The sequence below is a fragment of the Candidatus Centipeda massiliensis genome (genome assembly GCF_900290285.1).
Classification (GTDB): Bacteria; Bacillota; Negativicutes; order Selenomonadales; family Selenomonadaceae; genus Centipeda; species Centipeda massiliensis.
The window spans coordinates 565,199-1,025,448 of the sequence record NZ_LT985754.1; the positions used below are offsets into that span (position 1 = coordinate 565,199).

A 460,250-nucleotide genomic window follows, 5' to 3' on the forward strand; every position below is an offset into this window, starting at 1 on the left:
CATGAAAGCGGCGATCTATCATGGCATTGGGGATATGCGTGTGGAGGAGTGCCCCAAGCCTCGAATCAGGGCGGGGGAACTTCTCGTGCGTGTGCGCGCGTGCGCGGTCTGCGGCGGCGATCTGCGCACATTCCGACATGGACATCCGAAGATCCATCCGCCTGTGATTCTCGGGCATGAATTTGCGGGCGTTGTGGCGGAGGTGGGGGCGGATGCGCCGTCGGAGTTGATGGGCGCACGCACTGTCGCCGCTCCAGCCATTGGCTGTGGGGCGTGTGCGTACTGTCGCGCGGGGCATACGCATCTCTGCGGGGCTCGTGAGACGATCGGCTTCAGCATGGACGGTGCCTTTGCCGAATATGTGCGGATTCCGGCGCGTGCCGTACAGCTCGGGAATGTGCAGCACATTCCCGACGACGTGGATGATCTCAGTGCAGCGCTCACGGAGCCGCTTGCCTGTGTAGTGAACGGACAGGAGGCACTCGGCATCGGAACGGGGGATACCGTCGCCGTCATCGGTGCGGGACCGATCGGCATCCTGCACGCGGAGCTGGCACGGGCGGCGGGGGCGCGCGTTCTTCTCCTCAACCGCAGCGCACAGCGTCTTGCCGATGTGCACGATATGGGATATGACGCATATATCGAAACAGGTGCGGACGGCGGCGTGCAGGCGGTGCGCGACGTGACAGACGGGCGCGGCGCGGATGTTGTCATCGTGACGGCGGGAAGCGCTGCGGCGATGGCGGCGGGGATCGCTATGACGGCACGCATGGGGCGTGTCTCCCTCTTTGCCGGACTGCCGCAGGACGCACCGCCGCTCCCCCTCGATGTCAATCTCATTCACTATCGGCAGATTGCGCTCCACGGCGCATTCTCCTCCGCGCCGCGCCACAACGCGCGCGCCTTGGAATACATCCGCAGCGGACAGGTGCGCGCCGCGCGTATCCTTACGCACGCCGTCGCACTCTCGGACATCGCGCACGGCTTTGACCTCGTGGAGCAGCGTGCGGGGCTGCGCGTTGTGGTTCTGCCGCATCCGGAGGAAATGGCGGGGGCACTTGCGCAGCATCCACATCTTCGCATGGAAACAATTTGACATCGGATCCCGCAGGGGATTTTTGGCTCTATGATAAATGTTACAGGAAAAAGTCGGACTGTGATGCTCCCCAGCAAACCCCAGTGGAGCAAGCGCACGACTTCTTGCGCAGCGAGGGGGTATGTAGTCCGTAACATTTGACGAAGAACGGAATTTTTGTGGGAGGTGTTTTTTATGTGGAACTTTGTTATAATGACAGAGTGATAACCGTAACGAGGTGTGGAATATGAGTGATTTGGGGCTTTTCAAGGGCAGACGCGTCCTCCTCACAGGGCATACGGGATTTAAGGGCATGTGGCTTGCGCTGCTGCTCCTGCGGGCTGGGGCGGAGGTGACAGGCTTTGCACTCGATGCACCGACGGAGGACGGCACGGAGGCTCTGAGGCGGCTCGGTATCCTAAAGGAGCTGCGTGATGTGCGCGGCGATGTGTGCGAGCTTTCTGCGCTTCGCCGTGCGTTCGAGGAGGCTCGACCCGAGATCGTTTTTCACCTCGCAGCACAGCCAATCGTGCGCACGAGCTATCGTCAGCCCGTCGACACCTTTGCGACTAATGTGATGGGGACGGTCAACTTGCTCGAATGCGTCCGCACATCGGATACGGTGCGTTCCGTACTCATCGTGACGACGGACAAGGTCTATGAAAACAAGGAATGGGCGTGGGGGTACCGCGAGAACGAGCCGCTGATGGGCTATGATCCGTATTCGGCAAGTAAGAGCTGCGCGGAGATCGCTGTCTACAGCTATCGGCAGAGTTTCCTCGCGAAGCAGGACGTGCGTATCTCGACGGCGCGTGCAGGCAACGTGATCGGCGGCGGAGACTTCGCACCCGACCGCATCATCCCAGACTGCATTCGAGCCGCCGTGCGCGGGCAGGTGATTGATATCCGCAATCCACACTCGACGCGTCCCTATCAGCACGTTCTCGAACCACTTTCCGTCTATCTGACGATTGCGGCGCGGCAGACGGCAGACGCATCCCTCGTCGGTGCGTGGAACGTCGGTCCCGACGATGCGGACTGCGTGACGACGGGTGAACTCGCGGACATCTTCTGCCGTGCGTGGGGCGATGGCGTGCGCTGGCAGACGCATGCGGACGGTGGTCCGCATGAGGCACATTTTCTGAAACTCGACTGCGCGAAGATCAAAACGCAGCTCGGGTGGCAACCACGCTGGCATATCGAAGAAGCCGTTGCGAAAACGGTGGAGTGGGCAAGGGCCTGGGAAGCTGGCGCGGATATGCGTGCGGTGAGTGAGGAGCAGATACGGGAGTTTCTTATGTAAATGCCATTGTATACGATAGCTTATATAGAACCAGTCATGAGCTGTCTTGTTTGGGGATATATTCAATCATGGAGGAAATGCAGACAGCATGATCAAGGAATCTTATTGGGAGAAAATTGGGTCAGGGCGTGATGAAAATCGCACACATCTCTATAAGGTGGTTCCACTTGCCGTCCTGTTTTCCATTGGTCTGAGTATCAATGATTTCTGTAATTTTAAATGCATCTATTGCTATCACTCGGTTCCCGGTGGTTTTAAGGGACCCCATATGATGTCCTATGATGAATATCTTGAGATCGCGGATCAAATTGAAGAGTTTTATCATGCAAAAGGGGGGCAGCGAACAAAAAATCTTCGTATATGTGGGTATGGTGAACCCCTTATGAACAAGGATGTGGCACGTATCGTTGCGCATGCCAGTGCACACGCGCTTTCTGATCGGATAGAGATTACCACGAATGCCAGTATGCTTACCCATGAACTCTCGGATGCACTGATTGATGCGGGGCTGACGCGCCTGCTCGTTTCTGTGCAAGGGATTACGGAAGAAAAATATAAATCTGTTTGCGGATTTTCCATTAACTACCCCAAATTTCTGGAAGAACTTTCATACTTCTACGAGCACCGAGGCAACTGTAAGGTGTATGTCAAGATTGTGGATGCTGCGCTTGACAGTCCGGAGGAACATGATCAGTTCTATGAATTATTCGGCAGTATCTGCGATGAAATGAACATCGAGCACATTATCAACGCTGCGGATTGTGTCGATTATACTGACCTGCTCTCTGCAGGAGAGGTCATGCGGTATTCGTATGAATATAAAGAACGGCTTGTCTGTGATTCTCTGTTCTCTATGCTCAATATCGAGTCCAACGGAGATGTGAGCTGCTGCGGATGCCGATATCCCTCACTTCCCATCGGAAACATGAAGACAGCGCGATTGAAGGATCTTTGGAACGGATCGCGGCACACGACGTATATGATACGTCATCTACAAGGAAGATATCGGGAGATCCCGCATTGCAGCAACTGTTCCTCTATGCAGTATACGTGTCACCCCATGGATAATCTGGATGAGCACAGGGAGGAAGTGCTCGAAAGAGTACAAAAACTTTGATCTAAGTATGTAATATAGGTCGTCGTTAAAAAACAATGAGGCGATATATTTTGTTTACAAAGAAAGCTATATTGATTACGGGTGGGACAGGGTCCTTTGGTAATGTGATGACGAAATATCTTTTGGAGCACTACGATGTGCGAAAGGTTGTCATCTATTCGCGGGATGAGTTTAAGCAGTGGCAGATGGCTGACCGTCTGCGCGACCATGCGGACAAGCTGCGCTTCTACATCGGTGATGTACGCGACAAGGATCGTCTGCGCCGTGCATTTCATGAGATTGACTACGTGATCCATGCGGCGGCTCTCAAACAGGTACCCGTCTGCGAGTACAATCCGAGTGAGGCGATCCAGACGAATATCAATGGCGCACAAAATGTCATTGATGCTGCGCTTGACTGCAAGGTGAAGAAGGTGATTGCGCTCTCGACGGATAAGGCAGTCAACCCCGTTAACCTCTACGGAGCGACGAAGATGGCATCGGATAAGCTGTTCATTGCGGCGAATGCCTATGCACGTGGGCGTTCAACCTCGTTTTCTGTCGTGCGTTACGGCAATGTCGCAGGCAGCCGAGGCTCGGTGATTCCATTTTTCCGCACGCAAATGGAACAGGGGGCAAAGGAACTTCCCATCACGGACTTCCGCATGACCCGTTTCTGGATCAGCCTTGACGAAGGAGTTCAGCTCGTTGTCAAAGCGTTCGAGGAAAGTGTTGGCGGCGAGACATACATTTCCAAAATACCCTCGTTTAAGATTGTGGATCTGGCGAAGGCGATGGGCGGCGATGAGATCGGACTCAAGGAGGTCGGCATCCGTGATGGGGAAAAGATCGATGAATGCATGATTACAAAGGCGGATGCAAAGCATACGTTTGAATATGAGAAGCACTACATCATCTATCCCAACGACTACTGGTGGAATAAAGAACTCAAGGACCGCCTCCACATTACGGGCAAACGTGTGCCGGATGGCTTTGAATACGACTCGGGGCAGAATACGGAATGGCTGTCCGTGGATGATCTGCGTGAACTGCTGAAGGCGTACTGAGGTGCGGTATGATCTACTACGGACATCAGCATATCACAAATGAGGATATCGAGGCGGTACGGGAGGTTCTGACCTCAGATTTTCTGACGCAGGGACCTGCGATTGAGCGTTTTGAACGATCAGTGGCGGGGTATTGTGGTGCGGAGTATGCTGTGGCGGTGACGAATGCGACGGCGGCACTGCATATCGCCTGTCAGGCGGCAGGGCTGAGAAAAGGGGATGTACTCTGGACAAGTCCCGTCACCTTCGTCGCGTCTGCGAACTGTGCCCGCTACTGCGGTGCGGACGTGGACTTTGTCGATATTGACGATAAGACCTATAATATGAGTGCTGTAGCACTTGAGGAAAAGCTCAAGAGGGCAAAGAAGCTGCCGAAGGTTGTCGTTCCTGTTCATCTTGCAGGACAGTCCTGTGCAATGCAGCGCATTTGGGAGTTGTCACGGGAGTACGGATTCACCGTGATCGAGGACGCTTCTCATGCAATCGGTGCCTCTTATCAGGACGATCAAGTCGGCTCCTGCACATATTCGGATATGACCGTGTTCAGCTTTCATCCGGTAAAGATCATCACGACGGGAGAGGGCGGGATGGTTCTGACGAATCGGCAGGAGCTTTGCGACGCATTGCAGCTCTATCGCAGCCACGGCATTACGCGTGACCCCGCACGCATGACGCGCACGGCGGACGGCCCGTGGTACTACGAGCAGATCGCGCTCGGGTGCAACTACCGTATGACCGATCTGCAGGCGGCGCTCGGTGCGAGCCAGATGACGAAGCTGGATGCGTTTATTGCACGCCGCAGACAGCTCGTCCGACGCTATAATGAGAAACTGAACGGACTGCCAATTCGTACGCCCTACTGCCTACCGGAAGCCAATCCGTCATGGCATCTCTATATCGTGCGGCTTGATCCTGATCGTGTAAAAAAGAGCAAACAGGAGATCTTTGCCGGGATGAAGGAGCACGGTGTTATGCTGAACCTCCACTACATTCCCGTGCATCTGCAGCCGTACTATCGGGCGCTTGGCTTCGGGGATGGAGATTTCCCCGTGAGTGAGCAGTACTATCGTGAGGCACTGACGCTGCCGCTCTACTATGATCTGACCGACGCGCAGCAGGATAAGATCATCGCGGCACTGCGCGATGTGCTCGTATAGAGGAGGTATGCCATGAAACTGTCGGACTATGTTGTCGAGTTCCTGCGTCGACGGGAGGTACAGGATGTGTTTCTGCTCTCGGGCGGGGGCATTATGCATCTGCTCGACTCGCTTGCCAAGGAAGACCGCATCCACAAATACTACAATCTGCACGAGCAGGCATCGGGCTTTGCCGCCGACGGCTACGCGCAATATGCGAACAAGCTCGGTGTCGTTTTTGCGACGACGGGACCTGGGGCAACGAATGTTGTGACCTCGCTCGCCTCGGCGTACATCGACTCGACGCCGCTGCTCGTTATCTCGGGACAGGTGCGGCGCGACACAATCACCACACTTGCGGGTGTGCGTCAGACAGGGGCACAGGAAGTTGGCATCATTCCGATTGTTGAATCTGTGACGAAATATGCCGTCACGGTGATGGATCCTGCAGATATTCGTTACGTTCTGGAGCGTGCCGTCTATACTGCGCTCCATGATCGACCAGGCACGGTCTGGGTTGATATCCCGCTCGACGTGCAGGCAGCGGAGATTGACCAAAGCTCCCTGCGCGGGTACAAGCCGGAGGAAAAGGCTGCTGCGGTGAATGCGGAGGACTTGCAGGAAATCGCGGCGATGCTTGCCGCAGCAAAGCGTCCCGTGATCCTCGCTGGAACGGGTGTTATGCTTGCGGGCACACGCGAGGTGTTCATACAGATGGTGAACGAATTGCATATTCCGACAGTGACCTCGCGACGTGCACGTCGGCTCTTCCATCGTGGCGGTGACCGTTATTTTTACGGGAGTGTGGGTGCGGTTGCGCCGCGTTATGCAAATTACGTCCTTCAGAATGCCGATTTCCTGCTCGTGATCGGGAGTGGACTGCGGTATTACCTTACCGCGTACAACGACGAGAACTTCGCTCCGCATGCACGTAAGATTATGGTCAACATCCATGCACCTGAAGTAGAAAAGCTTCGCATGACGGTGGAGAAAACCATTATTATGGATGCGGGGGCTTTTATTGTGGCATTTTCAGATCTTTGCCGCACGCACAAAATGTCCGATTGGCAGGGCTGGATCGCCTATGCGGACGAGATGCGGGAGAAGTACCCCGCGCTCTCCGAGGTTATCTCACATGCGGATGGGTTGACGGACGGCTACATGGTCACGAAGTACATCAATCAGTATGCGGGCACGGATGACGTGTATGTTGCGTCCCCCTCTGCATTTGCCTATGGCTATAACGTTTACGAGCTGCACGATGGGCAGGAGTACATTTGCCCCGTCGGGCTCGGGAGCATGGGGACAGGGCTGCCATGCGCCATCGGCGCGTGCATCGCCTCGGGAAAAAGACGCACGATCCTCGGCGAGGGGGACGGCAGCCTGCAGCACAACATACAGGAGCTTGCCCTCCTGCGCCAGTACAATCTGCCGATCAAGATCTTCATCGACAGCAACAACGGCTATCGGCAGATCTACACCATGCAGCAGACACATTTCGCGGGACGGCTCGCGGGCTGTACGCCGGAGTCGGGGGTCGGCATGCCGAATCTTCGTAGTATTGCCGAGGCGTATGGATTGGACTATTACGAGATCGCACATGCTGAAGAGACGGAGGAGATCGTGCGACGCGCACTTGCGGACGATGCACCTGCCATCATCAATATGGTCAGCTCGCCCGCTGTGGAGTTTGTTCCCATCATCAAGAGCCGCATCGGTGCGGACGGCAGGATGATCTCGTCGAAGCTTGAGGATCTCTACCCGTTCCTTCCCGAGGAAGAGCAGCGGAGAAATATGGAACGCTGCAGGAAGATGACAGAATCTGTCCAATAGGAGAGCCGAATGAACATCGTATTCCGTGTCGATGCTTCAGCACAGATCGGCAGCGGTCACGTCATGCGCTGTCTGACGCTTGCCAAGCGATACCGCAGGGAAGGGCATACGGTCTCCTTCGTGATGCGGGCGCTCCCGTCGAACCTTATTACCTTCGTCGAGGAGGCGGGCTTTTCTGTTCACCCATTGCCGTATGTGAAATCATGGCAGATGCTTACGGGGTATCTTGCATGGCTGACCGTCACGCAGGAGCAGGACGCGCAGGAGACGACAGCTGTGCTGCGCACGATGGGACAGGTTGACCGCCTTGTGATTGACCACTATGCGCTCGATTTTGTGTGGGAAAGCATCTGTCGTCCGTACGTGCGTGAGATCATGGCAATCGATGATCTTGCGAATCGGCGACATGACTGCGATATCCTGCTCGATCAGAATTTCTATGAAAATGCGGCAGAGCGTTATATGGGACTTGTCTCTCATGAATGCCGACTGCTCCTTGGTCCCGCGCACGCTCTTCTGCGCGATGAATTCTATGAGATAAAGCCGCGCAGACGGACGGGAGAACTGCACAATATCCTTATCTTTTATGGCGGCAGCGATCTGACAGATGAGACGAGCAAAGCGCTTCGCGCACTGCTTTCAATGAATCTGCATGGTGTTGAAGTCGACGTTGTTGTAGGAAAAACGAATCCGCAAAAGAGGTGCGTTCGCAAACGATGTGCAGATCATGAGAACATCCGCTATCACTGTCAGGTCGAGAATATGGCGGAGCTGATGAATGCCGCAGACCTCTCGCTTGGCGCAGGAGGGACGACGACATGGGAACGTCTTGTCCTCGGACTGCCATCCATCGTAACCGCCATCGCCGACAATCAGATCGAGATCTGCGAGAACTGTGCGCGTGCAGGTCTGATCGACTACCTCGGATGCGCTGAGGCGGTGACAGAGGGGGATCTCGTTCGCGCCGTCACCGCCTTCCGTGAGGGAGGGGGGCAGCCTCTCGTACACTCCTTGATGCAGCACCGGAAGGCAGTGTTCTCTTCTTGACGAACAACAGCAATACGCTGCCGCTCCTTGCATGGATTGGAGAGCGGGCGAATGTTTGTCACTACAGTGGTGCACTGACTACTGCGATGCTGCACCGCCTGAAGCCGCAGTTTGTCGTCAGCTTCAACTATGTGCATCTCATCAAAGAAGATATTCTTCAACTGCTTGCGGGACGGTGGCTTGCGTGGGATATGACGATCACAGAGTTCAAGGAGAAATTTGTTCGTGGAAAACCTGAGATTTAATGCATTGACGAGACCCTTCATCATTGCAGAGATGAGCGGCAATCACAACCAATCCTTGGAGCGTGCGCTCCGCATTGTCGATGCGGCGGCAGAGACGGGGGTCGATGCGATCAAACTTCAAACCTATACGGCAGACACCATGACGCTTGACCTCAAGGATGGTGATTTCTTTATATCAAATCCCGAAAGTCTGTGGCATGGCTCCTCGCTCTATGAGCTCTACCAGAAGGCACATACGCCGTGGGAATGGCAGAAAAAAATATTTACACGGGCGCAGGAGCACGGCCTTATCTGTTTCAGCACACCGTTTGATGCGACGGCAGTTGATTTTCTCGAAGAACTGGGCACACCGTGCTATAAGATCGCATCGTTCGAGAACACCGATTTGCCGCTCATCCGCAAGGTAGCGCAAACAGGTAAGCCCCTTATTGTTTCAACGGGGATGGCGACGGTCGCGGAGCTGGATGAACTCGTGCGGACGGCACGGCAGAGCGGATGCGACGACATCACACTGCTCAAATGCACAAGCAGTTATCCTGCAACACCCGTAGGGTCAAATATCCTTACGATCCCACACATGAAGGAACTGTTTCGCTGTACGGTTGGACTGTCGGATCATACGCTCGGCATCGGGGCGGCCGTGGCGAGCATTGCGCTCGGTGCGACTGTGATCGAGAAGCACTTTACCCTCGCGCGTGCGGACGGTGGAGTGGATAGCGCGTTCTCTATGGAGCCGGAGGAGATGGCCCTGCTTGTGCGTGAATGTCGTGCGTCATGGGAGGCTCTCGGCGAGATCAGCTACGATGTGCAGCCGCAGGAGGAGAAGTCGCTCGCCTTTCGGCGCAGTCTTTACATTGTCGAGGATATGAAGGCGGGCGATGTGATTACGGCGGAGAATATGCGCGCGATTCGTCCCGGCTATGGACTTTCTCCGCGCTACTATGATGTTCTGCTCGGCAGACGGGTCGGATGCAATGTGCGGCGCGGCACGCCTCTCTCGTGGGATATGCTGGGGTAAAGTATGGAATTTACGAGGGCATCATGAAGAAGTATATCGTCACAGGTGCGGCGGGCTTTCTTGGCTGCAATCTCACAGAGCGGCTGATGCAGGAAGATGATGTGCATATCCATGCCGTCGTGCGTCCAAACTCACCTCATAATGCACGCCTTTTCCCGTCGGAGCAGTTGACGCTTGTTTCTGCCGACCTATCCGAATATGCACATCTTGATGAGAGAGTTGGGGAGCCTTGTGATGTGTTTTTCCATCTCGCATGGCAGGGCGGACGCTATGATTTTGCGGCTCAGTACGGGAATATCGCAGATACGCTCGGCGCCCTCGAAGCTGCTGCACGGCTCGGTTGTCGACGTTTTATCGCGACGGGCTCACAGGCGGAGTACGGACCGCAGAGCGCGCTTATCACGGAGGAGACGTGTCCGCAACCTGCCGATGCCTATGGTGCGGCAAAGCTTGCCGCGTGTGCGCTCTCGCGGCAGCGTGCGGCAGATCTCGGTATTGAGTGGATCTGGGGGCGTGTGTTCAGTCTCTATGGACAGTACGAACCGGAGGGACGTATGCTGCCTACACTCGTGAAGTCGCTGTGTGTGGGACAGCCGGTCACACTTTCCTCCTCGGCGGTGCAGAACTGGGACTATCTCTATGCGGCAGATGCTGCAGCTGCGCTCCTTGCACTTGCTAAACGAGGGCGTACAGGCGAGATTTATAACATTGCACATGGTTCCTACCGCCCTCTGCATGATTTTGTTGAGGTGGTGCGACGCGCCATTGACCTGAATGCATCCATCGCCTATGGCAAAGGCGCAGGCAATTTTTCCTTGCAACCATCGGTGGAAAAGATTCGCCGCGATACGGGGTGGCAGCCGACGACGGACTTTGTGGGTGGACTGCAAAGAGGATATGGGCTTTCATATTCTGATGAATAATCAATGTTGATGGATGGAGAGCAAAATGAGCGAGCAAGAGATGCGCGAAGAGATCCTTGCGCTTGTACGGAAGTATTGCGCGACGTATCATGTGCCAAAGGAGGAATTTGCGCCGGGCGACCGGCTGCCGTATGCGGCGCGTGTCTACGATCACGAGGAGATGGAGAATCTTGTAGAGAGTGCCCTTGAGTTCTGGCTGACGGCAGGGCACTACACGGACGAATTTGAGCGGGGGCTTGCCGCGTATCTTGGTGTAAAGTATTGTTCTCTCGTGAATTCTGGCTCGTCGGCGAACTTGCTCGCCTTTATGGCTCTTACGTCGCCGCTTCTCGGAGAACGCGCTGTCCGGCGTGGGGATGAGGTCATCACAGTGGCGGCGGGGTTTCCGACGACGGTCGCGCCCATCGTCCAGTACGGGGCTGTTCCCGTTTTCGTGGATGTGACACTGCCGACGTACAATGTGGATGTAAGTCTCCTTGCGCGTGCGCTTTCCCCACGCACCAAGGCAGTGATGATCGCGCATACGCTCGGCAATCCGTTCGACCTTGCGGCGGTGAAGTCATTCTGCGATGCACATAATCTCTGGCTCATCGAGGACAACTGCGATGCGCTTGGCTCGCAGTATACGATGGGCAGCGAGACTCGCTATACGGGGACGATCGGCGACATCGGCACATCGAGCTTCTACCCGCCGCATCACATGACGATGGGTGAGGGCGGCGCGGTCTACACCAATGATTCCCTCCTGCACCGCATTGTTCGCTCCATGCGGGACTGGGGACGGGACTGCGTATGTGCCTCGGGGCAGGATAACCTCTGCGGGCATCGCTTTGATCGGCAGGACGGGGAGCTGCCGCGCGGTTACGATCACAAATATGTATACGCGCACTTCGGATACAATCTCAAGGCGACGGACTTGCAGGCGGCGATCGGTGTGGCGCAGCTGAAGAAGCTGCCGTCCTTCGTCGAGCGACGCCGTCATAATTTCATGCGGCTGCGTGCAGCGCTTGCCGGTAGGGAGGAGTTTTTCATCCTGCCGGAGGCGACGGAGAATGCAGCCCCAAGCTGGTTCGGCTTCCTCCTGACCTGCCGCGAAGGGATCGACCGCACAGCTGTTGTGCGCCGCATCGAATCGAAGGGCATCCAGACGCGCATGCTCTTTGCAGGCAACCTGACGAAGCATCCCTGCTTTGATGAGATGCGTGCATCGGGCGAGGGCTATCGTATCGTGGGCGGCCTTGCAACGACTGACCGCATTATGAACGACACGTTCTGGCTTGGGGTCTATCCGGGGCTGACGGATGAGAAGATTGACTATATGGCGCAGGTGGTAGAGGGTTCCTTGCGCGGCAGATGACGGTGGCGGGGATTTATTGATGGGAGAGGGCTGTTGATGGCGGAAGTAAATTATGATGGGGCGGTGCGGCAGGTACGCGATTGGATTGCATCCGGTGCGCCGGAGGATCTTCAAAAGGCGGAGGACGTGCTGGAGCAGCTGCGCTCCGTCTACCCGAAGCGTCTCCCGTACATCGCGGCAGAGGTGGCGCTGCTGTTGGCGAAGGGGGCGCCTGCAGAGGACTGCCGCGTGCTGGTTGACTATGCCGTGCAGGAGTTTCATCCGCAGGAGGGACTCTCTGAGCTGTTTGCGCTAAAGGCCGAGACTTATCCCGAGGGAACGCCCGAGCGGCGACAACTGGTATTTCTGTCGGAATTTTATGCTTCTGGTGTACTGCCGCAGCGGGAATTTGTCGTACTAGATGAGATGAAGGCGCGGCTGCACGCGGGAACGATGGATGTGGACGGACTGCATGCACTTGCGGAGCAATACTATGTGACACGCAACCCTCTCCTTTCCTTTGTTCTGATGATGGCGTGGTGCCGTGAGATGGGGAAGCTGGAGGAGTATGAGCGTCATGTCCTGCACGATGCAGGACAGCTTTTTCCGCACCCCGCCTGCTATGGAAATGATGGCTATTTGGCGCATCTGCTTACGGACTGTGCTCCCCATACGTTCCTCGTCCTAATGGCGCCGGACGACGATGATATGCCCGTGCTTGCGATGGCACTGCGTCTGCTTTGCCGGCAGGTCATTCTCCTGTACGAGGACGATGAAATACGCGCGGCGCAGGATGTACAAGCCTATGCAGAGAACTGCGTGCAGGCAGCGGAAGCGGTTGGCGATGAAATCCATGTTACGGTGGGAAAATGCCGCACAGCAGTGGGCACAACGGTGGATGCCGTCCCCACTGTCATCCGGCTGCTCGCCCACAGTATTGAGCAGGAGGCTCCTCTCATTGTCTTTTCCACGGAGCGAAAAATGGCAGAGCTGCATGAAAAAACGGCACTGGCAGGGGACATCCAGCGCCTCTCTGGCTGTCTGCCGTCACCGTTCTCCTATGCACTCGCATACGCGTGGACGGGAAGCTACCTTCGCTATGTGAGCGACCTCTACGGGGAACCCGTCGAAGCACTGCTTTCGGCACCGGACACCTGCGATTTTTCGATTGTCATTCCCGTACGGAATGCAGCGGACACGCTGCGTCATACGCTTGCGACCTGCCTTGCAGTCGACTATGCGGGAGATTACGAGATTGTCCTGAGCGATAACTCGGACGCCGAATGTACGGCAGTGCGCGAACTCTGTGAGGAGATTGGTGACTCACGCATCCGCTACTATAGGACCCCGTTTCCACTCTCTCTGGACAAGAGCTTTGAGTTTGCCTATCTCCATGCACGCGGGGCATTTATCTTCTCCATTGGCGCGGATGATGGTGTCTGTCCATGGGCGCTGACCTATCTGAGAAACGCGCTGGACGAATTCCCGGACGAGCAGATTTTCAGCTGGGCACGGGGGTTCTACTCATGGCCGAATCTTGCGTTCTACCTACGCCGAATCGTCGATATTCCGCTCTATGATGTACAGCAGAGTACACGTTATGCGAGATTTGGTCTGGCGACGAATCGGGAGGACATCGTTCGGCGTGTTACCCACATCTTTTATTCGTTGCCGCTCCTCTATATTAACTCTGGATTCCGACGCAGCTATTTGTCGGAAATCCTGCATCGCACGGGCCGTGTGTTGGATGGGGCTTCACAGGACGGCTATATGTCGGTGGTGAACCTTTGCCTGAATGACCATGTGATACAAATCCAATGTCCGCTCACGATCGCCGGGCAGTCAGGACATTCGGTTGGTGTTCAATCGATTACATTTAAGGATGACCTTCTTAGAGAGGCAAAAGTGTGGAGTATACATCCACCCGTTCATGCGCAACGTGGATTTTATGTCATGCGTGACAATGAATGGAGGATTCCCGATGTTCCGTCGGCGGACAAAATTGTCTTTTATTTCAGCGTCATGCGTCTGAGGGATATGAACGTCATGGAATCGGCACTTGATGAGGAGGAGGTTCTGGCGTACGTTGCACAGTGCATCGATTCGACGGATCCCGCGTTCGAGCGGTATTATGGGCTGCTTCTCCATGCGGCATCCTTGTGCAGCAGTTCGCTGCACCAAAAGTTCTTGCAGCGCTATGCGGCGCTCTGCGAATCCCCTGTGCGTCAGGAGCGTCCCGTAGATCGGACGGTCATACCTCAGATCGGCTATGCGGCGGAAAGAGGGGTTCTTACGCTCGACGCCGACCAATTCGGCTGCCACACGATTGCCGATGCCGTTGCGCTCACGGCACGGATCCTGAATCTTTGAGGGGAACAAAAAAGACGCCTTTGGCGTCTTTTTTGTTGTCAGTGCTGCGGGCGGATGGTGATGAGAAAAGCAGTGGCATAGGCGGTGATCGGGATGGCGCAGAGGAGTCCGATGCTGCCGACGAGGGAGCGTACGATCTCGGTTGCGATCATGTTGAGGTTCATGATGTGCAGCAGCGGGATATCGGGCTGCGCGGAGATGAGAAGGATGAGCGGGAGTGCGCCGCCGATGTAGGCGAGGACGAGAGTGTTTGCCATGGTGCCCATGACATCACGCCCGACGTTCAGTCCAGAGGTGACGAGTGCCTGAAATTTCGTTCGTGGTGCGAGCTGTTTTATCTCGTACTGTGCAGAGGCGATCGAGACGGCGACATCCATGACGGCGCCGAGTGCGCCGAGGACAATGCCCGAAAAGAGCAGCTCGCGAAAGTCGACATCTTTCAGATAGAGCGCCTTGAGCATGCCCGCCTGCTCCTCGGAGACGCCTGTAAGGTAGGCAAAGTGTATGGCGAGCAGTGCGAGGAGGGAGGCGACGAGAATGCCGCCGATCGTTCCGATGATCGCGCCCGCAGATTTGACGTTGCGTCCGTTGACGACAAGCTGCGTCGCGAGTGTGATGACCGTGCCGATGAGGAGCGTCCAGAGGAGAATGTGGGAGGGGGCAAACAGGATGAGGGAGATGAGTCCCTTTGCGATGAGAAGAACGGCAAAGATAAGCGCGAGCAATGCCTTGACGCCGGTCATACCGCCGAAGAGAATCAGCAGCGCGGCAAAACCAATGAGCAGGAAGAGCATGGCGGGCAGTCGATCATAGTCGACGATGGCGTAGCTGCCGTTCTCTGCACGCACAATGATGTTTTCCCCCTCTGCGGGATGAATGTCAAAGGCGGGGTTGTTCAGCGTGCGATGTGTGATCGTTGTTTCCGTGCCTGTCGCCTCGCCCGAGTCGATGCGGATGCGTACGTCGTACTGCATCGCGCCTGGGGCAAACGCTGTGATCTCGTTCGGCATCTCCGCAGCACTCAGAATCTCCGCCTTGTATGTCGGCGGATCGCCGTCCTCACCGGCGGGAAGGTGAAAGAGGAGGAAGAGCAGGGCAGGAACGCCCAGGCAGACGGCAAGAACATGCGCGAAGCGCTGCGGATGAATTTTCATGAGAGTACACCTTTCGTGGGATATTAAGATGGTTTGAAATATCTTATAACGTGATAATGATATTTATATTAGTGTGAATCCAATAGTTATTCCTAATTACCGCGCGGCTATTGACATTACGGTCATTCTCACATATACTGAGAAAACAAGATGATTCCAGAGAGAGCAGCGGCGAAGCAGCCGAGGCTTTCACGGCGCAGGAATTGTCATCGCTGTATGTGATCCATCAAGGCTGCCGCATGGCAGTCTTTCTTTCCCCATGGATCCGGACGGTGTTCACTCAGTTCTGAGGCAAGGCGCCTAGATGCGAAATGCCCGTTCGGGCGATAGAACAGAGGAGGAATTATCATGTTCTCGAAGACAGATTTTTGGATCGGCCTTGCGGTCGGCGCGGTGGCAGGTATTTTCGGCTATCGCTTCATGCAGGAGCGCACGCAGCAGCTTGCCGCGCTCGAGGCAGGTCAGGCAGATCTCTCGCTGGCAGAGCTTCAGCGCCAGAAGGAGGAGCTTGAGGATCTGATTGCAGCGCAGTCTGCACAGACGGCTGAGCAGTAAGATCTGTACGGGGGGGCTGCTGCGCGGGTTCGCGCGCAGCCCCTTTTTTAAAAAAAGAAGCGTCGTTACGGCGTATGAATAAATAACCTTCGAAGAAGAAAGAGAGGGAGAGGGGCTTCCTATGAATATTTTTGATACGATTAAGAATGCGATTCCGCAGTCGGCGGTGGATGCGTTCATCCGTACGACGGACATCGCATCCTATATGCCGGGGCGCGTGCGCCTTTACAGCAAACAGATTGTGAACAACGCAGCACTTGAGCAGCAGGTGCGGGCACATCTTGCGAAATTCACGGAGATCGAGGGCGTGGAGGTGAACCTTGCGACCGGCTCGATCCTCATCACATACGAGCCGGAGCGTCTGCGCGCGAATGCCGAGCTGCGGCGTGTCGAGGACTATATGCGCACACATGCAAGGAGGAAGGCATCGTGAACTATATTTCAGGGCTGATGCTCGGCGCATCGATTGCGAATATGCTGCGGCAGTCACTTGGCTCTGCAGACAGTCATACAAATGAATCCTCCGTGCAGGGAGCGGGCGGTGGACGCGGCCGTTCTGCGTCCGGCTTTTCCTCTGCCGCCGGCGGACTTGCACTCGGGGGAGCGGCGCTCACGGGGCTTCTTGGCGGCGGACGGATGGGGGGCGGTGCTTCTCTCCTGTCAACGGGGCTGCTTGGCGGCGGCCGTGGGGGCGCCTCGTCCCCGCTCACAAGTCTGTTCAGCACGATGGGACGCGCCGGGGGGGCACAGCCCTTTTCATCAGGTGGGGGCGGCGGACGGATGGGAAGGCAGTCCGCTCAGGAGGAGGCATCTGCGTCTGCTCCTCTCCAGCCGCAGGCAAAGGCGACGACGGAGCCGCCCTTTACCTGCGTTCATGCCTCTCCGGGGCGTCGCCGCTATCGGACGCCGTATCTGACGAAGGAGTTTGCAGCGGTGCTTGAGGAGTGCCTTGCACGTCTCCCGTTCGTGCTGTCGGTGCGTGCAAATGCTGTTTCGGGCAGCATTCTGCTCACGTATCTGCCGGAGGATGAGGCGCATATCGTTGTGCTTGCAGAGGGGCTGCAAGCGATTTTTTCAGAGGGGCGCACTGCGCCGCCGCCTGCGACGCTTGCGCAGAGCGTGCGCCGTTCGGTGCATGATTTCAGTGGCTGGATCCAGCGGCATACGGGCGGTGCGCTCGACCTGAGTTCAGTCGTTGCGGGCATTTTCGTCCTGCGCGGGATTCGTCAGCTCGTCCTGACGAACAACACGCCGTCCGGCTCGCAGATGCTGTGGTGGGCACTGACGCTCATGAGAGGGTGGAAGGTATGAAACTGATCCATACACGCATTCGTCTGCGCGGACAGCTTCCACGTGTGGATGCCATGCGCCTTGCTGCGCGGATGCGCCGTTTCCCCGCTGTGACGGCAGCATCCGCGAGTGAGTCTCACGTCGATCTCTGGCACGAGGGGGCAATCCCCGTGCCGCGCATTCTTGCGGCGGCAGAGCGTGCCGTGCGGGAGAACGCGGACAAGGCGGTGACGCCGACGGAGCAGATGGCGGAGTTCCGGCGTGATGCCGTGATCTCACTCGCGAGTTTTGCAGCGATGGAGCTGCTGAAGCGCGGGGCGCCCGAACTCTTTGCCTCAATGACGGTGCTGCGCTCACTGCTTGTTCTGGGCATCTCGCGCAATTTCATCAAGACGGGAATCGGCGGTCTGATCAAGGATCGTCAGCCGAATGCAGACACGCTGACAACGACGGCGGTGATTGCCTCCGTGCTTGCGGGCAAGCCCGAGTCGAGCCTCATGCTGCTCGCACTCAGCAACGGTGCGGAGATGCTGACGAGCTATGCGGCAGAGAAGGCACGCACGCACATCTCGGGACTCCTCTCGCTCGGACAGCGCGATGTCTGGCTGGTTGAAATGACGCCGGACGGCGAGGTCGAGCGCAAGGTGCCCGTGGAGGAGGTTCGCCCCGGTGATACGATTGCCGTACACGCAGGCGAGAAGATTGCGATTGACGGGCGTGTGCTGCGCGGCGATGCGGCGGTGACACAGGCATCGATTACCGGTGAATCCGCGCCCGCGATGAAGCACGAGGGCGCGCCAGTCTATGCGGGCAGTGTGGTCGAGGCAGGCGAACTCGTCGTCGCGGTGGAAAAGGTGGGCGGCGATACCTCGCTCGCACACATTGTCCACCTGGTCGAGGAGGCACAGATGCGCCGTGCGCCCGTGCAGAATTTTGCCGATCAGATGGCAAACTATCTCGTGCCTGTGTCCTTCCTGGGCGCTGCGATTGTCTACGGTGCGACGCGCGACTGGGGGCGGGTGCTGAACCTGCTCTTCATTGATTTCTCCTGTGGACTCAAACTCTCGACTGCGACGGCGATGTCGGCATCCATCGCAGCCGCTGCCAAGCGCGGCATTCTCGTCAAGGGCGGCAACTATATCGAGGCGCTTGCCCGTACAGATACGGTGGTGCTGGACAAGACGGGGACGCTGACCGTCGGCGTGCCGGAGATCACGTTCATCCGTACGGCGGCGAATGTTGCGGAGAAGGAAGTGATTCTCCTCGCGGCATCGGCGGAGGAACATTCTGTGCATCCGCTTGCCGTGGCGATTCAAAAATACGTGGAGGAGCAGGCGTGGAAAACGCCGCAGCACCGCTCGTCGAAGACCATCGTGGCGCGTGGTATGCTCGCCGAGGTGCCGGACTTTGAAGGGTATTCGGGCGGTACGGTGCGCGTCGGCAGCCGCCGTTTCCTGAAGGAAAGCGGGGTCACAGACGAGGAGGATCTGATCGCTGCGGTACAGGGCAAGAATCTGCTCTATGTGGCGCGTGACACGAAGCTCATCGGCATTATCGGGATCGAGGATCCGATCCGTCCGAAGATGAAGAAGACCTTGAACCAGCTGCGCCGCTGCGGCGTGGATGAGATTGTCATGCTCACGGGTGATGCGAAGGCGGTCGCGGCAGATGTGGCGCGGGAGATGGATGTGGACTCCTATCATGCGGAGATCCTGCCCGAGGACAAGTCGCGCTACGTCAACCAGCTCAAGCAGCGTGGTACGGTTATGATGGTCGGCGATGGCATCAACGATGCGCCTGCGCTCGCATTTGCCGATGTCGGCGTCTCACTCGGCGGACGGCAGACGGACATTGCCGCGGAGTCCTCGGCGGTGACGATTCATGCGGAGGATCCGACACGGCTTGTGGATGCACTGCGGATCGGACAGCGGACAATGCACCTCGTGCACCAGAATTTCAAGGCGACGCTGCTCATCAACTCGTCGGCGATGCTGCTCGGTGCGCTGGGGGCAATCAGCCCGCTCGCGGCGGCGGCGATCCACAATACGGCGACGCTCGGTGTGGTGCTCAACAGCTGCCGTATCCTGACGCCGGAGGATGGACTCTTTGTGCGGCGCCAGCCGCGCTGAAGACGTGTGCCGATGCGTCTGCGCAGAACTATTGATTTTTCCCGCGTCCTGTTGTAAAATACGGGGGAATGAGGAGATAGTGTCGGATCATGCATCTACCGATCCGCTATTTGAGAGGAGTGTTTGATCAATGGCAGGAAAGATGAAGAACTGCTCAAGCTGCGGGAAGGTATTTGTTTCGATCAACAATGCGCGTATTTGCATGGATTGCCGTGCGAAGGAAGAGCAGTGGGAGAAGTCCATCGTCGACTACGTGCGCGACCATCCGAAGAGCAAGATCGGCGAGATCGTCGAGGCGACGGGCGTACAGGAGCCAGTGATCCGCCGTATGATCCGTGAGGGGCGCTTCGTTTCGACAGGGGTTGAACTTTACTACCCGTGTGAGAAATGCGGTTCGCCCATTCAGAAGGGGCAGTACTGTGAGAAGTGTCAGAAGGATATGCGTGACGAGCTGACCGCTGCGATTGCCAAGAAGGGCGGCGCGGGGAAAGGCTCTGGTACGGACGCTGGGGCGGGACGCCGCGGCTACGTGACCTTGAACGACAAATAGAACATAACACGGGCGCGTACTTGGGAAAATTTTCTTAAGTACGCGCTTCTTTTTTTCGATAAAGAATGTGAAAGGACTCCGACCTCTTTTCGGAGCAAAATCGTAGGTGGTGAAGAATATGTTGATCAGCAATCATACCGTTGCGGCAGTGAGCCGACTCTATGCGGGCAGCCAGCCGAGCGGAGTGCGCCGCGTGGATGCGCCGTCCGCAGTGCAGCGCCCGGATGCGCTTGAACTCTCCGGCGAGGCACAGCGTTTCGGTGATATTTTGCAGAAGCTGCAGGGATTGGATGATGTGCGTGCGGAGCGTGTGGATGCGCTGCGGGCGCGTGCAGAGAAGGGGGACTACGCCCCCGCCTCCTCGGACATCGCCATGAAGATGCTTGCGATGCGTTACTAACAGGGGCAGGTCATGTGGAATGCGTTCACGGAAACCTTGGCGGAACTGTATCGGCAGTATGAGAAAATCAACGCGCTTCAGGAGAAGAAGCGCGGTGTTCTCGTTGGACTCGATATGGCGGCACTGGAAAAGCTGACCGCCGAAGAGGAATTTCTGGCAAAGGCGGTACAGGAACTCGAAAAACAGCGCCTTGCCCAGCTGGCACAGATCGCAAAGGAAACCCCAGGGGTGACGGCCGACACCAGCATGGAGGAACTCGCCCTCCTCGCGCCGACCGATGCCGTTCATCGCAGCGTGCGCGCGTCGAGCCGCAGGCTGAGCCTCCTTGTCAAGGAGACGAAGGAGCGCAGCGATGCGAATGCGCTTCTCATAGAGGCAGCACTCATCGCGGTGAATCGGCAGCTCGGCAAGATCGGCGGCGCGGTCGTCGATCCTGTCTATGGCAGCACGGGCGGCGAGCAGGTGCGGCACCTCAAAAAGAATCTGGACTATAGGGCGTGAAGGGCGATGACGAATGAAACGCGCGAGGCACTCGTGCTCCTGAAAGCGCAGCTTGCTGCCTGTGAGGAGGCAGTGCTTCGCTTTGCTGCGCTTCGGAATGCCCTTTGCCAGAGTGCCTCCGGCGGTGGGCTGACGAATCCTACGGCGGCACTGGAACACAGCCTGCGTGAGGTGGGCGCGCTTACGCGCCGACAGGATGCGCTTTTGGAAACGATGCAGGGCACGAGTCTCACAGAGATCATTGCCCGCGAACCGAACCTGACGGAGCGGTTTGCCGTGGAGCGCGTCCTGCGCGCCGTTACGGCACGCCAACGTGAACTGCGCGAACGGATGCAGAGTTGCACGGAATTGCTGAATGCAAGCGCGGCATTTGTCAGCTATCAGCTCAACGTCATCTCCGGTACAGTTGCTGATGATACATACGGCAAATCACAGCCGGTAGCAGGCCCGAATGCGGGCATACGCCGTGAAATAGCGATGTTTGATGCGGATGTATAGGGAAAGAGTGAGGGATCTATGCGGTCAACATTTGCGGGACTCAATACAATGGTGCGGGGCATCCAGAACAATCAGCTCTCGCTCGACACCACGGGACACAATATCACGAATGCCTCTACGGAGGGCTACTCGCGTCAGCGTGTGGACTCGGCGGCGACGAACTATCAGGAGCGTGCTGCGCTGTACGGCAATGTCTACGTCGGCGGGGGCGTCGATGTCGTGGCGCTGAATCGTGCGCGCAATGTCTATGCGGACAAGCAGTATTGGTCGGAGAATTCGTCACAGAATCTCTACAAGACCTACAAGACCAACTACGACAAGGTGGAGACGATCTTCAATGACTCGAAGAAGACGGGCATTCTGAATGCCATGCAGCAGTTCTACTCCGCATGGGTCAACCTCTCCGACTACGCGAGCGATGCCGCTTCGCGCACGTCGGTGATCGCGAAGGGGAACAATCTCGTTGACCGCATCAAGACGGCGGCGAAGCAGCTGCAGGATCAGATTTCGGCGCAGTATGAGGAGACAGGGATCCAGCTCGGCAAGCTCAACAATCTCACGAAGGAGATCGCACGTCTTAATAAGAACATCATGCTTGCGGAGACCAACGGCGGCAAGGCGAACGATCTGCGCGACCAGCGTGATCTTCTTGTGGATAAGCTCTCCGAGATTACGAACGTCAATGTATACGAGGAGGCGAACGGTCAGTACACCGTCGTTTCCAACGGTATGTCGCTCGTGCAGCGCGAGCATTCGCTGACGCTTGAACTGAGCGAACCGATGAACAATCTGCAGTACGGCGTCTCCGATTTCTCCATCCGCGTGGTGGAGGCGGGCGGCATCGGCTATGTGCCGCAGAGCGGCATCCTGAAGGCGCTTTCCGATACGATTGTGCAGGACAAGGGGCATATCGACCAGCTCGCAGACATCTCTGCGACATTGCTCACGACGTTCAACGATGTGCACAAACTCGGCGTCGGCATTGACAAGGAGTCGAAGGGCTGGATGAACTTCTTCGGAAAGAACAAGTTCAAGTCCGCAACGGGGACGACCTACGACCAGATGCAGTACACATGGCACGTTGACCCGTCGACGGACGAACGCTATGTGCAGGCGGTGGGCGCGACTGTGACACGCACGCACACGGCAGGTCCGCCCGCGCAGACGACCGTGTCGACAGCGGCGGCGAGTGCGACACCAGAGGATCGGCTGCGCTCCATGCAGATCATCAATGCACTTCAAATCAGTGAGGAGCTGACCGCTCCGGGCGGACAGAATCTCGTCGCCGCGCGGCAGATTACGAACACGAGCGGCGCGAAGGTCACACCGACATTCGTCGGTACTACCTCGTCGCAGTACACCTATGAAGACAGTTGGGTCAACGGCACGGGCGACGGCACGATGGCGGTCGAGCTGAGCAAGCTCTTCAACATCGATGAGATGACTGCGACGAACCCGAAGGGGTCGATGAACCCGCGCGGTACGGAGCGTGCCGTCAGCAAGATCTCGATCAATCAGTACTACAACGGCATGATGAGTCAGCTTGGTGCAGACGCCGAGAACATCGACAAGACGCTCAAGCAGCAGGATGACCTCATGACGCAGATCGAACAGTGGCGGCAGTCGACATCGGGCGTTGACTGGAACGAGGAGCTGACGAATATGCTCAAGTTCCAGACGGGCTACGGTGCATGCTCGCGCGTGCTCACGTCGATGGATGAGATGCTCGATAAGCTGATCAACGGCACGGGCATGGTCGGAAGGTAAGGGGTGACAGAATGATACGCATCAGCAGCAATTATTCCGTACAGCGCTATCAGCGGGATCTGAACGCGCTTGACTATACGAAGACGCGGCTCATGGAGCAGGGCGACGGCAGCAAGCTCCACCGCCCTTCCGATGATTCTGTCGGCTACTCGCGCTATTTGCGCTACAATGTCTCCGAGGGGGAGAACAACCGCTATCAGGACAGCGTCAAGGCGGGTGTTTCGTGGATGAACTCCACGGAGAGTTCGCTTTCCGCGATGGAGGACATTCAAAAGACCTTTAAGGCGAAGACAATCCAGGCGGCAAACGACGATAAGGATGAAAAGGGCGGTGACTGGCCTGCGATTGCACGCGAGATGAAGGCGGGGGTCGAGCAGATTGTCTCCCTCGGCAATACCCAGCTTGGTGATCGCTATATCTTTGGCGGACAGGCCGATCTCAAGCAGCCCTTTTCCATATCGAGTCCCAATGACCCGAAGTACCGTGGTGTGGCAAAGACGCTCGATGACCGTCAGGCGAACTTTTTCAACGATGTGAGCAACAACAACAGTGCGGATTTCCTGCACCAAATGCTCTCACTTGATGGCACTGATGGCAATACCTATTATATGAACACCTTGAACGGTAAGATCTACACGAAGGAATTCGTGCAGGAAGGCTACAAGGATCTAATTGCGAAGGGGTACAAGACCGAGGCAGAGGCAATCGCCGCCGGTGAGACAACATCCGTCGGGAATGGCGGTGTGGGTCCCAACTTCATCAAAAACAATTTCAAGAATACCGGCGAGGTGAAAAACCCCGGATGGACGGCATCGGCAAACGGCACGACATTGAAATTTTCCACTGTGCGCCAGCAGATCGTCACCTACAGCGGCGATTTCCGCTACATCTCGATGGTCAAGCAGAACGGCTCGACCGAACCCACGGCGGATACGGTCAACAAGACGGGGGCGGATGTGTTCGGCCGTGACCTCTTCGATGACAAGAACTCCGGTAATGAGCCGTCGGGTACGGCAATGCTGAACAACATGTTGACCGTCCACGCGAAGACACAGGCGTGCGATGCCCACTGGCTCAGTTCCGACGGTGTGTCGCTTGCCGATGTTGCAAATCAGGTGACGCTGCAGGCACATACGGAAACGGGCGCGCGGTCGCGACTCTACACGGATATGAAGGACGTGCTCACGAATCATCAGGAGAACATCACGCGCGATATCACGGATGTCTCAGGCACGGATGTTGCGGAACTCGCGATGAAGATGATGCAGCAGCAGACAATCATGAGCATGTCACTCGCGATGGGGTCACGTATTCTGCCGCTCTCGCTTGTGGACTACCTGCGCTGATCGACTGCCTGTGGTGATTTCATAACGGGAAAGGATGCCCTTATGCCCATGCTTTATCTCAATACGCGCCATACCTTGCCGATGATCGGCCTTCGGATACAGCGCAACACGGTCGATGCCAGCATCGTCCAGCCACGCTACGAACAGCAGACGCAGCAGGCTCATGCTGGGCGTGGTATGACGCAGCCGAAAGTCTCGATTGACAGCTACCCGAGCCGCCACAGTTACGGCTATACAAATCATACGGATTTTGCGCGCGAAAACCTCGAGCGTGGCATGTCCGAGGTGCAGAAGGGAACCTCGAAGCACACGCAGATGGCGTGGGCGCTTGCCGAGGACGGACCGAAGCAGGGGCGACAGGTCGGCATTGAGTTTGCTAAGCGTGATATGGAGAATCGTGTCACGCGGCTCAGAACGCTTGTCGCCGCGCATATTCCGGAGCCGACCATCACGGTCGATCCGGGGCAGACGCACGGTGCGCCGGTGCCCGCAAGGACGACGCCGGACTGGCATACGGAGGGAAAAGCGCGCATTACGTACAAGCCCGGCAGCATCGAGACCTATCTGCAGCAGAAGGGCGACATTCATAGCTGGGTCAGCGAAGGAAAATATGATATACGTGCATAATAGGAGCCTTTGATGAAGAAGATTATGACGAGCCGCTTCGGCGAAATTGAGGCGGCAGAGGAGTCCATTATCCACTTTGCGGCGGGGATTCCTGCTTTTGAGGAGGAACGGGAGTTTATCATCATTCCATACGAGGAGGACAGTCCGTACGTCTTTCTGCAGTCTGTCAAGACGCCGGAACTCGCCTTTTTGATGACGATGCCGCTCACGTTCTTTCCGGACTACGAATTTACCATTGACGATGAGGTCGAGGCAGAGCTGGGACTCACCTCGCCCGACGAGGTGCTGATCTACACAATCCTCACCCTCTCGGGAACGGAGATCCGCGATCTTACGGCGAACCTCATGGCACCCATCGTCATCAATACCACGACGCGCAAGGCCAAGCAGATTGTACTTGAGCGGAGTGCGTACACGACGAAGCACCGCCTGTTCTCCGCAGAGAAGGAGGACAGGTAATGCTTGTACTCACACGCAAACCAAGGCAGCAGATCATGATCGGCGACAATGTCACCGTCAATATCGTGGAGGTTCAGGGCGATAACGTGCGCATCGCGATCGATGCACCGCGTCACGTCAAGATCTACCGCGGTGAGATCTATCGGGCGATCCAGGAGGAGAATCAAAAGGCGGCGGCAGCGACTGCACATGTTGATCTCAGCGCATTGCCCAAGGGGTGAAACGCATCGCTCAGGATCATCAAGGAAGAACCGAACGGGAACGTCGGATGCGTTTCCCATGACACATGGAGGGGTGTCTTATGACCGTAAAAAATGTTCAGGATGTCATGTTGGCGGCAGTTGCCGTCAGCGGAATGAAGGGCACGGACGTGCCTGAGGCAAATGTGCCAGAGAAGTCGGCTCAGACGATGGGGCAAGCGCCCGTGCAGGATGCTGCGGCGGCGGATGCCGCCACGGAGCAGGAGAGCGAAGCGCAGGGGGCGCAGTCCCCGCACGAGCCCCTCTCCGAGGAGCAGACATCGTTCATCACAGAGCAACTCAACGACATTATGCGCAATATCAATGTTGACCTGCAGTTCCAATACCACAAAGAGGTCAATGTCATGTCCGTGCGGATGCTCGACAAGAAGACGGGAGAAGTTCTGCGCGAGATCCCGCCCGAGTCGATGGTGGAGCACATGATCAAGGTGCATGACTGGATCGGCGCGTTTTTGGACAAGACGGCATAAGGCGGGACGAAGGAGGAAATTATGGCAGGAGCAAAAGGAATCTACGGGCTTTCCGGCTCGGGACTCGATGTCGAGTCGCTGGTCAAGGTCGGGATGATCTCGCAGCAGAAAAAATACGACCGCATTTATAAAAAGGAAGTCGAGACGGAGTGGCGCAAAGAAGCGTACGCGAACGTCTACGACAAGACCAATACGTTCAAAAGCCGCATGTCGGACTATCGTCTGAGTGCGATGACCAAGCCGATGACGACGACAAGCTCCAGTGCGGATGCTGTGACGGCAACGGCAAACGCGAATGCGGGCGTCATGTCCCACACCGTCGAGGTCACGCAGGCGGCATCGAATGCCTACTTGATGACGGCAACGGGGCAGCATGTGAATCGCGCCCATACCAGCGCTTCGACGAGCACCATGCTCAAGGATATTGCGTTCGCAAGCGGCACGAAGCCGGTCGGCATGGCAGACGGGGACACTGCGCTCAAGTTCAAGATCTCGAATGGGACGGGCAGTACCGAGGTGTCGTTCACGGCGGAGGAGGTCTTCACCAAGAATCTTACGCTCAACGATCTCGCGAACCGCATCAACAATGCGCGCTTCACGGACGGGAGCGGGAAGAAAACCTCGCTCGATATCCGTGCAAACTATGACACAGTGTCGGATGGGTTCTCCCTCTTCAACAGCAAGACGGGCGATGCGAACAAGATCAAGCTCTCGGTCGAGACGACAGATCCCACGGCGAACGACACGAAGACCCTGCTGAATAACCTGAAGCTCGGCGCGGTCAGCGGCGGTACGATCAGCCCTCCCCTCACGTATACCACGAGCGGAACGACGGATTCCCTCGAAACACAGGGGTCAAACGCGACTGTCAAGATCGATGGCCGTACCTACAGCAACCTGCAGGACAACAAGCTTGAGGTGAACGGCGTCACCTACACGTTCAAGAAGGCGACCACGACTGCGGCGCAGATTGACGTTGCGCAGGATCAGGACAAGCTCGTCGAGAACGTCAAGAAATTTGTTGAGGAGTACAACAATCTGCTGGATGAGCTCAACAAAATGTACAACAACAAAGGTCACAAGGACTATGGTGTGCTCACGAAGTCGCAGGAAGAGGGCATGACGAAGGATCAGGTCGAGAAGTGGAACGCGAAGGCGAAGGAGGGACTCCTCTATCGCGACAACTATGTCCGCTCCATCATTGGTGACCTGCGCGATGCGGTCATCAACCGCGTGCAGTCTGTGCCGGGACGTTACTCGACGCTCTCGTCCATCGGCATCACGGCAAAGAATCAGTCGGGACATCTGCAGCTGGACGAGAACAAACTCAAGGCCGCCATCGCGGCAGAGCCGGATGCCGTGAACCGCCTCATCTCCTACGATGATGAGAACGACGACTACGGCAACAACGGTGTCGCCTCCCGCATTTACAACAAGATCGGCGGCCGCCTCAAGGAACTCGAACGTCACTCCGGTGTCGCGGCGGACAAGACGGATCTCAGCGAGCTGGGTAAGCTCATCCAGAACTATGAGAAGCAGATGAGCGACTTCAAGCAGCTCATGTCCTCGTTCGAAAGCAAGCTCTACAAGAAGTACAATGCGATGGAGGAGGCGATCTCGCGTCTCTCGACGCAGTTCAACTTCTTTAACGGACAATGATGCAAGGGGGAACCCTATAATGGTAAACAGCGCTGCGGAGGCATATAAGAAGCAGCAGGTGATGACGGCAACGCCCGAGGCGCTGACGCTGATGCTCTATAACGGCTGCCTCAAGTTCATCAAGGAGGGCGTGGAACAGCTCGCGGAGAAAAACTACGAGGCATCGAATATCTCGCTTCAGAAGGCGCAGAACATCATCTCGGAGTTCCGCATCACGCTCAATATGGACTATGAGATCTCCCATCAGCTCATGCCCCTTTACAACTACGCTTACGACCGCCTAGTCGAGGGCAATATGAAGAGCGACCCCGCGATCATTCAGGAGGCCACCGACATTATGACGGAACTCCGCGATGCGTGGGCACAGGCGATGAAGAAGGCGCGCGAGGAGAAGGGGGCGCAGGGCATGGAAGGGAGCGGCGTCTATGCCGGATGAGTCCTATGAGGCGGCACGGACACTCTGGGAGAAGTACCGCGTCCTCACCCATGAACTCCTGAAATTCGTCGATGCGGATGAGATCGATACGTTTCTGGAACTCGTCGATCAGCGCGAGCACGTCGTCACAATGCTGAAGGATCTCCCATCGGATCCCTATCGACAGGATGCGGAGTGGGCGTCGCTTGAGGCGGAGCTGCGTCCGCTTGAGATGCAGATTCAGTACAAGGCGCGCGCATGGCTGAACCGTTCGCGCCGTCAGAACGCCGCTGTGCACAGCTATGACCTCACGGGAGCGAATCCGCTTGGCAGCCATCTCAATCGGCGGTACTGAGGTGCTGTGTCACATGCGTACAGGTAAGCCTTGACAAACGGCGGAAAAAAAAGTAAAATATTTCCAGTCAATTACTTAAGTATGTCGTCATCGTGACGATATACATTATGTAAGGCGATAATAAGCAAGCGGGGCGGCTGCCATGGAGGGCTAGCTAGCAGCCAATCAGGATAGACGCGTCACTTGCCTATTATACAGCGGGCACGGATGTCCGCACATACAATTCAATTTCCGGGAAATCCGGAACCACACCAGGGAGGAATTTACACATGGCAATGGTAGTCAAGAACAACATGTCGGCGGTCAACACGCTCAACATCCTGAACAAGAACCAGTCGGCACTTGCGAAGAGCCTTCAGAAGGTCTCCTCGGGCATGAAGATCAACAGCGCCGGCGACGATGCTTCCGGCTATGCGATCTCTGAGCGTATGCGCGTCCAGATCCGTTCGCTCGATCAGGACAACCAGAACACGCAGAACGGCAACAGCATGATGCGTACCGCTGAGGGCGCTGTCTCCAGCACGGTCGAGATCCTTAAGACCCTGAAGGAGAAGGCGATCAACGCAGCGAACGACACGAACACGGACGACGATCGCCGCACGATCCAGAAAGAGATCAACCAGATGGTTGACCAGATCGACGACAACGCACTTGCAACGTACAATGGCAAGTACCTCGTCGATGGTTCGCGCAATGCGAAAGGCGCTGCAACGTGCACGACGCTCACGAACACGGCACTCAGCACGGCAAACGGCTGGGGCTCGGGTCTGACTCAGCTTCAGAGCCGTACGAACGAGAGCCTCAACATCCAGTCGACGGATAACATCACGGTTTCCTACGTTCGCCAGGGCAAGACCTACACGACGACGTTCCAGGTTGGCAGCACGAACACGCTGACTGACATTCTTTCCAAGACCGCGTACAATGGCTCTGAGGGGCTTGTTGGTTCGACGCTCATGGGGGCTACATCGAATGCTGCTCTGATCGGCTATGACAAGGCAGGCAACAGCGTCTACACGGCAGATAACAAGACGGCGCTCTCGATCGAGGCAAAGGGGACAGGCACGACCTATCAGATCTCCTCGTTCACGCTCTCGATCACGGACAACACGGGTGCGGTTCGCAAGACGGCGAATACGGCGCTCGATGCATTTGGTGAGCGCATCCGCGCAGAGAACAAGTCCGAGGACAACGCACTTGTTCTCCAGACGGGCGTTAAGGCAAACCAGGCGATTAAGGTCAGCATGACGGATATGCGCTCGCTTGCACTCGGTCTCAAGGGCACGGATGGCACGGTTCTCAGCGTTCAGACGCAGGATAAGGCAAACGCTGCGATCAACACGCTCGATACGGCTCTCCAGAAGGCTCTTGACGAGCAGGCGAACATCGGTGCAATCCAGAGCCGCCTGAACTACACGAGCTCCAACCTCACGACGGCATCCGAGAACGTTCAGAACTCCGAGTCCACGATTCGCGATGCGGATATGGCGAAGGAGATGACGAACTACACGAAGAACAACGTGCTGCTCCAGGCTGCGCAGTCCATGCTCGCGCAGGCGAACCAGAACAGCTCCGCTGTCCTCTCGCTCCTCCAGTAATTCGGACATCGATTACTTACGGAACACGAGAACCTCTCCCTTCGGGGAGGGGTTCTTTTTCTTTGCGAAAAACCCTGTAATCGCGTATAATGGTTTAGGGAATCACTGATAAAATGAAGTCCGTCAGATTGGCGTAGATTTTTTCGTCCGAACAAGGCGGAAAACCGGACGCAGAGTGGTGCTCTGTGGAGGATTTTCCGCCGAAGTGCGGGCAAAAAAGATGCGTCAAGATGATGGTGCTGAATTTATCAGTGATTCCTTAGAAAGTCCTGAAAGGATGTGTGCGATGAAGCTCTCTGCCTGCTATATTGTGAAGGACGAAGTGGAGGAACTGCGCCGCTCGCTTGCAAGCGTTCATGCGGCGGCGGACGAGATCGTTGTTGTTGCGACGGCAGGTGTTGCGCGTGTGGCGGAACTGGCGGCAGAATTTCATGCGGCACTGTATGAATATCCATGGCAGGATGATTTCGCGGCTGCACGCAATGAGGCGCTGCGCCATGTGACAGGAGATCATGTCGTCTTTTTGGATGCGGACGAGTATTTTTTTTCTCCGACAGAGGTTCGCACTGGGATTGCTGCGGCTTTTGATGGGATGCCGCATGCGGACATCGTGATGATATCCCTGTGTAGCTTCCGCACGCCGGGGGTGCGGACGGATGCGATCTATGAGCGAGTCCCCCGCATCTTTCGGATGCCGGGGCTGCACTATGAGGGCTCGATTCATGAGCAGCTCGTGCGTGATGACCGAGCGGAACGTATTCTTGTGTACGCTGACGAACGTCTTGCCGCAGGGCATACGGGCTATCTTTCCGTGCGTAGTGACGCGAAGATTCGGCGCAACATCGAATTGCTCGAACGGGATGCGGCCGTGCATGGCTGGACGGCGAAGCACGCGTTCTATCTTGCGGACTGTTATTTCGGCCTCAAGGACTATGCGCGTACACTCGCCCTATCCGAGGAGGCACTGCGCAGCGACCGAGCGTTCATCGGCTATGAAGGGAAGATCTATCACCAGATGATCGAGTCCATGCGAGCGCTTCACACGCCGGACGAGAAGATGCTGCCGCTTGCCGAGGAGGCACTTGCACGCTTCCCACAGCTGCCGGACTTCTACGCTGAGCGCGGCATGATTCTCTGTGGTCTGGCACGCTACGAGGAGGCGGCAGAGAGCCTTGCGAAGGGACTGCAGATCTATGACCAAGTGGGAAGATCAACACGGGATGCGTCCTTTTTCAACGATGCCGTTGCGGCACGTGTCGCGGAGCGGCTTTCGCGTATTTATACGCATCTGGGGGACATGGAGCGGGTAAAATTTTGGTCGAAGAGGGAGCAAGAATACATGGGGAAGAATGCGGATGCGGAGGAAAAGACGCTGCTCATCTCGGCGTGCTATATTGTGCGCAACGATGCAAGACATTTGAAATCGTCCATCGAGAGCCTGCGGGATCAAGTGGATGAATTGATTGTACTTGATACAGGCTCATCGGATGAAAGTGCAGCTGTGGCAGCATCCCTTGGTGCAGTGGTTCATCATTTCACATGGAGGGATGATTTTGCCGCCGCACGCAATGAGGTACTCACATACGTGACGGGAGACTGGATTGTTTTCATTGACGCGGATGAGTTTTTTTCCGCTGAGACGCGCGGCAATCTCCGTACGGTGATTGAGGATGCCGCTGCGAAGGACCATGAATTGCTGCTTTTGCCGTGGCACAATATCGACGAGGCGTCGGGGGAAACGCTTCTGGATTCCTATGCGCCTCGCATCTTTCGCAGATGTACGGGACGGCACTATGAGGGGCGTATCCATGAGACCCTGCACGATGCGGACGGGAGCGCACCCGCGGTGCGCATTGTTCCTGCGGAACTGCTGACGTTGGTGCATACGGGGTATTCTGCGGTGCTGACACGGGAGAAGGGGGAGCGAAATCTGCGCCTTCTTCTCGATGAGCTGGCACAGACAAGGCACCCGGAACGCTGCTGGCGCTATCTCGCGGAGACGTATGACAATCTCGGCGATGAGCGGCTGGCGGAACATTATGCGCTGCTCGACATCGGTCGGGGGCGCCAGTCCGTCATCTATGCAAGCCGCTCCTATCGGATTCTCCTGCGTATCTATGGGGCGAACCCCATGCGCCGGGAAGAGCGTCTCGCCGTTGCGGCACAGGCAGCGCGTGATTTCCATGAACTGCCGGAGATGCACGCGGAGTACGCAGAGGCGCTCGCCGCACTGCACCGCTATGAGGCGGCGATTGCGGCGGGGGAGCGTGCCTTTGTGCGGGAGGAGCAGCGGGCGACGGACATCTCTGATTTTACGGAGGAGATGGGCGCGGAACTGCGCCGTCGGATGGCGGTCTGGGCACAGATTGCCGCACACGAACGGCAGATCAGCATCACGGCGGCGGTCTTTGTGCGCGATGACGCCCGCGATATGAAGACATGGCTTGAAAACACGGCGCTCTATGCGGATGAGCGGATTGTCCTCGATACGGGATCGACCGATGGTACGCGCACCATGGCAGAGGCGGCAGGCGCAGTGGTCGTGGACTTCCTCTGGCAGGATGACTTCGCCGCAGCGCGCAATGCCGCACTTGCACATGTGACGGGGGACTGGGCTGTGGTACTCGATGCGGATGAGTCCTTCTTCGATCCGTCCGAGCTGCGCGCCTACCTTGCGATGCTTGATATCGTGCGCCCGCACGTGGATGCCGTGCTTCTGCCGATTGTGCATGTCGATGAAGATGCGGGAGAGAAGGAGACGGGGCGTGCGCCTCATATCCGTCTCCTGCGCATGGGGCGAGGGCTGTATTACGAGGGGCGGGTGCACGAGGCACTGCGCAAGAACGGCGGTGACCTAAAACTCCACCACGAGCCGGCTGCCCTTGCAATTCGTCACGTAGGGTATTCCTCGGGGCGGATGCGCGCCAAGCATGAGCGCAATCTCATGCTGATGGAGCGGCACATCGCAGAGCACGGACTACAGCCCGGCGACTGCCGCTATCTCGCCGATACCTACTACGGGCTTGGACAGTATGCAGCGGCGCTCGCATACGCACGTGCGGCGATGGAGGAGGATGTCGTGTCCGTCGGCGCACAGAGTCATCTTTATCACCTTTTGCTCGATGCGATGGAGAAGGAGCATGTGCCGCTTAGGGAACAGATTACAGCCGCACGGGCGGCGTGTCAGGCGTACCCGCAGCTGCCGGATTTTCATGGGCGGCTAGGACTCCTGTGCGCGGCAGGCGAAAGCGGTGAGGCGCTGCCCGAATTGACGCGCGCGCTGGAACTCTATGAGCGCCCCATTGACACCAATGGAGAGGCCTCCGCATTCCCTGCGTGGGCGGGCGCAGTCTCGGCGGCACGCGCACGTCTTCTGGTGGAAATGGACGAGGCGGCTGCGGCAGAGGCGGAGCTCATGCGATCTCTGTCCCTCGATACGGCGCGCGAAGAGGCACTTGATGTCTATGTGGAGCTGCATCGCGGCATGGAGGCGGGGCAGCTGGCTGCCGCTCTGAATGATATGCTCGGCGCGGATGAGGAGGCACTTTCCTACCTCGTGCGCTTTGCAGACAGCTATGGCTGGCTCTCCTTGGCAGAGGCGGTACGCGCGGAATCTGCCCGTGCGTTGGGGAATGCCGTGTCGCCTCCCGCAATCTATGCGCATGTGCAGAAGCTCGCACCCGCAGAAGCGGGCGGATTTTTTGTCGGCACACTTGCGGGTCATGTGCGTGAGATTCCCGAGATTCTCCTGCGTTTGGAACGCGATCGGCATGTGGAGAGTCTGCATCTCTACCATCGTCTGCGTGCACTCCTTCCACGCGGCATACGTGCCTTTTGGCGGCATTATGACGAACCGGATGCTGTGCGATGCCCTGCTGACCGGGAGGGCTATGACCTCGTGCGGGAGGCGTTCGTTCACCATGCGGACGCAGAACAGGCGGAGCGCTTTCTGCACATTGCTGCAGGCTACGGCGCTGAGGTGCTGGACGCAGCGGCGCAGGCGTTTGAAGATGCGCAGCGCTGGGAGGGGGCACTCATTGGATGGACGCTTGCCGCAGCGCTGAAGGGAGAGACGGCGGACACTCTCTATGGCACGGCGCTTGCCGCACTGCATCTCGGAGGGCGTACGGAGGCGGAGGGAGCTCTCGCACGATTGCTTGCGCTCGATCCCGCTCATCGAAAGGCAAGGGAACTGATGGAGCTGATACGATGAAGATTTCGGCATGTGTCATTACAAAGAATGAGGCGGAAAATCTGCCGCGCTGGCTTGCCTCGATGCGTGTCTTTGCCGATGAGATGATCGTGGTCGATACCGGCTCGCAGGATGCGACGACGGAGATCGCGCGGGCGGGCGGAGCCAAGGTCTATCGTTTTGACTGGATCAACGATTTTGCGGCGGCGAAGAATTTCGCACTCGACAAGGCATCGGGGGATTGGATTGTCTTTACGGATGCGGATGAGTACTTTGCGGAGGAGTGTGCGCCGCGCGTGCGCCCCCTGATCGAGGAATACAGCGTCCGAGAAAAGTTCGATGGCTTTATTGTCCATCTCGTCAATATCGACATGGATACGGGGGCACTTCTCGGGACATCCGCCGATGTGCAGCGCATCTTTCGTCATGCACCGCACATTCGCTTCGTCGGGAGCATCCACGAGCATGTGGAGAACCTCAGCGGCGATACAGAGCGTGAGATGTCCGTCGCACCGGGGCTTGTACTCTATCACACGGGCTACTCACCGCGCATCATCAAGGGGAAATCGCGGCGCAATCTGGAACTGATCCTGCAGAGGAAACAGCGCGGAGAGCATAAAAAGCTGGACGAGTATCATCTCATGGACTGTTACTATACGCTTGAGGACTATCCGCAGGCGGCACATTATGCACGCCTTGCGCGGGACAGCGCGGATCGTCCCGCCCTTTCAGAGGATCGTCCGCACGCCGTGCTGCTTCAATCGCTCATCCTCATGGGGGCTCCCGATGCGGAGATTGAGGCGGTGTATGCGCAGGCACGCACGGCATTTCCCGAAAAGGCGGAATTTCCGTTGATCTATGGAACTTGGGCATGGGAGGCGGGCTATTTCGCGCGCGCGCGTGAGGCATACAGCGAGGGCGTCCGTCTGCATGAGATGTACTATCGTGCGGGAGACTTCTCAGGGCTCCTCGCGCCGGCTGCATATACACGCCTCGGAGAGGCGGCGGAGCTCACAGGCGATGCGGAGGGCGCTGCGGCGCTCTATGAGCACGCCGTCCGTCAAAACCCGCACCATGTGCCCGCGCTTGTATGTCTCATTCGTCTCCTTCGTGCGGCAGGCGCAGATGACGCGGCGCTGATCGAGGCACTGAACGCGCTCTATGGCGAGGAAGATGCAGCGTTTCTCGCCTCGGTGTTGGCGGGACAGGGCTGTCCGCTGGCGGCACTTTACTATGATCAGCGAAGCACTCTGAAGTTCCCCCTGCGGCGGCGCTTTCTGCTCGCGGGGGATGTGTGCTCGGCGGCGGCATCGCTGATCGAGGACTTGGAGCGGTCGGCGGCGCTTGCGGCAGCGCGTGAGGCGGCGTTCGCGCCGGAGCAGCAGGGGGCACTGGCGCTTCTTTTGCCGGATGCGTGCAGGGAGCTCTCCGCCGCCCCCGAGGCGCAGCGCATGATACGGCGCATCGGACGGCTTGCGGAGGGCGCGGTATGAGCACAGATCACATGGAGCGGCTGCGCGATCATATCTTTGCGGCCCTTGCATGCGGTGATGAGGCGGCGGCAAAGAAGGGGATCCGCAAGCTGCACCGCCATGCGCCCGCCGAAGCGGCGGGGCTCTTGACGGCACTTGAGATCGAGGCGGGACGTGCGCAGGAGGCACTGCGCACGTGGCGGGAATGTGCACGGCACGCGCCCCATGATCCCTATACGATCTTTCTGCGCGCGCGCATTCATCTCCTTATGGGAGAACGGTGTGCTGCGCTCGATCTCCTCAGCCCGCTTCTCGGCGCGGAGATGTCACCTGCTGTTGCAGAGAAGGTCTATAATCTCGCGGGGCAGTGCGCACGCTTTCTTGGGCGTGCGGCGGAGGCAGTTGCGTTCTACGAACGCGCACGGGATGCCGCACCCAATCTCGCATTACGTGCACTCAATGCGAGCAATGTCCTCTTTAATCGGCACTATCTCCCCGCGACACTTGCAGAGGACAGGCGTGCTGCGACGGAATACGGAGCCATCTTTGCGGGGGGGCGGCAGTTCTCACACGCATGGCATGCGCTTGGGAAGGAGCGTCTCTCCATCGGCTATCTTTCGCCCGATGTTCGGGAGCATGTCGTCCTTTCTTTTTCGTATGCTCTGATGACGGCGCTCGACCCTGCGCGCTTCGATGTAACGGTCTATGCGCTGAATGAGGAGGATTCCTATACGGCGCATGTGCGCAAATCGGTGGGGAACCTCCGCAACCTCGTGCGCCTTTCGACCGAGGAAGCAGCGCAGACGATCCATCGTGACGGCATCGACATCCTTGTCGATCTTGCGGGGCATACGGCGGGCAGAACGCTGCCGATTCTCGCCTGTCGTCCCGCGCCCGTGCAGATTTCGGGGATTGGCTACTTCACCTCGACGGGGCTATCCACCGTGGATTACTTTCTCGCCGACCCGATCCTTGCGGCGGGTGCGGCAGAGGAGGGCTTCACGGAGGAGCTGCTCGTCCTGCCGCATACGCATTTCTGCTGGCAGCCGCTGCATACGGCACCCGCACCTGTACATGTGCCCGCAGCGGGACGCTCCATCGTCTTTGGCAGCTTTAACAATTTTACAAAACTGAATGATCGCGTGCTGCAAACATGGGCGGAAATTTTGCGCCGCGTGCCGGGGAGCCGGCTGCTCTTTAAGACCGATGTCTTCTCCTACCCCGATGCACGGGAGGAGGCACTTGCCCGTATTGCAGCAGCTGGGATTCCGATGGATCGTGTGGAAGCGGAGGGCGCGTCGCGGGACTATCTGGCGGCATACCACCGCATGGATATTGCGCTCGATCCCTTTCCGTACCCCGGAGGCGGTACGACCTGCGATGCACTCTACATGGGAGTGCCTGTCGTGACGCTTGTGGGGGACAGCCTCGGCAGCCGCTTCGGTGCATCCCTGCTCGAAAACATCGGGGCGGGTGCGCTTATTGCACATACGGAGGAGGAGTATGTGGAACGCGCCGTTTCTCTTGCGGGCGATTCTGCGCTGCTCGATGCGCTGCATGCGGGACTGCGCGGGATGATGGAGAAATCTCCCGTGATGGATGCGGAGGGCTATGGCAGAGATGTCGGGGCAGCATACGAAGCCGTGTGGAAACGGTATGCGGAGCGCAGTGACGCGCTAAAGTCCCCTGCTGCTTATGACGATAGTATGAGTATGGATCTTGCGTCGCTGAAAGACTGTATTTTTGCGGCACTTGCGGCGGAACGCTATGCCGAGGCGGAGCAAAGTGCAGCTCGTGCACTTGCCGCAGGCGCAGAGGATGATATGCTCCGCTACCTCCACGCATACGCTGTCGAGCGGCAGGGCGATCTGCCCCGTGCAATGGCGCTTGCGGAGGACTATATCGCAGCGGGACGGACACCGCTGCGCCACGAGTTTATGCGTCTGCGTGCCGTAGTTGCCTATCGCATGGGAGATGTGCGTACGACGGAGTTCTACCGCCGTGCCTACGAGGAGGAGCCGGAGGATCCCTCTCTCTACAGCTCCATTCTGCTGGCGCAGAACGCGCAGACTGTGGATGAGGAGGAACTCTTTCGCGCACATCAGGGCTACGCGCGTCTCTTTGACCGCGTGCCGCGCTATACCGACCATGCGCCTCATGCACATGAGAAAATTCGCGTCGGCTATATCTCGCCGGACTTTCGCCGCAATGTACTGCAGCATTTCGTTCAGCCGCTCCTCATGGGCTATGACCGCGCACGCTTTGAGGTCTATGCCTACAGTACAACGGAGACGCCGGACGAGGTGACGGCGGCACTGCGCCCGCATGTGACCGTCTGGCGCGATCTGGGCGGTGCTGCCCCGGAGGAGATCGCCGCCCGCATTCATTGTGACGAGATTGACATTCTCGTTGATCTGGCGGGACATGCGGCGCACGGCGCGCTCCCTGTTCTCGCGCGGAGACCCGCGCCCGTGCAGATGATGGGACTCGGCTATATGGCGACCTCGGGGCTGCCGGAAGTGGATGCGTTTCTGACGGATGAGGCTTGTGATCCTGTTGGGGGGGCGAGCGAAAAGTACTTTACGGAGCGGCTGATCCGCCTGCCGAGCCAGTTTGTCTATGTGCCGCGTGCGGGGCTGCCCGCTGCGGCAGGGACACCCGCGAAGAAGCGGGGGCATATCCTCTTTGGGGTATTCAATCAATATCGGAAATTTACGGATGACATGCTGCTCCTCTGGCGAGAGATCTTGGAGCGCGTGCCGCAGGCGCAGCTGCTGCTGAAGTCCCAGATCTTCTTTGCCCCCGCAATGGCGGAGGCGGCGCGGGAACGCCTTCTGCAGATCGGTTTTGACCCTGCGCGTGTGATCCTCGAACCTGCGACGACGGACTATATGGAGCGTTACCTCGATGTGGACCTTGCTCTCGACACATATCCGTGGCCGGGCGGCGGCACAACCTGTGATGCGCTCTACATGGGGGTTCCCGTTGTGACGATGTTCGGCGCACGGCGCAGCACGCGCTTTTCATACGCTCTTCTGCAGCATGTAGGATTGGAGTCCTGCGCCGTGCAGACACCTGAGGACTATGTGGAACGTGCGGCTGCGCTTGCGGGGGATCTCGATGGGCTTGACCGCATGCACAGAGAGCTGCGCACACGGATGGAGCGGTCGGCGATCATGGATCAGCAGGGCTATATGAAGGCACTTGAGCGGGCGTATGAGGATGCGCTGCATCGCACTGATGAGGAGAGACGATGAAGAAAAAAAAGCATAAAACAAGGCACTGCACTGAAATGAAAAAGGTCTCTCGAAAGATTCGGCTCGGCTATCTCTCCTCGGACTTCGGGACGGGGCGGACGCGGGATCTGCTGCCAATGTACTTTTCTGCATACGATAAAGAGCGGTATGAGATCTATGCCTATCATGCGGGTGAGAGCGGAGATGCGGAGCCGTTTGCAAAGGAATCCACACTGCGCGAGATCGGCACGATGACATCGGAGAAGGCAGCAGAGATGATCCGCAGGGATCGGATCGACCTGCTCGTCGATCTCTCGCTTCGTACACCGTCTGACCACATTCGTGCGATTTTGGCGCAGCATCCCGCGCCGCATATAATCTCCCTTGCTGCGGACTGCCCCGAGGGGCTTTCCGACGTGCTTCCGCGGGTCGAAGGGGCAGAGGTTCTGCCATGGTGCTATACACCGTTTCGTCCGATTCTCCAATATGTGTACCGCGCGCCCCTTCTTGATATGGGGACACCGACGCTCGGCATTGTAGGCACGTGTACGCCAGAGATGGCAGAGCACCTGATGCTCCTCCTGTGCGATGTGCTGCGCCGTATCTCCAATGTACGCCTCGTTCTGTCCGCGCAGATCGCGGGGGCGCTCACGGAGGAGCAGCTTGCGCATATCGCAGCGGAGGGATCGGAGGCATCCGTGCTCGACCTCGTGGATGAATTGCCATACGATATGCTCGATCTCGTACTTGGTGTGGATGTCGATTTTATGGATGTGTGTCTGGCAGCGACGCACTCCGTGCCGCTCCTTGTGCAGGGAGCGGCCGTACATGGGCATAGCGCCGTCATGGTTCTTGAACGGCTGGGGCTTGCGCCCATGCGGGATATGGATGCGCTTGCCGATGCGGTCTGCCGCCTGTGCGCAGATCCTGCACGGCTTTCAGAATACCACGGGGCGCTGCATTGGCTGCTGTATGACCTCTTTGACGCAGGAGAGATTCTCTTTTCCGTGGAGCGCGCATACGAGCGAGTTTTGGCAGAGGATTGCGGGAGGGACGTGGACGAGCTGAATGTCCGCCTTGCGAATGCTGCCGCGCATAAGGACTGGCCGGCGGTGATCGCGGCGGCACACACGCTCGACGGTATGGATGCACTCACCGTGGAGCAGCGCATGAGTCTTGCGTGGGCGTATTTCTTTTTGGACGCAACGACTCTTGCGGGACGTTGGGCACTATTGGCGGAGGGAGTTTCGCGTGACCGCGAGGGTGCACGCCTCTATCTCTCTGTTATGGGGACAAATCCACCCGGCACAGAGCTTGAGATCGCTGCGCGTGCGCGTTATGGACTTGATCTAATCGCGGCGGGACTGCCCGCTGTGCCAGATGTCCGCGCGGCACTGTGCAACGCATACATGGTCAAATGTGCACTGCGTGAAGGCTCGGCAGCGGCGGCGGAGTTTATGAGGGTGTGCGCCGAGGAAGCAGATGCTCCTGCACAGCGGCGCTTTTATTACAGCGGGGAACTCTTCTGCCTGAATGCAGTTGATCTGCCCGCAGCAGAGGTCTACCGAAAAAGTACCGCCTACGGAACCCTTTTTCCTGATGCTCAGCCGTATACCCACACGGGGCGAAGAAAAAAGGAGAAGATCCGCGTCGGCTATATCTCGGGGGACTTTCGTGCACACGTCATGCAGTATTTTATCTGGCCGTTCCTGGCGGGTTTTGATCCAAATGACTTCGAGGTCTATGCCTATAGCCTCGGAAGGCCCGATCAGTATTCGGAGTTCTTTCAGACACTCGTGACGCGGTGGCGTGACCTCACTGAACACAGGAACGATCCTGCATACATCGCGCGGGAGATCTATGGGGATGAGATCGACATTCTCTTTGACCTTGCGGGACACACATCGGACTCGGGGCTTGCCGCTCTCGCGTGGAAGCCGGCGCCCATTCAGCTCTCGGGACTCGGCTATATGGCGACGACGGGGCTGCCTACCGTAGATTACTTCGTGACCGATCACTACTGCGATCCTGTGGGCAGCGGCAGTGAAGATGTCTATGTGGAAAAATTGCTGCGCCTTACGAGCCAATTCTGCTATAATGGATTTACGAATCTGCCCGCCTCAACAGGAACCCCCGCACGCACACGCGGCTATATTCAGTTTGCGTCTTTCAATCAGTATCGGAAGCTGCAGGACTCGATGCTGCTGGCATGGCGGGAGATCATGGAGCGCGTGCCGAGTGCCCGCCTTCTATTGAAGGACAGTGCTTATGGAAAGCGCGGTATTGTTCGAATGGTGCAGGAGCGTTTGCGGCGACTTGGCTTCGATCTGAGCCGCGTCACGTTTGAGGGATCGACACGCGACTATATGCGGCGCTATCTCGATGTGGACATTGCCCTCGATACCTATCCGTGGCCGGGCGGCGGAACCACCTGCGACGCACTCTACATGGGAGTGCCCGTGGTCTCCTATTATCAGGAGCGGCACAGCACGCGCTTTACCTACAGTCTGCTCGCCAACATTGGACTCTCCGATCTTGCCTCGGAGCGCATGGAGGACTATGTGGCGACGGCGGTGGCGCTTGCGGGAAATCTTGACCTTTTGGATGCCCTGCACAGGGAAATGCGTGACCGCATGAAGGCATCGCCCGTCATGGATCAGGAGCGCTATATACGTGAGATGGAGGAATGCTATCGTGCAATCTGGGCGCAGTGGGAAGCAGAGCAGGGCTGCCTTTGAATGCGCTTTTGCACGCGTGCAGACAGAACTCGCAGCTGGGCACTTGGAGGAGGGGCTTGCATGCCTTTCGGAAATGGTGCGTGCGAATCTCTTTCCCAAGGAACGCCGCTGCGAGCAGCACGAACTGATGGGACAGGTCCTCTACTGTCTTTCCGACCTCACGGCGGCACTTCCCCATTTGAAACTGGCGTGGGAACTGCCGCGTGCGGATCACACGGCGCGCCTTACGGCGCTCAGCAACTATCTGATGGATCTGCACTATGTTGATGGGATCGGAGATGAGGAGCTGTATGCAGCGCATCTCGTGTATGAGACGATGCTCGGTGATCTGCCGCAGTTTACGCATACCGAACGGTGCCGCAAAAAGCTCCGCATCGGCTATCTCTCGCCGAATATCACGGATCATGTCGTACTGAACTTTGTGATCCAGCTCTTCGCCGCATACGATCGCACACATTTTGAAGTGTATCTCTATGACATCGGTACGCTGCAGAGCGAGGTGACGGACTGGGTCGCGGGCATGGTGGACGGGTATGCCGATCTTTCGCAATGCAGCGCGCGGGCGGCTGCGGAGCGCATCTATGCAGATGAGATCGATATCCTCTTTGATCTTGCGGGGCACTCGGCAGGGGGCAGCACGCTGCGGATCGCAGCGCACAAGCCTGCACCGGTACAGATCTCGGGCATTGGGTACTTCGATACGACGGGGCTTTCAGCGGTGGACTACGTGCTCGGGGATCCGTATGTCGATCCACAGGGGATGGAGGAACGTTTCGCGGAACAGATTCTCCGTCTGCCCTATACGCATCTCTGCTTCACTCCGTCCGATCGGTTTCAGCCGTATGAGCATCTGCGTCGCGTGCCGCATGATCCCGTCATCTTTGCGAGCTTTAACAACTTCGCGAAGATTACGGACGGCATGCTCCGCCTCTGGGCAGAGATTCTGCGGCGTACGTCTGCGGCGCGACTTCTGCTGAAGAATACGCAGCCGAGCGAGGAAGTGCTTGCCCGAATGCGGATTCGTGCCGAGCGGGCAGGTATCGATATGGATCGCCTCACGCTGCGACCCGCGTCAAAGGACTATCTGCGGGACTATCTGGAGGTGGATGTGGTGCTCGACACCCATCCATATCCGGGCGGCGGGACGACCTGTGAGGCGCTTTTTATGGGACTGCCCGTCGTGACGATGGCGGGCAGCCGCCACGGGGCACGCTTTGGCGCGGGGCTCCTTCACAATGTGGGGCTGTCGGAGCTTGTAGCAGACCGTCCGCAGACGTACGTAGAATGTGCCGTCGCCTTGGGGACGGATATGGAGCTGCTTGCGGCACTGCACGCAGCAATTCCGCGTATGATGCGCGCCTCACCGCTGATGGACGGGACAGGTTATGTGCGTGCCGTGGAGGCGGCATACAAGATGGTATGGGAGCGATACCTCAATGAAGAAACGTAAGAAGATCCGCGCGGAAAACGCACGCAAAAAGCGTGCGCGGCGGGAAGAAAAACGTAAGGCGAAAGGGACGATGACGATGACAGAGAAGAAGATTGTGTCGACGGCGGATATTCGGCGTGCTATGGAGAAGAAGGAATATGCAGCGGTGATCAATTCGTTTGCCGACATGCTTGCACAGGGCAATCCGTCCGAGGAGTGCTTTGGGGATGTGGCACGCGCCTATTTCGAGCTGGGCGACTATACGCGTGCGGCAAGCTGGGTAACGACGACGCTTTCAAGAGATCCATCGAATGTAGCTGCGCGCATCCTGCTTGCGCGCATCTGCCAGCGCGAGAAACGCCCCGACGATGCGCTGAAGCTCTACGAGAATATCCTTGCTTCCCATGGCGCGGCCGTATCGGAGGAACAGGGGGCGGAGATCAAACGTCTCGCAGGTCTCGATGCGCGTCTCAATCCGGAGAAAACGCGCACGGAATACCCGCATCTCGCTGCATTCCTTGGGATGGGAGGAAAGCCTGCTGCTGTGATTCCTGCCGCGTCGGCTGCGCCTGTGCCGCCGGTTGCTCCCGCTGTGGTAGTGGAGAAAAGCCCTACGCCGTCTGCCGCTTCCACTGTTGCCGTGCATGCCACGCAGCAGGTGCGTGAGATCCTTGCACAGACGATCCGTCCCGTGGAGAAGGTGGAGGCACTGAACGCATTCGCAGGCGCGGCATACATTGCAGATGACTATGCTGGGGCAAAGACTCTCCTTATGGCGGCACTGGAGGTGGATCCCGGCTGCGATGATACGATCCGTAATATGGCGCTCCTCCTGCATGAGATGGGCGAGAAGGGCAAGGCACTTCAGATTGCGGCGAAGATGCGCAGGGCAGACTTCATGCTGCTGCGGGCACTGAAGTCATGAAGCAGCTCTCAATCATCCTCACAGTGACAGGAGACGGAGCATATCTGCGTGAGACGGCGGAGGCGGCACTTGCCGCTGCCTCCGCTCTTCGTGTGGAGACGGAGCTGATCGTCGCACTGCATACAGCGCGGGAAAAGGCGATGCGCAAGCAGCTTCGTCACCTGCCGTGTCGTCTGTGTGCATCGGACACGGCTTCCCCCGCAGCCCTCTGCAATGCTGGCGAACGCGCGGCGAAGGGACAGTACCTCCTCTTTTTGGAGGAGGGCGTGATCCTCACAGAGGAGGGGCTGCGAAAGATGCTCGAAACCCTCCTGCTAGATGATGAGATTGCTGCGGTCGGCCCCTTCTGCAACCGTACAAATTTCGCATGGCAATACATCAATGCGGAGGCGATGGAGGAGCAAGGGGAGCATCCGACGGACTGGGTGCGGACGACATTGACGGGCGCGACGGAGAGCCTGTTCCTTGAGGGCTTTGCGCTGCTCGTTCGCCGCTCTGCCTTTCAGGCGGTGCAGGGCTTCGATGAGGCGTTCACGGGCGGCGGTGCGGATCTCGACCTTTCATTTCGGCTGAAATACGAGGGATTTCATCTCCTGCGCGCCCCCGTTTATCTTGCGCACAGGGCGGCGAACAGCTGCGAACTCTACGACATGGTGCGCACAGAGGCGCGACCGCTCCTCATGGAGCGGTGGGGCATTGACATCGGTCTGCCCGAAACGATATTGCAGGAGCTGCTTGGCGGGATTGTGTGGGCACATGACCTGCCGCTGATCCGCGCAACGGCGCGCACTGCTCTCTGCAAGGCACCACTTGTGAGCATCATGATCCCGACGTACAACCGCCCCACCTATTTCCGTGAGACGCTCGAGAGTGCACTCTCCCAGACCTATCCGAACATCGAGGTGATCGTCTGCGACAACTCCACGGATGACCGTACCGAGGAACTGATGCAGGCGTATCGGGCGGATGTGCGTGTGCGCTATGTCCGCAACAGAGAGGCAAAGACGAAGGAAGAGAACTTTATGCCGTTCGAGCATCTCGCGCAGGGTGAGTACCTGCAGTGGTGCATGGACGACGATATCCTTCTGCCGGACAAGATTACGCTCATGGTCGATGCCTTTCTCTCGGAACCGACCGCCACATTGGTTACGTCTGTACGCGGGGTGATTGATGGGGAGGGGCGGTATCTCGGGCAGTGGCAGGCACCACCCATCTATGGACGATCTGGATGTTTCGCCGGTGCCGTCGTTGGTCGCTCCACACTCAGGAATATGGCAAATTTTTTGGGTGAACCCTCTGCCGTTCTCTTTCGCCGGTGCGATCTCGTGCATCACTACTGGCGTGCACAGGCGCGTGGCTATCTGACCATCTCGGATTGTGTTATGTGGCTGGAACTCCTTGAAAAGGGGGATGCCGTTATCTTCGCACGGCCACTCAGCCTCTATCGGCGACATGAGGGACAGGAGGGCGTTCGGGCGGATACGCTGGTACTCAGCCGCATTGAGTGGCGGCGCCTGATTGAGGAATACTGGCGGCGGCGCGTGTTCCTGACCGAGGAGGCGGATTACCGTACCGTCATGGATCTTCTGCTGGGATCGGATCGGGAAATGATCGAGCCGTTGCTGGCGCAAGTATCTCCCGAACTGCGCAGAACCTATGAGACGAGCGCCTCGCTACTCCATATTATCCTTATGAATCGTGTTGAGGGGTGTGCGTCCATTCGTCTGGATGCACCGCTGAAACTGCTTGTGGAGCGGGGTTTGATTTCTTTGAGCGGATGTACACAGGAGGGCGGCGATCCTCAGATTGCACTCAGCGATGTCATGGATCAGCATGACAGCATACTGTTGATGGAACGTCGCCATATTTGGTGTCGCTCGGACAGGAAAGACGTGCTTCTGGCGCTTGCGGCGCGCGGCAATGTCTTCTTGCAGGAGTTTGATGATCATCCAAAGATCCTGAAAGAAATTGCGCAGGAGGGGCACTTCACCTTCCGCGCTGTCTCTGCCATACAGGCTTCAACGAAATATCTTGCTGATTTCCTGCGTGAGTTCAATCCCCATATCTATCTCTTTGAAAATCAGCTTGCCTCTCTGCCCGAGCAGCGCATCTACAACATGAAGAATGAACGCGTGACGATCTTCTTTGGCGCGCTGAACCGCCGCCCGGACTGGGAGCCGCTGATGCCCGCGATCAATGCGGCGATTCGCCGTTACGGCGACCGGCTGCATTTTCATGTCATCTCCGATCATGCCTTTTATGAGGCTCTTGAGACGGAGGAAAAAGACTTTGCGGGCGGCGTACGGGATGCCGCCATCATTGCCCCGTATGAACGCTATACTGCAGCACTGCACGATGCAGACATAGCCCTCCTGCCGCTGCGGGATACAGAGTTCAACCGCGCCAAGTCCGATCTGAAGTTCATAGAGGCGGCGGGGCATGGTGCGGTGGCGCTGGCTTCGCCTACGGTTTATGCGGAAACGATGCGCGACGGTGAGACGGGGCTGATCTTCCGTAGCCCCGAGGAGTTCGCCGAAAAACTCGATCTGCTGATAGAGCACGCTGATCTCAGACGAACCCTTGCGGAGCATGCCTATCGCTATGTGGCAGAGCATCGCCTGCTGGAATATCATCTGGACGACTACATCGCCGCCTATCAGGAGATGTTTGCGCGGCGAGAGGAGCTGGAACGCGACAGACGCGCCCGTATCGCGAAATTTTTCCCGCATTTGTAGACGGCTGTGGGAGCGGCGAAAGATAAGGAAACACGGATAAAACAGAGAATGATGAAGGGGCAGGGATCTCCTGCAGAGGAGGTTAAAATTATGGGCGGTTTCAGTATCATCCTCACAGTGACAGGGGACGGGACATATCTGCGTGAGACGGCGGAGGCGGCACTTGCCGCTGCCTCCGCTCTTCGTGTGGAAACGGAGCTGATCGTTGCACTGCATACAGGGCGGGAAAAGGCGATGCGCAAACAGCTTCGTCACCTGCCGTGTCGTCTGTGTGCATCGGACACGGCTTCCTCCGCAGCCCTCTGCAACGCTGGCGAACGCGCGGCGAAGGGACGGCACCTCCTCTTTCTGGAGGAGGGTGTGCTCCTCACAGAGGAGGGGCTGCGAAAGATGCTCGAAACCCTCCTGCTAGATGATGAGATCGCTGCGGTCGGCCCCTTCTGCAACCGTACAAATTTCGCATGGCAGTACATCAATGCGGAGGCGATGGAGGAGCAAGGGGAGCATCCGGCGGACTGGGTGCGGACGACTCTGACAGGCGCGACGGAGAGCTTGTTCCTTGAGGGCTTTGCGCTGCTCGTGCGCCGCTCTGCCTTTCAGGCGGTGCAGGGCTTCGATGAGGCGTTCACGGTCGGCGGTGCGGATCTCGACCTTTCATTTCGGCTGAAATACGAGGGCTTTCATCTCCTGCGTACCCCTGTTTATCTTGCGCATAGGGCGGCGAACAGCTGCGAACTCTACGACATGGTGCGCACAGAGGCGCGGCCGCTCCTCATGGAGCGGTGGGGCATTGACATCGGTCTGCCCGAAACGATATTGCAGGAGACGCTTGGCAGGATTGTGTGGACACACAATCTGCCGCTGATCCGCGCAACGGCGCGTACTGCCCTCTGCAAGGCGCCGCTCGTCAGCATCATGATCCCGACGTACAACCGCCCTTCCTATTTCCATGAGACGCTCGAGAGTGCGCTCTCTCAGACCTATCCGAACGTCGAAGTGATCGTCTGCGACAACTCCACGGATGACCGCACCGAGGAACTGATGCAGGCGTATCGGGCGGATGTGCGTGTGCGCTATGTCCGCAACAGAGAGGCAAAGACGAAGGAAGAGAACTTTATGCCGTTCGAGCATCTCGCGCAGGGTGAGTACCTGCAGTGGTGCATGGACGACGATATCCTTCTGCCGGACAAGATTACGCTCATGGTCGATGCCTTTCTCTCGGAACCGACCGTCACATTGGTTACGTCTGTACGCGGGGTGATTGATGGGGAGGGGCGGTATCTCGGGCAGTGGAAGGGGCTGCCGCCTATCTGCGGGACTTATGGATGCTTTAGTGGTGCGACAATCGGTCATGCAATGCTCATGGAGCTTGGGAACTTCTTGGGCGAACCCTCTGCCGTTCTCTTTCGTCGGCGTGACCTCGTGCATCACTACTGGCGTGCACAGGCGCGTGGCTATCAATGTATATCGGACTGCGTCATGTGGCTGGAACTCCTTGAAAAGGGGGATGCCGTTATCTTTGCACGGCCGCTCAGCCTCTTTCGTATGCATGGCGGACAGGAGGGAAGGCAGGCGGATTCGGTTGTCCGTGGGATCCTTGAGTGGTGGCGTCTCGTTGACGATTATTGGCACAGGCGCATATTCCTGACGCACGAGGAGGATTATCGGTTTGTCCAGAACGATATGAGGTTGAGCGCCAAGAAAACAGTTGATCCGCTGCTTCCGCAGATATCCCCCGAACTGAGAAGAGCGTATGAGATGGAGGAGATTTCCCGTATCTAAGGAACTACTGATACAGTCAACACGGTATATTGTTTTTATCTCCGTTTGATGATAGCCCATTGACAGTAGTAGACACGGCTCTTATAATAAAGACAAGCATACGTGCGAGGCAGGAGAGATACTGGTTGTCACAGTATTTCTCCAACAGTGAAAGGAGAGCCGATATGACGGGCAAAGTAAAATGGTTCAGCGCGGATAAGGGATACGGATTTATCTCCCGCGCGGACGGCGACGACGTGTTCGTGCATTTTTCTTCGATCCAAGGTGAGGGATATAAGACACTCAGCGAAGGTCAGGAAGTCGAATTCGACATCGTCGAAGGTGCGCGTGGTCCACAAGCGGACAACGTGGTCAAAAAGGAATAAAATCCAAGGTTTGAAAAGCCCGGCTTACACAGCGGGCTTTTTCATTTGCGAAAAACGTGGATGGCATGGAAAAATCAGAATTTAGGGAAATTACCATTCTTTTGCAGGTTTTTTGATGATCGCGTCGAAATAGGTAGATAAAAGGGGGGCGAGAGAAGTTCGCTCCTGTGAATAGAAAGGGGCTGTGTTTCATGGCTGCATTCACGATTCGGGGAAAGAATGTCGAGGTTACACCGGCACTGCGGGACTATGTGGAGAAGCGGGTCGGCAAGATTACGAAGTACTTTGAGAACGTTGGGGAGATCTCGGTACTGCTCTCGGTGGAGGGGAACCATCACAAGGTAGAGGTAACGGCTCCCATCGTGCGCGGGGTTCTGCTGCGCGGCGAGGAGCATTCAGAGGATATGTACAGCTCCATCGATCTCGTCATTGAGAAATTGGAACGCCAGATTCGCAAGCAGAAGACGAAGCTGGAGCGCCGTTTCCGTCATGGCGGGTTCAAGGCAGAGGCGGTCGAGACATTCAGCCAACCCGTGCCGGAGGAGGATGATGTCTTCCCCGTTGTCAAGACGAAGCACTTTGCCCTGCAGCCGATGGATGTGCAGGAGGCGATCATGCAGATGAATCTGCTGAATCACCACTTCTTCGTCTTCCGCAACGCAGAGACCTCGGAGGTGAATGTTGTCTACAGCCGCAACGATGGAAAGTATGCCTTGATCGAGGTTGAGGAAGGTTAACTGACTTGCGGAGATTGGGGGACGGTTGCGCCGTACGGTGCGCGGCCGTCCTCTTTTTTCCGTTTTCATACGTTTTGTGTTATGATAGGGGGCGGTAAAACTCTCTATGGCATTGGGGGAATATATGCGTAAAATCTATATGATTCATCAGTGGGTAAGCCTCGTCTGCGCGCTCTTTCTGCTGCTGCTGACGCTGACGGGACTGCCGCTGCTCTTTCGCGGTGAAATCAACGCATGGAACACGGTGAATATGCCGCAGCGCGGAGAGTCCATGCCGCTCCGTGCGATCTGGCAGGCACTGCCGGCGGGGACGGCGGCGGTGACAGCGGCATTTCCGGAAAAGGAGATCCTCGGTGTTACGCCTGATGGATCGGACGGGACGCTTTACTTTCTCGTCAAGGATCGCAGCGGCAAGGCTGGGCGCTCCCACATGCGCATGGGCGGCGAGCAGATCATGTACGATGTACGCACGGGTACGGTCTTTAACCGCAGGGAGCGCATCTACCGCTCCGAGGCGGTGCAGGAGTTCATGCATACGATGCACGTCCTCCATGTCCGCATGGGGATGGAGGAGGGCGGGCGTGACTTCCTCGCCGTGATGTGCGTCCTCTCCGTAATCTCCGTTGTGAGCGGTGTCTATCTCTACCTGCCGATGATGAAGAGCATGGCATTCGGTACGCGCAGGCGAAAGAGCAGCCGCCTCTTTTGGTCGGACTGGCATAAGATCACGTCCGTATTTGCGGGTACATGGGCAGTCGTCATGTGTGTGAGCGGTGTCTTTATCGTTCTATACTCCATCGGGATACGGGATTATCACCGCACAGCACATACGCTTGCGACGGAACATTTCGCCGCTGTGGAGCAGAGTGCGGCGACGATTCCGGCGGCAGAGGCGCTGGAACGGATTCAGGCGCATTTCCCGCAGAAAGACGTGATCTCCATGCGGCTTCCTGCGGGGGAGAATGGCTATTATATCTTTCAGGCAGCCGACCCCACTGTGCGCGCGACGGATTTCGCGCTGGGCGAGCAGGTCTATCTGCCGGCGGGCGGCGGGGAGCCGTTCTTCGTGCCCGTGCCCGCATGGCTGCAGGCGGCGCCGTTTTTCCTGAATTTGCACATTCACAATCACGAGCTGACGGCGGAAAAGATCTTCTGGGCGCTGCTGATCCTCATGACAGCAGCGATGATCGTCACGGGGATTGTCCTCTGGCTGACGCGTTGGCGCAGCCGTATCTCGCAAGCCGCAGAGATCGCTGTGCAGAAACGGACCAATGCGGCATGGGAGGAACCGGCGCGCGTCGCGCTGCTGAGTTTAGTCATATTCATCGCACCGATGTACGGCCGCCTGGGAGAGGGTATTGCCCTTGCACTGAGCGCGTATCTGATCGTTTATTTTGTGCGCGCAGTGCGCAGGTGACGACAGGAGTAAAGGAATCGCTGATAAAATGAAGTCCGTCAGATTGGCGTAGATTTTTTGTCCGAACAAGGAGGCAAACCGGACGCATAGCAAAAGCTATGTGGAGGATTTGCCGACGAAGTGCGGGCAAAAAAGATACGCTAAGATGGCGCGGCTGAATTTATCAGTGCTTCCTGAACGCTCCGATTTTGGGAAGGGGATACAGTTGAGCTTCACGGGACTGACCTCGGCAGAGGCGGAGGAATCGCGCCGCATACATGGATCAAATGCCATTCCGGAGCCTGCGTGGATGACGTTCGGGCAGGCGTTCCGCGAGACATTCCGCGACCCGATGATCCGCATTCTGCTGGTGATGGTTGCGCTCATGATCGCCATGTACTTCGCCGGGCATGCGGAGATCTATGAACCGGTCGGAACGATTGTGACGGTCATCATCGTGGCGACGGTGACGGCGCGTACGAACGTCGCGAGTGATACGGAGTATCGGGCACTGCGTGCACGCACGGCAAAGGACACGGCGAAGGTTTGTCGCGACGGCGGGCTGCTCGTCCTGCCCGTGGATGAGATTGTCGTGGGCGATCATGTGATTTTGCAGGGCGGCAATAAAATTCCGGCGGACGGCATGCTCCTTGCGGGGGAACTGCGCGTGAACAATACGGCGCTGAATGGGGAAACGGAGGAATGCCCGAAGATCCCCGCAGACAGATGCTATGTATTTCCCGAGGAAATCACAGGCGATACCTTCGTCGACGACGCGACACTCTTTCGCGGGAGCGTTGTCTTTGACGGTGAGGGCGTGATGGAGGTGCGGCGCGTCGGCGTGCACACCATGATGGGCAGAATGGCGGCGGAGATGCAGGTGCGGGAGCCGGACTCTCCCTTGCAGGTGAAGCTCGCCAGGCTCGCCGATCAGATCTCTGCGTTCGGCTACATCTCGGGGCTGGTCATCGTCTCCCTCTACATGATGTTCTTTGCCCTGCGTGCGGGCGGACTTGAGGCGTACGTCATGCAGGGGTGGAGTCAAATTCTCGTGGACGCCATTCAGGCGGTCTCGCTTGCCATCCTCATCATCGTCTGTGCCGTGCCCGAGGGGCTGCCGCTGATGATCTCACTCGTCCTCATGCAGAATACGAGCCGCATGCTTGCGCGCGGCGTCCTCGTCCGGCGTGCCGTGGGCATCGAGACCGCCGGCTCGCTGAACATCCTCTTCAGTGACAAGACGGGGACGATCACGGGCGGGCGGCTTGAGGTCGTGGACTTCTTCACGGCGGATGGCGTGGTGATTGTGCCGGAGGAGCACGCCGTCCTTCATGAAAAGCTGAAACTTGCAATCGGCATGAACTCCGCTGCCATGTATGACGAGCATGGCACTGTTGTCGGCGGCAATCCGACCGATCAGGCAGTCATGCGCTTTCTGGGCGTTGAAACGTACTGTACCATGCACGCAGATGAGCATGATCGTGCGGGGCAGCGGCAGACCTTCAACTCGACGAATAAGTTCAGTCAGGCAGAGCTGCCTGCGCGCGGCACCGTCGTCTACAAGGGTGCCCCCGAGGCGCTCCTTGCGCGTGCGCAGTATGCGCTCCGTGCGGATGGGACACTTACCTCATTCGATGCGGCAAAGCTGAACGCAAAAATAAACGAGTACGCCACGCGTGCGATGCGCGTGCTCGCGTTCGGGTACTCGGAGCAGCCCTTTCGGAAGAATGAGATCAATGCGGACGTCGTCCTGATCGGCTTTGCTGCGATTCGCGACGATGTGCGTCCCGAGGCGCGTGCGGCGATTACGGAGGTACAGGCGGCGGGCGTGCAGGTCGTCATGGTGACGGGCGACCGCCGTGAGACCGCCGTTGCGATTGCACGCGACGCGGGACTTTTGCGCGCGGACGGCGATCTCGTCCTCACGAGCAGCGATCTCGCCCAGATGCGGGACGATGAGGTGCAGCGCGTACTGCCGCAGCTGCGCGTCATCGCGCGGGCACTTCCAACGGACAAGTCACGGATCGTGCGGCTCTCGCAGAAGATGAATCTCGTCGTCGGCATGACGGGGGACGGGGTCAACGACTCGCCTGCACTGCGCCGCGCTGATGTCGGATTTGCAATGGGCAGCGGCACGGAGGCGGCACGCGATGCGGGGGATATCGTCATTCTCGACGATAATTTCCGCTCGATCAAGGATGCGATCCTCTACGGACGTACGATCTACAACAATATTTTGAAATTCTGCCGCTTTCAGCTTGTCATCAATATCGCAGCGGTTGTTGTGAGTGCCGTCGCCCCGTTCTTCGGCATCATCGAACCGCTGCGCGTGACACATCTCCTCTTTATCAACCTCGTCATGGACAGCCTCGGCGCAATCATGCTCGGCAACGAGCCGGCGCATGAAAGCTACATGCGCGAGAAGCCGCGCCGGCGCGACGCAAATCTCATTAGCCCCGCGATGTGCGTGCAGATCCTTTGCATGGGCGTGTGGCTCGTCCTCCTCAGCTTCTTCTTTCTCACAGACGCGCGTATTGCCGCCTGCTTTGACGGAAAGGCGGAGCACTATACGGCGTACTTCCTGCTCTTTGTCCTCGCCTCGCTGATGAATGGCTTCAATGTCCGTGCTGCAGGCTTCGGCATCTTCCGCAGACTCGGCGAGAACATCGGCTTTGTCAAAGTATGGACGATGATCGTCCTCATCATGGCGGCAATCATCAATGCACCCTACATCCCCCATGAGGTAGGGCTGTGGATCGGCGGGATGTTTAGTACAACGCCGATTCATGCGGGCGGCTGGGTGCTCGTCTTCCTCCTTGCCGCGACCATGATCCCTGCGGATCTGCTGAGAAAGGCTGTGTGGAAGGGGATTGCTAGAGCGCGGTCGTGAGATGGAATAGTGAACTTGGTAAGCGGAGCAATGTCCCGTAGCAAACCCTAGTGAAGCAAGTGGAGAAAAGGGCACGTTCTGCCCCCCTGCGGATTTTATTCGTTCAAGCGAAGCGCGTTTGGAATCCGCAGGTATTTAGGCAGATAAGTGCCCGACCACTTGCGTAACGAGGGTTCTGCGAGGGACTTGCTCCGCTATATCAAATTATAAAACATCTCACTCAAAATCCGGCACATACTGCGCCCCAACCGCATCTGCGCCCTGCACATAGACTCGCTCCATGCCAAGTTCGCGCGCCGCCGCAACGACGGACTCGTACTCAAACGTCGTGAGCCGCCGATGCAGCGGCGGGAACTCTGCGGCACGGTAGAGCGGCGTATACTGCCGCATGAGACTGAGCTGAATCGTATCGCCGAACGTCTCCCACAGCCGGCGCACAAGCGCAATGCTCTCGTGACGGTGCCCGGGCAGGACGAGATGGCGTACAAGCACGCCGCCGAGAAGCTGTCCGTCCGCGCCGAAACGCACGCCGCCCACCTGATGCACCATTGCCATGAGCGCTGTCCATGCCGTCTCTGCATAGTCTGCGGCGGCAGAGTAAAGCCGTCCGCTCTCCTCCGTATTGTATTTCAGATCGGGCAGGTAGATGTCCACCGCACCCGCCAGCCGCGCAATATTTTCCTCCGTTTCATAGCCGCTCGTGTTCCAGACCACGGGGAGGTGCAGCCCCTGTGCACGTGAGCGTTCGAGTGCTGCGAGAATCTGCGGCGTATAGTGCGTCGGCGTCACAAGGTCGAGGGTCGCCGCGCCCTCCTGTTCGAGCGATACAAACCGTGCGGCAAGTTCCTCGATGCTTATCTCCACGCCATTTCCCGCGTGGCTGATTATATGGTTCTGACAGTAGACGCAGCGCAGCGTGCAGTGCGAAAAGAACACCGCACCCGCCCCTTGCGCACCGACAAGACACGGCTCCTCCCATCGGTGCAGCATCGTACGCGCAACGCGCACCGTGCGCCCCGCCCCGCAGAAGCCGCGCGCACCTGCATTTCGATTCACGCCGCAGCGGCGCGGACAAAGTGTGCAGTGATCGAGCAAATCCTTCATATCATTCCCCCTTACATTATGTCAGCGATATCGCCACAAGCGCCCCTTCCACCGCTTACGCGGTCCCCCTCCCCCGTGTCGCACGGGGGAGGCTAGGATTATGGCATCTTAGCTTCCCCCGTCAGCGCGGGGGAAGTGGCGAGCACAGCGAGCCGATAGGGGCGTTCGTGCACACCCCCTTATTTTTGCACAAGAAAACCGAGACGGCAAGAGCCGCCTCGGCTTTTTCCTTTCGAACAGTATGCGATGCTTAGGGCAGGACGATATCCACACCGAGCTCTGCCGCCGCCGCGCGGATGTCCGAAGGTGGTTCCGTATCCGTCACAAGCCCTGCAAGGGCGTTGAGCGGAGTGTAGTCGTAGTTGCCGTCGGTCGAGAGTTTGCGCGCCTCCGCGACCACATAGGCGCGTTTGCTGCGCGCGATGATGCGTGCCTTGTTCAGTCCGTCGTCGATGTCGTAGGTGGAAACACTGTTGCCCTTGACATCCACGCCGACTGCGCCGACAAAGGCAATGTCGGGCTTGAGTCTGCCGATGAAGTCCTGCGTCATACCGCCCCAGAATCCATCGCGTCCACGATTGAGCTGACCTCCCGCAAAGATCAGTTCGATGCGGGGGTTGCGTGCAAGCACGCCGAGTACATCGACCATATTAGTCACAACAGTCAGGTCGCGGTCACTCTTCATGAGGAGTTCCGCAGTCGCAAGATTGCACGTCGAAACATCCAGGAAGACCATGTCCTTGTCCTGAATGAGCGAAACAGCAGCCTGCGCAATGCGTCGTTTTGCCTCGATGTCGGTATGACGGTGGCGGCTGACTTCGATCATGTGAACACTCTGCGTCAATTTCACGGCGCCGCCGTAGGTACGTTTCAGACGTCCCTGCCGCTCGAGCGATCCAAGATCCTTGCGGATACAGTCTTCGGTGACTTTGAATTTAGCGCTGAGCTCTTTGACCTTGACCTTACCGTCACGCTCCACCATGCGAACGATGAGCTCTTGGCGCTCCTCCAGAAACATGATATTCACTCCCTTTACGCAGATGAATTTGGCAGCGCTCACATATCTGCTGTCAATGAGCCGTCCATCCTTTTTTTTCAGTGTAGCGCAAAATAGATAAAATAGCAAGATAATTTTATCTATTGAAGCAAATTTATAAGAGTGAATTCATTAGCTATATTCTATTATAATAGACAATATCCTCCATTTGATATGATTAAATTGTAATTACAGGCAAATAGAATGAGAAACAGCCCACATTTCTCCTTGTCACACGTCGAATGATACGCCTTTTTGGCAGTATCCGACCCATATATGGCAGAAGAAAATGCGGGCAGGCTCTCAAAAATATTTTATCAGTGATGTCCTAAGGCACGATTCGGGAAAAGATGCGTCAAAATGATGACGCTGAATTTGTCAGTGTTTCCTTAACCTCCGACCTTCAATTTTTCACGCGCGGACACATGACGGTTGAATCCCACCTCGTCCTTTGTCATGCCGAGTGCAAGACCGACGAGCTGCTGCAGGTGGAGGACGGGCATTTCGGTCTGTGAGTGCACAGCCTCACGACCCTCGGGACCGTACATGTCGAGCTGCATCTGGCAGAGTGGGCAGGGGGTTGCGATCAGGTTTGCTCCGGCACGGTCAGCGCTCGCGGCAATCTGCCCCGTAACGGTCAGCACGTCGCGCTCTGCTGTGAACTGGGCATGGAAACCGCAGCATTTGCGTCCTGCGTCGAACCAGACGGGCTCCGCACCGAGGCGGCGCACAAGGCGCTCAAACGATTCGGGATAATCGGCGTTCTCGTGGTTCATGATAGGCGCGGGGCGCAGGATGTGGCAGCCATAGTAGCAGGCGACCTGTGTGTCCTTCAGCGCATTCGTGACCTTGCCGTCGAGGACTTCCGGATGTTCGTCGAGTACCCAGAGGAAATGCGTGATCGCACTCGTTCCCTGATATTCGTATGGATGCCCCGCCTCCTTGAGGATGGCGTTGACTTTTTCCTTGAGCGCCGCATCTTGATCAAGGCGGCGCTTCGCCGTGCGCGGCTGGAGTGTGCAGGTGTTGCAGACGGTCAGGATGGGCAGCCCCATGTGCTCGGCAATGGAGATGCTGCGCGCGTTGACGGCGAGCGCGGCGAGGTCGTTCACGCCCTGTGCGTGCGAAGCACCGCAGCACGTCCAGTTCGGGATCTCCTCGAGCGCATGCAGCTCCTTTGCCGCCTCCTCGAGCTGCGAGCCATTGCGGAAAACCCCCGCCTTGAACCACATGGTATCGACCATCGCGTCGCGGATCTCAGGAACGGTGCGGTTGCCTGCGTGCGGACGCGCGGTTACCTGATCGAAAATATCCTTCCATTTCGCACAGCCTGACGTGAGTGCGTCCTGATTGCCCTCGTAGCTGTGTTCCTTGGCATAGGCGGCAGCGCCCTCGCCCGCCGTCTTGCCGAAGACAAGTACCTCGGAGAGGCTGTTTGCGCCGAGGCGGTTCGCGCCGTGCACGGAGACGCAGCTCGCTTCACCCGCCGTGAAGATGCCGGGCACACGCGTCGCGCCCGTATGGAAGTCCGCCATCTCAAGCCCGCCCATCGAGTAGTGGCAGGTTGGGCTGATGAGGACGGGCGCCTTTGTGATATCGACGCCTGCGAAGCGGAGAGAGAGATCGGCGACCTGTCCGAGACGTTCGTGGATGCGCTCGGCGGGAATCTTTGTGAAGTCGAGGTAGACACCTGCGGTCAGCCCCTCGCCGATGCCGCGCCCCTCCTCGATCTCGGTTGCAATCGCGCGTGCTACGATGTCACGCGTCGCGAGCTTCATCTTCTCCGGCGCATAGCGCGACATAAAGCGCTCGCCGTTCTTGTTGACGAGGAGCGCGCCCTCGGAACGGCTCGACTCGGAGAGGAGTACGCCGTTGACGGAGAGTCCCGTCGGGTGGAACTGCACCATCTCGGGATCCTTGAACGGGATGCCTGCGTTCATGCCTGCAACGATGCCGTCGCCTGTCGAACTGTATGGATTGGATGTGCGTACCCAATACGCGCGTCCGTAGCCGCCCGTTGCAATGAGCACGGTCTTTGCGGGGATGCCGATGAGGTCGCCCGAGCGCATATCCATCGCGATCACGCCCGCAAGTTTTCCAGCGTCTGTCATTGCGATCTCAAGCATCTGGCACTCGGAGATGAAGTCCACGTCATGTGCAAGGCACTGCTCGAAGAGCGCGTGCACCATTGCGTGCCCTGCGCGATCCTCGAAGTAGGATGCGCGTGCGTGGGAGGAGCCGCCCATCTTGCGCTGATGGAAATGACCGTCCTTTTGACGATTGTACGGATAGCCCATATAGTCCATCTCGTAGATGATCTTGCCTGCATTCTCTGCGAAGTATTCGACGGCATCCTGATCGCAGAGATAGTCACCGCCCTTGATCGTGTCAAATGTATGTGATTCGACCGTATCCTTCTCGTCTGTGACGCCCGTGACACCGTTCATACCGCCCTGTGCCATTGTCGATGCCGAACGTGTGGGCATGAGCTTCGACATGACGGCGACCTTCAGATTCTTGTCCTTCGCCGCCGCGAGCGCCGCGCATCCCGGCTCCCCCGCTGCCGATGATGAGCACATCGTAGGTCACATCGCCGCGCCTGACCTGCGCGGGAATGTTTTGGTTCCCGCAGCCGAGGTAGGCGCCGGACATGAGCACAACGCCCGCTGCCGCCGTACCCTTGATAAAGGTGCGGCGTGAGATTTCCATTGCCATAGCTTTCGTCTCCTCTTTTGATGATACATAGAATTTATCTTAACAATTGATAAAAACTATCATACTTTTATTTCGCGTTGATAGGTGGAAAATTCTGCATTATTGTGGGAGAAATGTGCACATGAAAAAGTCTCCCATTGCGGCGGGAGGCTTGAAGTCTCTGTATGAAGTTGTTAGAATAAGGGAATCGCTGATAAAACAGTCCTGCAGATTGGCGTAGATTTTTTCGCCCGATTGAGGCAGCAAACCGGACGCATAGCCAAAGCTATGTGGAGGATTTGCTAACGAAAAGCGGGCAAAAAAGATGCGCTAAGATGGCGCGGCTGAATTTATCAGTGCTTCCTAAGCTCATCTGCCGAGGACGGCGCGGCGTTTGAGGATGTAGTTCCACACCATGACGATGCCGGCGGCAATCAGCTTTGCGATCATATAGTAGATATGGGCGAAGTCGACGAGCAGCCACATGAGGAGCTGGTTGAGTCCGAGTCCCGCGATGCTCGATCCGAAAAAGAGCATCTTCGCGCGGCGCGTCTGAGCATTTGCGCCACGAAAGACGCAGACGAGGCAGAGCCAATAGTTGACAAAGACGGAGACGGTAAAGGAGATGCCCGCAGACAGCAGGTAGTGCAGCCCACCGTACTCGGTGAGGATGTAGAGCAGGCCGTAGTCGAGTACGAAGCACGCGCCGCCGACGAGGACGAAGCGAGCGATCTCATAGAATCTGGAACGCGGCATAGAGCACCTCACATAAATCGAAAGGAATAATATGATACAAAGATTCTTCGCGTTATGTAAAAATCCTGCCATCGTCATTTTCTGCGGTTCTCTCCTTCTTGGCGGCTGCGGAGGGAATGTGACGGCGGAGGATACAAAGCTCGTGATGGGGACGGTGGCGCGGCTGACGGTGCGTGCGGATGAGATCACGTCGCAGGCGGCACTGCGGGACGGGCTTGCCGTGCTCACGCAGACGGAGGAGGATGCGGATGGGGCAATTCTCGCCACTGTGGAGTCATCAGCGGGGACGGGCGCATGGACGGAGCTGCCTCCCGATCTCTATGAGACGCTGCGTCTTGCACAGGAGATTGCGCGGCGTTCCAACGGAGCCTTTGATGTGACGGCGGGTACCCTCACACAGCTGTGGGAGCGGGCGCGGGTGGAGAAGCTGCCGCCGTCCCCGGAGGCTGTGGCAGACGCACGCGCACGCGTGGGGTATGAGGCGCTTGAGCTGCGTACGCGCGCGGAGAATGGTCAAACGAAATATGAGGCGAGACTCATGAAAGCGGGGATGCGGTTCGACCGTGGTGCACTGATCAAGGGGCTTGCGCTTGACGGCATCCGCAGGAACTGGATAGCAGCGGGCATCACCAATGCACTCGCCGATCTCGGTACCAGCTCGATCCTCGGCATGGGGGTAAATGCGGAACGGACACCGTGGCAGATCGGCATCCGCAATCCGCGCGGAGCGGGGAACCATGATCTCCTCACCACACTTGCGCTTTCGGACGAAGTTCTCTCCTCCTCGGGAGATGATGAGCGGTTCTTTGTCTATGAGGGGCAGCGCTATCATCATCTCATCGACCCGCGCACGGGCTATCCTGCCATGACGGGACTTGCCTCCGTGACTGTGGTGCTGCCCATGGAAACGGATGTGCCGGAATGGCAGGGACATACAGGGCTGCTTGTGGATATGCTCTCGACCGCGATCTTTGTCCTCGGTGCGACGGAGGGCAGGCATATTCTGGCGCATTTTCCTGTGTCGCGCTCGATCTTCGTTGACACCAATGGTCAGATGATAGAGGAATGATGAACCAAAAGGGCTGCGATCCGAAGTTGTTCGCTTCGGATCGCAGCCCTTTGCCGTGTGATGGGGGAGTCAGACCTTGAACTTTCCGACCTCGCCCTGCAGGTCGGTTGCGATGTTTGCCAGCCCTTCGGAGGCATTCGCGATGTCCTCCAGTGATACTGTCTGTGTCTCGACGGCGGCATTGCCCTGCTGGCTTGTGGCGGCGTTCTCCTGTGCAAGGCGCTGCAGCCCCTGGACGACGCGTGCGACTTCTTGGCTCGCCTTTACGATGTCCTCAGTTGAGGTGTTCATCCGCTCAATGACTTTGAGCGCCTCGGTGACTGCCTCGTCAATCTTTTGGAATTTCTCCTGTGTCTCATCCAGACTGGTCTGTGTTTCGGTGACCAGTCCCTTCGAGACTTCCATGGTATCAACGGCGCGTTGTGCTTTGTTCTTGAGTTCGCTGATGACGGAGCGAATCTCCTCGGTAAAGCTGGTGCTTTGCTCGGCGAGCTTGCGGATCTCCTCGGCGACGACGGCGAATCCGCGCCCCGCTTCGCCTGCGCGTGCCGCCTCGATCGCGGCGTTGAGGGCGAGGAGGTTGGTCTGGTCGGCGATGGACTGGATCATCTCGCTGGCGGACTCGATCTTCTCGGCGCTCTGGTTCGTTTCCTCCACAACGATGGCAACATCATTTGTTGCACGTGCGGTTTCCTCGGATTTCTTCATGGCACTGGAGAGGATCTCAGCACCCTCGTCCTTGCGGTCACGGATGGCGTGTGAGACATCGTTGACCTGCCGGAGGATCTTCTGGATGCCGGTGAGGAGATCCTGCACGTTCTCGAGATGCGCCGCTGCCTCGTTCGTGTCCTGTGCCTGTGTCGTTGCACCGTCGGCGATGCTGTGAATCGCTGCTGCGATCTCGCGTGCGCTGTGCGCCGTGCCCTGCGCAGTTGCTGTCAGCTCCTCACTCGCTGCAGCGACGGACTGCGAGCTGCCGTTGATCTGCCCGACGATGCCGCGCAGATTCTTTGCCATTTCGCCGCAGGAACGCGTCATAATGCCGACCTCGTCGCTGCGCTCGAGGTAGGGGGCAAGGTGCGCGTTTTGTTCGGCACGCATATCCAGTGCAGCAAAGCGCTCAATCATCCCCGAGAGTCCTTCAAGTGGCTTCGAAACACGTCGTTGGACAAAGAACGCCAGCGCGACGAGGAGTACGATGCTGCACAGTACGGCAATGATGATGGAGAAGATGACGAGTTCCTTCGCTGTGCCGGTAAACAGCTTGTTTGAGACGACAACGAGTGCGCCCCATGGCTGCTCTACGCCATCAAAGACAATGGGCTGAAAGATGTACGTCGACGCCTCGCCTGTCGATTCGGAGATCTTCTCAAATGTGTAGAGATCTTTGCCGAAGAATTTCTGACCTTCACTCTCGTTTACGCTGACCAGGTCGAAAATGCTTTTCGAGGCGTTTTCGGGTTTCACGCCATGGGCGAATACCGTGCCCTTGGGCGAGAAGATGACGAAGAAATTGTCGGGGCGGCTCATCGACGCGAGGTCTCTCTGGAATGGTGCGATGTCAAAGTCCACCGTGACGGCACCAATGAAGCGGCCATTCTCCATGATGGGGACGGAGACGGTCAACATATAGTACTTTGTCGTCGGCGTTGCGTTATACCAGTACGGCTCGGAGAGCGTGATCTTCTGCGTGGTGCGCGGCGACTGATACCAGTCATCCGTCTCGTACCCCGTGAGCGGGGAGACGACGACATTGCCCGATGGGTCTTTTGCCGCATAGGGGATGGCACGTCCGGTTGCATCGGAGAACTCCGTGTTCACAAATGCTGCGTCCTGTCCGTCAAAGGCGTTCGGCTCGAAACACGCCCCCGTGCCAACGATGTTCGGGTTTGCGGCGATTGTAGCCTCCAGTGCGTGGATCAGATCCGCACGGCTGCGCTGTTCGGGCGGAAGGGAGGTGATTTGCTCGACACGTGCCGCGAGACTTTTTGCCGACTGATAGACGGTGCTGTAGCGCTCTTGGATGGGAGCCATTGTCATGCCCAGCTCGTTGTATTTTTCACGCGTGCCGTTGGCGAGCATCGTATCGTATGAACGATAGCCGACAAACGCCATGAGTATTGTGACCATCAGCACGACGCCGATGCAGACCACAGCATTGACCTGAAATCCGATGCCGCGCCCTTTTTCGCTTGACCCCATCGCTTTTTTTGCCATTACGTTTCCCCTTTCTTATGTCGATAAGATTGACACGCTGCGCTCCCCATGCGCAGCGACCAGACAGGTCAGCCGATCTGGATGACGTGGCTGACTTTGAATCCCTTTGCCCAGAGGCGATCCTTGACGGTATCCACGTCGTCGATGTCGGCGCGGATGATGATCTGATAGGTGCCGCTCGGCTGCGGCAGTGTGACCATACTGTCGATGCTGATGTCGAGATCGGCGAGGACGGTTGCGATGTCGCGCAGTACGCCCGTGCGGTCGGCGACATCAATGGTGAGGCGCGTCTTGCCGCTGTCGAGTCCCATGACGGCGATGAATGCCTTGAAGATGTCCGTGGAGGAGATGATGCCGACAAGCTTTTGTGCTGAGGAGAGGACGGGCATGCCTCCGATCTTCTCGCGCGTCATGATGAGCGCAGCCTCCTCGATCGTCATGGTGTCAGTGACCGTAATGACGTTCTTCTGCATGACATCGGCGACCTTGATCTTGGCGAGCAGGGTGCGCATCTCGAAGCGATCAAGCGTGGTTGCCGCAGACGGCGAGGCGCGCAGGAGATCGCGATTCGTGAAAAAGCCGACGAGCTTTCCGTGCTCCACGACGGGCAGACGGCGGAAATGCCCCTTGTCCATGAGCTTTTCTGCCTCGTCGAGGCCTGCGTCCGGGGCGATGGTGACAGGATTCTTGGTCATACAGTTGGCAACAAACATAAATGCTTCCTCCTTGCCAATGAATATGTGCGATATATTCTAATATTCGCGTTCTGGTCTAAATCTCCTTCTTTTGTAAGGAAATCGCCGATAAAATGAAGTCCGTCGGATTGGCGCGGATCGGGCGGGAAAGATGCCCAATATGAGCGATCTTACCCCCCGAGGTACGCTTTCCGCACGTCCTCACTCGCCGCCAGCTCCTTTGCCGCGCCGGACAGGGTGATGCGTCCCGTTTCGAGGACGTAGGCGCGGCTGGCGATGGAGAGTGCCATGTTTGCGTTCTGCTCGACGAGCAGGACGGTCGTACCGGTCTTGTTGATGTCGACGATGATGGAAAAGATTTCCTTGATGAGGAGCGGTGCAAGCCCCATCGACGGCTCGTCGAGGAGGAGGAGCCGCGGGCGGCTCATGAGTGCGCGCCCCATTGCGAGCATCTGCTGCTCGCCGCCTGAGAGGGTGCCCGCCTGCTGCGAGACGCGCTCCTTGAGGCGCGGAAAGCGTGTGAAGACCATCTCCATATCGGCGGCGATGCCATCCTTATCGCTGCGCGTGAACGCGCCCAGCTCCAGATTCTCCAGCACGGTCATCTCGGCAAAGATACGCCGCCCCTCGGGCACCTGCGAGATCCCCGCGCGCACAATCTCATGTGCGCCCTTCCCCGCGATATTCGTTCCTTCAAATGTGATTGTGCCGCTCTTCGGTGCGATCAGCCCCGAAATCGTACGCAGCGTCGTGGATTTCCCCGCACCGTTCGCGCCGATCAGCGTGACGATCTCGCCCTCGTTGACTTCGAGCGACAGACCCTTGAGCGCGTGAATTGCGCCGTAGTAAACCTCCAGATCCGTTATGCGGAGCATGGGCGCTTTTGCCCCTGCGGGGGCGATCTTTGTGTTCGTTTCGTTTGCCATCTTATTCCTCCGCCCCCAGATATGCACGGATGACCTCGGGATTCGAGCGAATCTCCGCAGGGGTTCCATTTGCGATGATCGCCCCGTACTCAAGCACGTAGATGCGTTCACATATCCCCATGACGAGTGACATATCGTGCTCGATGAGGAGGATCGTGATGCCGAACTCCTTCTTGACCCAGCGGATCATCTCCATCAGTTCGAGTGTCTCCTGCGGGTTCATGCCCGCCGCCGGCTCATCGAGGAGCAGCAGGGAGGGCTGCGCCGCAAGCGCGCGCGCGATCTCCAGCCGCCGCTGCGCACCGTACGGCAGATTTTTTGCCTTCTCCTCTGCCGTGTCCGCAAGATGGAAGATTTCGAGGAGACGGTACGCCTCCTCCTCAAGTCTTTTCTCCTCCGACCAGTAGCGTCCGAGGCGCAGAACGGACTCCACGAGGCCGTAGTTCATGTGGCAGTGGTAGGCGATCTTTACGTTGTCGAGGACGCTCAGCTCGCCAAAGAGGCGAATGTTCTGGAATGTGCGCGCAATGCCGCGCTCCGTGATCTGGTACGGCGCGAGTCCGACAATGCTCTTGCCCTTGAATGTGATCTCGCCCGTGCTCGGCTGGTAGACACCCGTAAAGAGGTTGAATGCCGTCGTCTTGCCCGCACCGTTCGGCCCAATCAGCCCCAGTAATTCTCCATTTTTGATGTGGACATTGAAGTCCACAATCGCCTTGAGTCCGCCAAAGACCATGGAGACATCCGATGCGGTCAGCAGATCCTTTGCCATTATGCCTCGCCTCCCTTCTTAAAGAAGCGGCGGAGCGGCTGCATCGCCGTGACTTCGATATAGCCGAAGAGACCCTGCGGACGGTAGAACATGAGCAGGATGAGGGCGAGCGCATAGATGATCATGCGCGCGTTCGGGAAGCTTGCAAGCGCCGCCGAGAGGAAGGTCACGACGAGTGCGCCTGCAATCGAGCCGGTCATTGAGCCAAGACCGCCCATGACCACCATGATGAGGATGTTGAACGACTGCATGAACGTGAACGAGGCGGGGCTGAGGATGTACATATTGTGTCCGAAGAGCACGCCCGCAATGCCGGCGAAAAAGGCACCGATGGTAAAGGCAAGCACCTTGTACTTCGTCGTATTGACGCCCATCGACTCCGCTGCAATCTCGTTCTCGCGGATGGCGAGGCAGGCGCGTCCATGGCGCGAGTTCACAAAATTTTTGATGATAAAGAGAGTGGCAAGCATCAGGAAGAACACCCACGTAAAGTCCGTGTGATGGGCAATCCCCTTGAAGCCCGCCGCGCCGCCGACGTAGGGAACGTTGATGATCACAATGCGGACGATTTCGCCAAGGCCGAGCGTCGCAATGGCGAGGTAGTCGCCGCGCAGACGCAGGGTCGGCAGGCCGATGAGCGTGCCGAGAAGTCCTGCCGTGAGACCGCCGGCAAGGATCGCGAGGGGGAAGGGAACCTCAAAATTCGTCGTGAGCACAACACCGACGTATGCGCCGACTGCCATAAATCCGGCGTGCCCGAGCGAGAACTGCCCCGTATATCCGTTGATCAGGTTGAGACTCGCTGCAAGGATGATGTTCAGCCCCGCGAAGATGAGGTTGAGCTGCCAGAATGCACTGAGCATGCCCGCACTCGTCAGTCCCATGATAATGCCGTAGATCACGAGGGCAAGGACGAGCATTTTACAATCGTTTTTCTGCAATATGTTCATGAACAGCCCTCCTTACACTTTTTCCTTGACGTTCTTGCCGAAGATTCCCGCAGGCCTTACGAGGAGTACGAGAATCAGGATGGCAAAGGCCGCCGCATCGCGGAACATCGAAAAGCCAAAGCCCGAGATAAACGCCTCGACAATGCCGAGGACAAGCCCGCCGACGACCGCGCCCGGCAGAATGCCGATGCCGCCGAATACGGCTGCAACGAATGCCTTGATGCCGGGCATAAGCCCCATGAGGGGGTCGATTGAGTTGTAGTAGATGCCGATGAGCACGCCCGCGACCGCCGCGAGTGCCGAGCCGATGGCGAACGTGATCGAGATGATGCGGTTCGCGTTGATGCCCATGAGCTGCGCCGCCTCCGTATCGTACGATGCGGCGCGCATCGCCTTGCCGATCTTTGTGCTGCGCACAATGTAGGTCAGAATCAGCATCAGTACAAACGTCACGCCCATGATCAGGAGCTGCTGCCCGCTGATGATGAGCCCCGCGAACTCCCACGAGATATCACTGATTGTTGTGGGGAAGGTGCGCGGCGTGGGGGAGACAATCGCCATCATCACGTATTCGAGCAGGAACGACACGCCGATTGCTGTGATGAGGACGGAGATGCGCGGCGCATGGCGCAGCGGGCGGTAGGCGAGGCGTTCGACAATGACGCCGAGGAGCGACGTGACCGCCATTGAGATGAGGATTGCCGGTACGATGGGAATGCCGAGCGTGATGGCATAGAATCCAAGATAGGCACCAACCATGTAGATATCGCCGTGCGCAAAGTTGATGAGCTTGATGATGCCGTAGATCATCGTATAGCCAAGAGCGATGAGCGCGTAGATACTGCCGAGCGAAATGCCGTTGATGAGCTGTTGGAGTATCTCCTGCATAAACTCCATAGAATGACCTCCTGATATGATGAAAAAGAGCCGCAGAACTGCGGCTCTTTGTGTGCGACAGCCGAATCATTACATGCTCGGCATAATCTTTGCGACGACAACGCGGTCGCCGTCTTTGTTCTCGAGAATGACCGCCTGCTTGATCGGGTTGTGCTGCGCATCCATCGTGATCGTACCCGTGCCGACGACGAGATCCTTCGTCTCCTCGATTGCCTTGCGCAGTGCCTCGGGATCATCGGAACCCGCGCGCTTCAGCGCATCCACGAGCAGCTTGCCCGCATCGTAGCCAAGTGCGGCAAAGACGTTCGGCGCGTGGTTATACTCCTTCTGGAATGCGTCGATAAAGGGGCGTACGGACTCATCTTTGTCGGAGTAGTGCGTGCTGAAATACGTATTGTTCAGCGCTGCCGTACCGGCAAGCTCCGCGACCTTCGGATCATCCCAGCCGTCCGTACCGATGATGGGGGCGGTGATGCCGATCTCGCGTGCCTGCTTGACAATCTTGCCGACTTCCTCATAGTAGGCGGGGACGAAGATGACATCCGCATTTGCTGCACGCAGACGCGTCAGCGTCGCCTTGAAGTCCTGATCCTTGCCCAGGAACGCCTCGGTCATGAGACCCTGACCGCCGCCCGCCGTGAAGACCTTCTGGAAGACCTCGGCGAGGCTCTTGGAGTAATCCGTCGCGTTGTCGATGTAGATGACAGCCGTCTTCGCCTTCAGCGTTTCGAGCGCGAACTTCGCCATGACATCGCCCTGCTGCGGGTCGATGAAGCAGCTGCGGAAAATCCACGGCTTCACCTTGCCGCCCTCCACCGTAACATCAACCGCCGTTGCGTCCGGTGCAATGATGGGCACCTTGTTATCCGTGGCGACCTGCGACTCTGCAATGACGTTGCCCGTCGTCGCAGGTCCAACAATCGCGCGGACGTGATCGTCAGAGATCAGCTTCGTTGCCGCGTTGATCGACTCCGCCGCCTCGGACTTGTTGTCCGCCTCGACAAGCACGATCTTCTTGCCGCCCACGCCGCCCGCATCGTTTGCTTCCTTGATTGCGAGCTTCAGCCCCTCCAGCGTCGATGTGCCGTAGTTTGCCGTGTTGCCCGTCATCTCGAAGTTCGCGCCGATGCGGATCTCATCGGACTTCGCCGCATTGCCGCCGCAGCCCGCAAGCGCCGTGCCGAGCAGTGCCGTACAGGCAAATGCGACCGCGAGACGCAGGGTTTTTCCTCCCAATATCATGAATATACCCCCTTAATCAGTTCCCTATATAGAAAAAAGATAGCCCTCATTATAGGGGAGAGAAGGATTTTCGTCAAGGTATACATTGTTGACAGGAAGAAATTTTCGTTGTTATAATGGGGAAACTTACAGAGGGAGGATACCATGAACGAAAAGAACTTTCCGCTTACGCAGGAAGAGACGCTGCGCCTGATCGAGCGCTACCCGACACCATTTCACCTCTATGATGAGGCGACGATCCGCGCGAATTTCCGCCGCCTGTGCGATGCCTTTGCGTGGGCGCCGCATTTCCGCGAGCACTTCGCCGTGAAGGCACTGCCGAATCCGCGCATCGTTCAGCTCCTCCACGAGGAGGGGGCGGGTACGGACTGCAGCAGCATTGCCGAACTCATCATCTCTGAGGCGGCGGGCGTTACAGGCGAAGAGATCATGCTCACCTCAAACGACACGCCGTACGACGAGTTTCAGAAGGCAATCGCGCTCGGTGCCATCATCAACCTCGACGACATTAGTCATCTGGATTACATGGTGCAGCACGCGGGGGTGCCCGAACTGCTGAGTTTTCGCTACAATCCCGGCGACCTCATCGAGGGCAACGATATCATCGGTAAGCCGATGGAGGCAAAATACGGACTCATGCGAGAACAGCTCTTTGAGGGCTATCGGCGCGCACAGGAGCTGGGCATGAAGCGCTTTGGACTGCATACGATGGTGATTTCCGCCGAACTGCGCACCGAGGCATTTCTCCTCACCGCGCGCATCATGTTCGAGCTGGCGGCGGAGCTTCAGGAGCGGCTCGGCATCCACATCGAGTTCATCAATCTCGGCGGCGGATTCGGCATCCCATACCGTCCCGAGGAGAGTCCTGTCGACTATGCAGCCGTCGGTGCCGGTATTGCGCGGCTCTATAGCGAGATCATGGTGCCTGCGGGGCTCGGCGATGTCGGCATCCGCACCGAAAGCGGGCGCGCCATGACGGGCGACGCGGGCTGGCTCGTCTCCACCGTTCTTCACGAGAAGGATACGTATAAGCATTACATTGGTCTTGACTCCTGCATGGCGAATCTCATGCGCCCTGCACTCTATGGTGCATATCATCACATCACCGTGCTCGGCAAGGAGACCGCGCCCGCCGATCACGTTTATGACATCACCGGCTCGCTGTGTGAGAACAACGACAAGTTCGCCATCGACCGCGCCCTGCCGAAGATCGACATCGGCGACATCGTCATCATCCACGATACGGGCGCGCACGGCAGCGCTATGGGCTTCAACTACAACGGCAAACTCTGGTGCGCCGAGCTCCTTCGCCGCATGGACGGCAGCATCGAACTCATCCGCCGCGCCCAGACGCTTGACGACTACTTTGCAACGCTAAAGTATGAAGGCTCACTGATGAAATAGAATAGTACCTTCCTGTGTTTTATGATATAGTAATAGAAGAGCAGGAGGCTATTGATGGCAGAGGATCGTGCTTGTTCTATATCCCGTGCCTTGCTTGTCGATCTGTCATGTGTTTCTGGACTGGGCTGCAGTTTGAGAAATGTGTTGTCACATATTGATCGGGACGTTCTTTTTGCAGATGTCAGGCGGGTACGACGATTCTATCGCGAGAGGATTCCTCTTTTGGAGAAAGCAGGACTGCACTATCGGATCAAATCGCTGGATTCTATATTACTCAAGTATGACCGGTATTATCCGCATTTTACAGTTGAGCGCACCTATAACGATATCCTCGGTTTTCGTGTTCTATGCGCTGATTATGCACAGGTGGACGAACTGCGCGCTGTGTATCCGCAGGAGTTCAAACGCTGCTCTGATATGCGCAATGGAAAGAAATACGATGATGGCTATCGCGGTGTACACCTGTATTTTCAAGTCGATCACTTTCATTATCCCATCGAGTTCCAATACAACACTGCCTTTGATCGTCAATTCAATGATTGGCTACATTGTCATCTATATAAACGCGTTGCAATGCCAGCAGCAATCGGCAGCGTCTTGCGAAAATGGTATGAACAGGGTAAAATCAGAAATGAAGATGCGTTTAGGAGGGAACTGTATGCCTTACATCCTGGCGAAACATCGTGATATACGCGGCTCTATTGCGATCGAAATGGAGGCGGGGAGTCGCCTGAATGGACTCGACGAATACCTCACCGAAACTGTCCTGGGGACGGGGACGCAGATTGTTCTGCTCAGTCACCCCGATTCCTATCAAGAGTACGCGCCCTGCGAGATTCTGACCTCGGAGGAAGAGTTTATTCGTCGGGTACTGCGTATGGGCATGCCTGATCGTATGAACCGCAAATCAGCATAAAGAAAGCTCCGCCTACACATCGGCGGAGCTTTCTTTATGCTGATTTTGTTATGAAAAGTTTATACAAGAATAAAAAAGCGCAAAAGTCCCCCATAGCTATCTTGAATGAAAAAAATTATGCAATAGCAACATCCTCTGCGGCATGAGGAAGCCAACCAAGTTTTGTTAATTGTTTGAGATGGTGAGTAATCTTCTTATCGCGGTTGAACTGCGTGTAAAAATCTTCTCCTAGATCAATAAAGGTCTTGCCACTCTTTAGAATATGATAAATCGCAATGAGCATACTATGTGCAACAGCGACTGTAGCTCTGTTGGCACCTCTGCGTACAACCAACCGTTGGTATTGTGCACGAAAATAAGACTTGCAGCGTGATGCTGCCTTAGCACACTGCACGAGCGTCGTTCGAAGTGTTTGGTTTCCCTTTACAACACGGCACCTTCGCCTTTTTTGGGCGCTTTCGTTATTTCCGGGGGCAAGCCCCGCCCAACTAGAGAAATGCTTGTCTGTGGCAAAACGACTCATATCAAGGCCCGTCTCAATGATGATTGTCTCTGCACTACGCTTACCAATGCCCGGTAGTTCGTCTAATTTTTCTATGGCTTCTTGATACGGTTGCAGATAACGGCTTAACATGTCATCCATTTCGCCAATCCGCTGACTCATATCATACATCGATATGATCCACAACTCTTCGAATGAGCTCCTTTTGCAACGGTGTGAGGAATCCGTTCATGGCTTTTAGGATCGCATCCACTTTCCTGACAAGTTTACCGTGAATCATCCCCTCAACACATTCTCGAGTCAATGGTTCATCGCTTTCAAGCATGGATTGGAGTAATTTACGAGCGCTACGTCCATTGATATTGGAGACGACATTGGACAACTTTACGTTACCCCCCTCGAGCATTTTCTGCAATCGGTTGAGTTCACGTGCTCGTTCCCGTACAAGACTGATACGGTATCTAGAGAGTTCTCTGAGCTCACGTTGCTCACGATTCGGGATATAGCTCGCCTTGATTAGTCCATGCCTGAGTAGATCAGCGATCCATTCAGCATCGCCAATGTCGGTTTTTCGTCCTGGCACATTTTTGATGTCACGAGCGTTCGCAACGATAGCGTCGAGCCCAGATAGTTCAAAAATGTTGTAAAGCGGCTTCCAATAGGAACCGGTACTTTCCATAGCGATGATCTGACATTTGCGCTGCTGCAGCCACTTGGTTAGTTCACGAATCTCGTCATTGTTGCTGTCGAAGGTCCTGATTTCCTGTTTATTGCCGCATTTCAAGCAGCAAACCAGAACCCTCTTGTGTACATCAATCCCACAACAACGTTCGTACAATACTTCCATGATTGACACCTCCATGCTAGATTTGTACGACGTGGCCTCTCTATAACAACTCATTTTGTTATACGTCCTTTCGAGCGGCTGCTCTGGACAAAGTGTGGTACAAATAAGAGGCCAGACCAGTTTGTATCACGGGCTCTAGGCTCAAAAAAGAACCGGTCTTATACCGTCTATTCAATTATAGCATACGGATTGCCGCTATGAATCTAAACTTTTCATTTATGATGGTGCCCTTAGGCATGTAAGTTTGTATNAGACCAGTTTGTATCACGGGCTCTAGGCTCAAAAAAGAACCGGTCTTATACCGTCTATTCAATTATAGCATACGGATTGCCGCTATGAATCTAAACTTTTCATTTATGATGGTGCCCTTAGGCATGTAAGTTTGTATCAACTCTTACGAATTGAGTTTTCGGTTTGGATAGATGCTGAGTCCTTTGATCGCAGCACCGACCGCAAGCCCCTTCGTTGTTACCTGATAGACCCAAGTGTCCTTGCCGATGATATCTGCGCCCTCGATCGAGCCGCCCGCATAGCCGTCCGTCGCGGAGGCCTCTGCCTCACCGCCGACCTTGAACTTGCCCGAGATAAACGAGTCCCATGCACGCTCCGAGCCGAAGATGAAAATGAGATCGTACTCCTTCACACCAAGACCGATGCCAAGCTGATACGCCTCCATCTTCATATAGACGCGCGCGCCCGTCGCCTTGTTCACGGCAAGGCCACGGCCGTGCGCCCCGCCGAGGAGTCCCAGCTGTGAGCCCGTTGCACTGATCGTCGCGTAGCCGTAGCAGTTCTTGAGCACCTCGTGTGCATTCGGTGTGAGCGCATAGAGATGGTCGAGCGCCTGCACTTGGAGCTGATTGATCTCCGCACGCTGCTGATTTGCACTTTTGGCGAACGCCGTGACAGAGAGCGCGAGGAGCAGAGTGAGCGTGAGGATAATCAGACGTGATGGGATTTTCATTGTGACCTCCTTGCTGCATTGTGACAGAAAATGGGGGATTCAACGGCTTCTTTCATTTATTGTACTGTCTTTTGCCGCAGGTGGCAAGAGAAGATAGATTGGAATATGGGAAGACTCGCATAAGAAAAGGAGCATTGCGCCGCGCAATGCTCCTTTGTGCATATCCTGATGCCCTTAACCCAGCACCATGCTCAGCAGAGCGATCTCAACAATCGCTGCAATACCGAGGACAAGTGTGCCCATCGTCTGGACGCGGTAGCCCTGATCCGGCGTGAGTCCGCTGAACTCCGAAACCACCCAGAAATACGAATCGTTCGCGTGCGAAACGGTCATTGCGCCCGCACCGATCGCCATACAGGCGAGCGTCGCCTGGATCGGCGTATCAAAGCCGAGTACCGTGAGCAGCGGCGCAATGATGCCCGCCGTCGTAATCATGGCAACGGTCGAGGATCCCTGCGCCGTCTTCAGGACGGCAGAGAGCAGGAACGGGAAGAAAATTCCGAGCCCGCCGAACACATCCGCGTGTGCCGAAATGTAACGTACCATGTCGGAAACGGCAATCACCTTGCCGAGCACGCCGCCTGCCGCCGTGATGAAGAGAATGGGGCCGACCGTCATCAGGCTTGAATTGCAGATCTCGTAGAACTCATGCGAGCGGTTGACTGAGAAGAGCTGCAGGGTTGCCAGTACCATGCCGACACCGAGTGCGATGATCGGCGTACCGAAGAAGCGCAGCAGCTCCGGTACGAAGCCCGTCAGACCAAGCATCACAATCACCGAGGAGATCGCCATGAGGGAGATCGGCACGATGATCGGAGCGAGCGTGCTGAACCCCGAGGGCAGCTTGCCGTAGGATGCAATGAGATCCTTGTAGACCCGCGCAATGTCATCGGGATCGACCTCATCCTTGGACTGCACCCGTTTTCCAATCCAGCGCGCAAAGAAATAGCCGGCGATCAGCGGGAAGATCGAGCAGAGCAGACCAAGACCGATGACCTGCAGCAGATAGTCGCCGATGCCGAGCGTGCTCGCCGCCGCAATCGGTCCCGGTGTCGGCGGGATGAAGACGTGCGAGATGAATAGTCCCGAACTCAGTGCGAATGTCATGGAAACGGCAGAGACTGCAGTGCGGCGCACAAGTGCCTTGCGGATCGGATCGAGAATGACAAAGCCCGAGTCGCAGAAGACGGGGATCGAGACGACCCAGCCCATCAGCTGAACCGCGAGGACGGGATTGTCCTTGCCTACGAGGCGGATCATCATATCCGCAAGCTTTAATGCGCCACCCGTCTTTTCGAGTACCGTGCCGATCATCGCACCGAGGATGATGACGATACCGATGCTCGTAAACGTCCCCGAGAATCCCTGCCCGACGACCGTTGCAAGCCCATGCTGCACCGTACCGTCGGCAAGTTTGTGATCTACGAGCGGAATGCCCGCGAGTAGACCCAGACCGAGCGCGACCAGCATGATCGAAATGAACGGATGAATGCGCAGCTTTGAGATCATGACGATCATGATGACAATCGCCACCCAAAAGGCGAAAATAAGCGGTAATCCTGTCATATCAGAACCTCCTTGCATCGGGGCACCGTGACTTTCCTGTGCCCACACAGATGAAACGTCCCTGCATACCTATTTTAATCCGATTCAAAATATTTGGCAAGCGGTAACATGAAAAACGGACGCAAAAATTTGCGTCCGCTCGGATTTTTTGTTATGCCGTGATCCCGAGAATCTTGTCGAGCTTCTCACGGTCATAGCTGACGGCGAAGTCCACGCCGTCAGCCGTCGTGACGGGGACGATTGTGTCACCCGAGAGGCGGCGGCACTCCTCACGCGCCGCCTCGTCATGCTCAATGTTGTATTCCTCGTAGGGAATGCCGCGATACTTGAGGTATTTTTTTACCTTGACGCACCACGGACAGACCGTGATGGAGTAGACCTTTACCATAGCAGTCTCCCCTTACGCACCGAGATGGCGGTCGATGGCGGGCTGATCGAAGCCGCGCACATATTCGCCGTTCTCGAAAAGAATGACAGGGCACGCGCCCTCGCCCGTAAGCTTTATGAGATCATCGTAGGCGGCAGGCTCCTTCTCAATATCGCGCACCGTGTACGCCACACCCTTCTTGTCGAGATACTTCTTTGCCTTTGTGCACCACGGGCACGCGTCGAACGAAAAAACCTGAATCATGGGAATGTCCTCCTTATCGTTTGTATCGAATAGTTCGCTACTTCTGAACGCCCCTATCGGCTCACTGCGTTCGCCACTTACTGACCTGTCCGAGAAGCAAGCCCGAAGGGCGCAGCTGAGCGGGTAACAGGTCGTATGGGAAAACCTCCCAAGAACACAAGCCGAAAGGCGAAGTGTGATTGGAAGAGGTTGACCGCTCCCCCGTAGCGACGGGGGAAGCTAATATGACGTTTTCAAAAGCCTCCCCTGCCACAGCGGGGGAGGGGGACCATGCGCAGCATGGTGGAAGGGGCGCCCCTCATTACTTCTTCAATCCTGCCAGATACTTCTCCGCATGGAGCGCGGCGGTCGTGCCGTCGGCAGCGGCGGTCGTCAGCTGGTGAATCTCCTTGACGCGAATGTCGCCCGCGACAAAGACGCCCGGGATCTCCGTGCGGCAGTTCTCATCCGCAGCGATGTAGCCCGTCTCCGTGAGCTTCAGCTGCCCAACGAACAAATCTGTATTCGGGAGAACACCGATGTTGACGAAGATGCAGTCCACGGGCAGCGTCTCCTTTTTGCCCGTGTCCTTGTGCAGGAGATCGACGGACGTGAGGCGATCTTCGCCATTCAGATGTGAGATCTCCGTTTCGAGCATCACCGTCACCTTTGGATTGGCGTAGAGCGCATCCTGTGAGGTCTTATCCGCGCGCAGCTGCGAGCGGTGTATGAGGTAGAGATGCGAGGCGTACTTCGTGAGGAAGTTCGCCGCATCGACCGCCGCATTGCCGCCGCCCATGACCGAGATCACCTTATCCTGGTATGTATGTCCGTCGCACAGCTCGCAGTAGTGTACGCCGCGATTGAAGTAGTGCGGCTCCTGCGGCAGGGGCAGCTTACGGCGGTTCATGCCGGACGCAATGATGATAACGGGCGTTTCGTAGATGTACGTCTCCGTCTCGACGATCTTCGGCGTGCTCCGGAGGTCGACGCGCTCGATGCGGTCGAACTCGTCAATCTCCGCACCGAAATTCGTCGCCTGCTTTTCGAGCGTCCCGATCAGCTCCATCCCGCTCACGCGTTCGAAGCCCGGATAGTTCTCGATGTCCGCCGCCGTCGCGATCTGCCCGCCGACGAGCGAGTTCTCGAGCACGAGCGTGCGCAGGTTCATGCGCCCTGCGTAGAGTGCGGCAGTCAGTCCCGCCATGCCTGCGCCGATGATCACAATGTCCTTTTGAATATGTTCCTTTGCCATAGATTCATCTCCTTTGAGTAATTTTGACTTTTTGATTATTATAGCATGTCTGTCAAGATATGACTATGATAAAAGACACAAAAATAGCCCACACTCCACTGCGGACTATCTTTGCTGTGTATTATATTTTAGGAGAGCTTTGGAAACATCCGAAGACATTCCCTAACGAAAGCCTGAATAAAATATAGCACATGAGAGAATGAAAATCAATAGGTTTTTGAGAAAAATTTTCAACGAAATGTGGAGTGCGGAAAATTTTTCTTAGCGCCTCCTCAGAAACGGTAGGTGAGCCGCATACTTGCGTAGTTGCCAAGCGTGAAGCGTTCGCTCCCGTACAGCGTGTCGCGTACATTGATCCCCTTTGCGTCGAAGGTGTAGAACAGCTCGACGAGAAGGTTCTGCACAGGCACATAGCCCGCGCCGACGCTGAAGCTGCGGATTCCGTCGAGGTAGCGGTCAGGGAGGTAGTTCGTGCCGTTGCCGCCGAAGAACGAGCCGTGCTCGAAATGCTTGTAGTCGGCAAAGACATTCCAGCTGCCCTTCACATCCATGTCACTCTTGCCGATGTCAAAGCGCATCGTCCAGAAATGCGGCGTGCCGCCGTCTGCATGTCCTTTGAGACTGAACTGATCGGTTCCCGATTTGTGTTCGTAGATCGTGTGACCGTTCATGTGCCGCGCGTAATCTGTGCGGTTCTGTCCGTAGTCGATCGAAACAGCGGCATTGCTGCCGATCTTCCAGCGTGCGCCGACACCGATGACGCTCGCAAGCTTGTCGAACGCATAGGAGTCGTTGCTTGCACCGTTGGCGTAGTCTGCGTGGAATGTTCGGTTGCCGGTTGAGCCGAGATACCAGAGGGAGAGACCGACATTGGGCGTGAGTGCGTGCTTCGCCTGCACAAAGAACGCTCTTTCGAGGGCAGGGATGCGGTCGCTTGAGAGAACGGTTCCCACCGCGCGGATCGGTGTGCCCGTGTATTTTGTGAGGGCGTCGCGGGGCAGGGCGCTTGCGTACTCCGTCCAGTACAGGCGCTTGCCGATTGCATTGAAATACGACGTGATGGACTTCGGGTAGTTATGTGTACCCGGGAGCGCATCGTCCGTTGTTTCGTCGACAAAGTTGTCGTTGAACAGCGCGTTATATACATCGTTCTCAGATGTGGTAAGCGTGATATTTGTCGCGCCGGCGCCGGCGTTCGCCTTGGCGATGTTTTCATACATCGTCATGACCTTCGCCTTATTTGCTTCCCACCACTTCTGCAGTGCCGCAGAGCCGTCTCCATCAAGGACGCCCGGATAGTCCGCCATCGTCATGTAGAAGTTTTCCCTGTCCTCCGGATGGTCGGATCCCCAGACGAGCGTGTCAAAGGAGCCGATGGTTCCTGTCTGAAGCGTGTTGCTCGCATCGAGGTACTGATAGTTGACAGCAGCGGGGGCGTTCATTTGCATACGCTCGGCATCGTCCTGCTCGTTCTTTCGCAGCAGAGCATCGCCGTATGCGGCAGTCGCGATGTCGTACATCCGCTTCACGATGGCTGCCTGCTCCGCGACGCTTGCACCTCGCTCCTTTGCCGCCGTCAGCTGCTGATAGAAGTTCATCTTGTCATTCGCATCTGCAACGGGGGCGGGGGTATCAAATGTGCCTCCATATGGGGAGCGGTTCAGTCCGATGAACTCATCGATGGTCGGCGGACGGTAGAAAACCGTATGGGTCGCGTGTGTATAGGCAGAGTCCGATATACCCGTGCTCTGCTTGAACGTACCGTAGCCGAGGCGCACCTGCGTGCGGGCGTTTGTCCATGCGGCGCGGATACCGTCAAAGTCCTTGCCGAAGTAGTAGCCCGTGATGCCCATGCGCTCCTGCAGACGCCCGAGGGAGATGTCAAATGCGCCATTATGATAGGTCACGTCCAGATTGTTGATGCGCAGGTTGTTCAGACCGCGGGACTGCGCAGTGGTAGTCCTTGTTTCGACGCCGTCCTTGCCGGAGGCGGAGGCGAGCAAGGAGGCGTTCAGATGGTCGTTTAGACGTGCGTCCACACCGAGGCGCAGACGCTGCGCGAAGCCATGATCGTCGCTGTCCCGCATATTTCGCTCGGCAGAGCCGACCGAGGAATCGTCCGTCATCTTGATGGGCGGGCGGTTCGTGCCACCGTGTGCATCCCATTCCATTGCATAGTCGCCGAGGAAACGAACGCCCTGCGCTTTCTCTGTGTCAAAGATGGGGCTGAGGAATGCGTCGATCGAGTTCTTCGCATAGCTGCCGATGGACTGTGCGAAGAAGTTCGTTGCCGTTTCCGCATTGCGTGCTGCACGCGCCGCCTTTTCCTCCTCCGTGAGGGGTGCCTTCGGCTGTGTGTTGCTGTCGGGACCGAACTTGAGATTCACGCCGAGTCGGTAGACGCGCGCCTGCGTCGCACGGTCGTCGTCGCGATGGTTGAAGATGTTGTCGACGCCGATGTACGCCATTGCATCCTCGCCGAACTTCTGCTGCAGCATGAGGTTCCATATACCGAACGTCTTGTGCTGATAGCGTCGTGCGCCGGCCTGCGCATACTTGTTTTCAAAGATGTAGCCGCCCTGCATGTCGCTGTCCATCGTCATGTAGTTCGCGCCGCCCGTGACAGAGTTGCTGTCGAGCATCCGGATGTAGTAGTCGCCCCAGAGAGAGGCGCGGAAGCCGCTTGCCTTGTTCTCGTAGTCGACACCGATGTCGACCTTGTGCTTCGGCTTGTCGAGGAGCTGGCGCGGCATGTTCGGATCACTCTTGTTGATCGCATGGAGATAGGTGTAACCAAACTTGCCCGACCAATGTTTGTCGAATCTCTGCTTGACCTCCATCTCAAGTCCCGTGATCTCGGCCTTGCCGATGTTTTTAAAGCTGTAGAGCATATCGGGCGGGTAGCCAAGCTTCTCCGCTGTCTTGAGATTCGGGTGGAAGTCGATGTTGTAGCCCGTGTAGTAGGTCGTCATGTAGTTGCGGATGGTGTTGCGGAAGAGGTTCAGCCGCATGGTGGTCTTCTTCGTTTCGCCCTCGATGCCAACGTCGAAGTTGACGGACTTTTCGGGCTTCAGGTTTGGATTACCTGTCCAGTACCAGCCGAGACGTGCGCGGTCCTGGTCGACGGGGCTGCCGCCGTACATCTCCCAGTTGTAGTAGAGTTCGCCCATGCCGGGTTCTGCATAGCCTGTGCCGAGATTTGTCTTGAAGCGCAGGTGAGGATTGCCCTTGATGATGTTGTGCGTCAGACCAAGATTCGCCGTCACATGCGTGCCGAAGAGGCTGCTGTGGTCGAGGCGCAGGACGGGAGAGAAGATCGTATCGTTATCCATCATCCATGTGTCGCCGACCACAAAATGATACTTGTTGATCGTCGCCTCGCCAACGATGACCTGATTCTTCAGAGAGTCCTGAATCTCACGGAAGAGCTTACCGTTCAGCGTATAGTTAAAAATCTTATTGGGATCGCTGTAATAGGAAAGCCCATCAAAGTCACGGTTCCACCCGATGAGATTGTCCGCATTCTCGGTGCCGACCTTGCTGTTGAACGCGTCATATCGTGCCCGTGCCCCATCGGCATCGATGGCGTCCAGGGTCGAGTAGAAGTTTTTTGCACCGTTGTTGGAATACCGCAGATAGTCCTCGTAGGTGAACTCAGGTCGATACGAATTGGGATCGCCGCTGTTATAGCCATAGAGTTCGTTGTCCATATCCCAGCGCAGTCCGCGCTCTGCGTCAGGCAGCAGTTTATGTGCGTGGATAAAGGAGGCTACGTCCCCCTTTTTTAGCCCATAATCCTTTGCATCGCGTTGTACGACAAGGAGGCTTTTGTCGTAATCCCACGGGTCGATCTTGCGCAGATAAGTCTTCGGAGCACTCTTGAGACGGCTGCCAGAACCGTGTTCGCGAGCATAGCCCATGCCGTAGGTAAGAAGATGCTTATCATTCAGCTGGGTGTTGAACGTCGCATCAATATTGGTCTGCGCATGATCCACATTGTCGATGTAGTTCAGCATGTTCTTCCCCGTATAGGAAGAACGACCATAGTTGCTCGTCAGTGTGAGATCGTCCTCAAGGAGGCGCGTGTGGTTGATCTCGATGTTCCAGTCCGTGTCCTTGTTGCGTCCGTTCCAGCCGACGTTGTACGTATTGCGCCCCGACTTGCGGCTATAGTGCTGCTGTGGCTCCATTATGGAATCTGTGCGCTTGACGAAGCGGTTCAGATCCTCTGTATAGCGTTCCAGACGGAAGTTGAAGGTATTGTCCTTATTTGCCTCGTAGCTGCCAATCAATCCAAGATTCGATGCCTCGCCGTAGTAGCGTAGGCTGTTGTCCTCGAAATCCGTCACGTAGCTGCCAAGACCGGTCACAATGCGCGCCTCGTCCGCATAGACGGGCATGATGTCGCGCTTGCTCCCGTAGATGCCGAGCTGTACTTTGCCCATAGAACCAGAGTCGGCGCGCAGGAACATATTGCGGTAGGGGAACAGCTCGTCCTTCTCTGCCGTTCTTCCCTCTGCATTGAACTGAACCGAGGGCTGATCCCCTGCCTTCTTTGTGATGATGTTGACCACGCCGCCGATCGCGTCCGAGCCGTACTTTGCACTAGATGCACCCTGAATGATCTCGATGCGCTCGACATTCTCCGTGCCGAGGCGCATGACCTCGTCCGCTGCGCCGTAATACTTTGCAAAATCTCCCATGACGGGTTGCCCATCTACGAGAATCAGTGTATGACGTGCTTCCGCACCGCGAATCGAAACGCCGACGCGCCCCATCGCATCCACCGTGCGCGAGACGCCCGTCTCGCTGAAGATGATGTCCTCGACGGACTTCGCCTGCTTCTTCTCGATGTCCTCCTTTGTGATGATCGTCTTCTGTTGGGACTCGTACTTTGCCTCTTCCTGTGCAGCATCCACCTCCACGTGAATGTCCGCAGTAGAAACTTTGCCTCCTCCCTGTGTCCCATCATCTGCCCACCCCGTATAGGCGGGCAGGGTGAGTCCTGCCAAAATCGCGTAGGTGAGCATACGCAGCGAGCGCTTACGCTGTTTCCTCGTCATGAGATCCTCCTTAATACAATGACTGATGTGCTCCGATCCCTCGGAACAGCTTCCTGTTTCCATTCATACGTATCAGCTGAAGATTTTTGTGAATCATACAACTTTAAACATATAATGAAAATAATTATCGCATTGGCGTGCGTAAGGGTATTATAATGGCGAACGGGATTCATTACAAGTCTTTTTCGTGAATAATTAAAAAAAATATTTTCTAGTGAATAAAAGTGAATAATGTTCATAATAAAAGAACTGCTGCATGAAGGATGTTCGATCTTCATGCAGCAGCTCTATGCTACGAGGGCTATGGGAGGATGATGCTGTCCATTTTGGTATATGGCTTGATGTCGATGATGGCGCTGCCGTCGAGGGCATCGAGTCCCTTCACGCGGAGGATGTTTCCCTCGCGTGCGATGAGTTCGGCGATGCAGAGGGAGAGGGGGTTCGGCCGGCCGGGCGAGCGGCTGGCGAATACGCCGTGAAGCTCCCTTGCGGCGGGTGGGATGGTCTTGAGGATGTCGCGTTTGGCCAAATGTGCCCAGTAGAGTACGATGAGGTATTTGTTCTGCTCGATTTTGAGCAGCCCGTCCGAGAAGTCCGGATGAATCGCAATCTCCGAGATCTCTTCGCTCATGCGTCCTTGCCGAGGGATGTCCGTGAGGTTTTTGTAGGCGTTATGAACAACGCCAATTTCTTGAAGCTGCATTGTATCCTCTTCCTAATTAGAAAATGGAGCTACATCTCTGTAGCCCCATTTCTGCTCTGAGAATAGGCAGGGTGACATTCCTGCATCTCCTACTCAGGTCTTCTGACCATCCGGTGACGGCTGCCCGTTCCGTCCTCTGGTTCTCATTTCTTGTGTCCAGTATAAAGCATTTTGTTTATTTCGTCAAATGCTTTAAGGTGCCTTTTTGAATATTACTTCCTGCGTAATATAGGCAAGCGGCTTCATCTCTGTTCACCAGAGTTTTTCTCAAGTGATTTCACCGTTTCTCCCTCGGGCGTCTCTGCAAGCAGCTGCATCAGGCGGGGGTAGAGTGCCTCGATGGGGCGCGTACCGCCGGAGAGGGCGCCAAGCTCCGCCGCGCGGATGCCCACCTCGTAGTGCGAGAGATCCGCACCGTCATAGATGCACTGTGTCGTGAGGACGACGGTGCAGGCGCGTGTCTTTGCGCGGTCGAGTGAGGGCAGAAAGCTCTCCTCCGCGTCGTCGCCGGGAACACTGCCGCATCCGTATCCCTCAAGGATGATGCCGCGATAGCCGGAGGCGATGTGCGCATCGATGGTGATGGGCTTCATGCCGGGGTAGAGGCGGATAACGGCAACGCGTTCGTCGAGTGCGTCATGCAGTCGGAATGGGGCATCCTGCGCGGCGGGCGGTGCGGCGAGGTCAATCTCCGCGCGCCCGATGCTGCGAAAGGCATCATCCGCAAGCGAATACAGCTTCTTTACTGCGTTGCCATGAATGAGCCGTCCGCCGAACGCGAGACAGACCCCATGCAAGCTGCTGCACGCCGCTTTGTATGCGAGGCGGAGGTTCTTCTCCGCATCCGAGCCGTCCCTGCCGAGGGGACGCTGCGAGCCCGTGAGGACGACGGGGCGGTCGATGTTTTCAAGCATGTAGTAGAGTGCGGCGGCGGTGTATGCCATTGTGTCCGTGCCGTGGGTGATGATAAAGCCGTCATAGTCCGTGCGGCAGTCTGCAGCTTTGCGTGCGATCATCTGCCAGTGGGAGGGGGCGATGTTGGTGGAGTCGAGTGCGAGGAGGTCGATGACCTCGATGGCGGCGTCCACGGCGCCGATGGCGGCGCGCACATCTTCGCCGGAGAGGGCGGGGCGCAGACCATGCGCCGTTTCCCGTGAGGCAATCGTGCCGCCCGTGGCGATGAGGAGTATGTTTTTCATGGGCGCTGTCCTTTCTTTTCGCGTCGGCGTGCGCAAGGAGTCGCTGATAAAATGAAGTCCGTCAGATTGGTGCAGAATTTTTGTCCTGCCAAGGAAACAAACCGGACGCATAGCCGCTGTGCTATGTGGAGGATTTGTTGACACAGGCAGGGCGAAAAGGATGCGCCAAGATGGCGGTGCTGAATTTATCCGCGACTCCTTAGGTCAATCCAGATATGATGCAGGGTCATGATGGGGCGATGGAGGAGCATCCGAGGTCCGCTGTAGCGCATGACCGTGCGAATCTGCTCCCGCATATCACGGCTGTAGCAGTGGACGGGGCAGGCGGAGCAGAAGGATTTGACCTCCATGCGCGGGCAGCGGATGATGCGGTCGCGTGCGTAGGCGAGGAGACGGCGGCAGTCGGGGCAGAGTGCAGGTGCGCCGTCCCGCTCGGCGGTGCGGTGTGCATGCCCCTGTCCGCGACAGTAGATGGCGATCATTTCCGACATCACGTCGGCTTCGAGGGCGCGTTTCTTTTCGGTGTCCATGTGAATTCCTTTGAAAATTATTTTTGAAAATCGACACAAAGCTTGTCCATATTTGTATCTTCTTTGAGCGTTGGGGTGGCAGCAATCCACGCAGCTTCCGTGATGCCTTTTTTGTTTCAGCATTTGGTACGTGTGTGATAGGGATAACTTTCCTTATAAACTGCCTCCGGTGCAATATCAATCGCACCGTTTTCCCATGTGAGGATACCATGCTCCAAGCGTGCTGTATCAAATACGCTGCGCTTTGACAGTGACTGGAAGGCGGGGTAGTGAAGGAGACATGAGGCGTCGAAGATACGCTCTTCGCCCGTAGAGAATGTGACGATCATATAGAGGTCATCAATGATACGAAAATCAGTAATGGTGATATCTTCGTGCGGTTCTGAAGCGTAGGCAATACCGTCAAGAATATACATCATCCATCTCCTATCTGAGCGGTTCGATCTTATCAAAGTGCATGCCACGCACGGCATTATTCCATGCGGCATAGAGTTCATCCTCGTGGATGTAGAGCCATGCTGTGAGGATTTTCAGTTGCTTATCCGGCAGCTTTCCGGCAAGGAGTTCTCCGTCGATGGCGACAGAAGCCTTGAAATCACCGTAAAATACATGCACGTGTGGCTTGTGATGTCGGTCATTATCGAGAAAGATCATCTTTATGATCATCCCCATAAAACGGCTGAGTTCAGGCATAAGTTACTCCTTTCTGTCCCTCCGTATACAACGGCACTGTCCGCCTGCATAAGAATTAGCTGCGAGCGCTTTTCTTTTCCTCCTGCGCACGGCGGAATTTTTCGAGCAGATCCATTTTGTGCTCCATTTTGTGGACGAATTCGCGTGCGGCGGCGCGATCCTCCTCGTTGGGGTGCTCGGCGGCACGCACCCAGCGTTCCTGTGCCTCAGGGCTGTTGTGTGTATCGTCGGGGTCGGATTTCTTGCGGCGGGCGATGAGCGCGGGGGCGAGTTTGCCCTGTGCGGAGAAGGTGCCGAGAACTTCAATGTTCTCTCCGAGCAGGTAGGCAGAACGCGCGAACGAGGTGACGGCGTGCTCCGAGCCGACGTCTGCGCCGTGCGTCTGAAAGAGAACGACACTCGCATCCCTGACCTTCGGCAGATATGCCTTCATGAGATCGTCGGGACCGCCGCGCCGCAGCCAGTATCCAAGTGCAACGACATCGTATGCGGAGAGATCCGCCGGTGCGTCCTGCACACGGAAGATGTCCGCGCCCGCTGTGCCCGCAATTTCCTCGGCGATTGCCTTTGTGTTGCCCGTGGTGGATGAATAGATGACAGCCCATTTCCTCATGGTTATGAATACTCCTTTACTTTTTCTGTGGCTTTGCTACAATACATTACAGCATATTTTTGGATCGTATGCAAGAAGATTGATCACAGAAGGAACCTATGATGAAACACGAAATAAAACACGCGACGGCGCTGCTCTCGACGGGGCACGCGATGGTGGATTTCTATGCGAATTTCCTGCCGATCCTCCTGCCTCTGCTCATGCTGAAATTCGGGCTCTCTCTGACAATGTGCGGCGTGCTTGTCATGGTTGCGTCCGTGACGACGAATATGCTGCAGCCCTTCTTCGGCTATCTGATGGATCAGCGAAACTTCAGTCCGCTGCTCCCGTATATCGTGCCTGCCGCCGCCGTGCCGATCTGTATGGTCGGCCTTGCAGGTCATCCGGCGGTGCTCTTTCTGCTCGTCGCGGTAACGGGCGCGGCGGTTGCGGCATATCATCCGCTCTCGTCCATGCTCGTGGGACGGACGGCGGCGGACGGGCGCGGAAGCGGTATGATGAGCTATTTCATCGCGGGGGGGAATGCGGGCATGGCATTCGTGCCGCTTGTGCTCGTCGCATTTCTTGAAAAGCTGTCATTGAGTGCGCTGCCCCTCCTGATCCTGCCCGCTGTACTTATGGGGGTGCTCTTTGTGCGCTCGGGGCTGTGCGCTGTTTCGTCTCTGCCGGAACGGCGGGCGGCGGAGCGTCCGAGTCTTGCCCGTGTTCTCTTTGCACGCACGACGATCACGCTGAATCTCGCGATGGGGCTGCGCTGCTGGACGCACGGCGCGTTCGGGACGTTCCTGCCGCTGCTCCTTGTCGGAAATGGGGAGGACACGAGTGCGGCGGGGCTCTTCCTCACGATCTTCATGGTCGGCGGCATGACGGGCGGTCTCGTCGGCGGCAATCTTGCGGACAGGTTCACGGGGCGTGCGATCATTGTCGCATTCCTCGTTGTCGGTATTCTGCCGTGTGCTTATTACTTTACCCATGTCAGCGCGGATGTGCTCGGCGGCATCGTGCTCTTTGCCGCCGGCTTTTCTCTGATGGCACCGCAGCCCAGCTCGATTATATGGGCGCAGCAGGCACTGCCGGAGAACGCGGCGATGGCATCGGGCATGATGCTCGGCATGTCGTTTGGTCTTGGCAGTCTCGGCGTTGCGGCGACGGCCGCGCTCGGCGATGTCATCGGACTTGCGCCCGCGCTCCTCGTCTCCGTCATTGCACTCCCGCTTGCGGCTCTATTGGCGTATATGACACCGGAGCCAAAGGAAGTCTGACCACCGCAAGCGATCCCTCGCAGCGACGGGAGAGGAATGTGCCAAGATGGACAACTGAATGCGTCCGTGATTCCCTCGCGGACGAGCACACGTCCGCTTGCATAACGAGGGTTCTGCGTGGAGTACGCAGCGCGAATCCGTACCCGTTGCCTTACACCCGGAAAAATTGTTTTTATATACATATAAATTATATTTTCATGAAAAATATTGATGATATTTATTTCGCCTGTGCCTATTGAAATGTGAATCCAATTCAAGTATTATGAGGGCAACCGATGGGATTTGTTTTCAATGGGGGAATCCATTCACAGAACAGGAGGCAAAATATGCTGCAGAGCAAGAGCTGGGACGGTTTTGAGGGGGGCGTCTGGCAGGAGGAGGTCAACGTCCGCGACTTCATTCAGCGCAACTATACGCCGTACGACGGCGACGAGTCCTTCCTTACGCCGCCGACGGACGCGACGAATCGCCTGTGGGCACGCGTGCAGGAGCTTCAGAAGGAGGAGCGCGCGAAGGGCGGCGTGCTCGATATGGAGACGGAGGTCGTCTCGGGGCTGACGGCATACGGTCCGGGCTACATTGACCCCGCGCACAAAGACCTCGAAAAGGTGGTCGGGCTCCAGACGGACAAGCCCTTGAAGCAGGCGTTCATGCCGTACGGCGGCATCCGCATGGCGGAGGAGGCACTGGAGAACTACGGCTACAAGCTCAGCCCGAAGCTCCACGAGATCTTTACCAAGTACCACAAGACGCACAATCAGGCGGTCTTTGACGCATACACGGACGAGATCCGCGCGGCACGCCGCAGCCATATCATCACGGGGCTGCCCGATACGTACGGGCGCGGGCGCATCGTGGGCGACTACCGCCGCGTTGCACTCTACGGCATCGATCAGCTCATCGCCTTCAAACAGGGGGATCTCCTGAACTACGGCGACGGCATTATGAGCAACGATGTCATCCAGCAGCGCGAGGAGGTCGCGGAGCAGATCCGCGCGCTGAAGGGCATGAAGGAGATGGCACAGCTCTATGGCTTTGACATCTCGGCACCTGCGAAGGACGCGCGTGAGGCTGTGCAGTGGCTCTATTTCGGCTACCTTGCGGCGATCAAGACGCAGAACGGCGCAGCGATGAGCGTCGGGCGCATCTCGACCTTCCTCGACATCTACATCCAGCGCGATCTTGCACGCGGCATCCTCTCCGAGGAGGAGGCGCAGGAGCTGATCGACCACATCGTGCTGAAGTTCCGCATGGTGAAGTTCGCACGCATCACGTCCTACAACGAACTGTTCTCGGGCGATCCGATCTGGGCGACGCTGGAGATGGCGGGCATCGGCATGGACGGTCGCCACATGGTCACGAAGAACGATTTCCGCTTCCTCCATACGCTTGAGAACATGGGACCCTCCCCCGAGCCGAACCTCACCGTTCTCTACTCCTCGAAGCTGCCGCAGACCTTCAAGGACTATGCGGCGCGCATCTCCATCCGCACCAGCTCGATCCAGTATGAGAACGACGACGTGATGAAGCCCGCATGGGGCGACGACTACTCCATCTGCTGCTGTGTGTCGGCGACGCAGACGGGCAAGGAGATGCAGTTCTTCGGCGCACGCGCGAACCTTGCGAAGTGTCTCCTCTACGCGATCAACGGGGGCGTGGACGAGAAGAGCGGTGTGCAGGTCGGCCCCGCCTACCGCCCGATCCGCACGGAGTATCTTGAGTACGACAATGTTATCATCAAGTACGAGCGCATGATGGACTGGCTCGCGCACGTCTACGTGAACGCGCTGAACATCATCCAGTATATGCACGACAAGTACTACTACGAGGCGGCGGAGATGGCACTCATCGACACGGATGTCCGCCGCACGTTTGCAACGGGCATTGCGGGCTTCTCCCATGTCGTCGACTCGCTGTCCGCGATCAAGTACGCGAAGGTAAAGCCGATCTACAAGGACGGCATCGTCGTGGACTATGAGACGACAGGCGACTTCCCGCGCTATGGCAACGACGATGACCGCGCGGACGAGATCGCAAAGTGGGTCTTAAAGACGTTCCTCTCGAAGATCAAGGCGCGTCACACCTATCGTCACTCCGAGCCGACGACGTCGATCCTCACGATCACGTCGAACGTTGTCTACGGCAAGTACACGGGTGCGATGCCGGATGGGCGCAAGGCGTGGACACCGCTTGCACCGGGTGCAAACCCAAGCTACGGCGCAGAGTGCTGCGGTCTGCTCGCCTCGCTCAACTCCGTGGCTAAGCTGCCGTATCACTGGGCGCTCGACGGCATCTCGAACACGCAGAGCATGACGCCCTCCTCCATCGGACACAATGAGGACGAGCGCGTGCAGAATCTCGTGAGCGCGATGGACGGCTATTTCGATCAGGGCGCACATCATCTGAATGTGAACGTATTCGGGCGCGAGACGCTTGAGCATATCATGGAGCATCCCGAGGATCCCGCATACGCGAACTTCACGATCCGCGTTTCAGGCTACGCGGTCAAGTTCATCAGTCTGACGCGCGAGCAGCAGGAGGATGTGATTTCGCGCACCTTCCATGCGCACATGTAAAGGGCGATGAAAGGACGCATCAGCGCGACGGAGAGCTTCGGCTCGGTCGATGGTCCCGGCATCCGCTTCATCGTCTTTGTGCAGGGCTGCCGCTACCGCTGTCAGTACTGCCACAACCCCGAGACGTGGGAGCGGGAGGGCGGCTATGAGGCGACCCCCGAGGAGATCTTTCGGATGGCGTGGCGCTACCGCCCGTACTGGAAGCAGACGGGCGGCATCACGGTCAGCGGCGGTGAGCCGCTGCTCCAACTCGCATTCGTGACAGAGCTGTTCCGCCTTGCGAAGGCAAAGGGAGTGAATACCGCCATCGATACGGCGGGCGAACCGTTCACGTGGGACGAACCGTTTTTCAGCGCGTTTGAGGAACTCCTGCCGCTCGTGGATTTGTTCCTGCTCGACCTCAAGCACATCGACGATGAAGCGCACAGGGCACTCACAGGCGTATCGAATGTGAGCGCGCTTGCGCTCGCGCAGTTCCTTTCGGAGCGGGGCAAGCGGCTGTGGATTCGTCATGTTCTTGTACCGGGCTGGACGACGGGGGAGGACGATCTCAGAAGACTTTCGGACTTTATCGCGGGACTCCGTACCGTCGACCGCGTGGAGGTGCTGCCCTATCATGCGATGGCACGGCACAAGTACGAGGAACTGAACCTTCCGTACCGGCTCGGGGAAACGCCCGCGCCGACGGCGGAGGAAATTGCCCGCGCGGAGAAGATCCTGCGCGTGGGGGAGTATAGGGGATACTTGAACCCATGAAAAGAGAGGCACTGCACGGCGCAGCGCCTCTCTTTTTGTGTTCCTTTCGTTGCCGCCTCTAACACTGAAAGGAAGTGTGTCGATCAGAGAAACATTATCTCTGTCGCAGCAAGTGTAGTTGCCTACTACGTTTATAATATAACATCTTCCCTATTTCATTGCAAGGCTATTTTCGGCACAGCCGAATCACAATATCCTCTAATAGTTCATCTCCCGCCTGCCCCGTTTTCAGCAGATAGTCCGCATCGGCAAGGGCAAGAACAGCGCTGTGCAGTGTCGATTCGGAGAAGGCCTTGGCGTGATTCCCAAGTTTTTCCGCGATAAATGGGTGCAGCCCCATGACCTTGCCGAGCCCCTTGGGCGGCGTGCCCTGCATGAGCAGGCGCTTCGCCTGCCAGAGCTGACGGACGTGGCGCACGAGGAGGGCGAGCAGGACGGTGAAGTGCACGCCGTCCGCGCGGCAGCGTGCAAGCAGATCAAGCGAGCGGCGCACATCGCGTGCGCTCACGGCATCCATCAGGGCGAACACCGATACCTCGGGCATCTCGGAGAATGCCGCACGCAGGTCTGCCTCCGTGAACTGCGCGCTGTCCGTGTAGAGAAGCAGTTTTTCAAGCTGGCGATCAAGGAACTCAAGCGAGATGGTCGGCATCATGCCGACCACATTCAGGAAAAATGCACGCGCCTCCCGCTGCATGGAGCGTCCCATTTCGCGCAGCCGCCCGTTCAGCCAGTTCTCCACGTTCCACGGGCGCAGCGGCTCACTCTCCATGACGCGTCCGTATTTTTCGACCGTCTGATAGAGTTTCCTGCGCTTGTCGGGCTTTGCCGCAAGCGTAAAGATGACGTACGTGGTGGGGGGCGGATCGGCGAGCAGGGCGATCAGGCGATCTGCGCTCGTATCCTTCGGCGCAGGGGTGTCGGCAGCGTCCTCCTTTTTCTTTGACGCGCGAAAGATTACCGTGTCGCGTACGAGGACGACAATCTTGTCCGTGAAGAAGGGGGCGGTCTCAAGCGACTCCATCAGCGCCTCAATGGGCGGCATCTCCTCATAGCGGATGAGTGCGTCCGCGCGATCCTCTGCATTTGGCAGGAGACGGCGCAGGATTGCCTCCTCTGCGCGCCGGATGTAGTAGCTCTCCTCGCCCGCGAGCAGAAAGACGTGCGGCGGCACGCCCTTTGCGAGTGACGCCATGAACTCCGTGTAGGTCATCGGCGGTAGCGCGCCATCTCTGCGCCCACGGTCGTCTCCTCCGTGTGTCCAGAGTAGAGGACGGTCTCGGGCGGCAGCGTGAATACCTCGCGTGCAATGCTGTCCCAGAGTGCCTGTGTGTCGCCGCCCGGGAAGTCGGTGCGGCCGACGCTCGCGCAGAAGATCGTATCGCCGACGAACGCCACGCCGTCCCTTGCACTGTAAAAGATGCAGGAATCCGTTGTATGCCCCGGCGTATAGCGCACCTCAAGCGAACAATCGGGATTTGCCGCAAGTGCGATGATCTCGCGGTCGGCAAACGTCGTCACGTCCGAAAGCGTAATTTTTCCACCGCCCCAGAGGGAGAGATTCCATCTGGGATCGCTGTAGTAGCGCGGGCCGTCCTCTGCGGCACAGATGACTGCGCCCGTGCGCATGGCAAACGCCTCCGCGCCGCCGATGTGGTCGAAATGGCAGTGCGTAAGAAGCAGACGCTCGATGGTCCAGCCCTTTGCCGCGGCATGTGCGGCGAGGGCTTCGCCGTCGGCTCCCGCATCGATGAGAAAGCCGTGCCTAGTCGCATCGTCGATGTAAAAAAAAGAATTCGTCGGGATCATGTCGCCGACCGTCATACATTCGATCATGTGGATTCTCCTGTCTTAAGGAAGCACTGACAAATTCAGCACCGCCGTCTTAGCACATCTTTTTCGCCCTGTCTGTGTCGAAAAATCCTCCACATAGCGGACGGCTATGCGTCCGGTTTGTCTCCTTGACAAGACAAAAAATCTGCACCAATACGACGGACTTCATTTTATCAGCGATTCCTTTATCGGAAAGAGCAGCTGAAGGATGTGTACGCCCGTCTTGCCGCACGCGTCGATGCCGTCGCGGCAGTATTTGCAGGAGCAGACTGCCTTCTCTGTCGGCAGCTTCTGTGCGTGCCGTTGGAAGTAGGCGTGTTGTTCCTCCTCCGTCATAGGTGTGAACATGGGGGAGTGGCCGTTTTCGTAGCGGCGCGGAATGAGCTTCGCGTTGCCGGGAAAGCAGGGCGCGAGCAGAGCGTGCCCGTGGAAGCGGGTCTTGTCGAAATTCTCCTCCTGCTCAATGATGGTTACGTTCATCTTGCGCAGGAGGGAGCGGATCGCCTCCTGCATGGAGCGCCGCTCCACCGCCGCCCAGCAGTCCTGCACGGTCATACGCTCGCCGCCGTAGTCGGGGAAGGGGAAGTCCTCGTCCCGGTCGATCAGATCCCAGACATAGGTGAACGCACCCGCCTTGGAACTCTCCTCGACGATATTGGCGCAGTTGTTGCATAGCACGATTGCGTGATCTTCCGGCGTCAGTTTGGGGTGATGCGGGCGACAGCAGCCTGCCGTCTGTACTCCGTGCCGTTCCTCGAGGTAGCGGCGCACGGCTGCACTCTCGGCGGAGAAGTCCGCCTGAATTTTACAGCTTGGATAAAAGATCGTTGCCATAAATGTACTCTCCTAAATATACACAGTTTTGGCTCACCTACCGCTGCTCCACTCGTAGGCGCGGCGCGGATCACCGCTGGCGAGATAGATGATGCCGCAGTAGGCAAAGCCGTTCTTTTGCAGACAGTTCTGCATGGGGATGTTGTCCGCATGGGTGTCGGCGCGCAGGTGCTCATACTGCGTGCGTGCAAAGGCGAGCATGGCACGGAATGTGCCGCGCTCCGTTCCGTCGCTGCCCGCGCGATGGATCGTCGCGTAGGGGGAGGCATCCTGCCACGCACCCTCGATGTACGCGTAGGTTGGATCGTCGCCCGAGATGAGTGCAAAGACCGCGTGGAGATGCCCTGCTTCATTTTCCAGCACATAGCTCACACCGCGTGCGATGTCCGCACGCACAATCTCCTCCGAGGGATAGCCGCCCGTCCACTGCGTCAGATTGCCGGAACGCCGCATAAAGGCGCGCGCCGCCTCATAGATGCGCAGGATTTCGGGAATGTCCTGTACGCTTGCCTGTCGTATCATTCATATCCCTCCCATGCTATTCTACACGATTCGGGCGGATTTTGAAAGAAGCGTTTGTGGCGGCGGACAAATAATGCTATACTGTTCCCATCAATGGGGGGAACGATATGAGTGGATGGCTGTTTTATGCGCTGCTGTCGGCGCTGTGCGCAGCGTTCGTGTCCATCTTTGGGAAGGTGGGCGTCGCGGGGCTGGACAGCAGTGCGGCGACAGCGGTACGTGCCGTGATTATGGCGGTGTTTCTCGTGGGGGTGGTTGCAGCAGAGGGGCATACCTCCAACCTTCCTCAGGTGTTCGCGGACAGGAAGGCGCTGCTCTTCGTTGCGCTCAGCGGGATCGCGGGGGCGCTTTCGTGGCTCTTTTACTTCCTCGCGCTCAAGGAGGGCGATGTCACGAAGGTCGCACCGATTGACAAGCTGAGCGTGGTCTTTGCCGTCCTGATCGCCGTGCTTTTCTTCGGTGAGCGCGTCAGCTTTCTGCACGGCGTTGCGATTGCCATGATTGCGGCGGGTGGGTTGATGCTGGCGATTTTTCCGTAGGGAATCGCTGATAAAATAGACCCTCAGATTGGTGTAGATTTTTTCGTCCGGTTGAGGCAGCAAACCGGACGCATAGCCAAAGCTATGTGGAGGATTTGCTAACGAAAAGCGGGCAAAAAAGATGCGCTAAGATGGCGTGGCTGAATTTATCAGTGCTTCCCTAGAGAAATGAATCACAAAAAAACAGGGAATCGGTATAAAAACCGATTCCCTGTTATTCGTCTGCATACAGCAGTGTGAGCGTGCCTGTGGCACGCGTTGCGGCAAGGTCGATGACGCGCTGGTTGCGTGAGCCGCGAAAGTGAAGGGTGAGGTCGCGCTCCTCGGCGCGGTAGTCGCCGTCGACAAGAACGTCCAGCTCGTCGAGCAGAGCGTTCACATCGGGATTTTCCTGCGCACGCAGTTCCTCCAGGGTGAACCCCGTGTAGCTCCACACATCGAGACCGCGTGCGTGTGCGCCGCGTGCGAGCGGCAGCAGTGCCGCCGGCTGCAGGAACGGCTCGCCGCCGCTGAGGGTGAGCCCTGTGAGGAGTGGATTTTCATCGAGCTGTGCAAGCACGGCTCCGACGGTCGTCATGCGCCCCCCGACGAGTGGCTGCGTGTTCGGATTGTGACAGCCGGGACAGCGGCGCGGACAGCCCTGCGTAAACACCGTCAGCCGTATGCCCTCACCGTCTACGATGGAGTCGCGCGCGATCCCCGAGATGTGAATCTCAGTGGAGTCCGTGCTTGACACGCTCATGCTCCTCGGCCTGCTTGGCATTGTTCCAACGATCCGTGGTGCCGACGAGGTAGCCTGTAATGCGGCGGACGCGCTCAAACTTCGGCTGGCGCATCTCATAGCCAAGCGTGACACGCCCGTCATCCGTTCCCGTGATGGAGAGACGATCAAGCTTCTCATGGGTCTGACCTTCGATGTATGCGATGTAGTTCTCCACCTCGTGCGGTGTGATGTCCGAGAGGCCGTTTACGGTGACGTTGATATCGTTGACAATCATGCTGCATTCTCCTTTTTGCACACCGTCTGCGGTGTGTTTTCCTTCTTGGCGATGTGTCGCCATTTCGTGAGGATTATACAACATATAGTGGGTGCTCGTCAATAGGAAATCTATATCTAGTTGTTTTTGCACAGACTTATCCACAGGGTTTTTTTGGAAATCGACCCTGTTTTTGGCGTGGATGCCGATGGAAAAAGGGCTGGCGCGCATGTGGACGGACAAAAAGTTATCCACAGCTTCCCTAGGGAGAAACTGTGGACTTTGTGGATAAACGATGGCGTATACAGGTGGTTACGAGGCTGCTCCCTGTGGATTGTTCTCTTCCGCATTCGCCTTCTCCTGAATGATGGTCTGGATGGGATAGGGAATGTCAATGCCCTCTGCGCGGTAGCGGTCGGTCAGTGCCTTGATGAACTCGTGCTTGATGATGCCCTGGTTGTCGAACAGGCTCGACGGCAGGATGACGACGAAGTTGATGGAGGAGTCGCCGAAGTCCGTGTAGCGCACGAGCGGCTCTGCGTTCGGATTGTCGTCCACGCGTGCGAGCACTTCCTTCGCCGTCTCGATGGTGACGCGCTCGACAGTGGCGAGGTCGCTGTCATACGCGACGCCGACGGGGACGCTGACGTTGATGTTCAGTGTAGGCAGACTGAAATTGGAGATGTTCGCACCCGCGATGGTCTTGTTCGGGATGACGATGGTGCTGCTCGCGCCAAGCGGGATGATGGTGGTAAAGCGCCAGGTGATGTCCGAAACGCGCCCCTCCTCACCCGAGCTGAGCTTGATGTAGTCGCCGATGCGCAGCTGCTTTGAGAGGATGAGATGGAGCCCCGCGAAGATGTTGGCGAGCGTTTCCTGCAGCGCGAGTGCGACCGCCATACCGCCGACGCCTGCCGCCGTGAGGATCGGGGCGATGGAGATGCCATAGTACTGGAGGATGACGAGGAGCCCCATGGCGTAGATGACGCCGACGAGGATGCTGTTGAGCAGCGTTGTCTTCGGGAGATTTTTGCCCGAGCGCTCAAAGTACATGGTGACCACGCCGTCAACCGTGCGTGCAAGGACGCGCGTGATGGAGAAGACGTTGCTCGTAAAGAGAAGGTAGGAGAGCAGCTTTGTCACCGTCGGGGAGATCTCTACCGCATCGATCGCCCAGTAGAGTCCGACGATGAAGCTGAAAAAGATGGGAACGCCCTGCATGGAGCGGACGAGGACGTACTTCCATGTGCTTTCTTCCACTGCAAGGTGGTGGTCGATGTAGCGGCGGATGAGGCGGTCGGCGATGATGCCCGCCGTGAGTGCCGCGAGAACGATGCAGCAAGGGACGATCAGCAGGCTGACGAGGTCGTTGAAGTTGAGCGTATGAGAGAATATGGTCAAGGGAGACTCCTTTCAAAGATTGTTTTTATGATGGGTTATCAATGCGCCGCAGCAGAAAGGAATTCCTCCCGTGCCGCAAAGAGGCGCATGGTGCCGACGGCGCCCATGATGTCGTATGAGAATATCGGCGCAGCGGGTTCTGCCGCCCCGTGATGATGGCGCGGCGGATCGAGGATGGAGACGGCATGTCCCTGCGTGCGCATACGCGAGGAAAAGTGTCCGTTGATGACGTTGAAGAGTTCGCCGACGGCATCGACGGCAAGCTCATCCATGCCGTCGAGCGAGACACCGCTGTAGCCGCTCGCGAGCGCGTAGAATGCGTCTACGGAGGCGGCGAGGGCGACGATGAGGGGGCTGCCGTCCACGTCGAGTCGCTGCGATATGGTGACATAGCAGGCGTCCGCCGCTGTTTGTTCGACCGCGGCAGTGATACGCGCGTAGTCGGCAAGCCCCGCGAGGAAGGTCTCCATGTAGCTCGTATCAAATTCGCTCATTGTCCCTCCACAGACTGCTGCATTTTGACAAGCGCCATGGTGATCTCGTCATCGGCGTACGGCTTTCGGATGAACATGAGCGCACCGTTTTCCTTGGCGCACGTCAAGTTCTCCTCCGTGGCCGCCGTCGAGAGCATGACGACGGGAAGAGTCGGGTGCTCTTTGCGCAGACGGCGCAGCACCGCGCAGCCATCGAGCTTCGGGAGGATGATGTCGAGAAAGACGGCGTCGGGGGCTTTGTCTGAGATGCACCGCAGCGCCTCCTCGCCGTCGCGTGCCTCGATGACCGTGTGCCCGCGGTCAAAGAGTTCCGCCTTGAGCTTGATGCGCACGAGGCGCGAGTCGTCAACGATGAGGATCTTCATGAGCGGTCTCCTTTTCAGGCAGCACCGCCGCGCCGAAGGCGTGCGGGAGCAGTTCGGCGGGGGTCATGACGCATACGTCGCCCGCCGTATTGGCGAGGATGATGCGTGCGATCGGGAACTCCACGAGCATCTGGCGGCACATGCCGCAGGGAGCACACGGTACGGGACTGTCCGCAATGATGGCAAGTGCCTCAAATGCACGCTCGCCCGCCGTAACGGCAGCAGCGATTGCCGCGCGCTCGGCACAGATGCCAACGGGATAGGAGGCATTCTCGACATTGACGCCGCCGTAGACCTTACCGCTCTTGCCGAGGAGTGCTGCGCCGACGGAAAAGCCCGAGTAGGGGGCGTAGGCACGGCTGCGGAACTCCGCCGCGCGCGCAGTCAGATCCTTATCATTCATGTCATTTCCTCCTTAGGAAGCACTGATAAATTCAGCACCATCATCTTGACGCATCTTTTTTGCCCGCACTTCGGCGGAAAATCCTCCACAGAGCACCACTCTGCGTCCGGTTTTCCGCCTTGTTCGGACGAAAAAATCTACGCCAATCTGACGGACTTCATTTTATCAGTGATTCCTTACAATTCAAGACCCGCGCGTTTGCGTGCGCGGTACTCGCGGTCAAGGATGCCGAGGACAACGAGATTTTCGTAGACACCACGGTGCAGGATCGTCTCGCGGATCAGCGCCTCGCGTACCATGCCTTCGCTCTCGTAGAGGTGCAGCGCACGCGCGTTGTAGTCCTTGCAGTCGAGCCATGCGCGGTGTGCACCCCTATCGTCGAACGCCCACGCCTTCAGCAGCTTCATCGCCTCGTGTCCGTAGCCGAGCCCCTTCTTGCCGATGATGACGTGCGTCCACTCCTGCTCCTTCGAGTCGAGCAGGAGTCCCGTGACATGGAGATAGCCGACGCGCTCAGCGCATGCGCGCTCTTCGACGATGATGTCCATTGCTGCCTGTCCCTGCGCGATGATCGTCTCGTGATCCGCGCGCGAGAATGGGACAATGTAGTCGCGATTTTCCTTTGCCTCCTGCAGGGCACAGATATAGTCAACGTCCGCAGCATCTGCGCGGCGCAGCAGAAGGCGAGGTCCTTCTTTCAGAATTTCTGCCATAGGATATCCTTTCATTTTGAAATCTTTTCCTTATTTTACATTGAATCCGCATGCAAATGCAAGGGAGCGTTCCATGCGAATAATTATAGATTGACGATATGGGACGAACAAATTATAATGGAGTCACGAAAAAGGGAATGTGTTTGAACGGGAGGAAGGGCATGGCAGCGCAGAAAAAGCCGTCGGTGCGTGAGGTGCTTTGGCGAAAGAAACGCGCGCGCGACCAGATGTTGGATGCGGTGGGGAAACTCTGTGACGAATCGTGGGAGATGTTCGAGAAGGTCGCTGCGGATCGCTCGTCCACCTCGCGCGACGCAGTCACCACGCGGGAGCTTGGGCTGCGCCTGCGCTCGCTCGGGTATCTCATCGAGGGGGAGCACTATATTGACCGCATCGCCTTTGAACTGCAGACGAAGGATGTATACATGACCGCAAGCGAGGTCGCCAGATCCTACGTTTCGGATATCGTGATGACCTTTTTGGATGGGATTCTCCTCTATGGAAAACAGACCGAATGGGACAATAAGGAACTGCAGGAGGCATATCAGACCTCGTTGGAACAGCCTCTGGAGGAGATCCGCACGGCGCTGATTCCCGTGCCGCCGCAGCAGGTGGCGGAGAGTGCCGCAGATGATTGATGAAATAATATAAATGATATATAGGAGGCTTGCCGTACATGTTCGGTATGTCAATGGATATTGGGATTGACCTTGGGACGGCAAATGTGCTCGTCTATGTCAAGGGCAAGGGGATTGTCCTCAAAGAACCTTCCGTGGTCGCGGTCAACCGCGACACCAATCAGGTGCTTGCGATCGGCGAGGAGGCACGGCAGATGATCGGGCGCACGCCCGGCAACATCGTTGCAATTCGTCCGCTGCGTGACGGCGTTATCGCAGACTACGACATTACGGAGAGTATGCTGCGCTTCTTCATCGAAAAGGTCGTCGGGCGCAGCATTGTCTTCCGTCCGCGCATCATGATCTGCATTCCCTCGGGTGTGACGATGGTGGAGCAGCGCGCCGTGCAGGAGGCTGCCGAGCAGGCGGGCGCACGGCACATCCAGCTCATCGAGGAGCCGCTTGCAGCGGCGATGGGCGCAGGGCTTGACATCGTAGAGGCACAGGGGTCGATGGTCGTTGACATCGGCGGCGGTACGACGGACGTTGCCGTGATCAGTCTGGGCGGTGTTGTGACGAGTGAGAGCATCCGCGTTGCAGGAGATATGTTCGATGAAGATCTCATCGCCTACGTCAAGCGCGAGTTCAATCTTCTCATCGGCGAGCGCTCGGCGGAGGAGATCAAGGTGCGCGTCGGTGCAGCACACACGGCAGCGCGGCGCGAGCAGATGGACGTGCGCGGGCGTGACCTCCTCTCGGGGCTGCCCAAGAATGTCACGATCTCTACGGCCCAGGCATCTTCTGCCATAGAGAACTCTGTGATGCGCATCGTCGACTGTGTCAAGAAGGTGCTTGAGGAGACGCCGCCGGAGCTGTCTGCGGACATCATGGATCGTGGCATCGTGCTGACGGGCGGCGGCGCACTGCTCTACGGCATGTCCGACCTCATTCAGCGGGAGACGGGAACGCCGACCTTCGTCGCGGACGATCCCATGACCTGTGTGGCACTTGGCTGCGGCAAGGCGCTCGATATCTTTGATAAATTTGACGGCAAGGCGACAAATACGAGCTTTGGGCGAAAAAAATAGAGGAAAAACACGCCATACAGCGAAAATATAAGAGTATGAGCTGTTTTCGGGAAAAAGAGGGATATTATGTGGAGAGGACTCTATATTGCGGCATCCGGCATGATCACGGAGACCAAACACACGGACATGATCGCGAACAATCTCGCCAACGCTTCGACGACGGGCTATAAGCGCGACGATATGGCGATCCGCGAGTTCGCGCCAATGCTGCTGCGCCGCATCAACGATCACTCGGCTGATACAGAGGTGACAAGCTTCAAGGGGTTCCGCATCGACGGGAATCGTGCGCCGCGCGTCGGCACCCTTGGTCTTGGATCCTCCGTGGACGAGATTGCGACCGATCACATGCAGGGAGCGATGCAGACGACGGGCAACACGTATGACCTTGCCATCTCGGGGCCGGGCTACTTTGTCATTGGAACGCCGGACGGGCCGCGCTATACGCGTGACGGCGGCTTTTATCGCTCGTCGGGCGGGCAGCTGCAAAATATGCGCGGGCAGGCAGTGCTCTCCTCGCGCGGACGCCCGATCTCGATTCCTGCGAACGCGAGGAACGTGAACATTACGGGCGACGGGCGCATCTATGCGGACGGGGCGGAGATCGCACAGCTTGGCTTTGTCCAGTTCGGCATCAATGATGTTGTCGTCAAGCAGGGGGATAACCTCTACCGCCCGCAGGAGGGCGCACGTCCGCAGCAGGCAACGGGAACGATTGAGCAGGGGCTGCTTGAGATGTCGAATACGAGCGTCGTCACGGAGATGGTCGAGCTCATCAACAACTACCGCGTCTACGAGGCGGGGTCAAAGGCTGTGCAGACACAGGATACGCTCCTTGAGAAGGCGGTCAGTGATGTCGGACGCGTGAGCTAAGAGATCGCTGAATTTATCAGCGATTCCTTAAGGAAAACAGTCGTTCATTCGATATAGATAAGTGAACTACTTGTAATATAATCAACTCTTGGAGGGGGATATCGACTATGATGCGAGCACTTTGGTCCGCAGCGTCTGGCATGAAGGCGCAGCAGACCCACATGGATGTCGTTGCGCACAACATCGCGAACGTCAATACCTATGGCGGCAAGAAGGTGCGTGCGGAGTTCCAGGATCTCGTCTATCAGACGCTCCGTGAAGGGGGCGCACAGAATGGAGCGGACTCACAGTATCCGACGGCCATGCAGATCGGCCTCGGCACGCGCGTAGCGGCGACGCAGCGCGTCTTTACGCAGGGAGCGCTCCAGACGACGGACAACCCGACGGACATCGGCATTCAGGGCGAGGGCTTCTTCCGCGTCACGATGCCGGACGGCACGACGGCGTACACGCGCGACGGTACGTGGAAGCTCGACAGTGACCGCCGCATGGTAACGACGGATGGCTATTTGCTCGCGGACGGAATTACGATTGGTCAGAACGCACCGTCCGACTCCATCACGATCTCGGGCGACGGGCGTGTTTCCTATCGTGAGCCGGGGCAGACACAGCAGCAAGAGGCGGGGCAGATCACGCTCGCGCGCTTTGTCAATCCGGCGGGTCTGACGGCGATTGGCAAGAATCTCTTCGTCGTGTCCGACGCCTCCGGTGAGGCAATCGAGTCGAATCCCGGCGTCGATGGTGCGGGTACGCTTGCGCAGGGCACGCTTGAGATGAGCAATGTGCAGATCGTTGAGGAAATGGTCGATATGATCGTCTCCCAGCGCGCTTATGAGTCCAACTCGAAGGCAATCACGACATCGGATTCGATGCTTGAGATTGCAAACTCGCTCAAGCGTTGAGTTTTCAAAGACGTACGATTACAGCCATTCTATGCCTATGGAGTGGCTTATTCGCTTTTCTGTGGACAGGTACGGCTGCTGCGTACGGCGGCGGAACGCAGGCCGAGCGCTTTCCCACCGTTCTGTCCTCCGCACAGCTCTCCGCGCTCGCGGAGCAGAAGATCGAGGAACAGCTTGCGGCAGTGGGTGAAACGCGGCGGCATGAGCTGCGCCTTGCCCGTGCTGCGGCGCGTATGAACCTCCCTGCAGGCGAGGTGACGGCGGAGGTCGCGTTTCCGCGCGGACTGCCCTATGACCGTGAGTTTCCGGCGGCATTTGTCGTCTATGTGGACGGCGTGCTTTATCAGCGGGCGACGAGTTACTATCGGCTCACCGTCTATGACCGCGTGCTTGTCGCGACGACGGACATCCGCGCAGAGGCAGAGATTACGCCCGCGAACGCGCGCGTGGAGGAGCATGCCGTGGACACGTCGCCTGAGACGACCATCACGGATTTTGCGCGGCTCGGGGGACGCGTCGCGGGGCGCTATATCCGCAAGGACGCGGCGATCACGCCTGCCATGCTCGCCATGCCGATTGTCGTGCGTCCGGGCAGCCCCGTGGAGCTGGTTCTGAACACGAACGGTGTCGTCGTTCGTGCCGAGGGCGTAGCCCTTGAGAGTGGACGCATCGGCTACACGATCCGCGTACGCAACGCACATTCGGGCAAGCTGCTGCGCGGCAAGGTGCTCGATGCTGCAACCGTGCAGATCATTGGATGAAGATATTTCCATAAGGAGTTCAATATGAGTAAAAGAAAATGCCTTGCGGGGCTGCTGGCACTCGCCCTGTGTACGGCGTCTCTCGCTCCCACCGTTTCGGCAGAATCCCTGTGGAACAACCCAAACGGTTATCCCGCCAAGAGTCCGTTTGCCGACCATCGTGCGTCGAGCATTGGCGACATTGTCACCATTGTGATCAATGAGTCAACGACGACCTCGGCGACGCGCAGCTCCGCGAACGAGAAGAGCGGATCCGTCAAGCTCGGCGCGGGCATCGGCATCTTTGACTTTCTGCAGGCGGCATCGGCAAGCGGATCGGACAAGTTCAGTGCCAAAGGCTCCGCCTCCTCCTCCAATCGCGTTGCGGCCAATGTCACCGTCACGATTGTCGACATTACGCCGGCGGGCAACTTCATCCTTGAGGGGACGCAGTCGATCTGGCAGAACAAGAACGAGCACAAGATTGTGTTCCGGGGCATCTGCCGTCCTGAGGACATCTCAAGCTCGAATACGGTTCTCTCCTCACGCGTCGCGGATGCGACCGTGCGTTTTGATGGCAAGGGACCCCTGAATGCAAAGCAGCGGCAGGGCATTCTCACGCAGATCTTCAACATACTGTTCTAACGGGAGGCGCTTTTATGAGAAACTTATCCGTCCTTCTGCTCCTCCTTGCGCTTGTACTCGGCACACTGCCGGGGCTTGCCTCTGCAGAGTCTGCGGTGACGCGGATCAAGGACATCTCCAAGGTGCAGGGGGTACGCTCCAACCAGTTGATGGGCTACGGTCTCGTCGTCGGTCTCGACGGCACAGGCGATGGCTCAAGCTCGGGTGAGACGGTGCAGTCGATTGCCAATATGCTGACGAGCTACGGCGTCAATGTCAACACTGGCTCCATCAAGCTCAAGAATGTTGCGGCGGTCATGGTGACGGCGACCCTGCCGCCGTTCGTGCGCGAGGGTGACACGCTTGATGTGACCGTTTCCTCCATCGGCGACGCAAAGAGCCTGCGCGGCGGCACGCTCCTCCAGACGCCGCTGCGCGCGGGCAACGGCGAGGTCTATGTTGTTGCGCAGGGCGGTGTCTCAACGGGCGGCTTTGCAGTAGGGGGCGGCGGCAGCACCATGACGAAGGCGTTCCCGACCGTCGGGATCGCCGTAAATGGCGGCATCGTCGAACGTACGGTGGAGGATGACGGAATCGGGGCGAACGGTCAGATCTCGCTCTCGCTTGCCCGTCCGGACTTCACGACGGCGACGCGCGTCGCGGGTGCGATCAACGCACAGTACGGCAGCATTGCACAGGCAAGCAACCCCGGACGCGTGGATGTGGCGATTCCGTCCTACTTCCGTGGGAACGTGGTCGGCTTTGTCGCTTCCATCGAGGAGCTTCCCGTTCGCCCCGACAACATGGCGCGCGTTGTGGTCAATGAGCGCACGGGGACGATCATCATGGGCGGCGAAATCTCCGTCGATGCCATTTCCATCACGCAGGGCGGGCTCACGATCCACATCCAGGGGAATACGGATGTCTCGCAGCCGGGACCGTTCAGCTACGGCAACACGGTGGTATCGAAGGACGCCGACGTGGATGTGCAGGATATGAAGGGCAGCACGATCATTCTGCCCGCGACGACGAACATCAGCGACATTGTGGGCGCCCTCAATACGGTCGGTGCCAATCCACGCGAGACCATCTCGATCTTGCAGGCGATGAAGGCGGCAGGTGCGCTGCACGCCGAACTCGATATTGTGTAAGCGGCAGGAGGTATAGCATGACGATACAGCCAATCAATGACAGTGCGCTTCTTGGCGGAGCAGCGCAGACCTCCTACGATGCCGCGCGCGTGAGTGCGGAGAGCAAGTCCTTTCAGGCAACCCTCGATGAGCTTCAGCGCAAGGCAAATGCTGCGGATATGACGGAGGCAGCATCCCCTGTGCCGAAGCACAAGGAAGCCGATGTCGAGGCGCAGAAGCTGCGTGAGGCATGCGAGGGATTCGAGGCGATGTTCCTCAGCATGATGTATAAGCAGATGCGTGCGACCGTGCCGGAGACGGATCTGTTTGGAAAGAAATCCAATGCGATCAAGATCTTCGAGGATATGCGGGACACGGAGCTGATGACGGCGGCATCGAAGGCGGGCGGTATCGGCATTGCGGATATGATGTATAAGCAGCTGAGCATCAAGACAAGGTGAGGTTTAGTGGTGCCCCTTCCACCGCTTACGCGGTCCCCCTCCCCCGTAGTGACGGGGGAGGCTTTTCATTACGGTATATTAGCTTCCCCCGTCGCAACGGGGGAAGTGGCGAGCATCGCGAGCCGATAGGGGCGCTCATTCAGCTGCCCCTTTTTTAATGCGAAACTTTAGATTTAGTTTGGAGTATTCTATGCGTGTTCTGAAGAAAATCCTCATACTCATGGCGGCACTGATGCTTGCGGCATCGTCCTGCACATGGGCGGCGGAGCTGAAAGGGCTGCGCAGTGCGAGCACGGCACAGCATGATCGTTTGGTTTTCGATTTCACGGAGATGCCCGTCTATCATGTCAGCCTCTCTGCCGACGGACGCGAGCTGACCTTTGACTTTACAGATACCGGTGCAGCCGCATTTCAGCGGCGTGCTGTGCGCACGAACCGCATTGATGGCGTGTCCTACTCCACGCGCGGCGGTCACGTTTATGTGACGGTCACAATGGCGAACGGGATGGACTATGCGATTGGCAATCTGACGAATCCGTTCCGCGTCTTTCTCGATGTCATGCCAAAGGCGGCGGGAAACAGCAGCCCTGCGGAGGGAAAGCTGTCCGCCTTGCCGGTGCCAACGCCCGCCTCGGACGGCAGTACAAATGACGCGCAGACAAGCGGAGCCGGAGCGGCTGAGGAAAAGCCAAAGCTGCCCCTGTTGGTCGAGGAGGACGTTGCACCGGGGCTCATGCAGCGCACCTACATCTATGAGGATGAGGATGGGCAGGTGACCTCGTATTTTGTCGAAGCCGATCCGACGCAGTACAATGTCCGTCCCGCGCTCGCACGCGGCACGATCCTCGGGCGGCAGACCGTGAGCGGGATCGCGCGTGATACAAACGCGGCAGCGGCGGTCAACGCCTCCTACTTTGCGGCAAACGGTGTGATCCTCGGCGTGACGAAGATCGACGGCGTGATTGTCGGAACGACCTACTACGACCGCAGCGCGTTCGGCGTGATGCCTGACGGCTCGTTTGTGTTTGGCAAGGTCTCCTACAATGGAGCCGTGAAGATCGATCAGGTGACGCTGCCCGTGTCGGGGGTCAATGCCGAACGCGGGGAGGATGGACTCGTGATCTACAACCGCGCGTACGGACGTACAACGGGAACGAATCCGTACGGGCTGGAATATGTGATTCGCGAGGGGCGCGTGACAGAGATCAATACGAATGATTCGGCGATCCCCTCGGACGGTTACGTCGTCTCCGTCCATGGTTCCTCGATGGATGCCTTTGCGGCGGCGGGGACGCGCCTTGGCGACCCGACGGTACTCATGGAACAGACGGGAGCGATGTGGGATCGCGCCGTACATATTGTCGGTGCGGGACCACGCCTTGTCGAAAACGGCGCTGTTCACGTGACGGCGGGCGAGGAGCAGTTTCCGGGCGACATCCGCTATGGACGTGCGCCGCGCAGTGCCGTCGGTGTGACGAAGGAGGGAAAAATTGTCTTTGCCGTCGTCGACGGACGCCAGTCGCACAGCCATGGGCTGACGCTGACAGAGTTTGCCGAGCTTCTCCTGAAATTCGGCGTGCAGAATGCGATCAATCTGGACGGCGGCGGCTCCTCCGCACTCTATGTCAACGGCGACGTAGTCAATTCCCCCTCGGACGGTACGGAGCGTGCCGTGGGAAGCGCGCTGATCCTACAGAAACGATAATCATGCGCACAGCATAAGAGTACAATGCAGGAAGCACTGATAAATTCAGCACCATCATCTTGACGCATCTTTTTTGCCCGCACTTCGGCGGAAAATCCTCCACAGAGCACCACTCTGCGTCCGGTTTTCCGCCTTGTTCGGACGAAAAAATCTACGCCAATCTGACGGACTTCATTTTATCAGTGATTCCTGAAATAATTTTGACGGTATCTTTGCAATATGATAGAATGTGTGGAGGTTCTGTAGGTTGAAAGAAAGTGGGCGGCATACGGAGATGCGCCCAATGTAGGTGATACGACGTTGAAGAACGACATTTTTGATGTCATACAGGCGGATCTTGAGGCATTTGAGCCGGCACTCGCCGCATCCGTTGTCTCGGAGACACCCCTCATAACAGATGTGGGCGAGCATCTCGTCTCCTCGGGCGGAAAGCGGCTGCGTCCTGCACTCTTTCTGCTCGCGGCACGCGGTGGCGCGGCGTTTGATCGTGCGCGTGCAATGCCGATTGCGGTGGCGCTTGAGCTGATTCATACGGCTTCCCTCGTGCACGATGATGTCATTGACGAGGCGGACACGCGGCGCGGGGCGGAGACGACGAATGCGAAGTGGGGGAATCAAGTCGCCATTTTGAGCGGCGACTACCTCTTTGCACGCGCGTTCAAACTCGTTGCGGAGGAGGGCTATGACTCCTCGGTCTACGTGAAGCTTGCACAGCTTGTCTGTACGCTGAGCGAGGGTGAGATCCTTCAGGATCATACGGTCTATCAGGTTCCTGCAAGTGAGCATGCCTACTATGAACGCATTCGCAAGAAGACGGCGGACTTCCTTGAGATCTGCTGCGAACTCGGCGGTGCGATTGGCGGCATGAGCGCAGAGGATACGCAAGGAATGGCGCTCTACGGCCACGCAATCGGCATGGCGTTCCAGATCACGGATGATCTTCTCGACTATCGGCAGACCTCGGAGCATATCGGAAAACCTGCGGGACGCGATCTCGCACAGGGATTTGTGACGCTGCCCGTCATCCGTGCACTCGAAGTGTTGGATGCGGAGCGGCGTACGGAGCTTACGTCACTCATCACGAACCCGAAGATGACCGACGATGAAGTTGCGCGTGCGCTTGAGATTGTCCGCATGACGGATGGTCTGGACTATGCACAGGAGCAGGCGGATGCTTATTTGGCACGCGCCGAGGCCGCGCTGCCGGAGTCCCTTGACGAGCGTATCCGCGAGACCTGCCTGATGGCGGCAGACTTTATCGGACGCAGAGAGTTTTAGGCTTCTATAATAAATGTTACGAAGGGATGCGGACAGCGATGCTCCGTAGCAAACCCTAGTGGAGCAAGCGGAAGAGAGGGCGCGTTCTGCCCCCTGCGGATTTTGACCGTCCAAGCGCAGCGCGTTTGGAATCCGCAGGTATTTAGGCAGATAAGTGCCTGACCGCTTGCGTAACGAGGGTTCTGCGAGGAGTTCGCGCGTCCGTAACCGCGTCTGTAACACTTGAGGGAGACACTGTTTTAGGAGAGCACATAAGGAGATATCCATGTTTGGCATTGGTGTACCCGAACTGATTTTGATTTTAGTGGTGGGGCTGATCGTCTTTGGCCCGGGCAAGCTGCCCGAGATGGGGCGCTCGCTCGGCAAGGGCATCCGTGAGTTCCGCAAGGCATCGAATGCGCTGACGGCGGCGATCAACGCCCCCGAGCCGCCGCCCGCACCGGCACAGCCTGCGGCGCAGCCCGCTGCCCAGCCTGCACAGACGGTACAGGCGACGACGGAAGCTCCCGCTGCAGCACCGACCCCCACGGCAACGCCCACCGCAGCTACTGCGGCAGCTGCCGTTGAGGCACATCAGGCGGCGCAGAACACATCTAATCATACAGAAAATAAAGCATAGTATATTCTAGGAGGATCTTATGTTTGGTCTGGGAGTTCCCGAACTCGTACTCATTCTTATCATCGGACTCGTGATTTTCGGCCCCGGTCGTCTGCCCGACATCGGCAAGGCACTCGGCAAGAGTATCAAGGAGTTCAAGTCCGCCAACAACGAACCGCAGCAGGCGCAGCGCACGGAGATCAACGTCACCGAGGAGGCAAAGCAGATCGAGGGCGGCGAGAAAAAAGAGGCAAAGAGCTGACCCATGGCGGAGGAATCGAAAGAGGCCGAGGCAGAGCAGAGCGGCACGAACGGGGAGCAGCCCGTTCCCGCACCTGCGCAGCCGGCAGCACCGCCCGCGCCCGCCGTGGAAACGCAGACGGCGGAAGAGGCTGCGGCGGATGATGGGAGCATGACGCTCATCGCCCATCTGACGGAACTGCGTTCGCGGCTCATCAAGTGCCTGCTCGCCGTTGCCGTCGGCTCTGCGGTCGGCTACTACTTCATCGACGACATCATGCACTATCTGACCGTACCGGTCGGAAAACTCTACTATATGCAGCCCGCAGAGGCGTTCTTCACCTACATCAAGATCGCTGTCGTCGTGGGCTTTCTTCTCGCGCTGCCCGTGATCTTCTACCATGTGTGGCGCTTCTTCCTGCCCGCACTGACTCGCGCGGAACGTCTGGTACTCGGCATCGTCGTACCCGTTTCGGTCATTCTCTTCTTCCTCGGGCTGGCGTTCTCGTTCTTCCTTGTCTTCCCCGCTGCGATCATGTTCTTCAAGGGATTCGGCAACGACGAACTCGAAGCACTGTTCTCCGTGAACCGCTACTTCGAGTTCGTCATCATGTTCGTGCTGCCGTTCGGCTTTGTCTTTGAACTGCCGCTCATCATCACGATCCTCGGCAAGCTGGGCTTTATCTCCTCCACATTCCTGCGGAAATACGCCCGCATTGTCATCTTTCTCTCGTTTGTCATCGCTGCCGTGATCTCGCCGACCCCCGACGTGTTCACCCAGTCGATGATCGCCCTGCCGATGATCGTGCTCTATGGCATCGGCTATTTGATCGTACGATTTATACTCAGAAAATAGGAGGGAATATCTTGGCATATAAGGATCTGCGCGAATACATCGCCGCACTCGAAGAGCGCGGACTTTTGAAGCGCATTACGGCAGAGGTCGATCCCGAACTGGAGATCACCGAGATCACCGACCGCATCTCGAAGCGCGAGGGGGCGGAGAACGTCGCGCTCCTCTTTGAGAACGTCAAAGGCTCGAAAATGCCCGTGCTCATGAACGCATTCGGCAGCTACGAGCGCATGGCACTTGCGTTCGGCGTGGAAAAGCTCGACGACGTGGCGGATGAACTGACGGAGATCCTCAAGATCCCGCATATTTCCCTCCAAAACAAGATGAACCTCATGACGCTCATCCCGATGGCGCGCAAGGCGATCAACTTCCCGAAATACGTGAAGAATGCGCCGTGTCAGGAGATCATCGAGACAGAGAATCCGAATCTTGATGAGATTCCTATCCTGAAGTGCTGGCCGGACGACGGCGGCCCGTTCGTGACCCTGCCGCTCGTCTTTACGAAGAACCCGGCGACGGGCAAGCGCAACGTCGGCATGTACCGCCTGCAAAAGTATGACAGCCGCACGACGGGGATGCACTGGCACATCCACAAGAACGGCGCGGAGAACTTCCGCGATATGAAGGCGCGCGGCGGACAGCGCATCGAAGCGGCGGTCGCCATCGGCACCGATCCCGTTGTGACATACGCTGCGACCGCACCGCTCCCGCGCGACATCGATGAGATGGTCTTTGCGGGATTCCTGCGCCATAAATCGGTCGAACTGGTGAAATGTGTGACCGTCGACCTCGAAGTACCCGCAACGGCGGAGATCATCCTTGAAGGCTACGTCGATACAAACGAGATGCGCCGCGAGGGCCCCTTCGGCGACCACACGGGCTACTACTCGCTCGCGGACGAGTACCCTGTATTTCACATCACGGCGATCACGCACCGCAAGGATCCGATCTACTCCGCAACGGTCGTTGGGAAGCCCCCCATGGAGGACTGCTTCCTTGCAAAGGCGACGGAGCGCATCTTCCTGCCGCTCTTAAAGCAGATGCTGCCCGAGGTCGTGGATGTCAATATGCCGCTTGAGGGCGTGTTCCACGACTGCATCGTCGTGTCCATCAAGAAGCAGTTCCCGATGCACGCGCGCAAGGTCATGCACGCGCTCTGGGGCATGGGGCAGATGATGAACGTGAAGATGATCATTGTCGTGGACGCGCACGTCAATGTGCAGGACATGAAGGAAGTCTGGTGGCGCGTTTTCAACAACATCGACGCGAAGTATGACCTTGAGATCGTGCAGGGACCTCTGGACGTGCTCGACCACTCCTCGCCAATGGCGAAATGGGGCTCGAAGCTCGGCATCGACGCGACCAAGACGTGGCCGGAGGAAGGGCACGCGCGCGAGTGGCCCGACGAGATCGTGATGTCCGAGGACATTGTGCGGCGCGTCAATGAACGGTGGAAGGAGTTCGGTCTGGATTGAGCTGGTGGATGGAGCGCCTGCGGGCGCATATCAACAATACCGCCTTTCATCATACGGTGTTCTCCCTGCCGTTCGCCCTGATGAGCGCACTGCTCGCGGCGGGAGGAAATCCGCCGCTCGGCGACCTCGGCTGGATCGTGCTCGCCATTACGGCGGCGCGTTCGGCGGCACTGGCTCTCGACAATCTTGCCGATCTGAAATATGACAAGCAGCAGCCCCGCCTCGCCTATCGCGCGATGGTGCAGGGGCGCGTGACCAAGGTGGAGGCGCTCGTCTTTATAGGCGTGTGCCTCCTTGTGCTTGTATTTGCAGTGCTGCAGCTGAATCCCGTCTGCATCCGCCTCCTGCCGTTTGCGGCTGTGCCCTTCCTCATCTACCCCTATATGAAACGTGTGACGGGCTGGGTGCATCTCTTCCTCGGCATCGCCATCGGCATGGCACCGGCGGGCGGCTGGGTGGCAATCAGCGGAAAAGTAGAGCTGCCCATGGTCATCCTCTTTATCGCAGTCGCACTCTGGATCGCTGCGTTCGATGCAATGTACGGGGCGCAGGATGAGGAATTTGACCGCAGTCAGGGACTCCACTCCCTTGCGGTCTCGTTTGGGGCGCACGGCGCGTTTCAGATCTCGCGTGCGATGCACGTCCTCTCGATCATTCTCTTTGTGGTACTCGGGGTCATGATGCACCTCGCATTTCCCTACTACATCGGCGTCGGCATTGCGGCAGGGACGCTCGTCTATCAGCACCGCATTGCGAGCCCCACGGACTTCTCGCGCGTGACGCAGATGTATTTCATGCGCAACGGGATTGTGTCGATTGCAATTTTTGTCTTTACATGGATCAGCTATCTGGTATAAAAGGAGAGCGTTATGGCACGCATTTTGTATGGAAAAGAGTTCGCCGCAAAGATCAAGGAGGAGGCGGGGCGTGCGGCGGCAGAGCTGAAAGCCAAGGGCATTCTGCCGCATCTTGCCGTCATCATTGTGGGCGCAGATCCTGCGTCTGAAGTCTATGTTCGCAACAAAGAGCGGGCATGTGAGGAGCTGGGCATTCTCTCGGATCATATCGCCCTGCCCGCCGAGACGACGAAGGAGGAGCTGCTTGCGTGCATTGACGCGCTGAATGCGGACGATGCCGTGCACGGCATCCTCGTACAGTTGCCCCTGCCCGCACAGATTGAGGTGCATGAGGAGGAGATCCTGAGCCGCATCGACCCGCGCAAGGACGTGGACGGCTTTCATCCCGTGAACGTCGGGCATCTCGCCATCGGTGCGCCGGGACTGCGCCCCTGCACCCCTGCGGGCTGCATCCGTATGCTCGACTATGCGGGCATCCCCATCGAGGGCGCACGAGCCGTTATCATCGGACGCAGCAATATCGTCGGCAAGCCCATGGCAATGCTGCTATTGGAGCGCCATGCGACCGTGACCGTCTGTCACTCGCGGACGAAGAACCTTGCAGAGGTTGCACGCGAGGCGGATATCCTCGTCGCGGCGGTCGGGCGGCCGCACTTCGTTACGGCGGATATGGTGAAGCCCGGAGCGACCGTCATTGATGTCGGCATCAACCGCATCGCACCGAAAACACTCGTCGGCGATGTGGACTTTGATGCCGTATCTGAGGTCGCGGGCGCGATTACGCCCGTGCCGGGCGGCGTGGGACTTCTCACCGTTGCCATGCTGATGGAGAACGTCGTGCAGGCGGCAAAGATGCAGAGAGGATAGGGAGGCGCGTAGAAATGAAATCCGATGTAGAAATTGCACGTGCGGCGCAGCTGCGCCCCATCACGGAGATCGCAAAGACACTCGGCATTGCCGAAGAGCATATCGAACCGTACGGCAGGTACAAGGCGAAGCTCACGCCCGAAGCACTTGCGGGCGCGAAGAACACGCGCGGCAAACTCATCCTTGTCACCGCGATCAACCCGACCCCTGCGGGCGAAGGCAAGACAACGACGAGCGTCGGGCTCGCCGATGCCCTCCACAAACAGGGCAAAAAGACCGTCGTCGCACTGCGCGAACCGTCCCTTGGCCCGTGCTTCGGCATGAAGGGAGGCGCAGCGGGCGGCGGCTATGCACAGGTTGTCCCGATGGAGGACATCAACCTCCACTTTACGGGCGACTTTCACGCCATTACCACGGCGCACAACCTCCTCGCCGCGCTGATCGACAACCACATCTTTCAGGGGAATGCACTCGATCTCGATGTGAACCGCATCGTCTGGAAGCGCGTACTCGATATCAACGATCGCGCCCTGCGCCATGTCGTCACGGGGCTCGGTGGACGCGTCCACGGCATTCCGCGCGAGTCGGGGTTTGACATCACCGTCGCCTCGGAGATGATGGCGATTCTCTGCCTTGCGGATGGACTTGCGGACATGAAGAAGCGCCTCGGGCGCATTCTCATCGGCTGGACGCGCGGCGGCCGTCCCGTGCATGCAGAGGAGCTCGGTGCGACAGGTGCGCTGACGCTGCTCTTCAAGGACGCGATCAAGCCGAACCTCGTGCAGACCATCGAGGGCACGCCCGCCTTTATCCACGGCGGTCCCTTTGCGAACATCGCACACGGCTGCAGCAGCGTCATGGCGACGAAATACGCGCTGAAATGTGCGGACTACGTCGTGACCGAGGCGGGCTTCGGCGCCGATCTCGGCGCGGAGAAATTCTTTGACATCAAATGCCGACTGGCGGGATTTTCGCCCGATGCGGCGATCATCGTCGCCACCGTGCGCGCACTCAAGATGAACGGCGGCGTGGGGAAGGACGCGCTTGGCGTGGAAAACCTCGATGCACTTAAGCGGGGCGCGGCGAATCTCGAAAAACATATTGAGAACATCGGCAAGTTCGGACTGCCCGCTGTCGTTGCCGTCAACGTCTTTCCGACGGACACCGAGGCGGAGCTTGCACTCCTTGAGGAGATCTGCGCGCGGCTCGGCGCGAAATGCGTGCGCTCCGAGGTCTGGGCAAAGGGCGGTGCAGGAGGGCTTGCCCTTGCGGATGCCGTGACGGAAGCACTCGGCAAACGTGCGGACTTTCACCCTGTCTATGATGCAAAGGCGTCCATCGCAGAGAAAATCGAAGCGATTGCAAAGGAAATCTACGGCGCGGAGGGCGTGGACTTCACAGACACGGCAAAGAAGCAGCTTGCGGAGATGGAGGCACTCGGCATGACCGAGACGCCCGTCTGCATGGCAAAGACGCAGTACTCCCTCTCGGACAATCCTGCGCTCCTCGGCCGACCGGCGGGCTTCCGCATCACCGTGCGCGAACTCCGCGCCTCCTGCGGGGCGGGCTTTGTCGTCGCACTCACGGGAAATATCCTCACCATGCCGGGGCTGCCGAAGACACCCGCGGCGATGGGCATGGACATCACAGAGGACGGCGTGATTACGGGGCTGTTCTGAGGAGAGAGGGACGATGATGGAGCAGACTCAGCGTGCGAACCATGTGAAATGGATACGCGCTTTGGCGCGTAAACTTACGACGGCGATTGCGGAACAGAACTTCGATGTTGAAACACAAAAAGCTGCAGAGGAGTACCATGCACTTTGCTCGCATGGAGAACTTTACGAACTGTTTTGTGCTGAGGCATCTCTTTTCTACGGCAATATTGATAAAGCTGTTTACTGTGGGGAAGCGGCATATCAAAAGCGTCGAATGAGCACGGCGGTCTGTGATTTCCTATACCGCGTCTATTATGCAGCGGGGCGTTATGATCGCGCAATGCAGTTCCTTGTTCTTTCCAAGGGGCATGATGCGATGGTCTTCCCGCATGATCCGGAGGAGCGTATTTCGTTTTTCCGTAAACTGAGCGCGGCATCTCTGGATGCACGGTTTGCCCCATTTGCGAAGGTGCCCTATCTTGTCAACGGTGTCATGCAGACTCGTACACAAGCGGTTTTTGCGGAGGAACTGCCGAGATTTTCTGAAGAAATGCCCGCCTATTGGGCGGGCATTTACAATCCTTATGGGCAGATCTGCATCAAGGACAAGGTGCTGGATCTCATGAATACAAAGGCGGATGAATACGATCTGCCGATCTACAATGACTTCCTCTTTGACTTGATGAAAGCACAGGAGCATACGGAGATTCATGCGGAGCCCGAGGACGGCAGCTCCGTACTTCTGCCGATTGCGGCGAAGACGGTACGGCAGTCACTGCATTTCACGGCGGAGAATTTGCAGCGGACGATGCTGCTCAGCAAAGCGGAGTTCAACTTCTACCGCATTGAGGAGCCTGTAACGATTCATTCGGAGCTGCCCTTCGCCGTCGGCGCACCGATTGTCCTTCGCCATAGTCTGCGGCGCAGAAAACTTGTGTTGAACATTCTCGCCGACGGACTCAGCTGGAAGGAGGTGCAGCGAGAGAACTGCGTATGTGTGCCGAATATCATGCACTTCTTTGGGAAAGGCGTGATCTTCGATCATAACTATTCGACGGCAGAGTATACTTATCCCGCTCTGCCCTCCATCGAGTCAGGGTTGTACCAGCATCATACACAGATTGCTGCACCCGGCATACCGTTTGCCCTGCCGTCCTCCTGTATCACAATGTCGGAGCAGATGAAGCGCCTCGGCTATTACTGTACGAATATCCAAGGGGATGGGGAAGGAGTATACAACGGTGCGACGCGCGGCTTTGACCGACTGATTGTGAATCATTGGTCGCTGCGCGCCATGGACGGGATCGAGCGCACGATCCGGCATTTAGAGGCGTTCGGCGAATGTGACAACTTCCTGTTTATGCACTTTGCGGATACGCACCCTTACAATGGGGATGTGAGTACGCCGGTCGGTGCACAGGCACGTCTTTGTCTTGCGGACGCACTGCAGGCACAGAGTACCGAGGCGGCGGTCTTTCTAAAGCCGAATCCGCTTAGCCAATATGTCAACCATGCGGAAATACGGGCGGTGGATCGGCAGCTCGGATATCTGTTCGAGTATCTGACATCACACTATGAGGACGATGAGTACATCGTTCTGCTCTACTCTGATCACGGCACCTCCGTCCACGCGCGCAGTCCGTACCTCATGAGCGAGGAGCAGACGGGCGCGGCACTGATGGCGCGCGGCGCGAATGTGCCGTGCCTAGGACGCGTGGACGAGCTGACAAGCTCCGTGGATATCTACAAGATTCTCGGAAAGCTTGCGGGCTATCCGATTGACGCCGCATATCTCGACGGGAACCTGCCGGAGGCATTCGGCGGACAGCGGCGGGAGTATACTGTCAGCAACTCCATCTACCCGGGACAGACCTATAAAATCTGCGTGCGTACGGAGCGTCATGCCTTCCACCTTGAGACGGAGGAGCTCACGCGTGAGGACGGAACGATCTCACTTGATCGGTACACGTACCACATTCACGAGCGCGATGAAAGCTATCACGAGGTATTTGACGATGCGCTTACACGGTATTTCCTCGATATCGTGTGGGCATATACGGAGAGTTTTCGGCGGTAGGGAAGAAACATAGGGGGGGACAATGGCAGAGACATTTGATGTGCAGTATGTTGAGGGGGTGCGGGAACTGATGGCGGCGTACAACGAGAGTGAGGATGCGGAACTCTATCGCGCACTCCATGAACTGTGTTATGCGCCGAATGAGGCGACACTGCGGGAGAATTATGCGAAGAATGCCGCGTGCTATGCGGCATCGTATGATGAACCTGAACTGTCCGAATACGATGATCTGCCCGCGCTCCTTTTTCCCGTGACAAACGCATACAGCGTTCTCTTTGACAAGAAAGCGCACCGCTTTTGTATGGATGCGGAGACGGGGCTTTTTGTGCTCCTCCATATCCTTGTGTTTGGGGAAGAGAATGCCATTCCACAGGCGGCGGAGCGTTATCGCCGCACCCATGACGAGATGCGGGGACGCACCTTGGCGCAGGAACTGGAGGCGGCGATTGCGGCGCAGGACTTTGGTGCGGATGCAGAGGAAAAGGCGGAAGAGTATCATCGCCTCTGTCCGCTGGGGGAGCTTTATGAACTCTTCCGTGCCGAGAAAGCGCTGGCTCAAAAGGATCTTAAGAAAGCACTTTCCTATGGGGAAGAGGCGTATGCAAAACGCAAGATGAGCGTGCGTACCTGCAATTTCCTCTCGCGTGTCTATCGTGCATCAGGACAGCTCGACCGTTCCCTGCTCTTTCAGATCTTATCCCGCGCAAATCCGCCGGAGCATCTCCCGGAGGATGATGCGGAACTCTTGGGACGTTGCCTTCACGCACTGACCATCGGCTACACACCGTCGCGCTACGCGCCGCTGATTCGAGAGGTATATCAACAGGACGGCAAACTCGACACAAGGCTTTGCATCCATATTGGCGCGGAGGTTCTGCGTTTTTCCGAGGATTTGCCGCAGTATCGGGTGGGAGTCTACAATCCATACGGCATGATGCACATGGGAAGCCGATTGGTTGACCTTATGAATACGGCAACCGAAGAGCACCAATTCCTGATATATCATGATTTCATCTTCGACATCATGATAGCGGACGAAAAGAACAACATTCGCATGGAACCAAACGGATACAAGCTGCTTCTTCCGATTGCTGCAAAGGAAGATCAGCAAATTTTATTTTTTCAAGGAGAAAACATTGACCGTTCAATGCTTCTTGGGCGTGGTGAGTTCAATTTTTATCGCATCGAAGATTCGGTGATGATCCGGGCAAATCGACCATTTCTTATGGGTGAGCCAATTATCTTGGGGCATGATAGGCACCGCAGGAAGATTGTCCTGAACATTCTTGCGGATGGACTTTGCTGGAAGGAAATGCAGCGGGAGAACTATGCGCTCATCCCGAATATCATGCGATTCTTCCAAAAAGGTGTTATTTTTGACAATTCGTATTCCTCATCGGAATACACCTATGCTGCCCTTACAACGATAGAAACGGGACTCTATCAACACCACATACAAATTACTGAACCGGGACAGCCATTTACCCTTGACCCCACCTATGTGACGATATCCGAACAGATGAAGGCGCTGGGTTACTACTGTGTCAACATCCAAGGGGATGGGGAGGGAATCTACAACGGGGCGACGCGTGGTTATGATCGGCTGATTGTGAACCACATGATGGTGCATGCAGCGGATGGCGTGGAGCGCACGATCCGGCATTTAGAGGCGTTCGGCGAATGTGACAACTTCCTGTTTATGCACTTTGCGGATACGCACCCCTATAACTCGGACATCAGTACGCCTGCCGCCGCATCGACACATCTGCCGCTTGCCGATGTCCTGCAGGAGCAGGATATGTCCGCATCTGTCTTTCTCAAGCCGAATCCCCTGAGTCAGTATGTCAACCGCAGGGCGATTCAGGACGCAGATCGGCAGCTCGGGTATCTGTTTGACTATCTGACATCACACTATGAAGACGATGAGTACATCGTTCTGCTCTACTCCGATCACGGCACTTCCGTCCACGCGCGCAGTCCGTACCTCATGAGCGAGGAGCAGACGGGCGCGGCACTGATGGCGCGCGGTGCGGGGGTGCCGGCGCTCGGGCGCGTGGACGAGCTGACAAGCTCCGTGGATATCTACAAGATCCTCGGAAAGCTCGCGGGTTATCCGATTGACGCCGCATATCTCGACGGGAATCTGCCGGAAGCATTCGGCGGACAGCGGCGGGAGTATACCGTCAGCAACTCCATCTACCCGGGACAGACCTATAAAATTTGCGTGCGTACGGAGCGCTATGCGTTCCACCTTGAGACGGAGGCGCTGATCCGTGAGGATGGGACGATCTCGTTCGATCGGTACACGTACCACATTCACGAGCGCGATGAAAGCTATCGTGAAATCTTTGATGATAGACTCGCGCGGTATTTCCTCGATATCGTGTGGACATATACGGAGAGTTTTCGGCGATAGATACGAAGAAGGCGTGAAATGGAGCCTGTGAAAGAATCACGGATCAAATGAACAGATAGAGCGAGGTGCTCAATGGACGCATTAAAGGTAGGACGCAGCATTGCATTTCTGCGGAAGCGCTATCGCATGACACAGCGCACATTGGCAGACTGTCTCCATATCAGTGACAAGGCTGTTTCCAAGTGGGAACGAGGGCTTGCAGTACCGGATGTTTCACTTTTGGGGAAGCTGTCCGTGATTCTTGATACGGATATCGAGAGCATCTTAGAGGGCAATATCGCGAGCTTTGACGTACGTTGGAACGGCATGCTGACCATGGAGTATCCGAAAGGGATAGAGGCATCTGCCCTTGTCTATGATAAACCAGCGGTTTACCTGCAGCTGTCGTATTTTATGCTGGCGGGCATTACGGATATACATATTCGGGGAAAATCTTCTGATGTCGAATGGGTGAAAGAACATCTTGGCAGCGGAAAATCACTTGGCATCTCTCTCTCCTATGGGGAGGAAAAAGATAGAAATGACGACATAACAGGGACGATGCAAGTGTATGGACTATCATTTCTCTATGGGAAGGATCTGACGAAATCATTTCGACGGATTCTATACGGAGCACACTCTTCCTGCAGACTCGAAAGCTATCGGGGCATACCGCTGGGCATTCAATTCGATCGAGCTTCAGCAATGTGTCAGCGGATCAGTTTGAAATTGGAACGCGGCGTTGTGGCGTTTCCAATACAATCGCTTCAGGATCTACATACTGCGTCGAGTCTGATTCATCTGATACAGCAATCTATGAATGAGAATATATGCTCTTTATCTGAAATCGCATATCATCGAGGGCTGCTCCACGAGACGCCATAAATGGTAAACTGCACGGCGATTGCCAGATGTGGAATTTTAGAGGATAATGAGGACGTATTTTGAGAGAGATAGAGGAATACGTGAATGAACATGAATGAGCAGATGATCCTAACAGGTCGTCAGGAGCAGATTCGCGATCTGGATATACTACCGCGATGGGATCGCAGTCTGGTGGACTATCGCAAATATCATCAGTTTGTAGGGCAGAGTGGCATTCGTTATGAGATGACAATGCAGGCGACACGCGGCTGTCCCTATCGCTGCTTCTACTGTGATGTGCAGCATTTGACACCCATGCACCGACGTCGCTCCGTGGAGAGTGTGTTCGATGAGGTGAAATATCTGCACGATATGGGCGTTCGCAAGAGCGAGTTCATCGACGATGCATTCAACGTCAACGTCAAGGAGTTCAAGGCGTTCTTCCGCAAGGTCATTGATTCCAAGATGGATATGAGCTTTTATTTCCAGAGTGGGCTGCGCGGCGATCTGCTCGATGAGGAAGCCATTGACCTCATGGTGGAGGGCGGCACGAAGAGCATGAATTTGTCGCTCGAAAGCGCGTCGCCGCGTCTCCAAAAGCTCATGGGCAAGTATCTTCGCATCGAGCGACTGCGTGAGAATCTCGACTACATCGTCCGTACATATCCGCAAATTATTATTGGGTTGAATGCGATGCACGGCTTTCCTACGGAAACGGAGGAAGAGGCGAAGGCGACAGTGGACTTCGTCATGCAGGTGAAGTGGCTGCATTTTGCCCAGCTGCATAATGTGCGTATCTTCCCGAACTCCAGACTCGAGCAGGTCGCACTCGAAAATGGCGTGACGAAGCAGGAGATCGAGGAATCGTTGACGCTGCCGTACCATATTATCCCGCCGACCATCAAGCTGGATCATGATTTCTCCCGTCGTCTGCGTCTGACGTTTGTACATAAGTACATCCTAAATCCGGAGCGTCTGCGCTACGTGCTCAAAGAGCAGCTTGCTGTCATGAACGAGGAGGAGCTGATCTACAAGTATCGTACGATCTTCCCAACGCATGTCGAGACACTTGACGATATCCTCCGCCTAGCGAGGTTGAAGCGGGAATCCATCGACGTATCGAAGATGCCGAAGGCGGAGGTTCCTCATATTCATTATCCAAAGCGCACCGAAAAGGCGGCAAAAGGAGCGTGCCGTATTCTGTTCGTCGATGCGAGCTACTTCTTTTCTGCTGACCGCATGAATGAGATTCAAGCCGTCGAGCCGCCCCTTGGCTGTATGGCGATCCTCTCCTATTTGAATCAAAAATATGGGGATCGCATCTACGGCGAGATCGTCAAGACAGGCGTCGATGTAGATACGATGGGGGAACTGCGCGAACATGTCCAGGAGTTTCAACCGGATCTTCTCATGCTGCGCACGCTGACGTACTATAAGGATTTCTTTGTCGACGTCATCACTGAGCTCAAAAAACTCTTTCCGCATGTGCCGATTGTGGCAGGTGGTCCGCATCCGACGATCGATCCGGAGGATTGCCTCTGTCGCGGGGGGGGTGGACGTATGTGTTATCGGAGAGGGCGAAATAGTCTGCGGCGAGCTGGTTGAGCGTATGCTGCAGGATGGGCGGTTTCCCAATACGGAGACGCTGAAGGGGATGAAGGGCATCGCGTTCCTTGATTGTGAGGGCGATGGGCACACCAAGACGAGTGAGGGAAAGTCGTCATCTTACTCACGCTATCCACTATGGACATCGAGTGACTTTGATGTGGAAAAGGCGAAACTTACCGAGGAAAGCGCATGAAGCATTTAATTATCATAGGTGTCGGCGGTTTTGCACGGGAACTTTTTTGGAACGCACATGATTCTGTCGGGTATGGTACGGGCTGGGACATCAAGGGGTTTCTCGACGGAGATGTGGAACTGGCGGCGGAGGAATATGAAAAGCTTCCCTTGCCGGTGCTCGGAGATGTAGATTCGTATGTGATACAAACAAACGACTGCTTTATCTGTGCAATCGGCAGTCCGAAAGTGAAGGAAAAACTTGTGCAAAGGGTTTTGGTACGTGGCGGCGAATTTATCAATGTAATCCATAATACTGCTATCGTCCATCCGACAGTGCAGATGGGACGGGGTAATATCCTCTGTCCGCTCGTGCACATCCTCGACCATGCGAAGGTCGGAGATTTCGTTACCTTCAACGGGCGTTCCGGCATGGGGCATGATGCACAGATCGGCGATTACAGCAGCGTGATGTCGGCAGTTGATATAACAGGCTACGTGCGGGCAGGAAAGCGAACATTTTGGGGGAGCGGCTCCCGAGCACTTCCGCATAGTCGCATCGATGACGATGCGACGGTCGGTGTCGCGAGCGTCGTGTTCAAGCATGTAAGGGCAGGCGCGAAGGTCTTTGGCAATCCTGCGCTGCCAATTTGATTGTGGTGGGAGGTTTTAACCGTGACAGAACAGATGTTTTTAGAAGAAATGACGGATCTTATGGATACAGAAGAGGAACTTTCCATGGATACTGCCCTTTCCGATATCGAGGAATGGGACTCGTTGAGTCATGTGGCGTTTATGGCGTTTGCCGCGACAAAGGCGGGCGGAAAGGTCGCACCGGCAGACGTAAAGGAGGCGCAGACCATGCGTGATCTCTACGGGTTGCTTTGTGGAGCAAAATAATGATCGGGCTTCTTAAAGACGTAGGCATTGAGGCGTTGACGGCGACCGTGGCAAAGAACTGCGTGCCGGTAGAAGAAGTTTTGAAAGATCTGATGTCGGAAAAGAAAGCGAAGCGCCTCGCGCACGGAACGGGCATTGAGGCGCTGAGCATTGCACCGCCGGAGATCTGCACCTCGGATCTGTGCTTTGACAGTGCACAAAGGCTGTTCGCCGAAATTGGCCAAAGTGAAATCGGTGCGCTCATCTTTATCTCGCAGACGGCAGACTATCTGACGCCCTCGACAAGTTACTATCTGCAGCACAGGCTTGGTCTTCCGCATGAGATTCTCGCATTCGACGTCAATCTCGGCTGCTCAGGCTTTTGCTACGGCGTGTTTCTCGCCGGAACCCTACTGCCTGCGCTCGGCGGGCGCAAGGTACTCATCTGCTGTGGGGATACATCGAGCCGCAACGTCCATCCGGAGGACTCCTCTATGCTATCGCTTGCGGGCGACGCAGGGGCTGCGGCTGTCGTTGCTCCGGTGCAGGGTAGCGACCTCTGTTATCATATTGAGAGCTTTGGGGAGATGGCAGACTATCTTCTCGTTGCGCGCGGCGGCTATCGTGCACCCCGCATCGCGGATGAGACGGGGCTATCCCTTCACAGGGATAATTATGTTGTCATGGACGGGATGGGGGTCATGAACTTCACGATTGACGAGGTTCCGAACAACATCCGCGCGCTGCTCAACTTCGCCACGTTGGATATTGCTGGGATTGACCGTGCGATCCTCCATCAGGCGAACGCCATGATCGTTCGGACGCTTGCCGCAAAAATCGGCATGGCGGAGGAGTGTGTGCCGTTTATGAGCGGGCGGATTGGCAATACAAGCTCGGCGTCGATTCCCGTATGTCTTGCGGAGATGGCGCGATTGGGAACGCATGAGGGCGGCAGATTCCTGCTCTCTGGATTCGGCGTTGGCATGTCGATCGCATCTCTTCTTATGGATTTTTCGCAGGCGCAGGTTTTGGAGACGAATGCGATATGAGTGATGTGCAGTTTGATTTCAAAGGAAAGAACTTCGTCGTGGTCGGCGCTTCGTCCGGACTTGGTCGGCAGATTGCACTCGAACTTGCAGAGAGCGGCGCGCATGTTCTTGCTGTTGCGCGAAATGAAACGCGATTGGAGGAGTTGGCAAATGCTTCGCCGCTGATCCATACGGCAATTCTTGACGTCCTGACGGCATCTGCAGATGATTGGTTAGCTGTGCTTGAGGAATTTGTTGAGCAGCATGGAAAGCTCCATGGCGGTGTGTATACGGCGGGCATATCCGGGTCGACACCGCTGCGGGGATTTGATGACGTGCTTGCTCATCACGTTATGGAAACGAGCTTTTGGGGAGCCATTCGTGCACTTCAGGTTATGACGAAAAAAAAGATCTCGCGGGAACGCGCATCGTTTATCCTGTTTTCTTCTGTGGCAGGATTCGTAGGGGAAAAGGGGCTCTTTGCCTATTCCGCAGCAAAGGCTGCGGTTATGGCGGGGGTAAAGTCACTCGCACATGATCTTGCACGGAATCGGAAGCGAATCAATTCGATCAGTCCAGGATATGTGCGGACAGAAATGACAAGACAGTATGAAAAAGAACTGGGCGTGCCCGAGAAGGTCATCGGCAGACATCTTTTTGGGATAGGCGAGCCGAAAGATGTGGCAGGCATGGTACTGTTTCTTTTGAGTGACCGAGCGGAATGGATTACGGGGCAGGATTTTATCGTTGACGGCGGTTATATACGTGGTGCGTGGAACTGATTAGGAAGGCTTAGGTTATGCCAATAGCGAGAATTGCCGCACTGTCGGCGGCAATACCCAAAGAACAAGTGGATATTATGGATCTCGGCTTTGATGCGGAGACGATGCGTCGGACGATGAAGCTGACGGGCGTTCATGCGGTGCGTTATGCGCCGATGGAACGCACCGCATCGGACTACTGCCTGCGCGCTGCACAGGAGATTTTTGATAAGACGGAGGCAGAACCTGCGGATGTGGACGGCATTATTTTTGCTACCCCGCATCCGGACTATTCCTATCCGGGCAACAGCAGCGTCATCCAAAGTGCGCTTGGAATCCCGAAGCGCTGCATTACGGTGGACATGCCTCATGCCTGTACGGGCATGATCTATGGATTCTACCTTGCCGACCTCTTTATACGGGCGGGCGATTGCAAGAATGTGCTCGTATGCTGCGGCGATACGTCGTCGCACCATCTCAATCCGAAGGATCGCGCGATGCGTATGGTCATCGGTGACGGCGGGGCGGCGGCGCTCGTGACGGGCGGCGGCAGCGTGCCGTCACAGTATGCATTTCATCACGACGGCGACGGGCTCAAATACCTCTATACGCCGGCGAGCGGGGAGCGGATGCCGCGAGAACGCGGTGTAACAGATATCCCGCAGACGGACGCCGAGGAGAATGTCCGTACACTCGAAGATGAGTATATGGACGGCATGGAAGTCATGCGGTTCGTCATGAACGAAGTTCCTCCACGCATCAACGAAGTGCTCGACAAGAGCGGCTGGACACATTCGGATGTCGATGTTTATGCCTTGCATCAGGCGAACGATTTTATTTTGAAGAGCTTGGCCCGCGCAATGAAGCTCGATAAGCATAAAGTCCTGTTCGATATTGATGGAACGGGCAACATCGGCGGTGCATCACTCGTGCTTGCGCTCTGCCATGCAGCGGAGGCGGAACATGAGCCGTGGGAGCGCGCCGTCTTGGCGGGCTTCGGGTCGGGGCTTTCCACTGCGGCGATGACGACGAGTCTTGCCGAGACCCGGATTTTTCACGCGATTGAACTATAAGAGGGGAAAGAGTATGCTATACATACCACATTATGAACGCAATCTGCAGGATCATATTTATGAGGATATTCAGGCAGATGGGCGTCCGATCGTCATTTACGGAGCCGGTGAGATCGGAAGATTGACTGCGGGGCTGCTCAAAGAACATGGGATTGAACCGTATGTGTATGCTGTAGATCGCGCCTATTACAAAGGCGGTATGACAGTCGACGGGATGCCGGTTTGCTGCTATGAGGAACTGCTGCAGGAAGCGGAGCGCTATCTTTTTCTGCTCGGCATCGGTCAGCCCGGTGAACGCGTCCGTGCTTTCATGGAAGATCCGCGGGGGCGACGGGTTGCCCATACGTCGCCCTATGGAAAGTTTGCGCCGATGGACTATGATTTCCTAAAGAAGAATGAAGAAAAGTTTCAGGAAACATACGCACTGCTTTCGGATGATTTGTCCCGCGAGACGATGCAGGCATATATTAATCTGAAACTGAGCGGGGATGTGCGCTTTAATTTTGAGGTGTTTGAGCCGGATCAGTATTTCAATGAAGTGACAAGTGTTTGTCGGGGAGGGACATTCGTGGACTGCGGAGCATTTACCGGCGATACGGTAGAAGCCTTTGCCCGCTGGTCCGGCGGCTCGTGCAAAGGAATCGTTGCACTTGAACCTGATGCATATAATTACAAACTGCTGAAGAAACACGTTGCATCCTATCCGTTCCCTGTGGAAACGCATCCCGTCGGGGCGTGGTCCGAAGCAGATATACTGCATTTTCAAATCAAGGAATGGTATGGTTCACTCCTTGACCCAGAGAGTGAAGATGTGGTTCGCGTGGATGCGCTTGACAACCTACTCCATCAGGATGTGGATTTGATTAAGATGGATATTGAGGGCGCGGAGATGCACGCGCTTTCCGGTGCACAGGAAACGATACGACGCTGCCATCCCGTACTTGCGATTGCCGTCTATCACAAGGCGGAGGATCTGGTGACCATTCCGCAGTACATCAAGACGTTTGAGACAAAGGACGTGAGATACCGTTTCTGTCTGCGCAAGCATCAGATATTCAGCGAGTTGGAACTTGATTTGTACGCATTGCCGGAGCGTCGATGAGGAGGGAGGAGAATGGACGGGATCACAGAAAAACTGACACATATTGATGCCTATGCCATTCAGCAGTATCAGCAAAACCGGTATCCGCTCCTGTTCGTGGATGAAATCGAGGAAGCAGTGCCAGGGCAGTCGGCAAGGGGATATAAAAATTTTACTTACAATGAGTGGTTCTTTCCCGCGCATTTTGAAGATGAGCCGAATGTACCGGGCTTTGTGCAGATTGAGGCACTGACGCAGGTGTTCTTGATGACATTTCTGACGATCCCGGAATACAAGGGAAAAAAGACGGGATTCATCGAGGTAAAGAGCCGTTTCCGCAAGAAGATTGTTCCCGGCAATCGCCTCGATGTAGAATCAGAGCTTTACAGCTTCAAGAGAGGACTTGCAAAAGGGATTTCCAAGGGGTACGTGAACGGGGAGCTTGCCTGTCAGGCAGAGCTTCAGATTGCGATTCCGGATGTGATGCTGCAGTATCGGCCGCTGGGCGGCAAATGATTCGTTGATGGGAGGCTGGCGTGGAACGTGTTGCGGATTATGTCATGCGGCGGTTGCATGAGGCAGGTGTGGGGCTTGTTTTTCTGGTGACAGGACGAGGAATCCTGTTCCTCACGGACGCACTCGCGAAGGAAGAGGGGCTGACTCCTGTTCCAACCTATCATGAGCAGGGCGCCTCCTATGCGGCAATGGCTTATGCACAGGCGAGGGGAGGATTGGGAGCATGCCTTGTCTCCACCGGATGTGCCGCGACAAATGCCGTTACTGCAGCTCTTTGCGCATGGCAGGACAATGTTCCTGTGATCTTTATCTCCGGTCAGCACATGCTTCATGAGACCACTGCATATACGAAGCTGCCGATTCGTACATACGGTTCTCAGGAGGCTGACATCATCAGCGTCGTAAAGCCGATTACGAAGTATGCGGTCATGCTGCAGGATGCAAAGGATATTGCGGTCGAACTCGATAAATCCTTTCACTTTGCGATGACGGGGCGCAAGGGACCCGTATGGATTGATATTCCTCTCGATCTGCAAAACGCACGGATCGACTCGGAGAAATTAGAACGATGTGCGTTGGAAGATGTATGCCCCAGAATTGCTGCGGGGGAAATGTCGGAGATCATTGCGGGGCTGAGCGAGGCGGAACGTCCGATTCTCCTCTTGGGGGGCGGTGTTTGTTCGGCAGGTGCGCAGCAGTTTGCTGCGGAGTTCGTTCAAAAGGCACATATTCCAGTCGTCTTTACACCGGCTGCGGCGGATGCATACGGCTCTGCGCATGCGCTGTCCATTGGTGCTGTCGGCAGTATCGGCGGCAGTCGGGCGGGGAATTTCGTTTTGCAGCATGCGGACTACATACTGGCTGTTGGGACGAAACTCTGTTCACAGGTGACCGGCGCAAAAGATGTTCCCTTTGCGCCCTGTGCACGGATTGATGTTGTCGATATCGATGCAATGGAACATCGCAAAGCAGGAGTTCGGCGTACGGTTTTCCTTCATGCAGATGCAGGGGATTTTTTTCAAGCACTTTGTTCGATGGAACTTTCTTCCGTGCGAGAGGAATGGCAGGGGCAGTGCCTCCACTGGAAGCGTGTATTTGCGGTTCCGGAAGAGGCATTCGTCCAACAACACGCAGCACAGAATGAAATCGAGCTCTATGGATTTTCCTATGAGTTGGGGAAACACCTTCCGGAAGATGCAACCGTTATCACGGATGCAGGGCTCGAAGAGCTTATCGTTCCCGCGGCGATTCCCTATCGTTTGGGGCAGCGATGCCTCTTTCCTGCGGCACAGGGAGCAATGGGGTACGCGATCCCGGCTGTTTTGGGAGCATATTTCGCAGGAAAAAAGAACATCATAACCATTGTAGGCGATGGCTCTATCATGATGAATATGCAGGAACTCTATATCATCGCGGAGCACCGAGTTCCGGTAAAAATTTTTGTCATCAACAATAATATGTACGCTGTTATTCGCAAACGCCAAAAGGATTTGTTCCGCAAGAGGACGATCGGCAATGACCCCTCGGATGGTGTGCCGGCACCGGATTTCTCTCAGATGGCGGCAAGCACCGGGTTCGCCTATGCGAAGATTGTGGACGTGCGTGATTTATCCATGCGGATCGATGAGGTCTTGCGTATGGATGGCAATGTGCTCTGTGAGGTCATATGTACGCCGGAGCAGAAATATCTGCATCAGTCCTACGCGCTGAATGAACAGCGCCGCTTGGAGCATCGTCCGCTTGAGGATTTGTCCCCGTTTATGGAGCGGGAGAAATTCGCACGGGAAAAATTGTATTTTGACAGGGAGGGGGATGCACATGAGTGAATGCAGCTTTCGGGATGGGCGCATTGTCAGTGACTATGGTGTGCCCTACTTCGTTGCGGAGGTCAACAGCAGTCATAATGGAAATGTGGAGACTGCACGGAAGATGATTGATGCCGCAGCAGATATCGGTGCGGACTGTGTCAAGTTCCAGTCATGGTCTGTCGCGAGTTTGTACTCTAAGACCTATTATGACGAGAATCCGATTGCGAAACGATTCGTGGAGCGATTTGCACTGACATCAACCCAACTAAAGGAAATGGCGGACTATGCGCGCGCTCAAGGAATTGAATTTTCTTCAACGCCGTATTCGGAGGAGGAAGTTGATTTCCTCTTGGAGGAGTGCAAGGCACCCTTCTTGAAGGTTGCCTCCATGGAACTGAATAATCCTAGATTTCTATCCTATATTGGTCGGAAGCGGGTTCCTCTGGTCCTGTCGACCGGCATGGGGACGATGGAGGAAATCCGACGTGCTGTGCAGACACTGGAAGATGCGGGGGCAGAGGAAATCTGTTTGCTGCATTGCATCTCCATCTATCCGACGAAGGTAGAGGCGCTAAACCTGCGCAATATCCTTGGTCTGCGGAAGGAATTTCCGCACTTTCCCATCGGGTTTTCCGACCATACGGAGGACGATGCCGCCGCTGTCGCGGCTGTCACATTGGGAGCGGCACTCATCGAAAAGCACCTGACACTGGATCGCAGCAAGGTTGGCATGGATAACGGCATGGCGACGGAGCCGGAACCGTTCCGTAAACTGATCGACAAATGCCGCATGGTTCAAATGGGACTTGGCTCAGAAGAGCGCGAGGTGTTTCCCGAGGAGCTTGCGCAGCGCAGAAAGATGCGCCGCAGCGTTGTCGTGGTGAAAGATCTTCCAGCGGGGCATGTACTCTGCGCGGAGGATCTTTATGCGAAACGTCCGGGAACGGGGATTCCGCCTGACAGGATCGAACTTCTGGTAGGGAAAACGTTGCGGCGTGCAGTGAAAGAGGATACGCTGCTACAGGAAGATGATATTTTGGAGGATGGTATCAGATGAAGAACATGGAGAAGTATACGCAGGTTTTTGTGGAGATGTTCGGTAAAAGCGCGGACGAGGTCAAGAATCTGCACTATCAGGACATCATCGAGTGGGATTCGGTAGGGCATATGACACTCATGTCCGGCCTTGAGGATACATTTGATATCATGATGGAGACGGATGATATCATCGACTTTGATTCCTATGAGAAGGGCATCGAGATTCTGAAAAAGTATAACGTCGACTTCGGAAGCTGAGAGGGTGGCGAGCTTTTTTATGAGATGGGGGGATGATTATGTGGGATTTTTCTCAGTTTCCGGCAAGGACAGCGCTCATCTGTGAACAGAAGTGTCTGTCCTATCGCGAACTGGCGGAGATTTCGACGGAAATCGCATCGGCAATTCCCTCCCGAGCGCCTGTCTTTCTTTTAGCCCGCAATTCGCCCGCCGCGATTGCGGGCTATGTCGGTTTTGTGCAGAACGGAATTGTGCCCGTGATGATCGACGCCGCACTCGATGCGGGGCTGCTCACCGCGCTCCGTGCGGCGTATCGTCCCTGCTATGCGTGGGTTCCGGCGGAACGTGCGGAAGAGTTTCAACCGAGCCTTGAGGTTCTGCGGCACGATGAGTATGTGCTGCTCGATTTGGCGGAGAAAAACCCCTTTCCCCTGCATGACGATCTCGCACTCCTTATGACGACATCGGGTTCTACGGGCAGTCCGAAGCTCGTGCGGCAGAGCTATGAGAATCTGTGTGCCAATACGACGTCCATTGTGAAATATTTGCATTTGGACGAGACGGAGCGCGCCGTGACGAATCTGCCCCTGCACTATGTCTACGGCCTTTCGATTCTGAATACGCACCTTGCGGTCGGTGCCTCGGTTGTTGTGACGGAGAAGACGCTCTTTGACCGCAGTTTTTGGCAGCTCGTGCGGGAACGGGAGGTGACGAGCTTCGCCGGTGTTCCCTATACCTACACAATGCTGAAACGGCTGCGCTTTTTCCGCATGGAGCTCCCTGCCCTGCATACACTGACGCAGGCGGGCGGCAAGCTCGATCCCGAACTGCACAGCGAGTTTGCTGCGTATGCGGATGCGCACGGGAAGAAATTTGTCGTGATGTACGGTGCAGCAGAGGCGACGGCACGCATGGGGTATCTGCCGCCGCAGGATGCACTGGAAAAAGTCGGGGCGATGGGCGTCGCGATTCCGGGCGGCAGGTTCGCGCTCGTCGATGAGGCGGGCGAGGAGATCACGGCGACGGATACGGTCGGGGAGCTGGTCTACTACGGCGCGAATGTTACGCTCGGTTATGCGGAGAGCGGCGCGGATCTCGCTCGGGGCGATGAACGCCATGGACGCTATGAGACGGGCGATCTTGCCCGCCGCGATGCGGATGGGTACTACACCATCGTTGGGCGCAAGCGCCGCTTTTTGAAGATGTTTGGGAAGCGGACGAATTTGCAGGAGGTTGAGCACATCCTGCGCCAGCATTTCGGTGAAATCGAGGTCGCATGCGCAGGCATTGATGACAACCTCTACATTTTTGTGACGCAGGAGGAGCTTGTCCCTGAGATCGTGCCGTTTTTGAGTGCAAAGCTCGGTCTGCACCATTCTGCATTTACGGCGCGGTGTATTGCAGAGATCCCAAAAAATGCTTCGGGCAAGACGGTCTATCGGGAGCTGGAGCGCTACTATGACGTATGAAGATGTACTCGCCCTGCCGCCGTTCGGTGTGGGGCACGCGGAAAAACAGGAACTTCTGCGTGGGGAGTTGCTGCGTCTGACGGAGCAGCACAGAGCGCACTGCGCGCCTTATGCGCGAATGATGGAGGCAATCCACTTTTCTCCCGCAGAGGTGCGTTCGGTGGAGGATATTCCCTTTTTGCCCGTGCGGCTCTTCAAGGAGATGGAGCTGCGGAGCGTGGCAGCGGAGGACGTGTTCAAGACGATGACCTCGTCGGGGACGACGGGGCAGCAGGTGTCGCGGATTTTCCTTGACCGCAAAACGGCGGCGAACCAGCAAAAGACACTTGTGCGCATTGTCTCTGATCGGATTGGGGGCAGCCGCATGCCAATGATCATTCTCGACTGCCCCTCTGTTCTCAAAAATCGCGCGATGTTCTCGGCACGCGGCGCAGGGATTCTCGGTTTTTCGATCTTCGGACGAAAGAAGCTCTACGCGCTGAATGATGCGATGGAGCTGCAGCTGGATGCGATTCATGACTTTCTTGCAGAGAACGCAGGGGAGCGCATTCTGCTCTTTGGCTTCACGTTCATGGTCTGGCAGTATTTCTATCGGGCGCTGAAGGCGGCGGGCGTGCATCTGAATCTCAGCGGCTCTGTGCTCATTCATGGCGGCGGTTGGAAAAAGCTCGCCTCCGAGGCGGTTACGCCTGCGGCGTTTCGTGCGGCGCTGCGTGCGGTTTGCGGCGATCTTGATGTTGCGGACTACTACGGTATGGTCGAGCAGACGGGCTGTATCTATCTTGAATGCGCGGAGGGACATCTTCACACAAGCACGTACTCTGACGTTATTGTGCGCCGTCCGCTTGACTTCTCGCCCGCAGACTTCGGCGAGCGTGGCATCATCGAGGTGGTCTCACTTCTGCCGGAGTCGTACCCGGGGCACGCACTTCTGACGGAGGATGAGGGCGTGCTGGTTGGTGAGGACGACTGTCCGTGCGGGCGCAAGGGGAAGTATTTCAAGGTGCTTGGCAGATTGAAACAAGCGGAGCTGAGGGGGTGCAGTGATACCTATGCAGCAGCATTTTGACAGCGTGACCTACGCGCTCGACAGTGCGGGAATCGAGGCACAGATGGAAAATGTACGCCCGCTTCCCATTTTTTCGACGGAAGCTGTTGCCTTTCTCACCGCTCTCTCGGCACGGATTCTTGCCGATGCGGAGGCGAAGGCGTACCCCGACGTCGTAACGCTCGGCTTTTGGTGCCGCCCCGCCGCGCTGCGGCAAATGCAGAGAACCTACGAAGCAGAAGTGAATCGGCTCGGGCGCGGTATTGTTTTTCACATTGCACCCTCGAATGTAGCCGTGAACTTTGCCTACTCATGCCTTGCGGCGTTTCTTGCGGGAAACGCGAGCATTGTGCGTCTGCCGTCGAAGGACTTTCCACAGGTCGATGTTCTCTGTCGGATTTTCGCACAGACGCTGGTGGATTTCCCTGCACTCCTCCCCTACTTCCTCTTTGTCCGCTACGGACACGTGCAGGAGGTGAACGAGCACTATTCGTGGATGTGCCAGACCCGTGTCGTATGGGGCGGGGATGCGACGATTGAAGCCATACGCCGCGCAGCACTTCCGCCGCGCGCGAATGAAATCACGTTTGCCGACCGCCACTCGCTTGCCGTCATCGATGCCCCTGCCTATCTTGCGGCAGAGGACAAGGAACGGATTGCGCAGGACTTCTACAACGATACCTATCTCAGCGATCAAAACGCCTGTACCGCGCCGCATTTTATTATCTGGCTCGGTGCAGCAGAGAAGGTCAAGGCGGCGCAGGAGGTGTTTTGGAGCACCCTGCATACGCTTGTGAAGGATCGCTACACGCTGCAAGGCGTTCAGGCGGTGGATAAGCTGACGCAGCTCTATCGGCTTGGTGTACACGCCGCGGCGCGGCAAGTTCCGATGGAGGACAACCTTATTACGCGCGTCTGTGTGGCAAAGCTGACGGAGGAACTTGCCGCCTACAAGGCGGGAAGCGGTTTCTTTATCGAATATCGGGCGCAGGAACTTGCAGAGATACGACCGCTGTGCGGCATTTCGTGCCAGACGCTTTCGTATTATGGCGTGGAGCGGGACAGCTTCTTGCGGGAGGTGCTTGCCATGCGCCCTGCCGGCGTGGATCGCATTGTACCCTTGGGGCGCACGATGGACTTTGCGCTCGTCTGGGATGGCATTGATCTCATTCGGACGATGAGTCGTGTGGTACAGGTAATATGAGGGATGGTTTTTTGACGCGACATGATAGAGGGGAATCCGGTTATGAATGACAGGAAAATTGCGGTCATCGCGCAGTGCGATCCGAGTGGCGTCTCTGCCATACGCCCGTATATTGATGCACTCGATATACCAAATGGCTATGAAGCGGAGTTGATCGAGGTGCGCTCCGATGGGAATGTTGCAGATACCTACCAGCGCGCCATGGAGCAAAGTGATGCGAAGTATAAAGTCTACCTTACGGCGGGGAGTATCCTGCTGCGGCTGAATTTCTTTGAGGAAATGCTGCGCGTATTTGAGGATCCCATGATCGGAGTTATGGGGCTTGTTGGCGCAAAGCAGCTATCGACGACGGGGCTGCTTGCAGAGTCGCCATCGATCTATGGAAAACTTTTATATACGGATGATACCAGCTTCCGTGGAGATGACATTGAGGGCGATGTGGAGGAGGTTATGGCGGTAAGCAGCGATCTGATCGCCACGCAGTATGATGTTCCATGGCGCAGTGACCTCTTCCATAGTGATTGTTTTTTTGCAGAAGCGCAGTGCATCGAATTCCGGCGCAAGGACTATCGTACAATTGTGCCCAAGCAGAAAGAGGCGTGGTTGCTTGCGGGCAAGAAGGAATTTCAGTATGATGAAGCGAGCCGCAATGTGTTTCTTGATACGTATTCAAAGGACATCTACCCGCTCGTCTCGATCATCATTCCAACCTTTGAACGACCGCATTACTTCCGTCTTGCCCTTGAAAGCGTGCTTGCGCAGACCTATCGCAATCTGGACATCTTTATCACGGACAACTCACATAACACGGAGACGGCGGACATAATGCGGCGGGATTTTGCAGACGCCCCGCGCATTCACTACGAACATCATCCCTCGTATGGAGCACCGGAGAATTGGACACGTGCCTGCAACTATGACAATAAGGATGCGGCTTACGTCAACTGGTTGATGGACGATGATCTCTTTATGCCGGATAAGATTGCGGTCATGATGGATGCCTTCTTTGCACATCCCGATCTCAGTCTTGTCACATCGTATCGGGAGTGTATCGACGCGGATGGAAATAAGCTGTCGGATCTGCAGGATACGTGTCCGATCACACACAAGGTCACGAGGTTTCTCGGTGAAACAATTGGAACGGAACTTCTCGTACAGCAGGTGAATTTTGTCGGAGAGCCAACCACGGTTCTGATCAAAAAGAAATTTATGCTGGATGGGCATGACCTAGGCTTTTCGGGGAAGGAAGGCAAATATCTTACATCGGACTTTCCAACGTGGCTTCGTCTGCTCAGTCAGGGTAATATGGTATACTTCCCCCGCCCGCTCAGCAAATTTCGGGTGCACGGAGGCAATGAGCAGCTGACTGTACAGAGCCGCATCCGTGGTATGATCAGCTGGGCACTGGCGATCCGGGATGCGATTGCAGGTCATCTGTTCCTCCGTGACGCAGATACGCGCCGTGCGGCGATTACGGCATGGTGCCATAGAGCAAGTACCTTTTTGAGACCGGCTGAGGCGGTGCCGGACATCTGGGAGGATGTGGAGTTTCAGGATCTTCTGACGGTCTTTTCTGGGATGTCAGAGGCTCTCCACAATGATTGCCGAATTGCCTTTGATATTGATACGACGGTCACGCTGCATATGGACGATGATGAACAATAGGAAGCAGACAGATTATGGAAATTTCATTGGAAAACGCCCTCCACATTGTTGCAAGTTCTCCTCTCTTTGACGAAGCGTGGTATCGCAAGACCTATCGGATCGATGCGGAGAAAAATGCAGCAGAACACTATCTGACGGAAGGATATACAAAGGGCTGGAATCCGTCTCCGTATTTCTCGACGGAACTGTATCTGATAGAAAACCCGGATATCCGCTGGGCTGGCATAAATCCTTTACTGCATTATGAAATATTCGGACACCGTGAAGGACGATACAAGGGGCATATACCCGAGGGTATTCTGCAGCGGTATCGCAAATGCGCTTGCTGTGGAAACTATGTTTCCGCGTACATGCCTTTGCCGTTATATTATTTTGAGGAGGCCAGCAAATATGGTGAAAAGGCATGGCGTTCCGAAATGGTAAATGAAACGGATTATTCTTGTCCGTGGTGTGGCAGTGCCGATCGAGAACGCGCTTATGCTGTTTGGATGAGGCGGGAGCTGACGGAAAATTTTTCCGGTGTGATCCTTGATATTGCGCCTGCGCCGGCATTATCTTGCTTTATTCGCGAGAATTTCCCCAAAGCTGATTACAAGACGGCGGATCTCTCTATGGAGCAGGTGGATTATCGCCTCGATATTATGGACATGAACTGCCTTGCGGACGAGAGTGTCGATTTCTTTATCTGTTCCCATGTCTTGGAGCATGTGCGTGATGATCGAAAAGCGATGCGTGAACTGCACCGCATCCTGAAAAAGACGGGATGCGGTATTCTCGTCGTACCGATGGATCTCAACCAGACAGAAATCGACGAGGATCCAGACTGCAAGGATATTGGTGAACGATGGCGGCGCTTCGGGCAGAATGATCATGTTCGAAAGTATAGCCGAGCGGGATACATTGCGCGGCTAGCGGAGGCGGGGTTTCAAGTGCTCCAATTCCAAAAGAAGTATTTTGGATCCCATGCGATGTATGAGAATGCGTTAACGGAAACTGTGACGGTTTACATCGTCGTCAAATAGAAATGAGTGGAGGCAGGGCATGAGCATCCTGGTGACGCGTTCGGCGATGCCGCCGATGGAGGAGTACATTGCGGAGATCCGTGATCTTTGGCAGTCGCGTTGGCTGACGAATATGGGGGACAAACATCAGGCGCTTGAGGCAGCGCTGCGGGATTTTTTCGGCGCACAGAATATCGAGCTCTTTACCAACGGGCATCTGGCACTCGAACTTTCGCTGCAGGCACTGGATCTTTCCGGCGAGGTCATCACGACACCGTTTACGTTTGCCTCGACGACGCACGCGATTGTACGCAACGGATTGGAGCCGGTATTCTGCGATATTGACCCGCAGGACTACACGATGGATGTAACGAAGCTTGAGCGACTAGTTACAGACCGCACGTCCGCGATCATGCCTGTTCATGTCTACGGAAATGTCTGTCGCGTGGAGGAAATCGAGCGCATCGCGCGGCGATATGGGCTGAAGGTAATCTACGATGCCGCACATTCCTTCGGCGTACGCTATCGCGGAAAAAGCACGGCGCTGTTCGGTGATGTTTCGTGCTTTAGTTTCCATGCGACGAAGGTGTTTCACACCATCGAGGGGGGCGCGGCGTGTTTCCACGACCGGGAGCTTGGGGAAAAGCTGTCGCGTCTGAAGAATTTCGGCATTCGCAATGCGGAATGCGTCGATGGCGTAGGGGCGAATGCGAAGATGAATGAGTTTTGTGCGGCAATGGGGCTGTGCAATCTGCGTCATGTCCATGACGATATCGCGCGGCGCAAGGCGGTCGCAGAGCGCTATCGTGAGCGACTGGAAGGCGTCTGCGGCGTACAGCTGAATCCCGTCCAAGAGAATGTTACGCCAAACTATGCCTATTTCCCCGTGGTCTTTCATGAGCAGGAGTTTGGGAGTACGCGCAATGAGGTGTTTGATGCGCTGCAGCGGGCGGATATCTACAGCAGGAAGTATTTCTATCCGCTCACGAATACATTTGCGTGTTTCCACGGCAAGTACGATGTCGAGCAGACGCCGGTCGCGCGTCATATTGCGAATCGCGTTCTGACCCTCCCAATCTATCCGGAGCTGGAGGAGGCGGAGGTGGATCGCATTTGCGACGTGATCCTTTCCTGTAATAGCTGACATATTGTTGCAAAATACATCGTTTTGTGCTAATCTTATCGTTGCATTCATACGATAATGGCATTGACGTTGTGCGGACGCCCTCGTCCCCTCGGGACGGGGGCGTTTCTTTCGGGAGGAATCGATCTATGAGTCAGGAAAACGGCGCGAACATTCCAAAGAACTATGACCCTCAGAGCTTTGAGCGGAAATGGTACGCGTACTGGGAGGAGCATAAGTTTTTCCACGATGAGGCGGACGAGGGGCGCGAGCCGTACAGCGTGGTGATCCCGCCGCCGAATGTGACGGGGCAGCTCCACATGGGGCACGCGCTCGACAATACGCTGCAGGATATCCTCGTGCGCTATCAGCGGATGCGCGGGAAAAATGTCGTCTGGATTCCGGGCTGCGATCATGCGGGCATTGCAACACAGGCAAAGGTGGAGGAGAGTCTGCGTGCGGAGGGGACGAACCGCTTTGAACTCGGGCGCGAGAAGTTCCTCGCACGCGTCTGGGACTGGAAGCAGCAGTATGGCGACCGCATCATGTACCAGCTGCGGATGCTCGGTGCGTCCTGCGATTGGGAGCGCGAGCGGTTCACGATGGACGAGGGCTGCTCGCGCGCGGTGCGCGAGGTGTTCGTGAGCCTCTATGAGCAGGGGCTGATCTATCAGGGGACGCGCATCACAAACTGGTGCCCGCACTGCACGACGGCGATCTCCGACATCGAGGTCGAGCATGAGACGGAGGAGGGGCATCTCTGGCATCTGCGCTACCGAATCGAGGGCACGGACGAGTACGTTGAGATTGCGACGACGCGCCCCGAGACGATGTTCGGCGATACGGGCGTGGCGGTGCATCCTGACGATGAGCGCTATAAAGATCTCGTGGGCAAGACGCTGATCCTGCCCGTGGTGGAGCGGCGCATTCCGCTCTTTGCAGATGCGTACGTCGATCCCGCATTCGGCACGGGCGCGGTCAAGGTGACGCCGGCGCACGATCCAAATGACTTCGAGATGGGGCAGCGCCACAATCTTGAACAGGTGGTCGTCATCAATGCGGACGGCACGATGGGCGAGGGTGCCGGAAAATACGCGGGGCTTGACCGCTACGAATGCCGCAGGCAGCTTGTGAAGGAACTTGAGGAGATTGGCGCGCTTGTCCGCACGGAGAAGCACGAGCACGCGGTCGGTCACTGCTCGCGCTGCAAGACGACGATTGAGCCGCTCGTATCGAAGCAGTGGTTTGTCCGCATGGAGGATCTGGCGAAGCCCGCAATCGCAGCGGTGAAGGACGGGCGCATCCGCTTCGTGCCCGAGCGCTTTACGAAAATCTACGAAAACTGGCTCGAAAATATTCGCGACTGGTGCATCTCGCGCCAGCTCTGGTGGGGACACCGCATTCCCGCGTGGCACTGTGAGGACTGCGGCGAGACCTCTGTTTCGCGTGAGGATATTACGGCGTGTATGCACTGCGGCAGCACGCACATCCATCAGGATGAGGATGTGCTCGATACGTGGTTCAGCTCCGCACTCTGGCCGTTTGAAACGCTCGGCTGGCCGGAGGAGACGAAAGACCTGCGCCATTTCTATCCGACGGCGACGCTTGTCACGGGCTACGACATCATCTTCTTCTGGGTGGCGCGCATGGTCATGATGGGGCTGCGCTTCGGCGGCGATGTGCCGTTCCGCGATGTGTTCATCCATGGGCTTGTGCGCGACAGCGAGGGGCGTAAGATGTCCAAGTCGCTCGGCAACGGCATCGACCCTGTGGAGGTCATCGAGAAGTACGGCGCGGATACGCTGCGCTTCATGCTCATCACGGGCAATACGCCGGGCAACGATATGCGCTTCTACTGGGAGCGTGTGGAAGCGGCGCGCAACTTTGCAAATAAAATTTGGAATGCGTCGCGCTATATGCTGATGAATCTTGAGGGCGCAGACGATGCGTTTGTGCCTGAGGAGAGCGACTATACGCTTGCCGACCGCTGGATCCTCTCGCGTGCAGCAGAGACGGCGCGCGCTGTGACGGCGAATCTTGAGAACTACGAGCTCGGCGAGGCGGGACGCGCGATCTACGAGTTCCTGTGGAGCGAGTTCTGCGACTGGTACATCGAGCTGACGAAGGCGCGCCTCTATGACAAGGAGAACCCGCGCGCGAAGAATACGGCACTCTACGTTCTGCGTACGGTTCTGGAGCGTACGATGCGCCTTCTGCACCCCTTTATGCCGTTCCTTACGGAGGAGATCTGGCAGAAGCTGCCGCATACGGGCGCGAGCATTATGCGTGCCCCATGGGTTGATGTGGCAGAGTCCGACATTGATACAGAGGCAGAGGCGGCGATGACCGCGATCATGGAGGTCATCAAGGTGACGCGCAATCTGCGCGCGGAGCTTGGCACGCCGCCGGGCAGGAAGAGCACACTCATCCTGCGTGTACGTGACGAGGCGCTTGCCCGGACGTTCGCGGCGCACGAGGGCTATTTCCACGCGCTCGCCTCGGCGTCCGAGGTGACGTTCCTCGCGGCGGATGCACCCGATCCCGAGAATGTGGTGACGGGGGCGCTCGCGGGTGCGGCGGTCTATCTGCCTCTGGCAGGGCTGATTGACGTGGAGAAGGAGCGGATGCGTCTGACGAAGGAGCGGGATAACATCGAAAAGGAGATGACGCGCCTTTCGGGCAAACTCTCGAACGAGGGATTTACATCGAAGGCGCCTGCTGCTGTCGTTGCGGCGGAACGCGCGAAACTGGCGGGGTATGAGGAGAAGCGTTCCCTCATTCTCACGCGTCTTGCCGATCTTGCAAAGCTCTGAGGTGATCCCATGAACTATGCGGAGTCACTGATTTATCTGGATGAGCTGAATACGTTTGGCATCCGTTTAGGTCTTGCACGCATGGAGGAACTGTGTGCGAGGCTCGGAAACCCTGAGCGCAGCTATCAGACCGTTCACATCGCTGGGACGAACGGCAAAGGTTCTGTTACGCAGATGTTGGATGCGGTCTGCCGCGCGGCAGGAATCCGGTCGGGACGCTATCTCTCACCGCATCTCATCTCCTATACGGAGCGCATGAGTGTGGGCGGGCATGATATCTCAGAGGAGGCATTTGCCGCGCTCCTCACGCGCGTGCGCACGGCGGCAGATGCGATGGTGACGGCGGGACACGAGCACCCGACGCAGTTCGAGGCACTGACGGCGCTCGCCTTCCTCTACTTTGCAGAGGAGCAGGTCGACGTTGCCGTGATTGAGACAGGGCTTGGGGGGCTTCTCGACTCGACGAATGTCATTGAGCCGATGCTGACGATCATTACGAATGTGGCGATGGATCACGCCGACCGCTGCGGCGGGACGCTCGTAGGGATCGCGGAGCACAAGGCGGGCATCATCAAGGAGGGCGTGCCCGTCATTACGGCGGCGACGGGAGAGCCGCTGGCGATCATTGAGCAGCGTGCCGAGGAGCTGGGCGCGGATGTCTTCGTCTGGGGCGAGGATTTCTCTGCTGAGATGCAGCGCTGCTCTGCGGGCGGACAGCAGGTCGCGTTCCACTCCCTCGTCTGCCGTGAGAGCGAGCCATATCCGCTTGCGCTTGCGGGGGGCTATCAGGCGGAGAATGCGGCGCTCGTCATTATGGCGGCAAAGCTTCTTGAGCGCGAGGATACGCGCTTTACGGAGGCGGCACTGCGTGCAGGGCTGCGCAGTGTACGTCACCCGGCGCGCTTTGAAATCCTCGCGCACACGGATGGGAATATTGTCATCGACGGCGCACACAATCCTGCGGGGATGCAGGCGCTGCGCGCGGGGCTTGACTGCTATTTCCCCGATGCACCGCGCGTCTTTCTGCTTGGCATCTTAAAGGACAAGGACATTGACGCCATGCTCGCGGCTCTCCTGCGCCCCGGTGATCAGGTTGTCACCGTGCGCCCAAACTCAGAGCGTGCGGCGGGCGCAGACGTTGTTGCGGCAGTCGCCGCGGGAATGGGCGCCGATACCGTCGCGTGCGCTGATCGACAGGCGGGGCTTGCCGAGGCGCAGCGTCGTGCGCGTGCGTGCGGCGCTGTGCTCGTCGTTGCAGGATCCCTTTACCTCGTGGGTGGTATCCGTGCTCTTCTTACGGCGGGGAGGTGACGGTATGAGAGAGGATATCCAGAAGCGGCGCCGCATTCTGCGCCGGCGCCGCTGGGGCGGGCGTCTGGGGCGCTGCATGATGTATGCCGTCATAGCCGAGGCGTTTCTCATCCCACTCCTGCCGCTTGCGGCGCACGTGGCACTTGGTATCGGCTGTGCTGCGCTTCTCCTGCGTTTGTGGATTGATCGGAATTTCCATCTGTGTCGGATGCCCTATGATGCGCCGGCACTGCTCTTCCTTGTCATCGGTTTTCTGTCGGTGTTTATTGCGCCGGATATTTCATTCAGTCTCTATAATTTTTCCCATCTTGTGCCAATCTACTTCTCGACCTATCTGCTTGTCGGTCAGACGGTGCGCACGCCGCGTGAGCTGCAGCGCGTTGTGAGCGCTATGGCGCTGTCGGCAGGGATTGTCATACTCTACGGCTTCTACCAGTTCATCTTCGGCATCGATATCGCGGCGATGAAATGGGTGGACGGCGAGGCGTTTCCAGAACTCTCGAAGCGTGTCTTCTCGACGTGGGAGAATCCGAACATCCTCGCGGGCTATCTCGATATTGTCGTCTCGATTGCGGTGGGACTCCTGACGGTACTGCAGCGCGGCTGGCGCATTCTCGCCCTTGTTTTGATCGTGGCGGCGCTTGCGTGTCTGGGCATGACGTACGCGCGTGGTGCGTGCCTTGTCATTGCTGTCGTGCTTGCGGGCTACGGTGCGCTGCGTGATTGGCGGGTGCTCCTCGGGATTGCCGTCATAGGGGCGGGGGCGCTGCTCCTCGATCCCGTACTGGCTGATCGTCTGCTCTCCGTCTTTACGCGCGTGGATACCTCCTCGGAGATGCGGCTGGCGTTCTGGGAGAGTACGATCGCGATGATTCTGGATCATCCCTTTCTCGGCATTGGCTGGGGAATGTACTTCATGGTCTATCCGGAGTATGACTTCTATCTGCAGGGAGCATCCGTGCAGATCGTCCACGCGCACAATATGTATCTGAACTATGCTGCCGAGATCGGTATTCCGGGGGCACTCTCGTTCTTCTGGTTCTTCTTTGGGACGCTCATCCTTGCCTTTCGTCTGCCAAAACGTGTGCCCTCATGGGAGGCGGTGCTTGCTGCCCGCGAACACGAGTGGAAGACGGTTGTCGATGTGCGTACGGCGCTCTCTCGTTGGCGCAGGCACCGCTTCGTCGAAGGGCTTTCGCTCGGTCTTGGACTCGCGTTCATCTCCGTCGCACTCAACGGCATCACGGATCATCTGCTCTTTAATATACCGTCCTCCATGCTGCTCTGGCTGCTCGCTGCCATGACGGCGGCAGTGCATACAATCGCGGGAGAGATGAAGGAAGGCTGACTATGCAGGAACATCTATCGATATCGAAGGCAACCGTTGACCGTTTGCCGCGTTACTATCGCTGTCTGCGCCAGCTGACGGATGAGGGCGTGGAGATCGCCTCCTCGGAGGAACTCGGCCGCCGCCTTGCCATCAACCCCGAACAGATTCGGAAGGATTTGGCGTTCTTCGGGCAATTCGGCAAGAAGGGCGTCGGCTACTACGTGGCGGAACTCAAGGAGAGCATCGGCGGTATTTTGGGACTCGATCACCATTGGAATGTGGCGATTGTCGGCATGGGGCATCTCGGTGCGGCGCTTGCAAACTATCAAGGAATTGCGCGTCTTGGCTTTCACCTCGCAGCAATCTTTGACGTGAATCCGGTCGTTATCGGCACGCGTGTCGGCGAGCGACGCGTGGAGGACATCGCCTATCTCGCGGAGATTATCGCTGAGCGCGATATACAGATCGGCGTCATCGCCGTGCCGGCGATACATGCACAGGGCGTTGCCGATAAGCTTGTGGGCGCGGGCATCCGTGGAATCTGGAACTTTGCACCTGTGAATCTCCACGTTCCGCCGCACATCCCCTTTGTCAGCGAGGATCTGTCCGTTGGACTCAGTTCGCTTTCGTATTATCTGACGCATACAACGGGAGAAGGAGACAATCTGTCAGAAAGGTTTAAGGAATCGCTGATAAAATGAAGTCTGCCAGATTTGCGTAGATTTTTGTCCGAATAAGGAGAGAGTCCGACGCGCAAGGGCTATGTGGAGGAGCGCGGACAAAGTGCGGGCAAAAAAGATATACCAAGATGGCGGTGCTGAATGTATCCGTACTTTCTTAGCGAATTGCGGTGTGTTTGTCCTTTTTATCACAAATAACAGAAAATGCCGTCAATGTAATCTTGACGGCATTTTTTTTTCGTGATATCCTAAGGAAAGATATAATTGACTTATGCAGCTACAATAACTTACAGTTATTCAGAACATTCCTACCATGAATACCTCGTACGATGAAATAAGATTTTCTGAATATCTGCAAGTTGTTTCTGTGTGAGTCGGAGGAGTATCAGAGGGAGGTTTTTCTATGATCGATATTTCTGATCGTATACCCAAGTCCTTGGCAGACAAGGTCGTCAGTGCGGAGACGGCGGCAGAGTACTTTGCTGACGGCATGACCATCGGTGCCAGCGGATTTACGCCGTCGGGGTATCCGAAGGCTGTTCCGCTTGCCATTGCCGAGCGCATGAAGAAGAATCCATTCAAAGTAAATATCTGGACAGGTGCCTCGACGGGGCCTGAACTTGACGGGGCACTTGCGGAAGCGAGCGGCATCAAGCAGCGCCTCCCTTATCAGACGAATACGCCGCTGCGCAATGCGATCAACTCCGGGCTCGTGAACTACATCGATATGCACCTCTCCGAGGTGGCGCAGCAGTCGCGTGAGGGCTTCCTCGGAAAAATTGATGTTGCCCTTGTGGAGGCGGTCGCCATCACGGAGGAAGGCATTATCCCGTCGACCTCGGTTGGCAACACGCCATCCTTTATCCAGAGTGCGGACGTAGTCATCGTCGAGGTGAACACGAGCCAGCCGATGGAACTCGTCGGTATGCACGACATCTACATCCCTCTCGATCCGCCGAACCGTCTGCCGATTCCCATTACGAAGGCGGGTGACCGCATCGGTACGACGTTCATCCCGTGCCCCCTCGACAAGATCAAGTACATCGTTCCCTGCGACATCACGGACAAGACGCGCGCACTCGCGCCGGTCGACGACATCGCACGCAAGATGGGGCAGTTCACGGTCGATCTTCTCAAGAAGGAGATTGCCGAGGGGCGTATGCCGAAGGGGCTCCTGCCGCTGCAGTCGGGCGTCGGCAACGTGGCAAATGCGGTCATCGCGGGCTTTGTCAGCTCCGACTTTACAGATCTTGAGGTCTATACCGAGGTTATTCAGGACGGTATGTTCGATCTCGCGGATGCGGGCAAGCTGAAGTTCGCGTCGGGCACGGCGTTTTCACCCTCTCCGGAAGGTCTCCAGCGCTTCTACAAGGACATCGACAAGTACAAGAAGATCATGATGCTCCGCCCGCAGGAGATCTCGAACAACCCTGAGGTCGTGCGCCGTCTTGGTGTCATTGCGATGAACACGGCGATCGAGGTCGATATCTACGGCAACGTCAACTCCACGCACGTCACGGGCACGAAGATGATGAACGGCATCGGCGGCAGCGGTGACTTCGCACGCAACGCCTACCTCACGATCTTCTACACGCAGTCCGAGGCAAAGGGCGGTAAGATCTCGTCCATCGTTCCGTTCTGCTCGCACATCGACCACGGTGCGCACGATGTCGACATCGTCATCACGGAGCAGGGCATCGCGGATCTGCGTGGCAAGTGCCCGCGCGAGCGCGCACTCGAGATCATCAACAACTGTGCGCATCCGGACTTCCGTCCGCTTCTGCTCGACTACTACGAGCGTGCACTTGCAGCGACCAAGGGCGCACAGACGCCACACCTGCTCGACGAGGCGCTTTCCTTCCATCAGCGCTTCCTCGCGACGGGGTCGATGCAGAAGTAATCCTACAGAAAAGGGGCACAAAGCCCTTTAAGGTTCCCCATAACCCAACAAAGAGAACTGTAAAGGAATCTCGGACAAAGCGAAAGCTGCGTCGGTGGTTCCGGAAGAAAAGGAGAATATATTCATGAGCAATGAAAAGATCCAGGCGGAGCTTGACAAGTACAATGCCGCCGTAGAAAAAGCAACGGCGAAGTTCCCGGCGCGTCCCCACATCCCCGAGCAGGGACTCTACACCCCGCTTGACATCAAGGAAACGGACTACGCAGAGGACATCAGCTTCCCCGGCGTCTATCCCTATACCCGCGGCGTTCAGCCGACGATGTACCGCGGACGCTTCTGGACGATGCGTATGTATGCAGGATTCTCCACGGCGGAGGAGTCCAACAAGCGTTACCGTTACCTCATCGAGAGCGGCGCAACGGGACTTTCGTGCGCGTTTGACCTCCCGACGCAGATTGGCTACGACTCCACGGATGCCATTGCAGAGGGCGAGGTCGGCAAGGTCGGTGTTGCGATCGACTCCCTCGCAGACATGGAGATCCTTTTCGATCAGATCGATCTCGGCAAGGTCTCCACGTCCATGACGATCAACGCTCCTGCATCCGTCCTCCTTGCGATGTACATCGCTGTGGCGGAGAAGCAGGGCGTGTCGGCAGACAAGCTCAAGGGCACGATCCAGAACGACATTCTGAAGGAGTATGCGGCACGCGGCACGTACATCTTCCCGCCGCGCCCGTCCATGCGCCTTATCACAAACATTTTTGAGTATTGCTCCAAGAACGTCCCGAACTGGAACACCATCTCCATCTCGGGCTACCACATCCGCGAGGCCGGCTCCACGGCATCGCAGGAAATTGCATTCACCATTGCGGACGGCATTGCCTACGTCGAGGCAGCCATCAAGGCAGGCCTCAGCGTCGACGCTTTTGCAGGACGCCTCTCCTTCTTCTGGAACGCACACAACAACGTGCTTGAGGAGGTCGCAAAGTTCCGCGCGTCTCGCCGCATCTGGGCAAAGGTCATGAAGGAACGCTTCAAGGCAGAAAAGCCGAAGTCCATGATGCTCCGCGTCCACACGCAGACGGCAGGCTCCATGCTCACTGCACAGCAGCCGAACAACAACATCGTCCGCGTTGCACTCCAGACGGCAGCTGCCGTCATGGGCGGCACGCAGTCGCTCCACACGAACTCCCGGGACGAGGCGCTCGCGCTTCCGACGGAGGACTCGGTCATGGTCGCACTCCGCACGCAGCAGATCGTTGCGTACGAGAGCGGTCTTGCCGATGTCATTGACCCGCTCGCAGGCTCCTACTACGTCGAGGCGATGACGAACCGCATCGAAAAAGAGGCTTGGGAGTACATCAAGAAGATCGACGATCTCGGCGGCGCGGTTGCGGCGATCGAGAAGGGCTACATCCAGAAGGAAATTCAGGATAGTGCCTACAAGTGGCAGATGGACGTCGAGTCCGGTGCCCGCGTCATCGTCGGTGTCAATAAGTTCCAGGTGGAGGAAGAGGCGCCGAAGAACCTGCTCCGCGTCGACGCATCCGTCGGCGAGAAGCAGAAGGCGAAGGTCGAGGCGATGAAGGCGAAGCGTGATAACGCTGCCGTGCAGGCGGCTCTTGCGGACCTCAAGGCGGCGTGCAGCGACGAGAACGAGAACCTCATGCCGCACATCCTTGCAGCGGTCAAGACGTATGCGACGCTCGGCGAAATCTGCGGCGTCATGCGCGAGGTCTTCGGCGAGTACGAAGCACACGTCAATCTGTAAACAACGGTTGTTTGGTGAATGCAGTGGGGGTACGCTGCTCATGAAGCGGCGTACCCGTTCAGGAGGAATATAAAAATGGCAGAGAAAATCAGAGTGCTCGTTGCAAAGCCGGGCCTGGATGGTCATGACCGCGGTGCGAAGGTTGTCGCCCGTGCCCTGCGCGATGCAGGATTCGAGGTTGTCTATACCGGTCTTCGTCAGACCCCTGAGGAGATCGCTGAGGCGGCTCTGCAGGAGGACGTAAACGTCGTTGCGATGAGTATTCTCTCGGGCGCGCATCCGCATCTCTTCCCGAAGGTCGTGAACCTGCTCCGTGAAAAGGGCATGAACGACGTGCTCGTCATCGGCGGCGGCGTCATTCCCGAGGGCGACATCCCCGCACTCAAGGAGGCAGGCGTTGCCGCAGTCTTTACCCCCGGCACACCGACCGGCGAAGTGGTCGACTTCATCAAGAAGCATGTGGCGTAACAACGTCAACTGAAAGGATGGATGACAGGCAGAAAAAGACTTTCGTCTGTCATCCATTCCTTTGGGAAGCACTGATCATGTCAGCGATTCCCATGTTTCCTATGGAGTGACTGCACGAAGGAGGTGGGCGCATGGATATTGCAGCCGAAGTGCTCAAGGGAAACCGCCTCGCACTTTCGCGCGCCATCACGGCGATCGAGAACGAACGCGCGTCGGCGACCGACATCATGAAGGCGCTCTATCCGCATACAGGACATGCCTACGTGCTGGGCATTACCGGCCCTCCGGGGGCGGGCAAAAGCACCATGACGGACAAGATCGCGAAGGAGTACAGGAGGCGTGGGAAAACCGTCGGCATCATCGCTGTCGACCCCACAAGCCCTTTTTCCGGCGGCGCCATTTTGGGTGACCGCATCCGCATGAACGACCTGACGCTCGATGAGGGCGTTTTCATCCGCAGCATGGGAACGCGCGGCAGTCTCGGCGGTCTCTCGCACAAGACAGCTGACGCGGTGAAAGTCATGGATGCGTTCGGCAAGGACATCATCTTTGTCGAGACCGTCGGTGTCGGGCAGTCCGAGGTGGATATTGTGCGGGCGGCGGACACCACAATGGTTGTACTGATCCCGGGCATGGGCGACGACATCCAGGCAATCAAGGCGGGTATTCTTGAAATTGGCGATGTGTTCGCCATCAACAAGTCCGATCTTGACGGCGCGGATAAGCTCGTCCGCGAGATCAACATGATGCTGGATCTGGACGATCATCAGACCACCTGGCGGCCGCCGATCCGCAAGGTCGTTGCAAATCGCGGCGACGGGATCGCGGAGTTGGTTGATACCATCGAGGAACACCGCGCTCATATTGAGACGAACGGTGTTCTTGCCGAGCGGCGTACACGCCGCACACGCGATGAGATGCTGGACATCCTGCATGCAGGCGTCCGGCGGAGCATCGAACACCGCATTGTTGATACGGGCAGACTCGACGACTATGTGGCGAAAATCAAGGCGCATGAGACCGACCCCTACACCGTGGTGGGCGATGTCATGACCGAAATGTTATCTTAAACAGCGGAAATTGGCAGCAATTTCCCAAGGAGGAAGCACCTATGTTCAAAGTTCTGGCAGTAGATCACATCGGCATTGCCGTGAAGGATCTCGAAGAGGGGAAGAATTTCTGGTCGGACGTGATCGGCATCCCCTGCACGGCTGAGGAGACGGTTGCTGAGCAGAAGGTTACGACGACCTTCCACCCGACCCCGAACAAGAGCGAGATCGAGCTGCTGGTCGGCACGGCGGACGACAGCCCGATCACGAAATACATCGAGAAGAAGGGCGAGGGCATCCAGCACATTGCCCTGCGCGTTGACAACATTGAGAACGCGATTGCCGACCTCATGGCAAAGGGGGTCCGGATGATCGACGAGAAGCCGCGCATCGGCGCGGGCGGCGCAAAGATTGCATTCCTGCATCCGAAGTCGACGAAGGGCGTTCTCCTCGAGATCTGCGAGCATGAGGATCGCTGAGGTCAGCCACCGTAAATGACGCATATTCCCCGCAGAGTGCTTCATTCCGGTGCTTTGCGGGAAGATATACAGGAGGGATATGATGTCCACAGTCCAGGAAAAAATCGAGCTGATGCTTGAAAAAAAAGAGCATCTCATGCAGGGCGGTGGTGCCAAGAGCATCGAGAAACAGCACAGCAAGGGAAAGCTCACCGCGCGTGAGCGCTTGCTTCTGCTCTTCGATGAGGACAGCTTTGTCGAGCTGGATATGTTTGTCCGCCATCGCTGCACCAACTTCGGGCAGGACAAGAAGGAACTGCCGGGCGAGGGTGTCGTGACAGGCTACGGCACGGTGAACGGCCGCCTCGTCTACGCATTCGCACAGGACTTCACGGTCGAGGGCGGCTCGCTCGGCGAAAAGCACGCACACAAGATCTGGAAGGTCATGGATCTCGCCATGAAGATGGGCGCACCCTGCATCGGCATCAACGATTCAGGCGGCGCGCGCATTCAGGAAGCGGTCGACGCACTCTCGGGCTACGGCGGCATCTTCTACCGCAACACGAAGGCATCGGGCGTGATCCCGCAGATCTCCGTTATCATGGGACCCTGCGCGGGCGGCGCGGTCTATAGCCCCGCTCTTACGGACTTCATCTTCATGGTGAAGAATACGAGCCAGATGTTCATCACGGGACCTGCCGTTATCAAATCCGTCACGGCGGAGGAGGTCACGGCGGAGGCACTTGGCGGGGCAATGACCCACAACAGCCGCTCCGGTGTTGCACATTTTGCGGCAGAGAACGATCAGGACTGCATTGACCAGATTCGCTATCTGCTCTCCTTCCTCCCGAGCAACAACATGGAGGAGACCCCGCGCGTCGAGACGGGTGATGACCCGAATCGTCAGGACGAGAGCCTCAATACGCTCATCCCCGACAATCCGAATGCACCGTACGACATGAAGGACGTTATCCGTGCGCTCGTCGACAACGGCGAGTTCTACGAAGTACACCAGCATTTCGCGACGAACATTATATGCTGCTTCGCACGCTTTGACGGCCGCACGGTCGGCATCATTGCGAACGAGCCGAACGTCATGGCGGGCTGCCTTGATGTCGATGCGTCCAACAAGTCGGCGCGCTTCATCCGCTTCTGCGATGCGTTCAACATTCCGCTCGTCAACCTCGTCGACGTACCGGGCTTCCTGCCGGGGGTCGATCAGGAGTACAGCGGCATCATCCGCCACGGCGCGAAGATGCTCTATGCCTACAGCGAGGCGACGGTGCCAAAGGTCACGGTCATCACGCGCAAGGCGTACGGTGGTTCCTACATTGCAATGTGCAACCGCGAGCTTGGTGCGGATCAGGTTATGGCGTGGCCGACCTCCGAGATCGCCGTCATGGGACCTGCGGGCGCGGCAAATATCATCTTCCGCAAGGATCCGGACAAGGATGCACGCACGGCGGAGTACATCGAGGAGTTTGCGACCCCGTACAAGGCGGCAGAGCGCGGCTACATCGACATGGTCATCACGCCGAGCGAGACGCGTCCCTACATCATCACCGCGCTCAACGCGCTCGCAAGCAAGCGTGAGGACAATCCTGCGAAGAAGCACGGGAACATTCCGCTCTAAGGAGAAGTACGATATGGCTACAAAATCTGTGGCGCCGGAGATCGTCGCCGCCATCACAGCTGCCGTACAGTCGGCAATGGGAAGCAAGGTCGTCGCTGTGCGCATCAAGCCCGCAGAGGTCTGGACACTTGCCAACCGCAGCAATCTTTGAGGTCATCCTGCACCCGCAGGAATCCTATTCTTAAGGACTATAAATGTTGGAGGAATAACACATGAAGAAGTTCAACATCACCGTCAACGGCACTGCTTACGAAGTTGAGGTCGAGGAGGTACGCGCAGCCGGCGCTGCCGCTCCCGCACCGCGCGCTGCTGCTCCTGCACCGGCTCCGGCTGCTGCGCCGGCACCGGCTGCTCCCGCAGCATCTGCGGCACCGGCAAAGGCGGCGGGCGCAGGCGAGCAGTCCGTGGACGCTCCGATGCCGGGCAAGATCATCGAGGTCAAGGTCTCGGTCGGTCAGGCAGTCAAGGCGGGTGACACGCTCCTCATCCTCGAGGCAATGAAGATGCAGAACGAAATTGCTGCTCCTGCCAATGGCACGGTCAAGGCGATCAACGTTTCCGCCGGACAGTCCGTCAAGGTGCGCGACGCACTCGTCATCCTCGGCTAATCGTACGAATCAGATACATTTGGGAGCCCCGTGCGGGGCTCCTTTTTGTTATGAAAAGTTTATACAAGAATAAAAAAGCGCAAAAGTCCCCCATAGCTATCTTGAATGAAAAAAATTATGCAATAGCAACATCCTCTGCGGCATGAGGAAGCCAACCAAGTTTTGTTAATTGTTTGAGATGGTGAGTAATCTTCTTATCGCGGTTGAACTGCGTGTAAAAATCTTCTCCTAGATCAATAAAGGTCTTGCCACTCTTTAGAATATGATAAATCGCAATGAGCATACTATGTGCAACAGCGACTGTAGCTCTGTTGGCACCTCTGCGTACAACCAACCGTTGGTATTGTGCACGAAAATAAGACTTGCAGCGTGATGCTGCCTTAGCACACTGCACGAGCGTCGTTCGAAGTGTTTGGTTTCCCTTTACAACACGGCACCTTCGCCTTTTTTGGGCGCTTTCGTTATTTCCGGGGGCAAGCCCCGCCCAACTAGAGAAATGCTTGTCTGTGGCAAAACGACTCATATCAAGGCCCGTCTCAATGATGATTGATGTTGTATAAATAAAGTTGACAACTTCTTCGCAAGGATTTTAGATAAGGTCAAAGAGGAGAAGGAGAGGTCAAAATGGCAGCAAACAGGCAATACGATGACGAATTTAAGGTGCAGGCAATCAAGCTGGCGCAGGAAATCGGTCAAGCGAAAGCCGCCAAAGAGCTAGGAATTTCCAAGAATACGATGTATACATGGACACGCGCACAACGTCTTGGATATTTGGATCTTGGGTGTGGCACGCAAACACCGCAGAGTGCCCTGAGCTTGCACGAGGAGCTCGTGCAGCTTCGCGCCCAGCTCAAGGCNTGACTCATATCATCGATATGATCCACAACTCTTCGAATGAGCTCCTTTTGCAACGGTGTGAGGAATCCGTTCATGGCTTTTAGGATCGCATCCACTTTCCTGACAAGTTTACCGTGAATCATCCCCTCAACACATTCTCGAGTCAATGGTTCATCGCTTTCAAGCATGGATTGGAGTAATTTACGAGCGCTACGTCCATTGATATTGGAGACGACATTGGACAACTTTACGTTACCCCCCTCGAGCATTTTCTGCAATCGGTTGAGTTCACGTGCTCGTTCCCGTACAAGACTGATACGGTATCTAGAGAGTTCTCTGAGCTCACGTTGCTCACGATTCGGGATATAGCTCGCCTTGATTAGTCCATGCCTGAGTAGATCAGCGATCCATTCAGCATCGCCAATGTCGGTTTTTCGTCCTGGCACATTTTTGATGTCACGAGCGTTCGCAACGATAGCGTCGAGCCCAGATAGTTCAAAAATGTTGTAAAGCGGCTTCCAATAGGAACCGGTACTTTCCATAGCGATGATCTGACATTTGCGCTGCTGCAGCCACTTGGTTAGTTCACGAATCTCGTCATTGTTGCTGTCGAAGGTCCTGATTTCCTGTTTATTGCCGCATTTCAAGCAGCAAACCAGAACCCTCTTGTGTACATCAATCCCACAACAACGTTCGTACAATACTTCCATGATTGACACCTCCATGCTAGATTTGTACGACGTGGCCTCTCTATAACAACTCATTTTGTTATACGTCCTTTCGAGCGGCTGCTCTGGACAAAGTGTGGTACAAATAAGAGGCCAGACCAGTTTGTATCACGGGCTCTAGGCTCAAAAAAGAACCGGTCTTATACCGTCTATTCAATTATAGCATACGGATTGCCGCTATGAATCTAAACTTTTCATTTATGATGGTGCCCTTAGGCATGTAAGTTTGTATCCTTGTCAAGGGCTGGTGAAAATGATAAAATAGACAATGGTATCCATGATAAGCAATCAGAGGAGAGTTCCATGCGACTGAAGATCCGAATCCTCGACAAATACATCCTGCGGGAGGTTTTTCTATCCTTCCTCTTTGCGATCTGCGCGTTCTCGGCAGTATTTATCGGCTCGGGAACGCTCTTTCGCATTGCACAGTACATCACGGACTATGGGGCGTCGCTGCCGTCGATCATCAAGATCTTCGTATTCAGTCTGCCCGGTGTGGTCATGTGGACGTTTCCAATGTCCATGCTGCTTGCGAGTCTGCTGACCTTCGGACGACTCTCCTCCGCGAGTGAGATCACGGCGATGAAGTCCTGCGGCATCGGCTTTGGACGGATTGCGGCTCCTGCGATTCTCCTCGGCTTCGTCGTGAGCATAGGCGCAGTTCTTTTCAATGAATATGTTGTACCGCGTGCGAATACGGCGTACCGCAATGTCATCTACTACGAGATCGAGGGCAACTCCGGCATGAAGTCGCAGGAGCATCTGATCATCAAGGAGATCGATGACGGGAAAATCCAGCGCCTTGTGTATGCGCGTTCCTACGATGCAGAGCAGCAGCGTCTGACGGGCATCAGTCTGCAGCTCTTTGGCTCCGACGGCAAGGTGACCCACGTTGAGAACGCGGAGTATGCAGAGTGGACGGGTACGGAGTGGATCATGCACAAGGGGGATCTCTACGAGATCGCGGACGAGCATATCGAGCGCCGCATGCGCTTTGAGACGCAGGTGCTGCCCATACAGAAGGATCCACGGCAGATCATTCGCGAGCAAAAGAAACCGGAAGAGATGACGATGCGCGAGCTGCGCGACCAGATTGCGCTGATGCAGACGCAGTATGTCAATACGACGAAGCTTGAGACGGAGCTGTATCAGCGCGTTTCCATCCCAATGGCAAGCCTGATCTTTACACTGATCGGTGTACCGCTCGGGCTGCAGCCGACGCGGAACTCCTCCTCGGCGGGGTTTGCGATGAGTGTCATCATCATCTTTCTTTACTATGCACTCATGACGATGGGCAACGCATTTGCGCGCGGCGAGGTGCTGCCCGCACTGCCCGCAGTATGGCTGCCGAACATTGTCGGTGTAATCGCGGGTGTGATTCTTATGCGCCGCGCATCTCAATAGAATCTTGCAGGATAGAAAGGGGTGACGCTCCATGTATGGTATTACGCTCATCCTTGTCCTTGCGGTCGTTGGCGGCGTCATCGCCTTTATCGGTGACCGTCTCGGCACACGCATCGGCAAGAAGAAACTCTCGATCTTTGGTCTGCGTCCGCGCCATACCGCTGTGGTCGTGACAATTTTTACGGGGATCTGCATCACCACGGTGACGTTCGGCATCATGGCAGCGGCGTCCGAGAATGTGCGCACCGCACTTTTCGGGATGGAGCGGCTGAATGAGCTGATGGAAGAAACGCAGAACGCGCTTGATTTCACCGCGGGGGAGCTTGACCGTGCGAAGCGTGAACAGGAAAAGGCTGGCGGAGAGTTGAAGAAGTCGGAGGAGGAGATCGCGCGGCTTGAGGGTGAGCAGAACGATCTGCGCGTCGAGTCCGACCGCCTCTCTGCGGGCAATCGTGCGCTCATGATGGAAAAGGAGGGGCTGATCTCTCTCAATGGGCAGCTCTCTCATGAAAACGAAGGACTTCTCTCTCTCAATGGACAGCTCTCCCATGAAAATGAAGGACTTCTCTCGGATATTCAAGCGCTGGGCATTCGTGCGAATGTATTGCGTGAAAACGTCCTCAATCTGCGTGAGGGAAATATCATCTATCAGGCGGGTGAGATCATTGCGAGCGGAACGATCCCGACCGGGCTGAGTCATGACGAGATCGAACGCGGTCTTGCGGGGCTGGCACAGCTTGGCACGCGCAATATTTCGGCGCGTCTCGGGGAAAATCACACGGATCAGGATATATGGATCTACGGTCCCGAGTATGACGCTGCGGTGCGTGCGATTGAAGCAAGCTCCGTGGATATGATCGTGCGCATCGTTGCAGCGGGTAATCTCGTGCGCGGCGATGAGATCCGCGCCTCCATCGAACTCTATCCAAACCGCGTGATCTACCATAACGGGGAACTGATTATTGCGCGTGTTTACAGCCCCGCCGGGCAGAGTAATGCGGCGGAGCAGGCGGTCATGACGTTCCTGCGCGAGGTCAATGCGGCGGCGTCGGCGAAGGGGATTCTCCCCGACCCGATTCGCGGCACGGTCGGCGTGATCGAGGGGGCACAGTTCTACGGCCTTGTGCAGGAACTCGCAGCGCATACGGAGGCGGTCGTCATCTCCGCCTATGCGGATGGAGACACGGATGCGCTTGGCCCCTTACGGCTGACCTTCAAAGTGGAAAGCGAGAGTGGAACGTGAGCCGTCCTGTTCTTGCGATTGATCCGGGACGCGATAAATGCGGTGTTGCCGTTCTCTCCCCTGCGGGGGCACTCCTCTTTCGGCAAGTTGTGCCGACGGCGCAGCTCGAAAATGTGGTCAGTACGCTGGTGGAAAAGCATGCGCCGACCATTATCATGGGAAACGGAACGACGAGTGCGGCAGCAAAGAAACGTGTAGAGACGTTGGGGGGGGCTGTGACCCTTGTCGATGAGTACCGAACGACAGATGCTGCGAAGGCAGCCTACTGGGAAGCATATCCGCCGCGTGGCTGGCGGCGGCTTGTGCCGCGCGGGCTGCTCGTGCCGCCCGTACCCGTGGACGATTTTGCTGCGGTGATCCTTGCGCAGAGATTCCTGCAAATTGTTTGATTGACAGCAACCATGTCCTGCGGTAAGATGAATAGAAGTATGATTTCGGATACTTCTTGATAAGGAGAGCAATAATTCATGCCCGATAATGTCTTAGCATTTATGATCGCGCTTGGTGTAGCACTTATCCTGACACCTGCGGTCATTGCCTTTGCGCGCCGTACGGGCGCACTTGACAAGCCCGATGCACGCAAGGTGCATGCTCGCCCTATTCCGCGCATCGGCGGCATCGGGATCTACGCCGCATTTATGGTATCCATTTTGGTGCAGCTCATCTTTGTGGATCTTACCCCCGAATTTATGACGAGCCTCATCGGGCTGATGGTGGGCGGTACGATCATTGTCACCATCGGCATCATCGACGACTACTGCGACCTGCCGGCAAAGGTGAAGCTGCTCGGGCAGATCATTGCCGCAACCGTGCTCGTCATTGGCTTTGACGTGCGGATTGATTTTATCACCGATCCGCTCGGTGACTTTATCTATCTCGAACTGTTCGCGATTCCCGCGACGATCTTCTGGATTGTGGGATTGACGAATACGGTCAACCTCATCGACGGGCTCGACGGGCTTGCGGCAGGGGTTTCCTCGATTGCTGCCGTTACGATATTCCTCGTGGCGATGGAGGAGGGGATTCCCTTTGTGGCGATGGTGACGGCAGCGCTCGCAGGCGCGGCGGTCGGCTTCCTCTACTACAACTTTAATCCGGCACGCATCTTCATGGGCGATACGGGCAGTATGTTCCTCGGCTTCATGCTTGCGGGTATCTCCGTGGTCGGCGCGGTCAAGAGTGCCGCGACGATTGCCCTCATCGTACCGATTCTTGCGCTCGGGCTGCCGATTCTCGACACGACCTTTGCGATTGTGCGCCGTGCGCGCAACCATCGCCCGATCTTCAAGCCGGATAAAGGGCATCTCCACCATCGACTGCTTGCACACGGCTTTACACAGAAACAGGCGGTGCTGCTCATGTACGTTGTGAGTGCGCTCTTTGGACTCTGCGCGCTTGCGCTGACGGCGGTCAGCACGCAGGCGGCGATCCTCATCGTTCTGATTGTCGCGGCGGCAGTCTTTATCGGTGCACGCAAGCTGGGCATCCTCCAGCTGGATGCACCGCAGCAGAAATAACCGTGGAAATTCCCTCGTACGTGGGGGCAATGAAGGGGGCACATAAGCCTCACTCAATGGATATATTTCGCAATATTTGAGAAATAGTTATAAATTTGCTTCACAGAGAGGAGCACAGGCAGAATGGCCGGCAAAATCAAAGTCATGTCGATTTTCGGCACACGACCCGAGGCGATCAAGATGGCACCTGTCGTCAGGCAGCTCATGGGTCATACGGACGAAATCGAAACGCGGACGCTCGTCACGGCACAGCACCGCGAGATGCTCGATCAGGTGCTGCACCTTTTCCGCATCGTACCCGACTATGACCTCAACATCATGGCAGCGGGACAGACGCTTTTTGACATCACCTCACGTGCCATGCACGGCATCAACGAGGTCTTCCAAAAGGAGCGTCCCGACCTTGTGCTTGTCCACGGCGACACGACGACCACGTTTGCAGGTGCTCTCGCCGCATACTACCATCAGATTCCTGTCGGTCATGTTGAGGCGGGGCTGCGGACGCATGACATCTACTCGCCGTTCCCCGAGGAGATGAACCGCCGCCTTACAGGCGGCATTGCAACCCTGCACTTTGCACCGACGCCGACGGCGCACGAGAACCTTCGTGCCGAGGGGGTGCCGGAAAAGCGCATCTTTGTCACGGGCAATACCGTCATTGATGCCCTGCATCATACCGTGCGCCCGGACTATGTGCTGCCCGCAGAACTCGGCGGCGTGGACTTTGCAAATCATCGCGTCCTCCTCGTCACCACGCATCGGCGTGAGAACCTCGGTGAGCCGATGCGGCACGTCTATCGCGCGATTCGCAGCATCATTGAGGAGCTGGACGACGTGGAGGTCATCTTCCCCGTGCACCGCAATCCGAAGGTGCGTGAGATTGTACGAGAGGAACTGGGCGGACTCGAACGCGTCCACCTCATCGACCCGCTCGACTATGAGCCGTTTGCAAACCTCATGGCGCGTGTTGACATCGTGCTCACGGACTCGGGCGGCATTCAGGAGGAGGCGCCCTCGCTCGGCAAGCCCGTCCTCGTCCTGCGCGATACGACGGAGCGTCCCGAGGCGGTTGCCGCAGGAACGGTGCGACTCATCGGCACGGATGAGCAGCGTGTCTACGAGGAGACCATGCGCCTCCTTACCGAGCCGACTGCATATACGCACATGGCAGAGGCGGTGAACCCGTACGGCGATGGTGAGGCTAGTCGCCGCATCATCGAGGCGATCCTCTATCACGCGGGACGTATGCAGACACCGCCGGAGCCGTTCCAGAGCGCGTAGATCGCACTTGTGATGTGTGGGGGAAGGTCGTCATGGAGGAGAAGAAAACACCACCTCCGTCGGGCATGGCGGAGGCACTGCGTGCCTTTGGGCTTCTTTCAGGCGTCGGCATCTACTTCCTCGTCTTCCTCGGCATTTTCATCTTCCTCGGCAAATGCGCTGACAACTTCCTCGGTACGGGGCGCGTCTGCACCATTACGGGTATCGTCCTCGGCTTTCCGGCGGCGATCTACAGCCTGTATCGGCAGCTGAAGTATTATAAACTCGTGTGATGCGAAATCCGCTCAAACAGAAAGGGTGTGTCGATATGGCTGCTGTCATGGATGTAAACGTCTGTGTGGATCGTGATGTGAAAGAGCAGAGTGAGGCTCTGTATGGCGAACTTGGCATTGATCTGACGACGGCGATCAACGTGTTTTTGCGGCAGTCCATTCGTGTCGGCGGTTTTCCATTTGAGGTTTGCGTGGACACACCGAATCAGGAGACCGTTGCTGCGCTGATGGAAGCGGAGCATATCTTGAGCGATCCGTCTGTCAAGCGTTATTCCGATGTGGAAGAAGCCCTGCGGGCACTGAAAGCATGAAAGCCTTGGAGATTGTCTGGACAAGTCAGTTCAAGAAGGATTATAAATTGGCGATGAAACGTCATCTTGATCTTGCATTGATTGATGAAATCATCCGTACACTCTCACGCGGAGAATCACTGCCGAGCAAAAACAAAGATCATGCTCTGCTTGGTCGATGGCGTGGTTATCGTGAGTGTCATATTCAGCCGGATTGGCTGCTTGTCTATCGGATTGAGCACAATGTGCTTGTGTTGACCTTGGCGAGAACAGGTACACACAGCGAGCTGTTTGGAAACTGAAATACTAGGGAAGTACTGATAATTTCAGCATCGCTATTTTGATATGTTTTTTTTCGTGCTGTACCCTAGAATCCCCCAAATAGCCCTTGCTATGTGTCCGGGTTGCCTCCTTGTTCGGACGAAAAATGGTAAGAAAATACCAGAGGAGGGGTTAGATATGGAAGACCTGTTTCAACAGGTACGATCTTTTCTTGTCTCCCCAGCCGAGAGACAGGAAGAATTTGACGCGAGCGATACGTTGATTTGGGTGGATTGGGGCGACGAGGATGAGAGTGTTCTGTCCTATTTGAATGATGTTCTTCCGGAGGAGGCACAGATCGACTACGAATGTGTGGACTCTGAGACGGAGCGCGGCTTTGATATCCTGTTGAAAAAGGATGGAGAGGCACACGTCATCCCCTACGCGACGGATGCTGCGGACAGGGACACGACCCTCAAGGCGGCGCAGGAATACCTCGCGCCTACATACGAAATTCGTTGGTATATGGGGTCGCTCGGCAGTGATACGCTTGCGTTTGCGGTCCTTTCAGCAGACGATTGGCAGAAGCTGGAACGGGAATTTGGTGCGGAGCAGGTCACCTATTATTTTCCGCCAATTCATGCAGACAGTCAGATGTTCGAGATGGACGTGGACGAAGTCTTTGATCTGCTTGAGCAGAGAAAACAATAGTACAGATAAACGAATACAACCGCCCCGCAGGGTTGAACCTTGCGGGGCGGTTTCGTATGTATCTTTATTTTCTCGTCGTCATTGCTGCCGCGAGTGCCGCACCGAGGGCGGAGCCGGCATTTTCGAGGATGATCTTGACGTTGACTGCCTCGTCCAGGAGGAGGGTGTCGAGCGCACCACGCAGGTGATGTGCGACGAGCGGGACTTTCTCGTAGACGGAGCCGTCGACGGCGACGAACTGGTTCTCAAGCCCGTTCTCACCCATACGGTGCTGGATGATGGCGACGTACGTTGCCGCGACGATGCGCGCAGAGCGGATGATGACGGCGGTTGCAAGTTCCTGCAGCAGGGTACGCTCGGCTGCAGTGAAGGTCATGCCCGTCTTTGCTTCGATGACCGCACCTGCCGCATGGCGGTCGAGGTGGGCATCGGTGATGATCTCGGAGAGCTCGATGCTCGTAAAGGGATAGATTCCGTCCGCACCGAGGAGATCGGCAAGCGCTGCACCGTAGAGTGTCCCGAGGTAGCGTCCCGACACCATCTTTTCCAGACGCTGTGCGCCGGGCTGCTCGGATTCACGATCCAAGATATCATCGTATTTGGAGAAGGGCAGATTCCCAAAGCCGCCCGACTCCATGTTGATGACGGTCGGCGGCTCACTGCCGTCCGCGAACTCCTCATAGTAGCAGGTGTTCTGCCCTGTGGCGTAAATCGATCCGATGTAGGTGTGCTCGTGCTTGTATGCCGCTGCAAGCAGTACCGCGACCGTATCGTTGATGACAGCGACGGGTGTGACGTTTGTCATGCCGCGCCGTACGAGCGCCTCCTTGAGCAGGTCGTTGACGACCTTGCCCTCAACTCCCTGCGTAGCGAACTCCTTCGTCCAGACGATGAGCTTCGCATTGTTGAGGTTGGTCTGCTGTGAGGGGAAGGAGAAGGTATGTCCGAGGAGATATTTCGTTTCTCGATTCCCGTCGATTGCCTCGTCGATGATGGAGGCGAGGAAGTCAAACATCTCCTCCGCCGTCGCATCCGCACTCACGTAGTCATAGACACCAGGGAGGGTGAGCGGCTTTGCGACCCTGCTCAGCACCTCGTATTCGCCGCTGCCCTTGAGGAGGATGCGCTGGGCGCGGACATTCGTGCCGCCGAAGTCGAGCGCGAGGAAGGATCCGTGCTCCTTGCCGCTCGGAAGCCCTGCATAGGAGCGGAGCATACGGAGCGTTGCGCCCTTTTTGCCGGCGAGTCCCGCACACATATCAGCGCGGAAATCATCGGCGATCTTGCGGAGTGCATTGTCGTCTATGGTGAAGGCGGCTTTTATCTCGTCAAATTTTTCACGATCAAATCCCATGGTAACTCCTCCCAAGAAAAATTGTGGGGACGCCCCTATTGGTTCGCCCCAGCCTCCCCCGTTCGAAACGGGGGAGGGGGACCGCGTAAGCGGTGGAAGGGGCGCCACTATCTAAATACACTTATCCTTAGCGGAAGTGATCGAGCATCGCGCCGACGCTCGGGAACACCTGCTTTGCCTGTGCCTGTATCTCGGGGCGTGCCGTGGTGAGCGAGTACCCGTTCCACGCTTTCAGCATCGGCAGGTCGTTCGTCTCATCGCCGATGGCGAACACCTCTGCACCCTCCCAGCCCATGACGGAGAGGAGCTTCTTGATACCCTGATCTTTGCTGATCCCGGTGGGCGTAATGTCAAGGCTGCACGCATTTGGGAACGCGTGAATCAGATCGCCGAGCTTCGCGTTCAGCACCGCCGCACATTCATCCGAGAGCGCAGGCTCAGGGAAGCCGAGCGAGAACTGCTGAATCCCCGTCAGTCCTCCGATCTCGCTCTCCTTGATGTAGATGATGGGGAAATCCCAGTCCTTTGCCTCGCGCTCGATCCACGAGCCTTCGGAGTGGTGGCAGAGGTAGGTCACATCTGCTGCCGAGAAGGCGAAATGGAAGGATTTCTGTGCAGATGGCTCCGACGCAATCGCCGTGAGCGCGCGAGGATCAATCTCTGCCTGAAATCGGACGGCTGCATCCGCACCTCGTATGATGCCACCGTTGTTGCAGACGGTGTAGTCGAACTCTACGCCGTATTCCTCAAGCTGCGGGACAAGCATCCCATAGTCGCGTCCCGAGATCACGCCGAACTTGTGCCCTGCGGCACGCCAGCGGGCGATGCCCTCCTTCGTCTCCGCATCGATCTTGCCGCCCCGGAGGAGCGTGCCATCGTAGTCGCTTGCCGCTACCTTCATTTTACTTCCTCCTCATAGACAACCGCCTCAAGCGGGCGGAGCGCCGTGCGCGGCGCATCTGCATAGCTGCCGATGAGACGCACGCCCTTTAGGAATCCTGCGGGCAGCTGTGACTCCTCCGCAGAGAAGTTGACCGCCGTCACGATGCGGCGCGTGCCCTCCGTACGAGAGAATGCGTAGATCTGCTCGTTTTCGGCAAGCAGTTCCGCATAGACCCCGTTGAGCAGTACGGGATTCGTCTTGCGCAGACGGATGAGCTGCTTGTAGTAGGAGAGGACGGAATCCGCATCCTTTCCCTCTGCCGCCGCATTGATTGTGTGGTAGTTCTCGTTTGCAGGCAGCCACGGTGTACCCGTCGTAAAGCCTGCGTTTTCCGACGCATCCCACTGCATCGGCGTACGTGCGTTGTCACGGCTGTTGAAGTGGACAAAGGACAGCGCCTCGGCGGGGCTGAATCCTTCCTTCAGCGCAAGCTCGTACTGACCGTGGGAGGAGATGTCGTCGTATGCCTCAATCGTATCCCACTTGACGTTTGTCATACCGAGCTCCTCGCCCTCGTAGATGAAGGGCGTGCCGCGCAGGGTCATGAGGACAGTGGCAAGTGCCTTTGCCGCAAGGCGCGTATCCCCGCTGTGTGGGAAGAAGTAGTTGACGGAGCGTGCGCGGTCATGGTTCTCGAAGTAGATCGGGTACCAGCCCTCCTTGGCAACGCTCGCCTGACTTGCCGAGAGTGCGCCCTTGAGCTTTGTGAGCGGCCACGGAACCATCTTCGACCAGCATTCGCCGCCCTCGTAGGGGACGAGGACGTGCGCGAACTCGAACAGCATCGAGAATACGCCGTTCTCACCGACCCAGTCGGGGAGTTCTGCGACCGAGACACCGTTCGCCTCGCCGACGGTGAAGATGTCGTGCCCGTCAAAGACCTCCCTGCGGAACTCGTGGAGGAAATCGAGGATGCCGGGCGTGTTCGCCGTCATATCGTGGACGCTTACCATGCCGTCTGCCGCATCGGGCGTGCCGTCTTCGAAGACGGCGGGTTTCTTGATGTAGGTGATCGCGTCGATGCGGAAGCCGCCGACGCCCTTGTCGAGCCAGAAGTTTGCCGCCGCAAAGAGGGCTGCGCGCACCTCCGGATTCTCCCAGTTGAGGTCGGGCTGTGCCTCGGCAAAGGTGTGGAGGTAGTACTGATCGCGTTCCGCGCAGTACGTCCACGCGGAGCCTCCGAAGATGCCACGCCAGTTCGTCGGTGCGCTGCCGTCCGGCTTTGCGTCGCGCCAGATATACCAGTCACTCTTTGGGTTATTGCGGCTCGCCTTCGACTCGATAAACCACGGATGCTGATCGGAGCTGTGGTTGTAGACGAGATCCATGACGATGCGGATGTCACGGCGTTTTGCCTCCGCGATCAGCTCCTCCATGTCGGCGAGTGTGCCGAACTGGGGATTGATGCCCGTATAGTCGCTGATGTCGTAGCCGTTGTCGACCATCGGCGAAGGGTAGACGGGGGTGAGCCAGAGTGCACCCGCGCCGAGATCCTTCAGATAGTCGAGCTTCTCGGTGATGCCGCGCAGATCGCCCGTGCCGCTTCCCGTCGTATCGTTGAAGCTCTTTGGATAAATCTGGTAGACGGCGGTGTTCTGCCACCATTTTGTTGCTTTCATGCTTGTTCCTTTCTTAGAACGTCAGCACGGGTGTTTCGCCCGCCTTGGCATCCATGCCCGTCACCTTCTTCATGAGCGGATATTCGCCGGAGTTCGTGACTGCCATGATGACGGTGTCCTGATAGCCCGCCGCATGGATCACGTCGCGGTCGAACTTCACGAGCGGCGCTCCCGCCTTGACGCGGTCGCCCATCTTGACGAGCAGTTCAAAGCCCTTGCCCTCAAGTTTCACCGTATCCACGCCGATGTGGATGAGGAGTTCCGCGCCGTTGTCCATACGGAGACCGACTGCGTGGCGGCTGTCCTCCATAACCATTGTGATCTCGGCATCCGCCGGTGCGACCACAACGCCATCCGTCGGCTCGACCGCAACGCCGTCGCCCATCATCTTCTGCGAGAACATCTCGTCCTTGACCTCACTCATGTCGATGATATGACCCGTTGCAGCAGCCGTAATGGCGAAGGATTTCTCCGTGCCGACAGCGACCTCGTCCACATCGGAGGCCGGTGCTGCCATGAGCGCCTCGAAGCGCTCGCGGATCTGCGGGACGGAGAGACCGACGATGACCTGGAATGCGTGACCGTTGCGTACAAGCCCGTGTGCGCCCGCCTCGGTGAATGCGCCCGTCGGAGCGACGAGTTCGGGATCGTTGACCGTGACGCGCAGACGCGTTGCGCAGTTCGTCACATCCTTGATGTTTGCCGCACCGCCGAGACCGTCGAGGAAGGCACGTGCCTTGACATCGCGCTCATCGAGCTTCATGCCGGGAGCGGCTGCCGCAGCACCCGATGCACCCGCCTGTTTTGCCTTGTAGTCCGCCTTGGTAAAGAGCTTGTCCTCTACGCCGTCGTCCGTGCGTCCGGGCGTCTTGTAGTCCTTGAGCAGGATGACCCAGCGGAAGACAAAGAAGTAGATCGCGGTGAAGCACAGACCAACGGCGATCTGCATGAGGTATGTTGCATAGTGATACGAGAAGAGGGGAATCCAGTTCTGCACGAAGCAGTCGATCAGACCGCCGCCGAAGTTGCCCGAGAGCCCGATTGCGTAGAGCGTTGCGGAAAGCGTCGCCGAGAGGACGGCGTGCAGGAGATAGAGAAGCGGTGCAACGAAGAGGAAGGTGAACTCGATTGGCTCGGTGATGCCGCAGAGTACCGCCGTGATCGTTGCGGGGATGAGGAGCGCCGCTGTCTTCTTGCGCTTCTCGGGCTTTGCACACATATAGATCGCGAGTGCAGCGCCCGGCAGACCGAAGACCTTGCCGCTGCCATGGAGGGCAAAGCCGCCCTCGGGGAAGAGCTCACGGAGCGACTGTCCGCTCACCATGAAGTCATTGATATGTCCGAGCCAATATGCCTGAATGCCGCCGTCGACGACCGCAGGACCAAAGATGAACGGGAGATAGATGAAGTGATGCAGACCTGCGGGAAGGAGCATTTTTTCCGAGAACGTGTATGCCCAGACACCGAGGATGCCGCTGGTCTTGAGGAAGAACTGGAACTGCTCGATGGCGTGCTGTACCGCCGGCCAGACGATGCAGAAGAGAAGAGCCATTGGGATCATGACGACGAAGCCAATCGCCACGACGAATGCAGGTCCCTTGAAGATGCCGAGCCAGTCGGGGATGTTCGTGTCATAGAAGTGATTGTGCAGGAATGCCGTGCAGCAGGCGATGAAGATCGCGCCGAGCATGCCCATGTCGAGCGTCTTGACGTTCGCGATCATCGCAAGGCCTGTGCCGGGACCCGCCGCTTGGCTGTAGTCCACACCGAACGCGCTGCCGTGGAGCGTGAGAAATGCGGAGATGAAGTAGTTGAAGAGCATGTAGATGACGAAGGATTCCATCGCACAGCGCGCGGGTTCCTTTTTTGCAAAGCCGATCGGCACGGCGATGGCGAAGAGAATGGGCATCTGCGCAAACACCGTCCACGCACCCTGTTCGACGACGAACCAGAAATCGTACCAGAGTGTGCCCTGTGCGGCGATGCTGCCGAGCAGCCCCTCGTTCTTGCAGACGATGGACACCGCCACCGTAAGTCCGAAGAATGCAAACAGAATGACGGGCGTATACATCGCGCCGCCAAACCGCTGCATGTTCTGCATGATGACATCCTTGCTGAGTGCCATGTGCGTTCCTCCTTATCCCAAAAACCAAACCCCTGCGGCAGGGAAGCCCGTGCTTCCCGAGAATGAAACTGAAACTAATATGAAATCCGTTGTCTATAAGATAGCGTAAAAAAGCCGCGAACGCAATAGCTTCGCGGCATTCGGGAGAGATGTACGGAGACTGTACCGTGGTACATGGGGTGAAATTTGTTTCACACGCTCAACTCCTGCACATAAAGCCGATAATGTACGTACCATATTTCCAGCAGCAGGAAGTAGGCGAGCATGGATTTGAACTGCAGCCGCTGCTCGTTCTCGGGCAAATCGAACGCGGCGGGCGTGACATAGAGGTTTTCGCTTGAGCGGGAGGCGAGCGTGTTGTGCCGCATCTCCGTGATGGAGAGGATGGGGACACCCTTGAGGCTGAGCCGGTCGGCGAACTCCACGACGCGCTCGCTTTCGCCTGAGAGGGAGACGAAGATGAAGAGGTCGTCGGGACCCGCCGCTTGATAGACGGAGTAGAATTCCTCGCGGCCTGCGATCTCGTAGATGAAGATGTTATCGTAGACGAAGAGGCGCTTCAGCTCCTGCATGACATTTGTCTGTACATAGCCGGAGGCGTATGCAAAGATGCGATGTGCCTCGTGGATGAGGCGGCTTGCACGCGTGTAGTCACGCCGCATCAGCTCGCGCCATGTCTGATCGTAGAAGCTGCCGAGCGAGCTCCTTATATCCTTTGCGGGAATGGGCTGCGACGTGCTTTCCATGCGCATGACCGCCTTCATCTCGCCGAAGCCGTCAAAGCCCAGCTTCTGTGCAAAGCGCACGACGGACGCGCTTGAAACGGCGCATGCACGCGCAAGCTCATGGATGGAGACACGGCTTGCCGCCGTGCGGTTGCTGTCGATCCAGCGCCAGATGCACCGATCTGCATCGCTGAGGTCACGCAGGTGCGCGTTGATTCGTTCCGTAAGCATACGATGCCCCCTCACTGTTTTCCTTATTATAGCATATCTTTTTTAATTGCGTGGAAAATTGTTCTTTGTTATAATGGGGGCATTGTATACAGGGAGAAAGGGATGCAATGATACGGCTGATTTTTTCGGATATGGACGGAACCCTGCTGGATGATCGCGGGCATCTGCCCGCAGAGTTCGGGCAGATGTATGCACGTCTGAGGGCGCACGGCATCCGCTTTGCGCCCGCATCGGGGCGGCAGTACGCCTCTCTGCGCAAGACGTTCGACGCATGGAAGGATGAGATGATCTTCCTCGCAGAGAACGGGACGCTGGTGATGGAGGGCGGCAGGGAGCTGTTTGCAGCGCCCGTAGATCCTGTGCTCGGCCTGCGTGTGATGCAGACAGGAGAGGCGCTGACGGGGGTGTATTCCGTATACTGCGGAAAGAAACAGGGATATATCCACAGGGCGGACGATGTACCGGCGTTTCGCGCAGAACTTGAAAAGTATGTGTCGAAATCCATGGTGACGGAGGACTTTGCCGCCGTCGACGATGTACCGATCAAGATGGCGTTCTTTGATCCGTCCGGCCATGCGGATACAACGATCCTCCCCGTGATGGAGCAGTATGCGGATCGGATGCAGGTCACACTGTCGAGTGCACTGTGGGTCGATGTCTATGCGCAGGGCGTGAGCAAGGGCGTTGCCGCTGCGCGCGTGCAGGAGCATCTTGGGCTGACGCCCGACGAGTGTGCTGCGTTCGGCGACTACGGCAACGATCTTGAACTGATGGATGCGGTTACATACAGCTTTGCGATGGCGAACGCCATTCCTGCCGTGCAGGAGCGTGCGCGCTATCGTGCGCCGAGCAACGGGGAACATGGTGTGATGGCGGTCTGCGAACGGATTCTCGCGGGCGAATTTGACTGAGGTGCGCGATGCGATTTGACTATCATATACACTTGGAGTACGGCTCCTACGATGAGGACTATGCGGAGGGATTCTTCCGTGCGGCGGCGGCGCGCGGCGTTCATGAGATCGGGTTCTCCGAGCATTCGCATACGTTTCCGGAGTTCGAGCAGCTCTACTACGACGACCTGATCCTCGACGACAGCTTTGTCGGGGCGTTTCAGAAGAAATGGCTGAAGTCGAACAAGTTCAAGTACACGTTGGATGAGTATTTTTCATTCATTGAAAAGCTGCGGAAAAAGCACAAGGTGCTTGCAGGCATTGAGGTCTGCAATTTTCAGGATCAGGCGGCGGTGGGGAAGCTCCTGCGTGCCTATCCCTTTGACTATGTGATTGGCTCGGTGCATTTTCTGCGCGGCTGGGCGTATGACACGGGCGCGATCAAAGCGGAGTGGGACAACCATCCCTTGACAGACATCTACGAGTGGTATACGGAGGAAGTGGAGAAACTCGCGGCATCGGGACTCTACGATGCGCTTGGGCACCCGTTCAACATCCGGCTTTACAGACATTTCCCCGACTTCGATGTCACACCGTATCTTGAGCGCGTCGCACGGGCGATGAAAGAGGCGGATATGATCGTTGACCTCAATACAGGGACGTACTACCGTTACCCCGTGGAGGAGTTTTCTCCCTATCCGGATTTCATGCGCATGGCGAAGGAATACGATCTGCCAATCATCACGACCTCGGACGCACACAAGCCTGAGGACTGTGCGCGCTACAACGAGGAGGCAGTACAATACGCGCGCTCCTTTGGCTATGTGCAGCAGATCCGCTTCACGGGCGGACGTGCGCGGGAGCATGTCGCGTTTGACTAAGAGAGGAGCGTATGAGATGAGAACTATGATGCGCCGCACGGCAGGGCTGCTGCTGACCTTTTTGCTGTCACTCACCGTCTGCTCTGTCGCCTTTGCTGACGATGGACGTGCGTGGGTCTGGCTGAGCTCCAATGATAAATACTCGAAATTCTACGCACCCGCCTCCGTGCACGTGAGCAAGAGTGTCATGCCTTCCGGGACAACGGAGGCGCTGGCGACGGAGATCACGGCGGAGATCAAGACCTCATTCAGCTATGAGGGAGCGGCGGAGACCATACGCAACTACAAGATCGGTCATGTGATTACGAACCCTGCGCAGCTGGCATACTCCGTCGCGCAGGTGCGTGTCGTGCCGCAGAGCCGCCTCCTCCAGTACATCGGTGAAACGTTCTACGATGCAGAGGGGATGGTTCTCTGGTCGAAGGACATGGGAACGGAGAAGGAGATGAACTCCCAGCAGTTTGACGAGGAGTTCTATGCCGCCATCGTTGACATGGTCTTCCGTCAGGGCGAGATGGATCGTCTGCGTGCGGATGACCGCTGGATCCTCCTCTGGTCGGACGAGAGTGCCTCCGGCATCAAAACGCAGGTGACGGCGGACACCTCAACGATGCGCCGCACGGGCGACAATCTCATCTTCTGGGCGTGGACAGAGACGCGCGGCGCGGACGACAAGGTGCTTGAGATCAAATTTGACAAGCGTGCGGTCAATTTGCCGCAGGGAACGGAGCGCATCATCACGGGGCGGTACTGGTCCCCGTCGGGCGGCTGGCAGCCGCTTGACGACGGCTATGAGGGCGCGTATCGCATGATCGCACAGGAGAGCCCGGAGGAGCGGGGACTCATCCGTCTGCGTGCCTTTGCCGACGGATACCGTACGTGGGTGTCGCGCTACCAGCTGAAATGAGGGGAGGGACACAATGCCGATCAAGATACCGAACAATCTGCCTGCGACGAATGTTCTTGAGAGTGAGAACGTCTTCGTCATGAATGCGGCGCGCGCATACGGGCAGGATATTCGTCCGCTGCGCCTCCTTATTCTGAACCTCATGCCGATCAAGGACGTGACCGAAACGCAGCTTCTGCGCCTCCTCGGCAACACGCCGCTGCAGGTGGAGGTGGACTTTATCTACACGGAGTCCTACGTCCCGACGCATACCTCGCGCGACTATCTGACGGAGTTCTACGGCACATTTGCCGAAGTGCGGCATAAAAAATACGATGGCTTCATCATCACGGGCGCGCCGATCGAGCAGCTGCCGTTTGAGCAGGTCGCTTACTGGGACGAGGTCGCTGAGATCATGCAGTGGAGCCGCAAACATGCCTACTCCACGTTCCATATATGCTGGGGCGCACAGGCGGGGCTGTACTATCACTACGGCGTTCCGAAGCACTGGACGGAGAGGAAAATCTTCGGCGTCTTTGAGCATCGCGTGTGTGTGCAGCATGAGCCGCTTCTGCGCGGATTCGATGACATCTTTTACGTGCCGCACTCGCGCCATACGGAGACGCGGCGCGCAGACATTGCCCGCGTGCCCGAGCTGACCGTCCTCTCTGAGGGCGATGCGGGCGCCTACATCATTGCCAATCTGCGCCGTCGTCAGTTCTTCATCACGGGGCACGCGGAGTACGATCCCCTGACGCTCAAGACAGAGTATGACCGTGACCTTGCGGCGGGACTTGATCCGGACATTCCGTGCAACTACTATCCAGGCGATGATCCGAACTGCGCTCCCGTCGTGCGGTGGCGCAGTGTCGCGCATCTCCTCTTTGCCAACTGGCTGAACTACTACGTCTATCAGGGGACACCGTACGAGCTGGACAGCCTCGACAACGCGGACGATTGGGAGCTGCACTCGGGGCTTTGAACACGGTTATGTTCATCAAAAATTCAGTTTTTTGAGCTAGCATAGGGAGCATTGAACACAGCTATTTGATGGGAGCGATGATACGTGCAAAAAAAGTGGGGAGCAGTCCTCCTTCTCTGTGCAGCGCTGTTTATGGGGGCACGGCCTACGGCGGCAGCCGAACAGGTGCCGAAGCACATCTACGAATGGGTGCAGTCGACGGCGCGTCAGGGGTATTATTTCAACAAGGAACAGATCCAGTACGCGACGGATGCACATGGCTATATCGACCTCACGAAGATTCTCGTGCCGACCCTGCGCATCTATGATGATGTGCAGATACAGGATGTCGTGTCGAAGCGCCGCTGGCGCATGCTGCCGCTCGATGGCTACGGTGACCTCTCGGGCGCGGCGGAGTACCTCCTGATCGATCTGCGTGCGGGCGTCGTTCACATCACGGCGCATGAGGATCTGGACAGCCTCTGGGGAACAATCTCGCGCGAGGAGAACATGAAGGAGATCAAGCTCGCGGAACTCTCGGACAAGGATGTCGAGAAAAAATTCTTCGATGCAATCATCAACTACAGCATCGGGCATCAGGAGGAAATGATCCGTCGCTCACGCGGCATATTGAGCGATACAGATCGCGCAGCACTTGCGGCAAAAAAGGAAAAACTCACAGCGTCGACCGAGAATACCCATGAAAAGCCCGCAAAGAAGGATAAGCAGGAAAAGAAGAAGAAAAAAGAATAGAGAAATCACTGTCGTCTGCGATACGCGGGGCGGCAGTTCTTTTTTGTAGCTTTTTCTGTAAAAACAAGGTATAATAAAGGCAGGAACTACCAGCAAAGGAAGGGACACCGCATGACAGACAAGGAATGGATGCAGCTTGAACTGAACCGAATGGTAAAAGCGGAGGGTGGAAAGGTCAGCGTGGAGCGCATGACCGAGATTGTATCGGAGCTCAGCAGACGTCTGCGCGAGAACCCGAATCTGCCGCGTGAGGTAAATACACTCACCGCAGACGAACTCATCGCGCGCGCACGCAAGAAGACCGGCGAGGAACGCTATCGCATCGTCAAGCGTGTTCTGCGCATGGAGCCGGACAACATCACCGCAGCCTGTATGCAGATTGAATATCTCGCCAAGAATGCCGATGACCGCGTACATCACTACGAGGATCTGACGCGAAAGGCGACGGCACAACTTGAGGCGGATGGGATGTTCTCCGAGGAGAACATCGGCAAATTCTGGTCGATGCCCGCAACGAAGCCCTATATGTTCCTGCGGCTCTCCTATCTTGAGGCGCTCGTCGCGGCACGCAAGCTGCGTCTGGCGGCGAAGGAGTGCGAGGAGATGCTCCGCCTCTCGGAGCACGACGCACTTGGGCGCCGCTATCAGCTCATGTTCATCTACTCGGCGATCGAGGAAGGGGACGCAGCGATTCGGCTCTATCAGCGTTACGAGGAGGGCGTGGCGCTGATGTATCTGCCGCTGGCGATGCTCTTCTACCGTCTCGGCAAGATGAAGATGGCGCGCAACTTCCTGAAGGAACTCGCGGCGGTCAACAGCGATACAGAGATCTTCTTCGAGCGGGGGGTGCGTAAGGATCTCCCATCGCGTGCACCGGGGCGTCATGCAGGCTCCTTTGCCATCGGCACGATGGAGGAGTTCGGGGAGGCCGTGACGGACAACGGATTTGCCTTCATCGGCATGGACGCGTTCTTTGCATGGGGACTGAGTGAGCTGCGTGGGGAACAGCAGGAGAGTGCCTGAGCTCCTCCGCCATCTTTGGCTCACTGGTGCGGCGCTTCTTGTCATGGTCACGGCTGCGCCTCCGGTGCAGGCGGCACTGCCCGTTACGGGGGCGGCGGCGACGCCGGACTACTGGCTGCGTGCAGATGGGGATGAGCCTCTCCTCTCGGCAGAGGCGGGGGCGCGCGCATCTGCGCATGCTGCCCTTGGGCTTCTGCATGACCTCACAGGTGCAGGAGAGTTCCGCGCGGGGAGCGCGGTGCGTGCACAGATCCGTGCGGCGGCGCAGGGAAACGACGCAGCGCTGCCGGAACTCTACGAGGGCGGACAGCCGCTCACGGCACGGCGCTGGTATGAGGTGTGCAGGAATTGTGCCCTCGACACCATCGGTGCCGCCGTACCCATCCGCACCGCTGTTGCTGTCTGCCGCGCCGATGTCCGCCTCCTTCCAACCGGTACGGGCTGGTATTCCTCCCCGGACGATCTCCACTATGATGCCCTGCAGGGCACGGTGCTGGATCCCGGGGAAGCCGTTCTCGTACTGCACACGGCACGGGACGGACGCTATGCGTTCGTTGAGACGCGGGACTACCGCGGCTGGGTGGACGCAGATGCGCTCGCATTCACGGATCGTAAGACATGGCGCGGATTTGCCGCGCCGGAGGAGTTCTTCACCGTGACCGAGGCGCAGCTGCGTCTGCCGGGAAAAAGGAGAGATCTGCTCTATCAGCTTGGCGCAAAGATTCCAGGTACACGTACAGCGGACGGTTTGATCCGGCTGCTGCTGCCCGCACGGGATGCCGGGGGACATCTCATCGTGCGGGCGGCACGGATTCCCGATGACGGACGGCTCACTGCGGGGCGTCTGCCGCTGACACACAACAACCTTGTACGCCTCGCCTTTCGCCCGCTCCATACGGAGTATGGCTGGGGCGGGGAAAACGAAGGGATGGACTGCTCATCATACGTACAGAACATCTATCGTACGATGGGGTTGGAGCTCCCGCGTGATGCAGATCTGCAGGAGCGTGCCTGTTCGCTTCTGCCTCTTACGGGACGCAGCACAGCGGAGCGGTATGCGCTTCTTGCGGCGGCACCGCCGGGGACGCTGCTCTTTCGTCCTGGACATGTCATGCTCTACCTCGGGCGAGATATGGGGGGTACCCCGCTCGTGATCCATGACATCAGCAGTTACTATGAAGACGGCGAAAAGCATTACATAAGACAGGTCGTCGTTTCCACACTTGAGTTTCAAAATGTACGCGGCACTGCTGCGATCGATACGCTCACCGCGATCGGCTTGATTGCTCCGGTACCATAAAAATGGGGACAAGGCTCTCACAGAAGAGTGAATATGGAGGGGACAAATGGGACTCTTTGATGGATTTCATGGCGGCGAAGAAACCGCCTCGATGGGCATCCGCGATGCCATCAAGGCGGAACTCGATCAGAACGACTTGAACTACGAACTGAGCGATGAGAGTGAGGAAAACCGCCAAGAGGCATATTTCTATATGCGGAACGAACTCGAAAACGACGAGCCGATCACGGCTGTCATCGTTGTGCGCGAGTTCGATCATGCCGATGGCTTTATCAAGATCAAACTCTACGATATTGCCTATCTTGAGGACGCAGAGGAGCGTGCGGCACTTCTCGCGAAAATCAACACGTGGAACGGTGAGTTTCGCTATGTGAAATTCTGCCTTGACCGCGATCAGGATGTCGTCCTTGACATCGATCTGCCGCTCGATCTGCACAAGGGAAAGTTTGAACCCGGCAGCGTCATGGCGATGATGGGGGTCGGTATGCAGGTCGTCGAGAAGGTCTATGATGACCTCATGGAATATTGCACACGTGGGCACAAACCTCGCCCGCAGGAATAAACCTAACGGCACGTTGAACGGAGGAACTCTATGGGACTTTTTGACGGCTTCAGCGGGAGTGAGGAAGGACTCAAGAACACGGCATTTGAAGCGATCAAAGCGGAACTGGACAGGCAGGACATGAAATACGGCGAGGACATGACGGAGGATGGAGAGGATCACATCATCCGCATGCGCCAACAGCTCGATAACGGGAGTATCGTGAACATCGCCATTGTAGTCACGGAGAACGGCAACACGAACGACTTTATCAAGATCAAGTACTTTGGCATTGTACGGCTTGATGAAAAAATGGATCCGCAGGTGTTTCATGAGAAACTCAACGAGTGGAACAGTGAGTACCGCTATGTGAAATTCGTCGTGGACGATGAGCGGGATGTCGTCGTGGACATTGATCTGCCGCTTGACCTGCACGTCGGTGTCTTTCAGGCGGACAGCTTTATGGCGATGGTCAGCGTCGGTCTGCAGGTGCTTGAGGAGGTCTATCCCGAGCTGATGAAGCTGCGTTGGACGTAAGTTTGGAAAAAAAGGAGGGCTGCATGGCGCAGTCCTCCTTTTTTATGATGTATTCAGCCACGTTTTGTATGGTCGATCTGCGGTACCTTTAGCCCCTTGCGCAGATAACTCTGCTGCAGCTGATAGATACTCTGCACGAGACGTTCCCGTTCACGATTGGAGAGTACGTTGCCGAACGAAACACCGACGTGATACGTCATGCCGAGATTTGTTTCGATCGGCGTTGAGCGACGGATCGTGCCCTCCGTTTCGAGTGTCCCGATGCGCGGCAGGTCGGGCACGCGCACCGAAATCGGCGCGTCCATGATGAGCGGCTCATCATGGACAAAGCACAGCCCGCCGCCGCTGATGTCGATGAGTGCCACCTCGCGGTAGTTCTTGAGACTCCCGTGATCGCCCGGCAGCCTCACCTCAATGGACATCGGGATGGGAACGCGGACAAAGTCGCGCAGCTGGATGCGCTCCGCACGCTCGGGCAGACCGAGATACCAGATCGTATCGGGCAGCGGGGAGGCGGCGTGGTAGGGGGCGACGAAGTGGTAGACGCAGCCCGGTCCCGTGAGATGGCATTGGAACACCTGCCCCACTGCGGGCGTATCCACAAACTTCCCGATGGGGATGCCCAGCCGCACGGCAAGGATCCCTGCAGGTGCGCCTCTCTCCTGTTCCTCCTCGCTGAGCTCAAGCGTGCCGTAGCAGTCGACTTCAAGTTCCTTCTCGATGATGTGGACGGCGGAGCCGTGTTTCAGCAGGGCGGTGAGCTTTTCTCCCTCAAGCGTCATTGCATCAGATCCTTTCCTAGTCAACAGGATAACAAGGGAATCGCCGAATTTATCAGTGCTTCCCCAAGCCGCACTGCAAAGTCAATTTCCTACTTTGACTTTCGTATAGGTTCGGGCTATAATAACAATCGGTGAAATCTACCATTCTATTAAGGTAAAGGGATTGGGTGAACGCGATGGCGATGAAAATAGACAACAGTATGTCGCGCAGTACGTCGCTCACGATGCCGCGTGCGGAAACGGATGCGGGGGTGCGCGGCGCAGCGACAGACTTTAGCATGGAACTGGCGGATCAGGAATCCGCGATGTCCCGTGAGGCGATGGATCGTCTGCTCGAACAGATCGACGAGCAGGGCGCGCGCCTCTCGAAGTCTCCGACCTTTGACGAACTGCGCTCCTATCGCTCGCTCATTCAGAGCTTCATCGGTGAGGCAGTCGGTACGATGTACGAACTGCATACGCAGGCGGGCTGGGATCGCCTCGGGCGGCAGAAGGTCTACACCTCCGTGCGCAAGATCGACAAGAAGCTGGAGGAAATGGCGGAGAAGATTCGCCTCGGACAGTCCGATCAGCTCGACATCATTGCGAGCCACGATGCCATCCGAGGGCTCCTCGTCGACCTCTATATGTAATGGCGCGAACCAAAAAGACACCGCCGGCTGCTGTCGGTGATGAATCTCCACGGGAGCCGTTCCCAAAGGATTGGACGGACATTCATGGGCACGCGGAGATCATCCGCCGTCTGCGCGTACTGGCGGCGGCGGAGCGCCTGCCCCACGCGCTGCTCTTTTCCGGCATGGAGGGCATCGGCAAACGCCGTACGGCGCGCGTGCTCGCGCGCACACTGCTTTGCGAAGCAGCGGGCGATGCACCCTGTGGGCGCTGTGACTCGTGCCGCACGATGGCGGCGGGCGTGCATCCGGATTATTTTGAAACAGCACCCGAGGCACGCGGCAAGAGTGCGGCGATGATCCGCACCGATGCCGTGCGCGACATCCTCATTGCCGCCTCCGGTGCGCCCGTGAGCGCCCGCCGCCGGATCATTGTGATCGACGGGGCTGACCGCATGAACGAGACGGCGGCGAACCGTCTGCTCAAGACACTGGAAGAGCCGGCGGGCACAGCACTCTTTATCCTCGTGACGCATGCCTATGATGCGATTCTGCCTACCATCCGCTCACGTGTCGTGCGCATTGCGTTCGGCGCTCTGCCGCGCACAGAGATTACGGCGGCACTCAGGGTGCGCGGCGCGGAGAACGCAGCGGCGATTGCAGCGCTTGCGGGCGGCAGCCTTGGGCGCGCCTATCGTCTCGCCGCAGAGGGGCTGGCGCTGCGGGACGATGCCATCGAATTTCTCACACGGCTTTCGGAACAGCGTATTGAGGACGTATGGGCGCGCGCAGAGGCACTCGGGGAACGCACGCATGAGGAACGCACAACATGGATTGGATTCTTGCAGATGGCTCTGCGCGATCTGCTCGTTCTGCGTGAGAACGGAGCGACAGAAGACCTCTATCATGCGGATCGGCGGGATGTCCTCGCCGGGCTTCTCACGCATATCAGTGCCGCGCAGATCTTTGACCTCCTGCGTGGGACACGGGAGCTTTCGCGCCGCTTCGCCGCGAATGTCAGCCCTGCCCTGCAGCTGGAGGCGTTTTTCCTGCGTGCGCGGCAATAGCCCTCAGCCTCCCCCGTCCCAATGGGGAAACCATGCGAAGTGCGGTGGAAGGGGGATTATGAAGATGGAAATAATTTCCCTCTCTGAGAGGGATAAATATACATACCTAGGAGGAAGTTTTGCAAACGATTGTAGGTGTCCGCTTCAAGTCGGCGGGCAAGATATATTCCTTTGGGCAGGGACAGCTGACCATCGCCGAGGGTGATTATGTCATCGTCGAGACCACGCGCGGCATGGAGTGCGGCAAGGTCGTCATTGCCCCACGCGAGGTGCCGGACGAATCCGTGCCGCCGAATCTGCGCGTCGTGCACCGCATCGCAGATTCCTCCGACCTCGCACGCATCGAGGAGAACCGTACGCGTGAGCGTGAGGCGAGAACCGTCTGCGAGGAGAAGATACGGGAACTCGGCCTCAAGATGAAGCTCATCGATGTCGAGCTGACCTTTGATCTCTCCAAGATGCTCTTTTACTTCACAGCGGACGGGCGCGTCGACTTCCGTCAGCTCGTGCGCGAACTCGCGGGCGTATTCCGCACACGCATCGAGTTGCGTCAGATCGGCGTGCGCGACGAGGCGAAGATGATGGGCGGTATGGGCTGCTGCGGACGGCCGCTGTGCTGCGCCACCTTCCTCGGTGACTTCGTACCCGTTTCCATCCGCATGGCAAAGGAACAGAACCTCTCGCTCAACCCGACGAAGATCTCCGGTATATGCGGGCGGCTCATGTGCTGCCTGAAGTACGAGAGTGAAGGCTACGGCTGCGGCGGTTGTATGCGCATGAAAAAAGAGGAGTACAACCCTGCGGTAAACGACCGCGTTCTTGCTGAGGACGGCGAGGGACGGGTCGTTTCCATCCATGAGCAGCGGCGCACGGCAACCATACTCATGGACGACGGCAAGACCGTTGTCGCCGCATGGGAGGATGTCGCGCGCGCTGAGGTCGTCGAGCAGGACGGATGCCCCAACCGCGCACCGCAGCGACCGCATTTGCAGCGCAGGGAGCGTATGCCCCGCGAAGCCCATGACGGACGGGAGCGGCGGGAGCGTCCCGCACGGCAGCAGCATACGCGTGCAGCGCATGCACCGCACGAGAGCCGAGAGAACCGCGCGGCGCCGGAACGATCTGCAAAGCCCCGCCGTCAAAACACAAAGCGGCGGCAGAACCGCCCGCGCCCGCCGCGCGACGAGGCGCCACATGAGTGAGTGGATCGAACTGCGCCCCAACGAGCGGGTCGATGATCTGTGCATGGGCGGACGGCAGATCATCCAGCGCACAGATGAATTCTGCTTCTCCATGGATGCCGTTCTGCTCGCGCATTTCCCACGGCTCACGGGGCGTGAACGCGTTCTCGATCTCGGCACGGGGACGGGGATCATCCCGCTCCTCATTGCGGATTTCGCGGCGCATATCACAGCGGTTGAGCTGAGCCCCGTGCAGGCGGAGCTTGCCGCGCGAAATGTCCGGATGAACGGACTTGCAGAGAAAATCACAGTGCGGGAGGGTGACTATCGCGACCCTTCCGCACTTTTTGTGTGCGCGGCATTCGACCTCGTCTTCAGCAATCCGCCCTATCGACCTGTCACAAGCGGCGCTGTCAGCATGGGCGCACGTGCGGCGGCGCGGCACGAGATCACAGCGACTCTCGCCGACACCGTACGCGCGGCTTCGTATGCCCTGCGCCACAGCGGGCGGCTCGCCATGGTGCATCTGCCCGAGCGACTCGGCGAGATCGTCCTCGCCCTCCATGCGGAGCACCTTGCGATCAAACACCTGCGCATGGTACAGCCGCGCGCGGATCGTGCGCCGAACCTCATGCTCATCGAGGCGGTGAAGGGCGCATCACTCGCAGGACTGCGCCATGAGCCAGCCCTCATCGTGCGCGATGCGGAGGGGCACTACACCGAGGAGATCCGCAGCATCTACGGGCAGGAGATGTGAGGAACGCGCCAAACTTACGATTGACGTTTACAAATGATTATAATATAATAAGTGAATGAGAAAATGGAATGGTGTTGCTTTTCCGAAAACATCCGTGGTGGGGGATGCCCATAAAAATGTGGCGATGCCCTGCGCAGCGGGTTCGTGTTGGAAGGCCTTGTGAAGGAGTGGAAGATATGCTCAAAGGAATGAAGGCAAAACGGCAGCTCGCCGCATTCGTCGCACTCGCCGTCGGTGGTGCGTTCGCAGGGATGCCTGCGGCGCAGGCGGCGCAGAATACGACAGTCGGGACGAATGACGCACGGTTGGCTCCCGCAACAGGAACCTCAACGGGCAGTGCATATTCGGGCATAAGTGGCACGGCATTGCTGAATGGCTCGGTAACGGACAATACACTTACCATCGGCACGGCGGGCACAACCAATCTCCCCATCGTTATCGGTGATGTCGTGGCGGGCGGCACAACGTCAACTACGAGTGCAGTGACGGGCAATACCCTCGTCATGAACAACATTGACCTCACAGGCAACGCCTACGGCGGCATCGGGCGCAACAATGTGCATACCGCAGGTGCGGCGCAGACGAATCCGAATACGCTGACGATGACCGGCGGCTCGGTCACGGGCAGCCTTATCGGCGCGCGCTCCATTGCGGGCGGCGCATCGAGCGGTGAGGTGACGCTCACGGGCGGCGCGGTCGGTGCGGGGACGAATGCCTTTGCCATCGCGGGCGGTATGGGACATACCGATGCCATCAACAACAAGGTCACGCTCACGGGCGGCACGGTCACGGGCGCAGTCTATGGCGGCTACGCGGAGAACAGCGGCGCGAAGACCACGGGCAATACCGTCACCCTCGGCGATGCGAGCGGGAACTACAGCAACGGCACGCTGAGCGGTGCGTCCATCTACGGCGGCAACGACAGCGATTATACGAATAATCGCCTCGTTGTGCAGGCGAAGGGGATCACGGCAGACTCTGCGCAGAACTTTGCGACCTACGAGTTCCATCTGAATACGGGCATTGCGGCGGGCAACACCATGCTCACGCTGACCAATGGCAGCAATGCGCTTGGACGCACGGTGAACATCGGCGATATCAAGGTTGACGCGACGGGGTGGAGCGGTGCAGCGCGCACGGCGTACTATGGCGATGTCGGTACAGTCACGCTGATGGTGGACGGCAATACCACAAACAATGCTTCAAATCTGAGCATTGCGGGGGCATCGCGCACAGGCTGGGACGGCGACTACGAATACCAGATTACGGTGAACCCACAGACAAGTGGTCTGACAACGCGCAACTATGTCCACGCTGCTCTCCACCGCTATATGAATGCAAACGCGACCTATAACAGCACGGCAACAACGAGCAATACCATCTACGGCGGCTACTCCATTTGGGAGAACAAGGTCGTACAGGACAACAACCTGACCATCACGAACGCGGCGGGCACGATGATCGCGTACGGCGGCTATACCTCCACGGGCGCGGATGCCGTGCGGAACAAGCTCACGATGACGGGCGGCACGGCGGCGAACCTTTACGGTGCGTATGCGACGGGAACGGGCAAGGTTGAGGATAACCATGTCAGCGTTTCGCGTGCATCAGGGAACACGGCGGCGACCGCCGTCACGGGAGAGATCATTGGTGCGCGCTCGGCGGGAACGGGCGTCGTTCAGAAAAACACCGTCACCGTGGACAACGCGACCGTCGGCGGCAGCGTTACGGGTGCATCGGGCACGACGACGGTCAGCGAGAACAGCGTCACCATCCAAGGTGATGCCGTCACGAACACCGTTCACTCCGTCATCGGCGGGAACGTGCTCGGCGCGTATATCGTGGGCGACAACACGGTTCAGCGCACGGCAGAGAAGAACAGTGTCACCATCACCGAGGGTGACGTACAGGGCATCGTCTACGGCGTTTTCGGTGAGCTGTTCGACGCGGGCAGCTCCTCCACTAAGACGCCTACGCCGATCGTGCAGAATAACACCGTTACCATCAGTGGTGGTGCGGTGAAGGATGTCCACGGCGTCCACATGGCGGGGCAGGGCGGCAATACGGGCATCGGCACGGCGACGAATAACACTGTTACTACCTCTGACACGGCAAAGGTCGGCGGTACGCTCTACGGCGCGACGGCGAACGGCAATGCGAGACTCGATGCGAACAAGGTCAATATCACAGGCGGCACGCTCTCCGGTGATGTCTACGGTGCATCAGGCGACGGCAAGGGGGCGGTGACGGGGAACATCGTTACCATCTCCGAGGGGAAAATCGCCGATAACGTCATCGGCGGACGCAATACCGACACGGCGGCAGATGCGGGTGCGGTCACGGGCAGCAAGGTCACCGTTACGGGCGGCGAGATTCGCGGTCATATCTATGGCGGCGTGACTCATGCCGACCTTCCCTCCTCCAGCTCCACGACGGCGACCGCCTCGGGCGGCAATACCGTCACCATCACGGGCGGTACAATCGGCGGCAATCGTCCCGACGGTACGGTGCGCGGCAATATCTACGGCGGCTACGCCTATGGAACAAACAAGACCGTTGAGGAGGGCAACATGGTCAACCTCGGCGCAGACGACGGCAGCTACACGGCAGATCTCACGAAGGCGACCATCTACGGCGGCGCGTCCTCGGCGACAGGAAACACGCTGAACGTCAAGGCGAACAAGCCCGTCGAGGTGCGCGGCGTCCATAACTTCGAGAACTATAAGTTCTGGATTACGAAGGACACGCAGGTGGGCGATACGATGCTGAAGCTTACCGATCACAATGGCTTTGATAACCTCTATTCGGGCACGCGCCGTGTCAATTTTTCCAACGTCGATGTCGACCTGACGAATATGTCCGCAAAGCAGATAGCGGGCGAGATCACCCTCATCGACGGATCGCACGCAAACGCGCTCGAGTTTGACAACTACAATCCGCGCGGTACATCCGCACCAACCGCCTCGAACGGTGACTATGAGTATGCCCTGCGTACGGATACGGACACCTATCAGGGTCAGAAGGTGCTCATGGAGTACAACCGCTATCAGAACGGTGTCATGGCATACGATGCGACGAGCACATCGACGGATTGGTTCGCGGGTCTCTCGCGCGGCGGACATACGACGGAGAACAACCATCTCACCATCAACGCTCCGCTCAGCCGTAGCATCACGGCATACGGAGCAAAGACGATGGGCGCGTCGGGCGGCTCCGGCGGTACGAAGGGAAATATCCTCGATATTCAGTCCACGGGCACGAACGATGCCTATGAGGTCACGCGTGCGTACGGCGGCTACATCGACCGCAGTACGAACGCGGGCACCGTGGCGAACAACGTCCTGCGCATGGCGGGCGGCAGAGTGGGCACGCTCTACGGCGGCTACTCAGCGGGGACGGGCAGTGTTACAAAGAACACCGTGCAGGTCACGGGCGGCACAGTTACGGGCGATATCTATGCGGGCTATGCTGCGACTGCAGGAAATGCGACGAGCAATACGCTGATCCTCGGCAAGGACGACGGCACGTACAGCGCGACCATCGCGGGCGAGATTTACGGCAGCAATGCCGCCACGGGTACGGGCAACACCCTCGTCGTACAGGCGGGCAACGTTTCTGTGCAGAAGGTACACAACTTCGACACGTTTAACTTCATCCTCCACAACAACAGTCTCATGGACGGCACGATGCTCAAGATCGAGCAGACAGGCGGTCTTGGCGGTATAGTCAACTTCGGCAATATCAAGGCAGATGTGTCGAAATTCGCCATTGATAAATCGTGGATGGGCTCGCGCTCGGTGAAGCTCATCGAGAGTACGGGCGCGATGAATTTCTCGAACTACGCCGCGACGCCGGTGACGCTCAGCAATCCGAACGACCCCTACGAAGCTCTCATCCAAACGAATACCAAGATAGGGCAGGGGGCGAACGTCCTCTTGACGTTCAACCGGCTGTACAGTGGTCATCAGCTCTACGGCGCGACGAACGCCACGCTCACGGCGGAGGAGGTGTTCCGCCAGAGCGCAGATGCCGACCAAGAGCTCTATACGGGAATCTCGGAGCTGGGCAACGACGTGCATGACAACACGCTCCGCATCACGGGACTCGGCGCAAACGGTCTCTCGCACTTTGCAGCGGCAGGCTATACGACGGGCGCAGCGGGTGACTTGACGAACAACGCACTCACACTGAGCAGTGCAAACGCACTCACCATCCGCAATATCTATGGCGGCTACGCCGCGAATACGGCGTCGGCGGCAAAGGTCACGGGGAACTCCGTCACGCTCACGCATGGCGCACTTTCGGCGGATAACGTCTACGGCGGCTATACGGCGGGCTCGGACAAGGCGGAGTCGAACAAGGTGCTCGTGACGGGCGGCTCGGTATCGCTCACACCCGTTGTGAGCAGCGCCATCTCGGGCGCGATCTATGGCGGTGCTTCGGTGAGTGGTGATGCGGAAAAGAACGAGATCGACCTCCACGCAGTCAGCGTCACGGGCGATGTCGTCGGCGGGCAGGGCACTGATGCAAAGGACAACATCGTCACACTGCGCGGAACGCAGATCTCGGGCACAGTCTACGGTGGCAGACTAGCGGATGGCAGGACCTCGGCGGTGGTCGGCAACGGCAACACGCTGAACATCTATGATATGGGCACGAAGGTCGGCTACTTCGAGCCGGTCGAAAAGCTCAATTTCTATCTCTCAGAGAAAGCCGATCCCACGCGCTCCATGTTGACCACGACACAGGCGAAGAACAAGGATCTGCGCGGCACGACCATTACGGTGGAACTGAGCGGCGACCATACGCCCATCCATAACGGCGATGTCGTGAAGCTCGTCACGCTGCCGAATGGGAACAATCTCGATATCGACAGCGCGTACGCAAACCAGACATATAAGACGACGCAGGGAGTCACGCTGAACTATAACTACGGACTCGAGACGCGCAACACAGCGAGCAGCTCTACGGTCAACCGTAACGAGCTGATCGCACGCGTTAAGAGTGTGTCGGTTTCGCCTCAGGCGAAATCCCTCGTCGAGACGCAGTCGGCAGCCCTCGCCTTCCTCACAAGCGGCTCCGACCTCATCGTCAATGTCGGCATCCCTGCGGCAGAGGCAGCGGCAGCGCAGATTGCTGACATCGTGGATGCGCCGTTTGCGAACAGCAAGAACACCGACGCATCGAAGGCACCGCTTTCCATGCTCGGCAGCTATCAGCTCTTTGCCGCACAGAACTACGGCAGCGCACGGCTCAAGACGGGCTCGTACGTCGATGCGAAGGGCTGGAACCTCAACGTCGGCTTTGCGCGGCGCAACGAGCTGTCGGACAGCTCGCTGACATTTGGACCCTTCGTCGAGTACGGGAGCGGCTCGTATGACTCCTATTTGGATGATGGCACGCATGGCGACGGCAAGACAAGCTACCTCGGCTTCGGCATCATGGCGAAGTCGGAGAATACGAATGGCACCTACATTGAGGGAAGCCTCCGCGTCGGTAAGGCAAAGAGTGACTACAGCGGCACCGTCGAATCGCGCGGCACGGGCTATGATACCTCAAGCAATTACTTTGCGGGGCACCTTGGCATCGGCCAGAAGAGAGAGTTCCTGAGCGGCAATCAGTTTGAGACCTATGCAAAATACTTCTATGCGCATCAGGCGGGTACGAACGCGAAGCTCTCGAGCGGCGAGACCTACGACTTCGGTGCATCCAGCTCAAGCCGCATCCGTCTCGGCACGCGCTACACCATGAAGAATGGCCTCGACAGCGAGTTCTACGCAGGGCTTGCGTGGGAGTACGAATTCGACGGCAAGAGCACGGCGAGCTATCAGGGCTTCGACCTGCCGGGGACAAGCCTCAAGGGCGGCACGACCCTCCTCGAACTCGGCTATCGCTTCGCCCCCGTGGACAGCACCGTCAGCTACGGGCTGAATCTCATGGGATACACGGGCAAGCGCAAGGGTGTTACGGGCGGATTCAACATTGCTTGGGCATTCTAAAGGAATCGCTGATAAAATGAAGTCCGTCAGATTGGCGTAGATTTTTTGTCCGAACAAGGAGGCAAACCGGACGCATAGCAAGAGCTATGTGGAGGATTTGCCGACACAGTGCGGGCGAAAAAGATGCGTCAAGATGGCGGCGCTGAATTTATCAGTGCTTCCTAAACAGCAACCCCTAGCCTTCCCCGTTTGACGGGGAAGGGGGACCGCGTAAGCGGTGGAAGGGGCACAATAAAACGGACGGCGGTACGAAGTTTACACTTCGTACCGCCGTCCGTTTTATTGCGTTATATCAGCGCTTCCCCTCCGCTTTTGACATAAACTTGTCCACGGCAACAGCAAAGCGTGTGTGTGTGCCCGTGCCGATCTCCTCGCGCTCGTCGTACGCTGTCACCTTGAGTGAGATTGCACGCCCGTCCACTGCTGTCACCTCGGCGATGGCACGGACAGTGAGTCCCGTCGGCGTTGCCGCACGATGCTTGATATGCAGCTCCGTCCCGACCGTTGTCCAGCCCTTGGGACACTCCTGTTGACAGAGTTCTGCCGCCGCACGCTCCATCAGCGCCGCCATCGCAGGTGTTGCGTACACCGCGAGCGAGCCACTGCCAACCGTCACCGCCGTATTTGCGTCCGTTACCGTGTCCACTGCTTCATGGGTCATGCCGACGGCAATATTGCTGGTAAAATCCATTTGTCTGCTCCTTTGCTTATCATACATACTGAGCATTTGAAAACCTACGCATATTATAAGCACAATATAAAGCCCTGTCCAGTACGTGAACGGTCTCCAAACTGCGAATATGCCTGTCTCCTGTATACAGAATTATTTTCATTGGGCAGTTGCGTGTATGGGAGAATCGTTCTATAATAAGGACGCCCACAGGGGCAGTACATAAAAGAGGTGATACGAGTGAGTGATACGTACAGTGTCGCCATCAGCTATGGCGACGTTCTCGGCTGGATTGATTATAATGCGGCTTCGCACTCCGCGACGGTGAATCTTGCGGATGAGAAGGGGCGTACGGCGGTGGAGGATTTTCTTGCCGCTGACCATGAGGTTGAGGTGCCGCATAAGACGCTGATGGATTTTACGAAGGAGACCGTCACTCCGCTCGCGGATCGGGAGAGCTTTGAACTGGCTCTCACGCGCTTGTGGAATGAGACAAATGTCCAGGTGGACTGGTCGCGTCCCGTTGACTATGTGAAGTCGCACCCGCATTACTGAGTTTGACGCCGTCCGGGGGGGATGGTGGGAGGAGTTTTTATGATTCGTATTGGTATTCTTGGCTATGGTAATCTTGGCCGCGGCGTAGAGTATGCCGTGGAGGCAAATGAGGATATGGAGCTTGTTGCGGTATTCACGCGCCGCGATCCCGCATCGGTGAAGCCGCGCACGAATGTGCCGGTCGTCCACGCGGACAAGGCGGCGGAGTGGAAGGACAAGGTGGATGTGCTCATCCTCTGCGGCGGCTCGGCGACCGATCTGCCCGAGCAGACGCCCGCATTTGCAAAACTGTTCAACGTGGTCGACAGCTTCGATACGCACGCAAAGATCCCTGCGCATTTCGCGGCGGTGGATGCGGCGGCAAAGGCGGCGGGGCACGTCGGTGTGATCTCGGTCGGCTGGGATCCGGGGCTGTTCTCGCTTGCACGCGTCTACAGCAATGCAGTGCTCACGAACGGTACGGACTATACGTTCTGGGGGCGCGGTGTCAGTCAGGGGCACTCGGATGCGATTCGCCGCGTGCCGGGCGTCAAGGATGCCAAGCAGTATACTGTACCCGTTCCCGCCGCGCTTGAGGCGGTGCGCAGCGGCGCGAATCCGCAGCTTAGTACGCGCGAGAAGCATACGCGTGAGTGCTATGTCGTGCTCGAGGAGGGGGCGGATGCGGCTGCGGTGGAGAAGGCAATCGTGACGATGCCGAACTACTTTTCGGACTACGATACGACGGTGCACTTCATCAGCGAGGAGGAGCTGCAGCGCGATCATGCGGGACTGCCCCATGCGGGCTTTGTCATCCGCTCCGGCGCGACGGGCAAGGACGGCGCGCACAAGCACGTCATCGAGTTCAATCTGAAGCTCGACTCGAATCCCGAGTTCACGGCGTGCGTCCTTGCGGCGTATGCACGTGCGGCGTATCGTCTCGCGTCCGAGGGCGTAAAGGGCTGCAAGACCGTGCTCGACATCGCGCCTGCCGATCTCTCGGCACGGAGCGGTGAGGAGCTTCGCGCGGCTTTGTTGTAAAATCCAGTGTCTCGTGCAGCTTTGCACGGGGCACTTTTGTATTGGTGCTGTGGCATTCGCAGAAAGGAGGAGCAGCATGGGTCTGCTTCGTAAATTTTTCAGCAATATGGGAAACCCTCAAGGGAAGATGGGGAAATTTGTCATCGCCATGATGAATCGTGGTCATGCGGGGATCGCGCAGTGGGGCTTTTCGCATCTCGACCTGCAGGGGAATGAGCAGGTGCTTGACTGCGGCTGCGGCGGCGGGGCGAACATCGCCGTGTTCTTGCGGATGGTGGACGAGGGGCATGTGACGGGGCTGGACTACTCGCCCGTCTCCGTGGAAAAGGCGCGTGAGGTGAATCGTGCAGCGATCACGGCGGGACGCTGTGAGATCGTGCAGGGGAATGTGCTTGAGCTGCCGTTTGATGACGGTCAGTTCGATGTTGTGACGGCGTTCGAGACGGTGTATTTCTGGCCGGAGATTGCACGTTGTTTTGCTGAAATCCACCGCGTTCTGAAAGCGGGCGGCGTGTTCATGATTACGAATGAGACGAGCGGCAAGACGGGCGCACATGAGAAGTGGATGAAGATCGTCGACGGGATGTCCGTCTATACGGGCGAGGAGCTTGAGACACTGCTCACGGGCGCAGGCTTCGCACGGGTGGAGATGGACGAGGATTTGAAGGCAGATCGCTTGAACGTTCGGGCGTATAAGGCGTAGTGGCCTTTTTGCTATGATAAAAGCGTCCCATAGATGGAGGGACGCTTTTATACTTTCATCTGAGCCGTTTTTTTGCTATGATAGATTCGGTTCGGGCTTCATCGGCGTGATGGAGAGTGTGTAGCCCAGCGGCGTGAGGACTTTGAACAGGGTATCCAGTTGGGGGCTGCCCTTCATGCGCTCAAGACGTGCAATCTGCGGTTGCTTTATGCCGCTGAGCTCTGCAAGACCGCGCTGTGAAAGACCTTTTTCTTCGCGTGTTTCGATCAATTTTCCAATCAGCTCGGCTTCGAATTCGATGCGGTTTCGTTCAGCAGCACTTACTTTGCGTTCGTCATTCATATAGTCGGAAAAGGTACGGTATGTTTCGCCATTGATTTCTACGCTCATGATTTTTCGCTCCGTTCTAAAAAGTCCTTGAGTTTTAACTTTGCCTGTTGGATTTCCTTTGCAGGTGTTTTCTGGGATTTCTTTATGAAGTGGTGCAGGAGGACAAATCGATTGTCTTTCCAATAAAAGAAAAAGATGCGGTTACTTAGAGGCCGAAGCTCCCAAAGATCCCCTCCAATGTGTTTGACGAATGGCATTCCGAGTCTTGTTCCGTAGAGGGATAGTGCTTTCATATAGGCGAGGATTTTTTCGCGATTGATGCGACTGGTCTTGCTTGTTTGTGCTTCTTTGGCAAGTGCATCGAGATGTGCTTCGATCTCTGATTGTCCGTTTCGGGCGTGATAGAAGATCAGTTCATACATGAAAATCCCTCCACATGAATGATAACAAATTCGTTATTAAAAGTCAATCGATATGAGAAAGGAGTGCTGCTATGGCGATTACACCGCCGACACCGCCCACGCCTCCCACGCCGCCGAAGATCACGCTCGGGGATGCGGCGCGGGACGCACAGGCGAATCAGACGCATACGACGGGCGATGCGCAGGCGGAGCAGCAGGCGCGTGACTCCGTGGCGCAGGGAAACGGCGCACTCTCCAAGACGACGCACGAAACGCCGAAGGAGAAAAGCGCCGCAGAGCATCCGAACGCCGCCGCACGTACGGATGCAGCGAAGGGGAACCCCGTGAGCACGTCTGCGTCGAAGGTGGATCGTGGAACGAAGGTCGAGGGGCAGACGGGTGCAGATGTTGGAACCGGTCTTGACATGGCACAGGAGAACGCGGCACTCAAGCAGCAGCTTGCCAATACCGGGCAGAAGACGCCCGATGCGCCGCAGTCCTACACGGCGACCGGTGGGCTGTATTGGGCAGGGCTGATTGGTCTTGCGCTTGTGCTTGGGGTTGTATTCTTTCGGCGTTTTATGAAGAAAAAGCCGGAGACTGACACATCGGAGGAGCCCTCGCTCGGGGAGCGCATTCTTACCCAAGAGATGAATGCGGGGGCACAAGACGCTCCGCCCCCTGTGCAGGAGGCTGGTGCACATGACGATCTTCTTGCGGCGGCAGAGCGCACACGGCGCGCGCGTGACACGCGCAGTGAGATTCTGCCCGAATACACGGGACTGACGGCAGGCGAGGCACTCGCACGTCTGATGGAGGAGGAAACGGCTGTGACGCATACGCTGCCTCCCGTGGAGGCACCGCCGCCCCCCATACGAACACGCTCCGCTGCGCCGAAGCCCACTGCTGCGCAGCCGCGCACGGCGGCGACGCAGGTACCGCCTGCCGTACCGGCACAGATCACGCCCTCAGCGCAGAAAACTTCTGTGAAAAAAACGGAGAAGCAGGACGAAACAGAGGAGAAGCCGCGCTTCGAGGTGCGTGTCTGACGCGTATACATGCACGCATCATCTAAAACATATTGACAAATGCTCATGTGTGGAGGATAATGAAGAAGTTTTCATGAAAACGCTTGCAGCGCGGCGGGGAGGAGATTGCTTCTATGAAACATGTGCTGTCCGTCTTTGTGGAGAATCAGACAGGGGTCTTGGTGCGCGTTGTGAGTATGTTTTCACGGCGTGAGTTCAACATCGACAGCCTGTCTGTCGGCGTGACGGAGTCGCCGGATTTCTCGCGCATCACGGTTGTGATGCAGGGGGATGGAAATCTCGTCGAGCAGATGATCAAGCAGCTGGAAAAGATGCCCGTAGTACGGGCGGTTCAGCGGCTGGACGAAAAGAACGCGGCGTGCCGCGGCATGACGCTCATCAAGGTGCGGGCGGACGACGACAATCGCCTCGACGTGCTGAAGATGGGTGAACTGTTCCGCGCACACGTCGTCGATGTGGAGTCCGCCTCGATCATCTTTGAGATTACGGGCAGTGATGACAAAGTGACGGCGTTCCTGAAGGTAATCAAACCGTACGGCATCGTCGAGGTCATCCGCACGGGGCTCATTGCGCTTGAGCGAGGGGAACACACAATTTATGAGCATTGTGAGGAGCGGGAGTACTATGGCAAAAACTTACTATGATCAGGATGTCAACTGGAGTGCGATCGAGGGCAAGACGGTTGCCATTATCGGCTACGGCAGTCAGGGGCATGCACACGCGCTGAACCTCAAGGAGAGCGGCGTGAATGTCGTCGTCGGTCTCTATGCCGGCTCGAAGTCCAAGGCAAAGGCAGAGGCACATGGGCTGAAGGTCGCGACGGTCGCTGATGCGGTCAAGCAGGCGGATATCACGATGGTGCTTATTCCCGACGAGAAGCAGGCGGACGTGTACAAAGAGGAAATCGGTCCGAACCTGAAGAAGGGCAGTGCACTCGCCTTCGCACATGGCTTCAACATTCACTTCAAGCAGATTGTCCCGCCCGAGGGCGTCGATGTGTTCATGGTTGCACCGAAGGGACCGGGACACCTCGTCCGCCGCACGTTTACAGAGGGCTCGGGCGTTCCTGCCGTGTTTGCCGTCGAGAAGGACGAGACGGGCAAGTGCTTTGAGATCGCGCTCGCCTATGCACGCGGTGTCGGTTCTACGCGCTCCGGCGTGCTCCAGACGACGTTTCGTGACGAGACGGAGGAGGATCTCTTCGGTGAGCAGTGCGTGCTCATGGGCGGTGTCTGCCAGCTGATGCAGACGGGCTTCGAGGTGCTCGTCGAGGCGGGCTATCCGCCCGAGATGGCTTACTTCGAGTGCTTCCATGAGATGAAGCTCATCGTCGATCTCTGCTACGAGGGCGGCATGACGAAGATGCGCCAGTCCTGCTCCGACACGGCAGAGTATGGTGACTATATGATCGGACCGCGTATCATCACCGAGGAGACGAAGAAGGAGATGAAGAAGGTTCTCAAGGAGATCCAGGACGGCACCTTCGCCCGCAACTGGCTGCTTGAGAACCGCGCCGCTGGCCGTGCGAACTTCCTCGCACAGCGCCGCCTCCACAAGGAGCATCAGATCGAGCAGGTTGGCGCACAGCTGCGCAATATGATGCCGTGGCTGCGCGACAAGAAAGAGCTCGAATTTTGAGGAAGCACTGATAAATTCAGCCACGCCATCTTGACGCATCTTTTTTGCCCGCACTGTGTCGGCAAATCCTCCACATAGCCCTTGCTATGCGTCCGGTTTGCCTCCTTGTTCGGACGAAAAAATCTACGCCAATCTGACGGACTTCATTTTATCAGCGATTCCTTGATCTGAGCGCACGGGTCATTTCATACGACAAGAAGAAGTCTTTCCACGCGGAGAGACTTCTTTTTTCAAAGGCTTCGGAGATGGGGACGTCTGCCATTTCGGAGAGTTTTAGGAGGGCACTGAATGGGCATGAATATGAGCGAGAAGATTCTCGCACGCCATGCGGGTCTGGATCACGTCGAGCCGGGGCAGCTCGTCACCTGCAGGCTCGACATGGTACTTGCAAACGATGTGACGGGACCGCCGTCCATCAAGGAGTTTGAAAAGACGGGACGCCCCGTCTTTGACCGCACGAGGATCGCGCTGATCCCCGATCATTTCCAGCCGGCGAAGGACATCAAGTCCTCGGAGCTGGCGAAGATCATGCGCGACTTTGCGCGCAAACATGACATCCTGCACTACTACGAGCAGGGGCGCGTCGGCATAGAGCACGTTATTCTCCCCGAAAAGGGCATCGTCGGCCCCGGTATGCTGACCATCGGCGCGGACTCGCACACCTGCACCTACGGCGCGGTGAACGGCTTCTCCACGGGCGTCGGCACGACCGATCTTGCGGTTGGCATGGCGACGGGCGAGGCGTGGTTCAAGGTGCCCGAGGCGATCAATGTGCATCTGACGGGCAAGAAGCCCGCCGATATCAGCGGCAAGGATGTGATCCTCACGCTCATCGGCATGATCGGCGTGGATGGCGCGCTCTATCAGAGCCTTGAGTTCACAGGCGAGGGCGTGGCAGATCTCTCGATGACCGACCGTCTGACGATTGCCAACATGGCGATTGAGGCGGGCGCGAAGAACGGCATTTTCCCGTACGATGACGTGTGCAAAGAATATGTCGAGGGTCGTATGACAGGGGCGTTTGAGCCGGTGCACGCCGACCCCGACGCGAGCTATGCGCGTACGGTGGAGATCAACCTCAGTGAGCTGCGTCCCGTCGTCTCGTTCCCACATCTGCCGGAGAACACGAAGCGCGTGATGGACATCGAGAACCCGATTGAGATCGACCAGGTCGTGATCGGCTCGTGTACGAACGGGCGGCTTGAGGATATGGAGATCGCGGCGCAGATCCTCAAGGGGCATACGGTGCATCCCCATGTCCGCTGCATTGTCATTCCCGGCTCGCCGTGGGTCTATCAGGAGGCAATGCGGCGCGGCTACCTTGCGATCTTTATGGAGGCGGGCGCGGCGGTCTCAACGCCGACCTGCGGACCGTGCCTCGGCGGCTATATGGGCATCCTTGCGGCGGGCGAACGGTGCGTTTCGACGACGAACCGCAATTTCCGCGGGCGCATGGGGCACGTTGACAGCGAGGTCTATCTCGCAGGACCGCACGTCGCGGCGGCGAGTGCAATACTGGGGCGGATTGCAGCCCCTGAGGAGGTGGCGTGATGTTCGAGGGCAAGGTCTGGCGGTACGGCGACAATATTGATACGGACGTAATCATCCCCGCGCGCTATCTCAATACATTCGAGCCAAAGGCTCTTGCGGCGCACTGCATGGAGGACATCGACACGACGTTTGCAAAGGAAGTTACTGTGGGCGATATCATGGTCGGCGGGAAAAACTTCGGCTGCGGCTCCTCGCGTGAGCATGCCCCGATTGCGATTGCGGCATCGGGTGTGCCCGTCGTGATCGCGGCGAGCTTTGCGCGCATCTTCTACCGCAACGGCATCAACATCGGTCTGCCGCTCCTTGAGATCGGTGACGATGTGGAGAAGATCAGCGCGGGTGACCGTCTGCGCGTGGATACGGCGACGGGGGCGATTGAGAACCTCACAACGGGCGATACGTTCCACGCACATCCGCTGCCGGGCTTCGTGCAGGATATCGCGCGTGCGGGCGGACTCTTAAGCTACATCCGCGAGAATGGAGGGTTCCGACATGGCGTATAAGATCGCAGTTGTCCCCGGCGACGGCATCGGGCAGGAGATCACGACGGAAGCCGTGCGCGTCCTGCGTGCCGTCGATGCGAAATTCTCACTCGGGCTGACGTACGAGACGCGCGACGCGGGCGGCACGGCATACGATAAGTACGGTACGCCGCTGCCCGAGGACACGCTCGCAGTCTGCAAGGCTTCGGACGGCGTACTCTTCGGCGCGGTCGGCGGGACGAAGTGGGACAGCGTGGAGCCTGCCCTGCGCCCCGAGCGTGCGATTTTGGGACTGCGCAAAGGGCTTGGACTCTATGCGAATCTGCGCCCCGTGAAGGTCGCGGACGCACTGATCGAGCACTCGCCGCTGAAGTCGGAACTCGTGCGTGGTGTCGATCTCGTCATCGTGCGCGAGCTGATCGGCGGCATCTACTTCGGAGAGAAATGCGAGTCTGAGCAGGTGGACGGAAGAGAGCGTGCGTGGGATATGGAGAACTACTCCGTCCCCGAGGTGGAGCGCATCGCGCGTCTCGCGTTCGAAACGGCGCGTCTCAGACGCGGCAAGGTCACGTCCGTGGACAAGGCAAACGTGCTCGCGACCTCGCGCCTCTGGCGGCGCACGGTGACGGCGCTCGCACCGGAGTACAGTGACGTGGCACTCGACCATCTCTACGTGGACAACTGCGCGATGCAGCTTGCCGTGCGTCCGACGCAGTTCGATGTGATCGTGACGGGCAATCTCTTCGGCGACATTCTCTCCGATGAGGCGGCGGTGATCGGCGGCTCGATCGGGCTGATGCCGTCCGCCTCCATCGGCACGGGCACGAGCCTCTTTGAGCCGATCCACGGTAGTGCGCCCGACATCGCAGGCAAGGGGATCGCGAACCCCCTCGGCACGATCCTCTCAGCGGCGATGCTCCTGCGCTATGCCCTCCATGAGGAGGCGGCAGCGGATGCCGTTGAGGCGGCGGTGGATGCGGCACTCGCGGACGGCAAGCGCACGGCAGACATCTATATTGCTGATACGGGCTGCACGCAGGTCGGCACACGCGAGATGGCGGATGCGGTGCTTGGGCATTTGTAACAGATAAAAAGAACAGCTGCATGAATTTCGTTCATGTGGCTGCTCTTTTGTCGTGACTGGGACATCGAAAATACATTTGTGGTATACATCTATACATCGATTGCAGAATCATGTATAATTCTAACAAAGGGGGTATGATGTCATGAATGTACAAATGGAATCCAAGAACAATTTTCCCACAGTACATTTTGATTTTGCAGCGATTAGAAAGCAATATGACGAGCATACCGCAAAGTGCAGAAGAGTGTCAGAGGAGGTGGAGAAGTGGGGGAAAAAGACGAAGCCCAATCTCCAGTTTCTGAAACCCAAACAGTAGTGGACTTTCTCTACGTCGATAAAGAGCGCGCGGATTCGTTCATATCACAGATACGAAATGGAACGCTCAGAAGTGTGACGAAAACGAAAGGTGTTTCTGAGGCAACGTCCTATGATGCGCGTGCCGGTGCACCGGGATTTTTTGGAGGCACATATCGGCATGAACAGAAGGATCATGAAAACGCATCAGAGCAATACGATCCATATCATGCGCAGCTGCTTGATTTGCTGCATGACCTTAATATCCATGAAGCAGAGCAAATTTCGTCAGATCGCACGGGTCAACTGATATTGCTCAAAGCACCTCTGTCCATCCGAGATACAGCCACCATGCGAGCACTTTTAGGCGTTGCTGTTAAACATAAAAAACTGACGCCCGTTTCAAGCGATGGAGAGGCGTCTGATTTGTTTGATATGGTGAATGATATTCTCCTACAAATGCCGGACTCAATCTCCGTCTCAGTTCATTTCCGCGGTACAGTAATCACGGGAACATTGAAGGAGTCCGGACTGACGATCCGACAGGATGACCTCATGCGCACATACGGCGTGCATCTTCCGGGAGAGTGGTATATTCTGGGGGTCATAGATGCAGTTTGTCCGCAGAATGATTCGGCGCAAGAGGTAAATTCCATTGAAGACGCAATGGATCTTTGCTCATCTCTGACGAGCAGCTTGTTTCATTCATCTGTTTACAAAATAATTCCTGTCCTTATATTCAGACCAGTGAGCCTTTCAACGTAAAAGTTGGCGTGTTATCGCCAACGAAAAATGCGGTACGAAGCTGTTTTGACTTCGTACCGCATTTTCACGTTTCTGCATCTCTTTGTATATATCTCCACCACACGAACAGCGCGAGCACGAGCAGGAGACTGCCCACCGTGGGGAAGAGGTAGTGCATGCCGAGATAGGTCGCGACGATGCCGCCGAGCAGCGGACCTGTGAACCCACCGACCTGCTGTGCAGCGAAGAGCATGCCGAACACGCTGCCCTTGAGCTGTGCGGGTGTGTGCTGTGCAATCACCGCGTTGAGTGACGGCTGTATTCCGGCGAGAAACAACCCGGCTCCGAACTGCATTGCGGCAAACGGCAAAAGTGTATCGGGGATGCCCTGCAGTATGAGCATGATGCCGGCAAGCGACATCGTAAGGCACATCGAACGGAAGTAGCCGCGCCGCGCTCCGAAGATGCCCCAGACGGGGGCTGCCATCGCACCTGCGATCCCGCCGAGGGAGAACACAATCCCGGCGATCAGCACGATGTTCTCCAGATCGCCCGCGAGATATCTGATGTAGGTCGTGAGGACAGGCATCAGAACGAACGTTACCATCTGTGCGAGCGTGCTCACAATCATCATCGTCCGCAGGATGGGGATGTTCCAGAGATGCCACGGAGACTTTTCCTCCGCCGTGAGCGGTGCAGCATCCTTCGGCATCGGTGGCTCCTTGATGACGAAGGTGAACGCGAGGAAATTGATGAAGAGTGCCAGTCCCCCGATGTAGAAGCTCGCGCGCATCCCGAACGCCTCTGCGAGCACACCGCCGAGCAGAGGACCGATGACCCCGCCCGCCGTCAGCGTGCCCTGCAGTATGCCAAGGGAGAAGCCAAGCCGCTCCTGCGGCGCATAGAGTGTCATGATCGCGAGATCCATCGGCCAGAGCCCCGCTGCAAATCCCTGAAAGACGCGGACGAGGACAAGCTGCTCGGGCGAGGTCACAATGCCGCCAAGCAGGTAACTGATCGCGATGAGGAGGCTCGCACGCATCGCCATGAGCCTTTTCCCCCGGCGATCCGCCATGCGACCCCAGATCGGCGCCATCACCGCCGAGACGAGGAACGTCACGGAGAATGTGAGACCCGCCCAGAGGTTGACCGAGGCATCGTCCACGCCAAGCTCATGCGTCAGATACATCGGCAGGAACGGAATAATCATCGTATAGCTCGCCGACATAAAGAGTACATTGCACGTCAGCAGCGCGAGTATCACTTTCCAATTCATCCGCAGCCCCCCTTTTTCCCATATATCTGTATTCTACCACGTTTTTCAGAAAAAAATAGGGGTGGGACAAAATACCTAGACGTTGATTTTCTGAAAACTTTATGCTATGATGATACAAACACGAAACACTTCACGTTGACAATGCGTGCCTGTTTGGCAGCGTCATAAAACACCGCAACACCCTCTGCCGTGCGTCATTTGCGGCAGAGTTTTTTGAAAGTAAGGATTGCCCATGAAACACATTGTCGTAGACCTTGAGATGAACCCTGTCGCGAAGGAGTACAGGGATATCCGCAGAAAGCTCAACGGAGAGATCATCGAGATCGGCGCGGTTCGATTGAATGAACTCTTTGAACAGGAGGACGAGTTCCAGTGCTACGTCTGCCCCGAGTACGGGATGGTGAAGAAGCACATCACCGAGCTGACGGGCATCACGCAGGAAAAAGTTGCGGGACGCCCCGCATTTTCTGAGAGCTTTCAATCGTTTGTCGCTTGGATTGGCGAGGCGGAGACGAAGATCTACTCGTGGAGCATGTCGGACATCAAGCAGCTGCGCAAGGAGTGCCGTCTGAAACTCCCGACGTTCGACGTGGGCTGGCTCGATGCGCGTTGGGTCGATCTGCAGCAGGCGTTTGATGATCGCCTGGGGCTGCACAACAGCCTCGCACTGAAGCATGCACTTGGCGCGATGGGGCGCAGCTTCGAGGGCAGTCAGCACTCCGCGCTCGCCGATGCACGCAACACGAGCGCCGTCCTCGCACTCATGCAGGACGATGCGCGCTTCCGTGAGACCATGCGCCCCGTGCTTGAGATCTTAGAACCCAGTGAAGGTCTCTCCGACTCCATCGGCGAGCTCTTTCCCGATCTGGAAAAACTGAAGAATAAGCTGTAGGAATGAATTGCCGTACGCGAGAGCGGGCGGCTTTTTGCTTGGTCACAACAAAAAACCGCCCGTATGGGCGGCTCAACAAGTCAAATTGGTGGAGATGAGGAGAATCGAACTCCTGTCCGAAGATAATACTACATGGATTTCTCCGAGCGCAGTCTGTGCTTTGATTTAGGTGCAGCACCGCCCGCAGACAAGCTGTCCTGTACCGATCACGATGAGGTTCCCATGAGAGTTATCGTGCGGTGGCTCTCAGGTATCCCGCGTTTGACCCCTTACTCCATCCGTGCGGGAGGCAGACGGAAAGGGGCTGGCTTAAGCCGCCAGAGCGTAGTCTTCGTTTGCTTTTATGTTTAATAAAAGTTTCACCTTACTAACGGGGTGATGACCCCCCGGCTCGCTGTCCACATACTACCCATCCCCGTCGAGACCATTACATCCCCGATAATGGAAGCATTGGCGCTTGTCTATATCATAGCAGAAGGCAGGAGGCTTGTCAAATCGTGTTTTTTCTTGCAACTTCTAAAAAAATTTAGTATCATGAGTACGAACAATGGTGAGTGTCCGAGGAGGATAACGCTTGCAAAGAGAGAGAACACTGGCATCGCGTGTGGTCTACGATGGCATCGGGCTGCACTCTGGGAAGCCGGTACATATAGAAATTGCCCCGGCTCCGCCGAGGACGGGAATACAGTTCGCACGGATCGACCTGCCCGAGGCGCTGCCGGTTGCCGCGACGGCGGAAAACGTGACGGCGACGCTTCGCGCGACGACGATTGCCGCGGGGACGTTGAAATTTTTTACGATTGAGCATCTGATGAGTGCCCTTCACGTCAGCGGTGTGGATAACTGTCTTGTTCTGCTCAACGCGGAGGAGCCGCCCGTGGTGGACGGCAGTGCGCGCACGTTCTTCCGTCTGATTGCAGAGGCGGGGACGGTGGAGCAGGATGCGGAACGCCGTGTGACGGTGATTGACCGCGTCTATCGTGTGGACGATGGCAGTCACTTCGTCATGGCGGTGCCATACGATGGGCTGCGAGTCTCGTTCACGTCGTTGAACGAGCACCCGCTGATCGGCGTGCAGTACTATGACATCGAGGTTACGCCCGAATCGTATGGCAAAGAGATTGCGCCCGCACGAACGATTGCCTACGAGAAGGAGGTCGCGGCACTGCAGGCGAACGGGCTCGGTCTTGGCGGCTCGCTCGAAACGGTGATTGTCTACAACGACGAGGGATGGATGAATCCGCTCAACTTCCCAAATGAACTCGTGCGGCACAAGATCCTCGATGTACTCGGGGATATCCGTCTCGCGGGGGTTATTCGCGGTCATATCATCGCAGTTGCGTCGGGGCACGCGCTCAACACGGCACTGGCGAAGCAGATTGCAGAGGAGAGGAAACAGCATGACTTTGGACATCAATGAGATTCAGCAGATTCTGCCGCATCGCCCGCCGATGCTGCTCGTGGATCGGATTACGGAACTTGTGCCGTTCAAATCGGCGACGGGTGTCAAGTGCGTGACGATGAATGAGCCGTTCTTTCTTGGGCACTTCCCGGGACATCCGATCATGCCCGGCGTCCTCCTCCTTGAGGGGATGGCGCAGGTGGGCGGCGTGACGATGCTCTATCCGGAGGAACATCGCGGCAAGATCGCGCTCTTCGGCGGGATGGAGAATGTGAAATTCAAGCGCCCTGTTGTCCCTGGTGATGTCGTTGTGACGAAGGCGGAGCTCGTGCGCGTGCGCGGTGTCTTCGGCGTGCTCCATGCGGATGCGTATGTCGAGGGCGAACTCGTCGCCTCGGCGGATTTCAAATTTGCACTGAAAAATGGGGATGAACTCTGACAATAGAGTGATAAATACAAGAAAACCGGACATAATCCACGAATAAGAAGAACTGTTTGGTGATAACGGCTGATCTTTCGATGTGAAAGATGCGCTGTTCTGCCAGATCATATAGTAGGGAGCGCTGTATCAGTGCTGCCCTATCACGTGGAATGTGTCTGCCCCGCTTTTTGCTTGGGGCTGAAGGAGTTGAAATAGATGACAGGCAGCAGCAAGGTACTTGCCTACATCCACGAAACGGCGGTGATTGCCCCGACGGCGCGCATCGCAAAGGGCGTGGAGATCGGGCCATACGCGGTCATCTCGGATCATGTCCAAATCGGCGAGGGAACGAAGATCGGCCCACACGTCGTCATCAAGGAATGGACGCAGATCGGCCGCGACTGCAATATCTTCCAAGGCGCGTCGATTGGTGAGGTGCCGCAGGATCTGAAGTTCAAGGGCGAAAAGAGCTATACGTTCATCGGCGACCGCACGACGATCCGCGAGTGTGCAACGGTACACCGTGCGACGGGCGAGGGCGAGGAGACACGTATCGGCGACGACTGTCTGCTGATGGCGTATACACACATCGCGCACAACTGCGTACTCGGCAACCGCATTATCATGAGCAACGCGGCGATGCTTGCGGGGCACGCGATTGTCGAGGACGGTGTCGTGATCGGCGGCATGGCAGGTGTGCACCAGTTTGTAAAGATTGGGCGCAACGCGATGATCGGCGGCACGTCGAAGCTCGTGCAGGATGTTGTGCCGTTCACAATGGTGGATGGGCACCCCGCGCGCGCCGTGGGGCTCAACAGCGTCGGCATTTCGCGTGCGGGCATTCCGATTGCCGTGCGCCGCCGCATCAAACAGGCATATAAGATTCTCTATCGTTCGGGGCTGAACCTCACGCAGGCGATTGCCGTGATTGAGCAGGAGGTGGACTCCTGCGAAGAGATCGATCATCTCCTGCGCTTCCTCCGCAATGCGGAGCGTGGGATCTGCCGCGAACGTCATGAGGATGAGTGAGGGATACTATGGAAAAATTGGGGCTGCTTGCAGGTGTCGGACATCTGCCCGCCGCGTGTGCGCGTGCGGCGCGTGCGCAGGGCTTTGAGGTACACGCAATCGCACTTCTGCCGGAATGTGATCCGGATCTGAAGGAGGCGGCGTCGGTCTATCGTGAGATCAGCATCGGTTCGATTGCCTCCATTCTGGCGTATTTGCAGCAGGAGGGCATTACGAAGGTCACGATGATCGGCAAGGTGACGAAGGAGCTGCTCTTTACGGGGAAAATCCAGCCCGACGAGATGCTGCGCGGGCTGCTCATGCAGCTGCCGAATCAGAACGACGATACGATCATGATGATGTTCGTCGGCGCACTGATGAAGGTGGGCGTGACGCCGCTCGACCAGACGGTGCTCATCAAGCCGCTGATGCCGGCGGCGGGTGTACTGACGAGTCGTCAGCCGACCGAGGCGGAGCGTGCGGATATGGAGTATGGGCTCCAGATGGCGCGTGAGATTGGTCGGCTCGATGTCGGTCAGACCGCCGTCGTGAAGAACCGTGCGGTGATGGCGCTTGAGGCGATTGAGGGGACGGACGCGTGCATCCGGCGCGGCGGTCAGCTCGCGGGCGGCGGCGCGGTTGTCGCAAAGGCGGCGAAGCCGCAGCAGGACAGCCGCTTCGATGTGCCAGCGGTGGGACTTGATACGATCGAGTCACTCGTCGCGGCAAAAGCATCGGCACTTGTCATTGAGGCGGAGAGAACCCTTTTCATCGACAAGGAGCGTGCGATTGCGCTCGCCGAGGCGAACGGCATTACGATTGCTGCGATGTAAGAGATTTTGGGGCGCCCCTTCCACCGCTTCGCGGTCCCCCTCCCCCGTTTCGACGGGGGAGGCTTTGGAGCAATGGCATTTTAGGTGCGTAGTGCCGATGGGGGACTTCTAACGAATACCGGCTGCATTCGTAGTATGCTCGTTATTTGTCATGTTTGAGGAGGTCTTGCCTTTTTGAAAATTATGCTTTCGGCGGGGGAGACCTCGGGTGATCTCCACGGGGCCGCACTCGCACGTGAACTGTGTGCACTGGATCCATCTGTTTCCCTCATTGGTTTTGGCGGGGCTGAGATGGCAGCGGCGGGGGTCGTCCTGCGCCAGAATTACATAGATTACAATGTTATGGGGATCTCTGCGGTGCTGTTCAATTTGCGCCGTATCTTTGCTCTCCTCGATGACCTTACGCGGCTCATGGAGGAGGAGCGCCCGGATGTGCTCGTCATCATCGACTATCCGGACTTTAATTGGCGGCTCGCGGCGCGGGCGAAAGAGCGGGGGATCCCCGTTTTTTCTTATATTCCCCCCTCTGCGTGGGCGTGGCGCAAGGGACGTGCAAAGTCCTGCGCCGCGCTTGCAGATGAGATCGTTGCGATTTTCCCGCATGAGCTGCCGCCCTACGAGGCGGCGGGCGCGAACATCTCCTTTGTCGGCAACCCGCTCATTGACACGGTGCACGCGGAGATGAGCGCGGAGGAGGCGCGCAGCCACTTTGGCATCGGCACGGATGATGTGCCGATCCTTCTCATGCCGGGCAGCCGACGCGAGGAGATCGAGCGGCTGCTCCCGCCCATGCTCGGAGCAGCGGAGATCCTCGCGGCACAAGACGCTGCGCGGCGCTTCTTCCTGCCCGTGGCGGGCGGTGTGGATGCCGCGCAGATTGAGAAACACCTTGCTGCCTCCTCCGTCACGGTCACGCTCACCCATGACGCACGCTACGCCCTTATGGGCGCTGCGCGGGCGGCGATTGCAGCGTCGGGGACGGTCATCATGGAGGCAGCGATTATGGGGCTGCCCGCCGTCGTTCTCTACCGTATGTCTGCGCTTTCCTATTTGATCGGACGCCTGCTCGTCGACGTGCCGCGCTTTTCCCTGCCGAACATTCTGCTCGGGGAGACATTCGAGACGGAGCTGCTGCAGGATGCGGTGCAGCCTGCGCGGATCGCGGAGGCGATGGAGCGGATCATCGTGGACGGTGCAGATCGCGCATACGTGACGGATTGCCTTGCGCGAGCCGTCGCCAAACTCGGCGCGCCCCATGCTGCGCGCCGCGTGGCGGAGAAGATTCTTGCGCTCGCAAGGCGCACATAATACATTTCCCGCTAGGAGAACTATGAAGAATTATACAAGACTGCTTGCCTACATGCGACCGTACGTGAAAAAATTCGCGCTCGCGATCGTGTGCATCATCCTCGCCTCAGCGGCGAATCTCTACGTCCCGTGGATCATCAAGGACATGATTGACGACGTGCTTGCGGACAAGAATATGGCACTTCTCAACGCCATCTGCATCGGCATCGTCGTCATCTTTTTCCTGCGCGGGATTTTTTACTTTGGGCAGTCCTATCTCGTCTCCTACATCGGGCAGAAGGTTATCATCGACGTGCGCGAGGTCATGTTCCGCAAGTTCCAGCGGATGCCGCTCGCGTATTATGACCGGCACCAGACGGGCGAGATCATGAGCTACGTCACAAACGATGTCGCCGCGATTCAGTCCGCGCTCGTGGATAATCTCATCGACCTCGTGACGGAGGGCTGCATCCTCGTTGGCTCGCTCGTCCTCATGTTCTACCTCGACTGGAAGCTCTCACTCCTGACCCTCATCGTCATACCGATGGTCGGGCAGGCGATGAAGATCTTCGGGCGTAAAATAAAGAAATCGAGCAACGTCATTCAGGAGCGTCTCGCGGAGATCACGGCGCTCCTGCAGGAGAGCTTCTCTGCGACGCGCGTTGTGAAGTCCTTTGTGCGCGAGGACTACGAAATCGAGCGCTTTGTGCGCAGCAATCACCGCAATTTCGAGGCGGTGATGAAGAATGTGCAGCAGACGAGCATGCTCACGCCGACGGTCGAGTTCCTCGCGGCGATTGCCGTCACCTTCATCGTCTGGTTCGGCGGCTATGAGGTCGTCAACGGCGATATCACGGCGGGCGCGTTCGTCGCGTTCCTCACGTATGCTGTCAATCTGGCAAATCCCGTCAAGCGTCTCTCGCGCATCTACGGGAACCTCCAAAAGGCGATGGCGGCGGTCGACCGCGTGTTCTCCATTGTCGATCTTCAGGAGAGCATTACGGACAAGCCGACGGCAACGCCGCTCCCCCCCGTCGCGGGACATGTGCGCTTCGACAATGTGACATTCTCCTATAAGGAGGGGCGTCCTGCGCTGGACGGTATCACCCTTGAGGCGGAGCCGGGCGAGATGATCGCCTTCGTTGGACCCTCGGGTGCGGGCAAGTCAACGATTGCAAACCTCATCCCGCGCTTCTATGAGGTGGACAGCGGCGCGATTACCGTGGATGGACACGATATCCGCGACGTGACGCTCGCCTCGCTGCGCGGGCAGATCGGGCTTGTGCCGCAGGAGACGATGCTGTTCTCTACGACGATCCGCGAGAACATCCGCTATGGACGCCTCGATGCGACGGATGCGGAGATCGAGGAGGCGGCGCGCGCGGCAAACGCCCACAATTTTATCATGGAGCTTGAGCGCGGCTACGATACCGAGATCGGCGAGCGCGGTGTCAGCATCTCGGGCGGACAGCGGCAGCGCATTGCGATTGCACGCGCGATCCTCAAGGATCCACGCATTCTTATCCTCGATGAGGCGACCTCCGCGCTCGATACGGAGAGCGAGAAGATCGTGCAGGCGGCGCTCGACAACCTCATGATCGGCCGCACGAGCTTTGTCATTGCGCATCGTCTCTCGACAGTCTTTAACGCTGACCGCATCTACGTCATTGACGGTGGTCACATCGTGGAGCAGGGAACCCATGAGGAGCTGCTGGCAAAGGGCGGGCTCTATCAGCATCTCTATGACATTCAGTTTCGGGGAGAGTGATTATGAGATTTCTCTATAACTTAGCGGCAATCCTCATCGTCACCATCATCATACCGATCTTTATGCTGCGCGCGACGCGTGAGCGCGGCTTTGTTGAGCGCATCAAGCAGAGCTTTGGCTTCTATCCGCAGGAGACCATCGACAAGGTGGCGGGCAAGAATGCGATTTGGGTGCACGCGGCGTCCGTCGGTGAGATCGTGGCGACCAGCCCGCTCGTCCGTGAGTTCCGCAAGGCGTTTCCGGACAGCCCCATCCTCGTCTCGGTTGTTACGACGGGCGGCTATGAGATGGCGCACCGCATCATCAAGGACGCGGACGCGATCATCTACTTCCCGCTCGATCTGCCGTTTCTCGCCGCGCGTGTCGTGGGACGCATTCGCCCGCGCGTATTCCTGCCCGTGGAGACGGAACTCTGGCCGAACTTCCTCAAAAAGGCGAAGCAGCTCGATGTGCCCGTCATGATGGTCAACGGTCGCATCAGTGACCGCAGCGTCAAGCAGTACAAGTATCTGCTCGGCATGCTGCGCGAGATGATCGGGACGGTGAAATGCTTCGCCATGCAGTCGAGCATCGATGCAGACTACATCATGCGTCTCGGTGCACCGCGCGAACTCGTCACGGTCACAGGCAATACGAAATTCGATCAGGCGTATACGAGCGTCAGCCCCGAAGAGCGAGCGGCACTGATTCGTGAGCTGGGACTTACGGGCGCGAGTCACATCATGATCGCGGGATCGACCCATCGCGGCGAGGAGGAGCTTGTGCTTGCGGCATTTGCCGCCGCGCGTGCCGTCGAGCCGGGACTGCGCCTCATCATCGCGCCGCGCGAGGTGCTGCGCACGATGGAGGTGGAGCATCTCTGCCGCAAGGCGGGTTTTACCGTCAATACGCGAAAAAACCTTCAAAAGGGTGCAGAGGGCGGCGAGGACATCGTTATCCTCGACACGGTCGGCGAGCTCGGGCGTGTCTATGGACTCGGCGATGTGATCTACATCGGCGGCAGCCTCATTCCGCACGGCGGACACAATATCTTGGAGCCTGCGGCGCACGGCAAGGCGATCATTGTCGGCAACCAGATGTTCAACTTCAAGGACATCCACGCGCTCTTCCGCAACCGCAATGCCGTCGTGACGGTCACGAACGGCGCGGAACTGACGCAGGAAACGCTGCGCCTTTTCGGGGACGCAGCGGAGCGTGAACGCCTTGAGCGCGAAACGCTTGCCATCATCAACGAGAACAAGGGAGCGTCGAAGAAATCCGCGCAGATTCTTGTGGATATGCTTGCGACGTACGAGGCTCGCCGCGCTCTGCGTGCGCAGGAGCGCATCCGTGCGCATCGCGTGCGTGCGACGCAGAAGGTCGCCAATTTCCAGACGTATTTCATCGATCTCGTCCATGACAAGGAGGTGCGCGGCATCTCGCGCAGACTCATCATGGCAGTGTTCTATGCCTTCTCGCTCATCTACGAGCAGCTGGTCAATCTGAAACTCACCATGTACCGTCTTGGCTGGGCGAAAAAGGAGCAGCTGCCCTGCTTTGTCATCAGCCTCGGCAATGTTACGGTTGGCGGTACGGGCAAGACCCCGACGGCGCAGCATCTTGCACGCGCAATTCACGCGATGGGCTACCGCGTCGCCATTCTCAACCGCGGCTACCGTGCGAAGTGGCGCGGCGAGGTCGGCATCGTCTCCGACGGACACACGCTCAAGATGGATGCGGAAACGGCGGGCGACGAGGCGTATATGTTGGCAAAGCATCTGCCGGATGTGCCCGTGCTGATTGGTCCGAAGCGTTCCGTGACGGGGCGCTACGCGATCGAGCATTTCGGCGCCGAGGTGGCGATCCTCGACGACGGCTACCAGCACTGGCAGCTTGCGCGCGACATGGATATCCTGCTCGTGGATGCGGTGAACGTGTTCGGCAACGGCTATCTCCTGCCGCGCGGCACACTGCGCGAGCCGCTGTCGCACATCGACCGCGCGGATGTCTGCCTCATGACGAAGGTCGATCAGGCGGCACCCGGTGCAATCGAGCATATATGGGAGACGTTCCGCAGCTACAATCAGGATGGGCTGATTCTCGAAAGCATTCATCAGCCGCGCCAGTTTGTTCGGCTCTCCGATTGGTATGAGGATATTGGTGCGGGGGGCATTCCCGTTACGGAGATGGAGGGGAAGAAGGTGCTCGCACTCTCCGCCATCGGCAATCCTGCCTCCTTTGAGCAGACTCTTGCCGATCTTGGCGTTGAGATCGTTGAGAGTATGCGCTACCCCGACCATCATGACTACGATGAGCGCGATATGGCAGAGGTGCTGTATCGCGCGGAGACGCTCGGCGTCGAGGCAATCGTCAGTACGGAGAAGGATGCGGTAAAGGTGCCGGGGGATGTGGTGCGTGCAAAGTGGCGCATTCCGATGTACGTGATTGCCGTTGAGGTTACGTTCCAGAAGGGGCAGGAGGCATTCTTCCGCACGCTTGAGGAGCAGCTTGCAGCGAAGCTGCGTCCTGCATCCGAGTAAACTGTAGCAGACTGGTGATACATACTGAGGTGATCGTATGAAAGTTCTCTGCATTATCCCCGCGCGTTACGCATCCACGCGTCTGCCGGGCAAACCCCTGCGCGACATCGCTGGGAAACCCATGATCGTACGTGTCTACGAGCGTGCCGTGCGGGCAAAGCGCGTGCAGGATGTCGTCGTCGCGACGGACGATGAACGCATTCGCGCCGCCGTCGAGGAGCACGGCGGCCGCGCCGTCATGACCCGTGCCGACCATGCGACGGGGACGGATCGCCTCGCCGAGGTCGCAGAGAAGATGACCGGCTACGACCTCATCATCAACGTGCAGGGGGATGAACCGCTCATCGATTCTGCGGTGATTGACGCGCTTGTCGAGCCGTTCCTTGCGGACGCACAACTCCCCATGGCGACAGCGAAGACCCTGCTCACGGACGAGGAGGAAATCACGAACCCGAACAACGTCAAGGTTATCACAGACCTCGCGGGGAATGCCCTCTACTTCTCGCGTGCCCGCATCCCATACGCGCGGAATGCTGGAGCGAAGGTATACAAACATATCGGCATCTATGCGTATCGCCGTGATTTCCTGCTCGCGTATGCGCGTATGGCGCAGACCCCGCTCGAACGCTCCGAGTCCCTGGAGCAGCTGCGCGCCCTTGAGAACGGGCACCGCATCCGCGTCATCGAGACGGACGCCGTATTTATTGGCGTCGACACGGAGGAGGATCTTGCAGCGGTTAACGAAGTCTATCAAAGAGAAGGCATTCATTGACCGATGTCAGCGAAAACTCTATAATAATGATTGTAAATCCCGTATGCACTCCTGCATACGGATAGAACATAACATGATTATTGAAAGGAGCCATGAAGATGAACAAAGTGAAGCTGGCGAATTTTGAGATCGGCGGCGGTGAGCCGCTGGTGCTGCTTGCGGGACCCTGTGTCCTCGAAGGACTTGATCGTTCGCTTATGATCGGGCGCGGCATCAAGGAGATCGCGGATCGTCTCGGGATTCCCTACGTATTCAAGGCATCCTTTGACAAGGCAAACCGCTCTGCCTACCACAGCTTCCGTGGCCCCGGACTTGAGGAGGGCGTCAAGATCCTCGGCAAGATTCGCGAGGAACTCGGCGTGCCCGTCGTGACGGACATTCACGAGACCTCGCAGGCGGAGCCTGTCGCAAAGGTCGCGGACATCCTCCAGATCCCCGCATTTCTCTCGCGCCAGACCGACCTCCTGCACGCGGCGGCGCAGACGGGGGCGGTCGTCAATGTGAAGAAGGGGCAGTTCCTCTCGCCGAACGATATGCGCAATGTCGTCGATAAGATCCACGAAAGCGGCAGCGACCGCATCCTCCTCACGGAGCGCGGCGAGAGCTTCGGTTACAACAATCTCGTTGTCGACATGCGCGCCTTCCCAATCATGCGCAGCTTCGGCTATCCTGTGATCTTCGACGGGACGCACAGCGTGCAACTGCCGGGCGGTGCGGGGACGAGTTCGGGCGGACAGCGTGAGTATGTCGAGTATCTCGTGCGTGCAGCAGTCGGGGCGGGCATTGACGGACTCTTCCTTGAGGTGCACGACAATCCCCCCGAGGCTCTGTCGGACGGGGCGAACATGGTCTATCTGGACAAGCTTGAGGATCTGCTGAAGGATGCCCTCGCGATCTATGAGATCGTGCGAAAAAAGCTGAACTAGGAGAACTACATGGCACAGAGTACCATTCGTCAAAAAGCAATCGAAACACTTGAGCTTGAGGCAAAGGCGGTCGCACAGCTTACGGAGCGTGTCGATGACGATTTCGAGGCGGCCGTGCGCGCAATCCTTGCCTGTAAGGCGCGCGTCGTCGTCACAGGCATGGGAAAATCCGGTCACGTCGGGCGCAAGATTGCGGCGACGCTCGCAAGTACGGGCACGCCTGCCTTCTTCATGCACCCCGCCGAGGCGTTCCACGGTGATCTCGGCATGGTGACGGCGGACGACATCGTCATCGCCATCTCGAACAGCGGTGAGTCAAACGAGGTGGTGAACATCCTCTCGATCATCCATCGCATCGGTGCGCGGATCATCGCCATGTGCGGCAGACGCAAATCGCAGCTCGGGCGCAGTGCGGACTTCTACATTGACATCGGTGTCGAACGCGAGGCATGCCCCTTGGGACTCGCTCCGACCAGCTCCACAACGGCGACGCTCGCAATGGGCGATGCGATCGCGATGGCACTCATGGAGGCGCGTGACTTCAAGAAGGAGGACTATGCTCTCTTCCATCCGGGCGGTGCACTCGGGCGCAAGCTGCTGCTGACCGTGGCAAACGTGATGCACACGGGGGAGGAAAATCCCGTTGTGCCCTATCACACGACGGCAAAGGACGCGCTCTTTGTCATGACGGACAAGGGGCTGGGTGCCGTCTCCGTCGTCGATGCGGACGGCAAGTTTATCGGACTCGTGACGGACGGCATCATTCGCCGTGCGCTTGCAAAGGACTACAACTTCCTCGATAAGGACGTGGAGAGTATCATGTTCGCCACGCCGCTCACGATTGCGCCGGACAAGATGGCGGCGACGGCACTCTCCGTCATGGAGAAGCATCAGCCGCGTCCCGTCACAGTTCTGCCCGTCGTCGATGAAGCCGGTGTGCCCGTCGGCATCGTACATCTGACAGATCTGCTGCGTCAGGGGGTTGTGTGATGCCGATTCGGCAGGATGCGATTGCACGCGCGAAGAAAATAAAGTGCATCATTCTCGATGTGGACGGCGTGCTCACGGATGGGGGCATCTACGTTGCGCCCGATGGGAGCGAACTCTACAAGCCGTTCTATGCACGGGATGGGCTTGCCATCACGCTTGCACGAAAGGTGGGGCTTTCGACTGCCATCATCACGGGGCGGGCGTCCTCCATTGTGGAGCATCGCGCACGGGAGCTGCACATCGACCTTGTCTATCAGGGTAAGCTCGACAAGCGCGCCGCATACGCGGACATCAAGGCGAAAACGGGATACGCCGATGAGGAAATCGCCTACGTTGGCGACGATATCGTCGATCTTCCAATCATGCGCATGGTTGGGCTGCCCTGCGCTGTGGGCGACTCTGTACCAGAGGTGCGGGAGATCGCGCAGATCATTGCGGCGGAGCGCGGCGGGCGTGGTGCCGTACGCGAGATCTATGAGATCATCTTAAAGACACAGGGGCTGTGGGATGAGGTTCTCACTGCATTTCAGATCAATGCCGATGGTGCCGTACAGTAACAGCAAGGAGAGGAGGTGCGGCAATGCTCTATAATACGCTCATGTTTCTAAGCACCCTTGCGTGCCGCACGCCGCGTCCCCTCCTGCTCGGTGCCGGGTGGGTGCTCGGCAACCTCTACTATCTGCTGATCCCGAAGATGCGCCGCCGTGCCGTGGAGCACATGATGCCCGCACTCGGCATCTCTGAGACGGAGGCGAAACGCCTTGTGCGTGCTTCCTTTATCAATATGGCACGCAACGTCCTTGACATCCTAGCGATGCCCATGCTGAACGAGAAGAATCTCAGCGAATACATCGAGATCGATCATCTTGAGCGTATGCAGGAGGCGCTCGCCGAGGGGCGCGGCGTCGTCGTGCTTACGGGTCATATCGGCTGCTGGGAGTGGCTGTCGGCGGCATTCACGCTGAACGGCATCCCCGTCAGTGCGATCGCAAAGCCGCAGCCGAATATCGAGTACACGCGCGTCCTTGACGATCTGCGCGCGACGATCCACGTTGAGATCTTCTCGCGCGGGACGAGCGAGCTGATCGCGGCGGCGCGGGCACTCAAGCGCGGACGACTCCTCGGCTTTCTCGCCGATCAGGACGGCGGCCCCGGCGGCGCATTCATCGAGTTCCTCGGACGTACGGCGTCGACCCCGCTCGGACCCGCAGTCTTTTCACGCAAGTTCAAATCGCCTGTCGTTCCCGCCTTTATCTTGCGGCAGCCGAACGGCAAGCACAAGGTCGTCGTCGGTGAGATCATGCGCTGTCCCAACACGGGGGACAGTGACCGCGACCTCCATGAATTCACCGTGCAGATGACCGCCATCGTTGAGCGGATCATCCGCGAGAACCCGACGCAGTGGATCTGGTTCCAAAAGCGCTGGAACACTGCCCCCGAGGAGCAGAAGTTGGGCAAGCATCATGTATCGGCGACTGCAAAGGAGGGGGATTGATGGCGCAGAGCAAATGGATCTACGGTGCCGGAGCCGTGATCCTCACGGGGCTGACGATATGGGCGATTGCCACTGTGCCCGAGATTTCGCAGCAGACGGATGAGCCGAGCGGTCCGCGCGTCATGTCCTACGCGGACAATACCCTCAGTGAGGAGCGGGACGGGCGCACGGTCTGGAAGATGACAGCGGAAAAGGTGAACGTCGATATCGATACCAATGACACGGGCATGACGAAGATCGACGGAACATTCTATGCCGAGGACGGGCGCACCCTCACGCTGCAGGCGGAGGAGGGGCGCATGGACAGCAAGACGCGCGACATTGTGCTCACGGGAGCGATTGAGGCGGCAACAAGCGACGGCGCACATCTGCACGCAAGACAGCTCACGTGGACGGCGGCGGAGGGCATGCTTACCGCTGAGGGAGATGCCGAGCTTGTCCGTGACGACATTCGTGCGACGGGCGACCGTATTGTGAGTACGGACGGTTTTCAGAAGTTCAGCATCTTTGGCAATGCGCACATAGAAAAAGGTGGGGCGAAATGACGAAAAAGAAACTCTATCGGGGCGTTCTCACACTCCTCGCGGCGGGGGCGGTCTGCACGGCAGCAGCCGCGCCGCAGCAGAGTGCGGAGCCGACCAGTGTCACAGCGGACAGCCTCACGTATGACACGCGTACGGGACTCATCACGGCGGAGCAGAACGTTCGCATGGAGCAGGGCACGGGCTGGATCGAAGGTGCGCGTGCGACCTACAACACGAAGACCGAGGAGGGGACGGTTGAGGGCGGCGTCCGCGCTGTGCGCGAGGATATGCAGCTCTCCTGCGATCACCTCTCGGGTGTTGGACAGGATCACTGGCAGGCGACAGGCAGTGTCCACATGGTCAAGGCAGGGCGTACGTTCACGGGGGCACAGGTCGACTACTATCCCACACAGAATGAGTATGTTCTCGCTGCGAGCGGCGGCACGATGACGAGCACAGACGGGACGCTCAGCGCAGACCGTCTTGAGGGCTGGCTGCAGGAAAGCCGCTTCATTGGCACAGGGAATGCCCACATCATCAGCCCGCCGCGTGATCTGGAGGGCGGCGGTGACCGCATGGAGTACTTTGGTGCGGCGGAAAAGCCATACGTCGTACTCGACGGAAACGCGTGGGTATTTCAGGGAAACAACATGGCGCGCAGCAAGCACATGACCGTCTATCTTGCGGATGACGGCACAGCCGTTACTGAGTGAGGGGGCTTCATCTTGCATCTCGAATCCCGCAGCCTCATCAAAAAATTCGGCAATCGCACCGTCGTTGACCGCATCTCCGTCCGCATCGACAAGGGCGAGATCGTCGGGTTGCTCGGACCCAACGGTGCGGGCAAGACGACGACGTTCTACATGATCGTCGGGCTTGAAAAGCCAACGCACGGTGATGTCTATCTCTCCGATATCTGCATCACGGACTATCCCATGTATCGGCGCGCGGAGCTTGGCATCAGCTACCTCACGCAGGAGGCATCCATCTTCCGCAAGCTCACCGTCACGGAGAACATCGCCGCGATCCTTGAGACGACGAAACTCTCGAAGGCAGAGCAGAAGCACCGGCTCGACGGACTCCTTGAGGAGTTCCACATCGGGCACGTCCGTGACCGCCGCGGTACGGAACTCTCGGGCGGCGAGCGACGCCGCGTCGAGATTGCACGCTGTCTCGCGCTCGAACCGCAGTTCATTCTGCTCGACGAGCCGTTTGCGGGCGTTGATCCGCTCGCTGTCGCCGACATACAGGAGATCATCGAGTATCTGCGTCAGCGCGGCATGGGCATCCTGATTACGGATCACAACGTCCGCGAGACCCTCCACATCGTCGACCGCGTATACCTCCTCAGCGAGGGCAGACTTCTCCTTGAGGGCGACAGCAAGAGCATCGCCGAGAGTCCGATCGCGCGAAAATTTTATCTGGGGGAGAATTTCAGCTTGTGAACGAAAAAACACCGATCCGTATGCGTACGGATCGGTGTTTCTGTTGGGAAACCCTAAGCAATGAAGCGGCGATAGGCGTCGATGAGAAAGAGTGCACCCGCCATGCCGATGGTGACAAAGCTGGCGCGCGAAACGATCATCATCTGCGTCTCGGTGAGGCGTTCGACCGCATGGCGGCGTGTGTACGTCAGTCCAAGCGAGAGCGTCAGCAGAATATACATTACGAGCGTGAGTGTATCGAGCGTATCCCACGCCGCTACGATCACCATGACGGAGAACGCCATCAGAAACAGAAGCAGGTAATCCTTGCCCGGGGGAGGCGTTGGCTTTTCCTGTGGGGCGACTTTCTGTTGTAGCTTTTTTAACATTTTTGCCATAGCTGTCCGTCCTTTTGTTTATTTATTGTAATAACATCGTAAGTATATCATAGAAAAAATTTTATCGCTATATGGTTTTTTGGAGATGCAGATGTTATAATCAAAAATATTCAGGGAAGATTTTGCTTTTTGAGAGATTGGAAAGACTTTGGAGGGAACTTGGTATGTCAGTAGCAAAGAAAATCGTCATGAGCATAGGCTTTCTGGTCGTCATGTTTGCCGGCTACGGATTCTATGCAAATCATGCGAGCGGCGTACTCAACAACAACACGGTCAGTGTATTCAGTTGGGCGCATGTCCTCAACGTAGGAGGACAGGTGCAGTCGCTCTCGGCGGATGGGCGTGAGTACGAGCTCATGCGCATCGCGGCACCGAACGAGGAGGAGCGTCAGCGTGCGGCGGGGCTTCTCTCACAGCTCACGCCGAAGCTGGACAAGGCATACGAGGAGTACGAAAAGGCGATTCAGGAGGCACCGTTCCAGAATGAGTCGGATCGCACACAGAAACTCGCGCGCCTCGAAAAACTCAAGCAGGAGCGCAAAAATTATGCAGCAGCGCGTCAGCGTGCGACGGATCTCATCAATGCGGGGAATCAGGCGGGTGCTGTTCTGCTTGGGTTCAACGAACAGGCGGATGTCTACAAGCGCATGACGGACATTCTTGAGGAGGACAAGGCGGACAGTGTACGGCTCGCTCGTGCGGAGATGGCGCACAGTGAGGAGGTATTCTCTGGGGTATGGATGACGACGATCATCGCGCTTACCATTGTGGTCATTCTCTCGATCGTCATTCTCGTTCTGCTGCTCAAGAGCATCAAGAACTCGGTCGATACGATTCTCGACGGTGCGCGTCATATTGCGGCGGGCGACCTGCGCTCGAAGATCATTCTGGACGGCGATGATGAGTTTGCCCACATTGCCCATCAGTTCAACACGATGGTCGAAAGCATGCAGAAGATGATCCGCAAGATCAAGACGACGGCCTCGGATGTGGCGGGCTCCTCCGAGGAGCTGACGGCGAACGCGAACCAGTCGGCACAGGTCACACAGAACGTGGCGCAGTCCATCACCGAGGTCGCAGAGGCGGCGGAGAAGCAGCTGCAGATCATTGATGAGAGCCGCGTGACCGTGCAGGAGTTCCAGCGTGGACTCGAGGAGGCAATCACGAATCAGCGCCGCGCACGCGAGCAGACGCAGGCGACGGCGGAGAAGGCGGCAGAGGGCAATGCGTTCGTGCAGACGACGGTCGAGCAGATGAACTCGATTGCGCGCACTGTTCAGCAGACGGGCGAGATCGTCGGCAAGCTCGGCGAGCGTTCGAAGGAGATCGGCAACATCGTCGAGATCATCTCAAGCATCTCGGGACAGACCAATCTGCTTGCACTCAACGCAGCCATTGAGGCAGCGCGTGCGGGCGAACACGGGCGCGGTTTTGCCGTGGTCGCCGAGGAGGTCAGAAAGCTCGCGGAGGAGTCACAGAATGCCTCCCAGCAGATCTCCGAGCTGATCCGCAGCATTCAGGAGGAGACGGATCGTGCGGTTGCCTCGATGAACGAGGGACTGCGCGAGGCGGAGACGGGCAAGGAAAACGTCACTGCAACGGGCGAGACGTTCTCACTCATCCTGAGCATGGTCGAGGATGTCAAGACGGCATCGCTCGCGGTCAGCAAACGCGTTCTCGAACTGCGTGAGAACATGAACTCGATCATCGAGGGCATGGGTCATGTCGATACGTCGGCAAAGGGCATTGGCAGTGAGTCACAGAACGTTTCCGCAGCGACCGAGGAGCAGGCGGCGGGCATGGAGGAGATCGCCTCCTCAAGCCGCAGCCTCGCCGATATGGCAACGGATCTGCAGAGCGAGACGGACAAGTTCAAGGTGTAAATGAAATGGAGTTCGTGTGGAAGGAGACTTCACACGGACTCTTTTTATTTCCAAGCAAATGTGGCATAATAAAGCTCAGATCAATGATGTTTCCTGCCTCAAGGAGGGAGAGAATATGTATACGGTACAGGGCATTCAGGATAAAATAGCCCCCGTATGTCGCCGGTACGGAGTCGACAGGGTGTTCCTTTTCGGCTCGTATGTGCGTGGCGAAGCGACGGAGCAGAGTGACATAGATCTGCGTGTGGATCTTGGAAATCAGCTCAAGGGACTCGCTGTGGCGGGCTTCTATGCAGATATAGAAGAAGCGCTCGGACGCAGAATTGACATCATGACGACACGGCAACTGCCGGAGGAATTTTTGCGCTGTATTGCGCCGGAAGAGGTTCAAGTCTATGGTCATTCAGGATAAGGACTTCAAAAATTACACCTTGACAGAACGTGCTTCTCCTGCTAGAATATCTCTTGTTGATTGACAGCGATGTCAGCGACGGATGCGGAAGTAGCTCAGTGGTAGAGCACCACCTTGCCAAGGTGGGGGTCGCGAGTTCGAGCCTCGTTTTCCGCTCCACTTATGCGGAAGTAGCTCAGTGGTAGAGCACCACCTTGCCAAGGTGGGGGTCGCGAGTTCGAGCCTCGTTTTCCGCTCCATTGCTTTTCATGCCTGCGCACTGCGCAGGTTTTTTTGAAAGGAATCCTCTGTGGTTCCGCCCATGAGAGCTTTCCACGCTCTCTGCACTATTGGGGCCTATAGCTCAGTTGGTTAGAGCAACCGGCTCATAACCGGTCGGTCCTTGGTTCAAGTCCAAGTGGGCCCACCAATCGAAATGAGAGCATCACTCAGGTGATGCTTTTTTGTTTTCGGAGGAGGTGAGACGATGACAGAGGAACAATTTGTGGAGCGCGTACGAAGTGCGGGGGCACGTGTCTTTCGCGTGGGAGGATGCGTGCGCGATCATTTCCGAGGTGTGCCTGCAAAGGATGTGGACTATGTTGTGACGGGCATGACGGAGGAGACGCTGTGCGCACTTTTTCCGCGTGCGGAGAAAATCGGCAAGGCGTTTCCTGTCTATCATGTGCGCGTGGACGGCGTGCGGCGCGAGGTCGCCTTTGCACGCAGGGAGCGCAAGACGGGCGAGGGCTATCGCGGTTTCGATGTCGTGTTTGATCCGTCTGTGACGATCGAGGAGGATCTCTATCGGCGCGACACGCGGATGAATGCGATGGCGTTGGAGCTTCCATCGGGAGACCTGCACGATCCCTATGGCGGGCGGTCTGATATCGCAGCGGGGATGATCCGTGCCGTCTCGCAGCACTTTATGGATGACCCCGTGCGTGCTCTGCGCGCGGCGCGACAGGCGGCTGCGTTCGGCTTTCGCGTGGAGGAGGAGACGATTGCCTATATGCGTGCGTGTGCGCGCGAACTCCAGGCGGAGCCGACCGAGCGCCTGATGGGGGAGCTGCGGCGTGCGCTTATGACGCCGCGCCCCTCGGTGTTCTTTCGCGTGCTGCGCACGGCAGATCTTCTCTCCGTGACGTTTCCGGAGCTTGCGGCGCTCGATGGACAGACACAGCCCGTGGAGTTCCATCCCGAGGGCGATGCACTCGCGCACACGCTGGCGATGGTCGATGCGGTTGCGCACGAGACACAGGAGATCAAAACGCGCTTTGCCGCGCTTGTCCACGATCTCGGCAAGGGGTTGACGCCGCAGGAGATGCTGCCGCATCACTACGGGCACGAGCGCACAGGGCTTGACGCGCTCGCCGCGTGGAACAGGCGCATGACGCTCCCGCATGACTGGAGGAAGGCGGCTGCGTTTGTCATACGTGAGCACATGCGCGCACCGCGTCTCACACGCCCCGGCAAGATTGCCGACCTCCTTCTTGGCATCGCCAGCTCCGGACTGCCGATGGAGGAGTTTAAGATCATCATCCGCGCCGATCACGGTTCGCTGCCCCCCTATCTCGTGCATGGAGCGGACTGCCTTGCGGCAATGTCCGCCGTAACAGGGAACGATGCGCCCCCCGATCTCGCGGGTGAGGAGATTGGACGATGGCTGCGTGAGGCGCGCATTCGTGTGCTCAAGCGCCGATGCAAAGACCTTTAAAAAATTCTTGTTGGAGCATGAAAAGGCGTGGTATAATACACCTGAGCGGAAAAACGAAATACGAAGGAGGCTCGTGTTGATGGACAAGATTATCCTGCCCTATCGGGGCAAAACGCCTGTGATTGATTCGACGGCATTCATTGCACCGACAGCGGCGGTGATCGGCGACGTGACCGTCGGAGCCGGATCGAGTGTATGGTTTGGCGCCGTTGTGCGCGGCGATTTTCAGCCGATTACAATCGGGCAAAATACGAACATCCAAGAGAATGCAACGGTTCACGTCATGCGCGATGTGCCCGTTCACATCGGGGACAATGTGCTCATCGGTCACAATGCCGTCGTGCATTGCAGCTGCATCGGGGACAACACGCTGATCGGTATGGGATCCATCGTCATGGGGTACTCCGAGATCGGTGAGAATGTCGTCATTGGGGCAGGCACCTTTCTGCCGCAGCACAAGAAGATCCCGTCGAACTCGCTCGTGTTCGGAAATCCCGCTCAGATCGTGCGCGCACTGCGCGACGATGAGATCGAGGCGCTTCAGGAGGCAGCGAGCAACTATGCCAACCTTGGAGCAGAGTACAAACGTATCATTGAGGAGATGAAGTAATGGAACAGACGCTGGTTCTCATTAAGCCGGATGCCGTTGGAGCACACCATATTGGAGACATTACGAAGGCGTACGAGGAGGCAGGCCTCCAGATCCGCGCGATGAAGATGATGCAGATGACGGATCGCATTGCGCGCATCCACTATGCGGAGCATCTTGAGAAGCCGTTCTACGGTGAACTCGCCGCATTTATGACATCTGCCCCCCTTGTCGCTATGGTGCTTGCGGGCGAAAATGCGATTGCACGCGTGCGCGAGCTGCACGGTGCGACGAATCCGGTGAATGCGGCTGAGGGCACGATCCGCAAGCGCTTCGCCAAGAATGGGAGCGAGAATGCGGTGCACGCGTCCGACAGCCCTGAGAGCGCGGCACGCGAGGTGCACATCTTCTTCAGTGAGACAGAGATTTTTTGAACATTGGATGCCCGGCTCTGCATTTGCATAGCTGGGCGCAGTTATCAGTGATTCCCAGAGACAGAGGAGGAACATACGATGAGTGTCACGACCAAGACTGGCGATCAGGGACAGACGAGCCTCTTTACGGGCGAGCGCATCGCAAAGGACGATCTGCGCGTCGAGGTGTACGGGATTGTGGACAGCCTCGGCTCTACGCTCGGCATGGCGCGTGCCTTTGCGGAAAACAAGCGCGTCAAGGACAATATCTATGGTGTGCAGAAGCAGCTTGGCATGCTGATGGCGGATTTCGCGAGCCGCAACAAGCCGCCGCACATCACGGAGGAGATGATTACCGGGATTGAGGCGGAGATCGCGAGCATCGAGGAGAGTCTGCCCGCACTCAAGGAGTTCATCATCCCCGGTGACAAAAAGTCAAGCGCGATGCTCGATCTGGCGCGTACAACGGCGCGTGCGGCGGAGCGCCACGCATGGACGCTCGCGCGGCGCGGCTCGGTGGCGGAGGTTGACCTGCGCTACCTCAACCGCCTCTCCGATTACATCTTCGTCCTCATGCGTTTGGAGGACGAGGATCACCCCGGACTGTGAGCCGGGAGAAATTTGCCGTCATCGACGGGAGCAGCCTCTTCTTTCGCGCGTTCTACGCGCTGCAGCTCCCGCCGAACGCGCGCGGCGTTCATACAAATGCGGTGCACGGCTTTGCGATGATGCTCGTGAAGCTCCTCAGGGAGCTTTCACCGACGCAGATCGTCATTGCCTTTGACAAGAGCCGCACGACGTTCCGCACGGCGCTCTATCCGGCGTACAAGGGCACGCGGGACAAGACGCCCGAGGAACTGATCGCCCAGATTCCGCTGCTGAAGGAACTGGCGGCGGCACTTGGCATTCCCTTCCTCGAGATGGATGACTACGAGGCGGACGATATCATCGGCACCCTCGCCACGCAGGCGGCGGAGCAGGGCGCGGAGACCGTCGTCGTGACGGGTGACCGCGATGCGCTGCAGCTGATCCGTCCAGATCTCACCGTCCTGCTGACGAAAAAGGGCATCAGCGACACGCGCCGCTACGATACGGCTGCGTTCGAGGAGGAGTACGGATTCGCGCCGATCCGCCTCATCGACATGAAGGGTCTGATGGGGGACAGCTCGGACAACATTCCGGGGGTGCCGGGCGTGGGACCCAAGACCGCGACGAAGCTGCTGCTCGCATACGGTACGATTGAGAACGTCCTCGACCACGCTGCCGAGGTCAGTGGAAAAAAACTCAGCACCTCCCTCGTGGAGTACCGCGACCAGGCACTCCTCTCAAAACAGCTCGCAACAATAGAATGTGCAGTACCGGAACTCCGCTATATGGCGGAGGGCTTTCGTATGCAGCCCGACCGCAGGGCGGTCGAGGCGTTCTGCGGGGCGTATGAACTGAGAACCGTCGGACGTGCATTTTCGGACTATCTCGGCACTGCAGCGGCAGCGACGGAACAGTCGCTCTTCCCTGCGGAGGAGGAGGCTTCGCCGGTGTCCTACGATGCGACAGAACTCACTGCCGCCGAGATCGCCTCCCTCCGCACGGCGGAGGAGATCGCCGTCGGTGCTGTATTCAGCGGCACGCCGCCCTTTGTGCAGATCGATCAGCTTGCGCTTTCCTATGGCGCAGAGCAGCGCATTGTGCCAGCGGATGCGGCACATTACGACGAGGTTTGTGCGATTCTGGCAGAGCGCTCCATTGTTCTCTGGAACGCAAAGCGCTATGCACAGGCGGGGCTGACCATCAGCGCAAATGTTTTCGATCTTGAGCTGGCGGACTACCTCCTCCGTCCCGAGGAGAGCAAGCGTGACATCGAACGCGCCGCATTTGCCCGTCTTGGGACGCTGCCGGAGGCGACGGGCGACCTGTGCGGCGCGCAGCGCGCCGTGCATGAGGCTCTGCTCGCGGCGCGTCTCATGCACCCCATGCAGACGGCGCTGGACGAGGCGGGGTTGACCGCGCTCTATCGGACGGTCGAGCTGCCGCTCGTCCCCGTGCTCGCAGCGATGGAGCAGACGGGCATCTATGTGAACCGCGCGGCACTCGAGCGCGAACTTGCAGCGGCAAATGTGCGCATTGATACACTGGTGGAGGAGATTCACACACTTGCGGGGACGGAGTTCAACATCAGCTCGCCCAAGCAGCTCGGTGAAATCCTCTTTGAACGACTCGGACTCACGACCGGCGGCAAGGTCAAGAAGACCAAGACGGGCTACTCGACAAACGCCGAGACGCTTGAGGAGCTGCGCGATCAGCATCCCATTGTGGATAAGGTGCTGACCTATCGTATGTGGACGAAGCTGCGCTCGACCTACCTTGAGGGGATCGGCGCACTCATCCGCCCTGCGACGGGACGCGTGCACACGAGCTTTAACCAGACGGTGACGGCGACGGGACGGCTTTCGAGTTCCGATCCGAACCTGCAGAACATCCCCGTGCGGACGGAGGAGGGGCGTGCCGTGCGCGCCCTCTTCGAGCCGGGGGCGGGCTACGACGCACTTCTCTCGGCGGACTACTCGCAGATCGAGCTACGCATCCTCGCGCACATGTCGGGGGACGCGACACTCATCGACGCATTCCGCCACGGGCAGGATGTCCATGCCCGAACCGCATCGGAGGTGTTCGATGTGCCGCTCGCGGAGGTCACAGCCGAGCAGCGGCGCAGGGCAAAGGCGGTCAACTTCGGCATCGTATACGGGCTCAGTGATTTCGGACTTGCGCGTGACCTCGGCATCGGGCGCAGGGAGGCGGCGGGCTATATCGAGCGCTACTTTGAGCGCTATCATGGCGTGCGGGAGTTCTTGGACAAAACCATAGCCGATGCACACGCGAATGGTTTCGTGACCACGCTCTACGGGCGGCGGCGCGACCTGCCCGCGATTCACAGCCGGAACTTTATGCAGCGCTCCTTCGCCGAGCGCATGGCGATGAATACGCCGATTCAGGGCACGGCGGCAGACCTCATCAAGATCGCCATGATTCGCGCCGATGAGGCACTGCGTAAGGCAAAGGTCAAGAGTCGCATCCTCCTGCAGGTGCACGATGAACTCGTGCTTGAGGTCATGGCAGATGAGATCGACGCGGTCAGCGAACTCCTGCGCACGGCAATGAGCGGGGCGGCGGAACTGCACGTGCCGCTCGCTGTGGATGTGCACACGGGAAAGAACTGGGCGGAGGCGAAGTAGCTTTGAAGATCATCGGGCTGACAGGCGGCATTGCCTGCGGCAAGTCTACCGTCAGCAAGGAGCTGTGTGCGCTCGGCGCCGTCATCATTGACGCAGATGCGCTCGCGCATGAACTCTCCCGACCGAACCAACCGATCTTTAGCGCCTACGTTGCACGGTTCGGCAGGGAGATTGTGACGGAGGACGGCACGCTTGACCGCGCGGCAATCGCACGGCGCGTCTTTGCGGATCCTGCCGTGCGAGCCGAGGTGGATGCCCTCGTGCATCCGCTGATCCGCACAGCCGCAGAGGAGCGGCTGCGGGCAGCAAGAGAAAACAATGAGAGAGCAGCGGTACTCGATGTGCCGCTGCTCTTTGAGGCAGGATGGGACGCGCTCGCCGATGAAACGTGGGTCGTTGCACTCCCTGCAGAGGAGCAGCTGGCACGCCTCTTGGCTCGTGACCCAAAGATGTGTGAGGGCGAGGCGCGGGCACGCATCGCCGCTCAGATGCCGCTCGCGGAGAAATGCGCACGCGCAGATGTTGTGATCGACAACCGCGGGACACAGGAAGAAGTACGGGAATACATTGGAAAACTTTGGAGGGAACGGATTGTTGATCGCACGTAATCTGCGGCGCAGATTTTGGTGGCTGCTGCAGGTTCTCGTTGTCGCCGTCATCGCCTTTGTCCTCATCGGCGGCTGGGGGTGGGTCGAGCGCAGCTGGATCTATCCATACGACTACCGCAGCTACATCGAGACCAGCGCGGAGAGCCGCCGTACAGACCCGTTCCTCGTTGCCGCCGTCATCAAGCACGAGAGCAAGTTTGAGCCGCGCGCACGTTCCGATGGCGGCGCACTCGGCCTGATGCAGCTCATGCCCGCAACGGCGGAGTGGATTGCTCGGCAGCTGGGGGAACCCTTTACCGAGGAATACCTCTACGATCCCGCCCTCAACATCCGCTACGGTGTCTGGTACCTCGCCGAGCTTGAGCGCGAGTTCGGCGGCAACGACATCCTTGCGCTCGCCGCGTACAATGCAGGACGCGGCAACGTGCGCGATTGGATGGAGCGCTTTCACTGGACACAGCAGTTTGACGAAATCGAGGCAATTCCCTACCCCGAGACGCGGTTCTACGTGCGCCGCGTGCTTGAGGACAGGGAGCAGTATAAGAGGCTCTACGACGAATGAACAAGACCTATCGGATTCTTCCAAGTGCGGAGGATATGCTCCTGCGCCTGCTGCGCGGACTCGCCCTCTCCGATGAGGAGCGGGCACTTTTGCGTGCGTGCGCCCTGCGTCATGTCGAGGTCTCGGCAGAGGAAAACACGTGGGAACTGGTCATCGGAACGCCCACCGTCCTCGATGAGGAACTGCTGACGGCGATTGCTCGTCAGGTCGAGACGAACTACGCCCTCGCGGGCGCATTCGTGCAGCAGAACGTCATCGCGCTGAAGGGCGCCGTTGCCCCCCTGTGGGAGCGCATTGTACGCGAGGCGGCGGGAGAGGATGCCGTCCTCTTCCACACCCTGCGGCAGACCGCGTATGAGGTCGACGGCAACGTGATCCGCCTCTCTGCGCCGGGCACATTCGGCGCGGAGCTGTTTGCGCAGAGCGCCGTAGCAAAGCGGATCGAGGCGGCTGTCCGCACGCAGGTCGGCTGTGCCGCACGCGTCGTGTGCATGGCGTGCGAGCTCGGCGACGATTCGGCTGCACCGCAGTGGATACCGCCCGTACTGCCCGCGCCTGTCAAAAAGGAATCTCCTGCAGGAGTCGCTCCTGCACGTGTTTCCAGGGGGGCAAAGCCCAAGGAACTGCCGGCAAACGTCATCCTCGGGCGCGGTGTCTCCGGCGAGGCACGTGAACTCGGGGTCATTGAGGACGAAGTCAAAAACATCGTCCTTGAGGGCGAGATCTTTGCGGCGCAGGCGAACCAGCTCAAGTCGGGCGCATACATCCTCCTGCTCAAATTTGCCGACAAGACAAACGGCATCGCGTGCAAGAAATTCTTTGCCGCGCGCGGCAAGACCACACAGGAGGACATCGACGCCGAGGTGGAGCGCATCCTCAAGGCAATCGGCAAAGGTTGCTCCGTCCGCATACAGGGGAAAATCGAGTACGACAAATTCATCAGCGACTACGTCCTCTTCATCGACGCGATGGAGCGGCGCTCTGTGCCGCAGCGCGAGGACACGGCAGAGGTGAAGCGCGTCGAACTGCACGCCCATACAAAGATGAGTGCGCTCGATGCCGTCGTCCCGCCGAAGGTACTCGTTGAGACCGCCGCCCGCTGGGGCTGGCCTGCCGTCGCCATCACCGACCACGGCGTTGTGCAGGCATTCCCCGAGGCGATGAACACGGCGCGCGCCCTCAAGAAAAAGGGGCAGGATATCAAGATCATCTACGGCATGGAGGGCTACCTTCTCGACAAGCCCGAGGATCAGCGTGCCCATCACATCATCTTTCTCGCACAGAACAAGACGGGACTGTATAACCTCTACCGCCTCGTCTCCCTCTCGCACATCCGCTACTTTCGCGGCACGAAGAAACGCGGACGGCCATGCGTGCCGCGCGCTGTGCTTACGCAGTACCGCGAGGGGATCATCGTCGGCTCCGCGTGCGAGGCGGGCGAACTCATCCGCAGCATCGTCGCGGGACGCCCCGACGAGGAGCTTGAGGAGATGGCGAAATTCTACGACTTCCTCGAGATCCAGCCCATCCACAATAACGACTTTTTAAAGTACGATGAGCGATTCCCCATGCAGACGGACGAGGATCTGCGGGATATCAACCGCAAGGTCGACGCTCTTGCGAAAAAGCTCGGCAAAATGCTCATTGCAACCTGCGATGTGCACTTCCTCAACCCCGAGGACGCCGTCTATCGCGCCATGCTGCAAAAGGCAAACGGCTACCGCGACGCCGACCGTCAGCCGCCACTCTATCTGCGCACAACGGACGAGATGCTCGCCGAGTTCGACTACCTTGGTGCGGAGCGTGCGTACGAGTGCGTCGTCACAAATCCGCGGAAGATTGCCGACATGGTCGAGCACTTCCTCCCAATTCCCGACGAACTCTATGCACCGACCGTGCCGGGCGCAGACCGTGAGATCCAGGAGATGTCCTACGCTCGTGCACGAAAACTGTATGGCGAGAATCTGCCAAAGGTCGTGTCCGACCGCCTCGAACTTGAGCTGAAGCCGATCCTAAAGCACGGATTCTCCGCGCTCTACATCATCGCACAGCGCCTCGTCAAGAAGTCGAACAACGACGGCTACCTCGTCGGTTCGCGCGGTTCCGTCGGCTCATCCTTTGTCGCCACCATGATCGGCGTCACCGAGGTCAACCCCCTGCCGCCGCATTACCGCTGCCGTCACTGTCAGTACAATAAGTTCATCGAGGACGGCTCCGTCGGGAGCGGCTTTGACCTGCCGTCCATGGACTGCCCCGTCTGCGGCACACCGCTCACGAAGGACGGGCACAATATCCCCTTTGCGGTATTCCTTGGCTTTGATGGGGACAAGGTTCCGGATATCGACCTCAACTTCTCGGGCGACTATCAGCCCATTGCGCACAAGTACACAGAAGTCCTGTTCGGCAAGATGAACGTCTTCCGCGCGGGTACGATCTCGGGACTGCAGGACAAGAACGCATACGGCTACGCCATGCACTACTACGAGGATCAGGGCGAGGCAAAGGGACGCCCCTACATCGAGCACATGATGCGCGGCTGCATGGGCGTCAAGGCGACCACAGGGCAGCATGCGGGCGGCATCATGGTCGTGCCGCGCGATATGGACGTGCACTACTTTACGCCCATACAGCGCCCCGCGAACAACATGGAGTCGGATACACTCACCACGCATTTCGACTACCATTCCATCAGCGAACGTCTCGTCAAGCTTGACATCCTCGGGCACGATGACCCGACCGTCATCAAGATGCTTGAGGAGCTGACCCACCGCGACCCCGAGACCATCCCCTTCGACGATCCCGCGACCATGTCCATCTTCACCTCGACCGAGGCACTCGGCATCACCCCTGAGGAACTGGGCGCGAACATGGGAACGTACGGCATCCCCGAGTTCCGCACCTCGTTCACACAGAAGATGATTGACGACTCGCACCCCGACTGCTTTGCCGACCTCGTGCGCATCTCAGGATTTTCCCACGGCACGAATGTCTGGCTCGGCAACGCGCAGGATCTCATCAAGGCGGGCACAAGCACGCTGAAGGACGCCATCTCCGCGCGCGACGATATCATGAACTACCTCATGCAGAACGGCATCGATCCGCTTCTCTCGTTCAAGACCATGGAGAACGTGCGTAAGGGCAAGGGGATTGCAAACGATGTCGTCGAGAAACTGCGTGCGGGCGGCATCCCCGAGTGGTACATCGAGTCCTGTCAGAAGATCAAATACCTCTTTCCGCGCGCGCATGCGACCGCTTACGTCATGATGGGCTACCGCATCGCCTTCTGCAAGGTGCACTATCCGCTCGCGTACTACGCCGCCTACTTCTCCATCCGCGCCGATGAGTTTGATGCGAATATTATTTCAAAGGGGAAAATGGCGGTCAAGGCAGCCATCGACGCGCTGAACGCCGAGGCGCGCGAACATCGCGGCAAGCTCGACAACAAGAAGCAGGACATCCTCATCGTGTTGCAGCTTGCGTGGGAGATGTACCTGCGCGGCTTCTCCTGCGAACCTGTCGACCTGTATGCCTCTGATGCGGAGAAATTTATTCTGCATGAAAACTCCCTCCTCCCGCCGTTCACCGCACTCCCCGGCATGGGGCAGAAAGCGGCACAGGCAATCGTCGAGGCGCGTAAGGATGGACGGTTCATCTCCATCGAGGATCTCGCCACCCGCGCTCACATCCCAACGCCTGCCATCGAACTCCTGCGTGCGCATGGATGTTTGGATGGGATGATGGAGAGCAATCAGGTGGAGCTGTTTGCATAGAATCAAAATAAACAGAGTAGTATACGAAATCCTTGTGATTTCATATACTACTCTGTTTTTGCATGGAAAGACATCTTTTACGATGCTTTTTGTATATTTGTTTTGCGTTCATATTGCACAGCCGCAGCAAAGTCCGTAGCTGTCAGAGGTATTGTCACACCTTTTTCCCAGAGTTCCCCCTCCGAGCAGTCGAGTTCGTCCGTCCAAGCGATGCCATAGCCACCGGGTTCAATCGTGACCGACTGAAAAAGCGCAGGATCGCGCAGTGTCTCAAACTCGGGACATTCGTCCATAAGTGCCGCCACGTCGAATATTTTGCTCACATCATTTTCAAAGAAAATGAGAAGGCGTAGATTCTCAAGAGGAATGACCTTCGTGACTTTGATCGAAAGCATAGGGATTATCTCCTTTCCTTTACAGGATAGGCTTCATTTCAGCGGAGGAAGTTTTTTCAGCTGCTTTGTATCCCACATCTGCTGAAGTTCTTTAGCAAACGGTCTGCCCCATTACTGAACCAATTTGACAGCCCGCGCAGGGAGATCCCCCTCGATCATCTGCATATCCTTGATCGAAAAGAGCCCGTTGTGTTCGCCATAAATTGCGTGAATGTGGGGCGGGTTGTGCTCGTTCCGAAAGAAAATCTTAAGGAATCGCTGATAAAATGAAGTCCGTCAGATTGGCGTAGATTTTTTCGTCCGAACAAGGAGGCAAACCGGACGCATAGCCAAAGCTATGTGGAGGATTTGCCGACGCAGTGCGGGCAAAAAAGATGCGTCAAGATGGCGTGGCTGAATTTATCAGTGCTTCCTTAATGACAATACCATAAAATCTTGTGATTTCGGGCATTTTCTTCACCTCTGTTACATATATTTTATCAGACCGAATAAGGTATGACAATCAAAGATTATTTATCTGCGTGTTTTTCTTGCGCTCCCCTGCAAAAATTCGTAAAATAGAGAAAAGAGGTGAGCGTATGAGTGGGTATCGGATCAAGCCGTGGGAAGAGCTGACCATCAGTGACGACTATATGTTCAAGCTCATCATGAGCCGCAAGCGGATCTGCAAGCAGATGCTTGAGCGGATTCTTCACATTGAGATCGAGGACATTGACTATCTTGAGACGGAGAAAACAGTTACGGCACGTTATCACAGCAAGGGTATTCGGCTGGATGTCTATGTGAAGGACGATCAGGGCACTGTCTACAACATCGAGATGCAGGTGCGAAAGCCCGAGGGGGATGGACTGAGCAAGCGGACGCGTTACTATCAGTCCATGATGGATGCTGATCTTCTCGCGGCAGGTGCGGACTATGATACGCTGAATCCGACGATCATCATCTTTATCTGCCCGTTTGATCCGTTTGGCGTGGGGCGATATCTCTACACCTTTGAGAATCGCTGTGTCGAGGATGCAGCTTTGCGGTTGAACGATGGGGCTCGAAAGATTTTTCTCAACACAAAGGGGCGACTTGGCGAGATTGACAACTCCATTCGTGCGTTTTTGCAGTACGTCGACGGCGTAATGTCGACAGATCGCTTCGTGCAGGAGATCGATGAGGAGATTCAGAAGGTCAAGCGGATCGAAGGAGAGGCGGTGAGTTACATGACGTATGAGATGAAGATTAAAGAAGCGCGTAAGGAAGAACGCAGGGAAATTCTTGTTGATAGTATTCGTCGACTGATTTCAAAGCTGAAAATATCAGCAGAACAAGCGATGGACTTGCTTGAGATTCCGCAGGCAGAGCGACAGCTCTACAAGAGTGCTTTGTGAAACCAAAGAGGTGAGCGAATCCATTCGTGCGTTTTTATAGGAATCGCTGATAAAATGAAGTCCGTCAGATTGGCGTAGATTTTTTCGTCCGAACAAGGAGGCAAACCGGACGCATAGTCAAAGCTATGTGGAGGATTTGCCGACACAGTGCGGGCAAAAAAGATGCGTCAAGATGATGGTGCTGAATTTATCAGTGCTTCCTATAGTACGTCGACGGCGGCGTATACGAAGAATCCATATCCCATTAAAATATTGCTTTATATAGTTAAGTCCTCTCCTCATTTCGACGATATATTTTTCAGAGTGGGCTATCTATGCTCTTTTATGCAATTATTTCGGAACAAAACCATAGATTACAGTCAGGGAGGCAGTCTTTATGGCGATGGTGGTCAAAAATAATATGTCGGCGGTGAATACGCTCAATACGCTCAACAAGAACGAGAGTGCGCTTTCGAAGAGTCTGCAGAAGGTCTCTTCGGGCATGAAGATCAACAGTGCAGGGGATGATGCCTCGGGTATGGCGATCTCGGAGCGGATGCGCGTGCAGGTGCGTGCACTCGACCAGGATCATGCCAACACCGACAACGGCAATGCGATGATGCGCACGGCTGAGGGCGCGGTACAGTCCACGATTGAGATCCTGAAGACGTTGAAGGAAAAGGCGATCAACGCCGCGAACGATACGAACACGGACGAGGATCGCGCGCTGATCCAGAAGGAAGTCGATCATCTGATTGATCAGATCGACGATAACGCGCTCACAACGTATAACGGGAAGTATCTGATTGACGGAACGCATAATGGTCCGGTGCTTGCCCCGGGAACGAAAACCAGCTTTACGAACATGAGCCTTGCGACCAGTACGGGGCCGTTCAGCGCACTGGTTAATTTGCGCCGTCGTGATGGACAGCTGCTGGGGATTCATTCGTCGGATTCCATCACTGCATCATGGGTTAAGAATGGGGTCACATATACGGGTACCATTTCTCCCATTGCAACTAATAACTTGCTGGCTGCGGTTAATATCATTACAAATACAGACGCGACGTTCTATCAAGCTACTTCGCTCGTTGGTCAAGATGAGGTAGGGAAACCGATCTACACACCGGATAATCAGCCGGCCATCACCATTCGTGCAGCAGCCCCTGGCGTGGCCGGTCAGGTGTCGGGACTGACGTTTTGCGTTACCGATAGCGAAGGGCACAGGCGCAATGAGGTCAACGCCGTGCTGGATGCGTTTACCGAAACGGTGCGCGCGCAGGATCCGTCTCCGGATAACGCATTCGTCTTGCAAACGGGGACACGGGCAAATCAAGCAGTCAAAGTTGGGATGACCGATATGCGCTCCGTGGCGCTGGGGCTTCAGTCCTCGGATGGAAAAGCATGGGACCATGGAACGCTTTCTGCGGGGATTAACGTCGTTGGCGGCGGTCCTAAGGTGCAGGTCACGACGCAGGAGGCGGCAAACGCTGCCATCAACGTGTTCGAGAATGCCCTCATTAAGGCAACAGACCAAGCCGTCGCCATCGGTGCAGTACAGAGCCGTCTGAACTATACGGGCAGCAATCTGGTCGTTGCGTCTGAGAATGTGCAGGCATCGGAGTCTACGATTCGAGATGCGGATATGGCGAAGGAAATGACTGCCTATACGAAGCACAACGTGCTCACGCAGTCCGCACAAGCCATGCTCGCACAGGCAAATCAGAACTCGAGTGCCGTACTCAGCCTTCTCAAGTAAAAGATAAAACGTTCGCCCTAATGGACTTAGGACCATTGGGGCGATTTCTTGCTTTTTATACAGTTCTTATGCTATTATGAAAGAACCTATAATATTCGATATACTGAGTAAGTATATATGTGTGAATTGAGAGATAAGGGGAGCGCAACATGAGCGAATATCGGATGTTTGAACTCAGGCGGCGTGTGCAGTATACGCTGCTCGCAGGGCTTGCGGGTGCATTTCTGATCCCGCAGGTCTCCTTTGCCGCGCCCACGGATGGGTATGCCGTACAGGGAGGGGCGTCGATCGATCAGTCCGTCGCTAATATGACGGATATTACCTCGTCGAACATGAACAATGTCATTACATGGACGGACTATTCCGTGAACAGCGGCGAGACCGTACGCTATGACAGCGGGGCAAATACCAACAACTATCTGAACATCGTGCAGGGCGGCAATACCTCGAAGATCTACGGCACGATCACGGGCGGCAAGGACGTCTACCTCGTGAATCCGAACGGCGTGATCTTCGGCGCGGGCGCGACGGTCAACGTCGGCAATCTCCACGTTTCCACGCAGGATACGGCGACGCTGAATCAGGCGGCCTTTATGGGAGGCGGTACGCCGATTAACACGACAGCACCGGGACGGGCAGATGTCGTCAATATGGGCTCGATCACGGCGACGAAGGTCGAGGTCGTGGGCAAGAACATTCGTTTCCTTAACGATGCGAATGTAACCGTGACCAGCAGCCCCGTTGTGCTCCGCACGGATACGACAAACGATGGCACGGCGCATATCGGCTATCGAGGTACGGCGCCTGCGACAACGAAGTATCAGGTCAACGGTGCGGCGGCAACGGCAGGAGATAATTACTATCAGCTTGTTGGCAATAAAACGGAGCTGGACAGCATCAATAACAATCTCTCAGGCAACTATATGCTCGAGCATGATATTGATCTTTCCGGCAATGAGCATACGCCGATCGGCGGAAATACACATGCGGACTTTACCGGGAAATTCGACGGAAATTTCTTTCAGGTGAAGCATTTTAAGGTGTCCGGTGCCGCCTCCGATCAGAACCTTGGTCATGCGGGCTTATTCGGCAAGGTATCCGGCGCGCGCATTGAAAATGTCGGCGTCGATCGGGCACAAATAATGGGCAAGGGAAAAGGCGTTGCCAATCTGTATGGGTATCCGGACTATTATGCCGGCGGCATTGTGGGCGAGGCGTTGGGAGGAACGACCCTCAAGAACGTCTACACTGACAATGGCGTCACGATTGATGGGCAAGCAGGCGGTATAGGCGGCATTGTTGGGCATTTGCAGGATTCCAAGCTCAATACTGCGTACAGCAAGGTACACATCGGAGATGGCGGCGGCATTGTCGGTTGGGCGGGGCATCCGACCAACACTACGGAGACGACGACCATCGAAAACGCGTATAGTGATGCGACACTGGCGAGCGGTTCAACGGGAACGTATTTTGCCTATGCGCTTTATCAAGAGTCGAATGTAAAAATCAAAAACTCCTATGCAACGGGCGTAGAATTTTCGCATAGCGCACTCGGCACGAGTTATGCCGATCATGTCTACCGCTATGACAAGACGACGGGGAAAGTTTCCTCAGATCTTGCCGGAACAACAACGTTCAATAAAGAGGGGCATTCCTCTGATACCTATGCCGGATGGAGCATCAACAACAACGGTGATCCCGGGGCAACGTGGCGCGTCTATGAGGGGCGCACCGCTCCTTTGCTGACCGCGTTTATGGATGGAACCGCGACGGCGACATATAATTATAAGTACTTTAATGAGGATGGAACTGTTGTTAACGATGCGACAAACACCCTGAAATCGAATAACGGCGCGGATATCACAAGCGGGCTGACCTATAACAGCAAGTATCTGCGTGTCGTTGATGCGGATGCGCCGGATGTGCCCGGTAATAAGACAAACATCAAATATGAGCCTTCCGTTGATACGAATAAAGTCAACGAATATGCTTATACCGGAACGAATGCCGATAAAACGAACGGCATCCGCAATGCGGGGACGAAGGCGATCGTCTGGTCGGATCAGCACGGCCCGAATCTGCGCGGGGCGAACGTTACGATCGGCCAACGCGAGGTTAGTGTGACCGGCGGACTGAACGCTGAGCGCATGTATAACGGGAAGAAATCCGTGAAGGATGCGTTTGTGTACGCACTGACACATGGCGGCGTAAGTGCCAACGGTTTTACAGACGATGATATTACTGCCGGCTCCGTTCATCTCAATACGACGAATTTCCACGCGGATATGGACGATAAGAATGTCGGCACCGCAAAGAATGTCAATTTCAGCGGATCGATTGGCTATACCGGAGATGATGCGGCGAACTACAAATCGATCACCTCGTTCACGGGGGTGCATGGAACTGTCAAAATTACCAAAGCCCCGCTCTATCTCACGATCAATAAAAAGACCGCAGATAACAAGACCTATGATGGGACGAGCACCGTTGTGGATGCGGGCATGCTGCAAAGCGGCGGCACGCCGAACATTTCGCTGAGCGGCAGCCCGACGGACGGCACGTCCGACGGAACGATCATGCGCGATGACTCCAACACACTCGATAAAGTTGCGCTAAAAAACATCGCCAATCCGAAGTACACCGATGCGTCCGGAACGGAACAGCTGCATAAGGGGCCGCATAAGATTCAGTATAAGAATGTCGGACTTCGCACGGACGGCATCTATGCAAATGATGCGCAGAACTACGAACTCTTTTATACGCCCGCGAGTGGAACAAAGACGGCGGTGACGAGCGAGAACGTCTATCTCGACGGCACGATCATTCCGCGCGAGGTGAAGACCGACGGATTCAAGGTCTATAAAAAGAGCGACAACACGGAAGCCTCGGCGCAGAAGGTCTACGACGGCAACAACGAGTACGCGCTCGATACGACGAACCTCTACCTTTCCGCCAATCAAGCTGCCGTAACGGATACGGCGGGCATCGTCGACCGGGATAAAGGGCATATCACCTTTGCACTGACGGGCGGGAAGGGACAGTTCCGCAAATCCGACGGGACGACGGCCACGAAGAACGTTCAAAGTGCGGCGAAGATCGCCTATAATGTGACAGGTGTGTCGGACAATCCGACGGAGTACCAGCTCGGCGACTATTACGTCGATATGAGCGGCGTGCATAAGGGGCTGGATGAGACCTTTAACGCGCTGGGTGCGGGCAAGATCACGCCCAAGACGATCACGGCAACGAAGAAGGACAATCTCACAAAGGTCTACGACGCGCTCGCAGCACATACGGACGGCAATCGGAATCCGATCACGGGGAATGACGTCGTCACACTGAGCGGCATTGTCTCGGGCGATACGGTGACGAATAACTCAACGGCGACGTACGCCTCAAAGGACGTCTTCTATTCAGGCGGCGTTCCCGCGGCGAAGACCGTGACCTATAACGTCGCCTTTACGACGCCGAATACAGAGGAGTCGGACAACTATACATTCGACACGGCGCCGAATACGACGACAGTCACACGGACGACGACGCTGACGGGACTCGGCACGATCACGCCGCGTCCCGTGACGCTCACGTTTGGTCCTGTGACGAAGATCTACGACGGCACGGCGACCAATGATACGACCAATCTCAGCGGTATGAGCGACGGCACGACGGGCAACGCTGTGCTTGGCGCGGACGGCTATTCGATCGGCAATGTCAATGTCGCGGGCGTCACGAGCCGCTATGGCGACGGGACGACAGCGGCGACGTTCGCGGAGAATGCGAATGCGGGCAACCGTTCGGTGAAGTATACGGGCATCAGCAACTCGCTCGGCGGGAACTATTCCGTTGCGAATACGCAGTACGGCACGGGCACGATCACGCGCCGCCGGATCGATCCGTCGGGCTTTCAGGTGCTGAAGGGCGACGGGACGGTGGCGAACGCAACAAAGGTCTATGACGGCAACGTGCGCTATGCGCTGGAAGCAGGTGCATCTCTTGTCACGCCGCAGGCGGCGAGCGGCAGTACGACCGGCATTGTGGCAAAGGACTACGGCAAGGTCACGTTTAAGCTGAAAACCGGAACGCACGGTACGTTTACAAAGACTGCGGCGGGCAACGATCCGACCACCCATGTCTCCGAGGCGCATTACGTCGCGTATGACATCGTGGCGCAGACGTCGGATGCGACGAACAATCCTCTCACGAACTATACATTTGGGCCATCAGGCACGCCGCGCGATCTGGAGACCGTGAATGATGCGAATCCCGCCCATGCGACGGCGGCGGGGTCTATTACCCCTGCCAAGATTCGGGCGGCCGGCAAGGAGATCACGAAGGTCTATGACGGGCTCAACAAACATACGGACGGGAACCGGAATGAGATCACGGGCAATGACGTTGTAGACTTCCGGTCGATCATCACGGATGAGACGGGCGGTACGCCGATCAATTCGTCTTCCGCCGTCTATGCGGATAAGCATGTCGCCGTCGACCCTGCGGGCAATGTGCAGAAAAAGAGCGTGACCTATACGGCGCAGCTCAAGGGGCAGTACGTCGACGACTACGAGATCGTCGATGCGGGGAATACGGTCATCAGTACACTGGCCGGATCGGGCGCGAACCGGACCCTGACTGCAACCCTCGGCTCTGTCGCAAATATGGGAACGATCACAAAGCGAAAGCTCAAGCTGACGATGGGCGACGTTTCGAAGACCTATGACGCGACATCGGACAACGCGACGAGCAATATCACGGCGATCACGGACGAACCGTCCTCCTCCGTGATCGCGCAGATGAAGACCGACGACGGCATCACGGAAGCGGCGCTCAAAACGGCGTGGGATGCTCTGCATACCGCAGGCACGGCAAAGAGTAACTACGGGCGCGGCACGGGTGCGTCCTTCCAGGAGAACGCCAACGCGAGCAACGGCACACCGCACGACGTTCGCTATACGGCTATGGACAGGGCGTTTAAGAACGCCTTCAGCGCGTCGCAGAACGACTACGAGGTGGAGGCCAACGCCTACGGCAAGGGGACAATCGACCGTAAAGCCATCACGCCAAACACGTTTAAGGTCAGCGGTGGCAAGGCGACGAAGGTCTATGACGGCACGAGCGCCTATACGGTTCCTGCGGGGAGCACACTCACGGCAAATACGGGCGAGCTCGTCGGCACGGATGCGTCCAAGATCCAATTTGCCATCAGCGGGAATGGCGCGAAGTTCATGAAGACGGACGGCGTCACGGAGACGGCAAATGTTGCCGACGCACGCAAGGTCGCCTACAATATCACGGTATCGGGCGATGCCGATACTCTGCGGAACTACACGCTGAACGGGCAAAACCTTGAGAGCGGGAATCTGACGGCATCGGGCGACGGCGAGATCACGCGCCGTGCGCTGAATCTGAACCTTGTGCAGAGCACGGGCATCGACAAGGAATACGATGGTCAGACCACGCTCAACAATACTGCGACAAAGAACTGGAACGCGCTGACCGATGCGGATCCAAAGGGCAACGTGCAGTATGCGGCGGGTTCGACCGCAGCGAACAAGCTTGTCACGACGGACGGCACGAGCTTCAATATCACGTCGAACTATATGAACAATGCCGGTACGGTGGCGGACAAGAATGTGCGCCGCGACGGCTTGAATAATCCCATCGACAAGACAATCCAGTATCGGGTTACGATCAATGGCGATGCGAACAACTATTCTTTTGACGGCGGCGCGACGAGTGCGGCGGGTGGACTCACACTTTCGGCGACAGGTACGATTACGCCGAAGGATCTTTCGGGTGCGTTCAAGAAGGTGACGAAGGTCTATGACCGCACAACGAATGTTCCTGCCGGGCTGGTCGGCTTTACACCGGGGGCGACTATCGCGGGTGACGTGGTCAATCTCGCGACGCATACAGAGGCGTTCCATAGTGCGAACGTCAACGGCGACGGCACAACGTGGACACCCTCGGGCGGCACGGAGCAGAAGAACTGGGTCGAATACTCGGGGCTTACGCTTGGCGGTACGGATGCTGGAAACTATAATCTCAGTTCCACCGCACGCGGTCTCGGTGAGATCACGCCGCTTGCGCTGAATCCGTCGAGCATCAACTTTAACATCGGGCAGGCGACGAAGGAATACGACGGAACGACGACGGTCAAGCACAATAATTCCACCGCGATGACGGATGTCAAGAACTATATTGCGAGTGCGACGACGACGGTCAACAGCACGACGGTGGATGTTCTGCCGGAGCTGAGCGTCGATGCGGCGACCTACGACACAAAGGACGTGGATGGCGGACGATCGGCGAACCGCGTCACCTATACGCTGAAGTATACGGGAGCGAGCGGGAACTTTACGATCGGCTCCGGCACATTTACGAAGCAGGGCAACGGCGTCATCACGAAGAAGGATGTCACGGCGACGGTCAAGAGCCCCGTATCGAAGGTCTATGACGCGACGACGACGCTCACGGGCGTGGCAAAGGACTCCGCGAACGCGGTCGTGACGAATGCAAACGACCTGATCGGGATGACGGGCTTTACGGGCAACGACGGCGCGACCTATACGACGACGGCTGTGTACGCGGACAAGAATGTCGGCACGGGCAAGCAGGTCGACTATACGCTTACGCTGAACGGCGCGGCTGCGGGCAACTACAATCTGAAATATGGCGGCGCGAACAGCAGCGGCACGTTCTCAACGAATGACAATACGATCACGAAGCGCAAGGTGGATGTAACCTTTGCAGACGTGACGAAGACCTACGACACGACGCCGACGAACACGTCGATCACGGGCATGGTTTCGGCGGCGGACAAGGCGGTGCTGAACACCGACAGCGCGGGGCTTGTGAACGGCTCGAACGCGCTCACGAACCTCAGCACGTTAAACAGCCAGTACGGTACGGGCACGGGTTCGTCGTTTACTGCCAATCCGAATGCGGGCACGAACAAGGATGTCCGCTATCAGGGACTCAGCGCGCAGATGGGGACGACCCTCGGCGCGAATGCGTCGAACTATGAGTTCGATGCGGACGGCTACGGCAAGGGCACGATCACGCGTGCGACGATCAACCCTAGCGATGTCACTTTTGGCACCACCAATGCGACGAAGGTCTACGACGGCACGCGGGCGGTCAAGCACAACGGATCCGCCGCCATGGGCGATGTGAAGAACTACATCACGAACGCGATGTGGAACGGGCACGACATCCTGAGTGAGTTTGCGGTTTCTTCGGCGCAGTACAATACGACGGCGAATGTGAACGGCGGAGCCTCGCAGGGTGTCACCTACAACATGGCGCTCACGGGCACGAACAACAACATTCAGCTCGGTTCGGGCAACTTTACCGCGAGCGGCACGGGCGTCATCACGCCGAAGGATGTCGATGTGACGGTCAAGAGCCCGCTCACGAAGGTCTATGACGCGACGACGGCGGTGAAGGACGCGGGCGGCAACCCCATCACGGGGAGTGCGCTCAACAATCTCCTCACGCTGACGGGGCTGACGGGCAACGACGGCGCGACCTATACGACGACGGCTGTGTATGCGGATAAGAACGCGGGCACGGGCAAGCAGGTCAACTATACGCTGACCATGAACGGCGCGGCTGCGGACAACTACAATCTGAAACGCAATGGCGCAAACATTGTCGGCAACGCGTTCTCGACGAACGACAATACGATCACGAAGCGCACGGTGGATGTGGCGTTTGCCGATGTGTCGAAGACCTATGATACGACGCCGACGAACAACAGCATTACGCCGCGTGTTTCGTCCACCGATGCGGCAGTGCTTGCGCTGGACAGCAGCGGCAATGTCAGCGGCAGAACGATCACGGGGCTGACGGGTGTTACGAGTCAGTACGGCACGGGCACAACGGATGCGACATTTGCCGCCAACCCGAATGCGGGCACGAACAAATCCGTGCAGTATGCGGGCATCGGTGCGGCGATGGGCGCCGTGTTCGGTACGAACAACTATGAGTTCGCAGCGAACGGCTACGGCAAGGGCACGATCAACCGTGCGACGATCAACCCCGGCGATGTCAACTTCACGGTGGACCCGGCGACGAAGGTCTATGACGGCACGCGCACGGTCAAGCACAACGAAAATGCCGCACCGAGCGCGGTGAAGAACTACATCACGAGAGCGATGTGGAACGGGCACGACATCCTGAATGAGTTCGCTGTTTCCTCGGCGCAGTACGATACGACGGCGAATGTGAACGGCGGAGCCTCGCAGGGCGTCACCTACAACATGGCGCTGACGGGCACGAACAACAACATTCAGCTTGGCTCGGGCAGCCTTACTGCGAGCGGCACGGGTGTCATCACGCCGAAGGATGTCGATGTGACGGTCAACGGTCCGCTCTCGAAGGTCTATGATGCGACGACGGCGGTGAAGGACGCGGGCGGCAACCCCATCACGGGGAGTGCGCTCAACAACCTTCTCACGCTGACGGGGCTGACGGGCAACGACGGCGCGACCTATACGACAACGGCGCAGTATGCAAATAAGAACGCGGGCACGGGCAAGCAGGTCAACTATACGCTGACCATGAACGGCGCGGCTGCGGGCAACTATAACTTGAAATATGGCGGCGTGAACAGCAGCGGTGCATTCTCGACGAACGACAATATGATCACGAAGCGTACGGTGGATGTGACGTTTAACCCTGTTACGAAGTCCTATGATGGGACGCCGACGAACAATAGTATCACGCCGCGTGTCTCGTCTGCCGATGCGGCAGTGCTTGCTCTGGACAGCAGCGGCAATGTCAGCGGCACAACGATCACGGGGCTGACGGGTGTCACGAGTCAGTACGGCACGGGCACAACGGATGCGACCTTTGCCGCCAACCCGAACGCGGGCACGAACAAATCCGTGCAGTACGCGGGCATCGGCACGGCGATGGGCACGGTGTTCGGCGCGAACAACTATGACTTTGCGACGAATGTCTACGGTACGGGTACGATCACGAAGGCGAACATCAATACGTCGGACATCACCTTTACCACCACGGGCGCCCACAAGGTCTATGACGGTACGCGCACGGTGAAGTACAACGGCTCGGGTGCGTCCGATCAGGTGAAGAACTATATCACGCAGGCGACGGCAAATCTCGGCGGCGGGCATACGGCGGATCTGCGCGGCGATCTCGAGATCGATACCGCAGGTACGAAGTATGCGAGCTCCAATGCGGGTACGGGGATCGGTGTCACCTATAAGTTCCGTCTGAACAACAACAACATCGAAATCTCGGGCAGGAATGAGTTCGAGATGACGGATACGGGCACGATCGACCGCCGCGTGCTGAACCTCGACCTTACGCAGAAGACGGGCATCGACAAGATCTACGATGCGAATGCGGGGGTTGTGGATACTGCTGCGCGCAAATACAAAGCATTCACGGATGACGATGCGCTCGGCAATGTCACCTATGCGGCGGGCACGACGGACGATAATAAGCTCGTGCGTACATCGAATGGTGCGTCGGTGAACGACGGCGCAACGATGACGATCCGGGCGAACTATGTGAATGCGGGTGTTGCCGATAAGAATGTTGCGCGCGACGGCGGCGGCAACGTTGCCGCGAAGGACATCGCCTACCGTGTCAGCATTGATGCCGCGAACGGCGGACAGAACTACAAGCTCTCGGACGGTGTGACCACGGTCGACGCCGAGACGGGGCTGAATCTCTCCGCACGCGGTACGATCACGCCGCGCGAGCTGACGCTTGGTTTTGCGGATGTGAGCAAGCCGTATGATACGACGGCGGTCAACAACACAAAGAACATCAACAGCATTGTGGCGGCGGACAGTGACGGACGCGGGGCGGCGACGCTCACGGCGGACAACATTACGAATGCGACGTTCGATATGACGAATGTCGGGAGTCTCTACGGTGCCGGCAATACAGACGCGACGTTCCAAAGCGACCCGAATGTTGTCACCGACGCGGACGGCAATGTTGTCCCGAACGGCAAGGATGTGCAGTACACGAACATCCGCAGCACGCTCTCGGGAACGAACGCGAACAACTATACCGTTGCGAATACAGCATACGGCAAGGGCACGATCCGCAAGCGCGTGGTCAGTGTCAATGACTTTGATTTCAATATCAGTAAAGCCACGAAGATGTACGATGGCACGGATACCGTGTACTGGCATGACAATGCGGGCAATTCGTACAGCGATCTGGGGCATGTCAAGCAGTATTTCCGGGGGAGCACACTCGATCTCGGCGGCGGCAATACAGTTCCGATCAATCTGGATGATATCGAACTGAATTCGGCGAAGTATACCGATGTGAATGCCTCCCCCTCGACGAGCATTGACTACGGTGTCCGTATCAATGCGAAGAATTTTGAGTTCAACGGCGGGCACGACCGCACGATTCACCATACGGGTGATGAGATCACGAAGCGCAACCTTGCGACTATGCTGCCGAAGCATCTTGTAAAGGAGTATGACGGCGAGGATACGTTTACAGAAACGAATACGGTGTTTGCCAATGCGATGGCGAATGAGAACCTGACGCCGATTGTCGAGCGCGACCGGGGACTGGTTCACCTCGCGGTGGCAGGGCAGTATGACGATAAGAACGCTTCTGCAGAGACCAAAGCAGAGGCGGAGGCTCGTACACCTGCAACGGCGGGGAAGAATGTCGCCTATACGCTGACGCTCTCGGGTGATGCGACAAGGCTCACGAACTATGAGATCGACGGACAGCCGCTCACGAATACGGTGAATGGCAAGGCAGATATCTACAAGAAGACGCTGACGGTCGGCGTGGACAACATCGACAAGCTCTACGACGGCACGCGGACGGTCGTGCGTCCGAATGGGATGAGCACGCTGCCGCATCCCGAGGCGGGCAAGTTCCGACTCAGCGGCTTTGTGGGCAGCGAGTCCTTCGGCTTCGACCAGACGGCGGCGGACAAGATCGACGGTCTTTACTCCGATGCGAATGTCAGCCGCAGAAACGGTGCTGTTGTCGATAAGGATATCGCGTACAGCGGTCTCCAAAATGCCTTTGCCGACAATGCGACGCGCGATACGACGGGCTATGCACGGAACTACCGCATCGACGGCGATACGCTCAGCGGAAAGGGGAAGATCAATCCCCGTCCGATTACTGCGAATGAGATTACGAGCGGACTGACGTTTGACGAGGCGACGAAGGTCTACGACGGCACGCGCGCAGTCAAGTACAACGGGCAGAATACGCCCGATGCGCTCAAGAACTATCTCACGAGCGCGACGGTGAATGTTGACGGTACGCCGATCGACATTCGGAACGATCTGACGATCCGAGCGGATGAGGCGTACACCCATTATGATACGCAGCACGTGGCGGGCGGCGCACAGCCGCGCGTGACCTACGGGCTGAGCTATACGGGTGGAAACTTCGACATCTCGGGTGATCTCACGAAGCAGGCGAACGGTGTCATCACGAAGCGAAAGGTTACGGCATATGCGCCGGGACAGCTGACGAAGGTCTATGACGGGACAAATAAGGTCTACGATTCGCTCGATGACAGCATCAAGACGTATCGTCGGGGCACGCGCGTCACGGATGGCGACAGCATTGTACGCATGAGCACGGAGGACGGCGATACCGGACTCCTCGCAAATGACGGCGTGCGGAACATCTCGACCGCGACCTTTGACGATAAGAACGTGGGCAAACACAAGAAGGTTACCTACAATGTGGGCGTTGACGCGGCGCACGCGGGTGACTATGAGATTGTCGACACGCTCGGCAATACGATTTCGGAGCTGACGACGCGCAACAATGAGATCACGCCGCGCCGTCTGGATCTCACGTTTGGCGATGTCAACAAATCCTATGATGCGACGAGTACGAACGATGATACGCCGACGACGTTTGTGACGGACAGCGATACGCGAAAGACGCTGCAAAAGGATCACGCGCGTATCTTTGGCAATGAGCTGATTCTGCAAGATGGGGCGGGCAATGATCTGACGCTCCCGAGCGACTATGGCTACGGCTCGACGGATCGCTCCTTTACGCCCGACGCGAATGCAAGTCAGGCGGGTGAACCGGATAAGTCCGTCCAGTACCGCAATATGGGCGATGCTCTGCGTACGATTCTCGGCGACAATGCGAAGAACTACGAGTTCGACGAAACAGGCTACGGAAAGGGGCGGATCAACAAGGCAAAGGTGAGCGAGCGCGACTTCCGACTGAATTTCAAGGATGCAGTGCGGGAGTACGACGGCACCTCCAATGTGGATCACGCGATTGACAATCTGCAGGACGACAGCCGCTGGAAGTTCAACAAGATGCTCAAGTCGGACATTGCGTCGGTCACGGGCACGTATATGAGTCCGAATGGCAGCACGCCGGACAAGAATGCCGCTGACCGCAAGATCGTGGATTACAAGGTGCGGCTCAATAACCGGAACTTTGACTTCGGATCATGGGACGGCGTTGTTTCAGCGGAGGGCGGCGGCGCAATCACCAAGCGCAAGATCATCGCCGAGACGCCGCGCTACCTGACGAAGGAGTACGACGGCACAAAGGATGTTGTCGGCAAGGCGCGTGATGCCGAGGGCAATCTTGTCAAGCAGAACGGCGACGGGCTGATCACATTCCGTCACTACAATGAAACAGAAGCGAATAAATACGATGCGGCGGATGGGCTTGTCGCGGCGGATACCGCAGGAAATACCGTTCGTAACGCGACAACGGCACTCTATGCGGACAAGAACGTCGCATGGAAGGACGGCGCGTGGAAGAACGGTCACGGCATGGTAGACGATATGAATGTCAACTACAGCCTTACGCTTTCCGGCACGGATGCTGCCAACTATGAGATTGTGGATGCCGATGGGAAAACGGTGAAAAATACCACTGGCAATGGCAAGATCACACCGAAGGACATTCATCTGAAATCCGACCCGCAGACGCGCTGGATCAACGAGGGGCTGCCCAACAGCTATACGGGTACGCCGAGTGGATCGAACTATGAAACCGGTGTCAACGGTGAAGCGCTTCCCGGTGAGATCTACTACGACACGCCGAACGGGAAACTGCGCTGGGGTGACTACGTCATCAACGGCTACTATCGTGCGTCGGACAAGGCGCAGTATCAGCGTCCGGACGGCTCACGGTATCAGCTCGCGGATAAGGATAAAACACCGGATGGTGACAGCGTTGCACGCAACTATCGCTTTGTGCAGGATCCCGCGAATGCCACCGCGCTCCATATTGGGCCGTACGTCCCCGATACCGACTACTATCAGGCACTCACTCAGGCGAGCAAGATGATCCCCGATGAGTATGCCTACGAGAATGCCTCGCTTGACCGTCGCAGCCACTTCGGCCGTGACCCCGAGGCAGAGATTTCCTATGCACCGCCCTCTGTCAATACGATCAAGGACGGTGTTGATATCACGCAGACCGGCATTCACGTGCAGGACGAAACCGTCTTCACACTGATGAATGAAGTGTTCGGCGGGAAGTAAAATTGAATATGTAACGATGTATAAAAGAGCGCCCCATCGACGATATCAGTGGTCGATGGGGCGCTTTGTATGCGTAAAATATTACGGATTTTTTACGTAAAATATTGCGCTTTTTTACGTATATGATATAATACAAACAACTTCTCCCCCAGGCCTCTGTGTGCTACGTGCATACAAGCACACTTGGGGGCGTTTTGCTATGTGGAGGAGTGTTGAGGATGGCTGAGAAGGAATTTAAGACCATTGAGGAGCAGATTGAGATACTGCGTTTGCGTGGACTTAGCATTCAAGATGATGAGCAGACAAAACAGTTTCTCCTATATCACAATTATTATCGTATCAGTGGATATTCTTTGACTCTGCGTCGGAACGATGTGTTCTATCCAAACTCCTCCATGCAGAATGTGATGGATATATATGCCTTTGATCATGAAATGCGTCATCTTTTACTGAAACATATTGAGATCATCGAAGTGAAGATGAAATCTGTCTATGCGTATGAATTTGCCCAAATGTATGGTTGTCTAGGATATAGGGATGAGAGCCTTTTTACAAATGCAGATCAGCATGGAAGAGTTCTCGGTAAGGCGGAGGAACAGCGCAGATCGAGGCTTCGTCATGAGCCATATCTGAAGCATTTTGAGGAATTGGGGCAGGATCTCCCCATCTGGGCGTATGTTGATCTCCTTACGATTGCGGACATTTCGTTCTTATATAAAATATCGCGCGATGATTTACGGAAGGCTGTGGCAGGGCGATTTGTTCTTCATCCTCAAAAAGGGGATGAACTGTTGGGGCGTTTTATGCACAGTATGACGATCCTTCGGAATCTTTGTGCGCATGGGAGCAGATTGTATAATCGAATTTTTCAGCAGAAACCTCATTTGAGCAGAAAAGAGCAGAGTTTTCTGCGCAGGGATCAAGATGGGCGTGTGGATAACGCACATCTTTACGGATTCTTATTTATCATGAAGCGTATGCTTTCCGTGAGACACTTTGATGTGTTTCGAAATGAACTAAAGAACTTGACAAAGAAATTCCCGTTTGTCAATCTGCGATATTATGGTTTTCGTGAGGATTGGGACAGAAATTTGTAAACGAAGCGCCCCATCGACGATATCAATGGTCGATGGGGCGCTCTTTTGTCTGCTATGATATTGTGAGCTGTTGACGCGGGTGATATCCCTGCTCCTTGAGTGTGGAGTCCAGGTATTCAAGAACTGTTGGCGTGATGAGGAGAAGGGTGAGTCGGTGGCGCGCCATGTGCATGGGGTCGACACCCAGCGCGCGGAGCTGATCGTCATAGTCGGGATCATCCGTGCCGACGACGCGCACGATGCCCGTGACCTGCAGACTCTTTGCGGTGCCCGGTCCCTTGTACGCGTCGTAGATGGCGAGTGCAGCGTGCTTATTTTCTTTGAGTGCGCGAAACTTCAGTCCGCCCTCGGAGAAGATGACGAATTTCCCTGCGCGGTATCTGTACGTGAGCGGGGTGCAGCGGACGAAATCGCCGTCCGCTGTGGCGAGGGCGCAGGTTGTGTGCGCTTTGATGAAGTCCTCGATGGCACTGCGCAGATCGTCCTCGGGCATTTTTACAGCGGTCTTGTCAGTTTCTGTCCAAAATGCTGCTGCTTTTTCGTAGTTCATATTTGTTTGTCTCCTGTGCAGGTCATTTGTTGTCTGTCAGCGTCCGCAGCAGTGCACGGCAGCCGGCGTCGATATCGCGATAGGTAACGTCGAAGTTTCCAGTGTACCATGGATCGGCGACATCGCGCTCCTCTCCGATGTAGGAGAGGAGGCGATGCGTTTTGCCGTTCGGGTCACCGCCTGTGAGACGTGCGAGGTCGTTCATGTTCTCGGTGTCCATGCCGATGATGCGGTCATAAGCGTCGTAGTCGTCGGCGGTCATGAGCGCCGCACGTCGCTTCTCGAACGGAATCCCATGCGCACGCAGTACTTCGCGCGTGCCGCGATGGGTGTCACTGCCGAGTTCGTCGCGGTGAAGTGCTTTGGATGCTACGATAATTTTATCCGCAAGCCCCGCCTCGCGCACGAGATGTTTCATGACGAACTCTGCCATGGGAGAGCGGCAGATGTTGCCGTGGCAGACAAACAGTATTTTCTTCATGGGATGTCCTCCTGCATTCTCGTTGTCGTTTTTTAAGGAATCACTGATAAAATGAAGTCCGTCAGATTGTTATAGATTTTTCGTCCTGTCAAGGAGACAAACCGGACGCATAGTAAAGGCTATGTGGAGGATTTGTCGACACAGACAGGGCAAAAAAGATGTGACAAGATGGCGTGGCTGAATTTATCAGTGCTTCCTTAAAAGTCTACCGCAAAAAATAGCGGATTGCAACTGCCGCGCTGCTCTTCCCTTGTGTTTTCCCATTGAAAATGCTAGAATGTAGACGAAATAATGTCAGTGTTATAGGGGTTGAGATATTATCGTGCGTGATGGGATGAATCGTATGAAAAAGTGTGCAGTCGTGCGTGCAGGACTTGCCGCGTGTATTTGTGCGGGGCTTGCGTGTGCGGGGACGGATGGTTTTGCCGCGCCCTCTCTTGCGCGTCCGGGGGCGGATGTCGCCAGTGAGCAGCCGAAGCCAGAGATCGGGGTGGAGAATGCCACGCCAAACTATCGGCAGGATGGCGATGATGCGCAGTTCACGATTGAAAATTTTATCATGGAGGCGCCTGATCTCTTCCTCAATAAGGAGGAGCTGACGCGCATTCTTGAGGAAGGCATGGGCGAGCAGAAGACGATGGCACAGCTGCGCCGGACGGTGGATCAGCTGACGGCATACTGCCGCTCCCATGGTTATCCTGCGGCTGCGGTCTATCTGCCGCCGCAGGACAGCCCGGATGGCATCATTGTGCTGCGCGTGCTGCCGGGGCGCTACGATGCGATCACGATTGAAAACAACAGTCGTCTCAAGACGAAGGTGGCAGAGAGGATCATCGCAGGGCTGAAGCCGTCGGATATCATTACGACGGAGAAGCTTGAGACAGCGCTCTACTCGGTGTCGGATGCGACGGGTGCGCGTGCGGTCGGTGTGCTGAGCCCGGGAGAGGCGTTCGGCACGAGCAAGCTGACGGTGCGTGTTGAGGATTCAAAGGCGTCGAGTACGGTTTTCTATGTGGAGAACTACGGCAGCCCGTCGACGGGACGCTATCGTTACGGTCTGCAGGAGACGGTCTACAATGCGTCGGGCGAGGGCGACAAGGTGAGTGCGGGCACGCTGATTTCAAACGGCAGCCTGCGCAATTTCTATGCGAACTATGAGACTGTGGTGGGGCACGGCGGAACGACGCTCGGCGTCGGTGTTTCGCGCATGAACTATCGAGTGGGCGGCGAACTCGCGAAAATTGGTGCGGAGGGCAATTCACTGACGCTCACGGTGTTTGGACAGGCACCGCTCTACCATCTGACGGAGCGCAGCCTCCTCTTCCGCTATGGCTATAACTACCGTAATTTGAATGATGATATTACGGGCTATGATCTCAAGGGGAAAAAGCATACGCACAGCATCTACGCGGGTCTTGTTGGGATGCAGCAGATGCAGGGCGGGCTGACGCTGAATTACAGTACAAATCTGACGATTGGCAAACTCGGTCTGGACTCGGCGTATACCCGCGTTCTCGGAGCGCTTAACCATACGGAGGAGGGCAGCTATCTCAAACTTGAGGCGGATGCGACGGCGGTGCAGCGGCTCGGGAACATGACGGACTTCCTCTTCAAACTCTCGGGGCAGATGGCGAGCCGCAACCTCGACAGCTCGGAGGAGTTCTATCTCGGCGGCCCGAACGGCGTACGCGCCTACGCGCAGGGCGAGGGAACCGGCGATGAGGGGCTGCTCGGCACGGCGGAGCTGCGCTATCATACGCCGCTGCGCGGGCTGACCTTCAGTACGTTCTACGATATGGGAACGGTGCGTGTGAGCAAGGGGTACGATCTGAAGGATAACCGTGTGACGCTGCGCGGCTGGGGGATTGGTGCGGCGTACAACGAGCCGGGCGACTGGTTCGCGCGGCTGGACTATGCAAAGCGCATCGGGCTGGATTCGTCGGTGTCGGCGAAGAACAATGCGCGGAATCGTATCTGGTTTATGGCGGGGAAGATCTGGTAATGCGTTTTGCCTGCGGGTCATGGTGCGCATGATCCGATGCGTGAAAAAGGGGACTGAGTGCGGAGCGGGATGGGCTTATGAGATTGAGGAGAAAGCCGTGGATTGACACGGCGATTCTGGACTATGGGGACTTTGTGACGCCGCTCGGCGGCGACTGGGCGGGATTTGCCGGTGCATGGCGGGAGACGTTCGGGCGGTCTGCTCCGCTCCATATTGAGATCGGCGTGGGCAAGGGGGACTTCCTGACGGAACTTGCGGCACGGCATCCAGAGATCAACTATGTGGGGCTTGAGGCGCAGCAGGGGGTTCTCTACTTTGCCGCGCGCAAGGCGGCGGAACGGCAGCTGCGGAATGTGCGCCTCCTGGTCTTTGATGCAGCGCATCTGACGGAGCTGTTTGCGCCCCATGAGGTGGATCGCATCTATCTGAATTTCTCCGACCCGTGGCCGAAGGCGCGCCATGCGAAGCGGCGGCTGACGAGCGAGCAGTTCCTCGCGCGCTATGCGGCTGTTCTGCGCGCGGATGGGGAAATACACTTTAAGACGGACAATATGGGGCTGTTTGACTACTCGCTCGCGACGATGGAGCGCGAGGGGTGGCAGCTCTCGCGTGTGACGCACGATCTGCACGCGCTCGCGGAGCCGGATAATATCATGACGGAGTATGAGCGTAAGTTCAGCGCACGCGGCGCGAAGATCGGCCGTCTGGTGGCACGCCGCTCACCGGAGCAGGGCTGATGCGTACGCGCTATACGCTCTTTAAGAGTGAGACGGAGCCGATCGTCATCGTCATGGTGATCCTCCTCGTGACGGGGACGATCAATGTCTTCAGTTCGAGCTATGTCCTTGCGGCGATGAACTATGAGAATCCGTATTATTTCCTGCAGCGGCATCTGCAGTGGCTTCTGATCGGGATTGTTGCGTGCTGGCTCTGCCGCCGCATGAACTACCAGCGCATGCGCGGGCTGATGTTCGTCGGTATGGGCATTACGGTGTTTCTGCTGATTGCCGTCCTCTTTGTGGGCACGACGGTGAACGGTGCGCAGCGCTGGCTTGCGTTCGGCCCCTTAAGTTTCCAGCCGGCGGAGTTCGCAAAGCTGATGGCGGTGCTGATGGGAGCGTTTTCGATCTCGGCGGTGCTGTCGAAGGAGCACTTTCGCATGGATCGGGACGGCGGTCGCGTTGCGGTTCCGTTTGGCGCGATTCTCGTGATGGCGTTCCTCGTCTATCGCGAGCCGGATTTTGGTACGGCGTGCATTGTGTTTGGCGTGCCGCTCCTCATGGCTCTTGTACTGCTTGTTCCGCCGCGCCGCTGGGCGTGGATCGTGCCGCTTACCGTTGGGATGGCGTTTGCGATTGGAACGCTGCAGCCCTACCGCATGAAGCGCATTGAGGTCTGGTTCGACCCGTGGTCGGATGCGCGTGATGCGGGCTATCAGATGGTGCAGTCACTCTCGACGATCGGCTCGGGCGGGATCTTCGGCATGGGCTTCGGCGACGGCGTGAGCAAGTATGAGTACCTGCCCGAGGCACATACGGATTTTGCGTTTGCGATCTTCAGTCAGGAGCACGGTTTTTTCGGAGTGCTGCTGATCTTCTTCCTGTTTGCCGTGCTGCTCATCACCTGTATGCGCGTGGCTGTGCGCGCGAAGGATACGTTCGGTCAGGTGCTCGCACTTGGCATCATCTTCCTCGTGCTCGGGCAGGCACTTGCGAACCTTGCGATGGTCGCGGGTCTGCTCCCCGTCGTGGGCGTGCCGCTGCCGTTCATCAGCTACGGAGGCTCGTCGCTGATTGTGACGATGGCGGGCATGGGGATGCTGCTCGGGATCGCTGATCGCAGCCGTGATGCGCCTGGTGCGCAAAAGCAAACGGAGGAGCCGGAGAAACGGCGCAGCAAGATTCATGTCGTGCGATGAGGAGGTGCGGGAGCGCCTCCTTTTTCTTATTTTTATGCGAAGAGACGAGAAAGATACGCTAGAGAAAGTGTAAATAAAGAACTTTGTAAAATATGCGTTGACAAGCGTTTTCGTGAATGATATTATGTGACAGTCCCCTTTTTGGAGGTGCACTATGTCTCTGGAAAAATTGCGCACAGCGCGTACGGTTGCCGGCATTCATCAGGCGTGCAAGGTGGTGAAGAGCGGCGCGGCAGAGATGGTGTTTGTCGCCTCGGATGTCGATGCGCGTGTGCTTGACGCACTGCTCACGGCATGCAGGGACGCGGGGATCGTGCCCGACCGCACGGCGACGAAGGCGCAGCTTGGAGAAGCGGTACGCCTCGATGTGGGTGCCGCGGCGGTCGCAACACTACGGTAAAAACGCAGGATCTGCGTTTTCATACAAAAGATTTGAAACGACGACAAAGGAAGGAGGTGCAGTATGCCAACGATCAATCAGCTCATTCGCAAGAGCCGGAAGAGCCTTGAGGAGAAATCGAAAGCACCAGCACTGAAGAACAGCCCGCAGAAGCGCGGCGTCTGCACGCGTGTCTACACGTCCACGCCGAAGAAGCCGAACTCTGCTCTTAGAAAGGTTGCTCGTGTTCGCTTGACGAACAGCATCGAGGTGACCGCATATATCCCGGGCATCGGGCACAATCTGCAGGAGCACAGCGTCGTCCTTATTCGCGGCGGCCGTGTGAAGGATCTGCCGGGTGTTCGTTACCACATCATTCGCGGCTCGCTTGATACCGCCGGTGTGCAGAACCGCGCACAGGGGCGTTCCAAGTACGGCGCGAAACGCGCGAAGAAGAAGTAAGGCAGTATATCGTTAGGAGGTTGGGCTATGCCACGTAAGGGCCCCGTGCCGAAGAGGGATGTTCTGCCGGATCCGGTATATCATTCCAAGACGGTTACGAAGTTTATCAACAAGGTTATGCTCTCGGGCAAGAAGAGTGTCGCACAGCGCGTTGTCTATGATGCGTTTGACACGATTCGCGAGAAGACAGGGCAGGATCCGCTCGAGGTGTTCGAGACGGCACTGCGCAATGTCATGCCGGTGCTCGAGGTCAAGGCACGCCGCGTCGGCGGTGCCAACTATCAGGTTCCGGTCGAGGTTCGTGCGGATCGCCGCATGACGCTCGGCATCCGCTGGCTTGTCGGCTATGCGCGTCTGCGCGGCGAGAAGACGATGGATGCACGCCTCTCGGCGGAGCTGATGGACGCTGCGAACAACACGGGCGCGGCAATTAAGAAGAAGGAAGATACGCACAAGATGGCGGAGGCCAACAAGGCATTCGCGCATTATCGGTGGTAAGGACTGCTGATAAGAGGCTTGTCAGCTTGGCACAGATTTTTCGTCCTATCGAGGAGGCAAACCGGACGCAGAGTGCTGCTCTGTGGAGGATTTGCCGACGATGAGAGGGCGGAAAAGATCGCCAAGATGACTGCGCCGGATTTATCAGAGATTCCGTAACACTAAGCAGTGTAAGGAGCGATAGGAAACAGTGGCAAGAGAATATTCCCTTGAAAAAACGCGGAATATCGGCATCATGGCGCACATCGATGCCGGCAAGACGACGACCACCGAGCGCATTCTCTTCTACACGGGCGTAACGCACAAGATCGGCGAGGTTCATGAGGGCGCTGCCACCATGGACTGGATGGTTCAGGAACAGGAACGCGGCATTACGATTACGTCGGCGGCGACGACCTGCCACTGGAAAGACCATCGCATCAATATCATTGATACGCCGGGTCACGTTGACTTTACGGTCGAGGTAGAGCGCTCGCTGCGCGTGCTGGATGGCACGGTGGCTGTTCTGACTGCACGCGGCGGTGTCGAGCCGCAGACGGAGACGGTCTGGCGTCAGGCGGAGCGCTACAATGTTCCGCGCATGGCGTATGTCAATAAGATGGACATTACGGGCGCCGATTTCTTCAATGTTATGAATATGATGCGCGAGCGCCTCAATGCGAACCCGGTGGCGATCCAGCTGCCAATCGGTGCAGAGGACGAGTTTAAGGGCATCATTGATCTCGTGAAGATGGATGCCATCGTCTACGAGGACGATCTCGGCAAGGTGACGGACGAGGTCGAGATTCCTGCTGAGTACAAAGAGCAGGCGGAAGAGTACCGCGAGAAGCTGATCGAGGCGTGCGCCGAGGCGGACGATGACCTCATGGAAAAGTATCTCGGCGGCGAGGAGATCACGGAGGATGAGATCCGCCGTGCGATCCGCAAGGCAACGATTGCCTGTGAGATGACGCCGGTCACCTGCGGTACGTCGTACCGCAACAAGGGCGTTCAGCCGCTGCTTGACGCCATCGTTGCCTATATGCCGGCACCAACGGACATCCCGCCGATTGCGGGCGTGAACCCCGATACGGGCGAGGCGGACAGCCGTCCGGCCTCGGACAGTGCGCCGTTCTCGGCACTTGCGTTCAAGATTATGACGGATCCGTTCGTTGGCAAGCTCGCGTTCTTCCGTGTCTACTCCGGCACGCTGAACTCCGGCTCCTACGTCTTCAACGCGACGAAGGACAGCAAGGAGCGCATCGGTCGCATTCTCCAGATGCACGCGAACAACCGCAAGGAGATCGATGTGGTCTACAGCGGCGACATTGCAGCGGCGGTCGGACTCAAGAACACGACGACGGGCGATACGCTCTGTGATGAGAGCAAGCCGATCATCCTTGAGTCGATGGAGTTCCCCGATCCGGTTATCTCCGTTGCGGTGGAGCCGGCGACGAAGAACGATCAGGAGAAGATGGGCATTGCGCTTCAGAAGCTCGCAGAGGAGGATCCGACGTTCCGCGTTCATACGGATGCTGAGACGGGACAGGTCATCATCTCGGGCATGGGCGAGCTGCATCTGCAGATCATCGTTGACCGCATGCTCCGCGAGTTCAAGGTCGACTGCAAGGTCGGCGAGCCGCAGGTTGCATACCGCGAGACGATCCGCAAGTCCGTCAAGGCTGAGGGCAAGTTTGTCCGCCAGTCCGGCGGCCACGGTCAGTACGGTCACTGCTGGCTCGAGCTCATTCCGCAGGAGGCGGGCGAGGGCTTCAGCTTCGAGAACAAGGTCGTCGGCGGCGTGATTCCGAAGGAGTTCATCAACCCGATCGAAGCCGGTGTCAAACAGGCGATGGAGGGCGGCGTGGTCGCCGGCTATCCGATGGTCGACATCAAGGTCATCGTGTACGACGGTTCGTTCCACGAGGTTGACTCGTCCGAGGCGGCGTTCAAGGTGGCTGGCTCGATGGCGTTCAAGGCGGGTGCCGAGAAGGCAAACCCGGTTCTCCTTGAACCGTATGTCAAGGTCGAGGTCACGGTGCCCGAGGAGTACATGGGCGACGTGATCGGCGATCTGAACTCGCGCCGCGGACGTATCGACGGCATGGAGCCGCGCAACGGCGTGCAGGTCATCAACGCGTTCGTTCCGCTCTCGGAGATGTTCGGCTACTCGACGGATCTCCGTTCCAAAACACAGGGCCGCGGGAACTACTCGATGGAGGTTTCCTTCTACGACGAAGTTCCTAAGAATATAGCTGACGCTGTAGTCGCCAAGAACAAAGGCGAATAAGGAGGCAATTTTTAATGGCAAAGGAAAAGTTTAACCGCAGCAAGCCCCATGTCAACATCGGCACGATTGGTCACGTTGACCACGGCAAGACGACGCTGACGGCTGCAATCACGAAGGTTCTCTCCGAGAAGGGCTATGCGAAGTTCGAGGACTATGCGGACATCGACAAGGCTCCGGAGGAGCGCGAGCGCGGCATCACGATCAACACGGCACACGTTGAGTATGAGACGGACAAACGTCACTATGCACACGTTGACTGCCCGGGTCACGCGGACTATGTCAAGAACATGATCACGGGTGCTGCGCAGATGGACGGCGCGATCCTCGTTGTCTCCGCTGCGGACGGCCCGATGCCCCAGACGCGTGAGCACATCCTGCTCGCTCGTCAGGTCGGTGTTCCGGCTCTCGTTGTGTTCCTCAACAAGGTTGACCAGGTCGATGATCCCGAGCTCCTCGAGCTCGTTGAGATGGAAGTTCGTGAGCTGCTCTCGCAGTACGAGTTCCCCGGTGATGACATCCCTGTCATTGCAGGCTCCGCACTCAAGGCACTTGAGGGTGACGATGCGATGAAGGCGAAGATCCTCGAGCTCATGGATGCGGTTGACGAGTACATCCCGACGCCGACGCGCGATACGGACAAGCCCTTCCTCATGCCGGTTGAGGACGTGTTCACGATCACGGGTCGTGGCACGGTTGCTACAGGTCGTGTGGAGCGCGGCGAGCTGAAGCTGAACGATACGGTTGAGATCGTCGGTCTTCAGGATGAGGCACGCAGCACGGTCGTTACGGGTATCGAGATGTTCCGCAAGCTGCTTGACAGCGCTGTTGCGGGCGACAACATCGGTGCGCTGCTCCGCGGCGTGGATCGTAAGGACATCGAGCGCGGTCAGGTTCTTGCAAAGCCGGGTTCCATCAATCCACACACGAAGTTCAAGGCGCAGGTCTACGTCCTGACGAAGGAAGAGGGCGGCCGTCATACGCCGTTCTTCACGAACTATCGTCCCCAGTTCTACTTCCGTACGACGGACGTGACGGGCGTTGTCCGTCTCCCCGAGGGCACCGAGATGGTTATGCCCGGCGACAACGTTGAGATGGAAGTCGAGCTCATCACCCCGATCGCGATCGAGCAGGGTCTCCGCTTCGCTATCCGCGAGGGTGGTCACACGGTCGGCGCAGGTCGTGTTACGGCAATCGAGGGTTAATCTCTATTGATCGATATTCCCTAGGGAGAGGAGCGGCGCGCTCGCGTCGCTCCTTTTCGAGGGAAATGACGGGTCGATGAAAAATCATCCGGAATTTCCCATGGGGATATGATAAAACTTCTTTTCATCTTTTGGAATCATACGATACGACGTACTCCATGCGATGACATGGCAGATGGCTATGCCCCGGCGGGGCAGAGGGAACTGCCGTGGAGAAATGTTTGGGGCGGGACCCCGGACGAAGGAGGAAAACTACTTTGGCGAAACAGCAGAAAATCAGAATTCGTTTGAAGGCCTATGACCACAAGGCGCTTGACCAGAGTGCGGCGAAGATCGTCGACACGGCAAAGAAGACGGGCGCAATGGTCTCCGGTCCCATTCCACTTCCGACGGAGAAGAATGTCTACACGATTCTCCGTTCTCCGCACGTCAACAAGGACTCGCGCGAGCAGTTCGAGATGCGCACACACAAGCGCCTCATCGATATCCTGCAGCCGACGAACAAGACGGTCGATTCGCTCATGCGCCTCGATCTGCCTGCCGGCGTTGACATCGAGATTAAGCTCTAATAGGAGGTGGAAGCCTTGGCTAAGGCTATTTTAGGAAGAAAACTGGGCATGACTCAGATCTTCACAGAGGAAGGCCGCGTCGTTCCCGTGACGGTCGTTGAGTCTGGCAACAACTTCGTGCTGCAGAACAAGACTGACGAGACGGACGGCTACAACGCTGTGCAGATCGGGTTTGGCGATATCAAGGAGAAGAACGTCACGAAGCCGCTCAAGGGTCACTTTGAGAAGGCGGGCGTGAAGGCGGTGCGCTTCATTCGTGAGATGCGCCTTTCGGCTCCTTCCGAATACAATGTGGGTGACACGATCGGCGTTGACATCTTCGCTGCGGGCGATCTCGTCGATGTGGTCGGCACGTCCAAGGGCAAGGGCTTTGCGGGCGGCATCAAGCGCCACAACTTTGCACGCGGTCCCATGGGGCATGGTTCGAAGTCGCACCGTGAGCCGGGTTCGACGGGTGCGATGATCTCCGGTCCCGGCGGACGCGTCCTCAAGGGCAAGAAGCTCCCCGGGCGCATGGGCGGCGAGCGCGTCACGGTGCAGCGCCTGACGATTGTCCGCGTGGACACGGACCGCAATCTCATCCTGATCAAGGGCGCGATTCCGGGTCCGAAGAAGGGATTTGTCGTAATCAAAGATACCGTAAAGCCTGCAAAGGCAGCGAAAGAATAAGGAAGGGGGAATCGCAGCATGGCGAATGTAGCAGTATATGATATGTCGCACAACCAGGTTGGCGAGATCAGCCTCAGCGACGAGTTCTTCAATGTCGAAATGAATGCCGGCCTCCTTCATCAGGCGGTTGTCCTTCAGCTCGCATCGCAGCGTCTTGGCACGCATGCCACAAAGACGCGCGGTCTCGTGCGCGGCGGCGGACGCAAGCCCTGGCGTCAGAAGGGTACGGGTCGTGCCCGCGCAGGTTCGACGCGCAGCCCGCTGTGGGTTGGCGGCGGCACGGTCTTTGGACCGCATCCGCGCAAGTACGGCTTTACGATGCCGCGCAAGCAGCGCCGTCTCGCCCTGAAGTGTGCGCTCTCCGACAAGGTGCGCACGGGCGACTTCATCGTCCTCGACCAGCTCGATTTCGAGGCGCCGAAGACGAAGGCAGCGGTGAAGCTCCTGAGTGATTTCGGCGTGCATGAGAAGAGCCTCTTTATCACGGCGGATGAAGCTGTGAACGTGGAGCGCTCCACCAGCAATATTCCGGGTGTAAAAGCCATCACGGCGAGTGGAATCAATGTCTATGACATTCTCCATCACGACAAGCTCTTCATTACGAAGGATGCCATCACCCGTATCGAGGAGGTATTCGCATAATGGAAGCACGTGATATTCTCGTACGCCCGCTCATCACCGAGCGGACGACGCAGCTCATGGCTGAGGGCAAATACGTCTTCGTCGTTGCGAAGGCTGCGAACAAGATCGAGATCGCAAAGGCGGTTTCGGAGATCTTCAAGGTGAAGGTCGCAAAGGTCAACACGGTCAACGTCCTCGGCAAGAAGAAGCGCATGGGCCGTACGCAGGGCAAGCGCCCGGACTACAAGAAGGCCATCGTGAAACTCGCTCCGGGCGAGACCATCGAGTTCTTTGAAGGCTGAGACGAAAGGGAGGTACGAACGTGGCAGTAAAGAGTTTTAAGCCGTATTCTGCCGGCAGACGCTTCATGACGGTCTCTTCCTTCGATGAGATCACAACGGACAAGCCGGAGAAGTCCCTCACCGTTCGCCTGACAAAGACGGGCGGGCGCAACCAGCAGGGCAAACTGACCGTGCGTCATCGCGGCGGCGGTCACAAGCGGCTCTATCGCATCATCGACTTCAAGCGTACGAAGGACGGCATCCCCGCCCGCGTCGCAACGATTGAGTACGATCCGAACCGCAGCGCACGCATTGCGCTTCTGAACTATGCAGATGGCGAAAAGCGCTACATCCTCGCACCGAACGGTCTGAAGGTCGGCGATGTTGTGGAGTCGGGTGCCGAGGCTGACATCAAGCCGGGCAACGCGCTTCCGCTGAAGAATATCCCGCTCGGTACGGTCATTCATGCCGTCGAGCTCAAGATCGGCAAGGGCGCGCAGCTCGTCCGCAGTGCGGGCACGTCCGCGCAGCTCATGGCGAAGGAAGGCGACTACGCGCTCCTCCGCATGCCGTCCGGCGAGATCCGCCGCGTGCACATCAACTGCCGTGCGACGATTGGTCAGGTCGGCAACCTCGAGCATGAGAATATCACCATCGGCAAGGCAGGCCGCAGCCGCTGGCTCGGACGCCGTCCGGAGACGCGCGGTATTGCGATGAACCCGAATGACCATCCGCACGGCGGCGGCGAGGGTCGTTCGCCGGTCGGACGCAAGAGCCCGATGACGAAGTGGGGCAAGATTGCGATGGGCAAGAAGACGCGCCGCAAGAAGAAGGCGTCGAATCGTTTGATTGTTCACCGCCGTAAGTAATCGGCTCATGCGTCAGGACACCCGCCTTGGGCATCTTTTCCGCCCTGTCTGCGGAGAGCAAATCCTCCACATAGCATATCTATGCGTCCGGTTTGCTCCCTTGACAGAACGAAAAATCTGCGCCAACTCGGGCGTCCCCTAGGAAGCCGTATTAGCATCGCAACTTGCAGATAGAACCATCGCCGAACCGCATCGCGTTCGGCGAAAGGAGGAAAAACTTTGTCAAGATCGATTAAGAAAGGGCCTTTCGTCGCAGAGAGCCTGATGAAGAAGATCGATGCGCTCAACGAAAAGAACGAGAAGAAGGTTGTGCGCACATGGTCGCGCAGCTCGACGATCTTCCCGGATTTCGTCGGCCACACGATCGCTGTCCATGACGGACGCAAGCATGTCCCCGTCTACGTTACGGAGGATATGGTCGGACATAAGCTCGGCGAGTTTGCGCCGACACGTACATTCAAGGGTCACGCGGGCGAAGAGCGCAAGACCTCGCTGCGCTGATAGAGAGGAGGACGATTCGTGGCACAGGAAGTAAAGGCTACCGCCAAATACATCCGCATCGCACCGCGCAAGGTTCGCATCGTAATGAACCTCGTGCGCGGCAAGAGCGTTGCTGACGCTCTCGCGATCCTGAAGTTCACGCCGAAGGTCGGCGCGGACGCCGTGGAGAAGGTGCTCCGCTCTGCCATCGCAAACGCAGAGAACAACTTCGACATGGATGTGGATCGACTGTTCATTTCCTCAGCTTTCGTTGACCAGGGGCCGACCCTGAAGCGCATTCATCCGCGTTCGCGTGGACAGGCGTTCAAGATTTTGAAGCACACGTCCCACATCACGGTTGCCGTAAACGAAAAGTAATAGGGAGGGAAACAGTTTGGGTCAGAAAGTAAATCCCCATGGCATTCGCCTTGGCATCGTCAAGGACTGGGATGCCCGCTGGTATGCAGACAAGGATTTCGCGCAGAATCTGCATGAGGACATCAAGATTCGCGATTACCTCAAGAAGAGCCTCCAGACCGCAGGTGTTCCCCGCGTGGAGACGGAGCGCAGCAAGAACCGCCTGAAGCTCACGATCCATACGGCAAAGCCGGGCATGGTCATCGGACGCGGCGGCTCGGGCATTGAGCAGATCAAAGAGGGACTCAAGAACCTCACGGATAAGCGCGTTGACATCAATATCGCAGAGATTAAGCAGCCGGATCTCGACGCGACGCTTGTCGCAGAGAACATTGCGGCACAGCTTGAGCGCCGCATTGCCTTCCGCCGCGCGATGAAGCAGGCGGTCGGCCGCACGATGCGCCTCGGTGCGAAGGGCATCAAGATCGCGGTCAGCGGTCGTCTTGGCGGTGCGGAAATCGCACGCCGCGAGTCCTATCGCGAGGGCAGCATCCCCCTGCACACGCTGCGTGCAGACATCGACTATGGAACGGCTGAGGCGCACACGACCTACGGTCGCATCGGCATCAAGGTCTGGATCTTTAAGGGCGAGGTTCTCCCCGACAAGAAGCAGGCGCCGAAGAACGGTAAGGAAAGGAGCGAGGCGTAATGTTACTCCCAAAGCGCGTTAAATACCGCAAGCAGTTCCGCGGACGCATGAAGGGCAAGGCACAGCGCGGCAATACGGTCAGCCACGGCCAGTATGGTCTCGTCGCTCTGGAGCCGGCATGGATCACGAACCGCCAGATCGAGGCTGCGCGTATCGCGATGACGCGTTACATCAAGCGCGGCGGTAAGGTCTGGATCAAGATTTTCCCGGACAAGCCGGTCACGGCGAAGCCGGCGGAGACCCGCATGGGTTCCGGCAAGGGCTCGCCTGAGTACTGGGTCGCCGTCGTGAAGCCGGGTCGCGTTCTCTTTGAGATGGACGGCGTGGCACGCGATGTTGCGGCAGAGGCGATGCGTCTTGCAGGACACAAGCTGCCGATCAAGACGAAGTTCGTCGTACGCGAAGAATTAGAGGGCGGTGAAGTGAATGAAGGTTGATGAGATCCGCGGTCTGAGTGCCGACGAGCTCACGGAAAAACTCGCGTCGCTCAAGGAGGAACTCTTTGGCCTCCGTTTCCAGCACGCGACCGGACAGCTCGACAACCCGATGCGTATCAAGGACGTAAAAAAGACGATTGCCCGCATCAAGACCATTCAGCGTGAGCAGGCCAACGCCTAATCATTACGGACATTCGTACAGATACGCAGAAGGAAGGAGGCTCACTTAGATGAGCGATAGAAACGTACGCAAAGTGAGAGTCGGCAAGGTCGTGTCGGACAAGATGGACAAGACCGTTGTCGTTGCTGTCGAGGAGCTCGAGCAGCACAAGATGTATAAGAAGCCGGTTAAGAAGACGGTGAAGTTCCACGCGCATGACGAAAAGAACGACGCACATGTCGGCGACCGTGTCTCCATCATGGAGACGCGCCCGCTCTCGAAGACGAAGCGCTGGCGCGTGGTCGAAGTCATCGAGCGCGCGAAGTAAGGAGGAACAGAATCAATGATACAGCAGGAAACAATCCTGAATGTCGGCGATAACACAGGAGCGAAGGAAATCCTCTGCATTCGCGTACTGGGCGGCTCGTACCGCAAGTATGCCAACATCGGCGATGTTATCGTCGCCTCCGTCAAGGCAGCAGCACCGGGCGGCACGGTGAAGAAGGGCGACGTCGTCAAGGCGGTTGTCGTCCGCAGCGTCAAGGGGCTGCGCCGTCCGGACGGTTCCTATATCCGCTTTGACGAGAATGCGGCCGTCATCATCAAGGATGACCACACGCCGCGCGGAACGCGTATTTTCGGACCTGTCGCACGCGAGCTGCGCGAGAAGGATTTTATGAAGATCGTCTCGCTCGCGCCCGAAGTTCTTTAAGGAGGAGGTGTTATTTTGTCGCTGGCAAAACTGAACGTCAAGAAGGGCGATACGGTCGTCGTTCTTTCCGGTAAGGATAAGGGAAAGCAGGGCAAGGTCATCGAGGCTCAGCCGAAGAAGGGCAAGGTCATCGTCGAGGGCGTCAACAAGGTGAAGCGCCATACGAAGCCAAGCCAGAGTGCTCCGCAGGGCGGTATTATCACGAAGGAAGCACCGCTCTATGCGTCGAAGGTGCAGCTTGTATGCCCCGCGTGCGGCAAGGCAACGCGCGTTGCCCATCGCATCATCGGTGAGCGCAAGGTGCGCGCCTGCAAGAAGTGCGGCGAGCCGATCGAGCAGTAAGATTCGCGGAAAGGAGGAATACGCAAAGTGGAAAGACTCAAGGAAAAGTATCAAAAGGAAGTTGCACCTGCCCTTACGGAAAAGTTCGGCTATAAGAACGTCATGCAGCTCCCGAAGGTCGAGAAGATCATCATCAACATGGGTGTTGGCGAGGCCGTCGGCAATCCGAAGGCACTCGATGCCGCTGTGACGGATCTCACCGCCATCGCAGGTCAGAAGCCCCAGCTCACGCGCGCGAAGAAGTCGCTTGCCGCGTGGAAGCTGCGCGAGGGCATGCCGATTGGCTGCAAGGTTACGCTGCGCGGCACGCGTATGTACCAGTTCCTCGACAAGTTCATGAATGTCGCACTTCCGCGCGTCCGCGATTTCCGTGGGGTCAGCGAGAAGGCGTTCGACGGCCGCGGCAACTATGCCGTAGGTCTGCGCGAGCAGCTCATCTTCCCCGAAATTGACTACGACAAGATCGACAAGATCCGCGGCATGAACATCGTCATCGTTACGAGCGCGCATACGGACGAAGAGGCCAAAGAGCTCCTCCGTCTCATGGGTATGCCGTTCCGCGCGTAACGGGCAAGGAGGAACAACTGTGGCAAAGAAGGCAATGATTGAGAAGTGGAGCAAAGAGCCCAAGTTCTCGACACGCAAGTATAACCGCTGCAAGATCTGCGGACGTCCGCACGGCTACATCCGCAAGTTCGATATGTGCCGTATCTGCTTCCGCGAGCAGAGTTACAAGGGCGCCATCCCTGGTGTAACGAAGGCAAGCTGGTAATAACGATAGCAAAAAGGAGGATATCGATTCATGGCAATGACTGATCCTATTGCAGATATGCTGACCCGCATCCGCAACGCGAACTCGGTCTACCACGAGAGCGTGGCGATCCCTGGGTCAAAGGTCAAGACGGCAATCGCCGAAGTCTTGAAAAAGGAAGGCTTCATCAAGGACTACTCCTTCCAGGAGGACGGCAAGCAGGGCGTCCTCACCGTCACGCTGAAGTATGGAGCGAAGCGTGAGCACGTCATCTCCGGTCTGAAGCGCGTTTCAAAGCCCGGACTTCGCCAGTATGCAAAGCACGATGCGCTCCCGCGTGTCTATGGTGGCCTTGGTATCTCTGTGATCTCCACGTCGAAGGGGATCATGAGCGACAAGGATGCCCGCAAGGCTGGTCTCGGCGGCGAAGTGCTCGCATTCGTATGGTAATGCACAGGCAGGAGGTGTAACAATGTCAAGAATTGGAAGAGCACCGATTCACATTCCGTCTGGCGTTACCGTCACGGTCGGTGCGGATAATCTCGTGAAAGTGAAGGGCCCGAAGGGCGAGCTTTCGCGCGAGATCCATCCGGATATGAAAATAACCGTCGAGGATGGTGTCGTTACCGTCATCCGTCCTTCGGACGATAAAATGCACAGGTCGCTCCACGGCCTCTCGCGCACGCTCATCAACAACATGGTGGTCGGCGTGTCGGAGGGGTTCACGAAGACCCTTGAGATCAGCGGCGTCGGCTATCGTGCAGCAAAGCAGGGCAAGAACCTGAACCTCTCGCTCGGCTTCTCGCACCCCGTTGTCGTTGAGCCGCCCGAGGGCATCACGTTTGAGTGCCCCTCTGCTACGGTCATCACGATCTCCGGCATAAATAAGGAAGTCGTCGGTCAGACCGCAGCCGAGATCCGCGCGCATCGTGAGCCGGAGCCGTACAAGGGCAAGGGCATCAAGTACGCCGGAGAGCATGTCCGCCGCAAGGAAGGCAAAGCCGGCGCGAAGGGCAAGAAATAAGAAGGAGAGGAGTGACACACTGTGCTTATCAAGCAGGATAAGAATAAGGCGCGCCAGAAGCGCCATCTGCGCGTGCGCAATCACATTGCGGGGACGGCGGCTCGTCCGCGCCTCAATGTATTCCGCAGCCTGAAGAACATCTACGCACAGATCATCGACGATGAAAAGGGCGTGACGCTCGTCTCCGCGAGCTCCAAGGACAAGGACTTCTCCCAGTACGGCGGCAACGTCGAGGCGGCAAAGGCAATCGGCGCCGCTGTTGCGAAGAAGGCTCTGGAGAAGGGGATCACCGAGGTCGTTTTTGATCGCGGCGGCTACATCTATCATGGCCGCGTCGCTGCTCTCGCTGAGGCGGCACGCGAAGCCGGACTCAAATTCTAAAGGAGGGAAAGCATGGCTAGACATAACAACGAAAACGAGACGCCGGAGTTTGAAGAGCGTGTCGTATTCATCAATCGCGTATCGAAGGTTGTCAAGGGCGGCCGACGCTCCTCCTTCAGCGCACTTGTTGTCGTCGGCAACAAGAAAGGCAAGGTTGGCTTCGGCATGGGCAAGGCTGCTGAGGTGCCGGAGGCAATCCGCAAGGGTGTCGAGGACGCAAAGAAGAGCCTCATCGAGGTACCGCTGCGCGAGGAGCGCACGATTCCGCACGAGATCACGGGGATCTTTGGTGCCGGCCGCGTGCTGCTGAAGCCCGCCGCCAAAGGTACCGGCGTCATTGCCGGCGGCCCGGCGCGTGCTGTCTTGGAGCTTGCGGGCGTGCGTGACATCCTCACGAAGTCGCTCGGCTCGTCCAACCCGAACAACATGGTGCGCGCGACGATGGAAGGTCTCATCGGCCTCAAGAACCCCGCCGATGTGGCAGCACTCCGCGGCAAGACCGTGCGCGAGATTTTTGGCTGATAAGGAGGAACGAACATGGCAAAAGTCAGAGTAACGCTGACGCGCAGCTTGATCGGTCGTCCTGAGACGCAGCGCAAGACTGTGAAATCGCTCGGACTGCGCAAGCGCAACTCCGTTACCGAGCTTCCCGACACGCCCGCCGTGCGTGGGCAGCTTCACAAGGTCTCCCACCTCATCACGGTGGAAGAGATTGCAGATTGAAGAGGGGAGGCTAGAATCTATGAAACTGCATGAATTACAGCCCGCTGAGGGCTCGCGTAAGACGACGAAGCGCGTCGGCCGCGGCATCGGCTCGGGTATGGGCAAGACCTCGACGCGCGGCATGAAGGGACAGAAATCCCGTGCCGGCGGCGGTGTCCGCAGCGGCTTTGAGGGCGGTCAGATGCCTCTCTACCGTCGTCTTCCGAAGCGCGGCTTCAAGAACGTATGGGCAAAGACCTTTGCCGAGGTGAACGTCGGCAGCCTGAACTGCTTCGAGGACGGTGCGACGGTCGATCCCGTTGCGCTCATCGAGGCGGGCATCCTCAAGAACGTTCGTGACGGTATCCGCATCCTTGGCGATGGCGAACTCACGGCAAAGAACCTCACCGTTCGCGCGCAGGGCTTTACGCAGGGCGCGGCGGAGAAAATTGCAGCGGCAGGCGGCAAAGTCGAGGTGATCTAAGGTGCTCGATGCCCTTGGAAATATCTTTCGCATTCCGGAACTTCGACAGAAGATCGTATTCACCCTCATCATGTTCGCCATATTCCGCATGGGGACGCATATCCCCGTGCCCGGCGTCGATCCGACGGCGATTGAGCAGCTCTTTGCACAGGGCACGCTGTTCGGCCTCCTCGATCTCTTTTCGGGAGGTGCGTTCAGCAAGTTCTCCATCTTTGCGATGAGCATTACGCCCTACATCAACGCCGCCATCATCATCCAGCTGCTCAACGTCGTTGTACCGACGCTTGAGCAGTGGTCAAAGGAAGGCGCGGAGGGGCATAAGAAGACGACGAAGGTCACGAGGTACCTCACGGTTGCACTCGCATTCTTTCAAGCGATCGGCATGTCGATCGGTCTCAAGACTGCGATCCTCAACCCGAACCCCGTGAACATCCTCATCATTGCCATTACGCTCACAGCGGGGACGGTATTCCTCATGTGGCTGGGCGAGCAGATCACGGCAAACGGCGTCGGCAACGGCATCTCGCTGATCATCTTTGCCGGTATCGTCGCGGCACTGCCGAAGAACATCGGCATGATTTACTCCTACCTCAAGGCGGGTACGATCAGCTACTTCAGCGTGTTCGCGTTTGCCGTCATCGCGCTTGCAATGATCGTCTTTGTCATTCACATCGAGACGGGGTTTCGCCGCGTTCCGATCACGTATGCAAAACGCCTTGTCGGCGGGCGCGTGGGGAGCGGACATTCGAGCCACATCCCGTTTAAGGTAAATCAGGCGGGGGTTATCCCGATCATCTTTGCCTCGTCGGTGCTCATGTTCCCCATCACGGTGGCACAGTTCATCGACGTTCCGTGGGTCAAGACGGCGGCGACGTATCTGGAGTGGGGCAAACCACTGCAGACCACGCTCTATGTTTTGATGATTATCTTCTTCACCTATTTCTACACTTCGGTCACGGTGAAGATTCCGGATATGGCAGACAACCTAAAGAAGTACGGCGGCTTTGTGCCGGGGCTTCGTCCCGGACAGGCGACGGCGGATTATCTTGACTACGTGCTGACGCGCATCACGCTCGCGGGGGCATTCTTCCTCGCATTTATCGCTGTGCTTCCCAATCTGATTGCGGATGCAACGCACATTCAGGGCGTGTACTTCGGCGGCACGGCACTCCTCATCGTCGTTGGCGTTGCTCTCCAGACGATGAAGCAGATCGAGTCGATGGTTGTCATGCGCCACTACGAAGGCTTTATGAAATAATTGTGGAGGAACAATATGCACATCATTTTGATGGGACCCCCGGGTGCCGGCAAGGGCACACAGGCGGCAAACCTTGTAAAACGCTACGGTATTCTGCATATCTCCACGGGTGATATGTTTCGTGAAGCCGTAAAAGAGGGCACTCCGCTTGGCAAAGAGGCGAAGTCCTATATGGACGCGGGCAAGCTTGTCCCCGATGAGGTGACAATCGGCATTGTGCGCGAGCGTCTCAGTAAGCCGGACTGCCAGAAAGGCTTTATCCTGGACGGCTTTCCGCGCACCGTCGAGCAGGCAGATGCACTCAATGAAATCCTTGCGGGTAACGGAATTAAACTCACGGGCGTCCTCAACATCAACGTCCCGGCTGCCGATCTCATCGAGCGTGCCGTTGGCCGCCGCATCTGCAAGAGCTGCGGACACTCCTTCCATGTGAAGTTCAATCCAACCAAGGTTGAGGGTGTCTGCGATGACTGCGGCGGTGCGACCTATCAGCGTGCCGACGACAGCGAGGAGACCATGAAGAGCCGTCTTTCCGTCTATGAATCCTCCACGCGCCCCTTGATCGAGTACTACAAGAAGGCGGGCGTTTACAAGGAGATCGACGGCAGACAGGACATCGCGAAGGTCGAGGCGGATCTCGCCGCCGTCCTTGAGGCGTAAAAGGAGCGAAAGGGAAGTATGTCAAAACAGGATGTCATCGAGGTAGAGGGAAGAGTCGTCGAGAAGCTTCCCAATGCGATGTTCCAGGTCGAGCTTGAGAACGGACACGTTGTCCTAGCTCATGTTTCCGGAAAGATACGCATGAACTTCATCCGTATTCTGCCGGGCGACAAGGTAACCATCGAACTCACCCCGTACGATCTGACGCGTGGACGTATTACATACCGCTTCAAATAGTCCTGAAAGGAGGAATCGCTGATAAAATGAAGTCCGTCAGATTGGTGCAGAATTTTTGTCCTGTCAAGGAAACAAACCGGACGCATAGCAAAAGGCTATGTGGAGGATTTGTTGACGATGGCAGGGCGAAAAGGATGTGCCAAGATGATGGCGCTGAATTTATTAGTGCTTCCTCTACTAGCCGAACCGCAAGTTTTGTGCTAGAATAGAAAAGATCGACTTGAACTTAGGGAGACGGAAGGAGGCAAGCGCAGTGAAGGTAAGACCGTCTGTCAAGAAAATCTGCGAGAAATGCAAGATCATCAAGCGCAAAGGCCGTGTTATGGTCATTTGCGAGAACCCGAAGCATAAACAAAGACAAGGATAAAAGGAGGTGCACTTATGGCACGTATTGCCGGTGTAGATTTGCCCCGTGACAAGAGAATTGAGATTTCCCTGACGTACATCTACGGAATTGGACTCACGACCGCGAAGAAGCTGCTCGCGATTGCGAACGTGAACCCCGATACCCGTACGCGTGACCTCACGGAGGATGAAGTCGTTCGACTTCGTGATGCCATCGACAAGAATGCCGTGGTGGAGGGCGACCTTCGCCGCGAAATTCAGATGAACATCAAGCGTCTCGTTGATATCGGCTGCTACCGTGGCCGCCGCCACCGTCTCGGCCTGCCTGTTCGCGGACAGAACACGAAGAACAACGCGCGCACGCGCAAGGGCCCGAAGAAGGCCGTTGCAGGCAAGAAAAAGTAAAGGAGGCTTGTAGAGGTGGCTGTTAAGAAAACAACACGTTCCAAGAAAAAAGTTCGCAAGAACATAGAGTCGGGCGTTGCACATATCAGCTCGACATTCAATAATACGATCGTCACGCTCACCGATAAGAGCGGCAATGCCCTCTCGTGGGCGAGCGCCGGCGGTCTCGGCTTCCGCGGCTCCCGCAAGAGCACGCCGTTTGCGGCACAGATGGCTGCGGAGACGGCAGCAAAGGCTGCGATGGAGCACGGTCTGAAGTCCGTCGAAGTCTACGTCAAGGGACCCGGTGCAGGGCGTGAGGCGGCAATCCGCTCGCTGCAGGCAACCGGTCTCGAAGTCAACATGATCAAAGACGTGACTCCCATCCCGCACAACGGATGCCGTCCGCCGAAGCGTCGCCGCGTCTAACAGGAGGTGCATGAAACAACATGGCAATCGATAGAGTACCAGTCTTAAAGCGCTGTCGTGCCCTCGGTCTCGAGCCGGCTACACTCGGCCGCTCGCGCCAGTCGACGCGTCAGCTCCGCCGTACGAACCGCAAGGTGTCCGAGTACGGACTTCAGCTCAAGGAAAAGCAGAAGGCAAAGTTCATCTACGGTGTCCTCGAGCGTCAGTTCCGCGGCTACTATGACAAGGCGAAGAAGATGTCGGGCGTCACGGGTGAAAACCTGCTGAGCCTTCTCGAGCGTCGTCTCGACAACGTCGTCTTCCGCCTCGGACTTGCCAACACGCGCCGTCAGGCACGTCAGCTCGTCCGCCACGGACATTTCACTGTGAACGGCAAGCGCGTTGACATCCCCTCCGCACTCGTTCGTGAGGGCGACGTGATCGAGGTCGCCGAGAAGAGCCGCGCGAGTGCGTTCTTCAAGGAGCTCAAGGAGAGCGGCAACGCTCTTTCCGCTCCCGCATGGCTGACCGCCGATCAGGCAAATCTGACGGGCACGGTCACGCGTTTCCCCCATCGTGAGGAAATCGACGTGCCGGTCAACGAACAGGCCATCGTCGAACTCTACTCCAAATAATGAATGCAAATGTGTCTGCATTACGCGTTTATTATGGAGGAGGCACATAGATGACAGATATCGAGAAACCGAAAATCGAGATCGCAGAGATCAGCGAGGACGGATGCTACGGGCGTTTCGTCTGCGAGCCGCTCGAACCGGGATATGGTACGACGTTCGGCAACAGTCTGCGGCGCATGCTGCTCTCGTCCCTCGATGGAGCGGCAGTCACCTCCATCCAGATCGACGGCGTCCTCCACGAGTTCTCTACGATCCCGGGTGTACGGGATGATGTGACGAGCATCGTGCTTGCCTTGAAGCAGCTCTGCATCCGTATGCAGGGCACGGAGCCGCATACGATCCGCATTGAGGCGACCGGGGAGCGTGAGGTCACCGCAGCCGACATCGAATGCGGCAGCGACATCGAGATCCTGAACCCCGATCTTCACATTGCAACGCTGAATGCGACAGGGAAACTCAAGATCGAGATGACCGTCGAGCGTGGGCGCGGCTATGTACCGGCGGACAAGAACAAGAAGGCGGACGACTCCATCGGGGTCATCCCCATCGACTCCATCTTCTCCCCCGTGCAGCGCGTCAACTACACGGTCGAGGACACGCGTGTCGGCAACGTCACCGACTACGACCGCCTCATCCTCGACGTGTGGACGAACGGTTCCATCCGTCCGGAGGAAGCCGTGAGCAAGGCGGCTGCGATCCTCGTCATGCACCTGCGCCTGTTTCAGAACATGGACGGCACAGTCATTGAAGAGGAGGAGGAGGTTCCGAACTTCCCGCCCGAGGAGATCGACGACAGTGCAAAGGTGCTGGAGATGACCATTGACGATCTGGATCTTTCCGTCCGTTCCTTCAACTGCCTCAAGCGCGCCGGCATCAACACCGTTGCCGATCTCGCGCAGAAGACTGAGGACGACATGATGAAGGTGCGCAATCTCGGACGCAAGTCTCTGGATGAAGTGAAGAAAAAACTTGAGGAGCTTGGACTCTCCTTGAGACAGGAAAACGAATAACGATAGGAGTGGGAAACACATGAGAAAGCTCGGACGCAATTCCGCGGCCCGCAAGGCTCTCCTCAGGAGCATCCTCACATCCTTCTTCAAGTATGGACGCATTGAGACGACCGAGGCAAAGGCAAAGGAGCTCCGCTCCCTCGCCGATGGTCTCATCACGCTTGCCAAGCGCGGCGATCTCAGTGCACGTCGTCAGGCTATCGCAGCACTGGCAGAAGAGGATGTTGTGCGCAAGCTCTTCGGCGAAATCGCAGAGAAATACACAGATCGTAAGAGCGGCTACACCCGCATCTTGAAGCTCGGTCCCCGTCGCGGCGACGCTGCTCCGATGGCAATCATCGAGCTCGTGTAAGTGGCATCGTGAAAAAACTCCCGGAACGAAAGTTTCGGGAGTTTTTTGTTGCATTCTTCATTGCTTTGTATTTATAATAATAACAGCTAGATAGTGCTGTGATAGGGGGTGATTTTATGCGTACGAGAGATTTTAACGCACTCAATGACCTCTTATTCAAGTTTGTCTTTGGGCATGAGGAGCGTAAGGCAGTCACACTTTCCTTTATCAATGCGACGCTTCAGCTGGAGGGAACAAATGCGTTTACTGATCTGCACTTTGCCGATCGTGCGCTTGAGGCGGAGGAAGCCGAGGGAAAGAATTCGGTGCTTGATCTGCTCTGCATTACGAATGATGGAACGCAGGTCAATATCGAGGTACAGATACAGAACCAGCACAATATGGCACAGCGCAGCCTCTACTATTGGGCAAAGCTCTATCAATCATCCCTGCGAAAGAGTAAGGACTACAATGCACTAAGAAGAACTGTGGCAATCAACTTGCTTGCATATCGCTTTTTGCCGCAGGAAGGGTTTCATAATGTATACAGCCTCTATGATTCGGCAAAGTCACATCGTCTGACGGACGATATTGAACTGCATTTTTTGGAGCTGCCGAAGGTGCGGCGACAGGATCTGCGCAGCATGCGCCGGCTTGACAAGTGGATGGCGTTTATGAACAACAAGCTGAGTGATACGGAAATGGAGGAACTTGCGATGAGTGAAGCGGCAATCGGAACGGCATGGGACGCGATTGATGAATATTTACAGGATATGAGTCAGCGCCGGAAATATGAAGCGCGGGAAAAGTATGAGCGGGACTACATGACAAATATGCGCGGTTCACGGGAGGAAGGTTGGAAGGAGGGACGTAAAGAAGGTCTTCGTCTTGGCGCACAGCGTACTGCACTTAATCTTTTGCGTATGAATCTGCCGATGGAAACCGTTGTTACAGCCTCGGAGCTTTCAGAGGAGGACGTACGAGCACTTGCGCAGGAGCATGGAATAGCGGTTTCGTAATTCATACCACGCAAAGAAGGCTGTCTTAGGGAATTCGGGACGTTCCTAAGACAGCCTTTTGTTGTGCAGATTATCCCACAGTCGGATCTTGTGCGAGAATCGGCGCAAGCACCTCCTCGTCCTCGGTGACGAACAGTGTTTTCTCGTTGATGAACCGGACGAAGCCGGGGACGGCGCCCGAGGGTTTCTTGACGAAGCGGGCAGCGGTGTAGTCGACGGGGACGTTTGATGAGCCGCGTGCCTTGCTGAAGTGCGCGGCAATCTGCGCGGCGAGGTGGAGGGACGCCTCTGTCGGCGCATCTCCGTTCGTGCGAAGAATGACGTGCGAGCCGGGGATGTCGCGGACGTGCAGCCATACGTCCGTGGGGGCGGCAGTCTTAAATGTAAGTACGTCGTTTTGTGCGTTATTTTTGCCGACGAGAATGAGGCTGCCATCGGGAGCGGTGAAGGAGAACGGACGCGCACGGCGATCCTTGCTGCGCTTCGGAAGTTTCTCGTGCAAATAGCCGGAGGTAATCAGCTCGTCCTGAATCTCTGCAATCTCGGCGAGACGCGTGGAGGAGTCGAGCGATGCCTCGATGCTCTCAAGGTGGCGGATGTTTGCCATGCAGTGTTCCTGCTGAACGGCGAGGAGCTGTTGAGCGCGCTTCAGCTTGTCGTACTTCTTGTAGTACGCCTGCATATTTGCGACGATGCCGATGCGGCGGTCAAGAGGGATCGTAAGTGTCTCACCGTGCTCGCTGTAGATGTTCGGGACGGTGATTTCATCGTCGGCATGGTCGCTGTACTGATACTGATAGGTCATCAGGTTGTCGGCATAGATTTTCTGCTCCTCAGCATTCTCAGCCGCTGCAATCTCCGCGCCGAGCTTGTCGTATTTCTCCCGCGCGCGCGTGAGCTCCGTGCGCACGAGTCGACGGAAGCGTTCACGGTCGGGAATGACGTAGCTGCCAAGACGACGATCCGCGTCGATCATCAATGCACTGAGAGTGGGATAGGAGAGGCGCTGGGTATTGGGCAGTTCGCTGAGGGGGAATGCCGCCATCGCCGTAACCTTGCCGCTCTCGTCCAAACGCAGGGAGGGTGCAGGCTCTTTCATCCACGCGCGCAGCTCGCTGAGGGCATGGGAAATCTCGGCAAAGTCCGCTGTGTCCAGTTCGGAGACGAGGATGTTCGGCGCAAGACCTGCGAGAAAGCAGATCTCCTTTGCTGAGACGGGGCCGAAACCAAGAATTGCGTTGATAAGTGCTTGAAAGAGTTTGCTGTCCGTGTCTGACTGTATGCGTGTGATAATATCGTCAATATTCGCCGCAAAGAGGTCATATTTGTCCTGCACGGGCGGGAGTGTGTAGGGAATTCCTTTGAACACGGTGCGCACGCGGCTCGTATTCTCGCCGATGCGGCGCAGTGCCTCGGTGATGATGCCGTCCTCGTGGAGGATGATGTTGCTGTATTTGCCAATGAGCTCAAGGGTGAGCGTGCGCGTCGTGATGCGTCCGCCGCCCGCGATTACGTCGATGTCGAGGTGGATAATGCGGTCGCGCCCCTCCTGTCGCACGGCGGCAATGCGCCCCGTTTCGAGCTGTTTCCTGAGGAGCATGACGAAGGTTGGCGGTTCGGCAGGATTCTCGGGTGCATTCTCGATGAGATGTGCGGACGGGTTGCTTGCGTTGGTGTTGATGTAGAGGAGCAGATTTTTCCCCGGCTGACGTACGGAGAGAACAATGGACTGCTTATTCGGCTGGTTGATTTTGTCGATGCGCCCGCCCGTGAGTGCGTCTGCGAGTTCACGGGCAAGGGCGGACATGGAGAAGCCGTCAAGGCTCATGGTATCACTTCTTTCTGATAAGGAGTTGTTCTTCGTGTTGTCAAGACGCCGAAGAGCCCCTTCCACCGCTTCGCGGTCCCCCTCCCCCGTTTCGACGGGGGAGGCTTTGAGATTACGGCATATTAGCTTCCCCCGTCGCAACGGGGGAAGTGGCGAACGTAGTGAGCCGATAGGGGCGCTCGTGGAACATACTCTTAAAAATTATACACATCAACAGCATAATAGGCAAGCGTTGTGCCTTGCACGTGTGGGGATTTCATAGTACAATACGTGCAGCAAGGCGGTGTAATAGATGAAGTTTACAAAGTGGCAGGGCTGCGGCAACGATTTTGTGGTCGTGGACTTCCTTGATAAAGAGCCGATGGACTTTGCTGCGCTCGCGGTGAAGATGTGTGATCGGCATTTCGGCATCGGTGCAGACGGTCTGATGGTGGTCTGCCCCTCGGAGAAGGCGGATGTGCGGATGCGCGAGTTCAATCCGGACGGAACGGAGCCGGAGATGTGCGGAAACGGCATCCGCTGTTTCGCGCGATATCTCTATGACTATGGGCGCATGAAAACACGGCAGTTTACGATTGAGACACTGGCGGGCACGATGGTTCCGCGCATTATCACACAGGACGACGTTGTGACGGCGGTCGAGGTGGATATGGGCGTGCCCGTGCTTGAAGGAGATAAAATACCCGTAGCGGGGTTCGGCGCGGAACGTGTTGTCGCACAGCCGCTCATGGTGGACGGTACGGAGTACAAGATGACCTGCGTCTCGATGGGCAATCCCCATTGCGTAATCTTTGTGGACGACGCAGAGGGCTTCTCTCTTTCGGAACTGGGGGCGCAGTTCGAGAATTATCCTGCATTTCCGCGCAAGATCAATACGGAGTTCGTCGAGGTGAAGAGCCGCACGCATGCGCGTATGCGCGTCTGGGAGCGCGGCGCGGGCATCACGCTTGCCTGCGGCACGGGGACGTGTGCGACGCTGACGGCGGGCGTACTGAACGATGTGCTTGACCGTGCGGCGGACATCGAGGTCGACGGCGGAATCATTCACGTGGAGTGGCGTGCGGACGGGCATATCCTTATGACGGGACCTGCCGAGCCGGTCTTTACGGGCGTATGGCAGGGCACGCTATGAGTGCGCCGCGCAGGAGCATGACGGGCTACGGTGCGGGGACGGCGGAGACGGCGGACTACCGTGTGACGGTCGAGATCAAGGCGGTCAATCAGCGATTCCTTGAGATTGCACCGCATATTCCGCGCGCGTTCGGCGCGTGGGAGAATGATCTGCGCGAGGCAATCCGTACACGTGTTGCCCGCGGCAAACTCGATGTCTATGTCAACTTCGAGGATCGCAGCGAAAAGCAGTACGATGTCCATGTCAACGAGGGGCTGGCACGCGCGTACTACGCGGCACTCGGCAAGGTCGCCCACGCGGTGGATGCGCCGCTGAATGACGGTGTGCGGATGATAGCGGAGTATGAGGGCGTGATCTCCGTGAGCGAGCAGACGGACATCACAGGCGCACGTGCGGTGTTTCTGGATGCTGTCGCACAGGCACTCGCGGCGCTCGACGCGATGCGGTTTGCCGAGGGGGCACATATCGCACGCGACTTTGAGAAGCGGCTTGCACGTCTTGAGCAGCAGCGTGCACAGGTGAAGGAGCTCGCCCCGCAGATTGTGGCGGACTACCGTACACATCTCGCTGAGGTGCTTGCGGAGTTCAAGGAGGTCACGCCCGACGAGACACGCCTTGTGCAGGAGGCGGCACTGTATGCCGACCGTGTGAACATCACGGAGGAACTCGTGCGGCTCGCGAGCCATTTCGCCCAGTTTCGTGCGATCCTCGCCGAGGAGGAGCCGGTCGGGCGGCGGCTCGACTTCCTCCTGCAGGAGATCAACCGTGAGACGAATACGATTGGATCGAAGGTGAGCAACGCCACCGCACAGCAGATTGTTGTTGCGATGAAGAACGAGGTCGAGAAGCTGCGCGAGCAGGTACAGAATTTGGAGTGACGCATGGAGACTGTGAGTATCGGATTCGGCGATATTGTCCTCGCGGGGCGCATGGTCGCCATCGTTGCACCGACCTCCATGTCGGTGAAGCGTATGGTGCAGGATGCGCGGGACACGGGACGACTCATCGACGCGACGTACAAGCGGCGGACGCGCGCTGTCATTATCCTCGACAGCGGGCACATCGTCCTATCGGCGCTCCAGCCGGAAACGATTGCAGGGCGCATGACGACAAAGGAGGCGGCAGAGTGAAAAAGGGACTTCTCATTGTGATCTCGGGGGCATCCGGCACGGGCAAGGGAACGGTCTGCAAGGAGCTGCTCGCACGCGAACAAGGGCTCGCTTACTCTGTCTCTGCGACTTCGCGCGCACCGCGTGAGGGCGAACAGGACGGACGTGAGTATTACTTCCGCACGCGTGAGGAGTTTGAGGCGATGATCGCTGCGGGGGCGTTTCTTGAGTATGCGGATGTGTACGGCAACTACTACGGCACGCCGCTCGCTCCGATTGAGAAACGGCGTGCAGCGGGCGAGGACATCCTCTTGGAGATCGACACGCAGGGGGCACTGAACGTGATGGAGCGATGCCCCGACGGGACGTTCATCTTCCTCCTGCCGCCGTCACTTGAAGAATTACAGCGCCGTATCACGGGGCGCGGGACGGAGTCGGAGGAGAGCCTTGCGCGGCGCCTTGCGGCGGCACGCGATGAGATTCGGCTCGGAAGGCGTTACCGCTACGCCGTGCTCAACGATACGGTCGAGGCGGCGACGGATCGGATTCAGACGATCCTTGCGGCGGAGCGTCTGCGTGCGGATATGGACCCGACGCAGTTTGACATTTGAAGCCTTACGATGCACGCTCCACTAGGGTTCGCTTAGGAGCATTGCACCGTATCCTACAGCATATAGAAAGTAGAGAGGTACAGCAATGAAGACGAATGTGGAAATCGGGATGGTGAATCCCTCGACGGATGAGCTGCTGACGAAGGTGGACAGCCGCTACGGCGTGGTGGTGCTTGCCGCGAAGCGGGCACGCCAGCTGCTCGAGGGCGATCCCGTGAAGTCCGAGCGCGCGCGTTCAACGAAGAACGTCACGAATGCGTTTGAGGAGATCGCCGAGGGCAAGATCAGCTATGACCTCTGCACAGAGAGCGTCTGACGTGGGCGCACTCGCAGGGCGGCGCATTGTCCTCGGCGTGACGGGCGGCATTGCCGCATACAAGGCGGTCGAGGTCGCAAGTCGGCTGAAGAAAGCGGGCGCAGATGTGCGCGTCATCATGACGCGGGCAGCGACCTCCTTTGTCACGCCGCTCACGTTCCGCGAGATCACGGGACAGCCCGTCGCAGAGACGATGTGGGGGGAGCCGCATCACCACGTTGAGCACATCGCGCTCGCGGAGTTCGCGGAGCTTTTTCTCGTCGCGCCCGCGACGGCGAACTTCATCGCAAAGGCGGCGGCGGGCATCGCCGATGATATGTTGACGACAAGCATCCTTGCGACGCGAGCAGCACGCTATATCGCACCCGCAATGAATACGGGGATGTGGGAGAATCATGTCACGCAGGAGAATGTTGCGCGTCTTGCGTCGCGCGGCGTGCATATCATTCCGCCCGGTGTGGGACAGCTTGCCTGTGGTGCGACGGGGGCGGGACGCCTGCCCGAGCCGGCGGAGATCGTTGCCATCGTGGAACGACACTTTTCTAACGAGCAGAGTCTTGCGGATCGGCGTATCCTCGTGACGGCGGCGGGGACGGAGGAGGCACTCGACCCCGTGCGTTTCCTCGGCAATCGCTCAACGGGGCGCATGGGCTTTGCGGTGGCTGCCGAGGCGGCACGGCGCGGGGCACAGGTCGTGCTCGTTGCGGGACCGACCCCGCTCGTCACACCTGTGGGCGTGCGGCGCGTGGATGTGCGGAGCGCACGCGATATGCACGCAGCAGTACTTGCAGAGTATGACAGTGTGGATGCGGTCATCAAGGCGGCGGCGGTCGCAGACTATCGTCCCGCAGAGATCGCCGCGCACAAGATCAAGAAGTCCGATGGGGAACTGACGCTCACGCTTACCCGTAACCCCGATATCCTCTATGAGCTTGGACAAAAAAAGAGACATCAGATCCTCGTGGGGTTTGCGGCGGAGACGCAGAACGTCGCGGAATACGCACGTGGGAAAGTTGCGAAGAAGAATCTCGACTTTATCGTCGCGAACAACGTTGCGGAGAAGGATGCAGGCTTCGGTGTGCCGACAAATCATGTGCAGATTTTCTACGCAGACGGACGTGCCGAGGATCACCCGCTTATGAAGAAATCGGAGCTTGCGGGCGTGATATTGGATCGGCTTGAGGATCTGTTGAAGAGTTCCCAAAAGCCTGCCCCGCTTGCGGGGAAGGGGGACCATGCGCAGCATGGTGGAAGGGGCGAATCACGAAACTCGTGCGACGAAATATCTTAAGAATCTGTGAAAATAGTCCTTGACAACGCGCCCCACATTCGTTACAATGCGAAACATAGAAGAGAATATACCTCATCCAGAGCAGTGGAGGGAATGGCCCGATGAAGCTGCGGCAACCATGGCGATTTTGCCAACGGTGCCAATTCCTTTAGGCAAAGCGCCTATGAGATGAGAGCGGCAGTTGCAGCCTCCCTTATCTTAGTAGGGGGGCTTTTCTTATGGGCGGTTCCCATAACGATGGAACGAGGTTTTCTGCAATTTTTACGAACCAAGGGAGGTTTCAAATGAAAAAAATGTTGTTTACGTCCGAGTCCGTCACCGAAGGGCATCCGGATAAACTCGCCGATCAGATCTCGGACAGCATTCTGGATGCGATTCTCGCGCAGGATCCGATGGGGCGCGTTGCGTGCGAGACCCTTGTTACAACGGGACAGGCACACGTTGTCGGTGAGATCTCTACCACCTGCTACGTTGATATTCCGAAGATCATCCGCCAGACCGTGCGTGAGGTCGGCTACACAAATGCGAGCTACGGCTTTGATGCGGATACCTGCGGCATCCTCGTCTCGCTCGACGAGCAGTCACCGGACATCGCTCAGGGCGTCAATCAGGCGATTGAGTCGCGCGAGGGTGCGATGGATGCGGCTGAGGCAATCGGCGCGGGCGATCAGGGCATGATGTTTGGGTATGCGACGAACGAGACACCCGAGTACATGCCGCTCACAACCGTACTCGCACACAAGCTGGCGCGCCGCCTCACGGATGTCCGCAAGGGCGGCGAACTCTCCTATCTGCGCCCCGACGGCAAGACACAGGTCACGGTCGCATATGAGGACGGCAAGCCGGTCTATGTCGATACGGTTGTCATTTCGACGCAGCACGATGAGGCGGTCGACCTTGCAACAATCCGCAAGGACATGATCGAGAAGGTCATCAAGGAGATCGTTCCGGCGGAACTTCTGCGCGCAGAGACGAAGTACTTTGTCAACCCGACGGGCAAGTTCGTCATCGGCGGTCCGCACGGCGACTCTGGGCTCACGGGGCGCAAGATCATCGTCGACACCTATGGCGGCTGGGCACGTCACGGCGGCGGTGCGTTCTCGGGCAAGGATCCCACGAAGGTCGACCGCAGTGCCGCGTATGCCGCGCGCTATGTCGCGAAGAACATCGTCGCAGCGGGGCTTGCAGATCGCGTTGAGATTCAGCTTGCATACGCGATCGGTGTGGCGCATCCCGTGTCCATCATGGTGGATACGTTCGGCACTGGAAAGATCGATGATGAGAAGATCGTTTCGCTCGTGCAGAAGACGTTTGACCTGCGTCCTGCCGGCATCATCAAGATGCTGGATCTTCGCCGTCCCATCTATCGTCAGACGGCGGCTTATGGGCACTTTGGACGTACGGACGTTGATCTGCCGTGGGAGAAGACGGACAAGGCAGAACTGCTGAAGAAGGAAGCCGGGCTGTAAGTCGTAACCCATAAAAGTAAGGCTGTCGCACGAAGATGATCTTCGGCGGCAGCCTTATTCGTACATCGGAGGTGAATGATGACCGAACAAAAGATTATGGACTTTGCACGTGCGGAATTTGAGTGGCTGCATGCGCATCCGGAACTTGCATACGAGGAATTCGAGACAACGGCGCGTCTGCGCACAGCGTTTGTGCGTGCGGGGATCCGTATACTCAACCTGCCGCTTAAAACAGGGCTTATTGCCGTGATCGGTACGGGAGAAAAGCCCATCGTCGCCCTGCGCACGGACCTTGACGCACTGCCCGTACACGAGGAGACGGAGCTGCCGTACGCCTCGCAGAGTGCAGGGAAAATGCACGCCTGCGGGCATGACTTCCATACGGCATCGGTGCTTGCGGCGGCACTTCTGCTGAAAGGCAAGGAAGCGGAGCTTGCGGGAACCGTCTATATCGTCTGTCAACCCGCCGAAGAGGCACCGGGAGGTGCCCGCACCATACTCGATACGGGTGCACTCAGAGATGTCATGGCAATCTTCGGCATTCATGCGCGTCCCATCTATCCTGTGGGGACACTCGGGCTGTGTACGGGCGGCATGATGGCGTCCGTGGATAAATTCGAGATCCTATTTCACGGTGTTGGGACGCATGCGGCACAGCCGGATCGCGGCTGTGATCCCATCGTCATGGCGGCGCAATTCGTAACGGCAGCACAGAGCATTGTTGCGCGCAACGTTAGTCCGCTGCGCCCTGGTGTTGTCAGCGTGACACACATCAATGCGGGGACGACGTGGAACGTCCTGCCCGAACGTGCGTGGATGGAGGGAACGATTCGTCTCTTTGATGCAGATGATCGTGCGCTTGTTAAGAAGCGCGTCGAGGCACTTGCCAACGGAATCGCCGCAGGATTTGGCGGACGTGCAGAGGTCGCGTGGACAGCCGGTCCGCCCGCCGTCGTGAATACGGAGCGGTGGAATGATCTTGCGCGTGACGCTGCGGCACAGGAGGAATTTGCCGTCGTGGATGCCGTGCCGTGGATGGCGGGAGAGGATTTTGCCTACTATCAGGAGTCGATGGAGAGCTGCTTTGCATTCGTCGGCACGGGGCTTGCCCCCGAGAACCATCATCCGAAGTTCGTGGTTGACCCTGCGGCAATCCCAATGACAGCACGCTATCTTGCGCGGATGGCGGAGGAAGCACTCAAGAAGCTGAAATAGCAAAGCCGCCCCCGTGCGACAAGGGGGCGGCTAGGATTATGGCATCTTAGCTTCCCCCGTCACAACGGGGGAAGTGGCGAGCGTAGCGAGCCGATAGGGGTGTTCGTACAACAAGCCCCTTCTGTTTCATTTCTTCGGCTTCAATCCAATCGTCAGTTCATTGACAATCGGTATCCGCTCCCCGATTTTCCGCACAATGATTGCTCCAAGCAGCGTCAGCAATAACGTTGCCGCATACATCGTGAGTGCGATCGGCGCAGTCACGACACGTCCGCTTCCGTGAATCGCCATCAGCAAATACGTAATCGCAATCGGATGTGCAAGGTAGATGAAGTACGAATGCTTTCCGAGGAGTTGAAACGCGCGTCCGAGGAGATTCTCTGTGCCCAGCCGCGTGAAGAACGCGAAGAGGGCGAGCGTCGCGCCAATCGTGTAGAGAATGCCGAGCGGTGAGAGCTGATGCGCCGTGTAGATGCCCTCAAGCGGTGTATATCCGTCTACAAGAAGCAGCTTGTAGTACCATGCGAGAAGTGCTGCGAGACTTGCAGCGCCAATTGCATAGAGCCGCCCCGTATGCCGCTCCATCCATGTATGGAACGTGTTCCAATGCAGAGCGATATAGCCGCCGAGCAGGAAGATAAAGACATAGTGCCCAACCCAGTAGTTGAGCCGGTAGAAGAGCAGCGCACGCAGCAGCGTTCCCTCGGGCAGACCATAGACGTAGAGGTTGAACGCAGTGTCAAAACTCGACCAGTAGTCAAATGCAATCTGCACGAGGAGAATCCCTGCGAGCAGCGGCAGTGTCATGCGTGCGAGAAGTCGACGCCAGAGCGGCATCAGCAGATAGAACCAGATCAGGATCACCATGAAGTAGAGCTGGTACTTTGCATTTCCGAAGAAGAGGATTCCCGGCAGCGAGACGAGCGGCGGAAAGCCAACGCCGTAGGCGTATGCGTCATGAATCAGATAGAAGAGCGACCACACGAGATAGGGGATCATGACCGCGCGCCCGCGCCGCACGAGAAACTCGCGATAGGAAAACGGTGCAGACGGCGACTGCCCGTAGAAGAGACCGAATGCAGAGATAAAGAAAAAAATCGGTACGGCAAAGCGCGTACCGATGTCAAAAAGCGCCACAAGATGAATGTTGGGCGATGGATTTGCGAGGTACTCCGCGCCGATGTGAATGCCGATCACGCCCATCATCGAGATGCCGCGCATCGCCTCGACGGCAGAGATTCGCCCCCGCTTACTCGATGACATAGGAAATGTTCACCGAAGCCTCGAACGAAAGCTCGCCCGCCGAGATCGGCGTTCCGGCATCGTATGCTTCCTTTGCCATCATCATCGGCATAAAATTGCGCGGTGCTGGGGACTGCGCGTCTGCATAGACATTCAGGATGCGTACAATCCGCACCCCAAGCGCACGAGCCACGGCATCTGCCTTGCTGCGTGCGTCACGCGCGGCATCGGCAAGCGCGGCGTCCTTTGCGGCACTCGGGTCGCTCGCCGAGAATTCGAGGGAGTCCACACGGTTCGCTCCGTTTGCAAGCGCGGCATCGATCACCTTGCCCACATTCGCAAGATTGCGTACCTTGACCACAATGGCATTCGTCACCGTATAGCCCGTCGTGACGCTGCGCCCGTTGTCCTTCACATCGTAGATCGGCGAGAAATCATAGCGCGTTGTCTGAATGTCACGTTCTGCAACACCAAGCGCCTTTACCGCCGCCTGCACGCGTGCCGCCTGCGCCGCATTGTCGCCGTGCGCCTTTGCCGCATCCTTTGCCTCCGTGATGACACCGAGCGTGATCTCAGCCATATCGGGGGCGATCTGAGCCGATCCGACGCCGTTCATCGTCAGCGTCGGCAGAGCTTCCTCGGCGGACGCAGTTCTCGTCGGAATGACAAGTGTGAGTGCGAGCAGAGCTGCGCATACGAGTGTGCCGAATGAAAAGCGTTTCATAAAAAACCTCCGTTCTTAACGAAAACCTGTGTCTATTATAGCATAGAGCGTGAAAAAATGGATTATGTGGAGGTAAAAGATTTATGCGCGCGAATATGCCAAGAAATTTGCGAAACAGATATGGATTTGCTAATATAGACACATATTGATTTGAAGCAACGAACGAGATGGGAGCACGACAATGCGCATATTGCTCGCGAACTTTACAAAGATGATCGGGGACAGCGGCGGACTTGCAAAGGTGAATGTCGCATTCGCCAATGAGACGGCGCGTCGCGGGCATACGGTGACGACGGTCTACAGCGATGACCGAGAGGGCGATTTCTTCTATCCGCTCGATGAACGTGTGACGGCGTATAATCTCCGCCATTTTCGTGGGGAGACGCATCTTTTTCCCGTGACCTATAAAATACGGCGCGAGATTCTGCGCGCATTCAGTCAGAAGCGTGGTCGCGCCGTCAATAATAATTTCACTGAGAACTATCTATTGCCTCATATACAAACGATTCTGGCGGAAACGAAGCCAGATATCATCATCGCCTTTCAGCCCGCCTCGGCAAAAAATCTTCTCTGTGATTTGGAGACGAAAATCCCTGTCATTACCATGTCGCATGGCGACCCCGAGGATTATTTTCACACCTATCCGACTGCCGAGCTGCCCGCACTTTCCAAGAGCGCCGTCTGTCAGGTTCTCCTGCCAAGTTTTGCCAAACACCTGAAGAACCGTCTGCCTGATGTGCGCGTCGAGGTCATCGGCAATGTTGTCCCTCAGTATAAGGAACAGGCAGATCTGACGTGCGAGAAGGATCTTTATAAAGTCGTCTTTGTCGGGCGCATGGTTCGGAATCACAAGCGCCCGCATCTGTTGATCGGGGCGTTTGCAAAGATTGCGGCGGAGTTTCCCGACTGGACACTCGAACTCTGGGGCGCGGAGGACAACAAGCGGTATCAGAAGGAACTGCAAAGGATAATTGACAGTGCGGGGCTTACGAAACGCATTTTATTCTGCGGGACAACAAAAAACGTGGCGTCTGTGCTCCAAAATGCAGATTTGTATACCATGCCAAGTGCCTACGAGGGCTTCGGACTCTCTCTTGCCGAGGGTATGAGTATGGGGCTTCCCGCCGTCGGCTACCAGAACTGTGTCGCGGTGAATGAACTCATCCACGATGGTGAGAACGGATTTCTCGCGGATGATGGCGTCGAACCTCTCGCAGAGAAGATGGCATTCCTCATGCGTGATCGTGATCTTCGCGTAAAGATGGGGATGGCGGCACGGGAGTCCATGCGTGTGTATGCACCTGAGAATATATGGGCGCAGTGGGAGGAACTGATGGAACGTGTCGTATCGCACAGATAAGAGCTGACGGGGAGGTATTGTGTGAAAGCAGTAATTTTGGCGGGTGGCTACGGCACGCGCATCTCGGAGGAGTCTCAATACAAACCAAAGCCCCTGATTGAGATTGGGGATATGCCGATTCTGTGGCATATCATGAAGAGCTTCTCTTCTTATGGGATCCACGAGTTCGTTATATGTGCGGGGTACAAGCAGAATATGGTGAAGGAATGGTTCAACAACTACTTTCTCCATACAAGCGATGTTCTGTTCGATTTGGAAAAGAAGCAGACGCATTTTTTACAAACGGGTGAGGAGCTATGGAAGGTTATTGTGGCAAATACCGGAAGGGACACGATGACCGGAGGGCGCATCAAGCGGATACAGAAATACGTTGGCGACGAGGCTTTCATGATGACATACGGGGATGCTGTATGTGATGTCAATATTGAAAAACTGCTTGCGTTCCATCAATCGCACGGGAAACTGGCGACGCTGACCTCTGTCATGCAGGAGCAGAGCAAGGGGGTTCTGGATATCGGCGGCAATAATACCGTGCGAGCCTTCCGCGAAAAATCGCAGCGGGACAGTGCCCCCATCAATGCGGGCTATATGGTGCTTGAGCCGCAGGTGTTCGATTATCTGACGGGGGACGACTGTGTCTTTGAACAGGAGCCGTTGGAACGCTTGGCGCGTGAGGAACAGCTCATGAGCTATCGCCATCACGGATTTTGGCAGTGCATGGATATGCTGCGCGAAAAGAATGAGTTGGATCGGCTGTGGGCGAGCGGGTGCGCTCCGTGGAAAGTGTGGGAATAACCTTTGACTTTTTGTCATTTTTCATGTAGAATGGATAACAGTTTTAGAATTGCATACGCATAAATGCGATGCAAAATAATCGAATATAAGGGAGAACGATACTATGTCAAAGGAAACGTTTGAGTTTCAAGCTGAGACAAAGCAGCTGCTGGATCTGATGATCCACTCGATTTACACGAACCGTGAGATTTTCCTGCGCGAGCTGATCTCGAATGCGTCGGATGCGATGGATAAGCTCCATTTCGAGAGCCTGACGAATCGCGATATGCTTGAGGGCAATGAGAACTATGAGATTTTCCTTGTTCCAGACAAGGAGAGCAAGACCCTGACGATTTCGGACAGCGGCATCGGTATGTCGCGTGCGGAGGTCGTAGAGAACATCGGCACGATTGCAAAGTCCGGGACGAAGGCGTTCATGGAGCAGCTTGCAAAGGCGAAGGAGGAAAGCGGCGGCACACCCGACAAGGAGCTGATCGGGCAGTTCGGCGTTGGTTTCTACTCGGCGTTTATGGTTGCGGAGCGCGTGACGATTGTGACGCGCCGTGCGGGCGAGCAGCAAGCGACGCGTTGGGAGTCGGCGGGCGACGGCAGCTACACGATTGAGGAGGCGGAGAAGGAGACGCGCGGCACGACGGTCACAATTCATCTCGCGAAGGAGTTCACGGAGGGCGAGACGGACTACACGGATCCGTTCACATTGGAGAGCCTCGTAAAGAAGTACTCGGACTATGTGCGCTATCCGATCCGCATGAATGTGACGACGGAGGAGATGCCGCGCGATGATGAGGGCAAGGTCATCGAGGGCGCAGAGAAGATCAAGAAGACGGAGCTGCGCACGCTGAACTCGATGCAGCCGCTCTGGACGCGTGCGAAGTCCGAAATCAAGCCAGAGGAGTACAACGATTTCTTCCGCGACCAGTTCCACGAGTGGGAAGCGCCGATGGAGGTGTTCCACACGAAGGCGGAGGGCACGGTAGAGTATACGGCACTCCTTGAGATTCCCGCGCGTGCGCCGTTCAATCTCTATCAGGCGGACTATGAGCCGGGCATTCAGCTCTACTCCCGCCACGTATTCATCATGGACAAGTGCAAAGATCTCCTGCCGGACTACCTGCGCTTTGTCAAGGGGCTTGTGGACTCGCCTGACCTCTCGCTGAACATCTCGCGCGAACTGCTGCAGCAGAGTCGCGAACTCAAGACGATCGGACGTGCGCTTGAGAAGAATGTCCTCAAGTCACTGGGCAAGAAGCTCGAGAAAAACCGTGAGGACTACGAGAAGTTCTGGAATGAATACGGTCGTATGCTCAAGATTGGCATCTACAACAGTATGTATTCCGGCCGTGATACGGTGGACAAGCTGAAGGATCTCCTGCTCTTCCACAGCTCGAAGGAGGGCGCGCTTGTCTCGCTCAAGGAGTACGTCGCGCGTATGCCCGAGAGCCAGAAGAGCATTTACTATGCGACGGCGAAGGATCAGGCGACGATTGAGCAGCTGCCGCAGATGGAGCAGCTGCGCGAGCGCGGGTTTGAGGTACTGTTCCTGCTCGATCCCGTGGATGAGTTCGCGATTGAGACGGTGCATGAGTACGAGGGGAAAAACTTCCACTCGATCAGCCGCGGTGATCTTGATCTCGGTGATGCGGAGAGCGAGGCGGCGAAGAAGGAAACCGAGGATATCGCGAAGGCGAACGACGATCTCATCAAGGACGTGAAGGAAGCCATCGGCGACAAGATTGCCGAGGTGAAGATTTCGCAGCGTCTGCGCTCAAGTGCCGTCTGTCTGGTTGCGGATGAGGCAGGGCCGTCGCTGTCGATGGAGCAGACCTTTGCCGAGATGAACAATCCGATGTTCAAGGCACGCCGTATCCTTGAGATCAACCCGCATCACGATCTCTTTGCGAAGCTCAAGGAGGTGCACGCGGCGGGCAAGGACAGCGAGGAGTTCAAGGATTACTGCGACCTGCTGTATACGCAGGCGCTCCTCATCGAGGGGATCCTGCCGGAGAATCCCGTCGCCTTTGCGCAGAAGCTCGCAAAGATGATGGCGAAATAAGGAGATGCTGTGGAAGTCGAACTCTTTTCGTCACAGTTCTTTGTGGCGCTCTTTTCGATCATTGTGCTTGATCTCGTACTCGCGGGGGACAATGCTGTCGTCATAGCGATGGCATCGAATCGACTGCCCGCGCACCTCCGAAAGCGTGCGATCTATGTCGGCACGGCGGGGGCGATTGTCATCCGTCTGATTATGACGTACTTCGCAGTGCAGCTGCTCTCCGTGCCCTACTTGCAGGCACTCGGAGGGCTGGTGCTGCTGCCGATTGCAGTGAAGCTGATGAAGCCGTCCGGCGGGGAGGAGCATATCGAGGCGGCGGAAACGTTTGCGGGAGCGGTCAAGACGATCATCATTGCCGATGCGGCAATGGGGATCGATAATGTGATTGCGATTGCGGGCGCGTCGCACGGCGACTTTCTGCTCGTCGTTCTGGGGCTCCTCATCAGTATCCCGATTGTGGTCGGCGGCAGTCAGCTGATCGGGACGCTGATGGAGAAATACCCCGTGCTCGTCGTGCTTGGCACTGCCATTCTCGGATGGACGGGCGGTACGATGATCGTACACGACCGTACGATTGGCAGCATGCTCCTGGAGGCTGCACCACAGGCGGCGTACCTCCTGCCCGCAGCACTCGCAGGTGCGGTGTGCGGCATCGGCGGCTATTTGCAGCGGAGAAAATAATATGGTCGGACTTGTGATTGTAACGCACAGTGCCGCACTTGCGCATGGTGTTGCAGAGACCTGCCGCATGATGGCAAAGGATGCGCGCATTGCAACGGCGGGCGGCTTGGAGGATGGCGGATTCGGGACGAGCTATGCGCGGATTGTCAAAGCAATCGACGCCGTGTACGGTGCGGACGGCGCCGTGATCCTCATGGATGCGGGCAGTTCGATTCTGACCGTGGAGACGATTGTAGAGGAAATGACCGCGCGCCGTCTGCGGATGGTGGACTGTCCCCTTGTCGAGGGGAGTGTCGTGGCTGCGATCACAGCGGTCTGTGGCGGCAGTCTCGACGAGGTTGTCCGGCGTGCAGAGGAAACGCGTGGTGCGGTCAAGATTGCCGATTGACAGAACGAATCCAGAGTGTTACAATAGCATACGAACGATGCTCTTTGAGGCGGGGTGCAAATCCCCACCGGCGGTACAGCCCGCAAGCCACTCGCGAGAGCGGCACGACTCGGTGAGATTCCGAGGCCGACAGTGAAGAAGGCAGTTGCCTTCACAGTCTGGATGAGAAAAGGCGCGTCTATGAAAGGAGTCCTGATAGCATTTTATCAGGGCGTTCTTGGGACGATTTATGTGCCGCCGGAGGAGGATTCTTCCGGCGGCTTTTTGTTTTGGCAAATTGTGTTGTGTTCGCGTGGAGCGCTAAATCAACCTGCCAAGACGGCATAGAACAGAACGGGATTGCTATGAATGACATTGACGAATCCTATATGCGCGAGGCGCTGCGGATTGCAGAGTATGCGCGCGGGCGCACTGCACCGAACCCTCTTGTGGGTGCGGTCATCGTGCGTGACGGCACGATCATTGCGAACGGGTGGCACCGCGCGGCAGGCGAGCCGCACGCGGAGATTCACGCGCTGCGGATGGCGGGCGAACTGGCACGCGGCGCGACGCTCTATGTGACGCTCGAACCATGCGCCCATCATGGGCGCACGGGACCCTGTGCCGAGGCGGTGATTGCGGCGGGCATTGCGCGTGTCGTCGTTGCACTCTGCGATCCAAATCCGCTCGTTGCAGGGCGGGGCATTGATCTGCTTGCAGCGGCGGGCATCGAGGTTGTAACGGGCGTGTGCGAGACAGAGGCGCGGCGGCAGAACGAGGTCTTCCTCAAGTGGGTGACGCAGAAACGCCCCTTTGTGACGCTCAAGACGGCGATGACGCTGGACGGCAAGATCGCAAGTTCTACGGGCGCGTCGCAGTGGATCACGGGAGCAGAGGCGCGTTTACGCGTGCACGAGTACCGCAACGAATACGATGCAATCTTGGTTGGGATCGGTACGGTGCTTGCGGATGATCCGAGCCTCACGACGCGTCTGCCCGACCGCACAGGGAAAAATCCCCTGCGCGTTGTGCTCGACAGTGAGGCACGCACGCCGCTCGATGCAAAGATTGTGACGGACGGCGCAGGACCGACACTCATCGCCGTGAGTGAGCGTGCCGACCAGCGGCGTGTGAATCTCCTTCGTGCGTGCGGCACAGAGGTCGTGATGCTCGGCACAGAGCGCGTGGATATCGCGGCTCTGCTCGACGATCTCGGCGCGAGAGAGATCACATCGCTCTTCGTTGAGGGCGGAGCCACGGTGAACTGGTCGCTGCTTGCGGGCGGCTATGTGGACAAGGTGCACGCCTTTATTGCGCCCATGCTGATGGGGGGCGCGTCGGCAAAAACGCCTGTGGGCGGCACGGGCTTTGACAGCCCGCAGACGGCGCTGCGTCTGCGTGACGTGACCGTCGAGCAGCTGGGCGCGGACATTCTCGTCACGGGTTATCCGTGTGCGACGGAGTGAGGAGGCGGAATGTTTACAGGAATCATTGAGGAGATCGGCACGTTCGGCGGACTTTCGGGCGGCACTATCGCGATTGGGGCAAAGCTCGTTCAATCGGACGCACACATCGGCGACAGCATCGCTGTTAACGGTATTTGTCTCACGGTGACACAGTTCGATGCGCACGGCTTTCGTGCGGCGGTCATGCCAGAGACTGTGCGGCGCACGTCGCTCGCAGGACTGACCCACGGTGCGCCGCTCAATCTTGAACGCGCACTGCTCCCGACAACGCGCCTCGGCGGACATTTTGTCAGCGGACACATTGACGGTGTGGGGGAGATCACGGAGATGCGCGAGGAGGGCAATGCGATTCTGATGACGGTTGCGGCAGGGGATGAGATCCTGCGCGGCATCGTCGAAAAGGGCTCGGTTGCGCTTGACGGCATCAGCCTCACGGTTGCGCGGGTCAGCACGACGGATTTCACCGTCAGCCTGATCCCGCACACGCGCATGGTGACAAATCTCGGTGCAAAGCGCGTCGGCAGTCCGCTCAACATCGAGACGGACATCCTCGGGAAATACGCGCTGAAACTGCTCGGCGGCGAAAATTCCGCCGTGAGGAGCACAGGGGTTACGCGGGACTTTCTTTTGAAAAATGGATTTTAGGAGAGATAGCATGTCAGATTTTGCAACGATTGAACAGGCAATCGAGGACATTAAGAGCGGTAAAATGCTCATCGTCGTGGACGATGAGGACAGGGAAAATGAAGGCGATATTATCGTCGCAGCTGAAAAGCTTACGCCCGAACATATCAACTTCATGGCGACCGAGGCACGCGGACTGATCTGCACGCCGATCATCGGCAGCCGTCTGGACGAACTTGCGATTGGGCAGATGGTAGAGAACAATACGGACAACCATGAGACGGCGTTCACGGTCAGCATCGACGCATACGATACGACGACGGGAATCTCGGCATTCGAGCGCTGCCATACGGTGAAGATGCTGATCGACCCGCAGGCAAAGCCCTCACATTTCCGCCGCCCGGGGCACATCTTCCCCCTGCGCACGGTCGAGGGCGGTGTTCTGCGCCGTGCCGGACACACGGAGGCGACCACGGATCTCGCGCGCATGGCGGGGCTCTTTCCTGCGGGAATGTGCTGCGAGATCATGGCGGACGACGGTCACATGATGCGTACGCCTGAGCTCAAGGCGTTTGCAAAAAAGCACGGGCTGAACATCATTACGATTGCGGATCTCATCGAGTTTCGCAAGCATACGGAGACGTTTGTTCATCGCATTTCGGATGTGGATTTTCCAAGCAAATACGGACATTTCCGCCTGATTGCCTACGAGAACACCCTCAACAGCCGCTGTGATCTCGCCGTGGTGAAGGGTGATGTGCGCGGCAAGGAGAATGTGCTCGTGCGTGTGCACTCGGAGTGCCTGACGGGCGATGCACTCGGCTCGATGCGCTGCGACTGCGGCGATCAGCTTGCGGCGGCGATGCGGCAGATCGAGGCGGAGGGCGAGGGTGTCGTCCTCTACGTGCGGCAGGAGGGGCGCGGCATCGGGCTTGCGAACAAGATGCGCGCGTACGCCCTGCAGGATCAGGGGCGCGATACGGTCGAGGCGAACGTCGAGCTCGGCTTTGCACCGGATCTCCGCGACTACGGTCTTGGCGCACAGATTCTCGCTGACCTTGGGCTTTCGACGATCCGCCTCATGACGAACAACCCCGCGAAGCGTGCGGGACTGGAGGGCTATGGGTTGAAGATTGTCGAGCGCGTGCCGATTGTCATGAGCACACATGATTTTGACCGCAAGTATATGACGGTCAAGAAGGAAAAGATGGGGCATATCCTCAGCGATGAGGAATTGGGAGGAAACTGACATGGCGAACATCATCGAAGGATATATCAGCGGCAAGGGACTGAAATTCGGCATCGTCGCGGCGCGTTTCAACGAGTTTATTGTGAGCAAGCTGGTTGGCGGTGCACTCGATACGCTGCACCGCCATGAGACGGCGGACAGTGACATCGACGTGGCATGGGTGCCGGGGGCATTCGAGATCCCGCTTGCGGCGAAGAAGATGGCGGCGAGCGGGAAATATGACGCTGTTCTCTGCCTCGGTGCGGTCATTCGCGGCTCGACGACGCACTACGATTACGTCTGCAGCGAGGTGTCGAAGGGCGTGGCACAGGTTGGACTCCAGACGGGAGTGCCGGCGATCTTCGGCGTCGTGACGACGGAGAACATCGAGCAGGCGATTGAGCGCGCGGGCACGAAGGCGGGCAACAAGGGCGCAGATGCGGCGATGGCGGCGATGGAGATGGCAAGTCTCCTTGGAAAGCTGTGAGCAAATGAAGATTGGAATACTCAGCGATACGCACGGACATGAGGGCGCATGGGTGCGTGCGTGTGAGAAGTTCTTCACGGGCGCGGATCTGATTCTCCATGCGGGCGATGTTGCCTATCATGGACCACGCAATCCGATGAAGGCGGACTACAATCCGATGGGGCTGATCGAGCGCATCAATGGATCGGAGATTCCCGTCATCATCGCCAAGGGCAACTGCGACTCCGACGTGGACGCGAGCTGCCTCGAAGTCCCGCTTATGTCCCCCTACGCCTACGTCGTGTGGGAGGGACGGCGCATCATTATCACGCACGGCGATGCCGTCATGACGGACGCGGAAAAGGATCAGGCGGCGAAGCATCTAAAGGCAGATCTCTTTATCAGCGGTCATGTGCATATCAATGTCCTTGAAAAAAGAGGGGACACCGTGTTCCTCAACCCCGGCTCCGCCGCACTCTCGAAGCGTCCTGACGGGCGCAACACCGTTGCCGTCCTTGAGGATGGGACAATTCGAATTTTTGACATAGATACGGGCGATGTTCTGCACGAACTAGCCCTTGATTGGTAAGGAAACTATGGATCAACTCATTAAGGCAACGGCGGCGAACGGGCAGCTGCGTGCATTCGCGGCTGTGACAACGGAGGCTGTCGCCGAGGCGATGCGGCGCCATGACTGTTATCCCGTCGCGGCGGCGGCACTCGGGCGCACGATGACGGGGGCACTCCTTCTCGCCGCAAATCTCAAGAACAAAGAATCCGTCATGATCAAATTCAAGGGCGACGGTCCTCTTGGTACGGTGACGGCAGACGCGACGGCAGAGGGCTCTGTGCGCGGCTATGTCGACCATCCGCACGTCAATCTCCCACTGAATGCGCTCGGTAAGATCGACGTGGGCGGCGGTATTGGCGCGGGGATTCTCTCGGTCACACGCTTCACGGGGCTGAAGGAACCCGTGACGGGCAGTGTGGATATCACGAACGGAGAGGTGGCGGAGGATCTCATCAACTATCTCTACGCCTCCGAGCAGACGCCTTCGTCCATCGGGCTTGGTGTGCTCGTCAGCCCTGCGCTGGAATGTCTCGGCGCGGGCGGTTTTTTCCTCCAGCCACTGCCGGGTGCAGCCAATGAGGTGATCGACTGCCTTGAGGCGAATCTGAAGGGAATCTCCTCCGTTTCGCGTATGGTGGAGGAGGGCTTGGATGCTGCGGGCATCATTGGGAGGATTCTCGGCGGGTTCGATGATGTGAAAATTCTTTCGACCACCGATCTCGCCTTTCGCTGCAACTGCTCAAAGAACTACATTACCGACCGGCTGCTGACGCTCGGCGAGGAGGATTTGCGTGCCCTGCGCGATGACGGAACGGCAGAGGTGAAATGCCACTTCTGCAACGAGGCGTATACCTTTGACCGTGAGGATCTGAGCGTGATCTACAACGTCGCGCAGAAGATGCGCGATATGCGTGCGCATGGGCAGCTGTGAGAAAGCGTGTGCGCGTTGTGCGGGAACAGAGTACCGTGTTGGACGGGATTCCCGCGCGGATTTGCTATAAGAATATCAAGAACCTCTACCTTCGCGTCCGTGACGGACACATTGAGCTGAGTGTGCCGCAGCGGACGGCGCAGAGGGATATGGAGAATTTCGTCCGCCGCAGACGTGCATGGATTGACGAGCGTCTGCGGCTTTTGCGCGTGCGTGCAGAACGACCTGTGTGCACGTATGCGGAGGGCGAGCAGATACGGCTCTGGGGGGTGGAATACCCTCTCGTGCACCGCTCTTCTTCAGGCAGAAAAGCTTATGCCGAGTGCGTGGGCGGTGCAGTCATCCTCCACATTTCCGAGGGGGCAGACGAAACGCAGCGACACGCGGCAATCGAGGCACTCTACCGTACGGAGCTTGCGGCTGCCATCGAGCGCGAAGCACCTGTATGCGAGGCAACCGTCGGCAAACGTGCCGCTCTCTGGCGCATTCGCGCGATGAAGACGCGCTGGGGCAGCTGCAATGTTCGCACAGCTGCGATCACACTCAATCTTCAACTCGTGCAGTACGATGTGCGCGCTCTTCGCTACGTCATCACACATGAACTCACGCATCTTTGGGTGCGCGGGCATGATGCACGTTTTTATGCGCGTATGGACAGATATTTTCCAGGGTGGCAGGAGATGCGGCGAGAGCTGAATGAAAGAAATGAAAATGACGACAAATGAATGAAAATGAACGTATATGAAAACGTATGTTGAATTTGGATTTGGGTTATGATAGAATAAAAAATGACAAATGAGCAGAAAGGAGTAATTATGGCGCAGGCAATGGTTAGCTTCCGCATGGATGCGGAATTGAAAAAAACAACAGAAGAGATCTGCAAAGGGATGGGACTTACGTTGACATCGGCATTTACGATGTTTGCGGCAAAGGTGTCACAGGAAAGGGCTATCCCGTTTAAGGTGGGGCTGCCCCCAGTCGATCCATTCCATTCAGAGGAAAATTTATCGCATATTGAGCACTCGCTTGACCAGCTTGACCGTGGAGAAGGCATTGAAATGTCCATGCAAGAATTGGAGGAATTTATGAATGCTGCTCAATAGCACGTTCATACTGTCACCCGAGGCGAAAGCGGATTTGGAGTACTGGAAGAGCGTCCCGGCACCGAAAACGATGGAACGTATCATGAGATTGATTCGGGATACGATGGAAAACGGCTACAGGGGGATTGGACGACCCGAGCCGTTGAAGGAAAAGCGCTATCGTGGCTGTTGGAGCAAACGCATCGACAAAGAACACCGGTTTATCTTTCGCATTCAAAATAATACCTTGGAGATTGTTTCCTGTCGAACGCACTATGAAAAATAACGAGGGAATCTCTGATTATATGGAGTTCGTCAAGATGGCGTGGCTGAATTTATCAGCGATTCCCTAAGATGGGCTCGTATATAGACAATGAAACGAGGATACTGCAACGTGCAGTATCCTCGTTTGTGTTGGTTCAACATATTATTCTTACTTCGCTGCGCCGACCTTCTCCGCCTCCTCGACGACGATGAGGCGGCCTGTGTGTACGTCGTAGACATAGCCGTGGATCACGATGGCAGCGGGAACGAGCGGGTGCGTCCGCAGGCGGCGTACGTCGCGCACAAGGTTCTCCTCAAGCGTACCACTGATCGGCATAAAGTCGATGTAGTGCGCCTCCGTTGGGTCGATCCCATGCACATGGGCATCCGATGCGAAGAGTTCCCGCGCCTCCTCGTTTGTAAAGCCCATCATTCCGCAGTGTGTGTGCTGGATGATGAACCATTCTCTCGTTCCGAGCATCTTGTAGGAGATGAGGAGGGAACGAATGACATCATCCGTGACACGTCCGCCCGCATTGCGGATCACGTGCGCATCGCCTTTTGCAAGCCCCGCGAATTTCGCGGGATCGAGACGGCAGTCCATACAGGTGACAATGGCGATATTTCGCGCTGGATGGTGCGACAGGCTCCCCTTGTCGCCGAACTCCTCGACGTACAGTGCATTTGCCGCATGGATCGCTTTTACATTCTTGTCCATTCAATCATCCCTTCCTTATCTATAGAAAAAACCGCCCGAACTGCCGGACGGCTTTCTCTATGCACTTGCTTACACGGCACGCTCGACGTTGCCGGAACGCAGGCAGCGCGTGCATACATTGACGTGTTTGACCTCACCCTTCACAAGGGCGCGGACACGCTGAATATTCGGCTTCCACTTGCGTTTCGTCTTTACATGAGAGTGGCTCACATTGTTGCCGCTCATCGGCCCCTTGCCGCAGACCTCGCATACACTTGCCATTGCTACACCTCCTCAACGCGCACTTCACTCAAGCTGCGCGCAATACCGTGCTATTATACTATGATTCCCTCCATTAGGCAAGACACTACGAAAAATTTTCTATAGAATCGCATATAGCTATGAACAGATAGAAGGATTTTATCAATGAAAGATGAAAAACATTCAAGTTTTTCTTGATATTTGGAAAAAAAGTAGTATTATGTTTATAGAAGGAAAAATGTTTTTTACGGGGTGTGGTTATTTGTTTCACAGGGCTGTGCGGACAGCCTGAGAAAAGGGGGAGGATTCAGATGATTACATTGCTGGGAAAAACGCGGCAGATCAATCGTCTGCTCCAGCGCTCGGAGAGTGTTGAGTACGATGGGATCTCGCGCGTGTTGAGCAATGTCCTTGAGGCGAATGTCTATATTACCGATGAGGGCGGAAAAATTTGCGGATATGCCCTTTTTGATGATGACGATGACCTCATGATGAACGAAGTGATCGAGCTTGGACAGTTCCCGCGGAAATATGTCGACTGGCTCAATCGACTGGAGGAGACGCATGCCAATATCCGTGTGGATACGGATGGTGCGTCCTACGAAAAGGAGATGGCGGAGCTGTTCCGCGAGCAGAACATCGTCATCACGCCGATCTACGGTCCACGACGCAGACTGGGAACCCTCGTCGTGGCAAGCGGCAAGAAAGAGTTCGGGGATCCTGACCTCCTGCTCTCAGAGTATGGCGCGACTGTCGTTGGTATGGAGATGCTGCGTGATGCGGCGCAGAAGAGCGAGGTCGAGGCGCGTCAGCGCGAAGCCGTTCGCATTGCCGTGGAGACGCTCTCATACTCCGAGCGCAAGGCAGCGCATGCAATTCTGCAGGAACTGGCGAGCCAAGGTAAGTTCGAGGGAAGACTTATCGCATCGCGCATCGCCGACGAGGCGAAGATCACGCGCTCGGTCATTGTCAACGCGCTGCGCAAGTTCGAGTCCGCAGGTGTCATCGAGTCGAAGTCGCTCGGCATGAAGGGGACGTTCGTGCGCGTCACGAATTCCTATCTCATGGAGAAGCTGCCGGAACTTGAGGAATACGCTGCCGATGTCCAGTGGGCAAATCTCGGCAGCGGTGTCAATCTTTGACAAAGCGCTCATATTATAGCGCAAATAAAAGATGTTGACAAGCGGTTCAAAATCTCATATAATTGCCTTCGTGAGTGTGCGGCGGATACCCCCGCGGGTGTTCCGCCGCCGTTCATGAGTTTGGCGCGTTGGTCAAGTGGTTAAGACACCGCCCTTTCACGGCGGCTTCACGGGTTCGAATCCCGTACGCGTCACCAATATACGGCCCGGTAGTTTAGTTGGTTAGAATGCCGCCCTGTCACGGCGGAGGTCGTGGGTTCAAGTCCCATCCGGGTCGCCATTTTTCCTTTTGCCTCGGTAGCTCAGTTGGTAGAGCAGGGGACTGAAAATCCCCGTGTCAGTGGTTCGATTCCGCTCTGAGGCACCACCTTGTCGTTTGATCTCCAGTACAGCAGTGCACTGGGGATTTTTTTGTAGAGTCATTTCATCGATCCAAAGGAGCTTTTGCCGTGGAATATTTCTCTCAGATTTTTCTTTCGTTCATTGCCTCGTGGGGGTATGTCGCCGTCGCTGTGCTCATGGCGGCAGAAAACGCCTGCATACCGATCCCGAGCGAGCTGATCCTCGGCTTTGCGGGCTATCTCGTCTTTGCGGGACACATGTCGTTCGAGGGTGCTCTGCTCGCGGGCATGGTCGGCGGACTTCTTGGCTCCATCTTTGCTTATGAAGTCGGCGCACGCGGCGGGCGCCCGTTCGTGGATCAATACGGGAAATATTTTTTCATCAAGAAATCCCATGTCGATACAGCGCAGGATTGGTTTGATCGCTATGGACTCAAGGCGGTGTTCTTCAGCCGTATGCTGCCCGTCGTACGCACGTTCATCTCGCTGCCGGCGGGGTTTGCACGCGTCGATAAGAAGCGCTTTTTCACCTACACCATCGCAGGCTCTCTCCCGTGGACGGCGATGATTCTCTATGCGGGGCTAATGCTCGGAGAGAATTGGACGGATCTCATGGAGTACGGGCATGAGGCAAGCCTTATCTTTGTCGTATGTTCTGTCATCGCGATCGTCTATTTCTATCTCAAGTGGAAGAAGAAAAAGAAGCGTCATTTGCGCTGAGCGAGAAAAAACAGCTGCACGAAGTGGATCGCTTCGTGCAGCTGTTTTTACGTATGTACTTCCTTCACCGGTGCGGGCGCTGCCTGAAACAGCGAGATGCCAAGCCCGGCGAGTGCACCGACCACGGCGGGACAGACCCAGCCCATCATGATTGCATAGAACGGAATATACTCCACAAGCAGCGCGTGGATTGGAGCACTGCTTAGACCCGCTGCGTGCAGACCGTCAATCAGAGAGAACACGAGCGTCAGCGCCATCGCGCCCTGATAGATGCTCCTCCGCCAACCGATCATGCGGTCGAACAGAGAGAGGACGACAAACACAATGACAAGAGGATAGATCGTCACGAGGAACGGAATCGCAAGCGCAATGATCTGTGTCAGCCCGATATTTGAGGCGGCAAAGCTAAAGAGAATCGAAAAGAGCAGCAGGCGCTCGTATGAGATGCGGCCTTTCAGCAGCTTGTTGAAGAACATCGCTGCGCTCGATGTGATGCCGCAGCAGGTTGTCAGGCATGCAAGCGCGATGATCACGGCGAGCAGGAGATTGCCCGCAGAGCCGAAGAAGATGCTGACCGCCCCCGATAGAATCTGGCCGCCGTTCTCCGGGTGACTGAGCACCGATGCACTTGTCGCGCCGATATATGCGAGCGAGCCGTAGACTACCGCCATCAGCGTTACCGTAATCAGCCCCGAGATGAGGCATGCAGCACCAATCGCATGGGTGTCCGTAATGCCGCGCAGACGCACCGCATTTGCTACGAGTGCGCCAATGGCGATGGAGGCGAGCAGATCCATCGTTTGATAGCCGTCCTGAAAGCCCTGTGCGAACGGTGCCGCAATGTAATTGCCCGTCGGCTCAAGCACCACACCGAGCGGCGCGTGAAATGCCTGCACAAAGAGAATGGCAAGCACAATGAGAAGTGCGGGTGTCAGCATCTTGCCCACGCGGTCAATGATCTTGTTCGGGTTCCGTGCGAGATAGTAGGACGCACCGAAGAAGAGTGCCGTGTAGATGAGCTGACCAACCGCGAGATTGTCCTCTGCGAGGAAGGGGCGAATCCCAATCTCAAACGAAACGGCTCCCGTGCGCGGCATCGCAAACAGCGGCCCGATGATGAGATAGAGGATCACGAGCAGCACCGTTGCAAAGAGCGGCCATGTTTTACTGCGTAGGAGAGGCACATACTCGCCGCCCGCAAGTGCGATTGCCGTAATCCCGAGCAGCGGAAGCCCGATGCCCGTCGTCATAAAGCCGAGCATTGCAAGGAGCGTGTGCTCGCCTGCCGCCTGTCCGAGCGCGGTTGGGAAGATGAGATTGCCGGCGCCGAAGTAGATGGAGAACATCATAAAGCCGAGCGTCAGCAGGTCTTTCTTTTTCAATGAGTTTATGGCAGTTCCCTCCAAAATTGTTACACAGAATAACAATGAAAATACAATATCCTTCATTATTGCAGAATAAATCGTTTCTGTCAAACGGTTCAGTGGGTGCTGCGGGAAAATTCTTGGGAAGCGTTGATAAAATGATCCGTCAGATTTTTCTCTGCCGGGGAAATTTTGCTTGACAGAAGATGGAGTTATGGATATACTGTTAAAGTGTCGTGTGAACGGCGCAGGAAGATATTATGCGGAAGTAGCTCAGTGGTAGAGCACCACCTTGCCAAGGTGGGGGTCGCGAGTTCGAGCCTCGTTTTCCGCTCCATCTTTCGGCGACATAGCCAAGTGGTAAGGCCGAGGTCTGCAAAACCTTTATCCCCAGTTCGATTCTGGGTGTCGCCTCCAATATGAAATGCGGTCTGGAAGGATTTCTTCCAGACTTTTTTACTATGTGTCTGTGTAAAATGAGAGGAAACGAATGCGGGGACGTTACAAGATACTTGTCTACGGCTGTCAGATGAACATCGCCGACGCGGAGCGCATGGAGGGTCAGCTGCAGGCGGCGGGCTATGCGCGGACGGAGGAGACGGCGGATGCCGACATCATTCTCATCAATACGTGCTGCGTGCGTGAGACGGCAGAGGACAAGGTCTATGGGAAGATCGGCGAGATCAAGAAGCTCAAGGAGAAGAATCCGAAGCTGATCTTCGGCATCGCGGGCTGCATGGCGCAGAAGGAGGGGGATAACCTCATGCGCCGTGCGCCGCACATCGACTTTGTGCTCGGCACGGGGAAGGTGCAGGAGCTTACGCGCATCGTTGCCGAGATTGCGGCGGAGCATTCGCCTGTCGTGGACGTGACGCTCTCGGACAGTGAGATCGCGGAGAACCTGCCTGTCGCACGCGGTGGAAAGTTCTCCGCGTGGGTGCCGATCATGTACGGTTGTAACAACTACTGCACTTACTGCATTGTGCCCTACGTGCGCGGACGTGAGCGCAGCCGCGCACCGGAGGAGGTCGTCGCGGAGGTGCGCCGTGCTGTCGCGGAGGGCTACCGTGAGGTGACGCTCCTCGGACAGAACGTGAACTCCTACGGCAAGGATCACAGGCAGGCGGATTTTGCCGACCTCCTGCGCATGGTGGACGAGGTCGAGGGAATCCGCCGCGTGCGCTTTATGACCTCGCACCCGAAGGACATCAGCGACAAGCTGATTGATACGATCAAGCATGGTGAACACATCTGCGAGCACATCCATCTTCCGGTGCAGTACGGCAGCAACCGCATTTTGAAGGCGATGAACCGCGTCTATACGGTGGAGCAGTACCGTGAGCGTGCGCAGCGCGTGCGTGAAGCACTGCCGGACGCGAGCCTGACGACCGATCTCATTGTAGGGTTTCCGGGGGAGACAGACGAGGACTTTGCCGAGATGCTCGCGTTTCTGCGCGAGATGCGCTACGACTCGGCATATACTTTCCTCTACTCGAAGCGTTCGGGAACGCCTGCCGCGACAATGGCAGATCAGGTGGAGGATGAGGTGAAGCATGCGCGGCTCAATGCACTCATGGAGGAGCAGAACGCGATCAGCCGCGCGATCAATGACCGTCTGCTCGGCGCGGAGGTCGAGGTCATGGTCGAGGGCGCGAGCAAGAACGACCCGACTGTTTGGAGCGGGCGCACGCGCACGAACAAGATTGTGCTCTTCCCGCATGGGAGCGAGCAGGAGGGCGACTTTGTGCAGGTGAAGATCACGCAGCCGCAGACATGGGTGCTGAAGGGCGAGATCGTTCATTGATTACGATGTGAGCCCCACGCGAACACCTCGTTCCGCAAGTGATCGCACACTTGTTCGCCTAAATACCTGCGAATTCCAAACGCGCTTCGCTTGAACGAATAAAATTCGCAGGGGGCGAAACGCGAGAGCGGTCAACGTCAACCAATCACACATCGCTAACGCTCGTGTTCTTGGGACGTTTTCCCATACGACCTGTTTCCCAATCAGCTACGCCCTACGGGCTTGCTTCTTGGACAGGTCAGTATTTTCTCACTTGCTTCACTAGGGTTCGCTCAGGGCTTCACATCATGTATACACCGCACTCACAAAGCCCCCCCTGCCGCAGCGGGGGAGGTGGCACGCGTCAGCGTGACGGTGGGGGCGCTTTGAGCAATGCGCTGCTATCTTTTGTTTTTATCACATGATTTAGGAGGTTTGTTATGGACGCGCAGAACGTCACGCCGATGATGCAGCAGTATCTCTCCGCGAAGGCGGCGCATCCGAACGAACTGCTCTTCTTCCGTCTCGGCGACTTCTATGAGATGTTCTTTGAGGATGCCAAAGTCGCCGCAAAGGAGCTTGGTCTGACGCTTACAAGCCGCAGCGGCGACCTCGACAAAAGCCCCATGTGTGGTGTGCCCTATCACGCAGCGGACAGCTACATCGCGCGTCTTGTCGCAAAGGGGTTCAAGGTGGCGATTGCCGAGCAGATCGGCGATCCGAAGGCAAAGGGATTGACGCATCGTGAGGTAGTCAAGGTTGTGACGCCCGGCACAACGCTCTCGGATGAGGTGCTGCGCGACGCTGCAAATAACTATATTGCACTTCTTCATGAAAAAGAGGATGGAACTTTTGTCCTTGCTGGCGCGGACATCTCGACGGGTGAGTCCTTCTATGCTTCCTATGCGGGCGAGAGCGCCGCACAGCAGATGCTTGACGAGCTCTACCGCCGCATGGTGGCAGAGCTCCTTATGACGGAGGGATTCTCCCTCGCGGATGATGTGCGTGCCTTTGCCGTGCAGCGCCTCCCGCACTGCGCCATCGAGGCGGTTGCGCCACAGACAGATGATGAACTCCTCGTGCAGCATTTTCCTGCTGCGGAGATTCCGACAGGTGCGGGCGCACGCATGGCGGTTGCGACACTCCTGCGCTATCTTCACGACACGGTTCGGACGGATCTCTCACAGATCAACCGCCTCTCGTTTCTCGATGCGGCGGACACGATGCAGCTCGACACCTACACGCTCCGCAATCTCGAGATCACGCGCAGCCTGCGTGACGGCGGCAAGAAAAATACGCTCTTCGATGTGCTCGATTTCACGCGCACGCCGATGGGGACGCGCCTCCTGAAATCGTGGCTTGAGCATCCGCTGCTCGTGCCACATCGCATCGACGCGCGTCTCGATGCCGTGGCGGAGCTGGTTGAGCAGTCCTCGCTGCGCACTTCCCTGCGCGAACAGCTGCGTTCGATCTATGACTTCGAGCGCCTTTTGACGCGCATTGAAACGCAAACGGCAAATGCGCGCGACCTCGTCGCCCTCCGTGTCTCGCTCGCCGCACTCCCTGCCGTACGCGACAACCTCGGCACGGCAAAGAGCAATCTCCTCATGCGCGTGCACGCAGGAATCCAGACCTTTGACGATCTGCGCGATATCTTGGAACGCGCGATTGTGGACGAGCCGGGGCTGTCCGTGCGCGACGGCGGCATCATCCGCACGGGCTACGACACGGCACTCGATGAGCTGCATGCCTTTTCCCGTGACAGCAAATCGCTCCTGCAGGAGATGGAGGAGCGCGAGCGCGCGCGTACGGGCATCAAGACGCTCAAGATCGGCTACAACAAGGTGTTTGGGTATTATATTGAGGTGCGCCACAGTGGGAGGGATCAGGTTCCCGCTGACTACATCCGCAAGCAGACGCTTGCAAATACGGAGCGGTTCATCACGGAGGAGCTGAAGGACTTCGAGGCGAAGATCCTCGGAGCAGAGGAGAAGATCACCGCACTTGAGTACCACATCTTTACGGAGCTGCGCGAGCAGGTGCGGGCGCAGCTTGTCCCCATCCAGAATGTTGCGCGTGCGATCGCCCGTGTCGATGTGCTGCAGAGCCTCGCCGAGGCGGCGGCATCGTATCGTTACGTGCGTCCGACAGTGGCGGACGGTGGAGTGATCCTGATCCGCGATGGGCGGCATCCTCTGGTGGAACGCATCTTAGAGCGCGAGATGTTTGTTCCGAATGATACCGACCTGAGCCACGGCGGCACGGAAACGATGCTGATTACGGGACCGAATATGGCGGGCAAGTCCACCTATATGCGGCAGGTCGCACTCCTCACGCTGATGGCGCAGGTTGGCAGCTTTGTCCCTGCGCGCGCGGCACAGATCGCACCCGTCGACCGTATCTTTACGCGCATCGGCGCGAGCGATGATCTCGTGAGTGGGCAGAGTACGTTCATGGTGGAGATGAACGAGGTCGCGCAGATCCTGCGCGAGGCAACGCGTGACAGCCTTGTGATTCTCGATGAGATCGGGCGCGGGACGAGCACGTTTGACGGCATGAGCATTGCGCGCGCCGTGGTGGAGCACATTGACCAGCGCATTCATGCAAAGACGCTGTTTGCAACGCATTACCACGAGCTGACGGACATGGAGAATGAGCACATCCGCAACTACTGCATTGCCGTGCGCGAAAAGGGGAAGAATGTCGTATTCCTGCGCCGCATCGTTGCGGGGGCGGCGGACAAGTCCTACGGGATCCATGTTGCGCGGCTCGCGGGACTCCCGCCGAAGGTGACGGAGCGCGCGGAGGAGATCCTGCACGCGCTGGAACAAAAAGAGGCGCAGAGCGAAGGTGCAGCGCCCATCCTGGCAAGTCAGGAAACAAAGTCCGCAGACGGAATGACCTCCCTCTTTGCGGACGGGACGCTTGCCGAGCTGCGTACGCTCGACGTGATGACGATGACGCCGCTTGAGGCGATGAATACACTCTATCGCCTGCAGGAGCAGGCACGGAAGGAGGCAGGAGAAACATGACGCAGATTCACGTGCTGGATGATGCTACCATCAACAAGATTGCGGCGGGGGAGGTCGTCGAGCGCCCCGCCTCCGTCGTGAAGGAGCTGGTTGAGAACGCGATGGATGCGGGGGCATCGGCGATTGAAATTGAAATTATGGGGGGCGGGGTCAGTTTTATCCGCGTCACAGATAACGGGCGCGGCATGACGCGCGCGGACGCAGGGGCGGCGATCCTGCGCCACGCGACAAGTAAGATTACATCCGTGTCCGACCTTCAGACTGTTGCAACGCTCGGCTTTCGCGGGGAAGCGCTGCCGACCATCGCCTCCGTCTCGCGCTTTTCTCTCCTCACGCGAAAAGCAACGGACGATCTCGGTACGCGTGTGGATATCCTCGGCGGAAAGCCTCCCGCAGTTGAGGAGGCGGGCTGTGAGATCGGGACGACCGTGCGCGTTGAGGATCTTTTTTTCAATACGCCGGCGCGCAAGAAATTCCTCAAGACGAATACGACCGAGGCGGGGAGAATCAGCGACTATGTGATTCGCCTCGCACTTTCGCGTCCCGATATCGCATTCCGCTTCATCAACAACAACCGACTCACCATCATGACGGCGGGCGATGACAGTCTGCGCCGCACCATCGAGAGCATCTACGGCGGCGATACGGCGGGTGCGCTGATTCCCCTCGACTTCCACGATGAGGAGGCGGAGATTCGCATCACGGGCTACATCTCGAAGCCGTCCATGATCCGCAGCAGCCGCGCATGGCAGACCTATATCGTCAATGGGCGTACGATTCAAAATCGTGCGATTGCAAAGGCGATTGACAACGTTTACCGTGCGCTCGTGCCGAAGATGGGCTTCCCCCTCGCGGTTCTCTGCATAGAGGTCCCGCAGCGGACGATTGATGTGAATGTGCATCCGCAGAAAACGGAGATGAAGTTCGAGGATGAGGGGCGCATCTTCAAGGCGGTCTATAAGGCCGTGCTCGACGCGATTCGCGGTGCGGCGGGGGAGACGGCGGCGATTGCGGCATCGGTTGAAAAGCCGAAATTTCACTGCGAAGCCGTACCCCTGAGCGTCGGTGCAGGGGCGCCATACGCTCCGCAGAGCGCGGGCGCAAGCGCCGCGAACGCACGCACAAACAACTACGCCATGCCGCCCGTCCGTCCACAGACCGTCCACGAGGCGGTGCAGTGGCGCGGACAGCGCGTCGACCTGCGTGTGGCGCAGGATCGTATTGCCGCTGCCCGTGACGAGGAGAGAGCGGCGTTTGCCGCGCAGAATGCTCCTGCCGCTGCACCGCCAAGTGCGGAGCAGGGCGCGGAGATGGAGGAAAAACTCCTCCCCATCGGGCAGGTTGATCTCACCTACATCATTGCCCAGAGCGCACAGAGTCTCTACATCGTCGACCAGCACGCGGCGCACGAGCGCATCCTCTTTGACCGGTTCTCCGCACAGGCGGACGGCATTCCGTCGCAGCAGATGCTCGTCCATGCGATTCTCTCCTTTGACGCGCGCGAGGCGCAGTACATTGAGGAGAATGCGGCACTGTTCGACCGTCTCGGCTTTCATCTTGAACCGGCGGGTGCGCGCGAATACCGCCTCACCGAGGCTCCTGCTGACGTTCCGCTGGATGAGGCGGAGGACACCATTCGCGAGATCCTAGTTTCTCTCGGCGACCTGCATGCCGCAACCCCTGCGAACCTCCGGCAGGCGGGCATTGCGACCATGGCGTGCCGCGCCGCGATCAAGGCGGGCGAGGAACTGAGTGTGCGGCAGATGGAGATCCTGCTTGAGGAGCTGCGCCGTACGCCGTTCCCATTCACCTGTCCGCACGGGCGCCCGACGATTTTGCGCTTCGGTACGCACGACCTTGCAAAGATGTTCAAGCGCACGGGGTTTGGTCTCTGATGGCGGGCAATACGAAACTCCATGCTATCGTTACCACGGTGCGGCGCGGACAGCGGTACACAGAGGCGAACCGAGCGCTTGCGGCGCGCACGGCAAAGTCTCTTGGCATCCTGAATGTCCCACGCGGGAATGATTCGCTCGAAGAGCTGCGCTCGACGTATGATGTGGATGCCGTGCTTGTTGCGCGGCAAGGACTCCTCACGCTCGTAACGGCAGAGGGCGAGCTGTTCTTTCACCCCGGGATGGCACATCTGCGTATCAAAAACCTGCTGCTTGGGCATGGCGATCACCTTGTGCGTGCACTTGGTCTTGCCGAGGGGCTGCACGTTCTCGACTGCACGCTTGGCACGGGCGCGGACGCCATCGTTGAGAGCTTTGCCGTTGGGGAATCGGGGCGCGTCACGGCGCTGGAGTCGAATGCGCTCATCGCGGCAGTCATTGCGGACGGACTTGCACACGCCTTGGGCGATAACTATGAGATGCACGCCGCCATGCGCCGCATTCAAGTGCATCACGCGGACGCACTTACTTTCCTGCGTACGGCGGCAGAGGACAGCTATGATGTCGTCTACTTCGATCCGATGTTTCGCCGTCCGCTGCATGAGAGCGCAGGGATGAATGCCCTGCGCGGCCTTGCCGATCCGCGTGCGCTTACGGAGGAGACGATTGCTGAGGCGCGGCGCGTTGCCCGCTGCCGCGTCGTCATGAAGGAGCGGCGGGAGAGCGCAGAATTTGCCCGCCTCGGATTCACAGAGATCACGGGCGGGCGCTACAGCCGCATCGCGTACGGTGTGATGGAACCCGGAGGATAATATATAGGAAGCACTGATAAATTCAGCCGCGCCATCTTAGCGCATCTTTTTTGCCCGCACTGTGCCCTAGAATCCTCCACATAGCCCCTGCTATGCGTCCGGTTTGTCTCCTTGTTCGGACGCAAAAATCTACGCCAATCTAAGGGTCTATTTTATCAGCGATTCCTATAGACTGTATTTATCGGTGAAAGGGTTTACTAATAATTACATCATGTTGTATAATGCTTCACGTATTGTTTTCACTGTGTGGGGTTGGGATCCTGCGTAGAATGGGGGAATTATATCCATGGAAATGATTTTGGGCTTTATCGTCCTTCTCGTCTGTCTGATTGTCGGTGTGCGTCACGGTGGACTTGGGCTCGCCGTGATCAGTGGCTTCGGTCTTGTGATCTACACGTTTGTCTTCGGCTATCAGCCGGGCAAGCCGCCTGTGGATGTCATGCTGATCATTCTGGCGGTGGTCACCTGCGCGGGCTTCTTGCAGACCTCGGGCGGACTTACGGTCATGCTCAAGTATGCGGAGAAGTTCCTGCGCAACAATCCGAAACACGTTACGATTCTCGCGCCGCTCACGACGTGGTTCCTCACGGTGCTCTGCGGCACGGGGCACGTCGTCTACACCATGTTCCCGATCATCTACGACATTGCGATCAAGCAGGGCATCCGCCCCGAGCGTCCGATGGCGGTTTCGTCCGTTGCCTCGCAGATGGGGATCTGTGCCTCGCCGGTTTCGGTCGCCGTCGTCTCGATGGTTGCATTCCTCTCTGCCTCAGGGCATGAGTTCTCCGTGTTCCAGGTGCTCTCGGTTTCGATTCCTGCGACGGGACTCGGCGTTTTCTTCGCGGCACTCTGGAGCTACCGCCGCGGCAAGGATCTCGAACAGGATGAGCGTTTCCAGGAGTTTATCCGCGACCCCGAGAACAAGAAGTATGTCTATGGCGAGTCGGAAAGCCTCATGGAGAAGGAACTTCCAACGGAGTACTATCGCGCCATGTTCATCTTCTTTGCGGGCATCATTGCCATCGCGCTGCTCGGCAACTTCCCGGAGCTGCTGCCGAAGTTTCCGCCGAAGCCGGATGCGGATCCAAAGGCGATTTCAATGGTCGTTGTCATTCAGATGGTGATGCTGCTCGTGGGTGCGACGATTCTTCTCTCCTGCAAGGTCAAGGCGAAGGATGTCGGCAACTCGCAGGTGTTCCGCTCGGGCGTGGTCGCGCTCGTCTCGGTCTATGGCGTTGCGTGGATGGCGGACACCTACTTCATGAACCACATGGGGTTTCTCAAGGAATTCCTTGGCTCTGCCGTACAGAGCTATCCGTGGGCGTATGCCCTTCTCGCATTCCTCACATCGAAGCTCGTGAATTCGCAGGGCGCGGCGATTGCGATTGTCGTACCGATGGCGATCAACGTGGGAATGGATCCGATCCTTGTCCTCTCGTTCATCTCTGCGTGCTACGGCTATTTCTTCCTGCCGACTTATCCGTCCGATCTGGCGTGCATCGGCTTTGACCGCTCGGGCACGACGCGCATCGGCAAGTACATCCTGAACCACTCGTTCATGATCCCGGGGCTGATCGGTGTCGGCTCGGGCTGCTGCGTCGGCTATGTGGTCGCACATCTGATCTTCTGAAAATACAATCGAAAAGCCTCCCCGCGCGGGGGAGGCTTTTGTGTTCCTGTTACAGTATGGTATGATCGGGCTGGTGGCTGAGGATGTCCTTGCTGAACTCGATGAAGGACTGCGCGGCACGTGAGATGTAGCGGTCGCGCTTCCATGCGAGACCGACATCGACAAATACGGGCGTGGCAAGCGGTATTGCTTTTATGCCCGGTGTGTCGCGAACGATCATGTCAAGCAGGAATGCGTTTCCAACGCCGCTTGCGACGAGCCCCATGATGGTGACGACCTGATTGGACTCCAGCACAATGTTCGGCGTAAAGCCCGCCATCTTCATGTTTTGCAGCATGGTCTGACGAAGGAAGGAGCCCTCTTTGAGCATGATGAGGTTGTGATCCTCAATGTCCTGCAGCGTGATCGCCTTTCGTGCAGCGAGGCTGCTGCCGGCGGGGACGCAGCAGACAACTTGGCTGCGCGACATGGGGAGCAGCTGAAGGTTTGGCGAGGAGTCCGGAATGATGATGATGCCGAAGTCCAGCTCATCGCGTTCCAACTGTTCACGTATGGCAACGGATCCCTCCTCGTGCAGGTAGACGTCGAGATGGGAGTAGCGACGCTGGAAGCTTGAGAAGATTTTTGGAAAGAGATAGGCGCCCATCATTGGTGGGATTCCGATCTTGATGGTGCCCTTCTGCAGCTGCTTGTAGTCGTTGACCTCGAGTACGGCATCCTGTATGTTGCGCAGTGCCACCTCGACGCGTCCGAGGAAGACTGCGCCCTCGGGGGTCAGAGAGAGCTGTTTTTGACTGCGGTCAAAAAGCTGGATGCCAAGTTCTCCTTCGAGTTTCTTGATTGCGACGGTGATGTTCGGTTGAGAGACGCGGAGGCGTTCGGCGGCGCGCGTGATGTTCTTCAGGCGGCTCGCCATCTGGAAATATTCCAACTGCCGTAGTTCCATGTGACCATCCTCCAAATAAGTTTTTTTTATACGCCCTCTATTATATCATATTTTCGATGAATGTATGATAGGATAATATAAATTTATTGAAAAATTTTTCGTCACTTTTAGAGAGTTTTTTTTAAAACTAGGTAGGATTTTTCGGTGTGTTATGGAATAATATAAGAAGATGTAGACGTGTGTCTGATGGATCAGGCGAATGTGCGTTCATCGTTCGAGAGAAATGGAATGGGGGCTTTTGTTTTGGAAAAATCAACGGTTATCGGGCTTATCATGGGGGTTATCTCGATCTTTGTTGGTATGATCCTGAAGGGTGCGCCGCTGACGGCGCTCAATAATCCGGCTGCGTTCCTAATCATCATTGGCGGTACGTTCTCGTGCCTCTTCATTGGGTTCCGCATGGAGCAGCTTGGGAACTTTGTCAATCTGATCAAGAAGACGTGCAAAGTTCCGCAGCTGCAGGAAAAGGGGCAGCTTGTCCAACAGTTCATTGAACTGTCGCAGATCGCGCGTCGAGAGGGGATTCTCGCGCTCGAGAGCAAGGCGCAGGAGATTCAGGATCCGTTCTTCCGCACGGGACTCGGAATGGTGATCGATGGCATGGATCCAGACTTCGTAGGTGATGTCTTGGACGCCGAACTTGCGATCATGCAGGAGCGTCATGCTGAGGGGCGTTCGATGTTTACACAGGCAGGTACATACGCGCCGACGCTGGGCGTTCTGGGCGCGGTTGTCGGTCTGATCGCGGCTCTGGGCAACCTGAACGATATCGACAAACTCGGTCACTCCATCGCAGCTGCATTCGTTGCGACGATTCTGGGTATCTTCACGGGATACGTTCTCTGGATGCCGTTCGCAAACAAGCTGAAGATTATGTCAGAACAGGAAGTCAGTCAGAAGCGCATGATTATCGAGGGGATTCTCTCTCTGCAGGCGGGCGACTCTCCGACGGCGATTGAGGCGAAACTCATGGTCTTCATCCCGCAGACAGAGCGTGAGGCACTGAAGGGAGAGGGCTGATATGGCGCGTAAAAAACATGCGAAGCCGCATGAGGAGGAAGCGGGCGAGGCTTGGCTCCTGCCCTACTCCGATCTGATGACCCTGCTCCTCGCCCTCTTTATCGCGCTGTTTGCGATGTCGCAGACGGATGCCTCGAAGATGCAGGCGCTCGCGCAGGCGTTTACAGCGGCGTTCAACATGGGCGGACCGTCGTTCTTCTCCGGCATGGGACCATCCACGTCAATGACCTCTGCGACGACGCAGGGGCAGGACAATGCGAACAGCGCCTATATGCAGGAAAATGAAAATCTGCGTGAGGCGCAGGAGAAATTGGAGCAGTACATCAAGGAAAATAATCTGCAGGATCAGGTGAGCACAGAACTCTCCGAGGAGGGACTGATGATCCGGCTGAAGGAGAAAGCGCTCTTTGCCTCCGGCTCTGCGGCACTGCAGGGGCAGGCAAACCAGATTGTACCCGTGATCGCGGCGCTCCTCTCATCGCTGCCCGAGCGGGTCACGATCTCCGGACATACGGATAATGTACCGATCTCGACCGCGCAGTTCCCGTCGAACTGGGAACTGAGCTCTGCGCGTGCTGTGAGCCTTATGCGCGGACTGATGGGGGTGCAGCCCTCATTGAATCCAGCGCGGTTCAGTGCGCTTGGCTACAGCGAGTATCGCCCGATTGCATCGAATGATACAGAGGAGGGACGTGCACAGAATCGCCGCGTTGAGGTGTTTATTGCGCGCAGCATGCGCTTCAGTCAGGAGGATTCGATCAGCGCCTCCGACGGTCAGGTGAAGACGAGTGCAAATGCGCCGTCGACGGCGATGCCGACAGCGACAGGAACGAAAGCTGGGGCGGGAACGTCGGAGATCATGGGCGCAGAACAGCGCCCGGCACCGAACACACCGGGACTTGTGCCGTCGCCGCTGCAGCACTGAGCGTATGAATCAACAAGGAATTTTGAAAGGGGCTATTGCGGGCGCAATGGCTCCTTTTTCTGTCAGCGGGCAGGAGGCATCATGATTCTTGGCATCGGCTGTGACATTGTTCGTATTCCGCGTGTGGCGCGCGCCATCGAGAATGAACGATTTTTGACGCGTGTCTACACGGCGGCGGAGCGCAGTTATGCGCAGACACGCGGCAAGGGCATGGCAGCGAGCCTTGCCGCACGTTTTGCAGGCAAGGAGGCCGTACTCAAGGCGTTTGGCACGGGGCTGCGCGACGGAACACTGCGCGACGTGGAGATCCTGCCGGATGCGCTTGGCGCACCTCATGTGTATTTAAGCGGATATTTTGCCAAGCGAGCGGCTGAGATGGGCGTTCAGCGGGTGTGGATTACGCTCAGTCATGAGCGTGCCTATGCGACAGCGTATTGTGTTTTGGAGGGACAGCGATGAAAATATCGTTTGCAGAGGATATGCGGCGCATTGATGCGAGTGTCGCAGAGACTTACGGGCTTCCTGCGCTCGCCCTGATGGAGAATGCAGGGCGGCGGACGGCGGAAGAGGCTGCGGCAATGATCGGCGGAGCGGAGGACAAGGTGTTTGTTGTCTTTGCCGGCGGCGGCAACAATGGTGGAGATGCCTTTGCTGCGGCACGGCATCTCATGAATATGGGGGCGCGCGTAAAACTCTTCTTCACGGGTGAGGCGGAGCGTCTCGGGGCAGCTGCACGCGCGATGCACGATGCCCTGCGCGCCATGGGCGTGGAGATTCGCCTCCTTGTGAGTGACCGCGACTGGGATCGTCTGCGCGTTTCCCTCCGCTTTGCAGATGCCATTGTGGACGGCGTTCTTGGAACCGGTGCGCATGGGGAGCTGAGGAAACCTGTTCTGCGGCTGGTCGAGGAGATCAACACGGCAGGCAAGCCTGTGATGGCGATTGACATTCCAAGCGGTGTGGAGGCGGATACGGGACGGGTCGCCTCTCTCGCCGTGCACGCGAATCGGACGCTGGCACTCGGACTGCCCAAGGTGGGGCACCTCCTCGGGCAGGGCGCGAATGCGACGGGGGAGCTGCTCGTCGACGATATCGGCATCCCGCATGATCTCCTTGCGGGAGAGGAGCTGCGCCAGTCCCTCATAACGCGGGAGTCTGCGGCAAAGCTCCTGCCGATGCGTCGTCGTGATGTGCATAAGGGCAGCTGCGGGCGCATTCTCGTGCTTGCGGGTTCGCTTGGCATGACGGGCGCGGCAGCACTTGCGGCTGAGGCCGCACTCAGAATCGGGGCGGGGGTTGTGACGCTTGGCGTGCCCGAGAAGCTCTATCCGGTTCTCGCGGCAAAGCTGACCGAGGTGATGGTCGTTCCCGTACCGGATGAGGGGGCGGGCTGCTTCGGCGGAGCCAAGTCGCTTGAGACTGCGCTTGCGCTTGCAGAAAAAGCAGATGCCGTGCTGATCGGCCCGGGGATCGGGCGCACGGTGCAGACGGGCGAGTTCGTCCGCCTCTTTGCCGCCGGTGTGAAGGCACCTCTTGTCATGGACGCGGATGCGATCGCTGCGTTCCAAAATCATCTCGATGCGCTGCGCGATCTGCCGCAGGTGCCGATCCTGACACCGCATCTTGGCGAGTTCGCCTGTCTTTTGGGCAAGGATGTGGAGGCGGTGCAGGAGGATCTTCTGCATACTGCGCGTGATGCGGCACGCGAACATCAGGCGGTCTTTGCCCTTAAGAGTGCGTGCACGATTGTCGTCTATCCCGACGGAGATGCGTTCTTTACAACGGTTGGCAATGCGGGGATGGCGACGGCAGGGGCAGGCGATGTACTCGCGGGCACGATCGTCGGACTCATGCGCCAGATGGAGAGCGGCATGACACCAATCGTGGGCGTCTATGCACATGGACGCGCAGGCGATCTCGCTTACGCGCAGAATGGGAACGGGCTCGTGGCGGGCGATATTCTGAAGCTTTTGCCCGAGGCATTGAAGGAACTCGGTTGACAAGACTTCTCTGCAGTACTATGATAGGACGTACATTCGGTAGGAAAGAGGGCATATTATATGGCAAGAGCAGAGATTGATTGGGGAAATTTGGGATTTGCCTATCGTACGCTGCCGCAGCGCTATGTGGCGAATTATGCGAACGGCGCGTGGGGCGAGGGTGGTCTTACCCCCAATGCGACGGTCGAGATCAGTGAGTGTGCTGGGATTCTGCACTACTGTCAGGAGGTCTTTGAGGGGCTGAAGGCATACGAAACGGTGGACGGGCATATCGTGACGTTTCGGCCTGATCTCAATGCGGAGCGTATGTATCACTCGGCGGCGTATCTTGAGATGCCGTCGTTCCCGCAGGAGCGTTTCCTGGAGGCGGTGGATGCGGTGGTCACGGCGAACCGTGACTATGTTCCGCCGTACGGCTCGGATGCTTCTCTTTATCTGCGCCCGTTGATCTTCGCGACGGGCGAGGTCATCGGCGTAAAGCCGGCGGATGCGTATCAGTTCCGTCTCTTTGCAACGCCGGTCGGTCCGTACTTCAAGGACGGTGCAAAGCCCGTGCGCCTCTGCGTGAGCGCATTTGACCGTGCAGCACCACACGGCACGGGGCACATCAAGGCGGGGCTGAACTATGCGATGAGTCTGCATGCCTACATGGCAGCACATGCGGCAGGCTACGATGAGAATATGTTCCTTGATGCGGCGACACGCACATACGTTGAGGAGACCGGCGGTGCCAACTTCCTCTTTGTGACGAAGGACGGTACGGTGGTGACGCCGAAGTCGGGGTCGATTCTGCCGTCGATCACGCGCCGCTCACTCGTTTTCATCGCGGAGCACATTCTCGGCATGAAGGTGGAAGAGCGCCCTGTGGCATTTGCGGAACTCGCAGACTTTGCAGAGGCGGGACTCTGTGGGACGGCAGCCGTGATTTCTCCCGTAGGCTCCGTGACGCACGGGGACAAGGTGATCGCCCTGCCGAGCGGCATGGAGCACATGGGACCCGTTCTGCAGAAGCTGTACGATACGCTGCGCGGCATTCAGCTCGGCACGGTTGAAGCCCCCGAAGGCTGGATTCGCAAGATTTGCTGATACGATTTCGTCCTCTTTGCGAAAGGGTTTTGATGTACTTAAAATCCTTTCGTCGGAGGACGAAATTTTTTTGAAAGAATGGAGCAGGTCACAAGGATTTTTGGGGTTCAGCGAGAAAATGATACTGTAGTATATCATTCTGCCCGTCCTTGCGGCGCAGATTTTCCGCAAAGATGGATTTGGGAGATACGAAGGACGCGTTTCTTTGGGGGTTCTTATGCCGCTTGATTTTACGATGCCGACACAGTTTCGCGGCATTCTGTCGACCATTACACTGCTGGATATTCTCGATATTCTGATCGTGGCGTTCATTCTCTATCGTGTCTATGTCATGCTTGAAGATACGCGTGCCATTACGCTTGCAAAGGGAATCCTTGTTCTGCTCGGCGTGACGGTAGTGACAAGCTACTTTGAGCTGCATGTGATTTCATGGCTCTTGCAGAAGTCCGTGACGCTGCTCTTTGTTGCACTGCCCATTGTCTTTCAGCCGGAGCTGCGGCGTGCGCTGGAGCACCTTGGTCAGGGGCGTTTTTTCCGTGCGAGTGGGCTCTTGGACGACGAGGAGGCACAGAGTACAATCCGTGAGATCCGCAGTGCGGTGAAGATTCTCTCGGCCAACAAAATTGGCGCACTGCTTGTCATTGAGCGTGATATGGGGCTGAATGACATCAGTGCGACGGGCATACAGATCGACGGACTCATCACATCGGATTTTCTCATGAACGTATTCATCCCCAATACACCGCTGCACGATGGTGCGGCGGTGATTCGCGGCAAGCGCCTGATCGCTGCAGGCTGCCTTCTGCCGCTGACGGAGAACCGTACCCTCTCGACAGAGCTTGGGACACGTCACCGTGCAGCAATCGGTCTTTCGGAGCAGTGCGACGCGCTCGTCGTTGTGGTGAGCGAGGAGACGGGGACGATCTCCATTGCCGAAAACGGGCGGATTCACCGTCATCTGGATGGGGATCAGCTGACACATATTCTCTCGCCCGCATTTGCATATAACGCACGCTCGTCGATTTGGGAATTTGTTCGGAGCTGGAGGAAGAAATGATGACAAGGCTTCGGAGCATCGTGCAGCACAATCTGCCGGCAAAGATTGCCGCACTCATCGTGGCGGTTGTCCTCTGGCTCTATGTGATGAACGATCAGAACCCTGCGATTGACGGCAGCTATACCGTTCCGGTGACCATCGAGAATGCGCCGGAGGGGTATCAGATGAATGCCGCTGCAGATACGGTGACGATTCGTGTGCGCGGGCCGCGCTCTCTCTTTGTCGCGGCGGGTCGCAGTGACTTTCATGCACGCATGAATCTCGCCGACTTCATCGAGGGAGAAAAGGCATATACGGTCGAGCCGTCCATCCCTTATGGCTTTGAACTCGTCAGCATCACGCCGGATAAAATTAACGTGACGCTTGACCGCCTCATTCAAAAAACGTTTAAAGCCGAGCTGACCGTCGGAGGATCGCCCGCTGCGGGCTTTACGGTGGACAAGATCAGCCAGACCGATACGGCGGCAACGGCTGCGGGACCTCGCAGCCTTGTGGATCAAGTCGCACATATTGTCGGTCATATCAACCTGAGTGGACAGTCTGCTGACTATACGGCGACGGTTCCCCTTTTTCCGCTGAACAGTGAGGGGCGGGAGGTTGCGGGGGTTACGCTCGTGCCCGCATCTACGGAGGTTGCAATCAAGCTTGCACGCGGGCTTACGCGTAAGGTGGTCGAGGTCGAGGCGAAGGCGAAAAGTGACCTTCCTCCCAATCTGAAGCTGGAGGGAATCACGGTGGAGCCCGCACGCATTGAGATTGCAGGGACGGAGGATGTGATCAGCAAGATCACGCAGATCCAGACGGAGGAGTTCTCTCTTGCCAAGGTGCAGGGCACCGAGCAGCATCAGGTACTGCTGCAGCTGCCTCCGGGAGTCACGGTGACAAATCCGAATGTAACAGTGGAGATTAAAGTTGGAGCAATGCCATGATTCGCGTAAAAAATCTGCGCGTTCCGTATGACGCCGCGCGCCCGCTCGAAGCGTACGCAGCGGAGCGGCTTAAGACATCACCCTGTGCTGTGCATGGGGTGTTTGTTGTTCATAAGGCTCTGGATGCGCGGCGCAGAAGAGGGGCTCCGATCACATGGGTCTATATGCTGGATGTTGCGGTGGAGAATGAGCGCAGTGTACTCATGCGCTTTCGGCGGGACAGCGAGGTCATGTCCGCGTCCGCCGATGAGCCGTTGACAATCCCGCACGTGGGCGCAGGTGTATTCCGTCCCGTTGTCGTGGGCTTTGGTCCTGCGGGGATCTTTGCTGCATGGGTGCTTGCGCGTACGGGGCTTGCACCGCTTGTGCTCGAACGCGGGCAGGACGTGGACAGACGTACGGCTGATGTGGCGCGTTTTTGGCAGACGGGGGTGCTCGATCCTGCGTCGAATGTGCAATTCGGCGAGGGTGGTGCGGGGACGTTTTCGGACGGTAAGCTGACGGCACGCAGCAATGATCCGCGCATGCGGGAGATCATCGAGGCATTTATCCGCGCAGGTGCGCCGGAGGAAATCCGCTATTTGCAGAAGCCTCACATTGGGACGGACATCCTGCGCACCGTGGTGAAGAACCTGCGCATGGATCTCATACGCATGGGCGCAGAGGTGCGCTTTGGTGCGCAGGTGACGGATGTGGAGCTGCGTGCGGGTGCACTTGCGGCACTGCGGGTCAATGATGCGGAGCGGATTCCGGCGGAGGCGGTCTTTCTTGGGATCGGTCACTCCGCGCGCGATACATATACGCTGCTGCATGAGGCAGGAGTTGCGATGGAGTCGAAGGCGTTTGCCGTTGGTGTGCGCATCGAGCATCCGCAGGGATTCATTGATCAGATGCAGTACAAAGCGGCGGCGGGCAGCCCGCAGCTCCCCGCTGCGGACTATGCGATGACGTACCGCGATGCAGCGGGCGGGCGCGGCGTCTATTCGTTCTGTATGTGCCCCGGCGGCATGGTGGTCGCGGCGGCGTCGGAGGAGGGGCGGCTTGTGACGAACGGGATGAGCAACTATCGCCGGAACTCCGGCGTGGCGAACAGTGCGCTGCTCGTGCAGGTTACCCCCTCGGATTGGGGGGCGGGGGTCCTTGGCGGGATCGCCTTTCAGCGGCAGCTTGAAGAACGCGCCTTTTGTGCGGGCGGCGGCGACTACCGTGCGCCTGTGCAGTCGGTCGGGGACTTTCTTGCGGGGCGGACGGGCACGCGCGATTTTCTCGTCATGCCGACGTATGCACCGGGCGTGCGTGCCGCAGATCTGTGCGGCGTGCTGCCGGAGGCGTGTACGGCGTCACTTGCACGCGCGCTGACGTTCTGGGAGGAACGTGTGCCGGGCTTTGGCGCGGCGGATGTGCCGCTGACGGGCGTGGAGTCGCGTTCGTCTGCGCCTTGCCGGATCGTGCGCGATGCGGCGACGATGGAGTCCGTCTCCGCTGCCGGCTTGTATCCAATCGGCGAAGGCGCAGGCTATGCGGGCGGTATCATGAGTGCCGCACTCGACGGGCTGAAAGCGGCACTTGCATTTTTGCATAAGATACAGTAGATTATAGAGATCAAATAGATCATAGGGGGCTGTTCAGAGTGAGACTTTTTGGAACGGATGGCGTGCGCGGCGAGGCAAATACGGAGCTGACGCCGGAGCTGGCGTATCATCTCGGACGTGCGGCAACACTCTATTTTGGTGCACAGGTAGATGTGCGCCCGCGTATTCTGATCGGGCGCGACACGCGGATCTCGGGAGAGATGTTCGAGGCGGCGCTGACGGCGGGGATTTGCTCTGCGGGCGGGCTTGCGCTCATTGCGGGCATTGTTCCGACACCCGCGATTGCCTATCTCACGCGTGAACACAAGGCACAGGCCGGGATTGTGATATCCGCCTCACACAATCCGTTTCCGGATAATGGGATCAAGTTCTTTGGCGGCGACGGTTACAAACTTCCGGATGCGGTGGAGGATGAACTCGAGGAGCTCGTGCACCGTCTGCAGACCAACGATGATGCGGCGCGTCCGACGGGCAAGTCGATTGGGATCGTGGAGTACCGCGACGATCTTCTCAACCAGTATGTCGACTACGTGGTGAGTACCTGCACGGAGCGGTTCGACGGCATGAGGATCGTACTTGACTGTGCGAACGGCGCCGCCTATGAGGCAATGCCGAAGGTGCTGCGCCGCCTCGGTGCCGAGGTCAAGGTGATCCATGCGCTGCCCAGCGGCGTGAACATCAACGACGGCTGCGGCTCGACCCATCTGGAATCGCTGCGCCGCACGGTGCTCGAACGCGGAGCGGATATCGGCATCGCGCACGATGGAGATGCGGATCGCTGCCTCTGCCTGGATGAGCGGGGCGAGCTGATCGACGGTGACCATATCCTTGTGGCGTGCGCCGCTGAGATGATCCGTGCGGGGCGTCTGCCGCACAAGACAGTTGTGACGACGGTGATGGCAAACATCGGCTTCCACAAGGCAATCGCGCAGCTCGGCGGGCGTGTCGAGGTGACGGCGGTCGGTGACCGCTATGTACTTGAGTCCATGCGCCGCAACGGCTATGCCATCGGTGGTGAGCAGTCCGGGCACATCATCTTTGCAGAGCACGCGACGACGGGAGATGGCCTCATTACAGCACTGCAGGTGCTCTCAGCACTCACGCGCAGCGGCAAGAAGGCATCGGAGCTGAACGCCATGATGACGACCTATCCGCAGCTGCTCGTCAATGTGCGCGTGAAGACAAAGGCGGGCTGGGAAGAAAATGCAGCGATCCGCACGGCAATCGCTGAGGGCGAGCGCGTGCTCGGAAGTGAAGGGCGTGTCCTCGTCCGCCCCTCGGGCACGGAGCCGCTCATCCGCGTCATGGCGGAGGGCTGCGATCAGGCACAGCTTGAGGAGGTCTGCGGCGCAATCGTGGAGGTTGTGCGACGGGAACAGGGAGAAGCGTAAATGTCACACGTTTCCGCCGTGCTGCTTGTGCTTCTTGCAGGAACGCTGTGGGCGGCAAGCGGAACGGCGGCGCAGCATTTCTATACGCAGTCCGATCACGTTCCGATTGAGCTCACGCAGGTGCGGCTCTTTCTTTCCAGTGGTCTTTTTTTCCTGCTTGCATGGTGGAGCGGAGGACTGCGGCGCGGTGTGCGTGCGGTGCGCCGCAATCCACGCATCCTTGCGCAGCTGGCGATTCATGGCACCATAGGCATTATGCTCGTCCAATTCACCTATTTTATGGGGATTGCGGAGGGGGATGCCGCTGCGACTACGGTCATTAGCTACACAAGTCCAGCGATGATGATTCTCTACTTTTCCGTGCGCGATCGGCGTCTGCCGTCGGTGGTGGAGGCGGGGACGGTCATTGTTGCCGTAGCGGGGGTGTTTCTGCTCGTGACGGGCGGCGACCTCGGACGACTCTCCGTGCCAATGGCGTGCATTGTGTGGAGCCTGATTTCGGCTGCGACCTTTACCTTTGCGATGATCTACCCGGTTCGTCTGCTGCGGCTCTTTGACCGCTTCTTTCTGCTCGCCGTCTGCATGCTGATCGGCGCCATTTCGCTCTTGCCGCTCACCCATGCGATTGTGGATGTTTGCACATTTTTTACAGCGGGGACGTGGCTGGATCTCTTTGTCATCATCGGACTCGGCACGATTGTCGCCTTTTTCGCCTTCAACTTGGGGCTGCGTTGGCTCTCCTCGGAGGAGACGGCGATTACGGCGACGATCGAGCCGGTGGCAAGCGTCGTCCTTGCATGGCTGATCTTTGATACCCACTTTGTCACCATGCAGGTTTTGGGGATTGTACTCGTCATTGCTGCGATTCTGACACCGAATGTCCTGCGGAAATGGGGGCACACATGAAGATACCCTTGCGCTATCAGATGTCTGAGTACGACTGCGGGCCGACGGCGCTGCTCAACGCGGTGAGCTATCTCTTTCCGCGACGGGAGGTACCGCCCGAGATCATCCGCAGCGTCATGCTCTACACGCTCGACTGCTACGGAGGGGATGGGACGGCGTGCAAGGCGGGAACGTCCCGCATGGCGATGATGTACCTCGCGAACTGGTTGGAAGGTTTTTCGCGCGCGACCAAATTTCCTCTCAGCTGTCAGTATATCGCAGGGCGCGCAGTGCACATCGGTGCGCACAGCTACATCAACGATGCGCTTGTGCGCGGCGGGGTGGCGGTCGTGCGACTTTTCTACGAGGTCGAGCACTACGCCCTCCTCACAGGGGCGACAGCGGAACATATTTATCTCTTTGATCCCTATTATCTCACGCAGGCGGAGCCGGAATTCATGCGCGAACGGATCGTGGTTACGCTCGACCATCCGCACAGCTATAATCGCATCGTACCGTTTGACTGTTTCAACCGTGAAACGCAGGAACTCTATGCCTTTGGTACGGTGGACAGCCGCGAGGCGGTTCTGCTCTTTGATGAGCGGTCGCGCAAGACGGCGGATGATACGATCGAATATTTTATTTGATGGGAGGTTTGTCCTTGCAGGAGACGACGGATACGATTGAGTTCAGGGATGCACAGGAGGCGTACGCGATTCTCGGAGACCGCGACACACTCCTAGTGGCGATGCAGGAGGTGTTTCCCTGCCGCATGGTGAGCCGGGGGAATGCGCTCGTAGTGACGGGGGCGGAAGCGGATGTCGCTGCCGTGCGCACGCTTGTACAGGAACTCCTCTTCTACCGGCGGCAGGGGGCGAATCTGACGACGCATGAGGTGCGCTACGGAGCGCAGCTCGTGCGAACGGGGCAGGTGGAGGAGCTGCATGGGCTCTTTGCAGAAGTGCTGCTCGTAACGGCGAAGGGCAAGGAGATCCGCGCGAAAACGCTCGGTCAGCGGGACTACCTCGCAAAGATTCGGCGGAATGCGGTGACGCTTGGCGTTGGTCCTGCGGGTACGGGCAAGACTTACCTTGCAGTCGTCATGGCGGTTGCGGCGCTCAGGAATCGTGAGGTCAGCCGCATCATACTCACGCGTCCTGCCGTAGAGGCGGGGGAGCACCTCGGCTTTTTGCCCGGTGATCTGACGGAGAAGATCAATCCCTATCTGCGGCCGCTCTACGACGCCCTGCAGGACATCCTCGGGGCGGAGGGGTATCAGAAGATGATGAGCCGTCAGCTGATCGAGGTGGCACCGCTTGCCTACATCCGTGGACGCACACTTGAAGATGCGTTCATCATTCTCGATGAGGCACAGAATACGACGGGGGCGCAGATGAAGATGTTCCTCACGCGCCTTGGCTTTGGCTCACGCATGGTGGTGACGGGGGATCTTGAGCAGATCGATCTGCCGCGCGGCACCGTGTCAGGACTCAAGCAGGCGTGTCAGATCCTGCGGGGCATCAAGGGGGTCGGCATCGTGCGCCTTGAGCCGGTTGACATCATCCGACACGAGGTCGTGACGCGCATCGTCGAGGCTTATGGCGCATGGGAAAAGAAGCGGGAGCGTGTGCATCATGGAGATTGAGATTCGGTGTGAGCCGGAGACGCTGCCCGTGCCCGAGGAAGCGATGGCGGCGGTTCGACGTGCGATTTTGACGGTCGGGCGCCTCTATGGGGTGGAGGAGGCGGAGGTGAGTGTAACGCTGACGGACGATGCACATATCCACGTACTCAACCGTGACTACCGTGGGGTGGATCGCCCGACCGATGTTCTGTCCTTCGCTCTTGCGGAGAGTGAGGAGCCGGAGGTCATCGGAGCGGAGACGGGCGAGGTGCTCGGTGATCTTGTCATCTCGCTGGAACGTGTGGAGGCGCAGGCGAAGGAGTACGGGCACACACAACTGCGTGAACTCTCCTTTCTCGCAGTGCACGGCATGCTGCACCTCCTTGGATACGATCATATCGAGGAGACGGAGCGGCTGGAGATGGAAGAGGAGCAGCGTCATGTCATGGAGGAGCTGGGAATCACACGATGAGTACACATAAATCCGGATTCGCCGCCGTGATCGGACGGCCGAATGTCGGCAAATCCACCCTGATCAACGCGCTCATCGGGCAGAAGATCGCGATTATGAGTGACAAGCCGCAGACAACGCGCAGCCGCATCCTCTGCATCCTGACGGAGGAGGACGCGCAGATCATCTTCCTCGATACGCCGGGGGTGCACAAGCCGAAGCACAAGCTCGGCGACTATATGGCAAAGGCGACGGAGGGGGCGCTGCACGGCGTTGATGTCGTTGTCTTTGTCGTGGATGTGACGGAGAAGATGGGGGCGGGCGAGCAGTACATCCTAAAACAGCTTGAGCATGTCCGCGTGCCTGTTTTGCTCGCCGTGAACAAGGTGGACTGCATCGCGCGCGAACAGGTATTGCCCATCCTCGCAAACTACGCGAAGGCGTATGACTTTGCGGGTATTGTGCCGATTTCGGCGCGTGAGGGAGAAAATCTTGAGGGGCTTCTCGCGGAGATCAAAGCACATCTGCCCGAGGGACCGCAGTACTATCCTGCGGATATGGTGACAGATCAGCCGGAACGGCTGATCGTTGCCGAACTTGTACGCGAGAAAGTACTCGCGCTGACGCGCGATGAGATTCCGCATGCCGTCGCCGTTGATATCGAGGAGATGACAGCGCGTCCGAAGGGCGATGTATACATCCGTGCGGTGATCTACGTGGAGCGCGAGTCGCAGAAGGGGATTGTGATCGGTGCGCACGGAGCACTCCTCAGAACGATCGGGCAGCAAGCTCGCACCGATGTGGAAACGCTGCTCGGGGCAAAGGTCTATCTCGATCTCTGGGTAAAGACGCGCAGGGATTGGCGCAACCGGGCAAATGCCCTGCGGGAGTTTGGCTTTTATGAAACCGATTGAAGAAACGGCGGTCATGACACCGACGTTTGATCGGATGTATCAGCGGGAGCTTAATCGTATGTCACGCCGCTTTGTCAACGGGCTGCTCGTCCTCGTGCCCGTTGTTATCACATTGTTTGTCATTGAGTGGACGCTGCGCTTCACCGAGGGGGTACTCGGACAGTATCTCCCATTTTATTTCCCGGGCATGGGCATCATCACGCTCGTTCTCGTGATCTACGTCGTAGGCTGGGCATCGACGAACTGGGCGCTCGCAAAGATCATTTCGCTCGGGGAGACGCTGATCGGGACGATCCCGTTCGTGAAGTTCATCTACACGAGCGTCAAGCGGCTCTCGGAGGCGGTGCTGGATTCGAGCAGCAACTTCAAGAGCGTCGTTCATGTGCCCTATCAAGGCGGGCGTGCGCTCGGCTTCGTTATGGCGGATCTGCCGCCGCGCTTTCAGGAGGCGATGGGAGGCGGCTATGTCTGCGTATTCATCCCGTGGAGCCTCAATATGACCTCGGGCACGACGCTTCTCGTCAAGGAGGAGGACGCCGTGACGATTGACGTTCCCAAGGAGGAGGCGCTCCAGTATATGCTGACCGCAGGTGCTGTGATGCCGCTTGCCTCAGTAAGGGAAAAAAACGCTGCAAAAAATACGCATAAGTCCTCCTCTGCAGAAGGGGCGACGGAGACGGAGGCGTAGATGGCACTCTATGCGGCAGAGGGCATTGTACTCGGTGCGAAGAACTGGGGGGAAGCAGACAAGGTCGTGACGATCTTCACACGGGATCGCGGTCTTCTGCGCGCCGCTGCGTTTGGCTGCCGCCGCCCGCGCAGCCCGCTGGCGGGGGCGATGCAGATGTTTGTGCATGCCGAATTCCAATTCGCCGCGGGCGGACGCCTCGAAACGGTTAAAACTGCCGCCGTGCGCGCCCATCACGCAAGGCTCTCGCTGGATCTCACCGCACTTGCATACGCGACCTTCGTGTCGGAGGTGATTCGTGAATTTATGCCCGAGGGGATTGCAGATGAGGCGTTCTTTGACCGGCTCACGCAGATTTTGACGGCATTTGAAACGCGCAATCCGCGTGTGACGGCACTTGCAGCCGTTCTGCAGACGCTTGCGGCGGCAGGACTCGGGCAGAGCTATGAGCGCTGCCTTCACTGCGGCACTCAGATTACGGGAGATGCTTTTTTTCATGTGCGTGAGGGTGGAGCACTTTGTGCGAACTGCCGCACAGAGGGGGCGACCTTCTTTTCCGAGGAGCTGCGCGTTCTGCTCGTTGGACTTGAGGGGCTTGACTGGGCGCACCCTGCGCCACTGCAGGTGCGCGGCGGAACACTCATGGCGGCGGAATCTCTCGTCCTCTCCCATGTGCAGGAACTCGTTGGTCATCCCTTGCGTTCCTTGGCTTTTTTGTCACAGCTGACATAATTTTAAGGAGCTATGAAAAAATAGTCCTAAAAAAAAAGGAAAAGTGAGGATGACGGCGAAAGTATATCAAGTAATGATTTCTATGTCATTTTGCTGTGCGTCCATAGACTGAAAGAGAATGGAGGGGAAGCCTGTCATGATCATGCTGACGAAGTTCAACTCCAAGACAAACAAACGCGGGGAGTTCGTTCTCAATGCAGAGATCATCGAGAGCATTGAGGAGACACCGGACACCGTAGTAACACTGACCAACGGGAAAAAGCTGATTGTCGAGGAGCCGATGGAGGAGATTGTGCGCCGCACAATCAAGTATCGCCGCGCACTTTATCAAAATTAGTTGGCGAATTTCCATTCCTTTGGTATAATGGGGAGAACGGTGTTTCTCCACGCGGCAAGGGAGTGCCCGGATGTGGAGCCGCTGCGGCTTCGTGGTTGTTTTTAGGGAGGGAATTAACTCATGGCGGAGGAAAAGGAAGAACAGGCGACAGAGCAGCCAAAGCAGAAATCGCCCATGCTCATGATGGTGGTCGTGGTCGTGGTGGCGGTTCTCGTTGCAGTGGCAGCAGCCGGCGGTATCTCGTACTACATCTTCTCGCAGGCGGAGTCACCTTCGCACGCGGAGGATGGCGGCGGGGGCAAGGCGAATCATGACCCGGGCGTATTCTACAAGCTCGGCGATCCGAAGGAAGGCATCCTCGTCAACGTTGGCGGCGGACGCTCTGGGAAGTTTCTCAAGGCAGGCGTTGTCCTTGAGCTGAATCCCGGCAAGTCCGACAATGTCGTGGACGGCAAGGTCGGTTCCGTTGCGGAGACGAAGATCCTCGATACGACGATGCAGTTCCTGCGTGCGGCACCACTCGAGGATTTTGACGCATCCAAGCAGGATGTACTCAAGAAGCAGCTGAAGGACGCGCTCAATGATCGTCTGGGTCAGGGCTCTGTTTATGATGTTTACATCACGAGCTTCCTGCTGCAGTAAGAAGTATGAATCACTGCATAGTGGGAAGGGGGAAGAGTCTTGGCTGAGGACGTACTGTCTCAATCCGAAATAGATAAGCTGCTTTCGGCTCTTTCGGATGGCTCGGTTTCCGCCGAGGAAGTCAAGGCGGAAGAAGAGGAGCGCAAGGTCAAGAACTATGACTTCAAGCGGCCGGATAGATTCTCCAAGGATCAGATCCGCACGCTCTTCATGCTCCATGAGAGCTTTTCGCGTCTCGTAAATACGTATCTCTCGGCGAGTCTGCGCACGATGGTCGACATCGAGGTGATGTCGGTCGAGCAGATGACCTATCAGGAATTCGTTCAGTCGATGGGGAATCCGTCGGTCATCGGCATCCTCGGATTGCCGCCGCTCAAGGGCAATATTGTCATGGAGATCGGTACAGATCTGGCATTTGCCTACATCGACCGCGTCTTTGGCGGGGAGGGAAAACCCGGCGTCAAGTCGCGGGCGCTGACGGATATCGAGACAGCGGTTATGCGTCGCTTCATTGATACGGTCACCAATTATTTCAGGGAAGCGTGGAGCAACGTGATCGAGTTCCGTCCGAACTTTGAGACGATGGAAACGAACCCGCAGTTTGCGCAGCTTGTTCCGCCCAGTGATATGGTTGTCCTCATCACGATCCACATGAAGATCGGCGATGTTGACGGGATGATGAACATCTGCATCCCCTATCTGGTACTTGAGCCGGTCATGTCGAAACTCACCACATCGTTCTGGGTGGCAGCCTCTGCTGATAAGGAAAGTACGCCCGAACAGGTGGCTGAACTGCAACGCAAGATCGAGCGGACGCAGGTGCCGTTTAAGGTGGATCTTGGCTCCGTTGATATTACGATCAATGAGTTCCTCACGCTCGGCTTTGGTGACGTGCTGCAGCTCGACACACTGACGCAGGATGAACTCGTATGCTACGTCGGCTCAAATGCAAAATTCCGCGCGCGCCCGGGTACTTCCGGCAAGCGCATGGCTGTGCAAATATCCGGCATTATAGAAGGAGATGACGACGCGAATGAGTGATGATATGATCTCGCAGGAGGAGATCGATGCCCTCCTGAACGGTGGAGCGACGAGTGAACCGCCTGCAGATGATGCCGCAGCCGACTCGCCTTCTGACGATGATGCCGGTATTACAGATCTCGAGCGCGATGCGCTCGGGGAGATCGGGAATATCTCGATGGGCGGTGCCGCGACAACGCTGTCCGTCCTTCTGGGACGCAAGGTGTCAATCACGACGCCGACCGTTTCGGTATCCAACCTCAAGGCACTTAAGGAAAAGTATCCTGTGCCGTTCCTCGTGGTTGAGGTGGGATACAGCATCGGAATCGAAGGCAATAACGTCCTGTGCATTCAGGCAAAGGATGCTGCGATCATTGCCGACCTGATGATGGGCAATGATGGCACCAATCCGGATCAGGAACTGAGCGAACTCCACATGAGTGCGGTCAGCGAGTGCATGAACCAGATGATGGGCAGCGTCGCAACCTCGCTCTCGTCGATGTTTAACAAGAAGGTGGACATCACCCCGCCCGTGGTCACGCTCGTTGATCTTGGGACGGAGGAAGTTGTATCCAAACTGCTCGATAAGGTCGATCCGATCATTCAGGCATCGTTCCGCATGGAGGTAGATGGCCTCATTGACAGTGAGATCATGCAGCTTCTGCCGGTTGATGTCGCGAAGGAAATGGTCGACGCTCTGATGAATCAGCAGCCGGATGTCGACAACGAGGAAGAGGCGGTGGCAGCTGCCGCTGCACCGCCGCCGCCCGCCGCAGCCCCCGCAGCAGCACCGCCGCCGGCGGCTCCTGCCGCAGCAGCTGCTGCACCCGCAAACTATGGATATGGAGCACAGCCTATGCAGCCACATGTAGCCTCTAATGTACCGGTACAGTCGGCGCAGTTTACGCCGCTGAGTTCTGTGCCAGTGCAGGTGAATGATGCCAATATCGGGCTCATTCTCGATGTACCACTTCAGGTGAACGTTGAACTCGGTCGGACGAAGAAGTCGATCAAGGACATTCTCGATCTGACGAAGGGATCCATCGTGGAGTTGGATAAGCTTGCCGGTGAGCCCGTGGACATCATGGTCAATGGTAAGTATTTGGCGAAGGGCGAGGTCGTCGTCATCGACGAGAACTTCGGCGTTCGCATTACGGAGATTGTCAGCCCGCTGGAGCGCGCTGCACGCCTCCAGTAGTGGAAGGAATATGGATCTTTTTGGTGTGGTGTAGAAAATCCTTGTCACGGGCGGCACTTTTCGTTATAATGAGTAACGAAAAAGCGCATTGTGATATGTGCTGTTTTGGTGCCCTTTCGAATAGGGATGTTCTATCGGATTAAGGAGAGATGAGAAAATGGCAACTCGCGTTCTGATTGTTGACGATGCAGCATTTATGCGAATGATGGTGAAGGACATCCTGTCAAAGAACGGCTATGAAATTGTCGGTGAAGCTGAAAACGGTATGAAGGCTCTTGAGAAGTATCAGGAACTCAAGCCCGATCTCGTGACCATGGATATCACGATGCCGGAGATGGATGGCATTACAGCGGTCAAGGAAATCAAGAAGGTCGATCCTGCGGCGAAGGTCGTCATGTGCAGTGCCATGGGACAGCAGGCGATGGTTATTGAGGCAATTCAGGCGGGCGCACGCGACTTCATCGTGAAGCCGTTCCAGGCGGATCGCGTTCTGGAGGCCATCCGTAAAGCCGTCGGCTGATGAACAAACGGATATTTTCTCTGTCCTTGCTGCTCGGATACATCCTCTACACAGTGTGTACTGGGGATGTATTCGCTGCGGGTGAGACGGGCAGCGGATATTTGGCCGGATACGAAGAGGCTGACCCGCGCCCGTCGGCCGTGTCATGGTGGTCGACGGTCGCATACATGGTCAGCCTTTTTGCTGTTTTTGCATTTGTTGTTATCCTTGCCTATTTCGCAGCACGTGCATTTGGCAAAAGCTCCATGCGTTCGCTCGCGGCACGTGGGGGGCAGATCTATCTACAGCTTCCGATGGGGCCGAACCGCTCGGTCTGCGTCGTGGAACTCTATGGACGCGTCTTTGTCCTTGGCGTCACGGATGCCAATATTCGGTTGATCGCGGAGATCGATGATCCGGAAACCGTCGCGGAGATTCGTGCATCGGCACCCGCCGAGGGCGGTGTCTTTCAGGATCAGTTTGGATCTCTGTCGGATTTTGTTCAAAAAATACCACCGCTTTTCCGCAAGTGATGGTGGCAAGGAGAAATGGGGGGACAGGGTTGGAGCGCAAATGGCTTGTATTGGGGAGTGCGGCGCTCCTCCTGCTGATGGGTATGGGACATGCAGGGGCGGCTCCCCTGATCCCGACCGTCAGCGTTGGTGTAGGGGCATCGGAGAATCCGCAGGAAGTGGCGACAAGCATGCAGCTTCTCGCCGTGCTGACGGTCATTTCGTTGGCTCCTGCAATTCTCGTTATGACAACCTCTTTTGTCCGCATTGTGGTTGTCCTTGGATTCTTGCGCAATGCACTCTCGACACAGAATGTCCCGCCGAATCAGATTGTCATAGCGCTGTCGCTGTTCCTGTCGTTTTACATCATGGCTCCCTATTGGGGACAGGCGAACGAGAACGGCATACAGCCCTATCTTGCAGGACAGATCTCGCAGGAGCAGGCACTTGAGAACGTCGTCGATCCCATGCGTGAGTTCATGTTCCGTCAGACGCGTGAGTCCGATCTCGCGCTCTTTGTCAACCTTTCGGAGGCACCGCGGCCGGAGGGACCTGAGGATGTGTCGACCTTTACGCTCATACCGGCATTCATCATCAGTGAACTCAAGACGGCGTTTCAGATCGGGTTCATGATCTACATTCCGTTCATTGTCATCGACATGATTGTCGCGAGTACGCTCATGTCGATGGGTATGATGATGCTGCCGCCGGTGATGATCTCATTGCCATTCAAGATTCTCTTGTTTGTTATGGTCGATGGGTGGCATCTCTTGATCCAGTCGCTCATTATGAGTTTTCGTTAGCGTGGGAGGCGTGCGATGTCCGGAGATTTGGTCATTCAGCTCGCCCAGGAGGCACTCTTTATCGTGCTTCTGGTCTCTGCTCCGATGCTGGGACTGGGGCTTATTGTCGGTCTTTTGGTGGCGGTCTTTCAGGCAACCACATCCATTCAAGAGCAGACGCTCGCGTTCATCCCGAAGATCATTGCCGTCTTTGTCGCCATCCTGATCTTTGGGCCATGGATGCTGCGCATCATGGTCGAATACGTGACCAATGTATTCGTCAACCTGCCGAGTTATCTGCGCTGAAAGGGGCGGCAGTACATGGATTTGTATGAACTGCTGCAAGGGCATATCGCGGCGTTTCTGCTGACACTCACACGGATCAGCGGGATCTTTCTCGTTTCACCGTTCTTCGGCAGCATGAACATTCCGCCGTACTTTCGCATGGCATTGGCTCTTGCGATGACGGTGGTGCTCTTTCCCGTGATTGATGGACTAGGAGCGGTGGCACCACCTGAGACGATTATTATGTTTGCTGTTGCTGCGATTGGAGAACTCTTCATTGGCTGGCTGATCGGATTTGTGGCATACATCTCCTTTGCCGCCATCACGATGGCTGGTAAGGTTATGGATATGCAGGTGGGCTTTGCCATTGTCAATGTTGTGGATCCGACTTCCGGTCAGCAAATACCGCTCATCGGAAGTTTTCTTTATAATCTGGCGGTAATCATTCTGCTCGTTATCAATGGGCATCACCTGATTCTCTCCGCCCTTGTGGAAAGCTTTCGCGTGGTCCCGCTCGCGGGCATGGAACCGAACATCTCGATTGCGCTCATGTTCGCCAATTTTACGGGCACCATCTTCCTTACGGGCATGAAGATTGCCATGCCGATCACCTTTGCCATTCTGCTCACGAACGTGGGACTCGGCATCCTTGCGCGCACGATGCCGCAGATGAACATCTTCGTCGTCGGCATTCCCATGCAGCTGATGATCGGCATTACTGTACTGTCGATGATCATTCCGTTCTATGTCTTGTTCCTGGATGTGCTATTCAATGAAATGTATGGAAATATATCACTTGCGGTACGCGCCCTCCAATAGGTGCGGGTTCGTCTTTGACCTCCAGCGTTTCGCGGGGGAAAAGACAGAGGAACCAACAGCAAAAAAGCGCGCTGATGCGCGCAAGAAAGGTCAGGTTGGACGCAGCCAGGAGGTCAACAGTGCGTTCGTCCTGCTGGTTGGCTTCTTTGCGCTCAAGCTTCTGTGGGATTCGATCTATGTTTCGATTGCAACCTACACGACGTACGTGTTCACGAATCTGAACCAGACCGTTGACACGGAGAATATTCTCCGCATTTTCATCAGCATTGTCCTTGTGCTTGCGAAGACCGCCTTTCCCATCATGATTTTCATCATGCTCATCGGGCTCGCGGTCAACTTCTTCCAAGTGGGACTCAACATCAACACGGAGTCGATTGAGTTCAAGCTTGACAAGCTGAATCCCATCAACGGGTTTGGCCGCATCTTTTCCAAGCGATCCCTCGTAGAGCTGGCGAAATCCTTCTTTAAGATTATCGTGATTGGGTTTTTCCTTTATCGTTTCATTCACGAACAGATTCTTGCGATGCCGCAGTTCATGTTCTTTGATCTGACGACGAGCCTTGCCCTTGTTGCCGAGATCATCTTCCAGATGTCGTTCATCGTCATTGGCGTCATTATGATTATGGCGTTCTTGGACTATGGCTATCAGAAATGGCAGACGACGCAGGATCTCAAGATGTCGAAGCAGGAAGTCAAGGATGAGATGAAGCAGACGGAGGGCGATCCCCAGATCAAGGGGAAGATTCGACAGAAGCAGCGCCAGATGGCAATGGCACGCATGATGAAGGAAGTTCCCAAGGCGGATGTCATCATTACAAACCCGACGCACTACGCCGTTGCACTCTCCTATGAGCAGGGGATGGTTGCCCCGACTGTCATCGCGAAGGGGCAGGATCTTGTTGCCCAGCGCATCAAGGAGATCGGACGAGAGGCTCGCGTGCCCATCGTCGAAAACAAGCCGCTTGCGCGGACACTCTATGCCGCCGTTCAGGTTGGGGATGCGGTGCCGCAGGAGCTCTATCAGGCAGTTGCCGAGGTGCTCGCGTATGTTTACCGCCTGAAACACGCACGGCGTGGAGCATGATGTGCGACAAAAGTCTTATTTAATATTTGACGTAAAACCATATTTGGTATAATATTTAGGAGGACGAGGGTTTTATTGTCCTCCGCAGCAAACGAGGGAGTGAGTGAGAGTATGGCAACACCGCAGACCGGCAGTGTAAATCCTCTTTCATCCGGCAAGCTCATACAAAAATACAGTGATGTTCTAATCGCCGTCGCCATCGTGACCATCGTTATCATGATGATCATTCCGTTGCCGACGATATTGCTTGATGTCCTTATTTGCCTGAATATTACGATTGCGCTGCTCGTTGTGATGTCGGCAATCTACAATGTGGAGGCGCTCGATCTATCGGTCTTTCCCTCCCTGCTCCTCATCACAACGCTGTTCCGACTTGCACTTAATATCTCTTCCACACGCCTGATCCTTCTCAACGGCTATGCCGGTGAGGTCATTACTGCGTTCGGCAACTTTGTTGTCGGTGGTAATGCTGTGGTCGGGTTTATTGTGTTCGTCATCCTTGTTATCGTCAACTTCATCGTTATCACAAAAGGGTCGGAGCGCGTCGCTGAGGTTTCGGCGCGCTTTACCCTCGACGCGATGCCCGGCAAACAGATGGCGATCGACGCCGATCTGAACCAAGGAGCGATCACGGATGCGGAGGCAAAGCGCCGCCGCGAGAAGGTACAGCGTGAGTCCGATTTCTTCGGCGCAATGGACGGTGCCTCGAAGTTCGTCAAGGGCGATGCGATTGCCGCAATCGTCATCATGCTCATCAATATTAGCGGCGGATTTGTCATCGGTATGCTGCAGCGCGATATGGATGCGGCACAGGCACTGCAGACCTATACCCTGCTGACGGTCGGTGAAGGTCTCGTTGCACAGATTCCGGCACTCCTTATCTCGACAGCGACCGGTATCATTGTCACGCGGTCGGCGGCAGAGGGGAACCTCGGCGGCGATCTCGTCAAGCAGCTGTTCCGCAACGCGCGTATCTTTATGATCCTCACGGGCGTGCTTCTTTTCCTCGCCATTATGCCGGGGCTGCCGGGTGTTCCGTTCACGGTGCTGGCGGCAATCTGCGGCGTTATTGCGTGGAATCTTCGGCGTGGTCAGGCGGTGGAGCAGGAGGTACAGCAGGTCGAGCAGAAGGCAAAGGCAAAGAAAGAGGCGACCACGCCCGAGAACATTGTCTCGCTGCTGCAGGTCGATCCCATGGAACTCGAGATCGGCTACAGCCTCATTCCCCTTGTCGATACGGGACAGGGCGGCGATCTGCTCGACCGCATCGTTATGATCCGTCGGCAGTGTGCACTGGAGCTCGGCCTCGTGGTGCCGACCATCCGCATTCGCGATAACATCCAGATCAAGCCCAATGCGTATATCATTAAACTCAAGGGCGTTGAGATTGCGCGCGGTGAACTCATGCTTGACCACTATCTCGCGATGAACTCGGGGACGGTGTTCGAGGAGGTGCCGGGCATCGAGACGACGGAGCCAGCATTCGGACTGCCCGCCCTTTGGATCTCGGAGAACGAGCGCGAACAGGCAGAGCTGAACGGCTACACCGTTGTCGATGCGGTCTCCGTGCTCGCGACGCATCTCACGGAGATCATCAAGCAGCATGCGGCTGAAATTCTTGGACGTCAGGAGACGCAGAACCTCATCGATAATCTGCGCAAGACAAATGGTGCGTTGGTGGATGAGGTCGTTCCGAACCTCCTCAGCGTGGGTGAGGTACAGAAGGTGCTTGCCAACCTTCTGCATGAGCGCATATCCATCCGCGATATGAGTACGATCCTTGAGGTGCTTGCCGACTACGGCACGGCGACAAAGGACACAGATATTCTCACGGAGTATGTCCGTCATGCAATGGCGCGTCATATTACACAGCAGAATGTCCAGAACGGGGTGTTGCCGTGCATTACCCTTGATCCCGCCATCGAAAACAAAATCGCGGGCAGCGTGCAGCGCACCGAGCATGGATCCTATGTCAGCCTTGACCCGGATTCCATGCAGAAGCTGCTCATGGCACTCCAGAAAGAACTGGCAAAGCTGACCGATCAGGGGTATCAGCCGATCGTGCTGACGAGCCCAACCGTGCGTCCTTACTTCCGCAATCTCGTCGAGCGCTCCATTCCGGGGCTGATCGTGCTCTCCCATGCGGAGATTGAACAGAATGTTGAGATCCAGATCCTTGGGGTGGTGAGAATCTAAGTGCAGGTCAAGACAGTCCGCGCTTCCTCCGTAAAGGAAGCGATGGAACAGATCAAGGATGAACTTGGCAGCGATGCCGTACTTCTTCATACCAAAAAATATCGTGAGGGCGGCGTTCTCGGCGGGGCTGAGATGATCGAAGTGACCGCTGCTGTCGATGAGAATCAGGCGCGCGTGCCGCGTGCTGCTTCCGCATACGTTCCGCCGGCATCCCCCATTCTTCCGACCAGTGTGCTCAATCAGTACCGTATGACAGAGCCGTCCGTCACCGATGGCGCAACGGCACAGCCGGCGCGTGCCGTCCTTCCCGCTTATGAGGCGTACGGGAGCGAACCTCCTATCATGCCAGCCTACCCCGTGCAGGAAGCAGCCCCCCCCTATTCGCCGGAGGCGTATGACATGTCTACAACCGCTCAACCGACATCGATACCTGCATACGAGGAAACAGCGCCTCCTCCTGCGGCAGCTGCCATGCCGCAGCCTCCCGTGGAGCCGGTGCCCGCTGCGGAGTCCGTTCCTACAGCGGATGAAGGTTCTGCGGAGCGGATTCGCTTCCTCGAAGATGAACTGGCGCAGATGAAGACCATGCTTGCCTCCATGATGGCGGCGAATCAGCCGAAGGAGATCGTCTCCATCCGCGATGCACTGCGCAGGCAGGAGGTGCGGGAGGATCTTTGCGAGGAACTCTCAAGCAAGATTCCCATTGCCGATGTGAACTTGGACAGCCTCGACCCGCGTGCGGGAAGCGTCCTTGCGGGCTATCTCGGACAGGTGATGAAGTTCAGCGATGGGCTGCAGCCCGGCGCACACGGCTCCCGTGTCGTCGCCTTTATTGGGACGACGGGCGTCGGCAAGACGACGACACTTGCCAAGGTGGCGGCACACTTTGTGTTGGAACAGAACCTCAAGGGAGCGCTCATTACGGCGGATACCTATCGCATTTCGGCGGTTGAACAGCTCAAAAAGTATGCTGAGATCCTAGGTCTTCCCGTGGAGGTCGTCTACTCGGCGGCAGAACTCAAGAAGGCGATTGCGCGTCACCGCAGCAAGGATTTTGTTCTCGTGGATACGGCGGGACGAAGTCAATACAATGAGTTCCAGATGGATGAACTCAAGGAACTCCTTGCGGCACATCCACGGATGGAGAAACATCTGGTTGTCAGTGCGACGACGAAGGAACAGGATGCTGCAGAGATCATGAAGCGTTTCGCCGCATGCAGCCCGGATCGTATCATCTTCACAAAGACGGATGAAACGCGGACGATCGGTATGGTGCTCAATCTTCTCGCAGGTGAGAAAACGCCCCTTTCGTTTCTCTCGAATGGGCAGAGCGTACCGGACGACATTATCCCTGCGACGGCAGAACGCCTTGCTGCGCTTCTTTTGAGGGAATGATATGGAAGATCAGGCAGCGCGGCTGCGCCAAATGGTCGGCGCAGAGAGTACGCAGGGATCCGTCGCATCTGCACAGGCGGAGGCATGGTCGAACGTGCGTGTGATCGCGATTACGAGCGGCAAAGGGGGCGTCGGCAAGACAAACATTGCCGTCAACCTTGCGATTGCACTGCGCAAACGGGGGCAGCGCGTCCTCGTCATCGATGCGGATCTGGGCATGGCAAATGTGGATATTCTGCTTGGTGCCACCTCGCGAAAACATTTGCTTGATCTGATCCGTCCGGAGGTCAAGCTGGACGATGTCATCGTGGATACGCCGCATGGCATTCAATACATATCCGGCGGCTCCGGAATTGAAAAGGCACTCGAATACGATCAGGCAGAGAAAATACTTCTTCAGCAGAAACTGGCGGACTGCGCAACACGCGCCGACCTCATTCTGGTCGATACGGGCGCAGGGCTTGGGCGCAATGTCATGGACTTCATTCTTGCCGCAGACGAAGTACTGCTCGTAACGACACCGGAGCCGACCTCTCTTACCGATGCCTATGCGGTGATGAAGGCGTACAGCATCTATGCGGCACAGAAAAATCTCAGACTTATTATCAACCGTGTGTACGAAGTGAGGGAGTGCCGCGAGGTGGCGCAAAAGCTGCAGCGTGCCTCTGAGAAGTTTCTGCACATGCCGGTGGACTGCCTCGGGTATGTTTTCGAGGATACATCGGTCACAAAGGCGGTGCGTCGGCAGACCCCCCTGCTTAGAGCGGAGCCGAATACCGCAGCGGCACGCTGCATCGATGCACTGGCACAGACACTCATTACCGGAAATGAGATGCGGATCAAACGTGGGTGGAAAGGTTTTTTACAGCAAATTTTTAAGTTTTGATCATTGTCAAGGAGGAAAATTTAGATGGCGGGCGAATTGGTACAGGCAAGGGGTGTTTTAGCAATCGGTCAGAGGCTGGAAATATTCTTTGAAAACAGCGAGGAAGAAAATTCCGGCTATACGAGCAGGGTGGAGGACATCGTCGGAGATGAACTCGTCGTTGCTATGCCCTTGGACGAACGCCACGTTCCTGTTATCCCGCGCGTCGGAGAGAACCTTTATGTGCTTGCTGCAGGAGACGGCTGTCATTTTCGTTTTTTCAGCGTCCATCGCGGGCATGGCCGTCACGATAACATTCCTGTCCTGCGCATCTCCATTCCAGAAGTGGCGGAGCGCTATCAAAAACGTGGTTTCTTTCGACTCAAGGTGAATCTCACAGCAACGGTTCGTTTGATTGACTACATGGGAACGATTGCTGCTCCGAAACGTGTGCCTATTGTCGATATCAGCGGGAGCGGGCTTGCATTTGCGTGGTCCAGGCAAGTGCATCTCGATGAATTTGCTGCCCTTGAAATCAACGACATTCCTGGAATCGGGACGATCGAACTGATGACGAAGGTCATGCGATGCACCCGCATCGAACGCGAGGACGATGCACCAATCTATCATGTCGGCGTGCAGTTCCAAGGAATCTCACGCAGTATGCGCGATAAGATCGTTCGTTACCTGTTTCAGGTACAGCGAAGTCAGGTGGGGCGCGTGAAAGATGAGTGAGTCAGAAAAAAAGGCATTGACCATGCGGCGCCAGGGGGCACCCCGTACGCGGATGCGACTGGTTGTCATTGGCTCTTCCACCGGTGGGCCACAGGCTCTGCAGACCGTTATCACAGGGCTTTCCGAATGTTTTCCCTGCCCCGTGATCGTTGTGCAGCACATGCCGGCGGGATTTACCGGTGCGTTGGCGGCACGGCTGGATGGTGTTTCGAAGGTTCGCGTACGCGAGGCGCAGGATGGAAACGTTTTGGAAGCCGGCTGTGTCTATATCGCACCGGGCAACTACCACCTGCGTGTTCTGCACGATGCGGGTACGCGGCGCATTGCACTCAGCGATGAGCCGCCCGTTGGGAACCACCGCCCTGCAGTGAATGTGATGTATGACTCGGTTGCCCCTCTTGGAAAGGATGTCGTCGCTGTGATCCTTACGGGGATGGGCAGTGACGGGCGCGATGGGATGCGCAAGATCAAAGAAAACGGCGGCTACTGCATTGCGCAGGATGAAGCAACCTGCGTCGTCTACGGAATGCCCAAATCCGTGATTGAGGCAGGTCTGGCCGATGAGATATGCCCATTGCCGCAGATCGCAGAGGCGATTGAGGCGGCTGTGAGAAGATAGAAAATAGGGGGAATATCAATGGATAACCAGTATATGGACATGTTCCTGGATGAGTCGCATGAGCATCTGCAGTCGCTGAATGAAGGACTCCTGCGCCTTGAGGAGAACATGGAAGAAATCAGTGCGGTGAACGACATCTTCCGCAATGCGCATACACTCAAAGGCATGTCGGCAACGATGGGCTTTGCCAAGATTGCGGAACTTACGCATGAGATGGAGGACGTTCTGGATCTCGTCCGCAAGGAGCAGCTCAAGCTCAACGAGGACATCATGGACACGCTGTTCAAATGTCTGGACTCCCTTGAGCAGATGGTGGACAGCGTTGGCAACGGCGAGGCTGAGGATGTCGTCGATGTTTCGGATCTCGTAGCAAAGCTGAGCTCCATCTCCAAAGGAACGCCTGCGCCTGCTGCGGCAGCCCCCTCAGCAGCGGCACCGGCACCGACAGCAGATGGTGCTGCGGCTGCCAATATTGACCTCGATGACATTGACCTCGATGTCATGAAAAAGGCAAAAGAAGCCGGGATGCACTCCTTCCATGTCAAGGTTACGCTCATGGAGACCTGCGTCCTCAAGGCGGCGCGTTCCGTCATGGTCATGCAGGCATTGGATGAGGTCGGTGATGTCATCAAAAGCGTTCCTCCTGCTGAGGATCTTGAGCAGGAGAAGTTTGAGCGCAGCTTTGATGTGATCGTCGCCACAAGCAGCGATGCTAAGGCCGTCCAGAATGCCGTGGATACCGTCTCGGAAATCGAGGACATTGCGGTTGAGGAGATTGACCCGGACAAGGTCGGTAAGGAAGCAGCGGCGCCTGCTGCGGCACCTGCCGCCGCTCCAGCAGCGAAGCCGGCAGCAGCCCCTGCGAAGAAAGAGGCGGCCAAGCCCGCTGCAGCCCCGCCGAAGAAGCAGCATCAGAGTCAGAGTGTCCGCGTGGACATTGAAAAGCTTGACACGCTCATGAACCTCATGGGTGAGCTGGTTATCAACAAAGTTCGTCTGGAGCAGATCGGTCAGACACACCGTTTGAGCGACCTTATGGAAACGCTTGAACAGATGGATCGTGTGACGGGCGATTTGCAGAACATCGTCATGAAGGTGCGCATGGTTCCGGTCAGTGCCGTGTTCAACCGTTTCCCGCGCATGGTGCGCGACGTATCGAAGGAACTCGGCAAGGAAATCAACCTCACGATCGAGGGCGAGGAGACAGAGCTGGATCGTACCGTTATCGATGAGATCGGTGATCCGATCATGCACCTTCTGCGCAACTCGCTCGACCACGGTGTTGAGAGCCCCGAGAAGCGCGAGGCAAAGGGCAAGCCGCGCACCGGCGAGGTCGGTCTTATCGCGCGCCACGAGGGCAACAACGTTGTCATCATGATTACGGACGACGGTGCAGGCATTGATGCGAACAAGATCCGCCGCAAGGCAGTCGAGAAGGGCATGATCTCGCAGAGTGAGGCGGACAGCCTCGACGATGCGGATGCCGTTCGACTGATCTTCCTGCCGGGATTCTCGACGGCGGAGCAGATCACGGACATCTCCGGCCGCGGTGTCGGTATGGACGTTGTGCGCAGTAAGATCGAGGCGCTCTCGGGACATGTCGATGTGGAAACGCACATCGACGAGGGATCCATCTTCAAGATCAAGCTGCCGCTCACGCTTGCCATTATCCAGGCGATGCTTGTGCGCGTGCAGGAGGAGATGTACGCTATTCCGCTCACCTCCATTGACAGTACGATCAACATCGAGCCCACGGACATCCAGACCGTCCAGAACAAGGAGGTCATTGTCCTGCGCGGCGAGATCATTCCGATTATCCGCATGGAGGAGGCTCTGCAGGTTCCGCACACGAAGGACTCCGACGAGCATTTCGTTGTCGTCGTTCATGCGGGCGAGGCAAAGGCGGGCATCGTTGTCGACAATCTGATCGGGCAGCAGGAAATCGTTATCAAGACGCTCGGCAACCTCTTTGCCGGACTTAAACTCTTCGGCGGAGCAACCGTTCTTGGTGATGGCAGGGTTGCACTGATTCTTGATGTTGCAACGATGATTCAGCAGTAAAAGGGGAGGGCAAAGAAGATGGCAGATGATATGAATCAGGGAAATGCGCCGCAGAACTCGCAGTATGTGGCATTCAATCTTCGCGATGAAGAATACGGCGTCAGCATTCTGAACGTGCAGGAGATCCGCAACCTTACGGATATTACGCGCGTTCCGTTCGCGGCGGACTTCATCAAGGGCGTCATCAATCTGCGTGGCTCGGTTCTCCCCGTCATTGACCTCAAGCAGCGGCTCGGGCTCGCGGAGACACCGTATACCGACCGCACGCGCATCGTTACGGTTTCCGTCGAGGATGTCCATGTCGGCATGCTCGTCGATGCCGTGACCGAGGTGCTGAGTCTTGAGAATGCGCCCATCGATACAAAAAAGGCGATGAATGCGCGCGAGAGCAGCCGATTCCTCAGTGGAATCGGCAATATCAGGGGCAGACTCATCGTTCTCCTCAACCTCGAGGAGATCGTCGGACTTCCGAAGGATGCGAAATAACCCTGCTTCGCGATTAAGAGGTAATGTCAATGACCGTAGATGAGAATCTGACAGAACTGTCGGAGCTGCAGCTGGATGTACTCAAGGAGATCGGAAATGTCGGAGCGGGCAACTCCGCGACGGCGCTTTCCCGTCTCATTCAGCGGCGCATTGAAATGAATGTGCCCCATGTGGCATTGGTTCCAATCGAAGATGTCCCGGAATTTGTCGGCGGCCCGGAACTGGTGGTCGTCGGTATTTTCCTGCGCGTCTACGGAAAGGCACCGAGCAATATCCTGTTTCTCATCCCGCGGGAGAGTGCGTTTGCACTTGTTGATACACTTCTCGGGCGGGAACGCGGTGAGACGATCGAACTGGATAACATGGACGAATCAGCGCTTATGGAGATCGGCAATATTCTTGCCGGCTCCTACCTGAACGCATTCTATACGTTCACGGGCATGAGCATGCTGCCGTCCATTCCTGCACTCGCCGTGGATATGGCAGGTGCCATTCTCAATGTAGTTTTGGTTCAGCTTGGCGAGATGGGAGATCACGCGCTTCTCATCGAAACGAATTTCGTGGCAGAGGATCGGAGCATCAGCGGACATTTCTTCCTTGTACCGGATCCCGGGTCGCTCAGCACCATAATGAATGCGGTAGGAGTTGAATGATATGCCGGATTTGATAAAAGTCGGTATGGCCGACTACAAAGTCGGCACAGCTCCATCCACACTCATCAGCTATGGATTGGGCTCCTGTATCGGCCTTTCTCTCTATGATCCCACGGCAAAGGTGGGGGGACTCCTCCACTATATGCTGCCGGACAGCAAGCAGGCGCGTCCCTCGGATACGCCGGCAAAATTTATCGATACTGGATTTCCGCTGATGCTCGCGGATGTCCTGCGGCTAGGTGCATCGAAGTCCCGCCTTGTGGCAAAGATTGCAGGAGGTGCGCAGATGTTTGCGTTCTCCAATACGACGAGTGTCATGCGCGTCGGTGAGCGCAATGCGCAGGCGGCAAAGGCTCTTTTGGCGCAGCACGGGATTCGCCTCATTGCCGAGGATACGGGACTCAACTATGGGCGCACGGTGTCGATTGATCTGAACGATGGAACCTATACCGTTAAGACCGTGAGCAAGGGAGATAAAACGATATAGAGAGGAAGGTGAAATGTATGTTCAAACTCGGTATGACCTTGGTATTTTCCGTCATTGCTGCGCTTGTTGTATTCCTTACGGGGATGATTGCTGATGCGCGTGTGACGACAGCGCTTCTGCGCAGCCTGATCGCGTTTCTGTGTGCAGGAATATTCACCTATCTCGTTGTATTCATCCTAGAGGCAAAAGGCTGGGCGGTCTTTGACAAGATGCCCGAAGAGCGCATGCAGGATATGCAGGCACAGCTCTATGACCCAGAGGATATTGATTTCAGTGCAGTGGAAAACAGCGACAAGGCGGCAGAAGACTTTGCGTCTGCGTCCAGCTTCCAGCCCCTTTCGGAAGACGCATTCGTCCATCTGAAAAGCCCGTCGGAGCATCATACGGAGGAGAGCGGCGGCGTGGCAGCACCGGCTTGATCGGTGTAGGAAGACGATGGGGAGGAGATGAGAGGAATGCCTGAGCCGTCGACAGAGAATATCGAAGAACTCTGGCAGATGTACGCAACCGAGAAATCAGTCACTGTACGCAATCGTATTGCAGAATACTATCTTCCTCTTGTTCGCCTTGTCGCCGGCCGCATTGCGATCAGTCTGCCGCAGCACGTTGATCGCGAGGATCTTCTGAGCAGCGGCTTCTTTGGTCTATTGGATGCGATTGAGCGCTATGAGCTCGATCGCGGAAATAAATTTGAGACGTATGCCGGAGTGCGCGTACGGGGCGCCATGCTTGACCATCTGCGCGCGAAGGACTGGATTCCCGTCAGTGTGCGTCAGAACATCAAGAAGTACGAAAAGGCCGTTGCGCATCTTGAGGGGGAACTCGGGCGTACGGCAACCGACGAGGAACTTGCAGCCGAACTGGATCTCACGATTGATGGGCTGCACCATCTGGAGGGGCAGGTCAGCGCAGCAACGATCATTCCGCTGGAGGAATATCTGCGTACGGATTCTCCTGCGTCCATGGAAGATGGTCCTGTCGAGCATGCAGAGTGGACGGAGGTCAAGGAGACACTCGCCGCAGCGATTGAGAAACTTCCGGAAAAGGAACGCATCGTTGTCGGACTTTACTATTACGATGAAATGACGCTCAAGGAGATTGCAGCGATTCTGCATCTGTCCGAGGCACGCATCTCACAGCTGCACACGAAGGCCATCTTCCGTATGCGCGGCACGCTTGCCCGTATGAATGACGAGGAATGATGCACCCTATCTTCGTGCAAATAGTTGAAATAGAGGTGCAGTTTTGATAGATCGGGAGTGATATTGTGGAACGAACCATTGGAGGGTTGCGCGAGGGGTTTCAACTCGTCATCAAGGCGGATGGAAATTATCTCACCGTCTATCCGGAGGAACGCGGAGGTGCCGTTATTGAACTGTCCGTGCTGAGAAAGCGTCTTGAGGATGCAGAGGTTACGGATTACGACATCATTCAACTCGCCCGTCTTGTCCGTGCAGCGGACGGGGTTGAGACAAAATTGGAGCCGCGGACGGAGCAGGGGGAGGAGAATGCGGTCATTCCCTTTTCCATCGAGATCGCACGCGATGGGATGACGGCGGCCGTACGCTTCGACGAGAAGAAGGGGAACCTGCCGCCCGATATGACGGATGTGCTGGATGCGCTTGCCGCGAAAAAGGTCGTTCATGGCATTGACCGCGAGGCGATCGGGCGCGGTGTCGCGCGTCTGACGCCCTTTTTTGCTGCACGCGGTACGGAACCCATACCGGGAACGGATGCACGCATTGAACGAAATTTCGATATGGGGGTCAAGGGGCGCCCTGCCGTGCGTGCATTTGACCGCGTTGACTACAAGGATATGAACATCTTTATCCGTGCGCAGATCGGCGATGTGGTTGCCGTCCACATTCCGGAGACGGCAGGGACACCGGGGATCAATGTCTTTGGTGAGGAAGTTCCGGCAAAACCCGGAAAGCCCGTTTCCCTGCCGCAGGGGAAGAACACCAAGATCGTCAATGGACATGAACTTGTCGCTCTGATCGATGGACAGATTGTCGATGATGGAAAGAAGATCAGCATAGATCCGCATCTCGTCATTGATACCGGTGTCGATGTGGGAACGGGGAATGTGAATTTTGCCGGAAGCGTCGAGATCCATGGAGATGTGGAGAGCGGCTTTTCCGTCAAGGCGACAGGCGATATTGAGATCAAAGGCGTTGTTGGCGGCGCACAGGTGGAAGGGCGCAATGTGATCGTGCACGGCGGCATTCGCGGCATGAACATCGGAAAGATCCGCGCACTTGAGGATGTGAGCATCTCCTTTATCGAGAATGCAGACGTCGTCGCCGAGCGCGACATCTACGTCAATGATGTCGTTTTGCACGCGCAGATGCGTGCGGGGCATCACATCCGCGTCGAGGGGCGGCGCGGCATCATCACGGGGGGGAACATCGGTGCGGGAGAATCCATCCGCGCCAAGATTCTTGGCAATGCGTTCTACGTGCAGACAAATCTTCACGTCGGGGTAGATCCAAATCTGAAGCATCGCTATGAACAGCTGAAAAAGGAATGCGAAACGGCAGTCAAGCAGCTGACGGAAATTCGTCTCTCCCTGAATACCCTCAAAAAACAGCCGCTCATGAGTCTGTCCGAGCGGCGCAGGGAGCAGCTCGTTGAGATGACACATGCGCAATTCCCGCTTGCGATGAAGATCAAACGGATGCAGGAAGACCTCGCCCAGATGGATGAGGATCTCGAACAGATGAAGAACGGTGTGATTCTCGCCTCGGATACGATCTATCCCGGCGTTAATGCAACGATCAACGGAGTGAAGAAAACCATTGAGGGTGAGCTGCACAACGCGCGATTGCAGATGATCGATGGGGAGATTGCCGTAGGCATCTTTTAAGAGAGGCAGGTACCGCCATGAATGTTACGCCGATCAGCATGCAGATGATGTTTCCTCAGTCAAATGAAGCGGGAAACGTTCAGAGCAATATGCAGAACCAAGTCAATATCCAGCAGAACTTTGAAACCCTGCGTCAAAAAGAGGACGCGGAGCTTGCGCGCAAGCAGGTGCGTGCAAAGGAAGAGGCGAGCGAGGATGCGCGCGTGAAGGATGATCCGGAACGCGAGCGCAGGCAGGGGGGCGGCCGCGGCAGTCAGGGACGCAGGTCGCGCGGTGAGGATCACGGTGCTGAGCTCCTTCAGCGCCTTGCTGCCGACCCGAGCCGGGGCGTACATCTCGACATCAGTTTATAGGAACCACTGATAAGGGAGGCATCCTATTATTATTTCCATCACCGAAATTTTGGGCGCACTCATCATTCTCGGCGCTGTTCTTCTGCTCGTTGTCCGGTACATCATCCACCGCAGACAGCGCAGTGAGGAGGACGATGAGGATCTTGCCGCCTCCATTGAAAAACTGAAAAAAGAGCTGCAGCAATCCGCCGACACCATCATCAAGCGGCTGGGATCTCATGTGACCAAGCTTGAGGGGCTGCTGCGTGAGGCCGATGATCGTCGCGTGCGGCTGGAGACACGCGTGGCTGATGCGCAGCGTCTCGAATGGGCGCTGCGACAGCGTATTGAAGAACTCGAACGGCGGCTCAGCGACCTTGGACAGACCACGGCGCTTCCTCCCGCACGATCTGCACAGCGCGTGCAGCAGCCCATGCCTACGCCGCAGGTACAGGAGGCACGCCGTACCGATGGCGACGAATTCGCTGCCGTGCTGCACCAGTCCATTCTGCGGGAACAGGCGCGTGCCGCAGTCGAGCGCACGCCGCCGCCCCAGCCAGCGCCTGTGCCGCAGCCGGCAGCACCAAGAGCCGTGCCGCATGAGATCCCGCCTCCTCGTCCGGAGGTCGGGCATACCCCTTATACCGCACCTTCAGCACCCCTGCGACAGCCGCCTCCATCGCCCGTTGACGAAAGTGCGGAGGCACCCGTGCGCGAGGATGAGGCGCTCATCAAGGCGCGCGCCCTTTTGCGTGCCGGACGCAGTGTCGAGCAGGTGGCGCGCGAAACCAGCGTTGAGATCGGTGCACTGCGCCTGATGAAACAGATGACGCAAAGGGATTGACAAAAAGCAAAAATATCGCTATAATACCTGTTGTTCGGGACGTAGCTCAGCTTGGTAGAGCGCTTCCTTGGGGTGGAAGAGGTCGTGAGTTCAAATCTCGTCGTTCCGACCATTTCAGCAGTAGGAACCTCCGCGCAGCGTGCGCGGAGGTTTTTTGTGTAAGGAGGCGATGCTTGTGAATCTCATTGTAGACAACAGCGTTTTGCAAGTCCTCTTGCTTGCCGTCATGTTTCTCTCCATCATGGTCGAGATCAAGACGGGGGGACTTGGCGTGGGTGTCCTGCTCGGCATAGTCGCGGCTGCCGTCTTTTGGGGCAGCCAATATACGCGCGGGCTTGTGGAAATCTATCACATCGCGGTCTTTCTCGCAGGGGTTCTGCTGATTATCGTAGAGATTCTGCTGCCGACCGTCGGGCTCCTCGCGGGACTCGGTGTCGCGGCGATGCTCTACAGCATCGTGCTCGCACTGGGCGGGGACATCGGGGCGCTCGCCGCACTTGGCATTGCGCTCGTCCTTTCGATTATCTTCTTCCTGCTCATCGTTTCGCGTCTGCCGTCGAGCAAACTCTGGAACAAGGTTGTCCTGCAAAAGAGTTCGCGTACGGAGGAGGGCTACGTCAGCGCAGCAGAGCGGGCGGAACTTGTAGGGAAAACGGGCGAGGTGCTCACAGAACTGCGTCCTTCGGGAACGGCACGCATCGACGGCTGTCCCGTGGATGTGATCTCAGAGGGCGCCTTTATTCAAAAGGGAAAGAGTATTGTTGTCCTGTCCGTGAACGGCAGCCGCGTCGTCGTGCGCGAGTCCTGATGTTTTGCGGGAATAATCAAGGAGGTTCGTATGGGAGCACTGTTTGGAGGAGCATTCCTCGTTGTCATTGTTATTCTTGCCGTGTCGATTTTTCTGCACTTCGTCCCGCTCGGGCTGTGGATATCCGCGATCTCGGCCAATGTCTCGGTGAGCATCGTCTCGCTCATCGGGATGCGTCTGCGCCGCGTTCCGCCCGGGCGCATTGTGCTGCCGCTCATCAAGGCGAACAAGGCGGGGCTTGATGTGAGTGTCAATCAGCTGGAGGCACACTATCTTGCGGGCGGCAACGTGGACAAGGTCGTCGACGCGCTGATCGCCTCGCATCGGGCGCAGATTGCGCTGCCGTTTGAGCGTGCGGCGGCGATTGACCTTGCGGGACGTGACGTGCTGGATGCCGTTCAGATGAGCGTCAATCCGAAGGTCATTGAGACACCGATTGTCTCGGCGGTAGCGGCAAACGGCATCGAACTCAAGATCAAGGCGCGTGTCACGGTGCGCGCGAACATTGACCGTCTTGTCGGCGGCGCAGGGGAGCCGACCATCATTGCACGCGTCGGCGAGGGCATTGTCACGACGGTCGGTTCCTCGGAAAACCATAAAGATGTGCTTGCAAACCCCGACGACATCTCCAAGACGGTGCTGGGAAAAGGTCTTGATGCCGGAACGGCGTTTGAGATCCTCTCCATTGATATTGCGGACGTCGACGTCGGGCGCAACATTGGCGCGGAGCTGCAGACCGATCAGGCAGAGGCGGATAAGCGCATTGCACAGGCAAAGGCGGAGGAGCGCCGTGCCATGGCGGTTGCACGCGAGCAGGAGATGAAGGCGTATACGCAGGAGATGGAGGCCAAGGTGGTCGAGGCACAGTCCGAGGTGCCGCATGCCATGGCACAGGCGCTGCGTGAAGGAAAGCTCGGTGTCATGGACTACTATCAGCTGAACAACATCCAGTCCGACACCGACATGCGTCAGGCGATCAGTGCCTCGGGGAAGGTGGACGGAAAGCTGCCGACATCTCCCGCAAAGTGAGGGCTGCGGTATGGAATACCTCATTGTCATTGCCGTTGCCGTAGCGCTCGCTGTTTTTGATGATCGTGTGCGCGGCAGGAAGAAGGTACCGCCGCCGACCGTGCCGCAGGATATTCCACGTCCGAAGCGGCACACAGAGCGGAACGCGACCTTCGAGATTCCGCCGATGCGTGGGATTCCTGCGGATGTGAAGATCACTGTGGACGCGGAGGTGCTGCGTGCGCAGGAGCTGCGGGCAAAGTGGGAGGAAGCGCAGAAGGAAGCGCAGCGGGCAAAGCGCGCACGCGAGCGCGAGGAGCGCGCGGCTCGTCTTGCCGCAGAGGAGGCACAGGCCGCCGCGCTCGCCGCTCCACGCGGCTCTGCTCGTCAAACGGCTGATCTGCTGCCGCATCTCACGCCGGATACGATGAAGCAGGCGGTTGTGCTTGCCGAGGTGCTTGGAAAGCCGCGCGCGCTGCGCAGATTTCCGAGAAGATAGAAGAAGGGCTGCTGCACGAGGTTTTCCCTGGTGCAGCAGCTTCTTTTTGTGTGCGGACACGGCAGCGTGCTCATAGAATTCTTGACACTATAGAGAAAAAACATTAAAATGAATAGGAGTATTCTATAGGCTTTTCTACATGATAAAAGAGGAGGTGGCCGTTATTCTTACGGAATTACTAGCGGTAATTATTGCTGTTGCCGTCGGTGCCGCTGCGGGCTATGTTGCGCGCAAACGCACGGCGGAGGCTCAGATAGGATCAGCCGAGAACGAAGCAAAGCGCATTGTCGAGGAGGCCGAAAAGAAGGCGGAGACAAAGCAGAAGGAAGTTCTGCTGGAGGCGAAGGAGGAGATTCAGCGTCAGCGGCAGGATTTTGAGCGGGATACAAAGGAGCGCCGCAGTGAACTGCAGCGCCTGGAACGCCGTACGATTCAAAAGGAGGAAAATCTCGACCGCAAGCTTGAATCCATCGAGAAGAAGGAGGAGGGGCTTGCACGCAAGGAGGCGCGAATCGACAAGACACAGGCCGAGGTCACAGCACTCTACGAGAGCCAGAAGCAGGAACTCGAACGCGTGTCGGGTCTTTCGGCAGAGGAGGCGCGGACGATTCTCATGGCAGAGGCCGAGGACGAGCTGAAACATGAGAAGGCACGCAAGATCAAGGAGTACGTCCAGCAGACGAAGGACGAGGCGGACAAGGCGGCACGCGAGATTCTGAGTGTTGCGATCCAGCGCTGCGCCGCCGATCATGTGGCGGAGACGACGGTTTCGGTCGTGGCGCTGCCGAACGATGAGATGAAGGGGCGCATCATCGGGCGTGAGGGGCGCAATATCCGTACGCTCGAAACGCTGACGGGCATCGACCTCATCATTGACGATACGCCGGAGGCGGTCATCCTCTCCGGATTCGATCCCGTGCGCCGCGAGATTGCGCGCATCGCCCTCGAAAAGCTGATTCAGGACGGTCGCATCCACCCCGCACGCATTGAGGAGATGATCGAGAAGGCACGCCGTGAGGTCGATCAGCGCATCAAGGAGGCAGGCGAGCAGGCGACGTTCGAGACGGGGGTGCATGGCATCCATCCAGAGCTGGTACGCCTTCTCGGACGCATGCGCTACCGGACAAGCTACGGGCAGAATGTGCTTGCACACTCCATCGAGGTTGCGCATCTCGCGGGACTCATGGCGGCAGAGCTCGAGTGTGATGTCATGCTCGCCAAGCGCGGCGGCCTCCTGCATGACATTGGCAAGGCGGTCAGCCATGAGATCGAGGGACCGCATGTGACCGTTGGAGCAGAGCTTGCACGCAAATATCGTGAGTCCAAGGAAGTCATCAATATCATCGCCAGTCACCACGGTGACGAGGAGGCGACAACGATTGAGGCGGTGCTCGTCGCTGCGGCGGATGCCGTCTCAGCGGCACGTCCCGGGGCACGCCGTGAGAGTCTTGAATCCTACATCAAACGGCTCAAGGCACTTGAGGAGATCGCCGAGTCGTTCGAGGGCGTAGAACGCTGCTTTGCAATTCAGGCAGGGCGCGAGATCCGCGTGATGGTGAAGCCGGACAAGGTGGATGATGCGGGCGCAGCTGTGCTCGTGCATGACATCGTGAAAAAGATCGAGGGCGATCTTGAATATCCAGGGCAGATCAAGGCGACGGTCATTCGTGAAACGCGCGTTGTGGACTACGCCAAGTAAAGGAAGCACTGAAGAATTCAGCCGCGCCAATCTGAGGGGCTGTTTTATCAGCGATTCCGAAAGGCTGTGCCGTTGTGATGGATCACATAAGGGGGGCATCGCCCCCCTTTTCTAGGAATCCCTGCGCCGACAGAGATTCCGCAAGGAGGACGTATGCAGCAGCTGACATACATCGTTTCCGGCAGCGCCGACGCCCAGCGCAAGGCGGAGCAGGCGAAGGAAAAACTGGAGCATATTCCACACATTGAGTCCCTGCTGATTACGATTGCAGCACCGTGCGAGATGCCGGCAGAAAAGGCTCGTTCGATCCAGTGCGCCGTGCGGGAACTGTTTCCTGCGGCGCGCATCCTGGTGTATACCTGTGCCCTTAAAATGAGCGATATGCACCTCGATATCGATGGGATCATGCTGACCTTTTCGGCATTTGAGTCATCGCAGGTGGATTTTTTTGTTGTCAGTGGAAAAGATTCGGAAGCAAATGAGCAATTTGTAGACTTTATTGCGGCGCACCCAGATACGAAGGCCACGGCATTCTATGTGGTTGGTCTGATGGAAAAGATTGACGACCTGTTTAACGACATTTCCGTCATGGATGAGCGCATTCAGATCTTTGGCGCATTTGCCGATGCACCTGCCATGAATGCGTACGGTTATCTCATTGCGGATGGTATGGAGATGCGGTACGGTGTCCTTGCGGTTGTGTTCCGTGGGGAAAATCTGGAGGTGCTCGTCACACGCAATTTTGGCTGGAATATGCTTGGCCGTGAAATTGTCGCGACACGCGTCGAGGACTATACGATCAAGGAACTTGACGGGGACGCGCCGATTAAAATTTATGAACGCTATTTCGGCATCAAGGACGACGGCAATTTTGGTTCGGATGCGGCACTCTTCCCGCTTTGCTTTGAGGAGGAGGACGGCTCTGTTTCGGCACGTGTTCCTCTCCGGATCAAAGAGGGGACAGGGGAACTGGTCTTTGGACTTCCCATGCAGCAGGGGACAAAGTTTCGCCTTGCCTATGGTGACCCGTACGGCATTCTCTCGAAGGCGGCAGAGAATGTACGGGCGCTGTCGGCGTTCTCACCGCAGGCGATTTTTGGAGCTGCCTGCATCGGGCACTACCTCCTGCTCGGCGATGATGTTGTGTCGGAGATGACGCCGTGCACGGGCTTTCCGTCCTCCACGGCCTTTGTGTTCGGTGAGGTACGCCGCATAGGGAAACGGATCGCGACCGCGAATCTGAATGTCCTGCTTGTGGGGCTGAAGGAAGATCTGGGCTACGTCAAGAATACCCCTCTGCAGACGAAGCGTGTGGCGCATCTTTCCTATGACCGTAAGATGCTTGCGTTCATGTCGCACTTTATTCGCGTCTCGGAGGAGGAACTCTTTACGGCGAATCAGCGACTCACCCAGCTCGCGAGCCGTGACGCCTTGACGAATCTCCTGAACCGCCGCGCGATGGAGCGCCTTCTGAAGGCTGCGGTCACGCGCGCACAGGAAAATAAGACGCCACTCTCTGTCATCCTGATGGATATTGACCACTTCAAGGGGGTTAATGATACCTATGGGCATGATATGGGGGACAAGGTACTGCTGACGGTCGCCAATGCGATTTCACACACGATACGCGGATCGGATGCCGGCTGCCGCTGGGGTGGGGACGAGTTCTTCGTCATTTTGGAGGGCGCAACGCTCTCCGTTGCCGGCAGGGTAGGCGAGCGGATCCGCCGTACGGTGGAGTCTTCCGAGATGCCATTTGATCAGAATGTTACGGTGAGTATCGGTGTGGCAACCTTTGATGCGGAGAAGGACAACGAACTGCAGCTCTTTAAGAATGCCGACGAGGCGCTCTATCAGGCGAAAAAGGCAGGACGCAATGCGGTCTACGCACTCGGACTCGGGCGTGTGGAATCGTGTGAATGAAGGGGGGATCCGCTGTGTTTGATTTTCTGCGCAGGCGCTTGTTCGGACGCCCTGCGGGCTCCGGACGAAGTGAGCAGGCACGTCCTGGCGTACAGCTGCTTGCCTCCGTGCTCGTCTGCTTTCCGGAGATCGAGGCGGTTTCCTACGACCCCAGGCAGGAACTTTTAACGATGGATTTCGTTGTGCGCGATGCACTTCCTTTGGCAGAGATTGAGGCTTTTGCCGCACTGCTCGCCGAGAGCATTGCGACCTATCATGCGCTTGAGGGGAGCGTCGCAAGTGCGCTGGATTTCTCCTACGAGAAACACGAAGGGCTTACGATGCTGCATCTCGCGCGCCGGATGGACGAACTCTCCGAGCGCGAGCTGAGCCTCATTGCACAGCTTCTGACGGATCGCTTTGGGGAGAAGCTGCTCATCGATCAACATGGCGCGGATGTACTCGATGCGGAATTTCGTACGATCCAACACGAGACGCTTGAGCGGATGCTGATGGCGGTGCGCGAACTCCCGCTGCGGGATCGTCTCGTCGGTATTCGTGAGCGAGACCAGGTGGTTGTTTACAATCGATGAGGAATATGAGGAGGAAGTGCCGTGCGCATCATGTTGGTCGGTGACGTTGTCGGACGTGCGGGACGCCGTGCCTTTCGCACGATGACCCCGCGTCTGCGGGCAGAGCGCAAGATCGACGTTGTCATCGTCAACGGCGAGAATGCTGCCGGTGGAAAGGGGTTCACGCGCAAGGCACTCGACGAACTCTATGAGGGCGGTGCCGACATCGTGACCTCGGGCAATCATGTCTGGGACAAGAAGGATGTCTTTGCCTTTATTGACGATGAGCCATTTCTCGTGCGTCCCGCGAACTATCCGGAGGGGACGCCGGGGAGGGGATACTGCATCTTTCCGTTCAAGGCGGCGAACATTGCCGTACTCAATCTCTCGGGACGCTCCTTCATGCCGGCACTCGACTGCCCCTTTCAAAAGGCAGATGAAATGCTTGCGGAAATCGAGGGACAGGCGGATATCATTGTGCTGGATTTCCATGCGGAGACAACCTCGGAGAAGCTCGCCATGGGGCACTATCTGGATGGTCGTGCCGATATCGTCGTCGGTACGCATACGCACGTACAGACTGCAGACGCGCAGATTCTGCCCGGCGGTACGGCGTACATTACGGATCTCGGCATGGTAGGTCCGCACGACTCCATTCTGGGCGTGTGTACGGAGATTGTGATCCGGAAGTTCCGCACGGGAATGCCCGTCCGCTTTGAGATGGCGGAGGGGGCGGCGGACTATGCCGCCGTAATTGTGGACATTGATCCGGATGGACGGCGCACGGCAACGATGGAACGCGTTTTGCTGCGCGAAGAAGTCTAATCGAGGAGAGTGCTATGCCAAGCGATTTGCATATTCATACAACCTTTTCCGACGGAAAGGATACCCCGGAGGAGATTGTGGAGGCGGCAAAGGCGGCGGGACTTCGCTACATCGCCATTACCGATCACGATACGGTGGAGGGCGTTACGGCACTCTACGAAAGCGGGCACTACGCCTCAAGCACGCTCCGCATTATCCCCGGGGTCGGTTTCAGTGCGGGCGATGAGCAGCATGAAATCCATATTCTGGGCTATAACATTGATCTATATGATGCGGGACTGCAGGAAAAGCTTGAAGAGATCAGTGAGGCGCGCTGGGTGCGATTCACCGAGATTGTAGAGCGCCTTCGGGGACTCGGCTATGAGATCGGCGAGACGGAGGTGCTCACAGACGAGAGGTTCTGCAAGGCGGTCGGGCGTTCCCACGTGGCGCGTGTGATGGTCAGGAAGGGCTACTTTGATTCGACCCGCGCCTGCTTCGAGCAGCTCCTAAAGCGTGGCTGTCCCGCCTATGTACCGCATTTTCAGCTGAGCAGTGAGGAGCTGATTCAGCTCATCAAGGGAGCCGGCGGCATCCCCGTCCTCGCGAATCCCAAGGCACTTGGAGATGAAAAGCGCATTGCACGTCTGATTGCGCAGGGCATTGAGGGGATTGAGGCGTTTTACCCGACGTACGATCGTCAGGATACGCAGCATTATCTGGACGTTGCGCAGAAGGCGGGGCTTCTCGTCTCGGGAGGCTCGGACTATCGGGGGTTTGCCGGACGTGAGCCGGACGCCATCGGGAAGTTTACGATTGAAAATATCTATGCGGAAAATTTCTACCGCCCACCGCATTCCAGGTGAGTAATTGGTCGATGAACACAGAAGAGGAGGGACACGATGGACGTTATCGCCCTTGTCGGTCCGAGCGGAACCGGCAAAAGTCACCGCGCTCTTTGGGTGGCGCAGAAAAACGGTGCGGACGCCATCATTGACGATGGTATCTTAATCAAGGATGGAAAGGTGATCGGCGGCTCCTCAGCCAAGAAGGAGAAGAATCGAATCATGGCGGTACGCCGTGCCATCTTTGTGCTGCCTGGGCATGCCTCCGATGTGCGTCGGGCGATTGCAGAGTCGCAGCCGCGCCGCATCCTTATCCTCGGCACTTCGGAAAACATGGTACAGAAGATCGCAAAGGCACTAAAGATCGGCCCCGTGAGCAAGATCATCCGCATTGAGGACATTGCCTCGAAGAAGGATATGGAACTCGCACAGTATCATCGGCTGCGGCGCGGTGAGCACATCATTCCTGTGCCGACCATCGAACTGAAACCCCACTTTTCAGGCTATCTGATCGATCCCATCAAGAGTTTTTTCAAGACCTCCTCATCGAAGCGGCGGCGCCTTGGGGAACGCTCCATCGTGCGACCCGTATTCAGCTATTATGGAAAACTTGTCATCGACGACTCGGTGATCAAAAGCATCGTGCATATCGTTGCAGAAAAACTGGAGGAGGTATACCGCGTGGGCACGACCCACGTCAAGCATATCGTCAACGGCGATGACGACCTCGGGATCATGGTGACCATCGAGATTGTCTTTGCCTATGGACACGTGATTACTGAGGCGATGGCGGAGCTGCGCAGCCGACTTCAGACGGCGATTGAACACATGACGGGAATGGTTGTGCAAGAAATTGACATTCTCGTCAAGAGCCTGCATGTCGACAAGGCGATTGCCGAACGCGCGTAGGCTCGTGAACTATTTTAGATAGGCTGCCCAAAACCATTCTTCACTTTTTATGGAAAAAATGTTAGAATGAAAAGGATTTTTTTTAGGGATGTAGAACTAAATATATATCTGTTTTGTGTGCAGTTTTTCCTGTGCTCAAAAAATACGGGGAAAGGATTGTGACGTTTCATGCTTGAGCAGCTGGTCAATACCACAACGCTTGATATCGGCAGCCGTGCACTCGCGGCGGCCTCCCTCCGGCATGAGGTACTCAGCAACAACATTGCCAACGTGAACACACCGAACTTCAAGCGGAGTCATGTCCGCTTTGAGGATTTGCTGAAACAGGAACTCGGGTTGGGGAATGATCCTCTGATGAAGGTTGTGCGCACGCACGACCGACATTTTCCCGTCGCGTTCCGTGGGAAGGCACGCGGCGTGATCGAGCAGGACGAGAGGACGAATATGCGCCTTGACCGGAACAACGTTGATATCGACGTGGAGATGGCGGAGGTTGCAAAGAATCAGCTTTATTACAGCGCACTGGCGACGGCGGTGGGCGGACACATCAGCAAGCTGAAGTCTGTCATCACCAGCGGACAGAGTGGCTAATGAGCGGGAGGACACGATATGGGAATGTTTTTGGGAATTGATGCAGCGGCTTCCGGGCTTACGGCGGAACGGCTGCGCATGGACGTGATCTCCAACAATATTGCGAATGCCAACACGACGCGCGCACAGGGCGGCGGTGCCTATCATCGGCGCTACGTCGTCTTTCAGCCGCGCGAGAAGGGCACGGGCATCGGGTTCGAGTCCTTTCTCGCGCGTGCATCGAACCGCATGCGCCCCGGGGATGGGGTGCGTGCCGTATCCATTCAGGCAGATCGTTCGCAGGGACCATTGGTCTATGAGCCGGGGCACCCGGACGCAAATGCGGAGGGCTATGTCGAGCGCCCCAACGTCAACATCGTTTCGGAGATGGTGGATATGATCTCAGCATCCCGCGGCTACGAGGCGAATACGACGACCATCAATGCGGCAAAGTCAATGGTGACGGCGGCACTCCGCATCGGTGGCGGGAACTGATTTCTTGCGTACATTTTAAGGGAGATCAATGTATATGGAAGTACAAGCACTGCAAATGACCCCCGTAACGATGCGCGCAACGAGCCATCTCGGGGAAACCATCGAGAAAGAACCGCCCAAGAACTTTGGCACCTATCTGAAGGATGCACTCGCGGAGGTAAATCAGCTGCAGCTGAACGCGGACGAGCAGACCAAGCTGCTCGCGGCGGGCGAGGTTTCGGATGTCTCTCAGGTCGTTGTGGCCGGACAGAAGGCAGAGATCGCACTTCAGCTGACACTGCAGCTGCGCAATCGCGCCGTGGCTGCCTATCAGGAAATCATGCGGATGCAGGTGTAAGCATTGCCTGCCGTTTTCGTGTGCCCCATGAGGGGGCGACGCATAACCGTGATGACTTGAAGGGAAAGAGATTATGGGAGAGTGGAAAGAGCGCGGACTTGCCGTGTGGGAACGCTTCGACAAGCGACAGCGCTACATTATGCTCGGTTCGGCGCTCGCAATTCTCGTTCTCATCTTCGGACTCAGCTTCTGGTATGGCAGCAAACCCGATATGGTACCGCTGTTTACCAATATGGAGACCAAGGATGCAGGCGAGGTTGCCAATCAGCTGCGTGAATCGAAAATCGCCTATGAGGTACAGGAAAGCAAGACGGGTACAACCATTCTTGTACCGACGACGAACGTCCATGAGGCACGCCTGAACCTTGCGACGCAGGGATTGCCGCGCGGCAACAAGGGGTTCGAGATCTTTGATGACAGCAAGCTTGGCGTCACAGAGTTCCAGAACCGTGTGAACTATCTCCAGGCGATGCAGGGAGAACTGACACGTACGATCGAGCAGCTCGAAGCGGTCGAGAAGGCGCGTGTTCACATTGTACTCCCCGAGGACAGCCTCTATAAAAAAGAAGAGAAGCCTGCAACGGCTTCCATCATGCTGCGCCTCAAACCCCATGCGGAGCTGACGAAGAAGGAGATCAAGGGGATTGTCAACCTCGTGGCACACAGTGTCAAGGGACTGACGCCCGAGAACATTACGATCGTCGACGACACGGGCAAGATCATGAACGATCCCGACGATCAGGATGAGAACTCCATCGGCGTCAAGACCCTTACGCAGCTGGATATGACGCGCAAGGTGCAGGACAGCATCGAGAAGAAGGTACAGTCCCTGCTCGACCAGACCCTTGGTGATGGGCGTGCCTTTGCACGCGTCAGCGTGGAGCTGGACTTCGATGACCGTCTGACGGATCGTCAGACCTTCACGCCGGTGGTGGATGATGCGGGCATCATCCGCAGTCAGCAGGACATCTCCGAGAGCTATGTCGGCAGTTCGACGAATCCCGGCGGTCCTGCGGGCGTCCAGAGCAACGTTCCCGGCTATGTGGAGCAGGAGTCGAATGCGAACGCCGAATACGAGAAAAAAGAATCCACAAAGAACTATGAGATCAACGAGGAGCGTCAGCACGTCATCGCCTCACCGGGCTCAATCCGTCGCCTGACGGTTGCCGTTCTGGTCAACGATGATGTGACACAGCCGCAGCAGGAGAGCATCCTGCGCACGGTGAGCAGCGCTGCCGGCATCAATCCGCAGCGCGGCGATACGATCTCCGTGGAACCCCTGCCGTTCAGCACGGAAGCTGCAGAGCGCCGTGCGGCAGAGGAACAGGCGGAGAAGGATCGTCAGGATCGTATCTTCTACACGCAGGTCGGGCTTGCACTGCTCGTCATTGCGCTCATTGTCGGCGGCATCCTCATGTATCGTCGCAAGAAGCGTCTGGAGCGCGAGGCAGCCGAAGAGGCGAAGCGTCTCGAAGAGGAGCGTATTGCAGAGGAGCGCGCATCTGCGATTGCGGCAGGCGAGGTCGAAGAAGAAGATCTCTCCGAGGAGGAGCAGCAGCAGCTGAATCAGAAGCAGGCACTCCTTGCGCTCATTGATACGAAGCCCGAAGAAGTGGCGCTTCTCGTTAAGACGTGGCTTTCGGAGGAGGAGTAAGTATGCCGGATATGTATGGCAGCGGTGATCTGACAAATCAGCAGAAAGCTGCAATCCTCTTCATTGCGATTGGTCCCGAGTACTCGGCAAAGCTGTTTCAGCACATGGACGACGATGAGATCGAGCATCTGACCCTCGAGATCGCGAATCAGAAACAGGTTTCCTCCGCCCTCAAGGCGGAGGTCATCTCCGAGTTCTACTCCATGTGCATGGCACAGGACTATATCTCCTCGGGCGGTCTGCAGTATGCGCAGAACGTTCTGGAGAAGGCGCTCGGTCCCGACAAGGCACTCGAGATCATCAACCGTCTCACGACGAGTCTGCAGGTGCGTCCGTTCGACTTCCTGCGCAAGACCGATCCTGCACAGCTGCTTAACTTTATACAGAACGAGCATCCGCAGACCATTGCGCTCATCATGGCGTACCTTGAGCCGGATCAGGCGGCAATCGTTCTCGGATCGCTGCCGCCGGAGGCGCAGGTCGAGGTCACGAAGCGCGTTGCGATGATGGATCGCACGTCGCCGGACTTCATTCGCGAAGTCGAGCGCGTGCTGGAGAGAAAGCTGTCCTCGATGGTGACACAGGACTTTACAACAGCGGGCGGCATCAAGGCGATTGTCGAGGTGCTCAACCGCGTCGACCGCACGACGGAGAAGGCGATTGTCGAGACCCTCGAGGTCGACAATCCGGAGCTTGCCGAGGAGATCAAAAAGCTCATGTTCGTCTTCGAGGACATCGTGCAGATCGACGACCGCTCGTTGCAGCTCGTCCTGCGGCAGGTCGAGACGAAGGATCTTTCGCTTGCACTCAAGGCGACGCCGCAGGAGGTCGCCGAAAAGGTATTCAAGAACATGTCGACACGTGCGGCAGATATGCTGCGTGAGGAGATCGAGTTCATGGGACCGGTCAAGATTCGCGACGTGGAGGAGGCACAGCAGAAGGTTGTCGGTGTCATCCGCGTCCTCGAGGACAAGGGCGAGATTGTGATTTCGCGTGGCAAGGGAGACGAGATGATTGTCTAGGGTTATCAAGGCAGCCGTCTGGGAAGAGAATCCGCATCTCATCGATGTCCCCCCCCCTCCGCCGCCGCCCCGTGAGGACGGTGAGGAGGAAGGACTCAGCGAGGAGGCCGTTCAGAACCTCTTGGCACGCATTGCAGAGCGTGAACAGGCGATGGACGAGCGTGTCAAAGAGGCGGAGATACAGGTCGCCGTCCTCCGTGGGGAAGCCCAGGAGGAACACGACCGTCTTCTGAGTGAGGCTCAAACACAGATCGAACAGGATCGTGAGGACGCGCGCGCCAAAGGGCACGAGGAAGGCTTTGCCGCAGGCCGCGAGGCGGGGGAAGCCGCTGTGCGGGAGGAGCTTGCAGAGCTGATTCGCAAGACCAACGCACAGGCGGAAAAAACCCTCCGCGATGCGCGCGATGCCATGCGTGACTATGTGATTCATGCGGAGCAGGACATTGTTTCCATTGCCATGACGGCGGTGGAACGCATTCTGCCCCAACATTTCATCGACGTGCCGCAGATGGTACTGCCCGTTGTGCGCGATGCCATTCTGCGCGTCAAGGATCAGAAGGAGATCCTCGTGCACGTTCCGCCGGACAGCTATGACTTTGTGCTGATGGCACGTGACGAGCTGCGCGGATTGCTCACGTCTGGGGATTCGAATCTGACAATCACCTCCGATGAGGGATTGAAGCCGGGCGACTGTCTCGTAGAAACACCGAATGGGAGCGTGGATGCCCGCCTTCAGACGCAGATCGAGCAGCTGAAAAAAGCGGTGCGGGAAGTTATGCTATGAATACGAGTGAAACGGGGGGGAATCCCCCATTTTCCATAGATATCCAAAAATTCCAGGATGTTCTGCGCAGCTCCTCTCCGATGAAGCTGACAGGTAAGGTTTCACAGATCATCGGACTCGTCATTGAGTCGCAGGGACCGACTGTCACGGTGGGGGAACTCTGCTACGTGAGCTCTCATTTTGTGGGAATGCCCCCGATCCCTGCTGAGGTCGTCGGCTTTCGTGAGGGCAGCGTGCTGCTCATGCCCGTCGGTGAGATGCAGGGCATTGGACCGGGCTGTGAGGTCGTTGCAACGGGACGCCGGCTGCGCGTCAAGGTGGGACCCGAACTGCTCGGCCGCGTGCTCGATGGTCTTGGGAACCCGATCGACGGCAAGGGACCCATTCTCGCCAAGGAGGAGTATCCGCTGCAGGCACCGCCGCCGCCGCCGCTCACGCGGCCGCGTATCCACGACAATCTCTACGTCGGCGTACGTGCCATCGACGGTCTGATCACGCTCGGCGATGGTCAGCGCATTGGCATCATGGCGGGGTCGGGCGTTGGCAAATCGACGCTGCTCTCCATGGTGGCGCGCAATACCGAGGCGGATGTCAGCGTCATTACGCTTGTCGGTGAGCGTGGCCGCGAGGTGCGCGACTTTATCGAACGCGATCTCGGTGAGGAGGGGCTCAAGCGTTCCGTCGTCGTCGTTGCAACCTCGGATCAGCCTGCACTCGTGCGTATCAAGGGCGCGATGACAGGCACGGCGATTGCCGAGTATTTCCGGGACCAGGGGCGTAAGGTCGTCCTCATGATGGACTCGGTGACGCGCTTTGCCATGGCACAGCGCGAGGTGGGACTCACCATCGGTGAACCGCCCGCGACGCGCGGCTATACGCCGTCTGTCTTTGCGATGCTGCCGCGCCTTCTCGAACGTGCGGGCACGAGTGAGAAGGGCTCAATTACCGGCATCTACACCGTCCTCGTGGACGGCGATGATATGAATGAACCGATTGCCGATGCTGTGCGCTCCATTCTTGACGGACACATCGTGCTTTCACGAAGGATCGCGGCGCAGAACCACTTTCCGGCGATTGATGTGCTTGGCAGCGTCAGCCGCGTCATGTACGAGGTCGTCGATAAGAGTCATCTTGAGGCGGCGCAGGAGATGCGGCAGCTGATGGCAGTCTATGCCGAGGCGGAGGATCTTATCCACATCGGCGCGTATGTCAAGGGATCGAGTCCGAAGATCGACGCTGCAATCCAAAAGATCGAGGGGATCAATGAATTCCTCCGTCAGGATATTTACGAAGTGACTTCCTATGAGGAGACGGAGCAGCGGCTGCTTACAGCCGTGGGCAAGGCTGCCCCTGCCGCAGATTCTGCGGCGGAGGAGACTGTGGTCACTGAGGCGGCATCATGAAAAAATTCCGTTTTCAGCTGGAAACCCTGCTCAAGGTGACGCGCATGAAAAAGGAGGAGGCGGAGGTTGCCTTCGCCGAAGCCGTGCGTCGTCTTGAGGAGGCGCGCAGATATCAGCGCCAGCTGCTTGAGGAAATGCACCGTGGGCAGATGGACTACGAAAATCTGTCCAAGGAGGGGACACGGATCAAGATCGGAACGCTGATGAGCTTCAATCGATTCTTCGGATGGAAGCGTCAGCAGATCGAGGATCAGCAGCGCGTTATTCTGGAGGCCAATGGGGAGCGGCAGAAGCGGCTCAAGATCCTGATGGAGCAGATGAGTGCGCTCAAAAGCATTGAAAAATTAAGGGAAAAACGCCTAGAGGAATACAAGGCGGCGGTCTTGCAGGAGGAGCAGAAAATGCTCGATGAGATCGGCCTGCAGCTGACCATGCGCAATAGGGAATTGGAGGATGCGGTATGATGGATCTATCCGGCGTCAGAGAGATACAGGCGCGCATTGCGGAGATCGAGGGACAGTTCTCCCTCTCAAATCAGCAGCTGCCGGGCATGGACTTTGCCGCACGGCTGCAGCAGGAGATCGATAAGAACGCCACATCTGCCGCAGATAAGGCACATGCCGCACAGCGCGTGCAGCAGAGTGCTGCAGTAAAGCAAGCGGCGGGCGTGGAGGCGGAAAACTATGCGAATCCTGCACTGGCACGCACCATTCACTCCGCTGCCGCCAAGTATGCGGTGGATCCTAGACTCGTTTCTGCGGTGGCGGAGGTGGAGTCCGGCGGCAACCAGAATGCAGTCTCGCCTGCAGGTGCCGTCGGCGTGATGCAGCTTATGCCGGAGACGGCAGCCGGTCTTGGGGTCAACCCCTACAATCTTGAGGGCAACGTCGAGGGCGGTGCGAAGTATCTGCGTGAGATGCTCGACACCTTTGGCGGCGATGTCAAGAAGGCCGTTGCCGCCTACAATGCGGGTCCAAACGCCGTCAAGGCGTATGGCGGTGTTCCGCCATACGCAGAGACACAGGACTACGTGAACAGAGTTCTGGATATTTACCGCTGAGCGGTTTACTGATGTAATCTGGGGAAGAGGGAAGGGGATTCCATGCGGAAGATATTGAAGATCGTAGTTGGGCTGATCTTGCTTCTCGTATTGATCGCGGGAGGCTTTGCACTTGGTGTTTATCTCCGCCTCTTTGATACGAAGGCACTCAACGAGGAGTACGGACTGCACGAACTCCCCCTTGTTGGCTCGTATTTTGTTCCCCCTGCGGACGCGGAACATACGGCATCGTCGACCGAGACAGCCTCTCAGCCTGCGAGTGCAGCAGCAGCGGCGGCACCGAAAAAGGGATCTGAGAGCGTGAAGATCACAAAAGAGGAGATCGAGAAGCAGCAAAAGGAACGCGAGGCTGCGGAGAAGAAGCGCGTCACAAAGCTCGCGCGTCTCTACAACGACATGAAGCCTGCGGACGCGGCAAAGGTCATGGAGACGCTGGACATCGATCTCTGTATTGCCATTCTTCAGCGCATGGACGAGGGCAATGCCGCGAAGGTCATCACATCGTTTGATCCGTCGCGTGCGGCTGAGATCACGCAGATCATCTATGAGGGGGTACCGCGCAAAGCGGCGAAGGCACGCAAGGCGACAAATGCTGCGGTGCCGGGCATGGATTTGTCGGAGGACGCTGTGCCGGCACAGTAACGGGGAATTGCAATATCGGATGGAGAGAACCTGCGAAGCAGCTGAAAAGCATACTTCGCAGGTTTTTGTTGGGAGGGCAGACTCTTGCGCCGTATATATTTATTGCTCACGGTATTCCTGGTCAGCATGCTTGGAGTCCTCTTCGCGCTGCGCCCTGCGGAGGCGGCGTTCAGTGACCACGCCAAGGAGCTCACGAAGATCACAGGGGTACGCATTGGAAAAACGGATGGAAATGTCCGCATTGTCGTGGACTCTGAGCAGCCTGTTTCCTACAAGCAGAGCGTGCTCGCGAATCCGACCCGCATTGTTCTGGACGTGCAGAACGCATGGATTACGCCGGAGACCAAGAAGGATATCAGCGTGGATTCGCCCCTTGTCTCGCGCATACGCGTCGCTCAGTTTGATGCTGCGACCGTACGCATTGTTGTGGAGACAACGGTGGGGAAGGGCGGATGGAAACTCTTTGCGCTCAGTGGGGACAAGCCGCGCATCGTCATGGATTTTGGCGCGGCACCCGACAGTGGAAGAAAGGTGCAGCCGTCGCAGACGGTGGAAAAGCCTGTGCCTGTGCAGCCGCCCGCGGTCGATGTGGATGAGGAGGAGCCGGCACGTGATCGGGGTCAGCTCGACCGCGATCTCTCGGCGATCACGGGATTGAAAGGGCGCACAATCGCCATTGATCCCGGCCACGGCGGCAGCGACTCAGGTGCCATCGGTCCGACGGGGATTATGGAGAAGTCCATAACCCTGCGCGTCAGCCGCGAACTCAAGCGACTTCTTGAGGCGGAGGGCGCGACCGTCATTCTGACGCGTACGGGGGATACGGAGGTTTCCACGAAGGGGGCGAATGCCACCTCGGTCGAGGAACTCGAAGCACGCTGCGAGGTTGCAAATCGTGCGCATGCGGACATCTTCCTCTCGATTCATGCGGATGCCTTCACGAACCGTGAGGTAAAGGGCACAACGGCGTACTACTATACACAGGGGTCAAAGCAGTCGAAGCTTCTTGCCGACTGCGTGCGCACGGCGCTCATCGACGCCATCGGGACGCTCGACCGCGGTACCCAGACGAGTAATTTCTACGTGGTGAAGCATACGGATATGCCCGCGATCCTCGTGGAGATCTCCTTTATCTCGAATCCGGATGAGGAGAAGATGATGAACAGCGAGGAGGGCATCAAGAAGATAGCACAGGGCATTGCGGACGGGATTGCAGATTATTTCGGATGATATCAGTGATTCCTTAGGGAAGGAGGGAGAATTTGCAGGAGGTTCACGGCTATCCGGCGCGTGTGCGCCAGTTTATTATCGTTCTCCTCCCGATCCTTGTCACACAGATATCGCTTATGGCGCCGGGCTTTTTCAATACGGTTATGGCGGGGCATATCAGCAAGGAGGATCTCGCGGGCATCGCCGTCGGGGCGAGCATCTTCTTTCCTGTGTTTGGGGCTTTTATGGGGCTCGTTTCTGGGCTGACGCCCATCATCGCCCAGCATTATGGTGCGCGCCGCACACGGGAGATTCGGAGCGTCGTTCAGCAGAGTTTCTACTGGGCGACGCTTCTTGCCGCGTTCATGCTCCTCGTCGGTGTGCTTACCGTTCCGCATCTCGTGCGTGCCCTTGCACTTGAGCCTGTGGTCGAGCGAATTACAATGGAGTACCTCTCCTATATTGCGCTCGGTCTCATCCCCGTTGCACCTGCGATTGTTCTGCGCAACTTCATTGATGCGCACGGACGGACGCGTCTCACCATGTATATCACGATGACAACGATCCCGATCAACATCGTTCTCAACTATATCTTTATGTACGGCGCATGTGGGATCCAACCGCTTGGCGGACCGGGCGCGGGGCTGGGGGCAGCATTGAGCTACGGTGTGTTTCTCGTGCTGAACAGCATCGTAGTCCTGCGAATGAAACAGTTCGCACGCTATCATGTCTTTGCGCGTCCGCCGCGGCCGATCCCGCGTGACTGGTGGAAAATGCTCGCCATCTGTGTGCCCATCGGGCTGACTGTCTTCTGCGAGCAGAGCATCTTCGGTGCCGTGGGACTCCTCATGGCGGCGTACGGGACGACCGTGGTTGCTGCGCACCAGGCGGCGATGAACTTCACGACAATCGTCTATATGATGCCCCTTTCCGTCTCCATGGCAGTCACCATATTGGTCGGCTTCGAGGTCGGCGGCAGACGTGAAAATGGGGCGCGCGCCTACATCCGTCTCAGCCGTGTGCTGACCCTCGTCTTCGTCGGCGTGATCGCTCTCGTACTTGCGGCGATGCGCGACTCTGTTGCGGCACTCTACACGACGAATCCTGAGGTACAGGAGCTTCTGCGCGTCTTCCTCCTCTACGCGCTCGTCATGCAGTTCTGCGACTGCGTCAATGCCCCTCTGCAGGGGGCGCTGCGCGGCTACAAGGATGTCACCGTCACGTTTTGGCTTGCCGTCCTCTCGTTCTGGGGGCTCGGCCTGCCGGCGGGCTGCGCGCTCGCTGCTTGGACGGAGCTTGGACCATACGGCTATTGGGCTGGGCTGAACGGTGGTATCCTCGTCGGAGCCGTGCTGCTTATGATCCGTCTGCGCATCATTGAAGAGCGCATGCGGCGTGCAAAGCGTGCGCTGAGTTCGTGATAGTTTTCTCCTATGAATATTTTATGACCCGTATTATATTTGGATGTTCTATGCGAAAAATCCTATTGAATTTTCTGTAGAACGTGGTATGATGTACCCCATGAGGGGAAATGTTCCCATACAATTTTTTCTCAAAAGAGAAAGATAGCCAGACTATGTGATTTTTTTCACTATAAGAATAAGGAGTGGGGTCATTATGGCGGATCAGAAGCATGTGGTCATCGTCGGAGCCGGATTCGGGGGCGTGCGTCTCGCCAAGGAACTTGCCAAGGAAAACGTGCGCGTCACGCTTGTGGATCGGCATAATTATCATCTGTTCCAACCGCTGCTCTATCAGGTGAGTACGGCTGTACTCTCTGCGTCGGAGATCGCCTACCCCACACGCCAGTTCTTCAAGAATAACAACAATGTCAACTTCTTTATGTCGAAGGCGCTTGGTGTCGATCAGGATCGGCGCGTGCTGATCACGAAGCACGGTGAGATCTCCTACGATTACCTCGTGCTTGCGGCTGGCGCAACGACGAATTTCTTCGGCAACGAGAGCGTTGCGCGCAACTCCTATGCGATGAAGACGCTGCAGGAGGCAATCGCGCTGCGTGGTCATCTCATTCATGAGTTCGAGCGTGCCGCACGTAAATCCGGCCCCGATCAGCGCGAGGCGCGTCAGCGTCATCTCAACTTTGTCATCGTCGGCGGCGGTGCAACGGGCATTGAAATGGCGGGCGCGCTGATGGAGCTGATCGACATCTTCAAGAAGGAGTTCCACACGCTCGACTTCAGCGAAGTCCACGTGACCCTCCTTGAGGCGATGGGCTCTGTGCTGCCGATGGTACCGCCCGATCTGCAGCAGCATACCATTGACGTACTGCGCAAACGCGGTGTCGATGTGCGGCTCAATACGGCGGTTACGGAGTATGACGGAAATGACCTCAAGCTCAATAATGGAGAGGTCATTCCAACCAAGACGGTGATCTGGGCGGCGGGGGTACGCGCGCAGGACTTCATCAAGGACTGCGGCGGAGAGGTCGATCGCGCAGGGCGCATTATCGTCGAGGAGAATCTGCTGGTGAAGGGCAGCGACCGCGTCTTTGCCATCGGTGACTGCGCGAACTTCCAGCATGGGACGGAGCGCCCGCTCCCGACGGTTGCACCTGTGGCGACACAGGAAGCCATGCAGGTCAAGGAGAATATCATGGCGCTGATCGCGGGCAAGACCCCCGACCAGCTCGGCAAATTCGTCTACAAGGATCTCGGGGCGATGGCGACCATCGGAAAGGGCGAGGCGGTCATGAACGGGCCCATGCCCGTGCTTGGATTCAACCTCAAGGCGAGCGGCTTCTTTGCATGGTTCGCGTGGATGCTTGTCCATCTCGTCCGCCTTGCGGGAAAATACGCAGACTTTACGGTTTCCGTCAAGTGGATCTGGAACTTCTTCTTTGGCACGCGTCTCGCGCGCATCATCCACAGCAAATTGGAGTAACACTTGCACCCTGCGCAGATTTGTGCTATACTTGCGCGGTAATGAACGCAGGGCGTTTGTTTATGACTCGTTCTCGGCGAGACAGCCGAGTTCAACCAAGTGTGCACAAGCGCGCTTGTATCCGGCAAAAGAAACGAGGTGTATTTACATGAAAGAGGGCATTCATCCCGAGTTCTTCGAGGCGACGGTGACGTGCGGCTGCGGCAATACGTTCACGACCGGCTCGACGAAGAAGGATCTGCGCATCGACGTCTGCTCGAAGTGCCATCCCTTCTTCACGGGGCGTCAGCGCGACGTTCAGGCGGGCGGACGCATCGAGAAGTTCCAGAAGCGTTACGCGCGGAAATAGCAGCATAGGTGAGGCGCACTGCGCCTTGCCTCTTCGCCGCACGACAACAGGGAGAGGCTATTGTACGAGAGATCGTGCAATAGCCTCTTTTTTCTACGAAAAATGTCATGGAAGATTTCAGGCGTGTGCCTCACGCATCCACAGGATAGATTCATTTTTCGCAACAGTATCATAGAGCAAAGGAAATCCTATGCCAAAGAAAATTACTGACCTTGCGGTCGGCGGGCAGGCGGTCATCGAGGGGGTCATGATGCGCGACGCGAATAAGACCGCGACCGCCGTGCGCCTCCCAAACGGGGAAATCGAAGTGGAGACGCATCCCGTCACGTCGGTCCGTGACCGCTATCCAGTCCTCAACCTGCCGCTGATTCGCGGCTCTGTTATCATGGTCGAGTCCCTCGTCATCGGCATGCGTGCCCTCTCGTTCTCTGCACAGGCGGCGGGCGAGGAGGACGAGCAGATGACAAAGAAGGAGATCGCGCTGACGATCCTCTTTGCACTCGTCCTTGCGAGTGTGCTCTTCATCGTCATCCCGACGGGAGCGGCGCATCTCGCTGCCTCGTATACGGACGATCCCGTTGTGTTCAACCTCATCGAGGGCGGCATCCGCCTCCTCGTGTTCCTCCTCTATATATGGGGCATCTCCTTTATGGGCGGCATCCGCCGCGTGTTCCAGTACCACGGCGCGGAGCACAAGACAATCCACTGCTATGAGGCGGGCGAGGCGCTGACTGTGGAGAACGTGCAGAAGTTCCCGCGGCTGCACCCGCGCTGCGGCACAAATTTTTTACTGATCGTCATGGTCGTCGCCATCGTCTTTCACGTATTCTTCGGCTGGCCGGATCTCTGGCTGCGCATCCTCTCCCGCCTTGCCGTCCTGCCCGTGGTCGCGGGTGTCTCCTATGAGATCATCCGCTTTGCAGGACGCAGTGAGAACCGCATCGTGCACATCCTGATCACACCGGGGCTGTGGCTGCAGTATCTGACGACGCGCCCGCCTGCCGATGAGATGATCGAGGTTGCGATTGAAAGCCTCAAGGCGGTACTGCCGCCCGAGGACATCCCCGCAGGAAGTGGAAACTACCGAAAGGAAGTAACGTGTTAAGCAAACTGAATGCCGTTGCGGACAAATATCATGAGCTTGAGGCGCTTCTCAGCGATCCCTCTGTGATGGCAGATATGGAAAAGTGGCAGCGCTATACGCGCGAGCATGCCGCGCTTACCCCGATCATCGAGGCGTACGATGCCTATCGACAGGCGCTCGCGACCATCGAAGAGGATAAGGAAATGCTCGCCGAGGCGGATGCCGAGATGAAGGAAATGCTCGCCGAGGAGATCGCAGAGGCGGAGGCGCGCCGCGATCAGCTGGCGGAGCAGCTGCCGATTCTTCTCCTGCCGCGCGACCCGAACGACGATAAGAACGTCATCGTCGAGATACGCGGCGGCGTGGGCGGCGAGGAGGCGGCACTCTTTGCCGCGAGCCTCTTTCGGATGTATGCGCGCTATGCAGAGCGGCAGGGCTGGCGGACGGAGATCCTGAGCAGCAATCCAACGGAGATCGGCGGGTTCAAGGAAATTTCCTTTCTTGTGAATGGAGCGGGGGCGTACAGTCGTCTGAAATACGAAAGCGGCACGCACCGCGTCCAGCGCATTCCCGTCACGGAGTCGGGCGGGCGCATCCACACGTCGGCGGTCACGGTCGCAGTACTCCCCGAGGCGGAGGAGGTCGAGGTCACGGTCGATCCGAATGATCTGCGCATCGACACCTACTGTGCATCGGGGGCGGGCGGACAGTACGTCAACCGTACGGAGACGGCGATCCGCATCACGCATATTCCAACGGGTATTGTCGTGCAGTGTCAGGATGAGAAGTCCCAGCTCAAGAACCGTGAGAAGGCGATGAAGGTGCTGCGCGCACGGCTCTATGACCGCGCACAGCAGGAGCAGGCGGATGCCGTTGCCGCCGATCGCCGCAGTCAGGTCGGCTCGGGCGACCGCAGCGAGCGCATCCGTACGTATAATTTTCCGCAGGGGCGCGTGACCGATCACCGCATCGGGCTGACCCTCTACAAGATCGACACCGTTCTTGATGGGGAACTCGACGAAATTCTTGTGGGACTCATCACAGCGGATCAGGCGGAACGGCTGAAACAGGTGAACTGATGGCGGATGCTGTTTGGACGATTGCACGTCTCCTCACATGGACGACAGACTTCTTTCGGGAGCATGACATCGAGAATCCGCGCCTCGATGCAGAGGTTCTGCTCTCTGCTGTGCTGGGCAAGGATCGGATGTATCTCTATGTGCATTTTGACGAGCCACTTGAGCCGGCAGAGCTCGCGCAGTTCCGCGTCTCTGTGAAGGAGCGGGCGGCACGTATGCCGCTCGCTTACGTGCTCGGGCGGCGTGAGTTTATGGGACTCGACTTCCGCGTCACGCGCGATACGCTGATTCCGCGTCCGGATACGGAGGTGCTCGTGCAGTGTGCGGTGGATTTCCTGCGTGCACGCGCGGAAAACGGGGCGGACGATCTGCGTATTGCCGATGTTGGAACGGGCACAGGGGCGATTGCACTCTCTGCCCTTCACTATACGGAGGGGACGTGCGCGGATGCCGTGGACATCTCACCTGCTGCCGCCGCAGTTGCGCGGGAGAATGCTGAGGCATTGGGGCTGCTGGAGCGCATTGAGATTCAGGTCGGTGATCTGCTTACACCGCTTGCGGGGCGCAGCTATGACATGATCCTCTCGAACCCGCCCTATATTCCGTCCGCTGATATTGCGGGGCTGATGCCGGAGGTGCGCAGCTATGAGCCGCACCTTGCGCTCGACGGCGGTACGGACGGACTGGACATCTACCGCCGATTGACAGCGGAGGCACCCGCGCTCTTGAAGGCTGGCGGCGGGATCGCTGTTGAGGTCGGAATCGGTGAGGTGCACGATGTTGCGGCATTGATGGAGGCGCATCCGCGCATTGTGCGGACAGAGACGCTGAAGGATCTCGGCGGGATTGAGCGCGTGGTGATGGGGTATACGGAGTGAGGAGGGAAAGCATGGATACGGAGATTCTTCGCCCGACTGCTCCCGCAGATTTTGAGCGTGCCGCGGATTTCATTCGAAGCGGCGCGCTTGTTGCATTTCCTACGGAGACGGTCTACGGACTCGGTGCAAACGGTCTGGATGCGGCGGCGTGCGCCCGTATCTATGAGGCGAAGGGGCGTCCCTCCGACAATCCGCTCATCCTTCATATCGCAGACCTTGCGATGGCGGACACCGTCGCAGCCGCTGTGCCGTCCGTCGCCGCACATCTCCTCACGGCGTTTGCGCCCGGACCCCTCACCGTCATCCTGCCGAAGGCAGCGCATATCCCCGACATCGTGACGGGAGGGCTGCCGACCGTCGGGGTGCGCTGCCCCGATCACGCTGCTGCGCGTCGTTTCATTCGTACGGCGGGTGTTCCGATTGCTGCGCCGTCCGCGAATACCTCGGGGCGTCCGAGTCCGACGACGGCAGCCATGGTTCATGCGGATATGGCGGGACGCATTCCGCTCATCCTCGATGGCGGCAGCTGCCGCCTAGGGGTGGAGTCCACAATCGTCGACTGCACGGAGGAGGGGATTGTCACCATTCTGCGCCCCGGCGCAATCACACGCGAGATGATCGCGGCGGAACTGCCGCACATCGCGGTGCGCATGGATGCGGCGCTCACAGCGGCGGACGAAGCGCCGCGTGCACCCGGCATGAAGTATACGCACTACGCACCGCGCGTACCGCTCACGGTCTATGTGGGGGCGGGGACAGATGTCGCAGCGGCACTGGGGGAGGAGATCCTGCGGCGTACGGCGGCGGGGGAGCGGCCTGCACTCATCGCAAGCAATGAGACGATTGCGGCACTCTCCGACATCATCCATGCAGCCGACACCTATCACTGCGGGGCGCGCGGCAATCACAGCGCATTTGCTGCCTGTCTCTACGACGCGCTCCGCCATTTTGACGATATGCCCGTGACCTCCCTCCTCGCTGAGGGAACGGGGGAGGAAGGACTTGGACGTGCGATCATGAATCGCCTGCGCAAGGCAAGCGGCGGGGCTGTTTGCTTTGTGTAAAGCGTGCGTACGCTGCGTAAATGCCTCGTTCTGGGAGCGCGCGAACGCAAAAAACCGACAGCCGCTCTGTTTCGAGCAAGCTGCCGGTTAGATCGCTATTATCATAAAGTTTAAACACGTTCCTTATTCAGTTGTTTGCATCGGGCAGAACACCTCTGAACTGCTCGACCGTGTATTGTACGTTCAGCTGAAACCGTTTTGGAGATCTCTGATATCATCCAAATTTGCGCGCTTGGTTTTCGAAAAACGAATCGTACAGAGGAAATTGTCACACCCCGACGTTGGGGGCAGACGGCGCCGCAGCCATTCCTTGCTGACACAATGCCATCATGAGGTTTGCTCGATTGGCAGCCTCGCATCTTCTTCAAAGAAGCATTCCCATCAGGGGGCATGGTCACCGCGCTGAATGAAATGTGTCAATAGACATTCTCCTTTCCATCATATTCACGTTTTAGGAGAGATATCTCTTTTCTTGCATTTATCATATCATAAATAACGGCATTGTGCAACCATTTTTTGGAAATGATTGGAGAAGTGTGTGTTTTCAGCATTGCTCAACCTTTTCTTTCCCCCGCGCTGTCCGAACTGTTCCGCTTATGTGGAGGACAGAGGCACGTTTTGCGCTGTGTGTGAGCGGCGGCTCATTCATGTGCACGCCCTCGCACGCCCGCAGGAGTTCTTGTCCGATCTCGACGGTATCTGGGCGTTTGCGCATTATCGTGAGGGCGTTCGCAATCTCCTGCGCGCGCTGAAATATCAAAGGAAGAAGTCTGCGCTCCCCGCACTGCACACGATCTTGGCGGCGGGCGAAGCGCCTCTTGCACAGCTGCCGCATTCCCTGACTGCCGTCGCCGTCCCCCTTGCGCCGGAACGCCTGCGCACGCGCGGATTCAATCAGGTGGAGGAGATCTTTGCGCCATGGCTTGCGGCACATGATATCACGCTCGCTCCGCTCCTCGTCCGCATGCGTGAGACGGCGCCGCTCTATGCACGTACGCGCGCAGAGCGGCGGCAGGAACTCCGCGGTGCTTTTGCCATGGCAGAGAGCGCGCATGCTGCGGGGAAGGATATCCTGCTCGTGGACGACATCATGACGACGGGAGCGACGCTTGGCACATGCGCGCGCACACTGAAGTGTGCGGGGGCACATCATATCTATGCGTTCGTTTTGGCAAGCGAGCATCTGTGATGTATGTCATAGGACATCTGCCAATGTGCTTGTAAAAAGTACGGGAAAGTCCTATAATGAATGTGTATTATTATGGGGGATTCCATCGAAAGTACCGACATGAGCCCCTATGCGGCTGTATGATCGGTGCTTTTGTTGTTTAGGAGGGGTTCTATTGCAGATGAATGGTGCACGCGCTCTCTTGGAGAGTCTGAAGGCGGAGGGGGTTGAGGTCGTGTTCGGATATCCGGGCGGCGCTGTCCTCACGCTTTACGATGAAGTGTATAAAATGAAATTCCCGCATGTTTTGACGCGCCACGAGCAGGGTGCGGCACACGCGGCGGACGGTTACGCCAGAGCCACGGGCAAGGTCGGCGTTGCCTTTGCGACCTCTGGGCCTGGCGCAACGAATCTCGTGACCGGGATCGCAACGGCACACATGGACTCCGTCCCGATGGTCTGCATCACGGGGCAGGTGGCGAATCCGTACATCGGCAAGGATTCGTTTCAGGAGGCGGACATCGTCGGCATTACGACGCCGATCACGAAGCACAACTATCTGGTCAAGGATGCAGCTGAGCTGCCGCGCGTGGTCAAGGAGGCGTTCTACATCGCACGCACGGGGCGTCCCGGCGTCGTGGTCATCGATGTGGCAAAGGATGTATTCGATACGCCGATCGACTATGAATACCCTGCCCATGTGGATCTGCACGGCTATACGGATCATATTCCGTTTGACATGGAGAGCGTAGGTGCGGCAGCCGAGGCACTGTCAACGGCGCGCCAGCCCCTTCTCTTCGTCGGGGGCGGTGTCGTGCTCTCGGATACGGCAGCGTATGTGCGCGAGATCCTTGCGCTCACGGGGATGCCCTCCGTCGCGACCCTGATGGGAATCGGCGGCGTTGCGGCAGAGACCGAGGGCTATACGGGCATGGCGGGCATGCACGGCTCCTATGCGTCCAATATGGCGATTCAGGAATGCGATCTTCTGATCGCGCTCGGCACGCGCTTCAGCGATCGCGTGACAGGGAATACGGCGGCATTTGCACCAAAGGCAAAGATTGTTCATTTTGATATCGATCCCGCGGAACTCAATAAAAATGTGCGCGTGGACATCCCCATCATAGGGGATCTGAGGCAGACGCTGCCCGCGTTCGTGGATGCCGTGCGTGCGGTGCAGGACGACCTCGCTGTGCGCTTTCGTCCATGGCGCGGTGAGGTGCTCTCAATGGAGCGCGCGCATCCGCTCGGCTGGAAAAAGTCGGAGGACATTCGCCCCGAGGAGCTCATCAGCCGTGTACGTGAGCTTGTCCCGGAGGATGCCATCTGCGTCACGGATGTGGGACAGCATCAGATGTGGGCGGCGCAGTTCTTCGGCTGCCACGAGCCGCGCCACTTCCTGACCTCGGGAGGACTCGGCACGATGGGCTACGGTCTGCCCGCAGCAATCGGCGCGAAGCTCGCCTGCCCCGATCAGGAGGTTGTGCTCATCACGGGGGACGGCAGCATCATGATGAACTGCCAGGAATTTGCGACGATGGCGGACAACGATATCGATGTGAAGATCGTCATCGTGCACAATTCGATTCTCGGCATGGTCGGACAGTGGCAGCGTCTCTTCTACAGCCACCATTACTCCGCCTCGGAGCTGAAGGGCAAGACCGACTTCGTAAAGCTCGCCGAGGCGATGGGCGTCGCAGCTTGCCGCATTGAGACGCGGGAGGAGTTTGCCGAGGTGCTGCCGCGTGTGCTGCGTGAGAAGGGCGCGCGCCTGATCGATGTGATCGTGCCGGAGGAGGCGGATGTCGTCCCGATGGTGCCGGGCGGCAAGCGGCTGGATCAGATGGTGCTGGGAGGTCGATAAGATGGATAAGTATTTGCTTGCCGTACTCGTAGACAACAAGCCCGGCGTTCTGACGCATATTGCGGGACTCATCAGCCGCCGTGCGTTCAACATCGAGAGCATCTCCGCGGGCTACACGGAGGAGACGGATGTCACACGCATCAACATCGTCGTTTCGGTCGCCTCGGAGAACGAACTGCGGCAGGTGGTCACGCAGCTCTCGAAGCTGATTGACGTGGTGAAGATCGTCAACCTCACGCAGTTTGAGTCCATCACGCGCGAACTCGTGCTCATCAAGGTACACGCGACGAAGGAGAACCGTGCGGAGATCATCGATGTGGTGAACATCTTCCGCGCGCGTATCGTGGATGTCGGCGTGGAGAATGTCGTCATCGAGCTGACGGGGGATGCGAAGAAGATTGACGCGCTCTCGGAGCTGCTCTCGGACTACGGCATCATCGAGATTGCGCGGACAGGAGCGATTGCGCTCTCACGTGGACCCGTTCCCGTGAAACAGATGTAAAGGACGCTCGTTCCATTGGGCTGACGTGCGTTCTTGTGGTACCACCTCCTCAGCGGAGGTGGCGATTAAAATGTCTAAATTTTTGAAATAAAGGAGAACTTGTCATGAATTTGAGAAAGTGGGGGCTTCTACTCCTGCCGGCTGCCTGTCTTGGGCTTCTCGGCTGCGGGCTGACAGGGGGCAATTCGGATCGCGTCATCTATGCGAATTATGATGACAGCGACGGATTCTGTGCGCAGATCAAGGATGCCTTTGCGGCGAAGGCAAAGGCGGACGGCATCGAGGTCGAGTTCCTCGACGCGAAGAACGATGGCAATATGCAGATCGACCAGCTCAACGAGGCGATCAGCAACGGCGCTGGGGCGATCATCCTGCTTGCCGCCGATGGATCGAGCATCGTGAAGACCATCGAAAAGGCGAACGATGCGGGCATTCCCATCATTACAGTCAACCGCAGTGTCGCGGGCGGAACGGTGCTGCGTGCATACTCCGACGACGTGGAGGCGGGGCGCATGCAGGGCGAGTACATGGCAACCCATCTGCCGCCGAATGCAAAGATCGTCTACCTGCATGGGGAGGGAACGCAGGGCAGTGCTGTGGGACGCTGGGAGGGGTTCAAGGCGGCGTGTCTTGACAAGCGCCCCGACATACAGCTGCTTTCCTCTGTCGATGCGGGCTGGAGCAAGGCAGAGGCGTTGAAGACGATGATGCTCTGGATGAATATGTTCCCCGAGATCAATGGCGTCGTTGCCGGAAATGATGAGATGGCGCTCGGTGCACTTGCTGCGCTGAAGGGTGCAAACCGCCTTAAGGGGTGCCTCATCTCGGGTGTGGATGCAAGTCCTGCGGGGCTTGCCGCCGTTGAGGCGGGCGAGATGGTGCAGACCGTCAAGCAGGATGCAAAGGCGCAGGGCGAGGGTGCGCTTACGCTCGCGGAGGGATTCCTGAAGGGGAATCCGCCCTCCGGCGATCTCGCCATTCCCTTTACATCCATAACAGCAGACAACGTTGCACAGGTGAAGTGAGGAGGAGAGCGCGATGAACATTCCATTCATTTCGGCGGACGCGATGAAGGACTATGCGGTGCGGACGAAAATATTCATCCTGTCCATTTCCCTGCTGGCAGCGATGCTCCTCATTGCCGTCGTAGGCATCTACTCGAACTATCAGGCACAGCAGTCGCTGGATGATATGTATCATCACAATCTGATGTCGACGCAGTATTTGAATGATGCAAATACGCGGCTGCGGAAGATCAGCGTCAATGTTCCCTACCTCCTGCAGGAGGGCGTTCCGGCGGATAACCGCAAGATCCTCGTGGATGATGTGCTCGGCAATCTAAGCGGCATCCGCCACGATATAGAGGAACTGAAGAAGATCGACACGAGCGAGCGCGCACAGGCGACGATCACGGAGCTCGACAAGAATCTGAGCATCGCCATAGATAAGGTCGGGGCGATCAACAATATGGGGACGACGCCCGAGGATCGCATTGCGATCTTTGACAATATCGCCTCACTCACGGTGATCTCAAGCAATATGGCAGTACTCACGCCGGACAACGTATTTCAGGGCAAGCAGGTCTTTGAGGCGAACAATGTGCGCTATCAGCGTACAATTTACAGCTTTGCCATCATCATCCTGATTGCGGTAGGCTTTGGCATGCTTGTGTCGCGGCGCATCGCGGACAATATCTCCGATCCGCTTGCCGCCTCCATCGGACATCTGAGTGCAGTTGCCTCCGGTGACCTCTCGCGTGAGATTCCGCGCGAACTCTCGGAGCGGCAGGATGAGATCGGTACGGTTGTCAAGGCACTCGGCAAGATGCAGGGCTTTATGAAGCAGGTGCACGAAGAGGCAGAGCAGACCGATGCGATGGTCGCGGAGCTTGAGCAGATGCTGCAGGGGCTCAACAACGATACGCAGGATATGTCTGCCGTGACCGAGGAGATGTCCGCCGGCATGGAGGAGACAGCGGCGTCCACATCGAGTGTCCAGCATCTCAGCGGTGAGCTGAATGACGGGATCAAGGGCGCGGCAGACGCAGCGCATGCGAGTGAGGAATATACGCGCGAGGTCGCGCAGCGTGCTGCCGATCTCCAGACGAGCATGGAGCAGTCGCGCCTGAACACGCGGAAGATCTACGGAGGAACGAAGTCCTCCGTGGAAGAGGCAATCGAGTCGGCGAAGGTCGTCGAGCAGATCGAGCAGCTCACACATGACATCGGAGAGATCGCCGAGCAGACGAACCTCCTCGCGCTCAACGCGAGCATTGAGGCGGCGCGTGCAGGCGAGGCGGGACGCGGATTTGCCGTGGTTGCGGGCGAGGTCGGAAAACTCGCCGAGCAGTCGCACGGAACGGCGGAGAAGATCAAGGGACTCACGGGACAGGTCACGGGATCCGTGCAGGCACTCTCGGACGGCACATTCAAGCTGCTCAGCTTCATTGATGAGAATATTCGCAGTGACTACGATCTGATGGACAAGACGGCGGTGCAGTACAAGGAGGACGCGGAGTACTTCCGCAAGAATGCTGCCGCGACCACCGCGCGCTCGCAGCAGCTCCTGAACTCTGTCAGTGAGATGAACGCGGCGATGGAGGGTATCCGCAACGCGACACACGAGGGCGCAGAGGGCAATACGCGCATCGCGGAGAAGGTTGTCTCCATGGCGGCAGAGTACGAGGACATCCTCACGAAGATCCAGAGCTTCAAGGAAGGGACGGCACGCCTCAAGAACCTTGTGGCGGCGTTCAAAGAATAACCAAATCCAAAGCCTGCCCCGCCATAGCGCGGAAGAGGCGTCTTGAACGGGAGCATGAAGCATTTCGTCTTCATGCTCTTTGTTGTTTTTTTGACTTTTTTACAAAATATCTATTGACTTTTTGACTTAAAACGATTAGTATAGACATCGTAAGTTAGCACTCAGCAAACGAGAGTGCTAACACAATAAAAAGATTTGTATGAAACTAGGAGGCAGATACCATGATTAAGCCACTGGGCGAACGTGTTGTCATTGAAGTCGCGGAGAGCGATGTCACGACGGCGAGCGGCATTGTGCTCCCCGACACGGCGAAGGAAAAGCCGCAGAAGGGCAAGGTCGTTGCCGTTGGCACAGGAAAGCTGCTCGATAACGGCGAGCGTGCTGCGATGGAGGTCAAGGTCGGCGACGGCGTTGTCTTCTCGAAGTACTCCGGCTCTGAGATCAAGGTGGACGACAAGGACTACCTCATCGTTCGAGAGAGCGATATTCTGGCAATCCTGTAATAGATCGTATTTTTGGAGGTAGTATCAATGGCAAAGCAGATTCTGTTTGACGAAGAGGCACGCCGCGCTCTTGGCCGCGGTGTGGATGCACTGGCAAATGCAGTTAAGGTTACGCTCGGCCCCAAGGGACGCAACGTTGTTCTCGACAAGAAGTACGGCGCACCGACGATCACGAATGACGGTGTGACGATCGCACGCGACATCGAGCTTGAGGATCCGTTTGAGAACATGGGCGCACAGCTCGTGAAGGAAGTCGCGACGAAGACGAACGACATTGCAGGCGACGGCACGACGACGGCAACGCTCCTCGCACAGGCGATGATCCAGGAAGGAATGCGCAACGTTGTTGCGGGCGCAAACCCGATGATCGTCAAGAAGGGCATCGAGACGGCTGTCAAGACGCTCGTCGAGGAGATCAAGAGCAAGGCGCAGAAGGTAGAGACGAAGGCGAAGATCGCACAGGTTGCGGCGATCTCCTCCGGCGATGCCGAGGTCGGCGATCTCATCGCAGAGGCGATGGAGAAGGTCGGTAAGGACGGCGTCATCACGGTTGAGGAGTCCAAGTCCATGGACACGAATCTCTCGGTCGTCGAGGGCATGCAGTTCGACCGCGGCTACATCTCCCCGTACATGGTGACGGACACGGAGAAGATGGAAGCTGTCATGGACGATCCCTATGTGCTCATCACGGATCGCAAGATCTCGTCCGTTGCAGACATTCTGCCCGTACTTGAGCAGGTTGTAAAGCAGGGCAAGCAGATCGTCATCATCGCCGAGGATCTCGACGGTGAGGCACTTGCGACCATCGTTGTCAACAAGCTGCGCGGCACGTTCAAGGCGCTCGCAGTCAAGGCTCCGGGCTTCGGCGACCGCCGCAAGGCAATGCTTGAGGACATCGCGATCCTCACGGGCGGCACGGTCATCAGCGAGGAGATCGGTCGCAAGCTCGACAGCGTGACGCTTGAGGATCTCGGTCGTGCGCGTCAGGTGCGCTCCACGAAGGAAGAGACGACGATTGTCGACGGCGCGGGCGACAAGGCACAGATCGCGGCGCGTGTCGATCAGCTCAAGAAGCAGATTGCAGACACGACGTCCGACTTCGACCGTGAGAAGCTGCAGGAGCGCCTCGCGAAGCTCTCCGGCGGTGTGGCGGTCGTAGAGATCGGCGCAGCGACGGAAGTCGAGATGAAGGACAAGAAGTACCGCGTTGAGGATGCGCTCAACGCAACGCGCGCAGCGGTCGAAGAGGGCATCGTTGCCGGCGGCGGCACGACGTTCATCGACATTCTCCCGGCGCTTGACAAGATTCAGGCTGAGGGCGATGTGAAGGTCGGGGTCGAGATCGTGAAGCGTGCAATCGAGGCTCCTGTCCGCCAGATCGCGGAGAATGCAGGTCTTGAGGGATCCGTCGTGGTTGACAGTGTCAAGAAGGCGGGCGACGGCGTCGGCTTCAACGCACTAGAGAACACCTATGTCGACATGATTGGCGCGGGCATTGTGGATCCTGCGAAGGTCACGCGCTCCGCACTCCAGAACGCCGCATCGATTGCTGCAATGGTGCTCACCACCGAGACGCTTGTCACCGACAAGCCGGAGCCGGAGGCTCCGATGCCGGCTGGTGCACCGGGCATGGGCGGTATGGGCGGCATGATGTAAGGCATACGTTCCACCGACTCTGTTTGTAAAAGTGAACTCCCTTGTGAATTCTCATGAGGGAGTTTATACTTTTGGAACACCTTTGATAATCATTTCTGTTTAGGAGTGGGATTGTGATGAAGATGAAGAAAATTGCAGCGGCAATGGCACTTGGCTGTCTGATGCTCAGCGCAACGGCGTTTGCGGAGGAAGCGCAGGATCGCACCGTACAGCAGTGCTTCCAGAAGGACGAACTCATCGTTCTCGACAAGCAGGATGTTGCCGGAGGCAAGGGCACACTCCATGGGCTCTTCTCCTTTACGCGCGACATGGCGAAGCCGGAGCAGGCCATCAAGGAGATCGGATGGATGCGCCTCGATAAGGGGGCTTCCATCGGTCTGCACAAGCACGGCGTCAACGAGGATGCGTACATCATCATCTCGGGCGAGGGAATTTTCACGGATGGTGACGGCAATGAGACGGTTGTGCATGCGGGCGATATCACCATCGCGCGCGCCGGACAGTCCCACGCACTCCGGAACGAGAAGGATGAGCCGCTCATCTTCCTCGATGTGATCGCACAGAACGACGGCATGAAACAGTAAGTGACATACAAAGGGGTACGTTTCCGAATTAGTGGAAACGTACCCCTTTTTGCTGCGTGATCGACAAATTCGACCGAAGCGATATTGTACGAATAGAAAGGCAGTGCTATACTGGATTGAGAGAAGCACAGAATTAGTTGATTCATCGCAAGGTGGACGAAAGGAGTTTTGCATGCTGAATATGGACAAGAAACTTGCAAAGCGCGAGGAAGAGGGCAAGATCATCCGTACGGGCATTGTGGGCGTGGGGCAGATGGGGCGCGGCTTGGTCGCACAGATGGTGCTCATGAAGGGCATCATGCCCGCCATCGTTGCAGATCATACGATAGATAAGGTGTTAAAGGCGTTTCGCGGCGCGGGCATCAGCGACGAGGACATCGTCGTTGCCAATACGCTTTCGGAAGCGAACCGCGGCATGGAGCAGGGCAAATACGTCGCGACGGAGAACGACGCGTTCATCTCGCACGCGAACCTCGTCGAGGTCGCCATCGACGTGACGGGCGTGCCCGAGGTCGGCGTGAAGATCGCCATTGACGCGATGAACAACAAGAAGCACGTCGTCATGATGGATGTGGAGACGGATGTTGTCATCGGCAGCTACCTCAAGAAGCTCGGTGACAAGAATGGCGTGATCTATACCGGCTCTGCGGGCGACGAGCCGGGGGCTGTCATGGAACTCTACTCCTTCGCGCGCGCGATGGGGCTTGATGTCAAGGTCATCGGCAAGGGGAAGAACAACAAGATTGACTACGCATGCAATCCCGACACCGTCTTTGAAGAGGCGACGCGCCGCAAGATGAACCCGCGTATGCTCACCTCGTTCAAGGACGGTACAAAGACCATGGTCGAGATGACGGCGATGTCGAACGCCACGGGCTTTGTCCCCGATGTGATCGGCGGACATGGTGTCAGCGGGTCGTCGGCAAATAGCTGTGCCGATCTCAATGCTGCATTCCGTCTCAAGAAGGATGGCGGTATCCTGAATCGGCATGGCGTTGTCGAGTACGTCAACGGCATCGCGCCTGGTGTCTTTGTCACCGTCGCAAGCCCGAATGAAGATGCCGCATACGTGATGGACTATCTCCAGATGGGACACGGTCCTCTTTGGACGCTGTACCGCCCCTATCACCTCTGCAACCTTGAGACACCGCTCAGCGTCGCAAAGATCGTCATCGACGGCGAGCCGACCATCATCCCGCTGGACGGTCCCGTCAGCGAGTGCATCACCGTTGCAAAGCGCGATCTGAAGGCGGGGGAGAACCTCGACGGCATCGGCGGCTACACCACCTACGCCTCGATTGCCACGGCAGAGGAGACCTACAAGAACGGTTACGTCGTCTACCCTCTCGTCAACAAGAATGCACGCATGAAGTGCGACGTCCAGAAGGGCACCCTTCTCACCCTCGACATGGTCGACCTTGACACATCGACGCAGCTCTATCAGGTGCGCAAAGAGCAGGATCGGATGTATGACAATGGGTATGGGCTGAAGTAAGCGTGGAAATTGATAAATGCGGCTCTGCAAAACAAAGATTTCGCAGAGCCGCATTTATGTTTTCTATCCAATTTTTTCGAGCAGTGCATCGTGCAATGTCTTGGAGAAGTTGATCCCCTGTGAGCGGGCGCGGTCATTCAGCCAGGCGGGGATAGTCAGTGTCTTTTTGACGGAGCGGCTTGCCTTTGCAAGGTTGATATTTGCGCGAATGAGTGTGGGATAGGAGGTCTCTTCTCTTGGAATGGACTGCATGGGGCGTGCTGCAGGGAGCTTGTCTCCGCGCGCGAGCGATTCTACAAGTTCGCAGGCAAGTGCCTCTGACGCATTTGTGAGTAGTTCATCCAGCGTGTCAGCGAAGGTCTGACAGCCGAGAAGGTCTGGAAACTCCGCCCAGAGTCCGTCAGGGTCTTCGTGTATGATAGCGGGATATATGTATTGCATGGAAGCCTCCTATTATTTCAGACCGGTTCTTTTCAGTATTGCATTGAGAAGTCCGGACGGGATATCTTTGCCGTGAATCGGAATGATTTCCGTTGCATTTCCTTTGCGCAGCTTATGATGACTGCCGTTGATGTGAACGACTTTCCATCCGTTTTGTAGGAGTAGTCTGAGCAGATCTTTATCTCTCATGGAAACACTCCTTTCGTGAAATAATTATAACACGTATATACGTATCTATCAAGTTTGAGAAATAAGCAGAGACTTGAAAGCAATCCTCTCCATGCAAATTGTCACGTATGAGATAATTACTTCACAGAAGTGACAATAAAAACAAAAAATGACGAAAAACCGCTGTGAAACACCAAATTCACAGCGGTTTTTCTTGTCTTATTTTCGTATTCAAGTTATATTCAGCTTGTCAGGACGACAAACGCGCGAATACTTCACAAATGTGAAAGTATATTCTCCGAGGAGGAAAACAATATGCAGGCTGTGGATAAACGGATCCTAATCAAGGCAGCAAATCTCTACTATACAGATGGTTTGAAGCAGAGCGAGATCGCCGCACGCCTCGGTGTCGACCGCACGACAGTGAGCAAGTACCTTAAACGAGCACTTGTGGCGGGCATTGTCCGCATCACCGTTGAGACGGACAGCAACGAGGAGCTTGAGAGTGCACTGGAACGTCGCTTCGGACTTCGAGAGGCATACGTCGTCGCCCACAGCATTGACCTTGAGCAGGTCAAGCGGCGTATGGCACAGGCAGGGCTGAGTCTCCTGAGACGTATTGTGACCGACGGGCAGACCATCGGTCTCGCGTGGGGGACGAGCATCCGCGAGCTGACGCGCTATGCGGCGGCAGAGCGCCTGCATCCCGTCGACGCGGACTTTGTTCCGCTCGACGGCGGTCCTGAGAGCGTCGATAGCGATCTCCATGTGAATACGCTCTGTTATGAGCTGGCAAACGCATTTGGCGGACGCAGCCACTACATCTACGCTCCGGCGATTGCGCGTACGGCGGAGATTGCAGCGGCGATCCGACAGGATGTGAACTTCGAGCAGATCATGCAGTTCTGGGAGCGACTGGACATCGGCATCGTCGGCATCGGTGCACCTGTGAAGTCCTCGAACCTCGTCTGGATGGGCAGCTTCGGCAGAGAGGCGATTGAGAGTTTGCTGCGGGAGCGTGTGGTCGGCGAGATCTGCTCCATGTTCTACGACATCCAAGGGAAACCCGTTACCACAGAGTTCCATGACCGCATCATCGCCGTTGAGCTCGAACGCCTCCGTGCACTCGACTACAGCATCGGCATGGCGGCATCACGCGAGAAGGTGCCTGCGATCCTCGGAGCACTGCGCGGACATTACATCAACGTCCTCATCACGGATGAGGAGACCGCAAAGATTCTTTTGAATGAGTGAAAGGAGCGATCACGATGCTCTGGCTTGCTCTGATTGCCGTACTCATGTGGGTGCTCCAACTTGTCCTGAGCATCCTGCAGTTCCGACGCTTCGCGGCACATGTAAAGGAGATGCGCCGCGAGGGACGCGTCGCCATCGGCAAGGCGAAGGGACGCTTTGTCGCAGGTGCCATCGTCCTCTTCGTCATCGATCCTGCGCGCAACATCGTGCGCGGAGAGATCATGAAGGGCGTCACCGTATTCGCGGGCTTTCGTTCCTTTGATGATTTCACGGGCAGAAATCTGCTCGATCTCACGGAGGCGGATGTCGCCTCCTACGACCGTCAGACGCGCCGCGCCGTACTCGGTGCACGCGAGGAGTACATCATCTATCAGGAGCAGGGGGAGACCCTTGCCACTCACGCCTAAGGAAATGCTGAATTTCTCATCTTCCATCTGAAAGGAGACCTATTCATGGATACCTTGATTCTCTTTGCCGAGGGCTTCATCGGCATGTTCAACAAGGGCGGCGAAACCCTCATCGGCTGGGTTTCGGGCATCATCCCCACGCTCGTCTGCCTGCTCGTTGCGATGAATGCGATTGTGCTCTTCGTCGGCAACGAGCGCGTCGAGAAGTTCGCCCACCTCTGCGCGGGCAACCCCATCTCGCGCTACGTCGTCCTCCCGTTCATCGGCGTCTTCTTCCTCTGCAACCCGATGGCACTCTCGCTCGGCAAATTCCTGCCCGAGTACTACAAGCCCTCCTACTATGCGGCGGCATCCTCCGCATGCCACACGATGAATGGCATGTTCCCGCACGTCAACCCGGGCGAGATGTTTGTCTTCCTCGGCGTCGCGAACGGCATCACAACCCTTGGACTGCCGTACACCGATCTCGCACTGCGCTATCTGCTTGTCGGTCTCATCGTCAACTTCCTGCGCGGCTGGCTGACGGACTTTACAACGGCATACGTGCAGCGTCAGCAGGGCGTGCAGCTCAGCAAAGAACCCGCAGTTCTCAAGAGCTAAGGCAATCGGAGAGGAGAACATATCATGAGCGAATACAAGAGCGTTATCGTATCGGCAGGCTCGGGCGGCTTTGGCGGGCCTCTTACCCTCACGCCGGATGAGAAGCGGAACAAGATCGTCAACATAACGGGCGGCGTGATCTCGGATGTTGCCGTGCGCCTTGGCGAGATGACGGGCGCAGAGGTCGTGGACGGATTCAAGACCAGCGTCCCCGAGGATGAGATCCTCGCGGCAGTCATCGACTGCGGCGGTACGCTGCGCTGTGGCATCTACCCGCAGAAGCGCATCTTCACCATCAACATCAAGCAGACGGGACCCTCGGGTCCGCTCGCGCAGCACATCAAGCCCGACATCTACGTCTCGGCGGTCAAGCCCGCAAACATTTCATTCAGCGACGGCACAGTTGCGCCTGCGCCAGCTCCTGCAGCGGCGCAGACGGAGGAGGCAAAGCCGAAGTACGACACCTCGAAGAAGATCACGGAGCAGTCCGGCAGCCTCATGGCAAAGGTCGGGCAGATGATGGGCGGCATCGTCGCGACATTCTATCAGGCGGGACGTGAGTCCATCAATACGCTTATCACGACGATTCTGCCATTCATGGCATTCGTCTCCATGCTCATCGGTGTCATTCTCGGCTCGGGCTTCGGCGACTTCGTCGCCCACTTTGTCTCGCCGCTCGCGGCATCTCCGATTGGGCTCGTCATCCTCGCGCTGATCTGCTCCTTCCCGCTCCTTTCCCCGTTCCTTGGACCAGGGGCGGTCATCGCGCAGGTCGTCGGCGTGCTCATCGGCGTTGAGATCGGACTCGGGCACATCCCGCCGAACCTCGCGCTCCCCGCAGTCTTCGCCATCAACGTTCAGTGTGCCTGTGACTTCATCCCCGTCGGACTCGGACTCGCTGAGGCGGATGCAAAGACCGTCGAGATCGGCGTGCCCGCCGTCCTCTACTCACGCTTCATGACAGGTCCTCTTGCGGTCATCATCGCGTGGGTCGCAAGTGCCGGACTTTACGAGAACTGAGTTGTTTCGCTGGAAAATCGTGCAGAAGGAGAATAGATTATGAGCTGGTTGCATCTCGAAGGAAAAACGGCTATTGTTACGGGCGGCGCATCGGGTATCGGCAAGGCGGTCGCGGAGGGATTTTTGGAGCAGGGAGCGAATGTCGTCGTCTGCGATATGAACCCCGAGGCTCCCACATTTGAAGACAAACGCGGCAAGATGCTCTATATTGTCACCGATGTCACGAAGCGAGCGAGCGTCGAGGCCATGGTGGAGAAGGCAAAGAAGCGGTTCGGCAGCATCGACATCCTTGTCAACAACGCGGGCATCAACATCCCGCGCCTCCTCGTCGATCCGAAGGATCCGCACGGAAAATACGAACTGGACGACAGCGTATTCGAGAAGGTCACGGCGGTCAACCTGAAGGGCGTCTATCTCTGCGCACAGGCAGTCGGCCGTGAGCTCGTCGCGCAGGGACACGGCGTGCTCATCAACATGAGCTCCGAGAGCGGCATCGAGGGCTCCGAGGGGCAGAGCATCTATGCTGCGACGAAGAACGCTGTCAACTCCTTTACACGCTCATGGGCGAAGGAGTTCGGCAAGTACGGCGTGCGCGTCATCGGCGTTGCACCCGGCATCCTTGAGGCGACGGGGCTGCGCACGCTCGCATACGAGGAGGCGCTTGCCTACACGCGCGGCATCACGGTCGACGATCTGCGCAAGGGGTATGCGAGCACGAAGACCACACCGCTCGGTCGCAGCGGCAAGCTCTCCGAGGTTGCCGACCTCGTCGTCTACCTCGCCTCCGAGCGTGCTTCCTACATCCACGGCGTTACGTACAACGTCGCGGGCGGCAAGACGCGCGGCTAGGGACAGACATACAGTGGAATATCACGTGCAACAGGAGGATGCTGCATGAAATACTATTGCGAAATCACGAGCTGGGGCGATGAGGCGCTCCTCTTCCTCGATAATCCGGAGGCCAACTTCATCATTATTTTCAACAATAATGCGCCAGCAGAGCTAGCTGCGTTCTCCGTCCTCCACACGCCGGGAAACTACAATGCGGATCCCGCCGTCGGCGATATGATGGTGGTCTGTGAGAAGGCGTTCACGATTACGGCGATTGGCGATGAGGCTCTCGATACGCTCAAGGAGATGGGGCACTGTACGCTTTCGTTCAAGGGCGGTGAGGTGGCGGAGCGTCCGGGCTGCATCATGCTGCAGGGGGATGCACCGCTGACGAAGGACGATATCAGCGCAGGGATGACCATCGAAATTTTCTAATCGAGTTCCTTTCGGGGCTGTCGTTTTGCGGCAGCCCTTTTTTGGTGCGCGTACAGAGAATAGTCACTTTACTAATGGAGGGGGATATAGTATGATGAGAAGGACAGAAACGGCAGCGAAGGTGAAGCGCCGTAGGGCAAAAGCAGGCATGACGAAACGTACGTACTTGCCCCTTATCCTGGGGCAGTGCGTTTTCGTGAGACAGGAGGATGCAGCATGAAATTCTATTGCGAAGTCACGAGCTGGGGCGAGGAGTCACTTCTCTTCCTCGACGATCCAAACGCGAACTTTATCATCGTATTCAACGACAATGCGCCGGTGGAACTTACCGACTTCTCCGTCCTGCACACACCGGCAAACTACAACGAGGATCCCGCCGTCGGCGACACGATGATGATCTGCGACAAGGCGTTTACGATCACTGCAATCGGAGATGAGGCGCTGCATACACTGAGGGAACTCGGTCACTGCACGTTTTCGTTCAAGGGGGGCGATACGCCGGAGCGTCCGGGCTGTATCATGCTGCAGGGGGATGTGCCGCTTGCGAAGGATGATGTCAAGATAGGCTCGACCATCGAGGTGCATTGAGGGCGTACGGATAAAACAGCTGCCGTCGTGGCATATCCTTTCTGTGTCGACCAATCGGGCTGTTGTACGAAGGTTTTTCCGACTCGTACAGCAGCCCCACCTTGTTATGTGGAGGATCGCGGGCACAGTGCGGGCAAAAAAGATGCGCTAAGATGGCGCGGCTGAATTTATCAGTGCTTCCTAAAGCTGTGAGGTGTATGTCTGCATGAACGATGAGAAAAATCTTGCGTGGCCGGTTTATCTGCTCCTGCTCGCAATCATATCATTTCAGATCCTCTTTGGAATCGGCGGGACGGCGCTGCTTGACCCAGACGAACCGGTCTATGCGGAGACGGCAAAGGAGATGATTCGCTTCGGCGATTATCTTTCGCCCCGCATTTACAATGAGTTCTGGTATGACAAGCCTCCTGTTTTTTATTGGCTTGTTGTGGGATCTCTCAAGATATTCGGGGGCTTCAACGAGCTTGCAGCACGCCTTCCCGCCGCGCTCATGGCGATCGGCTCCATCCTCATGACGGCACTCGCGGGGGCGCGCCTCTTTGGTGCGCGCGCGGGGTTTTGGTCGGGACTTGTCATGGGGACGAGCATCATCCTCATGTATATGGGGAAGGCGTCCGTGACGGACTCGACGCTGCTCTTCTTTATGACGGCAGCACTCTTCTCATTCATTCATCGACAGTATTGGCTGATGTACCTCGCCTGCGGGATTGCGGTGATGACAAAGGGACCGATTGGGGTCGTTTTTCCTGCGGGGATCGTTTTTTTCTATCTGCTCGCGACGCGTCAGCTTGAGCAGCTCTTTCGCATGCACATTCTGCGGGGACTTCTCCTTGTCGTTGCCGTGGGGCTGCCATGGTATCTCTATATGTACGAGGTGCACGGCATGGCGTTCATCTACGAGTTTATCGGGTTCCACAACATCAGCCGATTTACGGCGCCGCTGCATCCCGTGCGTGCGCATTGGTGGTTCTACCTGCCCGTCCTCATCCTCGGCTTCTTTCCATGGACGGGCATCCTCATCCAGTCGGTCAAGAATGCCTTCCGCCACAGCTTTGGCGAGGAGGCGCAGCAGCTTACGTTCTTTCAGGTGTGGTGGATTTTCGTCCTCGTATTCTTCTCGATTGCAAAGACGAAACAGGTCTCCTATATGCTTCTGCTGACGCCAGCACTCTCGACCATCATCGGGTGGAATCTCGCTCGTATGTTGGACGACTGGCGGCAGACGCATTTCGCGTGGGCGGGCGGGAGCGCGCTCATGTTCCTCCTGCTCGGTCTGGGCTGGCTAATGAGTGGAGACAGCCTCGCGGCGCTCGCCGAGGGCGGTCTCTGGCTCGGTGTGATCACGCTCGTTCTCGGAACGGCGATTGTTTACACCATTACGGCATCGCACAACCTCTTTGCCGCAGCATGGCTGCACGTCACTGCGGGTGTGGTGACGATGGTGATTGCCTTCGGCTTTATGATGCCCGCGATCGAGGGACATTTCAGTGTAAAACAGGTCGCGCTCCACTACGCAGCGAACTATCACGCCGCTGCTGAGGCGGAGGGGCGTGCCCTCTACATCGACAAGCAGCTGCGCCCGGGCGTCATGCTCTACACGGATATCCCGGGTATTGAGGCGGATACGAACCATGCGGAGTCGCTTGCGGCGCTGCGCGCGGATGCGCGCCCGAAATATATCATCATGCGTGAATCTATGTATAAAAAGATGATGAAGGAGTTGGGCGCGGAGAACTGGCAGCTCGTTGAGGAGCGCGATGGACTCTGTATCTTTAAGGATGATAAGGAATGAGTACCCCTGTCCTCTATCTCGTTGTGCCCTGTTACAACGAGCAGGAAGTGCTGGCTGATACGGCGGATAAATTGGAGCGCAAGCTGAGACAGCTGATGGACGCGGGCAAGGTCGGTGCGAAGAGCCGCATCGCCTTCGTCAACGATGGCAGTCGTGACCGTACATGGGAACTCATTCGCCGCTGTACGGAGCGCAGCCCTCTCTTTTCTGGGATCAATCTCGCACACAATGAAGGGCACCAGAATGCGCTGCTCGCGGGTCTCATGACCGTGCGCCCCTATGCAGATGTGACGATCAGCATGGATGCTGACCTGCAGGATGATATCGATGCGATTGATGCCATGCTGGAAAAGTACGCAGCGGGTGCAAACATCGTCTATGGCGTGCGCGAGAACCGCGCCTCGGACACCTTTCTCAAGCGCTTTACTGCAGAGACCTTCTACCGTGCCATGCGCGCCCTCGGGGCGGACATCGTGTTCAACCATGCGGACTTCCGCCTGATGGATCGGCGCGCACTCGCCGCGCTTGCGGAGTATCCGGAGGTCAACCTCTTCCTGCGCGGCATCGTGCCCATGATCGGTCTCACGCACGATATCGTCTACTACACGCGCAGACAGCGCCTTGCGGGCGACTCGAAATACCCGTGGCGACGCATGGCTGCGTTCGCATGGGAGGGTGTGACCTCCCTCTCGGCACGCCCCATACGCCTCATCTCGCAGATGGGCATGTGCATCTCCTTGATCAGCGGGGGGATGCTCGTATGGTCGATTGTACGACACTTCACAGGGGAGACCATCGTCGGATGGACGAGCCTTGTCGTATCGCTCTGGTTCCTCGGCGGACTCATCCTCCTCTCCATCGGCGTCATCGGTGAGTATGTCGCAAAGATCTACCTCGAGGTCAAGCGGCGTCCGCGCTACCTCGTGCAGGATTTTATCGACGGGAATGCGGTGGAGAAAAAATAATTCTGCTCGCGAAAAATTTTTTGGGAGAAAAGAAGGAGAATATTATTTTGTGGAGAATTATTATTCGTGAAAGACCAAATAGATCATATCTATCGCGTCTTTCAGACTCCACATTTTTTATTTGTACTTTGCTGTGTATTTTAGTGAAAGGAAGACGAATCGTTTCGGTTCTTCCGCAATAGGAGGGTTAACTATGTCAGTATTTTATCTTGCAGACAAGAAGCATCTGATCGAGGTCTATGGTGATGAGGCACTGAATCTCGTCGTCAATGGCACGGAGCTCAAGGCAATCGCACCGAATACGGTGGACGCGGCGAAGGAGAAACACGTTCCCGTTGCAACCTACGATGCGGCGAAGAATGAGGTACATGTGCAGGTCGGCTCTGTTACACACCCGATGACCGAGGAGCATCTGATCACATGCGTCATTCTCGTAACGAAGAAGGGCGTGCAGCGCGTCAATCTCACGGCGGCGGATGCACCCGAGGCGACGTTCCGCCTTGCAGACGGCGACGCGCCGGTGAAGGTACTCGAGTACTGCAACCTGCATGGTCTCTGGCAGGCGGATCTCTAAGCGGATCTGCCTGAGAGGAAGCTGCTGCATAAAATGTGCGGCGGCTTTTTTCATCCTCTCCTGAACCGCAGCAGATGAAAAAATCTATCGCATTTCCAATCTTTTTCCGGTATAATAAATCTCAATGAGAGAAAGATGTCCGGACAAGATGTAGGGGGCGATGGAATGCGCTGGGCACAGGTGAGCGTCGTGACGACGCATGAGGGCGCGGATCTCATTGGGAACATCCTGATGGAACTCGGCGCTGCAGGGACGGAGATCGATGATCCGTCTCTTGTGAATGAATACATTGACGCGGGACTCTGGGACTATACCGATCTGCCTCGTGCAGAGGATACGGAGACCGTAACCGTACGCGCCTATCTGGCAGAGGATGAGCGTCTGGAGGGCAGCCTCCTGACGCTTGCGGAGCGTGTGGAGAATCTGCGCCGTGCAGATGTCCCCATCGGTGCAGGTACGATTTCGCATACGTTTGTCGCTGATGAGGACTGGGCAGAGACCTGGAAGGCATATATCCATACGGAGAAGATCGGTCGGAGGATTGTCGTGCGCCCAACGTGGGAGGAGTATACGCCCACGGGGGATGAGATCGTCATCGATCTCGATCCGGGTGCGGCATTCGGCACGGGATCGCATGCAACGACTGCGATGTGCCTGCGCTGGCTTGAGCATCTCGTATGTCCGAAGATGCGCGTCTACGATGTGGGCTGCGGCTCGGGAATTCTCTCCATTGCCGCCTCCAAGCTCGGCGCAGGCGAGATCATCGCGATGGACTACGATCCCGTTGCCGTCTCCGTCGCAGAGGAAAATATTCATAAGAACGGTGTTCACAATGTTGCTGTCTTTGAGAGCGACCTGCTCACGGCATGTGCGGGGGCACCTCCTGCCGAACTCATCATCGCAAACATCATCGCCGACATCATCATCCGGCTCTTCGATCAGCTCGATCGCCATCTTGCACCGGGCGGTGTTCTGCTTGCCTCGGGGATCATCGATGACCGCATCGTGGATGTGGAGCGTGCCGCTGCCGCGCATGGCTATACCGTGCTCGATATGACCTGCGAAAAGGAATGGGCGGCGATGATCATTCGGCGCAGCTCGGAGCTGGGCTGCTGATGCGGCGGCTGTTTTACGCAGGGGAACTGGCAGAGGAAATTGAGATCACAGGCGGTGACGCCCACCATCTCGCACGCGTCATGCGTGCGCAGATTGGGGACGAGGTCACGGTCGCAGGCTCCGATGGGCGTGCGGCACGCATGACGGTCGTCGCCGTCGCGCGCGACGCGGTACGCCTTCGGCTTGTGGAGCACCTTCCGGAAATGGCAGAGGCGTGCGCAGAAGTCATTCTCGTGCAAGCACTCCTCAAGGGAGAGAAGATGGACTTCGTCGTACAGAAAGCGGCAGAGCTTGGTGCGGCGGCAGTCTATCCCGTCCAGACGGAGCACGTCGTCGTGCGCTACGATGCGAAAAAGGCGGCGGCAAAGACGGTGCGTTGGCAAAAGATCGCGGATGAGGCGGCGAAACAATGCGGCAGACAGACGCTTATGCACGTTGCACCCATTGTGCCGCTCTCCTCGTTTGTGCGGAATACGCAGTTTTTGGAGAGATCCGATACGGCTGTAGTATTCTGTTATGAGGGGGAGCGTACGCAGTCCGTGCGTGCTGTATTGCAGTGTATTACGGCACGGCGCGTCCTCCTCATCGTTGGGGCAGAGGGGGGCTTTTCCTCTGCCGAGGCGGAGGAGATTCGTGCGGCGGGCGCACAGACCGTATCGCTCGGTCGCCTCATTCTGCGTGCGGAGACGGCGGCTGTGACCGCGCTTGCTGTGACGCAGTATGAACTTGGGAATTTATCAGTGCTTCCCTAGATCGGTAGAAAGGAATTTTATATGAAGAAGAGATATGCGGCACTTTTTGCGGCCGTCTTTGCACTCAGCATGATTACGGGGTGCGGCGGCAGTGAGAAGGCGGATACTGGGACGACGGCAAGTGCACAGCCTGCGGAGCAGGGGCGGGGGTCAGGCCTTCGCGGAGAGGCAGCACCGACGTTCACGCTCAAGAATATCGCGGGAGAGGATGTGGCTGTCGAAGCGAAGGGAAAGCCCTACATCATCAATTTCTGGGCGACGTGGTGCCCGCCCTGTCAGGCGGAGATCCCCGATCTCGCGGCGTTCCATGCGGCGCATAAGGATGCGGTGGACTTCTATGCAGTCAACCTGCAGGAGGAGGCTGCGCCGGTGCAGAAATTCATGGCGGAACGCAAGGCGGATCTGCCCGTTGTACTTGACGCACAGGGCACGGCGGCGAACCTCTACGGCATTCGTGCGATTCCGACCACCGTTGTCGTGGATAAAGAAGGCAAGGTCGTCTACCGCAAGACGGGCGGTGTGACGAAAGAGGAACTCGAAGATGTTATCAACAAACTCTAAGCGTATGTGGGGAGGCTTCGGTGTATGGAACTGACTCTCCTCGGCGGCGCATTTCTCGCCGGCTTTCTCTCGTTCATCTCGCCCTGCGTTCTGCCTCTTCTGCCCACGTTCTCGCTGATCCTCGCGAAGAACAGTCAGCAGGACGGTAAGGAAACGCAGCGTCTCTATGCGAATACAACCGCCTTTCTTGTGGGCTTTACGCTCGTCTTTGTCCTGCTTGGCGCGACGGCGTCATTCATTGGCTCGTGGCTTTTCGCCTATCAGGACGTTATGCGGCAGGGGGCGGCCGTTCTCATCATCGCCATGGGGCTCTTCATGACGGGATGGATCAAGATCCCGCTGCTCCTGCGTGAGTATCGCCCGTTCCAGCAGCGCGGCTTTGCCGGCATCGGGGGTGCGTTCCTGCTCGGCTGCGGCTTTACCCTCGGCTGGACACCGTGTACGGGCCCCATGCTTGCCACCATCCTCCTCTATGCGGGGGATACGGCGACCGTCGGCGCGGGGGCGCTCCTGCTCCTCGTCTATAGCCTCGGCTTTGCGGTGCCGTTCTTCCTGCTTGCAGTGATATGGCGGCGTCACATCATGAAGCTGCGCGCATTCTATCAATATCTGCCGACAATTCAGCGTGCGGCGGGCATTGTGCTCGTCCTCCTTGGTGTCCTGCTCTGGTCGGACTCGCTGAGCCATCTTGTACGTATTTTGTCGTAATGCGACTAAAATAACGATCTTTCCTTATCACTTGCATGATGAGGAAAGATCGTTTTTTGTATCTGCATTGAAATTCGGGATGCCGTGTGATATTGTATAGAAGGAAATTAGGAAGGAATTGGGAGAGATCCAAAATGGAATTTCATGTGACATCTGATAGCAAATATGATATCAGCGTCTGTGTTCTGACATATCGGCCGGATGTCGAGCAGTTGTTTACTACGCTGACTTCCTTGATTCAGCAGGACGGCTGCAGCTATGAAATCGTGATCGGAGATGATGGGACGCCGGCATTTCCGCAAAAGGAAATCGAGCAGTGGCTTTTCCATCACGGATTTAAGGATTACACATTGGTACGAAGTTCCGAGAACAGAGGAACTGTGCATAATGTAATCAATGTTCTGCGTGCGGCGCAGGGACGTTATGTCAAACTGATCTCGCCGGGGGATTATCTTTACAGTAAGCATGTTCTGGCGGATATGCTGCACTTCATGGAGAAGAAGAACTATAAAATAGCATTTGGACGAGCGTGCTATTACGTAAGACGTGATGATAAATACTATCTCGTTAACCGCATGAACCCGTTTCATCTGAGACCGTATCAGGAGGAAGATTATGCTGCGGCTAAGACGTCCTATCTCGTTTATCAGGACTATGCGGTTGGCGCTGCGTTTATGGGGGAGCGTCACCTGCTGGTTGCGTATACAGAGGTTATACTTGACCGCATTATCTATACAGAGGATGCGATTTATCCCATCATGGTCGCTGATGATATTCGGCTTGGGTTCTGGGATGCGAATTTAATATGGTATGATTACAGTACCGGCATATCGAATGATTCGTCAGAGAAGTGGCGTGCGCGTCTTTTACATGACAGCAAAGTCACACTTGCCATCATCGAAGAGCGGCACAGCGATATTTTGGATTTTGTTTTTGCTTCGGCTGACGGCAAAACTCGTGATTATGACGCATATACGAGAAAAAGAGAAGCCTACTATGCGGAAGCACAGCGTATGTTAGACGCCGGCTCTTATCTGCAAAATATTGATCCGGGAGAACTGGAAAAATTGGTGCATGCGGAAGTTGTCCTTAAGGATATATATATATCAACCCTTAGGAATAGATTTGGAGGAGAAAATGCCACATCAGAACATTGAAAAAACTACATTTACCACGCAGGAGCTTGTCTTCACCGCACTCATGACAGCGCTTGTCTTTGTGGCGACGTATCTGCCGCATATCCCAATTCCATTGGGATATGCCCATCTCGGGGATGCGGTGATCTTCTTGCTTGCCCTTCTTGTGCCGCGCCGTAGTGCCCTTCTTGCTGCGTGCATCGGTTCGGCGCTTGCCGATCTTCTCGGCGGGTTTGCACTCTGGGTTGTGCCGACACTCATCATCAAATTCGTGATGGCGGAGATTGTCTGCCGCATTGGACGGCGGAGAGCTGCGCTTGCACCCCGCATCAGCATCATCGCAGCGCTTTTCCTATCGAGCCTCTGGATGGCGGTCGCTTACACACTCGCGGGCGCTCTGCTCTATGCAAGCTTCTCTGCGGCACTAGCCTCCGCGCCCGGACTTTTGATGGAGGGCATTGTGAACTCTGTCATCGCTTTTTTCCTCCTGCCTTTGTTGCGCGAGAGGTTTCCAAGGTTTTGATGCAGGATAAAGTATTTAGCAAAACGGCGGATTTTCCGACATATCGTATGGGAGCAAGGAAGAGGACTTGGATATGCAGTTGATAAGGGACGAAGAAGCGACGCATATCGCGGATGTTGCCCATGAAGAAGGGAAGATAATTGGTCAGATTGCACAGTACAGAGCACAGGGCTTTCGTTTCTATTATTTTGTGCCAGATTTTTCATCGGATGAAGGGCTTTGGCGCAATGTCGTTCGTGCCTATCTCCGCGCTTACTCTGCAGATGATCCGACAGCACTCGTTCTCCTGACGGAGGAGGACGGCGCAGACGCTCAGATCGGGGAGATCGGTACGCTGCTTGCGGCGCTTGGTACAGACGCGCCGCTTGTGCTTGCCTGTGCGTATGCAGATACGATTCTGTCCAATGCTTTGCAGCAGGGGGATGTGCTTCTTACGACGAAAGAAGAGATTTCCGCCCGCTGTGCAGCACTTGCAGGTGTAGTTGGCGCGAAGGTTGTATATGCCAGAGATTGGCAGCCGAATGCGAAGGACTATGATGTCAGCGTCTGTGTTGCAACCTATCGTCCGGATGAGCAGAAACTCTTTACGACGCTGACCTCGGTCATTCGCCAGCAGGGCTGTTCGCTTGAGATTCTTGTGGGAGACGACGGATCAGAGAATTTTGATGCGCTGCGTGTCGAATGGTGGCTTTTGCAGCAGGGGTTCAAGGACTATCAAATCCAATCCAGTACGGAAAATCGGGGGACAGTCAGAAACTATATGGATCTGTTCCTCCGCGCACGCGGTCGCTATGTCAAGGCGATATCGCCGGGAGACTATCTATACAGCGACCATGTGCTGGCGGATATGATGCACTTTATGGAGGAGCATGGCTATCGAACTGCCTTTGGGCGTTCCTGCCACTATTACGAGCGCGATGGTAAATATATGATCGTTGACCGCATGAATCCATTTCAGCTGGCTCCCTACAAGGAACAGAATGTTGCCGCGATCAAGGAGGCATATCTCGTCTGTCAGGACTATATTGTCGGTGCTGCCTTTATGGAGGAGCGTCATTTGATGACGTCATACCTGAGGGACATGGTTGGAGCGGTCATCTACACGGAGGATGGAGCGCACATTGCCATGATTGCGGATGATATTTGTCCTGGGTTTTGGGATCACAATTTTGTCTGGTATGAGTGTGACAGCGGGATTTCGAGTGGAGGGTCAACCACGTGGAATGAGCGGATTACGCGTGACAATTATGCGATCCTGCGTGGGATTGCAAAGCACCACAGGGAATGGCAGGACACAGTGGCATGGCATATCGGCGGACGCGTTGAGGATTCGCCATACAGTAAGATTGTGCGGAATTACTATGGCGCGGTGGAGCGCTTTCGGGTAGAACATTCCTATCTGGTAGATGTCGATCTGAGCGAACTAGAAAAACTCGTTCATCAAGAGGTATCATTTGCCTGAGCGGGTGAACAAATCATGGTTGGGAGAGGGACAATGAATTTTCACGTTGTATTGGAAGATAAAGCTCCGCAGACGCGCATGGTGAAGAATGAAAACGGGCGAATTGTGCTGACCGCCGGTGCCAGTTCATACGTTCTTCACGCGAGCTTTATGACCGATGGGGCGGACGTTCATGTCCTGATTGGACGCTATTCATCACTCTCCTACAATGTGACCTTTTCCTTTCATGCGAATACATCCCTGTGCACGGCAAATTATGACTTTGAGACGGAGTTGGGGGAAGAAGGTGCGCACCAGATCATCATCGGCAGTGATGTGCGCATCGAATCCAATGTGATCATCATGGGCGGTGTTCACATCGGCGACGGTACTCTTGTTCGTACGGGCAGCGTCGTCACAGAGAATGTCCCACCCTATGCCGTCGTGGCAGGGAATCCCGCACAGATTATAGGATTTCGCTTCGACGCGGAGACGATTGCCGCCCTCATGCAGACTGGATGGTGGAATTGGCCGGAGGCAAAGATCCGTCAGCATATCCATCTCCTGCGGGCAGATGTCAAAGCGTTTCTCGCGGATATCTCCGATGAACGGCAGAGTGTCATTCCTGCGCTGTTGTAAAATCTTTGTCAAAAGCTGCGTGCACTTAGCCGTATGGGCATTGATCTCTACGAGTATACAGATATTAAAGTGTATGAAGATTTGAATTGCCGGATATTTTAAGAGGTGTTCCGTACATGTCAAAATATGATGTTTCTGTCTGTATTCCCACCTATCGTTCGGATTACGGAAAACTTTTTACAACGCTTACGTCTGTTGTACGGCAATGTGGATGCGTATACGAGATTATCATCGCGGACGATGGGACACCGGGGTTTCGGCAGGATGTGGTTGAAGCGTGGCTGGAAGAGCATCAGGTTCAGGACTATTCCATCATACGCAGCGCAAAAAACAAGGGAGTTGTTCGCAATGTGCTACATGCCTATTCTGTTGCGGAGGGGCGTTATGTAAAGCTCCTTTCGCCAGGTGACTATTTTTACGATGATATGGCTCTTGCCAATATGCTTCACTTTATGGCGCGTGAGGGTCATCGGATCGCATTTGGACGCTCCTGTTACTATGGCAAAGATGGCGGGCAGTTCCACATCTACCACAATATGCAGCCATATCAGCTGCGGCCTTATTTGGAGCGAAATGCTGCAGCAATCAAAGAGGCGTATCTCGTGTGTCAGGATTACGCGACGGGAGCCGCGTTCATGGGAGAACGGGAACTCATGGTCGCCTACACCATACGCATTCGCGAACATGTTGTGTATCTGGAAGATATGGTATATGTCCTCATGATTGCTGACGACATCGTTCCGGGATTTTGGAATCATAATTTTATATGGTATGAATGCAAGACCGGCTTAACGAACGTGCCATCACCGGAGTGGAAGGAACGCATGGGGGCGGACAACCGTGCGACCCTTGCGATCATTGCAGAGAGTCACCCGGAGTTTGCCGATTTGTATCGGTGGCATATAGGGGGGCGGAATGATGAGAGCTCCCCTTATACGAAAATACTCGATGACTACTATGCGGAAGTGGATCGGCTTGTTCAAACAGGCTCCTCTTTGCAGGATGTCGATCCGCAGGAGCTGATCAAATTACTGCGTGAGAATTTTGAAATGATCCCCGCAGGGGACTCCTGTTAGCAGAAGGCCGAAATCCCCGCACTGTCGGAACAGCTCCATCAAAAGCTGAAGGACTTTTACAAGACGCTGAACGAGGAGAAAACGTACTATCAAATCGTTGACTTTTGTTTGAGAAGTTTCCCGCAGGTGAAATTTTGGTATGCAGGGATGGGGCTGCGGACACAGTTTACAGATCTTTGGGCGTTGGAACAGAAATATGAGGGACGACTCTTTATCACGGCAGAGCGTCCAGATCTGTTCCAAATCATGCAGAACGTGGACATGTACCTCAATACCTGTCCGCAGATTGGCGGATTGATGATGCAGTACAGTGCACTCGCGGGCAGACCGCCGTTTAACTTCCTCTGTCTCCCTTATGGCTCAGGTGCGTCATCGGTGCTGCTGCCAGGGGAGGATCTCGGCATCGAGTATACGGATATGAACGCATTTCTTGCGGAACTGCGGCGCTTTATTGAGGACCCTGCGTACCGTCACGCAAAGGAGGCTGCGTTCCGCGCGAAAAAACTGATTGTCACAGAGGAGGAATTTGTCGGGAACTTGAAGAAGATTCTGTGTGAGAATCAGTCCAACTATCCCGTGCGCGTATTTGACGTGGATCTGCGGCTTCAGGAAGTGCAGTATGCACAGATGTGGGAGTGGGGGCAGTGAGATCAGGTGAACTCTGCGTAGGAATGTGATCGTAATATAGGAAATGTGTTCATTGGGAGGATATGATATGCAGTTTCAGATCGTGTTGGACGATAGAGTACCGCGTACGCGAAAGGTAAATCAAGACAGCGATACCACGGTACTTACGGTTGGCGCATTTTCGTATCTTCTTGAGGGAACTATTCTCTCCGATCATGCAGACATTCATGTGCTGGTTGGCAAGTACTCTGCGCTCGGTCGCAGAGTCTTATTTGAATTTTCGACGAGCCGTGATGAACTTGGTGTTACAACGTATTCCTTTGATGAGTTTATGCAGGAGGCGGCACTGCCCACATATACAGGCAGACAGATCGTCATTGGCAACGACGTTCAGATCGGGCATGATGTAACCGTTCTTGGCGGCGTATCGATCGGAAACGGCGCAGTTGTCCAATCGGAGAGTGTTGTGACCGAGGATGTGCCCGCCTACGCCATCGTCGGAGGGAATCCCGCGCGTGTTTTGAAATATCGCTTCGATGAGGCGATGCGAGAAGCACTGCAGCGGATCAAATGGTGGAATTGGTCAGAGGAGAAGATCCAAGAGGAACGGCCGCTCCTCTTGGGCGCTCCACAGCATTTTGTCACGCGCTTTGCTGTGCCGGAGGAGGCTGAGGTCGGCGGTGATACAACCGCAGATACGCTGCAACAGCTGCGGGCGCAAGGCATTCATATCTATTACTTTGTACCGGATTTCGCCTCATCGGAACAGATCTGGCGGAAGGTGTTCTTTGCATATCTGTCTTCGTGTACTGCATCGGACAAGACGGTGCTCCTGATGGATTTGCCGCAGAACAATGACTGCCGTGCGCAGATCGCGGAACTCGGTGAACTGCTCTCTGTCCTTGGAGACAATGCGCCTCTGGTACTGACCCATGAGACGAGCGAGGTGTTTTCCCCTATGCTGCTCCGTGGGGCGGATGTCTTGATCACCACGAAGGAGGAGGTCTCCTCACGCTGCGTGGATTATGCCGCAGGTATCGGTGTGCAGACCCTCTACGGCGGCGATTGGGCGGGAGATCTTTTCCCTCATGACAAAAAATATGATGTCTCCGTTTGTGTTGCGACCTATCACCCTGATTATGATAAATTGTTCCGGACACTCACATCCATCATCCATCAAAAGGGCTGCTCCTTTGAAATTGTAATCGGCGATGACGGCACGCCGAATTTTGATCAGGAGCGCATGGAGCTGTGGCTTCTCCGCCATAATTTTACAAATTTCCGGATTGTGTGTCTGCCCCAAAATAAGGGCGTGGTAGAGAATTTCTTCTATATGTGTACGGCAGCACAGGGCACATATATCAAAATTCTCTCACCTGGGGATTATCTCTACGACGATCATGTGCTGGCTGATATGCTTCGCTTTATGCGGGAGGAGAAGTATTCAGTTGCATTCGGGCGTGCCTGTTACTATCGCAGGGAAAAGGGGGTCTATCAGATTCTGGATACGATGAATCCGATGGATCTGCACCCCTATGAAGCAATGGATTGTGCAGCGATCCGGAGAAATTATCTGCTCTATGCCGATTTTGTACTCGGCGCGGCATATATGTGCGAGCGGCGACTCCTGATGGCATACCTCAGAAGAATTGTTGGCACCATCATCTACATAGAGGATTGTGCGTATATGATGATGCTTGCAGACGGCGTTGGGATCGGCTTTTGGAACGAAAATCTCCTGTGGTATGAATTTGGCACGGGCATCTCCACAGGAACATCATCCTCATGGAAAGAGAGGACGATGCAGGACATCGGCACCTGTCTTGCCGCGATTGACATTAAGCATGGGGAAATACGGGAAGAACGGGAACAACTGCTCATGGAAAAGCCGGGACAGACAGTTCATGATTTGCAGCAGGCGTATATGAAAGTTGTGATCGAGCGGAATCGCGCGGAGAAATATACTTATTTGAAAAATGTGGATCCGGCAGAACTGGAAAAGCTTGTCAATGCCGAAGTGGTCTTTCTTGCCCTGTAGATCAGATGGGAGCATTGTATGCAGATTGTAAAATATATGTTTCAGCCGCATGGCGATGAGCGCGGCATGCTTGTTGCGCTGGAGGAGTTCAACGACATTCCCTTTCGCATCAAACGCGTCTACTATATGTATGATACGGTACCGGGGGTTGTGCGCGGACATCATGCCCATCGGGCACTTGAGCAAATCCTAATCTGCATTCATGGGAGCTGCAAGGTGCGTCTCGACAACGGGCAGGAGAAAAAGATTGTGCCGCTCGAAAAGCCATACGAGGGGCTTTATATATCGCATGCAATGTGGCGAGAGATGTACGACTTCTCGGAGGATGCTGTACTCATGGTGCTCGCGTCCGAGGTCTATGATGAGGCGGACTACATTCGTGACTATGATGAGTTTCTGCGAATGGTACATGGGGCGAGCGCAGATTCCACTTCGGAAAATGGGGCATAAATGGAGGAAATATGCTTAGGAGTGAGAGCATTTCATATCATCCGGATCTTGACGTTTCGGTATGTGTGCTGACATATCAACCGAATTTGCGAAAACTGTTTGCTACCCTCGAATCGATTGTATGTCAGCAGGGATGTTCCTTTGAAATTATCATCGCGGATGACGGTACGCCGAATTTTGATAGAGGTGTAATAGAGGCGTATTTCGCACAGAAAGATTTCCATGTCTATACAATCGTGGCAAATCCGTACAACAAGGGAACAGTGAAAAATGTGGCGGGAGTCTTTCCCGTGATGCGAGGACGCTATGTAAAAGTCATTTCGCCGGGCGATTTCCTGTATGATGAAACTGCCTTGGTACGAATGCTTCGATTCGTGGAACAACATCAATATCGAGTCGCCTTTGGATGGACGTATTTCTATCAAAAAAAAGACGAGCAGACCTATGTGGTGCTCGGTCAGCTGCAGCCTGCAAATTTGGAATCATATCGTAGGAACGCATTTTCCGAAATTAAGAAGGAATATCTCATTGCACAGGACTTTCCTGTTGGAGGCGCCTTTTTTACAGAGGCGAAACTGCTGATCTCCTATACGGAGAAAATCCTTGATCGTATTATCTACGGCGAGGATTGTGTATATAATATCATGATTGCAGATGGCGTAGAGTTTGGCTTTTTGGATGAGCACTTCGCATGGTATGAAAGAGGTTCCGGCGTTTCATGGCAGACAGAGTGGAAGTCCCGTATTTACGCGGATCGTAATATGTACTATGCAATTATTGCGGAAAACCATCCTGAGTGGCGCGATCTGTGTCATTGGAAGATGGATCCGGAGCATTATCCGGGGGATGTCTATCAGTCGTATATTGATGAATATGTAGAGGAGGCGTTTCTTCGGCTGAAGGAAGAAAACGATAAACAGCGGACGCAGCTCAACCAAGCGTATTTACTACGCTGGATTCATGCCGGATTGCAGTATGCGGACGATATGACGTGAGTCGTATTTAATGCGCTTTTTTTACGTGTTTCATCGGATTACTCGTACACATAGCAAAGGAAATTATATGAAAATTGATCTTGCCACACTTGGGCGCCAGTATGAACTTCACGCAGCGGAATACGAAGCGGCGGCACTGCGTGCCCTGCGCTCGGGCTGGTACATTATGGGACCGGAACTTGCGGCGTTCGAGGAGGAGTTTGCCGCCTATACGGGGGCGCAATATGCCGTCGGACTGAACTCCGGACTCGACGCGCTGATACTCTCCGTCGCAGCACTTGGCATCGGCGCGGGGGATGAGGTCATCGTACCTGCAAACACCTATATTGCGACCGTGCTTGCGGTCACGGCAAACGGGGCGACGCCTGTCTTTGTCGAACCGGATGAATACTACAATCTGGACACATCTAAACTCGAAGCAGCGATTACGGAGCGTACGCGTGCCGTGATGCCTGTTCATCTCTATGGACAGGCGGTCGATATGGGGTGCGTGATGGAGATCGCAAAGAAGCATCATCTTGCCGTGGTCGAGGACTGTGCCCAGTCTCACGGCGCACATTTCGGCGATGTAATGACGGGGCGCTTCGGCAACATCGGTTGCTTCAGCTTTTATCCGACGAAGAATCTCGGCGCATTCGGCGATGCGGGTGCGATCGTGACCGACGATGCGGCACTTGCCGAGAAGATTCGTATGCTGCGCAACTATGGCAGCAGGGAGAAATACCACAACGAACTATGTGGGGTAAATTCCCGTCTGGATGAGATACAGGCGGCTCTCTTGCGCGTAAAGCTCGGATATCTTGCGGAGCTGACGGAGGAACGCAGGGCAATCGCCGCGCGCTATCTTGCGGGGATTCATAACGAACAGATCACCTTGCCGCAGCTGCGTGAGGGCGCGGAGCATGTCTATCATCAATTTGTTGTACGGACGGAGACGCGGGATCACTTCAAGGCGTATCTTTCAAAAAACGGCATCGAGACGGTCATTCACTATCCGATCCCGCCGCATCTCGCGGAGTGTTATAGAGATCTTGGCTGCGGGAAGGGCAGCTTCCCCATTGCGGAGCAGTATGCGGACGAGGTGCTGAGTCTGCCGATGTTTAACGGAATGACCGATGCGGAAATATCCTATGCGATCGATGTTGTCAATGCCTATCGCACCTGAGAGAGGATTGTATGAGCTTGATACAATGCGAAGGACGTATGGTCTATCTGACGTCATTGGAGGAGCGCTATTTTCCGTACATCATCGACTGGCGCAATGACCAGGAGAACAACCGTTATCTGAACCAGCCCTTTGTCCTGACGATGGAAAAGCAGCAGGCTTGGTATGAAACGTACTTGACTGATGCAACACAGGGACTGCTCATCGTCGTTGACAAAGAGAATGATACGCCGTTTGCCACAATGGGCTGGACGGACTATGATTCTGCCGCACGTATCTGTATCACAGGGCGTCTCCTTGTCGGAGACCGTAGCTATCGAGGCAGTCTCCACTTTGCGGAGGCAAGCCTGCTTTTTGCTGATATGGTGTATGATGCGTTTGGTGTGGATACTTGTTATGCACATATTGCGTGCGACAATATTGCCTCCATACGTTATCATGAGAAGTATGGTTTTCATAGAAATGAAGGAAGTGCGCACTTTCCGGATGAGCTGAATGTGAACGGTATGCGACAGACGGAGTACCTGCGCTCACGCGAGGATTGGCTTGCCGTACGGGAGAATATCCGTCAGAAAATATTATCCGTGATTCCTTAGGACGCTCTTTTGCAGCTGAAAATCCCTCCATTTGTATTTTTGGGGATGGGGGGATTTTTGTGTGTTTGATTGAATGTTTATGAGAATTACTATTGATTATTGAGCGGTAACATTTGTTACGTCTATCGTGAAGCACCTTTGCTATAATCAACACAACAAATGTGTATTGTTGCAAAGGAGAGTTTCTCATGGATGCTAAAATGTTTTGTTATCAGTGTCAGGAAACAGCGGGCGGCAAAGGCTGCACGGTGCAGGGGGTCTGCGGCAAGAAGCCGGATGTCGCCGAGATGCAGGATCTGCTCGTCTATGTGACGAAGGGGCTCGGTGCGGTGACGACGGCACTGCGCGCCGCTGGCAAGAAGGTTGCCATCGAGGTGAACCATCGCGTGACGATGAATCTCTTCATTACGATCACGAATGCGAACTTTGACCGCGAGGCGATCATGGACGTGATCGAGGAGACGCTTGCGATCAAGGCGGATCTGCTCAGTCAGCTCTCCGATGCATCGCACCTGCCCGAGGCGGCACATTGGACGGCTCCGCGTGCGGAGTTCGAGGCAAAGGCGAAGACGGTCGGCGTGCTCGCGACGGAGAACGAGGATGTACGCAGTCTGCGTGAGCTGACGACGTACGGTCTGAAGGGGCTGTCTGCCTATGTCGAGCACGCAAATGCGCTGGGGCACGAGAACGAGGAGATCGACGCATTCATGCAGCACGCGCTTGCACAGCTGCTCGATGATACGATGGACGGCGATGCGCTGACGGCGCTCGTGCTTGAGACGGGCAAGTGGGGCGTTGCGGGTATGGCTCTGCTCGACGGTGCGAACACGGGCACGTACGGTCATCCCGAGATCTCAAAGGTCAACCTCGGTGTTCGTAACCGCCCCGGCATCCTCATCTCCGGGCATGACCTCAAGGATCTTGAGCGCCTCTTGGAGCAGACGAAGGGCACGGGTGTCGATGTCTATACGCACGGCGAGATGATCCCCGCGCACTACTACCCCGCGTTCAAGAAGTACGACAATCTCGTCGGCAATTACGGCAATGCGTGGTGGCTGCAGAAAGAGGAGTTCGAGAAGTTCAACGGCGCAATCCTCATGACGACGAACTGCGTTGTTCCGCCGAAGGACAGCTACAAGGATCGCCTCTTCACGACGGCTGCAGTCGGCGTACCGGGCTGCACGCACATCCCTCTCGTGAACGGTGAGAAGGACTTTACGCCTGTCATCGAGTGCGCGAAGAAGTGCGCGCCTCCGACGGAGCTGGAGACGGGCGAGATTGTCGGCGGATTTGCACACGAGCAGGTCTTTGCTGTCGCGGACAAGGTCGTGGAGGCGGTCAAGAGCGGCGCGATCAAGAAGTTCGTCGTTATGGCGGGCTGCGATGGTCGTATGAAGTCGCGTGAGTACTATGCTGAGTTCGCCGAGGCGCTGCCGCATGACACGGTCATCCTCACGGCGGGCTGCGCGAAGTACAAGTACATCAAGAAGGATCTCGGCGACATCGGCGGTATCCCGCGTGTCCTTGACGCAGGGCAGTGCAACGACTCCTACTCGCTCGCGCTGATCGCGCTGAAGCTGAAGGAAGTATTCGGTCTGGATGATGTGAACAAGCTTCCGATTGCCTACAACATTGCGTGGTACGAGCAGAAGGCTGTCATTGTTCTCCTCGCACTGCTCCACCTCGGTGTGAAGAACATCCACCTTGGACCCACGCTCCCCGCGTTCCTCTCTCCGAATGTCGCAAAGGTGCTCGTCGAGACCTTCGGCATCGGCGGCATCACGAACGTCGAGGACGATATGGAAATGTTTGGCATTGAGGTAAACGCACCCGAAGCCACTGCTGTGTAAGAGAATATCCATTCATAGATAAGTAAACGGGACTTCCGTACGAAATAAAATGGTATTTCGTACGGAAGTCCCGTTTTTGTGTGAGTTTACAATGCCGCCCTTAGCAGGTTCCTCGTATATTCTTCGCTTGGTTCTCTAAGGACGCGCGACGTTGCGCCCTGCTCGACGATGCGTCCATTCTGCATGATGAGGACGCGGTCGGCGATGGAGCTGACGAGCGGAAGGTCATGCGAGATGAAGAGGAGGCTCATGCCGTGCTCTTGCTGCAAATGCAGGAGCAGGGCGATGATCTTTGCCTGCACGGAAACATCGAGTGCGGAGGTTGCCTCATCACAGACGAGGATTTCGGGGTGAACTGCCATGGCGCGTGCAATCGCTGCACGCTGGCACTCGCCGCCGCTCATCTCGTGCGGGTAGCGATCCGCGTATGCGGCGGGCAGTCCCACCTCTGTGAGGAGCTGCGCGACGCGCCGTTTGGTGTCGTGTTCATCAGGCGTACACAGGCGGCAGATGGTCTCGCCGATCATCGCGCCGATGGTGCGGCGTGGGTTGAACGAGCCAGGTGCATCCTGAAACACCATCTGGATGCGTGTGTAGAGGGTGCGCCGCTCCTTTCCGCATGCGTGCGTGATGTTCTTACCCGCGAGGAGGATGTTTCCGCCCGTCGGCGTATGCAGTCCCGTGAGGAGCTTTGCAACGGTGGATTTGCCGCTGCCGCTCTCGCCGACAATGCCGAGCAGTTCACGCTGCGCGAGTGAAAAGGATATGCGGTCAACGGCTTGCGTGCGTCCCGCCGCATCGTCAAAGTGCATGGAGACGTTCTCAAAGCGCAGGAGATCTTGGAGGGCACCCCTTCCACCGCTTACGCGATCCGCCTCCCCCGCTTGGACGGGGGAGGCGATGGGAGCGGTGTTTTTCTCTGCATGATCGTGTCGATCGCAGTGAACGTGCGCAGCGGCATGCAGCTGCGGTACAGCCGTAAGGAGTTCCCGCGTATAGGGATGCTGCGGGTTTCCAAGCACCTCGTCCACGGTGCCCTGTTCGACAATTCTTCCCTTGCACATGACGGCAACGCGGTCGGCAATGTGCCGCACGACACCGATGTTGTGGGTGATGAGGAGGATTGCCGTGCCCATGCGCTCCTTGAGTGCGCGCAGCTCGTCCAGTACCTGCAGCTGGATCGTCGCGTCGAGTGCCGAGGTCGGCTCATCGGCGAGCAGCAGCTGCGGGCGCAGGATGACAGCGAGTGCGATGGCGGCGCGCTGTGCCATGCCGCCCGACAGCTCGAACGGATATGCCGCGAGGATGCGGCTGACATCGGGAAATCCCATGCCGCCGAATACCTCTGCCGCGCGTGCGTAGATTTCCTCACGCGACAGATCGGTGTGCGCACGCATCGTCTCAACGAGCTGCGTGCCAATCCGCCGCGCAGGGTTCAGCGATGCGCCTGCGTACTGGAACACCATCGCGAGCTCCTCACCGTGCATCTTGCGGCGCTCACCGGCGCTGAGGACGGCAATGTCACGCCCGTCGAGGACGATTGTGCCCGCATGGATCTCCGTGGAGAGTCCGCGAATCTGTGCGATTGCCTTGAGCAGGGTGGACTTTCCGCTGCCGCTCTCACCGACAATGCCGAGCACCTCACCCGCAGAGAGGCACAGACTAATGTCCTCAATGACCGCATTGCCGCCGTATCCTGCGGTCAGCCGGTCGATGCGGAGCAATTCCTTCATCGGCGTGTACTCCGCTGTACTGCTGACAGAAACATCACTGCTTATCCAGATCCTTTGTCACATGATAGTAGTCGCTCGGCGTCGAGAGGAAGCCCGTGACGTTCTTCGAGATACCAACCTGCATATTGTTGAAGCCAATGAAGTCCATCGCCGCATCGTCGATCACCTGCTGCTGAATGTGGTTGACGAGTGCAATACGCCTTGCGGAGTCAAATGTATTTGGCAGATCGGCAAGCAGCTGCTGCACGACGGGATTGTCATAGTGCCCAAAATTCGATACGCCCTTTGCACTGAGGCAGTCGCGCAGAAACGCGTACGGATCACCCGTTGGCATCGTGACGACGGAGTAGAGGGAGAGCTCGAAATCACCGGGCTTGAGGTAGGTCGACTTCTCGTGTGCGACAATATTGACGTTGATGCCGATCTTTTTCAGCTGTGCCTGCATCTCCGTTGTGATGTTTTCGTTGAAAAGACGCTTGTAGACCCCCATTTCGACGGTGAGCGGCTTGCCGTTCTTCTCGACGATGCCGTCGCCGTCCGTGTCCGTATAACCCGCTGCCGCGAGTACCTGCTTTGCCTTTTCAGGATCGTAGGAGCGCGCCTTGAGCGCGGGATCGCCGTATGGAGTCGATGCGAGGAAGGCGCTGCTTGATGCCGTCATTGCACCCTTGAGGTACTGCTCACTGATGGTCTTTTTGTCCACGCCGTACATGATCGCCTGACGTACGGCGGGATCGGTCAGTTTTTCAAGATTGAAATAGAGCTGATAGGTGCGTGTCTGCGGCGTCTTTATCACCGTAAATTTATCGTTTGCTGCTATCGTCTCCGCCGTCTCGGGGCTGAGGTCGAGTGCAACGTCGATTTCGCCTCCCTGCAGCGCCGTTGCGAGTGTGTTAAAGTCCGCGATCTTCGTGTATTCGATCAGGTCAGACTTAGCCGCACCGTCCCAATAGTTTGCGTTCTTTTCCATAACCGCATGCTTGTCGGGCTCGAACGATGCCATGACGAAAGGCCCTGTGCAGACCGGTGCCGCGTCAAAGTCCTGTGTCCCCACAACATCAACAATGACGGCGTACGGGTCGCAGAGATCATTGATCAGTGTTGCATACGGCTCCTTCGTGTGGATCGTGAGGACATTGCCGTCCACCGTATACGCGGCACCCGCCAGCCAAGACGCGCGCGGGTTCATTGCCTCCGTTCGCTTCAGCGAATCGATGACCTTCTCTGCCGTCATTTTCTCACCGTTTGAGAATGTGACATTGTCCCGCAGCGTGATGCGCCAGACGGTCGGGCCGACATTCTCCGCCTTTTCGGCAAGCCATGGCTGCGGCTTCATCTCGTCGTCGAGACGGAAGAGTGTTTCGCCCACGCCATAGCGCACGGCGTACCAGCCGTTCCACTCCTTTGCGGGATCCATCGTGCTCGTCACGGCGACTGTGCCGCCGACGCGTACGATTTTCTTTGTGTCCGCCGCCTGTTCCGAGCTTCCGCAGCCGGCCATGGCAATGGGGAGCGCAAGCAGGAGTGCGGCGCATAGAATCTGAAAAAATTTGTTCATGGAAAGCCTCCTATGGAATGAGATATGACTATATGCGGCTATATGCTCTTTTCCCGTGTCTTGGGGTCGAGCAGATCCCGCAGCTGATCGCCGAACATGTTGAAGACCATCATGACGGCGACCATCACGGCACTCGGCGCGAGTGCTGCCCATGGCGCCTGCTGCAGGTACTTCTGTCCCTCGCTGATCATCGCGCCCCACTCGGCGGCGGGAATCTGGACGCCGATCCCGAGGTAGGACAGCCCCGCGAGCCCCATCATCATCGTACTGACGTGCAGGACGGCAGTGACGATGAGCGGCCCCGCGATATTCGGCAGGATGTGCCCGAATAGAATGCGTGCATCACTGCAGCCGGAGAGCTGCGCCGCCTGTATGTACGTCTCCTCCTTTACCGTGACCGCTGCACTGCGTGCGATGCGTGCATACTGCGTCCACGTCGTAACGATGAGTGCGAGCACGGCATTGAACAGCCCGCCGCCGAGCACACCCGCGACCGCGATTGCGAGCACAATGTCGGGAAATGCTTGAAATACATCGGTGAAACGCATCAGAACAGCGTCTATTCGTCCGCGATAGTAGCCCGAGAGCAGACCGATCATACTGCCGAGCGAACCTGCGGCGAGGATGATGAAGAGGGCGGAGAAGATCGAGGTTTTCCCCCCCGCGAGAATGCGCGAGAGGATGTCTCTGCCATAGTTGTCCGTGCCGAGGAGATGCTCGGCGGACGGCGCCTTCAGGATCAGCTGCGGATCGGTTGCGTATGGGTCATAGGGGGCGAGTTGGGCAGAGAAGAGGCTCGTGATAAGGATGAGTGCTGAAAGAAGGGCAAGTACGCGAAAGAGAAGCGGGGTCTTTGTAAAAGATCGCATTGAATTATAAATCCTTGATCTTGGGGTTGAAATAGCGGTAGGAGAGATCGGCGATGAGATTCACGAGGAAGAACGCGAGTGCCATCCACACGACGACGGCTTGAATGATGGGATAGTCGCGGTTCGTGATCGCCGTCATGATGAGGCTGCCAATGCCAGGCCAGTTAAAGATGGTCTCGATGATGACCGTGCCGCCGAGCAGTGAGCCAACGGAGATGCCTGTGAGCGTGATGACGATGACCATGATGTTCTTCAGGACATTGCGGGCGAGGATTACACGCTCGGGGATGCCGCGCGCACGCAGACCGACAACGTAGTCCTTTGCAAGTTCGTCGAGCGCCGCCGCGCGAATCTGGCGGATGTAGCGCGAGGACATGACCAGTGCAAGCGTGAGTGCAGGCAGAACCATGCCGATCGGCTTTGTTGTTGCAAGGACGGGAATCCAGCCGAGACGGTAGGAGAATACAAACATAAGCACAAGCGCGACGATGAACCCCGGCGTTGCGTTGCCGATGAAGGTCAGAATGCGAACGGCGTAATCCATGCGGCTGTTGCGCCATGCGGCAATCGTGATGCCGAGCGGCAGGGAGATGAGGAGGGTGAGACCCATCGCCGTACCCGCCATGCGCAGCGTGTAGGGGAGCGCCTTCCAAAACGTTGCAGCGACAGGCAGATCGGTGATGTAGGATGTGCCCATATCGCCTTGAATAAACTGGATGAGCCAATGACCGTACTGCACGAGGAAGGGCGCGTCAAGCCCCATCTCTGTCCGCATCTGCTCCACAAGCTGCGGGTCGGCGGACACACCGCCCGCCGAGAGGCGGATGCCGACGGGATCGCCGGGCGCGATGTAGATGAGACCGAAGGATAGAAGTGTGATGCCGAAGAACACGGGGATGAACTGCAGGAATCGCTGCAGGAGTGACTTTGCCGTCATAAATTCTCCATCATGTATTTCGTCGAGGAGCAAGTGAAAAACAATTTTCAGTATATCGTCCAGGGAAGAAGATTGTCAACCGAAGCGTAAAGATATGAATATGGGTGAATGAGTCGCCGCTGAAATATTTGACACACATCGCTGCTTTTGTCTATAATGAAGCGTGTTATACTGTGCAAATAGACTGCGGCACTGTGCCGCATGGGAGGGCTGACGGATGAAGATTTTGGCGGCGGATGGGATTTCCCCTGAGGGGATCGGACTACTGGCAGAGTATGAGGTCGATGTGCGTGACAAGCTCACGCACGAGGAACTCGTGGAGATTATCGGCGACTATGACGCGCTCATGGTGCGCTCGGCATCAAAGGTATCGGTGGATGTGCTGGCGCGTGCCGATAAACTTAAGATCATCGGTCGCGCGGGTGTCGGCGTGGACAACATCGACGTGAAGGCGGCGACGGAGCGCGGCATCATCGTTATCAACTCGCCGGGCGGCAATACGATTGCGGCGACGGAGCATACGATGGCGATGATGCTCTCGCTGGCACGCAAGATTCCTGCGGCAGATGCGACCATGCACGCGGGGGCGTGGGATCGCAAGGCATTTGTCGGTGTGGAGCTGCGCGGCAAGACCCTTGGCGTCATCGGCATGGGGCGCATCGGCAGCGGTGTCGCAAAGCGCGCGCTCGCCTTTGACATGAATATTATCGCGTACGATCCGTACATCAATGAGGAACGAGCCAAAGCACTCGGCGTAACGGTCGGAACGCTCGACGATATCTTCGCGGCGGCGGACTTTATCACCGTGCACATGCCGCTCACGAAGGAAACGCGCGGCATGATCTCGATGCCGGAGCTGCGTAAAATAAAGAAGGGCGTGCGCCTCGTCAACTGTGCACGCGGCGGCATTATCAACGAAAGCGATTTGGCGGCGGCAGTCAAGGAGGGGATTGTCGCGGGGGCGGCCATCGACGTGTTTGAGAGTGAGCCGCTCGCGGAGGATCATCCGCTGCGCGGCGTTCCGGGCATCGTCCTCACGCCGCATCTCGGTGCGTCAACGGTGGAGGCACAGATCGGCGTGTCCGTCGATGTGGCGGAGGGCATCCGCGCGGCACTGCGCGGTGAGCCAGTGACGGCGGCGGTCAACATGGCACCGGTCTCGAAGGAGGTCATGCGCGTCATCCGCCCCTACATCACGCTCGCCGAGCAGCTCGGCTGCACCGTCTGCTCGCTCGCCGAGGGTCCCATCTCCCATGTGGAGATCGTCTACAACGGTGAGATCACGGAGGTCAACACGAGCTTTCTTACAACGGCGATCCTCAAGGGCATGCTCAACCCCATCCTTGAGAGTGAGATCAACTACGTCAATGCGCCCAGCGTCGCCAAGTCGCGCGGCATCAAGGTGACGGAGATCAAGGAGAAGGAAATGTCGCATTTCTCGACGCTCATCACCGTGCGCGTCACGACGGCGGCGGGTACAGCCGAAGCGGGCACGGCAGAGGTGCAGGGCACACTCTTTGGCACGGAGGGACGCATTGTACGGATCAACGGCTTCCGCGTGGACATCGATCCACACGAACGCCTCCTCATCTGCCCGCATATCAACCGTCCCGGCGTCATCGGCACGGTCGGTTCCATCATGGGCGAGGCAGGCATCAACATCTCGTCCATGCAGGTGGGCAAGTCCAAGCGTGAGGGCATGAGCATCATGGCACTCACCATTGACCATGACATCCCCAGCGATACACTTGCACGCGTACTTGCGGTCGACGGCATCTTCGATGCAAAGTTTGTCAACTTTGAGACGATCTGAGGGGATTTCAGCCTATTTCCATAATCGTCCGTTATGATATAGTCAAAAGGACAAATATTTGATACAAAAGGGAGGCGAAAGCCTATGAACTCACTCAAGACCACAATGTTGATGGCGCTTCTCATGGCGCTTATGGTCGCCCTCGGCGGCATCTTCGCCGGGCATACCGGCATGACGGTCATGCTCGTCATTGCGCTCGGCATGAACTTTTTCTCGTATTGGTTCTCCGACCGCATGGTGCTCAGCATGTATAACGCGCGCGAGGTTGACCGTGCGAGTGCGCCGGAGCTTTACGGACTCGTGGAAAAGCTTGCAGGGCGTGCGGGACTTCCGATGCCGCGCGTCTACATCATCAACGAGGATGCGCCGAATGCCTTTGCGACTGGGCGTAACCCGTCAAATGCGGCGGTCGCCGTCACGACGGGACTCATGCGCGTGCTCGACTACAACGAGATCTCGGGCGTGCTCGGACATGAGCTCGCACACGTCAAGCATCGCGACATCCTCATCTCGACGATTGCGGCGACCATGGCGACCGTCATCTCCTACGCAGCAAACATCGCCCAGTGGGCGGCGATCTTCGGCGGCGGCCGTTCGAGCGACGATGACCGCGGCGGCATCATCGGCATGATTGCGACAGCGATCATCGCGCCGATTGCGGCGGCACTCATCCAGATGGCGATCTCGCGCTCACGCGAGTACAGTGCGGACGAGGGCGGCGCAGAGATCTGCGGCAATCCGAACTACCTCGCCGCCGCGCTCGAAAAGATCGAGTACTACGCACAGCATGGCGAACAGCTGCCGGAAGCGACACCTGCGACCGCGCACATGTGTATTATCAACCCGCTGACGGGACGCGACATCTCGTTCAAGAGCCTGTTCTCGACCCATCCGGATACGCAGGAGCGCATTGCGCGTCTGCGTGCACAGGCGCAGCGCATGCACATTCGTTGATATCAAAACCTCACGTATTCGTTATGAATGCGTGAGGTTTTTGTTTAGGGAAGCACTGATAAATTCAGCCACGCCATCTTGACGTATCTTTTTTGCCCGCATTGTGCCCTAGAATCCTCCACATAGCCCCGCTATGCGTCCGGTTTGCCTCCTTGTTCGGACGAAAAAATCTACGTCAATCTGAGACTCCTTAATGCAGAGAGTGCATAGAATACGAAAGTCTATCATGCAGATTGTCTGTACGATAGGCTTTTTGCTTTGTTTCCGTGGCGTGTTGTGTTTTGTACATAATTATGCTATATTAGCATACAGAAAGGAGGGCGTGTTATGCCGCAGATTCGACCAATTACCGATCTCAGAAACACCACGGAGATTTCTGCGCTCTGCCATGCAAAGCGTGAACCGCTGTTCATCACGAAGAACGGCTATGGCGATTTGGTTGTCATGAGCATCGAGATGTACGAGGAAATGCTCGATGCGGCGCGGGTGGATGCCGCGATCCGTGCGGCGGAGGAGGAGTATGAGGCGGACGGCGTCCTGATGGATGCACGGGAAGCTCTTTCCGCTCTGCGGAGGAAGCATTTTGGAACGATATAACGTAAAGCTCTATGCGCGTGCCTATCAAGACGTGGATGAGGTGCAAAATTGTTAGGAGGAAACCACATGAGTACACCGCACATTGCCGCCGAAAAGGGCGAGATCGCCGAGCGCATCCTGCTGCCGGGGGATCCCCTGCGCGCGAAATTCATCGCGGAGAATTTCCTTGAGGGGGCGAAGGAGTATACCTCGATTCGCAATATTCTCGGCTACACAGGCACGTACAAGGGCGTTCCCGTCTCTGTGCAGGGGACGGGCATGGGTATGCCGTCGATCTCCATCTATGTGAACGAGCTGATGGACTGCTACGGCGTGCAGAAGCTCATCCGTGTCGGCACCTGCGGCGGTATGCACGAGAAGGTGAAGCTGCGCGACGTGTTCATCGCGCAGGGTGCGACGACGGATTCAGGGATGATCCGCAGCATCTTCGGCGCATCGATCAACTATGCGCCGCTCGCGGACTACGAGCTACTCTCCGCCGCTGTGGAGAATGCAAAGAAGTTGAATCTCCCCGTGCGCGTTGGCAATGTCATCTCCGTCGACCGTTTCTACGATGAGGAAATCGACAATGCGAAGCTGCGTCAGTACGGCGTACTCGCCGTCGAGATGGAGGCGGCGGCGCTCTACACGATCGCAGCGAAGTATGGTCGGCAGGCACTTGCCCTCTTCACCGTCAGCGATCATCTCCTCACGGGCGAGCGATGCACGGCAGAGGAGCGGCAGACCACATTTAATGACATGATCAAGATCGCGCTTGAGACAGCAATCGGCTGAACGCACGCACGCAACGAACCGTCCTGTGAAGTGATTTGCACTTTGCAGGGCGGTTCGTTTTTACTTATCATAGTTTTTTGCTATAAATTAAAACAATAACACAAGCAAGACAAAAGTCTATACGAAGGGGGTAGAAGCATGTTATAATTTTAGCACATGTTAGATTGTGGATAAGTGTATTTGATCTGATTTAACATGTGATAAAATGTCGCGTCGCAGACCGTATGGAATGCGGCGAAGCGGAACGAAGTGCGGGGATCGTGTGCGCGTGGAGGCGGCACAGAGCATCGTGCTTCCGAAAGGACGGTAGAGAGCATGAAGAAGAAAGAGGCAAGGATTCTAGCGGCGGCGCTTCTCACGGGCAGCACCCTGCTCGCAGCGGGGAACGCAGGGGCAGCACCTGCGGACAGCGACCGCAGCAGCGCGACGCGTGAGATCCAGCGCGTGGGGAGCGATGTTCGTCAGGAGGCGGAGAAGAACGCAAAGCCCATGGACGTGCGGAACATGAACGTGCGTGTGAGTGCGGTCATTGTCACGGGCGTAGACCGCATGAGCGAAAAGACGGTACGCGCCCTGTTGCCCGAACTCTCACGCGACACGGTGAATATCCGCAAACTCTCGCAGGAGATCCAGAGCGTCAACGACACAGGGGCGCTCGTCCTCAGCACCGAGTTCACGCCCGCGGGAGCAGGAGCCTATCGCGTCACCGTCAACGTACAGGAGAAAAAGAGCGATCATGTCCGCCTCTCGGTGAGCAATACGGGAACCGACGAAACGGGCGACTGGCGCACCTCGCTCACCTACCTCAACACGAATATCTCGGGCAGTGCCGATACGTTCGGCGCGGCATTTGTCACCTCTCCCGGGCACTTCGGCGATGTAAAGGTCGGAGCACTCTCCTATCGGAAGCTCATGCCGCAGTGGAAGGGCGCCGTCTCCGCGAGCGTCAGCCACGGGCGCACGAACATCGACCACTATCCCACGGGAACGAGCCTCTACGACCTCAACATCGGCGGCAAGAGCACGAGTGCCGACCTGCACTATCAGCGCTTCCTCTCCTACACCTCGCGCAACAAGGACATCCTCGACTTTGGGATCGGGTATCGGCGCACGGAGAGCGACTATAACTTCAAATTTGGCAGACGCGTCAAATTCGAGAACGACTACCGCGTCCTCCTCGCTACGGCGACCTATCTGCACACGGAGCGTAAAGCGAACAGCACATTCGCATACAACGTGGGGCTTGCGACCAACATCAATGGGGATGCAGCCGCCTATGAGCGCATTGCGCCGGGCAGCGACCGCCAGTTCACCCTCCTGCGTGCGGGGGTAAACTATCAGGCACGCACGGCAGGCGACTGGATCGGCGCCCTGCGCCTCAATGGGCAGTATACGAAGGATCACATCGTTCCCTCCGAGCAGATCGGAGCGGGCGGACAGATGAGCGTACGCGGCTTTGACGAGCGTGCCATCGGTGCGGACAAGGGATTCGTCGGAAGCCTTGAGATCTACACACCGGAGATCATGAAGCACACGCGACTCCTCGCATTTACGGACTATGCGCACCTCTCGAACAACAAGAGCAGCGCGAACCGCAACCTGATCTTTGACAGTGAGAGCATCGCGAGCGCGGGACTTGGCGTGCGCTATGCGGACGGGCATTTCTCGCTCGCGCTCGACTACGCGCGGATCCTGCGCGACGCGGACAAGGTAAACCTCAATAAGCAGAACAGCCGCCATTGGAACCTGATGGCGAGCGTGAATTTCTAAGGGGCGCCCCTATCGCCTCGCATTCGCTCGGCACTTCCCCCGTAGCGACGGGGGAAGCTGATATAGCGTTTCTCCAAGCCCCCGTTGTGACGGGGGAAACTGTGAGCCGTACCCCAAAGCCTCCCCTGCCACAGCGGGGGAGGTGGCACGCGACAGCGTGACGGAAGGGGCGCTTTGAACGAGGGAAAGCCAATAGGCGATCTGAAGGAACGAAAGGAAGGAACGGAATGAATCTCAGGAAGAAAATGCGCCGCGGCAGCCTTGCGGCACTGATTACACTTGCACTCACGAGCTCGGCGCTTGCCATGCCGACGGGTGGTGTTGTGCAGTCGGGCGATGTGAACATCGGCGGCAGTACGGATTTTTCGACGGTAGCAAACGGCGCAACCATCACGGCGGGGACGGACAGTACAATCAACTGGGCGACGTTTGGCATCGGCAGTGGCGAAACGCTGAATTTCGATGTGCAGACAGGCAAACTGCTCCTCAATCAGGTCACGGGTGCGCAGGTCTCCGACATTCTCGGCACGATGCGCCAGACGGGCGGCGGTGAGATCGCGCTTGTGAACCCGAACGGCATCCACATCGGCGGCAATGCCGTACTGGATGTCAATACGCTGACACTCTCCACGCTCGGCATCGGGACGAAGAACGACGCGGAGACCCTCCTCCGTCAGGGTGCGCTCGGTGCGCGTGCGATTACGGTCGATCAGGGCGCGCAGTTCGACATTGCGCGCAAGCTGAACCTCTTCGGTGGGAAGGTTTCCGTTGCGGACGGTGTTGTGTTCAATCTTAACGATGTGCCGAATCCGCAGGAGAGTATGCTGGAGGTCATAGCCGCAAAGGAACTGCGTTGGGAATTCGGTGCAGACAACGACAGCGAGAAGACAACCTACACGATGGAGCGCGGCAATACGGTCGATTTCCACGGAACGGTGAATGCGCGCAGCTCTCATGATGCAGAGGTCAACATCATCGGCTATGCCATCAATGCGGATCATGCCAATATCAGCGGTGATCGCGTGGAGATCTCTCTTGCCGCAATCACCAAGGTCGAAGACGATGACCGCAGCAATGCGCCGCAGAAGTATTGGAAGGTGGAGTACAGCCCTGAGAATATTGTGCGCGCGGATGGACTGAGAATCCGTGAAAAGGAAAGCACAGATATTCAGGCGGGAAAAGTCGAACTGAAAAACAGCACAATCGACTCGACGCGCCTTACGATCACGGCAAGCAGCGCCGAGAGCAATACGGGGGATATTGACCATGTGCCGGGAGTGACGGCACGTCAGGTGATTACGGCGGGCACGGACAACTCCGTCACGCTCGATAATGTGACAATCAACGGTACGACGCCTCAGCACGGTGGGTATCACTGGTTCGAGATCACGGGCGGTACGGTGAATATTGCGAACTCGAATATCCACACGGAAAAGACGCTGAACGTCTCGGCGATCTCCTCCCTTGACCGTACGATGAAGAATCGGCACTGGGCGACGCCGATTGAGCTTGAAGGGACGCGCACAAGCACGGCGGCAAATACGCTGAACGTCACGAACTCGACGCTCAAGGTGACACGCCCCGCATGGGAGTCGGATCCCTATATCATTCAGGCGGATCTCAACGCAAAGGATGTCAAGCTCACGGGCGGTACGGTGCATTTGACGGGGGCAACGATTGAGACGCCTCTGCTTGCCCAGATCATGGCGGGTACGACCGTCGAGAGAGAGGACAGTCCATACGATCAGACCGCGCATACACCGAGTACGACGGAACTTCATAGTACGCAGACAACGCCCGCACACAACGTCACGATTGACGGTACAAGCACGATTCGTGCGACGGATGTCGCTGTCGGCGCCGGCAAGGTAATGGTCGGTAATGATGTGACGTTTAACCTTGGTGACGGATCAGGCGGTGCGATGGAGGTGGTCGCTGGATCTCGTGTTCCGTCGGGTGAGACGGAGATTACAACTGCTGCAGCGGGGAACGAGGTGCAGTTCCACGGCAAGATTCGCGGTGTCGGTATGAAGAATCAGTCTGTTGATATCGAGGGTTATGCGGTGAATCTTGATCGTGCGGACATCCGTGATGTCGGGGATGTGCATGCTGCAGCAATGAATCGCCTTGTCTATACGGAGGATACGCATGGCAACGAGTCGAGCACCTTATCCACGGGCACAGGGAATGTACTGAGTGCGGACGGCATGACACTCGCCTCCAAGGAATTCGGAATCGGAGGCGAACGGATTACGCTCAAGAACACAACGCTCCATGCAGCGGACAAGGGGGAACTTCGCGCAGGGACGATGGAGATTCGCAACAAAACGAATATCACGAGTGGCGGAGCGATTCATCTCGACAATACGAAGATTACTGTGGATAGCAGTGATCCTGCGAACTTTGCGTTCAGCAGTATCAGTGGAACAGCGACACTTGTGAATGGCACGGAAATTAAGGCGCCGAACGGCAAAATTGGCATTCTGACTGGACACAGCTATGACGAATATACGGACAAGGCTGCGGTGACGAAGGACAACAAGCTGTCCCTGTGGAAATCCAAAGTGGAAGGTAGGAATATGGACATCACGGCGGGCAGTGTCGACCTCAATGACATGAGTGCATTGACTGCCACAGACGGTATTGAGATCGAACTGTCAGGCACAGACACTCTCCGTACGGACGGCTCGACGGGGACGCTCTTGCGCGATGCGACCTCTCACGCAACGAAGGCGGGGCAAGAACTCACATCGTTCACTGTAAAAAGCGCAGATCAGCCCGTGCCGCCCGCACCTGAGCCGCCTGCTCCGCCGGTGCCGACGCCAGAGCCAAAGCCGCAGCCGAAACCTGAACAGCCGAAGCCGGTGCCGACGCCTGAACTGTCCAAGGACGATAAGGCGAACATGGAGTCCGGCAAGAAAACGGTTGAGGAGGCACTCTCCAAGAATGCTACGCAGGAGAACCGCATCGCTGCTCTGACCGATGTGGTTGCTGATCTGAATGCAAACGCGTCGCGCCGCCAGAGTGCGGGTGTCGTTGTTGGCATCGTGCAGGAGATTGCCACCTCGTCAGCGCTTTCTGACGGTGAGAAGGTTGCCCTCGTCGAGCGTGTACTCAGCGCCTACGCACCCGTGCAGGAGGCAAAGGCGGAGCAGGAGAACCGCACGACACAGACAAGCAGCGAGGCTGTGTATGCAGCTGAGTCGGTGTCGACGGCACCGAGCTATCCGCAGCAGACCGAGGACGAGGCGGTTGTTTCGTTCACCTCATAAAAATTTCATTGATTGGCATAGCATTGCCGCATGCAGCTCGTTGGAGTTGCATGCGGCAATTTTTTGTTATGAAAAGTTTATACAAGAATAAAAAAGCGCAAAAGTCCCCCATAGCTATCTTGAATGAAAAAAATTATGCAATAGCAACATCCTCTGCGGCATGAGGAAGCCAACCAAGTTTTGTTAATTGTTTGAGATGGTGAGTAATCTTCTTATCGCGGTTGAACTGCGTGTAAAAATCTTCTCCTAGATCAATAAAGGTCTTGCCACTCTTTAGAATATGATAAATCGCAATGAGCATACTATGTGCAACAGCGACTGTAGCTCTGTTGGCACCTCTGCGTACAACCAACCGTTGGTATTGTGCACGAAAATAAGACTTGCAGCGTGATGCTGCCTTAGCACACTGCACGAGCGTCGTTCGAAGTGTTTGGTTTCCCTTTACAACACGGCACCTTCGCCTTTTTTGGGCGCTTTCGTTATTTCCGGGGGCAAGCCCCGCCCAACTAGAGAAATGCTTGTCTGTGGCAAAACGACTCATATCAAGGCCCGTCTCAATGATGATTGTCTCTGCACTACGCTTACCAATGCCCGGTAGTTCGTCTAATTTTTCTATGGCTTCTTGATACGGTTGCAGATAACGGCTTAACATGTCATCCATTTCGCCAATCCGCTGACTCATATCATCGATATGATCCACAACTCTTCGAATGAGCTCCTTTTGCAACGGTGTGAGGAATCCGTTCATGGCTTTTAGGATCGCATCCACTTTCCTGACAAGTTTACCGTGAATCATCCCCTCAACACATTCTCGAGTCAATGGTTCATCGCTTTCAAGCATGGATTGGAGTAATTTACGAGCGCTACGTCCATTGATATTGGAGACGACATTGGACAACTTTACGTTACCCCCCTCGAGCATTTTCTGCAATCGGTTGAGTTCACGTGCTCGTTCCCGTACAAGACTGATACGGTATCTAGAGAGTTCTCTGAGCTCACGTTGCTCACGATTCGGGATATAGCTCGCCTTGATTAGTCCATGCCTGAGTAGATCAGCGATCCATTCAGCATCGCCAATGTCGGTTTTTCGTCCTGGCACATTTTTGATGTCACGAGCGTTCGCAACGATAGCGTCGAGCCCAGATAGTTCAAAAATGTTGTAAAGCGGCTTCCAATAGGAACCGGTACTTTCCATAGCGATGATCTGACATTTGCGCTGCTGCAGCCACTTGGTTAGTTCACGAATCTCGTCATTGTTGCTGTCGAAGGTCCTGATTTCCTGTTTATTGCCGCATTTCAAGCAGCAAACCAGAACCCTCTTGTGTACATCAATCCCACAACAACGTTCGTACAATACTTCCATGATTGACACCTCCATGCTAGATTTGTACGACGTGGCCTCTCTATAACAACTCATTTTGTTATACGTCCTTTCGAGCGGCTGCTCTGGACAAAGTGTGGTACAAATAAGAGGCCAGACCAGTTTGTATCACGGGCTCTAGGCTCAAAAAAGAACCGGTCTTATACCGTCTATTCAATTATAGCATACGGATTGCCGCTATGAATCTAAACTTTTCATTTATGATGGTGCCCTTAGGCATGTAAGTTTGTATCTGCGAAAAAGGGGGCGGTTGCACGAGGCTAGAAAACTTCGTGCAACCGCCCCATAGACTTGCTTGTTCCTATGTATTCGCCAGACGTTCCACTTCGTTGAGTGGGAGCTGCGTTGCTTCGGCAATCTGCGCAAGTGTAAGCTTGCCCAATCGAATGAGTGCAGTAGCCGTCGTGCGGGCTGCCTCCAACCGTCCCTCAAGGTGTCCTTCAAGACGACCTTCCGCACGACCTTCCGCACGCCCCTCAGCCAATTTTTCTTCACCGAATTTTTCCATGAAATTTTCCATCAGTTCACACATGGCATTGACCCCCTCTGTTTTTGCTTTGAAATAATCTACACGTTTTGCGAGTTCTTTATAGTTCATATTTTCCGGACGCGTGCAGAAGAAATCCTGCATAAGACGTCCGAGCCTTGTGTCTGTGCGGTTTTCTCCATTAACATAGAGAATATGTGCCCCGTCGTTGAAGGTAGTCTGCGTCTCCAGTATCATTCGCTCGACATGGTAGAGCGGGCAATTCTTTTGATAGATGTCATTTTCTGTAATAAAGATGACCCATGTTTCGGGCAAGTCGGAGAACTGCGCGCCTTTTGGCAGTTCGCGCGCATCCATCATACTGCTGTTATAGCGCGCCCGCCGAGCAATCGCACCCTCGTTTGCCCGCTGGATTTCGCAGTCATAGAGTCTCCCAGCGCTGTCTTCGGCCAGTACGTCGAAACGAACACCGCGTCCATAGAGATTGTCCGCACTCTTCTGCGTAACGACACGCTTCACCATTAGATCATCACGGTCAAGAAATATCCGCAAAAGGAGTTGCACTCCCTCAACATTGTTATCGAAGCAGACATTGAAAAAAGTATCGTCAATGAGACGGAATTGCTGAATCAGCGCAAGATATTCTGCACGTGTTCCACGCCCCGTTATGCTCATATCGTTCCTCCATTTCTTACCTCCATATTATGCAGTGTGGTGCCGCTTGTCAAGCTGTGGGGCGGGGGTGTCTGTGTATTTTGCACGGGAAAGAAAAAATCTTGATGGTTCGCGATTTTTTTGAAAGAAAACGTTTGCTTTTTTGAAAACAAAGTCGTATAATAAAAACCGTAAGAAAGAAAACGTTTACTTTTCCTTTTCTATCCAAATGAAAACTGTTCACAAAGGAAGCGGTACTTGCTTCCGGCTCTTGAAGGAGGGAGTCACATGGAGGAGAAGAAGTTTATCCTCACCATCAGCCGCCGCTACGGCTGCGGCGGACGGGAACTCGCGAACATTCTCGCCGAGAAACTGGGCGTTCATCTCTACGATCGCCAGATCGTCCATCTCGCGGCGGCAAAGCTCGGCATCAACGATTTGCATGAGAAGGAACTGCTCGAGCTTGAGAACACGGTGAAGCCGCTTGCATCGCGCTTCATTCCGTTCCATTCGTTCGGCATGGCGATGGGGGAGTCCAGCCAGGGGATGTTCATGGCGGAGTCGAATGTCATCCGCAAACTTGCCGATGACGGTCCGTGCATCTTCCTCGGGCGCTGCGCGGACTATGCGCTCCGGAAGCGCGACGATGTGTTTTCCATCTTCGTCTGTGCGGACGACGACTACCGTGAGGAGCGCGGACGTACGGTCTACGAGGGCAAGACGCTCAAGGAGATGGATCGCGAGGACGAGAAACGCGCGCGCTACTATGACTACTATACGGGGCGCAAGTGGGGCGACGGCGCACACTATGACCTCGTTGTGAATGCGGGACGTGCGCCGCTCGCGCAGATTGCGGATGGCATCATTGCCTACATCCGCACGGTCAAAGGCTGAGGAGGGCTTCCCATGTCGGACAAAAAGAGCAAGTTCTGGCCGCGCATCGCTTATTCCTGCGGCACCTTCGGACATGATGTGTTCTATGCTATGCTCGGTACGTACTTTATGATCTTTGTCACGAGCAATCTGTTCCACTCCGACAACCACGAGCACGATGCCTATATGATCGGCATTGTGACGACGATCATCCTTGTACTGCGCATCGGTGAACTCTTTCTTGATCCCTTTATCGGCAATACGATTGACAAGACGAAGACGCGTTGGGGCAAGTTCAAGCCGTGGGTCATCGTGGGCGCGTTCGTCGCGGCGATCACGCTGGCGATTCTCTTCACGGATATGGGCGGGCTGACGGTATCGAATCCGATGCTCTACCTCGTCCTCTTCGCACTGCTCTATCTCATTATGGATATTTTTTACTCTGCAAAGGATGTTGCGATCTGGTCGATGATTCCCGCGCTCTCGTTCGACTCGCGTGAGCGCGAGGTGACGGCGACCTACGCGCGTATCGGCTCGGTGTTCGGCGGTCAGCTGGTCACGGCGATCGTCATGCCCGTCGTGCTCTATTTCTCGCTGAACGAGAACGGCGGCGCGGGCGACTCTGCGGGGTGGTTTGCGTTTGCGGTCATCGGCGGCGGCATCGCAACCCTCGGCGCGATTATCCTCGGCCTTGGGACAAAGGAGGAGGACTCTGCGCTGCGCGAGAACAAGACGGAGACCTCGTTCAAGGACGTGTTCTCGATCCTCATCAAGAATGATCAGCTGCTCTGGGTGGCGATTGCGTATCTTGTTTTTGTTCTTGGGCAGAATGTCATCAATAATTTCAACCTCTATTACTTTATCTATGTGCTCGGCGACGCGAAGCAATTCTCCTTCCTCGGCGTCATCAACGTCATCATCGGGCTGCTCGCCGTCGCGCTCTTCCCGACGCTGACGGAGAAGTTCAGCCGCCGCAGGCTCTTTTTCGGCTCGGTTGCCGTGATGCTCGTTGGAATCGTGCTCTACGCGATGGCGGGCACGAGCGTTGTTATGACGCTCTTTGCCGCAGGTCTCTTTGCTCTGCCGCAGCCGCTGATCTTTCTCGTTGTGCTCATGACGATCACGGATACAGTCGAGTACGGGCAGCTGAAGCTCGGGCATCGTGATGAGGCTCTTGTCCTCTGCGTGCGTCCTCTGGTGGACAAGCTCGCGGGTGCGATTGCAAGCGGGCTGATCGGTCTGACTGCGATCTGGGTCGGCATGACGAGCGGCGCGACGGCGGCGACGATCACGCCGGAGAACCTCTTCAACTTCAAGCTCGTCATGTTTGCACTGCCGTTTGTGTTCATCCTGCTTGGGACGATTCTCTATCGTGCGAAGGTGACGCTTACGGAGGCGGAGCATGCGCGCATCGTGGAGGAACTCGAGGAGAAATGGGATGAAATGAATAAGTAATCCTGTGGCAGCATTTGTGGAAGCGGTCGCTAGCGACCGCTTTCTTTGCAGAAATGGAGGTCTTGACATGAGCGGCTTCGATTTTGAGAAACTGAAAGACCCGCAGTATTTTGCGGAGAACCGCCTGCCCGCGCACAGCGATCATATCTTCTACCGTGACGAGGTGGAACTTGCACGCGGCGTATCCTCGTTCTACCGTACGCTTAGCGGGGGATGGCACTTTGCATACGCAAGAAATACGGCACTCATCCCGCAGGGCTTTGAGGCGGCAGACTACGACTGTCATGACTGGGAGACGATCCGTGTGCCGGCGCACATCCAGATGGAGGGGCATGGTGTACCGCATTACACGAACACGACGTATCCGTGGGACGGGAACGAGAGCATCGCGCCGGGAGAGATTCCGACGCGCAGCAACCCTGTCGGCTGCTATGTGAAGTATTTCAACGTGCCGAAGGACTGGGAAAATGTTTTCATTTCCTTTGCCGGTGTGGACGCGGCACTTGCGCTCTTCCTCAACGGGCATTTCGTCGGCTACAGTGAGGATAGCTGCACACCTGCGGACTTCGATCTGACACCGTATCTTGTGGCGGGCGAGAACAAGCTGGCGGCGATGGTGTTCCGCTATGCGAGCGCGAGCTGGCTTGAGGATCAGGATTTTTGGCGGTTCTCGGGGATCTATCGCGATGTCCTTCTCTATACCAAGCCCGCCGTGCACATCGAGGACATTGAAGTCCGTGCAATTCCTGTTCATAACTATGCGGACGGTCAGCTCTCCATTCGTCTCTCGTTCGGCGATGCGGGGGAAAAGGGCGTTATGCTCGATCTCTACGATGCGGACGGCACCGAGGTGCTGCAAGTCAATGAGCATATCGAGGGGGAGGCGTACGAGTTTTCGGCGGACATCGCGGGGATTCATCTGTGGAGTGCGGAGGAGCCGTACCTCTACCATGCCGTTCTCTGTGTCTATGATGCGGACGGACTCCTACAGGAGGTCGTGCGCGTACGCGTCGGCTTCCGTGAGTTCTGCCTACGGGACGGACTGATGCAGCTGAGCGGCAAGCGCATTGTGTTCAAGGGAGTGAACCGTCACGAGTTCGACTGCGATCACGGGCGCGCGATGGATCCCGCACTCTTTGCGCAGGATCTTATTGCACTCAAACGCGCGAATGTCAACGCGATCCGCACGTCACATTACCCGAACAGCAGCCGTCTCTATGAGCTGTGCGATATCTACGGGTTCTATGTCATCGACGAGACGAATCTCGAGACGCACGGCTCGTGGATGAAGAACGGCGCGTGTGCGAAAGACCAGCATACCGTGCCCGGTGATCGTGCGGAGTGGCTGCCCGCCGTGCTTGACCGCGCACAGTCGATGTACGAGCGGGACAAGAACCATCCGAGCATCCTCATCTGGTCGTGCGGAAACGAGTCCTGCGGCGGGCGTGACATCTACGAGATGAGCGAATACTTCCGCCGCGTCGATCCAACGCGCCTCGTGCACTACGAGGGAATTTTCTGGGATCGCAGCTATCCTGCGACAAGCGATATGGAAAGTCAGATGTATACGAAAGCGGCGGACATCGAGACGTTCCTTCAGGAGCACAGGGACAAGCCCTTTATCTGCTGTGAGTATACGCACGCGATGGGCAACAGCTGCGGCGGTATGCACAAGTACACGGAGCTGACGGAGCGCGAGCCGCTCTATCAGGGCGGCTTTATCTGGGATTTTGGCGATCAGGCAATTCGTCGGCGCGGGCGGTACGGTGAGGATGTATTTCTCTATGGCGGGGACTTCGGCGACCGTCCGTCGGACTACAACTTCAGCGGCAACGGTATTTTCTTTGCCGACCGTCGAGGGACGGCGAAGCTGCAGGATGTAAAGTTCAACTATCAAAATTTCACGCTGCGCCCTTCGTGGAATGGTGTGGAGATCGAGAACAAGAGTCTCTTTACAAATGCGGACCGCTATGTGCTGCAGCTTGTTCTTGCCGTGGACGGACAGACGGTCTGGCAGCGGCGTATGCCGATGCCCTTTGTACCGCCGGGAGAAACGGGTTGTGTGCTCAGCGCCGTACCCGCGTTTGGCAGCGGGGAACACGTCCTCACAGCGTCTCTTGTGCTTGCACGGGAGGAGCGTTGGGCAAACGTGGGGCATGAGGTCGCATTTGGGCAGGCGATTCTGCCGGCATGGACGGGCGACGCGCTGCAGATCCGCGATGTCGTTGCAGAGTGCTCTTCCGCACCCGTTTATGCACCGCTTGAAGCAGCGGGCAGTCTGCGCGTGGTGCAGGGGGACATCAATCTCGGTGTGCAGGGAGCGGGCTTCTCCCTTATGTTCTCAAGTGCGCAGGGGAATCTTGTTTCCTATCGCTATGGCGGGCGGGAGCTGATCGAGGAACTGCCGCAGCCGTCTTTCTGGCGTGCGCCTATTGACAACGACTACGGCAGCGGACGCATGGCGGACTGTGGGCAGTGGAAGCTCGCGAGCCTCTACCGACGCTGCACGCGCATCGAGTACAGCGTGAATGAGGCTGCGTTTACCGTGGTGGACGGTTTCTTTGGCAGACAGGAGGAACGCCGCGCCAATAGCGTCACGGTACGCTTTACCTACGCGCTCGCGACAGATCCCGCCGCCTTCTGCACCGTTACCTATACGGTGGATGCGTCGGGTGAACTCTGTGTTGCCCTCGACTATGAGGCGGCAGAGGGACTGCCTGATCTGCCGGACTTTGCGATGCTCTTTACGCTCCCTGCGGAGTATGACCGCATCCGCTTCTACGGCTATGGTCCGAAGGAGAACTACATCGACCGCTGCGAGGGTGCGCGTCTCGGCGTGTATGAGACGACGACGGCAGACGAGGTCGAGCCGTATCTGCGTCCACAGGAGACGGGCAATCACTGCGGCGTGCGCTGGATTGAGGTCAAGGATCGGAGCGGGCATGGGATTCGCCTTGCGGGCGATGTGCCGTTCGAGGCGTCGGCGCTTCCGTACAGCCCACATGGGCTTGAGAACGCGCGCCATGCGTACGATCTGCCGCGCCCGCAGCACACGTATCTGCGTGCATCGGCGGGGGTGTGCGGCGGGGGGGGCGGCGACTCATGGGGCGCCCCCGTGCTCCCGGCCTATGTGCAGAAAAACGAAATGCGGCATCTGGCGTTTACGATGAAGGGACTGTAAATTTGCCCAGAGATATCGCCGCCTAATCTACAACCAAATTATGAGTCCACCGACCAAGAAGCTGATGAAGCTGACTTTGGAAAAGAAAATAGCGCATGGCGGGCATCCCGTCATGCGCTGGGTGGTGGACAATATCTTCATACTTATTCAAGTGGTTCCAGCTCTGATAGAGTGATTTTGTCATACGCCCCGTTTTTCTTATCCTCGGGATGCGGCTCCAATCCAATGATGGTAATATCTTTCTGGTTCGGTCCATACACCCAATACATTCGCATGGCGCGACAGGTTCGGTTTTCCAAATAAGACTGCCAGACCTTTCGCCCGTACCGTCTGGATAAATCTGGAATTTCATGTGTATGGAGACTTGGATAGAACGGATCGATGGAAAGAAGTTTTAAGGATTTTCCCCATTTTCTTTAGAGCGCTGCGTCTGCTTTTGAAATACTTCCGTCCTTACTCTTTCGGTGCAGACGCATCCATAGTTCAAGCATTTCAGGGATACCCATACGAATCGAAAAATCCATACTCAGAACCCGGAGAGGTCAATCGATGCAGAAACTTTTCCTGCGTTCAGATTACGGATTGATTCATCCATCATTTGCAGAGTTTGCTTTGATATTTCTGTTGGTCGTACCAACTCGCGCGGCTCTAATAGGATGATGCCGTTATCGTATTCATGCACTTCATAATAATCATATTTCGCACCACGTAAAGTCAGACGTCTTTTTGCATCCAAATGAGCTTGATAGCGACCTTTGACTGCAACTCCCATATATGCCTCCGTTCTAAAAAGTGGGATTTCCCACGCTCGATATACTTAGTATAAATCAAACTTGTATATTGTGCAAGAGCTGGGAATGGGACATTGCAGCGGACATGAAAAATACAAATATGAAAGCGCAAGAAAAACGCAGGAGTTTTCAAAAAGCTCTTGCGTTTTTTTGCAAAAAGAGATAGAATAGAAAACGGAAAAGAAAACGTTTACTTTCGCTCTGTTATGATTTTGATGGATGCACAGATGAACGGAGGATGCAGACGATGGCGATATTGGATGAGATGAAGGATGTGTTTCGGGAGAAGTTCGGCGCGGCAGAGACGCACGCGTATTTCTCGCCGGGGCGCGTGAACCTCATCGGCGAGCACACGGACTACAACGGCGGTCATGTATTCCCCTGCGCGATTACGCTCGGCACGTATGCGCTCGTCGCGCCGCGCACGGACAATGTCTCGCGGCTCTACTCGATGAACCTACCCGCGAAGGGCGTGGTCGAGTTTCCCATGCACGGGGCAACGCGCAGCGATGCTTATGACTGGGCGAACTACCCCATTGGTGTTGTGCGCATGATGGAGGATGCAGGACATGCGGCGGCACACGGCTTTGACATCCTTTTCTATGGCAATCTGCCGAATGGCGCGGGGCTGTCCTCCTCCGCCTCCATTGAGGTTCTGATGGGCGTCATTCTAAACGATGAGCTTGGGTTTGGCATCGACCGCGTGGAGATCGTGAAGCTCGCGCAGAAGGCGGAGAATCAGTTTGTGGGAATGAACTGCGGCATCATGGATCAGTTCGCCGTCGGCATGGGAAAGAAGGACTGCGCGATCCTGCTTGACTGCAACACGCTCAACTATCGCTACAGCAAGATCGACCTCAAGGGCTGCAGTATCGTTATCACGAACACGAACAAGGCGCACAGCCTTGTCACTTCGGCGTACAACGAGCGGCGTGCCCAGAGTGAGGCGGCGCTGAAGGCACTGCAGAAGGTCAAGGCGATCAAGTCGCTCGGTGAGCTGACGAATGCGGAGTTTGACGAAAATGCCGCCGTGATTGAAGATGAGGTCGAGCGCCGCCGTGCACGGCACGCGGTCTATGAGAACCGCCGTACGCTTGAGGCGGTGGAGGCACTTGAGAAAAACGATGTGAAGCGCTTCGGTGAACTGATGAATGCGTCCCATGTTTCCCTGCGTGATGACTACGAGGTGACGGGGCCGGAGCTGGACACGCTCGCGGAACTTGCGTGGCAGCAGGAGGGCGTACTCGGCTCGCGCATGACGGGCGGCGGCTTTGCGGGCTGCACGGTCAGCATTGTGCGCGATGAGGCGATCCCCGCGTTTGAGAAGAATGTCGCGGCGGCATATACGGAGAAGATCGGCTATGCCCCGAGTTTCTATGTGGCAAGCATTGCGGACGGCACGCACCGTCTCTGATGAGAAGGGAGTATACTCATGGCTGTTTTGGTTTGCGGCGGCGCGGGCTACATCGGCTCTCATGCCGTCCATGTACTCATCGAAAAGGGCGAAGAGGTCATTATCGTCGATAATCTGCAGACGGGGCATCGTGCGGCGCTGCACCCGAAGGCGAAATTCTACGAGGGCGATATTCGCGACGCTGCGGTACTCGACAAGATTTTCACAGAAAACGATATCGAGGCGGTCATCCACTTCGCGGCAAATTCGCTTGTCGGCGAGAGTATGGAAAAGCCGCTGCTCTACTTCAACAACAATGTCTACGGCATGCAGGTGCTCCTTGAGGGGATGGTAAAGCACGGCGTAGATAAGATTGTCTTTTCCTCGACGGCGGCGACCTACGGCGAGCCGAAGCGCGTGCCGATTCACGAGGACGACGAGACGAACCCGACGAACACCTACGGCGAGACGAAGCTCACGATGGAGAAGATGATGAAGTGGGTGAGCCGCGCGAACGGCGTGCGCTATGTCTCCCTGCGCTATTTCAATGCGGCGGGGGCACTGCCGGACGGCTCGATCGGTGAGGATCACAAGACGGAGACGCATCTGATCCCGCTCATTCTCCAAGTGCCGACGGGCAGACGCGACCATATCACGGTGTTCGGCGACGACTACCCGACGCCGGACGGGACGTGTCTGCGCGACTACATCCATGTAGTCGATCTCGCGGATGCCCATGTACTTGCGCTCGAATACCTCAGAAAGGGCGGCGCGAGCGACATCTTCAACCTTGGCAACGGGCAGGGGTTCTCGGTCAAGGAGATGATTGCGGCGGCGGAAAAGGCGACGGGACGCTCCATCAAGGTGGAGATTGGCGCACGCCGTGCGGGCGATCCTGCACAGCTCATCGCGTCGAGCGAGAAGGCGCGTACCGTGCTCGGGTGGAAGCCGCAGTTCACGGATGTGGAGCAGGTCATCGGGACGGCATGGAAGTGGCACGAGAGCCATCCGCACGGGTATGAGGACTAGGAACAGGAGGATCTGTCATGTGTGATATACAGCATGAAATCAGCCGCCTTCTGCATTTTGCCCGTCAAAAAGGGCTGATCGCATCCGAGGATGTCGTCTACGCCGCAAATCGGCTTCTCGATGTGCTGCACGTCGAGGAATATATTCCGGAGGCGGTGGAGGAAACACTCCAGACGGCGACGGCCATCCTTGAGAATATGCTGGACTATGCGGCGGCAAAGGGGCTGATCGAGGGCACGACGGACGAGCGCGATCTCTTCGACACGCGCATCATGGACTGCGTGATGCCGCGTCCGTCGGAGGTCGTGCACGCGTTCCGCACGCGCTATGCGCGCGCACCGCAGGAGGCGACAGACTACTATTATGCACTGAGCATCGCCTCGAACTACATTCGCAAGGCGCGCATCGACAAGAACATTGCGTGGAAGGCGGCGACCGACTACGGCGATCTCGATGTAACAATCAACCTGTCAAAGCCGGAGAAGGATCCGCGCGATATTGCCAAGGCGAAGCTCGCGAAGGCATCGGGCTATCCGAAATGTCTGCTCTGCCGTGAGAACGAGGGCTATGCGGGGCGGGTCAATCACCCCGCGCGCGAGACACATCGTCTCATTCCGCTGGAGCTCTCGGGGCGTCCGTATTTCTTGCAGTATTCGCCCTATACCTACTACAACGAGCACTGCATTGTGCTGAGTGAGCATCATGTGCCAATGCAGATTTCGCGCGAGACGTTTGAGAATCTCGCGGCGTTTCTCGAGATCTTCCCGCATTACTTTGCCGGTTCAAATGCCGATCTGCCGATTGTCGGTGGCTCGATCCTCTCGCATGACCACTATCAGGGCGGGCGTTATACATTTGCGATGGAGCGTGCGGCGGTGGAGCGGGAATATATCTTTGCAAATTATTCGCAAGTGCGCGCGGGGCGCGTGAAGTGGCCGATGTCGACGCTGCGTCTTACGTCCTCGGACAAGGGGGCGCTCGTGGCGCTTGCGACGAAGATTCTCGCCGCGTGGCGCACGTACAGCGATGCCTCTGTCGAGATCTTGGCGCAGACGGATGCGCCGCACAACACCATCACGCCGATTGCACGGCGGCGCGGTTCGGACTTCGAGTTCGACCTCGTGTTCCGCAACAACCGCACGACGGCGGAGCATCCGCTCGGGCTGTTCCACCCGCATGCGGAGGTGCACCACATCAAGAAGGAGAACATCGGGCTGATCGAGGTGCTCGGTCTTGCGATCCTGCCCGCACGCCTGAAGGACGAGATGGCGGTGGTGCGCAGGGAACTTCTGCACGGCACGGAGGATATATCCGCCCTTGCGGCAGTCGAAAAGCACGCGGACTGGTACAAGAGGGTGCGTGCGGCGCATCCTGCCGTGACGGAGGAGAATGTAGACGGCATTCTGCGCGATGAGATCGGCGCGGTGTTTTTGCAGGTACTCATTCATGCGGGGGTCTTTAAGCGCGATGCGGCGGGGATGGCGGCGTTCGACCGCTGGATTGAAAGTGTAGCAGGCGTGTAGATATCTGCATACTCCTCGCAAACACCTCGTTGCGCAAACGGTCGTACACTTATCTGCCTAAATACCTGCGGATTCCAAACGCGCTGCGCTTGAACGAATAAAATCCGCAGGGGGCAGAACGTGTACTTTTCCCGTTTGCTTCACTAGGGTTTGCTTAGGAGTATCGCATGACAATGATATAGGGAGAAGAGAGAATGAAGGCGACGATCATCGACGTGGCAAAGGAATCGGGCGTCTCGGTGGCGACGGTTTCGCGCGTCGTGAACGGGAACTACCCCGTGCGCGAGACGACGCGCCACAAGGTAGAACACGCGATCAAGAAGCTGGACTACGTGCCGAATCTGCAGGCGCGCGAGCTGAACACGCAGCGTTCCTCAAGCATCGGTGTCGTTGTGCCGAGCTTTGACAATATGTTCTTTGCCGAGGTGCTCGACGGGATCGAAGATCATCTGCGGCAGAGTTCCTACTCCCTGCTGCTCGCGTGTGCGCAGAACGATGCGGCGCGCGAGGAGGAATGTGTGCGGGACTTCATCACGCGCAATGTTTCGGGCGTTATCGTCGTCAGTCCAAATACGGAGACGGCAGTCTCGGAGTTCTACGAGAATACGGCGGCGCGTCTGCCTCTGGTCTTTGTCAACAGCGCACGCGAACTCGCGGGCATATCATACGTGACGAGTGATCAGAGCGGCGGGGCGCGTGCGGCACTCGAGCACCTTTTTCACTATGGGCACGAGCGCATCCTCTTTGTGCAGGGCGAGAACAGTGATTCCTACCGTATCAAAGAGAAGGTCTACCGTGAGATTATGCGGAAGCGTGGGACGTTCCATCCGGAGGATATTGTAAACGTCGGCGAGGGCAACCGCATCGAGACGGTGGAAAATACCATGTTCATCCTCATGGATATGATGCTCGACCTAGAACCGACGGCGATCTTCTGCTGCAACGATCTCATGGCAATGGGGGCGGTCAACGCCTGTCAGCGCATGGGGCGGCGCGTGCCGCAGGATATCTCGGTGATCGGCTACGACAACACGGCACTCAGCCAATATACTGCGCCGAAGCTCACGACCATCGATCAGAATATGGGTAATCTCGGGCGGGCGGCGGCACGTCTCATGTTGAAGCAGATCGAGGAGGACGTGACGGAGAATGTCATGCTTGCCAATACCGTGGTTGAACGCGAGACAACGGGATTTCGCGTAGAGGAAAATTTTGAAGGGGGTTTTGTATGAACATCGTCTATCATGAGAAAGGTAAGGTTTTTCATCTCTTCAACGACACGATCAGTTACATCTTTATGGTGCTGCCCCACGGGGGACTCGGCTCGCTCTACTACGGAAAAGTACTGCGCGACCACGAGGGATTCGAGCACATCTTCGAGCGTGTTCATCGCGGCATGACGGCGTGCGTCTTTGCGGACTGCCGCGACTACTCTCTGGATGCGATCCGACAGGAGCTGCCGACCTACGGCTCATCGGACTTTCGCCGTCCCGCGCTGAACGTATTGCAGGAAAACGGCAGCCGCATTCTCGATATGCAGTATGCGGGCTATCGTATCGTGGACGGTAAGCCAAAGCTCGCAGGTCTGCCCGCAACATACGTGGAGTCGAACGATGAGGCAAAGACGCTCATCGTCGAGGTGCAGGATGCGCTGACGGGTTTGCGCGCGGAGCTTCTCTACACGATCTTCGCAACGGGCGGCGCGCTCGCACGCAGTGTGCGCTATATCAATGACGGCACGGAAGTGCTGCACCTGCAGAAGGTCATGAGCATGTCGATGGATCTCCCCGATGCGGACTATGACTGGCTGCAGCTGACGGGCGCGTGGACGCGTGAGCGACATATCGAAATCCGTCCGCTTACAACTGGCATTACGGCAATCGGCAGCCGCCGCGGACACTCCTCGGGGCAGTACAACCCGTTCGCCGCGCTCCTGCGGCGCGGCACGACGGAAACGCGCGGTGAGGTGCTCGCGATGAGCCTCGTCTACAGCGGCAATTTTGAGATGCTCGCAGAGGTCGACAACCACGGCACAACGCGCCTGCAGGCGGGGATTCACAGCACGGATTTCGACTGGAAACTCGTGCCGGGCGCCCAGTTCCAGACCCCCGAGGCGGTGCTTGTCTGGTCGGACGATGGGCTGAACGGCATGAGTCAGACCTATCATCGTCTCTATCAGTCGCGGCTTGTGCGCGGGCAGTGGCGGGAGAAGGTACGTCCCATCCTCATCAACAACTGGGAAGCGACGTATTTCGACTTTACGGAGGAGAAGTTGCTCGCGATTGCGGACAAGGCGGCGGAGTGCGGCATCGAACTCTTCGTGCTTGACGATGGCTGGTTCGGCGCACGCACGTCCGACTACGCGGGGCTTGGCGATTGGACGGTCAACCGCGACCGCTTGCCGAACGGCATTGACGGGCTTGCCGAGAAGATCGAGGCGCGGGGCATGAAGTTTGGTATATGGGTCGAGCTGGAGATGGTCAACGAGGACTCCAATCTCTATCGTGCCCATCCGGACTGGGTACTCTCCGTACCGGGACGGCGCAAGTCGCTCGGCCGCTCGCAGTGCGTCCTCGACTTTTCGCGCAAGGATGTGGTCGACAATATCTATGGGCAGATGGAGGCAATCCTCGCGAGCGGCAAGGTGTCCTACGTGAAATGGGATATGAACCGCAGCATTACGGAGTGCTGGTCACACGCACTGCCTGCCGACCGGCAGGGCGAGGTGTTCCATCGCTACATCCTTGGGCTTTACGATCTCTACGAGCGCCTGACGACGAAGTTCCCGCACGTCCTCTTTGAGTCCTGCGCCTCGGGCGGCAATCGCTTTGATCCAGGGATGCTCTACTACGCGCCGCAGACGTGGGCGAGCGACAACTCGGATGCCGTCGAGCGGCAGAAGATCCAGTACGGTACGTCGGTATGTTATCCCGTGAGCAGCATGGGCAGCCACGTCTCCGTCGTGCCAAACCATCAGGTCAACCGCATGACCCCACTGCACACGCGTGCGAATACAGCGTATTTTGGTACGTTTGGTTATGAACTTGATCTAAACAAGCTAACGGCGGAGGAGATTGCCGAGGTCAAGGAGCAGGTCGCCTTTATGAAGAAGTACCGCGCGATCCTTCAGTTCGGCACGTTCTACCGCCTGCAAAGCCCCTTTGAGGGAAATGTAACGGTGTGGATGAGTGTGAGCGCGGATCAAAAGACGGCGATTGTCGGCTGGTACCGCACACTGAACCGCGTGAACTACCGCTTCGAGCGCGTGCGGCTTGCGGGACTGCTGCCGGATGCACTCTATGAAAACAGCCGCAGCGGAGCGCAGTGCTACGGCGATGAGCTGATGAACTACGGCCTCATCACGACGGACGGCACGGCGGGGGAGCCGAATGCAGAGAACGGACTTACCACAGACTTTGAGTCGCGCATCTACGTGCTGAAGGCGGTTGAATAATATCTTGGAAAGACGGGTATCCTTTGTGGATGCCCGTTTTTGTATGCAATCACCCGCGCGGAAACAATCGTTGCAAATTTGATTAACTTTCGATAAAATAGAGCATGGGGAAATGGAGTTAGAGAAGGAGGATTCCAATGGCTGTCAAACGAATCTTTGTGGAGAAGCGGCAGGGTTTCTTCGATATTCCCGCACAGCGCCTCTGCAGTGATCTGGTGGAAACGTTCCGCCTGACGGATCTGCGTGCCGTACGCATGATTACACGTTATGACATAGAGGGGCTGAGCGATGAGGAGTTCGCACAGGTACGGAACATTGTCTTTGCCGATCCGCCTGTGGATACCGTCTATGAGGATGTATTGCCGTCGTTTTCCGATGCGCGTGTATTTGCGATTGAACCTCTGCCGGGGCAGTTCGACCCGACGGCAGCGGCGGCGGCGGAATGCGTGCAGCTTGTGACGCAGGGCGAGCGTCCCGATGTGCAGACGGCGCGCGTCATCGTGCTCATTGGCAAGGTGAAGGACAGCGTTTACGAACAGATCAAAACGTACCTGATCAATACGGTGGAGAGCCGTGAGGCATCGCTTGTGATACCTGCGACCTTGGAGCGCAGGATCACGCTGCCGCTTGATGTGGAGGTCCTTACGCAGTTCAACCAGCTGTCACGCGATGAATTGGAGCGTTTTCACAGGGGATACGGCTTTGCGATGAGCGAGGAGGATCTCGCCTTTGTGCAGCAGTATTTCCGTGATACGGAGCACCGCGCACCGACGATTACAGAACTGCGCGTCATTGACACCTACTGGTCGGATCACTGCCGCCATACGACGTTCACCACGGCGATTGACTCAGTGAATATCGAAAGTGGATTCTTTACATCGCCGATCACGGAGGCCTATCAGCGCTATAGCGATGACCGCAGGACAATTTACAAAAATGATCAGCGCGATATGACGCTCATGGACATTGCCGTCATCGGAATGAAAGCGCTGCGCGCGGAGGGCAAACTGAAGGATCTCGATGAATCCGAGGAGATCAATGCATGCAGCATCCGCATTACGGTGGACGTAAACGGCAAGGATGAGGAGTGGCTCCTCATGTTCAAAAATGAGACGCACAACCATCCGACGGAGATTGAGCCGTTCGGCGGTGCGGCGACCTGTCTCGGCGGCGCGATCCGCGACCCGCTCTCTGGCCGCTCCTACGTCTATCAGGCGATGCGCGTTACGGGGGCGTCCGATCCACGCACGCCGATTGAGGATACACTGCCCGGCAAGCTTCCGCAGAAAAAGATTACGCTCGGCGCTGCGGAGGGATACAGCTCCTACGGCAACCAGGTCGGTCTAGCGACGGGACAGGTGCGTGAACTCTACCACAAGGGGTATCTCGCAAAGCGCATGGAGATCGGCGCGGTCATCGGTGCGGCGCCCGCCGCACAGGTCGTGCGCAAGCGTCCCGCACCGGGGGATGTCATCGTCCTCCTCGGCGGTCGTACAGGACGCGATGGTATCGGCGGTGCGACCGGCTCCTCGAAGCAGCATACGGAGGCATCGCTCACGACCTCGGGGGCGGAGGTGCAGAAGGGGAATCCTCCGACGGAACGCAAGATCCAGCGTCTTTTCCGAAATCCCGAGGTCAGCCGCATGATCAAGCGCTGCAACGACTTCGGTGCGGGCGGCGTTGCCGTCGCCATCGGAGAACTGGCGGATGGTCTGACGGTGGATCTCGATGCCGTGCCGAAGAAGTACGAAGGACTCGACGGCACGGAGCTTGCCATCTCAGAGTCGCAGGAGCGCATGGCGGTCGTGCTTGCACCGAAGGATGTCCCTGCATTCCTGCGCTATGCGGATGTCGAAAATCTTGAGGCGACGAAGGTCGCCGTCGTGACGCCAGAGCTGCATCTCGTCATGACGTGGCGGGGGAAGGAGATCGTACGGATCGCACGCAGCTTCCTTGCAACGAACGGTGTGCGCCAGCATGTCCGTGTCGTCGTCGAACCGCCGAATGAAAAGGTACCCTATCTGCAGCAGATTCCCCCCTTGGTCAAAGATGTGGGGCGCGCGCTTGAGGATATGTGGGTTGCGAATCTGCGTGACCTCAATGTGTGCAGTCAAAAGGGGCTGGGCGAGCGCTTCGACTCGACCATCGGTGCGGCGTCTGTTCTCATGCCGTTTGGCGGGAAGTATCAGCTGACGCCCTCGGAGGCGATGGTTGCGAAATTGCCCGTGCGCCATGGGACGACGAATACAGCATCCGCAATGGCGTTCGGCTTTGATCCCGACCTCTCGACGTGGAGTCCGTTTCATGGGGCGGTCTATGCCATTGTTGAGGCGGTGGCAAAGATTGTCGCCGCCGGAGGAAAGGCGGACACCGTTCGCCTTACCCTGCAGGAGTATTTTGAACACCTTGGCACGGATCCAAAGAAGTGGGGCAAGCCCTTTGCTGCGCTTCTCGGCGCACTCCATGCGCAGCATGAGATGGGGATTCCCGCCATTGGCGGCAAGGATTCCATGTCGGGGACATTTGAGAATCTGAACGTCCCGCCGACACTCGTGGCATTCGCTGTGGCAACGGTTCATGCAGATGATGTCATCTCGCCCGAGTTCAAATACCCGAACAATAAGGTCATCATGGTTCCCGTGCCGTACGATGCCCAAGATCTGCCCGTTTTCGCACGGCTGAATGCAAATTTTGAAAAAATACACCATCTGATTGCCGGGAAGAAGGCTTTCTCTGCGATGAGCGTCGGGCGCGGCGGCATCGCTGCGGCAATCTCGAAGATGTGCATGGGGAACAATCTGGGCTTTAAGTTCACCTCGTTTATCCCGCAGGAGGAGCTCTTTAAGCCGCGCTATGGGACGATATTGCTTGAGGTCTCCGACGCATTCGACCTAGCAGAAAACCTCGCGGGGACGGGTGCGGGTGAGATCGGTAGGACGCGTGACGTGCCGAGCATCATCACGGATCTGGATACCATCGTACTCGCCGATGTCAAGGAAGCGTACACAGAACCGCTCGAAAAGATCTTCCCGACCACGGTGCCGCAGATTGTCCGCCAGATTGACCGCCCGACCTATGCGCCCTATACAAAGGGCAAGTTTGTTGGCAGCTCCGTGAAGATTGCAAAACCGCGCGTCCTCATTCCCGTATTTCCGGGAACGAACTGCGAGTATGACTCGGCGCGTGCATGGGAGCGCGTCGGTGCGATTCCGTCGATCTTTGTCGTGCGCAACCTCACGCCCAAGGCGGTCGAGGAGACTGTCGCAGAACTCTCGGCGGCGCTCCGGCAGACGCAGATTCTCATGCTGCCGGGCGGTTACAGTGGCGGCGATGAACCGGACGGTACAGGCAAATTCATCGCAGCGATGTTCCGTGCCCCCGCGCTTATGGAGGCAGTGCAGCGCCTCCTGCGCGATCAGGACGGTCTCATCCTCGGCATCTGCAACGGCTTCCAAGCACTTCTGAAGCTTGGTCTGCTGCCGTATGGGAAGATTACCGAGCTGGATGAGAATACGCCGACGCTGACCTACAACAACATTGGTCGTCATGTTTCGCAGACCGTGCGCGTGCGCGTCGCCTCGAATCTCTCGCCGTGGCTCATGGGCGTGAACGTCGGCGATACGCACACGATCGCTGTATCGCACGGCGAGGGGCGCTTCTACGCCGACGCAAAGACCGTTGCAAACCTCCGCATCCGCGGTCAGATTGCAACGCAGTACGTGAATGAAAAGGGCGAACCGACGCTCGATCAGCCGTACAATCCGAACGGTTCCGTCAACGCCATCGAGGGCATTACCAGCCCAGACGGCCGCATCTACGGGCGCATGGCACATGCCGAGCGCATCGGTGAGAACATTAGTAAGAATGTACCGGGTGAGATGAATCAGATGATTTTTGAGTCCGGTATGGCGTACTTTATCCGATAAGTTGATCCGGACAAAGAATTGGGGCTGTTGCACAAAGTTTTCTAGCTTCGTGCAGCAGCCCCTATCACGTAAATCCTGCTCCTATCGTCCTATTGTATCAGAAGAGTGGAGGCAAATGATGCGCTGTGAGATTGCGTTTGGTGTGGACGCGAACTATGTGAAGTATGCGGGGATTGTCATGACCTCCGCTGTTTTGCAGAACGCGGGGGAGGCGATCGGATTCCACCTCGTCTGTGACGGCATTACAGAGGCGGACTGCGATCGATTAGAGGACTTTCGGCGCATATTTCCGAGCGCGGACATTCACATCTATGATGCGCGGGCGAGACTGGATGAGATTCCGTTTCCGAAGGGGATCCCGCGCGAGCGAATCAACCGAAGCGTATTCACACGGATCCTTATGCCGGAGATGGTGCCGCAGGAACTGACGCGCATTCTCTACCTCGATGCCGATACGCTCTGCGTCGGGCAGCTCAGTGAAATGTACGCATATGATCTCGGCTCTGCACCGCTTGCCGCCGCACGCGAGGGCGATGCCGCCCGCAAGGCACAGCGCATCGGCATGAGGGGAACGGACTACTTCAACGCGGGCGTCATGCTCATCGACCTCGCACGCTGGCGCTCCATGCGGCTGACCGCGCGCATCCTCGAGGCGTGGCGCACGCATGGTGCATCATTTCCCCTCCTCGAACAGGATGCGCTCAACTGCACTTTGGACGGGAACTTTGCCGTGCTCACGCAGCATCATGTGCGGCTGATGGATGCCTTTGCGCCGTGGGATGTGGATTTCTCCGCGCAGGATACGATTTGGCATTTTCTCAATGAAGGAAAACCGTGGATCAACTACGCCGACCCGCGCGTGCATGAGCGCTATTGGCGCGTGGTGCACGCCTCGCCGTGGAGTAATCTCACGCCGTCCGAGCCGTGGGAGACGCGCATTGCCTACCTCGCGGGCTGTCATGCCGAGGCGGCGGAGGACTATCGTGCGGCGGCGCACTACTTCCACGCAGCGGCGGAACGGCTGATGCAGTTTTATCTGGAACAGACGAGCATAAGTCCATCGGAATAGGAGTGTTGAACATGAAGACGAATACAGACAGCAAACAGATGCGCCTGAGCGCACAGATCGCCCTTGCGCTTACACTTGGTACGGCATTTGTGCCGACGGCGGCACTCTCTGCGCCGATTACCTCGTCCCGGACCTATACGGCAGATGCGACGGTGTCGGAAGATATCGATATTTCGAGCGGCACAATTACCGTGGAGGGGGTCAATGATGATTCGACAGGACGGTATGAAAACCGCACGGTCGAACTCAAGGGAAGCAGCATCAAAATCCTGAATCCGACGGGCAATATCCTTGCAGCGCTCAGCCGCGGTGACGGCACAATGGATTTTTCGGGGGTTCTGAAGGTCAATCCCGATGGCGCGGGGAAGGTCGAGCTGCGCGGGGATATTCTCGTCACAAAACGTGATAACAGCGATGCTGACACCTATGATAGAGGCGGCTATGTCAAACTCTATCTCAAGGGGGCGGACTCCTACTTTGCGGGCGGGATTGCGGAGGTAAAAGATCCGTTGAACAGTATCATTCCACTGCATAAACGCGGCGGTGTGCTGCTCGCCCTCTCGGAGGGCGCGACATGGTACCCCAAGGAGGCTGTGGATTCGTATGCGCTCTTTAACCCGGACAATCCATCGGAGAGACTCAGTGTTTTGCCCGATTGGAGTAAAGATCCGAGCAAACCACTCGGCTTCCATCTGTCGGCAGACGGCGGCATCATCGACATTGCATATGCTGCGCCGAATGTGGCACGTGCAGCTGCTGCGGGTACGCGCACGCTGACATTCAGCAACACAGAGGCAGCGCTGAACGGCGCGACCTTCCGCATCTCCACCGACCTCGCGAATGACAAGGCGGACAAGATTGTTCTGGACGGCATTCTGAATCCGACGCCGACAACGAACAATAAATATAAGCTGCAGATCGGCTTCGATCCGAAGATGAACGATGCTGCGGACAAGACAAACTATGTGATTGCGCCCACGACGGCGGGCGGTGTTCCCGTACTGGATTCTAACAATACGGGCGACACCGTGGAGGCATCGGAGTATACCGCAAAGAAGGCGGTTGCGGCGGGACTTTTGACGAAGGACTTCAAGGTCAAACCGACCCTCGTCGAGGCGACGGAGAGCGGCAGAAAGGTTGTGCGTGTGACCAAGATTACGATTTCGGATACTGCTCCAACGCCACAGCCGCAACCGCAGCCGCAACCACAACCGCAGCCACAACCACAGCCGCAACCACAGCCGCAGCCGCAACCACAACCACAGCCGCAACCGCAGCCGCAGCCACAACCGCAGCCACAGCCGCAGCCGCAGCCGCAGCCACAGCCACAGCCACAACCACAGCCACAACCACAGCCGCAACCGCAGCCACAGCCGCAACCGCAGCCGCAACCGCAGCCACAGCCACAACCACAGCCGCCGACACCCGGCCCCGCACTGCGCACGGCTGACCTTCTCATGGATATGGCACTCGCCCAGATCAGTGCATGGCGCGGCGAGAACAACGATCTGCATCGGCGTATGGGCGCACTGCGTGCGGGTGGCGAGTCCGGCGCATGGGTGCGCGGCTACGGCGGCAGGAACGAGTTCGGCACCTATCCCACCGAGGGCCGTTACAGCGGTGTGCAGGTTGGCATTGACCGCGCCGTTCCGCTTGGCGGCGGCACACTCTTCACGGGTTTTGCCGCCTCAATGATGAACGGCAGTGCACGCAACAGCGATCTCGACGGCAGCTATCGGGCACACTTCTTTGGCGTGTACGGCAGCTACATGGGCAAACGCGGCGATTATCTTGACGCGATCGTGAAATATGGGCGCATGACGAATGATGCGACTGCTGTCTTTGACGGCACGGCATACACGGGCGGCTACGGTGTGAACGGCTGGAACATCTCCGTCGAATACGGACATCGCATCGCCATCACCCCACATTTCTACTGGACGCCGCAGGCGGAGCTGAATTATGGACACATCGGCGCGGCAGACTACACCATGCGCGCGGGAGATTTGTCGGGCGCACGCATCTCGAACGGTCCCGTCACCACGCTCATCGGGCGCATCGGCACGCAGATCGGCTATGAGGACGAGCGCGGTTCGGTCTATCTGAAACTCGGCTATCTGCACGAGTTCAAGGCCGACCTCCACATGCGCGCACAGTACGGATCGACCTCTATTGACCGCAGTTACTCGGCGCAGGACAGCTATTTTGAGTACGGACTGGGCTTCACGCGGCGTGTCGGCAGAGCAGATCTCTATGGAGAGTTCAGCCGCACGGCGGGTGCGGATGTCATCAGCGAAAAATGGAAAGCGAATCTCGGCGTTCGCATCGGATTCTGAATCAATCATTTAGGAAATCGCTGATAATTTACCGCATAACGTAACTGCATAACGAAAAGACCGTTGGCGAATCTGCTTCGTCCAACGGTCTTTTCATTGCTTTTTTTCAGATATAGTACCGCTTGCACAGCGCCGCGTACTGCGCTATGCCCGCATCGGTGAGCAGGTAGTAGCTGCCCTCGCGGTGGAGGAGATGACGGTCGATCAGTTCGCGGCTGACGCGGCGCACCTTCGACTCGTTCCATTTCAGATGGTCGGCGATCTCATCCATATGGTTCTCCGCACTCTCCATGTTCTCGGCGGTATGTCTGCCGATATGGAGGAGGAAGAGGTCGCGCTGCATCTGCCGGATGCTCTGCAGGCGGCGGATGTAGGACGTGATCGCGCCCTTGGGGCTTGTGAGCAGGGCGAGCACGTAGACGAGCATGTTCATGACGGCGCAGAGCCCGGCAATCGAGGCGTTCATATGCACGGCGAGCGCATAGCCAATGACCGAGTTTACAATGCTGATGAGCAGCGCGAGCAGCAGGGTGTGCGACAGATGCTTTGTAAAGAGCAGTGCCGTCGCTCCGGGCGCAATAAAGAATGAAATGACGAGAATTGCGCCGACCGCGTCGAATGCTGCAACCGTGGTGAGCGAGGTCAGCGACATAAAGGCATAGAAGAAGATGCCCGTCGGGATACCGATGAGACGCGCGTACTCGCCGTCAAATGTGGAGACCTTGAGTTCCTTGTAGAATATGGTGATAAACGCAGCGATGACCGCAATCAACCCGCCCATCTTGAGTGCGGAGGCGGCAATCTCCACGCCGCCGATCTCCACCGTGTTCAGCCCCGCGTAGATGACCTCGCCCATCAGCACCATATCGGTATCGAGGTGGGCGTTGCCCGCATATTTGCTGATGAGAATGACAGCGAGCGCAAAGAGGAGCGGGAAGATGACGCCGATGGCATCGTCGTATTTGACGAGACTGGTCTTGCCGAGGAGTTCGACCAGCGATACCGTGATCACACCCATCAGCGCCGCGCCGAAGAGCAGCCACGGCGAGCCGAGGTCATGCGTGAGGAAAAACGCGAGCACGATGCCGAGCAGTACCGTGTGACTGATCGCATCCGCCATCATGGAGAGGCGGCGCAGGATGAGAAAGACGCCGAGCGGCGCGCACGCCGCCGCCGTCAGGAGAAGTACGAGAAGTGCGTCATCCATGTTCCTGCCTCCGTTTGAGTGTCCTGCCGAGAATCCCCTTCGTCCCGAACAAAATCGAGAAAAAGGCAATCAGCGAGGCGACAAGAATGATGGAGGGTCCTGTCGACATGCCCTGCTCAAGTGTGCTGATGTATGTGCCGACGAGTGCGGAGACCGCACCGATCAGGCTGCTCAGGAGGAGGACGCGCGAGAGGCTGTTCGACCATTGATTTGCCGCCACGCAGGGGATGATGAGAAAGGAGCTGATGAGGATTGCGCCCACCGCTTTGATCCCGATGCCGATGACGGCAATCGTCATGATGAGCAGCAGGATGTTCAGCAGCCGGCAGGGCAGCCCAACGACCTCCGCATACTCTGCGTCAAAGACGAAGAGTTTCAGCTCTTTGTAAAAGAGCAGGAGCAGGAAGAGGACGACGGTGGAGACAATGCAGATGAGCTGCACGTCCGCCTCAAGCATGTATGCCGCCTGACCGAAGATGTATGTGCCGAGTCCTGCCTGTGAGGCACCTGCGTAATCGGGATTGCCCTGAATAAAACTCTTGAGCGCCATGCCGAGACCGAAGAAGCCCGAGAGGAAGATGGCGAGATTTGCGTCGAGTCCGAGGCGCTTATCCCTGTGTGCGAGCTGGATGAGTGTGTAGCTTGCCGCGCCCGCAGCGATTGCGCCTAGGAGAAGGACGACGGGGCTGCGCGTCGCGAACGCCATGTAGGCGAGAATGATGCCGGGGAAGGTTGAGTGTCCGATCGCGTCGCCGATCAGGCTTTGCCCCTTGTAGACGCTGAATGCGCCGATGGGAGCAGCAGCGACGGCGAGGATGACGCTGCCGAGCGCGACGATCTGAAAGGTGTAGTTCATCAGAATGTCCATCGTCGTCACTCCTTGAGCCGGTAGGCAAGCGCAAGCGCCGCCTCCTTGTCGAGATTGCTGAGATAGTCGCATGCCTTCACTGTGCGGTTGAGCACGACGAGATAGTCAAAATAGGAATCGAGTGTGCTGAGGTCGTGATGCACGGCGATGACGGTGCGTTTCTCTTTCTGCAAGTCGATGAATTTGTCCATGATGATGCGCTCCGTCGTCTCATCGACGCCCGCAAGCGGTTCGTCCATGATATAGAGCTGCGCATCCTGTGCGAGCGCACGCGCGATAAAGACACGCTGCTTCTGTCCGCCCGACAGCTCTGAGATCTGGCGGTCGGCGAAGTCCGCCATCTTCATCTTTTCGAGGGCGTCCATCGCAAGTGCGCGATCCTCCTTGCCGGGGCGGCGTACGAGTCCGAGATGGGCATAGCGCCCCATGAGTACGACATCAAAGACGGTCGTCGGGAAGTCCCAGTGCACCGAGCCGCGTTGCGGCACGTAGGCGATCTGCTTGTGCACGGCGGAGAGCGGCTTTCCCCAGAGCTGCACCGCACCCGACACGGGCTTCAGGAGTCCGAGGATGCCCCGCAGCAGGGTGGACTTGCCCGCGCCGTTCGGCCCTACGATTGCGCAGCGCACGTGCTCCGGGATATCGAGGTCGATGTCCCAGAGCACAGGTGTTTCGCGGTATGCCATTGTTAAATCTTCGACGTGTATGACGCTGTTTTGTTGCATTGAGTATCACCTCGCTCATAGGAATCACTGATAAAATGAAGTCCGTCAGATTGGTGCAGATTTTTTGTCCTGTCGAGGAGACAAACCGGACGCATAGCAAAAGCTATGTGGAGGATTTGTCGACAATGACAGGGCGAAAAAGATACGCCAAGGTGGCGCGGCTGAATTTATCAGTGCTTCCCATAGTATCTTCCCTTATGTAAATGTTGCTGCTGATCGTTCCAAGCGCCCCTTTCGGCTCGCTGTGCTCGCCACTTCCCCCGTTTTGACGGGGGAAGCTTTTCACCTAAGGCGGGACTACTTCAAATGTGAAACGATCAGATCGACATTGCTGCGGTACATTGTGATATACGTATCGCCCTTCTGTCCCTCTGGTGCAAGCGAGTCGGAGAAGAGTTCATTGCCCTCGCCGCCGACAATCTCCACATCGAAGCCCTTTGTCCTGCAGACCTCCTGCAGCTTCTTCATGCGCTCGGGATTCGTCGTGCTCTCGGCGAACACCGCCTTGACCTTGTGCTCTACAATGTAGTTCGCTGTCTTCTCAATATCCGCATTTGCAACCTCGGAGTCCGTGCTGACACCCTGCGGCGCAATGACATTCACATGGTAGCGGTGCGAGAAATAGTTGAACGCATCGTGCGGCGTGACGAGGTTCCGCTGTCCCTCGGGGATCTGTGCGATCTTTTCCTTGATCTCCGCATCGAGTGCATCGAGTTCGGCAAGGTATTTCTTCAGATTTTCCTGAATTTCCTTCTCGTGCGCGGGAACGAGTTTGATGAGCTGTGCTGCCGCCGCCTCCGTCGCCTGTTTGTAGAGAGCGACATCGAACCAGAAATGCGGATCGACAATCTTTTTGCCGTCCTCTTCCATATAGTTGATGTTCGCATCCGCAAAGTCTTTCGTGACGGCGACGCCCTTCTTCTCAAGCACCTCCGCCATCTTGCCCTCGAAGTGCAGACCATGATAGAGGAGGAGATCCGCTTTCTTGATCTTTTCGAGGTCGGCGGGCTGCGCGACGTAGAGATGCGGATCCTCACCGGCAGGGATAATCAGCTCGACGTTCACATAGTCGCCCGCGAGCTGCTTTGTCATATCCTGCAAAAACGAGGTCGTGACTGTGACCGTCTTCTTTGTGTCTGCTGCCTTATCGGCATTGCCGCCTCCACCGCAGCCGACAGCGACCAGTGCCGTCAGGGCAAGTGCGAGGGTGAGCAGCAGTTTGAAATAATTTTTCTTGATGTTCATGAAAACACCATCCTTTCATTTGTACTGAGAATAGCACAAAAATTAAATCTTGTAAATGATAAAATTTCTCAATAACTCAAGCTTCGCAGATGAATAATCCGTGGAACGTTTTTGATGTGCGAAGTTTGAGTAAATAAGGCATTAGGATAGAGCCGCCGCATGCGTTTTACGTGTGCGGCTTTTTTGTGCGGAGTTTTATAGGAAGCACTGATAAATTCAGCACTGCCATCTTGGCACATCTTTTCCGCCCTCTCTGTGTCGACAAATCCTCCACATAGCCCTTGCTATGCGTCCGGTTTGTCTCCTTGACAGGGCGAAAAATCTGTACCAATCTGACAGACTTCATTTTATCAGCGATTCCTATATCATTTTGAAAAATATTTTTAGAATTGGCAGGAAAATCCGCGGGGGGGGAAAAATAATATCTATGTCTACAGTATATTGGATTTCGTTCAAGGAGGATTTCTATGAGACAACGTGTATGGAGTTTTGCGATTGTGCTTTGCGCCGTCCTGTGCGTCGCGCTGGGGGCGAGTGCGGGCACCGCGTCGGCGCAGCACTACGTGAAGGTAGGGTACTATCTCCTCGCGGGGGATGAACAGCGCCCCGTGACGGGCTACAACGTCGTCATGGATGTAGACGACATTGACATCTGGTCTGAGGGGGATATCACGCACTATCACGTACTGGGCGGCCGTGTCATCGGACGCGTCGGCGAGGGGCTTGAGCCGCACCTCTATCAGGGACTCTACGATTTTCACTACAATGCGAAGACGGGAGAGTATCGCTGTATCTATCTGAGTAAACCGCCGAGCGAAGACTTCGCGTATGACTACCGCGACCGGAATGTCGTTCCGATTGAGCAGGCGAATGACAGCGGGGCGGCATTTGTCACGACGCCGGACATGACGCCAAAGGTTGTCGCACGAAAACTCGGCGCGCGCAAGTACAGCACGATGACCTACACGGGGGAAGCCGCCTATGTCCTGCGCGCGCTGCTCGCGCATCAAAAGGGGGAGAAGATAACGCTGATGGATGAAGGGATGATTCCGTGAGTGCTATAAACACGTGGGGGCCCCCGATCATAGCGTTTGCCGTTGTGGTGCTCGTTTTATTGTTCTATACGGTGAAATGGGTACCGCAAGAAGAGCGCAAACCTTTTTATATCCTTTTGGGGATTCTTTCTGTTGTTTACGCTGCTCTTTGTATCACCGTTGCGGTTGCGCCCAATGAGAATCTATGGAATATCGAGAGCAATGCGCTGCTGTCGCTTGTGACGCTCTATTTAATACGCTTTGCCCGTGTAGGAGAGGGGGTAATGGCCAAGTTATGGGCGGGTGTCATTGTATTTGTGTTCCTGCTGTTTTTTGCCTGTGTCTATACGGCGGCGCCATCGCCCGCAGCGCCGGCAGCAGACAGTACACAGGAAACGGCGGTCACGGTTTTTTCTGCCATACTGATGGCGCATGCTGCGGGGCTGCTGGAGCTGTACCTTTTTGGGAAAAAGAGGCGCGTCGTTCAGCTAGAGCGTTATACGGTAGAACATCAATCTAAAAAGGAGACGATTCACTATGAAGAATGAAACGATGAACTTTTTTAAGGTCTGCATGGCGGCACTGCTGCTCGTCGGCGCGCTGCTGCTCGCGCAGGGCGGCACCGCCTCCGCCGCGCCGAAACACGGCGCCTATAACATCGTGGACGAGGTGTCGCCGTCCGAATGGAATCGGTCATTTGATTACGACACGTCCACGCAGATAATTACGCTGTATGACGATAAGGGCGCAGTGCGGCGGCTGGATTTCAGCGACTATTGGAACAACCGCGTGACCGTGGAGGAGCTGCGTCCGGAGAACAAATCCTACAGCGGGGTCTATGAAATACCAGTCCTTTATGAAGGAAAAGGCCCGAAAACATTGCCTGCATATATCATACAGGCGTTGATCAAGTTTCACGGCCCTATCAACGGGCTCGGCAACTACAGCATGGAGGATATCAGCGTCACCGCCGATATGCCGGATGGGAAATCGCATACCTTTACCATTCAGAAAGCAAAGTGATAAGGAGCTGAACGGAAATGAGACATCCAATCGCGATGATGAAGACCTGCACGGCGGCGCTGCTGTTTGCCGCCCTATTCCTGCTGGCTCAGGTGGAGCCTGCCTCCGCCGCGCTCTATAACGGGGACATCGGGGAGACGCGCTTTACGAGCTCGCGTTGGGGCGATTTTCAGAGCAGTACCTATATCCTCAAGCGCTACGCGAAACCGAACGGCGAGAGCGGCGGCGGACTTGTCCTCGTGACGCCGGAGCCCGAACAGGGCACCTATGAAATCGTCGACCCGACGCAGGAGGCAGGCCGATGGAACCGGTCGTTTGACTACGACGAGAAAACAGGCGTGCTCACCCTCTACGATGATGGGGGCCCCATCGAGCGGTGGACAATTTTATCATGGAAGGGGTGGGAGCCGGGCGATGTGCGGGTAGAGCAGCTCATCCCCGAGAACAGCGCCTATGACGCGATCTATGAGTGGCAGGAAGACCGCAGCGCCCATGTTGCCTATATCCAGGGTATCGGGGAAAGGACCCTGCCTGAGTATATCTTGAATGTAATAAGGATGTTCGATAGCATGAAGGACCTCCTCGACCAAGGAGAATCGTGGGTGCTCGGCGGTGATGCCAATGGCGAGTATATCTCATTCGTCGTGCGCAAGACGAAAAAGCAGGCGAGCGCCCCGCAGGCAAGCCCCGCCGTTCCCGCGCGCTACATGGTCATCAACGCAAATGACAGCTCGGAATGGATCGCGTTCAGCTACGATACTGCGACAGGGATATTTACCATGTATGAGCCTGAGTTTGAATATGGTGAAAAACCATATTCGCACCGTCGATTCCTCTCAGGCGGCAGATTGGAAGTACAAGATATTGGTTATGAGGCTCAAACCGGCATTTGGACGAAGGGCGGTTACGGCTACTATTGGGATGGGTCTAACCACATTGCGCCTTACGTTACCGAAGGCATGGAACTCTTCCTGCAAAAGATACGCTGACGCAGGGGCGCAGCCTGCACCGATGAAAGGCGCAGCAGGGTGTTGACGCAGGGACGGAAACGCTCTACAATAAGCACAGAAAAGGTACTGCCGGCAGACGATCAGTGCCCCTATATGTTTTAGGAATTAACCGCCACACGTCAGGGACGAGGGGCGGTTAATTTCTTGTTAAGAGAACCGCTAGAATAACGAGGAGTAACAAACTCAAACTTCGCAGATGAATAATCTGCTGTAACCCTTGAAATATCTATCGTCTTGGCAAATAAAACAGCATGAGCGACATCCATTGCTCGCTCCCCTGACTCAGGCGGATCGCATCAACGTGCTCATCCTCGACGATTCCATCTGCCATCGCGCCCGTTCCAAGAAGGTGGAGCTTCTCGCCCGTCTCTACGACCAACTACGAAAATGTGCATAAAGAGAGTATTTTCATTGGCATAAAGTCCGTGTTTTCAAGGTCTGTGGAACGTTTTTGATGTGCGAAGTTTGAGTCAATAAAATTTTTGTAAATGAAAGGCGTCCCTGCACGAATACACAGGGACGCCCATATGTTTCAAAAAATTATTTCCCGAGCAGCTTTGCCTTCAGTGCGCGATAACGAATTGTCTCATACGCACCAATCTGAGACTCGGGATGGTCGCTGCCGTACGCGCGCCCGCTGACAGACAGCAGCGGCGGCGACTGGATGCGCTTGGCGACCGCCATGCCCGTATAGAGTCCCCACCAACGCTCCAGGTCGGAGATAAAGTCTGCCGCCGTGGGGAAATATTCTGCGACAAGACCGTTCGCACAGCCGATGAACTTCTCAAGGTCGCCGTCCGCATAATGCGTGAGGATATCCTCAGGGATGCAGTTCTCCTCGGCAAAGGCACGGAAGAGGTAATCATGATAGAGGTAGCGGATGGGATCGCCCTTGCCCTCGTCCACGTTCTGCGCATCGGACAGCTCCGCGCTCGGCACGATGTCGATGATGCCCTGCGGAATGACTTCGCGTCCGTAGACGGTATCATTCAGATAGCGTGCGAGATCATAGACCTGATACTTCCAGAGGTCGGCGAGCGCGGAGAGGAAGCCCGCCTGATCGCCGTAGAGGGTCGCGTAGCCGACGGTGGACTCTGCCTTGTTCGCGTTGCAGGTAAAGCCTGCGCCCCATGCGGCGGCGACGGTGGCGAGGACGCGCCCGCTGCGGTCACGCGCCTGCATATTCTCACGGACAAACGAGGAAATCGTGAGATGTTCGCCCTTCGCCGCCGCTTTTCCCATGATGGGCACTTCGGTCAGCTGCGTGACGGTATGTGCGACGCTCTCTTCGATGGGGACGATTGTGTGGCGGCAGCCAAGATTTTCGGCGAGCTGCGCCGCAAGCCCTTTTGTTGTCGCGGAGTTGAAGCGGCTCGGCATATTGACCAGCAGGACGTTTTCTGCGCCGATCGCGTCCACGTAGAGGGCGGCGGCGACGGCGGAGTCAATGCCGCCCGAGATGCCGATGACAACGCGCTCCATGCGGATGCGTGCGAGGAATTTCTGCACGGCGTAGCGCAGCATACGATGAATCGGTGCAATCGGCGCTTCTGCCGTCTGTGGCAGAGGGGCGGGCATCTGCTCCGTGTCGACGAGCGTGATGCTCTCCTGATAGGCGGGGGAGATGAGGACGCGCTCGCCGTTCGCGTTGAATACATGTGCTCTGCCGGGGAATGTGTATACGGTCTTGCCCTTGTCCTGAAGTCCAAGCGTATTGATGTAGAAGATGTTTTTGTGCTTTTCGCGTGCCGTCTTGGCAAGGGTGGATGCGCCAAAGCAAATGGGGAAGGGACTCGCATCTGCGGCGAGGATGATGTTCTCGCCGGACAGTTCATAGAGCAGCGGGGCAAAGTGATTCCCCGTGCCGTGCAGCGGCGTGCGCATGACTTCCGTGAGTACACCGTCCCGTGCTTCGACGAGCGTGCGGCAAACGCCTGTGCAACTGTCTGCCTGTGCAGCGTTGCCAAAGACCACGGTGACACCCTCTGCCGCTGCGGCAATCTCCTCGGCATAAGCGGCGCAGTCGCGCAGGAATGCGGGCTGTTTCCACACGCCGCCGAGGAAGAGACCCGAGAGACTGAGTGCGGGGAAGAGGACAAGCTCCGCGCCTGCTGCCTTTGCCTCCGCGATCTTTGCGCGCATCGCTGCGGCGTTGCGGTCGGGGCGTCCCGGAACGACTTCCATGGATATGAGTGCAATTTTCATAATGATGCTTCCTTCCCAAATGCAATAGCGTTTGATTTTTATTCCATCTCAATGGTATAATCCAAGGTGGTGAGTAATATGACGAAGAAGAAAACGCCAAAGACAAATGCGGCACGTATGTTGGATCGCCTCGGCATTCCCTATGAGCTTTTGACCTATCCCGTCGATGAGCGTGATCTTTCGGCGGCGCATGTGGCGGAGGTGACCGGCATCCCCTTGGAGCGCATCTACAAGACGCTTGTTGTGCGCGGCGACCGCACGGGCGTCTTTATGGCGGTCGTTCCAGGGGCGGGGGAACTGGATCTCAAGGCTGCGGCGGCTGCAAGCGGCAACAAGCGCGCAGAGATGGTTCATTTGAAGGAGGTCTTTGACCTCACGGGCTATGTGCGCGGCGGCTGCTCGCCGCTTGGTGCAAAGAAGCCGTATCCCGTCTACTGCGACGAGAGTATCCTGCATCATGAGCACGTGTGCGTGAGTGCGGGGCGACGCGGGGAACAGCTCTCCCTTGCGCCCGCTGACCTCATCCGTGCGGCGGCGGCGACAGCAGTACCACTTGTGCGTTGATCTGCCGTTTTTGCGTACGGATATTAGTATAGCACAGAAGAATCCCCATGCCCAAATGAAAGGATGTATACAATGAATTATTTCAGCACGCGCGGCGCGACGGAACGCGTTTCCTCGGCGGAGGCAATTCTCAAGGGGCTTGCCTCGGATGGCGGTCTCTATGTGCCCGCGGCATTTCCGCAGGTCTCGCTCTCGGAGATCGAGGCGCTTGCACCCCTCTCATACGAGGAACGTGCTGAGCGTATTCTCCGCCTCTTTCTTACGGATTATACGGAGGAGGAACTGCAGGGCTGTGTCAGCCGCGCCTACAGTCATACGTTTGACGATGTGCGGCGCGCGCCCGTTCGGACGGTTGGGGAACTTGAGGTGCTCGAACTCTGGCACGGCCCGACGAGCGCGTTCAAGGATATGGCACTGCAGCTCCTGCCGCAGCTGATGAGTACGGCGCGGAAAAAGACGGGGGAGCAGGATACCATTCTCATTCTTGTTGCGACTTCGGGCGATACCGGGAAAGCTGCACTCGAAGGCTTCGCCGATGCCGATGGCATCCGCATCATGGTGTTCTACCCCGATGGCGGTGTCAGCCCGATTCAGCGACTGCAGATGGTGACGCAGACGGGCGCAAATGTCTCCGTTGTAGCGGTGCGCGGGAACTTCGACGATGCGCAGCGCGGCGTGAAGGAGATCTTCGGCGATGCGGCGATGGCAGCGGAGCTTGCTGCGCTCCATACGAAGCTCTCGTCGGCGAACTCGATCAACTGGGGACGTCTCGTGCCGCAGATCGTCTACTACTTCAGCGCATACGCTGATCTTCTTGCGGAGGGAAAAATTGCGGCGGGCGATGCGGTGAACTTCACCGTGCCGACGGGGAACTTCGGCAACATCCTCGCAGGTTACTATGCAAAGCGCATGGGGCTGCCCGTCGGGAAGCTCGTCTGTGCCTCGAATGCGAACAATGTGCTGACGGACTTTCTGCAGACGGGCATCTATGACCGTGCGCGCGACTTCTATCAGACGCTGTCACCGTCGATGGACATTCTCGTCTCAAGCAATCTTGAACGACTGCTCTATCATCTGACCGAGGACAAGGCACAGGTTGCCGCGTGGATGAAGGAGCTCGCTGTGGCAGGAAAATATGATGCAAGTGCGCTTCTCCCCAAACTAAAGGACGTGTTCTGGGCGGCATGTGCGGACGACGCGGCAACGGAGGAGGAGATCCGTACGGTGTACGGACGCACGGGCTATACGCTTGATACACATACGGCGGTTGCCTATCGTGCGGCGGAAGGCTATCGGAGCGAGACGGGGGACACGCGCCCGATGATTGTCCTCTCGACGGCAAGTCCGTATAAATTCGCCGCGAGTGTGCTTCATGCGCTTGGTGCGCAGACGGCGGGATCGGACGCGTTCACGCAGATGACGCTCTTGCAGGAGAGGAGCAGGATGGCTGTTCCCACGCGCCTTGCCGCCCTGCATGATGCGAAGGTACTCCACGAGGGGGGCTGCGAAAAGACCGGCATGGCGGAGATGGTTCTGGCGTTTGCCCGTACATAAGAAAAAATAAGTAAACAATAAATTTTTTTCATAACAAAGAAGGATTCTTGCATTATGTGGAGAATTTTCACAAAGTACGATCATTGGGTATGATACCGAGGCGGATTTCGCCCCGCATCAAGTACAACCAAAAGATATTTTGGGGAAAGAGGTACATTATGGCAACGATTGATCTGACACAGTACGGTATTACGGGAACAACGGAAATTGTTCACAATCCGAGCTACGACCAGCTGTTCCGCGAGGAGCTGCGCCCAGACCTGGAGGGGTACGAGCGCGGTCAGGTGACGGAGATGAAGGATGCCGTCAACGTCATGACGGGCATCTATACGGGACGTTCCCCGAAGGACAAGTACATCGTCGATGATGAGACTTCACACGATACGGTCTGGTGGACATCCGACGAGTACAAGAACGACAACCACCGTGCAACGCAGAAGGCGTGGAACGCTGTACGCGATATCGCCATTCGCGAGCTGTGCAACAAGCGCCTCTTTGTCGTGGATGCGTTCTGCGGTGCGAACGTCAATACGCGCATGGCGGTGCGCTTCATCGTGGAGGTGCCGTGGCAGGCACATTTCGTCACGAATATGTTCATCCGCCCGACGGAAGCAGAACTGAAGGATTTCAAGCCGGACTTTGTGGTCTACAATGCTGCAAAGGCGCGCGTCATGCACTTCGGCGATCTCGGACTCAACTCCGAGACGGCGGTCATGTTCAACCTCACGAGCCGTGAGCAGGTCATCGTCAACACGTGGTACGGCGGCGAGATGAAGAAGGGCATCTTCTCGATGATGAACTATTATCTCCCGCTCAAGGGCATCGCCTCCATGCACTGCTCCGCAAATACGGACAAGCAGGGGCAGAACACGACGCTGTTCTTTGGTCTCTCGGGTACGGGCAAGACGACGCTCTCGACCGACAGCGCACGTCTCCTCATTGGCGACGACGAGCACGGCTGGGACGACGAGGGTGTCTTCAACTACGAGGGCGGCTGCTACGCGAAGGTCATCAACCTCGACCCTGAGGCTGAGCCGGATATCTATCAGGCGATCCGCCGCAACGCGCTGCTTGAGAACGTTACGGTCGATCTCGCCGGTCATGTAGACTTTGCGGATAAGAGCGTGACGGAGAATACGCGCGTCTCGTATCCGATCAATCACATTGAGAATATTGTGCTCGGTCATGTCGCGGAAAAGTCCGCAGGTCCGCATGCAAAGCACGTCATCTTCCTTTCGGCGGATGCGTTCGGCGTTCTGCCGCCGGTTTCGATCCTGACGCCGGAGCAGACGAAGTACTACTTCCTCTCGGGCTTTACCTCGAAGCTCGCGGGCACGGAGCGCGGCATCACGGAGCCGACCCCGACGTTCTCGGCGTGCTTTGGTCAGGCGTTCCTCGAACTGCATCCGACGAAGTATGCGGAGGAGCTGGTTCGCAAGATGGAGGAGCACGGCTCGCGTGCCTATCTCGTGAACACGGGCTGGAACGGCACCGGAAAGCGCATCTCCATTCAGGATACGCGCGGCATCATCCACGCGATTCAGGACGGTTCGATCGACAGCGCCCCGACGAAGAAGATTCCGTATTTTGACTTCGAGGTTCCGACGGAGCTGCCGGGGGTCGATCCGAAGATTCTCGATCCGCGCGACACGTATGCAAGCCGCATGGAGTGGGATGAGAAGGCAAAGGATCTTGCTGCACGCTTCATCAAGAACTTCAAGAAGTATGAGGGCAAAGAGGAGGGCAAGGCACTCGTTTCGGCGGGGCCGCAGCTCTAAACTGTATCTGTAGCACGGAGGAAGCTGCCGCTTATGCGGCAGCTTTTTTCATCATGGGGAGGAGGCGCGATGAATCTCTCGGACAGCATCAGCAAGGTGCGCGGCGTCGGCGTAAAGAAGGCGGCGGCGTTTATGCGCCTTGGCATTCAGACGGTGTACGATCTCCTGACCTACTACCCGCGTGCCTACGAGGATCAGAGCCGCACAACGCCGATAGCCCGGCTGCGTGCCGGTGAACGCGCGACGGTGCTCGGTGTCATTCAGTCGGTGACGGAAAAGCAGACGCGGCGGCGCGGCTTTACCGTGCTGACGGCACTGGTCGGCGATGGGACGGGCTATGTGCAGGCGCTTTGGTTCAACCAGCGCTTCCTGAAGGCGAAGCTGCGTGAGGGTCAGCGTATTTTCCTCACGGGTAAGGCGGAGTATGCCTATAACGGCGGCGGGCAGCTTGCCATTTCCAATATCTCGTCGTTTGAGATGCTCGGCGCACATGAAACGGTGGACGCACATCTTGGCATTCTGCCCATCTATGGAGCGACGGAGGGGCTGACGCAGAAGCAGCTGCGGCAGATGGTGGCGTATGCGCTTACGCAGGCGGAGGGGGAACTCTCAGAGACGCTGCCGCAGCGCATTCGCGAGGAGTATCGCCTCGTCGGGCGTGCGGCTGCGTTTCACCATATTCACTTTCCCAAACGGGAGGAGGAGCTGCGCGCGGCGCGGCGGCGGCTTGCGTTCGAGGAACTTTATCTCATCCAATGCGGTCTGCTCGCACTCAAGAAGCGCACGGCGGAGGAACAGGAGGGAATCGCGCATCGTGCGAATGGCGATCTTGTCGTGCAGGTGCTTGCAGCGCTGCCGTTTGATCTGACAGAGGATCAGAAAAAGGTGTGGAAGGAGATCGCACGCGATATGGAGTCGCCGCTCCCGATGCGCCGTCTCGTGCAGGGCGACGTTGGCTCAGGCAAGACGGCAATCGCCCTGCTCGCCCTTGTCAAGACGGTGGAAAGGGGCTGTCAGGGGGCGTTGATGGCACCGACGGAGATCCTTGCGCATCAGCATTACGACTACCTGTCGGGGCTGCTCACGCCGCTCGGCGTGCGCGTGGGCTTTCTCACGGGGCACCTCTCGAAGAAAGAGCGCACAGCGATGGCGGCGGCGCTTGCGGCGCATGAGGTGGATATTGTTGTCGGCACGCACGCGCTGATTCAGGAGTACGTCGGGTTTGATGCACTCGGGCTGGTGGTGACGGACGAACAGCACCGCTTCGGCGTTGCACAGCGCTCGGCACTTGAGAAAAAGAGTGCCGTGACGCCCGATGTGCTTGTCATGACGGCGACGCCGATCCCGCGTACGATGACGCTCACGGTCTACGGCGATCTCGATGTCTCGCGCATTGAGAATATGCCGCCGGGACGCAGACCCATTCGTACATTCCTGCGCGATGAGACAGCGCGCGAAAAAATTTATGCCTTTGTTCGCAAAGAAATTGAGAGTGGACGGCAGGCGTATGTCGTCTGCCCGCTGATTGAGGCAAGTGAGGAGGGCGATCTGCCGTCGGTGGAGGAGGTTTACGAGGAACTTGCGCACGGCATCTTTCACGGCATTTCCTGCGGACTGCTGCACGGGCGCATGAAGTCCGCAGAAAAAGAGGCGGTGATGGAGGGCTTCTATGCGAACAAGATCAAGCTGCTCGTCTCGACGACGGTGATTGAGGTCGGTGTGAACGTGCCGAACGCGAGCATTCTTGTCGTGGAGCATGCGGAGCGCTTTGGGCTTGCGCAGCTGCATCAGCTGCGCGGGCGCGTCGGACGCGGCTCTCATGCCTCTTACTGTATTTTGATCGCGGGACGCAGTGCCTCCTCGCAGGAACGACTGCAGATCATTGAACGGACAAACGACGGCTTTCAGCTCGCCGAAGAGGATCTGCGCCTGAGAGGGCCGGGACAGTTCTTTGGAGCGATGCAGCATGGTCTCGGCGACCTGAGGATTGCGGATGTGCTCGCCGACATGGATCTCCTGCTGCTCGCACGCCGCGCAGCACTTGCCACAGTGGACGACCCCGTCCAGTTCTCCTTCGTACTGCCCACGCTTATGCGTCAGTATCGAGAGCAATTTGAGCATATACGGGAGGTTTGAATTGACATGAAACGATTTTGTTGATACGTAGTAAAGTACGTGGTAATATAGAGGCGGAGGATGGATATGAAAAGTTACTCTTCAAGAGATATCCTCAGAATGCTTCTGGCGGATGGATGGGTTGAGGTCAACTGTGTTGGAGATCATCATCAGTTCAAGCACCCAACGAAGCCTGGAAAGGTGACGCTCCGGCATCCAGTCAAGGATATGGGGGTTCGCGATTTGAAGAGCATTGAGAGACAGTCGGGATTAACTTTTTAAGGAGGACAGCATGTTTCCAGATTTTTATCGTTATCCTGCCATTTTCAGCTATGAAAAAGATGGTGTGCATATCGTGTTTCCTGATCTGCCCGGATGTATTACCTTTGGGCAAGACGAAGAAGAGGCTGTACGTATGGCTCGTGAGGCACTTACACTTCATCTTTACGGAATGGAGCAGGACGCAGAGGAGATTCCAAGCCCCTCGTCTATGAAGACCTTGGCAGAGCAGGAGGACTTACAGAAGAACGAGATGTTCATGTTAGTGGAGGCGTTTATGCCTGCGTTTCGGGAGAAACAGAGCAAGCGCTTTGTCAAGAAAACCCTGTCTGTGCCCTACTGGATGAACGTTGAGGCGGAGCGGATCGGACTGAACTTCTCCCAGACACTGCAAAATGCGATTATGCAGAAACTGGAACTTGCTAAGTGATGTTCCTCTGGTTGTATTCCTTGACATGCGGGGATTCTCTGGGCTAGAATAACGGCATACTGAGATAATGGAGGGATTGCCTTGACAAAGGTTTTGGTAAGTGGCGCTGCGGGACGCATGGGACGCGCGGTGCTGAAAGCCGTGTTGGATGATGCGGATCTGGAACTCGTCGGCGCGGTTGACATTGTGGGCGGCGCGGATGCGGGCGAACTTGCAGGGGCGGCGGCAAACGGCGTCCTTGTTGAGACTGATCTGGCGGCAGCGCTCACGCGTCTGCAGCCGGATGTAATGATTGACTTTACGCGCCCCAATGTGGTCTACGGAAACGTCTTGACGGCACTCGCACACAAGGTTTCGCCCGTCGTCGGAACGACGGGACTCACAGAGGAGCAGAAGGCGGCGATCAAGGCGGCGGCGGACGAGAACGAGACTCCTGCATTCATCGCACCTAATTTTGCCATTGGTGCTGTCCTCATGATGCTCATGAGCCGTATGGCGGCAAAATATATGCCGGATGTGGAAATCATTGAGCTTCACCATGACAATAAGCTGGACGCACCCTCGGGTACGGCTGTGCAGACGGCGGCCATGATCGCTGAGGTGCGTGCCCCGCATGTGCAGGGGCATCCCGACGAGGAGGAGAAGATCGCAGGGGCGCGCGGTGCAGAGTATGAGGGAATGCGCATTCACAGCGTACGTCTGCCGGGCTATGTCGCACATCAGGAGGTCATCTTCGGCGGACTCGGACAGACGCTTTCAATCCGCCATGACTCGCTGAATCGCGAGTCCTTCATGCCGGGGGTTGTGCTCGCGGCAAAGAAGGTGCGCGGACTTACGTCGCTCACGGTCGGACTGGATAAATTGCTGTAAGGAGTACATTATGAAGAAATATCGTGTTGCCATCCTTGGCGCAACGGGTGCCGTCGGGCAGGAATTCCTGAATCTCATTGAGGAGAGGCGGTTCCCGTTCTCGGAACTGCGTCTGCTCGCGTCCAGTCGCTCGGCGGGCAAAAAGATTGCCTTCATGGGTAAGGAGTATACCGTACAGGAGACGACCCCCGATTCGTTCGAGGGCATCGACATTGCGCTCTTTGCGGGCGGTGCGGCGAGCAAGGAGTTTGCCCCCCACGCCGTGAAGGCGGGTGCCGTCGTCATTGACAATTCGAGCGCGTTCCGCATGGATCCGGAGGTGCCGCTCGTCGTGCCCGAGGTCAACCCCGAGGCGATCAAGAAGCACAAGGGCATCATTGCGAACCCGAACTGCTCGACCATCATCATGGTCATGGGGCTGAAGCCGCTCTACGATCTCGCGAAGATCCGCCGCATCGTCGTTTCGACCTATCAGGCGGTCTCCGGCGCAGGCAAGGAAGGCATGACAGAGCTCGAACATCAGGTCGCTGCGCTCTCCTCGGGGAAGGATGCCGAGGCGAATGTGCTGCCCGTCGGCAAGCTGCCAAAGCACTATCAGATCGCGTTCAACCTCATTCCGCAGATCGATGTCTTCATGGACAACCTCTACACGAAAGAGGAGATGAAGATGATCGATGAGACGAAGAAGATCATGGAGGATGACAGCCTGCGCATCACGGCGACCACGGTACGCGTGCCCGTCTACCGCAGCCATGCCGAGTCTGTCAATGTCGAGTTCGAGCGTGAGGTCTCGCTCGATGCGGCGCGCAAGGCGCTTGCGGCATTCCCGGGCGTGATCCTGCGTGACAATCCGTCGGA

Annotated in this window: 445 protein-coding genes, 9 tRNA genes, 1 other RNA gene, 6 pseudogenes and 2 riboswitches (1 of these 463 cut by a window edge); of the genes and pseudogenes, 378 read left to right on the forward strand and 83 right to left on the reverse strand. The window is 57.0% G+C overall.

The features are described from left to right. Window position 1 precedes the first annotated feature (1 nt). From C8273_RS02715 to C8273_RS02765, 12 genes are all read left to right on the forward strand, one after another. Window positions 2-1,096, forward strand: coding sequence for an alcohol dehydrogenase catalytic domain-containing protein (locus C8273_RS02715; protein WP_106626278.1), 1,095 nt, complete (start codon window positions 2-4; stop codon window positions 1,094-1,096). A gap of 226 nt (window positions 1,097-1,322) precedes the next feature. Further along, window positions 1,323-2,378: a CDP-glucose 4,6-dehydratase gene (gene rfbG / locus C8273_RS02720; protein ID WP_106626279.1), complete on the forward strand. Its 1,056-nt coding sequence runs from the start codon at window positions 1,323-1,325 to the stop codon at window positions 2,376-2,378. Window positions 2,379-2,466: 88 nt separating this feature from the next. After that, window positions 2,467-3,495, forward strand: coding sequence for a radical SAM/SPASM domain-containing protein (locus tag C8273_RS02725; RefSeq protein ID WP_106626280.1), 1,029 nt, complete (start codon window positions 2,467-2,469; stop codon window positions 3,493-3,495). 50 nt (window positions 3,496-3,545) lie between these two features. Further along, on the forward strand, window positions 3,546-4,541 hold the full coding sequence (gene pseB / locus C8273_RS02730) for a UDP-N-acetylglucosamine 4,6-dehydratase (inverting) (RefSeq protein ID WP_106626281.1): 996 nt from the start codon (window positions 3,546-3,548) through the stop codon (window positions 4,539-4,541). Window positions 4,542-4,549: 8 nt separating this feature from the next. After that, window positions 4,550-5,698: a UDP-4-amino-4,6-dideoxy-N-acetyl-beta-L-altrosamine transaminase gene (pseC, locus tag C8273_RS02735; protein ID WP_106626282.1), complete on the forward strand. Its 1,149-nt coding sequence runs from the start codon at window positions 4,550-4,552 to the stop codon at window positions 5,696-5,698. Between the two features lie 12 nt (window positions 5,699-5,710). Continuing rightward, window positions 5,711-7,510 (forward strand): thiamine pyrophosphate-binding protein, encoded by a 1,800-nt coding sequence (locus C8273_RS02740; RefSeq protein WP_106626283.1) that lies wholly within the window; start codon window positions 5,711-5,713, stop codon window positions 7,508-7,510. Between the two features lie 9 nt (window positions 7,511-7,519). Beyond that, on the forward strand, window positions 7,520-8,557 hold the full coding sequence (gene pseG / locus C8273_RS02745; RefSeq protein ID WP_106626284.1) for a UDP-2,4-diacetamido-2,4,6-trideoxy-beta-L-altropyranose hydrolase: 1,038 nt from the start codon (window positions 7,520-7,522) through the stop codon (window positions 8,555-8,557). Further along, window positions 8,554-8,802, forward strand: coding sequence for a hypothetical protein (locus tag C8273_RS12625; RefSeq protein ID WP_159060733.1), 249 nt, complete (start codon window positions 8,554-8,556; stop codon window positions 8,800-8,802). Before pseG ends, C8273_RS12625 begins: the two co-directional genes overlap by 4 nt. Then, the gene (gene pseI, locus C8273_RS02750) at window positions 8,783-9,820 is read left to right on the forward strand and encodes a pseudaminic acid synthase (RefSeq protein WP_106626285.1); all 1,038 of its coding nucleotides are present in this window, start codon (window positions 8,783-8,785) and stop codon (window positions 9,818-9,820) included. Before C8273_RS12625 ends, pseI begins: the two co-directional genes overlap by 20 nt. Window positions 9,821-9,843: 23 nt before the next feature. Then, on the forward strand, window positions 9,844-10,743 hold the full coding sequence (locus tag C8273_RS02755) for an NAD-dependent epimerase/dehydratase family protein (RefSeq protein WP_106626286.1): 900 nt from the start codon (window positions 9,844-9,846) through the stop codon (window positions 10,741-10,743). 25 nt (window positions 10,744-10,768) lie between these two features. Beyond that, window positions 10,769-12,100, forward strand: a complete 1,332-nt coding sequence (gene rfbH / locus C8273_RS02760) for a lipopolysaccharide biosynthesis protein RfbH (protein WP_106626287.1) — start codon at window positions 10,769-10,771, stop codon at window positions 12,098-12,100. A 36-nt stretch (window positions 12,101-12,136) separates the two neighbouring features. Next, complete coding sequence (locus C8273_RS02765) at window positions 12,137-14,449, forward strand: glycosyltransferase family 2 protein (RefSeq protein ID WP_106626288.1); 2,313 nt, start codon at window positions 12,137-12,139, stop codon at window positions 14,447-14,449. A 38-nt stretch (window positions 14,450-14,487) separates the two neighbouring features. Here the strand turns inward: C8273_RS02765 and C8273_RS02770 are convergent, their stop codons facing one another. Then, complete coding sequence (locus tag C8273_RS02770) at window positions 14,488-15,603, reverse strand: YibE/F family protein (RefSeq protein ID WP_106626289.1); 1,116 nt, start codon at window positions 15,601-15,603, stop codon at window positions 14,488-14,490. A 348-nt stretch (window positions 15,604-15,951) separates the two neighbouring features. Here C8273_RS02770 and C8273_RS02775 point away from each other — a divergent pair, with 348 nt between their 5' ends. The 30 genes from C8273_RS02775 to C8273_RS02930 all read left to right on the forward strand — a co-directional run bounded on the left by C8273_RS02775 (window position 15,952) and on the right by C8273_RS02930 (window position 54,379). Next, complete coding sequence (locus C8273_RS02775; protein ID WP_021684674.1) at window positions 15,952-16,158, forward strand: hypothetical protein; 207 nt, start codon at window positions 15,952-15,954, stop codon at window positions 16,156-16,158. A 121-nt stretch (window positions 16,159-16,279) separates the two neighbouring features. After that, window positions 16,280-16,591, forward strand: a complete 312-nt coding sequence (locus C8273_RS02780; protein ID WP_106626290.1) for an HMA2 domain-containing protein — start codon at window positions 16,280-16,282, stop codon at window positions 16,589-16,591. Window positions 16,592-16,794: 203 nt separating this feature from the next. Continuing rightward, entirely contained in the window at window positions 16,795-17,469 is a 675-nt protein-coding gene (locus tag C8273_RS02785; RefSeq protein WP_407695400.1) for an HMA2 domain-containing protein, read from the forward strand. Further along, entirely contained in the window at window positions 17,466-19,577 is a 2,112-nt protein-coding gene (locus tag C8273_RS02790; protein WP_106626292.1) for a heavy metal translocating P-type ATPase, read from the forward strand. The genes C8273_RS02785 and C8273_RS02790 overlap by 4 nt, the downstream gene beginning before the upstream one ends. Window positions 19,578-19,707: 130 nt before the next feature. After that, window positions 19,708-20,127, forward strand: a complete 420-nt coding sequence (locus C8273_RS02795; protein ID WP_106626293.1) for a flagellar protein — start codon at window positions 19,708-19,710, stop codon at window positions 20,125-20,127. Between the two features lie 118 nt (window positions 20,128-20,245). Continuing rightward, a complete protein-coding gene (locus C8273_RS02800; protein WP_106626294.1) occupies window positions 20,246-20,527 on the forward strand; it encodes a flagellar biosynthesis anti-sigma factor FlgM in 282 nt (93 codons plus the stop codon). A 12-nt stretch (window positions 20,528-20,539) separates the two neighbouring features. Then, window positions 20,540-21,028 carry a flagellar protein FlgN gene (locus tag C8273_RS02805; protein WP_106626295.1) on the forward strand — a complete coding sequence of 163 codons (489 nt, stop codon included), beginning with the start codon at window positions 20,540-20,542 and terminating at the stop codon, window positions 21,026-21,028. A gap of 6 nt (window positions 21,029-21,034) precedes the next feature. Continuing rightward, entirely contained in the window at window positions 21,035-21,526 is a 492-nt protein-coding gene (locus C8273_RS02810; RefSeq protein ID WP_106626296.1) for a hypothetical protein, read from the forward strand. Window positions 21,527-21,544: 18 nt separating this feature from the next. After that, window positions 21,545-23,293, forward strand: a complete 1,749-nt coding sequence (flgK, locus tag C8273_RS02815; RefSeq protein ID WP_106626297.1) for a flagellar hook-associated protein FlgK — start codon at window positions 21,545-21,547, stop codon at window positions 23,291-23,293. Window positions 23,294-23,304: 11 nt separating this feature from the next. After that, the gene (flgL, locus tag C8273_RS02820; RefSeq protein ID WP_106626298.1) at window positions 23,305-24,639 is read left to right on the forward strand and encodes a flagellar hook-associated protein FlgL; all 1,335 of its coding nucleotides are present in this window, start codon (window positions 23,305-23,307) and stop codon (window positions 24,637-24,639) included. Between the two features lie 42 nt (window positions 24,640-24,681). After that, window positions 24,682-25,266: a DUF6470 family protein gene (locus tag C8273_RS02825; RefSeq protein WP_106626299.1), complete on the forward strand. Its 585-nt coding sequence runs from the start codon at window positions 24,682-24,684 to the stop codon at window positions 25,264-25,266. A 12-nt stretch (window positions 25,267-25,278) separates the two neighbouring features. Then, window positions 25,279-25,725 (forward strand): flagellar assembly protein FliW, encoded by a 447-nt coding sequence (fliW, locus tag C8273_RS02830; RefSeq protein WP_106626300.1) that lies wholly within the window; start codon window positions 25,279-25,281, stop codon window positions 25,723-25,725. Beyond that, window positions 25,725-25,946: a carbon storage regulator CsrA gene (gene csrA, locus C8273_RS02835; RefSeq protein ID WP_106626301.1), complete on the forward strand. Its 222-nt coding sequence runs from the start codon at window positions 25,725-25,727 to the stop codon at window positions 25,944-25,946. The genes fliW and csrA overlap by 1 nt, the downstream gene beginning before the upstream one ends. 80 nt (window positions 25,947-26,026) lie before the next feature. Further along, window positions 26,027-26,455 carry a flagellar protein FlaG gene (locus C8273_RS02840; protein ID WP_106626302.1) on the forward strand — a complete coding sequence of 143 codons (429 nt, stop codon included), beginning with the start codon at window positions 26,027-26,029 and terminating at the stop codon, window positions 26,453-26,455. 21 nt (window positions 26,456-26,476) lie between these two features. Then, window positions 26,477-28,114 (forward strand): flagellar filament capping protein FliD, encoded by a 1,638-nt coding sequence (gene fliD / locus C8273_RS02845; protein WP_106626303.1) that lies wholly within the window; start codon window positions 26,477-26,479, stop codon window positions 28,112-28,114. Window positions 28,115-28,133: 19 nt separating this feature from the next. Next, a complete protein-coding gene (fliS, locus tag C8273_RS02850) occupies window positions 28,134-28,550 on the forward strand; it encodes a flagellar export chaperone FliS (RefSeq protein ID WP_106626304.1) in 417 nt (138 codons plus the stop codon). Next, window positions 28,540-28,884, forward strand: coding sequence for a flagellar protein FliT (locus C8273_RS02855; protein WP_106626305.1), 345 nt, complete (start codon window positions 28,540-28,542; stop codon window positions 28,882-28,884). Before fliS ends, C8273_RS02855 begins: the two co-directional genes overlap by 11 nt. A 269-nt stretch (window positions 28,885-29,153) precedes the next feature. Next, window positions 29,154-30,482 carry a flagellin N-terminal helical domain-containing protein gene (locus C8273_RS02860; RefSeq protein ID WP_106626306.1) on the forward strand — a complete coding sequence of 443 codons (1,329 nt, stop codon included), beginning with the start codon at window positions 29,154-29,156 and terminating at the stop codon, window positions 30,480-30,482. A gap of 286 nt (window positions 30,483-30,768) precedes the next feature. Next, window positions 30,769-34,695, forward strand: a complete 3,927-nt coding sequence (locus C8273_RS02870; protein WP_106626307.1) for a glycosyltransferase — start codon at window positions 30,769-30,771, stop codon at window positions 34,693-34,695. Then, on the forward strand, window positions 34,692-36,167 hold the full coding sequence (locus tag C8273_RS02875) for a glycosyltransferase family 2 protein (RefSeq protein ID WP_106626308.1): 1,476 nt from the start codon (window positions 34,692-34,694) through the stop codon (window positions 36,165-36,167). The genes C8273_RS02870 and C8273_RS02875 overlap by 4 nt, the downstream gene beginning before the upstream one ends. After that, on the forward strand, window positions 36,164-39,403 hold the full coding sequence (locus C8273_RS02880; protein WP_106626309.1) for an O-linked N-acetylglucosamine transferase, SPINDLY family protein: 3,240 nt from the start codon (window positions 36,164-36,166) through the stop codon (window positions 39,401-39,403). Before C8273_RS02875 ends, C8273_RS02880 begins: the two co-directional genes overlap by 4 nt. Further along, window positions 39,400-42,120: an O-linked N-acetylglucosamine transferase family protein gene (locus C8273_RS02885; protein ID WP_106626310.1), complete on the forward strand. Its 2,721-nt coding sequence runs from the start codon at window positions 39,400-39,402 to the stop codon at window positions 42,118-42,120. The genes C8273_RS02880 and C8273_RS02885 overlap by 4 nt, the downstream gene beginning before the upstream one ends. After that, entirely contained in the window at window positions 42,077-43,570 is a 1,494-nt protein-coding gene (locus C8273_RS02890; RefSeq protein ID WP_407695396.1) for an O-linked N-acetylglucosamine transferase, SPINDLY family protein, read from the forward strand. Before C8273_RS02885 ends, C8273_RS02890 begins: the two co-directional genes overlap by 44 nt. Beyond that, window positions 43,557-44,474, forward strand: coding sequence for a tetratricopeptide repeat protein (locus tag C8273_RS02895; protein WP_106626312.1), 918 nt, complete (start codon window positions 43,557-43,559; stop codon window positions 44,472-44,474). The genes C8273_RS02890 and C8273_RS02895 overlap by 14 nt, the downstream gene beginning before the upstream one ends. Further along, window positions 44,471-47,209 (forward strand): glycosyltransferase, encoded by a 2,739-nt coding sequence (locus tag C8273_RS02900; protein ID WP_106626313.1) that lies wholly within the window; start codon window positions 44,471-44,473, stop codon window positions 47,207-47,209. Before C8273_RS02895 ends, C8273_RS02900 begins: the two co-directional genes overlap by 4 nt. Window positions 47,210-47,299: 90 nt before the next feature. Continuing rightward, window positions 47,300-48,991, forward strand: coding sequence for a glycosyltransferase family 2 protein (locus C8273_RS02905; RefSeq protein ID WP_106626314.1), 1,692 nt, complete (start codon window positions 47,300-47,302; stop codon window positions 48,989-48,991). 164 nt (window positions 48,992-49,155) lie between these two features. Continuing rightward, the gene (locus C8273_RS02910) at window positions 49,156-49,356 is read left to right on the forward strand and encodes a cold shock domain-containing protein (RefSeq protein WP_006693072.1); all 201 of its coding nucleotides are present in this window, start codon (window positions 49,156-49,158) and stop codon (window positions 49,354-49,356) included. A gap of 191 nt (window positions 49,357-49,547) precedes the next feature. Beyond that, window positions 49,548-50,093 (forward strand): ribosome hibernation-promoting factor, HPF/YfiA family, encoded by a 546-nt coding sequence (gene hpf, locus C8273_RS02915; protein WP_106626315.1) that lies wholly within the window; start codon window positions 49,548-49,550, stop codon window positions 50,091-50,093. Between the two features lie 124 nt (window positions 50,094-50,217). Continuing rightward, a complete protein-coding gene (locus C8273_RS02920; RefSeq protein ID WP_106626828.1) occupies window positions 50,218-51,510 on the forward strand; it encodes a PepSY-associated TM helix domain-containing protein in 1,293 nt (430 codons plus the stop codon). A gap of 205 nt (window positions 51,511-51,715) precedes the next feature. Then, window positions 51,716-54,379, forward strand: coding sequence for a cation-translocating P-type ATPase (locus C8273_RS02930; protein ID WP_106626316.1), 2,664 nt, complete (start codon window positions 51,716-51,718; stop codon window positions 54,377-54,379). Window positions 54,380-54,595: 216 nt separating this feature from the next. Here the strand turns inward: C8273_RS02930 and C8273_RS02935 are convergent, their stop codons facing one another. The 5 genes and pseudogenes from C8273_RS02935 to C8273_RS12985 all read right to left on the reverse strand — a co-directional run bounded on the left by C8273_RS02935 (window position 54,596) and on the right by C8273_RS12985 (window position 59,234). Next, window positions 54,596-55,483 carry a radical SAM protein gene (locus tag C8273_RS02935; protein WP_106626317.1) on the reverse strand — a complete coding sequence of 296 codons (888 nt, stop codon included), beginning with the start codon at window positions 55,481-55,483 and terminating at the stop codon, window positions 54,596-54,598. Window positions 55,484-55,733: 250 nt separating this feature from the next. After that, entirely contained in the window at window positions 55,734-56,501 is a 768-nt protein-coding gene (locus tag C8273_RS02940) for a DeoR/GlpR family DNA-binding transcription regulator (protein ID WP_106626318.1), read from the reverse strand. Window positions 56,502-56,908: 407 nt separating this feature from the next. Then, window positions 56,909-57,751, reverse strand: a complete 843-nt coding sequence (locus tag C8273_RS13415) for a CoB--CoM heterodisulfide reductase iron-sulfur subunit B family protein (RefSeq protein WP_407695401.1) — start codon at window positions 57,749-57,751, stop codon at window positions 56,909-56,911. Window positions 57,752-58,006: 255 nt separating this feature from the next. After that, a pseudogene (locus C8273_RS13420) lies at window positions 58,007-59,017 on the reverse strand (FAD-binding protein); the annotation flags it as partial. Further along, the gene (locus tag C8273_RS12985; RefSeq protein ID WP_234343811.1) at window positions 58,908-59,234 is read right to left on the reverse strand and encodes a twin-arginine translocation signal domain-containing protein; all 327 of its coding nucleotides are present in this window, start codon (window positions 59,232-59,234) and stop codon (window positions 58,908-58,910) included. The pseudogene C8273_RS13420 and the gene C8273_RS12985, both read right to left, overlap by 110 nt. A gap of 233 nt (window positions 59,235-59,467) precedes the next feature. On the opposite strand from C8273_RS12985, the gene C8273_RS12990 reads away from it, so the two are divergent. Beyond that, a complete protein-coding gene (locus C8273_RS12990; protein ID WP_106626319.1) occupies window positions 59,468-59,611 on the forward strand; it encodes a secretion protein HlyD in 144 nt (47 codons plus the stop codon). Here C8273_RS12990 and C8273_RS02955 read toward each other — a convergent pair. Further along, on the reverse strand, window positions 59,583-59,969 hold the full coding sequence (locus tag C8273_RS02955; protein WP_106626320.1) for a GtrA family protein: 387 nt from the start codon (window positions 59,967-59,969) through the stop codon (window positions 59,583-59,585). The genes C8273_RS12990 and C8273_RS02955 overlap by 29 nt on opposite strands. 31 nt (window positions 59,970-60,000) lie before the next feature. Here C8273_RS02955 and C8273_RS02960 point away from each other — a divergent pair, with 31 nt between their 5' ends. After that, on the forward strand, window positions 60,001-61,038 hold the full coding sequence (locus C8273_RS02960) for an FAD:protein FMN transferase (RefSeq protein ID WP_106626321.1): 1,038 nt from the start codon (window positions 60,001-60,003) through the stop codon (window positions 61,036-61,038). Between the two features lie 69 nt (window positions 61,039-61,107). On the opposite strand, the gene C8273_RS02965 is transcribed toward C8273_RS02960, so the two are convergent. From C8273_RS02965 to C8273_RS02995, 7 genes are all read right to left on the reverse strand, one after another. Next, on the reverse strand, window positions 61,108-63,255 hold the full coding sequence (locus C8273_RS02965) for a methyl-accepting chemotaxis protein (protein WP_106626322.1): 2,148 nt from the start codon (window positions 63,253-63,255) through the stop codon (window positions 61,108-61,110). A 68-nt stretch (window positions 63,256-63,323) separates the two neighbouring features. Continuing rightward, entirely contained in the window at window positions 63,324-63,968 is a 645-nt protein-coding gene (locus C8273_RS02970; protein ID WP_106626323.1) for a CBS domain-containing protein, read from the reverse strand. A gap of 152 nt (window positions 63,969-64,120) precedes the next feature. Next, the gene (locus tag C8273_RS02975; RefSeq protein WP_106626324.1) at window positions 64,121-64,876 is read right to left on the reverse strand and encodes an ABC transporter ATP-binding protein; all 756 of its coding nucleotides are present in this window, start codon (window positions 64,874-64,876) and stop codon (window positions 64,121-64,123) included. 1 nt (window position 64,877) lies between these two features. Continuing rightward, a complete protein-coding gene (locus C8273_RS02980) occupies window positions 64,878-65,648 on the reverse strand; it encodes an ABC transporter ATP-binding protein (protein WP_106626325.1) in 771 nt (256 codons plus the stop codon). Further along, window positions 65,648-66,598 (reverse strand): branched-chain amino acid ABC transporter permease, encoded by a 951-nt coding sequence (locus tag C8273_RS02985; RefSeq protein WP_106626326.1) that lies wholly within the window; start codon window positions 66,596-66,598, stop codon window positions 65,648-65,650. The genes C8273_RS02980 and C8273_RS02985 overlap by 1 nt, the downstream gene beginning before the upstream one ends. Window positions 66,599-66,610: 12 nt before the next feature. Next, the gene (locus C8273_RS02990; protein WP_106626327.1) at window positions 66,611-67,495 is read right to left on the reverse strand and encodes a branched-chain amino acid ABC transporter permease; all 885 of its coding nucleotides are present in this window, start codon (window positions 67,493-67,495) and stop codon (window positions 66,611-66,613) included. Between the two features lie 69 nt (window positions 67,496-67,564). Next, window positions 67,565-68,737, reverse strand: coding sequence for an ABC transporter substrate-binding protein (locus tag C8273_RS02995; RefSeq protein WP_106626328.1), 1,173 nt, complete (start codon window positions 68,735-68,737; stop codon window positions 67,565-67,567). Window positions 68,738-68,881: 144 nt separating this feature from the next. Between C8273_RS02995 and C8273_RS03000 the strand changes: the two genes are divergently transcribed. Genes C8273_RS03000 through C8273_RS03010 form a run of 3 tightly spaced genes read left to right on the forward strand, consistent with a single transcriptional unit; the run spans window position 68,882 to window position 71,057 of the window. After that, window positions 68,882-70,141 (forward strand): diaminopimelate decarboxylase family protein, encoded by a 1,260-nt coding sequence (locus C8273_RS03000; RefSeq protein ID WP_106626329.1) that lies wholly within the window; start codon window positions 68,882-68,884, stop codon window positions 70,139-70,141. A gap of 54 nt (window positions 70,142-70,195) precedes the next feature. Further along, window positions 70,196-70,828, forward strand: a complete 633-nt coding sequence (locus C8273_RS03005; protein ID WP_106626330.1) for a RelA/SpoT domain-containing protein — start codon at window positions 70,196-70,198, stop codon at window positions 70,826-70,828. Beyond that, window positions 70,800-71,057, forward strand: coding sequence for a DUF6718 family protein (locus C8273_RS03010; RefSeq protein WP_106626331.1), 258 nt, complete (start codon window positions 70,800-70,802; stop codon window positions 71,055-71,057). Before C8273_RS03005 ends, C8273_RS03010 begins: the two co-directional genes overlap by 29 nt. A 115-nt stretch (window positions 71,058-71,172) precedes the next feature. Here the strand turns inward: C8273_RS03010 and C8273_RS12995 are convergent, their stop codons facing one another. From C8273_RS12995 to C8273_RS03075, 14 genes are all read right to left on the reverse strand, one after another. Then, entirely contained in the window at window positions 71,173-71,721 is a 549-nt protein-coding gene (locus C8273_RS12995; protein ID WP_234343814.1) for a transposase, read from the reverse strand. Window position 71,722: 1 nt separating this feature from the next. Then, window positions 71,723-72,406, reverse strand: coding sequence for an IS110 family RNA-guided transposase (locus tag C8273_RS13000; protein WP_234343817.1), 684 nt, complete (start codon window positions 72,404-72,406; stop codon window positions 71,723-71,725). Window positions 72,407-72,800: 394 nt separating this feature from the next. Further along, complete coding sequence (locus C8273_RS03020) at window positions 72,801-73,370, reverse strand: lipid-binding SYLF domain-containing protein (RefSeq protein ID WP_106626332.1); 570 nt, start codon at window positions 73,368-73,370, stop codon at window positions 72,801-72,803. A gap of 174 nt (window positions 73,371-73,544) precedes the next feature. Beyond that, on the reverse strand, window positions 73,545-74,936 hold the full coding sequence (locus C8273_RS03025; protein WP_106626333.1) for a GntP family permease: 1,392 nt from the start codon (window positions 74,934-74,936) through the stop codon (window positions 73,545-73,547). Window positions 74,937-75,087: 151 nt separating this feature from the next. Continuing rightward, window positions 75,088-75,324 (reverse strand): glutaredoxin family protein, encoded by a 237-nt coding sequence (locus C8273_RS03030; RefSeq protein WP_106626334.1) that lies wholly within the window; start codon window positions 75,322-75,324, stop codon window positions 75,088-75,090. Window positions 75,325-75,336: 12 nt separating this feature from the next. Next, entirely contained in the window at window positions 75,337-75,567 is a 231-nt protein-coding gene (locus C8273_RS03035) for a glutaredoxin family protein (protein ID WP_106626335.1), read from the reverse strand. Between the two features lie 301 nt (window positions 75,568-75,868). Then, window positions 75,869-76,801: an NAD(P)/FAD-dependent oxidoreductase gene (locus C8273_RS03040; protein ID WP_106626336.1), complete on the reverse strand. Its 933-nt coding sequence runs from the start codon at window positions 76,799-76,801 to the stop codon at window positions 75,869-75,871. Window positions 76,802-77,073: 272 nt separating this feature from the next. After that, window positions 77,074-81,864 carry a TonB-dependent receptor plug domain-containing protein gene (locus C8273_RS03045; protein ID WP_106626337.1) on the reverse strand — a complete coding sequence of 1,597 codons (4,791 nt, stop codon included), beginning with the start codon at window positions 81,862-81,864 and terminating at the stop codon, window positions 77,074-77,076. A 301-nt stretch (window positions 81,865-82,165) separates the two neighbouring features. Next, the gene (gene tsaA / locus C8273_RS03050; protein ID WP_106626338.1) at window positions 82,166-82,567 is read right to left on the reverse strand and encodes a tRNA (N6-threonylcarbamoyladenosine(37)-N6)-methyltransferase TrmO; all 402 of its coding nucleotides are present in this window, start codon (window positions 82,565-82,567) and stop codon (window positions 82,166-82,168) included. A gap of 242 nt (window positions 82,568-82,809) precedes the next feature. Then, window positions 82,810-83,766, reverse strand: a complete 957-nt coding sequence (locus C8273_RS03055) for an asparaginase (RefSeq protein WP_106626339.1) — start codon at window positions 83,764-83,766, stop codon at window positions 82,810-82,812. A gap of 185 nt (window positions 83,767-83,951) precedes the next feature. After that, entirely contained in the window at window positions 83,952-84,296 is a 345-nt protein-coding gene (locus C8273_RS03060) for a nitrous oxide-stimulated promoter family protein (protein WP_106626340.1), read from the reverse strand. Between the two features lie 116 nt (window positions 84,297-84,412). Beyond that, a complete protein-coding gene (locus C8273_RS03065; protein WP_106626341.1) occupies window positions 84,413-84,712 on the reverse strand; it encodes a DUF2442 domain-containing protein in 300 nt (99 codons plus the stop codon). A gap of 10 nt (window positions 84,713-84,722) precedes the next feature. Continuing rightward, a complete protein-coding gene (locus C8273_RS03070; RefSeq protein WP_234343819.1) occupies window positions 84,723-84,968 on the reverse strand; it encodes a DUF4160 domain-containing protein in 246 nt (81 codons plus the stop codon). 76 nt (window positions 84,969-85,044) lie between these two features. After that, window positions 85,045-85,602 carry a flavodoxin family protein gene (locus C8273_RS03075; RefSeq protein ID WP_106626343.1) on the reverse strand — a complete coding sequence of 186 codons (558 nt, stop codon included), beginning with the start codon at window positions 85,600-85,602 and terminating at the stop codon, window positions 85,045-85,047. Window positions 85,603-85,703: 101 nt separating this feature from the next. Between C8273_RS03075 and C8273_RS03080 the strand changes: the two genes are divergently transcribed. The 3 genes from C8273_RS03080 (at window position 85,704) to pflA (ending at window position 90,196) form a co-directional block, all read left to right on the forward strand. Continuing rightward, complete coding sequence (locus tag C8273_RS03080; RefSeq protein WP_106626829.1) at window positions 85,704-86,864, forward strand: MFS transporter; 1,161 nt, start codon at window positions 85,704-85,706, stop codon at window positions 86,862-86,864. Between the two features lie 326 nt (window positions 86,865-87,190). Beyond that, the gene (gene pflB / locus C8273_RS03085) at window positions 87,191-89,440 is read left to right on the forward strand and encodes a formate C-acetyltransferase (protein ID WP_106626344.1); all 2,250 of its coding nucleotides are present in this window, start codon (window positions 87,191-87,193) and stop codon (window positions 89,438-89,440) included. A gap of 6 nt (window positions 89,441-89,446) precedes the next feature. Next, a complete protein-coding gene (gene pflA / locus C8273_RS03090; protein ID WP_106626345.1) occupies window positions 89,447-90,196 on the forward strand; it encodes a pyruvate formate-lyase-activating protein in 750 nt (249 codons plus the stop codon). Window positions 90,197-90,362: 166 nt separating this feature from the next. Here the strand turns inward: pflA and holA are convergent, their stop codons facing one another. The 5 genes and pseudogenes from holA to C8273_RS03115 form a co-directional block, all read right to left on the reverse strand. Next, a complete protein-coding gene (holA, locus tag C8273_RS03095; protein ID WP_106626346.1) occupies window positions 90,363-91,409 on the reverse strand; it encodes a DNA polymerase III subunit delta in 1,047 nt (348 codons plus the stop codon). Next, window positions 91,406-92,032: an MBL fold metallo-hydrolase gene (locus tag C8273_RS03100; RefSeq protein ID WP_106626347.1), complete on the reverse strand. Its 627-nt coding sequence runs from the start codon at window positions 92,030-92,032 to the stop codon at window positions 91,406-91,408. The genes holA and C8273_RS03100 overlap by 4 nt, the downstream gene beginning before the upstream one ends. 15 nt (window positions 92,033-92,047) lie before the next feature. After that, window positions 92,048-92,198: pseudogene (locus C8273_RS13005) on the reverse strand (secretion protein HlyD). After that, entirely contained in the window at window positions 92,195-92,863 is a 669-nt protein-coding gene (locus tag C8273_RS03110; protein WP_106626348.1) for a hypothetical protein, read from the reverse strand. Before C8273_RS03110 ends, C8273_RS13005 begins: the two are co-directional and overlap by 4 nt. A 33-nt stretch (window positions 92,864-92,896) precedes the next feature. Continuing rightward, entirely contained in the window at window positions 92,897-93,385 is a 489-nt protein-coding gene (locus tag C8273_RS03115; RefSeq protein ID WP_106626349.1) for a GNAT family N-acetyltransferase, read from the reverse strand. Between the two features lie 107 nt (window positions 93,386-93,492). On the opposite strand from C8273_RS03115, the gene C8273_RS03120 reads away from it, so the two are divergent. Together C8273_RS03120 and C8273_RS13010 are read left to right on the forward strand one after the other, a co-directional pair. Next, window positions 93,493-93,924, forward strand: coding sequence for an EamA family transporter (locus tag C8273_RS03120; protein WP_106626350.1), 432 nt, complete (start codon window positions 93,493-93,495; stop codon window positions 93,922-93,924). A gap of 35 nt (window positions 93,925-93,959) precedes the next feature. Continuing rightward, a pseudogene (locus C8273_RS13010) lies at window positions 93,960-94,088 on the forward strand (secretion protein HlyD); the annotation flags it as partial. Between the two features lie 50 nt (window positions 94,089-94,138). Here the strand turns inward: C8273_RS13010 and nrdG are convergent. The 7 genes from nrdG to C8273_RS03165 form a co-directional block, all read right to left on the reverse strand. Then, window positions 94,139-94,666: an anaerobic ribonucleoside-triphosphate reductase activating protein gene (gene nrdG / locus C8273_RS03130; RefSeq protein WP_106626351.1), complete on the reverse strand. Its 528-nt coding sequence runs from the start codon at window positions 94,664-94,666 to the stop codon at window positions 94,139-94,141. Then, the gene (nrdD, locus tag C8273_RS03135) at window positions 94,638-94,922 is read right to left on the reverse strand and encodes an anaerobic ribonucleoside-triphosphate reductase (protein ID WP_006304909.1); all 285 of its coding nucleotides are present in this window, start codon (window positions 94,920-94,922) and stop codon (window positions 94,638-94,640) included. The genes nrdG and nrdD overlap by 29 nt, the downstream gene beginning before the upstream one ends. Window positions 94,923-95,213: 291 nt before the next feature. Continuing rightward, window positions 95,214-96,302: a mechanosensitive ion channel family protein gene (locus C8273_RS03140; protein WP_106626353.1), complete on the reverse strand. Its 1,089-nt coding sequence runs from the start codon at window positions 96,300-96,302 to the stop codon at window positions 95,214-95,216. A 38-nt stretch (window positions 96,303-96,340) separates the two neighbouring features. After that, on the reverse strand, window positions 96,341-96,796 hold the full coding sequence (locus C8273_RS03145; RefSeq protein ID WP_106626354.1) for a hypothetical protein: 456 nt from the start codon (window positions 96,794-96,796) through the stop codon (window positions 96,341-96,343). Beyond that, the gene (locus tag C8273_RS03150; protein ID WP_106626355.1) at window positions 96,793-97,161 is read right to left on the reverse strand and encodes a response regulator; all 369 of its coding nucleotides are present in this window, start codon (window positions 97,159-97,161) and stop codon (window positions 96,793-96,795) included. Before C8273_RS03150 ends, C8273_RS03145 begins: the two co-directional genes overlap by 4 nt. Beyond that, a complete protein-coding gene (gene cdd, locus C8273_RS03155) occupies window positions 97,142-97,564 on the reverse strand; it encodes a cytidine deaminase (RefSeq protein ID WP_106626356.1) in 423 nt (140 codons plus the stop codon). The genes C8273_RS03150 and cdd overlap by 20 nt, the downstream gene beginning before the upstream one ends. Before the next feature lie 176 nt (window positions 97,565-97,740). After that, window positions 97,741-98,277, reverse strand: coding sequence for a GNAT family N-acetyltransferase (locus tag C8273_RS03165; protein ID WP_106626357.1), 537 nt, complete (start codon window positions 98,275-98,277; stop codon window positions 97,741-97,743). A 161-nt stretch (window positions 98,278-98,438) separates the two neighbouring features. Here C8273_RS03165 and C8273_RS03170 point away from each other — a divergent pair, with 161 nt between their 5' ends. The 50 genes from C8273_RS03170 (at window position 98,439) to C8273_RS03420 (ending at window position 151,307) form a co-directional block, all read left to right on the forward strand. Then, on the forward strand, window positions 98,439-98,915 hold the full coding sequence (locus tag C8273_RS03170) for a hypothetical protein (RefSeq protein ID WP_106626358.1): 477 nt from the start codon (window positions 98,439-98,441) through the stop codon (window positions 98,913-98,915). Between the two features lie 38 nt (window positions 98,916-98,953). Then, entirely contained in the window at window positions 98,954-99,982 is a 1,029-nt protein-coding gene (mreB, locus tag C8273_RS03175) for a rod shape-determining protein (RefSeq protein WP_106626359.1), read from the forward strand. 66 nt (window positions 99,983-100,048) lie between these two features. Then, entirely contained in the window at window positions 100,049-100,852 is an 804-nt protein-coding gene (locus C8273_RS03180) for a flagellar hook-basal body protein (protein ID WP_106626361.1), read from the forward strand. A 107-nt stretch (window positions 100,853-100,959) separates the two neighbouring features. After that, window positions 100,960-101,754: a flagellar basal-body rod protein FlgG gene (gene flgG, locus C8273_RS03185; protein WP_106626363.1), complete on the forward strand. Its 795-nt coding sequence runs from the start codon at window positions 100,960-100,962 to the stop codon at window positions 101,752-101,754. Then, the gene (flgA, locus tag C8273_RS03190) at window positions 101,751-102,515 is read left to right on the forward strand and encodes a flagellar basal body P-ring formation chaperone FlgA (RefSeq protein ID WP_106626365.1); all 765 of its coding nucleotides are present in this window, start codon (window positions 101,751-101,753) and stop codon (window positions 102,513-102,515) included. The genes flgG and flgA overlap by 4 nt, the downstream gene beginning before the upstream one ends. Before the next feature lie 24 nt (window positions 102,516-102,539). Beyond that, window positions 102,540-103,139, forward strand: coding sequence for a flagellar basal body L-ring protein FlgH (locus C8273_RS03195; protein ID WP_106626366.1), 600 nt, complete (start codon window positions 102,540-102,542; stop codon window positions 103,137-103,139). 14 nt (window positions 103,140-103,153) lie between these two features. Beyond that, window positions 103,154-104,269, forward strand: coding sequence for a flagellar basal body P-ring protein FlgI (locus C8273_RS03200; RefSeq protein ID WP_106626367.1), 1,116 nt, complete (start codon window positions 103,154-103,156; stop codon window positions 104,267-104,269). A 17-nt stretch (window positions 104,270-104,286) separates the two neighbouring features. Beyond that, window positions 104,287-104,709, forward strand: a complete 423-nt coding sequence (locus C8273_RS03205) for a rod-binding protein (RefSeq protein ID WP_106626368.1) — start codon at window positions 104,287-104,289, stop codon at window positions 104,707-104,709. Between the two features lie 190 nt (window positions 104,710-104,899). Next, window positions 104,900-106,414 (forward strand): phosphodiester glycosidase family protein, encoded by a 1,515-nt coding sequence (locus C8273_RS03210; RefSeq protein ID WP_106626369.1) that lies wholly within the window; start codon window positions 104,900-104,902, stop codon window positions 106,412-106,414. Window positions 106,415-106,714: 300 nt separating this feature from the next. Then, window positions 106,715-107,692, forward strand: a complete 978-nt coding sequence (locus C8273_RS03220; protein ID WP_106626371.1) for a polyprenyl synthetase family protein — start codon at window positions 106,715-106,717, stop codon at window positions 107,690-107,692. A gap of 265 nt (window positions 107,693-107,957) precedes the next feature. Next, entirely contained in the window at window positions 107,958-108,311 is a 354-nt protein-coding gene (locus C8273_RS03225; protein WP_106626372.1) for a Sec-independent protein translocase subunit TatA/TatB, read from the forward strand. Window positions 108,312-108,330: 19 nt separating this feature from the next. Continuing rightward, window positions 108,331-108,552 carry a twin-arginine translocase TatA/TatE family subunit gene (gene tatA / locus C8273_RS03230; protein ID WP_106626373.1) on the forward strand — a complete coding sequence of 74 codons (222 nt, stop codon included), beginning with the start codon at window positions 108,331-108,333 and terminating at the stop codon, window positions 108,550-108,552. Window positions 108,553-108,555: 3 nt separating this feature from the next. Further along, the gene (gene tatC / locus C8273_RS03235) at window positions 108,556-109,386 is read left to right on the forward strand and encodes a twin-arginine translocase subunit TatC (RefSeq protein WP_106626374.1); all 831 of its coding nucleotides are present in this window, start codon (window positions 108,556-108,558) and stop codon (window positions 109,384-109,386) included. A gap of 11 nt (window positions 109,387-109,397) precedes the next feature. Further along, window positions 109,398-110,858: a menaquinone biosynthesis decarboxylase gene (locus C8273_RS03240; RefSeq protein ID WP_106626375.1), complete on the forward strand. Its 1,461-nt coding sequence runs from the start codon at window positions 109,398-109,400 to the stop codon at window positions 110,856-110,858. Window positions 110,859-110,866: 8 nt separating this feature from the next. After that, window positions 110,867-111,715: a 4-hydroxybenzoate octaprenyltransferase gene (locus tag C8273_RS03245; protein WP_199821007.1), complete on the forward strand. Its 849-nt coding sequence runs from the start codon at window positions 110,867-110,869 to the stop codon at window positions 111,713-111,715. 12 nt (window positions 111,716-111,727) lie between these two features. Next, window positions 111,728-112,582, forward strand: a complete 855-nt coding sequence (gene folD, locus C8273_RS03250; RefSeq protein WP_106626377.1) for a bifunctional methylenetetrahydrofolate dehydrogenase/methenyltetrahydrofolate cyclohydrolase FolD — start codon at window positions 111,728-111,730, stop codon at window positions 112,580-112,582. Between the two features lie 14 nt (window positions 112,583-112,596). Further along, entirely contained in the window at window positions 112,597-114,261 is a 1,665-nt protein-coding gene (locus C8273_RS03255; RefSeq protein ID WP_106626378.1) for a formate--tetrahydrofolate ligase, read from the forward strand. 13 nt (window positions 114,262-114,274) lie between these two features. Then, a complete protein-coding gene (locus C8273_RS03260; RefSeq protein ID WP_106626379.1) occupies window positions 114,275-116,317 on the forward strand; it encodes a sulfatase-like hydrolase/transferase in 2,043 nt (680 codons plus the stop codon). Between the two features lie 22 nt (window positions 116,318-116,339). Then, window positions 116,340-118,733 (forward strand): sulfatase-like hydrolase/transferase, encoded by a 2,394-nt coding sequence (locus C8273_RS03265; protein WP_106626380.1) that lies wholly within the window; start codon window positions 116,340-116,342, stop codon window positions 118,731-118,733. A 72-nt stretch (window positions 118,734-118,805) separates the two neighbouring features. Further along, window positions 118,806-119,597: a helix-turn-helix transcriptional regulator gene (locus C8273_RS03270; RefSeq protein ID WP_106626381.1), complete on the forward strand. Its 792-nt coding sequence runs from the start codon at window positions 118,806-118,808 to the stop codon at window positions 119,595-119,597. 84 nt (window positions 119,598-119,681) lie between these two features. Beyond that, on the forward strand, window positions 119,682-121,181 hold the full coding sequence (locus tag C8273_RS03275) for a B12-binding domain-containing radical SAM protein (RefSeq protein ID WP_106626382.1): 1,500 nt from the start codon (window positions 119,682-119,684) through the stop codon (window positions 121,179-121,181). 4 nt (window positions 121,182-121,185) lie between these two features. After that, a complete protein-coding gene (locus tag C8273_RS03280) occupies window positions 121,186-121,377 on the forward strand; it encodes a hypothetical protein (RefSeq protein ID WP_106626383.1) in 192 nt (63 codons plus the stop codon). After that, window positions 121,374-122,009 (forward strand): PglD-related sugar-binding protein, encoded by a 636-nt coding sequence (locus C8273_RS03285; RefSeq protein ID WP_106626384.1) that lies wholly within the window; start codon window positions 121,374-121,376, stop codon window positions 122,007-122,009. Before C8273_RS03280 ends, C8273_RS03285 begins: the two co-directional genes overlap by 4 nt. A gap of 21 nt (window positions 122,010-122,030) precedes the next feature. Continuing rightward, entirely contained in the window at window positions 122,031-122,255 is a 225-nt protein-coding gene (locus C8273_RS03290) for a hypothetical protein (protein ID WP_039981080.1), read from the forward strand. Beyond that, window positions 122,255-123,283 carry a 3-oxoacyl-ACP synthase III family protein gene (locus C8273_RS03295; protein ID WP_106626385.1) on the forward strand — a complete coding sequence of 343 codons (1,029 nt, stop codon included), beginning with the start codon at window positions 122,255-122,257 and terminating at the stop codon, window positions 123,281-123,283. Before C8273_RS03290 ends, C8273_RS03295 begins: the two co-directional genes overlap by 1 nt. Next, on the forward strand, window positions 123,280-124,044 hold the full coding sequence (locus tag C8273_RS03300) for an SDR family NAD(P)-dependent oxidoreductase (RefSeq protein WP_106626386.1): 765 nt from the start codon (window positions 123,280-123,282) through the stop codon (window positions 124,042-124,044). Before C8273_RS03295 ends, C8273_RS03300 begins: the two co-directional genes overlap by 4 nt. Window positions 124,045-124,061: 17 nt before the next feature. Next, window positions 124,062-125,096, forward strand: a complete 1,035-nt coding sequence (locus C8273_RS03305) for a 3-oxoacyl-ACP synthase III family protein (protein WP_106626387.1) — start codon at window positions 124,062-124,064, stop codon at window positions 125,094-125,096. Between the two features lie 13 nt (window positions 125,097-125,109). After that, a complete protein-coding gene (locus C8273_RS03310; protein ID WP_106626388.1) occupies window positions 125,110-126,198 on the forward strand; it encodes an FkbM family methyltransferase in 1,089 nt (362 codons plus the stop codon). A gap of 12 nt (window positions 126,199-126,210) precedes the next feature. After that, a complete protein-coding gene (locus C8273_RS03315) occupies window positions 126,211-126,693 on the forward strand; it encodes a 3-hydroxyacyl-ACP dehydratase FabZ family protein (RefSeq protein ID WP_106626389.1) in 483 nt (160 codons plus the stop codon). Between the two features lie 20 nt (window positions 126,694-126,713). After that, window positions 126,714-128,519 carry a thiamine pyrophosphate-binding protein gene (locus C8273_RS03320; RefSeq protein ID WP_106626390.1) on the forward strand — a complete coding sequence of 602 codons (1,806 nt, stop codon included), beginning with the start codon at window positions 126,714-126,716 and terminating at the stop codon, window positions 128,517-128,519. Then, a complete protein-coding gene (locus C8273_RS03325) occupies window positions 128,512-129,558 on the forward strand; it encodes an N-acetylneuraminate synthase family protein (RefSeq protein ID WP_234343822.1) in 1,047 nt (348 codons plus the stop codon). Before C8273_RS03320 ends, C8273_RS03325 begins: the two co-directional genes overlap by 8 nt. Further along, window positions 129,555-129,797 (forward strand): acyl carrier protein, encoded by a 243-nt coding sequence (locus C8273_RS03330; protein WP_106626392.1) that lies wholly within the window; start codon window positions 129,555-129,557, stop codon window positions 129,795-129,797. The genes C8273_RS03325 and C8273_RS03330 overlap by 4 nt, the downstream gene beginning before the upstream one ends. 32 nt (window positions 129,798-129,829) lie before the next feature. Continuing rightward, window positions 129,830-131,245: an AMP-binding protein gene (locus C8273_RS03335; protein WP_106626393.1), complete on the forward strand. Its 1,416-nt coding sequence runs from the start codon at window positions 129,830-129,832 to the stop codon at window positions 131,243-131,245. After that, window positions 131,235-132,314, forward strand: a complete 1,080-nt coding sequence (locus tag C8273_RS03340) for a LuxE/PaaK family acyltransferase (RefSeq protein WP_106626394.1) — start codon at window positions 131,235-131,237, stop codon at window positions 132,312-132,314. The genes C8273_RS03335 and C8273_RS03340 overlap by 11 nt, the downstream gene beginning before the upstream one ends. Then, on the forward strand, window positions 132,298-133,497 hold the full coding sequence (locus tag C8273_RS03345; protein WP_106626395.1) for an acyl-CoA reductase: 1,200 nt from the start codon (window positions 132,298-132,300) through the stop codon (window positions 133,495-133,497). Before C8273_RS03340 ends, C8273_RS03345 begins: the two co-directional genes overlap by 17 nt. 42 nt (window positions 133,498-133,539) lie before the next feature. Then, window positions 133,540-135,162 carry a glycosyltransferase gene (locus C8273_RS03350; RefSeq protein WP_106626396.1) on the forward strand — a complete coding sequence of 541 codons (1,623 nt, stop codon included), beginning with the start codon at window positions 133,540-133,542 and terminating at the stop codon, window positions 135,160-135,162. A 14-nt stretch (window positions 135,163-135,176) separates the two neighbouring features. Continuing rightward, window positions 135,177-136,184 (forward strand): methyltransferase domain-containing protein, encoded by a 1,008-nt coding sequence (locus C8273_RS03355; protein WP_106626397.1) that lies wholly within the window; start codon window positions 135,177-135,179, stop codon window positions 136,182-136,184. A 19-nt stretch (window positions 136,185-136,203) separates the two neighbouring features. Next, window positions 136,204-137,307 (forward strand): DegT/DnrJ/EryC1/StrS family aminotransferase, encoded by a 1,104-nt coding sequence (locus C8273_RS03360; RefSeq protein ID WP_106626398.1) that lies wholly within the window; start codon window positions 136,204-136,206, stop codon window positions 137,305-137,307. Window positions 137,308-137,435: 128 nt separating this feature from the next. Then, complete coding sequence (locus C8273_RS03365) at window positions 137,436-140,099, forward strand: valine--tRNA ligase (RefSeq protein ID WP_106626399.1); 2,664 nt, start codon at window positions 137,436-137,438, stop codon at window positions 140,097-140,099. A 9-nt stretch (window positions 140,100-140,108) separates the two neighbouring features. Further along, entirely contained in the window at window positions 140,109-141,410 is a 1,302-nt protein-coding gene (locus tag C8273_RS03370; RefSeq protein WP_106626400.1) for a bifunctional folylpolyglutamate synthase/dihydrofolate synthase, read from the forward strand. 4 nt (window positions 141,411-141,414) lie between these two features. Beyond that, window positions 141,415-142,758, forward strand: coding sequence for an O-antigen ligase family protein (locus C8273_RS03375; RefSeq protein WP_106626401.1), 1,344 nt, complete (start codon window positions 141,415-141,417; stop codon window positions 142,756-142,758). Window positions 142,759-142,760: 2 nt separating this feature from the next. Next, on the forward strand, window positions 142,761-143,441 hold the full coding sequence (locus C8273_RS03380) for a redox-sensing transcriptional repressor Rex (protein ID WP_106626402.1): 681 nt from the start codon (window positions 142,761-142,763) through the stop codon (window positions 143,439-143,441). Window positions 143,442-143,823: 382 nt separating this feature from the next. Beyond that, the gene (locus C8273_RS03390) at window positions 143,824-145,320 is read left to right on the forward strand and encodes an acetyl-CoA hydrolase/transferase family protein (RefSeq protein ID WP_106626404.1); all 1,497 of its coding nucleotides are present in this window, start codon (window positions 143,824-143,826) and stop codon (window positions 145,318-145,320) included. A 124-nt stretch (window positions 145,321-145,444) separates the two neighbouring features. Next, the gene (locus C8273_RS03395) at window positions 145,445-147,091 is read left to right on the forward strand and encodes an acyl-CoA mutase large subunit family protein (protein WP_106626405.1); all 1,647 of its coding nucleotides are present in this window, start codon (window positions 145,445-145,447) and stop codon (window positions 147,089-147,091) included. Between the two features lie 75 nt (window positions 147,092-147,166). Beyond that, a complete protein-coding gene (locus C8273_RS03400) occupies window positions 147,167-147,559 on the forward strand; it encodes a cobalamin B12-binding domain-containing protein (RefSeq protein WP_106626406.1) in 393 nt (130 codons plus the stop codon). Window positions 147,560-147,690: 131 nt separating this feature from the next. After that, window positions 147,691-148,629 (forward strand): methylmalonyl Co-A mutase-associated GTPase MeaB, encoded by a 939-nt coding sequence (gene meaB, locus C8273_RS03405; RefSeq protein WP_106626407.1) that lies wholly within the window; start codon window positions 147,691-147,693, stop codon window positions 148,627-148,629. Between the two features lie 41 nt (window positions 148,630-148,670). After that, on the forward strand, window positions 148,671-149,087 hold the full coding sequence (mce, locus tag C8273_RS03410) for a methylmalonyl-CoA epimerase (protein WP_106626408.1): 417 nt from the start codon (window positions 148,671-148,673) through the stop codon (window positions 149,085-149,087). An 82-nt stretch (window positions 149,088-149,169) separates the two neighbouring features. After that, on the forward strand, window positions 149,170-150,699 hold the full coding sequence (gene mmdA, locus C8273_RS03415; RefSeq protein ID WP_106626409.1) for a methylmalonyl-CoA decarboxylase subunit alpha: 1,530 nt from the start codon (window positions 149,170-149,172) through the stop codon (window positions 150,697-150,699). A 13-nt stretch (window positions 150,700-150,712) separates the two neighbouring features. Then, a complete protein-coding gene (locus tag C8273_RS12715) occupies window positions 150,713-150,850 on the forward strand; it encodes a hypothetical protein (RefSeq protein ID WP_199820992.1) in 138 nt (45 codons plus the stop codon). 61 nt (window positions 150,851-150,911) lie between these two features. Continuing rightward, on the forward strand, window positions 150,912-151,307 hold the full coding sequence (locus C8273_RS03420; protein WP_106626410.1) for a biotin/lipoyl-containing protein: 396 nt from the start codon (window positions 150,912-150,914) through the stop codon (window positions 151,305-151,307). Between the two features lie 115 nt (window positions 151,308-151,422). Here the strand turns inward: C8273_RS03420 and C8273_RS03425 are convergent, their stop codons facing one another. Further along, a complete protein-coding gene (locus C8273_RS03425) occupies window positions 151,423-151,869 on the reverse strand; it encodes a transposase (protein ID WP_267895795.1) in 447 nt (148 codons plus the stop codon). Window positions 151,870-151,931: 62 nt separating this feature from the next. Between C8273_RS03425 and C8273_RS03430 the strand changes: the two genes are divergently transcribed. Beyond that, window positions 151,932-152,168: a transposase gene (locus C8273_RS03430; protein ID WP_106626412.1), complete on the forward strand. Its 237-nt coding sequence runs from the start codon at window positions 151,932-151,934 to the stop codon at window positions 152,166-152,168. A 56-nt stretch (window positions 152,169-152,224) separates the two neighbouring features. Here the strand turns inward: C8273_RS03430 and C8273_RS03435 are convergent. Beyond that, window positions 152,225-152,908, reverse strand: a pseudogene (locus C8273_RS03435) (IS110 family RNA-guided transposase); the annotation flags it as partial. Window positions 152,909-153,175: 267 nt separating this feature from the next. Here C8273_RS03435 and C8273_RS03440 point away from each other — a divergent pair. The 9 genes from C8273_RS03440 to C8273_RS03485 all read left to right on the forward strand — a co-directional run bounded on the left by C8273_RS03440 (window position 153,176) and on the right by C8273_RS03485 (window position 159,851). Further along, a complete protein-coding gene (locus C8273_RS03440) occupies window positions 153,176-154,276 on the forward strand; it encodes an LptF/LptG family permease (RefSeq protein WP_106626413.1) in 1,101 nt (366 codons plus the stop codon). Window positions 154,277-154,307: 31 nt separating this feature from the next. Next, the gene (locus C8273_RS03445) at window positions 154,308-155,519 is read left to right on the forward strand and encodes a DUF3084 domain-containing protein (RefSeq protein WP_106626414.1); all 1,212 of its coding nucleotides are present in this window, start codon (window positions 154,308-154,310) and stop codon (window positions 155,517-155,519) included. After that, a complete protein-coding gene (locus tag C8273_RS03450; protein WP_106626415.1) occupies window positions 155,516-155,908 on the forward strand; it encodes a RuvC family protein in 393 nt (130 codons plus the stop codon). Before C8273_RS03445 ends, C8273_RS03450 begins: the two co-directional genes overlap by 4 nt. 78 nt (window positions 155,909-155,986) lie before the next feature. Next, a complete protein-coding gene (locus C8273_RS03455; RefSeq protein ID WP_106626416.1) occupies window positions 155,987-157,036 on the forward strand; it encodes a glycosyltransferase family 4 protein in 1,050 nt (349 codons plus the stop codon). A 123-nt stretch (window positions 157,037-157,159) separates the two neighbouring features. Next, a complete protein-coding gene (wecB, locus tag C8273_RS03460) occupies window positions 157,160-158,317 on the forward strand; it encodes a non-hydrolyzing UDP-N-acetylglucosamine 2-epimerase (protein ID WP_106626417.1) in 1,158 nt (385 codons plus the stop codon). Between the two features lie 32 nt (window positions 158,318-158,349). Beyond that, the gene (locus tag C8273_RS03465) at window positions 158,350-158,589 is read left to right on the forward strand and encodes an AtpZ/AtpI family protein (RefSeq protein WP_106626418.1); all 240 of its coding nucleotides are present in this window, start codon (window positions 158,350-158,352) and stop codon (window positions 158,587-158,589) included. A 35-nt stretch (window positions 158,590-158,624) separates the two neighbouring features. Further along, the gene (locus C8273_RS03470) at window positions 158,625-158,900 is read left to right on the forward strand and encodes a type II toxin-antitoxin system RelB/DinJ family antitoxin (RefSeq protein WP_106626419.1); all 276 of its coding nucleotides are present in this window, start codon (window positions 158,625-158,627) and stop codon (window positions 158,898-158,900) included. Then, window positions 158,897-159,181 (forward strand): type II toxin-antitoxin system YafQ family toxin, encoded by a 285-nt coding sequence (locus C8273_RS03475; protein WP_106626420.1) that lies wholly within the window; start codon window positions 158,897-158,899, stop codon window positions 159,179-159,181. Before C8273_RS03470 ends, C8273_RS03475 begins: the two co-directional genes overlap by 4 nt. Before the next feature lie 157 nt (window positions 159,182-159,338). Continuing rightward, the gene (locus C8273_RS03485) at window positions 159,339-159,851 is read left to right on the forward strand and encodes a glutathione reductase (protein ID WP_106626421.1); all 513 of its coding nucleotides are present in this window, start codon (window positions 159,339-159,341) and stop codon (window positions 159,849-159,851) included. A gap of 64 nt (window positions 159,852-159,915) precedes the next feature. On the opposite strand, the gene C8273_RS03490 is transcribed toward C8273_RS03485, so the two are convergent. From C8273_RS03490 to C8273_RS03510, 5 genes are all read right to left on the reverse strand, one after another. After that, the gene (locus C8273_RS03490; RefSeq protein WP_106626422.1) at window positions 159,916-161,205 is read right to left on the reverse strand and encodes a hexokinase family protein; all 1,290 of its coding nucleotides are present in this window, start codon (window positions 161,203-161,205) and stop codon (window positions 159,916-159,918) included. Window positions 161,206-161,332: 127 nt separating this feature from the next. Next, entirely contained in the window at window positions 161,333-162,106 is a 774-nt protein-coding gene (locus C8273_RS03495) for an HAD-IIB family hydrolase (protein WP_106626423.1), read from the reverse strand. After that, entirely contained in the window at window positions 162,103-163,767 is a 1,665-nt protein-coding gene (locus tag C8273_RS03500) for a glycoside hydrolase family 13 protein (RefSeq protein WP_106626424.1), read from the reverse strand. The genes C8273_RS03495 and C8273_RS03500 overlap by 4 nt, the downstream gene beginning before the upstream one ends. Before the next feature lie 13 nt (window positions 163,768-163,780). Further along, window positions 163,781-165,892, reverse strand: a complete 2,112-nt coding sequence (locus C8273_RS03505; protein WP_106626425.1) for an alpha-glucoside-specific PTS transporter subunit IIBC — start codon at window positions 165,890-165,892, stop codon at window positions 163,781-163,783. Window positions 165,893-166,083: 191 nt separating this feature from the next. Then, window positions 166,084-166,848, reverse strand: coding sequence for a MurR/RpiR family transcriptional regulator (locus tag C8273_RS03510; protein ID WP_106626426.1), 765 nt, complete (start codon window positions 166,846-166,848; stop codon window positions 166,084-166,086). A 107-nt stretch (window positions 166,849-166,955) separates the two neighbouring features. Here C8273_RS03510 and C8273_RS03515 point away from each other — a divergent pair, with 107 nt between their 5' ends. The 9 genes from C8273_RS03515 to C8273_RS03555 all read left to right on the forward strand — a co-directional run bounded on the left by C8273_RS03515 (window position 166,956) and on the right by C8273_RS03555 (window position 174,620). Continuing rightward, a complete protein-coding gene (locus C8273_RS03515; RefSeq protein ID WP_106626427.1) occupies window positions 166,956-167,759 on the forward strand; it encodes a Cof-type HAD-IIB family hydrolase in 804 nt (267 codons plus the stop codon). An 8-nt stretch (window positions 167,760-167,767) separates the two neighbouring features. After that, the gene (locus C8273_RS03520) at window positions 167,768-168,619 is read left to right on the forward strand and encodes a histidinol-phosphatase (RefSeq protein ID WP_106626428.1); all 852 of its coding nucleotides are present in this window, start codon (window positions 167,768-167,770) and stop codon (window positions 168,617-168,619) included. Between the two features lie 16 nt (window positions 168,620-168,635). After that, window positions 168,636-169,526, forward strand: coding sequence for a hypothetical protein (locus C8273_RS03525; RefSeq protein ID WP_106626429.1), 891 nt, complete (start codon window positions 168,636-168,638; stop codon window positions 169,524-169,526). Between the two features lie 13 nt (window positions 169,527-169,539). Continuing rightward, a complete protein-coding gene (gene metA, locus C8273_RS03530; RefSeq protein WP_106626430.1) occupies window positions 169,540-170,487 on the forward strand; it encodes a homoserine O-acetyltransferase MetA in 948 nt (315 codons plus the stop codon). Between the two features lie 84 nt (window positions 170,488-170,571). Further along, window positions 170,572-171,219 (forward strand): hypothetical protein, encoded by a 648-nt coding sequence (locus C8273_RS03535; RefSeq protein WP_106626431.1) that lies wholly within the window; start codon window positions 170,572-170,574, stop codon window positions 171,217-171,219. Between the two features lie 111 nt (window positions 171,220-171,330). Then, window positions 171,331-172,242 carry a tetratricopeptide repeat protein gene (locus C8273_RS03540; protein ID WP_106626432.1) on the forward strand — a complete coding sequence of 304 codons (912 nt, stop codon included), beginning with the start codon at window positions 171,331-171,333 and terminating at the stop codon, window positions 172,240-172,242. Next, on the forward strand, window positions 172,235-173,542 hold the full coding sequence (locus tag C8273_RS03545; protein WP_234343826.1) for an SH3 domain-containing protein: 1,308 nt from the start codon (window positions 172,235-172,237) through the stop codon (window positions 173,540-173,542). The genes C8273_RS03540 and C8273_RS03545 overlap by 8 nt, the downstream gene beginning before the upstream one ends. Window positions 173,543-173,588: 46 nt before the next feature. After that, the gene (locus tag C8273_RS03550; RefSeq protein WP_106626433.1) at window positions 173,589-174,104 is read left to right on the forward strand and encodes a YbjN domain-containing protein; all 516 of its coding nucleotides are present in this window, start codon (window positions 173,589-173,591) and stop codon (window positions 174,102-174,104) included. A gap of 30 nt (window positions 174,105-174,134) precedes the next feature. Then, the gene (locus C8273_RS03555; RefSeq protein WP_106626434.1) at window positions 174,135-174,620 is read left to right on the forward strand and encodes a YbjN domain-containing protein; all 486 of its coding nucleotides are present in this window, start codon (window positions 174,135-174,137) and stop codon (window positions 174,618-174,620) included. Between the two features lie 53 nt (window positions 174,621-174,673). On the opposite strand, the gene C8273_RS03560 is transcribed toward C8273_RS03555, so the two are convergent. Beyond that, window positions 174,674-175,402 carry a flagellar brake protein gene (locus C8273_RS03560; RefSeq protein WP_106626435.1) on the reverse strand — a complete coding sequence of 243 codons (729 nt, stop codon included), beginning with the start codon at window positions 175,400-175,402 and terminating at the stop codon, window positions 174,674-174,676. Window positions 175,403-175,578: 176 nt separating this feature from the next. Between C8273_RS03560 and C8273_RS03565 the strand changes: the two genes are divergently transcribed. From C8273_RS03565 to C8273_RS13020, 6 genes are all read left to right on the forward strand, one after another. Next, a complete protein-coding gene (locus C8273_RS03565) occupies window positions 175,579-176,034 on the forward strand; it encodes a YaaR family protein (protein ID WP_106626436.1) in 456 nt (151 codons plus the stop codon). Next, complete coding sequence (holB, locus tag C8273_RS03570) at window positions 176,034-177,080, forward strand: DNA polymerase III subunit delta' (protein WP_106626437.1); 1,047 nt, start codon at window positions 176,034-176,036, stop codon at window positions 177,078-177,080. The genes C8273_RS03565 and holB overlap by 1 nt, the downstream gene beginning before the upstream one ends. A 119-nt stretch (window positions 177,081-177,199) precedes the next feature. Next, complete coding sequence (locus C8273_RS03575) at window positions 177,200-178,282, forward strand: PSP1 domain-containing protein (RefSeq protein WP_106626438.1); 1,083 nt, start codon at window positions 177,200-177,202, stop codon at window positions 178,280-178,282. After that, window positions 178,275-179,018 (forward strand): tRNA1(Val) (adenine(37)-N6)-methyltransferase, encoded by a 744-nt coding sequence (locus tag C8273_RS03580; protein WP_106626439.1) that lies wholly within the window; start codon window positions 178,275-178,277, stop codon window positions 179,016-179,018. The genes C8273_RS03575 and C8273_RS03580 overlap by 8 nt, the downstream gene beginning before the upstream one ends. Before the next feature lie 176 nt (window positions 179,019-179,194). Next, on the forward strand, window positions 179,195-185,017 hold the full coding sequence (locus C8273_RS03585; RefSeq protein WP_106626440.1) for an autotransporter outer membrane beta-barrel domain-containing protein: 5,823 nt from the start codon (window positions 179,195-179,197) through the stop codon (window positions 185,015-185,017). A gap of 40 nt (window positions 185,018-185,057) precedes the next feature. Further along, window positions 185,058-185,210: a secretion protein HlyD gene (locus tag C8273_RS13020; protein WP_106626441.1), complete on the forward strand. Its 153-nt coding sequence runs from the start codon at window positions 185,058-185,060 to the stop codon at window positions 185,208-185,210. A gap of 99 nt (window positions 185,211-185,309) precedes the next feature. Here C8273_RS13020 and C8273_RS03600 read toward each other — a convergent pair whose 3' ends face one another. Further along, on the reverse strand, window positions 185,310-185,708 hold the full coding sequence (locus C8273_RS03600; protein ID WP_106626442.1) for a thioesterase family protein: 399 nt from the start codon (window positions 185,706-185,708) through the stop codon (window positions 185,310-185,312). Window positions 185,709-185,927: 219 nt separating this feature from the next. Here C8273_RS03600 and C8273_RS03605 point away from each other — a divergent pair, with 219 nt between their 5' ends. The 3 genes from C8273_RS03605 (at window position 185,928) to C8273_RS03615 (ending at window position 187,965) form a co-directional block, all read left to right on the forward strand. Continuing rightward, window positions 185,928-186,242 carry a hypothetical protein gene (locus C8273_RS03605; RefSeq protein ID WP_106626443.1) on the forward strand — a complete coding sequence of 105 codons (315 nt, stop codon included), beginning with the start codon at window positions 185,928-185,930 and terminating at the stop codon, window positions 186,240-186,242. A 39-nt stretch (window positions 186,243-186,281) separates the two neighbouring features. Then, on the forward strand, window positions 186,282-187,262 hold the full coding sequence (locus tag C8273_RS03610) for a diaminopimelate dehydrogenase (RefSeq protein ID WP_106626444.1): 981 nt from the start codon (window positions 186,282-186,284) through the stop codon (window positions 187,260-187,262). Between the two features lie 76 nt (window positions 187,263-187,338). Further along, on the forward strand, window positions 187,339-187,965 hold the full coding sequence (locus C8273_RS03615; protein ID WP_106626445.1) for a class I SAM-dependent methyltransferase: 627 nt from the start codon (window positions 187,339-187,341) through the stop codon (window positions 187,963-187,965). Between the two features lie 75 nt (window positions 187,966-188,040). Here the strand turns inward: C8273_RS03615 and C8273_RS03620 are convergent, their stop codons facing one another. Both C8273_RS03620 and C8273_RS03625 read right to left on the reverse strand, forming a co-directional pair. After that, window positions 188,041-188,355 (reverse strand): helix-turn-helix domain-containing protein, encoded by a 315-nt coding sequence (locus C8273_RS03620; protein ID WP_106626446.1) that lies wholly within the window; start codon window positions 188,353-188,355, stop codon window positions 188,041-188,043. Further along, the gene (locus C8273_RS03625) at window positions 188,352-188,717 is read right to left on the reverse strand and encodes a type II toxin-antitoxin system RelE/ParE family toxin (protein ID WP_066846441.1); all 366 of its coding nucleotides are present in this window, start codon (window positions 188,715-188,717) and stop codon (window positions 188,352-188,354) included. Before C8273_RS03625 ends, C8273_RS03620 begins: the two co-directional genes overlap by 4 nt. A gap of 71 nt (window positions 188,718-188,788) precedes the next feature. Here C8273_RS03625 and C8273_RS03630 point away from each other — a divergent pair, with 71 nt between their 5' ends. The 3 genes from C8273_RS03630 to ilvC all read left to right on the forward strand — a co-directional run bounded on the left by C8273_RS03630 (window position 188,789) and on the right by ilvC (window position 191,383). Then, window positions 188,789-189,745 carry a hypothetical protein gene (locus C8273_RS03630; RefSeq protein ID WP_106626447.1) on the forward strand — a complete coding sequence of 319 codons (957 nt, stop codon included), beginning with the start codon at window positions 188,789-188,791 and terminating at the stop codon, window positions 189,743-189,745. Window positions 189,746-189,858: 113 nt separating this feature from the next. Further along, a complete protein-coding gene (gene ilvN, locus C8273_RS03635) occupies window positions 189,859-190,389 on the forward strand; it encodes an acetolactate synthase small subunit (protein ID WP_006307658.1) in 531 nt (176 codons plus the stop codon). Further along, entirely contained in the window at window positions 190,370-191,383 is a 1,014-nt protein-coding gene (gene ilvC / locus C8273_RS03640) for a ketol-acid reductoisomerase (protein WP_106626448.1), read from the forward strand. Before ilvN (C8273_RS03635) ends, ilvC begins: the two co-directional genes overlap by 20 nt. Here the strand turns inward: ilvC and C8273_RS13475 are convergent. Next, window positions 191,383-191,530, reverse strand: a pseudogene (locus tag C8273_RS13475) (secretion protein HlyD); the annotation flags it as partial. The gene ilvC and the pseudogene C8273_RS13475 sit on opposite strands and share 1 nt — an antisense overlap. Window positions 191,531-191,671: 141 nt before the next feature. Between C8273_RS13475 and leuC the strand changes: the two are divergent. The 4 genes from leuC to C8273_RS03665 all read left to right on the forward strand — a co-directional run bounded on the left by leuC (window position 191,672) and on the right by C8273_RS03665 (window position 195,559). After that, entirely contained in the window at window positions 191,672-192,934 is a 1,263-nt protein-coding gene (gene leuC / locus C8273_RS03650; RefSeq protein WP_106626449.1) for a 3-isopropylmalate dehydratase large subunit, read from the forward strand. Further along, a complete protein-coding gene (locus C8273_RS03655; protein ID WP_106626450.1) occupies window positions 192,934-193,437 on the forward strand; it encodes a 3-isopropylmalate dehydratase small subunit in 504 nt (167 codons plus the stop codon). The genes leuC and C8273_RS03655 overlap by 1 nt, the downstream gene beginning before the upstream one ends. Further along, on the forward strand, window positions 193,427-194,500 hold the full coding sequence (gene leuB / locus C8273_RS03660; protein ID WP_106626451.1) for a 3-isopropylmalate dehydrogenase: 1,074 nt from the start codon (window positions 193,427-193,429) through the stop codon (window positions 194,498-194,500). The genes C8273_RS03655 and leuB overlap by 11 nt, the downstream gene beginning before the upstream one ends. 264 nt (window positions 194,501-194,764) lie before the next feature. After that, window positions 194,765-195,559, forward strand: a complete 795-nt coding sequence (locus tag C8273_RS03665) for a DUF6414 family protein (RefSeq protein ID WP_106626452.1) — start codon at window positions 194,765-194,767, stop codon at window positions 195,557-195,559. Between the two features lie 64 nt (window positions 195,560-195,623). Here the strand turns inward: C8273_RS03665 and C8273_RS03670 are convergent, their stop codons facing one another. Beyond that, window positions 195,624-196,814 (reverse strand): MFS transporter, encoded by a 1,191-nt coding sequence (locus tag C8273_RS03670; RefSeq protein ID WP_106626453.1) that lies wholly within the window; start codon window positions 196,812-196,814, stop codon window positions 195,624-195,626. Window positions 196,815-197,046: 232 nt separating this feature from the next. Here C8273_RS03670 and C8273_RS03675 point away from each other — a divergent pair, with 232 nt between their 5' ends. Further along, the gene (locus C8273_RS03675) at window positions 197,047-197,706 is read left to right on the forward strand and encodes a 3'-5' exonuclease (protein ID WP_106626454.1); all 660 of its coding nucleotides are present in this window, start codon (window positions 197,047-197,049) and stop codon (window positions 197,704-197,706) included. Between the two features lie 86 nt (window positions 197,707-197,792). Here C8273_RS03675 and ssrA read toward each other — a convergent pair. After that, window positions 197,793-198,143: a transfer-messenger RNA gene (gene ssrA, locus C8273_RS03680) on the reverse strand. 137 nt (window positions 198,144-198,280) lie between these two features. On the opposite strand from ssrA, the gene lpxC reads away from it, so the two are divergent. The 15 genes from lpxC to lptB all read left to right on the forward strand — a co-directional run bounded on the left by lpxC (window position 198,281) and on the right by lptB (window position 213,096). Next, window positions 198,281-199,126: a UDP-3-O-acyl-N-acetylglucosamine deacetylase gene (gene lpxC, locus C8273_RS03685; RefSeq protein WP_106626455.1), complete on the forward strand. Its 846-nt coding sequence runs from the start codon at window positions 198,281-198,283 to the stop codon at window positions 199,124-199,126. Next, window positions 199,107-199,547, forward strand: a complete 441-nt coding sequence (gene fabZ / locus C8273_RS03690) for a 3-hydroxyacyl-ACP dehydratase FabZ (protein ID WP_106626456.1) — start codon at window positions 199,107-199,109, stop codon at window positions 199,545-199,547. The genes lpxC and fabZ overlap by 20 nt, the downstream gene beginning before the upstream one ends. Window positions 199,548-199,745: 198 nt before the next feature. Beyond that, window positions 199,746-200,558 carry an acyl-ACP--UDP-N-acetylglucosamine O-acyltransferase gene (gene lpxA, locus C8273_RS03695; RefSeq protein ID WP_106626457.1) on the forward strand — a complete coding sequence of 271 codons (813 nt, stop codon included), beginning with the start codon at window positions 199,746-199,748 and terminating at the stop codon, window positions 200,556-200,558. Window positions 200,559-200,566: 8 nt separating this feature from the next. After that, window positions 200,567-201,370 carry an LpxI family protein gene (locus tag C8273_RS03700; protein WP_106626458.1) on the forward strand — a complete coding sequence of 268 codons (804 nt, stop codon included), beginning with the start codon at window positions 200,567-200,569 and terminating at the stop codon, window positions 201,368-201,370. A 174-nt stretch (window positions 201,371-201,544) separates the two neighbouring features. After that, the gene (gene lpxB, locus C8273_RS03705; protein WP_106626459.1) at window positions 201,545-202,678 is read left to right on the forward strand and encodes a lipid-A-disaccharide synthase; all 1,134 of its coding nucleotides are present in this window, start codon (window positions 201,545-201,547) and stop codon (window positions 202,676-202,678) included. Window positions 202,679-202,700: 22 nt separating this feature from the next. Next, window positions 202,701-204,425, forward strand: a complete 1,725-nt coding sequence (gene msbA, locus C8273_RS03710) for a lipid A export permease/ATP-binding protein MsbA (RefSeq protein ID WP_106626460.1) — start codon at window positions 202,701-202,703, stop codon at window positions 204,423-204,425. Between the two features lie 2 nt (window positions 204,426-204,427). After that, window positions 204,428-206,944 carry a tetraacyldisaccharide 4'-kinase gene (gene lpxK, locus C8273_RS03715; RefSeq protein WP_106626461.1) on the forward strand — a complete coding sequence of 839 codons (2,517 nt, stop codon included), beginning with the start codon at window positions 204,428-204,430 and terminating at the stop codon, window positions 206,942-206,944. 37 nt (window positions 206,945-206,981) lie between these two features. After that, window positions 206,982-207,716 (forward strand): 3-deoxy-manno-octulosonate cytidylyltransferase, encoded by a 735-nt coding sequence (kdsB, locus tag C8273_RS03720; RefSeq protein WP_106626462.1) that lies wholly within the window; start codon window positions 206,982-206,984, stop codon window positions 207,714-207,716. Between the two features lie 98 nt (window positions 207,717-207,814). After that, a complete protein-coding gene (gene kdsA / locus C8273_RS03725; protein ID WP_106626463.1) occupies window positions 207,815-208,642 on the forward strand; it encodes a 3-deoxy-8-phosphooctulonate synthase in 828 nt (275 codons plus the stop codon). Window positions 208,643-208,651: 9 nt separating this feature from the next. Further along, on the forward strand, window positions 208,652-209,632 hold the full coding sequence (locus C8273_RS03730) for a KpsF/GutQ family sugar-phosphate isomerase (RefSeq protein ID WP_106626464.1): 981 nt from the start codon (window positions 208,652-208,654) through the stop codon (window positions 209,630-209,632). After that, window positions 209,632-210,189: a KdsC family phosphatase gene (locus C8273_RS03735; protein ID WP_106626465.1), complete on the forward strand. Its 558-nt coding sequence runs from the start codon at window positions 209,632-209,634 to the stop codon at window positions 210,187-210,189. The genes C8273_RS03730 and C8273_RS03735 overlap by 1 nt, the downstream gene beginning before the upstream one ends. A gap of 23 nt (window positions 210,190-210,212) precedes the next feature. Further along, window positions 210,213-211,127 carry a lysophospholipid acyltransferase family protein gene (locus C8273_RS03740; RefSeq protein WP_106626466.1) on the forward strand — a complete coding sequence of 305 codons (915 nt, stop codon included), beginning with the start codon at window positions 210,213-210,215 and terminating at the stop codon, window positions 211,125-211,127. Continuing rightward, window positions 211,127-211,672, forward strand: coding sequence for an LPS export ABC transporter periplasmic protein LptC (lptC, locus tag C8273_RS03745; protein ID WP_106626467.1), 546 nt, complete (start codon window positions 211,127-211,129; stop codon window positions 211,670-211,672). The genes C8273_RS03740 and lptC overlap by 1 nt, the downstream gene beginning before the upstream one ends. Then, window positions 211,669-212,364 carry an LptA/OstA family protein gene (locus C8273_RS03750; RefSeq protein WP_106626468.1) on the forward strand — a complete coding sequence of 232 codons (696 nt, stop codon included), beginning with the start codon at window positions 211,669-211,671 and terminating at the stop codon, window positions 212,362-212,364. The genes lptC and C8273_RS03750 overlap by 4 nt, the downstream gene beginning before the upstream one ends. Window positions 212,365-212,376: 12 nt before the next feature. After that, on the forward strand, window positions 212,377-213,096 hold the full coding sequence (gene lptB / locus C8273_RS03755) for an LPS export ABC transporter ATP-binding protein (protein ID WP_106626469.1): 720 nt from the start codon (window positions 212,377-212,379) through the stop codon (window positions 213,094-213,096). A 53-nt stretch (window positions 213,097-213,149) separates the two neighbouring features. Here lptB and C8273_RS03760 read toward each other — a convergent pair whose 3' ends face one another. Beyond that, window positions 213,150-213,473, reverse strand: coding sequence for a hypothetical protein (locus tag C8273_RS03760; RefSeq protein ID WP_106626470.1), 324 nt, complete (start codon window positions 213,471-213,473; stop codon window positions 213,150-213,152). Window positions 213,474-213,637: 164 nt separating this feature from the next. On the opposite strand from C8273_RS03760, the gene C8273_RS03765 reads away from it, so the two are divergent. The 13 genes from C8273_RS03765 to C8273_RS03825 all read left to right on the forward strand — a co-directional run bounded on the left by C8273_RS03765 (window position 213,638) and on the right by C8273_RS03825 (window position 226,636). Further along, a complete protein-coding gene (locus C8273_RS03765) occupies window positions 213,638-215,356 on the forward strand; it encodes a methyl-accepting chemotaxis protein (protein ID WP_106626471.1) in 1,719 nt (572 codons plus the stop codon). Between the two features lie 58 nt (window positions 215,357-215,414). Further along, on the forward strand, window positions 215,415-215,768 hold the full coding sequence (locus C8273_RS03770; protein WP_234343829.1) for a nucleotidyltransferase family protein: 354 nt from the start codon (window positions 215,415-215,417) through the stop codon (window positions 215,766-215,768). Window positions 215,769-215,852: 84 nt separating this feature from the next. Next, a tRNA-Gly gene (locus C8273_RS03775) sits at window positions 215,853-215,927 on the forward strand. 5 nt (window positions 215,928-215,932) lie between these two features. Further along, a tRNA-Gly gene (locus tag C8273_RS03780) sits at window positions 215,933-216,007 on the forward strand. A gap of 93 nt (window positions 216,008-216,100) precedes the next feature. Beyond that, window positions 216,101-216,177: transfer RNA gene (locus C8273_RS03785), tRNA-Ile, on the forward strand. Window positions 216,178-216,234: 57 nt separating this feature from the next. Further along, on the forward strand, window positions 216,235-217,464 hold the full coding sequence (locus C8273_RS03790; protein WP_106626472.1) for an HD domain-containing protein: 1,230 nt from the start codon (window positions 216,235-216,237) through the stop codon (window positions 217,462-217,464). A gap of 79 nt (window positions 217,465-217,543) precedes the next feature. Then, a complete protein-coding gene (locus tag C8273_RS03795) occupies window positions 217,544-218,074 on the forward strand; it encodes a gamma carbonic anhydrase family protein (protein ID WP_106626473.1) in 531 nt (176 codons plus the stop codon). Beyond that, on the forward strand, window positions 218,074-218,487 hold the full coding sequence (gene ndk, locus C8273_RS03800; protein WP_106626474.1) for a nucleoside-diphosphate kinase: 414 nt from the start codon (window positions 218,074-218,076) through the stop codon (window positions 218,485-218,487). Before C8273_RS03795 ends, ndk begins: the two co-directional genes overlap by 1 nt. A 78-nt stretch (window positions 218,488-218,565) precedes the next feature. Beyond that, the gene (locus tag C8273_RS03805) at window positions 218,566-219,075 is read left to right on the forward strand and encodes a cob(I)yrinic acid a,c-diamide adenosyltransferase (protein ID WP_106626475.1); all 510 of its coding nucleotides are present in this window, start codon (window positions 218,566-218,568) and stop codon (window positions 219,073-219,075) included. After that, window positions 219,072-221,696, forward strand: a complete 2,625-nt coding sequence (polA, locus tag C8273_RS03810; RefSeq protein ID WP_106626476.1) for a DNA polymerase I — start codon at window positions 219,072-219,074, stop codon at window positions 221,694-221,696. The genes C8273_RS03805 and polA overlap by 4 nt, the downstream gene beginning before the upstream one ends. A 2-nt stretch (window positions 221,697-221,698) precedes the next feature. Beyond that, window positions 221,699-222,304 (forward strand): dephospho-CoA kinase, encoded by a 606-nt coding sequence (gene coaE / locus C8273_RS03815; protein WP_106626477.1) that lies wholly within the window; start codon window positions 221,699-221,701, stop codon window positions 222,302-222,304. Continuing rightward, window positions 222,291-222,866 (forward strand): lytic transglycosylase domain-containing protein, encoded by a 576-nt coding sequence (locus C8273_RS03820; RefSeq protein ID WP_106626478.1) that lies wholly within the window; start codon window positions 222,291-222,293, stop codon window positions 222,864-222,866. The genes coaE and C8273_RS03820 overlap by 14 nt, the downstream gene beginning before the upstream one ends. After that, complete coding sequence (locus tag C8273_RS03825; RefSeq protein ID WP_106626479.1) at window positions 222,863-226,636, forward strand: PolC-type DNA polymerase III; 3,774 nt, start codon at window positions 222,863-222,865, stop codon at window positions 226,634-226,636. Before C8273_RS03820 ends, C8273_RS03825 begins: the two co-directional genes overlap by 4 nt. Window positions 226,637-226,713: 77 nt before the next feature. Here the strand turns inward: C8273_RS03825 and C8273_RS03830 are convergent, their stop codons facing one another. Then, window positions 226,714-227,031 (reverse strand): DUF2442 domain-containing protein, encoded by a 318-nt coding sequence (locus tag C8273_RS03830; protein ID WP_106626480.1) that lies wholly within the window; start codon window positions 227,029-227,031, stop codon window positions 226,714-226,716. Between the two features lie 111 nt (window positions 227,032-227,142). Next, window positions 227,143-227,277 (reverse strand): DUF4160 domain-containing protein, encoded by a 135-nt coding sequence (locus C8273_RS13030; RefSeq protein WP_267895796.1) that lies wholly within the window; start codon window positions 227,275-227,277, stop codon window positions 227,143-227,145. Between the two features lie 332 nt (window positions 227,278-227,609). Here C8273_RS13030 and C8273_RS03845 point away from each other — a divergent pair, with 332 nt between their 5' ends. From C8273_RS03845 to C8273_RS03865, 4 genes are all read left to right on the forward strand, one after another. Next, window positions 227,610-228,407: an Rpn family recombination-promoting nuclease/putative transposase gene (locus tag C8273_RS03845; protein ID WP_106626481.1), complete on the forward strand. Its 798-nt coding sequence runs from the start codon at window positions 227,610-227,612 to the stop codon at window positions 228,405-228,407. Between the two features lie 376 nt (window positions 228,408-228,783). Continuing rightward, on the forward strand, window positions 228,784-230,145 hold the full coding sequence (locus tag C8273_RS03855; RefSeq protein ID WP_106626482.1) for a flagellin N-terminal helical domain-containing protein: 1,362 nt from the start codon (window positions 228,784-228,786) through the stop codon (window positions 230,143-230,145). 149 nt (window positions 230,146-230,294) lie between these two features. Further along, window positions 230,295-243,644: a YDG domain-containing protein gene (locus C8273_RS03860; protein WP_106626483.1), complete on the forward strand. Its 13,350-nt coding sequence runs from the start codon at window positions 230,295-230,297 to the stop codon at window positions 243,642-243,644. Window positions 243,645-243,862: 218 nt separating this feature from the next. Beyond that, a complete protein-coding gene (locus tag C8273_RS03865) occupies window positions 243,863-244,741 on the forward strand; it encodes an Abi family protein (protein WP_106626484.1) in 879 nt (292 codons plus the stop codon). A gap of 52 nt (window positions 244,742-244,793) precedes the next feature. On the opposite strand, the gene C8273_RS03870 is transcribed toward C8273_RS03865, so the two are convergent. Continuing rightward, a complete protein-coding gene (locus C8273_RS03870) occupies window positions 244,794-245,291 on the reverse strand; it encodes a pyridoxamine 5'-phosphate oxidase family protein (protein ID WP_106626485.1) in 498 nt (165 codons plus the stop codon). Between the two features lie 22 nt (window positions 245,292-245,313). After that, window positions 245,314-245,772 (reverse strand): low molecular weight protein-tyrosine-phosphatase, encoded by a 459-nt coding sequence (locus tag C8273_RS03875; protein ID WP_106626486.1) that lies wholly within the window; start codon window positions 245,770-245,772, stop codon window positions 245,314-245,316. A gap of 75 nt (window positions 245,773-245,847) precedes the next feature. Here C8273_RS03875 and C8273_RS13045 point away from each other — a divergent pair, with 75 nt between their 5' ends. The 40 genes from C8273_RS13045 (at window position 245,848) to C8273_RS04085 (ending at window position 270,337) form a co-directional block, all read left to right on the forward strand. Continuing rightward, the gene (locus tag C8273_RS13045; RefSeq protein WP_231366952.1) at window positions 245,848-245,973 is read left to right on the forward strand and encodes a secretion protein HlyD; all 126 of its coding nucleotides are present in this window, start codon (window positions 245,848-245,850) and stop codon (window positions 245,971-245,973) included. A 142-nt stretch (window positions 245,974-246,115) separates the two neighbouring features. Beyond that, window positions 246,116-247,774, forward strand: a complete 1,659-nt coding sequence (locus tag C8273_RS03885; RefSeq protein ID WP_199820994.1) for a ShlB/FhaC/HecB family hemolysin secretion/activation protein — start codon at window positions 246,116-246,118, stop codon at window positions 247,772-247,774. Between the two features lie 77 nt (window positions 247,775-247,851). Beyond that, the gene (trmB, locus tag C8273_RS03890) at window positions 247,852-248,511 is read left to right on the forward strand and encodes a tRNA (guanosine(46)-N7)-methyltransferase TrmB (RefSeq protein ID WP_106626488.1); all 660 of its coding nucleotides are present in this window, start codon (window positions 247,852-247,854) and stop codon (window positions 248,509-248,511) included. Next, window positions 248,511-249,692, forward strand: coding sequence for a putative lipid II flippase FtsW (ftsW, locus tag C8273_RS03895; RefSeq protein WP_106626489.1), 1,182 nt, complete (start codon window positions 248,511-248,513; stop codon window positions 249,690-249,692). Before trmB ends, ftsW begins: the two co-directional genes overlap by 1 nt. A gap of 154 nt (window positions 249,693-249,846) precedes the next feature. Next, a complete protein-coding gene (locus tag C8273_RS03900) occupies window positions 249,847-250,092 on the forward strand; it encodes a ribosomal L7Ae/L30e/S12e/Gadd45 family protein (RefSeq protein ID WP_106626490.1) in 246 nt (81 codons plus the stop codon). 63 nt (window positions 250,093-250,155) lie between these two features. After that, entirely contained in the window at window positions 250,156-250,533 is a 378-nt protein-coding gene (rpsL, locus tag C8273_RS03905; RefSeq protein ID WP_006692922.1) for a 30S ribosomal protein S12, read from the forward strand. Window positions 250,534-250,560: 27 nt separating this feature from the next. Then, complete coding sequence (gene rpsG, locus C8273_RS03910) at window positions 250,561-251,031, forward strand: 30S ribosomal protein S7 (protein ID WP_006692921.1); 471 nt, start codon at window positions 250,561-250,563, stop codon at window positions 251,029-251,031. Between the two features lie 190 nt (window positions 251,032-251,221). After that, window positions 251,222-253,300: an elongation factor G gene (gene fusA / locus C8273_RS03915; RefSeq protein WP_106626491.1), complete on the forward strand. Its 2,079-nt coding sequence runs from the start codon at window positions 251,222-251,224 to the stop codon at window positions 253,298-253,300. A 14-nt stretch (window positions 253,301-253,314) separates the two neighbouring features. Beyond that, window positions 253,315-254,502, forward strand: a complete 1,188-nt coding sequence (tuf, locus tag C8273_RS03920) for an elongation factor Tu (RefSeq protein WP_006307575.1) — start codon at window positions 253,315-253,317, stop codon at window positions 254,500-254,502. A gap of 257 nt (window positions 254,503-254,759) precedes the next feature. Further along, complete coding sequence (gene rpsJ / locus C8273_RS03930) at window positions 254,760-255,071, forward strand: 30S ribosomal protein S10 (protein WP_006695835.1); 312 nt, start codon at window positions 254,760-254,762, stop codon at window positions 255,069-255,071. A gap of 15 nt (window positions 255,072-255,086) precedes the next feature. Beyond that, entirely contained in the window at window positions 255,087-255,740 is a 654-nt protein-coding gene (gene rplC, locus C8273_RS03935) for a 50S ribosomal protein L3 (RefSeq protein WP_106626493.1), read from the forward strand. Between the two features lie 18 nt (window positions 255,741-255,758). Continuing rightward, window positions 255,759-256,382, forward strand: a complete 624-nt coding sequence (gene rplD / locus C8273_RS03940; protein ID WP_106626494.1) for a 50S ribosomal protein L4 — start codon at window positions 255,759-255,761, stop codon at window positions 256,380-256,382. Then, window positions 256,382-256,663, forward strand: a complete 282-nt coding sequence (gene rplW, locus C8273_RS03945) for a 50S ribosomal protein L23 (RefSeq protein WP_006694704.1) — start codon at window positions 256,382-256,384, stop codon at window positions 256,661-256,663. The genes rplD and rplW overlap by 1 nt, the downstream gene beginning before the upstream one ends. 20 nt (window positions 256,664-256,683) lie before the next feature. Further along, window positions 256,684-257,511: a 50S ribosomal protein L2 gene (gene rplB / locus C8273_RS03950; protein ID WP_009657078.1), complete on the forward strand. Its 828-nt coding sequence runs from the start codon at window positions 256,684-256,686 to the stop codon at window positions 257,509-257,511. Between the two features lie 219 nt (window positions 257,512-257,730). Continuing rightward, window positions 257,731-258,012, forward strand: a complete 282-nt coding sequence (gene rpsS, locus C8273_RS03955) for a 30S ribosomal protein S19 (RefSeq protein ID WP_006307562.1) — start codon at window positions 257,731-257,733, stop codon at window positions 258,010-258,012. Window positions 258,013-258,030: 18 nt separating this feature from the next. Continuing rightward, window positions 258,031-258,369, forward strand: coding sequence for a 50S ribosomal protein L22 (gene rplV / locus C8273_RS03960; protein WP_009753876.1), 339 nt, complete (start codon window positions 258,031-258,033; stop codon window positions 258,367-258,369). A 16-nt stretch (window positions 258,370-258,385) separates the two neighbouring features. Further along, window positions 258,386-259,057, forward strand: coding sequence for a 30S ribosomal protein S3 (gene rpsC / locus C8273_RS03965; RefSeq protein ID WP_009657075.1), 672 nt, complete (start codon window positions 258,386-258,388; stop codon window positions 259,055-259,057). Next, on the forward strand, window positions 259,057-259,494 hold the full coding sequence (gene rplP, locus C8273_RS03970) for a 50S ribosomal protein L16 (RefSeq protein WP_009349623.1): 438 nt from the start codon (window positions 259,057-259,059) through the stop codon (window positions 259,492-259,494). Before rpsC ends, rplP begins: the two co-directional genes overlap by 1 nt. Continuing rightward, entirely contained in the window at window positions 259,484-259,675 is a 192-nt protein-coding gene (gene rpmC / locus C8273_RS03975) for a 50S ribosomal protein L29 (RefSeq protein WP_006307553.1), read from the forward strand. Before rplP ends, rpmC begins: the two co-directional genes overlap by 11 nt. Window positions 259,676-259,724: 49 nt before the next feature. Further along, a complete protein-coding gene (rpsQ, locus tag C8273_RS03980; RefSeq protein WP_106626495.1) occupies window positions 259,725-259,982 on the forward strand; it encodes a 30S ribosomal protein S17 in 258 nt (85 codons plus the stop codon). A gap of 15 nt (window positions 259,983-259,997) precedes the next feature. Next, window positions 259,998-260,366, forward strand: coding sequence for a 50S ribosomal protein L14 (gene rplN, locus C8273_RS03985; protein WP_009657080.1), 369 nt, complete (start codon window positions 259,998-260,000; stop codon window positions 260,364-260,366). Between the two features lie 15 nt (window positions 260,367-260,381). Then, window positions 260,382-260,708: a 50S ribosomal protein L24 gene (gene rplX, locus C8273_RS03990; protein WP_006307550.1), complete on the forward strand. Its 327-nt coding sequence runs from the start codon at window positions 260,382-260,384 to the stop codon at window positions 260,706-260,708. 27 nt (window positions 260,709-260,735) lie between these two features. Next, a complete protein-coding gene (gene rplE, locus C8273_RS03995) occupies window positions 260,736-261,275 on the forward strand; it encodes a 50S ribosomal protein L5 (RefSeq protein ID WP_106626496.1) in 540 nt (179 codons plus the stop codon). 19 nt (window positions 261,276-261,294) lie between these two features. Then, window positions 261,295-261,480, forward strand: coding sequence for a type Z 30S ribosomal protein S14 (locus C8273_RS04000; protein ID WP_006307548.1), 186 nt, complete (start codon window positions 261,295-261,297; stop codon window positions 261,478-261,480). A gap of 30 nt (window positions 261,481-261,510) precedes the next feature. Then, window positions 261,511-261,909 (forward strand): 30S ribosomal protein S8, encoded by a 399-nt coding sequence (gene rpsH / locus C8273_RS04005; RefSeq protein WP_006307547.1) that lies wholly within the window; start codon window positions 261,511-261,513, stop codon window positions 261,907-261,909. Between the two features lie 22 nt (window positions 261,910-261,931). Beyond that, the gene (gene rplF, locus C8273_RS04010; protein ID WP_106626497.1) at window positions 261,932-262,483 is read left to right on the forward strand and encodes a 50S ribosomal protein L6; all 552 of its coding nucleotides are present in this window, start codon (window positions 261,932-261,934) and stop codon (window positions 262,481-262,483) included. Between the two features lie 21 nt (window positions 262,484-262,504). Beyond that, the gene (rplR, locus tag C8273_RS04015) at window positions 262,505-262,864 is read left to right on the forward strand and encodes a 50S ribosomal protein L18 (RefSeq protein ID WP_006692909.1); all 360 of its coding nucleotides are present in this window, start codon (window positions 262,505-262,507) and stop codon (window positions 262,862-262,864) included. 12 nt (window positions 262,865-262,876) lie between these two features. Continuing rightward, on the forward strand, window positions 262,877-263,386 hold the full coding sequence (gene rpsE / locus C8273_RS04020; protein ID WP_021684855.1) for a 30S ribosomal protein S5: 510 nt from the start codon (window positions 262,877-262,879) through the stop codon (window positions 263,384-263,386). A 15-nt stretch (window positions 263,387-263,401) separates the two neighbouring features. Beyond that, a complete protein-coding gene (gene rpmD / locus C8273_RS04025) occupies window positions 263,402-263,587 on the forward strand; it encodes a 50S ribosomal protein L30 (RefSeq protein WP_006692907.1) in 186 nt (61 codons plus the stop codon). 19 nt (window positions 263,588-263,606) lie between these two features. Next, window positions 263,607-264,050 (forward strand): 50S ribosomal protein L15, encoded by a 444-nt coding sequence (gene rplO / locus C8273_RS04030; protein ID WP_106626498.1) that lies wholly within the window; start codon window positions 263,607-263,609, stop codon window positions 264,048-264,050. Between the two features lies 1 nt (window position 264,051). Continuing rightward, complete coding sequence (gene secY, locus C8273_RS04035; protein WP_106626499.1) at window positions 264,052-265,308, forward strand: preprotein translocase subunit SecY; 1,257 nt, start codon at window positions 264,052-264,054, stop codon at window positions 265,306-265,308. Between the two features lie 15 nt (window positions 265,309-265,323). After that, window positions 265,324-265,968: an adenylate kinase gene (locus C8273_RS04040; protein WP_106626500.1), complete on the forward strand. Its 645-nt coding sequence runs from the start codon at window positions 265,324-265,326 to the stop codon at window positions 265,966-265,968. An 18-nt stretch (window positions 265,969-265,986) separates the two neighbouring features. Beyond that, on the forward strand, window positions 265,987-266,205 hold the full coding sequence (gene infA, locus C8273_RS04045) for a translation initiation factor IF-1 (protein WP_006307539.1): 219 nt from the start codon (window positions 265,987-265,989) through the stop codon (window positions 266,203-266,205). 253 nt (window positions 266,206-266,458) lie between these two features. Next, window positions 266,459-266,572 (forward strand): 50S ribosomal protein L36, encoded by a 114-nt coding sequence (rpmJ, locus tag C8273_RS04055; RefSeq protein WP_006307538.1) that lies wholly within the window; start codon window positions 266,459-266,461, stop codon window positions 266,570-266,572. Window positions 266,573-266,586: 14 nt separating this feature from the next. Next, window positions 266,587-266,955: a 30S ribosomal protein S13 gene (gene rpsM, locus C8273_RS04060; protein WP_006307537.1), complete on the forward strand. Its 369-nt coding sequence runs from the start codon at window positions 266,587-266,589 to the stop codon at window positions 266,953-266,955. Window positions 266,956-266,970: 15 nt separating this feature from the next. After that, on the forward strand, window positions 266,971-267,363 hold the full coding sequence (gene rpsK, locus C8273_RS04065; RefSeq protein ID WP_006307536.1) for a 30S ribosomal protein S11: 393 nt from the start codon (window positions 266,971-266,973) through the stop codon (window positions 267,361-267,363). Between the two features lie 20 nt (window positions 267,364-267,383). Beyond that, window positions 267,384-267,977 (forward strand): 30S ribosomal protein S4, encoded by a 594-nt coding sequence (rpsD, locus tag C8273_RS04070; protein ID WP_106626501.1) that lies wholly within the window; start codon window positions 267,384-267,386, stop codon window positions 267,975-267,977. Between the two features lie 50 nt (window positions 267,978-268,027). Continuing rightward, on the forward strand, window positions 268,028-268,987 hold the full coding sequence (locus C8273_RS04075) for a DNA-directed RNA polymerase subunit alpha (RefSeq protein WP_106626502.1): 960 nt from the start codon (window positions 268,028-268,030) through the stop codon (window positions 268,985-268,987). 19 nt (window positions 268,988-269,006) lie between these two features. Next, window positions 269,007-269,339, forward strand: coding sequence for a 50S ribosomal protein L17 (gene rplQ / locus C8273_RS04080; protein WP_006694683.1), 333 nt, complete (start codon window positions 269,007-269,009; stop codon window positions 269,337-269,339). 116 nt (window positions 269,340-269,455) lie between these two features. After that, complete coding sequence (locus C8273_RS04085) at window positions 269,456-270,337, forward strand: Rpn family recombination-promoting nuclease/putative transposase (RefSeq protein ID WP_106626503.1); 882 nt, start codon at window positions 269,456-269,458, stop codon at window positions 270,335-270,337. 70 nt (window positions 270,338-270,407) lie between these two features. Here C8273_RS04085 and C8273_RS04090 read toward each other — a convergent pair whose 3' ends face one another. Beyond that, window positions 270,408-272,165: an Rqc2 family fibronectin-binding protein gene (locus C8273_RS04090; RefSeq protein ID WP_106626504.1), complete on the reverse strand. Its 1,758-nt coding sequence runs from the start codon at window positions 272,163-272,165 to the stop codon at window positions 270,408-270,410. 292 nt (window positions 272,166-272,457) lie between these two features. On the opposite strand from C8273_RS04090, the gene dapF reads away from it, so the two are divergent. The 8 genes from dapF (at window position 272,458) to C8273_RS04130 (ending at window position 279,308) form a co-directional block, all read left to right on the forward strand. Beyond that, window positions 272,458-273,297, forward strand: a complete 840-nt coding sequence (dapF, locus tag C8273_RS04095) for a diaminopimelate epimerase (protein WP_106626505.1) — start codon at window positions 272,458-272,460, stop codon at window positions 273,295-273,297. Continuing rightward, window positions 273,294-274,175 (forward strand): YicC/YloC family endoribonuclease, encoded by an 882-nt coding sequence (locus C8273_RS04100; RefSeq protein WP_106626506.1) that lies wholly within the window; start codon window positions 273,294-273,296, stop codon window positions 274,173-274,175. The genes dapF and C8273_RS04100 overlap by 4 nt, the downstream gene beginning before the upstream one ends. A gap of 3 nt (window positions 274,176-274,178) precedes the next feature. After that, window positions 274,179-274,427 (forward strand): DUF370 domain-containing protein, encoded by a 249-nt coding sequence (locus C8273_RS04105; protein ID WP_106626507.1) that lies wholly within the window; start codon window positions 274,179-274,181, stop codon window positions 274,425-274,427. Beyond that, the gene (gene gmk, locus C8273_RS04110; protein ID WP_106626508.1) at window positions 274,424-275,017 is read left to right on the forward strand and encodes a guanylate kinase; all 594 of its coding nucleotides are present in this window, start codon (window positions 274,424-274,426) and stop codon (window positions 275,015-275,017) included. Before C8273_RS04105 ends, gmk begins: the two co-directional genes overlap by 4 nt. Window positions 275,018-275,102: 85 nt before the next feature. After that, window positions 275,103-275,333, forward strand: coding sequence for a DNA-directed RNA polymerase subunit omega (gene rpoZ, locus C8273_RS04115; RefSeq protein ID WP_006692894.1), 231 nt, complete (start codon window positions 275,103-275,105; stop codon window positions 275,331-275,333). A gap of 1 nt (window position 275,334) precedes the next feature. Continuing rightward, a complete protein-coding gene (gene coaBC / locus C8273_RS04120) occupies window positions 275,335-276,624 on the forward strand; it encodes a bifunctional phosphopantothenoylcysteine decarboxylase/phosphopantothenate--cysteine ligase CoaBC (protein WP_106626833.1) in 1,290 nt (429 codons plus the stop codon). A 69-nt stretch (window positions 276,625-276,693) separates the two neighbouring features. Beyond that, a riboswitch (SAM riboswitch) is annotated at window positions 276,694-276,799 on the forward strand. 109 nt (window positions 276,800-276,908) lie between these two features. Further along, window positions 276,909-278,093 (forward strand): methionine adenosyltransferase, encoded by a 1,185-nt coding sequence (gene metK, locus C8273_RS04125; protein WP_106626509.1) that lies wholly within the window; start codon window positions 276,909-276,911, stop codon window positions 278,091-278,093. Window positions 278,094-278,168: 75 nt separating this feature from the next. Beyond that, complete coding sequence (locus C8273_RS04130) at window positions 278,169-279,308, forward strand: amidohydrolase (RefSeq protein WP_106626510.1); 1,140 nt, start codon at window positions 278,169-278,171, stop codon at window positions 279,306-279,308. 126 nt (window positions 279,309-279,434) lie between these two features. On the opposite strand, the gene C8273_RS04135 is transcribed toward C8273_RS04130, so the two are convergent. Both C8273_RS04135 and C8273_RS04140 read right to left on the reverse strand, forming a co-directional pair. Continuing rightward, entirely contained in the window at window positions 279,435-280,571 is a 1,137-nt protein-coding gene (locus C8273_RS04135; RefSeq protein WP_106626511.1) for an acyltransferase, read from the reverse strand. Continuing rightward, window positions 280,558-281,274, reverse strand: coding sequence for an SIMPL domain-containing protein (locus tag C8273_RS04140; protein ID WP_106626512.1), 717 nt, complete (start codon window positions 281,272-281,274; stop codon window positions 280,558-280,560). Before C8273_RS04140 ends, C8273_RS04135 begins: the two co-directional genes overlap by 14 nt. A gap of 181 nt (window positions 281,275-281,455) precedes the next feature. Here C8273_RS04140 and C8273_RS04145 point away from each other — a divergent pair, with 181 nt between their 5' ends. The 14 genes from C8273_RS04145 to C8273_RS04210 all read left to right on the forward strand — a co-directional run bounded on the left by C8273_RS04145 (window position 281,456) and on the right by C8273_RS04210 (window position 293,184). Beyond that, window positions 281,456-282,634: a glycosyltransferase gene (locus C8273_RS04145; protein WP_106626513.1), complete on the forward strand. Its 1,179-nt coding sequence runs from the start codon at window positions 281,456-281,458 to the stop codon at window positions 282,632-282,634. Between the two features lie 21 nt (window positions 282,635-282,655). Continuing rightward, window positions 282,656-283,429, forward strand: a complete 774-nt coding sequence (gene rfbF / locus C8273_RS04150) for a glucose-1-phosphate cytidylyltransferase (RefSeq protein ID WP_106626514.1) — start codon at window positions 282,656-282,658, stop codon at window positions 283,427-283,429. A gap of 103 nt (window positions 283,430-283,532) precedes the next feature. Next, the gene (htpG, locus tag C8273_RS04155) at window positions 283,533-285,482 is read left to right on the forward strand and encodes a molecular chaperone HtpG (protein ID WP_106626515.1); all 1,950 of its coding nucleotides are present in this window, start codon (window positions 283,533-283,535) and stop codon (window positions 285,480-285,482) included. A gap of 9 nt (window positions 285,483-285,491) precedes the next feature. After that, a complete protein-coding gene (locus tag C8273_RS04160) occupies window positions 285,492-286,163 on the forward strand; it encodes a TerC family protein (protein WP_106626516.1) in 672 nt (223 codons plus the stop codon). Window position 286,164: 1 nt separating this feature from the next. After that, window positions 286,165-286,551: a dihydroxyacetone kinase phosphoryl donor subunit DhaM gene (dhaM, locus tag C8273_RS04165; RefSeq protein WP_106626517.1), complete on the forward strand. Its 387-nt coding sequence runs from the start codon at window positions 286,165-286,167 to the stop codon at window positions 286,549-286,551. Between the two features lie 37 nt (window positions 286,552-286,588). Next, a riboswitch (FMN riboswitch) is annotated at window positions 286,589-286,729 on the forward strand. 166 nt (window positions 286,730-286,895) lie between these two features. After that, on the forward strand, window positions 286,896-287,996 hold the full coding sequence (gene ribD, locus C8273_RS04170) for a bifunctional diaminohydroxyphosphoribosylaminopyrimidine deaminase/5-amino-6-(5-phosphoribosylamino)uracil reductase RibD (RefSeq protein WP_106626518.1): 1,101 nt from the start codon (window positions 286,896-286,898) through the stop codon (window positions 287,994-287,996). Between the two features lie 9 nt (window positions 287,997-288,005). Then, a complete protein-coding gene (locus tag C8273_RS04175) occupies window positions 288,006-288,641 on the forward strand; it encodes a riboflavin synthase (protein ID WP_106626519.1) in 636 nt (211 codons plus the stop codon). A gap of 10 nt (window positions 288,642-288,651) precedes the next feature. Beyond that, entirely contained in the window at window positions 288,652-289,869 is a 1,218-nt protein-coding gene (locus C8273_RS04180; protein WP_106626520.1) for a bifunctional 3,4-dihydroxy-2-butanone-4-phosphate synthase/GTP cyclohydrolase II, read from the forward strand. Between the two features lies 1 nt (window position 289,870). Next, window positions 289,871-290,335: a 6,7-dimethyl-8-ribityllumazine synthase gene (ribH, locus tag C8273_RS04185; protein ID WP_106626521.1), complete on the forward strand. Its 465-nt coding sequence runs from the start codon at window positions 289,871-289,873 to the stop codon at window positions 290,333-290,335. 4 nt (window positions 290,336-290,339) lie between these two features. Next, entirely contained in the window at window positions 290,340-290,903 is a 564-nt protein-coding gene (gene yfcE / locus C8273_RS04190) for a phosphodiesterase (RefSeq protein ID WP_106626522.1), read from the forward strand. A gap of 7 nt (window positions 290,904-290,910) precedes the next feature. Next, the gene (gene hslO, locus C8273_RS04195; protein WP_106626523.1) at window positions 290,911-291,816 is read left to right on the forward strand and encodes an Hsp33 family molecular chaperone HslO; all 906 of its coding nucleotides are present in this window, start codon (window positions 290,911-290,913) and stop codon (window positions 291,814-291,816) included. Beyond that, a complete protein-coding gene (locus C8273_RS04200; protein WP_106626524.1) occupies window positions 291,813-292,541 on the forward strand; it encodes a M48 family metallopeptidase in 729 nt (242 codons plus the stop codon). Before hslO ends, C8273_RS04200 begins: the two co-directional genes overlap by 4 nt. A gap of 90 nt (window positions 292,542-292,631) precedes the next feature. Further along, on the forward strand, window positions 292,632-292,919 hold the full coding sequence (locus C8273_RS04205; protein WP_106626525.1) for a type II toxin-antitoxin system RelB/DinJ family antitoxin: 288 nt from the start codon (window positions 292,632-292,634) through the stop codon (window positions 292,917-292,919). Further along, entirely contained in the window at window positions 292,906-293,184 is a 279-nt protein-coding gene (locus C8273_RS04210) for a Txe/YoeB family addiction module toxin (protein WP_106626526.1), read from the forward strand. The genes C8273_RS04205 and C8273_RS04210 overlap by 14 nt, the downstream gene beginning before the upstream one ends. A 147-nt stretch (window positions 293,185-293,331) precedes the next feature. Here C8273_RS04210 and C8273_RS04215 read toward each other — a convergent pair whose 3' ends face one another. Beyond that, window positions 293,332-293,880, reverse strand: coding sequence for a beta-class carbonic anhydrase (locus tag C8273_RS04215; protein ID WP_106626527.1), 549 nt, complete (start codon window positions 293,878-293,880; stop codon window positions 293,332-293,334). A gap of 69 nt (window positions 293,881-293,949) precedes the next feature. Continuing rightward, entirely contained in the window at window positions 293,950-294,141 is a 192-nt protein-coding gene (gene rpmB / locus C8273_RS04220; RefSeq protein WP_006307492.1) for a 50S ribosomal protein L28, read from the reverse strand. Between the two features lie 290 nt (window positions 294,142-294,431). Between rpmB and codY the strand changes: the two genes are divergently transcribed. From codY to C8273_RS04245, 5 genes are all read left to right on the forward strand, one after another. Beyond that, on the forward strand, window positions 294,432-295,262 hold the full coding sequence (gene codY / locus C8273_RS04225; RefSeq protein WP_106626528.1) for a GTP-sensing pleiotropic transcriptional regulator CodY: 831 nt from the start codon (window positions 294,432-294,434) through the stop codon (window positions 295,260-295,262). Window positions 295,263-295,384: 122 nt separating this feature from the next. Next, window positions 295,385-295,459, forward strand: a tRNA-Glu gene (locus C8273_RS04230). 6 nt (window positions 295,460-295,465) lie between these two features. Next, window positions 295,466-295,542, forward strand: a tRNA-Asp gene (locus tag C8273_RS04235). An 11-nt stretch (window positions 295,543-295,553) separates the two neighbouring features. Next, window positions 295,554-295,629 (forward strand) — tRNA-Phe (locus tag C8273_RS04240). Between the two features lie 82 nt (window positions 295,630-295,711). Beyond that, window positions 295,712-296,323 (forward strand): DedA family protein, encoded by a 612-nt coding sequence (locus tag C8273_RS04245; protein ID WP_106626529.1) that lies wholly within the window; start codon window positions 295,712-295,714, stop codon window positions 296,321-296,323. Window positions 296,324-296,370: 47 nt separating this feature from the next. On the opposite strand, the gene brnQ is transcribed toward C8273_RS04245, so the two are convergent. Then, window positions 296,371-297,771: a branched-chain amino acid transport system II carrier protein gene (brnQ, locus tag C8273_RS04250; RefSeq protein WP_199820995.1), complete on the reverse strand. Its 1,401-nt coding sequence runs from the start codon at window positions 297,769-297,771 to the stop codon at window positions 296,371-296,373. A 178-nt stretch (window positions 297,772-297,949) separates the two neighbouring features. Between brnQ and C8273_RS04255 the strand changes: the two genes are divergently transcribed. From C8273_RS04255 to C8273_RS04280, 6 genes are all read left to right on the forward strand, one after another. Next, window positions 297,950-298,024: transfer RNA gene (locus C8273_RS04255), tRNA-Gly, on the forward strand. Between the two features lie 6 nt (window positions 298,025-298,030). Beyond that, window positions 298,031-298,104: transfer RNA gene (locus tag C8273_RS04260), tRNA-Cys, on the forward strand. Between the two features lie 73 nt (window positions 298,105-298,177). Next, a complete protein-coding gene (miaB, locus tag C8273_RS04265; protein ID WP_106626530.1) occupies window positions 298,178-299,491 on the forward strand; it encodes a tRNA (N6-isopentenyl adenosine(37)-C2)-methylthiotransferase MiaB in 1,314 nt (437 codons plus the stop codon). A gap of 419 nt (window positions 299,492-299,910) precedes the next feature. After that, the gene (gene mutS, locus C8273_RS04270) at window positions 299,911-302,502 is read left to right on the forward strand and encodes a DNA mismatch repair protein MutS (RefSeq protein ID WP_106626531.1); all 2,592 of its coding nucleotides are present in this window, start codon (window positions 299,911-299,913) and stop codon (window positions 302,500-302,502) included. Beyond that, window positions 302,499-304,397 (forward strand): DNA mismatch repair endonuclease MutL, encoded by a 1,899-nt coding sequence (mutL, locus tag C8273_RS04275; protein WP_106626532.1) that lies wholly within the window; start codon window positions 302,499-302,501, stop codon window positions 304,395-304,397. The genes mutS and mutL overlap by 4 nt, the downstream gene beginning before the upstream one ends. Beyond that, the gene (locus C8273_RS04280) at window positions 304,397-305,209 is read left to right on the forward strand and encodes a class I SAM-dependent methyltransferase (protein WP_106626533.1); all 813 of its coding nucleotides are present in this window, start codon (window positions 304,397-304,399) and stop codon (window positions 305,207-305,209) included. Before mutL ends, C8273_RS04280 begins: the two co-directional genes overlap by 1 nt. Before the next feature lie 5 nt (window positions 305,210-305,214). Here the strand turns inward: C8273_RS04280 and C8273_RS13050 are convergent. Further along, window positions 305,215-305,334, reverse strand: a pseudogene (locus C8273_RS13050) (secretion protein HlyD); the annotation flags it as partial. 161 nt (window positions 305,335-305,495) lie between these two features. Between C8273_RS13050 and C8273_RS04290 the strand changes: the two are divergent. Beyond that, window positions 305,496-306,839: an anaerobic C4-dicarboxylate transporter gene (locus C8273_RS04290; RefSeq protein WP_106626535.1), complete on the forward strand. Its 1,344-nt coding sequence runs from the start codon at window positions 305,496-305,498 to the stop codon at window positions 306,837-306,839. A gap of 49 nt (window positions 306,840-306,888) precedes the next feature. Here C8273_RS04290 and C8273_RS04295 read toward each other — a convergent pair whose 3' ends face one another. Continuing rightward, window positions 306,889-307,785, reverse strand: coding sequence for a LysR family transcriptional regulator (locus tag C8273_RS04295; protein ID WP_106626536.1), 897 nt, complete (start codon window positions 307,783-307,785; stop codon window positions 306,889-306,891). A 228-nt stretch (window positions 307,786-308,013) separates the two neighbouring features. On the opposite strand from C8273_RS04295, the gene motA reads away from it, so the two are divergent. From motA to C8273_RS04680, 77 genes are all read left to right on the forward strand, one after another. Continuing rightward, on the forward strand, window positions 308,014-308,805 hold the full coding sequence (gene motA, locus C8273_RS04300; RefSeq protein WP_106626835.1) for a flagellar motor stator protein MotA: 792 nt from the start codon (window positions 308,014-308,016) through the stop codon (window positions 308,803-308,805). Window position 308,806: 1 nt separating this feature from the next. Next, entirely contained in the window at window positions 308,807-309,730 is a 924-nt protein-coding gene (locus C8273_RS04305) for a flagellar motor protein MotB (RefSeq protein ID WP_106626537.1), read from the forward strand. A gap of 81 nt (window positions 309,731-309,811) precedes the next feature. Next, window positions 309,812-310,189 carry a holo-ACP synthase gene (gene acpS, locus C8273_RS04310; protein WP_106626538.1) on the forward strand — a complete coding sequence of 126 codons (378 nt, stop codon included), beginning with the start codon at window positions 309,812-309,814 and terminating at the stop codon, window positions 310,187-310,189. Next, complete coding sequence (locus C8273_RS04315; RefSeq protein ID WP_106626539.1) at window positions 310,186-311,730, forward strand: NAD(P)H-hydrate dehydratase; 1,545 nt, start codon at window positions 310,186-310,188, stop codon at window positions 311,728-311,730. Before acpS ends, C8273_RS04315 begins: the two co-directional genes overlap by 4 nt. Before the next feature lie 60 nt (window positions 311,731-311,790). After that, entirely contained in the window at window positions 311,791-312,816 is a 1,026-nt protein-coding gene (locus C8273_RS04320) for a branched-chain amino acid aminotransferase (RefSeq protein WP_106626540.1), read from the forward strand. A gap of 217 nt (window positions 312,817-313,033) precedes the next feature. Next, window positions 313,034-313,873, forward strand: coding sequence for a diadenylate cyclase CdaA (cdaA, locus tag C8273_RS04325; protein WP_106626541.1), 840 nt, complete (start codon window positions 313,034-313,036; stop codon window positions 313,871-313,873). Beyond that, window positions 313,870-314,802 (forward strand): CdaR family protein, encoded by a 933-nt coding sequence (locus C8273_RS04330; protein WP_106626542.1) that lies wholly within the window; start codon window positions 313,870-313,872, stop codon window positions 314,800-314,802. Before cdaA ends, C8273_RS04330 begins: the two co-directional genes overlap by 4 nt. Then, complete coding sequence (locus tag C8273_RS04335) at window positions 314,799-316,394, forward strand: NAD(P)/FAD-dependent oxidoreductase (protein ID WP_106626543.1); 1,596 nt, start codon at window positions 314,799-314,801, stop codon at window positions 316,392-316,394. The genes C8273_RS04330 and C8273_RS04335 overlap by 4 nt, the downstream gene beginning before the upstream one ends. A 38-nt stretch (window positions 316,395-316,432) precedes the next feature. Continuing rightward, window positions 316,433-317,785: a phosphoglucosamine mutase gene (glmM, locus tag C8273_RS04340; RefSeq protein WP_106626544.1), complete on the forward strand. Its 1,353-nt coding sequence runs from the start codon at window positions 316,433-316,435 to the stop codon at window positions 317,783-317,785. Beyond that, on the forward strand, window positions 317,786-318,691 hold the full coding sequence (locus C8273_RS04345) for a DMT family transporter (protein ID WP_106626545.1): 906 nt from the start codon (window positions 317,786-317,788) through the stop codon (window positions 318,689-318,691). Further along, window positions 318,688-319,317: a peptidase C39 gene (locus C8273_RS04350; protein ID WP_106626546.1), complete on the forward strand. Its 630-nt coding sequence runs from the start codon at window positions 318,688-318,690 to the stop codon at window positions 319,315-319,317. The genes C8273_RS04345 and C8273_RS04350 overlap by 4 nt, the downstream gene beginning before the upstream one ends. A 14-nt stretch (window positions 319,318-319,331) precedes the next feature. Beyond that, window positions 319,332-320,315, forward strand: coding sequence for a PhoH family protein (locus C8273_RS04355; protein WP_106626547.1), 984 nt, complete (start codon window positions 319,332-319,334; stop codon window positions 320,313-320,315). Beyond that, window positions 320,305-320,766: an rRNA maturation RNase YbeY gene (gene ybeY, locus C8273_RS04360; protein WP_106626548.1), complete on the forward strand. Its 462-nt coding sequence runs from the start codon at window positions 320,305-320,307 to the stop codon at window positions 320,764-320,766. Before C8273_RS04355 ends, ybeY begins: the two co-directional genes overlap by 11 nt. Further along, window positions 320,763-321,659, forward strand: coding sequence for a GTPase Era (gene era / locus C8273_RS04365; RefSeq protein WP_106626549.1), 897 nt, complete (start codon window positions 320,763-320,765; stop codon window positions 321,657-321,659). The genes ybeY and era overlap by 4 nt, the downstream gene beginning before the upstream one ends. Window positions 321,660-321,672: 13 nt before the next feature. Beyond that, window positions 321,673-322,347 (forward strand): DUF502 domain-containing protein, encoded by a 675-nt coding sequence (locus C8273_RS04370; RefSeq protein WP_407695402.1) that lies wholly within the window; start codon window positions 321,673-321,675, stop codon window positions 322,345-322,347. Next, complete coding sequence (recO, locus tag C8273_RS04375) at window positions 322,348-323,079, forward strand: DNA repair protein RecO (protein ID WP_106626550.1); 732 nt, start codon at window positions 322,348-322,350, stop codon at window positions 323,077-323,079. Window positions 323,080-323,215: 136 nt separating this feature from the next. Further along, window positions 323,216-323,416: a flagellar FlbD family protein gene (locus C8273_RS04380; RefSeq protein WP_106626551.1), complete on the forward strand. Its 201-nt coding sequence runs from the start codon at window positions 323,216-323,218 to the stop codon at window positions 323,414-323,416. Window positions 323,417-323,536: 120 nt separating this feature from the next. Continuing rightward, entirely contained in the window at window positions 323,537-324,058 is a 522-nt protein-coding gene (locus tag C8273_RS04385) for a flagellar basal body-associated FliL family protein (protein ID WP_106626552.1), read from the forward strand. A 39-nt stretch (window positions 324,059-324,097) separates the two neighbouring features. Beyond that, the gene (gene fliM / locus C8273_RS04390; RefSeq protein ID WP_106626553.1) at window positions 324,098-325,099 is read left to right on the forward strand and encodes a flagellar motor switch protein FliM; all 1,002 of its coding nucleotides are present in this window, start codon (window positions 324,098-324,100) and stop codon (window positions 325,097-325,099) included. Beyond that, complete coding sequence (fliY, locus tag C8273_RS04395) at window positions 325,092-326,276, forward strand: flagellar motor switch phosphatase FliY (RefSeq protein ID WP_106626554.1); 1,185 nt, start codon at window positions 325,092-325,094, stop codon at window positions 326,274-326,276. The genes fliM and fliY overlap by 8 nt, the downstream gene beginning before the upstream one ends. A 157-nt stretch (window positions 326,277-326,433) precedes the next feature. After that, on the forward strand, window positions 326,434-326,796 hold the full coding sequence (locus C8273_RS04400) for a response regulator (protein ID WP_006307432.1): 363 nt from the start codon (window positions 326,434-326,436) through the stop codon (window positions 326,794-326,796). Continuing rightward, entirely contained in the window at window positions 326,796-327,308 is a 513-nt protein-coding gene (locus C8273_RS04405) for a FliO/MopB family protein (protein ID WP_106626555.1), read from the forward strand. Before C8273_RS04400 ends, C8273_RS04405 begins: the two co-directional genes overlap by 1 nt. A gap of 29 nt (window positions 327,309-327,337) precedes the next feature. Beyond that, window positions 327,338-328,090, forward strand: coding sequence for a flagellar type III secretion system pore protein FliP (gene fliP / locus C8273_RS04410; RefSeq protein WP_106626556.1), 753 nt, complete (start codon window positions 327,338-327,340; stop codon window positions 328,088-328,090). Between the two features lie 15 nt (window positions 328,091-328,105). Beyond that, window positions 328,106-328,375: a flagellar biosynthesis protein FliQ gene (fliQ, locus tag C8273_RS04415; protein ID WP_106626557.1), complete on the forward strand. Its 270-nt coding sequence runs from the start codon at window positions 328,106-328,108 to the stop codon at window positions 328,373-328,375. A 15-nt stretch (window positions 328,376-328,390) separates the two neighbouring features. Beyond that, complete coding sequence (gene fliR / locus C8273_RS04420) at window positions 328,391-329,173, forward strand: flagellar biosynthetic protein FliR (RefSeq protein ID WP_106626558.1); 783 nt, start codon at window positions 328,391-328,393, stop codon at window positions 329,171-329,173. Further along, on the forward strand, window positions 329,136-330,257 hold the full coding sequence (flhB, locus tag C8273_RS04425) for a flagellar biosynthesis protein FlhB (RefSeq protein ID WP_106626559.1): 1,122 nt from the start codon (window positions 329,136-329,138) through the stop codon (window positions 330,255-330,257). The genes fliR and flhB overlap by 38 nt, the downstream gene beginning before the upstream one ends. Before the next feature lie 111 nt (window positions 330,258-330,368). Next, window positions 330,369-332,453: a flagellar biosynthesis protein FlhA gene (gene flhA, locus C8273_RS04430; RefSeq protein WP_106626837.1), complete on the forward strand. Its 2,085-nt coding sequence runs from the start codon at window positions 330,369-330,371 to the stop codon at window positions 332,451-332,453. After that, a complete protein-coding gene (flhF, locus tag C8273_RS04435; RefSeq protein WP_106626560.1) occupies window positions 332,454-333,848 on the forward strand; it encodes a flagellar biosynthesis protein FlhF in 1,395 nt (464 codons plus the stop codon). It abuts the gene before it with no gap. Between the two features lies 1 nt (window position 333,849). Continuing rightward, the gene (locus C8273_RS04440; RefSeq protein ID WP_106626561.1) at window positions 333,850-334,734 is read left to right on the forward strand and encodes a MinD/ParA family protein; all 885 of its coding nucleotides are present in this window, start codon (window positions 333,850-333,852) and stop codon (window positions 334,732-334,734) included. A 24-nt stretch (window positions 334,735-334,758) separates the two neighbouring features. Continuing rightward, window positions 334,759-335,448, forward strand: coding sequence for a flagellar brake protein (locus C8273_RS04445; RefSeq protein WP_106626562.1), 690 nt, complete (start codon window positions 334,759-334,761; stop codon window positions 335,446-335,448). A 52-nt stretch (window positions 335,449-335,500) separates the two neighbouring features. Continuing rightward, window positions 335,501-336,067, forward strand: a complete 567-nt coding sequence (locus C8273_RS04450) for a CheB methylesterase domain-containing protein (RefSeq protein ID WP_407695397.1) — start codon at window positions 335,501-335,503, stop codon at window positions 336,065-336,067. An 18-nt stretch (window positions 336,068-336,085) separates the two neighbouring features. Then, window positions 336,086-338,128 carry a chemotaxis protein CheA gene (locus C8273_RS04455; protein ID WP_106626564.1) on the forward strand — a complete coding sequence of 681 codons (2,043 nt, stop codon included), beginning with the start codon at window positions 336,086-336,088 and terminating at the stop codon, window positions 338,126-338,128. Window positions 338,129-338,146: 18 nt separating this feature from the next. Next, window positions 338,147-338,614, forward strand: a complete 468-nt coding sequence (locus C8273_RS04460) for a chemotaxis protein CheW (protein ID WP_106626565.1) — start codon at window positions 338,147-338,149, stop codon at window positions 338,612-338,614. Between the two features lie 29 nt (window positions 338,615-338,643). Next, complete coding sequence (locus C8273_RS04465; RefSeq protein WP_106626566.1) at window positions 338,644-339,267, forward strand: chemotaxis protein CheC; 624 nt, start codon at window positions 338,644-338,646, stop codon at window positions 339,265-339,267. Window position 339,268: 1 nt separating this feature from the next. Beyond that, window positions 339,269-339,754: a chemotaxis protein CheD gene (locus C8273_RS04470; RefSeq protein WP_106626567.1), complete on the forward strand. Its 486-nt coding sequence runs from the start codon at window positions 339,269-339,271 to the stop codon at window positions 339,752-339,754. Between the two features lie 17 nt (window positions 339,755-339,771). Beyond that, the gene (locus C8273_RS04475; RefSeq protein WP_106626568.1) at window positions 339,772-340,173 is read left to right on the forward strand and encodes a hypothetical protein; all 402 of its coding nucleotides are present in this window, start codon (window positions 339,772-339,774) and stop codon (window positions 340,171-340,173) included. A 36-nt stretch (window positions 340,174-340,209) separates the two neighbouring features. Continuing rightward, the gene (locus C8273_RS04480) at window positions 340,210-340,956 is read left to right on the forward strand and encodes a FliA/WhiG family RNA polymerase sigma factor (RefSeq protein ID WP_106626569.1); all 747 of its coding nucleotides are present in this window, start codon (window positions 340,210-340,212) and stop codon (window positions 340,954-340,956) included. 65 nt (window positions 340,957-341,021) lie between these two features. Continuing rightward, window positions 341,022-342,620, forward strand: a complete 1,599-nt coding sequence (locus tag C8273_RS04485; protein WP_106626570.1) for a DUF342 domain-containing protein — start codon at window positions 341,022-341,024, stop codon at window positions 342,618-342,620. A gap of 17 nt (window positions 342,621-342,637) precedes the next feature. Beyond that, window positions 342,638-342,973 carry a hypothetical protein gene (locus C8273_RS04490; RefSeq protein WP_106626571.1) on the forward strand — a complete coding sequence of 112 codons (336 nt, stop codon included), beginning with the start codon at window positions 342,638-342,640 and terminating at the stop codon, window positions 342,971-342,973. A 49-nt stretch (window positions 342,974-343,022) separates the two neighbouring features. Then, on the forward strand, window positions 343,023-343,796 hold the full coding sequence (locus C8273_RS04495) for a hypothetical protein (protein WP_199820997.1): 774 nt from the start codon (window positions 343,023-343,025) through the stop codon (window positions 343,794-343,796). Between the two features lie 35 nt (window positions 343,797-343,831). Next, window positions 343,832-343,908 (forward strand) — tRNA-Pro (locus tag C8273_RS04500). A gap of 63 nt (window positions 343,909-343,971) precedes the next feature. Further along, on the forward strand, window positions 343,972-344,604 hold the full coding sequence (locus C8273_RS04505) for an NfeD family protein (RefSeq protein ID WP_106626839.1): 633 nt from the start codon (window positions 343,972-343,974) through the stop codon (window positions 344,602-344,604). A 30-nt stretch (window positions 344,605-344,634) separates the two neighbouring features. Then, window positions 344,635-345,633 (forward strand): flotillin-like protein FloA, encoded by a 999-nt coding sequence (floA, locus tag C8273_RS04510; protein WP_106626572.1) that lies wholly within the window; start codon window positions 344,635-344,637, stop codon window positions 345,631-345,633. Window positions 345,634-345,643: 10 nt separating this feature from the next. Next, entirely contained in the window at window positions 345,644-346,111 is a 468-nt protein-coding gene (locus C8273_RS04515) for a hypothetical protein (protein WP_106626573.1), read from the forward strand. Between the two features lie 139 nt (window positions 346,112-346,250). Continuing rightward, window positions 346,251-347,810, forward strand: coding sequence for a ribonuclease Y (rny, locus tag C8273_RS04520; RefSeq protein WP_106626574.1), 1,560 nt, complete (start codon window positions 346,251-346,253; stop codon window positions 347,808-347,810). Between the two features lie 153 nt (window positions 347,811-347,963). Next, window positions 347,964-349,733, forward strand: coding sequence for a sensor domain-containing diguanylate cyclase (locus tag C8273_RS04525; protein WP_106626575.1), 1,770 nt, complete (start codon window positions 347,964-347,966; stop codon window positions 349,731-349,733). A gap of 14 nt (window positions 349,734-349,747) precedes the next feature. Beyond that, window positions 349,748-350,305 (forward strand): hypothetical protein, encoded by a 558-nt coding sequence (locus C8273_RS04530; RefSeq protein ID WP_199820999.1) that lies wholly within the window; start codon window positions 349,748-349,750, stop codon window positions 350,303-350,305. Between the two features lie 21 nt (window positions 350,306-350,326). Beyond that, window positions 350,327-351,109, forward strand: a complete 783-nt coding sequence (locus C8273_RS04535) for a TIGR00282 family metallophosphoesterase (RefSeq protein WP_106626576.1) — start codon at window positions 350,327-350,329, stop codon at window positions 351,107-351,109. A gap of 14 nt (window positions 351,110-351,123) precedes the next feature. Then, window positions 351,124-351,954 carry a PHP domain-containing protein gene (locus tag C8273_RS04540; RefSeq protein WP_106626577.1) on the forward strand — a complete coding sequence of 277 codons (831 nt, stop codon included), beginning with the start codon at window positions 351,124-351,126 and terminating at the stop codon, window positions 351,952-351,954. Window positions 351,955-351,990: 36 nt separating this feature from the next. Further along, complete coding sequence (locus C8273_RS04545; RefSeq protein WP_106626578.1) at window positions 351,991-352,842, forward strand: Asp23/Gls24 family envelope stress response protein; 852 nt, start codon at window positions 351,991-351,993, stop codon at window positions 352,840-352,842. A gap of 168 nt (window positions 352,843-353,010) precedes the next feature. Further along, entirely contained in the window at window positions 353,011-353,433 is a 423-nt protein-coding gene (gene flgB, locus C8273_RS04550; protein ID WP_106626579.1) for a flagellar basal body rod protein FlgB, read from the forward strand. Window positions 353,434-353,451: 18 nt separating this feature from the next. Continuing rightward, window positions 353,452-353,907, forward strand: coding sequence for a flagellar basal body rod protein FlgC (gene flgC / locus C8273_RS04555; protein WP_106626580.1), 456 nt, complete (start codon window positions 353,452-353,454; stop codon window positions 353,905-353,907). Between the two features lie 34 nt (window positions 353,908-353,941). After that, entirely contained in the window at window positions 353,942-354,244 is a 303-nt protein-coding gene (fliE, locus tag C8273_RS04560; protein ID WP_106626581.1) for a flagellar hook-basal body complex protein FliE, read from the forward strand. Between the two features lie 73 nt (window positions 354,245-354,317). Beyond that, a complete protein-coding gene (gene fliF / locus C8273_RS04565) occupies window positions 354,318-355,898 on the forward strand; it encodes a flagellar basal-body MS-ring/collar protein FliF (RefSeq protein WP_106626582.1) in 1,581 nt (526 codons plus the stop codon). A 2-nt stretch (window positions 355,899-355,900) separates the two neighbouring features. Beyond that, a complete protein-coding gene (gene fliG, locus C8273_RS04570; RefSeq protein ID WP_106626583.1) occupies window positions 355,901-356,920 on the forward strand; it encodes a flagellar motor switch protein FliG in 1,020 nt (339 codons plus the stop codon). After that, window positions 356,913-357,704, forward strand: a complete 792-nt coding sequence (locus C8273_RS04575) for a FliH/SctL family protein (RefSeq protein ID WP_106626584.1) — start codon at window positions 356,913-356,915, stop codon at window positions 357,702-357,704. The genes fliG and C8273_RS04575 overlap by 8 nt, the downstream gene beginning before the upstream one ends. Beyond that, window positions 357,701-359,107, forward strand: a complete 1,407-nt coding sequence (gene fliI, locus C8273_RS04580) for a flagellar protein export ATPase FliI (RefSeq protein WP_106626585.1) — start codon at window positions 357,701-357,703, stop codon at window positions 359,105-359,107. Before C8273_RS04575 ends, fliI begins: the two co-directional genes overlap by 4 nt. Continuing rightward, on the forward strand, window positions 359,104-359,571 hold the full coding sequence (gene fliJ / locus C8273_RS04585) for a flagellar export protein FliJ (RefSeq protein WP_106626586.1): 468 nt from the start codon (window positions 359,104-359,106) through the stop codon (window positions 359,569-359,571). Before fliI ends, fliJ begins: the two co-directional genes overlap by 4 nt. Beyond that, window positions 359,568-360,167, forward strand: coding sequence for a lytic transglycosylase domain-containing protein (locus C8273_RS04590; RefSeq protein WP_106626587.1), 600 nt, complete (start codon window positions 359,568-359,570; stop codon window positions 360,165-360,167). Before fliJ ends, C8273_RS04590 begins: the two co-directional genes overlap by 4 nt. A 42-nt stretch (window positions 360,168-360,209) precedes the next feature. Further along, window positions 360,210-360,809, forward strand: coding sequence for a MotE family protein (locus C8273_RS04595; RefSeq protein ID WP_106626588.1), 600 nt, complete (start codon window positions 360,210-360,212; stop codon window positions 360,807-360,809). An 84-nt stretch (window positions 360,810-360,893) separates the two neighbouring features. Further along, window positions 360,894-362,039 carry an N-acetylmuramoyl-L-alanine amidase gene (locus tag C8273_RS04600; protein ID WP_106626589.1) on the forward strand — a complete coding sequence of 382 codons (1,146 nt, stop codon included), beginning with the start codon at window positions 360,894-360,896 and terminating at the stop codon, window positions 362,037-362,039. Window positions 362,040-362,071: 32 nt separating this feature from the next. After that, a complete protein-coding gene (locus tag C8273_RS04605; RefSeq protein WP_106626590.1) occupies window positions 362,072-363,439 on the forward strand; it encodes an MATE family efflux transporter in 1,368 nt (455 codons plus the stop codon). A gap of 196 nt (window positions 363,440-363,635) precedes the next feature. Next, entirely contained in the window at window positions 363,636-364,919 is a 1,284-nt protein-coding gene (locus C8273_RS04610; RefSeq protein ID WP_106626591.1) for an NAD(P)/FAD-dependent oxidoreductase, read from the forward strand. A 148-nt stretch (window positions 364,920-365,067) separates the two neighbouring features. Beyond that, window positions 365,068-365,268 carry a 50S ribosomal protein L31 gene (gene rpmE, locus C8273_RS04615; protein WP_006307374.1) on the forward strand — a complete coding sequence of 67 codons (201 nt, stop codon included), beginning with the start codon at window positions 365,068-365,070 and terminating at the stop codon, window positions 365,266-365,268. A 190-nt stretch (window positions 365,269-365,458) separates the two neighbouring features. Then, the gene (locus C8273_RS04620; protein WP_106626592.1) at window positions 365,459-366,373 is read left to right on the forward strand and encodes a DUF1385 domain-containing protein; all 915 of its coding nucleotides are present in this window, start codon (window positions 365,459-365,461) and stop codon (window positions 366,371-366,373) included. Next, complete coding sequence (gene prfA / locus C8273_RS04625; RefSeq protein ID WP_106626593.1) at window positions 366,367-367,431, forward strand: peptide chain release factor 1; 1,065 nt, start codon at window positions 366,367-366,369, stop codon at window positions 367,429-367,431. The genes C8273_RS04620 and prfA overlap by 7 nt, the downstream gene beginning before the upstream one ends. Continuing rightward, a complete protein-coding gene (gene prmC / locus C8273_RS04630; protein WP_106626594.1) occupies window positions 367,431-368,309 on the forward strand; it encodes a peptide chain release factor N(5)-glutamine methyltransferase in 879 nt (292 codons plus the stop codon). Before prfA ends, prmC begins: the two co-directional genes overlap by 1 nt. Window positions 368,310-368,320: 11 nt before the next feature. Next, on the forward strand, window positions 368,321-369,373 hold the full coding sequence (locus tag C8273_RS04635) for an L-threonylcarbamoyladenylate synthase (RefSeq protein ID WP_106626595.1): 1,053 nt from the start codon (window positions 368,321-368,323) through the stop codon (window positions 369,371-369,373). Window positions 369,374-369,911: 538 nt separating this feature from the next. Next, window positions 369,912-370,562 carry a ComF family protein gene (locus tag C8273_RS04640; RefSeq protein ID WP_106626596.1) on the forward strand — a complete coding sequence of 217 codons (651 nt, stop codon included), beginning with the start codon at window positions 369,912-369,914 and terminating at the stop codon, window positions 370,560-370,562. A gap of 160 nt (window positions 370,563-370,722) precedes the next feature. Continuing rightward, window positions 370,723-372,405 carry a biosynthetic-type acetolactate synthase large subunit gene (gene ilvB, locus C8273_RS04645; protein ID WP_106626841.1) on the forward strand — a complete coding sequence of 561 codons (1,683 nt, stop codon included), beginning with the start codon at window positions 370,723-370,725 and terminating at the stop codon, window positions 372,403-372,405. A gap of 1 nt (window position 372,406) precedes the next feature. After that, entirely contained in the window at window positions 372,407-372,907 is a 501-nt protein-coding gene (gene ilvN, locus C8273_RS04650) for an acetolactate synthase small subunit (RefSeq protein ID WP_106626597.1), read from the forward strand. A 104-nt stretch (window positions 372,908-373,011) separates the two neighbouring features. Next, entirely contained in the window at window positions 373,012-373,932 is a 921-nt protein-coding gene (locus C8273_RS04655) for a sugar ABC transporter substrate-binding protein (protein WP_106626598.1), read from the forward strand. 13 nt (window positions 373,933-373,945) lie between these two features. Next, complete coding sequence (locus C8273_RS04660; protein ID WP_106626599.1) at window positions 373,946-375,670, forward strand: methyl-accepting chemotaxis protein; 1,725 nt, start codon at window positions 373,946-373,948, stop codon at window positions 375,668-375,670. Between the two features lie 221 nt (window positions 375,671-375,891). After that, window positions 375,892-376,173: a co-chaperone GroES gene (groES, locus tag C8273_RS04665; protein ID WP_006692792.1), complete on the forward strand. Its 282-nt coding sequence runs from the start codon at window positions 375,892-375,894 to the stop codon at window positions 376,171-376,173. 27 nt (window positions 376,174-376,200) lie between these two features. Continuing rightward, on the forward strand, window positions 376,201-377,829 hold the full coding sequence (gene groL / locus C8273_RS04670) for a chaperonin GroEL (protein ID WP_106626600.1): 1,629 nt from the start codon (window positions 376,201-376,203) through the stop codon (window positions 377,827-377,829). A 116-nt stretch (window positions 377,830-377,945) separates the two neighbouring features. Next, window positions 377,946-378,413 carry a cupin domain-containing protein gene (locus tag C8273_RS04675; RefSeq protein ID WP_106626601.1) on the forward strand — a complete coding sequence of 156 codons (468 nt, stop codon included), beginning with the start codon at window positions 377,946-377,948 and terminating at the stop codon, window positions 378,411-378,413. Window positions 378,414-378,585: 172 nt separating this feature from the next. After that, window positions 378,586-379,908 (forward strand): NAD(P)H-dependent oxidoreductase, encoded by a 1,323-nt coding sequence (locus tag C8273_RS04680; protein ID WP_106626602.1) that lies wholly within the window; start codon window positions 378,586-378,588, stop codon window positions 379,906-379,908. 63 nt (window positions 379,909-379,971) lie between these two features. Here the strand turns inward: C8273_RS04680 and C8273_RS04685 are convergent, their stop codons facing one another. Then, entirely contained in the window at window positions 379,972-380,349 is a 378-nt protein-coding gene (locus C8273_RS04685; RefSeq protein WP_106626603.1) for a type II toxin-antitoxin system HicB family antitoxin, read from the reverse strand. Between the two features lie 12 nt (window positions 380,350-380,361). Next, entirely contained in the window at window positions 380,362-380,538 is a 177-nt protein-coding gene (locus C8273_RS04690; RefSeq protein WP_106626604.1) for a type II toxin-antitoxin system HicA family toxin, read from the reverse strand. Window positions 380,539-380,832: 294 nt separating this feature from the next. Between C8273_RS04690 and C8273_RS04695 the strand changes: the two genes are divergently transcribed. The 26 genes from C8273_RS04695 to hcp all read left to right on the forward strand — a co-directional run bounded on the left by C8273_RS04695 (window position 380,833) and on the right by hcp (window position 404,656). Then, window positions 380,833-381,771: a sugar-binding transcriptional regulator gene (locus C8273_RS04695; RefSeq protein ID WP_106626605.1), complete on the forward strand. Its 939-nt coding sequence runs from the start codon at window positions 380,833-380,835 to the stop codon at window positions 381,769-381,771. A 14-nt stretch (window positions 381,772-381,785) separates the two neighbouring features. Continuing rightward, entirely contained in the window at window positions 381,786-382,178 is a 393-nt protein-coding gene (locus tag C8273_RS04700) for a transcriptional regulator GutM (RefSeq protein WP_106626606.1), read from the forward strand. A gap of 45 nt (window positions 382,179-382,223) precedes the next feature. Then, window positions 382,224-382,778 (forward strand): PTS glucitol/sorbitol transporter subunit IIC, encoded by a 555-nt coding sequence (gene srlA, locus C8273_RS04705; protein ID WP_106626607.1) that lies wholly within the window; start codon window positions 382,224-382,226, stop codon window positions 382,776-382,778. Between the two features lie 24 nt (window positions 382,779-382,802). Then, window positions 382,803-383,798: a PTS glucitol/sorbitol transporter subunit IIB gene (gene srlE, locus C8273_RS04710; protein WP_106626608.1), complete on the forward strand. Its 996-nt coding sequence runs from the start codon at window positions 382,803-382,805 to the stop codon at window positions 383,796-383,798. Between the two features lie 39 nt (window positions 383,799-383,837). Then, the gene (locus C8273_RS04715; protein ID WP_106626609.1) at window positions 383,838-384,647 is read left to right on the forward strand and encodes an SDR family oxidoreductase; all 810 of its coding nucleotides are present in this window, start codon (window positions 383,838-383,840) and stop codon (window positions 384,645-384,647) included. A gap of 45 nt (window positions 384,648-384,692) precedes the next feature. Further along, complete coding sequence (locus C8273_RS04720; RefSeq protein WP_106626610.1) at window positions 384,693-385,064, forward strand: PTS glucitol/sorbitol transporter subunit IIA; 372 nt, start codon at window positions 384,693-384,695, stop codon at window positions 385,062-385,064. A 216-nt stretch (window positions 385,065-385,280) separates the two neighbouring features. Next, window positions 385,281-385,652, forward strand: coding sequence for a PTS glucitol/sorbitol transporter subunit IIA (locus C8273_RS04725; RefSeq protein ID WP_106626611.1), 372 nt, complete (start codon window positions 385,281-385,283; stop codon window positions 385,650-385,652). Window positions 385,653-385,857: 205 nt separating this feature from the next. After that, complete coding sequence (locus tag C8273_RS04730; RefSeq protein WP_106626612.1) at window positions 385,858-387,444, forward strand: ArnT family glycosyltransferase; 1,587 nt, start codon at window positions 385,858-385,860, stop codon at window positions 387,442-387,444. Continuing rightward, a complete protein-coding gene (locus C8273_RS04735) occupies window positions 387,441-388,409 on the forward strand; it encodes a glycosyltransferase family 2 protein (RefSeq protein WP_106626613.1) in 969 nt (322 codons plus the stop codon). Before C8273_RS04730 ends, C8273_RS04735 begins: the two co-directional genes overlap by 4 nt. A 193-nt stretch (window positions 388,410-388,602) precedes the next feature. Continuing rightward, the gene (locus tag C8273_RS04740; protein ID WP_106626614.1) at window positions 388,603-388,983 is read left to right on the forward strand and encodes a desulfoferrodoxin family protein; all 381 of its coding nucleotides are present in this window, start codon (window positions 388,603-388,605) and stop codon (window positions 388,981-388,983) included. A gap of 165 nt (window positions 388,984-389,148) precedes the next feature. Beyond that, a complete protein-coding gene (gene prmA, locus C8273_RS04745) occupies window positions 389,149-390,099 on the forward strand; it encodes a 50S ribosomal protein L11 methyltransferase (RefSeq protein ID WP_106626615.1) in 951 nt (316 codons plus the stop codon). After that, the gene (locus C8273_RS04750; RefSeq protein ID WP_106626616.1) at window positions 390,099-390,851 is read left to right on the forward strand and encodes a 16S rRNA (uracil(1498)-N(3))-methyltransferase; all 753 of its coding nucleotides are present in this window, start codon (window positions 390,099-390,101) and stop codon (window positions 390,849-390,851) included. The genes prmA and C8273_RS04750 overlap by 1 nt, the downstream gene beginning before the upstream one ends. Window positions 390,852-390,872: 21 nt before the next feature. Next, window positions 390,873-391,412: a TlpA family protein disulfide reductase gene (locus tag C8273_RS04755; RefSeq protein ID WP_106626617.1), complete on the forward strand. Its 540-nt coding sequence runs from the start codon at window positions 390,873-390,875 to the stop codon at window positions 391,410-391,412. Between the two features lie 24 nt (window positions 391,413-391,436). Further along, window positions 391,437-392,120: a cytochrome c biogenesis CcdA family protein gene (locus tag C8273_RS04760; protein ID WP_106626618.1), complete on the forward strand. Its 684-nt coding sequence runs from the start codon at window positions 391,437-391,439 to the stop codon at window positions 392,118-392,120. Between the two features lie 134 nt (window positions 392,121-392,254). Continuing rightward, window positions 392,255-393,277 (forward strand): glycosyltransferase, encoded by a 1,023-nt coding sequence (locus C8273_RS04765; protein ID WP_106626619.1) that lies wholly within the window; start codon window positions 392,255-392,257, stop codon window positions 393,275-393,277. Further along, entirely contained in the window at window positions 393,258-393,779 is a 522-nt protein-coding gene (locus C8273_RS04770) for an ECF transporter S component (RefSeq protein ID WP_106626620.1), read from the forward strand. The genes C8273_RS04765 and C8273_RS04770 overlap by 20 nt, the downstream gene beginning before the upstream one ends. A 73-nt stretch (window positions 393,780-393,852) precedes the next feature. Next, window positions 393,853-395,241, forward strand: a complete 1,389-nt coding sequence (locus C8273_RS04775) for a glycosyltransferase (RefSeq protein WP_106626842.1) — start codon at window positions 393,853-393,855, stop codon at window positions 395,239-395,241. Between the two features lie 33 nt (window positions 395,242-395,274). Continuing rightward, entirely contained in the window at window positions 395,275-395,859 is a 585-nt protein-coding gene (locus tag C8273_RS04780) for a CatB-related O-acetyltransferase (protein WP_159060735.1), read from the forward strand. 116 nt (window positions 395,860-395,975) lie between these two features. Beyond that, window positions 395,976-396,935, forward strand: a complete 960-nt coding sequence (locus C8273_RS04785) for a glycosyltransferase family 2 protein (protein ID WP_106626622.1) — start codon at window positions 395,976-395,978, stop codon at window positions 396,933-396,935. 126 nt (window positions 396,936-397,061) lie between these two features. Continuing rightward, window positions 397,062-397,583 (forward strand): hypothetical protein, encoded by a 522-nt coding sequence (locus tag C8273_RS04790; RefSeq protein ID WP_159060736.1) that lies wholly within the window; start codon window positions 397,062-397,064, stop codon window positions 397,581-397,583. Window positions 397,584-397,650: 67 nt separating this feature from the next. Next, window positions 397,651-399,600: a glycosyltransferase gene (locus C8273_RS13425; protein WP_106626624.1), complete on the forward strand. Its 1,950-nt coding sequence runs from the start codon at window positions 397,651-397,653 to the stop codon at window positions 399,598-399,600. Window positions 399,601-399,618: 18 nt separating this feature from the next. Continuing rightward, complete coding sequence (locus C8273_RS04800; RefSeq protein WP_106626625.1) at window positions 399,619-400,050, forward strand: sugar 3,4-ketoisomerase; 432 nt, start codon at window positions 399,619-399,621, stop codon at window positions 400,048-400,050. Window positions 400,051-400,061: 11 nt separating this feature from the next. After that, a complete protein-coding gene (locus tag C8273_RS04805; RefSeq protein ID WP_106626626.1) occupies window positions 400,062-401,045 on the forward strand; it encodes a glycosyltransferase family 2 protein in 984 nt (327 codons plus the stop codon). A gap of 67 nt (window positions 401,046-401,112) precedes the next feature. Then, complete coding sequence (locus C8273_RS04810; RefSeq protein WP_106626627.1) at window positions 401,113-402,210, forward strand: DegT/DnrJ/EryC1/StrS family aminotransferase; 1,098 nt, start codon at window positions 401,113-401,115, stop codon at window positions 402,208-402,210. A 38-nt stretch (window positions 402,211-402,248) separates the two neighbouring features. Further along, entirely contained in the window at window positions 402,249-402,806 is a 558-nt protein-coding gene (locus C8273_RS04815; protein ID WP_234343836.1) for a GNAT family N-acetyltransferase, read from the forward strand. A gap of 188 nt (window positions 402,807-402,994) precedes the next feature. Beyond that, a complete protein-coding gene (gene hcp, locus C8273_RS04820) occupies window positions 402,995-404,656 on the forward strand; it encodes a hydroxylamine reductase (RefSeq protein ID WP_106626629.1) in 1,662 nt (553 codons plus the stop codon). Window positions 404,657-404,742: 86 nt separating this feature from the next. Here the strand turns inward: hcp and C8273_RS04825 are convergent, their stop codons facing one another. Genes C8273_RS04825 through C8273_RS04840 form a run of 4 tightly spaced genes read right to left on the reverse strand, consistent with a single transcriptional unit; the run spans window position 404,743 to window position 409,753 of the window. Continuing rightward, on the reverse strand, window positions 404,743-406,389 hold the full coding sequence (locus C8273_RS04825) for a dipeptide ABC transporter ATP-binding protein (protein ID WP_106626630.1): 1,647 nt from the start codon (window positions 406,387-406,389) through the stop codon (window positions 404,743-404,745). A gap of 34 nt (window positions 406,390-406,423) precedes the next feature. Beyond that, window positions 406,424-407,947, reverse strand: a complete 1,524-nt coding sequence (locus C8273_RS04830) for an ABC transporter substrate-binding protein (RefSeq protein WP_106626631.1) — start codon at window positions 407,945-407,947, stop codon at window positions 406,424-406,426. A 38-nt stretch (window positions 407,948-407,985) separates the two neighbouring features. Then, window positions 407,986-408,816: an ABC transporter permease gene (locus tag C8273_RS04835; protein ID WP_106626632.1), complete on the reverse strand. Its 831-nt coding sequence runs from the start codon at window positions 408,814-408,816 to the stop codon at window positions 407,986-407,988. A 4-nt stretch (window positions 408,817-408,820) separates the two neighbouring features. Beyond that, complete coding sequence (locus tag C8273_RS04840) at window positions 408,821-409,753, reverse strand: ABC transporter permease (RefSeq protein WP_106626633.1); 933 nt, start codon at window positions 409,751-409,753, stop codon at window positions 408,821-408,823. A 217-nt stretch (window positions 409,754-409,970) separates the two neighbouring features. Here C8273_RS04840 and serA point away from each other — a divergent pair, with 217 nt between their 5' ends. The 6 genes from serA (at window position 409,971) to C8273_RS04875 (ending at window position 418,933) form a co-directional block, all read left to right on the forward strand. Next, window positions 409,971-411,566 (forward strand): phosphoglycerate dehydrogenase, encoded by a 1,596-nt coding sequence (serA, locus tag C8273_RS04845; RefSeq protein ID WP_106626634.1) that lies wholly within the window; start codon window positions 409,971-409,973, stop codon window positions 411,564-411,566. An 84-nt stretch (window positions 411,567-411,650) separates the two neighbouring features. Next, on the forward strand, window positions 411,651-412,520 hold the full coding sequence (gene htpX, locus C8273_RS04850; protein WP_106626635.1) for a zinc metalloprotease HtpX: 870 nt from the start codon (window positions 411,651-411,653) through the stop codon (window positions 412,518-412,520). Window positions 412,521-412,847: 327 nt separating this feature from the next. Continuing rightward, on the forward strand, window positions 412,848-413,117 hold the full coding sequence (locus C8273_RS04860) for a type II toxin-antitoxin system prevent-host-death family antitoxin (protein ID WP_106626636.1): 270 nt from the start codon (window positions 412,848-412,850) through the stop codon (window positions 413,115-413,117). 66 nt (window positions 413,118-413,183) lie between these two features. Further along, a complete protein-coding gene (gene deoD, locus C8273_RS04865; RefSeq protein WP_106626637.1) occupies window positions 413,184-413,891 on the forward strand; it encodes a purine-nucleoside phosphorylase in 708 nt (235 codons plus the stop codon). Window positions 413,892-414,206: 315 nt separating this feature from the next. After that, window positions 414,207-415,661, forward strand: a complete 1,455-nt coding sequence (locus C8273_RS04870; protein ID WP_106626638.1) for a ShlB/FhaC/HecB family hemolysin secretion/activation protein — start codon at window positions 414,207-414,209, stop codon at window positions 415,659-415,661. Between the two features lie 227 nt (window positions 415,662-415,888). Next, window positions 415,889-418,933, forward strand: a complete 3,045-nt coding sequence (locus C8273_RS04875; RefSeq protein ID WP_106626639.1) for a two-partner secretion domain-containing protein — start codon at window positions 415,889-415,891, stop codon at window positions 418,931-418,933. A 133-nt stretch (window positions 418,934-419,066) separates the two neighbouring features. Here the strand turns inward: C8273_RS04875 and C8273_RS04880 are convergent, their stop codons facing one another. Beyond that, window positions 419,067-420,296: an IS110 family RNA-guided transposase gene (locus tag C8273_RS04880; protein WP_106625898.1), complete on the reverse strand. Its 1,230-nt coding sequence runs from the start codon at window positions 420,294-420,296 to the stop codon at window positions 419,067-419,069. 319 nt (window positions 420,297-420,615) lie between these two features. After that, the gene (locus C8273_RS04885; protein WP_106626640.1) at window positions 420,616-421,476 is read right to left on the reverse strand and encodes an Rpn family recombination-promoting nuclease/putative transposase; all 861 of its coding nucleotides are present in this window, start codon (window positions 421,474-421,476) and stop codon (window positions 420,616-420,618) included. Between the two features lie 267 nt (window positions 421,477-421,743). Here C8273_RS04885 and C8273_RS04890 point away from each other — a divergent pair, with 267 nt between their 5' ends. The 4 genes from C8273_RS04890 (at window position 421,744) to C8273_RS13370 (ending at window position 427,139) form a co-directional block, all read left to right on the forward strand. Beyond that, entirely contained in the window at window positions 421,744-422,349 is a 606-nt protein-coding gene (locus tag C8273_RS04890; protein WP_006305822.1) for a cytidylate kinase-like family protein, read from the forward strand. Window positions 422,350-422,361: 12 nt separating this feature from the next. Beyond that, window positions 422,362-423,783 (forward strand): glycoside-pentoside-hexuronide (GPH):cation symporter, encoded by a 1,422-nt coding sequence (locus C8273_RS04895; RefSeq protein ID WP_106626641.1) that lies wholly within the window; start codon window positions 422,362-422,364, stop codon window positions 423,781-423,783. 67 nt (window positions 423,784-423,850) lie between these two features. Beyond that, entirely contained in the window at window positions 423,851-426,964 is a 3,114-nt protein-coding gene (locus C8273_RS04900) for a glycoside hydrolase family 2 TIM barrel-domain containing protein (protein ID WP_106626642.1), read from the forward strand. A 40-nt stretch (window positions 426,965-427,004) separates the two neighbouring features. After that, entirely contained in the window at window positions 427,005-427,139 is a 135-nt protein-coding gene (locus tag C8273_RS13370; protein ID WP_267895787.1) for a hypothetical protein, read from the forward strand. 351 nt (window positions 427,140-427,490) lie between these two features. On the opposite strand, the gene C8273_RS04910 is transcribed toward C8273_RS13370, so the two are convergent. Continuing rightward, entirely contained in the window at window positions 427,491-427,736 is a 246-nt protein-coding gene (locus tag C8273_RS04910) for a hypothetical protein (protein WP_106626643.1), read from the reverse strand. Window positions 427,737-428,002: 266 nt separating this feature from the next. Here C8273_RS04910 and C8273_RS04915 point away from each other — a divergent pair, with 266 nt between their 5' ends. The 8 genes from C8273_RS04915 to C8273_RS04950 all read left to right on the forward strand — a co-directional run bounded on the left by C8273_RS04915 (window position 428,003) and on the right by C8273_RS04950 (window position 442,485). Continuing rightward, entirely contained in the window at window positions 428,003-429,169 is a 1,167-nt protein-coding gene (locus C8273_RS04915; protein WP_106626644.1) for a galactokinase, read from the forward strand. An 18-nt stretch (window positions 429,170-429,187) separates the two neighbouring features. Continuing rightward, complete coding sequence (galE, locus tag C8273_RS04920) at window positions 429,188-430,177, forward strand: UDP-glucose 4-epimerase GalE (protein WP_106626645.1); 990 nt, start codon at window positions 429,188-429,190, stop codon at window positions 430,175-430,177. A 17-nt stretch (window positions 430,178-430,194) separates the two neighbouring features. Next, window positions 430,195-431,700: a UDP-glucose--hexose-1-phosphate uridylyltransferase gene (locus C8273_RS04925; RefSeq protein WP_106626646.1), complete on the forward strand. Its 1,506-nt coding sequence runs from the start codon at window positions 430,195-430,197 to the stop codon at window positions 431,698-431,700. Between the two features lie 194 nt (window positions 431,701-431,894). Continuing rightward, window positions 431,895-432,932, forward strand: a complete 1,038-nt coding sequence (locus tag C8273_RS04930) for a LacI family DNA-binding transcriptional regulator (protein WP_106626647.1) — start codon at window positions 431,895-431,897, stop codon at window positions 432,930-432,932. Next, window positions 432,929-435,154 carry an alpha-galactosidase gene (locus tag C8273_RS04935; protein ID WP_106626648.1) on the forward strand — a complete coding sequence of 742 codons (2,226 nt, stop codon included), beginning with the start codon at window positions 432,929-432,931 and terminating at the stop codon, window positions 435,152-435,154. Before C8273_RS04930 ends, C8273_RS04935 begins: the two co-directional genes overlap by 4 nt. A 137-nt stretch (window positions 435,155-435,291) precedes the next feature. Then, window positions 435,292-439,080, forward strand: coding sequence for a phosphoribosylformylglycinamidine synthase (locus tag C8273_RS04940; RefSeq protein ID WP_106626649.1), 3,789 nt, complete (start codon window positions 435,292-435,294; stop codon window positions 439,078-439,080). A 118-nt stretch (window positions 439,081-439,198) separates the two neighbouring features. Then, window positions 439,199-440,149, forward strand: a complete 951-nt coding sequence (locus C8273_RS04945; protein WP_199821000.1) for a glycosyltransferase family 8 protein — start codon at window positions 439,199-439,201, stop codon at window positions 440,147-440,149. Window positions 440,150-440,160: 11 nt separating this feature from the next. Then, the gene (locus C8273_RS04950; RefSeq protein ID WP_106626651.1) at window positions 440,161-442,485 is read left to right on the forward strand and encodes an autotransporter outer membrane beta-barrel domain-containing protein; all 2,325 of its coding nucleotides are present in this window, start codon (window positions 440,161-440,163) and stop codon (window positions 442,483-442,485) included. A gap of 106 nt (window positions 442,486-442,591) precedes the next feature. Here the strand turns inward: C8273_RS04950 and C8273_RS04955 are convergent, their stop codons facing one another. From C8273_RS04955 to C8273_RS04965, 3 genes are read right to left on the reverse strand one after another with little or no spacing between them, the layout of a single operon-like run. Beyond that, window positions 442,592-443,692: a metal ABC transporter permease gene (locus tag C8273_RS04955; protein ID WP_106626652.1), complete on the reverse strand. Its 1,101-nt coding sequence runs from the start codon at window positions 443,690-443,692 to the stop codon at window positions 442,592-442,594. After that, entirely contained in the window at window positions 443,685-444,560 is an 876-nt protein-coding gene (locus C8273_RS04960) for a metal ABC transporter permease (RefSeq protein ID WP_106626843.1), read from the reverse strand. The genes C8273_RS04955 and C8273_RS04960 overlap by 8 nt, the downstream gene beginning before the upstream one ends. Before the next feature lie 5 nt (window positions 444,561-444,565). After that, entirely contained in the window at window positions 444,566-445,285 is a 720-nt protein-coding gene (locus tag C8273_RS04965; RefSeq protein WP_106626653.1) for a metal ABC transporter ATP-binding protein, read from the reverse strand. 35 nt (window positions 445,286-445,320) lie between these two features. On the opposite strand from C8273_RS04965, the gene C8273_RS13070 reads away from it, so the two are divergent. Then, entirely contained in the window at window positions 445,321-445,488 is a 168-nt protein-coding gene (locus C8273_RS13070; protein WP_234343839.1) for a secretion protein HlyD, read from the forward strand. Between the two features lie 94 nt (window positions 445,489-445,582). On the opposite strand, the gene C8273_RS04975 is transcribed toward C8273_RS13070, so the two are convergent. Both C8273_RS04975 and C8273_RS13075 read right to left on the reverse strand, forming a co-directional pair. Beyond that, window positions 445,583-446,530 (reverse strand): metal ABC transporter solute-binding protein, Zn/Mn family, encoded by a 948-nt coding sequence (locus tag C8273_RS04975; protein ID WP_106626654.1) that lies wholly within the window; start codon window positions 446,528-446,530, stop codon window positions 445,583-445,585. A 166-nt stretch (window positions 446,531-446,696) separates the two neighbouring features. Next, on the reverse strand, window positions 446,697-446,876 hold the full coding sequence (locus tag C8273_RS13075; protein WP_106626655.1) for a secretion protein HlyD: 180 nt from the start codon (window positions 446,874-446,876) through the stop codon (window positions 446,697-446,699). Between the two features lie 121 nt (window positions 446,877-446,997). Between C8273_RS13075 and C8273_RS04985 the strand changes: the two genes are divergently transcribed. Genes C8273_RS04985 through C8273_RS05000 form a run of 4 tightly spaced genes read left to right on the forward strand, consistent with a single transcriptional unit; the run spans window position 446,998 to window position 449,576 of the window. Then, window positions 446,998-447,585, forward strand: coding sequence for a hypothetical protein (locus tag C8273_RS04985; protein WP_106626656.1), 588 nt, complete (start codon window positions 446,998-447,000; stop codon window positions 447,583-447,585). Beyond that, entirely contained in the window at window positions 447,582-448,112 is a 531-nt protein-coding gene (locus C8273_RS04990) for a hypothetical protein (protein ID WP_106626657.1), read from the forward strand. Before C8273_RS04985 ends, C8273_RS04990 begins: the two co-directional genes overlap by 4 nt. Further along, on the forward strand, window positions 448,102-448,587 hold the full coding sequence (locus C8273_RS04995; protein WP_106626658.1) for a hypothetical protein: 486 nt from the start codon (window positions 448,102-448,104) through the stop codon (window positions 448,585-448,587). Before C8273_RS04990 ends, C8273_RS04995 begins: the two co-directional genes overlap by 11 nt. Window positions 448,588-448,604: 17 nt before the next feature. Beyond that, window positions 448,605-449,576: a hypothetical protein gene (locus C8273_RS05000; RefSeq protein ID WP_106626659.1), complete on the forward strand. Its 972-nt coding sequence runs from the start codon at window positions 448,605-448,607 to the stop codon at window positions 449,574-449,576. Window positions 449,577-449,823: 247 nt separating this feature from the next. Here C8273_RS05000 and C8273_RS12635 read toward each other — a convergent pair whose 3' ends face one another. Both C8273_RS12635 and nadE read right to left on the reverse strand, forming a co-directional pair. Further along, on the reverse strand, window positions 449,824-449,976 hold the full coding sequence (locus C8273_RS12635; RefSeq protein ID WP_159060737.1) for a hypothetical protein: 153 nt from the start codon (window positions 449,974-449,976) through the stop codon (window positions 449,824-449,826). A 161-nt stretch (window positions 449,977-450,137) separates the two neighbouring features. Continuing rightward, window positions 450,138-451,802 carry an NAD(+) synthase gene (nadE, locus tag C8273_RS05010; protein WP_106626660.1) on the reverse strand — a complete coding sequence of 555 codons (1,665 nt, stop codon included), beginning with the start codon at window positions 451,800-451,802 and terminating at the stop codon, window positions 450,138-450,140. Window positions 451,803-451,880: 78 nt separating this feature from the next. Between nadE and ybaK the strand changes: the two genes are divergently transcribed. The 8 genes from ybaK to C8273_RS05050 all read left to right on the forward strand — a co-directional run. Next, window positions 451,881-452,366, forward strand: coding sequence for a Cys-tRNA(Pro) deacylase (gene ybaK, locus C8273_RS05015; RefSeq protein ID WP_106626661.1), 486 nt, complete (start codon window positions 451,881-451,883; stop codon window positions 452,364-452,366). 63 nt (window positions 452,367-452,429) lie between these two features. Then, window positions 452,430-453,920 carry a threonine synthase gene (gene thrC, locus C8273_RS05020; RefSeq protein ID WP_199821001.1) on the forward strand — a complete coding sequence of 497 codons (1,491 nt, stop codon included), beginning with the start codon at window positions 452,430-452,432 and terminating at the stop codon, window positions 453,918-453,920. Between the two features lie 158 nt (window positions 453,921-454,078). After that, window positions 454,079-455,698: a phosphoenolpyruvate carboxykinase (ATP) gene (gene pckA, locus C8273_RS05025; protein ID WP_106626663.1), complete on the forward strand. Its 1,620-nt coding sequence runs from the start codon at window positions 454,079-454,081 to the stop codon at window positions 455,696-455,698. Window positions 455,699-455,767: 69 nt separating this feature from the next. Then, the gene (gene recG, locus C8273_RS05030) at window positions 455,768-457,834 is read left to right on the forward strand and encodes an ATP-dependent DNA helicase RecG (protein ID WP_106626664.1); all 2,067 of its coding nucleotides are present in this window, start codon (window positions 455,768-455,770) and stop codon (window positions 457,832-457,834) included. A 66-nt stretch (window positions 457,835-457,900) separates the two neighbouring features. Continuing rightward, on the forward strand, window positions 457,901-458,095 hold the full coding sequence (locus tag C8273_RS05035) for a type II toxin-antitoxin system HicA family toxin (protein ID WP_106626665.1): 195 nt from the start codon (window positions 457,901-457,903) through the stop codon (window positions 458,093-458,095). Window positions 458,096-458,105: 10 nt separating this feature from the next. Beyond that, the gene (locus tag C8273_RS05040; RefSeq protein WP_106626666.1) at window positions 458,106-458,522 is read left to right on the forward strand and encodes a type II toxin-antitoxin system HicB family antitoxin; all 417 of its coding nucleotides are present in this window, start codon (window positions 458,106-458,108) and stop codon (window positions 458,520-458,522) included. 81 nt (window positions 458,523-458,603) lie between these two features. Further along, a complete protein-coding gene (gene dapB / locus C8273_RS05045) occupies window positions 458,604-459,392 on the forward strand; it encodes a 4-hydroxy-tetrahydrodipicolinate reductase (protein WP_106626667.1) in 789 nt (262 codons plus the stop codon). 10 nt (window positions 459,393-459,402) lie between these two features. After that, window positions 459,403-460,250 carry the 5' portion of an aspartate-semialdehyde dehydrogenase gene (locus C8273_RS05050; RefSeq protein ID WP_106626668.1) on the forward strand. Its footprint extends 184 nt past the window's final position, so 848 of the gene's 1,032 nt are visible here — the first part of the coding sequence; the start codon lies at window positions 459,403-459,405; its stop codon lies off the right edge, out of view.

What these genes read in the sequence shown, in the direction of transcription:
- C8273_RS02715 (WP_106626278.1), top strand. Translation starts at nt 2, where the DNA reads ATGAAAGCGGCGATCTATCATGGCATTGGGGATATGCGTGTGGAGGAG.
- rfbG (WP_106626279.1), top strand. Translation starts at nt 1,323, where the DNA reads ATGAGTGATTTGGGGCTTTTCAAGGGCAGACGCGTCCTCCTCACAGGG.
- C8273_RS02725 (WP_106626280.1), top strand. Translation starts at nt 2,467, where the DNA reads ATGATCAAGGAATCTTATTGGGAGAAAATTGGGTCAGGGCGTGATGAA.
- pseC (WP_106626282.1), top strand. Translation starts at nt 4,550, where the DNA reads ATGATCTACTACGGACATCAGCATATCACAAATGAGGATATCGAGGCG.
- C8273_RS02740 (WP_106626283.1), top strand. Translation starts at nt 5,711, where the DNA reads ATGAAACTGTCGGACTATGTTGTCGAGTTCCTGCGTCGACGGGAGGTA.
- pseG (WP_106626284.1), top strand. Translation starts at nt 7,520, where the DNA reads ATGAACATCGTATTCCGTGTCGATGCTTCAGCACAGATCGGCAGCGGT.
- C8273_RS02755 (WP_106626286.1), top strand. Translation starts at nt 9,844, where the DNA reads ATGAAGAAGTATATCGTCACAGGTGCGGCGGGCTTTCTTGGCTGCAAT.
- rfbH (WP_106626287.1), top strand. Translation starts at nt 10,769, where the DNA reads ATGAGCGAGCAAGAGATGCGCGAAGAGATCCTTGCGCTTGTACGGAAG.
- C8273_RS02765 (WP_106626288.1), top strand. Translation starts at nt 12,137, where the DNA reads ATGGCGGAAGTAAATTATGATGGGGCGGTGCGGCAGGTACGCGATTGG.
- C8273_RS02770 (WP_106626289.1), bottom strand. Translation starts at nt 15,603, where the DNA reads ATGAAAATTCATCCGCAGCGCTTCGCGCATGTTCTTGCCGTCTGCCTG.
- C8273_RS02775 (WP_021684674.1), top strand. Translation starts at nt 15,952, where the DNA reads ATGTTCTCGAAGACAGATTTTTGGATCGGCCTTGCGGTCGGCGCGGTG.
- C8273_RS02780 (WP_106626290.1), top strand. Translation starts at nt 16,280, where the DNA reads ATGAATATTTTTGATACGATTAAGAATGCGATTCCGCAGTCGGCGGTG.
- C8273_RS02785 (WP_407695400.1), top strand. Translation starts at nt 16,795, where the DNA reads ATGGGGGGCGGTGCTTCTCTCCTGTCAACGGGGCTGCTTGGCGGCGGC.
- C8273_RS02790 (WP_106626292.1), top strand. Translation starts at nt 17,466, where the DNA reads ATGAAACTGATCCATACACGCATTCGTCTGCGCGGACAGCTTCCACGT.
- C8273_RS02795 (WP_106626293.1), top strand. Translation starts at nt 19,708, where the DNA reads ATGGCAGGAAAGATGAAGAACTGCTCAAGCTGCGGGAAGGTATTTGTT.
- C8273_RS02800 (WP_106626294.1), top strand. Translation starts at nt 20,246, where the DNA reads ATGTTGATCAGCAATCATACCGTTGCGGCAGTGAGCCGACTCTATGCG.
- C8273_RS02805 (WP_106626295.1), top strand. Translation starts at nt 20,540, where the DNA reads ATGTGGAATGCGTTCACGGAAACCTTGGCGGAACTGTATCGGCAGTAT.
- C8273_RS02810 (WP_106626296.1), top strand. Translation starts at nt 21,035, where the DNA reads ATGACGAATGAAACGCGCGAGGCACTCGTGCTCCTGAAAGCGCAGCTT.
- flgK (WP_106626297.1), top strand. Translation starts at nt 21,545, where the DNA reads ATGCGGTCAACATTTGCGGGACTCAATACAATGGTGCGGGGCATCCAG.
- flgL (WP_106626298.1), top strand. Translation starts at nt 23,305, where the DNA reads ATGATACGCATCAGCAGCAATTATTCCGTACAGCGCTATCAGCGGGAT.
- C8273_RS02825 (WP_106626299.1), top strand. Translation starts at nt 24,682, where the DNA reads ATGCCCATGCTTTATCTCAATACGCGCCATACCTTGCCGATGATCGGC.
- fliW (WP_106626300.1), top strand. Translation starts at nt 25,279, where the DNA reads ATGAAGAAGATTATGACGAGCCGCTTCGGCGAAATTGAGGCGGCAGAG.
- csrA (WP_106626301.1), top strand. Translation starts at nt 25,725, where the DNA reads ATGCTTGTACTCACACGCAAACCAAGGCAGCAGATCATGATCGGCGAC.
- C8273_RS02840 (WP_106626302.1), top strand. Translation starts at nt 26,027, where the DNA reads ATGACCGTAAAAAATGTTCAGGATGTCATGTTGGCGGCAGTTGCCGTC.
- fliD (WP_106626303.1), top strand. Translation starts at nt 26,477, where the DNA reads ATGGCAGGAGCAAAAGGAATCTACGGGCTTTCCGGCTCGGGACTCGAT.
- fliS (WP_106626304.1), top strand. Translation starts at nt 28,134, where the DNA reads ATGGTAAACAGCGCTGCGGAGGCATATAAGAAGCAGCAGGTGATGACG.
- C8273_RS02855 (WP_106626305.1), top strand. Translation starts at nt 28,540, where the DNA reads ATGCCGGATGAGTCCTATGAGGCGGCACGGACACTCTGGGAGAAGTAC.
- C8273_RS02860 (WP_106626306.1), top strand. Translation starts at nt 29,154, where the DNA reads ATGGCAATGGTAGTCAAGAACAACATGTCGGCGGTCAACACGCTCAAC.
- C8273_RS02870 (WP_106626307.1), top strand. Translation starts at nt 30,769, where the DNA reads ATGAAGCTCTCTGCCTGCTATATTGTGAAGGACGAAGTGGAGGAACTG.
- C8273_RS02875 (WP_106626308.1), top strand. Translation starts at nt 34,692, where the DNA reads ATGAAGATTTCGGCATGTGTCATTACAAAGAATGAGGCGGAAAATCTG.
- C8273_RS02880 (WP_106626309.1), top strand. Translation starts at nt 36,164, where the DNA reads ATGAGCACAGATCACATGGAGCGGCTGCGCGATCATATCTTTGCGGCC.
- C8273_RS02885 (WP_106626310.1), top strand. Translation starts at nt 39,400, where the DNA reads ATGAAGAAAAAAAAGCATAAAACAAGGCACTGCACTGAAATGAAAAAG.
- C8273_RS02895 (WP_106626312.1), top strand. Translation starts at nt 43,557, where the DNA reads ATGAAGAAACGTAAGAAGATCCGCGCGGAAAACGCACGCAAAAAGCGT.
- C8273_RS02900 (WP_106626313.1), top strand. Translation starts at nt 44,471, where the DNA reads ATGAAGCAGCTCTCAATCATCCTCACAGTGACAGGAGACGGAGCATAT.
- C8273_RS02905 (WP_106626314.1), top strand. Translation starts at nt 47,300, where the DNA reads ATGGGCGGTTTCAGTATCATCCTCACAGTGACAGGGGACGGGACATAT.
- C8273_RS02910 (WP_006693072.1), top strand. Translation starts at nt 49,156, where the DNA reads ATGACGGGCAAAGTAAAATGGTTCAGCGCGGATAAGGGATACGGATTT.
- hpf (WP_106626315.1), top strand. Translation starts at nt 49,548, where the DNA reads ATGGCTGCATTCACGATTCGGGGAAAGAATGTCGAGGTTACACCGGCA.
- C8273_RS02920 (WP_106626828.1), top strand. Translation starts at nt 50,218, where the DNA reads ATGCGTAAAATCTATATGATTCATCAGTGGGTAAGCCTCGTCTGCGCG.
- C8273_RS02935 (WP_106626317.1), bottom strand. Translation starts at nt 55,483, where the DNA reads ATGAAGGATTTGCTCGATCACTGCACACTTTGTCCGCGCCGCTGCGGC.
- C8273_RS02940 (WP_106626318.1), bottom strand. Translation starts at nt 56,501, where the DNA reads ATGTTTCTGGAGGAGCGCCAAGAGCTCATCGTTCGCATGGTGGAGCGT.
- C8273_RS13415 (WP_407695401.1), bottom strand. Translation starts at nt 57,751, where the DNA reads ATGTGGTTCAAGGCGGGGGTTTTCCGCAATGGCTCGCAGCTCGAGGAG.
- C8273_RS12985 (WP_234343811.1), bottom strand. Translation starts at nt 59,234, where the DNA reads ATGGCAATGGAAATCTCACGCCGCACCTTTATCAAGGGTACGGCGGCA.
- C8273_RS02955 (WP_106626320.1), bottom strand. Translation starts at nt 59,969, where the DNA reads ATGCCGCGTTCCAGATTCTATGAGATCGCTCGCTTCGTCCTCGTCGGC.
- C8273_RS02960 (WP_106626321.1), top strand. Translation starts at nt 60,001, where the DNA reads ATGATACAAAGATTCTTCGCGTTATGTAAAAATCCTGCCATCGTCATT.
- C8273_RS02965 (WP_106626322.1), bottom strand. Translation starts at nt 63,255, where the DNA reads ATGGCAAAAAAAGCGATGGGGTCAAGCGAAAAAGGGCGCGGCATCGGA.
- C8273_RS02970 (WP_106626323.1), bottom strand. Translation starts at nt 63,968, where the DNA reads ATGTTTGTTGCCAACTGTATGACCAAGAATCCTGTCACCATCGCCCCG.
- C8273_RS02975 (WP_106626324.1), bottom strand. Translation starts at nt 64,876, where the DNA reads ATGGCAAACGAAACGAACACAAAGATCGCCCCCGCAGGGGCAAAAGCG.
- C8273_RS02980 (WP_106626325.1), bottom strand. Translation starts at nt 65,648, where the DNA reads ATGGCAAAGGATCTGCTGACCGCATCGGATGTCTCCATGGTCTTTGGC.
- C8273_RS02985 (WP_106626326.1), bottom strand. Translation starts at nt 66,598, where the DNA reads ATGAACATATTGCAGAAAAACGATTGTAAAATGCTCGTCCTTGCCCTC.
- C8273_RS02990 (WP_106626327.1), bottom strand. Translation starts at nt 67,495, where the DNA reads ATGGAGTTTATGCAGGAGATACTCCAACAGCTCATCAACGGCATTTCG.
- C8273_RS02995 (WP_106626328.1), bottom strand. Translation starts at nt 68,737, where the DNA reads ATGATATTGGGAGGAAAAACCCTGCGTCTCGCGGTCGCATTTGCCTGT.
- C8273_RS03000 (WP_106626329.1), top strand. Translation starts at nt 68,882, where the DNA reads ATGAACGAAAAGAACTTTCCGCTTACGCAGGAAGAGACGCTGCGCCTG.
- C8273_RS03005 (WP_106626330.1), top strand. Translation starts at nt 70,196, where the DNA reads ATGGCAGAGGATCGTGCTTGTTCTATATCCCGTGCCTTGCTTGTCGAT.
- C8273_RS03010 (WP_106626331.1), top strand. Translation starts at nt 70,800, where the DNA reads ATGCCTTACATCCTGGCGAAACATCGTGATATACGCGGCTCTATTGCG.
- C8273_RS12995 (WP_234343814.1), bottom strand. Translation starts at nt 71,721, where the DNA reads ATGAGTCAGCGGATTGGCGAAATGGATGACATGTTAAGCCGTTATCTG.
- C8273_RS13000 (WP_234343817.1), bottom strand. Translation starts at nt 72,406, where the DNA reads ATGGAAGTATTGTACGAACGTTGTTGTGGGATTGATGTACACAAGAGG.
- C8273_RS03020 (WP_106626332.1), bottom strand. Translation starts at nt 73,370, where the DNA reads ATGAAAATCCCATCACGTCTGATTATCCTCACGCTCACTCTGCTCCTC.
- C8273_RS03025 (WP_106626333.1), bottom strand. Translation starts at nt 74,936, where the DNA reads ATGACAGGATTACCGCTTATTTTCGCCTTTTGGGTGGCGATTGTCATC.
- C8273_RS03030 (WP_106626334.1), bottom strand. Translation starts at nt 75,324, where the DNA reads ATGGTAAAGGTCTACTCCATCACGGTCTGTCCGTGGTGCGTCAAGGTA.
- C8273_RS03035 (WP_106626335.1), bottom strand. Translation starts at nt 75,567, where the DNA reads ATGATTCAGGTTTTTTCGTTCGACGCGTGCCCGTGGTGCACAAAGGCA.
- C8273_RS03040 (WP_106626336.1), bottom strand. Translation starts at nt 76,801, where the DNA reads ATGGCAAAGGAACATATTCAAAAGGACATTGTGATCATCGGCGCAGGC.
- C8273_RS03045 (WP_106626337.1), bottom strand. Translation starts at nt 81,864, where the DNA reads ATGACGAGGAAACAGCGTAAGCGCTCGCTGCGTATGCTCACCTACGCG.
- tsaA (WP_106626338.1), bottom strand. Translation starts at nt 82,567, where the DNA reads ATGCAGCTTCAAGAAATTGGCGTTGTTCATAACGCCTACAAAAACCTC.
- C8273_RS03055 (WP_106626339.1), bottom strand. Translation starts at nt 83,766, where the DNA reads ATGAAAAACATACTCCTCATCGCCACGGGCGGCACGATTGCCTCACGG.
- C8273_RS03060 (WP_106626340.1), bottom strand. Translation starts at nt 84,296, where the DNA reads ATGGACACCGAAAAGAAACGCGCCCTCGAAGCCGACGTGATGTCGGAA.
- C8273_RS03065 (WP_106626341.1), bottom strand. Translation starts at nt 84,712, where the DNA reads ATGTATATTCTTGACGGTATTGCCTACGCTTCAGAACCGCACGAAGAT.
- C8273_RS03070 (WP_234343819.1), bottom strand. Translation starts at nt 84,968, where the DNA reads ATGGGGATGATCATAAAGATGATCTTTCTCGATAATGACCGACATCAC.
- C8273_RS03075 (WP_106626343.1), bottom strand. Translation starts at nt 85,602, where the DNA reads ATGAGGAAATGGGCTGTCATCTATTCATCCACCACGGGCAACACAAAG.
- C8273_RS03080 (WP_106626829.1), top strand. Translation starts at nt 85,704, where the DNA reads ATGAAACACGAAATAAAACACGCGACGGCGCTGCTCTCGACGGGGCAC.
- pflB (WP_106626344.1), top strand. Translation starts at nt 87,191, where the DNA reads ATGCTGCAGAGCAAGAGCTGGGACGGTTTTGAGGGGGGCGTCTGGCAG.
- pflA (WP_106626345.1), top strand. Translation starts at nt 89,447, where the DNA reads ATGAAAGGACGCATCAGCGCGACGGAGAGCTTCGGCTCGGTCGATGGT.
- holA (WP_106626346.1), bottom strand. Translation starts at nt 91,409, where the DNA reads ATGACCTACACGGAGTTCATGGCGTCACTCGCAAAGGGCGTGCCGCCG.
- C8273_RS03100 (WP_106626347.1), bottom strand. Translation starts at nt 92,032, where the DNA reads ATGATCGAATGTATGACGGTCGGCGACATGATCCCGACGAATTCTTTT.
- C8273_RS03110 (WP_106626348.1), bottom strand. Translation starts at nt 92,863, where the DNA reads ATGGCAACGATCTTTTATCCAAGCTGTAAAATTCAGGCGGACTTCTCC.
- C8273_RS03115 (WP_106626349.1), bottom strand. Translation starts at nt 93,385, where the DNA reads ATGATACGACAGGCAAGCGTACAGGACATTCCCGAAATCCTGCGCATC.
- C8273_RS03120 (WP_106626350.1), top strand. Translation starts at nt 93,493, where the DNA reads ATGAGTGGATGGCTGTTTTATGCGCTGCTGTCGGCGCTGTGCGCAGCG.
- nrdG (WP_106626351.1), bottom strand. Translation starts at nt 94,666, where the DNA reads ATGAGCGTGTCAAGCACGGACTCCACTGAGATTCACATCTCGGGGATC.
- nrdD (WP_006304909.1), bottom strand. Translation starts at nt 94,922, where the DNA reads ATGATTGTCAACGATATCAACGTCACCGTAAACGGCCTCTCGGACATC.
- C8273_RS03145 (WP_106626354.1), bottom strand. Translation starts at nt 96,796, where the DNA reads ATGAGCGAATTTGATACGAGCTACATGGAGACCTTCCTCGCGGGGCTT.
- C8273_RS03150 (WP_106626355.1), bottom strand. Translation starts at nt 97,161, where the DNA reads ATGAAGATCCTCATCGTTGACGACTCGCGCCTCGTGCGCATCAAGCTC.
- cdd (WP_106626356.1), bottom strand. Translation starts at nt 97,564, where the DNA reads ATGAATGATAAGGATCTGACTGCGCGCGCGGCGGAGTTCCGCAGCCGT.
- C8273_RS03165 (WP_106626357.1), bottom strand. Translation starts at nt 98,277, where the DNA reads ATGGCAGAAATTCTGAAAGAAGGACCTCGCCTTCTGCTGCGCCGCGCA.
- C8273_RS03170 (WP_106626358.1), top strand. Translation starts at nt 98,439, where the DNA reads ATGGCAGCGCAGAAAAAGCCGTCGGTGCGTGAGGTGCTTTGGCGAAAG.
- mreB (WP_106626359.1), top strand. Translation starts at nt 98,954, where the DNA reads ATGTTCGGTATGTCAATGGATATTGGGATTGACCTTGGGACGGCAAAT.
- C8273_RS03180 (WP_106626361.1), top strand. Translation starts at nt 100,049, where the DNA reads ATGTGGAGAGGACTCTATATTGCGGCATCCGGCATGATCACGGAGACC.
- flgG (WP_106626363.1), top strand. Translation starts at nt 100,960, where the DNA reads ATGATGCGAGCACTTTGGTCCGCAGCGTCTGGCATGAAGGCGCAGCAG.
- C8273_RS03195 (WP_106626366.1), top strand. Translation starts at nt 102,540, where the DNA reads ATGAGTAAAAGAAAATGCCTTGCGGGGCTGCTGGCACTCGCCCTGTGT.
- C8273_RS03200 (WP_106626367.1), top strand. Translation starts at nt 103,154, where the DNA reads ATGAGAAACTTATCCGTCCTTCTGCTCCTCCTTGCGCTTGTACTCGGC.
- C8273_RS03205 (WP_106626368.1), top strand. Translation starts at nt 104,287, where the DNA reads ATGACGATACAGCCAATCAATGACAGTGCGCTTCTTGGCGGAGCAGCG.
- C8273_RS03210 (WP_106626369.1), top strand. Translation starts at nt 104,900, where the DNA reads ATGCGTGTTCTGAAGAAAATCCTCATACTCATGGCGGCACTGATGCTT.
- C8273_RS03225 (WP_106626372.1), top strand. Translation starts at nt 107,958, where the DNA reads ATGTTTGGCATTGGTGTACCCGAACTGATTTTGATTTTAGTGGTGGGG.
- tatA (WP_106626373.1), top strand. Translation starts at nt 108,331, where the DNA reads ATGTTTGGTCTGGGAGTTCCCGAACTCGTACTCATTCTTATCATCGGA.
- tatC (WP_106626374.1), top strand. Translation starts at nt 108,556, where the DNA reads ATGGCGGAGGAATCGAAAGAGGCCGAGGCAGAGCAGAGCGGCACGAAC.
- C8273_RS03245 (WP_199821007.1), top strand. Translation starts at nt 110,867, where the DNA reads ATGGAGCGCCTGCGGGCGCATATCAACAATACCGCCTTTCATCATACG.
- folD (WP_106626377.1), top strand. Translation starts at nt 111,728, where the DNA reads ATGGCACGCATTTTGTATGGAAAAGAGTTCGCCGCAAAGATCAAGGAG.
- C8273_RS03255 (WP_106626378.1), top strand. Translation starts at nt 112,597, where the DNA reads ATGAAATCCGATGTAGAAATTGCACGTGCGGCGCAGCTGCGCCCCATC.
- C8273_RS03260 (WP_106626379.1), top strand. Translation starts at nt 114,275, where the DNA reads ATGATGGAGCAGACTCAGCGTGCGAACCATGTGAAATGGATACGCGCT.
- C8273_RS03265 (WP_106626380.1), top strand. Translation starts at nt 116,340, where the DNA reads ATGGCAGAGACATTTGATGTGCAGTATGTTGAGGGGGTGCGGGAACTG.
- C8273_RS03270 (WP_106626381.1), top strand. Translation starts at nt 118,806, where the DNA reads ATGGACGCATTAAAGGTAGGACGCAGCATTGCATTTCTGCGGAAGCGC.
- C8273_RS03275 (WP_106626382.1), top strand. Translation starts at nt 119,682, where the DNA reads ATGAACATGAATGAGCAGATGATCCTAACAGGTCGTCAGGAGCAGATT.
- C8273_RS03280 (WP_106626383.1), top strand. Translation starts at nt 121,186, where the DNA reads ATGCTGCAGGATGGGCGGTTTCCCAATACGGAGACGCTGAAGGGGATG.
- C8273_RS03285 (WP_106626384.1), top strand. Translation starts at nt 121,374, where the DNA reads ATGAAGCATTTAATTATCATAGGTGTCGGCGGTTTTGCACGGGAACTT.
- C8273_RS03295 (WP_106626385.1), top strand. Translation starts at nt 122,255, where the DNA reads ATGATCGGGCTTCTTAAAGACGTAGGCATTGAGGCGTTGACGGCGACC.
- C8273_RS03300 (WP_106626386.1), top strand. Translation starts at nt 123,280, where the DNA reads ATGAGTGATGTGCAGTTTGATTTCAAAGGAAAGAACTTCGTCGTGGTC.
- C8273_RS03305 (WP_106626387.1), top strand. Translation starts at nt 124,062, where the DNA reads ATGCCAATAGCGAGAATTGCCGCACTGTCGGCGGCAATACCCAAAGAA.
- C8273_RS03310 (WP_106626388.1), top strand. Translation starts at nt 125,110, where the DNA reads ATGCTATACATACCACATTATGAACGCAATCTGCAGGATCATATTTAT.
- C8273_RS03315 (WP_106626389.1), top strand. Translation starts at nt 126,211, where the DNA reads ATGGACGGGATCACAGAAAAACTGACACATATTGATGCCTATGCCATT.
- C8273_RS03325 (WP_234343822.1), top strand. Translation starts at nt 128,512, where the DNA reads ATGAGTGAATGCAGCTTTCGGGATGGGCGCATTGTCAGTGACTATGGT.
- C8273_RS03330 (WP_106626392.1), top strand. Translation starts at nt 129,555, where the DNA reads ATGAAGAACATGGAGAAGTATACGCAGGTTTTTGTGGAGATGTTCGGT.
- C8273_RS03335 (WP_106626393.1), top strand. Translation starts at nt 129,830, where the DNA reads ATGATTATGTGGGATTTTTCTCAGTTTCCGGCAAGGACAGCGCTCATC.
- C8273_RS03340 (WP_106626394.1), top strand. Translation starts at nt 131,235, where the DNA reads ATGACGTATGAAGATGTACTCGCCCTGCCGCCGTTCGGTGTGGGGCAC.
- C8273_RS03345 (WP_106626395.1), top strand. Translation starts at nt 132,298, where the DNA reads ATGCAGCAGCATTTTGACAGCGTGACCTACGCGCTCGACAGTGCGGGA.
- C8273_RS03350 (WP_106626396.1), top strand. Translation starts at nt 133,540, where the DNA reads ATGAATGACAGGAAAATTGCGGTCATCGCGCAGTGCGATCCGAGTGGC.
- C8273_RS03355 (WP_106626397.1), top strand. Translation starts at nt 135,177, where the DNA reads ATGGAAATTTCATTGGAAAACGCCCTCCACATTGTTGCAAGTTCTCCT.
- C8273_RS03360 (WP_106626398.1), top strand. Translation starts at nt 136,204, where the DNA reads ATGAGCATCCTGGTGACGCGTTCGGCGATGCCGCCGATGGAGGAGTAC.
- C8273_RS03365 (WP_106626399.1), top strand. Translation starts at nt 137,436, where the DNA reads ATGAGTCAGGAAAACGGCGCGAACATTCCAAAGAACTATGACCCTCAG.
- C8273_RS03370 (WP_106626400.1), top strand. Translation starts at nt 140,109, where the DNA reads ATGAACTATGCGGAGTCACTGATTTATCTGGATGAGCTGAATACGTTT.
- C8273_RS03375 (WP_106626401.1), top strand. Translation starts at nt 141,415, where the DNA reads ATGAGAGAGGATATCCAGAAGCGGCGCCGCATTCTGCGCCGGCGCCGC.
- C8273_RS03380 (WP_106626402.1), top strand. Translation starts at nt 142,761, where the DNA reads ATGCAGGAACATCTATCGATATCGAAGGCAACCGTTGACCGTTTGCCG.
- C8273_RS03390 (WP_106626404.1), top strand. Translation starts at nt 143,824, where the DNA reads ATGATCGATATTTCTGATCGTATACCCAAGTCCTTGGCAGACAAGGTC.
- C8273_RS03395 (WP_106626405.1), top strand. Translation starts at nt 145,445, where the DNA reads ATGAGCAATGAAAAGATCCAGGCGGAGCTTGACAAGTACAATGCCGCC.
- C8273_RS03400 (WP_106626406.1), top strand. Translation starts at nt 147,167, where the DNA reads ATGGCAGAGAAAATCAGAGTGCTCGTTGCAAAGCCGGGCCTGGATGGT.
- meaB (WP_106626407.1), top strand. Translation starts at nt 147,691, where the DNA reads ATGGATATTGCAGCCGAAGTGCTCAAGGGAAACCGCCTCGCACTTTCG.
- mce (WP_106626408.1), top strand. Translation starts at nt 148,671, where the DNA reads ATGTTCAAAGTTCTGGCAGTAGATCACATCGGCATTGCCGTGAAGGAT.
- mmdA (WP_106626409.1), top strand. Translation starts at nt 149,170, where the DNA reads ATGTCCACAGTCCAGGAAAAAATCGAGCTGATGCTTGAAAAAAAAGAG.
- C8273_RS12715 (WP_199820992.1), top strand. Translation starts at nt 150,713, where the DNA reads ATGGCTACAAAATCTGTGGCGCCGGAGATCGTCGCCGCCATCACAGCT.
- C8273_RS03420 (WP_106626410.1), top strand. Translation starts at nt 150,912, where the DNA reads ATGAAGAAGTTCAACATCACCGTCAACGGCACTGCTTACGAAGTTGAG.
- C8273_RS03440 (WP_106626413.1), top strand. Translation starts at nt 153,176, where the DNA reads ATGCGACTGAAGATCCGAATCCTCGACAAATACATCCTGCGGGAGGTT.
- C8273_RS03445 (WP_106626414.1), top strand. Translation starts at nt 154,308, where the DNA reads ATGTATGGTATTACGCTCATCCTTGTCCTTGCGGTCGTTGGCGGCGTC.
- C8273_RS03455 (WP_106626416.1), top strand. Translation starts at nt 155,987, where the DNA reads ATGCCCGATAATGTCTTAGCATTTATGATCGCGCTTGGTGTAGCACTT.
- wecB (WP_106626417.1), top strand. Translation starts at nt 157,160, where the DNA reads ATGGCCGGCAAAATCAAAGTCATGTCGATTTTCGGCACACGACCCGAG.
- C8273_RS03465 (WP_106626418.1), top strand. Translation starts at nt 158,350, where the DNA reads ATGGAGGAGAAGAAAACACCACCTCCGTCGGGCATGGCGGAGGCACTG.
- C8273_RS03470 (WP_106626419.1), top strand. Translation starts at nt 158,625, where the DNA reads ATGGCTGCTGTCATGGATGTAAACGTCTGTGTGGATCGTGATGTGAAA.
- C8273_RS03475 (WP_106626420.1), top strand. Translation starts at nt 158,897, where the DNA reads ATGAAAGCCTTGGAGATTGTCTGGACAAGTCAGTTCAAGAAGGATTAT.
- C8273_RS03485 (WP_106626421.1), top strand. Translation starts at nt 159,339, where the DNA reads ATGGAAGACCTGTTTCAACAGGTACGATCTTTTCTTGTCTCCCCAGCC.
- C8273_RS03490 (WP_106626422.1), bottom strand. Translation starts at nt 161,205, where the DNA reads ATGGGATTTGATCGTGAAAAATTTGACGAGATAAAAGCCGCCTTCACC.
- C8273_RS03495 (WP_106626423.1), bottom strand. Translation starts at nt 162,106, where the DNA reads ATGAAGGTAGCGGCAAGCGACTACGATGGCACGCTCCTCCGGGGCGGC.
- C8273_RS03500 (WP_106626424.1), bottom strand. Translation starts at nt 163,767, where the DNA reads ATGAAAGCAACAAAATGGTGGCAGAACACCGCCGTCTACCAGATTTAT.
- C8273_RS03505 (WP_106626425.1), bottom strand. Translation starts at nt 165,892, where the DNA reads ATGGCACTCAGCAAGGATGTCATCATGCAGAACATGCAGCGGTTTGGC.
- C8273_RS03510 (WP_106626426.1), bottom strand. Translation starts at nt 166,848, where the DNA reads ATGCTTACGGAACGAATCAACGCGCACCTGCGTGACCTCAGCGATGCA.
- C8273_RS03515 (WP_106626427.1), top strand. Translation starts at nt 166,956, where the DNA reads ATGATACGGCTGATTTTTTCGGATATGGACGGAACCCTGCTGGATGAT.
- C8273_RS03520 (WP_106626428.1), top strand. Translation starts at nt 167,768, where the DNA reads ATGCGATTTGACTATCATATACACTTGGAGTACGGCTCCTACGATGAG.
- C8273_RS03525 (WP_106626429.1), top strand. Translation starts at nt 168,636, where the DNA reads ATGAGAACTATGATGCGCCGCACGGCAGGGCTGCTGCTGACCTTTTTG.
- metA (WP_106626430.1), top strand. Translation starts at nt 169,540, where the DNA reads ATGCCGATCAAGATACCGAACAATCTGCCTGCGACGAATGTTCTTGAG.
- C8273_RS03540 (WP_106626432.1), top strand. Translation starts at nt 171,331, where the DNA reads ATGACAGACAAGGAATGGATGCAGCTTGAACTGAACCGAATGGTAAAA.
- C8273_RS03550 (WP_106626433.1), top strand. Translation starts at nt 173,589, where the DNA reads ATGGGACTCTTTGATGGATTTCATGGCGGCGAAGAAACCGCCTCGATG.
- C8273_RS03555 (WP_106626434.1), top strand. Translation starts at nt 174,135, where the DNA reads ATGGGACTTTTTGACGGCTTCAGCGGGAGTGAGGAAGGACTCAAGAAC.
- C8273_RS03560 (WP_106626435.1), bottom strand. Translation starts at nt 175,402, where the DNA reads ATGACGCTTGAGGGAGAAAAGCTCACCGCCCTGCTGAAACACGGCTCC.
- C8273_RS03565 (WP_106626436.1), top strand. Translation starts at nt 175,579, where the DNA reads ATGGCGATGAAAATAGACAACAGTATGTCGCGCAGTACGTCGCTCACG.
- holB (WP_106626437.1), top strand. Translation starts at nt 176,034, where the DNA reads ATGGCGCGAACCAAAAAGACACCGCCGGCTGCTGTCGGTGATGAATCT.
- C8273_RS03580 (WP_106626439.1), top strand. Translation starts at nt 178,275, where the DNA reads ATGAGTGAGTGGATCGAACTGCGCCCCAACGAGCGGGTCGATGATCTG.
- C8273_RS03585 (WP_106626440.1), top strand. Translation starts at nt 179,195, where the DNA reads ATGCTCAAAGGAATGAAGGCAAAACGGCAGCTCGCCGCATTCGTCGCA.
- C8273_RS03600 (WP_106626442.1), bottom strand. Translation starts at nt 185,708, where the DNA reads ATGGATTTTACCAGCAATATTGCCGTCGGCATGACCCATGAAGCAGTG.
- C8273_RS03610 (WP_106626444.1), top strand. Translation starts at nt 186,282, where the DNA reads ATGATTCGTATTGGTATTCTTGGCTATGGTAATCTTGGCCGCGGCGTA.
- C8273_RS03615 (WP_106626445.1), top strand. Translation starts at nt 187,339, where the DNA reads ATGGGTCTGCTTCGTAAATTTTTCAGCAATATGGGAAACCCTCAAGGG.
- C8273_RS03620 (WP_106626446.1), bottom strand. Translation starts at nt 188,355, where the DNA reads ATGAGCGTAGAAATCAATGGCGAAACATACCGTACCTTTTCCGACTAT.
- C8273_RS03625 (WP_066846441.1), bottom strand. Translation starts at nt 188,717, where the DNA reads ATGTATGAACTGATCTTCTATCACGCCCGAAACGGACAATCAGAGATC.
- C8273_RS03630 (WP_106626447.1), top strand. Translation starts at nt 188,789, where the DNA reads ATGGCGATTACACCGCCGACACCGCCCACGCCTCCCACGCCGCCGAAG.
- ilvN (WP_006307658.1), top strand. Translation starts at nt 189,859, where the DNA reads ATGAAACATGTGCTGTCCGTCTTTGTGGAGAATCAGACAGGGGTCTTG.
- ilvC (WP_106626448.1), top strand. Translation starts at nt 190,370, where the DNA reads ATGGCAAAAACTTACTATGATCAGGATGTCAACTGGAGTGCGATCGAG.
- leuC (WP_106626449.1), top strand. Translation starts at nt 191,672, where the DNA reads ATGGGCATGAATATGAGCGAGAAGATTCTCGCACGCCATGCGGGTCTG.
- C8273_RS03655 (WP_106626450.1), top strand. Translation starts at nt 192,934, where the DNA reads ATGTTCGAGGGCAAGGTCTGGCGGTACGGCGACAATATTGATACGGAC.
- leuB (WP_106626451.1), top strand. Translation starts at nt 193,427, where the DNA reads ATGGCGTATAAGATCGCAGTTGTCCCCGGCGACGGCATCGGGCAGGAG.
- C8273_RS03670 (WP_106626453.1), bottom strand. Translation starts at nt 196,814, where the DNA reads ATGAATTGGAAAGTGATACTCGCGCTGCTGACGTGCAATGTACTCTTT.
- C8273_RS03675 (WP_106626454.1), top strand. Translation starts at nt 197,047, where the DNA reads ATGAAACACATTGTCGTAGACCTTGAGATGAACCCTGTCGCGAAGGAG.
- fabZ (WP_106626456.1), top strand. Translation starts at nt 199,107, where the DNA reads ATGACTTTGGACATCAATGAGATTCAGCAGATTCTGCCGCATCGCCCG.
- lpxA (WP_106626457.1), top strand. Translation starts at nt 199,746, where the DNA reads ATGACAGGCAGCAGCAAGGTACTTGCCTACATCCACGAAACGGCGGTG.
- C8273_RS03700 (WP_106626458.1), top strand. Translation starts at nt 200,567, where the DNA reads ATGGAAAAATTGGGGCTGCTTGCAGGTGTCGGACATCTGCCCGCCGCG.
- msbA (WP_106626460.1), top strand. Translation starts at nt 202,701, where the DNA reads ATGAAGAATTATACAAGACTGCTTGCCTACATGCGACCGTACGTGAAA.
- lpxK (WP_106626461.1), top strand. Translation starts at nt 204,428, where the DNA reads ATGAGATTTCTCTATAACTTAGCGGCAATCCTCATCGTCACCATCATC.
- kdsB (WP_106626462.1), top strand. Translation starts at nt 206,982, where the DNA reads ATGAAAGTTCTCTGCATTATCCCCGCGCGTTACGCATCCACGCGTCTG.
- kdsA (WP_106626463.1), top strand. Translation starts at nt 207,815, where the DNA reads ATGAACAAAGTGAAGCTGGCGAATTTTGAGATCGGCGGCGGTGAGCCG.
- C8273_RS03730 (WP_106626464.1), top strand. Translation starts at nt 208,652, where the DNA reads ATGGCACAGAGTACCATTCGTCAAAAAGCAATCGAAACACTTGAGCTT.
- C8273_RS03735 (WP_106626465.1), top strand. Translation starts at nt 209,632, where the DNA reads ATGCCGATTCGGCAGGATGCGATTGCACGCGCGAAGAAAATAAAGTGC.
- C8273_RS03740 (WP_106626466.1), top strand. Translation starts at nt 210,213, where the DNA reads ATGCTCTATAATACGCTCATGTTTCTAAGCACCCTTGCGTGCCGCACG.
- lptC (WP_106626467.1), top strand. Translation starts at nt 211,127, where the DNA reads ATGGCGCAGAGCAAATGGATCTACGGTGCCGGAGCCGTGATCCTCACG.
- C8273_RS03750 (WP_106626468.1), top strand. Translation starts at nt 211,669, where the DNA reads ATGACGAAAAAGAAACTCTATCGGGGCGTTCTCACACTCCTCGCGGCG.
- C8273_RS03760 (WP_106626470.1), bottom strand. Translation starts at nt 213,473, where the DNA reads ATGGCAAAAATGTTAAAAAAGCTACAACAGAAAGTCGCCCCACAGGAA.
- C8273_RS03765 (WP_106626471.1), top strand. Translation starts at nt 213,638, where the DNA reads ATGTCAGTAGCAAAGAAAATCGTCATGAGCATAGGCTTTCTGGTCGTC.
- C8273_RS03770 (WP_234343829.1), top strand. Translation starts at nt 215,415, where the DNA reads ATGTGGCATAATAAAGCTCAGATCAATGATGTTTCCTGCCTCAAGGAG.
- C8273_RS03790 (WP_106626472.1), top strand. Translation starts at nt 216,235, where the DNA reads ATGACAGAGGAACAATTTGTGGAGCGCGTACGAAGTGCGGGGGCACGT.
- C8273_RS03795 (WP_106626473.1), top strand. Translation starts at nt 217,544, where the DNA reads ATGGACAAGATTATCCTGCCCTATCGGGGCAAAACGCCTGTGATTGAT.
- ndk (WP_106626474.1), top strand. Translation starts at nt 218,074, where the DNA reads ATGGAACAGACGCTGGTTCTCATTAAGCCGGATGCCGTTGGAGCACAC.
- C8273_RS03805 (WP_106626475.1), top strand. Translation starts at nt 218,566, where the DNA reads ATGAGTGTCACGACCAAGACTGGCGATCAGGGACAGACGAGCCTCTTT.
- C8273_RS03825 (WP_106626479.1), top strand. Translation starts at nt 222,863, where the DNA reads ATGAACAAGACCTATCGGATTCTTCCAAGTGCGGAGGATATGCTCCTG.
- C8273_RS03830 (WP_106626480.1), bottom strand. Translation starts at nt 227,031, where the DNA reads ATGCTTTCGATCAAAGTCACGAAGGTCATTCCTCTTGAGAATCTACGC.
- C8273_RS03845 (WP_106626481.1), top strand. Translation starts at nt 227,610, where the DNA reads ATGAGTGGGTATCGGATCAAGCCGTGGGAAGAGCTGACCATCAGTGAC.
- C8273_RS03855 (WP_106626482.1), top strand. Translation starts at nt 228,784, where the DNA reads ATGGCGATGGTGGTCAAAAATAATATGTCGGCGGTGAATACGCTCAAT.
- C8273_RS03860 (WP_106626483.1), top strand. Translation starts at nt 230,295, where the DNA reads ATGAGCGAATATCGGATGTTTGAACTCAGGCGGCGTGTGCAGTATACG.
- C8273_RS03865 (WP_106626484.1), top strand. Translation starts at nt 243,863, where the DNA reads ATGGCTGAGAAGGAATTTAAGACCATTGAGGAGCAGATTGAGATACTG.
- C8273_RS03870 (WP_106626485.1), bottom strand. Translation starts at nt 245,291, where the DNA reads ATGAACTACGAAAAAGCAGCAGCATTTTGGACAGAAACTGACAAGACC.
- C8273_RS03875 (WP_106626486.1), bottom strand. Translation starts at nt 245,772, where the DNA reads ATGAAGAAAATACTGTTTGTCTGCCACGGCAACATCTGCCGCTCTCCC.
- C8273_RS03885 (WP_199820994.1), top strand. Translation starts at nt 246,116, where the DNA reads ATGAAAAAGTGTGCAGTCGTGCGTGCAGGACTTGCCGCGTGTATTTGT.
- trmB (WP_106626488.1), top strand. Translation starts at nt 247,852, where the DNA reads ATGAGATTGAGGAGAAAGCCGTGGATTGACACGGCGATTCTGGACTAT.
- ftsW (WP_106626489.1), top strand. Translation starts at nt 248,511, where the DNA reads ATGCGTACGCGCTATACGCTCTTTAAGAGTGAGACGGAGCCGATCGTC.
- C8273_RS03900 (WP_106626490.1), top strand. Translation starts at nt 249,847, where the DNA reads ATGTCTCTGGAAAAATTGCGCACAGCGCGTACGGTTGCCGGCATTCAT.
- rpsL (WP_006692922.1), top strand. Translation starts at nt 250,156, where the DNA reads ATGCCAACGATCAATCAGCTCATTCGCAAGAGCCGGAAGAGCCTTGAG.
- rpsG (WP_006692921.1), top strand. Translation starts at nt 250,561, where the DNA reads ATGCCACGTAAGGGCCCCGTGCCGAAGAGGGATGTTCTGCCGGATCCG.
- tuf (WP_006307575.1), top strand. Translation starts at nt 253,315, where the DNA reads ATGGCAAAGGAAAAGTTTAACCGCAGCAAGCCCCATGTCAACATCGGC.
- rplD (WP_106626494.1), top strand. Translation starts at nt 255,759, where the DNA reads ATGGCGAATGTAGCAGTATATGATATGTCGCACAACCAGGTTGGCGAG.
- rplW (WP_006694704.1), top strand. Translation starts at nt 256,382, where the DNA reads ATGGAAGCACGTGATATTCTCGTACGCCCGCTCATCACCGAGCGGACG.
- rplP (WP_009349623.1), top strand. Translation starts at nt 259,057, where the DNA reads ATGTTACTCCCAAAGCGCGTTAAATACCGCAAGCAGTTCCGCGGACGC.
- rpmC (WP_006307553.1), top strand. Translation starts at nt 259,484, where the DNA reads ATGAAGGTTGATGAGATCCGCGGTCTGAGTGCCGACGAGCTCACGGAA.
- rpsQ (WP_106626495.1), top strand. Translation starts at nt 259,725, where the DNA reads ATGAGCGATAGAAACGTACGCAAAGTGAGAGTCGGCAAGGTCGTGTCG.
- rplN (WP_009657080.1), top strand. Translation starts at nt 259,998, where the DNA reads ATGATACAGCAGGAAACAATCCTGAATGTCGGCGATAACACAGGAGCG.
- rpsH (WP_006307547.1), top strand. Translation starts at nt 261,511, where the DNA reads ATGGCAATGACTGATCCTATTGCAGATATGCTGACCCGCATCCGCAAC.
- rplF (WP_106626497.1), top strand. Translation starts at nt 261,932, where the DNA reads ATGTCAAGAATTGGAAGAGCACCGATTCACATTCCGTCTGGCGTTACC.
- rpsE (WP_021684855.1), top strand. Translation starts at nt 262,877, where the DNA reads ATGGCTAGACATAACAACGAAAACGAGACGCCGGAGTTTGAAGAGCGT.
- rpmD (WP_006692907.1), top strand. Translation starts at nt 263,402, where the DNA reads ATGGCAAAAGTCAGAGTAACGCTGACGCGCAGCTTGATCGGTCGTCCT.
- rplO (WP_106626498.1), top strand. Translation starts at nt 263,607, where the DNA reads ATGAAACTGCATGAATTACAGCCCGCTGAGGGCTCGCGTAAGACGACG.
- C8273_RS04040 (WP_106626500.1), top strand. Translation starts at nt 265,324, where the DNA reads ATGCACATCATTTTGATGGGACCCCCGGGTGCCGGCAAGGGCACACAG.
- infA (WP_006307539.1), top strand. Translation starts at nt 265,987, where the DNA reads ATGTCAAAACAGGATGTCATCGAGGTAGAGGGAAGAGTCGTCGAGAAG.
- rpsM (WP_006307537.1), top strand. Translation starts at nt 266,587, where the DNA reads ATGGCACGTATTGCCGGTGTAGATTTGCCCCGTGACAAGAGAATTGAG.
- rpsD (WP_106626501.1), top strand. Translation starts at nt 267,384, where the DNA reads ATGGCAATCGATAGAGTACCAGTCTTAAAGCGCTGTCGTGCCCTCGGT.
- C8273_RS04075 (WP_106626502.1), top strand. Translation starts at nt 268,028, where the DNA reads ATGACAGATATCGAGAAACCGAAAATCGAGATCGCAGAGATCAGCGAG.
- rplQ (WP_006694683.1), top strand. Translation starts at nt 269,007, where the DNA reads ATGAGAAAGCTCGGACGCAATTCCGCGGCCCGCAAGGCTCTCCTCAGG.
- C8273_RS04085 (WP_106626503.1), top strand. Translation starts at nt 269,456, where the DNA reads ATGCGTACGAGAGATTTTAACGCACTCAATGACCTCTTATTCAAGTTT.
- C8273_RS04090 (WP_106626504.1), bottom strand. Translation starts at nt 272,165, where the DNA reads ATGAGCCTTGACGGCTTCTCCATGTCCGCCCTTGCCCGTGAACTCGCA.
- dapF (WP_106626505.1), top strand. Translation starts at nt 272,458, where the DNA reads ATGAAGTTTACAAAGTGGCAGGGCTGCGGCAACGATTTTGTGGTCGTG.
- C8273_RS04100 (WP_106626506.1), top strand. Translation starts at nt 273,294, where the DNA reads ATGAGTGCGCCGCGCAGGAGCATGACGGGCTACGGTGCGGGGACGGCG.
- C8273_RS04105 (WP_106626507.1), top strand. Translation starts at nt 274,179, where the DNA reads ATGGAGACTGTGAGTATCGGATTCGGCGATATTGTCCTCGCGGGGCGC.
- rpoZ (WP_006692894.1), top strand. Translation starts at nt 275,103, where the DNA reads ATGAAGACGAATGTGGAAATCGGGATGGTGAATCCCTCGACGGATGAG.
- metK (WP_106626509.1), top strand. Translation starts at nt 276,909, where the DNA reads ATGAAAAAAATGTTGTTTACGTCCGAGTCCGTCACCGAAGGGCATCCG.
- C8273_RS04130 (WP_106626510.1), top strand. Translation starts at nt 278,169, where the DNA reads ATGATGACCGAACAAAAGATTATGGACTTTGCACGTGCGGAATTTGAG.
- C8273_RS04135 (WP_106626511.1), bottom strand. Translation starts at nt 280,571, where the DNA reads ATGTCATCGAGTAAGCGGGGGCGAATCTCTGCCGTCGAGGCGATGCGC.
- C8273_RS04140 (WP_106626512.1), bottom strand. Translation starts at nt 281,274, where the DNA reads ATGAAACGCTTTTCATTCGGCACACTCGTATGCGCAGCTCTGCTCGCA.
- C8273_RS04145 (WP_106626513.1), top strand. Translation starts at nt 281,456, where the DNA reads ATGCGCATATTGCTCGCGAACTTTACAAAGATGATCGGGGACAGCGGC.
- htpG (WP_106626515.1), top strand. Translation starts at nt 283,533, where the DNA reads ATGTCAAAGGAAACGTTTGAGTTTCAAGCTGAGACAAAGCAGCTGCTG.
- dhaM (WP_106626517.1), top strand. Translation starts at nt 286,165, where the DNA reads ATGGTCGGACTTGTGATTGTAACGCACAGTGCCGCACTTGCGCATGGT.
- ribD (WP_106626518.1), top strand. Translation starts at nt 286,896, where the DNA reads ATGAATGACATTGACGAATCCTATATGCGCGAGGCGCTGCGGATTGCA.
- C8273_RS04175 (WP_106626519.1), top strand. Translation starts at nt 288,006, where the DNA reads ATGTTTACAGGAATCATTGAGGAGATCGGCACGTTCGGCGGACTTTCG.
- C8273_RS04180 (WP_106626520.1), top strand. Translation starts at nt 288,652, where the DNA reads ATGTCAGATTTTGCAACGATTGAACAGGCAATCGAGGACATTAAGAGC.
- ribH (WP_106626521.1), top strand. Translation starts at nt 289,871, where the DNA reads ATGGCGAACATCATCGAAGGATATATCAGCGGCAAGGGACTGAAATTC.
- yfcE (WP_106626522.1), top strand. Translation starts at nt 290,340, where the DNA reads ATGAAGATTGGAATACTCAGCGATACGCACGGACATGAGGGCGCATGG.
- hslO (WP_106626523.1), top strand. Translation starts at nt 290,911, where the DNA reads ATGGATCAACTCATTAAGGCAACGGCGGCGAACGGGCAGCTGCGTGCA.
- C8273_RS04205 (WP_106626525.1), top strand. Translation starts at nt 292,632, where the DNA reads ATGGCGCAGGCAATGGTTAGCTTCCGCATGGATGCGGAATTGAAAAAA.
- C8273_RS04210 (WP_106626526.1), top strand. Translation starts at nt 292,906, where the DNA reads ATGCTGCTCAATAGCACGTTCATACTGTCACCCGAGGCGAAAGCGGAT.
- C8273_RS04215 (WP_106626527.1), bottom strand. Translation starts at nt 293,880, where the DNA reads ATGGACAAGAATGTAAAAGCGATCCATGCGGCAAATGCACTGTACGTC.
- rpmB (WP_006307492.1), bottom strand. Translation starts at nt 294,141, where the DNA reads ATGGCAAGTGTATGCGAGGTCTGCGGCAAGGGGCCGATGAGCGGCAAC.
- codY (WP_106626528.1), top strand. Translation starts at nt 294,432, where the DNA reads ATGATTACATTGCTGGGAAAAACGCGGCAGATCAATCGTCTGCTCCAG.
- brnQ (WP_199820995.1), bottom strand. Translation starts at nt 297,771, where the DNA reads ATGAAGGATATTGTATTTTCATTGTTATTCTGTGTAACAATTTTGGAG.
- miaB (WP_106626530.1), top strand. Translation starts at nt 298,178, where the DNA reads ATGCGGGGACGTTACAAGATACTTGTCTACGGCTGTCAGATGAACATC.
- mutS (WP_106626531.1), top strand. Translation starts at nt 299,911, where the DNA reads ATGGACGCGCAGAACGTCACGCCGATGATGCAGCAGTATCTCTCCGCG.
- mutL (WP_106626532.1), top strand. Translation starts at nt 302,499, where the DNA reads ATGACGCAGATTCACGTGCTGGATGATGCTACCATCAACAAGATTGCG.
- C8273_RS04280 (WP_106626533.1), top strand. Translation starts at nt 304,397, where the DNA reads ATGGCGGGCAATACGAAACTCCATGCTATCGTTACCACGGTGCGGCGC.
- C8273_RS04290 (WP_106626535.1), top strand. Translation starts at nt 305,496, where the DNA reads ATGGAAATGATTTTGGGCTTTATCGTCCTTCTCGTCTGTCTGATTGTC.
- C8273_RS04295 (WP_106626536.1), bottom strand. Translation starts at nt 307,785, where the DNA reads ATGGAACTACGGCAGTTGGAATATTTCCAGATGGCGAGCCGCCTGAAG.
- motA (WP_106626835.1), top strand. Translation starts at nt 308,014, where the DNA reads ATGGGGGCTTTTGTTTTGGAAAAATCAACGGTTATCGGGCTTATCATG.
- C8273_RS04305 (WP_106626537.1), top strand. Translation starts at nt 308,807, where the DNA reads ATGGCGCGTAAAAAACATGCGAAGCCGCATGAGGAGGAAGCGGGCGAG.
- acpS (WP_106626538.1), top strand. Translation starts at nt 309,812, where the DNA reads ATGATTCTTGGCATCGGCTGTGACATTGTTCGTATTCCGCGTGTGGCG.
- C8273_RS04315 (WP_106626539.1), top strand. Translation starts at nt 310,186, where the DNA reads ATGAAAATATCGTTTGCAGAGGATATGCGGCGCATTGATGCGAGTGTC.
- C8273_RS04320 (WP_106626540.1), top strand. Translation starts at nt 311,791, where the DNA reads ATGGCAAGAGCAGAGATTGATTGGGGAAATTTGGGATTTGCCTATCGT.
- cdaA (WP_106626541.1), top strand. Translation starts at nt 313,034, where the DNA reads ATGCCGCTTGATTTTACGATGCCGACACAGTTTCGCGGCATTCTGTCG.
- C8273_RS04330 (WP_106626542.1), top strand. Translation starts at nt 313,870, where the DNA reads ATGATGACAAGGCTTCGGAGCATCGTGCAGCACAATCTGCCGGCAAAG.
- C8273_RS04335 (WP_106626543.1), top strand. Translation starts at nt 314,799, where the DNA reads ATGATTCGCGTAAAAAATCTGCGCGTTCCGTATGACGCCGCGCGCCCG.
- C8273_RS04345 (WP_106626545.1), top strand. Translation starts at nt 317,786, where the DNA reads ATGTCACACGTTTCCGCCGTGCTGCTTGTGCTTCTTGCAGGAACGCTG.
- C8273_RS04350 (WP_106626546.1), top strand. Translation starts at nt 318,688, where the DNA reads ATGAAGATACCCTTGCGCTATCAGATGTCTGAGTACGACTGCGGGCCG.
- ybeY (WP_106626548.1), top strand. Translation starts at nt 320,305, where the DNA reads ATGGAGATTGAGATTCGGTGTGAGCCGGAGACGCTGCCCGTGCCCGAG.
- era (WP_106626549.1), top strand. Translation starts at nt 320,763, where the DNA reads ATGAGTACACATAAATCCGGATTCGCCGCCGTGATCGGACGGCCGAAT.
- C8273_RS04370 (WP_407695402.1), top strand. Translation starts at nt 321,673, where the DNA reads ATGACACCGACGTTTGATCGGATGTATCAGCGGGAGCTTAATCGTATG.
- recO (WP_106626550.1), top strand. Translation starts at nt 322,348, where the DNA reads ATGGCACTCTATGCGGCAGAGGGCATTGTACTCGGTGCGAAGAACTGG.
- C8273_RS04380 (WP_106626551.1), top strand. Translation starts at nt 323,216, where the DNA reads ATGATCATGCTGACGAAGTTCAACTCCAAGACAAACAAACGCGGGGAG.
- C8273_RS04385 (WP_106626552.1), top strand. Translation starts at nt 323,537, where the DNA reads ATGGCGGAGGAAAAGGAAGAACAGGCGACAGAGCAGCCAAAGCAGAAA.
- fliY (WP_106626554.1), top strand. Translation starts at nt 325,092, where the DNA reads ATGAGTGATGATATGATCTCGCAGGAGGAGATCGATGCCCTCCTGAAC.
- C8273_RS04400 (WP_006307432.1), top strand. Translation starts at nt 326,434, where the DNA reads ATGGCAACTCGCGTTCTGATTGTTGACGATGCAGCATTTATGCGAATG.
- C8273_RS04405 (WP_106626555.1), top strand. Translation starts at nt 326,796, where the DNA reads ATGAACAAACGGATATTTTCTCTGTCCTTGCTGCTCGGATACATCCTC.
- fliQ (WP_106626557.1), top strand. Translation starts at nt 328,106, where the DNA reads ATGTCCGGAGATTTGGTCATTCAGCTCGCCCAGGAGGCACTCTTTATC.
- fliR (WP_106626558.1), top strand. Translation starts at nt 328,391, where the DNA reads ATGGATTTGTATGAACTGCTGCAAGGGCATATCGCGGCGTTTCTGCTG.
- flhB (WP_106626559.1), top strand. Translation starts at nt 329,136, where the DNA reads ATGGAAATATATCACTTGCGGTACGCGCCCTCCAATAGGTGCGGGTTC.
- flhA (WP_106626837.1), top strand. Translation starts at nt 330,369, where the DNA reads ATGGCAACACCGCAGACCGGCAGTGTAAATCCTCTTTCATCCGGCAAG.
- C8273_RS04440 (WP_106626561.1), top strand. Translation starts at nt 333,850, where the DNA reads ATGGAAGATCAGGCAGCGCGGCTGCGCCAAATGGTCGGCGCAGAGAGT.
- C8273_RS04445 (WP_106626562.1), top strand. Translation starts at nt 334,759, where the DNA reads ATGGCGGGCGAATTGGTACAGGCAAGGGGTGTTTTAGCAATCGGTCAG.
- C8273_RS04450 (WP_407695397.1), top strand. Translation starts at nt 335,501, where the DNA reads ATGCGACTGGTTGTCATTGGCTCTTCCACCGGTGGGCCACAGGCTCTG.
- C8273_RS04455 (WP_106626564.1), top strand. Translation starts at nt 336,086, where the DNA reads ATGGATAACCAGTATATGGACATGTTCCTGGATGAGTCGCATGAGCAT.
- C8273_RS04460 (WP_106626565.1), top strand. Translation starts at nt 338,147, where the DNA reads ATGGCAGATGATATGAATCAGGGAAATGCGCCGCAGAACTCGCAGTAT.
- C8273_RS04465 (WP_106626566.1), top strand. Translation starts at nt 338,644, where the DNA reads ATGACCGTAGATGAGAATCTGACAGAACTGTCGGAGCTGCAGCTGGAT.
- C8273_RS04470 (WP_106626567.1), top strand. Translation starts at nt 339,269, where the DNA reads ATGCCGGATTTGATAAAAGTCGGTATGGCCGACTACAAAGTCGGCACA.
- C8273_RS04475 (WP_106626568.1), top strand. Translation starts at nt 339,772, where the DNA reads ATGTTCAAACTCGGTATGACCTTGGTATTTTCCGTCATTGCTGCGCTT.
- C8273_RS04480 (WP_106626569.1), top strand. Translation starts at nt 340,210, where the DNA reads ATGCCTGAGCCGTCGACAGAGAATATCGAAGAACTCTGGCAGATGTAC.
- C8273_RS04490 (WP_106626571.1), top strand. Translation starts at nt 342,638, where the DNA reads ATGAATGTTACGCCGATCAGCATGCAGATGATGTTTCCTCAGTCAAAT.
- floA (WP_106626572.1), top strand. Translation starts at nt 344,635, where the DNA reads ATGGGAGCACTGTTTGGAGGAGCATTCCTCGTTGTCATTGTTATTCTT.
- C8273_RS04515 (WP_106626573.1), top strand. Translation starts at nt 345,644, where the DNA reads ATGGAATACCTCATTGTCATTGCCGTTGCCGTAGCGCTCGCTGTTTTT.
- rny (WP_106626574.1), top strand. Translation starts at nt 346,251, where the DNA reads ATGATAAAAGAGGAGGTGGCCGTTATTCTTACGGAATTACTAGCGGTA.
- C8273_RS04525 (WP_106626575.1), top strand. Translation starts at nt 347,964, where the DNA reads ATGCAGCAGCTGACATACATCGTTTCCGGCAGCGCCGACGCCCAGCGC.
- C8273_RS04540 (WP_106626577.1), top strand. Translation starts at nt 351,124, where the DNA reads ATGCCAAGCGATTTGCATATTCATACAACCTTTTCCGACGGAAAGGAT.
- C8273_RS04545 (WP_106626578.1), top strand. Translation starts at nt 351,991, where the DNA reads ATGGACGTTATCGCCCTTGTCGGTCCGAGCGGAACCGGCAAAAGTCAC.
- flgB (WP_106626579.1), top strand. Translation starts at nt 353,011, where the DNA reads ATGCTTGAGCAGCTGGTCAATACCACAACGCTTGATATCGGCAGCCGT.
- flgC (WP_106626580.1), top strand. Translation starts at nt 353,452, where the DNA reads ATGGGAATGTTTTTGGGAATTGATGCAGCGGCTTCCGGGCTTACGGCG.
- fliE (WP_106626581.1), top strand. Translation starts at nt 353,942, where the DNA reads ATGGAAGTACAAGCACTGCAAATGACCCCCGTAACGATGCGCGCAACG.
- fliF (WP_106626582.1), top strand. Translation starts at nt 354,318, where the DNA reads ATGGGAGAGTGGAAAGAGCGCGGACTTGCCGTGTGGGAACGCTTCGAC.
- fliG (WP_106626583.1), top strand. Translation starts at nt 355,901, where the DNA reads ATGCCGGATATGTATGGCAGCGGTGATCTGACAAATCAGCAGAAAGCT.
- fliI (WP_106626585.1), top strand. Translation starts at nt 357,701, where the DNA reads ATGAATACGAGTGAAACGGGGGGGAATCCCCCATTTTCCATAGATATC.
- fliJ (WP_106626586.1), top strand. Translation starts at nt 359,104, where the DNA reads ATGAAAAAATTCCGTTTTCAGCTGGAAACCCTGCTCAAGGTGACGCGC.
- C8273_RS04590 (WP_106626587.1), top strand. Translation starts at nt 359,568, where the DNA reads ATGATGGATCTATCCGGCGTCAGAGAGATACAGGCGCGCATTGCGGAG.
- C8273_RS04595 (WP_106626588.1), top strand. Translation starts at nt 360,210, where the DNA reads ATGCGGAAGATATTGAAGATCGTAGTTGGGCTGATCTTGCTTCTCGTA.
- C8273_RS04610 (WP_106626591.1), top strand. Translation starts at nt 363,636, where the DNA reads ATGGCGGATCAGAAGCATGTGGTCATCGTCGGAGCCGGATTCGGGGGC.
- rpmE (WP_006307374.1), top strand. Translation starts at nt 365,068, where the DNA reads ATGAAAGAGGGCATTCATCCCGAGTTCTTCGAGGCGACGGTGACGTGC.
- C8273_RS04620 (WP_106626592.1), top strand. Translation starts at nt 365,459, where the DNA reads ATGCCAAAGAAAATTACTGACCTTGCGGTCGGCGGGCAGGCGGTCATC.
- prmC (WP_106626594.1), top strand. Translation starts at nt 367,431, where the DNA reads ATGGCGGATGCTGTTTGGACGATTGCACGTCTCCTCACATGGACGACA.
- C8273_RS04635 (WP_106626595.1), top strand. Translation starts at nt 368,321, where the DNA reads ATGGATACGGAGATTCTTCGCCCGACTGCTCCCGCAGATTTTGAGCGT.
- ilvB (WP_106626841.1), top strand. Translation starts at nt 370,723, where the DNA reads ATGAATGGTGCACGCGCTCTCTTGGAGAGTCTGAAGGCGGAGGGGGTT.
- ilvN (WP_106626597.1), top strand. Translation starts at nt 372,407, where the DNA reads ATGGATAAGTATTTGCTTGCCGTACTCGTAGACAACAAGCCCGGCGTT.
- C8273_RS04655 (WP_106626598.1), top strand. Translation starts at nt 373,012, where the DNA reads ATGAATTTGAGAAAGTGGGGGCTTCTACTCCTGCCGGCTGCCTGTCTT.
- C8273_RS04660 (WP_106626599.1), top strand. Translation starts at nt 373,946, where the DNA reads ATGAACATTCCATTCATTTCGGCGGACGCGATGAAGGACTATGCGGTG.
- groES (WP_006692792.1), top strand. Translation starts at nt 375,892, where the DNA reads ATGATTAAGCCACTGGGCGAACGTGTTGTCATTGAAGTCGCGGAGAGC.
- groL (WP_106626600.1), top strand. Translation starts at nt 376,201, where the DNA reads ATGGCAAAGCAGATTCTGTTTGACGAAGAGGCACGCCGCGCTCTTGGC.
- C8273_RS04675 (WP_106626601.1), top strand. Translation starts at nt 377,946, where the DNA reads ATGAAGATGAAGAAAATTGCAGCGGCAATGGCACTTGGCTGTCTGATG.
- C8273_RS04680 (WP_106626602.1), top strand. Translation starts at nt 378,586, where the DNA reads ATGCTGAATATGGACAAGAAACTTGCAAAGCGCGAGGAAGAGGGCAAG.
- C8273_RS04685 (WP_106626603.1), bottom strand. Translation starts at nt 380,349, where the DNA reads ATGCAATACATATATCCCGCTATCATACACGAAGACCCTGACGGACTC.
- C8273_RS04690 (WP_106626604.1), bottom strand. Translation starts at nt 380,538, where the DNA reads ATGAGAGATAAAGATCTGCTCAGACTACTCCTACAAAACGGATGGAAA.
- C8273_RS04695 (WP_106626605.1), top strand. Translation starts at nt 380,833, where the DNA reads ATGCAGGCTGTGGATAAACGGATCCTAATCAAGGCAGCAAATCTCTAC.
- C8273_RS04700 (WP_106626606.1), top strand. Translation starts at nt 381,786, where the DNA reads ATGCTCTGGCTTGCTCTGATTGCCGTACTCATGTGGGTGCTCCAACTT.
- srlA (WP_106626607.1), top strand. Translation starts at nt 382,224, where the DNA reads ATGGATACCTTGATTCTCTTTGCCGAGGGCTTCATCGGCATGTTCAAC.
- srlE (WP_106626608.1), top strand. Translation starts at nt 382,803, where the DNA reads ATGAGCGAATACAAGAGCGTTATCGTATCGGCAGGCTCGGGCGGCTTT.
- C8273_RS04715 (WP_106626609.1), top strand. Translation starts at nt 383,838, where the DNA reads ATGAGCTGGTTGCATCTCGAAGGAAAAACGGCTATTGTTACGGGCGGC.
- C8273_RS04720 (WP_106626610.1), top strand. Translation starts at nt 384,693, where the DNA reads ATGAAATACTATTGCGAAATCACGAGCTGGGGCGATGAGGCGCTCCTC.
- C8273_RS04725 (WP_106626611.1), top strand. Translation starts at nt 385,281, where the DNA reads ATGAAATTCTATTGCGAAGTCACGAGCTGGGGCGAGGAGTCACTTCTC.
- C8273_RS04730 (WP_106626612.1), top strand. Translation starts at nt 385,858, where the DNA reads ATGAACGATGAGAAAAATCTTGCGTGGCCGGTTTATCTGCTCCTGCTC.
- C8273_RS04735 (WP_106626613.1), top strand. Translation starts at nt 387,441, where the DNA reads ATGAGTACCCCTGTCCTCTATCTCGTTGTGCCCTGTTACAACGAGCAG.
- C8273_RS04740 (WP_106626614.1), top strand. Translation starts at nt 388,603, where the DNA reads ATGTCAGTATTTTATCTTGCAGACAAGAAGCATCTGATCGAGGTCTAT.
- prmA (WP_106626615.1), top strand. Translation starts at nt 389,149, where the DNA reads ATGCGCTGGGCACAGGTGAGCGTCGTGACGACGCATGAGGGCGCGGAT.
- C8273_RS04750 (WP_106626616.1), top strand. Translation starts at nt 390,099, where the DNA reads ATGCGGCGGCTGTTTTACGCAGGGGAACTGGCAGAGGAAATTGAGATC.
- C8273_RS04755 (WP_106626617.1), top strand. Translation starts at nt 390,873, where the DNA reads ATGAAGAAGAGATATGCGGCACTTTTTGCGGCCGTCTTTGCACTCAGC.
- C8273_RS04760 (WP_106626618.1), top strand. Translation starts at nt 391,437, where the DNA reads ATGGAACTGACTCTCCTCGGCGGCGCATTTCTCGCCGGCTTTCTCTCG.
- C8273_RS04765 (WP_106626619.1), top strand. Translation starts at nt 392,255, where the DNA reads ATGGAATTTCATGTGACATCTGATAGCAAATATGATATCAGCGTCTGT.
- C8273_RS04770 (WP_106626620.1), top strand. Translation starts at nt 393,258, where the DNA reads ATGCCACATCAGAACATTGAAAAAACTACATTTACCACGCAGGAGCTT.
- C8273_RS04775 (WP_106626842.1), top strand. Translation starts at nt 393,853, where the DNA reads ATGCAGTTGATAAGGGACGAAGAAGCGACGCATATCGCGGATGTTGCC.
- C8273_RS04780 (WP_159060735.1), top strand. Translation starts at nt 395,275, where the DNA reads ATGAATTTTCACGTTGTATTGGAAGATAAAGCTCCGCAGACGCGCATG.
- C8273_RS04785 (WP_106626622.1), top strand. Translation starts at nt 395,976, where the DNA reads ATGTCAAAATATGATGTTTCTGTCTGTATTCCCACCTATCGTTCGGAT.
- C8273_RS13425 (WP_106626624.1), top strand. Translation starts at nt 397,651, where the DNA reads ATGCAGTTTCAGATCGTGTTGGACGATAGAGTACCGCGTACGCGAAAG.
- C8273_RS04800 (WP_106626625.1), top strand. Translation starts at nt 399,619, where the DNA reads ATGCAGATTGTAAAATATATGTTTCAGCCGCATGGCGATGAGCGCGGC.
- C8273_RS04805 (WP_106626626.1), top strand. Translation starts at nt 400,062, where the DNA reads ATGCTTAGGAGTGAGAGCATTTCATATCATCCGGATCTTGACGTTTCG.
- C8273_RS04810 (WP_106626627.1), top strand. Translation starts at nt 401,113, where the DNA reads ATGAAAATTGATCTTGCCACACTTGGGCGCCAGTATGAACTTCACGCA.
- C8273_RS04815 (WP_234343836.1), top strand. Translation starts at nt 402,249, where the DNA reads ATGGTCTATCTGACGTCATTGGAGGAGCGCTATTTTCCGTACATCATC.
- hcp (WP_106626629.1), top strand. Translation starts at nt 402,995, where the DNA reads ATGGATGCTAAAATGTTTTGTTATCAGTGTCAGGAAACAGCGGGCGGC.
- C8273_RS04825 (WP_106626630.1), bottom strand. Translation starts at nt 406,389, where the DNA reads ATGAAGGAATTGCTCCGCATCGACCGGCTGACCGCAGGATACGGCGGC.
- C8273_RS04830 (WP_106626631.1), bottom strand. Translation starts at nt 407,947, where the DNA reads ATGAACAAATTTTTTCAGATTCTATGCGCCGCACTCCTGCTTGCGCTC.
- C8273_RS04835 (WP_106626632.1), bottom strand. Translation starts at nt 408,816, where the DNA reads ATGCGATCTTTTACAAAGACCCCGCTTCTCTTTCGCGTACTTGCCCTT.
- C8273_RS04840 (WP_106626633.1), bottom strand. Translation starts at nt 409,753, where the DNA reads ATGACGGCAAAGTCACTCCTGCAGCGATTCCTGCAGTTCATCCCCGTG.
- serA (WP_106626634.1), top strand. Translation starts at nt 409,971, where the DNA reads ATGAAGATTTTGGCGGCGGATGGGATTTCCCCTGAGGGGATCGGACTA.
- htpX (WP_106626635.1), top strand. Translation starts at nt 411,651, where the DNA reads ATGAACTCACTCAAGACCACAATGTTGATGGCGCTTCTCATGGCGCTT.
- C8273_RS04860 (WP_106626636.1), top strand. Translation starts at nt 412,848, where the DNA reads ATGCCGCAGATTCGACCAATTACCGATCTCAGAAACACCACGGAGATT.
- deoD (WP_106626637.1), top strand. Translation starts at nt 413,184, where the DNA reads ATGAGTACACCGCACATTGCCGCCGAAAAGGGCGAGATCGCCGAGCGC.
- C8273_RS04870 (WP_106626638.1), top strand. Translation starts at nt 414,207, where the DNA reads ATGAAGAAGAAAGAGGCAAGGATTCTAGCGGCGGCGCTTCTCACGGGC.
- C8273_RS04875 (WP_106626639.1), top strand. Translation starts at nt 415,889, where the DNA reads ATGAATCTCAGGAAGAAAATGCGCCGCGGCAGCCTTGCGGCACTGATT.
- C8273_RS04880 (WP_106625898.1), bottom strand. Translation starts at nt 420,296, where the DNA reads ATGGAAGTATTGTACGAACGTTGTTGTGGGATTGATGTACACAAGAGG.
- C8273_RS04885 (WP_106626640.1), bottom strand. Translation starts at nt 421,476, where the DNA reads ATGAGCATAACGGGGCGTGGAACACGTGCAGAATATCTTGCGCTGATT.
- C8273_RS04890 (WP_006305822.1), top strand. Translation starts at nt 421,744, where the DNA reads ATGGAGGAGAAGAAGTTTATCCTCACCATCAGCCGCCGCTACGGCTGC.
- C8273_RS04895 (WP_106626641.1), top strand. Translation starts at nt 422,362, where the DNA reads ATGTCGGACAAAAAGAGCAAGTTCTGGCCGCGCATCGCTTATTCCTGC.
- C8273_RS04900 (WP_106626642.1), top strand. Translation starts at nt 423,851, where the DNA reads ATGAGCGGCTTCGATTTTGAGAAACTGAAAGACCCGCAGTATTTTGCG.
- C8273_RS13370 (WP_267895787.1), top strand. Translation starts at nt 427,005, where the DNA reads ATGAGTCCACCGACCAAGAAGCTGATGAAGCTGACTTTGGAAAAGAAA.
- C8273_RS04910 (WP_106626643.1), bottom strand. Translation starts at nt 427,736, where the DNA reads ATGGGAGTTGCAGTCAAAGGTCGCTATCAAGCTCATTTGGATGCAAAA.
- C8273_RS04915 (WP_106626644.1), top strand. Translation starts at nt 428,003, where the DNA reads ATGGCGATATTGGATGAGATGAAGGATGTGTTTCGGGAGAAGTTCGGC.
- galE (WP_106626645.1), top strand. Translation starts at nt 429,188, where the DNA reads ATGGCTGTTTTGGTTTGCGGCGGCGCGGGCTACATCGGCTCTCATGCC.
- C8273_RS04925 (WP_106626646.1), top strand. Translation starts at nt 430,195, where the DNA reads ATGTGTGATATACAGCATGAAATCAGCCGCCTTCTGCATTTTGCCCGT.
- C8273_RS04930 (WP_106626647.1), top strand. Translation starts at nt 431,895, where the DNA reads ATGAAGGCGACGATCATCGACGTGGCAAAGGAATCGGGCGTCTCGGTG.
- C8273_RS04935 (WP_106626648.1), top strand. Translation starts at nt 432,929, where the DNA reads ATGAACATCGTCTATCATGAGAAAGGTAAGGTTTTTCATCTCTTCAAC.
- C8273_RS04940 (WP_106626649.1), top strand. Translation starts at nt 435,292, where the DNA reads ATGGCTGTCAAACGAATCTTTGTGGAGAAGCGGCAGGGTTTCTTCGAT.
- C8273_RS04945 (WP_199821000.1), top strand. Translation starts at nt 439,199, where the DNA reads ATGCGCTGTGAGATTGCGTTTGGTGTGGACGCGAACTATGTGAAGTAT.
- C8273_RS04950 (WP_106626651.1), top strand. Translation starts at nt 440,161, where the DNA reads ATGAAGACGAATACAGACAGCAAACAGATGCGCCTGAGCGCACAGATC.
- C8273_RS04955 (WP_106626652.1), bottom strand. Translation starts at nt 443,692, where the DNA reads ATGGATGACGCACTTCTCGTACTTCTCCTGACGGCGGCGGCGTGCGCG.
- C8273_RS04960 (WP_106626843.1), bottom strand. Translation starts at nt 444,560, where the DNA reads ATGGACATTCTGATGAACTACACCTTTCAGATCGTCGCGCTCGGCAGC.
- C8273_RS04965 (WP_106626653.1), bottom strand. Translation starts at nt 445,285, where the DNA reads ATGCAACAAAACAGCGTCATACACGTCGAAGATTTAACAATGGCATAC.
- C8273_RS13070 (WP_234343839.1), top strand. Translation starts at nt 445,321, where the DNA reads ATGAAGTCCGTCAGATTGGTGCAGATTTTTTGTCCTGTCGAGGAGACA.
- C8273_RS04975 (WP_106626654.1), bottom strand. Translation starts at nt 446,530, where the DNA reads ATGAACATCAAGAAAAATTATTTCAAACTGCTGCTCACCCTCGCACTT.
- C8273_RS13075 (WP_106626655.1), bottom strand. Translation starts at nt 446,876, where the DNA reads ATGAAGTCTGTCAGATTGGTACAGATTTTTCGCCCTGTCAAGGAGACA.
- C8273_RS04985 (WP_106626656.1), top strand. Translation starts at nt 446,998, where the DNA reads ATGAGACAACGTGTATGGAGTTTTGCGATTGTGCTTTGCGCCGTCCTG.
- C8273_RS04995 (WP_106626658.1), top strand. Translation starts at nt 448,102, where the DNA reads ATGAAGAATGAAACGATGAACTTTTTTAAGGTCTGCATGGCGGCACTG.
- C8273_RS05000 (WP_106626659.1), top strand. Translation starts at nt 448,605, where the DNA reads ATGAGACATCCAATCGCGATGATGAAGACCTGCACGGCGGCGCTGCTG.
- nadE (WP_106626660.1), bottom strand. Translation starts at nt 451,802, where the DNA reads ATGAAAATTGCACTCATATCCATGGAAGTCGTTCCGGGACGCCCCGAC.
- ybaK (WP_106626661.1), top strand. Translation starts at nt 451,881, where the DNA reads ATGACGAAGAAGAAAACGCCAAAGACAAATGCGGCACGTATGTTGGAT.
- thrC (WP_199821001.1), top strand. Translation starts at nt 452,430, where the DNA reads ATGTATACAATGAATTATTTCAGCACGCGCGGCGCGACGGAACGCGTT.
- pckA (WP_106626663.1), top strand. Translation starts at nt 454,079, where the DNA reads ATGGCAACGATTGATCTGACACAGTACGGTATTACGGGAACAACGGAA.
- recG (WP_106626664.1), top strand. Translation starts at nt 455,768, where the DNA reads ATGAATCTCTCGGACAGCATCAGCAAGGTGCGCGGCGTCGGCGTAAAG.
- C8273_RS05035 (WP_106626665.1), top strand. Translation starts at nt 457,901, where the DNA reads ATGAAAAGTTACTCTTCAAGAGATATCCTCAGAATGCTTCTGGCGGAT.
- C8273_RS05040 (WP_106626666.1), top strand. Translation starts at nt 458,106, where the DNA reads ATGTTTCCAGATTTTTATCGTTATCCTGCCATTTTCAGCTATGAAAAA.